General features: G+C 34.7%; 410 protein-coding genes, 1 tRNA gene, 2 other RNA genes, 1 pseudogene and 1 riboswitch (2 of these 415 running past the window's edge). Of the genes and pseudogenes, 238 read left to right on the forward strand and 176 right to left on the reverse strand.

The window, feature by feature from the left end; genetic code table 11:
• The 3 genes in view from DSM00_RS04530 to DSM00_RS04540 are tightly spaced (at most 17 nt apart) and all read left to right on the forward strand, a layout consistent with a single transcriptional unit that may run on beyond the window.
• Nucleotides 1-392, forward strand: the 3' portion of a protein-coding gene (locus DSM00_RS04530) for an RDD family protein (RefSeq protein WP_128756846.1). Its footprint begins 331 nt before the window's first position; the window shows 392 of its 723 coding nt (coding positions 332-723); the start codon falls outside the window, past its left edge; the stop codon is at nucleotides 390-392.
• On the forward strand, nucleotides 392-1,018 hold the full coding sequence (locus DSM00_RS04535; RefSeq protein WP_128756847.1) for a trimeric intracellular cation channel family protein: 627 nt from the start codon (nucleotides 392-394) through the stop codon (nucleotides 1,016-1,018). Before DSM00_RS04530 ends, DSM00_RS04535 begins: the two co-directional genes overlap by 1 nt.
• A gap of 17 nt (nucleotides 1,019-1,035) precedes the next feature.
• A complete protein-coding gene (locus DSM00_RS04540; RefSeq protein WP_128756848.1) occupies nucleotides 1,036-1,578 on the forward strand; it encodes a pyridoxamine 5'-phosphate oxidase family protein in 543 nt (180 codons plus the stop codon).
• On the opposite strand, the gene DSM00_RS04545 is transcribed toward DSM00_RS04540, so the two are convergent.
• Complete coding sequence (locus DSM00_RS04545) at nucleotides 1,575-2,300, reverse strand: peptidylprolyl isomerase (protein ID WP_128756849.1); 726 nt, start codon at nucleotides 2,298-2,300, stop codon at nucleotides 1,575-1,577. The genes DSM00_RS04540 and DSM00_RS04545 overlap by 4 nt on opposite strands.
• Before the next feature lie 2 nt (nucleotides 2,301-2,302).
• Between DSM00_RS04545 and DSM00_RS04550 the strand changes: the two genes are divergently transcribed.
• From DSM00_RS04550 to DSM00_RS04565, 4 genes are all read left to right on the forward strand, one after another.
• Nucleotides 2,303-2,959, forward strand: a complete 657-nt coding sequence (locus DSM00_RS04550) for an NUDIX hydrolase (protein ID WP_128756850.1) — start codon at nucleotides 2,303-2,305, stop codon at nucleotides 2,957-2,959.
• 57 nt (nucleotides 2,960-3,016) lie between these two features.
• Nucleotides 3,017-3,820, forward strand: a complete 804-nt coding sequence (locus DSM00_RS04555) for a lysophospholipid acyltransferase family protein (RefSeq protein ID WP_128756851.1) — start codon at nucleotides 3,017-3,019, stop codon at nucleotides 3,818-3,820.
• A 160-nt stretch (nucleotides 3,821-3,980) separates the two neighbouring features.
• Nucleotides 3,981-4,919: a serine hydrolase gene (locus tag DSM00_RS04560; protein ID WP_128756852.1), complete on the forward strand. Its 939-nt coding sequence runs from the start codon at nucleotides 3,981-3,983 to the stop codon at nucleotides 4,917-4,919.
• Nucleotides 4,912-7,749 (forward strand): Npt1/Npt2 family nucleotide transporter, encoded by a 2,838-nt coding sequence (locus DSM00_RS04565; RefSeq protein WP_128756853.1) that lies wholly within the window; start codon nucleotides 4,912-4,914, stop codon nucleotides 7,747-7,749. The genes DSM00_RS04560 and DSM00_RS04565 overlap by 8 nt, the downstream gene beginning before the upstream one ends.
• Nucleotides 7,750-7,757: 8 nt before the next feature.
• On the opposite strand, the gene DSM00_RS04570 is transcribed toward DSM00_RS04565, so the two are convergent.
• A complete protein-coding gene (locus DSM00_RS04570) occupies nucleotides 7,758-8,711 on the reverse strand; it encodes a tRNA dihydrouridine synthase (RefSeq protein ID WP_128756854.1) in 954 nt (317 codons plus the stop codon).
• Between the two features lie 138 nt (nucleotides 8,712-8,849).
• On the opposite strand from DSM00_RS04570, the gene DSM00_RS04575 reads away from it, so the two are divergent.
• Nucleotides 8,850-9,800, forward strand: coding sequence for a lipid A-modifier LpxR family protein (locus tag DSM00_RS04575; protein ID WP_394365797.1), 951 nt, complete (start codon nucleotides 8,850-8,852; stop codon nucleotides 9,798-9,800).
• A gap of 1 nt (nucleotide 9,801) precedes the next feature.
• On the opposite strand, the gene DSM00_RS04580 is transcribed toward DSM00_RS04575, so the two are convergent.
• The gene (locus DSM00_RS04580) at nucleotides 9,802-11,517 is read right to left on the reverse strand and encodes a SulP family inorganic anion transporter (protein WP_128756856.1); all 1,716 of its coding nucleotides are present in this window, start codon (nucleotides 11,515-11,517) and stop codon (nucleotides 9,802-9,804) included.
• A gap of 243 nt (nucleotides 11,518-11,760) precedes the next feature.
• Between DSM00_RS04580 and tilS the strand changes: the two genes are divergently transcribed.
• From tilS to DSM00_RS04600, 4 genes are read left to right on the forward strand one after another with little or no spacing between them, the layout of a single operon-like run.
• Nucleotides 11,761-13,074, forward strand: a complete 1,314-nt coding sequence (tilS, locus tag DSM00_RS04585) for a tRNA lysidine(34) synthetase TilS (RefSeq protein ID WP_128757382.1) — start codon at nucleotides 11,761-11,763, stop codon at nucleotides 13,072-13,074.
• The gene (locus DSM00_RS04590; RefSeq protein WP_128756857.1) at nucleotides 13,067-15,064 is read left to right on the forward strand and encodes a protein-disulfide reductase DsbD family protein; all 1,998 of its coding nucleotides are present in this window, start codon (nucleotides 13,067-13,069) and stop codon (nucleotides 15,062-15,064) included. Before tilS ends, DSM00_RS04590 begins: the two co-directional genes overlap by 8 nt.
• 54 nt (nucleotides 15,065-15,118) lie before the next feature.
• The gene (locus DSM00_RS04595; protein WP_128756858.1) at nucleotides 15,119-16,963 is read left to right on the forward strand and encodes a CocE/NonD family hydrolase; all 1,845 of its coding nucleotides are present in this window, start codon (nucleotides 15,119-15,121) and stop codon (nucleotides 16,961-16,963) included.
• Nucleotides 16,964-16,967: 4 nt separating this feature from the next.
• Nucleotides 16,968-18,797: a DUF885 domain-containing protein gene (locus tag DSM00_RS04600; protein ID WP_128756859.1), complete on the forward strand. Its 1,830-nt coding sequence runs from the start codon at nucleotides 16,968-16,970 to the stop codon at nucleotides 18,795-18,797.
• 736 nt (nucleotides 18,798-19,533) lie between these two features.
• On the opposite strand, the gene DSM00_RS04605 is transcribed toward DSM00_RS04600, so the two are convergent.
• From DSM00_RS04605 to DSM00_RS04625, 5 genes are all read right to left on the reverse strand, one after another.
• Nucleotides 19,534-22,320: an alpha-amylase family glycosyl hydrolase gene (locus DSM00_RS04605; protein WP_128756860.1), complete on the reverse strand. Its 2,787-nt coding sequence runs from the start codon at nucleotides 22,318-22,320 to the stop codon at nucleotides 19,534-19,536.
• A 61-nt stretch (nucleotides 22,321-22,381) separates the two neighbouring features.
• Nucleotides 22,382-23,830, reverse strand: a complete 1,449-nt coding sequence (locus DSM00_RS04610; protein WP_128756861.1) for a SusE domain-containing protein — start codon at nucleotides 23,828-23,830, stop codon at nucleotides 22,382-22,384.
• A gap of 5 nt (nucleotides 23,831-23,835) precedes the next feature.
• Nucleotides 23,836-24,906, reverse strand: coding sequence for a SusE domain-containing protein (locus DSM00_RS04615; RefSeq protein WP_128756862.1), 1,071 nt, complete (start codon nucleotides 24,904-24,906; stop codon nucleotides 23,836-23,838).
• A gap of 19 nt (nucleotides 24,907-24,925) precedes the next feature.
• Nucleotides 24,926-26,530, reverse strand: coding sequence for a RagB/SusD family nutrient uptake outer membrane protein (locus tag DSM00_RS04620; protein ID WP_128756863.1), 1,605 nt, complete (start codon nucleotides 26,528-26,530; stop codon nucleotides 24,926-24,928).
• Nucleotides 26,531-26,540: 10 nt separating this feature from the next.
• Entirely contained in the window at nucleotides 26,541-29,459 is a 2,919-nt protein-coding gene (locus DSM00_RS04625) for a SusC/RagA family TonB-linked outer membrane protein (protein ID WP_128756864.1), read from the reverse strand.
• Between the two features lie 222 nt (nucleotides 29,460-29,681).
• On the opposite strand from DSM00_RS04625, the gene DSM00_RS04630 reads away from it, so the two are divergent.
• The 5 genes from DSM00_RS04630 (at nucleotide 29,682) to DSM00_RS04650 (ending at nucleotide 39,020) form a co-directional block, all read left to right on the forward strand.
• Nucleotides 29,682-30,698, forward strand: a complete 1,017-nt coding sequence (locus tag DSM00_RS04630; protein ID WP_128756865.1) for a LacI family DNA-binding transcriptional regulator — start codon at nucleotides 29,682-29,684, stop codon at nucleotides 30,696-30,698.
• A gap of 64 nt (nucleotides 30,699-30,762) precedes the next feature.
• Nucleotides 30,763-32,646, forward strand: coding sequence for an alpha-amylase family glycosyl hydrolase (locus DSM00_RS04635; protein WP_164916298.1), 1,884 nt, complete (start codon nucleotides 30,763-30,765; stop codon nucleotides 32,644-32,646).
• 19 nt (nucleotides 32,647-32,665) lie between these two features.
• Nucleotides 32,666-34,399 carry an FAD/NAD(P)-binding protein gene (locus tag DSM00_RS04640; protein WP_128756866.1) on the forward strand — a complete coding sequence of 578 codons (1,734 nt, stop codon included), beginning with the start codon at nucleotides 32,666-32,668 and terminating at the stop codon, nucleotides 34,397-34,399.
• A 71-nt stretch (nucleotides 34,400-34,470) separates the two neighbouring features.
• On the forward strand, nucleotides 34,471-36,009 hold the full coding sequence (locus DSM00_RS04645; RefSeq protein WP_128756867.1) for a YifB family Mg chelatase-like AAA ATPase: 1,539 nt from the start codon (nucleotides 34,471-34,473) through the stop codon (nucleotides 36,007-36,009).
• A 140-nt stretch (nucleotides 36,010-36,149) separates the two neighbouring features.
• Entirely contained in the window at nucleotides 36,150-39,020 is a 2,871-nt protein-coding gene (locus tag DSM00_RS04650; protein ID WP_128756868.1) for a M16 family metallopeptidase, read from the forward strand.
• A 50-nt stretch (nucleotides 39,021-39,070) separates the two neighbouring features.
• Here the strand turns inward: DSM00_RS04650 and DSM00_RS04655 are convergent, their stop codons facing one another.
• Together DSM00_RS04655 and DSM00_RS04660 are read right to left on the reverse strand one after the other, a co-directional pair.
• The gene (locus tag DSM00_RS04655; protein ID WP_128756869.1) at nucleotides 39,071-39,895 is read right to left on the reverse strand and encodes a hypothetical protein; all 825 of its coding nucleotides are present in this window, start codon (nucleotides 39,893-39,895) and stop codon (nucleotides 39,071-39,073) included.
• A gap of 63 nt (nucleotides 39,896-39,958) precedes the next feature.
• The gene (locus tag DSM00_RS04660; RefSeq protein ID WP_128756870.1) at nucleotides 39,959-40,693 is read right to left on the reverse strand and encodes a hypothetical protein; all 735 of its coding nucleotides are present in this window, start codon (nucleotides 40,691-40,693) and stop codon (nucleotides 39,959-39,961) included.
• 136 nt (nucleotides 40,694-40,829) lie between these two features.
• Between DSM00_RS04660 and DSM00_RS04665 the strand changes: the two genes are divergently transcribed.
• From DSM00_RS04665 to DSM00_RS04695, 7 genes are all read left to right on the forward strand, one after another.
• Nucleotides 40,830-42,053 (forward strand): Nramp family divalent metal transporter, encoded by a 1,224-nt coding sequence (locus tag DSM00_RS04665; protein WP_128756871.1) that lies wholly within the window; start codon nucleotides 40,830-40,832, stop codon nucleotides 42,051-42,053.
• Nucleotides 42,050-42,802, forward strand: a complete 753-nt coding sequence (pxpA, locus tag DSM00_RS04670) for a 5-oxoprolinase subunit PxpA (protein WP_128756872.1) — start codon at nucleotides 42,050-42,052, stop codon at nucleotides 42,800-42,802. Before DSM00_RS04665 ends, pxpA begins: the two co-directional genes overlap by 4 nt.
• Nucleotides 42,799-43,527 carry a 5-oxoprolinase subunit PxpB gene (gene pxpB, locus DSM00_RS04675; RefSeq protein ID WP_128756873.1) on the forward strand — a complete coding sequence of 243 codons (729 nt, stop codon included), beginning with the start codon at nucleotides 42,799-42,801 and terminating at the stop codon, nucleotides 43,525-43,527. The genes pxpA and pxpB overlap by 4 nt, the downstream gene beginning before the upstream one ends.
• Nucleotides 43,520-44,386, forward strand: coding sequence for a 5-oxoprolinase subunit C family protein (locus tag DSM00_RS04680; RefSeq protein ID WP_128756874.1), 867 nt, complete (start codon nucleotides 43,520-43,522; stop codon nucleotides 44,384-44,386). Before pxpB ends, DSM00_RS04680 begins: the two co-directional genes overlap by 8 nt.
• A 180-nt stretch (nucleotides 44,387-44,566) precedes the next feature.
• On the forward strand, nucleotides 44,567-45,061 hold the full coding sequence (locus tag DSM00_RS04685; protein ID WP_128756875.1) for a hypothetical protein: 495 nt from the start codon (nucleotides 44,567-44,569) through the stop codon (nucleotides 45,059-45,061).
• A gap of 353 nt (nucleotides 45,062-45,414) precedes the next feature.
• The gene (locus tag DSM00_RS04690) at nucleotides 45,415-45,717 is read left to right on the forward strand and encodes a hypothetical protein (protein ID WP_128756876.1); all 303 of its coding nucleotides are present in this window, start codon (nucleotides 45,415-45,417) and stop codon (nucleotides 45,715-45,717) included.
• A gap of 123 nt (nucleotides 45,718-45,840) precedes the next feature.
• A complete protein-coding gene (locus DSM00_RS04695; RefSeq protein ID WP_128756877.1) occupies nucleotides 45,841-46,488 on the forward strand; it encodes a response regulator in 648 nt (215 codons plus the stop codon).
• Here DSM00_RS04695 and DSM00_RS04700 read toward each other — a convergent pair.
• The 5 genes from DSM00_RS04700 to smpB form a co-directional block, all read right to left on the reverse strand.
• Nucleotides 46,485-47,915, reverse strand: coding sequence for an aldehyde dehydrogenase (locus DSM00_RS04700; RefSeq protein WP_241652355.1), 1,431 nt, complete (start codon nucleotides 47,913-47,915; stop codon nucleotides 46,485-46,487). The genes DSM00_RS04695 and DSM00_RS04700 overlap by 4 nt on opposite strands.
• A 356-nt stretch (nucleotides 47,916-48,271) precedes the next feature.
• On the reverse strand, nucleotides 48,272-48,502 hold the full coding sequence (locus tag DSM00_RS15735) for a hypothetical protein (protein WP_317127830.1): 231 nt from the start codon (nucleotides 48,500-48,502) through the stop codon (nucleotides 48,272-48,274).
• Nucleotides 48,503-48,511: 9 nt separating this feature from the next.
• A complete protein-coding gene (locus DSM00_RS04710; RefSeq protein ID WP_128756878.1) occupies nucleotides 48,512-48,898 on the reverse strand; it encodes a hypothetical protein in 387 nt (128 codons plus the stop codon).
• A gap of 32 nt (nucleotides 48,899-48,930) precedes the next feature.
• Nucleotides 48,931-51,390, reverse strand: a complete 2,460-nt coding sequence (locus DSM00_RS04715) for a DUF5686 and carboxypeptidase regulatory-like domain-containing protein (protein WP_128756879.1) — start codon at nucleotides 51,388-51,390, stop codon at nucleotides 48,931-48,933.
• A gap of 48 nt (nucleotides 51,391-51,438) precedes the next feature.
• Nucleotides 51,439-51,903: an SsrA-binding protein SmpB gene (smpB, locus tag DSM00_RS04720; RefSeq protein ID WP_128756880.1), complete on the reverse strand. Its 465-nt coding sequence runs from the start codon at nucleotides 51,901-51,903 to the stop codon at nucleotides 51,439-51,441.
• 82 nt (nucleotides 51,904-51,985) lie between these two features.
• Between smpB and DSM00_RS04725 the strand changes: the two genes are divergently transcribed.
• On the forward strand, nucleotides 51,986-52,738 hold the full coding sequence (locus tag DSM00_RS04725; protein WP_128756881.1) for a DUF6503 family protein: 753 nt from the start codon (nucleotides 51,986-51,988) through the stop codon (nucleotides 52,736-52,738).
• Here the strand turns inward: DSM00_RS04725 and DSM00_RS04730 are convergent.
• Nucleotides 52,716-53,261, reverse strand: a complete 546-nt coding sequence (locus tag DSM00_RS04730) for a phosphoglycerate mutase family protein (RefSeq protein WP_128756882.1) — start codon at nucleotides 53,259-53,261, stop codon at nucleotides 52,716-52,718. The two genes, DSM00_RS04725 and DSM00_RS04730, sit on opposite strands and share 23 nt — an antisense overlap.
• Nucleotides 53,262-53,381: 120 nt before the next feature.
• Between DSM00_RS04730 and DSM00_RS04735 the strand changes: the two genes are divergently transcribed.
• Together DSM00_RS04735 and DSM00_RS04740 are read left to right on the forward strand one after the other, a co-directional pair.
• On the forward strand, nucleotides 53,382-53,567 hold the full coding sequence (locus tag DSM00_RS04735) for a CsbD family protein (RefSeq protein ID WP_128756883.1): 186 nt from the start codon (nucleotides 53,382-53,384) through the stop codon (nucleotides 53,565-53,567).
• Nucleotides 53,568-53,645: 78 nt separating this feature from the next.
• A complete protein-coding gene (locus DSM00_RS04740) occupies nucleotides 53,646-54,938 on the forward strand; it encodes an anthranilate synthase component I family protein (RefSeq protein ID WP_128756884.1) in 1,293 nt (430 codons plus the stop codon).
• Here DSM00_RS04740 and DSM00_RS04745 read toward each other — a convergent pair.
• Entirely contained in the window at nucleotides 54,935-55,570 is a 636-nt protein-coding gene (locus DSM00_RS04745) for a Crp/Fnr family transcriptional regulator (protein ID WP_128756885.1), read from the reverse strand. The two genes, DSM00_RS04740 and DSM00_RS04745, sit on opposite strands and share 4 nt — an antisense overlap.
• Nucleotides 55,571-55,589: 19 nt before the next feature.
• Nucleotides 55,590-57,344 (reverse strand): mechanosensitive ion channel family protein, encoded by a 1,755-nt coding sequence (locus DSM00_RS04750; protein ID WP_128756886.1) that lies wholly within the window; start codon nucleotides 57,342-57,344, stop codon nucleotides 55,590-55,592.
• Between the two features lie 338 nt (nucleotides 57,345-57,682).
• Between DSM00_RS04750 and DSM00_RS04755 the strand changes: the two genes are divergently transcribed.
• Together DSM00_RS04755 and DSM00_RS04760 are read left to right on the forward strand one after the other, a co-directional pair.
• Nucleotides 57,683-59,218 (forward strand): glycogen synthase, encoded by a 1,536-nt coding sequence (locus DSM00_RS04755; protein ID WP_128756887.1) that lies wholly within the window; start codon nucleotides 57,683-57,685, stop codon nucleotides 59,216-59,218.
• A gap of 136 nt (nucleotides 59,219-59,354) precedes the next feature.
• Nucleotides 59,355-59,948 (forward strand): DUF4202 domain-containing protein, encoded by a 594-nt coding sequence (locus DSM00_RS04760; RefSeq protein ID WP_394365792.1) that lies wholly within the window; start codon nucleotides 59,355-59,357, stop codon nucleotides 59,946-59,948.
• 31 nt (nucleotides 59,949-59,979) lie between these two features.
• On the opposite strand, the gene moaA is transcribed toward DSM00_RS04760, so the two are convergent.
• From moaA to DSM00_RS04800, 8 genes are read right to left on the reverse strand one after another with little or no spacing between them, the layout of a single operon-like run.
• The gene (moaA, locus tag DSM00_RS04765) at nucleotides 59,980-60,987 is read right to left on the reverse strand and encodes a GTP 3',8-cyclase MoaA (protein WP_128756888.1); all 1,008 of its coding nucleotides are present in this window, start codon (nucleotides 60,985-60,987) and stop codon (nucleotides 59,980-59,982) included.
• Entirely contained in the window at nucleotides 60,980-61,897 is a 918-nt protein-coding gene (gene moaCB, locus DSM00_RS04770; protein WP_128756889.1) for a bifunctional molybdenum cofactor biosynthesis protein MoaC/MoaB, read from the reverse strand. The genes moaA and moaCB overlap by 8 nt, the downstream gene beginning before the upstream one ends.
• Nucleotides 61,898-61,927: 30 nt before the next feature.
• Nucleotides 61,928-62,356: a molybdenum cofactor biosynthesis protein MoaE gene (locus DSM00_RS04775; protein ID WP_128756890.1), complete on the reverse strand. Its 429-nt coding sequence runs from the start codon at nucleotides 62,354-62,356 to the stop codon at nucleotides 61,928-61,930.
• A 43-nt stretch (nucleotides 62,357-62,399) separates the two neighbouring features.
• Nucleotides 62,400-63,431: a HesA/MoeB/ThiF family protein gene (locus DSM00_RS04780; protein WP_128756891.1), complete on the reverse strand. Its 1,032-nt coding sequence runs from the start codon at nucleotides 63,429-63,431 to the stop codon at nucleotides 62,400-62,402.
• A gap of 8 nt (nucleotides 63,432-63,439) precedes the next feature.
• Complete coding sequence (locus DSM00_RS04785) at nucleotides 63,440-63,679, reverse strand: MoaD/ThiS family protein (protein WP_128756892.1); 240 nt, start codon at nucleotides 63,677-63,679, stop codon at nucleotides 63,440-63,442.
• Nucleotides 63,679-64,254, reverse strand: a complete 576-nt coding sequence (mobA, locus tag DSM00_RS04790; protein ID WP_128756893.1) for a molybdenum cofactor guanylyltransferase — start codon at nucleotides 64,252-64,254, stop codon at nucleotides 63,679-63,681. The genes DSM00_RS04785 and mobA overlap by 1 nt, the downstream gene beginning before the upstream one ends.
• A 10-nt stretch (nucleotides 64,255-64,264) precedes the next feature.
• A complete protein-coding gene (locus tag DSM00_RS04795) occupies nucleotides 64,265-64,600 on the reverse strand; it encodes a winged helix-turn-helix domain-containing protein (protein WP_128756894.1) in 336 nt (111 codons plus the stop codon).
• A gap of 2 nt (nucleotides 64,601-64,602) precedes the next feature.
• Nucleotides 64,603-65,778, reverse strand: coding sequence for a molybdopterin molybdotransferase MoeA (locus DSM00_RS04800; RefSeq protein WP_128756895.1), 1,176 nt, complete (start codon nucleotides 65,776-65,778; stop codon nucleotides 64,603-64,605).
• Nucleotides 65,779-66,053: 275 nt separating this feature from the next.
• Between DSM00_RS04800 and DSM00_RS04805 the strand changes: the two genes are divergently transcribed.
• Nucleotides 66,054-68,372, forward strand: a complete 2,319-nt coding sequence (locus DSM00_RS04805) for an FdhF/YdeP family oxidoreductase (RefSeq protein ID WP_128756896.1) — start codon at nucleotides 66,054-66,056, stop codon at nucleotides 68,370-68,372.
• 75 nt (nucleotides 68,373-68,447) lie between these two features.
• Here DSM00_RS04805 and DSM00_RS04810 read toward each other — a convergent pair whose 3' ends face one another.
• The 6 genes from DSM00_RS04810 to DSM00_RS04835 all read right to left on the reverse strand — a co-directional run bounded on the left by DSM00_RS04810 (nucleotide 68,448) and on the right by DSM00_RS04835 (nucleotide 77,297).
• Complete coding sequence (locus DSM00_RS04810) at nucleotides 68,448-68,864, reverse strand: response regulator (protein WP_128756897.1); 417 nt, start codon at nucleotides 68,862-68,864, stop codon at nucleotides 68,448-68,450.
• A gap of 2 nt (nucleotides 68,865-68,866) precedes the next feature.
• Nucleotides 68,867-71,509, reverse strand: coding sequence for a PAS domain S-box protein (locus DSM00_RS04815; protein ID WP_128756898.1), 2,643 nt, complete (start codon nucleotides 71,507-71,509; stop codon nucleotides 68,867-68,869).
• Between the two features lie 234 nt (nucleotides 71,510-71,743).
• A complete protein-coding gene (locus DSM00_RS04820; protein ID WP_128756899.1) occupies nucleotides 71,744-73,012 on the reverse strand; it encodes a serine hydrolase in 1,269 nt (422 codons plus the stop codon).
• A 59-nt stretch (nucleotides 73,013-73,071) separates the two neighbouring features.
• The gene (locus DSM00_RS04825; protein ID WP_128756900.1) at nucleotides 73,072-75,978 is read right to left on the reverse strand and encodes a PEP/pyruvate-binding domain-containing protein; all 2,907 of its coding nucleotides are present in this window, start codon (nucleotides 75,976-75,978) and stop codon (nucleotides 73,072-73,074) included.
• Between the two features lie 176 nt (nucleotides 75,979-76,154).
• Nucleotides 76,155-76,796 carry a hypothetical protein gene (locus tag DSM00_RS04830; protein ID WP_128756901.1) on the reverse strand — a complete coding sequence of 214 codons (642 nt, stop codon included), beginning with the start codon at nucleotides 76,794-76,796 and terminating at the stop codon, nucleotides 76,155-76,157.
• 6 nt (nucleotides 76,797-76,802) lie between these two features.
• Nucleotides 76,803-77,297 carry an RNA polymerase sigma factor gene (locus DSM00_RS04835; RefSeq protein WP_128756902.1) on the reverse strand — a complete coding sequence of 165 codons (495 nt, stop codon included), beginning with the start codon at nucleotides 77,295-77,297 and terminating at the stop codon, nucleotides 76,803-76,805.
• 123 nt (nucleotides 77,298-77,420) lie between these two features.
• Here DSM00_RS04835 and DSM00_RS04840 point away from each other — a divergent pair, with 123 nt between their 5' ends.
• Nucleotides 77,421-78,716: an NAD(P)/FAD-dependent oxidoreductase gene (locus DSM00_RS04840; protein ID WP_128756903.1), complete on the forward strand. Its 1,296-nt coding sequence runs from the start codon at nucleotides 77,421-77,423 to the stop codon at nucleotides 78,714-78,716.
• Here DSM00_RS04840 and DSM00_RS04845 read toward each other — a convergent pair.
• The 5 genes from DSM00_RS04845 to DSM00_RS04865 all read right to left on the reverse strand — a co-directional run bounded on the left by DSM00_RS04845 (nucleotide 78,713) and on the right by DSM00_RS04865 (nucleotide 82,829).
• On the reverse strand, nucleotides 78,713-79,543 hold the full coding sequence (locus tag DSM00_RS04845) for an alpha/beta hydrolase (protein WP_128756904.1): 831 nt from the start codon (nucleotides 79,541-79,543) through the stop codon (nucleotides 78,713-78,715). The two genes, DSM00_RS04840 and DSM00_RS04845, sit on opposite strands and share 4 nt — an antisense overlap.
• 35 nt (nucleotides 79,544-79,578) lie before the next feature.
• On the reverse strand, nucleotides 79,579-80,001 hold the full coding sequence (locus tag DSM00_RS04850) for a DUF1801 domain-containing protein (protein ID WP_128756905.1): 423 nt from the start codon (nucleotides 79,999-80,001) through the stop codon (nucleotides 79,579-79,581).
• Between the two features lie 2 nt (nucleotides 80,002-80,003).
• Nucleotides 80,004-80,594, reverse strand: coding sequence for a YdeI/OmpD-associated family protein (locus DSM00_RS04855; protein WP_128756906.1), 591 nt, complete (start codon nucleotides 80,592-80,594; stop codon nucleotides 80,004-80,006).
• A gap of 30 nt (nucleotides 80,595-80,624) precedes the next feature.
• Nucleotides 80,625-81,938: an MFS transporter gene (locus tag DSM00_RS04860; RefSeq protein WP_128756907.1), complete on the reverse strand. Its 1,314-nt coding sequence runs from the start codon at nucleotides 81,936-81,938 to the stop codon at nucleotides 80,625-80,627.
• Nucleotides 81,939-82,124: 186 nt separating this feature from the next.
• Complete coding sequence (locus tag DSM00_RS04865; protein WP_241652356.1) at nucleotides 82,125-82,829, reverse strand: arylesterase; 705 nt, start codon at nucleotides 82,827-82,829, stop codon at nucleotides 82,125-82,127.
• A gap of 133 nt (nucleotides 82,830-82,962) precedes the next feature.
• Here DSM00_RS04865 and DSM00_RS04870 point away from each other — a divergent pair, with 133 nt between their 5' ends.
• Together DSM00_RS04870 and DSM00_RS04875 are read left to right on the forward strand one after the other, a co-directional pair.
• On the forward strand, nucleotides 82,963-83,652 hold the full coding sequence (locus DSM00_RS04870) for an ABC transporter ATP-binding protein (protein WP_128756908.1): 690 nt from the start codon (nucleotides 82,963-82,965) through the stop codon (nucleotides 83,650-83,652).
• A complete protein-coding gene (locus DSM00_RS04875) occupies nucleotides 83,645-86,188 on the forward strand; it encodes an ABC transporter permease (protein WP_241652357.1) in 2,544 nt (847 codons plus the stop codon). Before DSM00_RS04870 ends, DSM00_RS04875 begins: the two co-directional genes overlap by 8 nt.
• Before the next feature lie 78 nt (nucleotides 86,189-86,266).
• Here DSM00_RS04875 and DSM00_RS04880 read toward each other — a convergent pair whose 3' ends face one another.
• From DSM00_RS04880 to DSM00_RS04900, 5 genes are all read right to left on the reverse strand, one after another.
• A complete protein-coding gene (locus tag DSM00_RS04880) occupies nucleotides 86,267-86,812 on the reverse strand; it encodes a hypothetical protein (RefSeq protein ID WP_128756909.1) in 546 nt (181 codons plus the stop codon).
• A 4-nt stretch (nucleotides 86,813-86,816) separates the two neighbouring features.
• A complete protein-coding gene (locus DSM00_RS04885; RefSeq protein WP_128756910.1) occupies nucleotides 86,817-87,074 on the reverse strand; it encodes a SemiSWEET family sugar transporter in 258 nt (85 codons plus the stop codon).
• A gap of 39 nt (nucleotides 87,075-87,113) precedes the next feature.
• Nucleotides 87,114-87,701, reverse strand: coding sequence for a DUF1989 domain-containing protein (locus DSM00_RS04890; protein ID WP_128756911.1), 588 nt, complete (start codon nucleotides 87,699-87,701; stop codon nucleotides 87,114-87,116).
• Nucleotides 87,702-87,704: 3 nt separating this feature from the next.
• Nucleotides 87,705-88,373, reverse strand: coding sequence for a guanitoxin biosynthesis heme-dependent pre-guanitoxin N-hydroxylase GntA (gene gntA, locus DSM00_RS04895; RefSeq protein WP_128756912.1), 669 nt, complete (start codon nucleotides 88,371-88,373; stop codon nucleotides 87,705-87,707).
• A 150-nt stretch (nucleotides 88,374-88,523) separates the two neighbouring features.
• Nucleotides 88,524-90,587 (reverse strand): ATP-dependent helicase, encoded by a 2,064-nt coding sequence (locus DSM00_RS04900; RefSeq protein ID WP_128756913.1) that lies wholly within the window; start codon nucleotides 90,585-90,587, stop codon nucleotides 88,524-88,526.
• A gap of 55 nt (nucleotides 90,588-90,642) precedes the next feature.
• Here DSM00_RS04900 and DSM00_RS04905 point away from each other — a divergent pair, with 55 nt between their 5' ends.
• Together DSM00_RS04905 and DSM00_RS04910 are read left to right on the forward strand one after the other, a co-directional pair.
• Nucleotides 90,643-91,968 (forward strand): GIY-YIG nuclease family protein, encoded by a 1,326-nt coding sequence (locus tag DSM00_RS04905; protein ID WP_128756914.1) that lies wholly within the window; start codon nucleotides 90,643-90,645, stop codon nucleotides 91,966-91,968.
• Between the two features lie 115 nt (nucleotides 91,969-92,083).
• Nucleotides 92,084-93,481 carry a DASH family cryptochrome gene (locus DSM00_RS04910; protein ID WP_128756915.1) on the forward strand — a complete coding sequence of 466 codons (1,398 nt, stop codon included), beginning with the start codon at nucleotides 92,084-92,086 and terminating at the stop codon, nucleotides 93,479-93,481.
• Nucleotides 93,482-93,616: 135 nt separating this feature from the next.
• Here DSM00_RS04910 and DSM00_RS04915 read toward each other — a convergent pair.
• Nucleotides 93,617-93,691: transfer RNA gene (locus DSM00_RS04915), tRNA-Pro, on the reverse strand.
• A gap of 221 nt (nucleotides 93,692-93,912) precedes the next feature.
• Here DSM00_RS04915 and DSM00_RS04920 point away from each other — a divergent pair.
• The gene (locus tag DSM00_RS04920) at nucleotides 93,913-94,359 is read left to right on the forward strand and encodes a hypothetical protein (RefSeq protein ID WP_241652358.1); all 447 of its coding nucleotides are present in this window, start codon (nucleotides 93,913-93,915) and stop codon (nucleotides 94,357-94,359) included.
• Nucleotides 94,360-94,361: 2 nt separating this feature from the next.
• Here DSM00_RS04920 and DSM00_RS04925 read toward each other — a convergent pair whose 3' ends face one another.
• A complete protein-coding gene (locus DSM00_RS04925; RefSeq protein ID WP_128756916.1) occupies nucleotides 94,362-94,808 on the reverse strand; it encodes a c-type cytochrome in 447 nt (148 codons plus the stop codon).
• Nucleotides 94,805-95,932 carry a PQQ-dependent sugar dehydrogenase gene (locus DSM00_RS04930; RefSeq protein WP_128756917.1) on the reverse strand — a complete coding sequence of 376 codons (1,128 nt, stop codon included), beginning with the start codon at nucleotides 95,930-95,932 and terminating at the stop codon, nucleotides 94,805-94,807. The genes DSM00_RS04925 and DSM00_RS04930 overlap by 4 nt, the downstream gene beginning before the upstream one ends.
• Before the next feature lie 163 nt (nucleotides 95,933-96,095).
• On the opposite strand from DSM00_RS04930, the gene trxB reads away from it, so the two are divergent.
• A complete protein-coding gene (gene trxB, locus DSM00_RS04935) occupies nucleotides 96,096-97,052 on the forward strand; it encodes a thioredoxin-disulfide reductase (RefSeq protein WP_128756918.1) in 957 nt (318 codons plus the stop codon).
• A gap of 85 nt (nucleotides 97,053-97,137) precedes the next feature.
• On the opposite strand, the gene DSM00_RS04940 is transcribed toward trxB, so the two are convergent.
• Together DSM00_RS04940 and aroB are read right to left on the reverse strand one after the other, a co-directional pair.
• The gene (locus DSM00_RS04940) at nucleotides 97,138-97,488 is read right to left on the reverse strand and encodes a hypothetical protein (RefSeq protein ID WP_128756919.1); all 351 of its coding nucleotides are present in this window, start codon (nucleotides 97,486-97,488) and stop codon (nucleotides 97,138-97,140) included.
• A 75-nt stretch (nucleotides 97,489-97,563) separates the two neighbouring features.
• Complete coding sequence (aroB, locus tag DSM00_RS04945; protein WP_128756920.1) at nucleotides 97,564-98,643, reverse strand: 3-dehydroquinate synthase; 1,080 nt, start codon at nucleotides 98,641-98,643, stop codon at nucleotides 97,564-97,566.
• Nucleotides 98,644-98,732: 89 nt separating this feature from the next.
• On the opposite strand from aroB, the gene DSM00_RS04950 reads away from it, so the two are divergent.
• Nucleotides 98,733-99,905 carry a proline dehydrogenase family protein gene (locus DSM00_RS04950; RefSeq protein WP_128756921.1) on the forward strand — a complete coding sequence of 391 codons (1,173 nt, stop codon included), beginning with the start codon at nucleotides 98,733-98,735 and terminating at the stop codon, nucleotides 99,903-99,905.
• Between the two features lie 19 nt (nucleotides 99,906-99,924).
• On the opposite strand, the gene DSM00_RS04955 is transcribed toward DSM00_RS04950, so the two are convergent.
• The 5 genes from DSM00_RS04955 to porX form a co-directional block, all read right to left on the reverse strand.
• Entirely contained in the window at nucleotides 99,925-100,317 is a 393-nt protein-coding gene (locus tag DSM00_RS04955; protein WP_128756922.1) for a hypothetical protein, read from the reverse strand.
• Nucleotides 100,318-100,334: 17 nt separating this feature from the next.
• Complete coding sequence (locus tag DSM00_RS04960; protein WP_128756923.1) at nucleotides 100,335-101,531, reverse strand: alanine dehydrogenase; 1,197 nt, start codon at nucleotides 101,529-101,531, stop codon at nucleotides 100,335-100,337.
• Between the two features lie 85 nt (nucleotides 101,532-101,616).
• The gene (locus tag DSM00_RS04965; protein WP_206633787.1) at nucleotides 101,617-102,189 is read right to left on the reverse strand and encodes a hypothetical protein; all 573 of its coding nucleotides are present in this window, start codon (nucleotides 102,187-102,189) and stop codon (nucleotides 101,617-101,619) included.
• A gap of 340 nt (nucleotides 102,190-102,529) precedes the next feature.
• Nucleotides 102,530-102,937 carry a tRNA (adenosine(37)-N6)-threonylcarbamoyltransferase complex ATPase subunit type 1 TsaE gene (tsaE, locus tag DSM00_RS04970; protein WP_128756924.1) on the reverse strand — a complete coding sequence of 136 codons (408 nt, stop codon included), beginning with the start codon at nucleotides 102,935-102,937 and terminating at the stop codon, nucleotides 102,530-102,532.
• 27 nt (nucleotides 102,938-102,964) lie between these two features.
• A complete protein-coding gene (gene porX, locus DSM00_RS04975) occupies nucleotides 102,965-104,515 on the reverse strand; it encodes a T9SS response regulator signal transducer PorX (protein WP_128756925.1) in 1,551 nt (516 codons plus the stop codon).
• 78 nt (nucleotides 104,516-104,593) lie between these two features.
• On the opposite strand from porX, the gene DSM00_RS04980 reads away from it, so the two are divergent.
• From DSM00_RS04980 to DSM00_RS05030, 11 genes are all read left to right on the forward strand, one after another.
• The gene (locus DSM00_RS04980; protein ID WP_128756926.1) at nucleotides 104,594-105,823 is read left to right on the forward strand and encodes an HD domain-containing protein; all 1,230 of its coding nucleotides are present in this window, start codon (nucleotides 104,594-104,596) and stop codon (nucleotides 105,821-105,823) included.
• Between the two features lie 24 nt (nucleotides 105,824-105,847).
• On the forward strand, nucleotides 105,848-106,876 hold the full coding sequence (gene lpxD, locus DSM00_RS04985; RefSeq protein WP_128756927.1) for a UDP-3-O-(3-hydroxymyristoyl)glucosamine N-acyltransferase: 1,029 nt from the start codon (nucleotides 105,848-105,850) through the stop codon (nucleotides 106,874-106,876).
• Entirely contained in the window at nucleotides 106,866-108,269 is a 1,404-nt protein-coding gene (locus DSM00_RS04990) for a bifunctional UDP-3-O-[3-hydroxymyristoyl] N-acetylglucosamine deacetylase/3-hydroxyacyl-ACP dehydratase (RefSeq protein WP_128756928.1), read from the forward strand. Before lpxD ends, DSM00_RS04990 begins: the two co-directional genes overlap by 11 nt.
• A 15-nt stretch (nucleotides 108,270-108,284) precedes the next feature.
• Nucleotides 108,285-109,070, forward strand: coding sequence for an acyl-ACP--UDP-N-acetylglucosamine O-acyltransferase (gene lpxA, locus DSM00_RS04995; protein WP_128756929.1), 786 nt, complete (start codon nucleotides 108,285-108,287; stop codon nucleotides 109,068-109,070).
• A gap of 35 nt (nucleotides 109,071-109,105) precedes the next feature.
• Nucleotides 109,106-109,672: an elongation factor P gene (gene efp / locus DSM00_RS05000; protein WP_128756930.1), complete on the forward strand. Its 567-nt coding sequence runs from the start codon at nucleotides 109,106-109,108 to the stop codon at nucleotides 109,670-109,672.
• Nucleotides 109,673-109,674: 2 nt separating this feature from the next.
• Entirely contained in the window at nucleotides 109,675-110,607 is a 933-nt protein-coding gene (locus DSM00_RS05005) for a UDP-3-O-(3-hydroxymyristoyl)glucosamine N-acyltransferase (protein ID WP_128756931.1), read from the forward strand.
• Between the two features lies 1 nt (nucleotide 110,608).
• Nucleotides 110,609-111,022: a nuclear transport factor 2 family protein gene (locus tag DSM00_RS05010; protein ID WP_128756932.1), complete on the forward strand. Its 414-nt coding sequence runs from the start codon at nucleotides 110,609-110,611 to the stop codon at nucleotides 111,020-111,022.
• Between the two features lie 59 nt (nucleotides 111,023-111,081).
• Entirely contained in the window at nucleotides 111,082-111,954 is an 873-nt protein-coding gene (gene sucD, locus DSM00_RS05015) for a succinate--CoA ligase subunit alpha (protein ID WP_128756933.1), read from the forward strand.
• Nucleotides 111,955-112,074: 120 nt separating this feature from the next.
• Nucleotides 112,075-112,821: a 3-oxoacyl-[acyl-carrier-protein] reductase gene (gene fabG, locus DSM00_RS05020; RefSeq protein ID WP_128756934.1), complete on the forward strand. Its 747-nt coding sequence runs from the start codon at nucleotides 112,075-112,077 to the stop codon at nucleotides 112,819-112,821.
• A gap of 22 nt (nucleotides 112,822-112,843) precedes the next feature.
• Nucleotides 112,844-114,877, forward strand: coding sequence for a vWA domain-containing protein (locus DSM00_RS05025; protein ID WP_128756935.1), 2,034 nt, complete (start codon nucleotides 112,844-112,846; stop codon nucleotides 114,875-114,877).
• A gap of 15 nt (nucleotides 114,878-114,892) precedes the next feature.
• Nucleotides 114,893-115,708: a prohibitin family protein gene (locus tag DSM00_RS05030; RefSeq protein WP_128756936.1), complete on the forward strand. Its 816-nt coding sequence runs from the start codon at nucleotides 114,893-114,895 to the stop codon at nucleotides 115,706-115,708.
• 48 nt (nucleotides 115,709-115,756) lie between these two features.
• Here DSM00_RS05030 and DSM00_RS05035 read toward each other — a convergent pair whose 3' ends face one another.
• Entirely contained in the window at nucleotides 115,757-116,332 is a 576-nt protein-coding gene (locus DSM00_RS05035) for a hypothetical protein (RefSeq protein WP_128756937.1), read from the reverse strand.
• 35 nt (nucleotides 116,333-116,367) lie between these two features.
• The gene (locus DSM00_RS05040) at nucleotides 116,368-117,078 is read right to left on the reverse strand and encodes an OmpA family protein (RefSeq protein ID WP_128756938.1); all 711 of its coding nucleotides are present in this window, start codon (nucleotides 117,076-117,078) and stop codon (nucleotides 116,368-116,370) included.
• Nucleotides 117,079-117,346: 268 nt separating this feature from the next.
• On the opposite strand from DSM00_RS05040, the gene hisG reads away from it, so the two are divergent.
• The 8 genes from hisG to hisIE all read left to right on the forward strand — a co-directional run bounded on the left by hisG (nucleotide 117,347) and on the right by hisIE (nucleotide 124,801).
• Nucleotides 117,347-118,207: an ATP phosphoribosyltransferase gene (gene hisG, locus DSM00_RS05045; protein WP_128756939.1), complete on the forward strand. Its 861-nt coding sequence runs from the start codon at nucleotides 117,347-117,349 to the stop codon at nucleotides 118,205-118,207.
• Between the two features lie 23 nt (nucleotides 118,208-118,230).
• Nucleotides 118,231-119,529, forward strand: coding sequence for a histidinol dehydrogenase (gene hisD / locus DSM00_RS05050; protein ID WP_128756940.1), 1,299 nt, complete (start codon nucleotides 118,231-118,233; stop codon nucleotides 119,527-119,529).
• Nucleotides 119,522-120,574, forward strand: a complete 1,053-nt coding sequence (gene hisC / locus DSM00_RS05055; protein WP_128756941.1) for a histidinol-phosphate transaminase — start codon at nucleotides 119,522-119,524, stop codon at nucleotides 120,572-120,574. Before hisD ends, hisC begins: the two co-directional genes overlap by 8 nt.
• Nucleotides 120,575-120,583: 9 nt before the next feature.
• The gene (gene hisB / locus DSM00_RS05060) at nucleotides 120,584-121,741 is read left to right on the forward strand and encodes a bifunctional histidinol-phosphatase/imidazoleglycerol-phosphate dehydratase HisB (RefSeq protein WP_164916299.1); all 1,158 of its coding nucleotides are present in this window, start codon (nucleotides 120,584-120,586) and stop codon (nucleotides 121,739-121,741) included.
• A gap of 35 nt (nucleotides 121,742-121,776) precedes the next feature.
• Complete coding sequence (gene hisH / locus DSM00_RS05065) at nucleotides 121,777-122,358, forward strand: imidazole glycerol phosphate synthase subunit HisH (RefSeq protein WP_128756942.1); 582 nt, start codon at nucleotides 121,777-121,779, stop codon at nucleotides 122,356-122,358.
• Nucleotides 122,359-122,628: 270 nt separating this feature from the next.
• Nucleotides 122,629-123,351 carry a 1-(5-phosphoribosyl)-5-[(5-phosphoribosylamino)methylideneamino]imidazole-4-carboxamide isomerase gene (hisA, locus tag DSM00_RS05070; RefSeq protein WP_128756943.1) on the forward strand — a complete coding sequence of 241 codons (723 nt, stop codon included), beginning with the start codon at nucleotides 122,629-122,631 and terminating at the stop codon, nucleotides 123,349-123,351.
• A gap of 54 nt (nucleotides 123,352-123,405) precedes the next feature.
• Nucleotides 123,406-124,161, forward strand: a complete 756-nt coding sequence (gene hisF / locus DSM00_RS05075; RefSeq protein WP_128756944.1) for an imidazole glycerol phosphate synthase subunit HisF — start codon at nucleotides 123,406-123,408, stop codon at nucleotides 124,159-124,161.
• Nucleotides 124,162-124,207: 46 nt separating this feature from the next.
• A complete protein-coding gene (gene hisIE / locus DSM00_RS05080) occupies nucleotides 124,208-124,801 on the forward strand; it encodes a bifunctional phosphoribosyl-AMP cyclohydrolase/phosphoribosyl-ATP diphosphatase HisIE (protein ID WP_128756945.1) in 594 nt (197 codons plus the stop codon).
• Nucleotides 124,802-124,844: 43 nt separating this feature from the next.
• On the opposite strand, the gene DSM00_RS05085 is transcribed toward hisIE, so the two are convergent.
• Entirely contained in the window at nucleotides 124,845-125,354 is a 510-nt protein-coding gene (locus DSM00_RS05085) for a peroxiredoxin-like family protein (RefSeq protein ID WP_128756946.1), read from the reverse strand.
• A gap of 441 nt (nucleotides 125,355-125,795) precedes the next feature.
• On the opposite strand from DSM00_RS05085, the gene DSM00_RS05090 reads away from it, so the two are divergent.
• The gene (locus tag DSM00_RS05090) at nucleotides 125,796-126,467 is read left to right on the forward strand and encodes a complement C1q domain-containing protein (protein WP_128756947.1); all 672 of its coding nucleotides are present in this window, start codon (nucleotides 125,796-125,798) and stop codon (nucleotides 126,465-126,467) included.
• Here DSM00_RS05090 and recQ read toward each other — a convergent pair.
• Complete coding sequence (gene recQ / locus DSM00_RS05095) at nucleotides 126,464-128,581, reverse strand: DNA helicase RecQ (protein ID WP_128756948.1); 2,118 nt, start codon at nucleotides 128,579-128,581, stop codon at nucleotides 126,464-126,466. The genes DSM00_RS05090 and recQ overlap by 4 nt on opposite strands.
• A 320-nt stretch (nucleotides 128,582-128,901) precedes the next feature.
• Here recQ and DSM00_RS05100 point away from each other — a divergent pair, with 320 nt between their 5' ends.
• On the forward strand, nucleotides 128,902-130,248 hold the full coding sequence (locus DSM00_RS05100; protein ID WP_128756949.1) for a DEAD/DEAH box helicase: 1,347 nt from the start codon (nucleotides 128,902-128,904) through the stop codon (nucleotides 130,246-130,248).
• 71 nt (nucleotides 130,249-130,319) lie between these two features.
• Here the strand turns inward: DSM00_RS05100 and DSM00_RS05105 are convergent, their stop codons facing one another.
• Nucleotides 130,320-130,673, reverse strand: a complete 354-nt coding sequence (locus DSM00_RS05105; RefSeq protein WP_128756950.1) for a DoxX family protein — start codon at nucleotides 130,671-130,673, stop codon at nucleotides 130,320-130,322.
• Between the two features lie 5 nt (nucleotides 130,674-130,678).
• A complete protein-coding gene (locus DSM00_RS05110) occupies nucleotides 130,679-131,026 on the reverse strand; it encodes a DoxX family protein (protein ID WP_128756951.1) in 348 nt (115 codons plus the stop codon).
• Between the two features lie 195 nt (nucleotides 131,027-131,221).
• Here DSM00_RS05110 and DSM00_RS05115 point away from each other — a divergent pair, with 195 nt between their 5' ends.
• Nucleotides 131,222-132,481, forward strand: coding sequence for an NAD(P)/FAD-dependent oxidoreductase (locus tag DSM00_RS05115; RefSeq protein WP_128756952.1), 1,260 nt, complete (start codon nucleotides 131,222-131,224; stop codon nucleotides 132,479-132,481).
• 5 nt (nucleotides 132,482-132,486) lie between these two features.
• Here DSM00_RS05115 and DSM00_RS05120 read toward each other — a convergent pair whose 3' ends face one another.
• Entirely contained in the window at nucleotides 132,487-133,065 is a 579-nt protein-coding gene (locus DSM00_RS05120) for a pseudouridine synthase (RefSeq protein WP_128756953.1), read from the reverse strand.
• A 135-nt stretch (nucleotides 133,066-133,200) separates the two neighbouring features.
• On the opposite strand from DSM00_RS05120, the gene DSM00_RS05125 reads away from it, so the two are divergent.
• The 5 genes from DSM00_RS05125 to DSM00_RS05145 all read left to right on the forward strand — a co-directional run bounded on the left by DSM00_RS05125 (nucleotide 133,201) and on the right by DSM00_RS05145 (nucleotide 137,481).
• Entirely contained in the window at nucleotides 133,201-133,770 is a 570-nt protein-coding gene (locus DSM00_RS05125) for a PepSY-associated TM helix domain-containing protein (protein ID WP_128756954.1), read from the forward strand.
• A gap of 19 nt (nucleotides 133,771-133,789) precedes the next feature.
• Nucleotides 133,790-134,830 (forward strand): MBL fold metallo-hydrolase, encoded by a 1,041-nt coding sequence (locus DSM00_RS05130; RefSeq protein ID WP_128756955.1) that lies wholly within the window; start codon nucleotides 133,790-133,792, stop codon nucleotides 134,828-134,830.
• 153 nt (nucleotides 134,831-134,983) lie between these two features.
• Nucleotides 134,984-135,433, forward strand: coding sequence for a KTSC domain-containing protein (locus tag DSM00_RS05135; RefSeq protein ID WP_128756956.1), 450 nt, complete (start codon nucleotides 134,984-134,986; stop codon nucleotides 135,431-135,433).
• 20 nt (nucleotides 135,434-135,453) lie between these two features.
• Nucleotides 135,454-136,305 (forward strand): DMT family transporter, encoded by an 852-nt coding sequence (locus DSM00_RS05140; RefSeq protein WP_128756957.1) that lies wholly within the window; start codon nucleotides 135,454-135,456, stop codon nucleotides 136,303-136,305.
• Nucleotides 136,306-136,428: 123 nt separating this feature from the next.
• The gene (locus DSM00_RS05145; RefSeq protein WP_128756958.1) at nucleotides 136,429-137,481 is read left to right on the forward strand and encodes an NAD(P)-dependent alcohol dehydrogenase; all 1,053 of its coding nucleotides are present in this window, start codon (nucleotides 136,429-136,431) and stop codon (nucleotides 137,479-137,481) included.
• A gap of 72 nt (nucleotides 137,482-137,553) precedes the next feature.
• On the opposite strand, the gene treS is transcribed toward DSM00_RS05145, so the two are convergent.
• Entirely contained in the window at nucleotides 137,554-140,856 is a 3,303-nt protein-coding gene (gene treS, locus DSM00_RS05150; RefSeq protein ID WP_128756959.1) for a maltose alpha-D-glucosyltransferase, read from the reverse strand.
• Between the two features lie 507 nt (nucleotides 140,857-141,363).
• On the opposite strand from treS, the gene DSM00_RS05155 reads away from it, so the two are divergent.
• The 5 genes from DSM00_RS05155 to DSM00_RS15745 all read left to right on the forward strand — a co-directional run bounded on the left by DSM00_RS05155 (nucleotide 141,364) and on the right by DSM00_RS15745 (nucleotide 144,662).
• Nucleotides 141,364-141,558, forward strand: coding sequence for a cold-shock protein (locus DSM00_RS05155; RefSeq protein ID WP_028375283.1), 195 nt, complete (start codon nucleotides 141,364-141,366; stop codon nucleotides 141,556-141,558).
• A 120-nt stretch (nucleotides 141,559-141,678) separates the two neighbouring features.
• The gene (locus DSM00_RS05160) at nucleotides 141,679-143,229 is read left to right on the forward strand and encodes an SDR family NAD(P)-dependent oxidoreductase (protein WP_128756960.1); all 1,551 of its coding nucleotides are present in this window, start codon (nucleotides 141,679-141,681) and stop codon (nucleotides 143,227-143,229) included.
• Between the two features lie 2 nt (nucleotides 143,230-143,231).
• Nucleotides 143,232-143,456 (forward strand): VF530 family protein, encoded by a 225-nt coding sequence (locus tag DSM00_RS05165; RefSeq protein WP_128756961.1) that lies wholly within the window; start codon nucleotides 143,232-143,234, stop codon nucleotides 143,454-143,456.
• A 216-nt stretch (nucleotides 143,457-143,672) separates the two neighbouring features.
• A complete protein-coding gene (locus tag DSM00_RS15740; RefSeq protein WP_317127831.1) occupies nucleotides 143,673-144,089 on the forward strand; it encodes an LpxD N-terminal domain-containing protein in 417 nt (138 codons plus the stop codon).
• Nucleotides 144,090-144,101: 12 nt separating this feature from the next.
• Nucleotides 144,102-144,662 (forward strand): UDP-3-O-(3-hydroxymyristoyl)glucosamine N-acyltransferase, encoded by a 561-nt coding sequence (locus DSM00_RS15745; RefSeq protein ID WP_317127834.1) that lies wholly within the window; start codon nucleotides 144,102-144,104, stop codon nucleotides 144,660-144,662.
• Here the strand turns inward: DSM00_RS15745 and DSM00_RS05175 are convergent.
• A complete protein-coding gene (locus DSM00_RS05175) occupies nucleotides 144,659-145,558 on the reverse strand; it encodes a DUF6268 family outer membrane beta-barrel protein (protein WP_128756962.1) in 900 nt (299 codons plus the stop codon). The genes DSM00_RS15745 and DSM00_RS05175 overlap by 4 nt on opposite strands.
• Nucleotides 145,559-145,685: 127 nt before the next feature.
• Nucleotides 145,686-145,958: a YtxH domain-containing protein gene (locus tag DSM00_RS05180; RefSeq protein ID WP_128756963.1), complete on the reverse strand. Its 273-nt coding sequence runs from the start codon at nucleotides 145,956-145,958 to the stop codon at nucleotides 145,686-145,688.
• A gap of 294 nt (nucleotides 145,959-146,252) precedes the next feature.
• Here DSM00_RS05180 and DSM00_RS05185 point away from each other — a divergent pair, with 294 nt between their 5' ends.
• The 8 genes from DSM00_RS05185 (at nucleotide 146,253) to DSM00_RS05220 (ending at nucleotide 154,403) form a co-directional block, all read left to right on the forward strand.
• On the forward strand, nucleotides 146,253-148,283 hold the full coding sequence (locus DSM00_RS05185; protein WP_128756964.1) for a fibronectin type III domain-containing protein: 2,031 nt from the start codon (nucleotides 146,253-146,255) through the stop codon (nucleotides 148,281-148,283).
• 106 nt (nucleotides 148,284-148,389) lie between these two features.
• Nucleotides 148,390-149,952, forward strand: a complete 1,563-nt coding sequence (locus DSM00_RS05190; protein ID WP_128756965.1) for a protein adenylyltransferase SelO — start codon at nucleotides 148,390-148,392, stop codon at nucleotides 149,950-149,952.
• Nucleotides 149,952-150,218 carry a peptide methionine sulfoxide reductase gene (locus DSM00_RS05195; RefSeq protein ID WP_128756966.1) on the forward strand — a complete coding sequence of 89 codons (267 nt, stop codon included), beginning with the start codon at nucleotides 149,952-149,954 and terminating at the stop codon, nucleotides 150,216-150,218. The genes DSM00_RS05190 and DSM00_RS05195 overlap by 1 nt, the downstream gene beginning before the upstream one ends.
• A 2-nt stretch (nucleotides 150,219-150,220) precedes the next feature.
• A complete protein-coding gene (locus DSM00_RS05200) occupies nucleotides 150,221-150,709 on the forward strand; it encodes a peptide-methionine (S)-S-oxide reductase (RefSeq protein WP_128756967.1) in 489 nt (162 codons plus the stop codon).
• A 93-nt stretch (nucleotides 150,710-150,802) separates the two neighbouring features.
• Nucleotides 150,803-151,699 carry a LysR family transcriptional regulator gene (locus DSM00_RS05205; protein WP_128756968.1) on the forward strand — a complete coding sequence of 299 codons (897 nt, stop codon included), beginning with the start codon at nucleotides 150,803-150,805 and terminating at the stop codon, nucleotides 151,697-151,699.
• Between the two features lie 84 nt (nucleotides 151,700-151,783).
• Entirely contained in the window at nucleotides 151,784-152,728 is a 945-nt protein-coding gene (locus DSM00_RS05210) for a YeiH family protein (RefSeq protein ID WP_128756969.1), read from the forward strand.
• A 111-nt stretch (nucleotides 152,729-152,839) separates the two neighbouring features.
• Nucleotides 152,840-153,376: a hypothetical protein gene (locus tag DSM00_RS05215; RefSeq protein ID WP_128756970.1), complete on the forward strand. Its 537-nt coding sequence runs from the start codon at nucleotides 152,840-152,842 to the stop codon at nucleotides 153,374-153,376.
• Between the two features lie 100 nt (nucleotides 153,377-153,476).
• Complete coding sequence (locus tag DSM00_RS05220) at nucleotides 153,477-154,403, forward strand: EamA family transporter (protein ID WP_128756971.1); 927 nt, start codon at nucleotides 153,477-153,479, stop codon at nucleotides 154,401-154,403.
• A 22-nt stretch (nucleotides 154,404-154,425) separates the two neighbouring features.
• Here the strand turns inward: DSM00_RS05220 and DSM00_RS05225 are convergent, their stop codons facing one another.
• On the reverse strand, nucleotides 154,426-155,325 hold the full coding sequence (locus tag DSM00_RS05225) for an EamA family transporter (protein ID WP_128756972.1): 900 nt from the start codon (nucleotides 155,323-155,325) through the stop codon (nucleotides 154,426-154,428).
• A gap of 165 nt (nucleotides 155,326-155,490) precedes the next feature.
• Here DSM00_RS05225 and DSM00_RS05230 point away from each other — a divergent pair, with 165 nt between their 5' ends.
• Nucleotides 155,491-155,682: a cold-shock protein gene (locus DSM00_RS05230; RefSeq protein WP_128756973.1), complete on the forward strand. Its 192-nt coding sequence runs from the start codon at nucleotides 155,491-155,493 to the stop codon at nucleotides 155,680-155,682.
• 64 nt (nucleotides 155,683-155,746) lie between these two features.
• Here DSM00_RS05230 and DSM00_RS05235 read toward each other — a convergent pair whose 3' ends face one another.
• Both DSM00_RS05235 and DSM00_RS05240 read right to left on the reverse strand, forming a co-directional pair.
• Complete coding sequence (locus DSM00_RS05235; RefSeq protein ID WP_128756974.1) at nucleotides 155,747-156,388, reverse strand: thiamine phosphate synthase; 642 nt, start codon at nucleotides 156,386-156,388, stop codon at nucleotides 155,747-155,749.
• Between the two features lie 172 nt (nucleotides 156,389-156,560).
• Nucleotides 156,561-157,121, reverse strand: coding sequence for a DUF4494 domain-containing protein (locus tag DSM00_RS05240; RefSeq protein ID WP_128756975.1), 561 nt, complete (start codon nucleotides 157,119-157,121; stop codon nucleotides 156,561-156,563).
• A gap of 275 nt (nucleotides 157,122-157,396) precedes the next feature.
• Here DSM00_RS05240 and DSM00_RS05245 point away from each other — a divergent pair, with 275 nt between their 5' ends.
• Complete coding sequence (locus DSM00_RS05245; RefSeq protein WP_128756976.1) at nucleotides 157,397-157,996, forward strand: DUF6642 family protein; 600 nt, start codon at nucleotides 157,397-157,399, stop codon at nucleotides 157,994-157,996.
• Between the two features lie 26 nt (nucleotides 157,997-158,022).
• Here the strand turns inward: DSM00_RS05245 and DSM00_RS05250 are convergent, their stop codons facing one another.
• Nucleotides 158,023-159,336: a Na+/H+ antiporter NhaC family protein gene (locus DSM00_RS05250; RefSeq protein WP_128756977.1), complete on the reverse strand. Its 1,314-nt coding sequence runs from the start codon at nucleotides 159,334-159,336 to the stop codon at nucleotides 158,023-158,025.
• Between the two features lie 48 nt (nucleotides 159,337-159,384).
• Nucleotides 159,385-159,482: riboswitch (SAM-I-IV-variant riboswitch) on the reverse strand.
• A gap of 159 nt (nucleotides 159,483-159,641) precedes the next feature.
• Between DSM00_RS05250 and DSM00_RS05255 the strand changes: the two genes are divergently transcribed.
• The gene (locus DSM00_RS05255; protein ID WP_128756978.1) at nucleotides 159,642-160,112 is read left to right on the forward strand and encodes a nucleoside deaminase; all 471 of its coding nucleotides are present in this window, start codon (nucleotides 159,642-159,644) and stop codon (nucleotides 160,110-160,112) included.
• A 987-nt stretch (nucleotides 160,113-161,099) separates the two neighbouring features.
• On the opposite strand, the gene DSM00_RS05260 is transcribed toward DSM00_RS05255, so the two are convergent.
• Genes DSM00_RS05260 through DSM00_RS05270 form a run of 3 tightly spaced genes read right to left on the reverse strand, consistent with a single transcriptional unit; the run spans nucleotide 161,100 to nucleotide 162,909 of the window.
• Nucleotides 161,100-161,648, reverse strand: coding sequence for a DUF4251 domain-containing protein (locus tag DSM00_RS05260; protein ID WP_128756979.1), 549 nt, complete (start codon nucleotides 161,646-161,648; stop codon nucleotides 161,100-161,102).
• A gap of 29 nt (nucleotides 161,649-161,677) precedes the next feature.
• The gene (locus DSM00_RS05265; protein WP_317127832.1) at nucleotides 161,678-162,541 is read right to left on the reverse strand and encodes a formate/nitrite transporter family protein; all 864 of its coding nucleotides are present in this window, start codon (nucleotides 162,539-162,541) and stop codon (nucleotides 161,678-161,680) included.
• Complete coding sequence (locus tag DSM00_RS05270; protein ID WP_241652359.1) at nucleotides 162,523-162,909, reverse strand: nucleoside deaminase; 387 nt, start codon at nucleotides 162,907-162,909, stop codon at nucleotides 162,523-162,525. Before DSM00_RS05270 ends, DSM00_RS05265 begins: the two co-directional genes overlap by 19 nt.
• Nucleotides 162,910-163,299: 390 nt before the next feature.
• On the opposite strand from DSM00_RS05270, the gene DSM00_RS05275 reads away from it, so the two are divergent.
• The 3 genes from DSM00_RS05275 to DSM00_RS05285 all read left to right on the forward strand — a co-directional run bounded on the left by DSM00_RS05275 (nucleotide 163,300) and on the right by DSM00_RS05285 (nucleotide 165,170).
• Nucleotides 163,300-164,259, forward strand: a complete 960-nt coding sequence (locus DSM00_RS05275; protein ID WP_128756980.1) for a TerC family protein — start codon at nucleotides 163,300-163,302, stop codon at nucleotides 164,257-164,259.
• Between the two features lie 115 nt (nucleotides 164,260-164,374).
• A complete protein-coding gene (gene hpf / locus DSM00_RS05280) occupies nucleotides 164,375-164,677 on the forward strand; it encodes a ribosome hibernation-promoting factor, HPF/YfiA family (RefSeq protein ID WP_128756981.1) in 303 nt (100 codons plus the stop codon).
• 10 nt (nucleotides 164,678-164,687) lie between these two features.
• Nucleotides 164,688-165,170 carry an arsenate reductase family protein gene (locus tag DSM00_RS05285; protein WP_128756982.1) on the forward strand — a complete coding sequence of 161 codons (483 nt, stop codon included), beginning with the start codon at nucleotides 164,688-164,690 and terminating at the stop codon, nucleotides 165,168-165,170.
• Nucleotides 165,171-165,221: 51 nt separating this feature from the next.
• On the opposite strand, the gene DSM00_RS05290 is transcribed toward DSM00_RS05285, so the two are convergent.
• The 5 genes from DSM00_RS05290 to DSM00_RS05310 form a co-directional block, all read right to left on the reverse strand.
• The gene (locus tag DSM00_RS05290) at nucleotides 165,222-165,827 is read right to left on the reverse strand and encodes a nitroreductase family protein (protein WP_128756983.1); all 606 of its coding nucleotides are present in this window, start codon (nucleotides 165,825-165,827) and stop codon (nucleotides 165,222-165,224) included.
• Nucleotides 165,828-165,907: 80 nt separating this feature from the next.
• Entirely contained in the window at nucleotides 165,908-166,159 is a 252-nt protein-coding gene (locus DSM00_RS05295) for an acyl carrier protein (RefSeq protein WP_128756984.1), read from the reverse strand.
• Nucleotides 166,160-166,187: 28 nt separating this feature from the next.
• The gene (locus DSM00_RS05300; protein ID WP_128756985.1) at nucleotides 166,188-167,456 is read right to left on the reverse strand and encodes a beta-ketoacyl-[acyl-carrier-protein] synthase family protein; all 1,269 of its coding nucleotides are present in this window, start codon (nucleotides 167,454-167,456) and stop codon (nucleotides 166,188-166,190) included.
• Complete coding sequence (locus DSM00_RS05305; RefSeq protein ID WP_128756986.1) at nucleotides 167,456-167,899, reverse strand: 3-hydroxyacyl-ACP dehydratase FabZ family protein; 444 nt, start codon at nucleotides 167,897-167,899, stop codon at nucleotides 167,456-167,458. Before DSM00_RS05305 ends, DSM00_RS05300 begins: the two co-directional genes overlap by 1 nt.
• Nucleotides 167,900-167,903: 4 nt before the next feature.
• Nucleotides 167,904-170,306, reverse strand: a complete 2,403-nt coding sequence (locus tag DSM00_RS05310) for a zinc-dependent metalloprotease (protein WP_128756987.1) — start codon at nucleotides 170,304-170,306, stop codon at nucleotides 167,904-167,906.
• 192 nt (nucleotides 170,307-170,498) lie between these two features.
• Here DSM00_RS05310 and DSM00_RS05315 point away from each other — a divergent pair, with 192 nt between their 5' ends.
• From DSM00_RS05315 to DSM00_RS05360, 10 genes are all read left to right on the forward strand, one after another.
• Complete coding sequence (locus DSM00_RS05315) at nucleotides 170,499-171,962, forward strand: circularly permuted type 2 ATP-grasp protein (protein WP_128756988.1); 1,464 nt, start codon at nucleotides 170,499-170,501, stop codon at nucleotides 171,960-171,962.
• A 34-nt stretch (nucleotides 171,963-171,996) separates the two neighbouring features.
• On the forward strand, nucleotides 171,997-172,941 hold the full coding sequence (locus tag DSM00_RS05320; RefSeq protein WP_128756989.1) for an alpha-E domain-containing protein: 945 nt from the start codon (nucleotides 171,997-171,999) through the stop codon (nucleotides 172,939-172,941).
• A 57-nt stretch (nucleotides 172,942-172,998) separates the two neighbouring features.
• Nucleotides 172,999-173,988 carry a transglutaminase-like domain-containing protein gene (locus DSM00_RS05325; RefSeq protein WP_128756990.1) on the forward strand — a complete coding sequence of 330 codons (990 nt, stop codon included), beginning with the start codon at nucleotides 172,999-173,001 and terminating at the stop codon, nucleotides 173,986-173,988.
• A gap of 56 nt (nucleotides 173,989-174,044) precedes the next feature.
• On the forward strand, nucleotides 174,045-175,151 hold the full coding sequence (gene prfB / locus DSM00_RS05330; RefSeq protein ID WP_128756991.1) for a peptide chain release factor 2: 1,107 nt from the start codon (nucleotides 174,045-174,047) through the stop codon (nucleotides 175,149-175,151).
• A gap of 1 nt (nucleotide 175,152) precedes the next feature.
• Nucleotides 175,153-175,497, forward strand: coding sequence for an arsenate reductase (glutaredoxin) (gene arsC, locus DSM00_RS05335; protein ID WP_128756992.1), 345 nt, complete (start codon nucleotides 175,153-175,155; stop codon nucleotides 175,495-175,497).
• Nucleotides 175,498-175,584: 87 nt separating this feature from the next.
• Complete coding sequence (locus tag DSM00_RS05340) at nucleotides 175,585-178,092, forward strand: outer membrane beta-barrel protein (RefSeq protein WP_128756993.1); 2,508 nt, start codon at nucleotides 175,585-175,587, stop codon at nucleotides 178,090-178,092.
• 241 nt (nucleotides 178,093-178,333) lie between these two features.
• A complete protein-coding gene (locus DSM00_RS05345) occupies nucleotides 178,334-180,055 on the forward strand; it encodes a purine-cytosine permease family protein (protein ID WP_128756994.1) in 1,722 nt (573 codons plus the stop codon).
• On the forward strand, nucleotides 180,055-181,539 hold the full coding sequence (locus DSM00_RS05350) for a mannitol dehydrogenase family protein (RefSeq protein ID WP_128756995.1): 1,485 nt from the start codon (nucleotides 180,055-180,057) through the stop codon (nucleotides 181,537-181,539). The genes DSM00_RS05345 and DSM00_RS05350 overlap by 1 nt, the downstream gene beginning before the upstream one ends.
• Before the next feature lie 151 nt (nucleotides 181,540-181,690).
• A complete protein-coding gene (locus tag DSM00_RS05355) occupies nucleotides 181,691-182,416 on the forward strand; it encodes a flavodoxin family protein (protein WP_128756996.1) in 726 nt (241 codons plus the stop codon).
• Nucleotides 182,349-183,275: a hypothetical protein gene (locus tag DSM00_RS05360; RefSeq protein WP_128756997.1), complete on the forward strand. Its 927-nt coding sequence runs from the start codon at nucleotides 182,349-182,351 to the stop codon at nucleotides 183,273-183,275. Before DSM00_RS05355 ends, DSM00_RS05360 begins: the two co-directional genes overlap by 68 nt.
• 77 nt (nucleotides 183,276-183,352) lie before the next feature.
• On the opposite strand, the gene DSM00_RS15510 is transcribed toward DSM00_RS05360, so the two are convergent.
• Nucleotides 183,353-183,526: a hypothetical protein gene (locus DSM00_RS15510; RefSeq protein ID WP_164916300.1), complete on the reverse strand. Its 174-nt coding sequence runs from the start codon at nucleotides 183,524-183,526 to the stop codon at nucleotides 183,353-183,355.
• Between the two features lie 148 nt (nucleotides 183,527-183,674).
• On the opposite strand from DSM00_RS15510, the gene fumC reads away from it, so the two are divergent.
• Nucleotides 183,675-185,069 carry a class II fumarate hydratase gene (gene fumC / locus DSM00_RS05365; RefSeq protein WP_128756998.1) on the forward strand — a complete coding sequence of 465 codons (1,395 nt, stop codon included), beginning with the start codon at nucleotides 183,675-183,677 and terminating at the stop codon, nucleotides 185,067-185,069.
• Nucleotides 185,070-185,151: 82 nt separating this feature from the next.
• On the opposite strand, the gene ccsA is transcribed toward fumC, so the two are convergent.
• Entirely contained in the window at nucleotides 185,152-188,394 is a 3,243-nt protein-coding gene (ccsA, locus tag DSM00_RS05370) for a cytochrome c biogenesis protein CcsA (RefSeq protein WP_128756999.1), read from the reverse strand.
• Nucleotides 188,395-188,507: 113 nt separating this feature from the next.
• Here ccsA and DSM00_RS05375 point away from each other — a divergent pair, with 113 nt between their 5' ends.
• Both DSM00_RS05375 and DSM00_RS05380 read left to right on the forward strand, forming a co-directional pair.
• Nucleotides 188,508-189,263 carry a Rossmann-like and DUF2520 domain-containing protein gene (locus tag DSM00_RS05375; protein ID WP_128757000.1) on the forward strand — a complete coding sequence of 252 codons (756 nt, stop codon included), beginning with the start codon at nucleotides 188,508-188,510 and terminating at the stop codon, nucleotides 189,261-189,263.
• Nucleotides 189,253-189,786: a KdsC family phosphatase gene (locus tag DSM00_RS05380; RefSeq protein WP_128757001.1), complete on the forward strand. Its 534-nt coding sequence runs from the start codon at nucleotides 189,253-189,255 to the stop codon at nucleotides 189,784-189,786. The genes DSM00_RS05375 and DSM00_RS05380 overlap by 11 nt, the downstream gene beginning before the upstream one ends.
• A gap of 17 nt (nucleotides 189,787-189,803) precedes the next feature.
• Here the strand turns inward: DSM00_RS05380 and DSM00_RS05385 are convergent, their stop codons facing one another.
• The 6 genes from DSM00_RS05385 to DSM00_RS05410 form a co-directional block, all read right to left on the reverse strand.
• Complete coding sequence (locus tag DSM00_RS05385) at nucleotides 189,804-190,472, reverse strand: inorganic diphosphatase (RefSeq protein WP_128757002.1); 669 nt, start codon at nucleotides 190,470-190,472, stop codon at nucleotides 189,804-189,806.
• A complete protein-coding gene (locus tag DSM00_RS05390) occupies nucleotides 190,472-191,149 on the reverse strand; it encodes a YdeI/OmpD-associated family protein (protein WP_206633788.1) in 678 nt (225 codons plus the stop codon). Before DSM00_RS05390 ends, DSM00_RS05385 begins: the two co-directional genes overlap by 1 nt.
• Nucleotides 191,150-191,283: 134 nt before the next feature.
• Entirely contained in the window at nucleotides 191,284-191,805 is a 522-nt protein-coding gene (locus tag DSM00_RS05395) for a DinB family protein (protein WP_128757004.1), read from the reverse strand.
• 2 nt (nucleotides 191,806-191,807) lie between these two features.
• A complete protein-coding gene (locus tag DSM00_RS05400) occupies nucleotides 191,808-194,393 on the reverse strand; it encodes a phosphoenolpyruvate carboxylase (RefSeq protein WP_128757005.1) in 2,586 nt (861 codons plus the stop codon).
• Between the two features lie 79 nt (nucleotides 194,394-194,472).
• Complete coding sequence (locus DSM00_RS05405) at nucleotides 194,473-194,952, reverse strand: Lrp/AsnC family transcriptional regulator (RefSeq protein WP_028375239.1); 480 nt, start codon at nucleotides 194,950-194,952, stop codon at nucleotides 194,473-194,475.
• Nucleotides 194,953-195,007: 55 nt separating this feature from the next.
• Nucleotides 195,008-196,183 carry a M14 family zinc carboxypeptidase gene (locus DSM00_RS05410; RefSeq protein WP_128757006.1) on the reverse strand — a complete coding sequence of 392 codons (1,176 nt, stop codon included), beginning with the start codon at nucleotides 196,181-196,183 and terminating at the stop codon, nucleotides 195,008-195,010.
• A gap of 291 nt (nucleotides 196,184-196,474) precedes the next feature.
• Between DSM00_RS05410 and DSM00_RS05415 the strand changes: the two genes are divergently transcribed.
• From DSM00_RS05415 to DSM00_RS05425, 3 genes are all read left to right on the forward strand, one after another.
• Nucleotides 196,475-196,900 (forward strand): helix-turn-helix domain-containing protein, encoded by a 426-nt coding sequence (locus tag DSM00_RS05415; protein WP_128757007.1) that lies wholly within the window; start codon nucleotides 196,475-196,477, stop codon nucleotides 196,898-196,900.
• Nucleotides 196,901-196,941: 41 nt separating this feature from the next.
• Nucleotides 196,942-197,316 carry a DNA topoisomerase IV gene (locus tag DSM00_RS05420; protein WP_128757008.1) on the forward strand — a complete coding sequence of 125 codons (375 nt, stop codon included), beginning with the start codon at nucleotides 196,942-196,944 and terminating at the stop codon, nucleotides 197,314-197,316.
• A 109-nt stretch (nucleotides 197,317-197,425) separates the two neighbouring features.
• Nucleotides 197,426-199,360: a tetratricopeptide repeat-containing sensor histidine kinase gene (locus DSM00_RS05425; RefSeq protein ID WP_128757009.1), complete on the forward strand. Its 1,935-nt coding sequence runs from the start codon at nucleotides 197,426-197,428 to the stop codon at nucleotides 199,358-199,360.
• Here the strand turns inward: DSM00_RS05425 and DSM00_RS05430 are convergent.
• The 8 genes from DSM00_RS05430 to DSM00_RS05465 all read right to left on the reverse strand — a co-directional run bounded on the left by DSM00_RS05430 (nucleotide 199,357) and on the right by DSM00_RS05465 (nucleotide 208,477).
• Nucleotides 199,357-199,755 carry a response regulator gene (locus DSM00_RS05430; protein WP_128757010.1) on the reverse strand — a complete coding sequence of 133 codons (399 nt, stop codon included), beginning with the start codon at nucleotides 199,753-199,755 and terminating at the stop codon, nucleotides 199,357-199,359. The genes DSM00_RS05425 and DSM00_RS05430 overlap by 4 nt on opposite strands.
• A 175-nt stretch (nucleotides 199,756-199,930) precedes the next feature.
• Entirely contained in the window at nucleotides 199,931-200,383 is a 453-nt protein-coding gene (mscL, locus tag DSM00_RS05435) for a large conductance mechanosensitive channel protein MscL (protein ID WP_128757011.1), read from the reverse strand.
• A gap of 2 nt (nucleotides 200,384-200,385) precedes the next feature.
• Entirely contained in the window at nucleotides 200,386-203,013 is a 2,628-nt protein-coding gene (locus DSM00_RS05440) for a DNA gyrase/topoisomerase IV subunit A (protein WP_128757012.1), read from the reverse strand.
• Between the two features lie 48 nt (nucleotides 203,014-203,061).
• Nucleotides 203,062-204,918 (reverse strand): DNA topoisomerase IV subunit B, encoded by a 1,857-nt coding sequence (locus DSM00_RS05445; RefSeq protein WP_128757013.1) that lies wholly within the window; start codon nucleotides 204,916-204,918, stop codon nucleotides 203,062-203,064.
• A gap of 115 nt (nucleotides 204,919-205,033) precedes the next feature.
• On the reverse strand, nucleotides 205,034-205,711 hold the full coding sequence (locus tag DSM00_RS05450) for a DUF2461 domain-containing protein (protein ID WP_128757014.1): 678 nt from the start codon (nucleotides 205,709-205,711) through the stop codon (nucleotides 205,034-205,036).
• A gap of 105 nt (nucleotides 205,712-205,816) precedes the next feature.
• The gene (gene corA, locus DSM00_RS05455; protein ID WP_128757015.1) at nucleotides 205,817-206,923 is read right to left on the reverse strand and encodes a magnesium/cobalt transporter CorA; all 1,107 of its coding nucleotides are present in this window, start codon (nucleotides 206,921-206,923) and stop codon (nucleotides 205,817-205,819) included.
• Nucleotides 206,924-207,001: 78 nt separating this feature from the next.
• The gene (locus tag DSM00_RS05460; protein ID WP_128757016.1) at nucleotides 207,002-207,547 is read right to left on the reverse strand and encodes a type 1 glutamine amidotransferase domain-containing protein; all 546 of its coding nucleotides are present in this window, start codon (nucleotides 207,545-207,547) and stop codon (nucleotides 207,002-207,004) included.
• A gap of 147 nt (nucleotides 207,548-207,694) precedes the next feature.
• Nucleotides 207,695-208,477: a tRNA pseudouridine synthase A gene (locus DSM00_RS05465; protein WP_128757017.1), complete on the reverse strand. Its 783-nt coding sequence runs from the start codon at nucleotides 208,475-208,477 to the stop codon at nucleotides 207,695-207,697.
• Nucleotides 208,478-208,596: 119 nt separating this feature from the next.
• On the opposite strand from DSM00_RS05465, the gene epsC reads away from it, so the two are divergent.
• The 3 genes from epsC to DSM00_RS05480 are packed head-to-tail and all read left to right on the forward strand — an operon-like array spanning nucleotide 208,597 to nucleotide 211,127.
• On the forward strand, nucleotides 208,597-209,391 hold the full coding sequence (gene epsC / locus DSM00_RS05470; RefSeq protein ID WP_128757018.1) for a serine O-acetyltransferase EpsC: 795 nt from the start codon (nucleotides 208,597-208,599) through the stop codon (nucleotides 209,389-209,391).
• A gap of 24 nt (nucleotides 209,392-209,415) precedes the next feature.
• Entirely contained in the window at nucleotides 209,416-210,300 is an 885-nt protein-coding gene (cysM, locus tag DSM00_RS05475) for a cysteine synthase CysM (protein ID WP_128757019.1), read from the forward strand.
• Nucleotides 210,297-211,127, forward strand: coding sequence for a DUF1853 family protein (locus DSM00_RS05480; protein ID WP_128757020.1), 831 nt, complete (start codon nucleotides 210,297-210,299; stop codon nucleotides 211,125-211,127). Before cysM ends, DSM00_RS05480 begins: the two co-directional genes overlap by 4 nt.
• Here DSM00_RS05480 and DSM00_RS05485 read toward each other — a convergent pair whose 3' ends face one another.
• The gene (locus DSM00_RS05485) at nucleotides 211,128-211,592 is read right to left on the reverse strand and encodes a cold-shock protein (RefSeq protein WP_128757021.1); all 465 of its coding nucleotides are present in this window, start codon (nucleotides 211,590-211,592) and stop codon (nucleotides 211,128-211,130) included.
• 377 nt (nucleotides 211,593-211,969) lie between these two features.
• Between DSM00_RS05485 and DSM00_RS05490 the strand changes: the two genes are divergently transcribed.
• The 3 genes from DSM00_RS05490 to DSM00_RS05500 are packed head-to-tail and all read left to right on the forward strand — an operon-like array spanning nucleotide 211,970 to nucleotide 213,885.
• Complete coding sequence (locus DSM00_RS05490) at nucleotides 211,970-212,587, forward strand: hypothetical protein (RefSeq protein ID WP_128757022.1); 618 nt, start codon at nucleotides 211,970-211,972, stop codon at nucleotides 212,585-212,587.
• A 2-nt stretch (nucleotides 212,588-212,589) separates the two neighbouring features.
• A complete protein-coding gene (locus DSM00_RS05495; RefSeq protein ID WP_128757023.1) occupies nucleotides 212,590-213,225 on the forward strand; it encodes a hypothetical protein in 636 nt (211 codons plus the stop codon).
• Nucleotides 213,226-213,885 carry a hypothetical protein gene (locus DSM00_RS05500; protein WP_128757024.1) on the forward strand — a complete coding sequence of 220 codons (660 nt, stop codon included), beginning with the start codon at nucleotides 213,226-213,228 and terminating at the stop codon, nucleotides 213,883-213,885.
• On the opposite strand, the gene DSM00_RS05505 is transcribed toward DSM00_RS05500, so the two are convergent.
• Both DSM00_RS05505 and DSM00_RS05510 read right to left on the reverse strand, forming a co-directional pair.
• Complete coding sequence (locus DSM00_RS05505) at nucleotides 213,882-215,153, reverse strand: MFS transporter (RefSeq protein ID WP_128757025.1); 1,272 nt, start codon at nucleotides 215,151-215,153, stop codon at nucleotides 213,882-213,884. The genes DSM00_RS05500 and DSM00_RS05505 overlap by 4 nt on opposite strands.
• A 104-nt stretch (nucleotides 215,154-215,257) precedes the next feature.
• The gene (locus tag DSM00_RS05510; RefSeq protein ID WP_128757026.1) at nucleotides 215,258-215,713 is read right to left on the reverse strand and encodes a DUF6428 family protein; all 456 of its coding nucleotides are present in this window, start codon (nucleotides 215,711-215,713) and stop codon (nucleotides 215,258-215,260) included.
• A gap of 142 nt (nucleotides 215,714-215,855) precedes the next feature.
• Between DSM00_RS05510 and DSM00_RS05515 the strand changes: the two genes are divergently transcribed.
• The gene (locus DSM00_RS05515) at nucleotides 215,856-216,326 is read left to right on the forward strand and encodes a ferritin-like domain-containing protein (RefSeq protein ID WP_128757027.1); all 471 of its coding nucleotides are present in this window, start codon (nucleotides 215,856-215,858) and stop codon (nucleotides 216,324-216,326) included.
• Nucleotides 216,327-216,389: 63 nt separating this feature from the next.
• Here DSM00_RS05515 and DSM00_RS05520 read toward each other — a convergent pair whose 3' ends face one another.
• Together DSM00_RS05520 and DSM00_RS05525 are read right to left on the reverse strand one after the other, a co-directional pair.
• Nucleotides 216,390-218,852 (reverse strand): zinc-dependent metalloprotease, encoded by a 2,463-nt coding sequence (locus DSM00_RS05520; protein WP_128757028.1) that lies wholly within the window; start codon nucleotides 218,850-218,852, stop codon nucleotides 216,390-216,392.
• A gap of 188 nt (nucleotides 218,853-219,040) precedes the next feature.
• A complete protein-coding gene (locus DSM00_RS05525; protein ID WP_128757029.1) occupies nucleotides 219,041-219,988 on the reverse strand; it encodes an aldo/keto reductase in 948 nt (315 codons plus the stop codon).
• A 580-nt stretch (nucleotides 219,989-220,568) separates the two neighbouring features.
• Between DSM00_RS05525 and DSM00_RS05530 the strand changes: the two genes are divergently transcribed.
• Both DSM00_RS05530 and DSM00_RS05535 read left to right on the forward strand, forming a co-directional pair.
• On the forward strand, nucleotides 220,569-222,710 hold the full coding sequence (locus tag DSM00_RS05530; RefSeq protein ID WP_128757030.1) for a cation:proton antiporter: 2,142 nt from the start codon (nucleotides 220,569-220,571) through the stop codon (nucleotides 222,708-222,710).
• Between the two features lie 168 nt (nucleotides 222,711-222,878).
• A complete protein-coding gene (locus DSM00_RS05535; protein WP_128757031.1) occupies nucleotides 222,879-223,607 on the forward strand; it encodes a phosphatase PAP2 family protein in 729 nt (242 codons plus the stop codon).
• 20 nt (nucleotides 223,608-223,627) lie between these two features.
• Here the strand turns inward: DSM00_RS05535 and tamL are convergent, their stop codons facing one another.
• Together tamL and DSM00_RS05545 are read right to left on the reverse strand one after the other, a co-directional pair.
• Entirely contained in the window at nucleotides 223,628-225,925 is a 2,298-nt protein-coding gene (tamL, locus tag DSM00_RS05540) for a translocation and assembly module lipoprotein TamL (protein WP_128757032.1), read from the reverse strand.
• Nucleotides 225,918-230,897, reverse strand: a complete 4,980-nt coding sequence (locus tag DSM00_RS05545; protein WP_128757033.1) for a translocation/assembly module TamB domain-containing protein — start codon at nucleotides 230,895-230,897, stop codon at nucleotides 225,918-225,920. The genes tamL and DSM00_RS05545 overlap by 8 nt, the downstream gene beginning before the upstream one ends.
• Nucleotides 230,898-231,072: 175 nt before the next feature.
• Between DSM00_RS05545 and DSM00_RS05550 the strand changes: the two genes are divergently transcribed.
• Nucleotides 231,073-231,351 (forward strand): hypothetical protein, encoded by a 279-nt coding sequence (locus DSM00_RS05550; RefSeq protein ID WP_128757034.1) that lies wholly within the window; start codon nucleotides 231,073-231,075, stop codon nucleotides 231,349-231,351.
• Between the two features lie 48 nt (nucleotides 231,352-231,399).
• Here the strand turns inward: DSM00_RS05550 and DSM00_RS05555 are convergent, their stop codons facing one another.
• Entirely contained in the window at nucleotides 231,400-232,113 is a 714-nt protein-coding gene (locus DSM00_RS05555; protein ID WP_128757035.1) for a hypothetical protein, read from the reverse strand.
• A gap of 177 nt (nucleotides 232,114-232,290) precedes the next feature.
• On the opposite strand from DSM00_RS05555, the gene DSM00_RS05560 reads away from it, so the two are divergent.
• Nucleotides 232,291-233,574, forward strand: coding sequence for a carboxypeptidase-like regulatory domain-containing protein (locus DSM00_RS05560; RefSeq protein WP_128757036.1), 1,284 nt, complete (start codon nucleotides 232,291-232,293; stop codon nucleotides 233,572-233,574).
• Here DSM00_RS05560 and DSM00_RS05565 read toward each other — a convergent pair.
• Entirely contained in the window at nucleotides 233,571-235,778 is a 2,208-nt protein-coding gene (locus tag DSM00_RS05565; RefSeq protein WP_128757037.1) for a response regulator, read from the reverse strand. The genes DSM00_RS05560 and DSM00_RS05565 overlap by 4 nt on opposite strands.
• Nucleotides 235,779-236,075: 297 nt before the next feature.
• On the opposite strand from DSM00_RS05565, the gene DSM00_RS05570 reads away from it, so the two are divergent.
• A complete protein-coding gene (locus DSM00_RS05570; RefSeq protein WP_128757038.1) occupies nucleotides 236,076-236,699 on the forward strand; it encodes a WbqC family protein in 624 nt (207 codons plus the stop codon).
• A gap of 3 nt (nucleotides 236,700-236,702) precedes the next feature.
• Here DSM00_RS05570 and DSM00_RS05575 read toward each other — a convergent pair whose 3' ends face one another.
• The 7 genes from DSM00_RS05575 to DSM00_RS05605 form a co-directional block, all read right to left on the reverse strand.
• A complete protein-coding gene (locus tag DSM00_RS05575; RefSeq protein WP_128757039.1) occupies nucleotides 236,703-237,734 on the reverse strand; it encodes an endonuclease/exonuclease/phosphatase family protein in 1,032 nt (343 codons plus the stop codon).
• A complete protein-coding gene (locus DSM00_RS05580; protein WP_128757040.1) occupies nucleotides 237,734-238,627 on the reverse strand; it encodes a rhomboid family protein in 894 nt (297 codons plus the stop codon). Before DSM00_RS05580 ends, DSM00_RS05575 begins: the two co-directional genes overlap by 1 nt.
• 2 nt (nucleotides 238,628-238,629) lie before the next feature.
• The gene (locus DSM00_RS05585) at nucleotides 238,630-239,397 is read right to left on the reverse strand and encodes a rhomboid family intramembrane serine protease (protein ID WP_128757041.1); all 768 of its coding nucleotides are present in this window, start codon (nucleotides 239,395-239,397) and stop codon (nucleotides 238,630-238,632) included.
• Between the two features lie 43 nt (nucleotides 239,398-239,440).
• Nucleotides 239,441-241,321, reverse strand: a complete 1,881-nt coding sequence (mutL, locus tag DSM00_RS05590) for a DNA mismatch repair endonuclease MutL (protein ID WP_128757042.1) — start codon at nucleotides 241,319-241,321, stop codon at nucleotides 239,441-239,443.
• Between the two features lie 3 nt (nucleotides 241,322-241,324).
• Nucleotides 241,325-241,606 (reverse strand): riboflavin synthase subunit beta, encoded by a 282-nt coding sequence (locus DSM00_RS05595; protein WP_128757043.1) that lies wholly within the window; start codon nucleotides 241,604-241,606, stop codon nucleotides 241,325-241,327.
• Between the two features lie 172 nt (nucleotides 241,607-241,778).
• Entirely contained in the window at nucleotides 241,779-242,270 is a 492-nt protein-coding gene (gene ribH / locus DSM00_RS05600; RefSeq protein WP_128757044.1) for a 6,7-dimethyl-8-ribityllumazine synthase, read from the reverse strand.
• A 13-nt stretch (nucleotides 242,271-242,283) separates the two neighbouring features.
• Nucleotides 242,284-243,048 (reverse strand): tetratricopeptide repeat protein, encoded by a 765-nt coding sequence (locus tag DSM00_RS05605; protein ID WP_128757045.1) that lies wholly within the window; start codon nucleotides 243,046-243,048, stop codon nucleotides 242,284-242,286.
• A gap of 151 nt (nucleotides 243,049-243,199) precedes the next feature.
• On the opposite strand from DSM00_RS05605, the gene recF reads away from it, so the two are divergent.
• The 3 genes from recF to DSM00_RS05620 are packed head-to-tail and all read left to right on the forward strand — an operon-like array spanning nucleotide 243,200 to nucleotide 244,991.
• Nucleotides 243,200-244,279, forward strand: coding sequence for a DNA replication/repair protein RecF (recF, locus tag DSM00_RS05610; RefSeq protein ID WP_128757046.1), 1,080 nt, complete (start codon nucleotides 243,200-243,202; stop codon nucleotides 244,277-244,279).
• Nucleotides 244,276-244,695 (forward strand): lipocalin family protein, encoded by a 420-nt coding sequence (locus tag DSM00_RS05615; RefSeq protein ID WP_128757047.1) that lies wholly within the window; start codon nucleotides 244,276-244,278, stop codon nucleotides 244,693-244,695. The genes recF and DSM00_RS05615 overlap by 4 nt, the downstream gene beginning before the upstream one ends.
• Nucleotides 244,695-244,991, forward strand: a complete 297-nt coding sequence (locus DSM00_RS05620; RefSeq protein ID WP_128757048.1) for a DUF721 domain-containing protein — start codon at nucleotides 244,695-244,697, stop codon at nucleotides 244,989-244,991. The genes DSM00_RS05615 and DSM00_RS05620 overlap by 1 nt, the downstream gene beginning before the upstream one ends.
• Nucleotides 244,992-245,047: 56 nt before the next feature.
• On the opposite strand, the gene DSM00_RS05625 is transcribed toward DSM00_RS05620, so the two are convergent.
• Nucleotides 245,048-245,467, reverse strand: coding sequence for a nucleoside-diphosphate kinase (locus DSM00_RS05625; protein WP_128757049.1), 420 nt, complete (start codon nucleotides 245,465-245,467; stop codon nucleotides 245,048-245,050).
• 113 nt (nucleotides 245,468-245,580) lie between these two features.
• Nucleotides 245,581-246,606 carry an alkaline phosphatase D family protein gene (locus tag DSM00_RS05630; protein WP_128757050.1) on the reverse strand — a complete coding sequence of 342 codons (1,026 nt, stop codon included), beginning with the start codon at nucleotides 246,604-246,606 and terminating at the stop codon, nucleotides 245,581-245,583.
• 76 nt (nucleotides 246,607-246,682) lie between these two features.
• On the opposite strand from DSM00_RS05630, the gene DSM00_RS05635 reads away from it, so the two are divergent.
• The 4 genes from DSM00_RS05635 to DSM00_RS05650 all read left to right on the forward strand — a co-directional run bounded on the left by DSM00_RS05635 (nucleotide 246,683) and on the right by DSM00_RS05650 (nucleotide 250,073).
• The gene (locus tag DSM00_RS05635; RefSeq protein ID WP_128757051.1) at nucleotides 246,683-247,699 is read left to right on the forward strand and encodes a DHH family phosphoesterase; all 1,017 of its coding nucleotides are present in this window, start codon (nucleotides 246,683-246,685) and stop codon (nucleotides 247,697-247,699) included.
• A complete protein-coding gene (gene gldI, locus DSM00_RS05640; RefSeq protein WP_128757052.1) occupies nucleotides 247,692-248,246 on the forward strand; it encodes a gliding motility-associated peptidyl-prolyl isomerase GldI in 555 nt (184 codons plus the stop codon). The genes DSM00_RS05635 and gldI overlap by 8 nt, the downstream gene beginning before the upstream one ends.
• Nucleotides 248,247-248,248: 2 nt before the next feature.
• The gene (locus DSM00_RS05645; RefSeq protein ID WP_128757053.1) at nucleotides 248,249-249,421 is read left to right on the forward strand and encodes a peptidylprolyl isomerase; all 1,173 of its coding nucleotides are present in this window, start codon (nucleotides 248,249-248,251) and stop codon (nucleotides 249,419-249,421) included.
• 151 nt (nucleotides 249,422-249,572) lie between these two features.
• Complete coding sequence (locus tag DSM00_RS05650) at nucleotides 249,573-250,073, forward strand: DUF4168 domain-containing protein (protein WP_128757054.1); 501 nt, start codon at nucleotides 249,573-249,575, stop codon at nucleotides 250,071-250,073.
• A gap of 72 nt (nucleotides 250,074-250,145) precedes the next feature.
• Here the strand turns inward: DSM00_RS05650 and DSM00_RS05655 are convergent, their stop codons facing one another.
• The gene (locus tag DSM00_RS05655) at nucleotides 250,146-251,609 is read right to left on the reverse strand and encodes an aminoacyl-histidine dipeptidase (RefSeq protein WP_128757055.1); all 1,464 of its coding nucleotides are present in this window, start codon (nucleotides 251,607-251,609) and stop codon (nucleotides 250,146-250,148) included.
• A gap of 127 nt (nucleotides 251,610-251,736) precedes the next feature.
• On the opposite strand from DSM00_RS05655, the gene DSM00_RS05660 reads away from it, so the two are divergent.
• Both DSM00_RS05660 and DSM00_RS05665 read left to right on the forward strand, forming a co-directional pair.
• Nucleotides 251,737-252,021, forward strand: a complete 285-nt coding sequence (locus tag DSM00_RS05660) for a 4a-hydroxytetrahydrobiopterin dehydratase (RefSeq protein WP_128757056.1) — start codon at nucleotides 251,737-251,739, stop codon at nucleotides 252,019-252,021.
• 100 nt (nucleotides 252,022-252,121) lie between these two features.
• The gene (locus DSM00_RS05665; protein WP_128757057.1) at nucleotides 252,122-252,853 is read left to right on the forward strand and encodes a YebC/PmpR family DNA-binding transcriptional regulator; all 732 of its coding nucleotides are present in this window, start codon (nucleotides 252,122-252,124) and stop codon (nucleotides 252,851-252,853) included.
• Between the two features lie 82 nt (nucleotides 252,854-252,935).
• Here DSM00_RS05665 and rny read toward each other — a convergent pair whose 3' ends face one another.
• From rny to DSM00_RS05685, 4 genes are all read right to left on the reverse strand, one after another.
• Nucleotides 252,936-254,504 (reverse strand): ribonuclease Y, encoded by a 1,569-nt coding sequence (gene rny / locus DSM00_RS05670; RefSeq protein ID WP_128757058.1) that lies wholly within the window; start codon nucleotides 254,502-254,504, stop codon nucleotides 252,936-252,938.
• A 48-nt stretch (nucleotides 254,505-254,552) separates the two neighbouring features.
• A non-coding RNA gene (gene ssrS, locus DSM00_RS05675) (6S RNA) lies at nucleotides 254,553-254,660 on the reverse strand.
• Between the two features lie 52 nt (nucleotides 254,661-254,712).
• On the reverse strand, nucleotides 254,713-255,003 hold the full coding sequence (locus DSM00_RS05680; protein ID WP_128757059.1) for a cell division protein ZapA: 291 nt from the start codon (nucleotides 255,001-255,003) through the stop codon (nucleotides 254,713-254,715).
• Between the two features lie 8 nt (nucleotides 255,004-255,011).
• Nucleotides 255,012-255,302 carry a hypothetical protein gene (locus DSM00_RS05685; protein ID WP_128757060.1) on the reverse strand — a complete coding sequence of 97 codons (291 nt, stop codon included), beginning with the start codon at nucleotides 255,300-255,302 and terminating at the stop codon, nucleotides 255,012-255,014.
• 275 nt (nucleotides 255,303-255,577) lie between these two features.
• Here DSM00_RS05685 and DSM00_RS05690 point away from each other — a divergent pair, with 275 nt between their 5' ends.
• Nucleotides 255,578-257,269: a M23 family metallopeptidase gene (locus tag DSM00_RS05690; RefSeq protein ID WP_128757061.1), complete on the forward strand. Its 1,692-nt coding sequence runs from the start codon at nucleotides 255,578-255,580 to the stop codon at nucleotides 257,267-257,269.
• Nucleotides 257,270-257,273: 4 nt separating this feature from the next.
• Complete coding sequence (locus DSM00_RS05695) at nucleotides 257,274-259,706, forward strand: TonB-dependent receptor (RefSeq protein WP_128757062.1); 2,433 nt, start codon at nucleotides 257,274-257,276, stop codon at nucleotides 259,704-259,706.
• On the opposite strand, the gene DSM00_RS05700 is transcribed toward DSM00_RS05695, so the two are convergent.
• Nucleotides 259,707-260,852 (reverse strand): cysteine desulfurase family protein, encoded by a 1,146-nt coding sequence (locus DSM00_RS05700; RefSeq protein WP_128757063.1) that lies wholly within the window; start codon nucleotides 260,850-260,852, stop codon nucleotides 259,707-259,709.
• Between the two features lie 105 nt (nucleotides 260,853-260,957).
• On the opposite strand from DSM00_RS05700, the gene DSM00_RS05705 reads away from it, so the two are divergent.
• On the forward strand, nucleotides 260,958-261,914 hold the full coding sequence (locus DSM00_RS05705) for a hypothetical protein (protein WP_128757064.1): 957 nt from the start codon (nucleotides 260,958-260,960) through the stop codon (nucleotides 261,912-261,914).
• Nucleotides 261,915-261,923: 9 nt separating this feature from the next.
• On the opposite strand, the gene DSM00_RS05710 is transcribed toward DSM00_RS05705, so the two are convergent.
• Nucleotides 261,924-262,466, reverse strand: a complete 543-nt coding sequence (locus tag DSM00_RS05710; protein ID WP_128757065.1) for a Smr/MutS family protein — start codon at nucleotides 262,464-262,466, stop codon at nucleotides 261,924-261,926.
• Nucleotides 262,467-262,561: 95 nt separating this feature from the next.
• Here DSM00_RS05710 and DSM00_RS05715 point away from each other — a divergent pair, with 95 nt between their 5' ends.
• The 4 genes from DSM00_RS05715 to DSM00_RS05730 all read left to right on the forward strand — a co-directional run bounded on the left by DSM00_RS05715 (nucleotide 262,562) and on the right by DSM00_RS05730 (nucleotide 268,092).
• Nucleotides 262,562-264,535, forward strand: coding sequence for a T9SS sorting signal type C domain-containing protein (locus tag DSM00_RS05715; RefSeq protein WP_128757066.1), 1,974 nt, complete (start codon nucleotides 262,562-262,564; stop codon nucleotides 264,533-264,535).
• Between the two features lie 169 nt (nucleotides 264,536-264,704).
• Nucleotides 264,705-265,991, forward strand: coding sequence for a mechanosensitive ion channel family protein (locus DSM00_RS05720; protein WP_128757067.1), 1,287 nt, complete (start codon nucleotides 264,705-264,707; stop codon nucleotides 265,989-265,991).
• A gap of 26 nt (nucleotides 265,992-266,017) precedes the next feature.
• Nucleotides 266,018-267,103, forward strand: a complete 1,086-nt coding sequence (locus DSM00_RS05725; RefSeq protein ID WP_128757068.1) for an endonuclease/exonuclease/phosphatase family protein — start codon at nucleotides 266,018-266,020, stop codon at nucleotides 267,101-267,103.
• 20 nt (nucleotides 267,104-267,123) lie between these two features.
• Nucleotides 267,124-268,092, forward strand: a complete 969-nt coding sequence (locus DSM00_RS05730; protein WP_128757069.1) for a mechanosensitive ion channel family protein — start codon at nucleotides 267,124-267,126, stop codon at nucleotides 268,090-268,092.
• Here DSM00_RS05730 and DSM00_RS05735 read toward each other — a convergent pair.
• Genes DSM00_RS05735 through DSM00_RS05745 form a run of 3 tightly spaced genes read right to left on the reverse strand, consistent with a single transcriptional unit; the run spans nucleotide 268,070 to nucleotide 270,792 of the window.
• Nucleotides 268,070-269,416 carry a GntP family permease gene (locus tag DSM00_RS05735; RefSeq protein ID WP_128757070.1) on the reverse strand — a complete coding sequence of 449 codons (1,347 nt, stop codon included), beginning with the start codon at nucleotides 269,414-269,416 and terminating at the stop codon, nucleotides 268,070-268,072. The genes DSM00_RS05730 and DSM00_RS05735 overlap by 23 nt on opposite strands.
• Nucleotides 269,417-269,902, reverse strand: a complete 486-nt coding sequence (locus DSM00_RS05740; protein WP_128757071.1) for a gluconokinase — start codon at nucleotides 269,900-269,902, stop codon at nucleotides 269,417-269,419. It lies immediately after the preceding gene.
• Entirely contained in the window at nucleotides 269,899-270,792 is an 894-nt protein-coding gene (locus tag DSM00_RS05745) for a DUF72 domain-containing protein (RefSeq protein ID WP_128757072.1), read from the reverse strand. The genes DSM00_RS05740 and DSM00_RS05745 overlap by 4 nt, the downstream gene beginning before the upstream one ends.
• A gap of 194 nt (nucleotides 270,793-270,986) precedes the next feature.
• On the opposite strand from DSM00_RS05745, the gene DSM00_RS05750 reads away from it, so the two are divergent.
• The gene (locus DSM00_RS05750; protein WP_128757073.1) at nucleotides 270,987-271,706 is read left to right on the forward strand and encodes a LolA-like protein; all 720 of its coding nucleotides are present in this window, start codon (nucleotides 270,987-270,989) and stop codon (nucleotides 271,704-271,706) included.
• Nucleotides 271,707-271,798: 92 nt separating this feature from the next.
• Complete coding sequence (locus DSM00_RS05755) at nucleotides 271,799-274,843, forward strand: WD40/YVTN/BNR-like repeat-containing protein (RefSeq protein ID WP_128757074.1); 3,045 nt, start codon at nucleotides 271,799-271,801, stop codon at nucleotides 274,841-274,843.
• Between the two features lie 364 nt (nucleotides 274,844-275,207).
• Here DSM00_RS05755 and DSM00_RS05760 read toward each other — a convergent pair whose 3' ends face one another.
• Entirely contained in the window at nucleotides 275,208-275,849 is a 642-nt protein-coding gene (locus DSM00_RS05760; protein ID WP_128757075.1) for a protein-L-isoaspartate(D-aspartate) O-methyltransferase, read from the reverse strand.
• 120 nt (nucleotides 275,850-275,969) lie between these two features.
• On the opposite strand from DSM00_RS05760, the gene DSM00_RS05765 reads away from it, so the two are divergent.
• From DSM00_RS05765 to dnaN, 4 genes are all read left to right on the forward strand, one after another.
• The gene (locus tag DSM00_RS05765) at nucleotides 275,970-276,929 is read left to right on the forward strand and encodes a Gfo/Idh/MocA family oxidoreductase (protein ID WP_128757391.1); all 960 of its coding nucleotides are present in this window, start codon (nucleotides 275,970-275,972) and stop codon (nucleotides 276,927-276,929) included.
• A 27-nt stretch (nucleotides 276,930-276,956) separates the two neighbouring features.
• Entirely contained in the window at nucleotides 276,957-277,673 is a 717-nt protein-coding gene (gldF, locus tag DSM00_RS05770) for a gliding motility-associated ABC transporter permease subunit GldF (RefSeq protein WP_128757076.1), read from the forward strand.
• Between the two features lies 1 nt (nucleotide 277,674).
• Nucleotides 277,675-279,345: a gliding motility-associated ABC transporter substrate-binding protein GldG gene (gene gldG / locus DSM00_RS05775; RefSeq protein ID WP_128757077.1), complete on the forward strand. Its 1,671-nt coding sequence runs from the start codon at nucleotides 277,675-277,677 to the stop codon at nucleotides 279,343-279,345.
• A 141-nt stretch (nucleotides 279,346-279,486) separates the two neighbouring features.
• Nucleotides 279,487-280,605 carry a DNA polymerase III subunit beta gene (gene dnaN, locus DSM00_RS05780; protein ID WP_128757078.1) on the forward strand — a complete coding sequence of 373 codons (1,119 nt, stop codon included), beginning with the start codon at nucleotides 279,487-279,489 and terminating at the stop codon, nucleotides 280,603-280,605.
• A 109-nt stretch (nucleotides 280,606-280,714) separates the two neighbouring features.
• Here dnaN and DSM00_RS05785 read toward each other — a convergent pair whose 3' ends face one another.
• The 3 genes from DSM00_RS05785 to gltB all read right to left on the reverse strand — a co-directional run bounded on the left by DSM00_RS05785 (nucleotide 280,715) and on the right by gltB (nucleotide 287,242).
• A complete protein-coding gene (locus tag DSM00_RS05785) occupies nucleotides 280,715-281,152 on the reverse strand; it encodes a hypothetical protein (RefSeq protein WP_128757079.1) in 438 nt (145 codons plus the stop codon).
• A 107-nt stretch (nucleotides 281,153-281,259) separates the two neighbouring features.
• Nucleotides 281,260-282,726 carry a glutamate synthase subunit beta gene (locus tag DSM00_RS05790; protein ID WP_128757080.1) on the reverse strand — a complete coding sequence of 489 codons (1,467 nt, stop codon included), beginning with the start codon at nucleotides 282,724-282,726 and terminating at the stop codon, nucleotides 281,260-281,262.
• A 7-nt stretch (nucleotides 282,727-282,733) separates the two neighbouring features.
• On the reverse strand, nucleotides 282,734-287,242 hold the full coding sequence (gene gltB, locus DSM00_RS05795; protein WP_128757081.1) for a glutamate synthase large subunit: 4,509 nt from the start codon (nucleotides 287,240-287,242) through the stop codon (nucleotides 282,734-282,736).
• Nucleotides 287,243-287,714: 472 nt separating this feature from the next.
• Here gltB and DSM00_RS05800 point away from each other — a divergent pair, with 472 nt between their 5' ends.
• From DSM00_RS05800 to DSM00_RS05810, 3 genes are read left to right on the forward strand one after another with little or no spacing between them, the layout of a single operon-like run.
• Entirely contained in the window at nucleotides 287,715-288,839 is a 1,125-nt protein-coding gene (locus DSM00_RS05800; RefSeq protein WP_241652360.1) for a porin, read from the forward strand.
• Nucleotides 288,840-288,858: 19 nt separating this feature from the next.
• On the forward strand, nucleotides 288,859-289,197 hold the full coding sequence (locus tag DSM00_RS05805) for a P-II family nitrogen regulator (protein ID WP_128757082.1): 339 nt from the start codon (nucleotides 288,859-288,861) through the stop codon (nucleotides 289,195-289,197).
• A gap of 32 nt (nucleotides 289,198-289,229) precedes the next feature.
• Nucleotides 289,230-290,468: an ammonium transporter gene (locus DSM00_RS05810; RefSeq protein WP_128757083.1), complete on the forward strand. Its 1,239-nt coding sequence runs from the start codon at nucleotides 289,230-289,232 to the stop codon at nucleotides 290,466-290,468.
• Nucleotides 290,469-290,531: 63 nt separating this feature from the next.
• Here the strand turns inward: DSM00_RS05810 and DSM00_RS05815 are convergent, their stop codons facing one another.
• Nucleotides 290,532-290,876, reverse strand: a complete 345-nt coding sequence (locus DSM00_RS05815) for a DUF4870 domain-containing protein (protein ID WP_128757084.1) — start codon at nucleotides 290,874-290,876, stop codon at nucleotides 290,532-290,534.
• 154 nt (nucleotides 290,877-291,030) lie between these two features.
• Here DSM00_RS05815 and DSM00_RS05820 point away from each other — a divergent pair, with 154 nt between their 5' ends.
• Nucleotides 291,031-292,254, forward strand: a complete 1,224-nt coding sequence (locus tag DSM00_RS05820) for a hypothetical protein (protein WP_128757085.1) — start codon at nucleotides 291,031-291,033, stop codon at nucleotides 292,252-292,254.
• Nucleotides 292,255-292,290: 36 nt separating this feature from the next.
• Here the strand turns inward: DSM00_RS05820 and DSM00_RS05825 are convergent, their stop codons facing one another.
• Genes DSM00_RS05825 through DSM00_RS05840 form a run of 4 tightly spaced genes read right to left on the reverse strand, consistent with a single transcriptional unit; the run spans nucleotide 292,291 to nucleotide 297,816 of the window.
• Entirely contained in the window at nucleotides 292,291-293,760 is a 1,470-nt protein-coding gene (locus tag DSM00_RS05825) for an oligosaccharide flippase family protein (protein ID WP_128757086.1), read from the reverse strand.
• Between the two features lie 9 nt (nucleotides 293,761-293,769).
• Nucleotides 293,770-295,053, reverse strand: a complete 1,284-nt coding sequence (locus DSM00_RS05830) for a glycosyltransferase family 4 protein (protein WP_128757087.1) — start codon at nucleotides 295,051-295,053, stop codon at nucleotides 293,770-293,772.
• Between the two features lie 28 nt (nucleotides 295,054-295,081).
• Nucleotides 295,082-297,526, reverse strand: a complete 2,445-nt coding sequence (locus tag DSM00_RS05835) for a YfhO family protein (RefSeq protein ID WP_128757088.1) — start codon at nucleotides 297,524-297,526, stop codon at nucleotides 295,082-295,084.
• Between the two features lie 29 nt (nucleotides 297,527-297,555).
• On the reverse strand, nucleotides 297,556-297,816 hold the full coding sequence (locus tag DSM00_RS05840) for a DUF4834 family protein (protein WP_128757089.1): 261 nt from the start codon (nucleotides 297,814-297,816) through the stop codon (nucleotides 297,556-297,558).
• Between the two features lie 175 nt (nucleotides 297,817-297,991).
• On the opposite strand from DSM00_RS05840, the gene DSM00_RS05845 reads away from it, so the two are divergent.
• Together DSM00_RS05845 and DSM00_RS05850 are read left to right on the forward strand one after the other, a co-directional pair.
• A complete protein-coding gene (locus tag DSM00_RS05845) occupies nucleotides 297,992-298,882 on the forward strand; it encodes a transporter (protein ID WP_128757090.1) in 891 nt (296 codons plus the stop codon).
• Nucleotides 298,883-298,919: 37 nt separating this feature from the next.
• Nucleotides 298,920-300,038, forward strand: a complete 1,119-nt coding sequence (locus DSM00_RS05850; protein WP_128757091.1) for a GNAT family N-acetyltransferase — start codon at nucleotides 298,920-298,922, stop codon at nucleotides 300,036-300,038.
• A 38-nt stretch (nucleotides 300,039-300,076) separates the two neighbouring features.
• Here DSM00_RS05850 and DSM00_RS05855 read toward each other — a convergent pair whose 3' ends face one another.
• Complete coding sequence (locus tag DSM00_RS05855) at nucleotides 300,077-300,757, reverse strand: SIMPL domain-containing protein (protein ID WP_128757092.1); 681 nt, start codon at nucleotides 300,755-300,757, stop codon at nucleotides 300,077-300,079.
• A 48-nt stretch (nucleotides 300,758-300,805) separates the two neighbouring features.
• Complete coding sequence (locus tag DSM00_RS05860) at nucleotides 300,806-301,456, reverse strand: rhomboid family intramembrane serine protease (RefSeq protein WP_128757093.1); 651 nt, start codon at nucleotides 301,454-301,456, stop codon at nucleotides 300,806-300,808.
• A gap of 30 nt (nucleotides 301,457-301,486) precedes the next feature.
• Between DSM00_RS05860 and DSM00_RS05865 the strand changes: the two genes are divergently transcribed.
• Complete coding sequence (locus tag DSM00_RS05865; RefSeq protein WP_262707472.1) at nucleotides 301,487-302,380, forward strand: lysophospholipid acyltransferase family protein; 894 nt, start codon at nucleotides 301,487-301,489, stop codon at nucleotides 302,378-302,380.
• Between the two features lie 60 nt (nucleotides 302,381-302,440).
• Here the strand turns inward: DSM00_RS05865 and glmM are convergent, their stop codons facing one another.
• On the reverse strand, nucleotides 302,441-303,829 hold the full coding sequence (glmM, locus tag DSM00_RS05870; protein ID WP_128757095.1) for a phosphoglucosamine mutase: 1,389 nt from the start codon (nucleotides 303,827-303,829) through the stop codon (nucleotides 302,441-302,443).
• A gap of 121 nt (nucleotides 303,830-303,950) precedes the next feature.
• Between glmM and DSM00_RS05875 the strand changes: the two genes are divergently transcribed.
• The 21 genes from DSM00_RS05875 (at nucleotide 303,951) to DSM00_RS05975 (ending at nucleotide 323,722) form a co-directional block, all read left to right on the forward strand.
• A complete protein-coding gene (locus tag DSM00_RS05875; RefSeq protein ID WP_164916302.1) occupies nucleotides 303,951-304,556 on the forward strand; it encodes an acyl carrier protein phosphodiesterase in 606 nt (201 codons plus the stop codon).
• Nucleotides 304,557-304,563: 7 nt separating this feature from the next.
• Nucleotides 304,564-306,318, forward strand: a complete 1,755-nt coding sequence (ggt, locus tag DSM00_RS05880) for a gamma-glutamyltransferase (RefSeq protein ID WP_128757096.1) — start codon at nucleotides 304,564-304,566, stop codon at nucleotides 306,316-306,318.
• A 107-nt stretch (nucleotides 306,319-306,425) separates the two neighbouring features.
• On the forward strand, nucleotides 306,426-307,025 hold the full coding sequence (locus DSM00_RS05885) for a transcriptional regulator (RefSeq protein ID WP_128757097.1): 600 nt from the start codon (nucleotides 306,426-306,428) through the stop codon (nucleotides 307,023-307,025).
• Entirely contained in the window at nucleotides 307,019-307,771 is a 753-nt protein-coding gene (locus DSM00_RS05890) for a DUF3307 domain-containing protein (protein ID WP_128757098.1), read from the forward strand. Before DSM00_RS05885 ends, DSM00_RS05890 begins: the two co-directional genes overlap by 7 nt.
• Nucleotides 307,772-307,823: 52 nt before the next feature.
• The gene (locus DSM00_RS05895; RefSeq protein ID WP_128757099.1) at nucleotides 307,824-308,705 is read left to right on the forward strand and encodes a sterol desaturase family protein; all 882 of its coding nucleotides are present in this window, start codon (nucleotides 307,824-307,826) and stop codon (nucleotides 308,703-308,705) included.
• A gap of 115 nt (nucleotides 308,706-308,820) precedes the next feature.
• Nucleotides 308,821-310,158 (forward strand): MBL fold metallo-hydrolase, encoded by a 1,338-nt coding sequence (locus DSM00_RS05900; RefSeq protein WP_128757100.1) that lies wholly within the window; start codon nucleotides 308,821-308,823, stop codon nucleotides 310,156-310,158.
• Nucleotides 310,159-310,305: 147 nt separating this feature from the next.
• Complete coding sequence (locus DSM00_RS05905; protein WP_128757101.1) at nucleotides 310,306-310,866, forward strand: YeeE/YedE family protein; 561 nt, start codon at nucleotides 310,306-310,308, stop codon at nucleotides 310,864-310,866.
• Nucleotides 310,863-311,276 (forward strand): DUF6691 family protein, encoded by a 414-nt coding sequence (locus DSM00_RS05910; protein ID WP_128757102.1) that lies wholly within the window; start codon nucleotides 310,863-310,865, stop codon nucleotides 311,274-311,276. Before DSM00_RS05905 ends, DSM00_RS05910 begins: the two co-directional genes overlap by 4 nt.
• Nucleotides 311,277-311,435: 159 nt before the next feature.
• A complete protein-coding gene (gene udk / locus DSM00_RS05915) occupies nucleotides 311,436-312,044 on the forward strand; it encodes a uridine kinase (protein ID WP_128757103.1) in 609 nt (202 codons plus the stop codon).
• 15 nt (nucleotides 312,045-312,059) lie between these two features.
• Entirely contained in the window at nucleotides 312,060-312,398 is a 339-nt protein-coding gene (locus DSM00_RS05920; protein WP_241652361.1) for an FtsB family cell division protein, read from the forward strand.
• Complete coding sequence (locus tag DSM00_RS05925; protein ID WP_128757104.1) at nucleotides 312,391-313,752, forward strand: methylmalonyl-CoA mutase subunit beta; 1,362 nt, start codon at nucleotides 312,391-312,393, stop codon at nucleotides 313,750-313,752. The genes DSM00_RS05920 and DSM00_RS05925 overlap by 8 nt, the downstream gene beginning before the upstream one ends.
• Nucleotides 313,745-315,877 carry a methylmalonyl-CoA mutase gene (scpA, locus tag DSM00_RS05930; protein ID WP_128757105.1) on the forward strand — a complete coding sequence of 711 codons (2,133 nt, stop codon included), beginning with the start codon at nucleotides 313,745-313,747 and terminating at the stop codon, nucleotides 315,875-315,877. Before DSM00_RS05925 ends, scpA begins: the two co-directional genes overlap by 8 nt.
• 49 nt (nucleotides 315,878-315,926) lie before the next feature.
• Nucleotides 315,927-316,808 carry an SDR family oxidoreductase gene (locus DSM00_RS05935; RefSeq protein WP_128757106.1) on the forward strand — a complete coding sequence of 294 codons (882 nt, stop codon included), beginning with the start codon at nucleotides 315,927-315,929 and terminating at the stop codon, nucleotides 316,806-316,808.
• A gap of 220 nt (nucleotides 316,809-317,028) precedes the next feature.
• Complete coding sequence (locus DSM00_RS05940) at nucleotides 317,029-317,796, forward strand: ParA family protein (RefSeq protein WP_128757107.1); 768 nt, start codon at nucleotides 317,029-317,031, stop codon at nucleotides 317,794-317,796.
• A gap of 2 nt (nucleotides 317,797-317,798) precedes the next feature.
• The gene (locus DSM00_RS05945) at nucleotides 317,799-318,698 is read left to right on the forward strand and encodes a ParB/RepB/Spo0J family partition protein (RefSeq protein WP_128757108.1); all 900 of its coding nucleotides are present in this window, start codon (nucleotides 317,799-317,801) and stop codon (nucleotides 318,696-318,698) included.
• A complete protein-coding gene (locus DSM00_RS05950) occupies nucleotides 318,688-319,281 on the forward strand; it encodes a DUF5683 domain-containing protein (protein ID WP_206633789.1) in 594 nt (197 codons plus the stop codon). The genes DSM00_RS05945 and DSM00_RS05950 overlap by 11 nt, the downstream gene beginning before the upstream one ends.
• 3 nt (nucleotides 319,282-319,284) lie before the next feature.
• Nucleotides 319,285-319,983 carry a 4-hydroxy-tetrahydrodipicolinate reductase gene (gene dapB, locus DSM00_RS05955; RefSeq protein ID WP_128757109.1) on the forward strand — a complete coding sequence of 233 codons (699 nt, stop codon included), beginning with the start codon at nucleotides 319,285-319,287 and terminating at the stop codon, nucleotides 319,981-319,983.
• Between the two features lie 30 nt (nucleotides 319,984-320,013).
• Entirely contained in the window at nucleotides 320,014-321,585 is a 1,572-nt protein-coding gene (lepB, locus tag DSM00_RS05960; RefSeq protein ID WP_128757110.1) for a signal peptidase I, read from the forward strand.
• Nucleotides 321,586-321,716: 131 nt separating this feature from the next.
• Entirely contained in the window at nucleotides 321,717-322,169 is a 453-nt protein-coding gene (locus DSM00_RS05965; protein ID WP_128757111.1) for an FKBP-type peptidyl-prolyl cis-trans isomerase, read from the forward strand.
• Nucleotides 322,170-322,328: 159 nt separating this feature from the next.
• Entirely contained in the window at nucleotides 322,329-323,168 is an 840-nt protein-coding gene (locus tag DSM00_RS05970; RefSeq protein WP_128757112.1) for an OmpA/MotB family protein, read from the forward strand.
• Between the two features lie 137 nt (nucleotides 323,169-323,305).
• Nucleotides 323,306-323,722: a hypothetical protein gene (locus tag DSM00_RS05975; RefSeq protein WP_128757113.1), complete on the forward strand. Its 417-nt coding sequence runs from the start codon at nucleotides 323,306-323,308 to the stop codon at nucleotides 323,720-323,722.
• A 63-nt stretch (nucleotides 323,723-323,785) separates the two neighbouring features.
• On the opposite strand, the gene DSM00_RS05980 is transcribed toward DSM00_RS05975, so the two are convergent.
• Both DSM00_RS05980 and DSM00_RS05985 read right to left on the reverse strand, forming a co-directional pair.
• Nucleotides 323,786-324,529: an SDR family oxidoreductase gene (locus tag DSM00_RS05980; RefSeq protein WP_128757114.1), complete on the reverse strand. Its 744-nt coding sequence runs from the start codon at nucleotides 324,527-324,529 to the stop codon at nucleotides 323,786-323,788.
• A 95-nt stretch (nucleotides 324,530-324,624) separates the two neighbouring features.
• A complete protein-coding gene (locus tag DSM00_RS05985) occupies nucleotides 324,625-325,230 on the reverse strand; it encodes a Crp/Fnr family transcriptional regulator (RefSeq protein WP_128757115.1) in 606 nt (201 codons plus the stop codon).
• A 120-nt stretch (nucleotides 325,231-325,350) separates the two neighbouring features.
• Between DSM00_RS05985 and DSM00_RS05990 the strand changes: the two genes are divergently transcribed.
• The 3 genes from DSM00_RS05990 to DSM00_RS06000 all read left to right on the forward strand — a co-directional run bounded on the left by DSM00_RS05990 (nucleotide 325,351) and on the right by DSM00_RS06000 (nucleotide 331,013).
• On the forward strand, nucleotides 325,351-327,195 hold the full coding sequence (locus tag DSM00_RS05990; RefSeq protein WP_128757116.1) for an SLC13 family permease: 1,845 nt from the start codon (nucleotides 325,351-325,353) through the stop codon (nucleotides 327,193-327,195).
• Nucleotides 327,196-327,597: 402 nt separating this feature from the next.
• Nucleotides 327,598-330,012 carry a transglycosylase domain-containing protein gene (locus DSM00_RS05995; RefSeq protein ID WP_241652362.1) on the forward strand — a complete coding sequence of 805 codons (2,415 nt, stop codon included), beginning with the start codon at nucleotides 327,598-327,600 and terminating at the stop codon, nucleotides 330,010-330,012.
• A 134-nt stretch (nucleotides 330,013-330,146) separates the two neighbouring features.
• Nucleotides 330,147-331,013 carry a sigma-70 family RNA polymerase sigma factor gene (locus DSM00_RS06000; protein ID WP_073097290.1) on the forward strand — a complete coding sequence of 289 codons (867 nt, stop codon included), beginning with the start codon at nucleotides 330,147-330,149 and terminating at the stop codon, nucleotides 331,011-331,013.
• A 78-nt stretch (nucleotides 331,014-331,091) separates the two neighbouring features.
• Here the strand turns inward: DSM00_RS06000 and DSM00_RS06005 are convergent, their stop codons facing one another.
• The 5 genes from DSM00_RS06005 to DSM00_RS06025 all read right to left on the reverse strand — a co-directional run bounded on the left by DSM00_RS06005 (nucleotide 331,092) and on the right by DSM00_RS06025 (nucleotide 336,893).
• Nucleotides 331,092-331,679: a type 1 periplasmic binding fold superfamily protein gene (locus tag DSM00_RS06005; protein WP_128757118.1), complete on the reverse strand. Its 588-nt coding sequence runs from the start codon at nucleotides 331,677-331,679 to the stop codon at nucleotides 331,092-331,094.
• A gap of 17 nt (nucleotides 331,680-331,696) precedes the next feature.
• Nucleotides 331,697-334,105 (reverse strand): TonB-dependent receptor, encoded by a 2,409-nt coding sequence (locus DSM00_RS06010; protein WP_128757119.1) that lies wholly within the window; start codon nucleotides 334,103-334,105, stop codon nucleotides 331,697-331,699.
• A gap of 188 nt (nucleotides 334,106-334,293) precedes the next feature.
• On the reverse strand, nucleotides 334,294-334,605 hold the full coding sequence (locus tag DSM00_RS06015) for a hypothetical protein (RefSeq protein ID WP_128757120.1): 312 nt from the start codon (nucleotides 334,603-334,605) through the stop codon (nucleotides 334,294-334,296).
• A 42-nt stretch (nucleotides 334,606-334,647) separates the two neighbouring features.
• Entirely contained in the window at nucleotides 334,648-335,352 is a 705-nt protein-coding gene (locus tag DSM00_RS06020; RefSeq protein ID WP_128757121.1) for a DUF2490 domain-containing protein, read from the reverse strand.
• A gap of 11 nt (nucleotides 335,353-335,363) precedes the next feature.
• The gene (locus tag DSM00_RS06025) at nucleotides 335,364-336,893 is read right to left on the reverse strand and encodes a DEAD/DEAH box helicase (RefSeq protein ID WP_128757122.1); all 1,530 of its coding nucleotides are present in this window, start codon (nucleotides 336,891-336,893) and stop codon (nucleotides 335,364-335,366) included.
• 251 nt (nucleotides 336,894-337,144) lie between these two features.
• Between DSM00_RS06025 and DSM00_RS06030 the strand changes: the two genes are divergently transcribed.
• Nucleotides 337,145-337,522 (forward strand): hypothetical protein, encoded by a 378-nt coding sequence (locus tag DSM00_RS06030; RefSeq protein ID WP_128757123.1) that lies wholly within the window; start codon nucleotides 337,145-337,147, stop codon nucleotides 337,520-337,522.
• Between the two features lie 72 nt (nucleotides 337,523-337,594).
• On the opposite strand, the gene DSM00_RS06035 is transcribed toward DSM00_RS06030, so the two are convergent.
• Entirely contained in the window at nucleotides 337,595-338,320 is a 726-nt protein-coding gene (locus DSM00_RS06035) for an SDR family oxidoreductase (RefSeq protein ID WP_128757124.1), read from the reverse strand.
• A gap of 143 nt (nucleotides 338,321-338,463) precedes the next feature.
• On the opposite strand from DSM00_RS06035, the gene DSM00_RS06040 reads away from it, so the two are divergent.
• The 5 genes from DSM00_RS06040 (at nucleotide 338,464) to DSM00_RS06060 (ending at nucleotide 341,921) form a co-directional block, all read left to right on the forward strand.
• The gene (locus DSM00_RS06040) at nucleotides 338,464-339,084 is read left to right on the forward strand and encodes a YqaA family protein (protein ID WP_128757125.1); all 621 of its coding nucleotides are present in this window, start codon (nucleotides 338,464-338,466) and stop codon (nucleotides 339,082-339,084) included.
• A complete protein-coding gene (locus DSM00_RS06045) occupies nucleotides 339,081-339,362 on the forward strand; it encodes a DUF3817 domain-containing protein (RefSeq protein ID WP_128757126.1) in 282 nt (93 codons plus the stop codon). The genes DSM00_RS06040 and DSM00_RS06045 overlap by 4 nt, the downstream gene beginning before the upstream one ends.
• Nucleotides 339,363-339,412: 50 nt before the next feature.
• Nucleotides 339,413-340,021: a M15 family metallopeptidase gene (locus DSM00_RS06050; protein ID WP_128757127.1), complete on the forward strand. Its 609-nt coding sequence runs from the start codon at nucleotides 339,413-339,415 to the stop codon at nucleotides 340,019-340,021.
• A 318-nt stretch (nucleotides 340,022-340,339) separates the two neighbouring features.
• A complete protein-coding gene (locus DSM00_RS06055; RefSeq protein WP_128757128.1) occupies nucleotides 340,340-341,065 on the forward strand; it encodes a ferritin-like domain-containing protein in 726 nt (241 codons plus the stop codon).
• 25 nt (nucleotides 341,066-341,090) lie between these two features.
• Entirely contained in the window at nucleotides 341,091-341,921 is an 831-nt protein-coding gene (locus tag DSM00_RS06060) for a ferritin-like domain-containing protein (RefSeq protein ID WP_128757129.1), read from the forward strand.
• An 87-nt stretch (nucleotides 341,922-342,008) separates the two neighbouring features.
• Here DSM00_RS06060 and yajC read toward each other — a convergent pair whose 3' ends face one another.
• From yajC to nusB, 3 genes are read right to left on the reverse strand one after another with little or no spacing between them, the layout of a single operon-like run.
• Nucleotides 342,009-342,308 (reverse strand): preprotein translocase subunit YajC, encoded by a 300-nt coding sequence (gene yajC / locus DSM00_RS06065; RefSeq protein WP_128757130.1) that lies wholly within the window; start codon nucleotides 342,306-342,308, stop codon nucleotides 342,009-342,011.
• Nucleotides 342,309-342,318: 10 nt separating this feature from the next.
• Nucleotides 342,319-342,783 carry a DUF1573 domain-containing protein gene (locus DSM00_RS06070; RefSeq protein ID WP_128757131.1) on the reverse strand — a complete coding sequence of 155 codons (465 nt, stop codon included), beginning with the start codon at nucleotides 342,781-342,783 and terminating at the stop codon, nucleotides 342,319-342,321.
• A 44-nt stretch (nucleotides 342,784-342,827) separates the two neighbouring features.
• Nucleotides 342,828-343,775, reverse strand: a complete 948-nt coding sequence (nusB, locus tag DSM00_RS06075) for a transcription antitermination factor NusB (RefSeq protein WP_164916303.1) — start codon at nucleotides 343,773-343,775, stop codon at nucleotides 342,828-342,830.
• Between the two features lie 244 nt (nucleotides 343,776-344,019).
• Between nusB and DSM00_RS06080 the strand changes: the two genes are divergently transcribed.
• The 4 genes from DSM00_RS06080 (at nucleotide 344,020) to DSM00_RS06095 (ending at nucleotide 351,844) form a co-directional block, all read left to right on the forward strand.
• Nucleotides 344,020-345,777: an ABC transporter ATP-binding protein gene (locus DSM00_RS06080; RefSeq protein ID WP_128757132.1), complete on the forward strand. Its 1,758-nt coding sequence runs from the start codon at nucleotides 344,020-344,022 to the stop codon at nucleotides 345,775-345,777.
• Between the two features lie 68 nt (nucleotides 345,778-345,845).
• On the forward strand, nucleotides 345,846-346,220 hold the full coding sequence (locus DSM00_RS06085; protein WP_128757133.1) for a PUR family DNA/RNA-binding protein: 375 nt from the start codon (nucleotides 345,846-345,848) through the stop codon (nucleotides 346,218-346,220).
• A 234-nt stretch (nucleotides 346,221-346,454) separates the two neighbouring features.
• Nucleotides 346,455-348,977, forward strand: a complete 2,523-nt coding sequence (locus DSM00_RS06090) for a M14 family metallopeptidase (protein WP_128757134.1) — start codon at nucleotides 346,455-346,457, stop codon at nucleotides 348,975-348,977.
• Between the two features lie 230 nt (nucleotides 348,978-349,207).
• On the forward strand, nucleotides 349,208-351,844 hold the full coding sequence (locus tag DSM00_RS06095) for an alpha-L-rhamnosidase-related protein (protein ID WP_128757135.1): 2,637 nt from the start codon (nucleotides 349,208-349,210) through the stop codon (nucleotides 351,842-351,844).
• A 66-nt stretch (nucleotides 351,845-351,910) separates the two neighbouring features.
• On the opposite strand, the gene DSM00_RS06100 is transcribed toward DSM00_RS06095, so the two are convergent.
• The 3 genes from DSM00_RS06100 to DSM00_RS06105 all read right to left on the reverse strand — a co-directional run bounded on the left by DSM00_RS06100 (nucleotide 351,911) and on the right by DSM00_RS06105 (nucleotide 354,453).
• A complete protein-coding gene (locus DSM00_RS06100; protein WP_128757136.1) occupies nucleotides 351,911-352,390 on the reverse strand; it encodes a ferritin-like domain-containing protein in 480 nt (159 codons plus the stop codon).
• Nucleotides 352,391-352,430: 40 nt separating this feature from the next.
• Entirely contained in the window at nucleotides 352,431-352,562 is a 132-nt protein-coding gene (locus DSM00_RS15715; RefSeq protein ID WP_262707469.1) for a hypothetical protein, read from the reverse strand.
• 103 nt (nucleotides 352,563-352,665) lie between these two features.
• Nucleotides 352,666-354,453 carry an alpha-amylase family glycosyl hydrolase gene (locus DSM00_RS06105; RefSeq protein ID WP_128757137.1) on the reverse strand — a complete coding sequence of 596 codons (1,788 nt, stop codon included), beginning with the start codon at nucleotides 354,451-354,453 and terminating at the stop codon, nucleotides 352,666-352,668.
• Nucleotides 354,454-354,643: 190 nt separating this feature from the next.
• Between DSM00_RS06105 and DSM00_RS06110 the strand changes: the two genes are divergently transcribed.
• A complete protein-coding gene (locus tag DSM00_RS06110) occupies nucleotides 354,644-355,111 on the forward strand; it encodes an FKBP-type peptidyl-prolyl cis-trans isomerase (RefSeq protein ID WP_128757138.1) in 468 nt (155 codons plus the stop codon).
• 72 nt (nucleotides 355,112-355,183) lie between these two features.
• Here the strand turns inward: DSM00_RS06110 and rocD are convergent, their stop codons facing one another.
• Entirely contained in the window at nucleotides 355,184-356,464 is a 1,281-nt protein-coding gene (gene rocD / locus DSM00_RS06115) for an ornithine--oxo-acid transaminase (protein WP_128757139.1), read from the reverse strand.
• A 268-nt stretch (nucleotides 356,465-356,732) separates the two neighbouring features.
• Here rocD and rlmD point away from each other — a divergent pair, with 268 nt between their 5' ends.
• The 19 genes from rlmD (at nucleotide 356,733) to DSM00_RS06210 (ending at nucleotide 378,474) form a co-directional block, all read left to right on the forward strand.
• A complete protein-coding gene (rlmD, locus tag DSM00_RS06120) occupies nucleotides 356,733-358,145 on the forward strand; it encodes a 23S rRNA (uracil(1939)-C(5))-methyltransferase RlmD (RefSeq protein ID WP_128757140.1) in 1,413 nt (470 codons plus the stop codon).
• Nucleotides 358,146-358,178: 33 nt separating this feature from the next.
• Complete coding sequence (locus DSM00_RS06125; protein WP_206633790.1) at nucleotides 358,179-358,652, forward strand: DUF6452 family protein; 474 nt, start codon at nucleotides 358,179-358,181, stop codon at nucleotides 358,650-358,652.
• The gene (locus DSM00_RS06130) at nucleotides 358,618-359,358 is read left to right on the forward strand and encodes a DUF6048 family protein (RefSeq protein WP_128757142.1); all 741 of its coding nucleotides are present in this window, start codon (nucleotides 358,618-358,620) and stop codon (nucleotides 359,356-359,358) included. The genes DSM00_RS06125 and DSM00_RS06130 overlap by 35 nt, the downstream gene beginning before the upstream one ends.
• Before the next feature lie 13 nt (nucleotides 359,359-359,371).
• Nucleotides 359,372-360,289 carry a CPBP family intramembrane glutamic endopeptidase gene (locus DSM00_RS06135; protein ID WP_128757143.1) on the forward strand — a complete coding sequence of 306 codons (918 nt, stop codon included), beginning with the start codon at nucleotides 359,372-359,374 and terminating at the stop codon, nucleotides 360,287-360,289.
• A 21-nt stretch (nucleotides 360,290-360,310) separates the two neighbouring features.
• Nucleotides 360,311-361,114, forward strand: coding sequence for a TrmH family RNA methyltransferase (locus DSM00_RS06140; protein WP_128757144.1), 804 nt, complete (start codon nucleotides 360,311-360,313; stop codon nucleotides 361,112-361,114).
• Nucleotides 361,115-361,132: 18 nt separating this feature from the next.
• Nucleotides 361,133-362,371, forward strand: a complete 1,239-nt coding sequence (locus DSM00_RS06145) for a M48 family metallopeptidase (RefSeq protein WP_128757145.1) — start codon at nucleotides 361,133-361,135, stop codon at nucleotides 362,369-362,371.
• 95 nt (nucleotides 362,372-362,466) lie between these two features.
• Nucleotides 362,467-364,683 carry a RelA/SpoT family protein gene (locus tag DSM00_RS06150; RefSeq protein ID WP_128757146.1) on the forward strand — a complete coding sequence of 739 codons (2,217 nt, stop codon included), beginning with the start codon at nucleotides 362,467-362,469 and terminating at the stop codon, nucleotides 364,681-364,683.
• 24 nt (nucleotides 364,684-364,707) lie between these two features.
• Nucleotides 364,708-365,196, forward strand: a complete 489-nt coding sequence (locus DSM00_RS06155) for a Fur family transcriptional regulator (protein ID WP_128757147.1) — start codon at nucleotides 364,708-364,710, stop codon at nucleotides 365,194-365,196.
• Nucleotides 365,197-366,468, forward strand: a complete 1,272-nt coding sequence (locus DSM00_RS06160) for an adenylosuccinate synthase (protein WP_128757148.1) — start codon at nucleotides 365,197-365,199, stop codon at nucleotides 366,466-366,468.
• A gap of 137 nt (nucleotides 366,469-366,605) precedes the next feature.
• Nucleotides 366,606-367,646: a zinc-binding metallopeptidase family protein gene (locus DSM00_RS06165; protein WP_128757149.1), complete on the forward strand. Its 1,041-nt coding sequence runs from the start codon at nucleotides 366,606-366,608 to the stop codon at nucleotides 367,644-367,646.
• Between the two features lie 17 nt (nucleotides 367,647-367,663).
• Nucleotides 367,664-368,236: a CYTH domain-containing protein gene (locus DSM00_RS06170; protein ID WP_128757150.1), complete on the forward strand. Its 573-nt coding sequence runs from the start codon at nucleotides 367,664-367,666 to the stop codon at nucleotides 368,234-368,236.
• A gap of 106 nt (nucleotides 368,237-368,342) precedes the next feature.
• Nucleotides 368,343-370,163, forward strand: a complete 1,821-nt coding sequence (locus DSM00_RS06175) for an OstA-like protein (protein ID WP_128757151.1) — start codon at nucleotides 368,343-368,345, stop codon at nucleotides 370,161-370,163.
• On the forward strand, nucleotides 370,164-371,348 hold the full coding sequence (locus tag DSM00_RS06180; protein ID WP_128757152.1) for an aspartate aminotransferase family protein: 1,185 nt from the start codon (nucleotides 370,164-370,166) through the stop codon (nucleotides 371,346-371,348).
• Nucleotides 371,349-371,469: 121 nt separating this feature from the next.
• The gene (locus tag DSM00_RS06185; protein ID WP_128757153.1) at nucleotides 371,470-372,867 is read left to right on the forward strand and encodes a tetratricopeptide repeat protein; all 1,398 of its coding nucleotides are present in this window, start codon (nucleotides 371,470-371,472) and stop codon (nucleotides 372,865-372,867) included.
• 37 nt (nucleotides 372,868-372,904) lie between these two features.
• Nucleotides 372,905-373,885 carry a DUF368 domain-containing protein gene (locus DSM00_RS06190; RefSeq protein ID WP_128757154.1) on the forward strand — a complete coding sequence of 327 codons (981 nt, stop codon included), beginning with the start codon at nucleotides 372,905-372,907 and terminating at the stop codon, nucleotides 373,883-373,885.
• The gene (locus DSM00_RS06195; protein WP_128757155.1) at nucleotides 373,875-374,897 is read left to right on the forward strand and encodes a DUF368 domain-containing protein; all 1,023 of its coding nucleotides are present in this window, start codon (nucleotides 373,875-373,877) and stop codon (nucleotides 374,895-374,897) included. Before DSM00_RS06190 ends, DSM00_RS06195 begins: the two co-directional genes overlap by 11 nt.
• 77 nt (nucleotides 374,898-374,974) lie before the next feature.
• Nucleotides 374,975-375,706, forward strand: coding sequence for a shikimate dehydrogenase family protein (locus DSM00_RS06200; RefSeq protein WP_206633791.1), 732 nt, complete (start codon nucleotides 374,975-374,977; stop codon nucleotides 375,704-375,706).
• A gap of 84 nt (nucleotides 375,707-375,790) precedes the next feature.
• Nucleotides 375,791-377,836: a DUF349 domain-containing protein gene (locus DSM00_RS06205; RefSeq protein ID WP_128757156.1), complete on the forward strand. Its 2,046-nt coding sequence runs from the start codon at nucleotides 375,791-375,793 to the stop codon at nucleotides 377,834-377,836.
• Between the two features lie 11 nt (nucleotides 377,837-377,847).
• Nucleotides 377,848-378,474: a class I SAM-dependent methyltransferase gene (locus DSM00_RS06210; RefSeq protein WP_128757157.1), complete on the forward strand. Its 627-nt coding sequence runs from the start codon at nucleotides 377,848-377,850 to the stop codon at nucleotides 378,472-378,474.
• A gap of 47 nt (nucleotides 378,475-378,521) precedes the next feature.
• Here DSM00_RS06210 and DSM00_RS06215 read toward each other — a convergent pair whose 3' ends face one another.
• The 4 genes from DSM00_RS06215 to DSM00_RS06230 form a co-directional block, all read right to left on the reverse strand.
• Nucleotides 378,522-379,535: a hypothetical protein gene (locus DSM00_RS06215; RefSeq protein WP_128757158.1), complete on the reverse strand. Its 1,014-nt coding sequence runs from the start codon at nucleotides 379,533-379,535 to the stop codon at nucleotides 378,522-378,524.
• 231 nt (nucleotides 379,536-379,766) lie between these two features.
• Nucleotides 379,767-380,303, reverse strand: a complete 537-nt coding sequence (locus DSM00_RS06220) for a 1-acyl-sn-glycerol-3-phosphate acyltransferase (RefSeq protein WP_128757159.1) — start codon at nucleotides 380,301-380,303, stop codon at nucleotides 379,767-379,769.
• A complete protein-coding gene (gene kdsB / locus DSM00_RS06225; protein ID WP_128757160.1) occupies nucleotides 380,303-381,058 on the reverse strand; it encodes a 3-deoxy-manno-octulosonate cytidylyltransferase in 756 nt (251 codons plus the stop codon). The genes DSM00_RS06220 and kdsB overlap by 1 nt, the downstream gene beginning before the upstream one ends.
• A 71-nt stretch (nucleotides 381,059-381,129) precedes the next feature.
• Nucleotides 381,130-382,563: an ATP-dependent DNA helicase gene (locus tag DSM00_RS06230; protein ID WP_128757161.1), complete on the reverse strand. Its 1,434-nt coding sequence runs from the start codon at nucleotides 382,561-382,563 to the stop codon at nucleotides 381,130-381,132.
• A 115-nt stretch (nucleotides 382,564-382,678) separates the two neighbouring features.
• Between DSM00_RS06230 and DSM00_RS06235 the strand changes: the two genes are divergently transcribed.
• Genes DSM00_RS06235 through rsmD form a run of 3 tightly spaced genes read left to right on the forward strand, consistent with a single transcriptional unit; the run spans nucleotide 382,679 to nucleotide 384,646 of the window.
• Nucleotides 382,679-383,326 (forward strand): hypothetical protein, encoded by a 648-nt coding sequence (locus DSM00_RS06235; RefSeq protein WP_128757162.1) that lies wholly within the window; start codon nucleotides 382,679-382,681, stop codon nucleotides 383,324-383,326.
• Complete coding sequence (locus tag DSM00_RS06240) at nucleotides 383,316-384,113, forward strand: DUF3822 family protein (protein ID WP_164916304.1); 798 nt, start codon at nucleotides 383,316-383,318, stop codon at nucleotides 384,111-384,113. The genes DSM00_RS06235 and DSM00_RS06240 overlap by 11 nt, the downstream gene beginning before the upstream one ends.
• A complete protein-coding gene (rsmD, locus tag DSM00_RS06245; RefSeq protein ID WP_128757164.1) occupies nucleotides 384,110-384,646 on the forward strand; it encodes a 16S rRNA (guanine(966)-N(2))-methyltransferase RsmD in 537 nt (178 codons plus the stop codon). The genes DSM00_RS06240 and rsmD overlap by 4 nt, the downstream gene beginning before the upstream one ends.
• Nucleotides 384,647-384,699: 53 nt before the next feature.
• Here rsmD and rnpB read toward each other — a convergent pair.
• An RNA gene (gene rnpB, locus DSM00_RS06250) (RNase P RNA component class A) lies at nucleotides 384,700-385,023 on the reverse strand.
• Nucleotides 385,024-385,202: 179 nt separating this feature from the next.
• Between rnpB and DSM00_RS15650 the strand changes: the two are divergent.
• Both DSM00_RS15650 and miaE read left to right on the forward strand, forming a co-directional pair.
• Nucleotides 385,203-386,944, forward strand: a pseudogene (locus DSM00_RS15650) (DNA polymerase III subunit gamma/tau).
• Entirely contained in the window at nucleotides 386,944-387,525 is a 582-nt protein-coding gene (miaE, locus tag DSM00_RS06265) for a tRNA-(ms[2]io[6]A)-hydroxylase (protein ID WP_128757167.1), read from the forward strand. The pseudogene DSM00_RS15650 and the gene miaE overlap by 1 nt, the downstream one beginning before the upstream one ends.
• Nucleotides 387,526-387,590: 65 nt before the next feature.
• On the opposite strand, the gene DSM00_RS06270 is transcribed toward miaE, so the two are convergent.
• From DSM00_RS06270 to DSM00_RS06315, 10 genes are all read right to left on the reverse strand, one after another.
• Nucleotides 387,591-388,133 carry a porin family protein gene (locus DSM00_RS06270; protein ID WP_128757168.1) on the reverse strand — a complete coding sequence of 181 codons (543 nt, stop codon included), beginning with the start codon at nucleotides 388,131-388,133 and terminating at the stop codon, nucleotides 387,591-387,593.
• Nucleotides 388,134-388,202: 69 nt separating this feature from the next.
• Nucleotides 388,203-389,102 (reverse strand): Ppx/GppA phosphatase family protein, encoded by a 900-nt coding sequence (locus tag DSM00_RS06275; RefSeq protein WP_128757169.1) that lies wholly within the window; start codon nucleotides 389,100-389,102, stop codon nucleotides 388,203-388,205.
• Between the two features lie 3 nt (nucleotides 389,103-389,105).
• Complete coding sequence (gene ppk1, locus DSM00_RS06280) at nucleotides 389,106-391,190, reverse strand: polyphosphate kinase 1 (protein ID WP_128757170.1); 2,085 nt, start codon at nucleotides 391,188-391,190, stop codon at nucleotides 389,106-389,108.
• Nucleotides 391,190-391,675, reverse strand: a complete 486-nt coding sequence (locus DSM00_RS06285) for a SixA phosphatase family protein (RefSeq protein ID WP_128757171.1) — start codon at nucleotides 391,673-391,675, stop codon at nucleotides 391,190-391,192. Before DSM00_RS06285 ends, ppk1 begins: the two co-directional genes overlap by 1 nt.
• 10 nt (nucleotides 391,676-391,685) lie before the next feature.
• A complete protein-coding gene (gene pdxH, locus DSM00_RS06290) occupies nucleotides 391,686-392,330 on the reverse strand; it encodes a pyridoxamine 5'-phosphate oxidase (protein WP_128757172.1) in 645 nt (214 codons plus the stop codon).
• A 93-nt stretch (nucleotides 392,331-392,423) separates the two neighbouring features.
• On the reverse strand, nucleotides 392,424-393,344 hold the full coding sequence (locus tag DSM00_RS06295; RefSeq protein WP_128757173.1) for a ribonuclease Z: 921 nt from the start codon (nucleotides 393,342-393,344) through the stop codon (nucleotides 392,424-392,426).
• Nucleotides 393,345-393,495: 151 nt separating this feature from the next.
• Entirely contained in the window at nucleotides 393,496-393,831 is a 336-nt protein-coding gene (locus DSM00_RS06300; protein WP_128757174.1) for a ribonuclease Z, read from the reverse strand.
• A complete protein-coding gene (locus tag DSM00_RS06305; protein ID WP_128757175.1) occupies nucleotides 393,828-394,760 on the reverse strand; it encodes an aspartate carbamoyltransferase catalytic subunit in 933 nt (310 codons plus the stop codon). The genes DSM00_RS06300 and DSM00_RS06305 overlap by 4 nt, the downstream gene beginning before the upstream one ends.
• Before the next feature lie 40 nt (nucleotides 394,761-394,800).
• The gene (pyrR, locus tag DSM00_RS06310; protein ID WP_128757176.1) at nucleotides 394,801-395,340 is read right to left on the reverse strand and encodes a bifunctional pyr operon transcriptional regulator/uracil phosphoribosyltransferase PyrR; all 540 of its coding nucleotides are present in this window, start codon (nucleotides 395,338-395,340) and stop codon (nucleotides 394,801-394,803) included.
• 215 nt (nucleotides 395,341-395,555) lie between these two features.
• Complete coding sequence (locus tag DSM00_RS06315; protein ID WP_128757177.1) at nucleotides 395,556-396,254, reverse strand: DUF4294 domain-containing protein; 699 nt, start codon at nucleotides 396,252-396,254, stop codon at nucleotides 395,556-395,558.
• Between the two features lie 109 nt (nucleotides 396,255-396,363).
• Between DSM00_RS06315 and DSM00_RS06320 the strand changes: the two genes are divergently transcribed.
• The 6 genes from DSM00_RS06320 (at nucleotide 396,364) to DSM00_RS06345 (ending at nucleotide 407,961) form a co-directional block, all read left to right on the forward strand.
• A complete protein-coding gene (locus tag DSM00_RS06320) occupies nucleotides 396,364-397,449 on the forward strand; it encodes a M42 family metallopeptidase (RefSeq protein WP_028375026.1) in 1,086 nt (361 codons plus the stop codon).
• 142 nt (nucleotides 397,450-397,591) lie between these two features.
• On the forward strand, nucleotides 397,592-398,668 hold the full coding sequence (locus DSM00_RS06325) for a DNA topoisomerase IB (protein WP_128757178.1): 1,077 nt from the start codon (nucleotides 397,592-397,594) through the stop codon (nucleotides 398,666-398,668).
• Nucleotides 398,669-398,859: 191 nt separating this feature from the next.
• The gene (uvrA, locus tag DSM00_RS06330; protein ID WP_128757179.1) at nucleotides 398,860-401,691 is read left to right on the forward strand and encodes an excinuclease ABC subunit UvrA; all 2,832 of its coding nucleotides are present in this window, start codon (nucleotides 398,860-398,862) and stop codon (nucleotides 401,689-401,691) included.
• Nucleotides 401,692-401,725: 34 nt separating this feature from the next.
• Complete coding sequence (locus tag DSM00_RS06335; RefSeq protein WP_128757180.1) at nucleotides 401,726-402,415, forward strand: LOG family protein; 690 nt, start codon at nucleotides 401,726-401,728, stop codon at nucleotides 402,413-402,415.
• Nucleotides 402,416-402,532: 117 nt separating this feature from the next.
• Nucleotides 402,533-405,364, forward strand: coding sequence for a gluzincin family metallopeptidase (locus DSM00_RS06340; RefSeq protein ID WP_128757181.1), 2,832 nt, complete (start codon nucleotides 402,533-402,535; stop codon nucleotides 405,362-405,364).
• 185 nt (nucleotides 405,365-405,549) lie between these two features.
• The gene (locus DSM00_RS06345) at nucleotides 405,550-407,961 is read left to right on the forward strand and encodes an alpha-ketoacid dehydrogenase subunit alpha/beta (protein ID WP_128757182.1); all 2,412 of its coding nucleotides are present in this window, start codon (nucleotides 405,550-405,552) and stop codon (nucleotides 407,959-407,961) included.
• A gap of 9 nt (nucleotides 407,962-407,970) precedes the next feature.
• Here DSM00_RS06345 and DSM00_RS06350 read toward each other — a convergent pair whose 3' ends face one another.
• The 8 genes from DSM00_RS06350 to DSM00_RS06385 all read right to left on the reverse strand — a co-directional run bounded on the left by DSM00_RS06350 (nucleotide 407,971) and on the right by DSM00_RS06385 (nucleotide 415,667).
• Nucleotides 407,971-409,497 carry a PH domain-containing protein gene (locus DSM00_RS06350; protein ID WP_128757183.1) on the reverse strand — a complete coding sequence of 509 codons (1,527 nt, stop codon included), beginning with the start codon at nucleotides 409,495-409,497 and terminating at the stop codon, nucleotides 407,971-407,973.
• Nucleotides 409,490-410,008, reverse strand: coding sequence for a PH domain-containing protein (locus DSM00_RS06355; RefSeq protein ID WP_128757184.1), 519 nt, complete (start codon nucleotides 410,006-410,008; stop codon nucleotides 409,490-409,492). The genes DSM00_RS06350 and DSM00_RS06355 overlap by 8 nt, the downstream gene beginning before the upstream one ends.
• Before the next feature lie 55 nt (nucleotides 410,009-410,063).
• Nucleotides 410,064-410,903 (reverse strand): 1,4-dihydroxy-2-naphthoyl-CoA synthase, encoded by an 840-nt coding sequence (locus DSM00_RS06360; protein WP_128757185.1) that lies wholly within the window; start codon nucleotides 410,901-410,903, stop codon nucleotides 410,064-410,066.
• 48 nt (nucleotides 410,904-410,951) lie between these two features.
• Nucleotides 410,952-411,791 (reverse strand): CvfB family protein, encoded by an 840-nt coding sequence (locus tag DSM00_RS06365; RefSeq protein ID WP_128757186.1) that lies wholly within the window; start codon nucleotides 411,789-411,791, stop codon nucleotides 410,952-410,954.
• A 170-nt stretch (nucleotides 411,792-411,961) separates the two neighbouring features.
• On the reverse strand, nucleotides 411,962-412,303 hold the full coding sequence (locus DSM00_RS06370) for a DUF2853 family protein (protein ID WP_128757187.1): 342 nt from the start codon (nucleotides 412,301-412,303) through the stop codon (nucleotides 411,962-411,964).
• Nucleotides 412,304-412,377: 74 nt separating this feature from the next.
• Nucleotides 412,378-414,093 carry a 2-succinyl-5-enolpyruvyl-6-hydroxy-3-cyclohexene-1-carboxylic-acid synthase gene (gene menD, locus DSM00_RS06375; protein WP_128757188.1) on the reverse strand — a complete coding sequence of 572 codons (1,716 nt, stop codon included), beginning with the start codon at nucleotides 414,091-414,093 and terminating at the stop codon, nucleotides 412,378-412,380.
• Nucleotides 414,094-414,123: 30 nt separating this feature from the next.
• Nucleotides 414,124-415,239 carry a chorismate-binding protein gene (locus tag DSM00_RS06380; RefSeq protein ID WP_128757189.1) on the reverse strand — a complete coding sequence of 372 codons (1,116 nt, stop codon included), beginning with the start codon at nucleotides 415,237-415,239 and terminating at the stop codon, nucleotides 414,124-414,126.
• Nucleotides 415,236-415,667 (reverse strand): PaaI family thioesterase, encoded by a 432-nt coding sequence (locus DSM00_RS06385; protein WP_128757190.1) that lies wholly within the window; start codon nucleotides 415,665-415,667, stop codon nucleotides 415,236-415,238. The genes DSM00_RS06380 and DSM00_RS06385 overlap by 4 nt, the downstream gene beginning before the upstream one ends.
• A gap of 87 nt (nucleotides 415,668-415,754) precedes the next feature.
• Here DSM00_RS06385 and DSM00_RS06390 point away from each other — a divergent pair, with 87 nt between their 5' ends.
• Together DSM00_RS06390 and DSM00_RS06395 are read left to right on the forward strand one after the other, a co-directional pair.
• Complete coding sequence (locus DSM00_RS06390) at nucleotides 415,755-416,399, forward strand: alpha/beta hydrolase (protein WP_128757191.1); 645 nt, start codon at nucleotides 415,755-415,757, stop codon at nucleotides 416,397-416,399.
• Between the two features lie 254 nt (nucleotides 416,400-416,653).
• On the forward strand, nucleotides 416,654-417,385 hold the full coding sequence (locus DSM00_RS06395; RefSeq protein ID WP_128757192.1) for a leucine-rich repeat domain-containing protein: 732 nt from the start codon (nucleotides 416,654-416,656) through the stop codon (nucleotides 417,383-417,385).
• 81 nt (nucleotides 417,386-417,466) lie between these two features.
• On the opposite strand, the gene DSM00_RS06400 is transcribed toward DSM00_RS06395, so the two are convergent.
• Entirely contained in the window at nucleotides 417,467-418,486 is a 1,020-nt protein-coding gene (locus DSM00_RS06400) for a hypothetical protein (RefSeq protein WP_241652363.1), read from the reverse strand.
• Nucleotides 418,487-418,701: 215 nt separating this feature from the next.
• Between DSM00_RS06400 and DSM00_RS06405 the strand changes: the two genes are divergently transcribed.
• The 4 genes from DSM00_RS06405 to DSM00_RS06420 all read left to right on the forward strand — a co-directional run bounded on the left by DSM00_RS06405 (nucleotide 418,702) and on the right by DSM00_RS06420 (nucleotide 421,142).
• Nucleotides 418,702-419,205: an OmpH family outer membrane protein gene (locus DSM00_RS06405; protein ID WP_128757193.1), complete on the forward strand. Its 504-nt coding sequence runs from the start codon at nucleotides 418,702-418,704 to the stop codon at nucleotides 419,203-419,205.
• Between the two features lie 434 nt (nucleotides 419,206-419,639).
• Nucleotides 419,640-420,161 (forward strand): RNA polymerase sigma factor, encoded by a 522-nt coding sequence (locus DSM00_RS06410; RefSeq protein WP_128757194.1) that lies wholly within the window; start codon nucleotides 419,640-419,642, stop codon nucleotides 420,159-420,161.
• 30 nt (nucleotides 420,162-420,191) lie between these two features.
• Nucleotides 420,192-420,689, forward strand: coding sequence for a hypothetical protein (locus tag DSM00_RS06415; protein ID WP_128757195.1), 498 nt, complete (start codon nucleotides 420,192-420,194; stop codon nucleotides 420,687-420,689).
• A 15-nt stretch (nucleotides 420,690-420,704) separates the two neighbouring features.
• Nucleotides 420,705-421,142: a sensor of ECF-type sigma factor gene (locus tag DSM00_RS06420; protein ID WP_128757196.1), complete on the forward strand. Its 438-nt coding sequence runs from the start codon at nucleotides 420,705-420,707 to the stop codon at nucleotides 421,140-421,142.
• 57 nt (nucleotides 421,143-421,199) lie between these two features.
• Here DSM00_RS06420 and DSM00_RS06425 read toward each other — a convergent pair whose 3' ends face one another.
• A complete protein-coding gene (locus DSM00_RS06425; protein WP_128757197.1) occupies nucleotides 421,200-422,249 on the reverse strand; it encodes a sialidase family protein in 1,050 nt (349 codons plus the stop codon).
• Nucleotides 422,250-422,326: 77 nt separating this feature from the next.
• On the opposite strand from DSM00_RS06425, the gene DSM00_RS06430 reads away from it, so the two are divergent.
• The 7 genes from DSM00_RS06430 (at nucleotide 422,327) to DSM00_RS06460 (ending at nucleotide 431,207) form a co-directional block, all read left to right on the forward strand.
• The gene (locus DSM00_RS06430) at nucleotides 422,327-423,544 is read left to right on the forward strand and encodes an RsmB/NOP family class I SAM-dependent RNA methyltransferase (RefSeq protein WP_128757198.1); all 1,218 of its coding nucleotides are present in this window, start codon (nucleotides 422,327-422,329) and stop codon (nucleotides 423,542-423,544) included.
• 187 nt (nucleotides 423,545-423,731) lie between these two features.
• Nucleotides 423,732-427,394: a phosphoribosylformylglycinamidine synthase gene (gene purL, locus DSM00_RS06435; RefSeq protein ID WP_128757199.1), complete on the forward strand. Its 3,663-nt coding sequence runs from the start codon at nucleotides 423,732-423,734 to the stop codon at nucleotides 427,392-427,394.
• Between the two features lie 384 nt (nucleotides 427,395-427,778).
• The gene (locus DSM00_RS06440; protein ID WP_128757200.1) at nucleotides 427,779-428,087 is read left to right on the forward strand and encodes a hypothetical protein; all 309 of its coding nucleotides are present in this window, start codon (nucleotides 427,779-427,781) and stop codon (nucleotides 428,085-428,087) included.
• A complete protein-coding gene (locus tag DSM00_RS06445) occupies nucleotides 428,080-428,982 on the forward strand; it encodes a hypothetical protein (RefSeq protein ID WP_128757201.1) in 903 nt (300 codons plus the stop codon). Before DSM00_RS06440 ends, DSM00_RS06445 begins: the two co-directional genes overlap by 8 nt.
• A complete protein-coding gene (locus DSM00_RS06450; protein ID WP_128757202.1) occupies nucleotides 428,979-429,461 on the forward strand; it encodes a hypothetical protein in 483 nt (160 codons plus the stop codon). The genes DSM00_RS06445 and DSM00_RS06450 overlap by 4 nt, the downstream gene beginning before the upstream one ends.
• Nucleotides 429,462-430,321: 860 nt before the next feature.
• Nucleotides 430,322-430,651, forward strand: coding sequence for a hypothetical protein (locus DSM00_RS06455; protein ID WP_128757203.1), 330 nt, complete (start codon nucleotides 430,322-430,324; stop codon nucleotides 430,649-430,651).
• A 13-nt stretch (nucleotides 430,652-430,664) separates the two neighbouring features.
• Entirely contained in the window at nucleotides 430,665-431,207 is a 543-nt protein-coding gene (locus DSM00_RS06460; RefSeq protein WP_128757204.1) for a hypothetical protein, read from the forward strand.
• A gap of 176 nt (nucleotides 431,208-431,383) precedes the next feature.
• Here DSM00_RS06460 and DSM00_RS06465 read toward each other — a convergent pair whose 3' ends face one another.
• Together DSM00_RS06465 and DSM00_RS06470 are read right to left on the reverse strand one after the other, a co-directional pair.
• On the reverse strand, nucleotides 431,384-433,012 hold the full coding sequence (locus DSM00_RS06465; protein ID WP_128757205.1) for a RagB/SusD family nutrient uptake outer membrane protein: 1,629 nt from the start codon (nucleotides 433,010-433,012) through the stop codon (nucleotides 431,384-431,386).
• Nucleotides 433,013-433,042: 30 nt separating this feature from the next.
• Complete coding sequence (locus DSM00_RS06470) at nucleotides 433,043-436,180, reverse strand: SusC/RagA family TonB-linked outer membrane protein (RefSeq protein ID WP_128757206.1); 3,138 nt, start codon at nucleotides 436,178-436,180, stop codon at nucleotides 433,043-433,045.
• 399 nt (nucleotides 436,181-436,579) lie between these two features.
• Here DSM00_RS06470 and DSM00_RS06475 point away from each other — a divergent pair, with 399 nt between their 5' ends.
• The 17 genes from DSM00_RS06475 to DSM00_RS06555 all read left to right on the forward strand — a co-directional run bounded on the left by DSM00_RS06475 (nucleotide 436,580) and on the right by DSM00_RS06555 (nucleotide 455,297).
• Entirely contained in the window at nucleotides 436,580-438,349 is a 1,770-nt protein-coding gene (locus DSM00_RS06475; protein ID WP_128757207.1) for an AMP-dependent synthetase/ligase, read from the forward strand.
• A 134-nt stretch (nucleotides 438,350-438,483) separates the two neighbouring features.
• Nucleotides 438,484-438,948 carry a MarR family winged helix-turn-helix transcriptional regulator gene (locus tag DSM00_RS06480; RefSeq protein ID WP_128757208.1) on the forward strand — a complete coding sequence of 155 codons (465 nt, stop codon included), beginning with the start codon at nucleotides 438,484-438,486 and terminating at the stop codon, nucleotides 438,946-438,948.
• Entirely contained in the window at nucleotides 438,945-441,353 is a 2,409-nt protein-coding gene (locus tag DSM00_RS06485) for a 3-hydroxyacyl-CoA dehydrogenase/enoyl-CoA hydratase family protein (RefSeq protein WP_128757209.1), read from the forward strand. The genes DSM00_RS06480 and DSM00_RS06485 overlap by 4 nt, the downstream gene beginning before the upstream one ends.
• A 157-nt stretch (nucleotides 441,354-441,510) precedes the next feature.
• A complete protein-coding gene (locus tag DSM00_RS06490) occupies nucleotides 441,511-442,701 on the forward strand; it encodes an acetyl-CoA C-acyltransferase (protein ID WP_128757210.1) in 1,191 nt (396 codons plus the stop codon).
• Between the two features lie 115 nt (nucleotides 442,702-442,816).
• The gene (locus DSM00_RS06495) at nucleotides 442,817-444,625 is read left to right on the forward strand and encodes an acyl-CoA dehydrogenase family protein (protein WP_128757211.1); all 1,809 of its coding nucleotides are present in this window, start codon (nucleotides 442,817-442,819) and stop codon (nucleotides 444,623-444,625) included.
• A 190-nt stretch (nucleotides 444,626-444,815) separates the two neighbouring features.
• Nucleotides 444,816-445,694, forward strand: coding sequence for a TolB family protein (locus tag DSM00_RS06500; protein ID WP_128757212.1), 879 nt, complete (start codon nucleotides 444,816-444,818; stop codon nucleotides 445,692-445,694).
• Between the two features lie 10 nt (nucleotides 445,695-445,704).
• Nucleotides 445,705-446,871, forward strand: coding sequence for an MFS transporter (locus DSM00_RS06505; RefSeq protein ID WP_317127833.1), 1,167 nt, complete (start codon nucleotides 445,705-445,707; stop codon nucleotides 446,869-446,871).
• A 37-nt stretch (nucleotides 446,872-446,908) separates the two neighbouring features.
• The gene (locus DSM00_RS06510) at nucleotides 446,909-447,646 is read left to right on the forward strand and encodes a sugar-binding protein (RefSeq protein WP_128757213.1); all 738 of its coding nucleotides are present in this window, start codon (nucleotides 446,909-446,911) and stop codon (nucleotides 447,644-447,646) included.
• Nucleotides 447,647-447,829: 183 nt separating this feature from the next.
• Nucleotides 447,830-448,735: an aldo/keto reductase gene (locus DSM00_RS06515; protein WP_128757214.1), complete on the forward strand. Its 906-nt coding sequence runs from the start codon at nucleotides 447,830-447,832 to the stop codon at nucleotides 448,733-448,735.
• Between the two features lie 180 nt (nucleotides 448,736-448,915).
• Nucleotides 448,916-450,019: a mechanosensitive ion channel family protein gene (locus DSM00_RS06520; RefSeq protein ID WP_128757215.1), complete on the forward strand. Its 1,104-nt coding sequence runs from the start codon at nucleotides 448,916-448,918 to the stop codon at nucleotides 450,017-450,019.
• Between the two features lie 158 nt (nucleotides 450,020-450,177).
• Nucleotides 450,178-451,596 (forward strand): FAD-dependent monooxygenase, encoded by a 1,419-nt coding sequence (locus DSM00_RS06525; RefSeq protein ID WP_128757399.1) that lies wholly within the window; start codon nucleotides 450,178-450,180, stop codon nucleotides 451,594-451,596.
• Between the two features lie 127 nt (nucleotides 451,597-451,723).
• Entirely contained in the window at nucleotides 451,724-452,218 is a 495-nt protein-coding gene (locus DSM00_RS06530) for a DUF7079 family protein (RefSeq protein ID WP_128757216.1), read from the forward strand.
• Nucleotides 452,219-452,287: 69 nt separating this feature from the next.
• Nucleotides 452,288-452,620, forward strand: a complete 333-nt coding sequence (locus DSM00_RS06535) for an ArsR/SmtB family transcription factor (RefSeq protein ID WP_128757217.1) — start codon at nucleotides 452,288-452,290, stop codon at nucleotides 452,618-452,620.
• 44 nt (nucleotides 452,621-452,664) lie between these two features.
• The gene (locus DSM00_RS06540; RefSeq protein ID WP_128757218.1) at nucleotides 452,665-453,132 is read left to right on the forward strand and encodes a DUF6428 family protein; all 468 of its coding nucleotides are present in this window, start codon (nucleotides 452,665-452,667) and stop codon (nucleotides 453,130-453,132) included.
• Between the two features lie 17 nt (nucleotides 453,133-453,149).
• Nucleotides 453,150-453,782 (forward strand): arsenate-mycothiol transferase ArsC, encoded by a 633-nt coding sequence (locus tag DSM00_RS06545; RefSeq protein WP_128757219.1) that lies wholly within the window; start codon nucleotides 453,150-453,152, stop codon nucleotides 453,780-453,782.
• Nucleotides 453,783-453,794: 12 nt separating this feature from the next.
• The gene (gene arsB, locus DSM00_RS06550; RefSeq protein ID WP_128757220.1) at nucleotides 453,795-454,847 is read left to right on the forward strand and encodes an ACR3 family arsenite efflux transporter; all 1,053 of its coding nucleotides are present in this window, start codon (nucleotides 453,795-453,797) and stop codon (nucleotides 454,845-454,847) included.
• Between the two features lie 123 nt (nucleotides 454,848-454,970).
• A complete protein-coding gene (locus DSM00_RS06555; protein ID WP_128757221.1) occupies nucleotides 454,971-455,297 on the forward strand; it encodes a DMT family transporter in 327 nt (108 codons plus the stop codon).
• A gap of 17 nt (nucleotides 455,298-455,314) precedes the next feature.
• On the opposite strand, the gene DSM00_RS06560 is transcribed toward DSM00_RS06555, so the two are convergent.
• From DSM00_RS06560 to DSM00_RS06575, 4 genes are all read right to left on the reverse strand, one after another.
• Nucleotides 455,315-457,192: a B12-binding domain-containing radical SAM protein gene (locus tag DSM00_RS06560; protein ID WP_128757222.1), complete on the reverse strand. Its 1,878-nt coding sequence runs from the start codon at nucleotides 457,190-457,192 to the stop codon at nucleotides 455,315-455,317.
• A 95-nt stretch (nucleotides 457,193-457,287) separates the two neighbouring features.
• Nucleotides 457,288-457,899 carry a DEAD/DEAH box helicase gene (locus DSM00_RS06565; RefSeq protein WP_128757223.1) on the reverse strand — a complete coding sequence of 204 codons (612 nt, stop codon included), beginning with the start codon at nucleotides 457,897-457,899 and terminating at the stop codon, nucleotides 457,288-457,290.
• A 96-nt stretch (nucleotides 457,900-457,995) separates the two neighbouring features.
• Nucleotides 457,996-458,769 carry an AraC family transcriptional regulator gene (locus DSM00_RS06570; RefSeq protein WP_128757224.1) on the reverse strand — a complete coding sequence of 258 codons (774 nt, stop codon included), beginning with the start codon at nucleotides 458,767-458,769 and terminating at the stop codon, nucleotides 457,996-457,998.
• 42 nt (nucleotides 458,770-458,811) lie between these two features.
• The gene (locus tag DSM00_RS06575) at nucleotides 458,812-459,951 is read right to left on the reverse strand and encodes an MFS transporter (protein WP_128757225.1); all 1,140 of its coding nucleotides are present in this window, start codon (nucleotides 459,949-459,951) and stop codon (nucleotides 458,812-458,814) included.
• A gap of 240 nt (nucleotides 459,952-460,191) precedes the next feature.
• On the opposite strand from DSM00_RS06575, the gene DSM00_RS06580 reads away from it, so the two are divergent.
• A complete protein-coding gene (locus DSM00_RS06580; protein WP_128757226.1) occupies nucleotides 460,192-460,755 on the forward strand; it encodes a TetR/AcrR family transcriptional regulator in 564 nt (187 codons plus the stop codon).
• Nucleotides 460,756-460,830: 75 nt separating this feature from the next.
• Nucleotides 460,831-461,373: the 5' portion of a carboxymuconolactone decarboxylase family protein gene (locus DSM00_RS06585; RefSeq protein ID WP_128757227.1), read on the forward strand. 6 nt of this gene lie beyond the right edge of the window; only the first 543 of its 549 coding nucleotides appear in the window; the start codon lies at nucleotides 460,831-460,833; the stop codon falls past the right edge of the window.

Here is a 461,373-nt window from a genome sequence, read left to right on the forward strand (position 1 = left end):
GATGGATTATGCGTACTATAGATATATCTCTTACCAGTGGAGGTATTGCTGTATTTACCATTTTACTTAATGGGAAAGGACAACGCTTAGGTGATATTGCAGCCGGCACTACGGTTATTAGTGAGCGCAAAAAAGTAAATTTAAGACAGACATTGCTAGAAGAAATACCTGAGGATTACGTGCCAAAATATCCACAGGTTACTGTATTTAATGATGCAGATATTCAGAAGGTAAAAACTATCTATAGTCAGTCGAGATATAATGGCAAACACAACGTTATTGTAAAACTAAGTGATAAACTTGCGCGCACCATGCAAATCACACCAGACGAGAAACCCATTCAATTTATAGATCGGGTATTAAAAGATTATAATTATTATACACAACTGTAATGGAAAGTCTGGCAGCAGATATTATTGATATTTTAGGGACTATTTCATTTGCAATTTCTGGAGTGATAACGGCGACAAAAAAACGAATGGACATTTTTGGAATCCTTATTATTGCAACAGTAACCTCTGTGGGTGGCGGTACTTTACGTGATTTACTAATAGGTAAATCACCGGTAACCTGGATTTTAAATACCTCATTTGTTTATTTAATTTTTATAGCAACCGTAGTGGCTATTATTTTTAGAAAGCAACTACGCTATGTGCGTAAATCCCTCTTCCTTTTTGATACCATAGGTATAGCTCTCTATACAATTACCGGAGTGCAAATGGGTTTGCTCATAGGTTTAGCACCAGTTATTTGTATAGCTCTAGGAACAATTACGGCTTGTTTTGGAGGCGTTTTAAGAGATATTTTATGCACAGAAATTCCGGTGATATTTAGAAAGGAGATCTATGCAAGTGCATGCATTGTGGGAGGTGGAATGTTTGTTTTACTCGATCATTTTGGTGTGAATACTGTAATTAATTCGGTAATATCTGGCTCTTTAGTAATTGTAGTGCGCACATTAGCGGTTATCTTTAAACTACAATTACCTTCTATCTATAAAAAGGAGGAGCTGGTGTAAATTTAAAAGTCATTTTTATGGGAAAGAAGCGTCCGGAATTAAATTCTCAATTGAAGGAATTTATAACTAATCAAAAAATATTCTTTGTAGGTACTGCTGCAAATACTGGTTTTGTGAATGTATCTCCTAAAGGAATGAGCACTTTTTATATACTGAATGATAAAGAAGTAATATGGCTTAATTTGACCGGAAGTGGTAATGAAAGTGCCGCGCACGTTCTTAAAGATCCCAGAATGACAATTATGTTTTGCTCATTTGAGAAGAATCCGCTTATTTTAAGATTATACGGTACAGCTGAAACTTTTCACGAACGTGATGCGCTATTTTCAGAATACTTAAAACATTTTGAAGAAACTGCTGGAGCCCGACAAATATTTAAATTATCTATTGAGCTGGTTCAGACCTCTTGTGGTTTTGGTGTTCCATTTATGGAGTACAAAGGTGAACGTGATACCCTTAAACTATGGGCAGAGCAAAAAGGAGAAGAGGGTATTAAAGAATACTGGACTGAAAAAAATAAAGAAAGTCTTGATGGTTTTGATACCGGTATATTTAATTAATCCATTAATTCAATATCTATATAGATATTTTTCAGTGGCCACTCATTTTCATCAACTTCCACTTTATTAATTTGGTCAACCACATTCATTCCTTTAGTAACTCTACCAAAAACGGTATGTTCACCATCTAAGTGATGACCTCCCCGTGCCGGTTGAACAATAAACCATTCAAATGGAGAAGATGCATCACTTATATTCTGCTCTAAATATTTTGCTGCCGAAAATGCACCTCGCACGTGTGCGTGACTTGAGGAAGCTTCATTAGGGATTAAATAATTTCCAATGCGTTGCCTTTTTTTAGGAGTTTCATAGCCATCGCTGTTTCCACCCTGCACAACAAAATTGGGTGAATTTCTATGAATCATAGTATTGTCAAAATAATTTTGTTTTACAAGTAGAATGAAATTTGCACGATGTAATGGAGTATCCTTAAATAGCTCAACTTCGATATCACCAAACTCCGTTTTAATACGTACACGGGTCTCCGGGTTGCGTTTTCCGTAGGCAGTTAAAAAGGGAATTAACTCTGCCTGTGATTCAATTATAGAGCCTGCTTTGGTTTTTAATTTCTCATTTTGGGCTTTGGCTTTATCAGCCTCAGAGCTATCTGCTTTTTTTTCAATGGTTTGAGTACTTTCTTCTTTAACTTTTGATTTTTTATCTTCACAACCGGCACCTGCAAGAAGTATTGCAAGAATTAAAATAGAAAAACTAATACGCATATATGCAGTTTGATGAGTTTATAAAAAGATTGCCAAAATTAAACAATTTACAACTTCTGGGGCAAGAAGCGCATTATCTAATGGCACCTACAGAACGAATAGATGAATTGGCATCACTAGATATTGAACAGCGCAATCCACGCTGGGCAGGAGTAATGTCATTATTTTACCCCAATGCTCAAAATGGAGAAACTATGCTCGTACTCATTTTACGTAAAACTTATAAGGGTGTACACAGCAATCAAGTAGGATTTCCCGGAGGAAAAGCAGAAGCATCTGATAATTCTATTGAAGAAACCGCTTTACGGGAGACAGAAGAAGAAATAGGAGTGGAGCGTTCCAGTATTGAAATTTATAAAAAACTTACCAAAATATATATTCCACCCAGTAATTTCTGGGTGCAGCCATTTATAGGTATTGTTAGGCATACACCTAACTTTGTAAAAGAGGAGTCTGAGGTAGAATCAATCTTGGAAGTTAAGCTAACTGAGTTTTTAGCAGACTCCAGTATTGTTTCTCAAACCGTTGATACATCATATGGTAAAATGGTAGATGTTCCGGCTTTTTTATTGACAAAAAATATTGTCTGGGGTGCGACAGCTATGATGCTTAGCGAGGTAAAATGGGCTTTGCAACAATTAGAAGAAGATAAGAAGTAGTATTTAAAGTTTTAATTTTATATTTCACAAAACAGCATTACGAGTTTATAACTAATTATGGGGCTTTTTAAAACTAATCCTTTTGGACACTACTTGATTATAAAAAAGTGGTTGATACGTATTATGGGCGTTATGTCTCATAGACGTTATCGAGGGTTTAATGCCTTGCAGATAGATGGTTCTGAAATAATTACAGCATTACCGGGAACAAATGTTCTTTTTGTATCTAACCATCAGACCTATTTTGCAGATGTGGTAGCTATGTTTCACGTATTTAATGCGAGTTTAAGTGGCCGTGTAGATTCTATTAAAAATGTAGGTTATCTATGGGATCCTAAACTTAATATTTATTATGTAGCTGCTAGTGAAACTATGCGGAGTGGTTTACTGCCTCGTATTATGGCGTATGCGGGAGCAGTTTCAGTAAATAGAACGTGGCGCTCAAAAGGTCAGGAAATTGATAGACCGGTTAATTTAAGTGATACTGAGAATATAGGTATCGCACTACATGATGGATGGGTAATTACATTTCCTCAAGGTACTACAAAACCTTGGAAACCTATACGTAAAGGAACCGCACATATAATTAAACAATACAAACCCGTGGTTGTTCCTATAGTAATTGATGGTTTTAGAAGATCTTTTGATAAAAAAGGAATACGTATAAAAAAACGAGGAATCCTTCAGACAATGGAAATTAAAGAACCATTAGATATTGATTATGAGAATGACTCTGTAGAAGATATCGTAGAGATGATTGAATATGCCATTGAGCAACATCCGTCATTTTTAAAAGTTATACCTGCGGAAGAACTCAAAAAAGAAGAAGAACTTAACCAAACTCGCAGATGGGATTATTAAATGTCAAAATTGTTAATTTTAACTTTTTATTGACGCAATTATTGTCCCTCATCGATTATATGTGTTAAAAATGAACTTTAACACAATTTTTCCTTAACCTTTACATACTATTATAAAAAAGAGCGCGTTAACCCCAAAGACGTTACCCTAAATATTGTTTATGAAAAGACTTAAATTGTTAATTTTATTGCTAGTAGTAGCAATATTTTCCAATACATTTGCACAAGAATTACCCCTTAAAATTTGTATCGACGCTCCGCTCGAGAATTTCAACAGTAAAATTTTAACTACCCAACTGTACAATCAAATAACCAAAGATCCAAAACTTAAAAGCTTAATTGCTAATAAGAAAATGTCTGTGGGAATTGTAAGCTTAGACGATCCCAATGCTATTCAATATGCGGGCATCAACGGTGAGGAAATGATGTACGCCGCCAGTTTACCTAAAATAGCAATTTTATTAGCTGCAATGGATGCAATTGATAAAGGAGAGATGAAGGAAACTGCCGAGATTAAAAACGACATGTGGTTGATGATTAGTAAATCTAATAATCAAGCCAGTACTAGAATGATAGACCGCCTTGGGTATGATAAAATATCTAGTGTTCTTACTAGTGACAAATACAAACTATACGATAAGACTAATGGTGGCGGTTTATGGGTGGGTAAGCGTTACGCTGCTGCCGGTGAGCGCAGACCAGACCCTTTAAAGGGATTAAGTCACGCAGCTACAGCAGAACAAGTATGTCGCTTTTATTACAAGCTTGTAACAGGAACTTTAGTAAGTGCTGAGCGTTCTAAAGAAATGCTTGATATTATGGAGAATCCTTCTTTACATCACAAATTTGTAAATACACTTGAGCGTATTGCTCCTACTGCGCGCTTATTTAGAAAATCTGGTTCTTGGCAAAATTACCATTCAGATTCTATTTTAGTTTGGGGAGAGAATGGTCGTAAGTATATTTTAGTAGCTCTAGTAGAAGATCCTAATGGTGAACAAATAATTAGAAATTTAGTATTTCCAGTTGAGAAAGCTTTACAAAAATCTCGAACTTTACTGGCAAGCGCTACAAAAGGTGCTGGTCGAATAGGTGATTAAGAAATTTCTGAAAAAGACGTTTAATATAAGAGATGGTGAGATCACCATCTCTTTTTTAATGCAGTTATACGTCTTTCTTATAATAACGATTCTTTTAATCGTTAAACCCACTGTTAATGCACTTTTTCTTAAAGGTTTGGGTGCAGACAATCTTGCTTTTGCTTACCTATTAATTGCAGGCATAGCTGTAGTAACATCTTATTTTTATAATAAAGCCGTTAGGTTCTATTCTCTGAAGCGTATAATTATCTTTTCGCTTTCTTTCTTCGCTATTGCATTTATTGTGCTTAGTGCACTCTATAAATTGAAACTTATAAATGGTAGTATTCTTTATATATACTATGTAATAAGTGGAATATTTGCCGTGCTCACAACCAGTCAGTTTTGGCTACTCGCCAATATGGTTTTTAATGCACGCGAAGCAAAACGACTTTTTGGATTTATTGGATCTGGAGCAATTGCCGGTGGGATATTTGGAGGTTACCTCACAACCATATTAGTTCCTTTTATCGGGAATGGTAATATGCTACTTATCGCAGCGGTATTTATTTTATCCTGTATACCTATATTAGCTCAGATTTACAAAAGAGGTTATGTAGGTCGTACTTCGCGTTCAACATCTATACATCACGCATTAGATGATTCTGCATTTAAATTACTACTGAAATCAAAGCACTTAACGTATCTCGCTTTAATAATTGGTTTAAGTGTAATAATTGCCAAGCTGGTTGATTTTCAATTTAGCGATTTTGCAAGTAAAGCAATCCCTGATGCAGATGAACTAGCCTCATTTTTTGGATTCTGGTTTTCTACCTTTAATCTATTCTCACTAGGAATACAGCTTTTTCTAACGAATAGAGTTGTAGAAAAATTAGGAGTAAATAGTTCGCTTTTAATACTTCCTCTAGGTATTGCACTAGGATCACTGTTGTTTCTTACTTTTCCTGAATTATGGGTACTTATAATTATCAAAGGTCTGGATGGTAGTTTTAAACAATCGATAAATAAAGCGGCTACAGAGCTTGCTATGGTTCCTATTTCATTAGAGATAAAAAACAGAACAAAATCTTTTATCGATGTTGTGGTAGATAGTGTAGCCACCGGTATTGCCGGCTTTCTTTTAATATTTATAATTAAGGGACTCTCGTTACCAACAAACTATGTTACGGTAATCATCATATTTTTAATTTTGGTTTGGATCGTGGGAATTTTCAAAGTACGCGATACTTATTTCAAAAGCTTTAGAAAGAGCTTGCGGGATGCAGTCGCCATTTCTGATGGTGTACCTGTGCGCAAACGTAAATCACCTATAGAATTAGGAAAAAGAATTTTGAGCTCTGGCGAACCTGATCAAATACGAATGTATCTAGACCAATTATCAGGAAGAAATGCAAAAATACTGATGCCCAAAATCCTCCAGTTATTAGAGCACGAAGATAATGATGTTAAAATTGCCGCTATAAATCAATTGTTTCATTACCCTGAAGGTACAGCAGTAGAGGTGGTACAAAAACTGGTTCATTTTAAGGATGATGAAGTAGTGTATGCAGCAATGAATTATCTCATTCTCCACACTTCACTAAACGACAGTCGCATTTTTGACTCGTATTTAAATCACAGTAGTGATTATATAGCGCACGCAGCATTGTTATGTCTTGCTAAAGAATCAAGTACAAATAAAAAAATTGCTTCACGCTACAACTTGGAATTACGTATTGAGTTATGGCTGGCAGAACTCGATCTTCCTAATAGTATCCACCGGCCAGAGGAGCTTTCCTTTTTGTTAGAATCTATTGGCTATGCGCAATTTCCACAGTTTTACTCTTTCATATCGGTAAACTTTAATAACAGAGATTCGCACATTGTGCGCCACGCGATAATTGCAGCGGGAATCTCTCAAGAACCTATGTTTATTGATGCATTGATTGAATTTCTAACGATAAAGGAATATAGAAAAGAGGCTATTGAGGCGTTGAGATCATATGGTGAGTCTATTAGTGAAAACCTACTTGCACGCGAGGCTGCAAAGACTTTAAAAAATAATGTAAAGAAACATATTCCAGCTGTTATTCAAACTTTTGAAACACAAGCTTCAGTACGTATATTATTAAGACTCTTGAAAAGTAAGGATAATTTAATACGAAAAGCTTCTGCAAAATCGCTCTATAAATTAAAACGTAAAGAGTCTAAACTCAATTTTTTTCCGAAGATAATTTTTAAAGAACTACTTAATTTAAGTTATGAGTATCGCGATATAATTAGTAGTAAAAAGGTAATTAGCGGCAATTTTAAAAGAGAAAATTATACGGGTTTATCTTTTGATGATCAAACTGAACTGCGAATTGCGCGCGAGGGTCTTTTAGAGGTTCTTGATATTCAATTAAAGGTGCGTATTGAAACTATTTTTAAACTTCTTGCAGTGTATTATGATCGCAGAGATCTAGATGTGGCTTATCAAGGTTTTGTGAGTCAGGATAAAGATACGCGTGCAAATGCTATCGAATTTTTAGATAATATTCTTTCTCCAAAACTGAAACACATACTCTTACCACTATTAGAACTTACGATCATTGAAGATCAAGATGTTTATGATGAAATCCTTGAAGATTCAGATATCAGTTTTAATAAAGCACTTATTCAACTGATTGAAGTAGGAGATGGTAATCTGCGTTTACCGGTTATTTACTTGATTCAATATCTAGGTGACACGAGTTTCTTGCCTCTTTTAGCCGGGCTTCAGATTACTGCTAAAAATCACGAGGTTCGCTCTTTTGCAGCATTGGCACTTAAAAAACTTCAGCCTTCCTTATTAGCAACTAATCAAGACTAATTTCAATTTTACTTGCGCATTTCTGCATTTATAATTTGTGCAACAGCCTGCTTATATTTTATAGGGTTAGACGCTTTTTTGATAGCTTTGTACGTTTTCTGCGGATTAGATGTAGACTGAGAGAAAAATTCCCAAAAGCCTAGCATTTTCATCTTTATGGGTGTTGGACCAGACAAATACTCGTCATAGTCTTTGTAGATCGTGTCATGAAATTCTGAAAATATAGACCAGCGATCTTTCGGATAGATGCTACTATTATTTTTTATCATTTGAGGTAAAAAAGGATCAGCAATGAGTCCGCGACCTATCATAAAATGATCAATTTTAGGAAAACGCTCTTTGATAGCATTGAAGGATTCTACCGAAGTTATATCGCCATTATAATATAATTTATGCTTAGTGCTATCAATACATTTTTCAAAAGCATCTAAATCGACCGGCCCTTTATAAAGTTGTTTTCCTATACGGGCGTGAATAGCAATATTTTTGAGTGGATATTTATCAAGAATAGGAAACGCTTCTAATATTTCCTGAGCGTTCTCATAGCCCATTCGCATTTTCATAGAAACTAAGATATCTGTTTCGTTATGCGCTCTATGTAATACTTCATCTATTCTAGACGGATTACAAATTAACCCCGAACCCATTCCAGATTTTGTAACCATAGGATACGGGCAGCCTAAATTCCAGTTTAACTCTTTATAACCTAACTCCCGAACATATTTTGCTACAAAAATAAATTCATCAGGATCATTAGTTATGATTTGAGGAATAACTTCTAGCGTCGTATTATTTTCAAGCATTAAGTCATTTTGATACGACTGCTTAATTTTTAATTTTCCGTTTAATCGTATGTACGGAGAATAAAAGGTATCAATACCACCAAAAAAATGATTGAACGCATTACGGAATCTAAAGTCTGTAAATCCCTGCAAAGGGGATGAGAGTAGGGTGTACGACATTAATTTTATTAGTTAACCAAAGATAAAGTAATGATGCAGTTGAAAATATACGGATTCTAGAAATTTTAAAATTTGTTCACATTGAGGCACTTTAATAGAACTATATTTGTCTTTCTGGTATATTTTCAGGCTATTATCGTGAGTTTATTTCATCGTTTTTTACTGGGTTATTTGCTGGTTATGAGTGTAGCTAGCACGGCACAGGAAACTAAATATAAGTATCAGTTTACATTAGGTCACGATAATGATATTACCCTAATAGGGAGCCCTACAGATTGGCACTATACCTACGGAATACATCTTAATTTCAATTGGTTACCGAAGCAAAATTCTTTTACAGGCAGTTTATTTAAAAATAAAGAATTTGTAATGTTTAGATCTGGTTTGCACGTGGAAGCTTATACACCAGATTACTCAACAAAAAAACAACACGTTAATATACGCCAACCTTTTGCGGGATGGGGATATGTTGATTTTGAAAGCACATATACTTTTGAAAATTCGTTCCTTAAATTAGGATTAGAACTAGGTATTTTAGGTCCTGCAGTGCAAGCCGGGGAAATACAAAATTTTATTCATCAGTATATTTCCGGAGATAAATTGGTAACGCAATGGGAGGATCAAATTCCAAATAAATTAGGAATAAATTTAAGAGCTACTTACGCTAGAAATATATTTACAAAAGATTGGTTTAATATTTATGCAAAAGCCGCAGCTTCCGGAGGAACTGTTTTTGCGTATATAGAACCTTCACTAAACCTACGCTTGGGTTTATTTGATAAACTTTCCAGGACAAACTCTCAAGGAAATGTGTTGCTAAGCAGTATGCGTAAAGAACTCTATTTTGAAGGTTCTCTTTCACCGCGATTGTCTTTTTATAATGCTACTTTACAGGAAGAAGATGCTAATGGCGATATTTTAGTTGCTGAAGACTTGATAGAGTCATTTTATTTAAATGCCTCTCTTGGGCTGTTTTATACAATAAACCGATATTCTTTTGGTATAAATTGGAACTATTCCGATGGTAAAATTGAAGGCAACAGACCACACCGCTATATGATGCTAAGGGGGAGTATTCGATTTAATTAAACTAATAATTTTGATGTGAAATTCGATTTTCAATCTCAGTACGAGAATGTTTCCCATCTATATACTCTACAGCTTCTACCACACGTACAAAGAGATTTTCACGACCCAGAAGATCTACAACACCGGTTTTAAACAAAATGTCCCGTGTAGGTCCTGTGGCGCCGGCTATCATTAATTGTATTTCTTGATCTTTCAATTCAAGGATAAGGTGTTTAATGATATAAGTAGCACTACTATCTATATAATTTATGGCTTCTGCATTTATGATAATTACCTTCAGATCGGGTCCTTTCGCAATTTTGTGTCGTTTTAATTGCTTGTAGAAGTAATCTTTATTTCCAAAGAACAACTGCGCATCAAATCGTAAAACTAAAATATCTTTTCGGTCTATAATATCAGGTGCAAAGCGCGTAATATTTTTAAAATAGGTAGTTCCTTTAATTTGACCTAACACGGCCATATGCGGCTTTGATGTCCTGTAAACCATTAAAAGTAAAGAAAATAAAACTCCTAATATTATACCTTCTTGAATTCCTACTAACAGGGTGATAAAAAAGGTAGCCATAAGAAGAACAAACTCATCTTTCTGGTATTTATATAATTCTTGCGGGTATTTAAAATCTATCAAACTTGTGATTGCCAACATTATAATAGAAGCCAGAATCGCATTGGGTAAATAATAAAATAAAGGGGTCAAGAAAAGTAAGGTAAGCGCTACAAGAGCAGCACTCATAAAAGCGGCAACACCCGTTTTAGCACCAGCTTGAAAATTTACTGCGGTACGGCTAAAACCGGCAGTTGTAGGATAACTTTGAAATAGCGATCCCATAATATTGCTTGTTCCCAACGCTATAAGTTCTTGATTGGGAATAATCGTATTTGCATTTACTTTCTCATCAAGCGCTTTGCCTATAGATATAACCTCCATAAAAGCAATTAATGCCATTGCCAGAGCAATTGTAAATAAGTCTCCCAAATTTGACCAGGGAACTTCTGGTATTTTAAATGCGGGAAGACCATCTGGTATTTTACCTACTAGTTGGAGTCCGTAATCTGCAATAGGTGTAAAATAGGCTAGAGCAATACCCAGAATAACAACCACAATTGCTGTCGGAATTTGACTATTAAGCCTTTTTATGATTAGCATTAGAGCTATTCCCGAGAGACCTACAATTACAGCAAGAGGATTAATCTGATCGAGCTGCAAAAATGTTTGTTGTAAAATATGAAGCGTCTTATTACTGGTAATTTCTATACCTAATAAATGCTTCAGCTGACTTATTCCTATTATCAATGCAGCGGCAGATGTGAATCCATTTATTACGGGTTTAGATAAAAAATTTACTAAAAAACCCATTTTGAGAAAGCCCATTGCTAGCTGTATGGTACCAATAAATAGCGATAAAAATATGGCCATCGATATATACTCATCAATGCCAGAAATCGATAAAGCGCCTAAACCCGATGCAATTAACAAAGAATCCATTGCAACAGGACCTATGGCAAGCTGCCTACTCGTTCCTGTAAGTGCATAAATGACCTGTGGAACTAATGCTGCGTAAAGTCCAAAAACTGGTGGCAGACCCGCAATCATTGCATAGGCCATACCTTGAGGAATGAGCATTACACCTACTGTGATTCCAGCAAAAATATCACCAGATAAATAGGCTTTTTTATAGGCGGGTAACCAACTTAAAATGGGAAAATACCTTTTCAAATTATTAATTTTAAGGCGTAAATGTATATAGGTTCAACAAATCTTCAAGTAACACAGGTTACAAACCTAACTATTAAATGTACAACTATTGTTTAGCTTAAATCTATCTTAACTTAATTTGAATGGTGAGAATTTAAAGTATAATTGAAATTGGGAATCAAATAGGTAGTTTGTCTAAGAAAGTACATCACAACTTTGCACTTTTAAAAGTATCTGAATCCTAAAATTGTATATTTGAAAACTATGTTTGATGCCTTCTTAAATCACATTTCTAATAACTTTCCTATTCTCTTTAAAAGCAGAGTTCTTCTTGCCGTTAGTGGAGGGATCGACAGCGTTGTACTTTTACATCTGCTCAAAAAAGCCGATGTTGATTTTGCAATTGCGCATTGCAATTTTTCGCTACGCGGAAAGGAAAGCGATCAGGATGCAAAATTTGTAGAGGAGCTTGCACGAGCATTAAACGTACCTATTTATATTCAAAAGTTTAATACTAAAGCGTTTGCCTTAGAGAATAAAGTTTCTACCCAAATGGCAGCCCGCGAATTACGATATGCCTGGTTTATGGAGCTATGTGCTGAGCACAACTTAAGCCATACCATTACCGCGCATCACGCACAAGATGATCTGGAAACATTTTTAATTAATATAAGTAGAGCAAGCGGTATTGAGGGACTCACAGGAATGACCGAGAACAGCGATTTTATATTGCGTCCATTATTACCGTATAGCCGAGATCAAATAGCGGCTTATGCAGAGCAACACGCGATTAACTGGCGTGAAGACAGTAGTAATTCTACCGATAATTACCTACGAAATCATTTGCGGCATCACGCAATTCCTGCTTTAAATGAAGCATCGCCTGATTTTCTGACACAATTTAAAAAAACGCAAACCTATTTACATGAATCTGCTACGTTATTAGAAGATTATACAGCTTTTTTATTTTCAAAAATTGTCACGCAATCCTTTAAGGGTTATGAACTTAATATTCCTCAATTATTAGAAGTGCCGAATACTAAATTGGTATTATATCAATTATTAAAAGGTTTTGAGTTTACAGATTGGGACACTATTTACGATTTGCTTGCGGCACAATCTGGTAAAAAAGTAATAGCAGGAAAGCATCGTTTAATAAGAGATAGGGATGTACTGTTGTTAACAGAACATAAAGTAGAGGTTCAAGAAGACTTTAAGGTAACGCGCAAAGATTCTTTGATTAATATTCCCGGGCTCACTTTAATAATTGATGAAGCATCTCAATTAGATATAAAAGATAATAACGTTGCTTTTTTTGATAGCGACCAGTTAGAATTTCCACTTACAGTGCGCAAATGGAAGGAAGGTGACATCTTTTACCCTTATGGAATGCACGGAAAGAAAAAAATAAGCAAATATTTTAAAGACAATAAATTTTCGACTTTAGATAAAGAAAGCGCCTGGTTACTTTGTTCTGGAGAATATATAATATGGATTGTAGGTGAGCGTACAGACAATCGTTATAAAATAAAGTCGGGCACGACTAAACTTGTAAAATTCACGGTTATTTATGATTAAATATGGTTTCCTTCTTGTAATGTTCTTTTTTACACTTACAGGAAATGCACAGATATTCACAGATTTAGAAAAAATACAAAATCCTGTAGAATGGGAGGCGAGCGTAAATAAGCTTGACAGTTCTAGATTTGAACTTATAATTGACGGTGTTATAGATACAGATTGGCACGTTTATTCACAATTTACAGATACAAATGGCTCTTTACCATTGGAGCTTGAATTTTTAGGTAGTGAATCTTCATATACACTAGAAGGTCCTACAGAAGAAGGAGAAACATTTACAGCTTATAGCGAGGTGTTTAAAGTAGATGAGACTTTTTTTAAAGATAAAGCCAAACTTTCTCAGACCATTAGCGTGACTGACTCAAACGTCAATTTTGTAAAACTGATACTTAAGTATCAAGTATGTAAGGAAGTTTGCATTAATGAAGAGAAGTACTTTGTCTTTAATCTTCAGACTTTAGAAGGAGAAGTTATTAAGGATTACAATGAGTTCGAAAATTTTTCTACAGAGCTTGAAAATCCAAAACAGTCGCAAACGGCAATAGAAGATTTTGAAGATGAAGAAAAACAGGATTTATTGACTATATTTTTGCTTGCATTTGCTTCCGGATTTTTAGCACTTTTAACTCCGTGTGTTTTCCCAATGATTCCTATGACGGTTAGTTTTTTTACGAAGCAAAGTAAAAACGCTGCGGTAGGAAGACGTAACGCCTTATTGTACGGATTGTTTATCGTCGTTATTTATGTTCTTTTAGGAACATTGGTTACTGCGATATTTGGTGCAGATGCGTTGAATGCATTATCAACAAATGTTTGGTTCAACATAGTTTTCTTCGTTCTATTAGTCATTTTTGCTATTTCGTTTTTTGGAGCTTTTGAAATTATGTTGCCTAATTCGTGGGCAAATGCGGTAGATCGTAAAGCTGATAGAGGAGGAGTTATAGGCATATTTTTTATGGCATTGGCTCTTGCCATAGTTTCATTTAGCTGCACCGGGCCCATCGTTGGTACATTACTAGTACAGGCGGCTTCAGAGGGAGGATTAGCTCCTATATTAGGAATGCTTGGTTTTTCATTAGCTATCGCTATACCCTTTGCTTTATTCGCATTATTCCCAGGATTAATGAACTCTTTACCTAAATCTGGTGGGTGGTTAAATTCTGTGAAAGTGGTGCTAGGTTTTCTAGAACTAGCATTGGCATTTAAGTTCTTGTCAAACGCCGATTTAGTTTTACAAGCTCATCTGCTAGAACGCGAAGTTTTTCTCGCTATTTGGATTGCAATTTTTAGCGGACTAACCCTGTATCTTTTTGGAAAAATCAGACTATCTCACGATTCGCCATTAGCGCATATATCTTCAGGTAGAGTACTGCTAGGATTAACTGTATTAGCCTTTACTATATATCTTATACCAGGTCTCTGGGGAGCACCGCTTAAATTAATTAGTGGATTTCCGCCGCCTATGAATTATAGCGAATCACCATACGGTGTGGGATATATGAAAGGTGGTCAAAATGAGTTGGGAGAATTACCAGAAGATTCAGAACTGGGTCCTTATCAATTAATAACCTTTACAGATTATGATGCAGGAATGGCTTATGCAAAGGCTGAAAATAAACCCGTATTATTAGATTTTACCGGTAAAGCCTGCGTTAATTGCAGAAAGATGGAGGAGCGCGTTTGGGGTGAACCACAAATTCTTGGAAAACTTCAGAATGATGTAGTTTTAATATCATTGTTTGTTGATTTAAAAGAAGATTTGCCTAAAGATGAGCAATATGTAAGTCAAACAACCGGAAAACGCGTGAAAACTGTAGGTAATAAATGGAGCGATTTTCAGATTACAGAATATCAAATTAATGCACAACCTTATTATGTTTTATTGAACACGCAGGGGGATGTTTTAAATACCCCTATTGGTTATACACCAGATGTATCAGAGTTTGAAGCCTGGCTAAAAGAAGGTATTTCAGCTTATACAAGATAAACTTCACTAAATTTAGTGATCCAAAAATTTGAATTAACTTATACATACAACTGAATGAAAAACTTTAAAATTGCACTGGTTGCATTATTCATGTTCCTTTTTGCAGGATTACAAGCTCAAACCGAAGCCTATGTAAAAGAGCATTATGACAAAAAGGAGGTCAAAATTAAGATGCGTGACGGTATTCTTCTGCACACAACGATTTACAGTCCAAAAGATAAATCACAGGAGTATCCCATCTTAATGATGCGTACTCCGTATAGCTGTGCTCCATATGGAGAAGAAAATTTTAAAGGAAGAATAGGACCTAACCAATATTTAGTAGAAGAAGGCAATATTTTTGTTCATCAAGATGTGCGTGGCCGTTGGAATAGTGAGGGTGTTTATGATAATATGCGAGCATACATTCCTAATAAAAAGAAAAAACAGGTAGATGAAGCTAGTGATACATACGATACTATTGATTGGTTAGTTAAGAATGTAGATAATACCAATGGTAATGTAGGAACCTGGGGAATTTCTTATCCCGGTTTTTATGCGACTTATTCACTACTGAGTGAACACCCTGCGTTAAAAGCAGTCTCTCCACAGGCTTGTATTTCAGATTTTTTCTTTGACGATTTTCATCATAATGGTGCTTTTTTAGAAAGCTACTGGAGAGCCATTTCGTTATTCGGCTATATGAAGACCGAGCCTACCACAGAAGCCTGGTATAAGTTTCCTGATTTACCATCTGAAGATCAATATCAATTTTTCTTAGATCAAGGTCCCTTAACAAATTTAGATACCTTCTATAAAAAAGATAATATATTCTGGGAGCAGTTTAAAGAGCATCCCAATTATGATGAGTTCTGGAAAAGCCGCGGAATTCTTCAACATTTAAAAAATATTAAGCCAGCAGTAATGGTAGTAGGCGGTCTTTTTGATGCTGAAGATTTATATGGGCCGTTTAATACCTATAAGAATATTGAGGCCAATAGTGATAATTATAATATTATGGTTTTCGGTCCTTGGAGTCACGGAGACTGGGCAAGACAAAGTGAACGTCAGGCCATAGGTAATGTATATTTTGGAGATAACCTATCAAGAGATTTCCAAAAAAACTATGAGACCGTATTTTTTAATCACTTCCTAAAAAATGATGGTAAAGGAACTATTAATTTACCGGAAGCCTCTATGTATGATAGTGGAGCAAGAGAATGGAATAGCTATTCTAATTGGCCGGCTAAAGAAGCTGTGAAGAAGAGCTTTTATTTAGGTGCAGGTCAGTTGCTATCTGAAAATGCAGATCCAGATTTTGAAAATACATTTGTAAGTGATCCTCAAAAGCCGGTACCATATTCAGAAGATATTAAGATGGTTTTTACACCTCGTAAATATATGACCGATGATCAGCGCTTTGCGGCGCGCAGACCAGATGTCTTAGTTTATGAGACACCGGTTCTAACTGAAGATATGACTTTGAGTGGTGAGATACTGGCAAAATTACAAGTTGCTACGACAGGAACAGATGCAGATTGGGTTGTAAAGCTAGTAGATGTATACCCTCCAGATGCAGCAGATTTCCCCGAGACTCAAGATTATTTAAAAATGGGTAACTATCATATGATGGTGCGTAGTGAGGTTATGCGTGGTCGTTTTCGAGATAGTTTTAGTGATCCAAAACCTTTTGAATCCAATACTAAAACTCCGGTAAATATGACACTTCAAGGGGTTAACCATACCTTTTTAAAAGGTCATAAAATTCAGATTCAAATTCAGAGTACGTGGTTCCCATTAATCGATCGTAATCCACAAACCTTTGTACCTAATATTTATAAAGCAAAGGTTGAAGATTTTACTAAAGAATCACATAGCGTATTTGGGGATTCAGAAATTCAATTCAGTATTATAAATTAAACGTATGAGAGTTCAATTTAATCTCTTTATATTAAGTGTTTTCCTTGTTTTAGGATCTTGTAAAAAAGAATCTTCAGAAACAGTAACTCAAGAAGAAATTAATAAGCAAAGTAGTGCCTTAAATGCCTGGTTTGAAAAACAGTTTCAAGAAGATTTAGCATTATCTCCACAGGGTCAAACCAATTTAGGATACAAGACCAACTACGGAAAATGGGATGATATCTCTTCAGAAATGATGCTTACTAATCTCAACAATGCCAAGGAGCGCCTTTCATATCTTGAAAATGAAGTTAATGTAAATGCATTAGATTCTGTTACAGCTGTGAGTTATAAGCTGTATGTATTAAATATGAAAAACGATATTGAAGATTATGAATATCGTTTTTATAATTATCCTGTAAATCAGATGTACGGTTTACACTCGAGCGTTCCCGCATTTCTTATCAATAAACATAGAATAGATAGTATTGCAGATGCAGAGGCCTATATTTCTCGGATTAAAGGGGTTAAGCCATTGTTTACTGAGTTGCGCAATCAGTTAGGAATACGGGAGTCAAATCAAATAATTGCTCCAAAATTTGTATTAGATCGTGTACTTGATGATAGTAGAAATATTTTAAAGGGTAGACCATTTGAAAAGTCTCAGGAACAAATGCCAATTTTAGCCGATTTTGAGTCTAAAATTGACAAGTTGAAGCTTGATAGTGCAAGTAAAGATAGATTAATGCTTGAAGCGACAAATGCACTTATCGATAGCTTACAACCCGCGTATAATGAGCTAATCGACTTCGTAGAGAATCAGAAAATAAGAGCAACCACAGATGATGGCGTATGGAAATTTCCTAGAGGTGATGTTTTTTATGGTATTGCTTTAAAGAGAACAACTACAACCTCTATGACTGCGGAAGAAATTCACGAGTTGGGACTGAGTGAAGTAGCACGTATTCAAGGTGAAATGAAAGAAATTATGAAGCAGGTAAAATTTGAAGGAAGTTTACAGGATTTCTTTGAATTTATGCGCAATGATAGCAAGTTTTACTACGAAGACTCAAATGAAGGAAGAGCAGCGTATATGAATAAAGCAAAGTCAATTATTGATGATATGCGTGGTCGCCTTGATCAATTGTTTATTACAAAACCAAAAGCAGCAATAGAAGTTAAGCAGGTAGAATCATTTAGAGAAAAAAGTGCTGGTAAAGCTTTTTATAATTCTCCGGCACCCGATGGTTCAAGACCGGGAGTTTACTATGCAAATTTATATGATATCAAGGCTATGCCAAAGTATCAAATGCAAGCTCTTGCTTATCACGAGGGAATTCCCGGTCATCATATGCAGTTAGCCATCGCTCAGGAGCTAGATAGCTTACCAAAATTTAGAAAATTTGGTGGCTATACAGCCTATATAGAAGGCTGGGGTTTGTATTGTGAATATTTACCTAAGGAAATGAATATGTATAAAGACGCGTATTCAGATTTTGGAAGGCTTGCCATGGAATTATGGAGAGCATGCAGACTGGTAGTCGATACGGGTATACACCATAAAAAATGGACGCGTGAAGAAGGTGTAGCTTATTATAAAGAAAATACTCCTAATGCAGAAAGTGACTGTATCAAAATGGTAGAACGCCATATCGTAATGCCAGGACAGGCCACGGCTTATAAAGTAGGGATGAATAAAATTCTCAATTTGCGTTCAAAAGCTCAATCAGAATTAAACGATAAGTTTGATATTAGAGCATTTCACGAAGTACTATTAGGACAGGGAGCATTACCTCTTTCGCTTTTAGAAGAACGAGTAAATACCTATATAACTACGGAAAAACAAAAACAATAGGATTTGATCTATCTTAGAATTGTATTTATAATTTTGGTTCTTTTAGAACTCCGCTATAAAAAATTTAAGACACCCAAAGAATTAATTCTTTGGGTGTTTCTCGTTGGTATCTTTAGTTGGTTAGGCTATATTTTATTTCTTGTTTTTAGAAAAAGACTTTTGATGAGAAGAGATCGGTTTAATCTTGAATTCAAAAAAAGGAATCAAAATACTTTAGATAATTAAGGGAATAATTCTTCAGAAACGTCATTTCATTTCAGCATTATATTAGGTAAAAACTGCGAACTGTAAATAATATAAAAAGCCGTTAACGAGCTGATAAATAGTTATTTAAAACAGAAAAACACCTTGCTTTCGCAAAGTGCCTTTCACCCCTAAATTATTAATGACATAGTAAATTTACAATTTACTTGAGAATATCCTTAGAGAATTTATAAGTAAATCGATTAAGTTTTTACAAGTATATAATTTTCAGATTTATCCAAAAAAGAAAAACACCTTGCTTGCGCAAAGTGCCTTTCACCCCTAAATCATTAATACATTTTAAATTTAATTCCCCTATTAATTAAATGAAAAACGGTATAAATCATTGATTAATACACTGTAAATCTATTTAAATGTATAGTTTCTCAAAAGGGGAAAAACACCTTTTTTAGAATACCGAATCATCGGAATTTTCTACAAAAACTTTTTTTTCCTTTATTAATAGAACATTGATAAATTATGCAAGCAAATTTTAATTGACAATTAATTTAAGTGTTTGCTTGAATTCTCCACGTATTGTTTCTACTAGATATATTCCGGAGGTTAAATCATCAATTGGAACTTGTTTATTTTTTAAGTTTTTAAAATCTATCCTTTTTACAAGTGCACCATCCGTTGTGTAAATATGAAGATCATCTACATCTTGACTTAATTTAAAGTAGGAGCTTGCCGGATTGGGAAATAAAGCAATTTGGTTTGCAAAATTTTCGCTACTAGTACTTAAAGTTGTATTTGTATTTCCAAAAATTCTATATTCTCCAGCTTCTAAACGTATGGGAGTTGTTGTAGCCGTTACCTCATATTCTTCATTATTCATAAGGTTGTACCACATACCAGTTTCTTGAAATTGAGGATTAATAACTTGTGAAGTCATACTTAAATTTGCAAGTACTGTGACATAGTTGACATCACCTTCAATTGCATTTTTATTAGATAAATGTATTTTTTTTACAAGATCTGTATTTCCGGTTTCTACTGTAAAATCAGTTGTTTCAAAAATAGGAAGTTGCTTTTTTAAAGCAATCATAGCAGCCCATGTGTTTCGTAATTTTATACGAGCATCGGTACTCAAGTAATTCCAACCTGTGGGTTTGGGGCTTAACTTACAGCTATCATCACCAGGATTACTTCCATCCTCGCAAGTAAAGATGCTTATGTCATATCCTAATTCACCAAACTGCCAGATCATTTTAGGTCCCGGAATCGTGAAAAATACCGCTCCCGCAGCTTCCATACGTGCTAAGGCCGTATTTAAGTCTTTTGTACTATAAGAAGTCGTTGAATTTCCGAATGCTATATTTTTATACATTAAGCGTTCTTCATCGTGACTTTCCATATAGGTAACAGCAGCAGGATTATTAAATCCCTTTACTTTGTACGATGCAGCATCAAAATTAGAATCGCTTGCATAACCCATAGTAGATTGATTGTACGCATTGGTTTGTTTATTCCATAGCATTATTCCTTTTCCTTCATTAAGGCGATAATCTGCCCATTGTTTTTCTTCAGATAAGGTTCCCAGATGCTCAAAAATGATCATAAAATCTGAATCTAATTCCCATTGCATATCTGCATATTCTTTGAGAACATCTACACGATCTTGTTGATATGCATTTGTACAGGATTCGTCTGCAGCGGTACAATTTTGAGTAAAGCCTTTAGTCAAGTCCCAGCGAAATCCATCCACTTTAAATTCCTCTATCCAGTATGATGCCGTACGCTTAACATAATTTTTTGTAGCGGTCTTAGAATGATTAAAATCATTAAAAACACTATAAGAATGAGTTGCGGTTTGAGTAAAGAACGGACTATCTGCACTGGGTTGACCGCCAGTACCACCATTACTTGTATTATACATTCTGTAGTACGGATTTTGCCCACTTGCATGGTTGTAGACCACATCGATAATTACAGCGATTCCTTTTGCATGAGCTGCATCAATTAAAGCTTTGAATGCATTTCGGGTTCCATAATATTTATCTAATGCCATATGAAATGATGGATTATATCCCCAACTCGAATTACCATCAAATTCCTGAACAGGCATAAGCTCTAAAACATTAATACCCAATTCTGATAAGTAATCCAAACGATCGATGACACTTTGAAAATTTTGCTCGGTATCAAAATCACGAATCAACACCTCATAAATGACCAAATCCTCGCGTTTTGCAGGTTTAAAATCTGTGATCTGCCATTGGTAATCCTCTTCATTTAGCTGAATATAGGATATCGCCTCTGAAGTTTTACCAGAGGGATAAGCAGGTATGTTTTCATACGTGGATGTCTTTATAAATTTATCATTAAACTCATCAAGAATAAGTGTAGAGTAGGGGTCTGCAACGCGCAGGTTATACTCAACAACATATTGATACAATAAATGTTCTTTTGGAGTATTAGTAAGATCAATCGTTATCCAATGACGATCTGCTGTATCATCATAGTTCATTAAATACTTTGAATCTAAGGTCCAGTTAGATTCATTAAAATTCCCTATTATATGAATAAACTCTTTTCCTGGAGCATAAAATACTAGAGTAGCTTCGTTTGGTTTAGACTTATCATAATTAAAACCATCTTTCACTCCTTCAGGCATAGGTAATATTTGAGGAACAGGTTTTACTAAAGTCGTAAAACTGCGCACCACAAGATTTGAAGTTCCTGATTGGGTAACCTCTAGACGGTAATTTGTATTTAGTGTAGGGTTTGCTGTATATGTATAATTTTTTGTCGAGTTCACTGTATTAATAAGATTTCCGTTTGCAAATAATTTAAAATCAGCCGTTACAGTAGAAGTTGCTACAATATTAAGATCAGAACCACTTGTCACACTAGAACTGGTGGTAGTGGGTGAAGTTAATGTAACATCAAAAGCACCTACTGATTTAATGAGATCGGTACTTTGCTGTGAACCATTTTGATTTTTCACCAATAAACCTATTCGGCTAATACCGGTATTTTTATAGAATTCAGTTGGTTTTAGAACGTAAGAATACGTACCATCACCATTATTTGTAAAGCGTGCAGATTCTGGAGAATTCCCAAAATCTGTTCCTATTGCCTCCGGATTATTAATTTGAGTTCCTGAAGAATCATAATGCCAAGTCCACAAGTAAACTCCAGAAGTCCAGGAAACGTTTGAGGCAGTTATTGTAATATTCTGATCTTCTGAAAAAGGCTCTGGACTCAGCGTGATATTTTGAGCAAAAAAGGAAACTGGTAAAGCAAGGAAAAAAAGTACGAGTAGTTTTGTTTTCATTCTCAAAATTTTAAGATTAAAAAAGGCCGTGCAAGCACGGCCTTTATGGTTTTAATTTTTTTTATTCTACAGGAATAAAAATATATCCGGCGGTTAGATCATTAAACCAAATATCATACGTTCCTGCTGTAACAGGAATATTTGATGAAGAATTGAGAACTCCGTAACCGCTTATTGCAGTAGTCGCTCCCCAGTTGACATCCCATGAATCATTTGCTCTAAATTTAAATTCACCATTAAATAATTTCACATTTTTTGCATACCAGATATGAGGATCAAAAGTAGATTGTGTAAGGTTTGAATCTGGATCACTCCAGCCATCATCTCCACCAGTACGTGAAGAACCTATATAGCCCATAGCCGGGTAAACCGTTGCAGCACTAGCATCATATGGAGCAATGCTATAAACACCCGTTTTTGTATTTACATCAAGTTTGTAATAACCGGTAGTAGGAACACTCAACACACCGGGCTCTTGACCTAAAGTTTCATTACTTACAAATGTATTATTTGTAACACCCCACTGTGGCTGCCATTGTCCTGGCGTCTCTAATAATTTAAATGCAAAATCACCGCCACCATTAAATTTAGCAGTATATGAATACACATTCTTGTTATTAGGATCTCTTATTATAGGTGCATTATTATTGTTGTTTACCCAGTTTGCAGCCGTCGCACTTCCTACTAAAAATAAATTAGTTACTGCTGTGCTATAGGTAGTCACAGAAAATGCAACTGGTAGAGCAAGTCGTTCGTTTACTCCTGTATCACTTGTTATAGTAGCTCTAATTCGAGTTTCAAGCTCAATAGAACTTTCTTCATCAGCGCCTAGTGACAACGCGAGCGCATTAAGCTGTGAATTGGAAAGGGTGAAAGCATTCAAATCTGTTACTTGCCCAATGGTCTGAACCTCTTCAAAATTTGTTTCTGCAACTGCCAGTTCTATGCTATAAACAACTGAAACCGCAGTACCTTCAGTAGAAAAATCGGTCCACATCATTTCAAGTGCTGTTGCATCAGGAGTTTCCCCATCTAAAACAATACTAAAATCAGCAGCCGGATTAGTAATTACCGGAGCGGCTACAGCATAAGGGGTTATTGTATAACTTAGAGCTTCCGTAGATTGACTTTCAGAATTAATACGCACATAAACTGGAAATGCTTTATACGGCTCTGCTCCCGCGTCTAATAAAAGTGCATTTAAGTTACTTACCGATATGGTAAAATTAGTATCCTCACTGGTACCTAGAGCGATCTCGTTAGTAAAACTCTCATCTGTCGCCATTACCACCTTATACGTAGATGCAGCGTCTAGCTCCTCATTCCAGCTAATTGTAAAGGCTGCATTCTCGGGGTAAGAAGCGTTTAAAACTAAGTTTGAAAAATTAGTGCTGTTTATCTCAAATGAACTTTGACCCTCTTCAAGAATAAGATCTTCAGTATTATCGCAGCCTATTAATGTAGCTAAAGCGAAAAGACTAAATAGTGACTTTTTTAATAGTGTGTTCATATTCTTTATTTTGAAAAGTTAAGTGGAATCATCGCGTAATCACCCGTGATATCATTAAACCATATTTCGTAATTATCTTTTACCGGTACTGGGATACTCACACCATCAACAACAGAAACTCCAGAAAACTCTGAAGAACCTCCGTATGTCGTACTTCCGTTTGCTAAAAATGTCACAGAACCTGCTTCTAATGGAGTAGAGCGTATGTACCAGATATGCGGATCAAAATCTAAAGCCGTTAATGAAGCTGAACTTCCTTCATTGCCATCAAGAGAAACCGATGTAAAAGGAGCACCTACGTTAGATACCTCTGTAAGTGTAAAACTTCCTGTAGAAAAGTTTACAGTAAATTTTTGATACCCTTCTGAAGTGGAGCTAAAAACCGGAGGATCTGGATCATCATCTGTAGCTCTTAAAACCAATGTTCCGCCATCTTGACCATACTGTGGAGCCCACTGACCACGATTTGCTAAAATTTTGAAAGCATCTGCAAGAAATCTTCCTGTATAGGAGTACTCATTTTCGTTGAACGCATTTCTAAATAGAAGCGGGTTATTTTGATCATTGTTCCAGCCTGGAGCAGTTGCAGCACCTACTAAATAATAGTCGTCAAAAGGATATGAAAAGTATGGATTAATCATAATTTCAATAGGTTCAGAATAGCTTACGTTAGAAGCTTGAGTACCTATAGACGATTTAATACGGATGAATGCCTGCTGCCATTCAAAAGGAACAAATCCTAAATCATTTGCGGTATTGTTTAAAGCACTTACTGAGATTGTAGCTTCGGTATTTGTAGTGCTTACAGCTGTAATTGGAGTTGTAAAGGTATCTTCAGTAGCAAATTCTACAACATAATTTACCAACGTAGGCAAACCATAGCTTGCCTTATTCCAACTAATGGTTACTGCGGGATTACCGGGATTGGTTTGATCTAAAGCAACCCGGTTTATATCTAATTCTGCAAGTAAGGGTGCATCTTCAACCGCCACGGTCAATTTTTCATCGTCTTCACTGCAACCAGTCATTATAACCAGCGCAATCAAGAGTGCACCATATTTAATTTTTGATATCATAGTTTGTATGTTTTAGTTTCTAGTAACCTGCGTTTTGAGTTAGGTTAGCATTAGAGGATAAACTTTGATTAGGTATTGGAAACAATTCTCTGAATTGAGGAATAGCCGTTCCTGTTTGTGGTCCTCCTTTATAAGACCATAAGTAAGAACTTCCAGAATAAACACCAAAGCGTATTAAGTCTTGTCTACGATGACTTTCCCAATACAATTCTCTTGAGCGCTCATCTAATATAAAATCCAGAGTAAGTTGGCTCTGCGTAATATTTCCAGATGTATTTCCAAAAGCACGTTCTCTTAATTCATTAATATAACCCAGCGCTTGAGCAGTAGAACCACCACCACCTCTTAAAGTAGCCTCGGCATACATAAGAAGAACATCTGCATATCTAAATAGGGGATAGTCTGTATCTGTGAAAGTACGATCACTTCCAAAACCTCCGGTTGAAGTTCTGTTTGAGAATTTTGTGATAATATATCCTTCTGCAGTATTTCCTACATTGTTTATTTCTTCAGTACGATCTGCAGTAATTAGTGTATTACGGCTGTCATTTCGGTAAAGTGGATTACTGGTAAATAATCTTGAGAATTCTGGACGAACTCTAAAAAGACCACCAAAACCAGTAGCATTTACACCCAGGCTCTCCCCGTTATTTTCAGGAACACCTACTTCACCTTGAATAATAATGGTGGTACCGCCGTAATTCTGAGTATTTGTACCATCATTTGATATTGGGAAAATGATTTCGTTTTGAGCACCATTCGTATTGTTATCTGCCATAAAGTTGAACAAATAATTAGGTGTTAAACTGTATCCACTTCCTATTAAAGTCTCACAAACAGTAATACAATCTGCATAACGGGCAGTACCTGTATAAACCTCAGCGTTTAAATATAATTTTGCAAGAAGCATATTTGCTACTCCCTGATCTACCCGTGCGTATTCATTTTGTCTTGCAGCAATAAGATCTGGTAATGCAGCAAGTAGTTCTGACTCAATAAAATTAAATAAATCTACACCTACTAGTTCTGGTACCTGATCAAAACCTACAGCATCATTTTCGGTAACTGAAGGAGCCTTGCCAAACATATCAAGTAAGTGATAATTAGCTAAAGCACGTAATACGCGTGCTTCTGCACGATAAGTTTGTATAGTTGCTTTTAACTCTTCACTTTCGCCTCTACCGCTTAAAGCTTCCGTTGTGGTTTGTCTTAAAAACTCATTTGCTAATGCAATTTCGTAAGAAGCTCTAGCAAAAACTCCTAATATAAGCGGATTGTCGGAGCTCCAGGTATTGCGTTGCATGCCACGAAGGCCAGGATCATTTTCATACGTCCAGATAACCTCATCTGTAGATAAGTTTTGAAGGTTAAATAAACCACGAATATATTGCCCTGTACCGGCATCAAGACCAGCAATGTTAGATCCTCCCGGATCATTTATACTTGTTAAACTCAAGTTTGCGTAAACACCTGCAAGCGCTTGCTTATAAGCTCCTTCGTTTTCAAAAAAGCCATCAGCTAAAAGCTCATCATCATCTTCTGGTGTTACATCTAAATCTGACTCGCAAGAAATGAATACTCCACCTAGGAGTAGCATTAATACGAATGTTCTTAATTGTAGCATATTTTTTATATTAAAATCCATAATTCAGTCCGAATAAGAAAGTGCGTCCTCTAGGGAAAATTGTATTGTCTACACCATTGTTAGTTATTTCTGGGTCAAGACCCGAGTAATCTGTAATTACAAATACATTTTGAACACCTCCCCATAATCTTAGAGTACCTTTACCCATTTTGTCTGCATCAAAGGTGTAACCTAGCGTAATGTTATCCATACGTAGAAAATCTGCATCTTCTAAGTAATAATCTGATAGTATAACATCTGGTGTATTTACAAAATTGGTTTCCAGAACCTGTGTAGGAACATTGTTTAATACCGTTCTAAAAACATTACCATATTGTGCATTACCAGAATTTACATTGTTATAGATGTCATTTCCAAAACTAGCTCGTAGATTAAAGCTGAAATCCCAATCTTTATAATTCATAGTAGATTGAAAACCCATTGTTACATCTGCACGACCGTTGCCTGCGATGTATTTATCTTCATCATTTAAAATACCGTCATTATTAACATCAACATATGCACCTTCTATAGGAGCTCCTGCAGTATCGTATAATTGTCTATATACAAAGAATGAGTTAGGAGCAAAGCCTTCACGTTGAACTTGTATAGTATTCCCCGTACCACCTGAAATACCTTGAGTCAAAATATCTTGTCCAAAGGCAAGTTTATTTATCTCACGGTCGATGTACGTTGTATTGTAATTTACATTCCAATTAAAGTTATCATTAGAAACGACATTGTAATCAATTACAAACTCAACACCCTGAGTTGTAAATTTTCCGATGTTCTGAAATCCTTGATTAGAAAAGTTTACCCCATCAGGAACCGGAGCTGATGATAATAAATCATTAGATTCTTTACGGAAAAAGTCTAAAGAACCACTAAGCTTTCCGTTGAAAAAGCCATAATCAATACCCGCATTATATTCTGTAATTTCTTCCCATTTAATACCTGCATTTCTGAAGAAAGGCTGACCTATTGTATAGTACTGATCACCAAATAGATATTGAGATCTTGAATCACCCAATCCATAACGAGATAAATAATCATACTGTGAAGAAATATCCTGTTGACCGGTGATACCATATCCTAAACGTAGTTTTAAAGCACTTAAAGTTTCTGAATCTTTTAGGAAATCTTCATCAGAAATTTGCCAAGCACCAGATACTGCAGGAAAATAACCAAAACGCTCATCTGGACCAAAACGTGAAGTACCGTCACGACGAATAGAAGCACTTAAAAAATATTTGCTTTGGTAATTAAAGTTACCACGTGCAAAATAGGCAAGTAAAACAACGTCTGGACTTATAGTGTTTTCTGGAGGAGCAGAGTTAGGATCACGAACGTTATTTGTTGTGAAATTTTCATTTTCAAATATTTGATATGAATATCCAGCTGTTACTTCTGTATTAAAATCTCCAAAAGCTTTCGTATGCACTAAATATGCATCAAATAAGCGGTTAGAAGATTTAAAATCGGTGTCAGAACGTTGTCCTAAGGTTTCACCCTCTTCCGCGTTAGTACCTAAAGCACTGTTGCGATCAACTTCATAAAAACGGTCTGAAGTACTTTCGTCAAGACCCAAGTTTACAACTGCACGTAATGGCTCATAAAAAGGTAGTTTATAATCTACTTTGAAGTTTCCGTAATAACGACGAACGCTAGCAATATCTTGGGTTTGCATTAGCTGCGCCACAGGATTGCGAGGTACATTACCTAATATAAGTCCGTTTGCTCCGGTATATTCATAAAACCCTCCGTATTGCGAATTGGGATCATAAATAGGTTGTGTAGGATTAAATTGTAAAGCGTTACCTTCTATACCTGGTGCAAATTGATTGCGCTCAAAGTTTAAGTTAGCATTGAAGTCAATTTTTAAATTTCCTTCAAAAAAACGTGGATTTAAAGATAGCGAAGTAGTAGTACGCTCAAACGATGAAGTTTTACGTAATCCTTCCTGGTCTGCATAACCTACAGAAAGTCTTGCAGGTAAATTGTCTGCCAGAGCACCACTTACAGATAAGTTGTGCTGTGAAGAAAATGCATCCCGGTAAATAGCATCTTGCCAGTCTGTATTTGCATTTCCTAATAAATCTACACGGTCGGGAAATCGCTCTGTTACTAAACTACGGAATTCTGCTGCGTTAAATACATCAATTTTATCGGTTAGACGTGATACACTTGCTTGGCTATCAAAGCTTACTTTTAAGCCTTGCTTTCCTTTTTTAGTAGTAATAATAATAACCCCATTTGCACCACGGTTACCATAAATTGCCGCTGCAGAAGCATCTTTTAAAACCGAAAAAGATTCAATATCTGCAGGGTTGATAGAAGAAATAATAGAGCGAGTACCATTTGCAACATTGCTTACCGGTAAACCATCAATTACAATTAATGGATCGTTAGAAGCATTTAAAGAAGCACCACCACGTATTCTAATTTCAGAATTAGATCCTGGAGAACCTCCTGTGTTTACGGTTAAACCAGCAACCCTTCCATTAAGTAAGTTTTCTGCCGTTACATTGTTACCTTTATTAAAATCATCTTCCCCTATAAGTGCTACAGATCCTGTAAGATCTTTCTTTGTTGTAGTACCATAACCTACAACAACTACAGCGTCTAATTCTGAAGCATCTTCGGTGAGTGTGACATTTAATGTGCCCTGGCCCGTAAACGGTATCGTTTGCGTTCTAAAGCCGAGATAAGAAAAAGTAATTTTAGATCCTTGATTTACACCCGAAAGGGTATAATTTCCATCAAAATCTGTTGTTGTTCCATTGGTTGTACCATCTACTATAACATTAACACCGGGAACGGGTTGTTTAAGTGTGGCATCAACTACAGTTCCACTTATTACCGATTGCGCAATCGTTGTAATTGGCAATAAGAGTAAGAGAAAAAGCGTTCGTTTAAATAACATTTTCATAAAATAGTTTGAGTTGAGCTTTAATTTTTTTGAATAGAATTATCTTTAATTTGTTTGTTTAATGCAACAAACTTACCTAAAAGGATAAGTTAATAGCGCATTGTTTTGTGTTAACTATACACACTCTAACGTTTTCGTGTTGATAAGTTTTTCGCAATTAAAAACCCTTGATTTTATCAAATAGTTAAATAAAGGGTCAAATTTGAAGTGCAGATTATTACAATGAAAAGAAAAATTACACTTAAAGACATAGCAAAAGAACTCGACGTCTCTATATCTACCGTCTCTAAAGCGCTTAAAAACAGCAATGAAATAGGTTTTGATACCCGAGAAAAAGTTCAGGCGTTTGCAAAATTATACAACTATAAACCTAACAATATAGCGGTTAGTCTTCAAAATAGTCGAACAAAGCATATTGCCTTATTCATACCAGAAATTGTACATGATTTCTTTACAACTGTTCTCAAAGGAGTGGAAGAGGTAGCTCATAAGAATGGATACAATGTACTGGTATGTGTATCTAATGAATCTTTTGAAAAAGAGGTTTTAAGTATGGAGATGTTTGCACGTGGAGGAATTGTGGACGGATTTATTATTTCACTATCTAAAGAAACGCAGTTAAAAGAAGACTACAATCATTTAATAGAAATTGAAAATCAAGGGATGCCTTTGGTTATGATAGATAGGATTACAGATAAGGTAATATCAGACAAAGTGATTGTAGATGATATGCGCGGCTCTTATACCGCAATTAGTCATTTAATTAATCAAGGGCGCAAGCGTATTGCATTAATCACTACGGAAGATTACATTAGTGTGGGATCACTTAGAAAAAAGGGATACAAAAAAGCACTGGCAGATCACGATATAGAACTTGATGAGCGTCTTATTTTGACTATAAATAATATAGAAGATTCAGATAAAGCGATAGAAAAGTTTATTAGAGAAACGACATTTGATGCGGTTATGGGGGTAAATGACGTTTTTGCAGTAGTAGCTATGAAGGCTTTGCAAAATCAAGGAAAAAAAATACCCGAAGACGTTGCGATTATAGGCTTTTCTGATGGCAAATTACTTAAATATGCAGCGCCTACAATATCTGCGGTGAACCAGCACGGTGATGAGATGGGTAAAGCAGCAGCTCAAATGCTTATCGATCGTCTAGAAAGTGATAAAGAAGCTGAAAATTATAAGACAACTGTAATTACAACCACACTCATTGAAAGAGAATCTACTTAAATATCAAATTATGGGTTTGACTTGGTAAGTAGCTATTATTAAAAAATATTCAGATTATATTAAAATGATTAGAAACGCAGGACTGGTTATACTTATCTTAAGCCTAATTTTAAGTTGTAAAACTGGAAGAAATACACAATCTAGCACCGCTATGAAATTAAAAAATACGCCTAAAAAAGAAGTTGTTTATCAAGTTTTTACCCGACTTTTTGGAAATACAAATACAACCAATAAACCCTGGGGTACTTTAGCCGAAAACGGAGTAGGGAAATTTGATGATTTTAGTAGTCTAGCCTTAAAACAAATTAAAGATTTAGGTGCTACTTACATCTGGTATACGGGAGTTCCGCATCATGCAGTTATAACAGATTATACGGCTTATGGTATTTCTAATGATGATCCTGATGTTGTAAAAGGTCGTGCCGGTTCGCCCTATGCAGTGAAAGATTATTATCAAGTAGATCCTGATATGGCCAATGATCCCGCAAAAAGAATGCAGGAGTTTGAAGCGCTTATTAAACGTTCTCACGATGCTGGTCTAAAGGTTATAATTGATATTGTGCCTAATCACGTGGCTCGTAAATATGAAAGTTTGAATACTCCAGAGGGATTAATTCCCTTCGGAAAAAATGACGATACCTCAGTCGATTATAAACGAGATAATGATTTCTATTATATACCTAACACCGAATTCAAAATTCCAGAATGGCAAAATGGATACCTTCCTTTAGGTGGTGAATTATCTGATGCGTTAGATAATACATTTAAAGAATCTCCTGCAAAATGGACAGGCAATGGCAGTAGAAATGCTCAACCTAATCAAAATGACTGGTACGAAACTGTAAAAATTAATTATGGTGTATGGCCAGATGGTGGAATTGATTTTGAACCCTTACCTCAGGAGTCTGCACAATGGGAAATTAAAGAACATCAGGAGTTCTGGACCGGAAAAGAAGTGCCTGCAAGTTGGGTTAAATTTAAGGATATAGCACTTTTCTGGACAAATAAAGGAGTAGACGGATTTCGATTTGATATGGCTGAAATGGTTCCTGTGGAATTCTGGAGTTATATGAACTCTGCTATAAAAATCAAAAATCCCGATGCATTTCTTCTGGCTGAAGTTTATAATCCATCATTATATAGAGAGTATATTTTTAAAGGAAAAATGGATTATTTATATGATAAAGTAGAGCTATATGATACCATAAAAAATATAATGCAAGGTCACGGAAGCACAGACCATATTGCACCAATTGTAGAGCATCAGAAGGACATTGCTGTAAATATGCTTCATTTCTTAGAAAATCACGATGAGCAACGTATTGCAAGTCCGGAGTTTGCAGGAAATGCAGAGAAAGGAAAACCGGCAATGGTCGTTTCTACATTATTATCCAGTTCACCTACTATGATTTACTTTGGTCAGGAACTGGGTGAACCGGCATCAGAAGATCTGGGTTTTGGCGATCCTTCGCGCACTTCAATTTTTGATTATGGTAGTGTTCCTTCTGTTGTACGTTGGGTAAATGACAAAAAGTTTGATGGAGGAAAATCTTCAACGTCAGAACTTGAATTACGTGATTTTTACAAGCGTTTACTGAATTTCAGTACCCAGAATTCTGCAATTACCGGTGAGTATGCAGATATTCACGCACATAATAGACAAAATACAGAGTGGTATAATGATAAAGTTTATTCATTTGTTCGCTGGTCTGATACTGAAAAATTAATAGTTGTAACCAATTTTGATGCGCAAGACACATTTGGATTCGAATTGCAACTTCCAGAATCAATAATAAAAAAATGGCACCTCTCTAATGGAAAATACCAGGTTATTGATCAGTTGTATGGTAACCAAGAAGGAGAATTAAATGTTTATGAGGGAAAAGCGGAGTTGAGAGTAGATATAAAACCCCTACAATCATTTATTTTTAAAGTTATTCAAAGTTAGATTGTACTAATAATCTATTATGTCAAAAACGCTGGAGGTCGCAGTAGTAGGAGTTGGTCCCAGAGGTTTGGCTGCTTTAGAGGCATTATTTTTAGCGAAAGAAGAATATAAATCAAGTGTATCTATACAGGTACGCCTATTTGAAGATTTCAAATTTCCCGGTGCAGGTCCTATATGGAATCCTGACCAGGTTATTACAAACCTATCTAATGTAAGTGAACGCCATTTATTCTCAAGTTTAACCGGTAGAAAAGAAATTGATTATAACGGAATTTACATTCCGGGGTTTCCATCTTATGCGGAGTGGAGTCAATCTGAAACTCAAATTAATGAATCTAAAATAGATTTTTTTCCGCCCCGCGCAACATTAGGTTTGTATCTTTATGAGCGCTTTGAGTCTATTAAAAGGAGCTTACTTTTAACCGGAAGTCTTACTCATATCAAGCAAAAAGTTGTTAAGGTGAGCCCCTTTGAAAATCAATGTAAGATTATAGACGTTAAAAATTGCGTTTATATCGTTGATGAAGTTGTGCTAACTGTGGGGCACCAGAACACCCAATTGACAAATCAGTTAGAAAAATGGAAAAAGCATGCATCAGAAAATAAAAGTTTAAAGTTATTTGAAGATCCTTATCCGGTAGGAGCATTAGAAACATCAGCAATAGATACAAATTCGATTATTGCATTAAGAGGTTTTGGTCTTACAATGATTGACCAATTGCGTGCATTAACAATAGGTTTTGGTGGTGAGTTTGTAGAAGATTTTGATTCTGAGTTAAGATATATACCGTCAGAAAAAGGTCCGAAGAAAATTCTGGTATTTTCACTAGATGGTTTACCGCCGGTTCCAAAACCTTTAACTGCTGAAATAGATAATTGGTTCAAACCAACAGAAAATGAATATAAAGCTTTCCGTAATTCCTTAGATACCGCCTTAAAGGAAAAGCAAAATCTAAAAGATGCAGCATTCTTTATACATGCTCTTGCCACTCTTAATAGTTCTGTTTACAGAAGACTTGGGGATAAAGCACGTCAAGATAATTCTGAGAAAATTTCACTACAAACGCTTTCTAGAGATCTTATAAAAAATTTCCAATTATCACATATACTCATAACTGATTTAACCTTACCAGCATCAGAACAAATGCAACTCTTGGTCAATATGGCAGTTGGCAACCAAGAGATTAGTTTAGATTATTGTCTAGGACAAGTGTGGCGTTATGTTTTAGGAGTAATCTATAAAGACTACACCTATCTCAATGTCAATGAGAAAATTTTGGTAGAAATTGTACAACTTATTGAAGCCAGTAAGCGATATTCTTATGGACCGCCTGTGTTAAGTTTGCAGCAACTAATTGCAGTGCACAAAGCCGGAGTTTTAGATTTAAATTATGTGTTAGATCCTAAAATAAAGTTACATCCTGATGGTTGGGAATTATACAAAAATAACAAAAGCTGCATTGCAGATACACTGGTAAATTCTGTAGTAGATCCTCCGCAGTTAACCGCCGTTACTAGCAAAATAATCACAAGTTTATTAGCCAATCTTCACGTAAGCCCTGTTGGACATAAATTGGGTTTACATACTTTGAAAGATGGCAGGCTTTACCGGGAAACTGGTGAAATAATTGAGCATATAGCTTTTTTGGGAAGATTAGCTAAAAGTAGTGTTATTGGGGTAGATGATCTTATTGAGTGTTTTGGCAAACCGGTAAGTCGATGGGCAAGCGCTATTTTTGATAGAATGAAATAATCGCTATAAATCTCATTATCAAGGGTTAAGTTTCTAATAAAAGTTTATTTTTAGAAATCTAACTTAAAATTATGTTAACTAAAGTTTACGGTTCGGCCGTTTTTGGCGTTGAAGCCACTACAATTACTGTTGAGGTAAATATTGATAAAGGGATAGGGTATCATCTTGTGGGACTTCCAGATAATGCAATAAAAGAAAGTAACTACCGTATAGCAGCAGCCCTTCAAAACAATAATTTCAAAATTCCGGGAAAGAAAATTACGCTTAATATGGCACCGGCAGATATGCGTAAGGAGGGTAGTGCATATGATCTTACGTTAGCAATAGGGATTTTAGCTGCCAGCGGACAAATTAACGCCGAAAATCTGGATGAATATATTATAATGGGCGAACTCTCTCTGGATGGTAGTTTACAGCCTATTCGAGGCGCCTTACCAATAGCAATAAAAGCGCAGGAAGAAGGGTTTAAAAAATTCTTACTACCCAGTCAAAATGCTCGTGAGGCAGGAATAGTAAAAGACATAGAAGTATATGGTATAGATTCAATTTCACAGGTAATTGATCACTTTGATAATGGTGCAGAACTCGAGCGAACCTATGTAGATACGCGGAATGAATTTTTTAATGCCTTAGAGCATCCCGATTTTGATTTCGCTGATGTTAAAGGGCAGGAGTCTATAAAGCGTTGTATGGAAATTGCAGCTGCTGGAGGTCATAATATAATTTTAATAGGTCCGCCGGGAGCCGGTAAGACAATGCTTGCAAAAAGATTACCTTCCATATTGCCACCTATGACACTACGAGAAGCACTTGAAACAACAAAAATACACAGTGTTTCAGGCAGAATGCGAGAACACGTAGGTCTAATGGCTCAACGACCTTTTAGAAGTCCGCATCACACCATATCTGATGTTGCTTTAGTAGGGGGTGGAGCATATCCACAACCGGGAGAAATTTCCCTATCGCATAACGGAGTTCTATTTTTAGATGAATTGCCAGAGTTTAAGCGCACTGTACTTGAGGTTATGCGCCAACCATTAGAAGACCGCGAGGTTACCATTTCGCGTGCAAAATTTACAGTTACCTATCCCAGTAGCTTTATGCTTGTAGCAAGTATGAATCCCAGTCCGGGAGGATATTTTAACGATCCTAATGCACCAGTATCCAGTACTCCAGCCGAAATGCAACGTTATCTAAGTAAGGTAAGTGGTCCTCTTTTAGACCGTATAGATATTCACATAGAAGTCACACCCGTACCATTTGATAAATTGTCTGATGAACGAAAGGCCGAAAGCAGCGTTTCAATTAGGGAGCGGGTAACTAAAGCCCGCGCATATCAAACAGAACGCTTTAAAGAAAACACCAGTGTTCATTACAACGCGCAAATGAATGTGAAGCAAATACGTACACATTGCGCTCTGGATGAAAATTCGAAGAATCTTTTAAAAACAGCTATGGAAAAACTCAATTTATCTGCCAGAGCGTATGATCGTATATTAAAGGTTTCCAGAACCATAGCAGATCTAGAAGATTCTGCCACTATCGAAAGTCATCATATTAGTGAAGCCATTCAATATAGAAGTTTAGATAGGGAAGGCTGGTTGGGCTAGCCCATTAAATTATATTTATCATTTTTAACTTTTTATTACATATACTTTAGCACTTTTGTAACTTAGTTGTTCTAAATGCGTCATTTATAAATAAATACCGAACGTATTTATTGTTCTTATTAATCAAAAAATCAAATTCAATGATCAAAACAAAATGGACACCGATGGCTCTTATGCTATCTTTGTTTGTAGTATCATTCGTTTCCTGTGATGACAAAGCAGAGAAAAGCGAAGATATTGCAGAGGCAAATCTCTCAATCGATTATGAAAAGTACGAATTAGAAAATGGCTTAAATGTTGTTTTACACAAAGACACGAGTGATCCTATAGTGTCTGTTGCTATTCAATATGGTGTAGGTTCTAATCGGGAGAAAAAAGGACGTACAGGATTTGCTCATTTATTTGAGCATATGCTATTTCAAGAATCAGAAAATGTTCCGCAGGATCAATTCTTTAAAACGATACAGGATGTGGGAGGTACGCTTAATGGTGGAACCTGGCAGGATGGTACAGTTTATTATGAAGTTGTTCCTAACAATGCTCTGGAGACTGTATTATGGCTTGAGTCTGACCGTATGGGATTCTTAATTAACACCGTGACCGAGTCAGCTTTTGCAAATCAGCAAGAGGTGGTTCAAAATGAAAAACGCCAGCGTGTAGACAACAATCCATATGGTCATACAAGTTGGGTGATAGATAAAAATTTATTTCCAGACGGGCATCCGTATAGCTGGCAAGTAATTGGAGAACTTGAAGATCTTCAAAATGCAACAGTGGCAGATGTTAAAGAATTTTATGACAAATATTATGGTCCTAATAATGCGACGCTAGTAATAGCAGGAGATTTTGATGATGCTAAAACAAAAAAACTTGTTGAGAAATATTTTGGTGAAATAAAGAAACGTCAGGAAGTTGAGCCATTAGCAGTTCAAAATGTAACCCTTGATGCAACTAAGCGCTTGTATCACGAAGATAATTTTGCAACTGCGCCTCAATTAAATATGGTATGGCCTGCAGTAGAATTTTACACAGACGATGCCTATGCATTAGATTTTTTAGGTGAAATTCTTTCTGACGGAAAAAATGCGCCGCTGTATCGAGTTCTAGTAGAAGATATGAATCTTACTTCTCAACCTTATGCCTGGAATAGTGCAGATCAAATTGCCGGAAAATTTAGAATTTCAGTTACTGCAAATTCCGGAGTTGATCTCGATAGTGTAGAAACAGGTATTACTAAAGCCTTTGCTCTGTTTGAAAAAGAAGGAGTTAAAGAAAGCGATATTGAGCGTATAAAAGCGGGGCAGGAAACCGAGTTCTATAACGGTATTAGCAGCGTTTTAGGAAAGTCCTTTCAGCTTGCTCAATATGATGTATTTGCTGGAGATCCTGATTTTATAGAAAAGGATATTCAAAATATAAAAAATGTATCGGCTGCAGATGTGATGCGCGTATATGAGAAGTATATAAAAGGAAAGCCATTTATATTAACCAGTTTTGTTCCTAAGGGACAGTTAGATCTTATAGCTGAAAATTCGGAAAAAGCAGAAATTGTTGAAGAAGAAATCACTGAAAATGTTCAAACAGAAATAGTAGAAAATAAGAAGGAAATAGAGAAAACTCCATCTAAGTTTGATCGTTCTGTTCCTCCGGCAATGGGTGAAACTCCAAAATTAAATATTCCGGATTCTTGGACGGCAAAACTACCTAACCAGATGCAGGTATATGGAATTGTACAAAACGAACTACCTCTTGTGAATTTCAGTCTTGTAATGGATGGCGGTCACTTACTTGATGATTTAAGTAAGAATGGAGTAGCTAACTTAATGAGTGATATCCTTATGGAAGGTACCGCTTCAAAAACTCCGTTAGAACTTGAAGAAGCCATTGACCGATTAGGAGCTAGTATTTATATGTACACAACAAATGAGTCTATTGTGATTAGAGGAAATACACTAGCCCGTAACTTCGATAAAACGATGGAGCTTGTACAGGAAATCATTTTAGAGCCCCGATGGGATGAGAAAGAATTTGCACGTTTAAAAACAAGCACTATTAATGGTATAAAGCGTTCTGATGCTAATCCTGAAGTTATTGCTAACCGCGTTTATAACAAAATGCTGTATGGTGAAGAACATCCTTTAGCGCAATCTACATCTGGTACCATAGAGTCTGTAGAAGCTATCACAATGGAAGATTTGAAAGCTTATTATGAAAATTACTTTTCACCTTCTGTAAGTAAATTTCACGTTGTGGGAGACGTTTCAGAAAATAAGGCTCTAGCGGCGTTAGAAGGATTTAAAGAAAACTGGAAAGCTAAAGACGTTAAGATTCCAGAATTTCCTGTAGCTAACAATAGAGATAAAACATCATTGTATTTTGTAGATGTTCCTAATGCTAAGCAGTCTGTTATTAATATAGGATACATTGCTATGCCGCGTACCGATAAGGATTTTTACGCTGCTGAGGTGATGAACTATAAGTTAGGAGGTTCTTTTTCTGGTAATGTAAATTTAGTACTCCGGGAAGAAAAGGGATATACCTATGGTGCACGCTCTGGTTTTAGCGGAACTAAAATACCGGGAACTTTTACAGCTTCTTCAAGTGTACGTACGAATACAACTGGTGAGTCTGTGAGTATTTTTAAAGATGAGATTGCCAACTATAAGGCGGGAATTTCTGAAGAGGATTTAGCTTTTACCAAAAATGCACTTATCAAATCTAACGCACGTCGTTTTGAAACTCAGGGTTCATTATTAGGAATGCTTCAAGAACGTAGTGCTTATGGTTTAGATGCAAATTATATCGAAAAAGAAGAGGCTACGATTAATAATATGACACTAGAACAACACAAAGCCTTAGCTAATAAATATTTGGACGAGTCTAAAATGGCGTATTTAGTTGTAGGTGATGCTGCAACTCAATACCAACAGTTTAAAAATATGGGCTTCGATGAGGTTGTATTGCTAGATAAAGATGGTAAAGAAGTAAAACTAAAAGAGATTAAAAAATAAAACAGTTTAACTTTTAAAAACCCGCTAAACTTATGTTTAGCGGGTTTTTTTTATCCCTGTGGCCACTCAACTATAAATTTCATTTCAAAATTTATAGCAGCATCCCTAAGTGTAATTTTTGTAGGTCTTCTTGTGTTATATTCTTTAAAGTCAAGGATACGATAATCAGGAGTGTCAAGCATTAAAGACTGTCCTATATTTTTTCCGTCATCATCTCTCAGAGTTATACGCACTTCTTTGGCTAAGTCTATATACAGATCTTCAGAAGAAAAATCAAAAAATAAATCAGTTTGATTTTCACGTGTTTCAGAAATATACCACGTATCAAATTCAAACGAAGGTGTATCAAAACGCTCTACCAATTTCGATTTTGAAAATGCAATTTTCACATCTGCCAGTCGGTTGGAGTCATTTGCATTAAATTCTGGATCCCAGGTTTGATCTTTGTTGTAGAACGAGATGACTTCCGCAGAAATTATACGTACTGCATTTCCGCGAGTAACCGTAATTGTTTCACTAAAAGGCACTTTCTGATTATAAATATCTGTAACTAGAAATTCTAACTTATAGGCGCCTAAAGTAGGATACATAAAAAACAAATCTAAAGTTGTTCCCAAATCATCACCGGTAGAGGAAACCTTTGTAGTGTATGATAACCCGCCATTATCTGTAACTTCAATTTCTTTAATTGGGTTTGAAGTGCTAATAGTAGCTTCTAAAACATAGTCAACAAAAGGAGTAGCGGTATTTGTGGTTATTTGAACACGTAAAGCAGGTAACTGCTCTGGGATATCTTCTTCTGTATTTGATTCGGAATCACACGCGCTAAGCATAGCTAGAAAAAGTATAGAAGCTAAAATTAATTTTATTCGCATATTTCAGTTTAATAGTCCACATGAAAAGTACTACTTAAAAGAATCTGATTTTTTAAAAAATTACTAGTCTTGCATCAATGCTTCGCCTTTAACTAACCAACTAAATCCCAAACACTCTACCGCTAATGCTTCCATCCAGAATGTTAGATTTAATCGATCATAGCTTTCACGGGGTATGATATTTAAAAGACCTAAGAAAATTACACATAAAGCAATAAGCATTATAATGCCACAAACACGATAAACGCGATTCCGTTTTATCTTTTCTGGACTTCTCTTTCCTTTCGGAATATTAGACTTAACAAACAAAAATAGCGACATAAATGCCAAGGCCATTAAAAACAAAGCGGCTGAAATATAATGTACGAGTGCACGCCAGTATTCATAGCGATCTTCAATATAAGTCACTGCATAAGGAATGCTGGAGTCACAGCATCCTGTTCCTAAATTACTCGTCGGAAAAAAAACTACAAACAGAGCAGCTACGCCTGCAGTGTTTGAAATCCAGAAATCTATAGGCTCTTCACCGCTATAAACGATTAAGAAAATACCTATAAGACTTACAATGCCTATAAATAGTGGAGTAGCGCGCGTATAGTAATAATGACTGATAGATTCTAACGGACCATTAAGTTCAAAAAAGGTAAGTGAAACTGCGAGGAGCAGAATAGGGAGTAACATACCGGCAGTGCCTACAATCTTACGTAAGGTTTTGCCTTTATGAAGCCAGATGCCATTATCTGTTTTGTAATTTAAATTCAGTTTATGATTAACAACATCCTGGTCTTTAGTATTCATAACCTACTATTTAATTCATTAGAACTCTAAATTAGTATTTTAATTAGAGTTACATTTTAGGAACTCAGCGTATTTAAGTAACAATACCATCTGGTAACGCAACATTATTTTTATATTTAAAATTTACATTTACTCTATGCGTAATCCATTTAAAAATATAGGACCGGGGGCATTAATTGCAGCGGCCTTTATAGGTCCCGGTACGGTTACCGTTTGTACACTTGCAGGTATTAAATATGGGTATACCTTACTATGGGCAATGACATTGTCTATAATAGCCACCATCGTTTTACAAGAAACGGCTGCGCGTATAGGACTTGTTTCTCAAAAAGGTTTGTCACAAGTTTTACGTACACAGTTACCAGAAGGTATGTTGCGAAAATTCATTTTGGGTTTAGTTCTCGCAGCCATTGTAATAGGTAATGCTGCATATGAAGGTGGTAATATAAGCGGTGGTGTTCTAGGATTACAAGCTCTGGGAAGTAGCGGAATATACTCTATAGGAGCTGTTTCAATTAACCTGTATAGTTTATTGATAGGAGGTATTGCTTTTGTGCTATTGTATATAGGAAACTATAAAGTTTTAGAAAAGGTTTTTCTGGTACTGGTGATTTTAATGAGTTTATCGTTTGTAATAACTGCTATTTTAACCAAGCCGGATGTATTAGGTTTATTGAAAAGCAGTTTCATTCCTTCGTTTCCTAAAGATAGTATTTTGATGATAGTGGCACTTGTAGGAACTACAGTAGTACCTTACAATTTATTTTTACACGCATCTCTTGTTAATCAAAAATGGAAAAATAAAGCTGATTTGCCTGCGGCACGAAAGGATACTATTGTTGCTGTTATCTTAGGTGGACTTGTGTCTATGTGTGTAATTATTGCAGCTAGTTCTTTAAGTGGAGAAAATATAGATAGTGCTGCTGGTCTTGCTCAAAGTTTAGAACCACTTTATGGTAGTGCAGCACGCTACTGCATAGGTTTAGGATTATTTGCTGCTGGTATTACTTCAGCTATTACCGCGCCGCTAGCTGCGGCTTATGTAGCTCAGGGTTGCCTAAATCTTGGCAACGGATTAAAGTCTCGAAATTTTAGGTTGATATGGATGTCGATATTAATTATTGGGGTTTTATTGGCGACTTTTGGCATTAAACCCATACAAATAATACAGTTTGCACAAATAGCGAATGGAATTTTACTTCCGGTAATTGCAGGTATATTAATATGGCTTGCTAATCAGGAAGATTTACTAGGTATTTATAGAAATTCAAAAGTAAAAAATGGTATAAGTTTAATAATATTAGCGATTACTCTCATACTGGGTGTTCGCGCAATTTTAAGCGTATTAGGAATTTTATGACACAACAAAGGCAATTTATAGATCTTAATTGTGATCTGGGAGAAGGTGTAGGTAACGAGCGTGAATTAATGCCTTTAATTAGTTCGTGTAATTTAGCTTGCGGTGGACATGCAGGAGATTTAGAAACAATAAACTCGGTAATCACTTTAGCAACTAAATATAATGTTGAAGTAGGGGCGCACCCGTCTTTTCCCGATCGAGAGAATTTTGGCAGAACCGCTATAAAAATTTCCTTTGAAGAACTGAAAAATTCAATTCTTAAACAAATTGATCTAGTAAAAGAATCTTGTCATAGATTTAATATAAAACTTCACCATATAAAATTTCACGGTGCCTTATATAATCTGAGTGCTTCAAATGAAGATTATGCACAATTTATCACCAGATTAATTGAAGAGTATTATCCGGAAATACCCATTTATGTTCCATTTAATTCTGCAATTGGCAACTTAGCAGACGGACGTGTAAAATTGATCTATGAAGGTTTTGCAGATCGTAATTATGAGAAGGATGGGAGTCTGGTTTCAAGATCAAAAAATGATGCTGTTCTAACCGATTTAAATAGAATTTTTGAGCACGTTTTTGGGATGGTAAATCGCAATGAAATTAAAACCATATCAGACACTATTCTGAATGTAAATATTGATACAATTTGTGTTCACGGAGATACCCCAAAGGCAGTTCAAATTTTAAAAGATTTAAATCATAATCTCCTAAATTCAGGAATAGAAATTAAAGCTTTAAAATGAATTTGAAACCGCAAATTATTAGATATGGAGAACGGGCTATTTTACTACAATGGGATTTTAAAATTACTTCAGAAAATTTACATTTTATATTAAGTTTTAAAAAATATTTAGATGATTTTTATATTAAACGAAATATTTATATAAACAACACATATAATTCATTACTAGTATTTTACAGGAGCTCTATAGATTGTATCTATGATGATTTATCATACTTGAAAACACTTGATTTTTCTACGATTAAACCACTAAGAAATTCTGGAAATTCTTATCATATTCCGGTATGTTATGATCTTGAATTTGGACTTGATTTAGAGTTTCTAGCTACTCAAAAAAGTTTGGAAGTTAATGAGATTATCAACCTACATACTGCTGCAGATTACACTCTTTATTTTATGGGTTTTTTACCCGGATTTTTATACTTGGGCGGTATGCCTGAAACGTTAGCTTATCCACGAAAAATACACCCTCGAAAATCTATTTTAAAAGGGGCTGTTGGTATTGCTGAAAATCAAACCGGAATTTACCCAACTAGTAGTCCTGCAGGATGGCAAATTATTGGCAATTCCCCGGTAAATTTATTTGATAAAAACAAAACAAAACCGTCTCCTTTTGAAGCTGGAGACCGTATTAAATTTTATGAAATAACTTCAAAGGAACACCAGCTCATTACAAATGATATAGCTCAGGGAACTTTCCAATTAAAACCGGAAACAGATGTCTAATATCCATATCATTCAGCCGGGTTTCTTTAGTACAATTCAAGATTTGGGGAGAAATCAATTTACACATTTTGGAGTACCTGTAAGTGGAGCAATGGATAGCTTTTCAGCAACGCAAGCAAATCTTTTGCTCAATAACGATAGAAATGATGCCGTGTTAGAAATTACAATGACCGGCCCTATATTACAATTTGAAAGTGAAACTCAAATATGCATTTGTGGAGCAGAATTTGAAATGCTATTAGATGACAAAGCTATTGTAAATGGAAAGGCATACGTAGTATCTAGAAATTCTAAATTAGTATTTAAGTCTATAAAAAAGGGATTTAGAGCATATCTCGCGGTACAAAATGGTTTTAAAATCCCTGTTGTTTTGGGAAGCCGCAGTCAATATCAAGGTATAACAGAGCAAACACGTTTGCAAAAAGGAGATGTTTTGAATATAGAAACAGTATCTACAACTTCAGGCAACGCCGGAGCTCGTATTAAAATTGAAAACGAACAGTTGTGGGAAACTGAAATACCTGTTTTTAAGGGACCCGAATTTGTAAAGTTATCTTTAGAGCAACAAAATCTTATTTTAAATACGAAATTTTCATTGATGCCTGAAGGCAATAGAATGGCTATTCCTTTAAGAGAACCCTTTTCAAATGAACTACAAGGAATAATTACAGGACCGGTACTTCCGGGTACCGTGCAGTTAACACCTAGCGGATCTTTAATTGTTTTAATGCGTGATTGTCAAGTAACAGGTGGCTATCCTCGAATTTTACAAATTCTAGAAAAAGGTCTATGTAAAATTGCACAGAAGAAGCCAGGAGAGTTTATTACTTTCAAAATGGTTGAATACGATCCGCATTAATAGTTAGATCCTCTTTAAGTCGTATTGTCAATAATAATTACATATGGCAGTAAATGTGATTTCCTTATGAATTTGTTAAGTGATTAAAAATCAACGGGGAATTTCCCCCTATTTATAGCGTTTGACCTTCTGAGGATATTTAAATGTATATTTTAGATGTGATCTCAAACACTTTTAATAATGCACATTAATTTTCATCACCATCGTCTTTGCTATGTGTTTTTAATTACAATTATTACTAGTTGTCACGACCAAGATTCCTATGTAAAACCTCCCGGAGGTGTAATTTCTATCGAAGAAGCAAAACTACTAGATAGAACCTATACAGAAACCCGTCAAGGTATTTTAGAAAATGCATTAGGAAGGGAAGAGGGCAGATCTAGTTGGTGGTCTGTTGAGGAGTTAGAAGCTTATATAGCCTACGCAAAATTCCAAGCAGAAGAAAAAGGAATGCGTGTAAAAGGTTTTAGAATTTATCAAGGTGCATATCCTAAAAATTATGGAGATCATAAGCGAGCGGGCTCTGCAACTCTATTCATCGTTCCTACAGGTACAACTGCAAAAAAAGAAGGAACAATTTTAATTAATCTTGCACCTCTTGAGGGAGGTGATGATTTAGAAATCGCTCCTTTGAATATGGGGCATCCACGTAATCCTCCGTCAGCTAATTACTAGATACTTCGTATGGATGCACTTGGCTCATATTCATATTATCTTGAGATTATTACGCTTATTATAGGTTTAATACGGTACAAAGAATTTAGAAACTTTGAATTTAAGTTTATCCTGTTTTTTTAGCTTATGTTGTTTTAAATATTCTGCTTTTAAAAATTTTTAAAGCTTATTTAATTAATGTTACAGTGTATCACGCTATTAATACATTAATATATTTTGCTTTTTTTCTATTGTGGTATAAATCCTTATTGACAAATACATATCGCAAAAGAATTCTAAGTATTCTCCTCATCATCTTTATAGTATTTTGGATCTACGATATTTTTCTACTTGAAGGGTTTCAGCAGATCTTTATGAGTTACTCGTTTTTACTGGGTACATTTTTGCTAATTATCGCTGTGGTATTTTATTTTATTGAGATGCTAAAGCGTAATGTAGTGCTAAATATAACACGCTCCCCTTATTTTTGGGTGTCTTTCGGGGTATTAGTCTATTGTGCAACTTATTTTGCATTTTATATAACATCTCTTATTTTATCAACCGAAAGTCCGGTTATTTTAAGTGTAGTACTATTTCTCATACATAGCATTTTGTATGGTTGTTTTGGAATCGCTTTTATCAGAGCAAATCGTAAAAAGTTAGAACATCCACTATAATTTTTTATTTAGATTTTAAATTTCTAAAACGAAAAATTATTTCCTTAATTATTCTAAAAATTAATATTCATTTAATTTGACTAAATTTAGAACACTCTAAAACACAACTTAAGTTCTTATTTTATGGATGACTGCATTGTAGGGGTCGTTGATGACCATATGTTATTTGCACAATCTCTTCAAGGATTGATTAATAGCTTTGATGGATTTTCAGTAGCTTTTATAGCACGTAATGGGAGTGATCTTATAAATAAATTAGAAACTATAGACCAGGATCCTCATATTATTTTACTGGATATTAATATGCCCATAATGAATGGTTTTGAAACCATTAACTGGTTAAATGAGCATAGAGCCCAAATTAAAACCATAGCGTTATCAATGGATGATGATGAGGAAACAATAATTAAAATGCTCAAATTTGGTAGTAAAGGTTATTTATTAAAGGACATACACCCCGATACTTTAAAGCTTGCCCTTATTGAAGTGGCAGAAAAAGGACATTATTACACAGATAATGTTACTTCGGCACTACTCAGGGGCTTTTCTCGAAAAGAAGATGCATATTCCCAAATGAATTTTTCTGATCGCGAATTAGAATTTATGGAGCTGGCTTGTTCTGATAAAACGTACAAAGAGATTGCCAGTGATATGTGTTTAAGTCCTAAAACAATAGACAATTATCGAGATACGTTGTTTAAAAAACTAGAGGTTAGAAGTAGAATAGGGCTTGTCCTGTATGCTTTAAAAAATAAAATTGTAAAAAATTAAAGCCAGCCGACCAGCTTCTTTATCCATTTTATTTTTCCTTGATATGGCGCGTAGCGCGTAGGAATATCTATCCAAGTTCCACGGTGAACTATTGATTTTTTGTGAGAGAAGGTTTTAAATGATTTTTCTCCATGGTAGGAACCTATACCACTTTTACCAACTCCACCAAAGGGTAGGTGATGATTTGTAAACTGCACAATAACATCATTAATAGCACCACCGCCAAAAGCATAATCAATACTTATTTTATCAATCATCTTCTTACTTTTAGAAAATAAATAGAGTGCCAGAGGTTTGTCAAATTTTTGCACCCAATAATCTAATTCTTCGTGATCGCTATAGGAAATTATAGGAAGAATAGGTCCAAAAATTTCGTCTTGCATAACCTCAGGAAGCTGCTCTAATTTAGTAGAAGAATTGAGATCGGAAAGATCTAATAGTGTAGGAGAAATGTACAAGTCATTGAGATTGCACGTTCCTCCATAAACAATGTGATCTTTTAAGATGAGACGCTGAAGCCTTTCAAAATTAGATTGGTTTACGATACGTGGATAATCTGGTGATACAAATACATCTTTACCATATGCATTTTCTATTTCTTCAATAAGATAGGTTATGAGTTCGCTTTTTATTTGATGATTGACGAGCAAATAATCAGGTGCAATACACGTTTGACCGGCATTAACAAACTTACCCCAAACAATACGCTTAGCTGTAAGTTTTAATAGAGCAGTCTCATCTACAATACAGGGATTTTTACCTCCTAATTCTAAGGTTACTGGTGTAAGAAACTTTGAAGCAGCCTCATATACAATTTGACCAACTTTAGGACTACCTGTAAAGAATATATAATCCCATTTTAAACTCAGTAATTTTTGTGACTGCTCAACATCGCCTTGTACAACTGCAATGAATTTAGGATCAAATAGCTCCGAGATAATTTGAGCTACAAGCTGCGACGTGTGAGGGGTAAGTTCGCTGGGCTTAAGCACAATCGTGTTTCCGGCCGCTATAGCAGCAATCAATGGAGCCATAATTAACTGGAAAGGATAATTCCACGGACCTATTATTAATGCATTACCATAGGGTTCAAAAATAATTTTAGAGCTTGATGGAAAGTTCAAAATACCAGATGAAACACTTTTAGGTTTTGTCCATTTTTTAAGATTCTTTATAGTTCTGTTGATCTCCTTAACTACAATCAAAAATTCAGTAAGCTCGCTTTCAAAAAAAGGTTTTTTAAAATCTGCATATAGAGCTTCACAAATAGCATTTTCCTTTTCAAGTACAGATTTTTTTAACGCAAGTAGCATTTTGTATCTATATGTGATAGAATAAGTTTCTTTAGTCTGAAAATAATTTTGCTGGATTTTGTGTATTCGCTCTATTTCTTGAACAGAAGTATAATTTGCTGCAGATTCTCTCAATGAATTATAGGCTTTAGTTTATGTGTTATAAATTAAACAAATCTTAAATAATAAGCTACTATTACTTAATAAGCAGAATTATTCTTGAGAATGCTACACGTTACCAAAAGTTGTCCTAAATGTCTTTGACTATGTTCTGCGGCATGAAATAATAAACCTATAACTGTTGACGGTAATTTTTTACGGCCTACAAAACGTTTTTCAATTAAGATTTTGTCGTCTAATGTTTTGAAGTAGTTCAATACTTCGTGCAGTTTTTCGTGATATTGCTCAAGGAGTATTGTTATAGAAAGGGAGCTGTTCTCGACACCTTCATTTTTTAGATATTCAAATTGTGTATCATTCAGTTTTAAATCTTAAGCATAGGTCATCATTCGATCTAAAACACCGGTTATATGTTGAAGATGAAATGCAATACTAGCTCTGCCGGCAGGCTTTAACCATAATTGATTATCTGTAAAATCAGATAACCAATAATTCAAATCTTCTCCAGTCTGCCTCAAAGCGTGTGCCGCCGGTTGTAGATAAGTTGATATATTATCAATAGGACCTCTTAACCAAACTTCTTCTTTCTTTAGATTATTCATAGTTTAGTTTTAACATCCACATTCTCCATATATTGGTGTTGTAAATACTGCACCATCGGGAGCGGTTACCGTAAGAATACCTTCTTTGTGAAATAGTTCTTGATCTAATTGAACCTCTTTTTCAACTTCAATTTGTATCTGATAATTTTTTAAATCTTTATTTTCCGGATCTACAGCAATAAGATCACCTGCAACATTTATCATACCGGGAGCTTCACCATATTTATCGAGATAAATAAACTTTTGAGCTGCAAATTCTTCTTCACTTACAGCATAATAGCAGCTGCAACCAATCATTTTTGTTGGGAAACCCTCTATTTTATCGAGTTCCAGGACTTTGTCAGATTTGCAACCACTAGCAATTAAAATAATACTGAAAATTAATAGTAAACGCATAATTTTTAAATTAAAATACAAAGAATAAGCGATCAAAAACTAATACCAAATACAAATGTCCCTTCTTTATTAGGACCATTAAAGGATCTAACGTAGTCAACTCGTAAAAATTTTAATTTACCAAAACCTAGATTATCTACACCAATATTGAATTCGGTGTATGGTTTATTTTCATTCGTTAGAAGGGTATGAACTCCGGTAACTAGATTTAAGTTTAGTGCTCTAAGAGCTGGTACTTTCCCAAGAATAAAACCTTTAAAATTATGCTCGATATGTGCCTCAAGAAAGCTATTATTAGTACTAAAATCATAGTATGGCATTGCATTAAAACCGGTTAATCTTTGGTTTCTGAGATTTACAAAGGTTTGGTTACCATTAAAGTGCTGGTAATCAACAAAACTTATATTTTCAGCATTTAAAAATGTTCCTCCGGTAACAGCATAACCAAAATCTCCTTTGTTACCTAATGTTAACTCCTGGCGTATTTCTGCTTTGAGCTCTGTAAAGTTATAATCTGAATTTGTAGCTCCAAGAGTTTGCTCGGCAGTTAAATAAAGTGTTGGATATTTTGAATCGTCTACTTTGAACTTTCCATCGGGATAACTCATGTATTTCTGATCAAAATTTACTACAGCCTGTAAATTAAACTTTGCAAGACTATGGGTTTCAAAACTAGGATTTGTAAAATCTTGCGGATTTAATGGATTGTTTGAAGTATATGGAAAATCCCAATCAAAAAATGTCTGGTCTGTAGTATTAAACAGGGGTGAACGTTTTTCATACCCTGCTTGCACTGTAAGTTGCAATCCATTAACTACTTCTTGAGAGAAAGTTAGTCTTGCAAAATCAAGCTCATAGAATTTCGCGTAGTTCTTTTTCCAAATCAGAGTCGCAAAACTATTTTCTAATGTAGAGATCGGTTGTTCAGAATTAAACTGCTGCGTTTGAGTTCCCGCAGCTAGGGCTAAGGTTGTATTTTTTATTCTATCAAAACGTTTGGCAAATCTTCCAGTAACTCTCAAACGTTCCTCATCAAGACCATAATTTGCAGCTAGACTCACGTTAGTTGCCTGTTTATAATTTTCTGTCCACGTAGAATAGTTAATGCCGGCTGAAGCGTTAAATCCCTGAATGGTATTAAAAGCCACCGAAGTTAAAACGGGATCGTAACTCAATCGCCATCTGTCGTATGTATTCTGAAAACTGTAGCCCATAAGTATATCACCCAACCTAAATTTGTTATGTGCAGTATCTACGGAATCTTTATAAGGTTTAGAATCGCGTTTTTCTTGCAAACTATCCTTTATTACATAATCCTGGCGCTCTGCAGAAGTAAGCGGAATTGGACGGATTTGCTGCCAGAAAGCACTATCTTTTGTATTGGCTTCGGGTTTAAAACTTAATACTTCATTGGTAAAACTCGTACGATCAAATTTCGGGTTAAAATCATAGTTACTATAAACTGCTGAAAATCTTCCGTTTCCACCAAAACCAAATAGTTTAAAACTGAAATCGATACTTTGCGAAATTTTCACCCATAACTCTTGGATTTCATCATACTTAAAATTATGCTTGAAAACTAAAGACTCTACAAAAGGAACTTGAATTGCAGAACCTGTGGTTGTAAGTTCTACACCATAAAGCTGCCAGTCATCTTCAACTACATACAATAAACCTTCAAATACGCGATCATTTTTACGTTTTGGCGTAACCTGAATTTTATTTATGAGTTTATTATCTGTTTTAAATGTGCCTATGAGTTTGTAAGTATAGTAGTTAAAGGCGTTATCTGCGATAGGAGAAACCAGTTGTGCCTGTATTTCTAAAGTATTGTTGTAAAATGAAAAGTCTGCTTCTTGAGCACTATTAAAACTAAAGCCATTACTATCACCACTCACTTTACTAGCCGTAATAACTTCTTTAAAATCATCTGGAGCCTTATAAGCGATTTTAGATATAGTTTCACTTAGATAAACAATTCCGGTTCTTGTTGAGTCTAAGCCGCCTCCGAGATCTCCAATTTCCTGACCAAAGAATTTCTCTGGAGCATTTTCTACACGCCATAATCCCCGGGAATAAAAATCTGCAGTGTACTCTCTTTGTTTATCTAAAATTTGAGGTTTAGACTTAATGACCTCGCGTATAATTCTATCTGCGGGGTTTGTTTTTGCGTTTAATACAACTTCATCGAGAGAAGTCGTTTCCTCGGTTAATACCGCATTTAATGTAAAAGGAAACTTTTTGATATCAATTTCAATATCCTGAGTTGTATATCCTAAAAATTGAAAAGTAACGACGTGTTTTCCTAATTTACCCACATTTAAGTTATAAACACCATCACCGTTAGAAGTTGTCCCGGTGTTGGCATTTTTTAGATAAATATTTACATAGGGTAGCGGCTCATTTTGAGCATTAGTAACAGTACCGTTTATTTGACTATAACCAAAAGAAGATACAACTAGTAAAATGGAGAATAGTAACTTTTTTATCATCTATATGCTTTTGCTTTAAAGACTTAAGCTACTTTTAATACGTTGCAATTAATTATTAAATGCCTTCTTAATTTGTCCTAGTCTCTTCTTAGAATCCCGATCTTTTATAACCTCTCGTTTATCGTATAATTTTTTACCCTTAGCAAGCGCGATCTGCATTTTTGCAAGGCCTCGGTCATTTATAAATAAGCGTAACGGTACGATTGTGAGTCCGCCATTTTTAACTTCTTTATGCAGTTTGTTAAGTTCTCTGCGATTAAGCAGGAGCTTACGACTACTTTTAGGGTTGTGGTTAAAATAGGTAGCGTGAGAATATTCCTGAATGGTCATATTAATAACAAATAACTCATCACTAGAAAATTCACAAAAGCTTTCTGCAATAGACGCTTTTCCTTCACGAATAGATTTTATTTCGGTGCCTGCAAGTTTAATACCTGCAATATATTTATCAAGAATCTCATATTCAAAACGAGCCTTCTTGTTTTTAATGTTTATTGTGTTTTCTTGTTTCATAAGATTGTAAAAGTACTAATTTATCAAATGGACTGCTATTGGCATCAATTACTTTAATTTTGTAAGTCACAAAAAATATATAATGAAAAAATTACTTCTTTTATCCTTTGCAATTTTAAGTTTTGTAGGATGTAAAAAAGAAATCAAAGATCTAGACTCAGCTACAATAATTTCGCGGGCCATTGAACGTGCGGGAGGAAATATTATAGATACTGCAACCATCACATTTAATTTTAGAGATAAATTTTACAGAGCTTATCGCAATAATGGTGCGTATCGCCTGGAGCGCTGTTCTGATGGTACTTGTAACGATACACTTGATCAATTGACAAATTCAGACTTTAAACGTTTGATAAATAATAAAGCAATTACTCTAGAAGATTCATTGATAAGTAGTCTTGCGGGTGGTGTAAATTCTGTTCATTATTTTTCGGTGTTACCCTATGGTCTTGATGCAGATGCAGTACAAGCAAAGAATGTAGGAGAGTCTGTTGTTAACGGAAAAACATATTATAAAATCGAAGTTAAGTTTGATGAAGAAGGAGGAGGAGAGGACTTTGAAGACAATTATATGTATTGGATAAATACCGAAGATTTTACGGTCGGTTATTTAGCCTACAACTACCACGTCAACGAAGGAGGAACACGTTTTAGAGAAGCTTATAACGAGAGAACTGTGAAGGGTATTCGTTTTGTGGATTATAATAACTACAAAACGGAAGAACAATTTCCTCCGTTAGAATCCTTAGACAGTCTTTTTGAAAATGGAAAACTCGAGCTTCTTTCAAAAATCGAACTAGAAAATATTGAAGTTACTGGTTGTTCCAGTTGTTAAATTCTTTTAGCTCAACTTCAGCAACGCCATTAATAATGCGTACGATGTACAAATTGCCGTAGGTCGCATCATTTATTTCTGAATATTTTTGAGTTCCTAAAATCGCGTTCACAAAGGCTGGTGTCGTATTGCTATGTCCTACAATTAATACCGTTTGTCCAGAGTTCTCATTTTTAAAATTAGAATAGAACGTGGATGAGGGTTCATAGATCTGTACTGATAGATTATTCTTTTTTGCAGTGGGTAGTGCAGTATTGCGTGTACGCTTAAAATCTGTGCTATATACAGCATCAAAATCAATGTCCTTAAATTGCTCTGCCCAGAAATCGGCACGTGCTTTACCGGTTTCGTTTAAAGCAGGATTTTCTCCAGCATTAGGTCCCCTCACTTTGTCAGCATGCCTTATAAAATAGTAGGTGGCATCAGCAGAAGTGGTTTGATCAGGGGTAGCTTTGTTTTTAGATGAATTATTACAAGCTGTTATAATCAGTAGCAATATTGCGGAAAAGATAATTTTAGGCATCGTTTTTTAATTTTAAGTAAATTTAACGCTTGCTTATTAAAGATTGGCTTTTTCTTGGGCGAAATAGTTTATTGATAGAAGTAATTTTAAATATTACTAATAATCAAAAATCTAAATATTATGAATAGCGATCAATTAGAAGGAAAGTGGAAGCAAGTAAGAGGTAAATTTAAAGAAGAGTATGGTGATCTTACTGATGACGATACTACACACGCAGAAGGAAAATTTGACCAAATGCTAGGAAGGCTTCAAGAGAAAACAGGAAAAACTAAAGAGGATATTAAATCCTGGATAGATAAACAATAATCTATCTCTAAATTTAAAAGTAAACCGCTAATTATATTAGCGGTTTTTTTATTTCAATAACTGTAATTTTACGCTCATATGCGTAGTACAGTCACAAGGCAAATTCCGAATGATGTAAATATTGAAACCAGTTTACTACACTGGTTAAAGACATACAACGTGGGATGTTTATTATTATCTAATGGTCATATTGACCCTTATGGGAAATTTGATTATTTATTAGGTGCTGGTGTTAAATCACAATTTGAAACTCAAACAGATGGCGTTTTTGAGGATCTTGAATATTATAGATCTAATACTAAGGATTGGCTTCTGGGTTTCCTAACCTACGACTTAAAAAATAATTTAGAAGATCTAGAATCCGCTAATACTGATGGACTAGGCTTTCCTACAGTATATTTCTTTCAGCCGCTGAAGCTCATTAAAATTAGGAATAGTGTCATAGATTTTATGTATCTGCCAGATGTTGAAGAGGATATTGAAACAGATTATCAGAATATATTTTACAAGTCTCAAAATGATAAATATTCTCAGCGTTATGAATCGCCAGAAATCAAAGTAAGATTTAATAAAGATGCGTATTGTAACCAAGTAAGAAGTATGCTTGACCATATTCAGCGAGGTGATATTTATGAAGCGAACTTTTGTCAGGAGTTTTATGCTGAAACACAAATAGATCCTATAAGAAGTTTTACTCATTTAAATAAAATTTCTCAAGCGCCATTTGCTGCATTTTTAAAGCTAAAGAACAGGTATGCGTTGTGTTCTTCTCCAGAACGTTATTTATGTAAAAGAGGAAGTGAATTAATTAGTCAACCCATAAAAGGTACTGCCGGTAGAAATATAGATCCTAACAAAGACCAACAGGTAGTTTTTCAATTACAAGACGATCTCAAAGAACGTTCTGAGAATATCATGATAACTGACCTCGTTCGTAATGATTTATCTAAAATAGCTAGCAAAGGAAGTGTTGAAGTAGTAGAACTTTGTAAAGTATATTCATTTAAGCAGGTTCATCAAATGATTTCTACTATAACTGCTAAAGTTTCAGGATCAACAAATCCCGTTATGTGTATTGAAAATACATTCCCGATGGGCAGTATGACTGGTGCGCCTAAACTTTCAGCAATGCAAATTATTGAGTCATTAGAAAATACAAAAAGAGGATTATACAGCGGATCGATTGGCTATTTTGAACCCAATGGTGATTTTGATTTCAATGTGGTAATACGTAGTATTTTATATAATGCAGAGAAACCTTACGTTTCCTTTTCAGTAGGAAGTGCAATTACCGCTCAGGCGACACCAGAAAAGGAGTATGAAGAATGTTTGTTAAAAGCAAAAGCGATGCGTGAGACGCTAGAAGCTTAGTCTAAATTAAGAAGTTCTATCTTATTCCGTTGAATGCGAATACGGCCTTCAATTTCTAGTTTTTTAAGTAATCTTGAAATTACTACTCTAGAGGTATGCATCTCATATGCAATATCTTGATGCGTGCTTTGTAAACTAGTACTTTGAGTTAATTTTTGTTTATCTCTAAGGTATTTTAGCAGGCGTTCATCCATACGCATAAACGCAATACTATCGATAGTATCTAACATCTCCTGAAGTCTGTTTTGGTAACTGTCGAATATAAAATTGCGCCAGGATTTATAGGCAGAACTCCATTCTTCCATTTTTTGAATAGGAATCATTATAAGAACGGTATTTAATTCTGCAATCGCTCTAATCTCACTTTTACGTTGACCGCGGTTAACAGATAAGGTAAGTGCACACGTATCACCTTTTTCTAAAAAATACAACAACAACTCATTTCCTTCTGCATCCTCTCTAAGGATTTTTATAGCGCCAGAAATTAATAAGGGCATTGCAGAGATATACTGTCCTATATCCATAAGTAGCTCTCCCTCGGAAACTTCTTTAATGATTCCCACATCTATTATTTCCTGCATTAATTCAGGTTCAAAAATATGGGCATAATTTGCGTGTAATAAATCCTTCATAATTAAGTAACCTAACAGTCTATTGATCTGGGTTGTTTTCTCTCGTTTTCTCGTGCTCAATACGCATTTTAGATAAATGCTCACCATTATCCAATTTGCAAATATACGTGATGAGTTTCTCCCGTAGTGTACAATGAAGGTCCCAAGTTGCTGATGCATCTTTAGCGCTACATAATGCACGTACTTGCATTGTTTTTTCGCTCATATCTACCACCTGTACCACGGGTGGGTGATCGCGATCCCATTTTTCTTCATTTTCAAGTAATTCTTCAAATTTAGATCTAATTGCATTTACATCTGTTTTATAATCTACGTGGAGAATTATAGGTCTAATTTGATGAGCGTTTGTCATGGACCAGTTTTCAAAAGTTTTAGAAATTATTTCCTTAAGCGGTACAATTAAGCGTCTCTCATCCCAAGTGCGAACGACCATATACGTAAATCGAATATCTTCAACATATCCCCAATCGTCATCTATTATCACAGTATCACCTATTCGGGCGGGACGAGTAAGAGCTATTTGAATACCCGCAATTATATTTCCTAAAGTACTTTGAGCAGCAACACCTAAAACAACTGTTGCTAGTCCGGCGGAAGCTATAAGTGAAATTCCTAATTTTTCTAATGATCTAAATTGAGATAGTATTACTGAAAAACCGACGATAATTACTACAAAAGTGAGCACTCTTCTTGCGACAGAAATATAAGTTAGCATCATTCTGGACTCGTTATTCTCTTCCAGATTAGTATCACCTATTTTAGTCTCTGCAACGTAAACCATAAATGAATCGATGAAACGCATTATAAACCAAGTGATTGTACCAATTACGGCAATTAGGAGTATCGCATATAAAGTACTTGCAAAAGTTCCGCCAAAGGAAATAAGTTTATTTAATGAAATGTAAAAAAACAAAACACCTATTGCCCAACCCGCGGGAGTTGCTAATCGTTTAGCAATGGTCTTTACCCAAATTTTATTGGATTTTTTAAAGAGCTTTCTTAAAACTATTAAACTCAATTTTCCTAAAAGGTAACTAAGAAAAATAAGTAGTAACGTTCCTACAAACTTCCAGACGGGCATATTTAGAAATTGAATACGAGCCCAATCTGGCATCATACGATCTAATTCTCTGGGACCATACTTATCATACAAGTCATCAATATTTTCTACAGTATTTGCAGAAATCACCCAGAAAGCACCATATTCTTTGTACTTAATGCGTTGCAAACGTAAAATTATATCTCTACCATCAAGATCTACTTCGCCAAATACCACACTACGCATTGGTTTTCCTGCAATAGCCTGATTTGTGGTTGTACTTATATCTATTTGGCCATCTGGACGGTCTGAGAGTCCGCCCCAATTAATTTTGACTCGTTGATTTAAAACAAAGTAAAATTTTTCAGCAAGTGTGGCAGCCTGCTCTTTAGTTATCGTATTGGGTAATAAATTTAGGTTTAGAGCATAGCTGGCATCTTCAAAATTTCCATTACGAGAACTGTATATAAAATGCTCTAAGGTAGCTTGAGGGGATTGAAAGTTAAACTTGTTTGGAGGTAATCCTGTAGAAGTATTTAATCGGTCAAGTACAAAATAAGCTTCGTTATATTCTCTGATGGCATTAGACAAGTAGGGTCCATTTTTAGAAATGGAAGCCTCATTATCTGGCAAAGAATCTCCGGCTTTACTAGTGGTTAAATCTTGAGCTGTTCCATTAAAACATGTTAGGAATACAAGGATTTTGATTGTGGTGGAGAAGTGGTTGTATCGCATAAAATGTAAAATACTCCCATTTGAGATAAAAGCGTATTAGTAAATCGTTAAAACTAATTTTAAAGAAGTTTTTTATCACTAATTGTTAAACAAACCAACTCTTAATTTAAAATTTATACAGACTTAATTTTTGCTTAAAGTAAAAAGCTATAGATTTAGATTATGAGTTTATGAAAATTGCATTAAATGTAATGGAGCGGTAGTGTGTTTTAAATATTATTTAAGATAATATAATTATTGAAGTACTAATTTGTTCTCTCTTGGAATTATATATAAAGTCCACAATATAATAGAGTTGTTTATTAAACGTGCTTATAGCTAGATCAATACCGAAGTAGATGAAAAATTTCTTATTTGTTTCCGCAGAAAATGATGCGATTGCTAATTGTAAAGCGGGAGGTATGGCAGATGTAGTGAGAGACGTTCCAAGACAACTGGCTGCAAATGGCGATCAGGTTCATGTAGTTGTGCCAGCTTATAACAGACTGCATCACAATGCTTTTTTTATAAGTGACTTAAGGATTAGAATACGAGGTGAAGAAAGTATTGCCTATTTATATGAAGTAAAACCAAAGAAAGATTATTCAGGTATTAAACATTATGTAATACATCATCCTGAAATTGTAGAGGGCAATATTGCTCATATTTATAATGATGATCCTGAAGAGCCCTTTTTCACTGATGCTGTAAAATATTTCATTTTTAATACTGCAGTAGCACAAGCAATAAAACAGAATTTATTTGATCACGTCGATGTGATACACCTTCACGATTGGCATACTTCATTTTTGCTTTTTCATAAACGATATAATTTAGAATACAGTCTATTAAAAGAGAGTTGGTTTGTTTACAGCATCCACAATCTTAGTTTACAAGGAATACGGCCTTTAAATGCAAATTTTGCTTCAGTTAATAATTTTTTTCCTGAAATAGGATATGAATATGAAGTGGTAAAGGATGATCGTTATAACGATTGTATAAACTTGATGGCATTAGGTATACGACTTGCAGACCGGGTGCATACGGTAAGTCCGTCCTATAAACAGGATATTTTAAAACCCAGCCAAAAACCGGAATTTATAGGTGGTGAAAGTTTGGAAAGCGATCTTATCAAAGCAGACCAGGAGGGTCGTTTATATGGGATTTTAAATGGTGTAAACTATGAAAATATCCGTATTGCTGAAAAAGGTAAATTATATCCAAACATTTTAAGGCAATTATTTAAATGGATCCAGGAGGAATCAAAAAAATATAAATCGGATATCTTGGCTAATACCGGTGAGAAAGTAGTTTGTCTATTAGATAACCCGCCTAGTTTTATCGCTTCGAGTGTAGCTAGAATGACCGAGCAAAAATTCTATTTTTTTAAACGGAATCCGCAGGCTTTTAAAGCAATATTAAATGACTTAGCAGCACAAAACGGAATTTTTATTTTGTTAGGAACTGGTGAGCCCGAATATGAAGCTTTAATGCGCGATATAAGTTATGAGCATCCTAATTTTATATTCATAAATGGGCAATCTGAAGATATCATTGATTCTATATATCTAGAATCTGATCTCTATTTTATGCCAAGTCTTTTTGAGCCCTGTGGTATTAGTCAGATGCTAGCTATGCGCAATGGCGTGCTTTGTCTGGTACATCATACCGGTGGGTTAATAGATACTGTAAAGGCCAATATTAATGGTTTTGCATTTGATGGAGACACAATTGATGATAAAATCAACAACATGGTTTTGGCTTTTAATAATGTGCTTGAAGTATTTTATACCGATAAACCAAGATGGAAACGGATGTGCAAAAACGCAAAAGAAGCTCGATTTTCTTGGGAAAATACAGTTGAGCAGTACTACAGCCAACTCTATACCAAATAGTTTTCTAAACAAGCTATAAGCAGATAGATATAAAAGGTCTATCTATCGGGCATCTTTATTTGTATCTTAGGTTTTATTGTAAGCACGACTATTGAAACCAAAATAGCGTGTATATTCATTTATATCATAAATCATTTTGGACAAACAAATCCTAACTCCATTCAATAAAGTTATAGAAGCCATAGATAAGTTAAATGCTGAAGATCCCAACTTAGAATTTTCGGAGGGGCAGGAGATACCTAAAGAACTTTTGTATTCACAGCGTATGACATCACAATTAAATTCATTTGAAACAGAAGCTTCTCTCGAATTACAAATCGCTGCCCGAGCCCAACATATATGTAGATGGAAAATTCCGCGACAAAGTTATCCTATGAATAGAGTGGGCTATTTGACCTGGCGTGAAGATTTAAAAAAAATGCACGCAGATCTTACCGGCTCAATTCTTAGAGAATTTCACTACAAACAGGGATTTATAGATCGAGTCCAGTTTCTAATAAAGAAAAAACACATAAAGAAAGATGAAGATTCTCAAACACTGGAAGACGTTATTTGCTTAGTTTTCCTACAGTATTATTTTGAAGATTTTGCAGCTAAGCACGACAAACAAAAAGTGATTAATATTGTTCAAAAAACCTGGGCAAAAATGTCTGAAAAAGGACATTCAGCTGCATTAAAATTGCCTCTCAGTTCAATAGCTTTAGAACTTGTAGGGAAGGCTTTAGCGTAATTTAATTGAGCTTATAATGAACAATTAATATTTAACCACCTATTGCAATCATACTTCGATTATTTGAATGGAGATCAGGATTTGTTAATTGATCAAAATCGGTCATTCCGGCACGCACAGCCTTTTTGCTATTTAGCGACTTATTGATTAAATCTTCAATATTTTCACCATTTCTAAAGGCGGTCAGCAAGTTAGTTTCATCGTTAGAAAACAAACAGTTTTTTAATTTGCCATCAGCTGTTAGCCGTATACGATTACAGCTATCACAAAATGGATTTGTAACTGAACTAATTATTCCGAAGCTGCCTTTAAAGTGTTCAATTTGAAAATTACGAGCCGTAAAATTTTGTTCATTTGTAAGAGGTTTTAATGATTGTACTCCGTAGAAATCGGTAACTCGATTTAATATTTCGGCTTGACTAACAAGTTTATTTTTATTCCAGGCGTTACCATCAAATGGCATAAACTCTATAAATCGAACATTAATCTCTTGATTGCGAGTTAATTCAATAAAATCGGTGATTTCATCTTCATTAAAATCCTTCATCAAAACCGCATTTATTTTCACATTAAATCCCTCATTTATAAGTTGCTGAATATTATCGTAAGCTAATTTAAACTGGTCACGCCGAGTAATAAACTTGAATTTTTCAGTATCTAAAGTATCTAGACTAACATTAATATCATGTAGTCCGTATTTTTTGAAATCTTCAATAAATCGATCTGTTAGTAAAGCGTTTGTGGTGATTGAAAGCTTAACGGGCAGCTTAGAAAGCTTCTCTAAAATGATCTTAAAATCTTTACGTACTAATGGTTCACCACCAGTAAGTCTAATTTTGTCAACTCCATGGTCTACAAATACTGTAGCAATAGACTCAATCTCATCTGCAGTCATTAAATGTGCACGCGGGCTCAATGCAATACCATCTTTAGGCATACAGTATGTGCAGCGTAGATTACATTTTTCGCTCAACGAAATTCGCAAATAATTATGCGTTCTATTGTGAGTATCTGTAAGTATATTTGAGTCTTTAATCATTAGAATTGTGTTGGGCACCTCTTAAAATTTTAAAAACGTGCAGTAAGTGAGGAAATACAGCATCCATAGATTCGCTCGCTCCGTTTGTAGAGCCTGGCAACGCCAGAATTAAACAATTGCCTAACGTACCGGCAACACTACGCGAAAGCATAGCATAGGGCATACGATCCTGACCATAATTACGAATAGCTTCTTCCACACCTGGAATTCGCCGTTCAAGTATAGGCTCTAAAGCTTCTGGAGTAACATCTCGCATACTCAAACCTGTACCGCCGGTAAATATTAATAAATTAACTGTATCAGATAGTTGAAACGCTTTGCTGCGTATAGTCTCTAAATCATCTGGGATAATCTCATAACCTTGAATTTGCACATTGTGGTTTTGTAATTTGCTGATGATAGCTTTTCCTGCCTGATCTTCTTTTTTGCCTTCTGTAATTGAATCTGAACAAACTATTATATGTGCAGACAAACGGGACGGATTCTGATCTTTAAAGCTGCTTTTACCCCCTTTTTTATGCAGCAACTTCACCGAATTTATTTCAATGCCTTTATCTATAGGCTTAAGCATGTCATACATGGTAAGTGCTATTACCGATGCTCCGTGCATAGCTTCTACCTCAACACCGGTTTTATAAACGGTTTTTACAGTTATTTCAATCTGAATAGATAAATCTTTAATAGAGTAAGCTACAGCAGTATATTCTATAGGTAATGGATGACAATCGGGAATTGTCGTATGTGTATTTTTTACGGCAAATAAACCTGCTGTTTTTGCCATTTCAAATACATTTCCCTTGGGCACTTTATTCTTTTCTAGCGCTTCAATTGTTTCCGGTTTACTAACCGTTACAGTAGCTTGTGCTGTAGCGGTGCGTAAGGTGGTTATTTTATGAGTTATATCTACCATTATATAAATTCTAGTTGAGAGATTTTAGCTTTAACTATTAACTTTCCATTGATGACTATTATCTTCAAATAATTCTTTACCAAAAATAGGAGTGCGGTCCTTTACAGCATTTACAATCCATTCTGTAGCAGCATAGACTTCTTTGCGTCTTTTTGAAGATACAAATACAAAGAAGCAAACTTCACCAGATTTTATGGTGCCTATACTATGATAGATGTGCATACATATTAAATCAAATTTCTCAAAAGCTTCTTCTCGTATCTCATGAAGTTTTTCATTTGCTAATGCTTCATAACATGTATATTCTATGGCTGCTACCTTTTTGTCATCAATAACATCAGCGCGTACCTGACCTAAAAAAATATTATGTGCGCCTATGCTTGTTTTAATTTGATGTTTAGCAATTGATTGTGCTATAAAATCACTGGAGACAGGGCCTTCAATAAAAACTTTTTTCATTTTTTCTTATTTGTAATACTATTGGTACTTAACTCTTAATAGTTTAATTATTGTGGTTCGCAATTACTTCTGCACCATCTGTAATGGCAGTTACATAATTGAAACCAGCATCATACATCTGTTGGGCAGCACTTAATGCTCGCTTTCCACTTTGACAAAATATATAGTAAGTTTCAAATTTATTTAGTTGGTTCATTTTCTGGTTCAACTCTAAAATTGGAATTTCTATTAGCTGATTAAAATTGACTCTTGGTAACTCATCCAGTTCCCGAACATCTATAAAAGTCCCGGCGTCTGGTTGGTTATTATTAAAACCTGCTGTGTTTACGTCTTGTCTCATATGTGATTTCTCAAAAAAATCTTGAGAGATTTCTGCTCTTTCCGTTTTTGTAAATTCAAAACACTGTTGATTTGCTGTAAGGGTATTGTACATTATTAATTTTCCAGATAACACATCCCCAATTCCAAGAATCACCTTTATAACCTCTTGAGCCTGAATTAATCCAATAAAACCCACACAGGTACCTAATACACCTGCCTCTGCACAATTAGGAACTTCAGCAGCTTTAGGAAATAGACATCTATACGTAGGACCATTCTTATAATTAAATACCGAGACTTGTCCTTCAAAACGATGAATACTTGCGTAAACAATTGGTTTATTACATAAAACAGCAGTATCATTGATTAAATACCGCGAACTAATTCTATCTGTTGCATCAACAATAACATCATATTCTTCAACTATTTTATGGGCATTCAATCCTGTTAAGTAGGTCGAATATGTATCAATCATAACATCTGGCCTTTGCATCAATAAAAACTGCTTTGCTTCGTCCACTTTGTATTTACCTACAGAATCTGGTGTATAAAGAATTTGTCTATGCAAATTGCTAGGATCTACACGGTCGCCATCTATAATACCTATGCGCCCTATTCCCGAACCTACTAAATAGGGCAGTAGTGCACATCCTAATCCACCGGCACCCACAACCAGAATGCGGGCATCAGCTAGCTTTTTTTGTCCTGATTCCCCAATCTCGGGTAAAATTATTTGTCTTTGATAGTTGCTCATAATTTTGGTTAACCTCCAGCAAAAGGAGGAAGTAATGCGAGGGTATCACCATCATTTAGGTTTACTTGTTCGTTACAATCAATTATTCTTTGATTTACGGCTATTTGATAGGGAATGTGATCGAGATCATAGCCACTACTTATTTCCTTTATCAAATCAGTTACATTTATATTCTCAAGATCGCGGGTCTCCTCACTAGTTTCAAAAACCTCTGCTAGTTGTCCAAAATACTTTAAAGTAATTGTCATTATTTAATATTATTTTCAAGTTCTTTCAATTCTAGAGGTGTATTTATATTACTTAAAGAGCGTGCATCATCAATTTCTATTTTTTGAAAATTTTGTTCCTTAACAAAATTCATCACTTTCAAATCGTTATTATCTAATGCGTCTTCTAACTTTTTTAATAAGCTCTTTTTATAAAATCCTACTAGAGGATGATCTTTTCCGTTTGCAGTTGCGTAAACAACTTCTTTTTCAGGCAAAGCTTTTGAATGAAGAGTTGTAAGTGTTTGAGTATTAAATAATGGAATATCACAACTAAGGATCAAAATGCTTTCCTTTTTACAGTCTGCTAAAGCCGAATGTATTCCAGCTAAAGGACCTTTATTGATATAAATATCCGGTAAAATTTTATATCCCAATTCTGAATAATTTTCATTTTCAGTAATCAACTTTACTAACATATTTTTAGATTGTAAAACACTAGTAATAAGCTCTATAAATGTCTTTTCTTGAAGCTTTACTAAACCTTTTTCCGAAGTCATTCTACTGCTTTTTCCTCCACATAATATGTAAACCGGAATCTGATCTAATGGTTCCATATTTGTATTATTACAATTGATAGAGCTTTTTAAATTCTGTATTTAAAAAATCTTCGCAGGCTGCATTTAACGTTTCAAAATTTACAATCATTTTTTTTCCATATGGAGTTAATGTTGTTCCGCCACCATCTTTCCCTCCGGTGTTAGTAATTACCAATGCGTCTTGCGAACTTACATTCATTGAATTAATAAGTTTCCAAGCCTTTTTATAAGACATATTTAATTCTTTTGCTGCAGCTGAAATAGAATTGGTTTCTTCAATTTTTTTTAATAGCTGAACACGTCCATATCCTAAAAACACATTTTCATTATCCTCGATCCATATTCTACTTTTGATGCTTTTCATAACTAATAATTGAGATCTAAATAACTTACTGAATCACCTATCTCTAAATCCTCTATCTGTTCAGGAACAATTAATAATGCGTTACTATTTGCAAAAGTATTAAGCATAGAGCTCGCTTGTCCTGTAAAAGGGGTGATCTCATTGTTATAGACACCAGCTTTTAGAAAAAGTGTTTTGCTATGAATGTTTTTAATTTTTTCAGTTAAAAATGCGGTACGTTTTTCTAAAAACGGATTGAGACTGCCCGATCTTTTTTGTATATGTGGTAATACGTATGCATAAAAACAAGATAAACTTGAAGCAGGATTACCTGGAAGTCCAAATACAGATTTTGATCCCTTAGTACCAAACCATAGCGGTTTGCCGGGCTTTTGATTAACTTTATAAAAGTACTCTTCAATTTCGTTTTGCTGAAATGCCTCTCGTACAAAATCAAAATCTCCTACAGAGATTCCTCCCGAAACAAGAAGGATATCGGCGCTCTTGAGTGCATTGTGTACTGCATCGATTGTTTGAGACAAACTGTCTTCAACTTTTACTATTTGAATGTCAAAAACACCCAATCGTTTTAAAGCAGTTTCAAGCATTATCCCATTGCTTTCATAGATATGATTAGGCTTTAGAACAGTCCCTCGTTTTTGCAATTCGTTTCCGGTTGTTAATATGCAAATTTTAGGTTTTTGATATGCTTTTATATGGGTTAAACCCAGACCGGCCATAAATCCTATAGATGCTTCGTTTATTTTATGTCCAGTTTTTAGTACTGTAGTTCCTGCTTTTAACTGTTCTGCAATAGGCCGAACATTTGCACCAAGTGCAGGAAGTTTTTCAATATGTATAGAATCACCATCCCGATTAACGTGTTCTTGAATTACCACCGTATCTGCACCATCAGGAAGCGGTGCGCCTGTAAAAATCCGAATGGCCTCACCAGATTTGACTTGCGGAGTTATAGAATCTCCTGCTTGAACCTGACCAATAACTTTAAGATGTTTGTCGCCCGTATTAATAAAGGCATAACCGTCCATTGCAGATTGGCGAAATGAAGGTAGTGAAATAGGAGCTACACAATCTTCAGCTAAAAAATACCCTAAACTGTTTTCAAGTTCGATGTTACAAACAGGTAACTTTTCGGCATATTTTATAACAAGAGTTTGTGCTTCAGAAACAGATATCATATTTAGAGGCGTTATGTCTTAGCGAATATAACGATTGTTTATTTGCAAGTTTTTAAAGTAGGATGGGTTTAACAGCAATTTTGGTTTTTATAAATTAAGTCAAGAGCACTGTATTTAGTGTTTCATTAGTATTTCAGGGTTTAAAAATTGTTTAAATTGAAAACCGAAATTATCAATTCTCTTTGTACTTAAACCGCGTATCTAATATTTTAGTTTGTAGTTTTTTATTATAAAATTCAGAAAAATGATAATTGAAAATTCTCAATAATTTTACTATGTCTCAAAACTTTAAGCGTAATATTTCACTAACTGGAGCTGAAGAATTTACAAATATTAAATTGGGTGATCCTGTTCGCGACGCAGCAGGGATGTTAGGTGTGAAAGAAGCACTTAAGCACGGCTTTAAAGAGATGGGAGTTTTACGTTCTATGGGGGCGCTTCTTAAAATGAATCAAAAAGATGGATTTGACTGCCCCAGTTGTGCTTGGCCAGATCCTGAAAAGAGATCATCTGTTGCAGAATATTGTGAGAATGGTGCAAAAGCACTCGCCGATGAATCAACTACCGATAAAATAGGTGCAGATATGTTTAAGAAATGGTCTGTGGAAGAGTTGTCTCATTTATCGGACTACGAACTGAATAAATTTGGTCGTTTAGTAGAGCCTCTTGTGCTTAGGCCGGGAAGTTTACATTACGAATCGATAAGCTGGGATGACGCGTATAAACTCATTGCAGACGAACTAAAGAAATTAGACTCACCAGACGAAGCTATATTTTATACCTCAGGTAGATCAAGCAACGAGGCGGCTTTTCTTTACGGAACATTTGCTCGTGCTTTTGGCACAAATAATATGCCCGATTGTTCAAATATGTGCCATGAGTCTAGTGGTGTAGCACTTGGTGAAACGCTAGGAATAGGTAAAGGTTCTACTGTTTTAGAAGATTTATACGAAGCAGAAGTTATTATCATAGCAGGTCAAAATCCGGGGACAAATCACCCGAGAATGCTTTCTGCTTTAGAGAAGTGTAAAAATAATGGTGGTAAAATTATAAGTATAAATCCATTAGAAGAATCCGGACTTGTAAATTTTAAAAATCCGCAGCATTTAAGTGGCGTTATTGGGAGTGGTGTAGATATGGCAGATGTTCACCTTCCTGTTAATATTAATCAAGACATCCCACTTATTAAATTGATACTAAAAAAGCTTGCGATTCTTGATTCAGTTGACAAATCGGTTTTTGATCATGTATTTATTGAAAAGTACACCAGTGGTTACGATACGCTAATTGCAGACCTTATGCAATACGATGAGAAAGATTTGCTTAAACGTACCGGTGTAGATGAATCTGCAATAAATAAAACAGTAGCATTACTTCGGCATTCTTCTAAAATTATTATTTGCTGGGCAATGGGACTCACTCAACACAAAAATGGCGTTGAGAATATTAGAGAATTTGTAAACCTATTGCTATTAAAAGGAGCATTAGGAAAGCCTGGAGCAGGAACTTGCCCTGTACGCGGACACAGCAATGTACAAGGAGATAGGAGCGTAGGGATACAACATTTTGTTGATAAGGATATGAATGCTCGTATTGAGAAATATATGCATTTTACACCACCTTCGGAACAAGGTCTCGATGTTGTAGAATCGATGCAAGCCATGCATAATGGAAAAGCTAAAGCCTTTTTATGTCTGGGCGGAAACTTCTTAATGGCCGCTTCAGATACAAAATATACGGCTGAAGCTTTACAGAATTGCAATTTAACGGTGCAAATAAGTACTAAATTAAATCGAACTCATTTAGTAACCGGTAAAACCGGAATTATATTACCAACGTTAGGTCGATCTGAAAAAGATGAGCAAAATGGTAAAAGACGGTATTTTACGGTTGAAAACAGTATGGGTAAAATAAGCCAGTCAAAAGGTGTATTGAAACCTGCATCAGATAATGTGCGTTCTGAACCACAAATTATAGCAGAGCTTGCAGATGCTTACTTTGAGAATCATCCGTTAGACTGGAAAGCAATGGGTGAAGATTATGAGATAATAAGAAATTATATAGATCTTGTCGCAAAAGGTTTTGAAGATACAGCTAAAAAATCTGAGGGACACGGTTACTATCTACCTAACAATGTGCGTAATCTAGACTTTAGTATGTTACCTAAAGGTAAAGCTCAACTGACCATAAATAAACTTCCAGAGCATGTATTAGCTCCAGATGAATTGATGTTGATGACTATACGATCTCACGATCAATTTAATACAACTATTTATGGTCTTGATGATCGCTATAGAGGTGTTTATAATGAACGTAGAGTTGTTTTTATGAATCAAAAGGATATGGATGCGAGAGGACTTAAAAAACTTGATGTTGTAAATCTTACAAGTACTTATGATGGGATTGTACGAAAAGCAAATAAGTTCTTAATAATACCCTATAAAATCCCTACAGGTAATATAGCGGCATATTTCCCGGAAACTAATTTACTCGTTCCCTATAACCATTTTGCAAAGCGTAGCAATACGCCAATAAGTAAATCTGTACGAGTTAGGGTTTATAAAAAAGAATCAAATCCCGTGGCGATTGATTAACCTCACTATTATCAGTGCAGTAAGATATTTTGAAAAAAGTTGAATACTTTGTGAAGAACTTAAAATTTGTGCAGTTTATAAACTCCCGTGCTCCTCGAGGTTCTTAATAATATGTACAAGTTCCCCTTTTTTAATAGGCTTAATAATGTAATCAGAAATTTCGTTGAGACTTTTGGCTCGTTCAATATCTACAGGATCTACGGAGGAAGATACCATATAAATGATGATTTTTTTATTTACCTCTGGTTTGATCTTTATGTATTCTTCCATGAACTGAAAACCATCCATTATGGGCATATTCACATCTAGAAAAATTACATCAGGAAGTTCATTTTGTTTGTTTAGGTTACCTATCATAAAGTCGAGAGCCTCTTCACCGTCAGAGAAAAGAATAATTTTCTTAGATAAGTTTAAAGATTCTAGGATTTTAATCATTGTAAATTGATAGATGTCATCATCATCAACAATACAAATATTAAAAGGGTCTTTCATAATTAATTTAAGTTAATAATAAAGGTTGTGCCTTCGTTAACCTTACTTTTTGCGGCTATTGTACCACCCATTGCCTCGACCTGCATTTTAGTCATAAATAATCCCACGCCCTTAGCCTCGGGATGTCTATGGAATACTTTATTAAGCCCGAAAAGTTTATTTCCGTTTCTCATCAAATCTATTCCAAGACCATTGTCTTCAAAACTCAATATAATCTTTTTATCGATAATTTGAGACATTATATGGAGTTTGGGTAGTTTTTCTTTAGAACGGTATTTTATAGCATTACTCATTAAATTAAGAAATATACTCTCTAAATATACTTTATTATAAGATACCTTTTTTAGAGCTTCAAAATCTGAAGTTATTTGAATATTAGATTGAATAATTTCACCACTAAGTATTTCCTGAGTTTTACTTAGAACTGATTCTAAAGAAATTACCTCTAGAGCTTTATCTGTCTCACTTTTTGTTTTTAATGCTTCAATTAACGTGTTTAAAGTAAGTGTGAGATGATTAATTACTTTTTCAAACTTTTCAAATAAAATATCCTTTTCTTCATCAGTGTCTGATGTATTGTAAAATTCTAATAACGAATTAAGATTACTTACTGGGGCTCTAAGATTATGAGAAGTGATATGAACAAAATCTGCTAGTTGGGTATTTTGAGCAGTAAGTTTATTCGCAAGGACTTCAAGGTTCTCTTTGGCCTCAAGTATTTTTCTCGATGCTTGTTTTTGAGTAGTTATGTCGCGTATAGCTGCTGAAACTAACAAACCTTCTTCAGTTTGTAATGGACTTAAACTTATTTGAATTGGGATTTCTATACCTTCCTTATTAATTCCATATAAATCTTTACCGCTACCTACGCCAAATGCTTTTACTTTTGGCTTCGCAAAAAATCCATTACGAAGACCTATATGCGCATTATTACCAGTAAAACGTTTGGGAATAAGAATTTCTACGGGCTTGTTAAATAACTCATCAAGAGTATAACCAAATAGCTTTTCAGCTTGATTATTAATAAGTTGAATTTTACCCTTCTCATTTACAATAACCATTGCATCAGGAGCAGATTCTAGTAAGCCTCTAAACTTATTTTCTGCCATCTTGTTAGTCGTTACATCAAGACAGGTTCCCACGAGTTCGATGACTTTCCCTTCCTGATTTTTTGTAGTAACCGCAGATAGTTGAATAATTTTTAAAGTGCCATCTTTCAATCTAATTCGATGTACAACCTTATTAAAATCCAAACCATTTAGACATTCTTTAATGCTCTTATTAACTTTATCGAAATCTTCGGGATGTATAAACGAAAAATAGGAATCGATTTTTAATTCGGATTCTTTATCAACTCCAAAAATTTTATACATATTATCAGACCATATAAGTCTGTTTGTAACTACATCCCACTGCCAATTACCCATCAGTGTAATTTTTTCAGCAAAATTTAAAAGTTGGTTTTTCCGCAGTAATTCGTCCTGGGCTTTTTTGCGCTCTGTTATATCAAATGAGACACCTAAAATTCCTATAGGATTGCCGGTGTCATCTTTTATGGTATTTAAAGTGAGTTGTACTGGGAATGATAAACCATCCTTACGCTTAAAAATCCATTCTCGACTGTCTGTAAAATTAGAGGTTTTAGGAGTGGCTGAAGACTTGCCGGTACCAATTTGTAAAGAATTTAATAGTTCTTTTAACTTTGGAATTTCATCTTCTATGTGAAAAATTTCTAAGGAATGTTTCCCCACCAATTCTGAAGCAGAATATCCTAAAAGTAATTCTGCAGCGCTATTAAAATGGTTGATAATACCCCTTTTGTCTGTTGTAATAATTGCGATAGATCCAGAGTTAAAAATCGCATTCATTTCTCGATTTGCCTTATTGAGAGCTATTTGAGAGCGTTTTATAGTATCTATATCTTGAAACATCCCCGATAATCGCACACATTTACCATCTACCATTTCTGGCTGGCCTATAGATCTAGCCCACACCGTCAATCCCTTAGCCGTAATAATCTCAACTTCAATATCAAAGGCTTCACCTTGATTTATAGCATTATTAACGGCATTTGTAATAGCCAATCTACTAGCTCCTTCTTTATAAAAATCGATACTAGATTCAACATTTGGTTTATGGCTTTCTGATATTTCGTGTATTTCATAAACCACCTTACTCCAGAACACTTCCTGTGTTAAAACATTTACTTCCCAAATGCCTATACGCGCAATCTCATTTGTTTTTTCAAGAACTTTCTCTATACGTTCCTTTTCAAAATCACGTTTTTTGAGAGAGGTAATATCGCCGGAATGTATAATTATACCACCTACATTCTTATCTGAATCATACCAAGGGCGAACATCCCAATAAATCCATTGGACAGTTCCGTCAGCTCTAACGAATTCTGCTCCGTCGCAAATATCTATGGCTCCATTGAGACATTTTTGATGATTTTCTTTCCATTCTTCACTAATTTCAGGAAAAACCTCATAATGTGAACACCCTATAATTTCTTGATTTTCGAGTTTATAATCTGTTATCCATTTTTTTGATACAGCTAAGTAAATCATATTTTTATCGAGCATAGCGATAGCCGTTGGTGCTTGCTCAATTAAAATTTTATTATAGGATTCAAAATTTTCCAAAATTTCTAATTTAGTGATAAAACTTTATAGACTCTAGTTTTCACGAGGTAATAGGGACAATTGCAAATTAAAATAAACTTAATCTATTATTAACATTTATTATTTACATATATGTAGGATTTTTTAGAAGTCACCTCTGTTTATAAAGCACTTGCCTATTCTAAAGAATTAGAGAAGCCTCTTTAAATTTAATTTTAAAGAGGCTTCTTTTATCATCACTTGCAAGAACTTTATTTACTGTCCTGTATTAGATTCTTGTAAAGCTTTATCAATTCTACCAGCAAGATACATGTGATCTGAAGCCGAATTTTTACGTAGAACATTCGTCATTAAACAAACGATATATTTGGGTCCGCCACCGGGGTGTTCAACTATTATTACTGAATTCATATAATTAAAAACATTTCCTGCATAATCTCCGCAAGCACCTTTAGATCTATCACACTTGTAAAAACTTCCACTTTTAAAATATACGGCAGCAGAATCAAGAGTTTTTGACTGTGCGTAGCGAATACGACGCTCTGTCTGGTACATAATACGTTTCATTTCTAAGCTAGAAAGAGAATCTACAGCTTTACCTTGTTCAATATTCACTAAAAATTTCATTAATCCCTTAGGCGAACCAATGCTACCCCCTTGACGACTAACATAACGTTCTGCACCATTTGTAAAAAAACCTCCTAAACGCCATTCATCTTCTGTAATACCTAAATCTCTAAGTGGCTGATTTACTACTTCAAAGGCAAGGTCTGAAATTTCCTTACGGTCTGTTTCTTTAAACCATTTCATCGCTTCCTCGTCGGTAAGGGTAAAATATTTTTCTCCAAAAACTTTCAATAAAAGTGCTTCCCTGTACACCACACTTGCTGCACCATTATTACTCACAGCTACCATATGATCTATCCACTCATACAAACTAAAAACATCATCTTCACGAGCTGTTCTCCTCGTTAATTTGTCTTGCTCAATATCATATAGTGGAATAGTATGATGATCATACACTGCAAATGGTCCGCCTTTTACTTTTTTATGCTTTAGTAAGCTTTCTCGCGCACCCCAGTCGTTTGGGCATAATTTTTCAAGCTGATCAAACATGGCAAGTAAGATTGCTAACTTACCTACGCTACCCGGTTGGTAACCTCTAGTTTCATTACGAGCAGCATATTTTAAATTTGTTGTATCACTCATATCCATAACAGAAATCGAGTAGCTAGCATCTAAGCCATAAAACAAACCAGATATTTTTTTCTGTAATTCTGGATCTTCAGTCATATAAGAACTGGCACTATCATTTTTTGAGGTGAGTCTTAATTTGATATCTTCAGTCTTTAAATAAGCTCCTGCAGGAATTCGTGTATATTTTATACTGTCTTTCACGATTTTTTGTAGCTGTGCAAGTCTAGCTATTCCCGTACGCTCATAACCGTCAATAGGGTAGAAGTTAGGGCCTGTAAATGCAAGTACTAATAGTAAAACCGGTAATAAAAGAAGATATTTTTTCATAGTAATTATATAATGGTGTTATCAAAACACTGCTAATAGCAAGTATTCTATTTTGATAATTAAAGTTTAGTGTCGAGATCTATATACTCCTCTAGGTTTGTTTTTGGCGATATCGAATCGAGATAACCATTGCTAAGTGCATTTTTATTTTCTACAAACGGGCGTATCTGAAATAACCATAATTTGTCGTCTTGAAAGCCTAATTCTACATCATAAGCACCTTCGTAATCGGTATCGGTTTGTTGTGGTATTTTCTCACGAATTTCCTTCGCTACTTCACGTAAACTTTCGATATTTTTTTGATTAATTATAGACTTTTCAAAACTTGTGCTGTATTTTTTTGTGCCACCAGTAGCAGGTAATCGTATATAATCAGGTTGACGAGCAGGAGCCAGTAATAAATCAGAAGTAGAAGATACAAGCCTGGTCTCTGCAGCTTGACCATCTACAGCACCACCTGCTCCGCGACTAAAAGCAACGGTAAGATCTTCATCTGTACCTTCATTGATACCTTTTGTAATCATTACTCCCGAATATTCAACATCAACACTAGGAATAACTAATATAGAAGGAAATACATTCTCAGGATTTGAGAGGTAAACTTGTCTCCATTTAAAACTACGTTCAGTATAAGGAGAAGCCCAAACGGATTTAATACCCTCTAAGATTTTTTGTTCTTCAACAACATTGAACAAGGTTAAGTTTAAACCTGCTCCAGTAAACTCCTTTAAATCCTCCATGTTGGTATCACTTCTAAGAAATACTGGAGTCTGACCTATAGGTTTGTCAAAATTTGTGATAAAAGACGCACGCAATTCACTTACAAATGCAGGCTTTAATTTCATCTCTGCAATTGCAGCTCTTAATGTTGCAAGTTTATTTAATTGAAAAGCTTCGATTTGCCCCGTAGAAGTTCCTGCTTTTCTCATCTTATCAGCACTAGCAAACATATCAGTCAAAAATTGCCAATAGCTCAATGATTGACCTGGCATCGGTAAATCCATATGATCTCTAAATATCCCAAACGGAATAACTAAGCCTTCTACAACGTGCTCCGGAAACATTTTCTTTAACTGACCTAAATTTGCTGCTTTTGGTCCTGCTAATTTTCCGCTGGCTGATGCATCAATATCTCTCATATTGAGAATATTTTTCAAATCAAGTCTTATTTTCTCAATAGGTACCGCTATTTTAGTTTGTTTCCGTTCTTCTTGTGAAAAAAGTTGCTTTTCTTCTTTCGACATATCTTCGGCTAGTTTTAATATAACCGTTCCCTTATTAGAGACGGCATAGAAAACTTCTTTTCCATTAAACTCTTGAAGCGCTTCCAGATTTGAGTCTATTAAAGCAGCATTAGGAATTCCTAAATTGCGGGCTAGTAACTGCACGTGAGATACAAGGTTACCTTCATCAACAGTAGCTATACCTGCCACCGGTTTTAAATCTGAAGGTGGTCTTTTAAAAACATATATTTTATTGCTAGAAACTTCAACCGCATCGGGATTACCGGGTACTACCACTAATTCACCCATTGCGTATCCTGGATTCAAACCATGAATTGCGCTTTGATTTGAAATGCGCATTACCTTATTTTCGAGGTTGAGTTTTTCTGAAACAAGATCTCCTAATTCGCTCACCGCTTTTCCCAAAGGTAGCGCAACAGATGATCTAACGCGATCATCAATAAAACCAGCTGACAACGCTTCAAACTCAGTATATTTTTCAACATCTGCATCGTAAGTAGCTTTTACCATTGCAGCACTCCATTGTACAACATTGCGTGAGGTTGTAAGCATACTATTTAATTCATCTAAAGATACATTTGTATACTTTATAGGAGCTAGGGTAGCGGCAATTTGCTCCCATTCCCAAACTTCGGTAAGACCTGTGCCTGCTGTAGCATAAGATAGGTGGTACACTTTATCTAGAAGCTCTCGTAAGTCTTTTGGCTCCCAGGAGGCTGCTTTTTTAAGTAACATTTCTTCAAGTTTTAGAGAAATATCTAAAATAGCCAGACGATCTGTAGGTTTTTGTAGTTGCGTAATTTGCGTACGTATATTACAAAGTAAATCACTTATAGCAGGAATTACTACACTAGCCGGAGTATCATTGTTAATTGTAGTTGTGAAGTTTAATAATTGTTCTTTTACAGCTGCATCACTCTTTAAACTCGCTACTTTATTTTTGAGACCCTGTAAATTAATAGGAGCATAATACTCGTTTAGGGTTACAAGAAGGTTATCAAATTCCGTATTTAATTTCGGACTCAGCTCATCTTGATATTTCTGCTGAAATTGTTGTACTAATGCGATGTCACTTACATCTGGCTGACCGTGGATCTTTACCCGGGCATCCATAAATTTTGGAAATAATTCTGCTATAACTTTAGACTCACTACGCATACGTTGTGCGATATTATCATCACCAGCATGCGGTATATCTTTTAGCGACTGTCTTATCAAATAATAATTAGACTCTAGAATATTATCTTGTTTAAGTAAATCTTTATAAAAATCGATTCCCCAAGCTTCTTCGTCTTCAGATTGTATTGCACCCCGATAATATTGAGCGCGTTGCAAAATCCAACCATCATCAACACTTTGTAGATATTTGTTTATTTGATATTGCTTAATTCTACTATTGTTATTTGCAGCATCCCAGAATTTTTTAGGATTTGCTGCTGCCAGAATCTCAGCAAAATACAACTGATTTTTATCTGCAATGCTTTTTGTAATTTCTTTGTAGCTAGCATGCTGTACACCGTCAACTCCTTCAGGACAAGGATCTTTAGGTTCTCGCATAGTACCATCTTCGCAAAACCATCTTATACGCAAGTAAGGTCCCCGGGCATCATTTTTAAATTCTTGAATCGTATTTTTAATAGTAGCTGTCGAATATTCTTGAGCTGTGGCTTGTAATCCTGTAAACAGGAGCAGTGTAAGACTATAGCGTAATATTAAATGCATATAATGTTGTTTGTCACAAAAATAGAAGATCTAGTCAATTACCTCTTAAAATTAACTATGATTTATATAAATAGAGAGTTTATCAAGTCTATAAATAATTTAGAGTAGCCCTAAACAAATATATCCCATCTTGAGGATGGGATATATGGATATATTTTAAATGAAAAGAGTATGATCTAATTCCTTAACTCTAATTTATTAAGTTCTTTATAATTGCGATGTAATCTGCGGAGTAGTATACCATACAGTAATTTATAGAATAACCAAAAAATACCTATCATAAACAAGAACATCGCTAGAAATGAAATGATGAAACTCAATGGTAAAGTCGTAGAGCCATCTTCACCTACAATATAAAGTTTCTGAATTTTTGGGCTATACATGGCTGAAGCTATGAACACAATCATACCTATTACAAATGCCATTACCAGATTGTAAATCACATAATAATTCACAGTCTTACGTACTTTTAAGATACGTTTCATAAGTACACTGGTATTCTCTGTCGTTTGTACTTCTTTGTAGTTTTTGTAAAAAATATAAATAAAATAGATTAGAAGACAATAATGTATAATTGTCGCAACAATTTCAAATTCATATAAGTGTAATTCCTTAAGAGAGTTTAAGCTTTTAGTATTAATAGTAAATGCATTTAGTACAGTCCAAAATAAAAATTCTATTATTGATATGTATAAAATCCACTTCATTATAGAAGATGATCTTTTATGAATCATTCTATATAGGGAGTCTATGCTCACCTTTGGAAGATCGGCTTCCTGCCGTTTCCAGTCTTCTTTTAAAAATTCAAGTTCATCCATCTGCTGCTACACATTTAATAAGTCTTTCAACTTTCCTTTAACACGATTCATCTTTACACGAGCATTAACCTCAGAGATACCTAACGTTTCAGAAATCTCACTATACGGTTTATCTTCCAAATACAAAAAAACAAGTGCTTTATCTATATCACTAAGTTGGCGAATTGCAGAGTACATCAATTTTAATTGTTCTTCAACCGTGTTATCATATTCTGTACTGGCAATTTTAAACATCACACTGTCATAATCCTGTGTGCGTATACTGCGCTTTGATTTTCTATAAAGTGTTATTGAGGTATTAAGTCCCACCCGATACATCCAGGTACTAAATTTTGAGTCGCCTCTAAACTTAGGGTATGCCTTAAATAATTGAATTGTAATTTCTTGAAACAAATCGTTATGTGATTCTTGATCGTGAGTATATAACCTACAGATCTTATGCACAATATTCTGGTTCGCTTCAAGCTGGGTTACAAATTGTTTTTCAAGTTGCGGATCCAAGAGCTAATTGATTAGTTATCTATTTGTATCTCCTACGGGAACTATGTTACAGATAAAGCTAAATTAATAATAAAGATTTATGGGTTTATCATCTGTTAAGTAACTTTGTTAAAACTAGCAGCTATGAATATTCCTAAAACTCAAAAATCTCGTATTGTTATAATTGGTGGAGGTTTTGGAGGAATTAATTTGATTAAAAATTTGAAGAAAACAGATTATCAAATAGTTCTTCTTGATAAGCGTAATTTTCACACATTCCAACCTTTATTATATCAGGTTTCTACATCTGGATTAGAACCGGAATCTATAGCTTACCCGCTGAGAAAATTAATACGTAATCAAAAAAATATGCATTTCCGTCTTGCGGAAGTAGATCATATAGATACCAATCTCAAAAAAATACGTACAGATATAGGTGATCTTTCTTATGATTATCTTGTAATTGCTACAGGAACACGCACCAATTTTTTTGGAAATAAAACTATAGAAGATAACGCAGTATGGATGAAAAGTCTCCCCCAAGCTTTAAACATTCGTAGTTTAATGTTTGAAAATCTTGAGCGTGCAAATCGTACCGAAGATCCTGTAAAGCGAAAAGAATTATTACGTTTTGTTATTGCTGGTGCAGGTCCTACTGGCGTCGAACTTAGTGGAGCATTTGCAGAATTACGTTCTAATGTATTACAAGCCGATTATCCTGATATGGATATAAGTGAGATCGAAATACACCTTGTTGAAGGAGCTGATCGCGTATTACCCCCATTTAGTGAATATTCTTCTAAGAAAGCTCAAAAGTTTTTGGAAGATATGGGAGTCACCATACATCTGGAAACCTTTGTAGATAATTACGAAAATAACCGAATGACAACAAAGGGTGATCTTATTTTAGATACAGCAACATTCATCTGGTCTGCAGGTGTTACTGGTGCTGCTATTTCAGGTTTTGAAGAAACTTCGCTATTGCCTAAAATTAATAGGTACAAGGTTGATCGTTATAATAAAGTAGCCGGTTTTCAAGATATTTATGCAATAGGAGATATTGCTTTAATGCAAACCGAAGATTTTCCGAAAGGTCATCCTCAGGTTGCACAACCCGCTATTCAGCAAGGAAAAAATTTAGCCATAAATTTCAAAAATAAACTGAAAAATAAAGAATTGAAACCCTTTAGCTACTTTGATAAAGGTTCAATGGCAACCATAGGTAGAAATAAAGCGGTTGTTGATATAGGTAAAGTTCGTTTTGCAGGATTTTTTGCGTGGTTTATTTGGATGTTTATACATCTTTGGTTTTTAGTAGGTTTTAGAAACCGGGTGGTTACTTTCTTTAATTGGACGTATAGCTACATCAACTTTGACAAAGCTGCACGTTTAATAATTAGACCGTTTAAGCAAAATAAAATAATAGCAGAAGAGGATTAATTTATTCCCTCGGTAAATGCTTTAATTTCTTTGAAACGCGTACTGAATGGCCAGAAAAACTGAGTTACCATAGGTACGTGTTTTTTATTTAAAATAATCAATTCAGCATCAGGTTGTACTTCTATAAGTTTCTGATGAAACAAATCGTTGTAATAATATAATGATGGAATTGTTTTAGTACCCAAATAAGTTAAAATGGGTGGTGTGTTTTCATCTATAAAATAATAAGGTGATGCATCGAGCCAGGCTTCAGGATCCTTTGTCCAGGTAATATTATAATAGTCCTCTTTTGTAGGAGGATTTTCCTGTAGATATTTATATTGATCAAGTGCAGCAGCATCATCTAAGATTAACCCTTTCACTAATGTGGGATCATTTAAGTACTTAGGATTCATAGTAGCCAGTGCTATTAAATGTCCGCCGGCAGAATGTCCCATTAAAAATATTCTATTAGGGTTACCACCATAAGATGTGATGTTTTCTTTTGTCCACAAGATAGCCTGAGTTATTTGCTGAGTCATCATATCATAATTAGCAAACGGACTTAAAGTATAGCCGGGAATTACCGTTACAAAATCTTTTTTAGCAAAATTACGACCTAATATAGAGTAGGTGCTTTTAGAGCCACTATCCCAATTTCCTCCATGAATAAAAATTAAAACATCGTGCTGTTGAGTAGAATCTTTAGGTTGAAAAATATTAAGCGTAGGCTTTGTCGCAGAAAGTTGGTAAGAGTTGTTTAAATAATCTAAATCTGTATGTTTGATTGATGAACAACTGGTAACTAAAAATATGGCTATAGCACTTAATATAAATAGTAATCTCATAATTTAAGGAATAGTAATTTTAAATGGGTATCTACTTATACAGCATTATATTTAGTCCTCATATAATCCGCCGACTCTTTGATAAGTTGCTTAAGTATAGTGATGTCAATATCTTCTATTTTATTGATATATAAGCAAGATGCTCCTGCTTTATGCTTGCCTAGTTTAGTTAATAAATGGGTATACATTTTAAAGCCGGGCATTATGTATATAGATAAATTTTGTTTGCGTGGAGAAAATCCTGTGAGAAAGAAATCCCCTTCTCGGCCACTTTCATATTTGTAATGATATTCTCCATAGCCTATAAGCGACTCACCCCCTAAAACCGCTTTTTCAGACATAATATTGTCAAAGAGATCAAGTAATACAAAAGGATCTTCACGTCGTTTATTGTTGTCGACAGTATTAAGATAATCTATTACTGAACTTGATGTAGGTTGTGTTTTATTAGCAGCCATAATCAACAATTTTTATATTTATCATACAATCCCACTCCGTCTCGTATAAGCGGAAGTATTTTATTTAATCTTCTAAGACGTGTTTTTTCTTGCTTTGCTTCTAAAATATGTTTTGCAAACTCTTTTTGTCTTCTCGGAGTTAGATTTTCAAAGCATTCTTTCAATGGTTGATCTTGTTCTAATGCAGACTCTAGTTCCTTTGGTATGTTTAGCTCTGATGTTGTTCTCTGGGATTTAATTTCTAATCCGTTTTTTTGATTCGCTATAGCCTCTTTCAGAAAACCTAATACTTTAGCCTCTACAATATCCTCTTCTTTATAAAACCGTAGTTGTCTCAAGGCTTTTGTTTTACCTTCCTGAGCATTGTGTAATTGAGATTTAGGATCATTAAGTAGCGCACCCTGAAAAAACCAAATACCAAAATGATTTTTAAATCGACCTAACCCAACTACATTTTTTCCATTAATGGTGTAAACAGGTGCATTCCATTTATAAGTTTCTTTCAGCTCAGTTTTTAATAGGAGAGCCCTTAACTTAGAAATAGCATCTTTAAACTGATCTGTAGTATTAAAATAATTTTCTAATGCATCCATAATTATTCTTATCTAATTATTCGAATAAATTTATTCTACTTCAGGAAGTGTAGTACTCTTAATGGCCCCAAAAATTCCTAAAATAGATAGAACAGCAATTATACCTTCAACAGAAATTAAAGAAGCCAAGGCGCTAACACCACCTGTTATCAATAATATAATGCCTATTACTGTATTACTAACCGCAACATAATCTGTACGCTGGTTTCCCTCAGCCATATCTACAATATAAGTCTTTCTTCCAAGTCGTACCCCTTGATGAGCGATTCCTAATATAAAAAATGCAACGGGATATAGCCAAATCTTATCCTTAAAAGCGGGTATAAATATAATGATAGCTATAACTAGAAGACCAAGTCCAGAAGTAATAAGAGCAGAATAGGTCATTACTTTTCTACTTGATTTATCTGCCATTTTTCCCCAAACAGGAGCACTTATAATAGAAGCTATTCCATTAGCAATAACAAAAAAACCTAATAAATAAGCTTCTTTACCTACATAACGTTGTGCAAGCAGAACATAATAGGGAGCTGTAAGTGCAGAACATAATAAAAGTGATCTTGTAATTACAAAGTTTCTAAATTGCTTATCGGTTTTTAAAATTTCTATTTTCTTCCAAGCTTCTGCCAGACCATTATTTCCACCTTCGGTTTCACCGGGAAATTCTTTAATATTTGCGTAGACAAATGCAGCGATGAGCCATAAACTTGCTGCAAAAAAGATGAGATAGCTATAAAATTCTATACCTACATCGTCTTGGGATTTATAAACAATATATAACCCCGCAAGTAACACCAAAACTCCACTTATTGAAGCTGTATACCCTTTTAATTTTCCGCGCTTTTGCTTAGGAATTGTTTTTCCTAATACATCTTTAAAAGCTATAGAGCAAAGACCTCTTGCCAAACTAAATAGAATTAAACAGCCTATAATTAACCATCCTGCGGCCAGACCTTCAAAAAAAAGTGCAACCAATCCTATGCCTGCAACAGCTAAAAACTGAATCAGAGATCCCAACACCCATACATATTTACGTACTGGTTTTTTACGTATGTAATGCGCAATCAATAACTGAGGTAACATGGAGCCAGATTCTCTTATAGGTACTATAAAACTTATAAGCATGACAGGGGCATTAACAAAACTCATTATCCACGTAAGAACGGTTTTTGGATTACTTAATGTATCGCCCAATGAGGTAAGCATATTGCTTACTAGCAGTAAAAAATAATTATTAGGGGTTTCATTGCAAGCTTCTTCGTCAATGGCTTTGCACGTTCTGGCATCTTCTTCATCATTAAGGTAATCATAAAGCTGCTCCAGATTTGTATTCTTTGAAGTCATTAAATTTATTTAATCTACTTTTTTTTTAGTTTTCTTAATGCAATATAGCAACTAATGCCTGTGCATAGAAAACTTGTTAAAATGAGCAGAAATGTTAAGTCATAACCTTCATAATACCCTAAGACAACTGAAACAATACTAAATAGCGTACATACAGCAATCATAAATTTAAAAAATCGTGGATCTTCAATCATTTAAATTCATTAGAGGCTTTAAGATAGGGAAAATGTTTTTTGCAATAATCTTGTGGCCATCTGCAGTAGGGTGAATTCCGTCAGATTGATTAAGTTTTGCAATTCCACCTACATCTTCTAGTAAAAAGGGGATTAAAGTAAGATCATTTTTTTTGGCCAAATCGTAGAATGTTTGTTTAAAGTCCTGTGTATATTGAGTTCCTAGATTGGGCGGGAGTTGCATACCGGCAAGAACTATTTGTACATCAGGAATCTTAGACTGAACACGATTTATTATATCCTGAAGGTTGTTTTTTGTTTCTGAAACTGGCAATCCTCGTAATCCATCATTTGCTCCCAGCTCTAAAACAAAAATATCGATGTCTGTTTCTAAAATCCAATCTAATCTATTTTTTCCACCAGAAGTAGTTTCTCCACTAATTCCGGCATTTACAACCGTATAGTTTAACTGAAGACTATCAATCATTTTCTGAATCAAACCCGGAAAAGCATTTTCAGGATTATCAAGTCCGTAACCAGCAGTTAGGCTATCCCCGAAAAAAAGAATTGTTTTATTAATTGTGTCTGAAGTCTCAGTGATCTCAGAAGTTTCAGAATCTACTTGGGTAGATGTGGTTTTAGTTTTTGAAGTTTTATTATTACAAGATCCAAGACTTATAGAAATTAAAAAACAGCATACTAGTAAAAAGGTTCTCAAGGTGATCTAATTTTAATTAATTGTAACTTATTTTTCCGCAGAACGGGTTAACAGTATAATGATAATCGCTATTTTCTGTAAGGTACTACCTCAATACTCCGTCAAATTAAACATTTGAACAAATATTCCTACAATGACTTCCATACTAAAGATTTCAAATTTAGAAAAAACCTATACTAGTGGATCTAAAAAGCTTACTGTACTTGAAGATATTAACTTTAGTATAACAAAAAACGAAACTTTTTCTATTGTAGGACCTTCGGGAAGTGGTAAAACTACATTGCTGGGAATTTGTGCAGGTCTAGACAAACCAGATTCTGGTACGGTTACCTTGAATGGTATTGTTATGAATTCGCTTTCTGAAGATGAGCGTGCTGCTTTACGTAACCAACACGTAGGTTTTGTATTTCAGGATTTTCAGCTTTTAGCTACATTAACGGCTATTGAAAATGTAGCAATTCCTTTAGAATTAAGAGGAGCAAAAAATGCAATGGATCGTGCTAAAGGACTTCTAGAAAAAGTGGGATTAGGAAATCGAGGCAATCACTATCCTTCTCAATTATCTGGAGGTGAACAACAACGCGTAGCATTGGCTCGGGCATTTGCTAACGAACCCAAGATATTATTTGCTGATGAGCCAACTGGAAATCTAGATGCAGAAACCGGTGAGAGAGTTGTTGAATTGTTATTTGAATTGAATAAAGAGTTAGGAACAACACTTGTTCTTGTTACTCACGATATGGAACTGGCAAAAAAGACACAGAATATTCTTACTATAAAAGGCGGTAAAATCGCTAGCCTAACTCGTTCTACTCATGTCTAAAAGTTTAATAAACAGTGCAGGAATAAGTTGGTTGTGTAAAATGGCCTGGAGAGATTTTAAAGCCAGTGCTGGTAAGCTTAGCTTATTTATGCTCTCCATAGTTTTAGGTATTGCAGCAATTGTTTCAATACAATCTTTTGGAGAAACACTTAAAACAAATATAGCTCTGCAATCAAAGAGTTTGATGGGAGCTGATTTTAAAATTGATAGCGACAATGAGTTAACACAAGATGCTCAACAAATAGTAGATTCTTTGGGTGGCGCAGATGCTCGGGAGATTGCTTTCTCATCGATGGCGTTATTTACAAAAAATCAATCAACTAAACTGATGCAGGTACGTGGCATTTCTAACGGATATCCATTTTACGGTAAAATTGAAACCACTCCAGCAGAGGCAGCGACCGTTTTTAATGTAAAAAAAGGAGCTCTCGTAGATGCAACCGTATTATTGCAATTAAATATAACACCAGGAGACAGTATAAAAATTGGAGCGGTAACTCTCCCTGTTTTAGGTGCTTTAAATGCACTGCCAGGTAGTAATGCCGTCTTTAGTGCAATTGCTCCGCCTGTCATAATTCCTTATGTAGTAATAGAAGAAACCGGTCTTGTACAAGTAGGAAGCCGTATAAAATATGAGTATTATTTTTATGCGCCGGGAACTGACTTAACAAAGCTTGAAGATGCTGTGTCTGATCGTTTAGATGCTGTTGAGGCAGATTTAGATACACATCTTGCTACCAGTGAGCGATTAGGTCGACGCTATGAGAATTTTGGAAAGTTTCTAAATCTTGTGGGTTTTATTGCATTGCTTTTAGGATGTGTAGGAATAGCTAGTGCTACCACAATTTATATTCGTGAAAAATTAAAGTCTGTAGCTATACTTAAATGTTTAGGTGCGTCTAGCAATCAGGCTTTTCAAATTTATTTAATTCAAATAGGTAGCTTAGGTTTTGTAGGTGGAATAATTGGAACAATTGCCGGTTTAATACTTCAACAACTTTTTCCATTATTACTTCAGGATTTATTGCCGGTAGATGTTACGATAACAATTTCTTGGACTGTAGTTTTAATGGGAATTGTTACAGGTATATTTATGTCTGTACTTTTTGCATTATACCCATTATTAAATACCTTAAAAATATCACCACTTCAGGCGCTGCGTACTATAGAATCTGAAATGCAATCACGTAGAATAGCGGTTGCAGTAACACTTGCGATACTATCTTTTATATTTTTATATGCATTCTGGCTATTACAAGATTATAGATATGCTTTAGGTTTTTTAGCAGGTATTCTGGTTACATTCAGTATTCTGGCTGGTATCGCTCGAGGTTTTATGCGACTGATACGGCATTACTTTCCATCTACCTGGAGTTTTACATCACGGCAAAGTTTACGCAATCTCTTTAGACCAAAGAATCAAACTGTTGTTCTTATTTTAGCCATTGGAGTAGGGACATTTCTTATAAGTACACTTTATTTCACTAAAGATATCCTATTATCACAAGCAGCTTTGGATGGCAAAACGGAGAATGCAAATATGATTCTTCTAGATGTACAAAAAGATGAAATGCAAAATATCGTCGCTACATTAGAAGAAAATAACTTAAGCGCACTTGAACAAATTCCTATTGTCACAATGCGTGTTCACAGTATTAATGGTCGTACAAATACAGATTTAAAAATTGACAGTACTAGCCAGATTAACCGGTGGATTCTTAATCACGAATTTAGAACAACCTATAGAGATTCGTTAATTGATTCAGAGACATTGCAAGCTGGTTCATTTACAAAATCGGTGGAATCTAATACTGGAAACATACCTATTTCAGTAAGTGATAATTTTGCAACAGATGCGCAGGTAGAATTAGGAGACGAAGTAGTTTTTAATGTGCAGGGTAAATTGATTACCACGCAAATAGGAAGTATACGCCTGGTGGACTGGAGCAGAATGCAATTAAACTTTTCCATTGTATTTCCAAAAGGGGTTTTAGAAACAGCACCTCAGTTTGGAATTGTAACAACCAAGGTTATAGATAATCAAACATCTGCAGATATACAACGTATTCTTGTAACACAATATCCTACACTTTCAATTCTAGATTTGCGTCAGGTACTTACAGTTATTGAAAAGCTTCTTACAAAAATTAGCTATATCATAAACTTCATGGCATTCTTTAGTATTTTAATTGGTGTAATAGTATTGCTTGGCGCTGTGCGTACCAGCAAATATCAGCGTATTAGAGAAAGTGTTTTGCTAAGGACAATGGGAGCCAAGAGCAAGGACATATTAAAGATACAAGGTCTGGAATATTTATATTTGGGACTTTTAGGAGCATTATCGGGGATATTACTTTCTTTAATAGGAAGTCTTGCACTAGCTTATTTCGTATTTGAAACAACATTTACTCCGTCAATCATACCATTTGTAGTTTTATTACCAGGTATTACATTATTAGTACTTATAATAGGTCTGAGTAATAGTAGAAGTGTAATCAAAAGTACACCGCTCGAAGTTTTGAGAACTACCAGATAATTGATTTACTTATCTAGAAGTAGTATTAGCGGTGTGTAATAATGAGGTGGTAAGGTGGAATTATAATAACAAATAGGATTAGTCCTTTTCTTCTTCCTCTTCAATTTCATCTTCAGAAATCAAATAATGATCTTTTTCTAAGCCTACAATGGTTATAATATTGGTGACCGTTGTATATAATAATAGTATTACGGTTACCATCATACCACTTATCAAGGATGAAAAAAATAAGGTTATCCAGTATAAATACTTGAACCATTCCGTATGCATATCTTCAGACTCTGTAAGTGGAATATTGAACATTTGAAACATAATAAGCGCCGAAATAAAAAGGACTGTATCTAATTTAGCAATATTTAATACCTGGATGTAATGTGCTTTTTTAAGCTTAGAATTTGATCCAGTACTTATACCCAATAGCGTAAGTAATAAAGCTAAAATCGTTGCAGATCCTAGTACAATTGTGTTGCACAACATATTGAGGCCAGAAAGAGAAACTTCTATTAATTCTTTTGCCTTGTAACCACTAATATCACCTAAAAAAAATACTGCGATTCCTAAAAACACAAACGTAATTAAGCCTCCATATATTGAAAGCTTATTTTTAGTAAAGAAATTATCCATAGAATTAGTTTTTAGAATACTTCAATTTCACATAAACCATTGTTCCATTAAATATAAACGAAAGTCCATTAGTAATAATAATAGGCCAATCTTCTTTTGCTATACCATAAAGCGTCCACGATCCAACACCAATTAGTAAACAGACAAACATCCACATAGAAATATCTTCTGCGGATTTTGTTTTAATAACTTTAAAAACCTGAGGTAGCACGGCAATTGTTGTGAATGCACCGGCAATAATCCCTAGTATGGTTATGAGCATATTATCTATAGCGCGTAAACGAATTAAGTAATAAGATAGTTAAAGTGAATCTAAAACTTCAAATTGAATAGGTTTAAAAGATCCTCCATTGCTATCACTTGCCGAACAAGCAGTAAGTGCCCCAACCAAATCACGCTCAGCTTGAAAAATAACGTAATCTCCAGCCTTAGAAGTAGGAGGTAAGACCGATATTTTTCCGTTCTGATCAAATTGTACATTCATAAATACATTAAATGCAGTAGGAATGTCGTAATGCGGAATATCAAAACGTTTTAAGGCATTCATAAGATTGTTAAAACAACTTGGGTGAAAATCCTTAATGCCATACATAATTTCGAACGTCTCCTGAGAACAAGGCGCTAATAAAAAATCATTTCTACCATTTGTATCTTCTATTATTTTAAGCAATTTATTTCCTAAATTACTCCAAAGATAATTTCCTGTAGTAAGTAAAATAGACTCCTCAAAATCCATACTTTTTCCTGCGGAAAGTTTCTCGTGATGGTTTTCTGCATCAAAGACAACAAGATCGCTAACTTGTTCTCCTTTAATATCTATTACTTTTAAGTATTGTCCTTTTTTAAGGGTAAATGAATCTCCAGATTGTTTTGGAATTGTTTTTAGCATAGTTTAATGTTTAAATGGGCATTCCCATTTTTCAGTAATATTACGACCACTGTACTGAAGGGCTTCAGAACTTTTTCCAAAATCTGCAAGCATTGGATTTATTGAACCGTTTTTTTCCTCGTCTCTTTTACGTATGCGATCACGTACGTTTGTATAAACCCCCATTTGTCTAAGAATTTCAAACTGGTGGTGTAGATTAAATACTAATGTTACATTTTGTGTACTTCGTGCATTGCGAGAACTGTTAGGATGCATTCCTATTATATAGAAAGCATTTCCTAAAAGGCTATAACTATAATTAGTATCATATACATCGGAACTCACCGAAGGATCCCATTCACATTTATCGTGTTTTTTTAAACGCTCTAAAAATGCCCAAAGGTCTTTTTCAAATTCAAGCTCAGATTTTGAATAAGAGTCTGTAAACTCTACTATAAAAGTCTGAAATTTTTTAGAATTGAAATCATATGATTCTAAATAGTTCTTAAGTCTATGAATTATAGCAAGGTCATTTGAAGGATTTTCAATAGTATCAAATTTATAATGACTAACTGCTTTAGTTTTAAAAACGGTTTGAGCCATTACGCATGGATGATCATTTTCAACTATAAAATCTTTTAAATTTTCGCCCTCAGATATACTATTATGACTTGAATTCTTAAGTGATTTCATGGATTCTTTATTTTATAAATCTTAGAGAATATGAGTACTCAATAAGAGTTTATAAAAGTAGAATTATGATTCCGCTGTATGTGATAAGGAAATACTAAATAGTTTTAAATAATACTTAATATTCAGCAAATGAAAAAATCATTTGACTTTTTAGCTAAAATCCATTCCTAAATCAAGATCTATAGTGTTTGCTTTCTTTGCATCTGTAACAGGGGCAGTAAAGCTTTTTGGAGAAGTTTGCAGCGCTAAATGTTCGGGTAAACCCTCTAAAAAATAAGCACTATCTGAAGTATCATCTTCATCCTTGTCTGTTTGATGATGGTAAGCATTAATAGATTCTTTTGAGCGGGTTATGATCAAATCATTTTTTGCTCTGGTAAGGGCCACATATAATACTCTTCGATCTTCTTCAACTTCTTCTATATTTCCTAAACTATAAGCAGAGGGGTAGGTTTTAGGTGAAACATTTAATACAAAACATACATCTGCTTCTAATCCTTTTGCAGAATGTACGGTAGAGATTGTGACGTGGTCTTTTAATTCTGCGGTGTTAATTTTAGAGCCGCCTAAGGTATTACTTCCGGCTACATTTGCAGAATTATCTAATATACCTTCAGATATAAATTCACCCAGGGTTGCATAATTTTCTGACAATATCTCAAGCACAGGAAAATCTCCCTTTCGTTTTTCGTACCAGTCTTTACTGTATTTCATCGCCAGATCAAACTCCATCGTTTTGTATAAATCTTTGATAGCCATCTTGACATTTCCACGGTTTTGGTAAGCGGCATCATAATAACTTTTAGCTTTAATGCCTTCTTTACCGGGAATTATTGAAGTAAGGTCCAGACCGTGTACATTTTCTGGTTCTATTCGCATAACTTCAGACATATAACTGGTAGCTCGCACGGCTCCAATCCCATGAATAAACGTGAAAAACCGAATCCAGGCAATCTCATCCATAGGGTTATTTATCACCCTTAAAACTGAAACTAGATCTTTTATATGCGCGGCCTCCAGAAATTTTCGACCACCAAAAGTCTGATATGGAATTTTCTTTTGTAGAAAAACAGCTTGCAATGGACGGGTATAATATTGAGATCTACTAAGTATTAGAAAATCTGTAAACGAATTTCCTCCTTCAGAAAAACTTTCTAAAATATGATTCGCAATATAATTTGCCTCTTCAAATTGATTAGCCACATTCACAATTGTAGGTTGTTTTCCCGCACCTCGACTAGCTGTTAATCGTTTGTTATAATTAATAGGTGAAGTCTCCAGCAGCCAGTTTGAAAGGTCTAGAATTTCTTGAGTAGATCTGTAATTTTTATCTAGTACTTTAATTTCAGAATTAGCAACTCGTTCTTGAAACAGATGAACATTCTTAAAATCGGCACCTCTAAAACTATATATTGATTGTGCATCATCACCTACGCAAAATAGGTGACATATATTTTCAAATGGTTTCAACAAATACCATTGTAAGGGATTTGTATCCTGCATTTCATCAATTAATATATGATCATATGCTTTAGCTAGTATTTCTCGAGCTTCCGCATCTTTATTTAAACGGTTTGCAACAACTAACAATAGATCATCATAATCAAGATACTGTTGTCGCAATTTTTGACTTTGATATTCCTTTATTAGTAACTCAACTTGAGGTTTTAAAGCATTGATATCTTCGGTAGTCTGTAAATCATCTTTGCCCTTAAATAGTAGTTTGCGTAAGGTTTCAGTAAGATTTATACGAGTATTTCTAGCAAAAGAGAAAAGATCTAAAAGTTGTTGCGGCTTAAGACGTGTTTTGCCATAATCTTCACTGGCTGCTCCACAAGCCATTTTCATAATGCTTAATTGATCATCAGGATCAATAACGGTATAATTTGCAGCTCCAAAAAGATTAGGAAATTTTATAATAAGTTGATTGCACCAGCTATGAAATGTAGATCCATTAAGTGATCGAACATCTTGATCTGAAATACCTGCTTTAACACGTTCTACAATCTCACTCGCAGCACGTTTTGTAAACGTGAGAATTTGAATTTTTTCTGGTCGGTATCCCTGGTTAATTAGATACTCTGCTCTACCAACAATTGTTTTTGTTTTACCGGTGCCGGCTCCTGCCAATAACAACAAATGTTTTCCCGAAAAAGCAATAGCCTCTCGCTGCTTCTCATTATAACTCTCTGAAATAGTATTTTTATCAATCACATCGCAAATGTAGGAATAAATTCATAATTTTGGAATTTTTCCAACAATCCCTTTGATGATTGCTTTTTTAGATATTCAAACTACTTCTAATAATTATAAGTTAGCATCCATTGTAGCTTTTTCAGTGGTCGTAATAGATGATGATCGCATTATTCATAGTATCGAGCGAACGGTAAAACCTCTTAACGTTTTATCGTCTATGGAGGAACGCTCTTCGGGATATTCAAATAGCGAATTAAGATCACAAAATTGTTTTGCCGATTATTTTGCGGAGCTTGTTGAAATTTTAGGAGATGCAGTGGTAATCTTTTTTGATAAATTTTCTGAGATGATATGGAGAAAATCCTTACGAGAAATAGGTTTTCCCGTAAATAAATCTCAACAGATTATTCAAGAATTGTTAATACGCAGAGGCATTTTAAATCAAAAGACAAGTCTTGATTCTTTATGTAATTTATTGAAAAAAGATACAAGTCTTAACCGTTTAGGATTGAATGCAAATGTGCTGGCTGCTATTTACACAGAATATGTTTTAGCAGATAATGGGAGTGAAGCTATTAATCAACCGTTTGCTGATTATAAAGTGGTTACCGACTTTGATAATTTACCTAAAAATCCTGGAGTATATTATTTTTTTGATAGTGAGAAAGCGGTAATATACGTTGGAAAAGCAATTAATCTGAAAGAACGTATAAAAGCGCACTTTTCTAGTAAAATACAATTTGAATTAACTCTTACCGAGTCCACTTTCTCTATTGAATATAAAGAGACCGGAAATGAACTAATTTCATTGCTTCTGGAATCTGCCGAAATAGCGCGTTTAAAACCTCTTTACAATACGCAGCAAATAGAAGATATTCTACCCTGGACAATAGAATCCAGAATCGATAAAAAAGGAATATTTAGAATTTTTCCGAAGGAAAAAAGTTATTCAGACAACTATCATAGTATTTCATTCAATCGTGATTCTGTTATTACAAAACTTAAAAATCTCGCTTTGCAATTTTCTTTGTGTTATCGATTTTTAGGTATAGAAAGAACTTCAGGTTCTTGCTCTAGTCCGCTATGTAAAGGAGTATGCACAGGTATGGAAACACGTGAAGCATATAATAAAAGAGCTCAAAAAGCATTTGATTCCCTACAATCTAATAAAGAATCTTATTTTTTAAAATTATCTGGAAGAGTTAAGTCTGAAGAAGCGTTTGTACTTGTAAAGGATGGTGTATATGAAGGTTTTGGATTTATTCCTTTAGAATATCCGGTGCGATCTATAGCAGATTTTGAAGCCTTTATTGAGCCTTATGATAATACTTATTTTACAAATAGAAGTATTCATCAATACTTGAATAAGAAAGGAATCGTCAAATACAATCTTCCCTAACAAAGTGTTTCTATTTTGAAGGTGCTAACATCTTTGCGTTAAATATTCATAAGTTTTTAATTTTCAATTGAGATGCGACTTAATTTGGTGTCATTGACAGTACAAATTAAAAGAAATGAATAAAACTAACGGACTGGTCTGGTTTAAAAATGATCTTAGATTATTGGATAATGAAGTGCTTTGCAAAGCGATAGCCAGTTGTGATGCTATACTACCTGTTTATATTTTTGACGAAAGACAGTTTAAGAAATTACACTTAGGTCTTCCAAAAGCAGACTTTAATAGATTTGAATATTTAGTGCAAACACTAGCTGTTTTAAGATCCAATTTAAAAGAATTAGGCTCAAATTTATTGATCAAAATAGGTAAACCTGAGGATATTATTCCGCAATTAATAAGCAATTATCATATTGAATCTGTATTTGCAGAACAGGAATATGCACCTGAAGAATTAACAATAGCTAGCCGCGTTGCAAAGAATGTCCAAGTGCCTTGTAATTATATTTGGGGTAAAACACTTTATCATATAGATGACATTCCATACGATATTGAAGCAGTGCCCCTTACCAGCAAAGCCTTTAGGACTAACACTACTAAAAAAGCAACTGTTAGAAATCTTTTTGATATCCCAGATCACATTAAAACACTCGACCTCGACAATTGGGGAAAATTACCCAATTCTGAAGACTTTAATTTAAATAGAGGAAGTGCTAAAGAACTATTTATGCCTGCGGGTGAAGATGAGGCTCTCAAACGTTTAGCATATTATACTAAAGAGAGCGAATTGCTCACATCTTACAAGTGGACGAGAAACAAGTCGTTAGGAATGGATTATAGTAGTAAGTTATCTCCATACCTTGCTGTAGGAGCCTTATCACCGCGTACTATTTATTTTTCAGTAAAAAAATATGAAGAGCATATTAAAAAGAATATAAGTACCTGGTGGTTACTATTTGAAGTTATTTGGAGAGATTTTTTCACATTCAAAGGCATGCGTATGGGATCATCCATTTTTAAAACAGCTGGTTTTAAAAATAAAGATTTAGATTTTGAAAATGATTCCAATATCTTTAAGAAGTGGTGTGCTGGTAAGACTGGAATACCATTTATCGATGCTCATATGCGTCAATTGAATGAAACTGGTTTTATGAGTAATCGAGGACGTGTAAATTGTGCAAGTTATCTCATTCACGATCTAAAGGTGGACTGGACTTGGGGTGCATCTTATTTTGAAAGTAAGTTAATTGATTATGACGTTACTTCAAATTGGATGAACTGGCATATGCAGGCTTATGAAACTTGGTACACCAACCCGGTGAATCAATCTATAAAATATGATGCTACAGATTTTTTGAAAAAATGGATTCCAGAGCTTAGGGAGGTTAAAGGTGAACTTATACATATTCCCTGGAAAATTAAATCAACGAAAATCGAATACATAAAACCAATAGAAGTTTACGATAAATGGAGTAGGGCAGAGAATAAAATTTTAAAACTCGTAAATGGAAAATAGATTTTGAAACTTCTATAGTCTTAAGCAGCAGAATAGCATTTTGTCACGTTTTAAATATTCATTTTAATTACTTCAATCAATAAAAAAATCCTGACAATTTAAAATTGTCAGGATTTTCAAGTAATAAAAGAAGTGTCGGGATGAGAGGATTCGAACCTCCGCTCTCGCGCCCCCCAGACGCGCACTTTAACCGGACTAAGCTACATCCCGAGTTGTAAGCCGTTTTTTTGCAAGATTGCAAATATAAATAAATGCGTCAGACTGCAAACTGAAATTCTTAAAGAATAAAGTCTATTACAAAAACTTATACTGATTGTTATATTATTACTGAATCATACGTTGTGTAATAAAATAAATTTATATGCTATAATTTTATTGTTGAATATTTAATTTTTGTAACTTAATAGTGCTAATAATTAAATAGTTATATCATGAAATTACAAATACTAAGTATTGCAACATTTATAGCATTTATGGCACTTCCATTTGTTCAGGTAAATGAGACTCCAGTCGAAACTTCCATTCAAGGCACTTGGGAACTTAAAGATTTTTATTATTATGATGATAATAAAATTATTGACACCGTAGGAGCTACAGATGGTTATCGACAAATTAAAATGTATACAAATGATCGTGTGATGTGGACGCGTTATGTGCCTAAGGATTCTGTGGAATGGTTCGGATATGGAAAATATTCAGTAAGTAATGATCAATTAATAGAAACTCTCGAATATGGATCGGAAAGCATGATGGAAGTTATAGATACCTTACGCATTTTTACCTTCGAATTAGAATATACAGATAATTCTTACAGCCAAATAAGCACAGATGCAGAGGGAAATCGTATTTTTTCTGAAAACTATATACGTATTGAGTGAAGTTAGTTGTTAATCAATTGTACATCCTTTTCTGTAACTAGTTTACTCGTATTTCCCCAGCTGTTTGATATGTAATTCATAACATCTGCTACTTCGTCATCATAGAGACCTAGTGGTGGCATTGTACTATTATATATTCCACCATTGACTGTGATTTTACCTTTAATACCATATTTAATTGCTCTTATGGATTCTTGCTTATTAGTTAACAAAAAATCTGCCTTGGCAAGTGGAGGATATGTATTTCTAACTCCATCTCCATTTTCCATATGACATTGTACACAAAAATCTGCGTATATAATAGCACCTCTTTTTATACTTTTTGTTAAAGTGGTATCAGTAATTGTTCTTTCTGCCGATAGATAGTTTTTACTGTCTCTAGTTGAATAGGGGTTTTGCGAGAATGAAAAGTATTCAATAATAAGTAATACAATTAAATATAGTCTCATTTTTTTACCAGCTTTATAACTCCTACACCTTCAACACCTGCATAGATATAACCATCTGGTCCCTGAACTATGCTTCGCACCCGACCAATACCGTCTAATAATTTTTCCCGCTTTACTACTTGGTTATTATCTAAGTGAAGAGCTTCAAGGTAAACGAACTTCAGAGAACCTACTAATAAACTTCCTTTGAGATCAGGATAACGAGAGCTTGTAATCAGAGCCATACCGCTTGGTGCAATTGATGGAATCCAATAATAAAGAGGTTGTTCCATTCCTTCTTGTTCTGTTTTATCGGTTATATCTGTGCCGCTGTAATTCACACCATACGTAATTACCGGCCATCCATAATTTGCACCTTTTTTAATAATATTAATTTCATCGCCACCCTGAGGACCATGTTCATGAACCCAAATTTCATTAGAAGTTGAATTATAAATCATTCCTTGAGGATTGCGATGACCGTAAGACCAAATAGCTGGTTTAGCATTTACTTGATTGATAAACGGGTTATCTTTTGGAATGCTACCATCTAAATTTAAACGATAAATCTTACCATTATCTCGAGTGAGATCCTGCGGATTTATGTCACGCTCTCCACGCTCACCTGCACTAAAGAATACGTGACCTTCTGTATCAAAAGCAATTCTACTCCCAAAATGTTGTCCCTTTGTGGTGTTTGGCGATGCTTTATATAGTACCTTCTGAGAAATTAACTGATTATCTTCTAATTTTGCGCGCATTAAGGCTGTGTTACCGCCCTTGCCTTCACCTTCATTAGAAGAGTAGGTAATATATAGAAAGCGATCTTCAGAATAATTGGGGCTTAACTGAATATCTAATAATCCGCCTTGACCTCGGTTATAAACCTCGGGTACTCCAGAGACTTCAATTTTTTCACCTTTGCTAAAATGAATAAGTTTTCCTTCTTTTTCGGTTATTAGCATACTACCATCTGGGAGAAAAACTATTCCCCAAGGATTTATTAGATCAGTAACGATAACTTCGTGGTCGTATGAATTAGAAATTTCAATAGGTATATCATTATTTTTTTGCTCGTTAGGACTCTGTCCACACGCAGAAATGGCAAGAAAAAAAGGTAGAACTAAAATACTTATATGTTTCATCTATATATTTTTAATAAATATAATTAAGTAAAATTCTTTATAAAGTCTAATTAGCAATTAATTGTAAATTTTTACTATTGATAACGACTTATAAATCGAGTGACTTACCTTTTTCCTAAGTCTTTTTAAAAGGGTATTTTTGTCTAAGATTAAAAAACTAAAAATGGCAGTAGAACGAATTAAATGTTTAATTATAGGCTCTGGCCCCGCTGGATATACAGCGGCAATATATGCCTCAAGAGCAGATTTAAAACCTATAATGTACACAGGTATGGAACCGGGCGGACAATTAACTACAACTACTGAAGTTGATAATTTTCCGGGATATCCAGATGGTATTGATGGTCCTACAATGATGATGCAACTGCAGAAGCAGGCAGAACGTTTTGGTACCGAAGTACGTATAGGAATGATCACAAAAATAGATTTAGCTCAAGAAGCAGGCGGTATTCATAAAGCTGTTGTAGATAATACAACCGAAATTGAAGCAGAAACTGTGATTATTTCTACAGGTGCTACTGCACGCTATTTAGGATTACCTAGTGAACAACGTCTACGTGGTGGTGGTGTTTCTGCTTGTGCTGTTTGTGATGGTTTCTTTTATAAAAATCAACGCGTAGCAATCGTAGGTGGTGGTGATACAGCGGCAGAAGAAGCAACTTACCTTGCAAATATTTGTGAGCATGTAACGATGCTTGTGCGTAAAGATGAAATGCGGGCTTCAAAAGCTATGCAACATCGCGTTACTTCTCGTAAAAATATTACTGTTTTATATAATACTGAGGTTGAAGAAGTTTTAGGTGAGCAGGTAGTAGAAGGTCTTAAAATGATAAATAATGAGACTAAAGAGGTTACCGAAATTGATATTACCGGTCTTTTCATTGCAATAGGGCATAAGCCAAATACTGATATTTTTAAAGGTCAGTTAGAAATGGATGATACAGGTTATATTATTACAGAACCAAAATCTACAAAAACTGGAAAACCTGGTGTTTTTGCTAGTGGCGATGTTCAAGACAAAGACTATAGACAAGCAATAACTGCTGCAGGAAGTGGTTGTATGGCAGCTTTAGATGCAGAACGTTACTTATCTGAAATAGAAAAGCCGGTTGAAGCTTAGTCTTCAAAGTATAGAAAAAATATTTTTCAAAATAAAAAAGCTCCTAATAAGTATTAGGAGCTTTTTTTATTTATAACTTAAAGATTTAGTCAATATCATCTTCGTCATCGACATCGACATCGTCGATAGGTTCATCTACAATATCATCATCATCTTCATTGATAATTTTTTCTGGTAAGTCAACGATAGGTTCATTAAGATCATCAACATCATAATCATCTACGTCATAATTTTCCATAGATGTTTCTAGTTTTTTACTAACCTTAACGAGATAAATTGTATCTGCCGTACGAACTTCAACACATTCGATCAATTCGTTCTTAGCATTCTTAAATGAAATGATTTGATCATCATCATATCCATATGGATACTTATCAACTAAGAGAGCAAGTATTTCTGGTGTAAGTTTTTTATAATCAACGATAACGCGTCGCATATATAGTTTTTAAGAGTTATTCCTATTTGAGGTTAAATGTAAAAAAAAACGTTTTGCATAGACAACACAAATGTCTTATTTATTCCATAAATTTTTATAAAAATCAAAAGCGTTGAAAATCAAATCGTTAGATACAGTTTGATTTAATTTTACTTTGCCTATATCTTCTAGAAGAACAAAATAAATAGATCCGTGGCTATTCTTTTTGTCATATTTAAGTAAAGTTATGATGGCTTCAATATCAGAATCGTCAAACTGCACAAAGGGGTATATCTTAGTAATTGCTTTGGCGCTATCTAAAGCTTCTTGAGCGTTTAAACCTGTAAGTTGTGTTGAAATAAAATTTGCTAAGATCATACCTATAGCAATTGCTTCACCATGTAAAAGACGGGTTTTAGATGGAGACTCCATAAAATAGGATTCAATAGCGTGTCCTAAAGTATGTCCGTAATTAAGACTTTTACGAATTCCCTTTTCAAAAGGATCTTCTAACACCACTTCATTTTTTATAAGAATAGATTTATGAATCAAATCTCCCAGATCTTTAAATGCGGAATACGAAGAGGAGGTAACATCATCCCAGTAACTCTTAGAATGAATTAAACCGTGTTTAAGCATTTCTGCATAACCACTACGTAATTCTTCTTCAGGTAGGGTTTCTAAAAATACAGGATCTACAAGTACTAATTGTGGATTGCTAATTACACCTATTTGATTTTTTAAGGGTCCTAAATCTACCCCTGTTTTACCCCCTACAGATGCATCTACCATTGCAAGTAGTGTTGTGGGAATATTGATGAAATCTATTCCTCTTTTAAAACAACAAGCTACAAAGCCTCCGAGGTCTGTTACTACACCGCCCCCCAGATTAATAAGTAAGCTTTGACGATCTGCGTTTAGCTCAGATAATGCAGACCACACACCCTCACAAGTTTCTAAATTTTTAAATTCTTCTCCGGGTTCTATTTCAATTATTTCGATGGTTAGTGTAGTAATGACATTCTGTAAAAATTGCGATAGGCAGTTTTCATGAGTATTACTATCTACAAGTACAAAGAGAATACTGTAGTCCTTTTGTTTTAAAATAGAGTTGAGTTTTTCGTATCCAGTTTCAGTAAAAACTATATCGTAGTTTTTTGCGTGTATGGCTTGCATGTTAAAGTGCTTTAAGAAGTGTGAAATTAGTATCTTTTTGTAAAACTACCTTTGCGATTGTGATTATATTTGGCGCCTAAAGTTGAATTATGTTAGAACAAAAGATATTTGATAATACAAAAAATGCATTTTCTTTAAAAACAGACAGTGAACTCGAGCGTGCATATTTTCTATTCAAGATGATTTCAAAACAACCTCTAGTAAAAATCGGAACTACGGTAACCCGTTTTGCATTAAATGCAAATCTTCCAGTTGAGGGTCTTATCAGAGCTACGGTATTTGACCACTTTTGTGGAGGTATTAGCGAAAAGGATTGCGTATCTACTATCGAGAAGATGTATGAGAAAGGAGTGCATTCTGTATTGGATTTTTCAGTAGAAGGTAAAGAGACTGAAAATCTTTTTGATGAGGCTTTAGAACGTGTTGTCAGTCTTGTTCAGTTTGCAAAGGATAAACCAGGTATGCCTTTTTCAGTATTTAAACCTACAGGCTTTGGAAGATTTGAATTATTTAGAAAGGTGACTGAAAAGGAATCACTTACTCCAGCTGAAGAAGATGAGTGGGATCGCATAGTTCAAAGATTTGATAAAGTTTGTAAGATAGCCAAGGAATGCGATATCAAATTATTAGTAGATTCTGAAGAAAGTTGGATGCAAGGAGCTGCAGATGATCTGGTACTGAATATGATGCGTAAATACAATACTGAAAAACCTATTGTGTTTAATACTTTACAATGTTATCGATGGGATAGGTTAGCTTATTTAAAAGAATTGCATCAGGATTCTATGGAAAAAGGCTATAAGCTGGGAATGAAAATCGTTCGTGGAGCTTATATGGAAAAAGAAAGAGCTCGTGCAAAAGAAAAGGGATATGATTCACCAATTTGTAAAGATAAACCAGAAACAGATGCGCATTTTAATGCAATGCTTGTATATGTTCTAGACAATTTAAGTGATATCTGGGCATTTGTAGGTTCACATAACGAAGAAAGTAATTATTTAGCTATCGAAATTATGGAACAAAAAGAAATTCCTCGTAATGATCCACGTATTTGGTTTGGACAGCTTTACGGGATGAGCGATCATATAAGCTTTAATCTTGCTGAAAATGGCTATAATGTTGCAAAGTATGTTCCCTTTGGTCCTGTTAAGGATGTAATGCCATACTTAATACGTAGAGCAGAAGAAAATACTTCGGTTGCCGGTCAAACAAATAGAGAATTAACGCTTTTAAAGCAAGAAAGAGAACGAAGAGATATTTAAGTAAAAAAAATAGGCAGTTTTAACTGCCTATTTTTTTTTCAATATTTAGAACCGTAAATTTCTCATCACAATTCTCTAAGCTAGCAGTGATAGGTAATTCTACTGATTTTTGAGAATATATACTGTAAAAACCACAGGGCTCTCTACGCGTATCACTTTTATCAAAATCAACTTCACCTTCTAGGAAAAGAATATTTAAATCTGTGGTATCTAGTTGAAGAGCTTTTAATTGTTGTTCTGCATTTTCAGAAAGTGTATAGCCATTGTTACGTATGGTTTTTAAAACTCGTGCATTTGGCATATAATCGCAGGAAGGCAGTTCAACACCACTTCCCTTAACAAAAAAGGCTAATAAAACGAGGCCTATAGAAAAACCTCCTAGGTAATAGCCGGTTCTGTGTAATACTCTCATAAGTAGTTATATAAAGTTTAAAAAAACAAGAGATTTATATCTCTAAAAGGAAGATCAAACCAATCTGCAACAGATTTACTGGTAAGAATTCCGCGGTAAAAATACAATCCATTTTTTAAACCTTTATTCATACGTAAGCTATTTTCCAATCCGCCGTGTTCACCTATTTCTAAAAGATAAGGAGTGAAAATGTTACTAATTGATATTGAGGAGGTACGTGCATATCTAGAAGGAATATTAGGCACACAATAATGAATAACTCCGTGTTTAACGAATGTAGGTTTATCATGAGTAGTTACTTCGCTGGTTTCAAAACAACCACCCATATCAATACTTACATCTATGATAATAGAACCCGGCTTCATAAACTCGATCATAGATTCGGTGACAATAACCGGTGAACGATCTTTACCACGTACGGCTCCTATAGCAACATCACAACGTCTAAGTGCTTTCAATAAATTTTTTGGCTGAATGGTAGAAGTATAAATGGGTCGACCCACATTTACTTGTAGCGTACGTAATTTTGTAAGCGAGTTATCAAAAACCTTTACGTTAGCTCCAAGACCTAAAGCAGATCGTGTAGCAAATTCACCAACGGTCCCTGCGCCTACAATTACAACTTCTGTAGGAGGAACACCGCTAATATTACCAAACATCAATCCGTTACCTTGATTTTGTCTGGACATTAATTCTGATGCCAATAAAATAGAAGCGGTACCGGCAATTTCACTCAAAGCACGAACAGCAGGGTAGGTACCATCTGCATCTTTTATAAATTCAAAAGCAAGTGCAGTAATACGTTTTGTAGCTAAAACTTTAAAATATTCCTTTTTTTGAGTTTTAAGTTGAAGTGCTGATATTATTACAGTTTGCGGATTTATTAAATCTAATTCTTCCAGGGATGGGGGTTCTACTTTAAGAACCATAGGACACCCAAAGACCTTAGCCTTATCAGACGTGATTTCTGCACCAGCTTCAGAATAATCGTGATCAGAAAACCGAGCATCTTCGCCGGCATTTGTTTCCATAAGCACGCGATGACCGTGAGCTACTAAAGCTCCTACAGCATCTGGAGTAAGACACACCCGCTTTTCTTGAAAATGATTTTCTTTAGGAATACCTATAAACAACGAACCTTTTCGCTGTTCAATTTCCAGTTTTTCTTCTTGAGGAAGTAGTTCTTCCCGGGTAAACGGACTATTTGAAATCATCTGAATGTTTATCGTATTCTAGTTATCAAAATACGTAAAATATAATAAGAAAAAAAGATGTAGAATTTTGATTGTCGAAGTTGGATTAACCCATAAATAATGGTTCATCATCTTCATCATCATCTTCGTCATCATCTTCATATTGATTAGATAATCCATCTTCATCTTTAATATCACCTTTTAAAGAAACACGCTCTAGCTCAGTAAGATCTATATTATGAATACGATCAAAAATTTTCATTCTAATACCATAACTAAAGATTAGCATAATAAAAATTAGTGGTGCCAAAAAGAAAATTTCATTACTATCGACAAATGATAAATCATCATTAAGTGTAGAATAAATCTGAAAAGCAAACATTAAAATAGGTATCAATATCGCATGATACCACCAATGCTTACACGTAAAAAACCATATAAGCATAAATACAAAAGGAATTATTTTCCCCGAAAGCGTCCAAGCAACTACATAAATACTTTTATAATAGGTACTATCATATTTTAAATTAAGACCAAAAAAAGAGGTTTCCCAAACTTGATCGTCTGGGAAACCTTCATATAAGTAAAAAAAATAGGGTGAGGCCACTAGAATGGCCGCTATAATACTACCCGCGACTAGGGACGATGATCCTACTTTTTTCGATTTTTTTTGCTGCATAATCTGCATTGTCATTTTGTACTGAGTAAGTAACTGCTGTTGCGCCTGCAATTAAAAGACCTAGGAGTAAAGCTTTGATTTTCATAATGTAATGTGTTTGAGTGTTAATGATTTGTTGATACAAAGATGCTCAACACAGAACACAATACATAATTCAAAATAATACCTACTTTCGCAGGCCATTAAATCCTATGAAGAAATTAAATTCTTCTATTAATTTAGAACTAAGTTAACAATTATAACTTTATCTGAAAATAAAATCATTCTATCATTGTGAAATGAAAGCTAGTAAGAAAAAACTTACTTATAGCATATTCAAGAAATTTTTAATTTTAACATTTCAATTAAATTTTAATCTGCGCATACTTTCATTCACCGAAATAATTGTCGCCGAATGAACGGCAAATGTATTAAAAATGTTAATTCTTTCTGGCCATTCAATAAATTTCCAACAGTCACGTTCTAAATATTCTTCAATTCCAATATCATAAGCTTCTTCTTCACTGTTTAATCTGTACAAATCAAAATGAAGAATTACGTTATTATCTGTTGTTGCATATTCATTAACTATAGAAAATGTAGGGCTTGATACAGTATCTTCAGATCCTAACTTAGATACTAAGCTTTTTATTAATGTAGTTTTACCCGCACCAAGATCTCCGTGAAAGAGAATGATCTTATGTTCTGCATGCTTTAGTATTGAATCTGCAACCTCATCAACTTGGGTTAAATCATACGTTAGTTCCATTTTTACAAATATTTTATGCAGTTCTACCTATCTCGGATTTAATACAACAAAAGGAATTACCATTTCTTCGAGAGAAACTCCCCCGTGTTGGTATGAATTTCTATAATAGCTCACATAATGATTATAGTTATTAGGATATGCAAAAAACAGATCTCCCTTTGCAAATATAAATGAGCTACTCATATTAATAGATGGAAGATGAATAGCTTTAGGATCTTTAGCAGCTAACACGTCTTTATCTTCATAAGTAAGACTACGACCTGTTTTGTACCTTAGGTTAAGGCTTGTGTTTTTATCTCCTATTACTTTTGAAGGATTTTTCACATTAATAGTTCCGTGGTCTGTAGTAAGTATAATCTTAAATCCTAATTGTTGAGATTTTTGAATCATCTCTAAAAGGGGAGAGTTTTTAAACCAACTTTCAGTAAGTGATCTGTAAGACTTATCATTTGATGCAAGTTCTTTTATAACCTCCATTTCAGTTTTACTGTGACTTAACATGTCCACAAAATTGTAAACCAGAACGGTGAGATCATTATTTTTTAATGAATTGAAGTTTTCGACTAACTTCTTACCACTTTTTAAGTTCGTGATTTTATGATATTCCCATTTTAAGTTTAAACCGAGACGTTTTAATTGTGCTTCTAAAAACTTATCCTCATTCATATTTTTACCACCATCTTCGGTATCATTCAACCAGAGATCTGGATGTCTCTTTTCCATATCACTTGGCATCAAACCTGAGAAAATAGCATTACGTGCATACTGCGTAGCTGTGGGTAGAATGCTGTAATACGTGCTTTCACTCTCCTTTTTGTAATAATTATTTATGATAGGCTCAAATGATTTCCACTGATCGTATCTAAGGTTGTCTATCACAATAAGTAAGACTGGAGCGTCGCTATCTGTTAGATGAGGGGCAATTCTTTCTTTAAATAGGGTATGAGACATTGTTGGTTTTTCTTCTTCTGAAAACCAATCTTCATAATTACGCTCTATAAATTTAAAAAATTGATTATTAGCTTCAGTCTTTTGAGATTCAAGTATTTCCTGCATACTTTGATCTTCTATGTTTTCTAATTCTAATTCCCAATAAATCAATTTTTGATACAGTTCTGCCCAAGACTCAAAAGAGTTTACCTGAGCCATATCCATCGCAATTTTTCTAAATTCTTGTTGGTAGTTGAGAGTTGTCTTTTCAGAAACTAATCTACTTGTGTCTAGATTTTTCTTTAAACTCAATAAAATCTGATTCGGATTAACTGGTTTAATAAGGTAATCAGCAATTTTTGATCCTATCGCTTCTTCCATAATATATTCTTCCTCACTTTTAGTTATCATAATAACTGGTAAGGTATCTCGCTTGGCTTTAATTTCGCTAAGCGTCTCTAAACCCGTTAATCCCGGCATGTTTTCATCGAGAAAAACAATATCAAAATTTTCTTCTTCTACAAGTTCAATAGCTTCAGTACCACTTTGACAGGTTGAAACGTGGTAATTTTTCTTTTCTAAAAAAAGTATATGTGGTTTGAGTAAATCGATTTCATCATCTACCCAAAGTATCTTTATAGTATTCATAATAGTATATTTGTTATATAATTGGTTTAAACTCCAATTGTAACACGCGAAGTTTTATTCAATTAAAAGGATTTCTGTTTGAAGACCAGCCACAAACTTACGATAATTAACGACCCTATATATGGGTTTATTACTATACCCAAAGGACTCATATTTGACTTAATACAGCATAAATATTTTCAGCGATTGAGGCGTATCTCACAAATGGGTTTGTCATATCTAGTTTATCCAGGTGCACATCACACACGTTTTCATCATGCGATAGGATGTTTGCACATTATGCAAAAAGCCCTTGAAAAGCTTGTTGAGAAAGGTGTTATGATATCTGCAGAGGAAAAAGAAGCAACAATGATCGCGATATTGTTACACGATATAGGGCACGGTCCTTTTTCTCATGCTATGGAAAATAGTATCGTAGAAGAGGTGCATCATGAGCAAATATCCCTTCAATTTATGGAAACTTTGAATGCGGAGTTTAACGGAAGTTTAACCCTTGCCTTAAGGATCTTCAAAGGAGACTATCACAGACCATTTTTGCATCAGCTTGTCTCAGGACAATTAGATATGGATCGTACCGACTATTTAAAAAGAGATAGCTTCTATACTGGTATGGCAGAAGGTAATATTAACACAGATCGCATTCTAGCTATGCTGAATGTAAAAGATGATGTGTTAATGATTGAGGAAAAAGGAATTTATACTATCGAAAAATTTTTAGTAGCCCGTAGATTAATGTACTGGCAAGTTTACCTGCATAAAACAAGCCTAGTTGCAGAGCAAGTCTTAGTTCGTGTTTTAAAACGTGCAAAAGAACTTACCAATAAGGGTGTAGCATTAGAAGCTAGTAAACCTTTGTCCTTTTTTTTAAAGAAAAAAAATGCAGAAGGTGTTTTTAATACTCAGGCACTTGATATATTTTCGGCTCTTGATGATTATGATATTGTTTCTGCGATGAAAACCTGGTGTGATCACGAGGACTACGTTTTGAGCAGGTTGTCTCAAATAATCATATACAGAAACCTTCCTAGAATTAAAATCAAAAAGAAACCTTTTGCTAAAGATTTCATAGAAGCAGAAAGACAGCGTGCAAAAAAAATGTTTAAACTAAGTGACCACGAAGTAGACTTTTTTGTTTTTACGGGTACAATCTCAAATCAAGCTTATACTCTTAAAAAAGAAGCAATAAACATATTAACCAGAAAAGGAAAGGTTATAGATGTTGTGGCCGCAAGCGATCAACTTAGTCTCAAAGCCTTATCCAAGGTGATTACAAAAAACTATATATGCTACCCTAAGCATTTAAATTAAGGCTTTTTTTCTATTTTTGTCAAGATGAAATTTACCGCCGAACAGATTGCAGGGATTTTAGAAGGCTCAGTTGATGGAGACCCAAATGCAGAAGTTTCTAAACTTTCTAAGATAGAAGAAGGAACTGAAGGGTCGCTAACATTTTTAGCCAATCTTAAATACACGCCTTATATATATAAGACTAAAGCTACTATAGCTATAGTCGACCATGATTTTCAACCTGAACATGATATTTCTATTACACTTATTCGTGTAGAGAATGCTTATAAAGCATTTTCAAAATTATTGGAATATTACAATCAGGTCAAATTAAATAAATCAGGAATAGAGAATCCCGTATATATTTCTGAAAGTGCTAAATACGGAGATAATATTTATCTTGGTGCTTTCAGTCATATTGGAGACAATGTTAGAATAGGAGACAACGTTAAAATTTACCCTAATGTCTATATTGGGGACAATTGTGTAATAGGAGATAATTGCGTTTTATTTTCTGGTGTAAAAATTTATTCAGATTGCATCCTTGGGGATACCGTTTATGCACATAGTGGTGTGGTTATAGGAGCAGATGGTTTTGGATTTTCTCCTGATGAATCTGGAGTATTTAGCCGAGTTCCGCAGATAGGAAATGTTATTATTGAAGATCATGTGGATATAGGAGCAGGAACATCAATTGATAGGGCTACATTAGGTTCTACGATAATAAGAAAAGGTGTAAAACTCGATAATCAAATACAAATTGCCCACAACGTAGAAATAGGAGAGCATACAGCAATTGCTGCTCAAACAGGAATTGCAGGTTCAACTAAAATTGGCAAATTTTGCCGAATAGGCGGTCAGGTAGGAATAGTGGGTCATCTTACTATAGGAGATCGTGTAAAAATTCAAGCGCAATCAGGAATAGGCCGTAATTTAAAAGATGATGAGACCGTACAAGGTTCTCCAGCTTTAGCCTATAGTGATTACAATAAATCATACGTTCATTTTAAAAATTTACCAAGTCTGGTTCAACAAATAAATAATTTGGAAAAACAAAAGTCCAATGATAAGTAAAGCTGAAGGAAAGCAGAAAACAATCGCCGGTGAGGTTTCCCTGACCGGCGTTGGTTTACATACAGGTAAAAATGTTACACTAACATTTAAGCCATCAGAAGAAAATACAGGAATGTATTTTAAACGTATAGATATTGAAGGTCAACCTATAATTGAGGCAAATGCAGATTACGTTGTAAATACACAACGTGGTACTAACCTAGAAAAACTAGGTGTTCATATTCAAACAAGTGAACACGTTCTTGCTGCTTGTGTAGGGCTAGGAATAGACAATATTTGCTTAGAAATGGATTCTCCTGAGCCACCTATTATGGACGGTTCTTCTAAGTTTTTTGTAGAAGCTCTTGAGAAAGTAGGGCTTGTGGAGCAAGAAGCTTGTAGAGAAGAATTTGTTGTGACAGAGGTTATAAGCTATCTCGATGAGAAGACAGGAAGCGAAATTATCCTGATGCCTGCAGATGAATATCAACTTACAACAATGGTTGATTTTGGTACAAAAATTCTTGGCACTCAAAATGCCAGTATTAAGAGTATAACCGAATTTAAAGATCAAATTTCAGATTCAAGAACATTCAGTTTTTTACATGAAATTGAAATGTTATTGGAGCATGGGTTGATAAAAGGAGGAGATCTTAATAACGCCATAGTTTATGTAGATAAAGAATTGTCTGAGGAAACGATGGCAAAACTTAGAAAGGCTTTTAATAAAGATTCTATTTCGGTTAAGTCTAATGGTATTTTAGATAATCTCACTCTTAATCATCCTAATGAAGCAGCACGACATAAATTGCTGGATGTTATTGGAGATTTAGCTTTAGTTGGTATGCCTATTAAAGGTAAAGTTATCGCCAATAAACCAGGACATCACGTGAATACAGAGTTTGCAAAAAAACTGAAGAAAATAATAAAGACAGAAAAACGAAATAATATACCTGTTTTTGATTTAACTAAACCACCGGTTAAAGATGTGAATGACATCATGGCGATGTTACCACATAGGCCACCTTTTTTGCTAGTTGACAAAATTTTAGAGATTTCTGACAACCATGTTATCGGACTAAAGAATGTGACTATGAACGAACCATTCTTTGTAGGTCACTTTCCGGGAGCCCCAGTTATGCCCGGTGTACTGCAAGTAGAAGCAATGGCTCAAACAGGTGGAATTTTGGTACTTAGTACGGTTCCTGACCCTGAAAATTACCTTACTTATTTTATGAAAATTGATAATGTGAGGTTTAAACAGCAAGTCCTACCGGGAGATACACTTATTTTTAAATTAGTTTTACTATCTCCAATACGTCGTGGTATCTGTCATATGCAGGGTAATGCCTATGTTAATGGAAAATTAGTATCTGAAGCAGAACTAATGGCTCAGATTGTTAAAGTCAAGTAAAGAAAGAAAAGATTTATGAATCAACCCTTAGCATACGTACATCCTGGAGCTAAAATCGCTAAAAATGTAGTGATTGAACCGTTTACAACAATCAATAATAATGTTGTAATCGGTGAAGGTAGCTGGATAGGATCTAATGTTACCATAATGGAAGGTGCCAGAATAGGCAAAAATGTAAATATATTTCCAGGAGCGGTTATATCTGCTGTTCCTCAAGATAAGAAGTTTGAAGACGAAGATACTGTTACAATAATTGGTGATAATACAACAATTAGAGAGTGTGTTACAATCAACAGAGGTACTTCAGATAGAATGAAAACACAGATAGGTAATAACTGTTGGATTATGGCTTATTGTCATATTGCCCACGATTGTATTGTAGGTGATAATTGCATATTTTCAAATAACAGTACTTTAGCTGGTCATATTACAGTAGGGGATCATGTTGTTCTAGCAGGTATGGCTGCTGTGCAACAATTTTGCACAATAGGTAATCATGCATTTGTGACAGGTGGCTCATTAGTGCGTAAAGATGTTCCTCCTTATGTAAAAGCGGGTAGAGAGCCGTTATCATATGTAGGTATCAACTCTATAGGATTGCGAAGAAGAGGATTTACAACCGAAAAAATAAGAGAGATACAAGATATTTACAGAATCTTATATCAGAAAAATTATAACAATACGCAAGCTGTTAATATTATTGAAGTAGAAATGGAAGCAACTCCAGAGCGAGACGAGATACTTCAGTTTATACGTAATTCACAGCGTGGTATTATGAAAGGTTATTTTACAACTAATTAAAAGTTCCTTATTATAAGGAATAAGAACTAAAATTTATGGCAAATACATCAGATATACGTAATGGAATGTGTATTCATTACAATCACGATATTTATAAAATAATTGAATTTTTACACGTTAAACCTGGAAAGGGACCTGCATTTGTAAGAACGAAATTAAAAAGTGTTACTAACGGAAAAGTACTAGATAACACATTTTCTGCAGGTCACAAGATTGATGAAGTACGTGTAGAAACTAAAGGATTTCAATTCTTATATAACGACGGCGAGTGGTATCATTTTATGAATACAGAAGATTATACTCAAATCAGATTATTAGAATCTGCATTAGATCAACCGGGATTATTAAAAGAAGGAGAGGTAGTTACAATTGCTATTAATACAGAAGATAATATGCCACTTTCTGTAGATATGCCTGCGCACGTTATTCTTACAGTTACTGCAACCGAACCTGGTTTAAAAGGTAATACAGCCACAAATGCAACAAAGCCTGCAACTGTAGAAACAGGTGCGGAAGTTAATGTTCCTTTATTTATAAATGAAGGGGATAAAATTAAGATTGAGACTGAAAAAGGAACATATAAGGAGCGAATTAAAGAATAGTTTTGAAATTTCCTCAAAAACATACCCTAGAGCAAATTGCCACAATTCTCAATGTAGAATATGTAGGAGCTGCTGATTTTCCTGTAACTGGCATCAATGAAATTCACGTTGTTGAACCGGGTGATATTGTTTTTGTAGATCATCCTAAATATTATGATAAGGCTCTTCAATCTGCAGCTACAATTGTATTAATAAATAAAAAAGTTGAGTGCCCGGCAGGTAAAGCATTGCTAATTTCTGATGATCCGTTTCGAGATTTTAATAAGTTAACTAAATACTTTAAGCCTTTTCAAAAAGCGACTAGTGCAATTTCAGAATCAGCTAGGATTGGCACTAATTCTGTAATTCAGCCTAATTGTTTCATTGGTAATAATGTAGAGATAGGAGATAATTGTATGCTTCATGCAGGGGTTACTATCTATGACAATACAATCATTGGGAATAATGTGACTATACACTCGGGAACTATATTGGGAGCTGATGCTTTTTATTATAAAAAGAGAGATACAGGTTTTGATAAATTACTTTCCGGAGGTCGTGTAATTATTAAAGATTTTGTTGATGTTGGTGCCGCTTGTACTATAGATAAAGGTGTATCTGGAGATACAATTATAGGTCGAGGATCTAAATTAGATAATCAGGTACATATAGGTCACGATACACAAATAGGAGAGCAGGTGCTTATCGCTGCTCAAACCGGGATAGCAGGTTGTGTTGTGGTTGAAAATGATGTCGTAATCTGGGGTCAGGTAGGCGTAGCTAGTGGAGTGACTATTAAAGAAAAAGCCGTTATATTTGGGCAAAGTGGAGTAGGCAGAACTTTAGATGGAGGTAAATCTTATTTAGGCTCACCTGCAGAGGATAGCAAGAAAAAATTCAGGGAATTGGCTTCTATTCGTCAAATACCCTATATTCTAGAACAAATAAAAAAGTAAAATGAGTAAATCAGCTAAAGATCTCGTAAGAGGTTTATATGAGTCAGACTTTTTTAATGATTCAAGTGTTTTAAAAAAATATTTACATAAGGATGCAGAATTATACTGGAATGCATCTACTGGTTTTTCAAAGATGACCTATAAGGACATTTCTGATATGTCATCAGAAATGGGCAAATCATTTGTGTCTTTACGTTCTTCTATTACCCATTTAATGGCTGAAGATAATCAGGTATCTATACGATTAACTTACTACATTAGAACTGTAGAAAATCCTGAAGAAGAAGTGGGGATTATTCATTTTATGGCAATCTGGGAACTTAAAGATGGTTTGCTCTATAAGGGATATCAAATAAGTCAACCTAGTGATCAGGATCCTCAAAATTTAGATGCACACATACGTATAAAGTCTTAAAATTCCTTTAGGGTTCTCCCATAAAAAATTACTTTTGTACCACAAAATTCAAACAACTCATGAGCGTTTTAGTAAATAAAGATTCCAAAATTATTGTACAAGGTTTTACCGGTAGTGAAGGTACATTTCACGCAGGTCAAATGATAGATTACGGCACTAATGTAGTTGGTGGTGTAACACCTGGGAAAGGTGGTCAAAAGCACCTTGATAAGCCTGTATTTAATACAGTTTCTGAAGCTGTTAAAGAAACAGGAGCAGATGTGTCTATTATCTTTGTACCACCTGCATTTGCTGCAGATGCAATTATGGAGTCTGCTGACGCTGGGATTAAGGTAATTATTACAATTACTGAAGGTATTCCTGTATCAGATATGATAAAGGCTTCAAATTATATAAAGAATATTGACTGTAGGTTAATAGGTCCTAATTGTCCTGGTGTTATTACTCCCGGTGAAGCTAAAGTGGGAATTATGCCTGGCTTTGTATTCAAAAAAGGAAAAGTTGGTATTGTTTCAAAATCAGGAACACTTACATACGAAGCTGCTGATCAGGTAGTGAAGCAAGGTCTAGGTATTACAACGGCAATAGGTATTGGTGGGGATCCAATAATTGGAACGACAACTAAAGAAGCTGTTGAATTATTAATTAATGATCCTGATACCGATGCAGTGGTTATGATTGGTGAAATAGGTGGTCAATTAGAGGCAGAGGCTGCACGCTGGATAAAGGCTAGTGGTACAACAAAGCCGGTAATTGGATTTATAGCAGGTGAAACCGCTCCTGCTGGAAGAACAATGGGTCACGCAGGTGCAATTGTTTCGGGTGAAGGTGAGTCTGCTGCAGACAAGAAAAAAATATTAAGAGAATGTGGAGTTCACGTTGTAGATTCTCCAGCTGAAATAGGAAAAAAGGTTGCTGAACTTTTAGCTTAATCTAATTTTCAAGATACTTGAAAAACCGGCACGCAATGTGTCGGTTTTTTTATGCGCAAACACCTCAAGTTTGCTATATTTACTTACGTTCGTAGAAAATAACCATTCAATAAAATTAGAATGAAACTTTTAGAAGGAAAAAATACAATAATAACAGGTGCCAGCCGTGGAATAGGAAATGGTATCGCTAAAGTTTTTGCTCAAAATGGAGCTAACGTTGCTTTTACTTACAGCTCATCTGCCGGTCCTGCAGAAGACCTAGAAAAAGAACTTATCGCATTAGGAGTAAAGGCAAAGGCTTATAAATCAAATGCAGCTTCATTTGAAGATTGTCAAGAGTTAATCAAGCAAATAAGTGAAGATTTTGAGAGTATTGACATACTCGTAAATAATGCTGGTATTACAAAAGATAATTTGCTTATGCGTATGAGTGAAGCAGATTTTGATCAGGTTATTGAGGTTAACCTAAAGTCTATTTTTAATATGACCAAAGCAGTACAACGTACTATGCTTAAACAACGCTATGGCAGTATTATTAATATGAGTTCTGTAGTAGGTGTTAAAGGCAATGCAGGACAAGCTAATTATGCGGCTTCTAAAGCCGGTATAATAGGTTTCTCAAAGTCTATGGCTTTAGAGTTAGGTTCTCGTAACATACGAACAAATGTTGTAGCTCCTGGTTTTATAGAAACTGAAATGACTGCAAAACTGGATGAGAAAACAGTTGCTGGTTGGCGAGATGCTATTCCTCTTAAAAGAGGTGGATCTACAGAAGACATTGCAAATGCTTGCGTTTTCCTAGGAAGCGATATGAGTGCTTATATTACCGGCCAGGTTTTACAAGTAGATGGAGGTATGCTTACCTAAATTTTAGATAGATATTATATATATGGCAGTATCAACAATTTTATATATTATCCTCATTGGGGTAATAGCGTTGATTACTGCCATATTTTTTTATTTCTATAAACCTGAACGTTCCAGAAATTTAAGATATATTTTAAGTAGTCTTAGATTTTTATCAATTTTTACAATTCTACTTCTTCTATTAAATCCTGAAATTAAACAGGTAACGTACACTACAATTAAACCAAAACTTGCTCTTGCTGTAGATAATTCAGAATCTATAGAATACTTAAGAGCTAAAAGTGGAGTTAAGTCGTTGGTCAACAAACTTATTAATGACAAGCGTTTAAATAAGCGTTTTGAAATTGATACGTACAAATTTGGTGGCGAGTTACAAGTTCTTGATAGTTTGGATTTTTTAGAGAATACAACAGATGTAGCTAATGCTATTTCGAGATTATCAAAAATCTACAAGGATGATTCCTATATCCCTATTTTAATTTCAGATGGTAATTCAAATTTGGGTGCTAACTACCGTTATAGCAATACTTCCTTAAAAAAGACACCTCTCAATTTTGTCGTTGTTGGCGATACAACTCAATATGAAGATTTAAGTATTCTACGTACAAACGTAAATAAGTACGCCTATCTCAAAAATGAATTTCCAGTCGAAATTACAACCAGCTATCAAGGTGTGCAACAGGTAAATGCGATTTTGACTGTAAAGCATAAAGGCTCTGTTGTATATACGGAAATGCACTTATATTCAGAAAGTTCAAACTCGAAAAAATTTAATTTTCATTTAAAAGCATCAGAAATAGGTATTCAAAATTATACAGCTACTATTACTGGTCTGAGTAACGAAAAAAATACAGTTAATAACACCATAAATTTTGCTGTTGAAGTTATAGATCAGCGCTCTAAGATTTTAATTACTTATTCTGTATTACATCCTGATTTGGGTACTTTGAAAAAAAGTATTGAGCAAAATCAGTTGAGATCAGCAGATATAAAAAATATTAACTCCGTTAAATCTACAGACATAAACGCCTACGATTTAATTATCTTATTTGAACCTGATTCGCAATTTGAAAATATATATAACGAATTAAATAAGCTTAATAAAAACAGATTTATAATAGCTGGCAAAGCAACTAATCGGCGCTTCTTTAATACCATTCAAAAGGTTGTTTCTTTACCATTAAATAATCAAACTGAAGAGGTTCAGCCGCTACTCAATAAAGATTTCTCAACATTTCAACTTGAGGATTTAGACCTTAAAAATTATCCGCCTATTCAAGCTCAGTTCGGAACTGTAAAAATTTCGGGTCAAAGCGATATATTAGCGTATCAAAGAATAAATGGAGTAGCGACTAAAAATCCGTTATTGGGAGTAACAACTCTAGCGGGTAGAAAAGAGGTCTATTTATTTGGAACAGGTATTCATCAATGGAGAATGCAGAATTTTATCGCTGAAGCTAATTTTAAAGAATTTGATAAGCTAATTGATAAATTAGTTCAATTTGCAGCTTCAAACGATCGTAAAGATCGCTTACTGGTAGATTTTGAACGTTTTTATTATGGCGGTAATTCAATTAAACTAAGTGCCAGATTTTTTGATCAAAATTATATTTTTGATCCTAATGCGCAATTAACTATAAAAATTAGTGGTAGCGATTCAACTTATGAATCCCCGCTTGCTTTTAAGGGAACAGCATTTGAAGCTACATTATCCAATTTAACTCCAGATACGTATACATTTTCAGTGATAGAGAAGAGAAGTGGCTTATCCTATTCTGGAGGATTTACGATTATTCCTTATAATCTGGAACATCAGAATATGAATGCAGATTATAATAAAATGAAACTTGTTGCTCAAGAATCTGAAGGGATCATTGTTACCTCTACACATTTAGACGATCTGATTGATCAACTTTTAAACGATGATAGATATACTCCCGTGCAGCGAGCCACAGAAAGAAATGTCTCTGTAATAAATTATATTATATTATTAATTATTATCGCTTCGAGTTTATCTTGTGAGTGGTTTATTAGAAAATACAACGGACTTATATAAATTGAATATTACATTATGGATAAATTACCGAAGTTAGGAATACCGATAATTATCGGAGCAATCGTTATTATCATTTTGATAGCAAAATCTGCTGTTACAATCGACTCTGGTGAAGCCGGAGTGCTTTATCAACCATTTAATGGCGGAGTTGTTACAGATAAACCACCACTTGGAGAAGGGTTTCATATTGTCGCCCCTTGGAATAAAGTCTTCATTTATGAAGTGAGAAGGCAAGAACTTAAAGAAATCATGAATGTTTTATCTTCTAATGGTTTAGATATTAAATTAGAAGCCTCTGTATGGTATCAACCGGAAGCTAAAAATCTTGGAAAATTACACCAGGAAATAGGTGGTGATTACCTCAATAGAATTTTACTTCCTACCATACGATCTGCTGCTCGATCTGTCGTAGGTCGTTATACCCCAGAACAGCTATATTCATCAAAGCGAGATGCTATTCAAGCTGAAATTTTTGACGAAACAAAGAAAATAATCAAAAATCAGTATATACAACTTGATGAAGTTCTTGTGCGTGATGTTACACTTCCTGCGACTATTAAAGAGGCTATAGAGCGAAAGCTTAAGCAAGAACAAGAATCTTTAGAATATGAGTTTAGGTTAATCTCTGCGCAAAAAGAAGCAGAGCGTCAAGTAATTGAAGCGCAAGGTAAATCTGACGCAAACCGAATTTTAAGTCAGTCGCTTAATGATCAAATCTTAAAAGATAAAGGTATTGAAGCAACCTTAATGTTAGCCAAATCGACTAATGCGAAAGTAGTTGTAATTGGGTCGGGGAAAGATGGAATGCCTCTAATACTTGGAAATAATTGATCTTCACAGTACAACACAAAAAAGCTCCGATGAAAATCGGAGCTTTTTTTATGCTTTTTTCATTCGTATGGGATGCGCTTTATACGCTTTGCGTTTACTTTCGGCAAGCATTTTGGCTTTAGAAACCCAGTGATCATTAAGAATTCGATCTGGAAAAAATTGAATAAGTTCTGTAACGATTTCGATATCCCTTGAATTGAATTTGCTTATTTGATCAAAGGTAAAAATGCCAATATCATTTAATTTTTCTTCAGTATAAGGTCCTATACCTGTAATTTTTTGAAGATTATCAGCATCGCTTTCATCTGCATGACCCAGTCGGTCAAAATCAAGTTGACCATCCTTAACTGTCGATTGTGGATATGATTTAGCTCTTCTTCTTGGAGGTTTAGCTAGATTCTTAAGAGTAGCTACTTTCTTGTAAGGCTCGTCATTTACTTCTTCAATGAGTTCGTTATGTATTTGATCTTCTTCCGTACCGGTTAAGTCTAATAATTTCTGAAGCTTATTCATCTTCTTTAAGTACTTTGATTTCTGATAATAGAAAGCAAAAAAGTAACCTATCAAAAATGACGCTAGCATTAAAAAGAAAACCTCAATGTAAATCAAAGGAATTGATATCATATCTGAATTTTTCTGTATGTAAATTAAATAAGGTATCATTCGATTACAACTTCTATTCTGTTATTCTTCTTTCTTTCAGATTCATTTGTATTTAAAACAATAGGATCACTTTCACCTTTGGAATACGCAAAAATTTGATTTTCAGGCAATTTTAGGCGTACTAAGATATAATTTCTTACTTGAACGGCCTCTTTATAAGCTACTTTATAGTTGTCAATTTCACTTCCTACATAATCTGTGTATCCTATGACTTTTACTTTTGCCTTAGGTTTTTTCTCTAACCTTAACTTTATATAATCTAGAAAATCTTGAGACGATAAATTATCTACAACTCTTCCGCCTATGGAGAATTCTGGATAAAATGTATAATCCACCCGACGCGAATTAGTAGATTTATTATTAATCCCAGATTGAAGCTGAGCTTCTCTCAAACGTTCCTTATCTTTTTCTAAAGCTTGTGTATTAGATTCAATATTTTTTGTGAGCGTTTCAATTAACTGTTCATTACTGCGACTTAAATTATTATCAACAAACGAATTTATATTTGAATCTTCTAACCCTTTATTGGAAAGGGTGTTTAAAGAATCATCATCATTTAGATTTATTCCCGTACCGGCCAATTCGGTTGCAGGCGCATAGGAGCTAAAAATACTTTTTCTATTTAAAGCATCGCTTGCATTTAAAAAATAGAGACCAATGGCACTCCATCCTAAAAACACTAAAAAAGCTATCGAAAAATTTTTCATACCCTACTTTTAATCAAAAATAACACTTTAACTTAAATAATATACTTTACATCTAAAAAGTATATTAATAGAAGCTCACATTCTATTATTTTTTTATAAATTCGCTTTCACATATGAAAAGAACAGCTTTACATCATCATCATTTTTATTCACGCACTCAAGCGAGGTAAAAATGTTGTGTATAGCTAAATTATAAATAACAGTAACCCGTTTGAGTCATTCAAACGGGTTTTCTGTTTTTGAATGGCTCAAGCCTAACAATCAAAAAATGACAAAAAAAATTCGAATTGCTATTCAAAAATCTGGTAGACTGAATGAGGAATCGCTCCAAATTCTAAAAGATTGTGGTGTCTCTATCGACAATGGTCGTGACCAATTAAAAGCTAGTGCTGCAAACTTCCCACTTGAAGTGTTTTATTTACGTAATGGGGATATTCCGCAGTATTTACGGGATGGTGTAGTTGACATTGCTATTCTAGGTGAGAATGTGCTTGTTGAAAAAGGTGAAGATATTTCTATTGCTCAGAAATTAGGATTCTCAAAATGTCGTGTTTCGCTTGCAGTGCCAAAGGGAACAAAATATGAATCTGTAAAAGATTTTGAAGGAAAGAAAATTGCAACTTCATATCCCAATACTGTAATAAATTATCTGGAACAGTACGGAGTAAAGGCAGATTTACACATTATTAACGGTTCCGTAGAAATAGCTCCAAACATTGGTCTTGCTGATGCGATTTGTGATATTGTTTCCAGCGGAAGCACCCTTTTTAAAAATAATTTAAAAGAAGTTGAAGTAATGCTGAAGTCTGAAGCGGTACTTGCAGTTTCTTCAAAAATAGACCTGGAACGTCAGGAAATTTTAGATAAACTCCTTTTTAGATTTAAAGCTGTATTAAAAGGAAGAGATTATAAATATGTTCTTTTAAATGCTCCTAACGATCGTCTTGATGATATTATTAAGATGTTGCCGGGTATGAAAAGCCCTACGGTTCTTCCGCTTGCAGAAGAAGGCTGGAGCAGTGTACACTCTGTAATAGATAAGCAAGCATTTTGGGAAGTTATAGATAACCTTAAAGATGCTGGTGCACAAGGGATATTAGTTAGTGATATTGAAAAAATGGTACTTTAGCTATCGCATTTAATTGAGGTATTATGATCAAAATAGACAACCCAGATCGTTCTTCGTGGGATGAACTTTTAAAAAGACCTACGCAGACTTATGCACAAATTGAAGGCACCGTACTTGAAGTTTTTAAAGAAATACAAGCTAAAGGTGATGATGCTGTAAATTTTTATACTCAGAAGTTCGACGGAATTCAATTAAAAAAAATACAGGTTTCAGATTCTGAAATTAACTTAGCAAATGATCGAGTAAATCTGGATCTTAAAAATGCTATAAAGCTTGCTAAGCAGAATATAGAAAAATTTCACAAAGCTCAAGTAACATCACCTATTTATGTTGAGACTAGTGAAGGTGTGAATTGCTGGCAAGAAAAGAGACCTATTCAAAAAGTAGGATTGTATATTCCCGGAGGCACAGCCCCGCTATTTTCTACGATTCTTATGCTTGCAATTCCTGCTAAAATTGCGGGATGCAAGGAAATTATATTATGCACTCCTCCAGATAAAAATGGAAATATCAATCCGGCAATTTTATTTACAGCTGCCTTATGCGGTATAGATAAAATTTTTAAAGTAGGAGGTATTCAAGCTATAGGTGCAATGACTTTTGGTACAGAAACTATTTCTAAAGTTTACAAAATATTTGGTCCCGGAAATCAATTTGTAACGGTCGCTAAACAAATGGCTACAAAATACAATGTAAGTATAGATATGCCTGCAGGACCATCAGAATTATTAGTTGTAGCAGATGATACAGCAGAACCCTCTTTTGTTGCCTCAGATCTTTTAAGTCAGGCAGAGCACGGCGCAGATAGCCAGGTAATTCTGGTTTCTACTTCAAAAGAATTAATTTATTCGGTAGAACGTGAAATAGAATCGCAATTAGCCGTGCTACCTCGGAAAAAATTAGCAGAACAAGCAATTGCCAACAGCAAACTCATTTTTGTCGAAGATCACAAAACTGCATTGGAGTTAATTGATGAATATGGTCCTGAGCATTTTATTGTTGCTACAAATGACAATGATTATTATGTAGAAAATATAGCTAACGCAGGTTCCGTTTTTATTGGGAATTATACTCCTGAATCTGCAGGAGACTACGCCTCCGGAACAAATCATACCTTGCCTACAAATGGATATGCGAAGCAGTATAGCGGAGTGAACCTCGACAGTTTTATGAAAAGTATGACTTTTCAAGAATTAACTCCTCAAGGTATCCAAAATATAGGTACCCAAATTGAACTTATGGCTGTGGCAGAAGGATTACAAGCACACAAAAATGCAGTAACCTTACGTCTTAACAAATTAAAACAAAATCCGAATGCATAATCAAACATTCTACTTAGAAAAATTGGTTCGTGATAACGTGGCTAAGCTTAAGCCTTATTCCTCTGCACGAGATGAGTTTAAAGATTTTCACGAGGATATGGTATTTTTAGATGCCAACGAAAATCCTTATAATACCGGTGTTAATAGATATCCAGATCCACAGCAAGTTACTTTAAAACAACATTTATCATCTGTAAAACGCGTTCCTGTAGATCAGATTTTATTAGGTAATGGTAGTGATGAAGTTCTTGATTTGTTGTTTAGAGCCTTCTGCGAACCTAATGTAGATAATGTGGTTACACTTCCACCTACTTATGGTATGTATGCTGTTCTTGCTGCTACTAATGCTATTGCTAATAGAGAAGTTTTATTATCTAAAGATTTTCAGCCAGATGTAAATTCTATTCTGGATCAGGTAGATCATCAAACGAAAATGATTTTCTTATGCTCACCAAACAATCCAACTGCGAATAGTTTTGAAGCAGCGTCTATAACCTATTTGCTGGAAAATTTTAAAGGTTTAGTGGTTGTTGATGAAGCCTATATTGATTTTTCGGCTGCGGAAAGTTGGTCTACTCAATTACATAATTATCCTAATCTTGTAATTATTCAAACCTTGTCTAAAGCATATGGTTTAGCAGGAATACGATTGGGAATTTGTTATGCTTCCGCTGAAATAATAGGTGTACTTAATAAAATTAAGCCTCCTTATAATGTAAATGAATTAACGCAGAAACGAGCTCTTGAACGTATTCTTAATTATGAATCAGTAGCAAGTGAGATTAATTCAATATTAAAGCAAAGAGATGCTTTATCTAAAGTTTTACTTGAAGTGAATTATGTAAATAAAGTTTATCCTTCAGAAGCCAACTTTATTTTGGCTCGGGTTGATGATGCTAATAAAAGATACAATCAATTACTTGAGAAAGGAATCGTAGTGCGTAATAGAAGTAGTCAAGCTTTATGTGAGAATACATTGCGATTTACTGTAGGGACAACTGAGGAAAATGAAAAACTAATTGCAGTTTTAAAAGAGCTGGCATAAACGTATTTAATGAAATCTAATCAAAATAATATAGGTCGAAAAGTGCTTTTTATAGATCGGGACGGTACCTTGATTAAAGAAACTGTCGACGAGCAAATAGACGCATTTGAGAAAATGATATTTTATCCTAAAGCATTTACATATATGAGTAAAATTGCACAGGAACTCGATTATGAATTGGTAATGATTACAAATCAAGACGGTTTGGGTACAGATTCGTTTCCAGAAGATACCTTCTGGCCAGTGCATAATTTTATAATGAAATCTTTTGAGAATGAAGGTGTTGTTTTTGATGCTGTTTATCTAGATCGCACATTTCCTCATGAAAATGCAGTTACTCGTAAACCAGGGACCGGTTTACTTACCAGCTACTTCTCTGATAAATATGATCTTGAAAACAGCTATGTAATAGGAGATCGCCTTACCGACATTGAGTTGGCAAAAAATTTAGGTGCTAAGGGAATTTTTATAAATGACAATACCGAGTTAGGTACTGGTGAAACTACAGTAGATCGAAGCGAGCTAGATTCTATAATTGCTTTAGAAAGCAATGACTGGCAAAAAATATATGAATTTTTAAAGCTGGAGGCACGCACTGCATCTATAGTAAGGAAAACTAATGAAACCGACATTAAAATTGAACTTAATCTAGATGGGACCGGTAAGAGTGATATAAAAACAGGGTTAGCTTTTTTTGATCATATGCTCGATCAATTAGCGAGGCACGGTTCTATGGATCTCAATATATATGTCAACGGGGATCTTGAGGTAGATGAACATCACACGATAGAAGATACGGCTATTGCGTTAGGTGAAGTTTTTGCAATGGCTTTAGGCAATAAATTAGGAATAGAGCGCTATGGTTTTTGCTTGCCTATGGATGACTGTCTGGCGCAGGTTGCTATAGATTTTGGAGGTCGTAATTGGTTAGTATGGGAAGCAGATTTTAAACGTGAGAAAATAGGAGAAATGCCTACAGAAATGTTTTACCATTTCTTTAAATCATTTACAGATGGTGCTCGTGCAAATCTTAATATTAAAGCTGAAGGTGTAAATGAGCATCATAAAATAGAAGCGATTTTTAAGGCTTTTGCTAAAGCGATAAAGGTAGCAGTGAAGCGAGATTCAGAAAAAATGATACTGCCTAGTACTAAGGGGATGCTATAAAATTTTAGCTATACCAAGATGATAAAAAGAATACAATGAAATTAGTTATTATTAATTACGGAGCAGGTAATATACAGAGTATAAAATTTGCTTTTAAACGGCTGGGCGTTGATGCAGTTTTATCTGATGATGCTGAAGAGATTAAAGCTGCTGATAAAGTGATATTTCCGGGAGTAGGAGAGGCTAGTAGCGCTATGGCAAAATTGCGAGATACCGGTCTAGATAAACTTATTCCGACTTTAACGCAACCGGTTTTAGGTATTTGTCTGGGTATGCAGTTAATGTGTAAGCATTCAACTGAAGGAGATACTACAGGCTTAGGAATATTTGATGTATCTGTTACGAAATTTTCTAACAGCGTTAAAGTTCCGCAAATAGGTTGGAATGAAGTATCAAATTTAAATAGTCCATTATTTGAGGGAATTCCTGAGAATTCGCATATGTATCTGGTACATAGTTTTTATGCTCCTAAATGTGAGGAGTTGATAGCAGAAACAATGTATGATGTGAAGTATGCTTCGGCTTTACAAAAAGACAATTTTTATGGCGTTCAATTTCACCCAGAAAAATCAGGATTAGTTGGTGAACAGGTTTTGAAGAATTTCCTACAAATGTAAATCGGTGAAACGAACTTAAAAAGTAGTAGACGACTTAAAAGTTAGAACAAACCCTTTTAAATTGACTGTTGGAATCTCTGTTCTAATCTTTTTAAACCAGAATATATAAAATGGGTGTTTTGTTTTAATGAATCTTACTTTTGGTTAGAATTTTACAAGAAGCTTCAGAATTATTTATAATTACTGTAGACTCAATCAATACAATGATGAAAACTAAATAGGAAAACTAGTAAAATCGAATTTCGTTTTTTTTAATTTTTACTTTATACAATGAGAATAATTCCGGCAATTGATATTATAGATGGTAAGTGTGTACGACTATCTAAAGGCGATTACAATACCAAAAAAATCTATAATGAAAATCCGTTAGAGGTGGCTAAGCAGTTTGAAGCACACGGTATTCAATATTTGCATCTCGTAGACCTTGACGGGGCAAAAAGCAAACACATTGTAAATCATCATATACTTGAGCAAATTGCGACCCATACTAAGTTAAAAATTGATTTTGGAGGCGGTTTAAAAACCGATGATGACTTACGTATTGCATTTGAGAGTGGCGCACAGCAGATTACAGGTGGTAGTATAGCTGTGAAAGATCGGGAGACCTTCATCAATTGGCTCTCAAAATTTGGTAGTGATAAGATTATTCTTGGTGCAGATGCGATGAATGAAAAAGTTGCAGTAAGCGGATGGTTAGAAGAGTCTAAAGAAGAATTAATACCATTTATAAAAGGGTATCAAAAAGAAGGAATTTCCTATGTTATTTGCACAGATATAAGTAAAGATGGTATGCTTGAAGGACCTTCTTTTGATTTATATAAGCGTATTTTAGAAGAAACTGAAAATTTAAAACTTATCGCCTCAGGTGGGATTTCTGAATTTGACGAACTGCCGAAACTTGCCGAAATGGGTTGTGAAGGAACCATCATAGGTAAAGCTATATATGAGGGTAGAATATCTATGAAACAACTGGAATCATTTATTCTCGGTTAATAGTACATACTGAAAAAATAAAATTTCGCTTTCGCGGAATACTAAAAAAGAAGAATGCTTACAAAACGAATAATACCTTGTTTAGATATTAAAAATGGAAGAACTGTTAAAGGTGTAAATTTTATTGATTTACGCGATGCAGGGGATCCGGTCGAACTTGCAGCAAAATATGCTGAAACCGGTGCAGACGAATTGGTTTTTCTTGATATTTCGGCAACAGAAGAACGTCGTAAAACTTTAGCAGATTTGGTTTTGCGTGTTGCTGAGAAAATTAATATTCCCTTTACAGTAGGTGGTGGTATATCTTCTGTAGAGGATGTAGATATTCTACTTCAAAACGGGGCAGATAAAGTTTCTATTAACTCTTCCGCAGTTAAAAATCCGAAGTTAATCAATGAGCTTGCTGCAAAGTTTGGTTCGCAATGTGTTGTTGTTGCAATTGATGCAAAGCAGATAAATGGTAAGTGGACAGTACATCTGGTAGGTGGTAAAGTGCCAACAGATTTAGATCTTTTTGAGTGGGCACAAGAAGTTGAATCTCGCGGTGCCGGGGAAATTCTATTCACCTCAATGGATCATGATGGCACAAAAGCAGGTTTCGCAGATGAGGCACTTGCACGATTGAGTGAATTATTAAATATACCGGTTATTGCATCTGGCGGAGCGGGAACTATGCAGCATTTTACAGATACTTTTACCAGCGGTAAGGCTGATGCAGCATTAGCAGCGAGTGTATTTCATTTTCACGAAATTGATATTCCACTATTAAAATTAGAATTAAAAAGTAAAAATATACCTATTCGATTGTAAATTCTTAGGAAATACCATGCGATTAATAGGACAAAATTAAAAGAGAATGAAAATTACATATGACGAGAAAGGTCTCGTTCCTGCTATAATTCAAGATGCTAAAACGAAAACCGTTTTAATGTTAGGTTATATGAACGAGGAAGCATATCTCAAAACTAATGAGACAAAAAAAGTTACATTTTATAGTCGTAGTAAACAACGTTTATGGACAAAAGGAGAGGAAAGTGGAAACTTTTTAAACCTTGTATCCATAAAAAATGATTGTGACAGTGATTCCTTACTTATAGCAGTAAATCCTCAAGGACCAACGTGCCATAAAGGGACAGATAATTGCTGGGGAGATACTAATACACAAGATTTTGGTTTTTTTAGCGACTTAGAAACTACAATAGCCGATAGACAAGCTAATCAAGAAAATGAGAAGAGTTATGTGGCAGATTTGTTCCGAAAAGGAATAAATAAAATTGCACAAAAAGTAGGAGAGGAAGCTGTTGAAGTCGTAATTGAAGCTAAGGATGAAAACGATGATTTGTTCTTAAATGAAAGTGCAGATTTGCTTTTTCATTATTTAATACTTCTTAAGGCAAAAGGTTTTGGTCTTCAAGATATTGAGCAAGTTTTAATAAACCGGAAAAAATAAAAAAAGCCCCATAATCAAATTATGGGCTTTTTTAAATTTAGATTTATTTTCCGCCACGTGCGGGATAATCTTCTTTTTCAACAAAATCTATAGCCTTAAGAACAGCATCTAATTCTGGTCTTGCAAACGGCATAGTTTGAATGGAAGAGAAATATAATGTTCCATCGGCTCGTATCAAGAACATACCGGGTTCAGAAAATACTTCTGGTTCTGGATCTTTTACCGAATGTGATATGTATAATCCCCATTCTCTCGCTTTATCTTCAGATAAACCGTATCCAATAGGTAAATCACCTGTTTCCCACTTTTCTGCAGAAAGTTTGGCTCTCTTTTCGGTGTCCATACTTACGGCAATTACATTCACGCCTCTAGATTTAAAATCTTCAGTTTTTGAAGCTAAATCCTGTAATTGTTTTTTACAAACAGGGCAATGCAGACCTCTGTAAAATACAATTAATGTATATTTTTCTGGCTTTTGATTCTCAAGAATCCATTTAGTATCATTGATTAAATCTAATTGTAATTCCGGGACTTTATTTTTTGGTTTGATCATAATTTATATCTTTTCTTTAAAAGTACTCATAGCATTCTTGCTTGTAAGTCAAAGCTTTATTAAAACTGCGTTAATAATCTTAAAAAAAAGCTTTTAAGTAATCTATTACCCAAGAGAAATTTTCGAAAATTTAATGTATTTGATAAGCCAATTCAAAATAGTCTAAAATAGAATATTTGTACAAGTACATTTTAATTTAATGCATATCTGGGATAAAATTGCCATAAAAGCTTCAATATCTTGTAATATAAAACTTACAATTATTGGTTATTACTAGTAAAATATGCCAATTGATAGAATCGGAAAAATCAGAATTGTTGGAAAAATGAATAAAATTAGATTCGAAAATGCTTCCAAAGTTCAATATATCAACACTTAAACCTGATTTATTGTATTTCATCGTATTTATTTAGATCTTTAGAAGGTAGTAATTACGTAGAGATGCATAAATTTTTAATAGTCCTGTATCTATTTTCAAGTGCTGCCTATTCTCAAATAGGCATAGGTACTGTTACTCCACATCCAGATGTGATTTTAGATGTTAATGGCGCCTTACGCGTGCGTAATTATTCAGAAGGTAAAGATAGTGCTGCAAAAGATTCATTAGTAGTTTTTGATGGTAGAGGCGTACTGCAAAGAATTTCAACTAAAAAATTATTATCAAATATTGATAAATCTTTGGTTAAGGCTAAACTTACCACCAATCAAAGTATTTCTGTAGCTTCATATATTACGATAGTATTTAATTCTAAGGATTTTGATTTAAAAAATGAGTTCAATACGGCTACTGGCGTATTCAGCGCAAAGGATTCTGGAATCTACAGAGTTTCTGCACAAATCAGAACAGCAGGATTAAGTGCTGGTGATTTGGGACTTGCGGTATATAAAAGTGATTCAGGAGGTAGTAATTTGAAAAAAATTGCTGAAGAGCGGTTTCTCAATTTTTCTGTTTTAGGAATTAATGTTTCTCCACCTACACGTTCGGTTTCTACCTTAGTTGAACTTTCGGCAGGTGAAGAAATATCTTTTAAATTATACACGCTTGTAGGTTTAAGTCTGGCAGGTTCTTCATCAGGGTTTGACTCTTTCTGTGCTATAGAACAAGTTCATTAAGCTTTATTGAGTTCTAAGATCGTTAAGCCTAAACGTATTTTGTGGTAGTCCATTTTTTCTTCAAAATGCTCAAAATATGCTTTTAGTGTTTCTGGGTTATCCAAGGTTACTTTTGCTTTTTCGATCTGAGATACTTCTTTTTGAGAAACATATTGAAAAAGATCTATTTGTTCACCATCTAGAGCCAGTTTGGCGATATGAGAATAAATAGTTGTGTCTTTAAGGTCTCTTTTCTTGGCAATTTCTTCGATTGATAAACCGTCTTTAATTAAGGAGTAGGTTACTTGATGTGTTGCGGTTTTGCTACCTTTTTTCTTTAATTTTTCAGATTGAAATTCTTGAATGGCTTGTATGAAATCATCACCGTACACCTCTAATTTACGCTGTCCCACTCCGCTTATTTCTAACAATTCCATTTCGCTCAGAGGTCGTACACGCTCCATTTCTTGAAGTGTTTTATCACTAAAAACTAAATAGGCAGGAATTCCTTCATCTTTTGCAATATCTGCACGTAGTAAACGTAATTTTTCAAATAAAGCATTGGTTTTTTTAGATTTCTTTTTCTCAACCGTAACCGTTTCATGTTCTGGTAATTCTACAGGTATCGTTAAGCTTACCTTTTTTCCTTCAAATAAAACCGCCTTGCTTGATGCTGTAAGGTGTAAACTATTACGTAAGTGAAACGCTATTTCACAATACCCTTGATTAATTAATTGTAAAAAGTAATGCTGCCAATCTTTCCAAGATAGATCAGATCCAATCCCGTATGTACTAAGTTGGTCAAGTTCTTTGTCTAATATTGCTGCATTTTTAGCCCCTCTTAGAATATCAATTAGAATACCTATAGGCTGACTCTCTTTTGCGCGAGCAATTGTACTAAGAGCTTTCTGTGCGATTATAGTACCGTCAAAAAATTGAGGCGGATTTTTACAGACATCGCAATTGCCGCAATCTTCTTCTAAAAACTGACCAAAGTAACTGAGTAGTATTTTTCTTCGGCATGTAGTTGCTTCGGCATATTGTTTCATGCGATCCAACTTGGCATTTTGCACATCTTCGTTAGCCGCACCTTGAGTAAAGCGTTTCAGTTGTAGTACATCTGCATAACTATGGAATAATAATGCATTTGATTTTAAACCATCACGACCGGCCCTTCCAATTTCTTGATAATACCCCTCCAGATTTTTAGGCATATTATAATGTATTACCCATCTCACATTAGACTTATCTATTCCCATCCCAAAAGCTACAGTCGCACAAACCACCTGAGTTTTATCATAAATAAAATCTTCTTGTACACGGGTACGTTCTTCAAAGTCTAGACCCGCGTGATACGAGGTAGATTTGATTCCAATCGCATTTAAGGCATCAGAAACACTTTCTGTAGTTTTTCTACTCAGGCAATAGATGATTCCGCTTGTGCCAGATCGCTTTTTTAAAAATTCTTTAATCTGGTCTAATCTTTTATCTGCAGCACGAACTTCTAATTCAATATTAGGTCGATCAAACGAACTTAAGAATTGTTGTGCATTTGAAATTGCAAGTTGGTCTGCAATATCTTTTCGTGTAGCCTTATCTGCTGTGGCAGTTAAAGCTATTACCGGTGTATTAGGCAGCGACTTTTTTAAGAAGCCTAATTGCTGGTAGGAAGGTCTAAAGTCGTGTCCCCAAGATGAGATACAATGCGCCTCATCTATAGCTATCATACTTATATACGTCTCACTCAGTAATGGAGTAAGGCCAGATAAACTTTCTGGGGCAACATAGAGTAATTTAAGTTTTCCCTCTGCAGCTCTAGCGATGATATCTTGTTGTTCGTGCGTTGTTTGACTACTATTGTAGAAATCTGCCTCAATTCCGTTTGCTTTAAGACCATCTACCTGATCTTTCATCAAAGCGATTAATGGGGAAATTACAAGTGTAAATCCCTTAAATAACAATGCCGGTAATTGAAAGCAAATAGATTTACCACCACCGGTAGGCATAATCACGATTGCGTCATTACCTTCAACGACTGTCTTAATTATGGCGCCTTGTTGATTTCTAAAACTATCATAACCAAAATAGGTTTTGAGCGTGGTTAAAAGGGTGGCACTATCTATCTCAGGATGCATAAAATAATTTTGTGCAAAAAAACGGAATTTTGAAGCCAATTACACCCCTTTTGAGATCTAAATGATAGTGTCGTGAGAGTAGAAATGCTAAGATACTGAAAGTATTCAGAGTAAGGTTTTATACTGAAAATGTACTGATTAAATGTAATAAAAGACATTGACAGTTGCAGGATTTCTTAAGAAAGATCAATTAGTAGTATTTATAAATTTAGAATTAGAATAAATGTATCTAACGGTTTTACTGAATAAAATTAAATGCTGTTAAATTGAATAAAAACCTACACGTTTAAAAACGTACCTTTGCATCAAATTTACTTCACATGCAGTCATTTGACGATTTTAAAATAAACAAACAACTTCGATACGCAATAGAAGATCTGGGCTTTACCCATCCTACGCCTATTCAACAAGAGGCATTTTCTGTGGTACGTTCTGGCCGCGATGTTGTAGGAATTGCACAAACCGGTACCGGTAAAACTTTTGCTTATACCTTACCTATACTTGAAGGTTTAAAATTTTCAAAACAAGTAAATCCACGTGTTTTAATAATGGTTCCTACTCGAGAGCTGGTTATACAAGTTGTGGATCAAGTAAAAAGTTACGGTAAGTATAGCTCCATACGTGTGCTTGGTATTTATGGTGGTGCAAATATAAATGTTCAAAGACAAGAGGTTGCCCAGGGATGTGATATCCTCGTTGCTACTCCAGGACGTTTATACGACCTCGCTGTAAGTCGTAATCTTGAATTAAAATCTGTCAAGCAACTAATTATTGATGAAGTAGATGTGATGCTTGACTTAGGCTTTAGATATCAACTTGTAAATATTTTTGATTTAATGCCACCGCGCAGGCAAAATATTATGTTTTCTGCGACAATGACTGATGAAGTTGATGAATTGATGGACACCTTTTTTACGGCTCCAGAACGTATTCAAGTCGCTTTAAGTGGTACGCCTCTAGAATCAATTGAACAATCGTACTACGAGTTACCTAATTTTTATACTAAAGCCAACTTACTTATTAAGCTATTAAAAGATAAGCAGGAGTATACGAAGAACTTGGTTTTTGTTTCAAATAAAAAACACGCTGATCGTTTATACACGGTTCTTGAAGAAGTTTATGGTAACGAGGTAGGAGTGATACACGCTAATAAAACTCAGAATTACCGTATTAATGCTATAGGTCAATTTGATGCTGGTAGCTACCGTATTTTAGTAACAACTGATGTTATGGCTCGCGGACTCGATCTCGATCAAGTTACGCACGTTTTTAATATGGATGTTCCTCGTTTTCCTGAAAACTATATGCATCGTATAGGACGTACAGGTAGAGCCGGTACTACAGGTAAAAGTATTTTAATGGGAACTCCTGACGAACTTGAAAAAAGACAGGAGATCGAAGCATTAATGGAAAAGTCCATTAGTCAAAAGGAACTGCCGGAAGATCTTGAAATTTCTACACGATTATTACCTGAAGAGGAACCAGAATATGTAGAAATAAATAATCCGAATAAGCGTAATGAGTCTAAAGGAGCTAGTTTCCACGAAAAAAGTGAGAAAAATCAAAAAGTGAACTTAGGAGGTAGTTACCGCAGAGAAATAGCTAAAAAATATAAAAAACCTAAAACCCGCGGGGATAAAAACTACAACCGCCGTAACAAAAAATAAATTTCGGTTTTTAAGATTTTAAATTATAAAAAAATAAGCTCTTGGATTTCCAAGGGCTTATTTTTTTATAATTAAATTCCGAATGTTATGTCCCAGAACCCGAATACAATAATGGCATTAACAAGCATAAATATAAATGCAGGAGATGATTTTATAAAACCATCTTTAATATAAAGTCTGGTTATAAATCCCATAAACATAAGAAGTGATAAACCACCTGCACTAAATATAACTAAGGTAGTATTTAGAAAAAGACCGATAAGTAAGCCCGCGCCACCCATTATCTGCAAATAACCAACGAGTATGCGCCATTTAGAAAGATTAAAACGATCAAATTCGTTTATCATTTGCTGTGTAGTCAGGCAACTCATACCATATAGAATAAAGCTTAATCCGGTAATAAGCGCTAAACCTTGATAGACCATCAGCACTAGTTAATAAGTTTAAGATGTACCGCTGCAACAAATAAACTTAAAACTAATAACAGCAAGGATGGGAGATATTTATGAAAAGGATTTTTAACTTTTATATGCGCAAGTTGAGCACAAATCATTAAAAAAGCCATTATAAGTGCAGGAACTGCAACTAGCTTATCATACCATATACCTGCAACTAGTAATGTAGAAAGCGCAATTTTAGTAGCACCTACACAGTTTCGCGTTAGATCTGATAAACCATACTCTTTAAATTCATTTACAATATTTTCCCATCTAAAAACCCAGACAATTACTATAGATAAGGCAATTATAAGTTGTGCAATTGTAGCTATTAATTCCATATACATTTTTTGATGAAATTATAGATATGTTAGCTACAAATTGGTTTATGTGAATTAATCTTTAGTTAAAAGACTTTCAAAAAATATGAACACATTATTTTGATACCAATTTTGATAATGAAATCGGAATATGATTGTTAAATTGGTCTCTTATAAAAGACGGTATTTTATAAAGTATACCAGTTGAGAATATTTATGAAACGCAAAGACGAGGTTAATTTATATATAGTAGGTGCTGGAGTTAGTGGTTTAATTGCTGCACAAATTTTAGAAAGTAAAGGATATAGTCCTACTATTATCGAAGCCACAGATCGGGTAGGAGGAAGAATTAAAACAGATCTAGTTGAAGGTTACCAATTAGATCATGGTTTTCAAGTAATGCTTGAGGCGTATCCCAAATCGCAAGAATATTTAGATTATGAATCTCTGGAATTGCAACCTCTTTTACCGGGAGCGATACTACTTAAAGACGGAAGCACTCAAACTCTGGGCGATCCATTGCGTACATTAAGTCTGGCTATACCTACCGTACTAGCTTCTGCAGGAAGTATTAGAGATAAAATTAAAATTCTAAAACTTAACAATGCGCTATCAGATAAAAGTCTTGAAGCTATTTTTAATTCTGAAGAGCTTACAACCTTAAAGTATCTGAAGAACTATGGGTTTTCAGATCGTATTATAAATTCTTTTTTCAAACCTTTCTTTAGCGGTATTTTCTTAGAGGGAGAGCTACAAACATCAAGCAGAATGTTTGAGTTCATTTATAAGATGTTTGGTGAAGGATTAGCTGTTATTCCCAAAGCGGGAATAGGCGCTATTGCAGATCAATTAAAAGGTAAATTAAAGAAGACAAAATTTTTATTTAATACAAGAGTTCAGCAAATTACAAGTGAGAAAATTATTCTTGAAGATAATACGGAATTAATTTCTGACAGTACACTAATTGCAACTGAAGCGAGTACTTTAGTAAGTAACCTAAAAAATCAAGGCGTAGACTGGAAATCAGTTGATAATCTTTACTTTGAGGTAGATTCACTGCGCATTGATAAGCCTATAATAGGTTTGTTTCATAAAAAATCAAGTTTGATAAATAATATTTTTTATCCCAGTATTCTGGAGACAGAATCTTCTGGTAAAAAACATATATTATCGGTATCAATTGTTCGAGAACATAATTTTTCAGAAAGTGAACTTATCGAAGCCATAAAACTAGAACTTAAGGAACAAGCTAATATTTTGAACTGTAGGTTTCTCAAACGATATCATATTGCTAAGGCACTACCTAAACTTGAAAATGTACGCTACAGTATTCCTCCCACCGAAACTCAACTTATGACAGGCATATTTCTTGCAGGTGATCAGCAACTCAACGGTTCGCTTAACGCAGCAATTTTAAGTGGTGAACAGGCAGCTCTAGGATTATTACAAGTACTTGAAGGTGGTTTGATTAAATAATGAATTTAAATAGCACCATCCCAATCTAAAACATCACCGGGTTGCATAGTACTTAAATTTAAATTCCCCACCCGTACACGAACTAATCGTAAGGTAGGACAGTTTATTGCAGAGGTCATTTTACGCACTTGTCTAAACTTTCCTTCTTTAATAATTATACTCAGCCACGTAGTAGGACCATGGCGCGCGTCGCGTATTTTTTTGCCACGTTCTGGAAAGTTAGGCAGTTGCTCTATACGCTTTACAGTACAGGGTTTTGTTATATACTTTTTACCGTCAAATCCTATTTTAATACCAGCTCGCAATTGATCGAGTTCATATTCATTAGGATCGCCATCAACAAGAGCATAATATTCTTTCTCAATACCACTTCGATTTATGAGATCACTCAATTTACCATCTGTAGTCATAAGTAATAGACCTTCAGACTTTTCATCTAGCCTGCCGATAGGCATACTACCAGAAGGCCAATCATATAATTCTGCCAGAAATTTTTTCTTACGTGTTTGATGTAAATCATTAGATCCTAACTGACTAATCACCCCATAGGGTTTAAAAAGAAGGTAATGCTTAGGTTGACTCAATGCTCAAATATTTGGTATCACAAAAATAAGATAAATGCGCACATCTGGTAGCTGCTTCAGGTTTAACAAGATCTCATGCTGTCGTTTGAGGTAATGATTTATTTTTGATTTTTATATTCAATTGCCAAACCCTATATGTCTTTAAAAAAGAAACGGAAAAATCAAGCAAAAATCTTAAGAAATTTTAGAGCGCTTCACCGCTCCATGGGTGCATTATTATTTGTGTTCTTCTTTGTGATTTCAATCTCAGGTCTACTTTTAGGTATTAAAAAAAATAGTGGTTCTTTAATGCTTCCGAAGACACAAACGGGAACAACTTCAGAGTTAAAAAACTGGCTGCCCTTGTCTGATTTAAAAGAAAAAGCCATACGTGTTTTAGAAGATTCTGTTTCGTCAGAGTTATCCACAGAATTAGATAGAATAGATGTGCGTGATGAAAAAGGCATCGTCAAATTCATTTTTGCAAAACATTATTATGGGATTCAATTAGATGGGGCAACGGGAGCAGTTTTGAGTATTGGTAAGCGAAGATCTGATGTAGTAGAAAACATACACGACGGCTCAATTATAGACAATTATTTGGGAACTAATGGATATGTGAAACTTATATATACCATTGTAATGAGTGTCGCATTACTTGTATTTACCATAACCGGTTTCTGGTTGTGGTATGGCCCAAAATATATGCGTAAAACCAGTAGATAATAATTTTTGAGTGTAAAATATGTTTAAACAATTTGGCGGTAAAATTACTCCAGAATTAGTCAAACGCTATCAGAAATCACCAAATTGGAGAGATGGTAAATTCCATAATCTGGAAGAAACATCTATGGATGTGCGTCTTTCAGAAATGCCCGGATTGTTATATAAATTATTCTTTGGAAAAGGATCGGGTTTTACTCCAGATAAAAATTTAGCCATTGAAGAATTTAATACGGATGCATTTTTAGCTCCATCTAATTCTACAAAATATATTTGGTATGGACACGGTGTATATCTCTTACGAATAAATAACAAAACGCTTCTCATCGACCCTATGTTGGGACCCGATTCTGCTCCTATATCTCCAGCAACAACTCCGCGTTTTTCAAAGAATACATTAGCCTTAATTGATGATTTTCCTCCTATAGATTTAATGCTTTTAACTCACGATCATTATGACCACCTTGATTACGCGAGTATGAAAAAATTAATTCCTAAAATAAAGAACTTTTATGTGGCTTTGGGATGTGGAAGACATTTAGAATCTTGGGGAGTAAATGCTAGAAATATTCAAGAGTTTGACTGGTGGAATTCTGCAAATTTTGAAGGTATTAAAATAACGTTTACTCCAAGTCGTCATTTCTCTGGTCGTGGTTTGTTAGACCGTGCAAAATCGCTTTGGGGTGGCTGGGTATTTGATACCTCTACCGAAAAATTATATCATTCTGGTGATGGTGGTTATGGCAAACATTTTAAAGAAATAGGTGAAAAGCTGGGGCCGTTTGATCTTGGTTTTATGGAGTGTGGTCAATATGGTGAAAAATGGCATCAAATACATATGTTTCCAGAGGAAAGTATCCAGGCTGCGCTAGATGCAAAGGTAAATTTAGCAACTCCTTATCATTGGGCTGGATTTAAACTTGCATTGCATAGCTGGACAGAACCGGCAACAGATTTTGTTCATCAAGCTAAATTAAAATCTGTAAAATACACACTTCCAAAGTTGGGTGAATTGATGTCACTTAACAATGTAAAGACAAAGGAGTGGTGGACAAATCAATAGAGGGGATTAAAAGAATCTCAGTAAATCAAGCAATGAGTCCTGTGATTAATAAGCTGTTTATTATTAAAAGATTAAGTCTTTAGCAATAATTGTAGTTTGTATGATTTACAACCATTAAATAGCTTAGCTTTGCGCCTTCAAAAAAAAGACGCTATGAAACGTATCACTGCTTACCGTAAGTTATTTAACACAGATAAAACTTCTGATCTTAAGCAACTTAAAACTGCATATAGAAATCTTGTTAAAGAATGGCATCCAGATAAATTTCAGGATGGAGATGCTTTAAAAGAAGAAGCAGAACTTAAAAGCAGGGAGATTATTGATGGTTACCACTTTCTTGTGAGTATCGCTCCAGAAACGGTAGCAGCTAACTTAGAAACATATAAAGCTACAATTAATACTGAAGGTATTGCAGATTATCAACATAAAGGACTTTTATTAGAAATTACATTTACAGATGGTAGCACGTTTGAATACTTTGGTGTTCCGCGTAATGTATTTTTAAAATTCCATAATGCAGGTAATCAAGTTCGTTTTGCAAAGCGAAATATTTACACTAGCTACACCTATCGCAAATCTAAGCGAGAATTACAAGAAGCATAATTTAAAACTATCACTTATAGGTGACTAAGAAAGCTATATATGCTGTAATACTGGCAGCCTGCATTGCAGGACTTAATGGTGTTCTCATAAAAGCTATGCCTAGTCTTACAACGGGTACCATCGGCTGGTTTAGAGTAGGTGTACCCGTTCTCTTTTTATTACCGTCCCTACTTTATAATAAAGAGATTAGGATTAAAGGGAATAGGAAGATGCTCCTACTAGCAACCGTAATTAATGCAATTAGATTGTATTTTTATCTAGTTGCTTTTATGTATACTTCTATAGGTAATGCTGTAGTTTTATTTTACGTGTATCCTTTATTTGTAACACTCATAGAAACTCTAGTTTATAAATCTCCCATTAGAAAAATTCAAGTTTATCTAATGATATTGGCATTTATAGGTATTGGTATTACCTACTTAAATAAACCATTTTCTTTTGAATCAAATGATTTTATAGGTATGTTGGCGTCATTATTATCTGCTGTAGGTTACGCTTCTTTTGTTTGTATTTTTAAGAGACAAACTACTAGTTATAATAAAAAGCAATTACTATTTTTTCAGAATATAGGGGGAGCGGTATTATTTGCACCCTTTCTTTTTGCGATGGATAATGTAGCCATACCAGAGCTTGGTATTGCAGTATTTTACGCTGCTCTAATTGGTCTAGGAGTTTTTAGCTTATTCTTTTTCGGCTTAAAGTATTTAAACCCTACGACTGCTACTTCTCTAATGTATCTTGAAGTAATAAGTGCGGTTTTGCTAAGTTATTTTGTTTTAGGAGAGCAGCTTACCTGGAATACTTATTTGGGAGGTAGTTTTATACTGATGAGTAGCTTTTTTATCTCTCGTCTTAACCGAAAGCTCTCTTAGCAATATTATTTACGTGTTAATCTTAACCTAGGTTAGGTACTTCCGTTAAAGTTACTTTAAATAGGTTCTTCCCTTTTTTTATTAGTACATAATTGACGTTATTTTACTAAATAAAATAAAAATATGAGCCAGGTAAAAGCATACGGAGCAGCAGATGCTCAAGCAGAATTAAAACAATTAACTATTGAGCGCAGAGAAGTAAAACCGCGCGACGTAAAAATTAAAATTACATATTGCGGTGTATGTCATAGTGATATTCATACGGTGCGTAACGATTGGGGTGGATCTCAGTATCCTGTAGTTCCTGGTCACGAGATTATAGGTAAAGTTCTTGAAGTAGGAAATGAAGTAACGAACTTTAAAGTAGGAGACACGGTAGGTGTAGGTTGTATGGTAGATTCTTGTCGGGAATGTGAACCATGTAAAAGTGACCTGGAGCAGTTTTGCGATAAGGGTATGGTAGGAACTTACAACGGAAAAGACAAGCACCTGGGTGGTCATACTTTTGGTGGATATTCTGAAGAAATTATTGTAGACAACTATTATGTTCTTAATGTTCCTGAAAATCTAGATGAAAAAGCGGTAGCTCCCTTACTATGTGCAGGTATTACAACATTTTCACCTCTTAATCACTGGAAGATAAAAAAAGGGGATAAAGTAGGTGTAATAGGTTTAGGTGGCTTAGGTCATATGGGTATTAAGTTTGCTCACGCTATGGGAGCACACGTAGTTATGATTACAACTAGTCCGGAAAAAGGAAAAGATGCTAAACGTCTTGGAGCAGATGAAGTTCTGGTTTCTAAGGATGCTGAAGCAATGAAAAAACATAACGGTAGTTTTGATTTCTTATTAAATACTGTTCCAGTAGGACATGATACTAATCCATATTTGAATTTATTGAAAATCGATGCGACTATGTGTATGGTAGGAGCGGTAGAACCCTTAGAGCCTATGCACGGTGGTAATCTTATCATGGGGCGCAAGCGAATTGCCGGTTCATTAATTGGCGGAATTAAAGAAACTCAAGAAATGCTAGATTTCTGTGGAGATAATAATATCGTTAGTGATATTGAAATGATCGATATGAATACGATCAATGATGCTTATGAGCGCGTTATTAATGGTGACGTTAAATATCGTTTTGTTATAGACATGGAATCTTTACGAAAAGAATAATTCTCATAAAATATCTAAAAAAAAGAGTCCAACTTATTGTTGAACTCTTTTTTTTTAGATCATTCTTTTAAATTAACTATTCAGAATTGTCTTAATACCACGAAGTGCTACCAGCGATCTGTTGGATTTCATTTTAAGTTCGTTAATAAGTTCTAGTAAGGCCTTCTCAAGCAGAAAAGTCTCTAAAACAACTCTGTAATCATCTTTATTTTGAGGAATTAGCGAGGTATTTTTTATAGTGTTTATATACCCATTGAGATAAAATCGAGTTGCATAATAATACCAGGCATCTGCCCATTTTTCTTGATCTTCATCATCAAATTCTTCTCTAAAATTTTTCTTTAATAAAGGTTCATAAGCTGCATAATGAAAAGAACGAATCATCGAGGCAATATCACGTAAGCCCGACCTTAAAATACGGCGTTCACTAAATGCTTTAGAAGGATCACCTTCAAAATTTATAAATATAAAATCCTTTCCGGTCCACAGTAAATTTTTCAATTGGAAATCTCCGTGTGTACGTATTTTTAAAGTATCTATTTTGTGTTTAAATACACGTTTGAAGCAATGCAAAATTTCGTCTTTCCGCTTTAAAATCTGACTCGCCTCTTCACCGATGTGATCGGGTAGTGCTGGTAATTCTTTTTTAAGTGTCGTAAAAGCTTCGCGTGTTAAACTCTGCAAGGAGGAATATAATGAGCGCTGATAATGTAATGAAAAAGGTTCTTGCTCTAACCCAGAAAATCCTTTGAGATTAGATAGAGCTATATGCATTTCTGCACTGCGCTTTCCTAATAGACTCAAGCGCTCTGGAATAATATTTTCAATTAGCTCTTGCTCACGATTGGTTAAATTCTCAAACAATAGCGGTACCGTACGCAGAGCAGCGTGTAATTGAAATTGATGTGGGTGTTCTTGTGTTTCAACACGTTCAATGTAGCGCTCTGCTTCATCAGTGGTATTTTCCCAACCGGTGCCAGCATTAATTACCACATCCTGCATCATCCCTAATACAACATTATTTTTATTCTGAGTTGCATACATGATACTTCCCATGTAATCTGGTGTATTTTTAAACTCAACCGTTTCGGTAAGGTATTGTGAGATTTCTGCATCTGGGTTTATCGTACTATCTAACCTGCGGTATAGTTTTAGAAAATAACGATGCTCATAAATTATTGAAGTATTACTTTGTTTAGTCTCTAACAAGCGTGAATTAACGTGTTTTAATTCAGCATCAGGAGAAACTGTTCCTTTTTTAAAGTTTAGGCTTTCCTTACTAAGACGTAACGATTTGTTTTCTTGAAGTGCATTAAATAAGAAGGTTCTAAAAGGTTCTACATAAACAGCATCTACCAGTAGGCCTTCCTGCTTTTCTAACTTCAGCTTTGCTATAATTCCTGTATTCGGAATATTTTCAACCAGGTGTTCCTTTGAATTCTCTACGAAACAAACCGGTAATTGATAAATTTCTGGAAGCCCCTCATTAAAGATAACCTCGATAATAAGATTTTTTATCGGCAACTCTGGTAAGGAAAGATCTAGTTTATTAGTTATAGAAATTCTCTGAACAATGCGATCTTGAGCTCCAAACCAGTATTTATCATTAAAATAAAGTGGCAGTACTTTTTCTTCGAGATATTTGCTGTTCTTCGTATTGAATAAATTTTCCCAGCTTTTAATAGTTAGTTCTTTAACCGGGTTCTCTTGCTCAAAAATGTCTGGAGCTGTAAGTGAAAACCAATAATAACCGTGCGGAGCTAATGTAAATAAATAGGGCTGATTTGTGATTTTAGGAAATTTATTTCGGCTGAAGACTTCAACCGGGGTGTAGTCTTTAAATTCGTCTAATTCAAGTTCAACAGCTTGTGAAAAACGAGAGAGGTTTGCTAATACGAGTATAGTTTCCCCTTGATACGATCTGGTAAACGTTAGAATTTTAGCGTTTGAAGGAGAAAGGAAATGAATATCCCCACGACCAAATGCTTTATAATTTTTACGCATATTTAATATACGCTTCATCCACCATAGAAGCGATGAAGGATTCATTTGCTGGGCTTCGACATTTACAGATTCTGCACGATACTGCGGATCAATTATAGTAGGCAAGTATAACCTTTGAGGATTAGCCATAGAAAAACCCGCATTACGATCTGCTGTCCATTGCATCGGTGTACGCACACCATCGCGATCCCCTAGATAAAAATTATCTCCCATACCTATCTCATCTCCATAATAAAGAACTGGTGTACCAGGTAATGAGAAAAGAAGAACATTCATAAGTTCGATCTTACTTCTGTTATTATCCAGTAATGGCGCCAGACGTCTGCGAATTCCGACATTTATCTTGGCTTTGGGATCTTGAGAGTATACTTTATACATATAATCCCGCTCCTCATCAGTAACCATCTCTAAGGTTAATTCATCGTGATTCCGCAAGAAAATTGCCCATTGGCAAGCTTCGGGAATATCTGGAGTTTGATCTATAATATCTATAATAGGATACCGGTCTTCCATCTTTACAGCCATAAACATACGAGGCATAATAGGGAAGTGATAATTCATATGACACTCATCACCATCGCCAAAATAGGCTGCAGAATCTTCTGGCCACATATTTGCTTCGGCGAGTAAGAGTTTATTATCATATTTGGCATCTATACGTGCTCTAAGTTTTTTAAGGAATACGTGAGTTTCAGGTAGATTTTCACAATTTGTACCATCACGTTCAAATAAATAGGGTACGGCATCAAGTCTAAAACCATCTACACCAAGCTCACACCAGAAATCCATAATATTAAAGACCTCTTCCTGTACTTCGGGATTATCAAAATTAAGATCTGGTTGATGTGAAAAAAATCGATGCCAGTAATAGGCATTAGCCTCTGCATCCCAGGTCCAGTTTGAAGGTTCTGTATCTGTAAAAATGATACGAGCATCTTCATATTTCTCAACTGTATCACTCCACACATAATAATCTCTGTATTTAGAACCTATTTCAGCTTTTCTTGAACGTTGAAACCATTCATGCTGATCTGAAGTGTGATTTATAACAAGCTCAGTAATTACTTGTAAACCCCGGTTGTGTGCCTCTTCAATAAATCTCTTGAAGTCTTCAATTTCTCCATAGGACTTATTAATAGTATAATAATCTGCAATATCATAACCATCATCGCGTAATGGAGAAGGATAAAAGGGGAGGAGCCAGATTGCCGTAACTCCCAAGTCTTCTAGATAATCTAGCTTTTGTAATAAGCCTTCAAAATCTCCAATGCCATCACCATTACTGTCAAAAAAAGCTTTGATATGTAATTCATAAATGATGGCATCTTTATACCAGTTTTTTTGATCGTCTTCCGTGAGTATGTTGGCCATATGCTTTTCTAGATTGAAGATTAATATGTGTGAGCTATAAAAGTAAAGAAGCCATTAAAAACAACCCGTTAAATAATATTTAAAGGTCAAATAAATTAAGAGCTCTCACCAAGGTTAGTGTAGTATTAAATGTCTTTTGAGTATTAAAAAACAGATAAATAGAATTTAATGCATTGTATACATAAATTAGTCTATATTTGTATCGTTAAATTATTTAAATGACAACGTAACAACTGCAAATAAATCTTTTAATAGCAATAGTGCAGTACACATTTTATAAGTAAAAAGCTCTCGAGGCAAGTTTCAATTTAAATACGGGTGAAGTCTTCTTCACTTATGAGATTCAAATACTACTTCTTCCATAGTTCTAAAACATCAGAACCTTTTAAAATCCCTGTAATTTAAAAATTAAAACCAGAAAGCATATATAGGTTTTAGTTGTAATTTTAAAGTATGAATGCAATACAACGATTTGTAAATAAATTAATTAATAATAGAGTAAACGTAATGAAAGAAGGAACAGTAAAATTTTTTAATAACGCTAAAGGTTTTGGATTTATTAAACCTGAAGGATCTGACGAGGATGTTTTTGTACACGCAAGTGGTCTTATTGACGAAGTACGCGAAAACGACCGCGTAGAATTTGAAACCGAAAGAGGTAAAAAAGGAATCAACGCGATTAATGTACGTGTGATTGACTAATCATATAGACAGTTAAAAAGCTAAAAAGCCTTCTTTATGAGGGCTTTTTTTATGTCTTAAAATTCAAGTTTGCCCATTAATTTCAATTAATTTTGAAGATTATTAGTACCTATTACAAGAATGTTAGAACAAGAATCAGAATTTACCAATTCGTTTAGCGAAGAGGATATTGCTAATTGCATTGCGGTATTAGAACACCTTAATACCAATACTAACCTTATTTTTGAGTTACCCAAAGAGCAGCGCATAGCGCTGTTAAAATCTTCAGGAAAATTATCCCGACCAAATAGAGATGAATTTTCACGAAGAAAGAAAGATGCTAAGAAAGCTCAAAAGCGAAAACAAGCAGCTAGAGACAAAGCTGCGCGTAAAGAAACCGGAATACGCAGTGCCCGGGAGGCATCAATATTTACTGCGCCAAAACTTCTTGCAGCAGCAGATCTAAGTGCTATTGAGACTCAAGAATTACAAACGCCACGTAACTGTTATGTTTGTAAAACTGAATTTACAAAGCTTCATCACTATTACGACACCATGTGTACCGAGTGTGGTGATTTTAATTACGCAAAACGTTTTCAAAATGCAGATTTAACTGGGCAGGTTGCTATAATCACCGGTTCGCGTTTAAAAATAGGTTATCATATAACTTTAATGTTATTGCGGGCGGGAGCAACGGTGGTGGCTACAACACGTTTTCCGGTAGATTCTGCAATACGATTTTCTAAGGAAGATGATTACCATAAATGGGCAGATCGTCTTAAAATTCACGGTCTTGATCTTAGACATATTCCTAGTGTTGAAATATTCTGTAACTATATTGAACAACGCTATGAGCGTCTGGATATATTGATAAATAACGCAGCCCAAACGGTGCGAAGACCTTCCGGATTTTACCAGCATTTAATGGCAAATGAGGAAAAACCATTTTGCGAATTACCAAAATACGTGAGTCAGACACTTCAGGATCATATTGAATGTTTAGACGAACTGAAATCATTAGGTACAACTGCTAGTGCAAATCGCAATATGCCGGTTACCTGGCACGGACCCGAACCTGGAATTGGAATACGTGCTTCAGCGAAATTATCGCAAATCCCGTATAGTTTTGACAATTCATTACAGGCTTCAGAAGTATTTCCGGAGGGTAAACTGGATGCCGACTTGCAACAAGTAGATTTGCGTAAAACCAATAGCTGGCGACTTAAACTAGGTGAAATTGAAACTACAGAAATGATCGAGGTTCAGCTCGTAAATTCTGTAGCACCATTTGTATTATGTAACCGTCTTTCAGAAATAATGAAGAAAGATCATACAGGTAAAAAACATATCATAAATGTTTCAGCTATGGAAGGTAAATTCCATAGATTTTTTAAAGAGGATAGGCATCCACATACTAATATGGCTAAAGCTGCGCTAAATATGTTAACACATACAGCGGCTGGAAGTCTTGCAAAAGAAGGTATTTATATAAATGCTGTAGATACGGGTTGGGTAACCGATGAAGATCCTGCCGAACTAGCAAAACGAAAAATTGAAGAGCACGATTTTCAACCACCCTTAGATATAGTGGATGGTGCAGCACGCGTAATTGATCCGTTATTTGATGGCATTAATACAGGGAAACACTGGAGCGGTAAATTTTTAAAAGATTATTTCCCTATAGACTGGTAATTATGGAACAACCAAACAATCCTTTACACGGTATTACTTTAAAAGTTATTCTTGAGCGCCTGGTTGCACATTATGGCTGGGAGGAACTAGCAAATCGTATAAAAATCAACAGCTTTAAATCTAATCCATCGATCAACTCAAGTTTAAAATTTTTGAGAAAAACGGAATGGGCGAGAGAAAAGGTAGAAAATCTATATTTACGCACAAAGAATATTAGTGACAATTAATTAGATATCTATTTTTATATTCTTAGCTAGTCAGTCTTGTATAGTTTAGTGAAAAATAGCTTGACGCCTCCGTCAAGCTATTTTTTTGTATTTATTTTCAGATTCGTTTTTAGGTTTACAAAGAGATGGAATATTATAAGTATCTTCGGAAGCTTTTAATGGGAGAATTCCTCTTGATGGTGAAATTTGATTACAAATTTATCTAAAACTATTACGATGAACTTTTCTATAGAACAGATTACAACCTTACTTGATGCAAAACAAATAGGGAAAACCAGTGTACAATTTACTGGTCTTAACCATTTAGAGAAAGCTACAGAAAAACAAGTAAGCTTTATAGGTACTTCAAAGCATGCAAAATTATATAACTCATCTAATGCAGGAGCAATTGTAATAAGTGAAAATCTACAACATCTAGTTTCCGGAGATAAACCACTGCTCGTGGTATCTAATGCAGATTTAGCGATGGCAAAACTCCTTGCACTTTTTGAACCTGAAGCACCTTATATTGAGGCAGACATTCATCCACTTGCTACCGTACATCATTCTGCTCAAATAGGAAAGGATGTTTCAATAGGAGCGGGATGTTACATTGGAGCAAATGTTATTATTGAAGACGAAGTAGTTATTTAACCTAATGTTACTATCCTTGACGATTCAAAAATAGGTCTGAAAACAGTTATATGGCCGGGAACGGTCATTAGAGAGCGCTCTCAAATAGGTTCATATTGCATTTTTCATAATAATGTAAGTATTGGTGCTGATGGTTTTGGTTATCGACCTAGTGAAGATGGTCGCGGTTTAATTAAAATTATTCATATTGGAAATGTTGTAATTGGTAATGCTGTTGAAATAGGAGCCAATTCTTGTGTAGATCGAGCTAAATTTGATTCAACAATAATAGGTGACGGATGCAAAATCGATAACCTCGTACAAATAGGTCACAATTGTATTTTAGGAAGATGTTGTATAATGGCAGGTCATAGTGGCTTAGCTGGTTCGGTAACTTTAGGTGACGGTGTTATCATAGGCGGTAGCGCTTCTATTAAAGATCACACAACTATACATGCTGGTGCAGTTATAGCTGCAGGCTCTGGAGTAATGGGTGATGTAGCTGCAGGTAAAACGATGCTTGGATACCCTGCAACAGAATCAAGAGATAAACTTAGAGAGTGGGCTGCTGTACGTAAACTAGGTAAAAATTAAAGTTGAAAGCGATAAAGTAATTCTAACTTAAATAATGCGCCTTTAGCTAAAGGCGTATTTAATTGATCGCGATTATCGCCTAGATAAAACAGACTTAAACCCAGGTCAACTTTATCACTTTCTTCAAAAACTTTATAGGTGCGTGTTATTGAATAACCCGCTTTAGCTTTTAAGAATAAACCTTTATAAAGCGGATAACGCACATACGCGAAAAATTCAGTTGTATTTTTTGCGAAGTATTCTTTATTGGTTCCAAAATATGGATCAGCTAGTGCATAACTTGATGTAAGTCCGTTTACATCCCCGCCAATATTAATTTCATCGGTGATCATGTAATTTAGATCTCCATTTATAGTAGTAATATACGCTTCAAATCGCTCATTTGCACTGGTATAGTAAAATCCCACATAAGGAACTAAAAACAATCCAAATTTTTCAGAATTAGCATACATTCCAAATTTCCAGCTAAAATTCTCATTCTTTTTTAGGGTTGCTAATGCCAATCCCCCTAATTGAAAAGCATCTGTGGTAATAAAATCAAGATCTGATGCGATTTTTGGAATAATCAAATATGTTATTGCCAGACGATCTGAATACTTGTGATTTATACCCAAAGCTATACTTAATGAAGCCAAAGTCGTTTTGTCAATGAATGTTGGATCTAGTCTCAAATTATTTGACTCCATTATCAAACTGGAAATCAACGTGTTTTTATCATCGAGAATTTTAGGAAATGTTATTTGAAATTCTAATTCATTGACGCTGGTTTGCTGATTGGAGTTCTCAAAATCTGCGTTTGATGTAGTAGAGTAGGAGAGATTTGCAAGATCAATATAATTTTGCGCGTGTGTGATGGAAGACAGTAGGAGCGCCAGCAGGAATATTTTAGAATTCATCAAACGAATATACTTATTTAAGAATAGGTTTTTGATGCTTTTTTTTTTAAAGCCCTCAATAAACCAGAAGGCATAAAAAAAGCGCAATCAATTAAGATTACGCTTAGCAATTAAATCTATTTAAAAACTATCCTGAAATTTTTTCAGATTCATTTTTAATGTTATTCTTTAATTTAGCATAGTTATCTGCTACTGTATCTTCAACCTCAGTATAGGTGTCTTTAAGTCTTGCTTCAGCATCTTGATATGATTCTTTAAGTTTTGCACCAGCCTCGTTCAATTTGTTTTTGATCTTTTCTTTCTCTTCAGGAGTAGAGTTTTTGTATTTATACCATGCGAATAGACCACCGGCTAATCCTAAAAGTGCTACTAATCCAGTTTTCTTGTTAGATGATTTCATATTGTAAAAAATTTAGTTGTTCAAATTTATAAGTACAAAGTACATTCCATTATTCTGATTGTCAGTAGACTTTAATATAAGTTTAATACAATAGCTAAAACTGTCTTATTTCCATTCAATTTTATTTTAGAAATTAGTATAGCGTGAAGTTGTATTTTGGAAGTAGTAATTTCAAGTTTATAGAATGTTGAAAATGAAATAGTTTATAATTTACTTTTTTTTGATTTATACTTGTCATTATTTAATAGCCAATCTCTAATGACGAAATTATCACTACTGTTTAGATTCTTGATAGTGTGCACACTAGTAACGCTCTTCTCTTGCTCAAAAGATGATGAACTTTCTACTGAAGAATCTTTTTATGATGATGCGGTAACTGATGCCTCCGCAGAGTTATTAGTTGGAACTTGGGCATTTTACAGTGGTACTTATACGGGCCAAAATGTACAATTACCAGTAAATTATTTAGAATGTGGAAGGGATTATTTTCAATTTAAAGAAAATTGGAAATATGTAGATATTCTGTATCAAGACAGCGCTTGCAATACATTGCGCAGCGAAGCAAATTGGTCATTAAGACAAGGTGTCGTGACATTATCAGATGCACAGTCTACGGAAGAATTTGTTATTACAAAATTAAATGAGACTGTTCTGGAACTTAAAATACAGGTAGATGTTGATGCGGATGGCAGTTTAGATACTATTAATCTACAGGCTAGACGGTATGAGCCTAAGGAAATAGACAAATGGTCGACTAGTTTTAAAGCAAATCAAGATGCTCTTAATAGCGGAGAGATTATGCTTGAATGGTCTGGTTATGATGGAGAAGCAGACTTTAGAAATTATGAGGTATATAGAAGTACATCGTGCTCAAAAACAAATGCAGAACTGATTTTTTCAAGCAACCTAAAAACAGAAACTACTTTTTCTGATACCACGCTTACTGAACCTGTAGAGTCTGTATGCTATTATTTAAAAATTTATACATCAAATGGAATTTTAGGAGAAAGCGAACTCGTGAGTATATATACTAATCAGTTAGGTATTGCAGCGATTAATCAATTGGCTCCCTCTGTACATACTAATTCCATTACACTCAATTGGGAACCGTTTAAAGGAAGTTTTTTTGATTATTATGAAATAAGCGTAAGCAATATAGATCCCGGAATAACCGGGTATGGAGAACATCATTTTGTCATAGGTAGAGTTGATGATATAAATACAAAAACATTTACTGATAATAATCCACCCTATTTTTCTAATCCGGTTTACACTATTAAAGTATACACTATTTTTGAAACAACAACCCAATATAGAAGTATCGCAAGTGAGGTGAAAGTCAATTTTAAAAGAGAAAATATTTTGGATGTGGAGCGGATATTTAAATACTTGGTTGACAAAAATAATGATTTTATCTATATCTACGGTGTAGATTCTGGAAGCTACGATTATAATTTGATGAAATATGATTTGCAATCTGGAACTCCTTTAGCAATTGCCAGCAAACAGATTAATTCTAGTAATTCTAGCTTATTACGCAATGTACAATCTGATAATGGTAATGAAGTTCTTGCGGTTTCTGGAGGGGAAATACTAGTTTATGATTCTAACGATTTACATTATAAATACAGTTTAAGCACAGGTATAAATTTTTTAATAGAAGATGTTATCCACTTTAAGGAAGACATATGGATGGTTTTAAGCAATTCTAAAATCTATAGCTTTAAACGTGACAATCAAAAATTCACTTTGATAGATTCTAAGAACCATTTTACAACTTCACAAAATTTTAATGGGTACAGAATGGTTGCTGTAAATGAATGGGATATTCTAATTGGTCACTCAAAAGAAGCTCAAAGTGTATTACTCAATGTGAATTCTTCCGGGCAATTCATATCGCAACCACAGCTAAAGCCTATTGCGTTTGTAGCCAATAGTTCCAGTACTCCCCTATACAACTCGATAACAAATGAACTACTTAATACTGCCACAAAACGTATATATTCGACAAAAACGTATACACAAATAGAATCTTATAACAAACCTTACACCGCTACGGGATTGAGCAATAATGCGAATTTAATTTTAGGATTTAATACTGAAATTACAAGCAGTTATCAAGATGAAGCTGAGTTCACTAAGCAAGCAGTTATATTTAATAGAAGTTCTAAGACTGTAACTCTCAAAGATCTCAATGGATTTCCAGTTCATCTTTTTATGAGTAAGTCTGGAGATATCTATTCAATTTCAAGTGGTTTGAGACATACAAATCTTCAGGATAGTTATGGAAGAAAAAGTTTTTTTGTTGAGAAAATCCGTCCATAGTTTATAGAAAACACTACGGTTTATATGATAGGTTTATAAAAATTACGCGACAAATTATGCATAGCGCTTTATGTCTAATTTTCTGACACTTTCTAAAACTGATCCTATGAATTTTACTATAAATAATTTATTTACAGATAATCTTGAAGCAGACCCTGTTCTTGAAAATTCACGTAGACAGGTTATACAAGGGTATTATTCTTTTGTAACTCCAAAACAAACTAAGCAGCCGCAACTGCTGCACGTTTCTGATGAAATGCTAGAGGAGCTTGGTATTTCGAGAGAGGAAGCTCAATCTGAAAAATTTTTAAGACTATTTAGCGGAAATTCAGTTTTAGAAAATACAGCTCCCTATGCAATGGTCTATGGCGGACACCAGTTTGGAAATTGGGCTGGTCAATTAGGTGATGGTAGAGCGATCAATTTATTTGAAATAGATCACAACGACAAGCATTGGGCGCTACAGCTTAAAGGAGCCGGGGAAACTCCATATTCACGTACAGCAGACGGTCTTGCTGTATTGCGCTCTTCGATACGGGAGTATTTAATGAGTGAAGCTATGTATCACTTAGGTGTGCCTACAACACGTGCATTATCACTTTCATTAACAGGCGATCAAGTGCTTAGAGATGTTATGTATGATGGAAATGCAGAGTATGAACAAGGAGCGGTTGTTTGCCGGGTGGCAGAATCTTTTTTGCGTTTTGGAAATTTTCAAATTTTAACTGCTCGTGATGATAAAGCGGGCTTAAAAAAGTTGGTAGATTTTACACTAAAAAATTTCTACAAAGAGTTGGGGTCTCCATCAAAGGAAACCTATTTAGCTTTTTTCAAAGAGGTAACAGATCGCACATTAGATATGATTATTAACTGGCAGCGCGTGGGCTTTGTTCACGGCGTGATGAATACAGATAATATGTCAATTTTAGGACTTACAATCGATTATGGACCTTATGGATGGCTAGAAGGCTTTGAGTGGGGATGGACGCCCAATACCACTGATAGACAACACAAACGGTATCGTTTCGGAAATCAACCCAATATAGGATTATGGAATTTATACCAGCTCGCAAATGCGTTATTTCCGCTTATTGAAGAGGCAGATGGTTTGGAAGAAATTTTAGATAGCTATAAAACCAATTATGCCGTGAAATCCCTTGATATGATGGCATCAAAATTAGGAATAGAACATGCTACCGATGCTGATTTAAAATTAATAGCCGATTTTGAAAATTGCCTTCAGCTTTCAGAAACAGATATGACTATAATTTTCAGAACATTATCCAATTTCAAAAAGGACAATTCTATAGATGGAATAAATCTTATACGGGATGCGTTTTATATTCCTGAAGAAATTAATGCCGAAAAACAAGCTCAATGGAAGCAATGGTTTAGAGATTACTCACAGCGCTTACAAGCAGATTCTCGCAGTGATGAAGCCCGACAGCAAGCAATGAATTCTGTTAACCCAAAATATGTCTTACGTAATTATATGGCGCAATTAGCTATAAATGATGCAGAAAAGGGTAATTATAAGCTTATCGACACATTTTACAATATGCTTAAAAAACCCTATGAAGATCAGTCTGAATACGAGGAGTGGTTTGCTAAACGTCCAGACTGGGCACGGGATAAGGTAGGTTGCTCTATGCTTTCTTGTAGTTCTTAATGAATTTGCTCAACTACATAAATTTGATAAAGCCAGGTTTTTCAGATGTTGTATATGAGGGTAAGCGTTACGGTGTTACTCGTACCGATTTTAACCAAGGGAAGAGTATAAAGATTTTTGCTGAAGAACTAGGCGGAAACGACTTTATCAGTTTAAATTATTACCTCACATCAACCACAGAACTTCTCAAACCTTGTGAAATGCCTGAAGATAAAGTGATTCATTTTTTGCAGAATTTTAAACTATTAGCTCATAAATCAGTTTAAATATGCTTACTAAAATTGCATTTGGAGGAGGTTGTCACTGGTGTACAGAAGCCGTTTTTCAAGCACTTAACGGCGTTATAAAAGTAGAGCAGGGGTATGTTGCATCAACCGGAATTAATTCAAATCTATCTGAAGCTGTAATCGTACACTATAATACCGAAATTATTCCATTAAGCGTTCTTATAGAAATTCACTTATTAACACATAAAAGCTCATCAAATCATAGTTTTCGATCAAAGTACAGATCTGCAGTGTATTTCATCAATTCGAGTGATGAGAGATTGGTGCTGGAATTACTAGAAGATCTGCAAAATAATTTTGATAAACCTATAATCACTCAGGTATTAGCATTCAAATCATTTGTTGCCTCTCGAGAATCTTTACATAATTACTATGCTAAAAACCCCGACAGGCCTTTCTGTAAACGCTATATAAATCCCAAATTAAACCTTCTAAAAAACCGCTACGCTCATTGTATTGAAAAAGTTTAATAACATACTCCACAATAATTTACTAAACTTATTATACAAATACACCTTAGAATATGTACATCAAGTTGATATTCTGTATTACTTTTGTTTATAATGTTAGACTATAAACTTTACGTATTTTTAATAGTTGCTACTAGACTTAGTTTCTCTAAGGCTGCAGACGAATTGCATATTACGCAGCCAGCAATTACCAGGCATATAAAGCATCTTGAAGACCATTTTCATCAACGTTTATTTGACCGTAAAGGAAATAGTATTTCTCTCACGACAGCTGGTGAACTTCTTTTAAAACACGTAAAAGAGCTCTTTCATTTTCATAAAGAAATGCAGTTTAATATGAATGCATTAATAGATAAAACAGAAGGCGTTTTGTCTATCGCTGCAAGCACAACAATAGCACAGTATATCTTACCAGAAATTCTAGCCAAATTTCATAAACAATTTCCGGGGGTAAAGGTTAAATTGTTTAGTGCAAACACCGAAGTTATTGAACATCAAATTTTAAACGAAGAGGCTCAAATAGGTTTTATCGAAGGTCAAGCAAAAAACCGCGAACTTTCTTATCATCCCTTTATGAATGATGAGATTGTGCTGGTAATTGCAAAAGGCCATCACTTATATGAAGAGGTATCGATTACATTAGCGCATCTTAAAAAGCTTTCGCTTGTGCTGCGCGAAAAAGGATCAGGTACACTAGAGTTTATTATAAATGCGCTTAAGAAAACTCAGATTGATGTTAATGACCTACAAGTTGACATGCACTTAGGAAGCTCAGAAAGTATAAAGTCCTATTTAAAAGCCAAAGAGAGTGTTGCATTTTTAAGTATAAACACAGTAAGTAATGAGCTAAAATCTGGTGATTTGCGTATTCTTGATATAGAAGATTTCACCATAAAAAGAACCTTTAACTATATCGCTAAGCAAGGTTACAAAAATGAATTAGCTCAAATATTTCTCAATTTCATAACGCATCACTATAACATTTTGTAATAATAGATGCCAATATATCATTTGACTTAGCATGCTTTGCCCTGTACATTTGTTCTATAATCAGATAGAATAAATACAGTTTAAATGAATTACGCAGACCGCATTATTGAAAATAGATATTTTAGCTATATTGTATATGGTCTTTTAATAATTGTATGTTTAACCACAAGGGTCAATGCCCCATTAGCCTTGTTATTAGGATTAGTCGTTGCCCAACTTGTTAAAAATCCATTTGAAGAGCTTAGTCAAAAAATAATACAAGTCTTGTTGAAGTGTGCTGTGGTGGGTTTAGGCTTTGGTATGAATTTACAAAATGCTCTTGAAGTTGGAAAAGAAGGCTTTAATTTGACCATTTTTTCTATCACAACCACGCTATTTTTTGGTATTGTTGCCGGCAAGTATTTAGGTATTGATAAAAAAATCTCCCAACTTATCGCCAGTGGTACAGCTATCTGTGGTGGAAGTGCAATAGCTGCTATCTCTCCAATCATACGGGCAAATCCTAAACAAATTTCGGTAGGTCTGGGTATTGTATTTATGCTTAATTCGATAGCCCTTTTTGTATTTCCTGCATTGGGACATTTATTTGAGATGACGCAACATCAATTTGGTATGTGGTGTGCAATAGCCATTCACGATACGAGTTCGGTTATAGGTGCTGCAAATGTGTACGGTAATGAAGCTTTACAAGTTGCCGCAACGGTTAAACTAGCTCGTGCATTATGGATTATCCCGGTCTCTATATTTTTTGTTCTCTTTTCTAAGGGAAATTCGCGTAGTATAATCATTCCTTATTTTATTCTGTTTTTTATCCTTGCAATCGTGGCAAGTACCTACTTAAATCCGGTGCAAGTTGCAGCTCCGTATATAGTTTCCGCATCAAAAATTTCGCTCACGTTAGTATTATTTCTAATAGGAAGTACTCTAAATTTTAAGTTACTTAAAGATGTAGGGATGAAGCCTATTCTACTAGGCATAGGTCTATGGATATTTATAGCTGTGAGTTCATTACTGGTAATAATGAATTAAATGTAACTCGTCTTACGTTTTATTTGATGTTAAATTAAAGCCTATTAACGAGCTATAAAAACTGAAATTCATAATTATGCGTAGATAATATAAACCCTTATTTACTTAGTAATGAAAATTTTTAAACCTCTAATAGTACTTGCAATCGCTGCGCTCTCTCTACAATGTGATGCGCTTGATGATCTTACAAAATTTGATCTGGATTATGAAAGCAGCGTAACAATACCATCAAATTCGTTAGTGAATTTGCCGTTTACCGTTGAAACTCCGGCAATGCAGACTAATTCAGAATCTGTATTTGAATCAAACAATACCAATAAAGATTTGATTGAAGACATCAACTTAAAAAGTATGCGTCTTACAATTACAACCCCGACAGATAAGACATTTAGCTTTTTAGAGTCTATTGAAATATTTATTTCAGCAGAAGGAGTTGATGAGATATCATTGGCGGTATTAAACCCTGTGTCGGCAAATGCCACCGGTGTTATTAATCTCGATACAACCGATGCCGATCTAAAAGAATACATTAAAAAAGACAGTTTTAATTTGCGTATTCAAAGTGTAACTGACGAAGTTATCGATGAAGATGTTCAAATAGATATTTTAAGTGTATTTGCCGTAGATGCTAAGATTTTAGGTATTTAATAGTATTTTATTTAGACCAATAATTTAATTATTTAGAAACCGGCAATAGTCTAATATTGTCGGTTTTTTAGCTACTTCAACCTAAACCTAATTTGCACTGATGTTACAAAAAAAACCTACCCTTATCCTTCTTGCTTTTTTTGCAATTTATGTATTTTGGGGTTCTACCTATTTATGGAATAAAATGGCGGTTACCGAGTTGCCTCCCTTTATGTTAGGTGGTTTTCGATTTTGTACTGCCGGACTTATAATATTTGGTATTGCAGCCTCTTTAGGTCATTCCTTACGCATTTCAAAAAAGCAGTTGGGTAATTCTATATTGGCCGGTATTTTATTTTTATCTGTAGGTAATGGCGTTTTTGTGTGGGCATTAAAATATATAGATAGTGGTTTTGGTGCTTTAATTGCCTCGATGTATCCGCTATTTATCATTTTAATAATGATGGTAATTCAAAAGAGAAAATTAAAAAAAATGACTATTGCTGGAGTCGTTTTAGGATTGATAGGTATGTTATTACTTATAACCCAACGTCGCTTGAGTATAGAGCCTAATTTCTGGTTGGGTGTGGGACTGGCTTTAACTGCAATTTTAAGCTGGAGCTCAGGGAGTTTATTTGTGGCAAAAGTGGAAACTCCAAAGAATCATTTTGTTTCAACAGCGTATCAAATGACTGCAGCGGGGTTAGTTCTTATCATTGCAAGCGCTTCACTAGGCGAGGAGTGGAGTAGCCCGTTAAACTGGACGAGTCGTACTCAAATTGCACTTACTTGTCTTATTCTCTTCGGAAGTATTGCGGCTTTTTCAGCTTTTAATTATTTACTTAAGAATGTGGATACAGAAAAAGTGTCAACATCTGCTTACGTAAATCCTATTATTGCTATGTTTTTAGGTTGGTATTTTTTACACGAGACCGTCACTACCCAATCTGTAGTTGCTGCTGCAATCCTATTAACAGGTGTCTATTTTATAAATGCCGGAAAAAGTAAAGGCGACAAGGAAGCAGAAATGCTGGTAGCTGAAGAGTAACCTTAAAATGCTTTTCTGGTTTCTACGAATATAATATTAAGAACACGCCAATAAGAATTCCGGTTAACGGAACCAGTTTTTTACGTTTGTTTTTCTCTTTAAATAGAATTCCTCCCAGTACAACCGCAATGATAAACTGACTTCGTTTAATTGCTGAAAGCAGCATAATCAAAGCTTCAGGATCCTGTAGCGCTTTAAAATAAAAATAATCTGCAGTTTGAAGTAATACACCCACGGCAATAATTGACCACCTAAATGTAAAAGTCTTTCTTTTTTCAGCTTTCGGAAACCAGGTGATTAAAAGAATTGTTAGTAGAATCAATATGGTGTACCAGCAAAACCAAAATTGTAAAGTCTGTGGATTTAAGACTAAGCTTTGGACAAGGAATTTATCATATAAACCGCTAGATGCTCCCAAGAAAGTTGCAATCACTATGGCTAAAATCCATTTGTTTCTTTTAAATATGATTCCTTCGCGTTTTCCAATCTTTGAATAAAGTATCACCGAAAAAATGATAACAAAAAATCCCAGCCACTGTAATGAATTGGGCTGTTCTTGATAAATTAATAAAGCACCTATAAATGTAAAAAACGGACCTGCTGAGCGTATGGGCGTGACAATTGTTATAGGCAAATGCTTTAGCGCTTCATAGGCCAGAATCCAAGAGGTGGCCATTATCGCAGCTTTAATAATTATAAACCCGTGTACGTTCCAGGGAATTTCAGTTATATAAAAACCCAACTCTTTTGTTGATTCTGGAAAATATACAGAACCTATATAGAAAGGGAGTAAAAGTGCAAATCCAGAACATAAAGTTCCTAATAAAACAGGAAGAACGGCATTTTCTCGTACAGCGTGCTTTTTACATAAATTGTGTAAACCAAGAAAGAGGGCCGCAAGAAGGCCTAAATACATCCACATTTCGCGAATATAAGTTTTTACAATCTGTGTCTAAAACCCAAAAAAGCAGTTAATAAATAAAAAAACTAATTAAAAGGCTAATTCATAGTGATTGGCATCTTTTAAACGTAATTTTGGCACCATAGTTGAATACTATAGAGTAATTATTAAACATTAAATATTATTATGAATAACGGAACAGTAAAATTTTTCAACGAGACCAAAGGATTTGGATTTATTACAGAAGAAGGTGTTGAAAAAGACCACTTTGTTCACATTTCTGGATTAGTTGACGAAGTTCGTGAAGGCGACAAAGTTGAATTCGATCTTAAAGAAGGTAACAAAGGATTAAATGCAGTAAACGTACGCGTGATCTAATACATACATTTAAGTAAGAAATAAACGCCCATCAATTTTTTGATGGGCGTTTTTGTTTTTATAACTAGAAAGTATGTCGCTGCTCATCTGTAGCAGATGCTCCCAGTAATTGATTGTAAATTTTAATTCGGTTGAAATCTGCTGTAATCTCATCTGAAAGTATAACTCCAGAAATACCAGCCTCCAAAAGATCTTTAACAGCTCTCTTTTGAATTCCTACCGATCCCAATACCGGAGTTTGTGTTTCTAAAGCTTCAGTAATTAATTGATAGCCCATTTTACCGAGACTTTTTGGCTCCACAGTTTTATCTGCTGTTTCAAAGGGAGCAAGATTTATATAATCTATGTTTGCTTCAATTAACTGTTCACACTCCAGCAAATTTGTGGCTTTAGCACCGATAATCTGCCAGGTGCAGATATGATTTCTAGCAGTTTGCAATACACCTTTTTCTATAAACTCAAAAAATACGCCGTCTGCTTTAACTTCTCTGGCAATTTTATAATTATCAGTTAGAATTAACCGGGTTTGATAATGTGCTGTAAGTGCTCTCACGTCTTGCACTAACTTTAAATATTGCTTTTCCGAAGAACTATCAAAGTCTAACTGTACCAGCTCAATACCAGATGTACACGCTTTCTGAATATGTTCCAGTTGTTCTTCAGGCGTTTTTCCTTGTGATTTATAATGGAGTTTAGGTATGATCATCTTATAGATATTAAAGCTTTAGTATTTGTAAATATACAGTTGTGTTTTATAGAAAGGACGAGAAGTAAACAAAGAATATTTTAACTTCATATAAGCCTAAAAAACAAAGTCCCGGAATACCGGGACTTTGTTTTAAAATATAAATCAACGAATAATTTGAGCGTGTTTTACGTTATTCGGCTTCTACGGTAAGCGAGTCAGCCATTGCCAATTCTTCATTTTCATCGTTGTACGTAGGTATAGATTCCTTTAGGCGCGTAAACTTTTCAAGACGTTCAGATTCATCTTCATCACCTGAGAAATATGGAAATACATCTACAATAGGAGATTCAGAAACAGCAGGAATTGTAAATTCTCCCATAGTATCTTTCATAGTAGTCAGCGTATTTTCATAAGCCTCTTTTACATCATTTGCCTGTACCAGCAAATACATATTCGTTTTACGCTCTTTACCACTTTCTTCGTCAAATGCGATTAATGATATTTTTGATTTAAACCAGCGATCACTATTTTCAAAAGGATGAATCTCTGCGAAGTTTGCTACTTTAATATTGGTGATTTTAATTTCTTCACCTTCCATTAGATACGCAGCCATCTCTTCAGTAATACGGCTTTCTGCTTCGGTATAAGAAACTGCATCTACAAGAAAAGGTTCTGTTTTCACCTTTTGCGTGGCTGACGCTTCATCAAATTTTCTATATTTTACCTTACATTCATACCAAGTTGCACTCATAATTTTCAATTTTAGAAATTCAAAAATAGGATTTAGCCTATAGCAAATACTTCAAAAAAAGAGATAGATATTCACAATCTGAAAAGCTATTTTTTATTCAGCTAGGTGGTAGCGGGTTACCTATTTTAAAGCGGATTCTGATTTTAATTTACCACTTGTATTAATTAGAAAGCTTCACCATCGCCTAGAAGTATTTTAAGATACCTATGTGTAATGCTTGGGTGAAAAAGACGGCTAATTTCTATATTTGCAAGCATTCGCATAAAATTATAAATGTGTTAGAAAACAGAAGGCAATTACCCCAAGAACACGACTTAGATCCTGATAAATTTATTTATTGTTTAGAAGGCGTCTCTGATGTAGAATCAAATCAAGTTACACAGGCACAAAAAAGCCTTGAAGAACTTGCGCTGCAATTTGGTATAGCAAGTATCTATCAAACTTGCGATACCATAGAAGGTCTAGAGGCGAGTTTAAATACGCTGGTTTTAGCCGATCATTATTTTAAAGAATACGAAATTATTTACCTGGTGATGGCTGGGGAAGCTAATAGTATTTGTTTAAATGATTATTACTACAGTTTTCAAGAAATAGCTGAGCTATTTGAAGGAAAGTTGCGAGGAAAAATTGTTCATTTTTCTAGTGCTAAGGTGCTGGATCTGGATGAAGAAGAAGCACAATATTTTCTGGATATAACTAACGCAAAAGCGGTTTCTGGCTATGGAAATAGTGTTGATGGGTTAAGCAGCTCCAACCTAGATAAACTATTTTTTAACCTGTTTAAAGAGGATGATGATATTTTTGAAGTGGTAGAAAAATTACATCAAAAACAGTATGCCGCTTGCAAAATGTTGGATTTTAGAATGTATTACTAAAGTTTCGACTAATATAAGATATCCATCTAACTGCGTTGTGATTTTGCGTTACGGAATGGTTTCAGTAATATAAAAAGTAACGTATATAGCAGTAATAATAGTAAATACCAGGTATTTGCCATTAAATCCAAGTAATTAAGCGTTCCTTTTGCAAAACTTAATATCATCAACACCTGCGCTCCGTAGGGCAAGAGTCCTTGTATAATACAAGCAAAAATATCGAGAATAGAAGCTGTTTTTTTGTTATCTAAATGGTACTCATCATTAATAGTTTTTGCGATAGGACCGGCGATAATGATAGACACCGTATTGTTTGCAATCGCCATATTTATCGAACTAACCAAAGCAGCAATCCCCAGTTGTGCCGTTTTTTTGTTTTTAATAAGCTTCTTAATTGTTACCAGAATAAATTCGATACCGCCATTACTTGCTACTAGAGCAGCAAGACCTCCAGTAAGAAGTGAAAGTAAGAATATTTCGGTCATATTAGTAAAACCTTCGTAAGCGATTTTAGTAGATTCTATAAGTGTAAAATCTCCATAACCTATACCTAGAATTCCTGCAGCAATAACGCCTAGAAATAGAGTGATAAAGACATTAAGACCTACTATCGAAAGCGCAATTACTAGAATATAAGGTAGAATTTTAATCACCTCATAATTATAATCGGTAGTGTTTGCTGCTGCTCCGGTAAGATCAATTCCCTGATAGATTAAAATTACAAGAGTACCTACAGCAGCCGGAACCGCAATTTTTATATTCTGCTTGAATTTATCACTCATTTTTGTGCCCAGAGATTGTGTAGCTGCTATAGTTGTGTCTGATATAACCGATAAATTATCCCCAAACATACTACCACCCAGCAATGCGCCCGAAAGTATAGCGAGCTCCGCATCACTACTGGCTGCAAAACCTACCACAATAGGAGCGAGGGAAACAATAGCGCCTACAGAAGTTCCTGTAGAAACCGAAAGAAAGCCGGCAATCACAAAAATACCTACGTAGATATACTCTATCGCAATATAATCGAGTCCCATATTTACAATAGCATCTACACTACCCGTAGCATTTGTAATTGCAGCAAAAGCACCAGCGAGTAAATAAATTAAGCACATCGTCAAAATTTTATCGTCTCCGCAGCCTTTTAGTAAGATGTCAATCTTTTCATTTATAGATTGTCTAAATAGTATAAATGCCACAACAATGCCTACAATAACTGCGATAGGAGCAGGAAGTGCATAGAAGTCATTTTGATAAATACCTACACCAAGAAAGGTAAATACAAATACAAATAGAGGAATTAGAGCTGAGAATTTTGGGGTTATCTTGAGTTCTGCCATTTTACAATTTTGTACTCAAAAGGAAATAGCAAAAATTACATAGACTTATGCGTTAACATTTTTTCCAAGTAATTGGCTTATCTATTTTAGCACCTTGCTTGTTATTGCAGGTTGCTATCTCCCTTATGAGATTCTGGATAATTAATTTAAGGCGGCAAAAGTAATACGGGAAAATTGAATAAAAGTATATTAAAAGTTAAAATTTAGTTTTCTATAGTAAATGTGAAAAATTGGTAAGACTAGGAGGGAAGTGATTAGATCTAAAAATTACAATTGCGCGTATATTTGCCTAAAACTAGATTGAAATGAGCAATGAAGATTTTATGTTAGAAGCTGTGAATGCAGCTTTACGCGGAATGCAAAATAATGAAGGCGGTCCCTTTGGTTGTGTGATTGTTAAAGATGGGAAAATTATAGGTAAGGGAAATAATAAAGTAACTTCTACAAATGATCCCACCGCACATGCAGAAGTTACTGCTATACGTGACGCATGTAAAAATTTGAATTCGTTTCAACTGGATGGCTGTACAATTTATACTTCCTGCGAACCTTGTCCAATGTGCTTGGGTGCGATCTACTGGGCGAGACCTGAAAAAGTGTACTACGGAAGCAGTCAACAAGACGCAGCTAACATAGGTTTTGACGATGCCTTTATTTACAAGGAAATACCATTACCTTACGAAAAACGCAGCATCCCATTTGAACAATTAGCTCCGGAAATTGCTATAAAACCATTTCAGGAATGGACGAAGAAAGAAGATAAAACGGAGTATTAATATTTGGGATTAATTATTAATTCTGAAAAGACTTAGTTCAAATAACTAAAAAGTTAGTTTTAATAGAGAGTTTAATTCTCAATATTAATTTCAAGTCTTTATCCTTTTAAAATATTACGATGCAAAACGGCCTCAGAAAACTTTGGTCACTCAATAGGCGAATGAGCGTACATATTATAGAGATCTAGCAATACATATTATTAATAGTTTCAATTTTAAAGGCTAGTTTAAAGTAATATTAATCAGTTTCAATGTTTTCTAAAATATAGCGATTTAGCCGTGATTGTTTCCAAAGTTTTGTGCAGCCTTGATTTTTTTGTTTCTTTTTGTATCAAGACAAAAAGATATGCAAACTCTAAAAATGTTTAATTATAGTTCCATAGTGAACAGGTGTATAGAAATTTTAGAGCGTGGATTTGAGCCAAGAAAAATTTTATACTCTTGTGGCTAGCTTGCGAGAATGGCGTAGAAAAAAATTTTACTGGATTTTTCTTGAATACGAGAACTATAATTAATAGCAAAAGGTTTAGCTTTTTTTGGTGTGGCCAAGCGTGGCAAATTGAGTTTAAAATAAATGCCATAAAGCATTTAATTTTTTAAAAACAATAAAGCGGTTGGGCGCGGCAATTTTACGTAGCGTCTAATTATAGTACAAACAGCAGGATGTTTCTTATTTAGTACTAAACCCAAGAGCCAAATGTTTAATGACCCCAGTACTACAGTTTATTGTGTATTCAATACTTTCTGGGATATTTTACATAATATGGAATTATAGCTTACGAATATAAAAAGAAATTCAGGTCGTAAAATGGCTGTAACATAATTGTAGATATAACTAACACTGACGTGTTAGTTATATCTACAATTATGTTAAATACGCTGTATTCGCCATTTTACTCATATATTATATTTGTACTATAATTTACATTATGTAAAATAGAATTTATAGAAGCTCTTTGGCTTCTTCATTTATTACCTATTTAAAACTTATTCTTGATTTTCTAAATCCAACTTCTCTATGCGGCCACGGTAATGAATATTTGAGCGTTGTGAACTCTGTACAGAATAATCTGCGTGTAAACTCGGACTAATATTTAGTATGAAGTCATAATTTTCATTTCCCTGAGTATCTCTTGCTGAAAATGTAATTACATACATTCCTTTTTTTGTATCGACTTTATAATCTTTATAGAGTCCGTTTACTGTAATACCGGTTTCTCTCGAATTGTAACTGCCACCCATACGACGCTCTCCAAAATATGGTAAACTGGCGTGAACGCTATCACCTTTTATTCGTAAGAAATTAGAATTGCCTATAAGATTAATTTGGGATGCACTGTTTCCGGGACCTAAAATATTACTGTTCAAAACTGCACTTACAGCAACGGTATTCATAGGCATTGCCGTAGTTGCTTCAAGTGAATATTGTTTAGCATCAATCCATTGATTGAGTGATTCGTTAGACCTAACATCAACTCTAGAGCTTGCGCAACTCAGGATTAAAAGACTAGTTATAAGTGTATAAATTGTTTTCATACTATAAAATTTTAGTAGCGATCTTGCGCTTATCCAACATTATTTACAAAGGCTCTGTATTTTAATAATGCCACAAAAAACGCACCACCTATTGCATTACCAGCTAAAGCAACAGCTTCTACACTTAAGAAAGTACCTAAACTCACTTCGGGTCCGCTAATAAATGCTGCAAAAACTTCGATGTTACCTATAATACTGTGGTGTAAACCGGCAAATGCCATGGTTGCTGTAATTAAAAATATAATAATAATTCTGCTTACCGTATCTTTTGAAGAAGTTACTAACCAGGATAGTAAACCCATCATCCATCCTGCTAATATTGCGCTCACCAGAATTACCGGAAGACTAAAACCAGCAACATGCTCTCCTATTTTTACGATTGTTTTGGTATCGAATATTCCCAGTTGAGGACCTATCCACACAAGTACAAATGCAATTAAACATCCTCCCAGAAGATTACCAAAAATGACAAGACCCCATAAACGCAATAAGCTAAAAATACTGTGTTGTCTGTTTAACACCGGTAAGGTTAATAATGAGGTTTGCTCTGTAAATAAAATAGATTGTCCCAGTACAACCAGAATGAATCCTAAAGGATAGACTAGCGCTATAATTTTAAAAAGACTCTCTACTGCTAGACTATCTGAATAGTAAAAAAATACGCTACATAATAACATGTAACTGAAGCCTATTTCTAAGCCAGCAGTTAATGAGCTCATAATTATACTACTGGTACTCAGTGTATAAATTTTTTGTCCCTCACAGATCTGCTCTTTTAGAATTTCACCGTGGCTTTTTGCCTGTGAATCTTCCGATTTTTCAGACTTTTCTAGTTCTTCGTCTATATTTTTTTGTTTGTCGTCTTCTTCTTCAATCATAATGTTCTTTTCCACACTGCAAACGCCTCAGCTTGCAATAGTTGTTTTAGGTTAAATTCGTTATATCGTTTTTCAATAGTACTTCTATAAAATAAATCACTATAAATATATCCTGCATTTTTAGCATCTTCTGCAGAGCCACTAAAATAAATTACAGATAGCGATGCCCATCGTGTTGCTCCTAAACACATTAAACATAGTTCGCAGCTTGTATACAAAATACAATCTTCAAGCGATTTACTACCTAGCTTTTTGCAGGCTTCTTGAATTACAGCTATTTCAGCGTGCTGCGTACAGTCTTGGGTTATACCTACTTGATTATGACCTTCAGCAATTACTTCGCCATCTTTTACCACAACCTGCTCCAAAGGCTCCTCCTCCATCGATCTCTTGTCCTTTCTGTGCCCACTGTATAGCTTTACGCATAAAGTGCTTGTGAGAAGTGTCGTTCATAAAACTGCGAACTCGTTAATTAGTAAATCGATTTGGAATTTGGAAATATAAGTCATCTCCCAGAAATAGAATTTGGCTATAAGAAAACCTTAGCGTTATATACGCTTATTATCAAAAGATGGATCATAAAATGATAGTCCGTGCATTACGATATTTACTATTCAATCGCATTTTATTTAACAGCAATTTAGAAGATGCATATTCTTAAGGCTTATAATCTATAGTATATTTGCGCTATTGGTGTGTATTACACTTAATAAATTAACCGATATCTATAATGTTTAGAATCTGTTAGTCTTGATCATTTTAATCTATTAATTATGCTTATCTGGGGTATTTTTATCGTCTTTATTCTTATCTGTTTAGCACTTGACCTGGGTGTCTTTAATAAGGAAGATCATGTTATAAAAAGTAAAGAAGCGGGAATCTGGACAGCTGTATGGTTTAGTATTGCAATGGCCTTTAGCGGAATCATTTACTGGCTCTTTAATGCGAAATTAATAGAAAACCCAACAAATATTTCTGCAAATACAGCAGTTTTAAAATACATAACAGGTTATCTAATTGAGTTATCGTTGAGTATAGATAATGTATTTGTAATCGCAGTAATCTTTTCCTCTTTTGCAATACCTGCAAAGTTTCAGCATCGTGTATTATTCTGGGGGATTTTAGGTGCGATAATTTTTAGAGCGTTAATGATCGTTTTTGGGGTAGCGCTTATCAATAAATTTGAATGGATTATCTATGTTTTTGGTGCTTTCTTATTATTTACAGCGTATAAAATGCTTAAGTCTGAAGATGACTATAATCCGCAGGAATCAACTATTTACAAATGGGTGAAAAAATTATTTCCGGTAACTACAACCATCGAAGGACACGCATTTTTTCTTGTGGAAAATGGAAAAAAAGCAGCCACTCCCCTTTTCCTAGCACTTATAGTAATTGAATTAACAGATATTCTTTTTGCATTAGACAGTATCCCTGCAATATTGGCTATTACTGCAGATCCTTTTATAGTATTTACCTCAAATATTCTTGCCATTCTTGGATTACGATCGATGTACTTTTTAATTTCTAGAATGCTTCAGAAATTTAGATATATAAATTATAGCCTTGTGGTTATATTAGCTTTTGTGGGTCTAAAAATGATTTTCTCTCATTTAATTGAAGTTCCGGAGTGGCTTTCACTTGCTGTAATTATTTTAGCTCTTGCAGGTGGAATTTTAGCTTCGGTTTACATAAAAGATTCTTCTTCTACAGATATTGATCCACAGCCTTGAAAGTTGAACATAAACTTTAAGTTTAATTAACGCTATGATGTCAAAGAAAGCCTAAAGTATGTGGTATGCTGTCTTTCATTACGTAATTTTAGAAAACAATTAAAAAAATAAGATTATGAATTATAACTTTGAGTATAATGATGTAGCTGCTAGCGCAGCATTAGAAGACTTTACAAGAGAACAATTAGATAAATTAGTTCATAAATACGATTTTATCGTACGTGCAGATATTTTCTTCAAAACTGAGAATACATCTAGTGATGAGACCGGCAAAATTGCAGGTATACGCTTAAGTGCTCCGGGACCTCGTTTGTACGCAGATCATAGTTCAAAAAGCTTTCACGAGTCTGTCAAAGAAGTTATGCGCGAACTTAATATCCAATTAAAGAAGCGTAAGGAAAAGATGAAATCTCACTAATACATATACTATGAAATCTATTGCAAGAAATGAAAACCAGATAACCTTGATTTATAGTAGTACAAGCCGTGTTGGTGAGCGTACTCACGCACATATATCTGCAGTTAAAGATAAAGAGTTACATACTATTGACGTAGCTAAAAATCCTTTAACAGGTACTCAATGGGCTGAACTTGCTGAAGAACTTAATAAACCAATGCGCGAATTATTGAGTTTTGATGAAGTGAGTGATGATGACGAAATTAAAAATGGTGATTTTGATGAGAATGATTATGTAAATATTCTCAAGAACAGACCAGAGTTATTTGCTCATCCGGTTATTATACATCAAGATGTGATGAAGCAAATTACTAACCCAACGCAGGCACAAGAATTTTTAGGTGTTGATAGCGCCGGACTCGATAAGAAGATGATGCACGAAGAGCCTACGATATCAAGTACTACCAAAAATGAACGTTTTATTGACAAACCAGAAACGGGTGATCATAACTAAAAAAAAGGCTAGTTTTTACTAGCCTTTTTTTATTTCTGTTTCTAAAGTTTATCAATCTTCAATCTTATTCTCAAAATTTCCATTAAAAGCAAATTGATCTACTTTAAAGCGGGTACGTTTTTCTTCGAGTTCGTCCGCTCTCAAATCTTTCGGAAGCGTGTCGGGATCGCCTCCATATCGACCTAATGCCACAGCGGTAGCCACATCAAATTCTGATGTAAAACCAAATTCACTATGTGCCTTTACAGGATCCAGACCACCCATTTGATGTGCCCCTATTCCCTTATGATTGGCTTGAATGACCACATTTCCCATAAATAATCCTAAATCGTGCATTGCATGTCTGTAATGCTCGCCCTCATTATTTGTATTCTTATAGGCCGTTAATAATAAAGCCTGAGCATTTTTTGCCCAGTCTTGATTAAATTCTACAAGACATGAAAGAATTCTATCAAAAACAGGATCTCCTTTTATTCCATAGATAATACGCCAGGGTTGCTGATTAAAAGAGCTCGATGCCCAGCGACCTGCTTCTAGAAGTTGTTTAACTTCAGAAACGCTAAGCGGGACATCGTCAAATGCACGCGGACTCCAGCGTGATTTGATTTCATCCATAATTTCATAATCGGTAGGTGTAATTTTTGTAATCTCTTTCATAGCTTAATTTTTTGAAAGAAGTTAATGGTAAAGTACCATATAGGCATAGTTTTAACGCTTATTAACGCAAATGAAATCGCCTATTTATTTTCAGATTTCTGCTCGATTAGCGCTATAGAAGCGGCTACCGTTTCCATGTTATCAAGCTCATCATCTTCTATGGTAATATCAAAAGCATCTTCTACATCAAGCACGATATCTACTAGATGGGTGGAGTTAATATTTAAGTCATTTACAAGATGACTATCTTTTGCAATGCTTGCAGCATCGACATCTTCAGGTAAGTAGGGTTTTATTATTTCTGTAAGTTTTGCGTAAATCTCTTGATTCATATGGGTTATTTTTTTCGCCTTTGCGAAATTATATTTTTTTAAAAATAAGACAACAGTTAACATCCCCAAAACCAAAACTTGCTTTTGCCAGAATATTAAATTCCAGATTCATTCGGCCTCTAGGAATACGATTTTCTGAAACCACTTTAAGTATTTCAGGGTTAATCTGTTGTAAATTAATATTCGGAAATAAAAACTGATATTTTAATTGCAATACCGAAGCAACACATTCTATACTTCCCGATGCAGCCAGGCAATGACCGGTCATCCCCTTTAACGAATTTATATAAGGAAACTCTTGACCACTTCTGTCAAGTGCCTCACTCCAATTTTTAATTTCAAGATCATCTTTAGATGTTGCTGTGAGGTGGCCATTAATTACATCTACTTCTTCCGCGGTAATTTGGGCGTCTTTTACGGCGTCTGTTATACAGCGCTTTACAGCAATAGAATTAGGCGCAGTCATCGAACCTTCTTGACGTTGGCCGCCACTATTACTCGTACCACCTATAATTTCTGCATATATTTTTGCTCCTCGTTTTTGAGCACTTTCTAATGTTTCTAAAACTAACGCTCCTGCTCCGCTTCCCGGTACAAAGCCGCTAGCATCTGAAGCCATTGGGCGTGATGCTTGTGTAGGGTTTGCATTATATTTTGAAGGTAATATGCGTAGCGCATCAAAACCACACCAAACATATGGACCGCCGTCACTTGTACTTCCGGCGAGCATACGGGTTGCTTTTCCATTTTTTATACGCTCGTAGGCAAGCAAAATTGCTTCGGTACCGGTTGAGCAGGCAGACGAGTTTGAAGTTACCAAGTTGCCTAAGCCCAGCATACCACCTAAATAGGCACTTACACCGCTACTCATCGTTTGTTGTACGCTCGTGCTGCCTAAACGTCTCGTATTGCCCTCATCAACTTTATATATACTCTCCCGATATTTATCTACCCCGAGAGTACCTACGCCAAAAATGGTCCCACTATCAAAATCACAGTTCTCTTCGTCGATTTTTAAACCTGCATCTGTCCAAGCCTCCATACCTGCTGCAACACCATATAAAATACCTGCTGCATTAAAATTGCGTAATTGTAATGGGGTAAAATATTTTGCTTTTACAGCTTCTGAAATCAAAGGCATCCCTCCTATCTGACAAGAAAAATTCAGTTTCTCCAGTTCACTGTAAAAACGAATTCCACTTTTTCCACTTTCGATAGCCTCTTTGAAGGCAGGAACACCTACACCATTAGGAGAACATACTCCTAATCCTGTGACTACAACTCTTGTATTTTGCATTAACTAGGTTTTAATATTCCTGAAAATATTCCGCTACAAACTAACTCTCCAGCTTGATTAAACATCTTCACTTTTGCCTTTAACTTATGAAATCTAAAGTACTCCAATTCAGACTTAACGCTTACTTTCTCATTAGGAAATACAGGCTTAAAAAACTGCACATTATTTTCTGTCATTGCTACGGAAGCATTGTTTTTAAGATCGATATTTTTTTCTCTAAGAAGATATATTCCCAGACTTACCAGACCTATTTGCATCATACATTCTAGTAAAATCACACCGGGTGTTACCGGAAAATTTTCAAAATGCCCTCGGTAAAAATCTGCCGTATCTACAAAGGTGTAATCTCCTTTAATATGTTTATCTGAAACTTCTGTAATCGTATCTACAAATAGAAACGGCTGGGTATATGGCAGCTTATCAATTATTTCTTGATGTGTCACAATTCTAATTATTAGTACATTGATAACTTCCTATAGGAGAACCATCAGGAATTTTAGGCGATGAAACCGGTTTAAATTCGTCTGGATCCTTAAGAAAGTTTGTAATTTCTTGCGCAATATACTGCTCGTTAGATTCTTTTGAGGATTGATATTCAGATTTAACTGAACTTAAAATAGCAAGTACTTCTGCTTTTACCTGAGGAATTGCTTTTGGGTTTACATATAATTCCTTTAAATGACTCAACACACGATAATTAATTGTTTGTTGTACTTGCTGCTCATAGGCTCTTCTATGTTTTGTATAAAGGGTGGCTTCAAGTAATTGATTTAAAAAATCTGAAATAGATATTAAATTTGGATCCCAGGCGTGTTGTGCTACAATGCGATTAGCACGTTCGGCATTTAAGAGAAAATCTAATGTCATATCGGCGGCAGTTTCTGGAGCACCTAAGGGATCAAAAGTAATACCGGTGTTTCCTTTAAAACTCTCCCGATCTCTCCCGTATCCAAAAGCTCTGGGAGGAAATAACTTCAATTTATCTTGAGGAATACTTAGATATTCTGCATCAAGAGTTTTAAGTACTGCATCTAAAGCAGCTTGTTGTTCCTCATTAGAAACCATATTTAAAATCTCTTGCTTTGAATCTCCTTTAACGGCATAATTGTAGCGAAGTCCACCAATACTTTTTATAGCGGCTTCAGTTTGATATCTATGATAGAAATAAAGCGGTACAAAAACATCTTCCAACGTACTTAAGGGTTCGCCGGTACGTATATTGTCTATGCTAAAATTACCAATTGCAAAATTCCGTAGTTTTAAAACATCATTTAACTCTGTAGCTGCATTACCTCCATTATCCCATAAATGCGCATCAGGATGTGCTCCTGTAGCAGATCTGGAATCGCTGTCTGTAATAAATCGCAATCCGTCTCGCTCTGCATTTTCTAATAGAGAATTTAGATACCAGGACTCTGTCATTCCGCTTTCTACATCACTATAACTATACGCTACCGTTACTTTGTCCCAGCGACCTATACCTACTGCATAAGCATCACTAAAATCAATTTTATTTTCTTTTAATCGTATTGTAGGATGCGGATAATCCATTACAGAAGATCTATCAGTTACGCTTGCTGCAAAATTGTGAGCAAATCCCAGGGTATGTCCCACTTCGTGTGCTGCAAGTTGCCGTATGCGGGCCAGAGCCATTTCTAGCATAGGTTCATAATTGTCATCAGAAGTAGCAAAAGGTTTATTCATAAGTGCTTGAGCAATCATAAAGTCTTGTCGTATACGTAAACTTCCCAGACTCACGTGACCTTTTAAGATTTCTCCTGTACGCGGATCAACAACACTCGCTCCATAACTCCATCCGCGAGTACTGCGGTGCACCCACTGTATTACATTATAGCGTAAATCTAAAGGATCTGCACCTTCAGGAAGCATTTCTACCTTAAAAGCATTTTTATAACCTATTGAAGAAAAAGCTTGATCCCACCAGCGCGCTCCTTCTAATAATGCACTACGTACCGGTTCTGGTGTTCCCGGATCTAAGTAATAAATAATAGGTTCTACAGGCTCACTAATAGCCAGTTCTGGATTCTTTTTTGTTAAGCGATGTCTTATAATTAATTTCTTATCAATAGATTCTTGTACTGGCGCAGCATAATCTTTGTAACTGATATGAATTGCTCCAGAGCGCGGGTCAAACTTTCGAGTTTGGTAACCAACTTCAGGAAGTTCAACAAAAGAATGATGCTGAACCACAGATATTGTGGATGCATCTGGAGCTACAGACCGTAGGTTTCTTCCCTGAGGATCTCCTTTAAAGGTGAGCAATGCTTCAAATTCTACATTCTTTGGAAACGCTTTCGTATTTTTTAAGGCCAAAGCGCTTCGGTCTTTATCTAATTTATATACACCCTCGTTATTCGATTTTAAACGCTGAGCAACCCCGTGTGCATCTTCCATTAGAAAAGAAGTCAAATCTATAATATAGGTTTCTCCCTTAGTTTCTTTAATTTCAAAACCGTACAATACAGATTTTGCAAATGCTTCTTCTACAGATTCACGTTCGGCAGCATTATCTGTGATTGCTCTATAATCCTGATTAGGTTGTACCAGCAATAATTTATTACCTGCTTTAATAAATTTTACAATTGCTGTACCTCCCAGCTGACCCCGATCAAGACCTATATCATTAGAACCTATTCCACTTTTTAACGCGTGGACATATATAAATTCTTGATTGAGGTTTGCAACTTCCAGATAGATATTGTCTGTCTTTTCAGTATAATGAAATTTGAAAAAACCATCTTGAGTATCCACTTTGCCTAATTTCTCTAGAAACTGTGCTTGAAGTGTTGAAACTAGTAAGAGTAAAGAGAGCGTAGCTATTTTTTTCATAGATAAGATTAAGCTTTAAAATTAGCTAAATAATTCAAAAATAGTTCGTAGTCTAGAAAATAAAGCCTATTGAAAGATTCTCAATATTTTAATAAAATTATTTTTTAATCTGAATTAGAAGCTGAATAATTAAGATTTAATTATTAACAAATTACTGGATTATTGGTATTTTAACATCAAACAAAACCATGTATGTCAGAAACCCAAAACTCTATTTTTGCATCTTATGAAAAAGATTCAAAATTTTATGACGAGATTTTTGATGAGAAGGGAAATGTAAAGAAAGTGTATCAAACACTCTTTGATCTTTACAGCGGACACTCAAGTCAGGACTTTGCAAAATTAAATGAAAAAGCAAAGGCATCATTTTTTAACCAGGGAATAACCTTTCAGGTTTATAATGATAAAGAGGCAAAAGAAAAAATATTTCCTTTTGATCTTTTTCCACGTATCATAGGTCAAAAAGAATGGGATGTAATTGAACGCGGAGTTTTACAACGTAGTAAAGCGTTGAATCATTTTATCTGGGATATTTATCACGATAAAAAAATTATAAAGCAAGGGATTGTGCCACTCGATTTAATTAGTTCGTCTGAGAATTACTTACATCAAATGATAGGTATAGATCCTCCTGGGGGTATTTATAATCACGTTTCTGGCACAGATTTAATCAAACATTCTGATGGCAAATACTATGTACTTGAAGATAATATACGTTGCCCTTCTGGCGTAAGTTATGTGGTATGTAATCGTACTGCTTTAAAACGGGCACTTTTTGGGGTGTTTAATCATTATAACGCGCATTCTGTTACAGATTATGCTCAGAATTTATTGGAGATGATGGAGTCTGTAAAGCCGCGTGGTGTGGACGAACCTAATTGTGTGGTAATCACTCCCGGAGTTTATAATTCGGCTTATTATGAACATTCCTATCTAGCCAAGGCTATGGGAGTAGAACTGGTAGAGGGTCGTGATCTGTTTGTAGAAAATGATTTTGTTTATATGCAAACCATTCGGGGTCCACAGCGCGTAGATGTAATATATCGCCGCGTTGATGATCAATTTTTGGATCCGTTAGAGTTTAAACCGGAATCAATGCTTGGAGTTCCTGGTTTATTTTCGGCTTATAAAAATGGTAATGTTTGCTTAGTAAATGCGCCCGGTACCGGTGTGGCAGATGATAAAGCAGTATATACGTATATGCCTCAAATTATAAAATATTATCTGGGAGAAGAGCCCATTCTAAACAATGTACAAACCTATCACTGTAGCAGACCCGATGATATGAAATTTGTATTAGAAAATATTGATAAACTGGTAATTAAGCCAGTAGATGAAGCTGGTGGCTACGGAATCTCAATAGGAAATACACTTACTAAAGACGAAATTCAAAAAGTAAAGAAAACCATAATGGCTAGCCCACGTAAATATATTGCCCAGCCCATTATGAGTCTTTCTGTTCACGCTACGTACATCGAAGAAAGTGAATCTTTTGAATCGCGACACGTAGATTTAAGAACCTACTGCCTTTTAGGTGCAAATAAAGATTTTGTTCTCAAAGGCGGACTCACCCGCGTTGCTTTGAAAAAAGGAAATCTTATTGTGAATTCGTCTCAAGGAGGAGGATCTAAAGACACCTGGGTTCTTAAAAGTTAAACAAACAACCACTATTAGTTAGAAAATAAAAACTATGCTTGCACGAGTAGCAAATAATTTATTCTGGATGGGCCGTTACATTGAGCGTGCCGAACACTTAGCGCGCTATTTAAATGTGAACTATTTTTCGTCATTAGATGCTCCTAATGAAAAATCACAATCTCGCGAACTGGTGTTGCATTCGTTGCTTTTTATGGCAAATGGTCCGGTTCCTAAGGACTATGAATTAACTGAGCAAAATGTATTTTTTGATATCGGCTTAAATAAGGATGTCCCCTACTCAATAATAAATTGCGTTAAATATGCTCGTGAAAATGCCAATGGAGCACGCGATTTAATTTCAACAGAATTATATGAATCCCTCAATAAATTCTATCATTTTGTACTTAATTATGATGCTGATTTCTTTGTAAAAAAGGGACTATATGATTTTTCGACTCAAGTAGCAGAATCTACCGCGGTTTTACGAGGAAAAATACGTGGGACTTTATTGCACGATGAAGTCTATGCGATTATAATGCTGGGAGTAAATATTGAACGGGCTACGCAGGTAGTACGTATTATACAGTCTAAATATTACGATGCATTAAAATCTCAAGGAAGTTATGGAGATAAATTTAGTAAAAGCTATGAATGGGTAACCCTTCTTAAATGTATCGAATCGTATGATATGATGCGTCGGTACTATAAAAAAACACCTACAAGTATAAGCACTCTCGAATTTTTAATTTTAAACAGAGACTGTCCCCGCTCTGTTATGAACAGTCTTGTGCAGGTAAACAACCATATAAATCTAATAAGTAGAGATAAGCATCCTGAGCACAATTCTGCAGCATTTTTAATAGGTAAAACACACGCAGAATATTGCTACAAAACGGTAGATAAAATTGAAGAAGATGTGGAACTATTTATTGAAGAAATTCAGGATACACTTATTGAAATTGCAAAAAAAATAGAAAACGAGTACTTCAAATATTAACTGGAATAATCTGCGTTTTATTGGCTATTTTTGTCTGTTCCTAAACCCAGAAAAATTGTGGATTATATAATAAAATATAGAGCCGAAAATAAATACGAAGCTCAAGTAAATGAGGCGTTGTGGCAATTTCTCATTAAGCCTGAAGAGTCTGCAGACCAAACCATACGTGCGTCAGAATTCACAAATTCGTTAGGTGCTGCAGTAGAGGAATCGACAAACACCTACGGTTTTGAGATTGTACGTATTCATCCTAAAAAACCTTTTACTGAAATACTATTTGAAGCAAATTATTTGGTTCGGAAAGATCAGACAAATCCATTTTCTGCTTTAGACAATGTTGTAAACACAGAACACTACGCAGCTGTAGAAAGTTTAGATTTTAAAATTCGCTATGAACGTTTTTTAGGCTCTACAGAACTTACAATTCTTCCTTCAGGCAAAATCCCATTTATATTTGATAAACAACGGTCGATATTTGACAATCTTCAAGGTCTAAACACTTATATTTTTAAAAATTTTCAGTTTAAGCAGCAGGTTACTACCGTAACTACTACTCTCGAAGAATTTATAAACCAGGGACAAGGAGTTTGTCAAGACTTTACGCATTTATTTGTAGCCATTGCACGAGCAAATAATATTCCTGCTCGTTATACTTCAGGCTATTTGCATCAGGGAAATGGTTATTTTGAAGAATCACAAATGCACGCGTGGGCAGAATGCTATATTCCTGAAAAGGGCTGGCTGGGTTTTGACCCTGCAAACGATTTAATTGCTTTGCAAAATCATATTAAAGTGGCACACGGTAAAGATTATAATGACTGTGCACCCATAAAAGGAGTGATTTTTAGCAACTCTGCAAAAAATGATACAAATTATACCGTAGAAGTTATTGCTCGTAAAGAAAGTGAACCTGATGTATTTCATCCTTTACAAGAGTTTGAACCTCTTCCATTTAAGCAACAATTAGATATGCAATTGCAGTGGCAGCAACAGCAACAACAGCAGCAAGAACAACAGAAACAGCAGCAAACTTATACACCTTCTTAAGTTGCAGGCATTATACTTTTGATATAAAATAGTAACTTTCCACAAACAGGTTAACTATGGTAACTAGCGATCAGATCAAAGATCTTGTGCAGCGTACTGATGCATTGAAATTGCATTTAGGTATTGATCAGAAACGAATAGAGATACAAAACGAAGAGGAAAAAACCTTTGATCCTAACTTTTGGAATGATCCAAAAGAAGCCGAATTATTTATGCGTGCTCTACGCGAAAAAAAGAAATGGGTTGAAGATTTTGAAAAAGCGTTAAATCTTATTGAAGACGTACAAGTATTACTTGAATTTTATAAAGAAGGAGATGCCACAGAAGCTGAAGTTGTAAAGCAATATGATAGCGTGGTAAATCTTATTGAGGGCATGGAATTTAAAAATATGCTCTCTGAAGAAGGTGATGATTTAAGTGCTGTACTTCAAATTACAGCCGGTGCTGGCGGAACAGAGAGTTGTGACTGGGCAGCAATGCTCATGCGCATGTATTTAATGTGGAGTGAAAAAAATGGATTTAAGATAAAAGAACTAAACTATCAAGAAGGTGATGTTGCCGGTGTAAAGACAGTTACATTAGAAATCGATGGTCCATTTGCCTTTGGATGGTTAAAAGGAGATAACGGAGTACACAGACTAGTACGCATTTCCCCATTTGATAGCAATGGAAAACGACACACTTCGTTTGCATCTGTCTATATCTATCCACTGGTAGACGATACGATTCAAATAGATATTAATCCGGCAGATATAAATTGGGATTTTGCTAGATCTTCTGGAGCCGGAGGACAAAATGTAAATAAGGTAGAAACTAAAGCAATTTTAACCCACCACCCTACCGGAATTATCATTCACAATAGTGAAACACGCTCCCAATTAGAAAATAGAGAAAAAGCTATGCAAATGCTTAAATCTCAATTGTACGAGATTGAATTGAAAAAAAGACAAGCAGCACGTGACGAAATAGAATCTGAGAAGAAAAGTATAGAATGGGGTTCTCAAATACGTAATTATGTATTGCATCCTTATAAATTAGTGAAGGATGTGCGTACAGGTGCAGAAACCGGAAATACAGATGCTGTTCTTGATGGGGATATTGATTTATTTCTCAAGGCATTCCTAATGATGAGCGGTCAAAAAGAAACAAGTAACGAATTGTAAGATGTTAAAAATATACCACAACCCACGTTGTTCAAAAAGCAGACAAGGTCTTGCTCTCTTAGAAGAATCAGGAAAAGAGTTTGATGTAGTTAAATACCTTGATAATACACCCTCTTATATAGAGCTTGCCGCCCTAATTGGAAAATTAGGCATTAAACCTATAGAACTCGTTAGAAAAGGGGAAACCATCTGGAAAGAAAAATATAAAAACGAGAATTTTTCTGATAAAGAATTAATCGAATTGATGGTTCAAAATCCAAAGTTAATAGAGCGACCCATTGTCGTGCTTGACAATGAGGCTGTTATAGGCAGACCCCCCGAAAACATTAAGAAGTTGTTAAGATAGAGGTCCTTTCTTTTAACAGTATTTTAACCATTTTCACTTTAAACCTATTGCATTTTCATAGTCTAAGTTGCGAAACCAAAATTGACTATGAAAAACAAGCTTACTTTTTGCATGCTGTTTCTTTTTACAGCATTTGCATTTGCACAATCTAATGCATCAAAATTTGAAATTACAGGTACTGTTGTAGATAAGGATGCCGGCATCCCTTTAGAGTACGCCACGATTACCATTACAAATCCTAATAATGCCACAGATGTAGAAGGTGGTATAACAGATATGTCTGGTAATTTTAATGTTGCCGTTGCTCCAGGCAAATACACCATCAAAATTGAATATATTTCTTTTGAGCCTATTATTCTTAACAGAACCGTTACTGGTGATCTAAGTTTAGGTACTATTCAATTAGAATTTGCCGCTTCTAGCCTTGATGAAGTTACTGTTGTTGCAGAAACTACTACGGTTGATGTACGTCTAGATAAAAAAATCTATAACATAGGTAAAGATCTTACCACAGCTGGCGGTACTGTAGGTGATGCGCTTAATAATGTACCATCTGTTGCAGTAGATGTTGAAGGCGGAATAAGCCTAAGAGGTAATGAAAATGTACGTATATTAATAAATGGTAAACCATCTGCAATTGCAGGATTTGGTTCTACAGATGTTTTACGTCAATTACCTGCAGATGCTATTGAGCGTGTAGAAGTAATCACATCTCCATCTGCGCGATATGATGCTGAAGGTACAGCGGGTATTTTAAATATCATATTACGTAAAGAAAAAACACTAGGTTTTAATGGATCTATAAATACAAGTGTTGGAAATCCAGACCTTGCAAGTATTTCAGCAAACTTGAATTTACGTACAGAGAAATTCAACATTTTTAATACAACAGGTTACCGTTATACAAGTTCTCCTGGTAATGGATTTTTTGACACCAATTATTTATCTTCTGAAACTACAGATCCTACCTACGACCGTATTATTGAAGATCGAGATATTCAGCGCCTTAACAGAGGTTTTAATACAAACTTAGGTATTGAATATTACCTTACAGATATGTCATCTGTTACAGCTTCGGTATTTTATCGTAATGGTAATGATACAGATGAAACCACAAACCTTACTCAAAGCTTTAGAGATGCTTCTAAAGTTTTAGAAACAGAACGTGTTGAACGTTTAAAAGAAAAAGACGACAGCTACCAGTTATCTTTAAACTATATCAACAAGTTTAATGAAAATGGGCACCAACTTACAGCAGATTTTCAATATGAAAATAGTGAGGAAACACAAAATACACGTATCAATGAAGATATAACTTTTGATACTGAAGACACTACTCCAATTATCGGAGAGCGTTTATTTACTACTGAAAAACAAAAAGAATATTTAGTTCAGGCAGATTACGTTCTTCCTTTTTCTGAAGATTGGCAGTTTGAAGCAGGATACCGCGGAAGCTTTGAAAATGAGATTACAGATTTTAGCGTAAACCAGGAGCAAATCGCTAATTCAGGAAATTTTGTATTGAATGATACACTTACAAATATTTTTGACTATACTGAGAATGTAAATGCTGTTTACACGCAGATAGGGAGCAAATTTGGAAAACTATCGTTTCTTGCCGGTCTTCGATTAGAAAACACGCAATTAAAAGGTAAAATAGATTCTAGACTTACTGAGGCAGAATTGCAAGACATCTTCGGATTTGCAATCGATACTGATTTTGATAATGATTACTTAGGTTTATTTCCAACATTAAACCTTACTTACGAATTAAACGAACGTGAAAATATAACACTTGGATATAACCGTCGTATCAACCGTCCACGTGGTTGGTTCTTAAATCCGTTTCCAGACAGAGACAGTAGAAATAACGTATTCCAAGGAAATCCTAACTTAGCTCCTGCTTATGCAAATGCATATGATCTTGGTTACTTAAAAAGATGGGATAAATTAACTCTTACTTCTTCTATCTACTTTCAAAGAGAAACCGAATCATTTGAAGTGATTGAAGAGATCGTAGAATTACAAGGACAAGGAACAAACACAAATGGTAATACTGTTATACGTAGTATTCCTTTTAACTTATCTAGTAATGAGCGTATAGGTGCAGAAATAGGTATTTTGTATAATCCTATTAAATGGCTGCGCTTAAATGGTAGTTTTAACTTCTTCCAGTTTAATACAGAAGGTTTCTTTAATGATGTAGATTATAGTGCAAAAAATACTAGCTACTTCGCTCGTTTTAGCTCTAAAGTAACCTTACCGTTTCAAATTGACTGGCAAACAAATGCTAATTACAGAGGTGCAGCTCAAAATGCACAATCAGATACAGACGGAATTCTTTCAGTTGACTTAGCACTTAGTAAAGACGTTTTTGGAGATAATGCCACTGTCTCTATGAATGTAAGCGACTTGTTTAATGGTAGAAAAAGAAGCCAGTTCACAACAAATGATTTATTTACTAGAGATAGTGAATTTCAGTGGAGACAACGTCAAATAAATTTATCCTTTGTATATCGTTTTAACCAACGTAAAAATGAAGCAAAGAGAAATCAACCGGTGAATACCGATGACGAAGGTGATTTCCAGGGATAATTAATTCGATTCCTTTCATTCCTAACTTTAAAAAACCATTCAATTTATTGAATGGTTTTTTTGTTTTGTAAATTTCCCAAAACTAATAAATAAGGCTCTAGAGCCTCAAATTCTTATAAAAAATACTAAACCCTTTATTTCCCCTAAAATCGCTTAAACGATTAACTAAATCGATTAAATTAGCGTATTTAAATTTTTAGCTGTAAATTTCCAACGATATAGTACCCATTAAAAGATAAGTATGCAAACCGGAAAGGACTATCAGCAATTTGAAGATATAGATGTCGAGCAATTACCCGTATCTAAACATAAATTACATAACTGGACCCATTTTGCAGGATTGTATGCTGCTGAGCACGTAGCAGCTACAGAATTTGTTATAGGAGCAACCTTTGTAGCGCTCGGAGCGAAAACGATGGATATTATTATAGGTTTGCTCATCGGTAATATTCTGGCTGTGTTGAGTTGGACATTCATCACCTCTCCCATTGCCGTAGATACCAGATTAAGTCTTTATAATTACCTCAATAAAATTGCAGGTGATTCTATGACCAAACTATACAACTGGGCAAATGTTATTATTTTCTCAGTAATCTCTGCAGCAATGATTACGGTATCCTCTACTGCGGTACGATTCGTATTTGATATTCCACAACAACTGGATTGGTATCCTAATAATCTTTGGTTTGTATTGATTGTAATGTGCGTAGGTATTGTTGTTGTGTTGATAGCAATGTTTGGTTTTAAAGCCGTTACTGAATTTGCAGGAGTTTGTGCTCCTTGGTTATTTGTAATGTTTATAAGTGGAGCGATGGTTCTTTTACCCGCATTATCCCTAGATGTTTTAGATAGTACGTTGCCCGGGAGTTGGCAAGAACTAATCGCGTTAGGAAATCAGTCCATCTGGACAGGGATAGATAGTAATGGAGAACCGGGTATAGGTCTTGTTGAAGTAATAGGTTTTGCGTGGGCTGCCAATACTATCACACACTTTGGACTTATTGATATGGCACTTTTGCGCTATGCTAAAAAGAAGGTCTACGGACTTACAACCAGTAGCGGTATGATGTTCGGTCATTTTGTAGCCTGGATTTCTGCAGGTATAATGGGTGCCGGTGCTGCAGTAATTTTGGGTAAATCTATTGTAGAATTAGACCCAGGAGATGTGGCTTATTATGCATTAGGTTGGTCTGGTTTTGTTATTGTCATTATAGCTGGTTGGTCGACAGCGATTACAAATCTATATCGTGCCGGTCTGGCTGCTCAGGCTATCTTCAAAAGTCATTCAAGAAAGAAGACGACCTTAACCGTTGGCTTATTCACGGTTGTTATAGCCTGCTTCCCGTTTGTGTTTTCACAAATATTACCATTGCTAACTTATGCGGGATTACTAGTAGTTCCTGTAGGAGCCATTGTTTTTGCTGAACATCAAATCTTTCCGAGGATAGGTTATACGCGTTATTGGTCTTCTTTCAAGCAATTAAAATTTAATACTCCTGCAATAGCATCATGGGGAATAGGTTTAGTCTTTGGCTTCGGTCTTAATGCACTTAATGTGATGTCATTCTTTTATTTATTCATACCCACCTGGATTTTTACGATTATTATATACACCCTTTTAGCTGCGCGTTACGGAGCTAAAAAATCTTATCCTGAAGAAGAGCGAAAAGAGCAAGAGTACCAAGAAAGTATATCTAAATTTCAGGATGATAAAGCCGAATTAGAACCAGATCCAATTATTGACCGAAGTATATTTACAAAAATTCTAAATGTGGTGTCTGTGGTAGCATTAATAATCACATTAGTTCTTGCAGGCCTGGTTTTATTTGGCAGTGCTAATGAGAATAATTATATAACTAATAGAGCGCTATTTTATAAATATGCCTTTATATGTACCCTACTCTATTTTATAACAGCTTACTGGGCAACAAGACGAGTAAAAATTAAAAAAGAAAAGCATTAATGAAAAATTCAGTAACTCTAAATTTAAATAATATTGATCTACTTCGTGAACATCTATCTGTTCCAGAATATGATCCTAAATTTTTAAAAACAGGAATACTTCACGTAGGCGTGGGTGGTTTTCACCGTGCTCATCAAGCTTATTATTTAAATAAATTACACGAAGCCGATCTCAATCCAGAATGGGGAATTTGTGGTATTGGTTTACGAGAAAATGATAAGAACATAGAGGATGTCTTCAAAAAACAGGATAATCTATACACGTTGCTTGTAAAACACCCTGATGGTAAAAATGAAGCTCAAGTCATAGGATCGATCATAGATTTTAAACTAGGATATGGTAATCCTCAGGTAGCAATAGACAAGATGGCTCACCCAGATACAAAAATAGTATCTCTAACAATTACGGAGGGGGGTTATAATTTTAATTCATCAACCGGTGAATTTAATTTTGATAATCAAGATATTATTTACGAATTGCAAAACCCGGAGGATCCGCGTACGATATATGGCTATTTAACCGCAGCTCTTAAAAAACGTCGGGAGAATTCGTTACCGCCATTTACCATTATGTCTTGTGATAATATCGAGCACAATGGCGATGTAACACGTGAAATGTTACTAACATTTGCTAAGCGACAAGATAGTGAACTTGCTGAATGGATTGAGAATTCAGTAAGCTTTCCTAATAGTATGGTAGATCGAATTACTCCGGTGACAACTGCCGCAGATATCGAATTTTTAGAAAATGAGTACGGTATTAAAGATGAATGGCCGGTTACTTGTGAACCTTTTATACAATGGGTTATAGAGGATAATTTTTCTAACGGCAGACCTCAATTAGAAAATGTAGGTGTGCAGTTTGTTCCAGATGTTAAGCCTTATGAAAAGATGAAATTGCGTTTGCTAAATGCGGGACATTCTGTATTGGGGATTTTAGGAGCTGTATATGGATATAAGACGATCAATGAATGTATGGAAGACAAAGTCTTTTTAACTTATCTGAGATCGTTTATGGATCTAGAAGCTACACCGGTCTTAGACGAATTAAAAGGCATAAATTTAAATGATTATAAAGATAGCCTTGAAGAGCGATTTGCAAATCCTAATATTAAAGATAGTGTGAGCCGCATTTGCTCTGAAAGTGCTGCAAAACTTCCGAAGTTTCTAATTCCAACTATACAGGATAATTTAAAATCTGGTGGTAATATAGATTTTGGCACTCTTGTATTAGCAACTTGGTGTTATTATAGTGATCTGCAACAAGATCAAAATGGTGCTCCATTAGAAATTTTAGACACGATGAAAAATGAACTTCACGAAGCGGCTCAAAATACAAAAGAGGATGCCTTATCTTTTCTAAGACAAACTTCAGTTTTTGGTGATTTAGTTAATAATGATCGCTTTACATCAAGTTATACTAATGCTTTAGATAAAGTATATAAGAAACAAAACATCAGAATTATAATGTCTGATATGATATAGCTTACTATTTATATGAAATTTTAAACGCCAGATTATTTTCATAATCTGGCGTTTCTTTTTTTCGCTATTATAGTATTGGTATTTGATTTTAAAAGATGTTGAGTATCATTTTGTATTCGTAAATTACAAGGGAATACAAAATTATAGTCTTATGGATTTTAGTGATATCAACGCAATTTATATCAATTGTACTCTAAAAAAATCACCTCAAGAAAGTCATACTTCAACATTAATGAATGTCTCACAAGAGATTCTCAGGAAAGAAAATGTCTCATTTGAAGAAATACGCCTTATCGATCATGATGTTGCAAGTGGTGTTTATCCAGACATGACCGAATATGGCTGGGAAACCGATGAATGGCCTCAACTTTACAAAAAAATTATAGCAGCAGATATTTTAATTATTGGCACTCCTATTTGGTTAGGCGAGAAATCATCTGAAACTCAAAAATTGATTGAGCGCCTATATGCGATGAGCGGAAAAGTCAATGACAAAGGACAGCATGTTTTTTATGGAAAAGTTGGTGGTTGTATTATAACAGGAAATGAAGATGGAATAAAACACTGTGCAATGGGCATACTTTATTCTCTGCAGCATGTGGGTTACTCAATACCGCCACAAGCAGATTGTGGGTGGATTGGCAAGGTAGGACCGGGTCCTAGTTATGGAGACCAAGTTTGGAATGATGAAAAACTGAATACGCCAGTAGGTTTTGATAGTGATTTTACTAATAGAAATACTACATTTATGACTTATAACCTACTTCATCTCGCTTCTATGTTGAAGCGATATAATGGTTATTCAAATTATGGAAATTCACGTGAACAATGGAACAATGGGGAACGCTGGAATTTTGAAAACCCGGAATATCGTTAATATGCTAAGAAGATTATTTTTTTTTGTTTTTCTATTGACTATTGAAATATCGTACAGTCAGAAAACAGTTATTTTACCAGAAAAAAATATCGACAGTCTTTTTTTAAAAAAATTACCTGAAAAACTTAAAGAGTTTCAATTAGAGGATCTGGAAACCTCAAAAGACTCTTTAAATATTAGAATCTGGGAACAGCATACTATCTTCACTTTGAATTATGATTCTGGAGATGATGTCTCTGCTAACTATAAAATTTATGCGGGAGGTAAATCGCCAGTAGTCGCAACTAATACAATCGCCATTACCCAATCGCGTAAAATTTTTGATGAATTTAAAACTATAAGTTTTGAAGAACTCTCTGGAGATTCATTTCGCGGTTTAGACGGATTTTATATTTATATAGAAATTGCTACTAAAGATGATTACAAGGTCATTAGTTATTGGTCACCCTTTCACAGGTATTGTAAAGATTGTAATACGATACGTGAACTACATGATATTTTATCTGAAAATCTGGATACAGATAAATTAACAAGTAAATTTATCAATAGTTTAGAACCCGGTGGTTATACATGGGGAATGTCTAGTTTTCAAATTGATCACTTCTTAAATGAAGATGTCGATAAAACAGATTTTTATATAAAAGCTGAAAAGAAAATTAGGGATGAATTAAATATTACTGAAGAAACAAATCATCAAAACTTTCAACTTATTCTAATAAATAAAAAGCCCGCTAAAATTGCTGATTTAAATTCCTATACATTAGAAGATATTAAATCATATGCTATACTTGGAAAAGGGGCGATTGCTTTTTACGGCAGTTCAGGCCAAAATGGAGTTTTATTAGTTGAGACGAATTAAACGTATATTCGACAAGTTTATTCATAAAAAAAAGCCGCTCACTAGAGCAGCTTTTTTTATTATATATAATGTAATACTTAAGAATTCACATTATTAGCTTTCTTTTTTTCACGTATTTCTTTCATACGTTCTACAAAAGCACCACCAATCCAGTATGGAAGAATGGAAACTAAAAATATCATTAACCAGAAACCTATCGTTAAAATGGTTAAAAATGCTAAGAAGCCTAAGTATTGATCAAATTCGAACATAATATGGTTTTTGTCTTATGGCAAATTTAGCGATAATCTTCCTTAATATGCAATACAATTTTCAATTAAAACAGAGATTTATAACTACCCTATACTGCAGTTATTAAAGACAAACTATTATTTTTGTTCAACCACTAAAAAAATCATAATGGAATATAGAATAGAGAAAGACACGCTGGGCGATGTTAATGTACCGGCAGACAAATTATGGGGAGCACAGACTGAACGTTCTCGTAATAATTTTAAAATAGGTGCCGCAGCATCTATGCCTATTGAAATTATTTATGGTTTCGCCTACTTAAAAAAGGCTGCTGCTTACACTAATGCAGAATTGGGAGTTTTGTCTGATGAAAAAAGAGATCAGATTGCAGCTGTTTGTGATGAGATTCTAGAAGGGAAACACGACGACCAATTTCCGCTTGTTATCTGGCAAACCGGTTCTGGAACGCAAAGCAATATGAACGTTAATGAGGTAATTGCAAACCGTGCTCACGTTTTAGCGGGAAATACTTTAGGCGACGGAGGCAAAACATTACAAGCAAATGACGATGTGAATAAATCACAATCTTCAAATGATACGTTCCCTACAGGAATGCATATTGCTGCCTATAAGAAAGTAATGGAAGTGACACTTCCGGGAGTAATTAAGCTCCGTAATACGCTGAAACAAAAATCAGATGAGTTTCGTGAGGTAGTGAAAATAGGACGTACACATTTAATGGATGCCACTCCCCTAACCTTAGGTCAGGAATTTTCAGGGTATGTGTCACAACTAGATCATGGTATTAAAGCATTAGAACATACACTAGATCATTTATCTGAGTTAGCTCTGGGCGGTACTGCTGTAGGTACAGGATTAAATACTCCTAAAGGTTATGATAAACTTGTAGCAGAATATATTGCAAAATTTACTGAACAACCCTTCAAAACTGCAGATAATAAATTTGAAGCGCTTGCTGCTCACGATGCGATTGTAGAATCACATGGTGCTCTAAAGCAATTAGCTGTTTCTTTAAACAAAATTGCAAACGACATACGAATGCTGGCTAGTGGACCGCGCTCTGGAATTGGTGAAATTATTATACCTGCAAATGAACCAGGATCTTCAATTATGCCAGGTAAAGTAAATCCTACGCAATGTGAAGCTATGACTATGGTTTGTGCTCAGGTTATAGGTAATGATGTGGCTATCGCTGTGGGCGGAATGCAAGGACAATATGAATTAAATGTCTTTAAACCGGTAATGGCAGCAAACTTTCTACAGAGTGCACAACTTATAGGTGACGCTTGTGTTTCTTTTGAAGAACATTGTGCTGCCGGTATAGAACCAAATCACGTACGTATTAAGACGATGCTCGATAATTCATTGATGCTTGTAACAGCTTTAAATACCAAAATAGGTTATTATAAAGCTGCTGAAATAGCTAATACCGCACATGATAACGGGACTACCCTTAAAGAAGAGGCTGTAAATTTAGGATATGTAACCGCTGAAGAATTTGATGAGTGGGTTAAACCAGAAGATATGGTAGGTGAATTATAATCTAACCTATTATTTAAGATTAAAAAAAGGGAGATAGCTCAAGCTATCTCCCTTTTTTTAATAATATGATTTAAGCAAAATTTTACTTCTTGTAAAACTTCTTGTATTTAGGATATGCAAGTAGTGCAAAGAGTATAACACCGCCCATAATACTTAAGGCTCTATTTAAATTCAAAATATTATCTCCACTTGCGTAACTATGCAGTCCTGAAAGCCAGAAGTTAACTCCAAAGTAAGTCATTAAAATACTACCGTAAGCTAATATAGACATCAGGTTGAAAAACCATCTTCCCCGTAAACCAGGAACTAATCGCATGTGAATTACAAAAGCATAAACCATAATACTAATTAAAGCCCAGGTCTCTTTAGGATCCCATCCCCAGTAACGCCCCCAACTTTCATTTGCCCATTGTCCTCCTAAAAAGTTACCAATGGTAAGCATTACTAAACCAACAGTGAGAGCCATCTCATTAATAATGGTAAGCTCTTTTATGTTAAGCTCCATTTTTAATTTATTCTTTTCAGTGGTTAGAAGCATTAATAATAAAGAAACTAATCCCAGTATCATTGCTAGCGTAAACGGACCGTAACTGGCAACAATAACTGCCACGTGAATCATTAACCAATAACTATCCAATACTGGTTGCAAGTTTGCGATTTCTGGGTTAAGCCAGTTCATACTAGCCCCCCAAAGAATAAACCCGGCAACAAACGCTGTACTGGCAATGGTAAGCGAACTCTTTCTTCCGAAAGCTAAACCAAAAAACATGGTAGCCCAACCTACATAAAGAACAGATTCATAGGCATCACTCCAAGGAGCATGACCAGAAATATACCAGCGCCAGATTAATCCTAATGTGTGAAGAGCAAACAAGACTATAATTGCTCCTCCACCTATATTAACCATTAACTTAATAAAGCGATTTTCTTTAAAGATGCGAACAATCACAAATACAAACATGAAGACACTTGCAAGCAAGTACATCCAATATAGTTTAGTAAAAATATCATGTTTATTGTAATATACCTCTGCATCAATTTTCTCTTGAGAAGGCATAATCTCTGCTCCGTGCTTCTCTTGAAAGCTTCGTATACTTTTTAGAAACGTATCTGCCTTGTCAAAGTTGCCCGTTTCTTTACCCTCGCGTAATGCAGAAAAATATAGAGGTAAAATTTGCTTGGTGTATAAAGAATCCATTCCCTTATAACCGGCTTCATTTAATTCTGGATAAGAAACCCACTTATTATTATCGTCATTTATAAGCGGAAATATTTTGAGTATTTCACCACTCACCGCCCTACTCAATAATCCTAGACGCTCTGCGATATCTATAAAATCTTTATCAAAACTGTTTTTAACTTCTGCCTGATAAGCATTGGTTATGTATGCATCTAATTTATTACGACCTTGATTATCTAAAAAGTCAAGGGCATTTGCATATTCTTGATCTTTAGGAATACCTATGATAGTACGAATACTATCATTAGATGGCTTAAGGTAAATAATATCTACATTATACCAGAAAAACGGAGATTCTACCATAGAGAGAAAAACCTGATCTGCAGTCATTCCTTGGTATTTGTCACTTCGACTCAATTTACGCAATAATTTACTGGCAAATGAATTTACAGGCATCATACGACCCTTATCATCTTGAATTACAATTTTTCCAAACTTTGCTGCTTGCTCAGCAGGAATTGTATTTACTTTTAAGATAGAATCAATTTCAGATTGTGTTGGCAGCATGTGATTTTCTTCTTCTACCACTACTGTACCGGGAATGAAATCCTGAGGCTGTTCTTCTACCACTTCAGTATTCCCGTTTTCAACAACCACTTTTTCTTCCTGAGCATTAAGAAGATTTCCGCTAAGCACAAAAAATATAATAATTGCTGAAAGTTTAGCTTTTCTAGCCTTTACCTTATCCAGTCTAATTTTTAAATCCCCAAAGCGACTTCCCTTGTCAAATAATATAATCATAAGTCCTAGATATAATAAGAAGTAACCTATGTATGTAATCCAGGTTCCTACGGCATCGTGATTAACTGAAAGAACAGTACCCAACTCATCTGGACTAAAACTGGCCTGAAAAAATCGATATCCTTTATAATCTAAAACGTGGTTCATGAAGATATCATAATCAAATGCAGAATCGTCTCCTTCTACTACAGTAATTTTACTTTTATATGAGGAATATACATTTGTAGTACCCGGATATCGCTCTGCAATAAAATCATTTAATGTAATTGCAAATGGCAGTTCTATCGCTAAACTCCCAAAGTTGAGATGAAAAGTAAGGTCACCAACTTTTACAGTTTCCATCTCATTATTAAAACCTTTACCACCCAATAGACCTACAGTTTCTTCTCCCTGATCTGTTTTTACGGTAACAAATAAGGCATCAGACTGTCCTTTTTGCTTAGGAAACGATTCCACAATACCATTACGGCCTTTCATTACGGGTTCTGGAATTACAAACTGCATTCCACCTAATTGGTATAACGCTCTTAGTTGTAGTTCCTGAATAGTATCTTTTGCAACGTCAAAGTCGGCTTGTGTGGCCATAACTCGCGTGCTACCTTCAAAAGGTGTTTTAATCGTATAGTTTTCTCCATCAAAACCAATATTTATAGCACCTTCAGTAGGAGTATTCAAAGTAAAAAGTACATTGTGTATACTTGCTACTTTACCTTCTTCTATATAATGCTCGTGACGCTGACCGTCTCCAGCTTCAACTATTTTTAGTTGATTAAGACCATCTGTTGATTCTACAAGACCTTCTTCGGCTCCATCTATAAATTTTGAGAAAGAAATAGTAACTGGTTTCCCGGCAAAATCGGTTTCCCAGGTAAAATCATTATTAAGTCTGCTAGAAAGATTTAAATGTTTAGGATCTAACTTACGACGCATAGGCTCCCCATCTTTCTCTCCGTCAATAAAAACACTTAAATACGTTTTATCACTTAAAAATGTATTCTCAGTTTCACCTTCACGTATAGGCATAACACCTTCAAAACCAACATAACGCGTCCAGGCTGCTCCAAAAATTATTAGGATAAATGCTAAATGCAGGGTAAGTGTTGACCATTTCTCTTTGCGCCATAATTTAAAGCGCCAAATATTACCAACAAAGTTGATTATAAATAGTAAATGAATGAGCTCAAACCACCAAGCCTCGTAAACTAATTCGCGGGTGTACGGTGTTGGAGAAGTTTCTTGACCTGCATCAAGTATTGTTCCGGTGGCCATAGCCACTGCATAAACAATAAATAAAAGAGCCATTAATCGGGTGGAAAACAGGAAATCTGCAATACGTTTCTGCATGGTAAAAGTGCCATTTTTTTGATGGCGCAAAGTTACAAAACAAAAGATCATTAATAAAGCTTTAACGCTTGTGATTACTTATACTTTCGGTAGTTTTTGTTTACTTTTGATGCGTGATATCTCTTTCAATAATCGGTACCGGTAATGTAGCCTTTCATCTTGCGAATGCATTTAGCTCAGTACAAGGTGTTCAGCTTAATTATATAGTAGGACGTTCTACACATGCTTTGACTGATTTTAAACCATTAGCAAAAACAACAACCGATCTTTCTAACATATATTCTTCTAAAATTATTTTAATTGCGGTTAGTGATTCTAGTATTGCTGAAGTCTCAAAGAAAATTAAAAGTACCAATTCGTTAATCCTTCATACCTCTGGTAGTACATCTCTCGATATCTTAAATTTGCATAATCGCAGAGGAGTATTTTATCCACTACAAACTTTTTCTAAGAATAAGCATCTTATATATAAAGAAATACCGTTTTGTATTGAAGCTTTACTTCAAGAAGATGTTTTGGTATTAACTGAGTTAGCAGAGAAGATAAATGCTAAAACCTTCTCAATTAATTCAACCGAAAGAGCATCTTTACATTTAGCAGCCGTTTTCAGTAATAATTTTTGCAATCATATTTTGACCGAAGCTAAAATGCTTTGTGAGGATAATAATGTTTCATTTGACTTGCTAAAGCCATTAATGACCGAAACAATTTCAAAAGCCTTTTTATTAGGTCCTGAAAATTCCCAAACTGGTCCTGCTAAACGCGGGGATTTATCAACATTAGAAAAACAAAGAAATAGTCTGTCTAGCAGGCAACTTGAATTATATAATACCTTAACCCATTCAATATTAAAATTTTATGAGCGATAAAAGCTACAAAGAGCATCTTAAAGAGATTACCACCTTTATTTTTGATGTAGATGGTGTTATGACTGATGGCAGCTTGTTAATTAATACACAAGGTGAGATGCTAAGAAGTATGAATGTAAAAGATGGGTATGCCATCAAAACAGCACTAAACCATAATTTTAATATTTGCATTATTAGCGGTGGTACAAATGAAGGTGTTAGAAGTAGATTACAAGCTTTAGGTGTTACCGATATTCACTTAGGCGCTCATTCTAAAATTGATTTTTTAAATGACTATACGCAGAAGTATAATGTGAAGCCAGAGAATATTCTTTACATGGGAGATGATATTCCAGATTATCCTGTTATGAAACTCGTGGGTTTGCCTTGTTGTCCTCAGGATGCTGTTAAAGAAATAAAAGAAATATCAAAATATGTATCTCATAAAAAAGGAGGTAAAGGTTGTGTACGAGACGTAATTGAACAAGTACTTAAAGTTCACGGAAAATGGATGCAAGACTTTGATGCAGCATTAAAGGACTAGTTATTACATTCATTAGCTTAGTCGGTATTGATTTTGTAATCGATCATAGCAGATCTTAAAATAGTTAGCGCTTCATCTCTATCTCCAAAGCCGGAGCTACTCATTGCATTTGGACCTTTATAATTTGCAAACCAAGTTTTAATTATACTGCTTACGCCATTAAATTGTGCGTTTAACTCATCTATACTATTTAAATTAACAAATGGTGAATCATTGGCAACGGCTATGAGTTTGTCATCTTGCTCACCATTGTCTTTTAAATATAAAATCCCAATAAGTTTACATTTTATAACACTCCCTCGCTCAACTGGTGCACCCAAAACTAAAATATCTAAAGGATCACCATCACCACCGTTTTCTTTAGATAGTAATGTTTGTGGTATCATTCCATAATTACCGGGATAGCCTATGTACTGAACTATTCTAGGAATACTATCTTGTTGCTGCCATTCTAATGCTCCGGTTTTTTTATTGAGTTCCCATTTATCTAGAGATCCAGAAGGGATTTCGATCACAGCGTTAACAAAAGTGCTATCGTGCATCGCCGGGAAATCTTTGAGTAAATTTACTCTGGTACGAGATTCCGTTTTTCTTACGACCTCTTCTTTAGGTTTTGTATCTAAATTCTGTTTGCAATTAGAAAAACTGTAAATAAGTAAAATTAGAAGTAAAAAAATAATTTTCATCAGTTTAATAATTTATGGGAGCCATCGCAACGGGGTGATATTTTTGAAAATCCGCAAATACATTCATTAAAACCAAATCCGTTTACTATTCGTGATTTGTAAAGTTCAATACGCGATAATCTGGTTTTTGCTCGCTTAGCACCGGAGAAATAATTTAAATAAGTCTTTTGTTGATCTAATGATAACTTATAAAAAGCTTTTTCAAAAAGATAATCTAGACTAAATACCTGTTTCAGTTCAGATGTAACAATTTCTGAAATACTATTAATATTAGCGTTAACTCCTACTCTCGCAATCTCAATCGATTCCAGAACATAGTATCTTATTATTTCACTTGAAATCAAAACTTCTTGATCTGTACTAAACTTCATAACTCTTGATCGCTGACTATTTTTGCGTGGTGGCAATAGTAAACCTGGAGCATTTGGAGATAACCAACCATTTAAAATATGAACGGTACACTTATAATTTGTAGCACTTAGGAGAATAAGATTTTTTGACTTATAAGTAAAACAAGGAAGTTTCCACTTATAATTTTCGACCAAACCACAATCTAATAGCAAAGTTCTCAACAACATTAATGCGGAACGAAAATGACTATCATCTATGTAACTACTCACCTTTGGATTCATAGCCTGCTCTATATAACTTGAACTAAAGTTATAATTTATAATCATTGATAACACAGGTTATTAGTTTACATTATGTTATAAAATCTATAAATAATTTAGGTCCTTGAGGTAGTTATAAAAATTAAAAAAGCTGCAATCTCTATAGATTGCAGCTTTTTTAATTTTTAGATAAATAGCAGTTAATTTAAATATCTAGTTTTTATGATATTCCCGTGATGAATCTCATGACCACAAATGATAAATCCTGCAGCTCTTGCAGATAGCGCACTGTCACTAGCACTTCCTATATGCAGCAACGCCTCGTTACTAAAGCTTTTAAACAATAGGATAGAAGATTCTCTAACAATTTTATATTCCTCAAGAAGACTTTCCATCGATCGCTCGTTTGCTGCAGATGGTTTTATGTAATCATCTTGTTCAAAACCAGTAAGAGGCGTCTTATCACCACGTGCAATACGTAAGGCTCGGTAAGCAAAAATACGTTCTGTATCGATCACGTGAAGCAAGGATTCCAAAATCGTCCATTTACCAGAATCATACGAATAAGTCCATTTTTCCTCTTTAATACTTCTATAGAAAGAAAGGCAGATATCTTTACCTTCTTCTAAAGCATCTATTAAATCAATTTCAGGACTTACAAGTGAAATGTAATTGCTGTAATAGGGATTATACTCACTATGATTGAGATCTGTAAATTTCATAATTAAGCCGAATTACGACTAGCATTAATGTTTCCAAATAAAGAACGAGTTACCATTTTTTCAAACATTTCTAATTTTGCCTGATCTGGGTTTTCTTGTCTTTGCATTTCTTGAATTTTCTTAAGTGCAAATTGCTGTATTGTCAAGAGAGGCAATACGATACGCTCCCGCTCTTGAATAGAAGCTTTACCTGCCTGTTCTTCCTCCATTAGCTCAGAATATCCACTCACTTTTAATAATAAGCGCTTCGTTCGCTCGTATTCATCGTGAATAATATCCCAAAACGGACCAAATTCCGGATCATCGTGCATATAGGCTGTAAGACCAAAAAAGGACTTAGTCAAACTCATCATACTGTTTTCAAGCAATGTTCTAAAGAAGAGACTATTTTGATAAAGTTCTTGTACCTTATCAAAATCCCCTCGTTTTTCAAATGCTTCAATAGCGGTTCCCACACCATAAAACCCGGGTACATTTTGTTTAAGCTGTGACCACGAACCCACAAATGGAATAGCTCTTAAATCTGAAAAATTAAGCTTTTCGCTCTTTCCTCGTTTGCTAGGTCTACTTCCAATATTTGTTTTTGCGTAGTATTTTAAGGTACTCATGCGTTCTAGATACCCTAAGAAACTCGGATGTTCTTTAAAGTCTGAATAGGCTTTGTAACTTAATTCTGCAAGTTCCTCCATTGTAGAACGGTCTTCTTCAGGAAAGGCTTTTCCTTTTTTAGAAAATACGCCATTGAATATGCCAGAACTCAATAATTGCTCTAAGTTATATTGACAAGAGTCTGGAGTCCCAAAGTTTGAACTAATAGTTTGACCTTGTACTGTAAGTTGTATCTCTTCGTCTTCAATCGTTTCACCTAAAGAAGCATAAAATTGATGTGTTTTACCACCACCACGTGCCGGAGGTCCTCCTCTACCATCAAAGAAAATTACCTTAATTCCAAATTCGCGAGAAACTTTTGTGAGCTCTTCTTTAGCTTTAAAAATACTCCAATTTGCCATTAAGTACCCACCATCTTTAGTACCATCACTAAAGCCTAACATAATCGTTTGCTTCATATGTCGCTGCTTCAAATGTTTTGAGTAGGCCTCATTAGAGTAAAGTTTACGCATGACTTCGTGAGCGATCTTTAAATCAGGAACAGTCTCAAATAATGGAACAATATCTACCGAAGGATTTTCCCAACCTGTAAGGTGAAACATAGAAAATGCATGCATCACATTTAAACCGGTCTGGTTATTACTTATTATATATCTGTTGCAACTACGCTCCCCATTATGTTCTTGTATTTCACGCATTGCGTAAATACTTTCTAATGTTTTGCGAGCAATCTCGTCTTCTAGTGTTGACGGATCGATTTTGCCTTTTACATTTTGTAAAATTTCAATCTGCTCTGTTTCAGAAAGATTTTCAAAATTCTCTGGAAAAATCCCCAGGTTGTCAGCTGCACATTGCTTTACGATTTCCTCCATTACGTGCATATGCACGCGACTATCCTGGCGAATATCTAACACCGCAAAATGGAATCCAAACATCTTGATTTTGTTCAACAAATCATCTATCTGCTCAACAAATAAACCTTCATGACGGTCAATAACTAAATTGCGAATTCGAGTTAATGTGCTTGTTAATTCTTCTATAGAAATCTTTAATTGATCTCCTGGAAGGAAAATACTATCATAAAGTCTTCTTTCAATATCTGCAAGAGGTGCTTCAGTACCATTAAATGTTATTCTACGTCTAAGATTACGTACATCTCTGTAGTAATTTTTAATAATTGTGTTACGTAAGCGCGCAGCGACCTTCAGCGTAATTTCGGTAGTTACAAAAGGATTACCATCACGGTCACCTCCAGGCCAGAACCCAAGATCAATTACCTGATTGTCAAAGAACTCTCCTTTAAATACATTCTGCTGTAAATAGTTGTAAATATGACTAGAAGCTTTGTAAAATACATTTTCTAAATACCAAATAAGACTTACAGCCTCGTCATAAGGAGTAGGTTTTTCTTTTTTAAAAAACGGAGTTTTACCTAATTGAGAAAGTAGGTTTTTGATCATTTCCAGATCATTATTATTGATCGATTTACTCAAATCATTAATAATCCCCAAGACAGCTCCTGGATAAAACTGCGTAGGATGTGCAGTTAAAACAGGACGAATTTTAAAATCCTGTAAGTATTCTTTTAAATCGCCGGTTTTAGATTGAGCTTCTGCCTCCTCTTTTATATTCCGTAAAGTTCCGCGACCGTCCATATTATTTACCGTACGATAAGCAGCATCCTCAATAGCATCAAATAATACTACTTGACGTTCTATATATTGTATAAATCGAAATAATAAATCGTAACGTTCTTCTTCAGAAACATCACGCTGGTATTTATCGAAAAAATAATTTACGATTTTCTCCGGGTTGTATTTACTATCATAACCTCGCGTACAAATTCTATCAAAAAGGGGTAACAGTACACCGGTATCTGTAATGCCGTGAAACGGCAATGTCATAAATAGACTATTATAAACCTGATACTTTGATTTTACAAGATTGTTAAAACGTTCGAGTTTGGGTTGTCTGGACATAAAGTTAATTTGATTAGAAATAAAAATACCCTTTGCCAAATGAGCCAAAGGGTATATAAAATACATGCTTTGGTTTAAATTACAAGTCTTGGAAAATACTATGCATTAAACGCTTTTTGTCATTTATACTCTCATCTAAAGAGATCATTGTTTCGGTACGGTAAACACCTTCAATATCGTCTAATTGAAAGATGATATTTTTTGCATGCTCCGTATTCTTAGCTCTTACCTTGCAAAAGATATTAAATTTTCCGGTGGTAACGTGAGCAACAGTAACATAAGGTATTTGATTAATACGCTCAAGTACAAAAGTAGTTTGACTCGTCTTATTTATATATATACCTACATAAGCTATAAAAGAATATCCTAGCTTAGCGTAGTCTAGAGTTAGTGAAGATCCTACGATAATACCGGCCTCCTCCATCTTTTTAACTCGTACGTGAACCGTACCAGCTGATATAAGTAATTTCTTCGCTATATCTGTAAATGGAGTCCGTGTATTCTCAATCAGCATATCTAAAATCTGATGATCTACTTCGTCTAATTTGAATTTTGCCATTATTAGTTAATTAAATTATATATAAATCAAAAATAACACAAAATCACTGAATAATTCACAACAAATTATTCCTTTTTAGCGAAAACGTTGTAGGTAATTCCTTATTTGTTTGGATTTCTTCAATAATTGCTCCTATTTCCCAACTTATTTGATCTGCATTTAACAAGTCTAAATCTTTAAAATCATATTCAACATGACCTGTAAAGCCTTTTAAATCACCAATTTGATTAATTTTGGGAATGAAATTTAAAATGCCATTTATCAAGCTTTCTTCAAATTGAATGGCAACATCAGTAGTTCCTAATTGTGGGAGCTTTATTGAACGAATTATGTAGTCAAAAAAGCATTTTTGGTTCTCCGGTATGGAAAAATAACTATTACTAGATAGGTTTTTATGCATTTTAAGCATTGTAACCGACTCAAAAATGCGAATTAGTGATAAAAATATTAATGTTCTCGACTCTTCTCGATCATAATCTCCAGGGAAATGACCGGCCTCAAATAAAACCGTCGGAATATTATTTTGCTGCAACGTATCCCCTACACAATTTATATTAAAACCATCATCATATCGCCCCACACAACCTGGTATGAATTCCTGAAGCATCTCATTCATATCAGCAATTAAATGCATCCCAATTTTTCGGGATTGTGTAACCGTACGCAATTCGTCTTGAGAAGGCGACAAAAAAGAGATAATTGCACTTTTAGCAGGCTTGCCTACTCCAAATATGGTACGCTGTCCGTGTAAATTCAGACAATAGTCAGGTTTTATGTTCGTATATAATTCTTTTAAAATAAGACTTTCCGGCTGTGATAAATCCTGGGCATCCCTATTTAAATCGACTTTATTAGCATTTATACGAGTATAGGCCTCTGCACCATCTGGATTGAGCATAGGTACAAACGTAAATGTACACATCGCTAAAAGAGTACTTACAAATTCAGTTTCCTTGTAGTCATCTATATATTTAAATAGGTCAAACAAAGCTTTTGTAGTTGTACTCTCATTGCCATGCATCTGAGACCATCCTAAAACTTGAATTGCTCCGCTTCCAAAAGTAACCTTATCAATAGGTCTATTCTCTACGGAGTATCCTAAAAGCGCTACTTTAAATAGTGAAGGAAGATTATCTAATAGAGGTTGAATCTTATTTATGGTAATATATCGCCCATATAGCGCATCAACTTTGTGACTATCATGCCACGTTTTAAGAAAAGAATAATTCATTGTAAAAATTGAATTACAAATGTAAACATTAGATAATTTACAAATGTAAACACCTTAATTAAATTTAGTTGTTTACAAGTGTAAAATGTTTTATTGGGTTGTATACAGACCAATTAGGAAATATTCCGAAGCTAAGTTTAGTTATTATTAAATATCTATTTATAAGAATATTATAGTATATCATTTAAAGCTTTGATTTGTGTAATTATTCACTTGTTTACAATTGTAACGTTAGTGATATAGATTAATTATTTACATTTGTAACTTAATTAATTCGATAAGGATGTTACAATGGTAAACAGCGATCAATTTAGTAAACGCCTGCAAAAAGTAATGGATGAGTATGATCTTAATGCTACTTCTTTTGCTGATGAAATTGATGTAGGTAGATCTTCTATATCTCATATTCTATCTGGTAGAAATAAGCCAAGCTTAGAATTTGTTATGAAAATTATTGCTGCCTTTCCTGAAGTAGAATTATACTGGCTATTAAATGGCAAAGGAAGTTTTCCGAAGAAATCTGCTGAAACTACAAGTGCACCAATTAAGAATACTACCCAACTTCAGGCTGACTTCGATCTCATTACTCACGATGACGTAAAATCAAAAAATAATATACCACATGACGACTCTTATCGCGAGACCGAAAAGAATGATCAAATAGAACGTATCGTAATATTTTATAAAGATGGAACCTTCAAGAATTTCGTCCCTTAAGCTTTGTGATGTAAATTTGTATACTCATACACGACCTCCTTATGTTCTATAAATTCCTAATTTTTTCACTTCTTTTAATAGCTGTAAGTTGCTACACTCCTGAACGCAATTGCAAAGATTTTAAGACCGGCGAATTTGAATTTGAAACTTACCTGAATGGAGAAGTTGTAAAAACTACTTTTATACGTAACGACACGTTAGAAATTGATTTTTATGAAGGGAAAGCAGATTCATCAAGTATAAGATGGATCAATGATTGTGAATACATCGCCGAAAAAATTAATCCTACCTCAATGCGCGATCGTAAAGCATTACACTTCAAAATACTTACTACAAAAGATGACGTCTATACTTTTGAATACGCGCTGGTAGGAGAAAACAACAAGCAGAAAGGAACAGCTCGTAAAATCAACTAATTATTAATACTGCTTTATTAATTTTTAATTTTTTTAGTAGAATCACTTTTGTAATAAATTGTATCTAATCACTTTAAGTTGAGTATATTTAAAACTTAATGAAGGGTTTATGCCGCAATTTTACCGCTTAACGTATTTCAGTTGCATCCTATTACTGTTAGGAAATATTCTTATTGGTAATGCTCAAAAATCTTCAGATGAGAATCTAAAGCTTATTTTAAAAGAAAAATATAAGGCCTACGATTCATTACAAAAGTATACTGCACCCTTTAAGAAAGACTCTGCTTCTATCAATTCCTTAATCCGAGAGAGTAAAAAAAAATCCTACAAGCTTGGAGAATCCTATGGCGAGAATATGCTCGGTATTTACTTGAGAGATAATTCAAAATATAAACAAGCACTACATCATCATAATAAAAGTCTCAGCATTGCATTAAACATTAAAAATGTAGAAATGCAGGTTTCTGCGTTAAATATGACGGGTGTGGTGTACCGTCGTATTGATGCAGTTCGGTCTGCACTAGATAAACATAATTCTGCATTAAAACTCGCCGAGAGTCAGCCATTGCAAACCAAAGCTCTAACCAAAGGGATTTCTATATCCTTAAACAGTATTGGAAACATATATTTACTCTTACGTGATTATAAAGCGGCCGAAAATTATTTTAAAAGAGCACTTATTTATGAACGAGCTTCAGGTAGTAATTTAGGACTTGCTATAAATTATGCTAATCTGGGAATAGCCTATGAAGAGCGTGGTAAATTTGACGAAGCAATTTACAACTATAAAAAATCACTTTATCATAATGATTTGATGGATAGTGATTTAGGTAGAGTTATATGTAATAATAGTTTAGGTCAAGTATATCTTAAACAAGGAAAACCTACACTAGCTCTTGAGCTAATTGAGCCTACTATTGAGACGGCAAAATCTATAGGAGATAAATTCTATATTTCACTTGCTTATATAAATCTTGGATGGGCTAATAGCGCATTAGGTAGACATACAGAAGGAGAAAAATATCTCCTTGCCGGTATGAATATGGCCAAGGAAAATGATTTTAAACAGTTTCTAAGCATGGCTTACCTTCATCTTTCCGATTTAAATGCTGCTATAAATAATTACAAAAAAGCTCTGGAGTTTCAACGTCTTTCTCAGAAAGTACAAGAGGAGTATCTTAATGAAGCAAATCATAAATATGTTTCTGATTTGATAATGAAATATGATAGTGAGCAAAAAAAGAATACTATTAATTTACTGGAGCAGCAGAATATTTTTGCCGCTAAAGAACTTGATCAAAGCAGAAAAAGTTTTATTCTGGTTTTGGCTGTATTCTTTCTCTTTCTAATTCTGTTATTTATACTTTATCGTCATTATCACTTAAAAAGTCAGAAACGTACACTAAGTGCCGAGCAGAAATTAATGCGCTCACAAATGAATCCGCATTTTATATTTAATGCGTTGTTATCAATACGTATCTATTTACAGAATCACAATGTTACTGAGGCAATGGAATACCTCAATCAATTTTCTAAATTAATAAGATCAATATTGTCGAGTTCGTTAGAGAAAGAAATTTCATTAGACGAAGAATTAGAAACGATGCGCCTGTATATCAATATCGAAAACATTAGATTCTGTAACGAGATTGATTATCATTTAAATATTGATCCAGAAATAAATCTAAAAGCAATTAAAATACCTTCATTAATCTTACAGCCGTTTGTAGAAAATGCCATTTGGCACGGTCTGCAATCAAAAGAGGGATATAAAAAGTTGGACATAAGTATAAGCAAGAAAAATTCCAACTTTGTTAATATTACTATCGCCGACAATGGTATTGGTCGGAAGGAAACGACGAAAATTGATATCGAAAAATTAAATACTCAAAAAAAATCAATAGGTATAAACCTTACTTTAAAACGTTTAGAAAATTTTTCTAAAAATATGAAATATACTTATAAATTAAATATTATTGATTTGTATAATGATTATTACGACGCGCTAGGGACTCAAGTAGAATTGGATTTACCCTTAAACTAAGCGCTTAAAGAAATTATAGCATCACCCAAGTATTCTTTTAATACGGCTACAAGACGATCTTTGGTTATGGGTTTGCTCAAATATGCATTCATCCCAGATTTTAATCCCTTTTGAATAGCCGGCTTAGTCGTATCTGCAGACAATGCAAAAATAAGCACATCCTGGTTATACTTCCTAATTTCTTGGGTAGCCATAAAGCCATCAATTTCGGGCATATGGATATCCATAAATATAACCTGATAATCATTAAATTTTGCCTTCTCAATAGCTTCTGCACCACTGTAGGCTAAATCTGACGACAAACCCAAAAGTTTCAATAGTTGTGAAAGTAAAATGAGATTTAATTTATTATCATCAACTGCTAGTACAGATAGCGTTGTAGGGGTTTCTGGCATTTGTGAAAAGTTAAACAGAAAAAAATCCTGTTCTATATGGGGTTAAAATTAACTACAAAAAACACACTCTTAATAGTTTTAGCAAAGAAAAATACCAAAAAATATTAATAAACTTTAAGATATCAATATTTTTTGACAATTCACAAGTATATAACTTTGAGGCTTCCTTTAAAAATTATGAGTTTTTCGAATTATTCTTCATTAAAATATTGTTTTGCTCCTCTAACAGTTCGTTCATTCTAGCTAACAACTGAATATTCTTAGGTGTTTCTACTGTAGGGTTTTTTTCATCTTCACTTTTCGCTCTAAGGCTATTCATAAGCTTAACTACAATAAAGACAACAATAGCTATGATTAAAAAATCGATCATAACTGTTATTAAATCCCCATACCCTATTGCAACTTCCTCAACAGGTGTACCATCTGGCTTTGAGTAAGCATCTTTTAAAAGGATTTTTCTATTTGAAAAATTAACCCCGTCAGTGAGTAAAGATAATGGTGGTAACATTATTTTTTTTACAATAACATCAATTACGTCTTGAAAAGCTGCACCAATAATGACACCAATCGCGATGTCCACCATATTACCTTTTACAGCAAAGTTTTTAAATTCTTGTAATAAACCCATTTTTAAAATAAACTACCTTGTGAAAAATCTCCATCAATATCTTCTGTGCCGTCGTCATCAATTTTAGTATTAGATTCTTCTAATTTATTGGTAACTAAAACTTCTTCTTCTGGAATTTCAAAGGGTAATGGCTCCAATAAATTCAACTGTTTCAATTTCTCAGAATACAATTGATTACCCAAAGCATTAATACCTTTTACGGCTATGAATTCTTCAATATTGATGGTTTCATTAGGCTTTTGATCTTTATTCCGTTCTTTATAAAATCCTATTTCCAGCACAGGTCTATAATCTGTAGATACAAGCTCTAACTGCGTATTAGGATGATCTGATACGAACTGTTCTTCTTTTTCAGGATTATCTATTAGAAATCGTTTTAAATAATAACGCTCTCTATTTCCATCCCAATAAACCGCAGAAATCGGTTTCTCCGGAATCCATTTTTCCAATACAATCATTTTTTCATCAAAACGCGTGGTAAGTTCAGGAATTATAGTCTTTGCAAAACCATCTTGAGTGATTATCAATAATCGATCTTCCCCTTTAAATTCGCCAAGTAATTCTCCACGATCATCGACATTAATACGGTTCACACTATCATCAAACCAAATTTTACGAGGTCTTAGTGTGGAAATACCTTTTTCTTTTAGATCAATTATGCGCACCGAATGTTTTGTAACAATATTTCCATTCGCATTTCGGCCTTTAATTAGAACATCAGAAAAATCAAGATCAAATTTCAGTTTTTTAACATTGCCAATAGATCTTAGATAAACAGTAACTAATTCTGCTTCACCATTAGGATTAGCTGAAAAATACAGAATCTGTGAGCCTTTTTTACCTTTAGTCATCGGGTAAATTTTGTCACGTGTAATACTAGTCACATTAAAGCGTTTTACATAGGTAGCTCCACCAGGACCATCCTTGTAAATCATATTATATATAGTGCGTTTGTCTTTCTTCTTATAGACTGCGACATGAATAATATCTTTACCTACAAAGGTTTTTGAATCTACCTTTGTAACAATCATATTACCCTCTCGTGTAAATACTATTATATCGTCTATATCTGAACAATCTGTAACATACTCATCTTTCTTTAAGGAGGTACCCACAAACCCTTCTTTACGATTGACGTAAAGTTTAGTATTACGTATAATCACCTTTGAAGCTTCGATATCATCAAAGAGTTTTATTTCTGTTTGACGTTCTTTTCCTGCTCCATATTCCTTCTTGAGGCGTTTAAAATAAGCTATTGCAAAATCATTTAGATTTGCAAGATCATATTGTACTTGGGCGATGTCTCCTTCTAAAGCTTCTATTTTCTGCTGAGCCTTATCTATATCAAATTTTGAAATACGCTTAATTCGTATCTCGGTAAGACGTACAAGATCTTCTTCAATAACTGGTCTTTTGAGATGTGCTATATGTGGTTTTAGTCCGTTGTCAATAGCTTGTAAAACTCCTTCCCAGGTCTCTTGTTCTTCAATATCCCGATAAATTCGGTTCTCAATGAATATGCGTTCTAATGAAGCGTAATGCCATTGATTTTCTAATTCCTGAAGTTGAATTTCTAATTCTTGACGTAATAAATCTTTTGTACGCTCTGTAGAAATTCTTAGCATTTGGGAAACCCCAACAAATAGCGGTTTATTGTCTTCAATAACACAACCCAAGGGTGATATCGAAACTTCACAATTTGTAAAAGCAAATAAGGCTCCTATTGTTTTGTCTGGTGATAATCCCGGAGGGAGATGAACCAGAATTTCTACCTCAGAAGAGGTATTATCTTCAATTTTCTTTACTTTAATCTTTCCTTTATCATTCGCTTTTAAAATACTATCAATCAGTGATGTAGTGGTGGTTGAATAAGGTATTTCAGTAATTACAAGCGTATTCTTATCGAGTTGGTTAATTTTTGCTCGTACTCGTATTCTTCCTCCTCTTTTTCCGTCTTTATAATCACTAAAATCTGCTTCTCCAGCAGATGGAAAATCGGGTAATAATGTAAATTTCTTGCCCTGTAAATGTTTTATCGAACCATCTATAAGTTCAATAAAATTATGAGGTAAAACTTTTGTACTTAATCCTACGGCTATACCTTCTGCTCCCTGAGCTAACAATAACGGAAATTTTACAGGAAGATTTATAGGTTCTTTGCGTCTGCCATCATAAGAGGCTTGCCAATCTGTAATTTTTGGACTAAATAGTACTTCTAGTGCAAATTTAGATAATCGTGCTTCTATATATCTTGAGGCTGCAGCGCGATCACCGGTAAGCGTATTCCCCCAGTTACCTTGCGTATCTATCAATAAATCTTTCTGTCCCATTTGTACCATTGCATCAGCAATACTAGCATCTCCGTGAGGATGATATTGCATAGTATGACCTACAATGTTAGCTACTTTATTATAGCGACCATCATCCAGATCTTTCATCGAGTGCATGATACGACGCTGAACCGGTTTAAAACCATCTTCAATAGCTGGTACAGCACGTTCCAGTATTACGTAGGACGCATAATCTAAAAACCAATCTTTAAACATCCCGGTTACCCGGGTGATGGTTTCGCCTGAATTTGTTTCTTCCGGTTGCTCTTCTAAATTAGGATCTTCGTAGTTTTCGCTCATTGTTGCCTTCGGAAAGGTTAAATATTTATTTCAATTTAGATCGTAGTTTTAATTTTCTAAAACAGGATCTAATTCTACTTTTAAGTTATTGATGATAAATTTTTGACGGTCTGGAGTATTCTTACCCATATAGAATTCTAATAGCTGTTCTATACTTACCGCCTCATCCAGCATTACTGGTGCGAGACGAATATTCTCACCTATAAAATGTTTAAACTCATCTGGTGAAATCTCCCCCAGACCTTTAAATCGGGTAATTTCAGGTTTTCCGGTAAGTTCTTCGATAGCATCTCTACGCTCTTGTTCACTATAGCAGTAGAATGTCTTCTTTTTATTACGAACTCTAAATAAAGGAGTCTCTAAAATATATAAATGACCTTCTTTAATAAGTTCTGGAAAAAATTGAAGGAAAAATGTAATTAACAGTAAGCGTATGTGCATTCCATCTACATCGGCATCTGTAGCGATCACGATATTGTTATATCGCAAATCTTCCATAGACTCCTCAATATTGAGCGCAGATTGGAGCAAATTAAATTCTTCATTTTCATAAACAATCTTTTTGCTCATGTTGTAGGAATTTAATGGCTTACCCCGTAAACTAAAAACGGCCTGCGTGTTTACATCACGCGATTTTGTTATAGAACCAGAAGCAGAATCCCCTTCGGTAATAAACAGAGTACTTTCAAGATTACGTTCTTTCTTACTATCGGTTAGGTGCACGCGACAATCCCGTAATTTCTTATTATGTAAACTCGCTTTTTTAGCCCGATCTTTAGCTAGTTTACGAATACCGCTGAGTTCTGTACGTTCCCGCTCTGCCTGTAAAATTTTACGTTGAATCTTATCAGCAGTTTCAGGATGCTTATGAAGATAATTATCCAACTTTGTCTTGAGAAAATCATTTATATAAGTACGTACAGTAGGCAATTCACCACCCATATCTGTAGAACCTAATTTTGTTTTTGTTTGAGATTCAAAAACAGGCTCCATTACTTTTATACTTACCGCAGAAACGATAGACTTACGTATATCTGAAGCGTCGTAATTCTTATTGTAAAATTCTCTTAGTGTTTTTACAACTGCCTCTCTAAATGCGGCAAGATGGGTACCACCCTGGGTAGTATTTTGACCATTTACAAAGGAATGATATTCTTCAGAATACTGAGTGCGGCTGTGCGTTATTGCAACCTCAATATCATCTCCTCTTAGATGAATTATAGGGTATAGTGTATCACTTTCTGCAATACGATCTCCTAATAAATCTTTTAATCCATTTTCCGAATAAAATTTTTCACCATTAAAAACAATTGTTAATCCGGGATTTAGATAAACATAGTTTTTAAGCATTCGCGAGACATACTCATTTCTAAATTTGTAGTTTTTAAAAATAGTCTCATCAGGTACAAACGTCATTTTTGTACCACGTCTACGAGAAGTTTCTTCCAGAAACTCTTCGTTAACCAGATTTCCCTGAGAAAATTCGGCTGCTGCAGATTTACCGTCTCGCGAAGATTCTACTCTAAAAAATTCAGATAAAGCGTTAACAGCTTTAGTACCTACACCATTTAATCCTACCGATTTTTTAAATGCACGCGAGTCATATTTACCACCAGTATTCATCTTAGACACAACATCTACAACCTTACCTAGTGGTATACCTCTACCATAATCCCGTATGATCACTCGATTATTTTGAATACTCACTTCGATAGTTTTACCGGAGCCCATTACAAATTCATCAATAGAGTTATCCAGTACTTCCTTAAGGAGTATGTAAATACCATCATCTGCACTAGAACCATCACCTAATTTACCAATATACATTCCTGGACGCATACGTATATGCTCTTTCCAGTCTAATGATCTAATGTTATCCTCGGTGTATTTAGTTTCTTCTGCCATAAAATGAAGGGATGTTTGCTAATATAGGATTTCAAAAACGGTTTTAAAAGGGCGCAATGTCAAAGTAATTAACAAAGTTTTTAAAAATCGAATACTCGGTTGATTATCAATTTTTTTAACTTAAACTTTCACCATTAAGATCGGTGGTTAATACTTCACTCATATATTCAAAAAACGGAACTACCAGTTTAAAGTGTTCGATTAAATTTTCTTGAAAATTAGGAGCTAGCACTTCTTCATCAGTAAAATAATGATTTACAAAAAAGTTCTTATTTCGTATTAAATCAATATTAGGATCTTCTTTGCTGAATCCTTTTGGAGCAGTTTTGACTTGATCTTCAGTATTAAATCCGTTGAAAGCCTTTTTAAATTTTGGGGCACTTAAAATAGATCTTATAGGTGCTGCATCAAGTTCAAACTCCTTACGTATACGCAATAAATCTGCAGATGCCGGATTGAAAAAACCTCCACCCATAAAACTATTTCCGGGAGCAAGTTGAAAATAATAGCTTCCTCTTTTATGCACTCCTTCCCTACTAAAAATAACACTACGCGTCGTTTTGTAAGGTATTTTATTTTTACTGAAACGAATATCTCTGTTAATCCTAAAAACTTTTGCCCGCTCTATCTGGTCAAATGTATTTAGTTGATCTTTTGTTGAAGTGCAAAATGCTTTAAATTCTTTTTCAAGATTTTGGTAGGTGCTTTTATTGGCATCCATCCATTCCTTAACATTGTTTTCTTTAAGTTCTGAAAGAAAATCTAAATAGGCTTTTGAAATGGTAGTTGACATGAAACTAATCTGGGTTTACTCTGAATTGCGAACTCCAAAATTACGTTTTTTCAGAAGCTTTACATAGTAATAAATCAGGATAATACTTCAAAAACTAGATCACGATTATAACCATTTTTTTCTCTTAAAATAGTAGAGTAATCCCAGAAATACAAGAATCATTGCTCCCCATAAATAGAAGTAGCCATATTGCATTTGTAATTCTGGTATATATTCAAAATTCATCCCATAGATACCGGCCATAAATGTAAGCGGAATGAAGATACTTGCCATTATAGTAAGTACTTTCATAACCTCATTCATCTTATTGCTTATTGTAGTCATATACATATCCATAAGTCCCCAGGTCATCTCTCTGTAGATGTCGATACTATCTGTAACTTGCGTTACGTGATCATATAAATCTCGTATATAACTAATGGTTTTTTCATCGATAAGATTACTATCTATTTTCTCTAACCTATTTACTACTTCTCTAAACGGAAAAACCGCTTTACGCAACCTTAAAACTTCACGTTTTAATTCTTGTATGTCCTGAGTAATATCTTGATCTGCAGTATTGGAGAATAAAACATCCTCCAGATCTTCGATACGATCACTCATTGCCTCAATTAGCGTGAAATAATGATCCACAACTGCGTCCATTATTGCAAACATCAAATAATCTGAACCGGCATTACGCACGCGACCTTTTGCATTTGCTATACGTTGTCTTAACGAGTCAAATACATCCCCATCTGCTTCCTGAAAAGTGATTAAATAATTTTCCCCCACAACAAGACTTATATGTTCATTCATAAAAACACCCTCCTCATTGTAGTAAAGCATCTTAAAAACAATAAATAGATAGTCTGGATATTCATCAATTTTAGGTCGTTGATTAGTATCTACAATATCTTCAAGAATAAGTGGATGCAAATTATAATGCTGTCCTAACTTTTCTATTTGTTCAATATCACTTAATCCATTTACATTTATCCAAGATATATCACCGGGAATTTGCTTATTAAAAGCATTAGATACATCTTGAAACACTTCATACTTATGATTTTCTGGTGAATAATCTATAAGTTCTACTGTGACGTGCTTTTGATCTTTATAACCGGTATAAGTTAACGTACCCGGGATGTCATTTAATATCTTTTTGTGGGCTCTCTTGAGTTTTGGCAACTTCGGTAATCTCGGCTTTTTCAACTTAACACGTTTAGACATACAATAGATTTGAACAATTAAAAATAGAAAAAGTCCGTCAAAAGACGGACTTTTTTAAAGCTCTATATATCTACTAATTTACGCGTGTTGTAAATCGTGCTTCCCTTCGTTAATTTCTTCAATTACCTTAGCGTTAAATGCCGGTAAGTCATCAGGATTACGACTAGTTACTAAAGCTTCATCAACTACAACTTCTTTATCTACCCAAAGAGCTCCTGCATTTTCCAAGTCTTTTTTAATAGAACTGAATGATGTCATAGTACGACCCTCAACAACGTCTGCACTAATTAATAATTGCGGAGCGTGGCATATTGCACCTACTGGCTTTTTCTGCTTGAAAAAATCTCTTATAAATACGAGTGCATCTTCATTTCTTCTCAAAGTATCTGGATTAAGAACTCCTCCTGGAAGAACCAGTGCATTATAATCTTTTGCTGTTACCTCTGATAATGTTTTATCTACTTTATAGTCTTCAGACCAGTGATCTTCATCCCAAGCTTTAATTGACCCAGATTTCTCACTAACGATATGAACTTCAAATCCTTCCTTCTTCATTGCTTCTAAAGGAGATTTTAATTCACTTTCCTCAAATCCGTTAGTTGCTAATATTGCTACCTTTTTCATATCTAGTTTTTTTTTAATTTGTATTGTTTGATAACAAATTTAATAAGCAATAGAAGTACTGGTGGTTAATGCCAGGTTAAAGCAATCAAGGTAAGGGTTAAGCTTTGTTAAGAATACGCCGGATTAAGTTAAATTAAGTAAAGTTCACTAGTCAAGTGTTACCCGCTGTAATATTAGACCAGATGCTTGTGCAATATGAGTGAGCGTAAACGGAATTTCCCCATTTAGGCTTTTTTCAAAATCGAATAAGCTCATTTTTCTACTTCCTAAATCAAATAAGGCTCCCATCATCAAACGCACCTGGTGTCTTTTAAAACCCGCTCCCGTTACTCTAAATATATAAGAAGCTTCCGGAAAGAAATTGGCAGTATATAATGTGTTTTTTTCAATAGAAGCAGATTCAATAGTCATTACAGTTTGCGTCTCTGGAGTAGATTTATAGGCATAATTTCTATAATCGTGTTCACCTTCCATCAGCGCTACCCCCTGCTGCATAAGGGAAATATCTAATGTCCCTTTTAAATTAATCATAAACGGAGCACAAAATGGATGATTTTTTGAACCAAATGAAAATAGATAAATATATTCTTTCAGTTTTGGAGCTTGTATAATGTTTACGCCTTGATCTTTTTTCTCAATATCCAGTAACTTAATGTCCTGCGGAAGATTCTCATTAAACTCAGTCATAAAGGTCTCTAAGTTTAACGGAGCTTCTTTCAAAATAAGTTCTACGTAGGTTTCGTTTACAGAAACCTTAGAATCGGTACGACCGGCTGCAATGAATTTAAAATTGTTGCGACTCAATACATATCGTAAGGTGCGTTGCATCATACGTTGTATAGTTAACAGATCTGGCTGCTTTTGCCATCCGTGATATCTAAACCCTAAATATTGAATTTTGAGTAAGTAGTAGTATTCTTTATTAAACATGCTGCAAAAATAATACTTTATACAGAAAGCTATATTTCTTTAATGAGTTAGTGAAATTCTAGTCGGCTATTGCATATGTGCCCGTTCTATTCTTTAAATTTGGCTGTAATATAGAAGTAATGATAAATAAGAAAGAAATTGTAAATCAAATACGCTCGCACAAGCAAAATGCAAACCTTAATTTTAAATTAAAGGACGATGCACAGCGCTTTACGAGAGAATTATTTGCAACCCTTTTTAATTTCCCAAATGATCTGGATGAAGATTTAGACCATTTGGAGCGGCTTTTTGAGGACCTTGTTGAATTAGCCTGCTGGGAACTTGATAAAAAATGCAGTAAGGTATGGGATGAATACGTTAGTGAACTTCCAGAAATATTGCGCAAACTTAATTTAGATGCAAAAGCTATTTATGAAAATGACCCGGCAGCAGAAACAATCGAGGAGGTTTATTTAGCTTACCCAGGTTTTTATGCCATTGCAATTTACAGACTAAGTAATGCACTTTATAAAAAAGGATTTCCTATTGTGCCGCGTCTTATGACTGAATATGCACACCACGTCACCGGAGTAGATATTAATCCGGGAGCAACAATTGGGGAACATTTTTTTATGGATCATGCTACAGGTATTGTAATAGGTGAAACCGCTTTAATTAAGGATCATGTAAAACTTTATCAAGGAGTTACTCTAGGTGCGCTTAGTGTTTCTAAAAAATTACAAGCCACAAAGCGACATCCTACAATTGAAGATCACGTAACAATTTATGCCAATGCAACCATTTTAGGTGGTGATACGATTATAGGTGAACACAGTCTAATAGGAGGAAATGTTTGGTTAACAAAATCTGTACCTCCCTTTTCTTTGGTTTCTCACAAGCCAGAAATTCTAATTCGCGAACTTGAAAAAAAATAGAATTTTATATTCTAATTAAAGATTATGAATTATTCCATAGAACGTCTTATAGGAAATACACCTCTTGTAGAATCTCGTGTTTTACAAACTAATCCTAAAGTAAAACTATTATTTAAATTGGAGGGTCAAAATCCCGGCGGTAGTGTAAAAGATAGAGCTGCATATAATATGATTACCAGTGCTCTTGAGCGTGGGGAGATATCTAAAGACTCAAAATTAATAGAAGCTACCAGTGGAAATACCGGTATTGCACTGGCAATGATTGCATCTATATACGGCTTAAATCTTGAAATTGTTATGCCTGAAAATGCAACAGCAGAGCGTGTACAAACTATGCGTGCATATGGGGCTACTGTAATACTAACGCCCAAAGAAATAGGAATAGAAGGTGCACGAGATTTAGCTGAAGATAAGGTTAAGAATGAAGGATATTATATGTTTAATCAGTTTTCAAATGACGATAATTGGAAAGCACATTATAAAACTACAGGCCCCGAAATATACCACGATACAAATGGTCAAGTAACTCATTTTGTCTCCTCTATGGGAACTACAGGTACTATAATGGGAACATCTACCTACTTAAAAGAACAAAACGCTGCTATTCAAATTATAGGTGTACAACCCACCGATGAATCTAGCATCCCCGGAATACGCAAATGGCCAAAGGAGTATCTTCCAAAAATATTTGACGCCTCAAAAGTTGATCAGGTTTTAGAAGTAAGTGAAACCGATGCGCGTCTAATGGCAAAACGTCTGGCAAAAGAGGAAGGGATCTTTAGTGGTATGAGTAGCGGCGGAGCTACTGTAGCTGCTTTACGCCTATGTGAGCAACTTGAAGAAGGTATTGTTGTATCAATAATATGTGACCGTGGAGACCGTTATCTTTCATCAGATCTATTTGATTGATTATAGAAACTAAAATACTTCAAGAGCAGTTTACCGGTTTTTTAAAAACAGGACAACTTCATTTTAATGAGGAACTTCTACCCTATTCCAGTCTCAGTCTAGAACCTATTAACGAAACTCTTTCTCAAGATTTTGTAATGCCTGAAAATATTAGGTTAGGTCAGCGAATGGAGGTTTTTATGGAAGACGCCTTAAAAAAAAGTAGTTATGACATACTTGCAAAGAATCTGCAACTCATAAAAGATAAAACAACGCTAGGTGAGTTAGATTTTATTTTAATAAATAAAAAATCTCTGGCTTTCGTACATCTAGAAATGGTTTATAAATTTTATTTATATAGACCGGAAATTTCAGGATTCTGGTGGGATAAACTTATTGGTCCCAATGCAAAAGATCAACTGACCTATAAACTTGATAAATTAAAACAACAACAATTTCCAATCGCCTTAAAAAGCTATTCAAAATTAATTTTAGAAGAAGTTATTGGAGAATTTGAGGAACTCAAACAACAACTCTGCTTTAAAGCTCAGATTTATATACCTATTAATTTTACTAACACTCAAGAGACTGAAAGTTTTAGTGAATGTATTGCGGGTACCTATTATTTAATAGATGAACTCAACCTACTGGACATTGAATCTTTAAGATTCTATATTCCTGTTAAAAATGATTGGGTACGAATGCCTGATGATAATGAAGTAACACTTGATTACAACGATTTTTACAAAAAAATAAGCGCTGCTCTAAAAGAACAGCGCTCATATATGTTTTGGGTTAAAGATTACAATAGTATTTTAGTAACTCGTCACTTTGTAACCTGGTGGTAATTAAATCTTAGTAACTCTTACAGCATTCATACCTTTTTGACCACGTTCTAATTCATAAGCAACTTTATCATTTTCATTAAGCTCTCCTTCTAGGATACCGCTAACGTGAACAAAGTATTTCTCTTGATTTTCTGTGTCAATAATAAAACCGAAACCTTTTGAGTGATCAAAAAAGGATACTTTACCTTTTCTAAATTTAGCCTCTTCAGCTGCAATTTTGTCTTCTTCAGTAGTTTTAGGTACACTAATTTGTATATCTTCTATATCTACTTCTACACGTAATGAAGGATCTGGAGGAGTATCTGTTAGATTACCGTTATGATCTACATAAGCAATCATATCTTCAAAATTTCCGCCTACAGAATTTGCTTTTCGCTCTTCTTTACGTTTTAATTTTTCTTCACGCTTTTTAATACGTTTCTTTTCTCTTTCTGTCTTGCTATAAGTCTGTTGTGATTTAGCCATTATCTGTTTTAGGTGAATAAATACTCGTTTAGATAAATTTGTGAGGTAATGACACGTACGATATGAAGAAAGGTAACTCAAATTACCCGGATTATATCTGTCGTAGTCACGATCTTCTTAGCAGAGTGCTAATAAATCTAAACTTTGGTAAAGATACAAATTTTTACTCATTTATAATAATATATAAGACACCTAAAGTAATAACCAAATTAATTTATTTTAGAAATAATGAGAGCTTCACAAAAGAATTAGGATTAAAAATTTTTAGACAACAACAAGTAAGTAATACTTTTCTTACTTGTAATTAATTTTTAACTGATAATTAGCAGATTAAAGTATATTTACATACTTTTAACTTATTAATACTTCTCCGTATCATGAATCTTAAAATTTATTGTTGTTTCCTAGTTGTATTCTTTGCTACATATTCTTCATTATTTTCTCAAAATACTGCTGTAGGTATAGGAACTACAGATCCAAGAATGAAGCTAGAAGTTGCTGGTGATGCTCTTCTTCGCTCTGGAGTAAGAATTGGAGTGATAGACAATTTAAAAGATGATGATACTTCTACTTTCCTTGTTCAGGAAGGTAACGCAAGAATTAAATCACTAGATGTAAGTAATCCTACTGGTGCAGCATTGGGATATATTCAAGTATACGAAATATACAATCCCAACGAAGACTGGGTTCTTGATTTTGATACTAAAGTAAATGCTACAGATTTTGTTTTAAATGCGATCTCTGCCTCCTACGACCGTGAACTTGACCTTAATAGAGATTCAACAATTCCGTATTATTCGGCATTTATACAAAATGACACTTGGCATATCAAAGCAGATTTTCCAGCTGCTAATAATAGAAATTCTGCAGAAAAAGGAACGTGGACGGTTACAACTCTAATTTACTCTAATGATCTTTCTAAACAATTTGGCAAAATAGACATTTCTATGGATGGTGGAACTGCACAAACCGCTGCTAATCCTTTTATAAATTAAATATGAAAAAGGGGATCTTATATATACTGCTTTTTACATTTATCCATGCGTTTGCACAAGTGGGTATTGGCACAACAAACCCGCTTGCAGATTTGCATGTTGCTGGTTCTGTAGCGATTCAGGAAAATTTTAAAACTAATATATTACCAACGGTAACAAATAAAGATGAAGATTTTAAGCTACTTACTCGTAAAACTAATTCAATTCCCATAACAGGTGAAATAACGCGATTAAATGTTGACGAACTTACGGTAGCTCCTATTAATGTTTTTAAATATCAATTTAAAAATTTGAGCTACGATAATTTAGTAGATTTTGACTTAAGTTTTGAGACAGATAAGTATATAGTAGGTATTGCAGATTTTAGATATATAGGAGCTCCGGTTATTAAAACTGCAATAAATGATAACCTTTCCTCAATAGGTGCTTTTGTTGTACGTGTTTTTGAAAGTAATAGCACCTGGCATCTGGAAATTCAGAATAGATATCTAAATACAACTTTAGAATCTGATGCAGTTTCTTATGAATTTACATTAATTGTTTATGACACTTCTTTCTATCGTAAGTTACCTATAATCCGTACAGACCTAAACGGTAAAAATTCCGGCACAGCTTCAATAATTCCAGACTTATACTAGATGTACAAACTTTACTTATTTCTCCTATTTATAGTGCTCATAAATCCGTTTAAAATAATAGCACAAATAGGTATTAATACTACAGATCCAACGGCAATGCTCGATGTTAATGGCACCACCATAATCGATGAAAAATTATTTTTAGAAAATCCTGGAAATTCTAACCAAATACGCGGTTCTAAGTTAATTATTGAAAAAACCGATGAGTCAATTGTTCAGTATGATATCGCAATAAGCAAATATGGACCTATTAATTATGCCGAATTAGTTTTTAATAATACTTCACGATTTGGCATATCAGATTATAACACTAAAATAAGTACAGACGACTATATTGTTACCGTTCAAGGATATTATTTTGTGGAACATGGTACTGGATCTACCAGTGTTATTACAGCTAGTAATGGGGCTACAAATACGGTTGAGGGTTATCAGGTGTATGCGTATAAAAATACAACCGACAAGAAGTGGTATATAAAATGTTTTATAAACAATAAAGGAATTTTTAGAACATCGGCAAACGCTGTAACTACTATCGACTTACATATGAATCTGATAATATTTAGAAAAGGATTTCTAGCTAAAGAAGTTGCTGGTTATAACTCTTTCGATGTAAAGAAAAAAACCACTGGAATTTTAGCTAAACCACCAGGATTCTAAGAATTATCTGCATTATGTTCTTCCAAATCTTTACGCAAATCCAATTTTCTGAATTTTGGAGAAATAATTCCTGTTAGTACTACAGTGATAAGCGTCATACTTCCTCCAAAAACCACCGCAGTCACCGTTCCCATCAACTTAGCTGTTAGTCCGCTTTCAAAAGCTCCTAATTCGTTAGAACTACCTACAAACATTGAGTTTACAGATGCTACTCGACCACGCATAGAATCTGGAGTTCGCAATTGAAGAATAGTTTGTCTTATAACCATCGAAATTCCATCGGTTACTCCACTTAAGAACAAAGCCGCTGCAGATAGCCAGAAAGTTGTTGATAATCCAAATACAATTATACAAATACCAAAGCCGAATATCGCAGCTAATAATTTGAGTCCTGCCTTTCTATAAAGTGGAAAATAAGCTGATGTGAACATGGTAATAAGTGCTCCTACAGCCGGCGCGGCGCGTAAAATTCCAAAACCTTCTGGACCCACCTTTAGAATGTCTTGAGCATAAATAGGTAATAAAGCAACTGCTCCACCAAATAAAACAGCAATCATATCTAAACTTAATGCGCCTAGAACGGCCTTACTATTGCGCACAAAATGAATACCTTCTTTTAAACTCGTTAAAATAGGCTCTCCTATTTTGGGATTTAAAATAGGTTTTCTTTCTATTTGAGATAAGCTAATGATGGCAAAAAGTGAAAAACCAAAAATTAGACACATCGACCAGTGAACTCCAATCCAGTTGATTGCAAAACCTGCAAGTGCTGGTCCTATTACTGCGCCCATTTGCCAGACAGAACTACTCCAGGTAGCCGCATTAGGATATACTTTTTTAGGTACCACTAAAGAAAAAAGTGAAAAAATCGTGGGACCTAAAAATGCACGTACAATTCCGCCAAGGAATACCAGAAAGTAAATACTATAAAGTGTAACTTTTGTAGAGATGTTTGTAGTAAACTCCGGCCAGGTTAGCAGGAATAGTCCAATGCTTATAACAGAGAAACCAACTAAACATTTAAATAGTAAATTTCTTTTTTCATTTTGATCTACAATGTGACCAGCAAAAAGGGCAAGTGAAACTGCAGGTATAACTTCCATTAAGCCTATAATTCCTAATGACAACGGATTTTTGGTTATACTATAAACTTCCCACTCAATTACTACAAATTGCATCGACCAAGCAAAAACCATTGCAAAACGAACGAGCAGAAAAACATTAAATTCTTTGTAGCGTAGCGCTGCGTAAGGATCGTTCTTAGCCATATACTATTTTAAATAGCAAATATACCATCACCTCTATTCTAACATAGTTGTCGAAATTATAATTTATTCAGAAAATATTAATATGCTCTAAAGTCGCAGCATTTTCAGCAGCACCCATTCCCAGGCAAGCTAGGATCTGCTGCAGCATCAACTAATGGGGTATTAGTTTTATGTTGATTAGCTGTTAGTTCTTGGTAATCAAGAACTGTATTTATCAATTTTAAATACTTTGCGCCAATTTCTAAATGATACAATTTAAGGCATTCCTCAAAATAAGCGACTTCTATATCAAATTGAGAAATTGGTAGTATCTCTTCGTATTTTTCTATTAACTCCAAAATTTTATTAGGATTTAACCGGTGGTTATATCTATCTAAATTTTTAAAATTAAGAATTACATATTCCCGATTATTTATTTTTTTGTCCTTGTCGACATAGGTGTCTTTTCGAATTAGTAGTTCTGCCATATTATAGTGAGCTGGTATTAGTTTTCCGTTAGGTAGTTCAAAACCTATTTTAATTGCTTTAAATAAATACTCCTTAAATTCTGAAACCTTCATATAGATGTGTATTTTATTAATGCAAAAAATTGTTAACCTATTGTAAAACCGGCAGTAGATACTTGGGTGTTGGGTAACTTTGCAAATACTACATATTATAATATTTGTAATCATATAGATTACACCTTTAAATTTAAATAAAATGAATTTAGACAAGCAGCAAATTCATGATGAACTCACAGAAAGTTTACAGAGTTTACTAATTAAAAATTATGATGCCGAAAAGGGATTTATAAGAGCAATGCAAGAGATTGAACACCCGGCATTAAAAGGGTTTATGCAGCGCCAAGCGGCAAAGCGTAGTAATTTTGCTACTGAACTTCATACTGAGTTACATAATCTAAATGAAACTCCTAAAGAACACGGTAGTCCAGCTGCTCAAGTTCATCGTATTTGGATCGATTTTAAAAGCTCCTTACATAAAGAAGATGCCACCTCCATATTAGAAGAATGTCTTAGAGGTGAAAAAAATAGCGCTAATGAGTATGAAACGGTTTTAAAAGAGCACGATTTTCCTCAGCATTTGCGAACAGTAATCAACAATCAGCTATCAAAAATTTACAGAACTATTGAAGATCTACAACAATTAGAAGACATTACACGACTGCAATAAAGATATTTTAAATAAAAAAAGACCGGCTTTTGCCGGTCTTTTTAGTTGTTAATTCGGTTGTTATTAAGATCTTGGATCTAGAATTAAATCGATACGCTCTTTTAAATCTTGTAAGTGGTAACGACTAAGTGTATCTCCTGTACGTGTCGAAGCAGTTGCAACAAGACGCTTTAGAGTATTTAATTCTGCTCTAGAAATAGCTCTAATATCTGACTGACTTACCTTTACATCAGTTGCATTACGCCCTGTTTGATCTTTTGTCAATAAGTAATCTAAACGCTCAATATAAGCTCGCTGCAAATTACGACGATACGTATCAATTTTCTTTCCATTGGTAAGTTCGCTAAATATCCCCGTTCTTAAGTCTGTCATAAGCTGCGTCAAGGTATACGCATCTTTCCCATTAAGCGTTTCATTTTCAATCATACGGCCCATACGTCCAAAATCAAGAACATTTTCTAATGTACGCACTTGTGTAGCACGTATACGCTCTAAGCTTCCATCATGCTCAATTCGGTTTAAAATTTCAGCATCAATCATCCATTCTGGAGTTGTAAATAATTGCTCTTGTAAAAAAGCAACGCTTTCTGCTTGGCGCTCTTTAGGAACCGGCATATATACAGCACCTTCCTGATCGTAGGTTTTGTAATACTCATAAACCCCACCTATATTATTAGAAACGTGACCCATATATCTATTATATTGTCCCAATACCTGACCATATAGTGTACCTAAATCTTCATAAGTTTTACCATCTTCTGCAGTCCATTCTATAAGATTAGGAACAATACGTTTTAAGTTGGCAATACCATAATTACTAGCTTTAACAGCATCATCACCTAGATCTTCAGTTTGCGAACTAGGATCTACTACTTCTCGCTGTTGTGATCCAAAACGATACATAGGATCTCCTGCGTGTTCAAGAATCCATTGATCCAGAATAGGCTTCTCTGCATTTTCTTTTTTATCTAGAATAGGTCTGTAACCCCATTTAATAGCATATTTATCATAGATGCCAATGTTAGGCATCATAGAAACACCTTCATCACCTGGTTGAGCGATATAGTTAAAACGTGCATAATCCATGATTGAAGGAGCTGTACTGTATTTTTCAGTAAAACTCTTAGATCTTAATGAATCTACAGGATAAGCAACACTACTTCCCATATTGTGAGGTAAACCTAACGTATGTCCTACTTCGTGAGAAGATACAAAACGTATTAATCGACCCATAATCTCATTTTTAAAGGCTACACCTCTAGCATCTGGATTAATGGCAGCTGTTTGTACAAAATACCAGTTCCGTAATAAAGTCATTACATTGTGATACCAGTTAATATCAGATTCTAAAATCTCACCACTACGCGGATCACTTACGTGAGGACCATTTGCATTAGGAATTGGTGAAGCAAGGTAACGCACTACAGAATATCTAACGTCTTCTGGAGACCACTCTGGATCTTCTTCTACAGTAGGAGCATCTTTTGCAATAATTGCATTTTTAAAGCCAGCAGCTTCAAAGGCTACTTGCCAATCTTCAATACCTTGCTTAATGTAGGGCACCCATTGTTTGGGAGTCGCTCTATCTACATAATATACAATTTGTTTTTTAGGCTCTACTAATTCACCTGCGTTAAATTTCGCTACATCTTCTGGTTTAACCTCAAGTCTCCAGCGATCTAAATAACGTACAGTTTTACTTTCCTGAGCATCTAGACCGTAATCTACTTGACCCCGTGCAAACCATCCCACACGCTCATCAAAATAGCGTCTTTCCATAGGCACCTTAGGAAGGAGAACCATACTATTGTTCATTTCTACCGTTATAGATCCTAAGCTTCCATTGCTAGGTGCATTTTTAGCATTATATGTCTTTACGTGTCTAGCTTCAATGTTAAGAGGATAACTTTTAAGGCTTTCAATATAGCTTCGATCTTTGTCTACATTAGAAACTTTATATTCCTCTCTATAATATCCTGGCATACCTAATGCCTGAACATCTGTGTTATAAAGATCATTAACTTGAATAACCGTTTTAGTAGAATCTTTACTTATAGCCTTTATATCGAAAGAAAAAAGAACCGGCTCAAAATTTGAATTAGTTACCGCTTCATGAATAGGAAGTGAGTCTGCTGCAAATATCTGGTGAGATACCACACGAACTAATACTTTTTTATCTCTCTTTTCCCAACGCAGAACTTCAGTATTGGCTTTACCTCCACCAAAACCAATGCCTGTGGCCGTTTTTGCTATACGGCTAACCATAAGCATTTCGCGATCAAAAAGCGAGTCTGCAATTTCATAAAAGTAATCATCATCTACTTTATGAACAGTAAATAATCCGTCATCTGAGATTGCATCTTTAGTAATTACTTTATCATAAGGTTTTAAACCTCCTTTAGATTTTTCAGACTTTTCAGAATCAGCAGATGCCGCTCCTTTTTTAGTCTGTTTCGTACTTGCGCACGAGACTACCGTCATCATTGCAAACGTAAAGGCTGCAATAGGGTAAAGTTTTAATTTCATATTATTATATTTAGTTGCGACAATTTAAGACACGTAAAATAAAAACCCTGTTAAGAACTTCTTAACAGGGTTTGTTAAATTTTAATAAAATATTAGATAATATGATAATTCTAAATATATATTATTTAATAAGTTAGAATAATCTCTTAAATATCAGCTTTTTATTGATTATATGTTATCAATTTCAATTATATACTTGCTTCATCGAGAATCTTAAGATCTTCAGAGTCCAAGTCAATATTCAATGCATCGGTAAATGCTTCTAACTGACTTTCCTTGGTAGCACTAGCTATTGGGGAAGTTATTCCGGGTTGTGCAATTGTCCAAGCTAGAGTTATTGTTGCTTCAGAGGTATTGTACTTAGCCGCAACCTCTTTTAATGCTTTAAGTACGCGTTCACCTTTCTTATTAAAATATTTTTTGAGAAACGGAGCACGATCTTTATCCTCAATATCCTCTTTACCTGTATATTTTCCAGTAAGAAAACCACTAGCTAGAGTGAAATAACTCGTTACGCTGAGGTTATTTTCTATACAGAAACGTTCATATGCACCTTCAAAAGCCGCCCGATCCATTAGGTTATATTCCGGTTGAATAACTTGATATCGCGGTAAATCTTCCTGACTTGATAAGTCTATTGCTTCTCTCAAAATCGCTAACGGAAAGTTTGATGCTCCTATAGTTCTAACTTTCCCCGCATTGATGTGATTTTTATATGCTGCTAAAGTTTCGCGCTGAGCAGTACTATCATCATATTTATGACTAAAGTAAATATCTATATAGTCTGTTTTTAATCTTTTTAGGCTTAGTTCTATTTGTTTATTAATATAATCTACAGAAAGATTAGGAGCACCTGTTCCCATAGGACTTCCCACCTTTGTGGCTATAATGACTTTATCTCTGTTTTTTCTGGTATCGAGCCACTCCCCTATAATCGCCTCACTCTCTCCACCAGAATTTCCTGGCGCCCAATATGAATAAACGTTCGCTGTATCTATAAAATTAAAACCTTTATCAAAAAGAACATCTAAAAGATAAAAAGATTGTTTTTTGTCTGCCGTCCAGCCAAAAACATTTCCGCCAAAAGTTATAGGTGGTAATTTAATATCTGTATTTCCTAATTGAATATATTCCATGATTTTTTTTTAATTATTTCTATTTGTATGGGCTCATCATTGATTAAAAGTAGAAGCTAATACGCTGCTAACACGCTAAACTAAAATTACAAAAGTGTCTTAGTAGATAATTAGGATAGAGGTTTAAAGTATTGTTAATCTGTATTAAAAGCTATCTGAAAAGAAAGAAAAAACTAATTTAGCAAGACAACTAATTAAGCAATACAATGAAAAATTTATTAAGAGCATTAATCGCCGGATACGGAGCAAAAAAAATAGGTGGCGGTCGCTGTGGCTGTATTGGAACTATAGTAGTATTTGCAATTCTATATTGGCTATTGGGATTTGTATTTAACGTTATCTAATACAATTCTTATCAAATAATTTTAAAGGCTTTTTCTCAATTGGGATAAAGCCTTTTTTTTATTCGCCTTCAAAAATTAAGGAATCTTAAACCCTATAAACCTTTACTATTTAATCGCTTAATTACTATAAAAATGACTCTATTTTTAGGAATTATGCATTGATTATAAGTCTAGATTTGCGACATTAAACTGTAATTAAAGAGATGATTTAAATCATCTTAAAATCTAAATTTTGTATGCTGATTTTACTCGAGTTTACCCTGCCGCTTACAAATCCGGTTTTAAAATTTCTTTTAATACTAGTGATTATATTAATTGCTCCTATTCTATTAAATAAGATTAAAATTCCGCACCTATTAGGCTTAATAATTGCCGGAGCAATTGTAGGACCTAAAGGTATTAACTTAATTGAGCGCGACAGTAGCATTATATTATCGGGTACGGCTGGTTTATTGTACATCATGTTTCTTGCTGGTCTCGAAATTGACTTAGCAGATTTTAAGAAAAACAGTAAGAAAAGTGCTGTGTTTGGCATGTACACTTTTCTGATTCCTATGATTTTAGGAACGCTCGCAGGCTTGTACCTTCTTAACATGTCTGTGCCTTCCTCAATCTTATTAGCTAGTATGTTTGCCTCCCATACACTCATTGCATATCCCCTAGTTTCAAAAATGGGAGTTTCAAAAAACAAGGCTGTAAATATTACTGTAGGAGGAACTTTAATTACAGACACATTGGCTTTACTTGTACTGGCAATTATTGTGGGGATGACTACAGGAGAAGTAAATGCAGAATTCTGGATTAAACTTGGCGTTTATATCATACTGTTTGGTCTTACCGTTATGTTTATTTTTCCTATAATAGGACGCTGGTTTTTTAAAAAATTTGATGATAGTGTATCCCAATACATCTTTGTTTTAGTCATGGTATTTCTAGGCGCTGTTTTAGCAGAGCTTGCCGGTATTGAAGCTATTATAGGAGCATTTCTTTCTGGTCTTGCCTTAAACCGGTTAATACCTCACACGTCTCCTTTAATGAACCGTATTGAGTTTGTAGGGAATGCTATTTTTATACCCTTCTTTCTTATAGGTGTCGGTATGCTTATTGATTATCGGGTCTTTTTTAATGATATTGAAACTATTAAAGTAGCTGTGGTTATGATAATCGTAGCCACTTCTGCCAAATTTTTAGCTGCCTGGATTACTCAGAAAACATTTAAATTCTCTGCAGATGAGCGCCGACTTATTTTTGGCTTAAGTAATGCACAAGCTGCAGCAACGCTTGCAGCTGTTCTTGTAGGATATAATATAATCACTGGAGAAAATGCTTCGGGAGAGCCTATACGCTTGCTAAATGAGAGTGTACTGAATGGGACAATTCTCATGATTTTATTCACCTGTACAGTTGCATCATTTGTAGCACAAAAAGGGGCTAAAAATATTGCACTACTTGAAAGTTCTGATGTCGATTCTGAAGAGCTCATTAATACTGAAAGAGTCCTGATTCCTATTAGTAATTCTGAAACTATAGACGAACTAATAAATTTGGGTATTACTGTAAAGTCTAAAAAAAATAAAGAAGGCTTATTTGCGCTGAGCATTGTAGATAACTCTTCAACTGATGCATCTGCAGGTAAAAACGCACAAAAAATACTTAACAAAGCTACTGTTACTGCTTCTGCTACAGATAATAAATTACAAGAAATATTACGTTACGACTCGAGCATCGTCAATGGAATAACGAGTGTAGTAAAAGAACAGAAAATTACAGATCTCATTTTAGGTCTGCACATTAGCAAAGGTATTTCAGAATCTTTTCTAGGAAATTTAACCGAAGGGATTTTAACCAAATGTAATACGACAACCCTCATTTACAAACCGGCACAACCTTTTAATACAATAAAAAGACATCTAATAATTGTCCCTGAAAATTCTGAAAAAGATATGGGTTTCCCATTCTGGATTATCAAAATTTGGAATATTGCCAGAAACTCCGGTGCTAAATTGGTTTTCTACGCAAATAAAGAAACCTTGCTGTTTATTAAACAATTACAAGCAAAGCAATCTATGGAATGCGAGTTTGAAGAATTTAGCGATTGGGATGAGTTTTTAATACTTGCAAAAAACTTTTATCAGGATGACAACCTAATTATCGTCTTAAGCAGGAAAGATGAACCTTCATATAACAAGAACATGTCCAAAATACCTTCCTACTTGAACAGGTATTTTAAAGACAACAGTTACATACTAATTTATCCAATGCAAGCCGGTTATCAAAATGCCTCTAAGATTGATTATAAAAACCCAACAATATTAGCTCCTCTTGAGAAACTCGACGAACTAAGAAAGTCTATTGCTAAGAAATTTAAGTGGTGGTAAGATGAGTTAATTTGGATTGATAATGTAGTAACGGTAGTTTGCAAATAGGCTTCGATTTATAGTAAATTCAATAATTTAAGGAAAAAGAAAGATTATAGTAGTTTCAAAAACTTTAATTTGAGTCCTTAAATTTAACCACACGCAACTGCCCTGGGATTATAATGTACTATGAGACAATCTTTAATTGAATTTATACGGAATTTAAAAGTCTTTCTAAGAACAAAATTTAAGCAGTACAATAGCAAACTTCCTTATTTTATAACTGTATTGCTAGCATTAATAATTGTTGTTTTCTGTATAAATACATTTATAGAACTCACAGATACTCTCAAATCTGAAATTCTTGCGACATACGATACCCAGATTACAGATTATATACTTACATATAGAAATCCCTCACTCACAAAATATTTTGTATTTGTTACAAACGTAGGTGATTTGTATGGCTATCTAATTGTTGTAGGCCTTGCCTCTGCAGTATCTTATTATTTCTTTAAAAGCTGGAAATATGTTGCACAAACTGTTCTTGTACTTTTAGTTGCATCTATATCTAATGTGATGCTCAAACGCTTTATCGATAGAGCACGTCCAGGTATTGAACATTTAGTTTCAGTAGAAACTCTAAGTTATCCTAGCGGTCACGCTATGAGCGCAATGGCTTTTTATGGTTTCCTTATTTATTTAGTAACTCAATTCAATTTAAGTAAACTAGCAAAATCAAGTATTATTGCCGGCTTATCATTCTTAATACTAAGCATAGGTATAAGCCGTATTTATCTGGGAGTTCACTATCCTTCAGACATTGCCGGCGGGTTTATAGCAGGATTTATCTGGGTTGTTTTTTGTATTCTAATATTTAATATCATCGAACTATTTAGGAGAGATCCTAAAACGTAGAAGGCAAATATTTAGATTATCTAAAACGGATATCCTATTGCAAAATTCAGAATAGGATTAGAAAAATCATAAGTCCATCGTTTGCCTTCTTCAAGACTTGGATCGTGAAATGGTGCTGCAAGATCTAAACGTATAACAAAACTTTGTATGTCAACCCGCATCCCAAAACCACCACCAATTCCCAATTGGTTTATAAAATCACTTCCAAAAGTATCTCCTTCAAGCGCCTCGTTATCTGTAGTATTCCAGATATTCCCGGCATCTACAAATACTGCCCCTTGAAGAATATTTATTAATGGAAAACGGTATTCCAGGTTAGCTTCTAATCTTAAATTACCTGTTTGATCATAATAATTAGCTGCATTATCTTCATCTGCAACATACGTTCCGGGACCCAGAGACCGCGTTCTAAATGCGCGCACACTATATGGACCGCCAGAGAAATACTGCTTTGTATACGGTACAACTTCAGAATTACCATACGGTACACCTACACCAGCAAATAAACGAGCTGCTATAGTTTGATTTTCGGCAAAATTAAAGTGATATCTAAAGTCTCCATCTATACGGGCAAACTGTGCATATTCTAATCCAAAAATACTCTGCGGCTGCTCGCCTCCAGAAAATAAACTAAGACTATTACCGGCAGTTTCAAAATTAGCATTTAAAAATATTTGATGTGTTTTACCGGCATCAACCATACCGTTGTATGTAAAAGAATAAGTCAAACCAGATATAAACTGCTGGTCAAAACTAGTTTGTAAATAGGGATTTGCATCGAGTATAGCATCAAATTCTGGCGTTGTATTTGCTAAAGAGACATAATTAATAGCAATAGGATTAATTTCGTGTGTAATATATTTATTTGCCTGCCATACGTATCCAAAATTCGCTTCTACAGATCCTAAAGTGAATAATTGCGATCTGCTGAGGTATGCTAAACCTAATTTTATACGTGTCTTCGGAATATCATATTTGAAATAATCTTTAGAGAATTTATACGGAAACAACATTCGTGGAAAAATGAGTTCTCCACTCAATCCCAATTGTACGCTTGATGAACCGGAAGAACTGCCGGTATTACCTCCCGCCTGAATTTCATAACTACCATCTAGTGAAATATTTAATGTTTCACCACCATTAAAAAGATTACGGTTAGCAAATGTTAATCCCAATCCCGGTCCAGAAAACCCATTTGACTTGGTAACAGCCTTAACTTCGGCTCGAATAGCGCGTTTGTTTAACGGAGATAAAAAAATATTCGCTTCAAGTATACCTAAGCTATCTCCCTCTGCACTATTATCTATTTCATTGTAGCGAATATTCACAAATTTGTAAGCACCTATAGAACCTAATCTTCTACTGGTAGCCTTAGATTTATCCGGACTATACAAATCACCTTCTTCTAATAAAATAAAGGGGTCCAAGCGTTTTGGTAAAAAGTAAAGTTCATCTTGTAAGAAGTTCTTGTTTGCATAAGTCACCGTATCTACTACAGTACTATCCAGAGCTACAGAATAATTAGGATAAACATTTACCTGGGCAACTTTATACGGAATAATCGATTTTACCGGTACATCCTTTTTTAATCGTAAATACAGATCAAATTTTTTATTTGTGTACTGATTTGTATCTGATTCAAAAATCAAGAAACCCGAATTAAAATTATAAAATCCTTCATCTTTAAGCTGAAGATTTATACGTTCACGTTCAGCCTTCATTGCGCTCAAGTCAAAGCGCATTCCAGGCTTCATAACAGATTTATCTATTTCATTTTTGATGCTTTTATAAACCAATAAACTATCAGTATCTAATTGATAATTTTGCAGACGATAAGGCTTTGACAATCCGAGCTTGTAAATAGCTTCAGCCTCTTTATGTATAGTGTCTTCTACAATTTCTGAAGCAACGGTACTGTAGAAAAAACCTTTGTTTTCTAGTCTGTTGAGCAAAATTTGCTCCATCTCATAACTTCGAATATCTGAAGCATAAACAGGTTCCTTTCCAAATTTCTTATTCAAAAACTTATTGATAAATCCCGGTTTCTCTCGCGTACCTTTATAATGAAAATACAAACCCGGATATCCTCCTAGAAATGATGAAACAGGTTCCGGTCGTAAAGCAGCTTTTAAATCTAGCTCAATATTATCAATATCATTGACGATAGAATCTGGTGTGAGCTCAACCGTTTCCTTAGTATATAAATATTCTCCTTCGGGGATAAACTTTTCTACCGAGCAGCTATAGGTTATAAGCCCTATTACAACAGCGAGAGTTGTCCATTTTATATTTCCTTTAATTTTTATAGCGCTATTCATCAGACTCTTCTTCTAATTTAGCTGGAAACAATGATTTCCAAAGCTCTGTAAACTTGTTAAACTCACGTGTAAATAATAAGGAAATACCATTTACCACAATTTGACCGTCAATAATATTTTCATATTGGCTACGTCTGTATCCTCTCAATCTGTATCTACCGTCTTCAGTAAGTAAATATTCAATACTTACATTCCCTACAACCGGCGCAGTACCGTTTTCTGTATTACCGCTTCCCTGAAGATCTACAGCACTACCCACACTTACCACCACCCGATCATCAAATAACTTTTTCTGTGCAGCTATATCTAATGTGGTTCTATCTGTAGGTGCACTCCCTTGATAGTCTGTATAGCTATCTAACCCGAAGTTCAAATCAAACCCTGTATTGCCCAGAAGTTTATCTGAGAATACATTTAATTGATCTGAAATAGCGTCATTTAAGTTATCTCTGGCTATTGTTGCTGTTCCTCCACTACTACCATCGCTACTTGAAGATGGGAAGAATCTATTTAAAACTAGTAATGAAAAAACCTGTTTATTGAGTTCGTTTTCCTGCTGATTTAATTGCTGAACCTGGCTATATACTTGCCCTCCTACGGCACCGCGACTAGCTTCAGGTATATCTAGATTAAAGCTAATTATAGGCTTCATCAATTCGCCGTCAATATTTATATAAACTAAAAACGGAACTTCTTGTCTAAATTGAGATTGTGTACTAATATCTGTTCCACTGGTTGCAGAAGCCATTAATCCGCTTGCTGAAGTTTCAACCTCATAAGCAGCTTTAATATCTAATTGAGCATCGAATGGATCACCAGACCACGTGATACGACTTTCTGGAGCCAGGTCAAATCGACGTTTTACAAGATTATAGAGACTCATCTCATAATGACCGCCATTCACGTTGTAACGACCACTTAATGTCATCCTTCCATTAGGATACATATTGTATTTAAAATCACCCGTCCCGGTAACCTGAAAGTTATCTCCTGTTTGCTCATCAATAACAAGATTGAAAATAGCTCCTTTAGCGATACTTAAATCTGCATCTATTTCAAAACCAGAAACAGTGTATGAATCTTCTTTGTTATTGGTTAAAATAGCATCCGGATTTTCTTTATTTACAAAGATTACCACTCCCTCTTTTGATTCTATTTGCACTTCAGAAGGAGGCAAAACATAGGTCACATCGGTCGCAGAGTTAACCGTTAAACTAAGCTTAACATCGGGTAAGTTTAAGTCTCCGGTAATGCTGGCATCAGCATCAAAAACAACCGTACCATAAACTAAATCAAAGTCATCTTTGGTTGAATTTAAAGCTTTGAAGTTTTTAGCTTTCAACTTAAGATCAAACGTAGGATTAATAAAACTTTCAGTCCCAACTTTTCCACTTACTGAAATTGCATTAGAGTTTGCATCCTGAATTTTGAAGTTATCAAAATAAATGCCTTTGTTATCAAGTCGCAGTTCTTCATTTGCCAATAAAAACGGAGCATTTAGCTTGGTAATTTCGAAGTTTGCATTTTCAAAATTTATTGTTCCATTATAATTGGGCTCTAGCGTAGTACCAGTAACGGTAATATTTCCTTTTAAAATTCCACTAGCATTAGATAGTTCTCCTTGAGAGAAATTTTCAAAAGCTTTAAAATCTATGCGATTAATGTCTAAGTTAAGATCTATCATAGCTGCTTCAGGACTATCAATATAATCCCCTATAACATCCAGATCTGCGACACCTTCTTTAAGACTCAAATTAAAATCATAACCGCCGGAACCTTTAGATTTTCCTGAAACGTTAAGGATTCCCATATCGGTTTGCAACACTTCAAATTGCTTAACGTTTAAATCTGCTAACATTCCCGGAGATGTAAAGGGATCCTCAACAATAAAATCTCCATTGAGAATACCTTTAACCAAGGATTCATTAGGATTTAGAAGATTAAGTATACTTGATAATCTAAAGTTCTTAAAATTCACCCCTAAATGTTCCTTTGAAATACCCGGTAGATTGTTACTAACTTCAACAATTTGATCCTCATAGGATAACTTGAAATCTTCAAATACGGTATTTGCATCGGTAAATAGTATACTGTTATTGGGATTTACACGCCATTTGTTGCGATTAAGTATAAGATCTTTATCATCTATGTGAATTTTAAGATTATCATCTTCTTGAGTGATTAATGCAAGTATATGCATCAACTTTTCATCTTCATCTAAAGAAAGGAAGTCCAGATACATCATATTATTAGTTACGCGACCACCTATTCGTGTATTTTTAATATTAATAGGTCCTGCAACTAAATCTTTAAGACCAAATCCAAAATCCATGTTTTTCTCATTCGATATAAGTTTAAAGGCCAGACTATCTATAGTGTAGCCATTATAATTTACATAGGGTAAATTTATATCCGCATTAAGGGCTCTTTTATATTCATCAAAATCTACAGCAATTTGTACCGTATCTAATTCTCTTAAATTAGGTACAAATACCTCACTTAAAATTGGAGATTCGTGAACAGTACCCCGTATTTTCATTAAAACGGGTTTTGAGAGCGTATCTAATTTCGGATCCTTTGTAAGGTAGGATTGTACGTGTCTTTGTAGTGCAGCAATAAAATCTTGCGGACTCGCATTAGATTCTAAATCTAATTGCAAAATGCGGTTTTTAATATCTAGTGAAGTGGTATCGGGTTTTACAAATGCCTCAATACTTAAATCACCTAATTGATAAGCTTTATCATCATAAACAGCCACACCACGCTTTATATCGCTCTTAATTATATAATCTTCAGGTGTACCTTTGAAAAATCCGGTTAAGGTGAATGCTGCTTTTACATTTCTATTTACAAAACCTAAAGCCTGCAGATCTGCTCCTATCAAATCAAGATTTACAGTTGCTGATGAGGCTACTGAATCAAGTGTTACATCTGCATCAAACTTCATATTAAGATTTTCATCCTTATAAGCTGAAACTAAATTTCCTTTTCCTTTATTAAAGTTTCCTTCTAGTGCTAGATCCTTAAATGTATACTTATTAAAATCCAGACTATTAACCGTAGCATTCACTTGTGCATCAAGATCATTAATTGTCGAACCACTACCCTTTGCAGTTAAATTAAGATCCAGAACACCTAGCATTTCATTCTGAAGTAATTTCCCCAATCTAATTTCAGTAGCCGTTACGGTACCATCAAAAGCAATAGATTCACCAAATGCAGCATTACCGTCTAGTACCACAATGCCGTCTGTAGTTTCTAATTTTGATTTTGTAATTGCTCGAGTTGTACTGCCCTTTAAAGATCCACTGAGGCGAACTAATTCAGGAAATTGAACACCCAATTCTTTTTCATCTAAAAATCTATTCAGATCAGAACGTATACTTTGAATACGGTAAGTAGGAAAATTATAAGATAACTTATCAGGGTTTGTAGCATTATAGACTGTTCCTTGTAAACTTAGAAACGTAGTATTACCCCAATTAAAACGAGTTGGTTTTATGGTGAGATCATCTAATTTCCCGGTTGCAACCAGACTACCCGTTAGTTTGCGATTGCTTAGTTTATTAATGTAACTATTGTCTTTTAACTCTGGTTGAAATAAAAAGGCGGTCTTTAAATCTGCAATTATATTGGGAATATTGAGGTTCATTGTCGCACTCCCGGGAGTCTCAATAAAACTAGCTAAACTTGCATATCCTACTTCTAAGTCTCCTTCTAAATAGTTTTCATTTAGTTTGAATTTAAGATCATTAACATCAATCAATTCATCGGTTACTTTGAGGGTGAAATTAAGATCTTCAAGGTTCAAACCAGAAGCTTCAATGGCTGATGCGTTTAATAAATCGGCAGTTATTAACTTATCTTGAAGTTGAATGTCTTTTAAACCTAAAGACATTTTTTCAAGGGCAATTGCATTAAAATTGAGCGTACCATTAGTGGGAGTAGCACCATCTAATGTATATTTAATCGAGTTATCTACAAGAGTAACCTCACCTATATTTACCAGGTAAGGAGGCCACTCAAAAGAGTTAGTTTCAACAGAGTCTTCTTCTGTTTTTTCAGAGCTAGTAACTGTACTAAGAGCCAGTTCAATTTTAGAATTATTGAGTACTAATTTATCAATATCAAATATGTTATTCTTAAGGTCTATCTGTGGTACTTCTGTTTCAAAATTACCTATACTTGCGTATGCCTGTATCCCATCGGGAATAGAATTATAGTCAACAACAACTTTATTTAATTTAAGCTGTTTAATCTTTATATAAGGCATTGGTACCTCGGTTGTATCTTTAGATACAGGTAATGACTTGGTCTGCTTGTAGGAGATTCTTGTATGGGTTAAAAAAATGTTTCCTACTTCAAACCGCATGGTTTCAAGATCTGTTTTACGCATATCAAGCTCGAGCTCAGATAAAGCCAAATTTGCTTCCATGCCCGAAATATCATCAATATAATTTACCTTAAAATCCTTAAAATTAAAATCTCCCAGATTTAGCTGAAATGCAGTTGTATCCTGAGGCGTGGAAACCGTAGTAGTATCTGCTGTTACAAAGGCATCTACTAAAAATTGATAGTTAAAACCCGCAATAGAATCTCTTCTAATTACATTTGCTCTAACGCCTTCCCAATCAACATTATCAATACTTAGTGGACCTCCAGTAATTAATGACCATAATGGTACAGCGGCTTCTAAGTGCTTACTATACACTAAAGTGTCTCCTTTTTTATCGGCAAGATAAAGACCATCTAAAGCTATATCACCATCAAAAGTTATAAACAGGCGTTCAATTTGAACTTCAGTTCCTGTTTTATCCTCCACATAATTAATAGCCTTATCAACTAATATGCCTTGACCCCAAGGACTGCGTATAAATAATATAATAAGTAATAGTAAAACCAAGATTGCTACTAGTACTTTACCAAAAATTTTTAAGCCTTTTAAAATCTTTTGTTTAGGAGTCTTCTTCATAATTCATTATCTCAAAATAGCAATAGAATTACACTATTTTGAAGTGGTTAAAAGTACTATTTATACAATAGCAGTTGGCAATCAAATTATTAAAAACTTGTTATAGTTTTCTATATAGGCAGTTAAAAATGGAGCGAAGGTTTTTTAAATTAAATAAATTCAAAAAAAATAAATTATGAAAACAGATAGCAAAAAAAATACAGACTACAATTCTGACGTAACCAAGGAAGATTTAGACATATTAAATCAGAAAAATATACATAAGGATGGTGGCGCAGATGAACAATTAAGGGATCGCCAAAAGGATGTAGACTTTACAGGGAAAGATCTGGATGTACCTACTGGTGAAAAAACTAATGAACAAACTACGGGTCTTAAAGACGAAGAAAATAAATTATACAGTCAAGGAGGGTCACGTAACAATAATCTCGATGAGCAGAACGGTGAATTATAAAAATTTTACCGTGCATAAAAAAGCCATCAATTGATGGCTTTTTTATATCTAATTTTCTTTAACTATCATAATATTAGCCTTTACGCCAGTTAACAAGTTCCATTCATTAGAACTAATTACGTTCCCGGTATCATCATAAACTACAAAAGCTGCAGTATTAGGTCCACTAGAACCTTGGTTTAAAGCCTTAAACGATATCTTATTAAATCCTTTTTTTAATGGAAGATAAAAGCTGGTATAGGCTTCAGTCAACCATATACTAGGTAACACAATTTCATCATTGACTAATACAGCAACCCGATCTCCATCTACATAAGCATAATCTCTACAAACAATTTTAACCTGCTTCCCTCCATTTTTAAATGTACCTAAATCTTGATCTGATTGATGTGCGGGTTTTTCAGATTTATCAGAATCCCGATTAGCTTCACGCTGATTCATCATTTCTGTATACCGTTGTCCGGCATCTGCGTATTTTTCATGCGTAAGCATATAAAAGGTAGGTGTTTCCGGGGCTCTAAGTACTGGACGTTCCATTAATTTACCATTTGCATCTAATTGCAAACCGCCTATTGATTTTTTAGATTCTGGTAAATCTGAAGTCGGATCTGGAACTGGTGTAGGTGTACCATTAGGATTTTCAGTTGCCGGAATTTTAAAAGATCCCGACCGGTTATCTATTTGAGATAAGACTGTAAAAGGCATAAAAAATATACAAATCACAAATAGTAATTTATAATCATATAGCCGTTTGATATACATAGTATTCAATTTCAATCTTCTTAATTCTTAACGTTATCAAATAAATTGTATTGCCATATTTAAAAAGCAAATATAGCTAATGACGAGTAAACAGTAATCGTGCCAATTCTCATAACACTTGAATCTTAAATTGCAAAATCATCAAAAAAAAACGTAGATTTATTATAAAATATACATATGAAAAAGAATTATTTTTATATCAACGGTCATTTTGATTCGCTATTGTTTCTATGTATAGCGTTTTTAGTATTTTTTACAAGTTCTGTCAAATCACAAGAATCTGATAATTTTATTGAGTATAAAGGACTCGTAATTTCAAAAGGTTCTAACAATCCTCTGCCGTTTGTAAACCTTGTCGTAGAAGGAACAAATATTGCTACAGTAACAAACTCTGAAGGTAATTTTTCTTTAAAAATTGATGAAGCATTACCTAATGCAAAGGTCACATTTACATACCCCGGTTATCAGAAATTGATAATTATAATGACTGATTTAAACGATAAGCATTCAGTAATTAGTCTTTCTCCACAAACATATGAACTTGATGAAATTAATATTAGCAGACCTAAAAATGCGCTTTATTTAGTTCAGCAAGTATTTGATAATATTGATAAAAATTATGCTGACCAGGATAATTTTATGACCGCATTTTATAGAGAAACCATTAATAAACGCAATCGAAGTGCTTCCTTGGCAGAGGCTGTAGTAACCATTCAGAAGAAACCTTATGCCAGTTATGAAACAGATTTACTCTCTATATACAAAGCTCGTAAAAGCACAAATTATGATCGTCTTGATACAGTTGCAATAAAGTTACAAGGTGGTCCACTAAATGCTTTGTATGCAGATCTCGTAAAATATCCCAAATATTTCATTACACCGCTATCTCTATCTAATTATGACTTTTCGTTTGGAGAACCATTAATTAATGATGGTTCGATGGTTTATGTAGTGAACTTCAAGCAAAAAAGTTCGATTAACGAACCTTTATACTACGGAAAATTATTTATTGACGCTCAGTCTAATGCTTTAACAAATGCTATCTATAATTTAAATGTAGAAAATCGTAATGCAGCTGCTGCTTTATTCGTTAAGAAAAAACCAAATCGCGTAAAAGTTTATCCTACCGAAATTAGCTACCGTATAGATTATCGCAATAAAGACGGCAAGTGGTATTACAGTTATAGTAACGTTCAGCTTGAGTTTGTAGTAAACTGGAAACGCAAACTATTTAATAGCAAATATAGAATTAGCAGTGAAATGCTTATTACAGATTGGGAAACCGAATTAATGACTGATGGAATAGATAGAAGATCAAAGTTTAAGCAAAATGCTGTTTTAGCTGATGAAGTCTCCGGATTTGCCGATCCTGAGTTTTGGGGAGCTTATAACGTCATTGAACCTGAAAAATCAATTCAACAAGCCATCGACAAAATTCAAAAGCAAATTAAAAGAGATTAACAGCTCGTTATCAAATTACGTATTTGCACGTGTTTTGAAATTACTGAAGACAGATCGTCTACATTGTATGGTTTTGTGACAATATCATTCATACCACTGTGCTGTGCTGCTTTTTTGATAAAGGTGGCTTCAGCAGCAGTAAGAGCTATAATAGGTATTAATTTATCAAATATTCTAATGGCTTGGGTAGTCTCATAGCCATTCATTCCCGGCATATTAATATCCATTAAAATAAAATCAAAATAGTGTTTTTTGGCGCGTTCTAAGGCTTCTTCTCCATTCTGAGCCTCAAAAGTTATGACACCAAGATTTTCTAAAACCCGTTTTGTAACCAGCCTATTAATCTTATTATCATCTACAATAAGACAACGTAAACCTTTAAGGTTAGAAATACCTAAAGAACTAGGTTTAGTCGTACGCTCTTGTTGAGAATTAGGATTTAAATCTTTTTCAAAGTTAATATCAAATAAAAAGGTAGATCCTTTACCCACACTACTTTTTAAGGTGATTTGAGAATCCATCTTCTGTAATAATTTCTTTACAATAGGCAGTCCCAAACCAGTACCTTTAGATTCAGATACTGCTTCTGTTTTTTGTAATTCTTCCAACTGACTGAACTCATCAAAAATACTTTCTTGAAGTTCTCTTGGAATTCCTATTCCATCATCCTGAACTTCAAAATAGATTTTAAATTTATTTTCCTCTAACTCTTCTCCTCGCATTCTAAGAACAATTTTACCCTTAGGAGTAAATTTAATAGCATTTCCTAAAATATTTAGTAAGACTTGACTAACGCGACGCGCATCTCCTATTACAAACTCGGGAACCGAAGAATCAATCTCGCAAACTAGTGTGCACTCAGAGCTCTTCAAACTATTTTGATCAAAGCTAGAAACCAGATCTTCAGCTAATAACTGAATATTAAATCTCTTATTAATCAAGCTAAAAGACTCATCTTCTAGTTTTGATAAATCCAATAAATCATTAATGATATCTAATAAATGATCGGCACTAAACTTTAAGGAACCTATTTCTTCTTTAAAAGCATCAAATTCTGATCTTTTTTCAAGTAAAGAGATTATACCTGTTACTCCATAAAGTGGTGTGCGCATTTCGTGACTTAATGTAGAGAAGAACTTTGATTTTGCTCGTTCACTTTTTTCAGCCAGATTTTTTGCTTTTAATAAATTCTTGTTGTTTCTCTTGAGATTATTGATTAAACCCAATCTCAGTTTTTCACTATAGAATAAATAAGCAAGAAAAAGACTTAATAAAGCCAAGATAGAGCCTAGCAAAATAAATTGAATCTTTTTGCGCCTTAAATCTTGATCCAATAGCTGTTGCTGCATTTCAGCTTCATTACGCTGGCGCCTTAATTCTTCTGTTTCAGCACGTGCAAGAGCTAATTTTACAGTTTCTTTCTCTAATGTTTTTTCTCGTATTTTATAATGCTTTAAATACTGCTGCTGAACATTAAAAGCTTTATCACTATAATTATTTTCATTTAAATAAGCAGCGTAACGCTCATAAAACTCTAATGCAAGCGGAGTCATATTATCACGCTCAATGAGTTTAAAAGCCTCTGCATAGTATTCTAGTGCTTTAGCTTTTATATCTAGCGCTTTGTAATAATCGCCCCAACTTATATTTAAATAAATTAATGGATCATTGTGATAATTAAATGAGTGATCATAACTTTCCGTCGCTTTTTTAAGATACGGATACATCATTACAAAATTCTCTTCTTTACCGTATAATTCGGCTATATTAAGAGCTGCATCTAAGAAAACTCCGCTATTCAATTCTTGTTGAATTTCTAAAGAATTTTTATAATACTCTAAAGCTTGTTTTCTAGTATTAGGATTTGTAGAAAGGCTGGCAGCAAGATTATTATACCCCCAAGAGATCAATGTATCATTTTTAGATAACTTTGCAAATTCTAAAGCAGATTTTGCATATGCTAAGGATGGTACGGTATCATTAATTTCATGATATATTACACTGAGCATATTATAGCCGTGAAATGTATAATCATATTCATTTAAGCGTTTTGATTCTATAATTAAATCAGATAAACGCTCAATGGCAACATCATATTTCTTTTCGTCTCGATATTTATAAATAGCATCAAGATCTTGTTGTAACGAATTTTCTTGAAAAATTGGATAAAGGCCTTCTGAAGAAGAATAAACGTTAGAAAACACAGCGAAAATGTTACCTACAAGCAAATATATGCTTACACAAAGGGATAGATAATTGATTTTCACTTTATGACAAGGGGTTTTTGAGAGGACAATATTACATAAATAATCGATTAAATGCTAAAGTTAAGTTCTTAAATATCAATATTAAAGAATTTTATTAAGCTCAAACAGCCTCAAATAAAGAGATGTATTAAATAAATTTAATTTTATACGTAAGATTTTTCTTATAAATAAATTCGTGGTATTACCCAATGTTATAAAATGCTAATTAAAGTATCTTTGCAGATTTATACGAATATGAATATAATTATAAGCCCTACCTATTTTCCAGATATACTATCATTTGCTGCAATGGTACAAGCAGACACTATCATGCTTGAAGTTTCAGAAAACTATCAAAAACAAAGTTATAGGAGCAGAATGTATATTGCTACCTCAAACGGCAGGTTACTTCTTAATATTCCTATATTACATTCAAAAAAGAAGGAGCGTAAGAAAATAGAGGATACTTATATTGAGAATAGTTTTTTGTGGCAACGACAACACTGGAGATCTTTAGTAATTGCTTATAGAACATCTCCTTTTTTTGAATTTTATGAAGATGATATTTATCCTCTTTTTCATAAAGAATACAATTCTCTTCTTGAATTTAATATAGATTCGATCAAATACCTTCAAGAGCTATTAGATATAGATCTTACAATAAGTTACACCTCAAGTTATGAAGATAATTACGCAGATAAAATAGATCTACGCTATTTTGCAGATGGCAAAAGGAAAAATAAAACGGAAATTGCCCCCTATAGACAAGTGTTTGAAGAAAAAAATGGTTTTATTCCCTATCTCTCCGTTTTAGATTTACTGTTTAATCACGGTCCTGAAGCAATTACTTACCTACAGAACGTAGATTTGAAGCTGTAGCAACTACTTTGTGCTCACTATAGCCATTATAGGAAAGTGATCTGAGTAGCCTACATCAAAATTTTCAAAAGCCTTAACGTCATAGCTTTCATCGGGTAGAATAAAATCGATGCGTAATGGAATTATGTCAAATATAAATGTTCGTCCAAAACCGCTCCCCTTTTCTTCAAAAGCATCTCTTCGGGAACCTCGAATTTTATTATAGGTATAAGAAAAAGCAGTATTATTAAAATCCCCAGCAACTATCGTTTTATAAGGGCTATTTTTCTGATGTTCTAAAAATATATTGGTTTGTTCTTGTTGTTTTTTAAAAGCTCTTCCCAATCTACCTACAAGAGATTTAGTATCTTCTTTTTCAAGTGCATTAAGCTCTGGAGTAAGCGTAAGCGTTTGCATATGCATATTGTAAATACGAATGGTATCCTGAGCTTTTACGATATCAACAAAAATACCATTGTTAAATGTCGCTTTAAAATCTAGAGAGCCCTGGTTAATTATAGGATACTTCGAGTAAATTGCCTGTCCAAAATTACGCGCAACCGTCTCATTACCTAAATAGGAATATTTATAGTTCTTGAAATTAGGCGAATTGTGTTTTGAAAACTCCTGAAATGTTAATATATCAGGTGCATTCGTGTTTATCAATTCGAGAACTCCCTCGCGTATTTGCTCCTTATCAAATTTATCACTTGTAAAAACGTGAACGTTATAGCTGAAAATACTTAAATCTTCTGATGCTTGTTCAACGTTTTGAACAGGGATTCCTGAGCTAAAATTATATAATGTTGTACCAATAAATAGCCACAACACTAAAATTAAACCGGATAGCAAGAACTGTTTTTTAAAAAGCAGTAGCCAGTAAATAACAAATATGACATTTGTGGCTAACAGCGCTGGTATTATAAGAGTAAGTACGGATATAGGTGGAAAAACTTTAGGTGGAAAATAGGGCAAGGTGTAACCTATTAATAATGCTATTGCAAAAAGACTGTTTAAAAAAAAAACAACCTTATTCCAGAGTCCGAGATTCTTCATTAATTATCTTTTCCGGCTTTAAATAAAAAATCTTTATCCTCTTTTGAAAGGCTATCATAACCACTCTTGCTTATTTTATCTAAAATAGTATCCACACGTATTTGCTTTTCAGACTTTGATAAAGAATTAGATCCAGATCTATTAACTGAATTACTTGTTTGTTTATTGCGGTATACGGTTTTCATTTTAGCTTTTTTCTCACTTCTAGGGCGTGGCTTTAAAAGAGCTACTACCTTATCTGCTAAACGCTCCCACCAGATACCGATATCATTTCCTTTTTGAAGTTGTTGTGCATATACAAATCCAAAAATCGCCCCGCCCACGTGCGCCAGTAATCCGCCTGCATTATCAGATGAAGGAATTTGTATAAGATCTGTGAGAATTACAAAAACACCGATGTGCCATAACTTCACATTGAAAAATATAACGCGTACCTCAGTATTAGGAGTATATGTGGCTATAAAGATCATTATAGCTCTCACAGCTGCACTTGCACCTATCAAGTAAGCTGTTGATTCAATAAGAACCGGAAATAAATTATAAGAAACCACAAAAAAGACACCTCCGGCTAATGCACCTAAGAGGTATATAGTTAGAAAACGTTTTTCAGTAAAAAGATTCAAAACTATCTGACCAAACCAATACAGGATTAACATATTCCAGAAAATATGCCAGAATCCTCCGTGAAGAAATGCATAAGTAAGCAGTGACCAAGGCTGAATTAATAATCTTCCTAAATGTGTAGGAAGACTTAACCATTGTGTTATAATATTTCCTGAATTTAAAATCCATTCAAGAAGCATAAAACCTATCCAGATTAATACATTAACCACGATAAGTTTTACAACAATAGAAGCCGTTTTAAATTGGTAACTCAAGTTTGTTCCAGACATAGCTAATACCAGCGTTTATCATTAAAACTGTTCTTTTTCCAATACCACATCATTATGAACCCAAATAAGGCCCCACCAATGTGAGCGAAATTGGCAATATTCTGACCGAAAAGAGAAAAGCCGGTCACACCAGAAAATAAATCAATAAGAATTAAAACCGGAATAAAGAACTTCGCTTTGATAGGAATAGGCAAAAATATTAAGAAAAGCTCTGCATTAGGAAACAACATCCCAAAGGCTACAAGAACACCATAAATGGCTCCTGACGCTCCTACCGCTGAAGTTGAAAAAGCTTCAATCATTCCTCTAATTTTATCTGCTTCACCAATATCAGGGTACGAGTATTGTCCCGTCTGTTGGATGCTCGTAAACGCTTTTTCTAATATTTGAGAAATGTCGGTCGGACTAATACCAGCATCAATAAGTGCCGTATAGCCTACCTGATAATGATAATATCCTACTAATGTATGAATCAATGCCGCTCCTAAACCAGCTGAAAAGTAAAAGAAAATGAACTTATTTTTCCCTAACATCTGCTCAACCGGTCCACCAAAGGCATACAGCGCATACATGTTAAAAAGTATATGAAAAATACTGCTTTGATCGTGCATAAACATATGCGTAAGTGGCTGCCAATATTCAAAATTTGGATTTGCTGGAAACCACAATGCAAAAAGATCTAAAGCCTGAGGAAACAAAAATTTTGTCCCTAAGAAAAAGATTACGTTTATAATTAAGAGAACCTTTACAGTTTCGGTGATTTTGCCCATCTAATAAGATTTGGAATTTAGAAACGTAATAAAACGTTTTTAATTATGCGTTAAATTTACGATCGAGTTCATCGACTGTAAGTGTAATAAATGTTTTTTTATAAAATGGGGATAAAGTAGGTTCGGTACAAGCAAATAACTTATTTACTAAGTGCTCCCGTGACAAATCATCCAATTTTTCTCCAGTTTTTACAGCCATACTTTTGGCCATACTTTTTGCAAGAACATCTGTCTGACTAAATCCGGCATTTGGTACTTCTTGCTCAACATCACTTAATAATTGCTCCAGTACAATTGATACTTCACTTTCTTGAATACTAGCAGGTATACCAGAAACTTCTAAAATACCATCTTCAGGAAAGTCAAGTACAAAACCAGTATTTTCAAGTGATTCTTTCAACGAACTAAAAAGTGCTAATTCAGAACTAGAATAATCTAATCTAAGTGGAAACAGCAGTTGCTGACTTACAGATTCCTTAACGGTAATATTCCGAAGAAATTCTTCATAAAGTACCCGTTGATGTGCTCTGTTTTGGTCTATTACAAGCATACCACTTTTAATGGCACTTACTACGTATTTATTATGAATTTGATACGTATTGGCTGCATCTCTGTCTGTCTGTTTGTTTTCAGTAAAGCCTTTGCTTTCATGTTCTACAAAAAGAGATTCTCCTTCTGGCTCATCTTCAATTTGCAAAGAGCTAAAAGATGACTCTGTAGTACGTCTGTCAAGTCCCTCATACATAGTTTCCCAACCAGCACTACTTTTCTTTTCATAGGTAGCAACATGGGAAGATCTGCCATTGCTGGTAACAGTTTCAAAAGGATTAAAATTACGATCTACCTCTACGCGTGGTACCTCTACCGCTTTATCCTTATAGGAATAGGGTGTATCCATATTAGACTCTCTGTTAAAGTCTAAAATTGGAGCAATATTAAATTGACCTAGACTATGCTTTACTGCAGCACGCAGTAAATTATAAATCGCGTGCTCATCTTCAAATTTCACCTCTGTTTTAGTAGGGTGAATATTAATATCTATAGTCTTAGGATCTACTTTAAGGTAGATAAAATAACTAGCTCTTGAACGATCTGGTAACAAACCATCAAAAGCTGCATTAACCGAATGATTTAAGTAAGGATGCTTTATAAATCGATCATTGACAAAAAAGAACTGTTCTCCTTTTGTTTTCTTTGAAAATTCAGGCTTAATAATAAAACCATCAATTTCTACGATTTCTGTTTCTTCAACAACAGGAACCAATTTCTCATTGGTTTTTGCGCCAAATATTGAAACAATACGCTGCCTTTTATTTGCTCGCTGAAGGTTGAATAGTTCGTTATCATTGTGGTACATAACAAACCCAATACCCTCGTGTGCTAACGCTACACGCTGAAATTCGTCAATAACGTGACGCAGTTCAACATTATCAGATTTTAGAAAATTACGCCTAGCCGGAATATTATAAAATAAATTTTTCACAGCTATAGAAGTTCCTTTAATAGTAGCACAAACCTCTTGCTCTTTAATGGTACTACCTTCAATTTCTATGCGAGTACCTACTTCCTCATTTTCTGTTTTTGTTTTTAACTCTACGTGAGCAACTGCTGCGATGGAAGCAAGAGCTTCTCCCCTGAAACCTTTTGTACAAAGCGCAAAAAGATCGTCTGCAGATTTTATTTTTGATGTTGCATGGCGTTCAAAACTAAGCCGAGCATCTGTAGTGCTCATACCCCTACCATCGTCGATTACCTGAACAAGCGTTCTACCTGCGTCTTTTACTAATATCTTGATCTGAGAAGCACCAGCGTCAATTGCATTTTCTAAAAGCTCTTTAACTACAGATGCAGGTCGTTGAACAACCTCGCCCGCAGCAATTTGATTGGCTACGTGATCTGGTAGAAGCTTTATAATATCAGACATAGATTAAAATTGGGTAAAGATGCTTAGATCAAAATCTATAATAAAGAGAAACAACAAAACTAAAATTGCTAAAATAAACAGTGTAGTTCTATTAGCTCTTTTGTCATTATTATACCTAAAGTCATCCCAAGCAGTAGTGAATTTACCTTTTAGACCTTTTGTCTCTAAAGTAGCTTTACGGTATTTATCAAATTTTGATTCGAGCTTAAATGGTGTCGAACTACCCTCGTAATATCGAGGGCTATAACCATATTTTTTATTCTTGCGTGCTTTTAAAATTCCCATAATTTCTAAAATTCAAATTTACAATAAATGATGTAAAGGCCGCAATAAGCCACAAGCTAATTAGATCAAAAAGCATTCCACATCAAGTTATTTAAGATCAATCAAAAAACCTTAAGCTATACCTATTGAATCGCTAAATGTTGAAAACTGAAAATTTAGAAATTACAGGGTGCTAGAATTTAGCATCCTTGCGCAATTGAGCCATCTTAATAGCAGCGACTGCGGCTTCTACTCCTTTGTTACCGTGCTGTCCTCCACTACGATCTATAGCTTGTTGCATGGTATTATCTGTAAGCACACAGAATATAACCGGGATATCACTTTGCACATTAAGATCCTTGATTCCTTGAGTTACTCCATCACAAACAAAGTCAAAATGTTTTGTCTGCCCTTGAATAACACTACCTACAGCTATAACAGCATCAAGCATATCATAGCTTTGTTGCATTTTTTTACAACCATAGATAAGTTCAAAACTACCAGGAACATCCCAACGAACGATATTTTCTTTAAGAACACCACAGTCAATAAAAGTGTCAAATGCACCTTGAAAAAGACCTTGTGTTATATCATGATTCCATTCTGAAACAACAATCCCAAACCGAAAATTTTTCGCGTTTGGGATTGAAGATTTATCATAAACAGACAAGTCTGTTGTTGCCATATATATTATTTTTTTATTCTGCCTTTGCCATTCCTAAATAAAGTGGAACTTCTTGAGCTGCAGCAGATGCACTATAATCTTCTTGAATTCTTGTTAAATACTTTACTGCATCATCATTTTTCCCTAAAGAAATTGCTACAGTAGCAGCTTTTAATAGAAAACGTGGAGTTGTAAAGTCATTCGCTTTTGCATCAGCAGCTTTAACATAAAAAGAAAGAGCTTCTTCTGGCTGATCTAATTGCATAAATGCATCACCAATAGAACCTTTAGCCAAAGGGCCTAACATCATATCATCACTATCAAAATCTTCTAATTCATCTATAGCTTCTTGATATTTATTAGTATTTAAATATGCCATACCTGCATAATAATGCGCAAGGTTCCCAGCTTTTGTACCAGAATAGTTATCTATAATATCTAAGAAACCATATTTACCTTCACCTCCATTAAGAGAAAGATTAAAAAGAGAATCTTTTGCAACGTTCCCTGCAACAGCCTCATTAAAATAAGTTTGCGCCTGATACATTTCATTAGAAGCTTCTAATTCTTTAGGCTCTTGTATAAACTTCTTATAACCTAAATAACCTAATACAGCAATAACAACTATTGCAATACCTATAAAAATAGGTTTTTGATTTTTTTCAACCCAGGCTTCGGTACGAGATGCTCCCTCATCTAACGATGAGAATACTTCAGCTGTTGTGCTTTCTTCTTGCACAACTTCCTCTACTTCTTCTTTGGTCTTAGGTTTGTAACCCCTTTTTTGATATGTGGCCATTCTTAAACTTTTGTTGGGCGCAAAAATAAAATTTTTATTCAATATTAACAGACTATTGTTTTGTTATTTTTCAATAATTTGCATATGAAAACACATTAATTCAACTACTTGTTTTTGAGTGTTTTAATGTATAAAAATCCGTTTTAACTCTATGATTCTAAAAGCACTTTCGCTTATTAACTATAAAAATTTTGAAACTGCATCATTTATACTTGATAAAAAAATTAACTGTTTTGTAGGTAATAATGGTGTAGGGAAAACTAATGTCCTTGACGCAATTTATCATTTATCATTTGGTAAAAGTTACTTTAATCCCATAACCGTTCAAAACATCAACCACGATGCAGATTTTTTTGTCATCGATGGGAGTTATGAGAAACAAGACCGGGAAGAAAAAGTTATAATAAGTGCAAAGCGTGGCCAGAAAAAAGTGATTAAACGAAACGGAAAAGTTTATGAACGCTTTTCTGATCATATAGGCTTTTTACCACTAGTGATAATATCACCAGCAGACAGAGATTTAATCATTGAAGGTAGCGAGACGCGTCGTAAATTTATGGATGGTGTAATCGCCCAGAGTGACCGCCAATATTTAGACACACTTATTAAATACAATAAAACTGTTGCCCAGCGCAATGCCCTCCTTAAGTACTTTAATGCAAATCATACGTTTAATAAAGAAACTTTAAGTATTTATAACGCGCAAATGAATAGCTTAGGGCAAATTCTTTTTGAAAAACGCAACGCATTTGTTGATGCATTTACACCCGTTTTTAAAGCACGATATGAATCTATAAGTGGCGCAAAAGAAACAGTTAAACTTAAATATAAAAGTCAATTACACGACAATACGCTTGATAAACTTCTTGAAGAAAACCTATCTAAAGATAGAGCCTTAAACTATACAAGTGTGGGTACACATAGAGATGATTTAAGTTTTAAAATTGAAGGACATCCTATAAAAAAATTTGGTAGCCAGGGACAGCAAAAATCATATCTTATAGCTTTAAAGTTAGCTCAATTTGATTTTATAAAATCTCAAAGTAATACTACCCCTCTCTTATTATTAGACGATATTTTTGATAAATTAGACGAAAATCGCGTGACACAAATAATAGATCTGGTAAATGATGATAATTTTGGTCAGCTGTTTATAAGTGACACCCACGCAGATCGAACTGAAGCTATAATTAAAGAGATTCATCAAACCTATAAATTATTTAAACTTTGAAAAAAATCATTATACCTTTTCTATTAGTTATATTGTATAGCTGCGCCGAAAATAATCCGCAGGAACAACTTAAAGATTTAAATGGTTATTGGGAAATCAAGCAAGTCGAAAATCCCAACGGAAAAAAAACCGATTTTAAGTTTAGCGAGCAGGTAGATTATATTGAAATTGAAGATAGTTTAGGATTTAGAACTAAGGTTTTACCTCGTATTGATGGTACATTTGTTACCACAGATTCGAAGGAAACCATTACCATTCTAATTAAAAATGATTCCTTGTATTTACGATACAAAACGCCTTTTGATTCCTGGACAGAGACCGTTTTGAAAGCTGATAGTGAAGAATTACAACTTAAAAATGAGCGTGGACTGATTTACACGTATCATAAATTTGAAAAAATAGATATTACAAACTAATGGCAAAAAGAGATGCAGATCCTAAATCACTCCGTGATGTGCTAGGATCATTTGTAGAAAAAAATAAATTACAAACCGGTATTGATAAGGTGAATGTTGCAGATGCCTGGAGAGATATTATGGGGCCTGCCATTAATAAATATACTACTCAAATAAAACTTGATAAAGATAAATTATTTGTCCAGTTGAGTTCTTCGGTTTTACGGGAAGAATTGGGTTACGGTAAAGAAAAAATTGTACGTAATCTTAATGAAGAACTAGGTAAAGAAGTAATTAAAACTATTGTTCTTAGATAAAGGTAAAGCAAAAAATAGCGGCTTTTAGCCGCTATTTTTTTTGCAAGTTCTAACAATTAAAATTGCTCTCTTCCTGAAAAATGAAATGCACTTTCAATAGCTGCATTTTCATCGCTATCACTTCCGTGAACAGCATTTTCTCCCATAGAAGTAGCATATAATTTTCTTATAGTACCTTCTGCAGCATCAGCAGGATTAGTAGCACCTATAAGTGTTCTAAAGTCTTCAACAGCATTATCTTTTTCTAAAATTGCTGCAACGATAGGACCTCTAGTCATAAATTCTACAAGTTCACCAAAAAACGGACGCTCATTATGAACAGCATAAAAAGCCTCTGCATCAGCAGTAGTCATTTGAGTCATTTTAAGCGCTACAATGCGAAAACCTGAAGCTGAAATTTTTTCTAATATTGCGCCAATGTGTCCATTTTCAACACCGTCTGGCTTAATCATGGTAAACGTTCTGTTTGTTGCCATTTTGTTTTGTTTTGTATCGACCTCCCTTAAAAATTTAAAGACCGAATTTTTGTTTTTAAAATCGCTGCAAAAGTAATTCTTTTAATTAGAATTAGCCATTTGCATACTTACAATTAATATTCTTGATTTAACTCACTTAAAATCTGATCATTAATACCCATAATTTTGAAATTAACTAAATTGTTTTTAAGATCTAGCGTTAATAAACCATAACTACGGTCACTTATAACTTCGCCTATTCTATATTTATTTGGCTCTCCCTTATACGATGTGTATGAATGTGTTAATCCGCTTGAAGTAAAATCAATTAATGGATATTCTAATCCTGAAATCTCTTTCTTTGAAAATTCTGAAATATGACGATCACCACTAAGCAGGATAACATTGGATGCATTTCCACTTTTTAAAAGATTTTCAAATCGCGTCACTTCCCCAGGAAAATTTCCCCACGTTTCAAAACCGTGTTCTGCACTTAAAAACTGAATACTACTCATGACAATACAATAGTCTGATTGTTGATTTAGTTGTTCAGTAAGCCATTGCCATTGCTCTGCTCCTAAAACGGTTCCTTCTCCATTCGCATTAGGTACATAACGCTTACCAGATTTTCTGTCATCTGTCAATTCTGTTCTAAAATAACGGGTATCTAGAACTATAATCTTAATCAACTTATCACCTAGCTGATAATCTTTAGCCATATATACGCCTTCTTTATTTCTAATTTCTGAATCTTCAGGGACATTTAGAAAATCTAGAAACAGCTTTTGGCTCGATTGCTTTTTACTATATTCTGCTCCACCATCATTTATACCATAGTCGTGATCATCCCAAGTTCCTAAAATTTCAGTTTGGGCAGCAAAAGACTTATAAGTATCGTTATTCTTTTGTTTAGAATACATCGCTTCCATTTTCTTCATATTATCGGTATCTGCGTAAATAACATCTCCTCCCCATATAAAAACATCCGGATCTTTAGAGGCAATATCCTCCCAGAACGGATTAGGTAAATCTACCCGATTGCAAGAACCGAATGCAATTGTAAATTTTGAATTGGCATCACTTTCCTGAGCAGTTAATGAACAAACTGAAAAAAGTAAAAAAAATGTAACAAATAAGGAGTTTTGAAATTTTGATATCATTCTATTGTAGTTTAAACAATCAAAATTACATTTTCTCATATTAACCCTATATCATGAAATCGTATATTCGCCTTCTATGAAAAAATCAGAATTACTACTACTTCAAGATTTATTATCTACTCCAAAAAATATAGTAATTATACCTCATAAAAATCCCGATGGCGATGCAATGGGATCTACTTTAGGTCTTTTACAGTATTTAAATAAAAAAGGTCACAGAGCAACAGTCGTAAGTCCTAACGATTATCCAAAATTTTTAAAATGGCTTCCATTTGAAGATTTTGTAATTAAATATGATCTTCAAAATCAACAGGCGCTAAGACTTATCAAGGAAGCTGATTTAATATTTACTCTTGATTTTAATTCACTTTCTCGTGTAGGAGACATGTCGGTGATCTTAGAAAAATCATCCGCCCAATTTGTGATGATTGATCATCACCAGCAGCCAGATGATTATGCCGTTGTTACTTACAGTGATGTTACTATATGTGCAACTTGCCAAATGGTTTATCATACAATAGAAATGCTGGGTGATAAAGACCTCATAGATGCTGATATAGCTACGTGCCTTTATACCGGTATAATGACAGACACAGGTTCTTTTAGATTTAGATCTACATCTTCTCTTACGCATACGGTTATTGCCAGCCTTATAGAAAAAGGAGCTGATAATGCATTTATACACGAGCAAATTTATGATGCAAATAGCTTCTCCAGAATGCAGCTTTTGGGGACTGCTCTCACAAATCTTAAAGTACTTCCAGAATATAGAGCCGCATATATAACTCTATCTCAAGATGAACTTGATGAACATAATTATCAAAAAGGCGATACAGAAGGATTTGTAAATTATGGCCTATCGTTAGACAATATCAAAATAGCACTCATATTTATAGAAAATAAACAAGAAGGAATAATTAAGATTTCTTTGCGTTCTAAAGGTGACTTTTCGGTAAATGAGATGTCACGCTCTCATTTTCACGGAGGCGGTCATACAAATGCCGCAGGCGGCAAAAGCGACCTCTCCCTTGAAGATACCGTTGCTTATTTTATTAGTATATTACCTCAATATAAAGATGCACTTAATGAATAAATATAATTTGCTCGTTGTACTCTTTGTCTTAGTTGCTGCTTGTAAAACCCCAGAAGCACGAAGACCCGTAAGTCAATCATCTGGTTCCTATGTTGACCTTTCCATTGAACGAAATAAAAAAATGAATAAGGCTCAGGAAGATGCTATAAAACGCATTATGGAAAATCATCCAGAAAATGAATACTTCACTTCAGATAAAGGGTTCTGGTATTACTATAACATTAAAGACACATTAGACCTAATTAAACCTCGTACCGGCGATTTGGTGACATTTAGTTATGAAATAAATTCGCTCGATGGCGAGCCTATAGTTTCTAAAGAAGAATTAGGAGAACAAACCTACCAAATTGAACAAAGCAATCAAGACTTAATATCAGGTCTTAAAGACGGTCTAAAATTAATGCAGGAGGGTGAAGTGGTAACTTTTCTTTTTCCGTCTCATAAAGCATTTGGATATTACGGTTTTGAAGATATTATTGGCTCTAACCTGCCAATTCAAACAAAAGTTTATTTAACCCAAGTTCAAAGAAATAATATTGAAAACTAATTATGAAAAAAGCATTCTTTTTTGCATTCATGATTTTATTAGCCTTTGTATCCTGTTCTGATGATAAATACCCAGATCTGGATAATGGCCTTTATGCTGAAGTAGTAACTAACAAAGGCACTATGCTTATTACTTTATTTTATAAAGAAGCACCGGCTACTGTAGCAAATTTTGTTTCTCTTGCTGAAGGTAATAATCCGCTGGCTGACTCGATTTATAAAGGAAAACCTTTTTATGATAATTTGACATTTCATAGAATTATAAAAGGATTTATGATTCAAGGTGGAGATCCTAGCGGAAATGGTAGCGGCGGGCCGGGTTACAAATTTCACGACGAATTTAGCCCTCATTTAAAACACGATACTATTGGGGTTCTTTCTATGGCTAATTCTGGTTATGGTACAAATGGTAGTCAGTTTTTTATAACAGATGCCCCTACTCCACATCTTGACGGTTATGACACAGATGATAAATTGAAAAATTGTGAAAATCCACAAATAGGCTGTCATACCGTCTTCGGAAAATTAATTTCAGGATTTGATGTTTTAAAGAAAATTACTGAAACCGAAATGGCCGATGCTCGCTCTGGTAAGCCAAAATCTAAAGTTACTATTCAGTCTCTAAAAATTATTAGAAAAGGTACAGAAGCCAGACACTTTGAGGCTCCTGAAGTTTTTACTGAAGAAATTGAAAAAAAGGCTAAAGAAAAAGAAGAGGCCCTTGCAGCAAAAGAAAAGCTTAAGGAAGACAAAAAATTAGCTTTTGAAGAGCAACGAAAGCGAGCAGATACTCTTGAAAGTGGTTTAGCTATTTTAATTACTGAAAAAGGCTCTGATGATAAACCAAAGCGTTCACAACTCGTGAAGGTGAATTATGCAGGGTATTTTTCTGATGGTGAGTTATTTGACAGCAATATTCAAGAACGTGCAAATGAGTGGAATATGCAAACCAGGCCTAAAGAGAGCATGTATACTCCTATTGAAATTCCATATGGTCCCGAAGCGCAGATGATAGCAGGGTTTAAGGAAGGTATTCAACAATTAAATTACGGGGACAAAGCAACTTTATTTATTCCTTATCACTTAGGTTATGGAGAGCGTGGATATAGAATAATAAAACCCAGAACTAATCTAGTATTTGAAGTCGAACTTATCGATGATCGGGAATCAAATTAATTAGTTGTTTTTAGTATTTCTATAGGGATATTTTTAACATTGCACGCATACGGTGTTAAGCTCTTCTAAAATATCTTAGTTTGTTTCTTAAAATATCTGTTATGGTATGTTTCTTTCTTAACCTTAAACTTCATTAAAAAAAGAAACCATAATGATTACATTTAAGAAAGATATAATTGCTTTAGCACTTACAGGTGCATTGATAGGTGGTGTAACTATGACAGCTAATGCTCAAGTAGCTCCAACACAGACCACAGCGCAAACACAAACAAATATAACAACTGCCGAACTAACTAAATTTGCCGGTGCTTTTGTAGACGTTCAAGAAGAGAATAAAGTTGCTCAACAACAAATGATGGGTATTATTCAAGATCAGGGACTTGAACTTGAACGCTTTAATGAGATTCAAAAATCTAAAATGAATCCAGAAGCTACTGTAGATGCTTCAAGTGAAGAATTAGAAAAGCATAAGGCAGTGGTGACAGCATTAGAAAGTATGCAACCTGAGTTAGAATCTAAGATGATGGCTATTATCGAAGATCATGGCTTAACTATGGATAAATATAAAGAGGTAGCACTTGCGCTTCAAAAAGATAAAGCGTTACAACAAAAATTTCAGCAGATAATGATTAAGAGCCAGACTCAAGGCTAATTAGCACTTTGTAATTTATTAAAAAAGGGAGATGCTAACGCATCTCCCTTTTATTTCATATAAGAACTACACCTATTTTAAAGGTATATCTTTTAGTATCTCCTGAACAAATTTCCAGAATTTTTGTACCGAAGTAATACTTACTCGCTCATCTGGAGAATGTGCTCCACGTATTGTTGGGCCAAAAGATATCATATCCATATCAGGGTAATTTTGACCTAGAATTCCACATTCCAGACCTGCGTGACATGCTGCTACATGCGGATCTGTATTATTAATTTGTTTGTATTTATCAACGAGCACTTGTAAAATAGGACTTTCCATATTGGGTTTCCAACCCGGGTATTCACCAGACAATACAACATCACAGCCTATTAATTCAAAAACACTTCGCAGCGTATTAGCAAGATCGGTTCGTGATGATTCAACCGAAGATCTAGTGAGACATAGTACTTCAAGATTACCCTCTTTAACAGATACCCGAGCTACGTTATTTGATGTTTCAACTAGATTCTCAATATCCGGACTCATTCGATATACTCCATTCCAGGCAGCTTGTATTGCTTTTAGGAATCCCTCTTGAACACTTAAATTCATTACACGCTTTGGCAAATCTATTTTTTCAAGGGTAATTTTTAAATTAGGCTCAAGCGTTTTATATTCTTCTTTAAGAACAGCAGAAAACTCCTCTATATCAGCCTTAAAAGCCTCGTCATGTATAGTATCTATACAAAATTTAGATACACTCTCTCTCGGAATAGCATTGCGTAATCCACCGCCAGATATTTCTTCGATACGAAGACCATAATTTTCAAAACCATCAAGTAAAAATCGATTCATAAATTTATTAGCGTTACCTAAACCTTTTATGATTTCCATTCCCGAATGACCTCCTTGTAAACCATTCACGATAAGTTGGTATCCAGTCTTACCCTCTTCTACTTCCTCAAGACTATAAGAACGGGTTGCAGTTATATCAATACCACCAGCACATCCTACTCCTATCTCATCATCTTCTTCAGTATCAAGATTGAGCAATATATCTCCCTTGAGAATACCGCCCTTCAGACCCATTGCACCTGTCATTCCAGTTTCTTCATCAATTGTGAAAAGAGCTTCAATTGCAGGATGAGGTAAATCAGTACTTTCTAGTATAGCCATTATTGTAGCAACCCCTAACCCATTATCGGCACCCAGAGTTGTTCCTTCAGCCTTAACCCAATCGCCCTCAATTTTCATCTTGATTCCTTCTGAATCAAAATCGAAATCAGTTGCATTATTCTTTTGATGTACCATATCTAGATGAGATTGCAGTATTACCGCTTTTCTATCTTCGAGACCAGGAGTAGCAGGTTTTCTAACAATAACATTACCTACTTCATCTACAAAAGTTTCCAGACCTAGTCCTTCGCCAAATGCTTTCATAAATGCGATAACCCGTGCTTCATCTTTTGATGGTCTCGGCACCTCATTTAGATTAGCAAAGTTGCGCCAAATAGCTTGTGGTTGAAGTTCTCGTATTTCAATATTTGTCATAAAAATCTGTTTTTTGTAAAGGTACAGGATATCACTAATTAAAATGGTAATCTTGTAAACGTTAATCTTCGGTTAAGCGCTTTACCATTGTAAAAGGCTTAGCTATATTATATTTAAAATTTATATTATGAAAAAACTAGATGTAACTACAATAGAAAAAAATCTTGAAAATTTAAATGGTTGGGAGTATAAAGATGATGCCATACATACTTCTTTAGAATTTGAGAATTTTAAAGAGGCATTCGCAACGATGACACGTATAGCATTTGAGGCAGAATTACAACAACATCATCCAGACTGGACGAATATTTATAATACTTTAAACATAAGTCTATCTACACATGACGCTGGCGGAATTACTGAAAAGGACTTTAAATTAGCTCATACTATTGAAGATATTATAGGCGGGTAAAATTTTATTAATCCAAGTTTAAGGGAATGTACATTTCTGTTGAAATAACGCATTCTTAATACTGAATTTCGTTAAATTTACCCCCGTTAAAAATCAAATTATGGGAAGAGCATTTGAGTTTAGAAAGGCACGAAAAATGAAGCGCTGGAGCGCGATGTCTAAAGCTTTTACACGTATAGGCAAAGACATTGTAATGGCGGTTAAAGAAGGTGGTCCTGATCCTGACTCTAACTCACGTCTAAGAGCGGTTATACAGAACGCGAAAAGCGTAAATATGCCTAAAGACAATGTTGAACGCGCTATTAAACGTGCAAGTGACAAAAGTTTAGGTGATTTTAAAGAAGTGCTATTTGAAGGATATGCGCCTCACGGTATCGCTATTTTAATAGAAACTGCAACAGATAATAACAATCGAACAGTAGCAAATATAAGATCCTATTTTAATAAATGTAATGGGAATTTAGGTACTTCAGGTTCTGTAGAGTTTATGTTTGATCATACGTGTAACTTTAGAATACCAGCAGAAGGATTGGATCCTGAAGAATTAGAATTAGAATTAATCGATTTTGGTGCTGAAGAAGTATTTGAAGATGAAGATGGAATTTTAATTTATGGTCCTTTTGAAAGTTTTGGTGCTATTCAAAGTTACCTAGAAGAAGCTGGCCTCGAGATTTTATCAAGTGGTTTTGAGCGTATTCCTCAAGTCACAAAACAGCTAACTCCTGAAGAAGCAGAGGATGTTGAGAAGCTCCTAGAAAAAATTGAAGAAGATGAGGATGTACAGAATGTATATCATTCGATGGATGAATCATCTTCTGATTCTGAAGAATAACAAGCAAATAAGAGTATAAAGTTGATTATAAAAGACAAAAGCCGGTTTAATGCCGGCTTTTGTCTTTTATAATAGTTATGATTTACTTGGCAATATTTACAGCTCGAGTCTCACGAATCACAGTAATTTTCACCTGACCTGGATAAGTCATATCCGTTTGAATTTTTTGCGAAATTTCAAATGATAATGATGAAGCCTTCTCGTCATTAACCTTATCACTCTCAACAATTACGCGTAACTCTCTACCAGCTTGTATAGCGTAAGCCTTTTTCACACCTTGAAATCCAAAAGCAATATCTTCAAGATCTTTAAGACGCTGTATATAAGAATCTAGAACTTGTCGTCTAGCTCCAGGTCGTGCACCGCTAATTGCATCACAAACCTGAACGATAGGCGCTAGAAGTGTTTTCATTTCTATCTCGTCGTGGTGAGCACCTATTGCATTACATACATCTGGCTTTTCTCCATACTTTTCTGCCCACTCCATTCCTAAAAGTGCGTGAGGAAGTTCACTCTCTGTATCTGGTACTTTACCTATATCATGTAACAGACCTGCACGTTTAGCAAGTTTAGGATTCACACCTAATTCTGCAGCCATTGTTGCACAAAGTTTTGCTACTTCTCTACTGTGCTGCAATAAATTTTGACCGTAAGATGAACGATATTTCATCCGTCCTACAGCTTTAATAAGTTCTGGATGGAGTCCGTGAATACCTAAATCTATCACCGTACGCTTTCCTATATCTACAATTTCCTGTTCTATTTGCTTCGTAGTTTTTTGAACTACTTCTTCAATTCGAGCCGGGTGAATACGGCCATCAGTAACTAATTTATGTAAAGAAAGACGTGCTATTTCTCTTCTCACACTATCGAAACAAGATAAAATTATTGCTTCCGGAGTATCATCTACAATTATTTCAACACCAGTAGCTGCCTCTATTGCTCTAATATTACGACCTTCACGACCTATAATACGTCCCTTAACATCATCACTTTCTAAGTTAAATACAGAAACACAGTTTTCTACTGCCTCTTCTGTACCTATACGTTGTATCGTATTAATAATAACTTTTTTAGCATCTTGCTCTGCAGTAAGCTTAGCTTCTTCCATTGCATTTTGAATGTATGCCATTGCATCACTCTTCGCTTGATCTTTTAAAGACTCTACAAGCTGTTGACGCGCTTCATCTGCAGATAAACCAGAAATTACTTCTAATTGCTGCACCTTGCTAAAATGCATTTTATCTATTTCTACCTGACGCTTTTCTACATATTCTAGACGTTCCTCGTAATCTTTTACTTTTTCTTCGATCTCCTTATTTAACTTTTTATTCTTGGCGATCTCACTGCTCACTTGTGACTCTTTGTCCCTTGTGCGCTTTTCTGCATCATTAATTTTCTTATCTCGGGAAAGTATTACTTTCTCATGTTCAGATTTTAATTCAATAAATTTCTCTTTAGCCTGTAAGATTTTGTCTTTTTTTATAGACTCTCCTTCACTTTTAGCTTCCTTGAGGATATTAGAGGCTTCTTTTTTTGCATTGCTCACAATTTGCGATGCGTTATTCTTTTCCAGCAGTTTTGCCAGTAAAAATCCTAGTGTGCCAGCGATTAAGATGACGCCTACGATTATAAGTACAGTATTTCCCATTTAGTTAGTGTATATATAAAAAAAGCCTACATTGGTCGGGTTTTGTGTAAACTCCTTAAATAAATCATAGGACTAACGAGCTGATCAAGAATCCGTTCAAAGACGGCGCGCTTTTACAACTCAGACTCATCCTTTTTAAAGAATATAGTGTTGAGTTTACCAAAAAATAATAACCAATGTAGGCAGTAAATTTCTATTTTAAAGAACGTTAGGATAATTGGCTTTTAACCAATAACTCAAGGTTTTTTAATTGTTGAATGGCTTCGGTATTTTCGCCACTTCCCTCGATATCCCTTTGTATTGTTTTAGATGCAAACTGTAAAGCACACATTGCTAGTACATCTTGTTTATCTCTAACGGCATAACTTTGCTCAAACTTTTTAATCATTTCCTCAATCTCTTTCGCTGCTTTACGCAATCCTTCTTCCTGCTGAGGGTTTATGGTTAAAGGATATACCCGATCTGCAATAGATAATTTTATTTTTAGATGATCAGACATATTCTTAACTAATCTGCTAATTGAGCTATACAAGCATCAATCTCACGCATCATAGTATTTATTTTTAGCTTGGTTTCCCGTTTATATTCATTACTGCCCAGCATTGCATTTGCCGTTTTAAGAGTGCTGTATTTAGCTTCCCAATTTGATACTAAAGTTAACAGTTCCTCCTGCTCTTGCTTCAAATTATGATTGGCGGTTTGTAAGACCTCATTCTCACGTTGAAGTTTCTGATAACGATGCACTAATTTGCTAATTACATTTTGCAACGCATCTACACGCTCCAACAGTTCACTCATAACCTTATTTTAACAATGCTTAGTCACACAAAGTTAACATTCGATGGCTAATATTACAATACATTCTATTTTATTTTTAAACATATTAGCATAAAGAGTCAATAAATTAAGCCTTACCCTATTAACTATCAAATACTTTAAGCTTTATATTATTTTAAAAATTTTAAGTGTTCTAATTCTATAATATTCTGATGAAAACTAGTTGTGATTATTTTAATAACACATAATAATCCCGTTTAGAAAATCTAAATCCAATTAATTATCTTAGCCGATCTATGAAAAAATCGCTATTTACACTTTTCTCCTTTTGTACGCTACTAGTACACGGGCAAGCAGATATTCCTAAAAATGATTTTATACCACCTCTAAAAATAACAACGGTTTTAGCCGGGAGTTTTGGTGAGCTGCGTAGTAATCATTTTCATAGCGGACTAGATATAAAAACTCAGCAGCGCACCGGTCTTGAAGTTATCGCAAGTGCTTCGGGATATGTGAGCCGTATAAAAGTTTCTCATTATGGCTACGGAAAGGCATTATATATAACTCATCCTAATGGCTATACAACAGTATATGGTCATCTCGATAAATTCTCTCCAGAACTTGAGACTTTTGTAAAAAGCAAACAATATGAGACTGAAAGCTATGAAATTGAGCTTTTTCCCAATCCCGACGAATTAGTTGTCTCACAAGGTGAACTGGTAGCGTATAGTGGTAATACTGGAGGAAGTGGCGGACCTCACGTTCATTTTGAAATAAGAGACAATAATGAACGCCCTATGAATGCGCAGTTATTCGGTATCGAGGTGCCAGATCATCGTGACCCAATAATTAATGATCTTTATGCCTACACCCTTTCAGATAGCAGCACGGTAAATCAGACCCAACAGCGACAAAAAATAAGTTTCTCTAAGCAACCTGATGGTACTTTCTTAAGTGAAAAAGTTAAAGCTTTTGGCGAAATAGGCTTTGCTATAGGAACCGTAGATATGCAAGATGGAGCTAATAATAATAACGGGATATATAAAATTGAAACAAATCTAAATGGTGAAACGCTTTTAGATTTGGAGATGGATAAATTTTCTTTTGCTGAAACACGCTATATCAATAGAATGATTGATTATGCTTTATATGAAGATAATAGAGTGCGGGTTCAAAAACTTTTTATTGAACGCAATAACCCGTTAAGTATTTTTAAATATGAAAAAAATAAAGGGATTCTTAATCTAGCTCAGGAGAACACAACTGCCATTTACACAATAAAAATTTCTGATTTTAAAGGAAACGCATCCGTTCTTGTAATTCCTATTGAAATAATTAAAGAACCTATACTATCTCCTTTAGATAAAAGAACAACACCATTTTTTGTTCAGGCTGACGCAAATCAAAGTTTTAATGTGGGGGATTGGAAACTTTTTATACCTGATGGAGCATTTTATGATGATTATTATCTGGACATCACAGCTAATACAGACGCGCTTCATCTGGATAAGGATGTAATTCCTGTACAGAAGTACATTAAACTCAGCTACAATGTGTCTGCATTTCAACCGGCTGATAGAGAGCGTCTCTATATAGGTAGAGTTAATTATAGAAGATTGTTACGTTATGAGGGAGCCACTCTTGAAGGAGATTATATATCTGCAAGCGTTAATGCACTTGGTGATTTTAAGTTAGGTCTTGACACAAAACCACCAAGAATTGAAGCTGTTGATCTTAAAGAGGGTAAATGGATTTCTGATTACAAAACCTTACAATTTAAAATTTCAGATCAAGATACCGGAATTAAAAGCTATCGAGGAACCTTGAATGGTAAGTTTATTTTATTTGAGTACGAATACAAGAAAAACTTGCTTACATACAATTTTGATGATGGCATAAGTGTTTCCGGAGAAAACACCTTACAACTCATTGTAACCGATAATGTAGGAAATAGTAGTACCTTTAAAACCACTTTCTTTAGAAAATAGCTTCTTGAAAATTCTATATTTTATAGCTTTTCTGGTTTATTCTGGCAGTTTGCTGAACCTTAATGCTCAGCAGGCTACAGTAAATGGAATTGTTTTTAATGAATATAATACTCCATTAGCGGGTGTAACCATTAGATTTGACGGTGGCGGTACACTCACAGATGAGTCTGGCTATTACCAATTAACACTACCGGCAGATAAAGAGGTAACACTTATTTTCTCATTTGTTGGCTTTAAAAGAATAAGCATCCCTATTTTATTAAATTCCGGTGAGCGCTTAGAATTTAACCCAATTTTGAGCCAGAATCGAGAGCAAATAAGTACAGTTACCATTTTTTCAGAAAATCAAAACAACCCAATTTTGAGTTTAAGTCCGCAACTCGTTCGTAAAATTCCAGCGGCAAATGCTGGTGTAGAAAGTATTTTAATGACGCTGCCAGGTGTAAATAATAATAATGAGCTAAGTACGCAATATGCAGTTCGTGGCGGAAATTACGATGAGAATTTGGTTTACATCAACGGAATAGAAGTTTATCGCCCCTTCTTAGTACGCTCTGGACAGCAAGAAGGACTTAGCATTATAAATAGTGATTTAATTCAAAAAATAGATTTTAGTGCTGGGGGGTTTCAGGCAAAATATGGTGATAAGTTATCTTCTGTTTTAGATATTACGTATCGAAGGCCGGTAGATTTTGCAGCAACAGCAGATCTTAGTTTACTGGGAGTTCAATTATCAGCTGAAGGTATCAGTAAGAATAAAAAATTCACTAATCTAACAGGAGTTAGATACAGAAATAACAGTCTTCTTGTTGGTGCTAAACAAACTGAAACAAATTACAATCCTCAATTTACAGATATACAAACCTACCTTACTTATCAAATTAACCCGAAACTACAAGTAGACTTTTTAGGGAATGTTGCGGTAAATATTTATGAGTACAAACCGCTTACTAGACAAACAAATTTTGGAACGCTTGACAATCCGATTGCGCTAGTAGTTAATTATGAAGGACAAGAATCTGATAAGTATGAGACCTACTTTAGCGCATTATCAGCTTCTTATAAACCTTCAGAAAAATTAAATATTAAATTAATAGGCTCTGCGTATCATACACTAGAACAGGAACACTTTGATATTTATGCGCAATATGCTCTAGGTACACCTAATTCTAATATAGGAGAAATAAATGCCGGAAACGTAGAGTTTACAGAGGCAATAGGATCACAACTTACCCACGCACGAAATAATCTCGACGCTCTTTTTTTAAACTTTCAAATTAAAGGGCAGTATGTAGATAATTCAAAATTGCTTGAATGGGGGCTGAAGTACACAAATGAGTCTGTAAGAGACCGTCTTCAGGAATATGAAATTATTGATTCCGCTGGGTTTTCTATACGACCTCCATTAGATCAATTTAAAAATGAACAACCTTATACACCTTATGAAGCGCCTTTAGAAGCTTTTAATACTATCGAGGCATACAACGATATCAATATTGACCGATTTTCGGCCTATTTACAATACAGTCAACGTTTTCAATTTAGAAATGTGAAAGCTTGGTATAATATAGGATTACGTTCGCAATTATGGCAAGTTCACACCATTGACGAGACTGCTACGCAACATATAATAAGTCCAAGAGCTCAAGTAAGTCTCAAGCCAGATTGGAAAAATGATATGGTATTTAGAATCGCTACAGGAATGTATCAACAACCACCATCATATCGAGAATTACGCGATAATTCTGGTGCTCTAATTCCTGATGTCAAAGCACAAAAAAGTTTTCATTTTATAGTATCAAATGAATGGAGTTTTGACATTTGGGACAGACCGTTTAAACTTACAAGTGACACTTATTATAAAGATTTATTTGATGTGAACGCATATACATTAGAAAACGTAAGGATTCGCTATCGTGCGTCTAATGATTCTGAAGCCTTTGCCTATGGAGCAGATTTTAGGCTTACAGGAGAGTTTGTACCGGGTACCAATAGTTGGATAAGTATCGGTATATTAAAAACAGAAGAAAATATTAATAACCGCGGATACAAATCAAGACCTACAGACCAGCTGTTTAAGTTTGGTCTTTTATTTCAAGATTATGTACCTAGTATTCCTGCATTGAAGTTATATATCAATTTGCTTTATCAAAGCGGCTTGCCTGGTGGTTCTCCCAGCTATGTTGATACTTATGACTATCAATCACAATTACCTTTTTATTTTAGAGCAGATACCGGTTTTTCCTATTCACTATTAAAAAATGAGGCAAGTTTATTTAAAGAACTAAATGTAGGTCTTGAAATCTATAACCTTTTTGATCGTCAAAATAGTATTACAAATACTTTTGTTAGAGATGCAGCAACACAGCAACAATATGCAGTGCCTAATTATTTAACTCCGAGGGTATTTAATATTAGCTTAAAGACAAAATTTTAATTAAGACATAAATTGCTTCAAAGTGTCTACAACATAATCTACTTCTTCCTTAGTGTTTTCGTGAGAAAAAGAAAATCGTACAGAAGGCTTATCTAATTTGTCATTTGCTAAAAAGGCATTAAGTACATGACTTCCTTGGTCACTTCCACTCTGGCATGCGCTTCCTTTTGAACAGGCAATACCTTTTAAATCGAGTTGAAATAAAAGCATAAGCGCCTTATCTGATGAAACCGGTAAACACACATTTAATAACGTATAGGTACTTTTGGTTCCATCATGGCAATTTCCATTAAAATGAACACCGGGAATTTTATTTTCTAGCTGTTCTTTAAAATACCATTTAATTTCCTCGATATGCTTTCGCTCTGCTATCATATTTTCTTGAGCAAGAATAAGTGCAGTTTCCATACCGGCTATATTATGCACAGGTTCTGTACCAGCTCTACTACCACGCTCCTGACCACCACCAAATATAAGTGGACGAATTTTACTGTTCTTACGAATAAAAGCAAAACCTATTCCTTTAGGACCGTGAAACTTATGTGCTGCAGCAGCAATAAAATCAATCGGAAGCTCAGAAAGATTGATATCAAAATGACCTACAGATTGCACCATATCACTATGAAATAATGCATTGTGATTTTTAGCAAGGGTACAAACAGCTTCAAGATCGAGCATATTTCCAATCTCGTTGTTAATATGCATTAAGCTTATAAGTGTTTTTTCTGAATTCGATTCAAGCAAAGACTGCAGATTATCTAAATCTACGCTGCCACATTCTTTTATAGCAACCATAGAAATTTTAACATCATAATTGCTTTGCAAATGCTCTACGACATGAAGAACTGCGTGATGTTCAATAGGACTTGTTATAATATGACGAACCCCCAGATCTCTAACAGCACTATTTATAATTAAATTATCTGCCTCTGTACCGCCAGATGTAAATATGATTTCTGCAGGTGTAGCATTTAGATAAGAAGCTATTGTTTTACGAGCCTGCTCAATGACAGTTTTTGCCTTGCGACCCACCGCATGAGTCGATGAAGGGTTTCCCGGTATATCCTGCATTACCTCCATCATTCTGGAAATTACTTCTGGGCGTATCGCTGTTGTAGCAGCATTGTCAAAATAAACTTGAGTCATACTTAATATTTAAAGTTTGCAAAATTAACTACAATAAAATTAATTACAACCTTCAGCCGTTAGTAATGTGCAATTCTCCTATTTTTGCGCTAAAGTTATTTTGCTATGAAGAAGTTTCTATATTTATTTTTTGCTGTGATAGTTATGGAGTCCTGTGATGATGGAGACTTAATTGTAACTTCTTTTGATTTTACAGATTTAGATATAAATTATTGTAGTACAGTAAATATTGATAGTGACGATACCGTAATCACAAATTATATATTTTACAAAATAAATAGTGAAACAAATGAATCGCTGGCCTTTACTTTAAGTACAAGCGATCCTATTTTAGAAGCTCCAAGCACTACTGGAGCATATACCTACAATTTAGGAAATAATGCAGATTCATTTATTTCATATCGAATATATAATGGAACTGTGGACTCAGATTATTTTTGTTCTAAAATTCCTCCTGCTTCTCCTGTTGTAAATCAAGAGTATATAAGTGATGAAGGAAGTCTTACCATAGTAACTGAAGGAGATTACAATGACAGAGATGGTATCGATTCTGAATATGAAATGTTATTGGAAGATGCTGATGGGAATTTAACTGAAGACCTTGACGGTGACGGAATTCCTAATATCTATGATTTTGATGATGATGGAGATAATGTACCTACTAATCAAGAGGGTGTTGTTCTTAATACAGATGGTTCTATCAATTATGAAGAATCTTTAGATACAGATGGTGATGGTAGACCTAACTTTATAGACAATGATGATGATGGTGATGGTGTACTCACCATTAATGAGGATGCAGATAAAGATTTAAACCCGAATAATGATACTACAGATATTTCAGTGGGGCAGGATTATTTAAATAATAATGTAAGTATTGATTATGGAGTAACTACATATCGTATTCACACGTATTATTTAGAAGATATTACACTAACAATTAATATTTCGAATGCTGTTTTTGTTAGTGATAATGGAGAAGAAACAATACGACAACAAACGCTATTTTTTGGCGAGTACAGTGCTCCAGATCAAACTATAACAACAACTCCTGCTTTTTAAAAGATAGAATTAATTCTGAAAAATAAAAACTTCAGTTGCTCCTAAACCATACTTCTGATAATCTGCATCATAATATTTTAAATTTTCATATCTAGAAAATAGATATTCTAATTCCGCACGTAATACACCCTCTCCTACTCCATGAATAAAAACGATGCGTTGTATCCTTTCTCTAATTGCAAGTTCTAACTTATGTCTAGCTGTATCTAGTTGAAGATTAAGTTTATCATGAGCATTCATCCCACGCTCTGAAGAAGTTAGATGATGAATATGCAGATCAACCTCCATTGGCGGCACAACACCTTTGACTTTTTTAGTAGGAATTTTCCTTTTGCTATATGCTTTTTCTTTTTCGTCTAAAAGGTCATTTAAATCTTCAGGAATTTGCACCTCAAAATCGCGATCTAAAATAACTTGATTTGTTGTTGTCCAGATTTCAAAACCTTCATTTGTCTGAAAGTAAATCCTTTCCTCTTCAATTTTCGTAATTACTCCAGATAAATCATCATCAATAAGTGAAATACGTTGCCCTATTTTTAAATTTAATTTCATAATATCATAAAAAACAATCGTTTAAAAGCTTCAAAATATCTTTTAAGTGTATTGCAAATCTCTTAAATTTTATATCTTTACAAAAATATTCTATTATGGGAAAATTTTACTCTTATTTTTTCTTTTTACTCCTTCCATTTTTCGCCTCGGCTCAATTGTATATTGGTAAGAATACTACTAATTCCTATGTTTATAACAAAGGGGAAATTATCTATGTTACAGAAAACGTTCAATTAGAGGGAGCAGCAAATCTTACTGAAGGTAATTTTTATATGCGAGAGGAAGGTCAACTTATTCAAGGTGACAATGCAAGTAATAATCAAGGGGCTGGTGTATTGTCAATATATCAGGAAAACACTAGAAATGCTTGGGATTATCATATGTGGGCTTCTCCAGTCGGAGATCAAAACTTAACCCCAAATGGTAATGCAAGTTTCTATCTTGATGCTAATGGAGGAGGTGGAATTTATGAAAGAAAAAACAATCTTGAAAGTACTATTGCAAGTTTTACAAATTCCTATGACGGAGTTATATCTCCTTTAACAATATCTAACACTTGGTTATATAAATATGTAGCTACTAGTGGGTACTTAGGAGCTAATTTTGGTTGGGTGAAAATTAATAATTCTAATCCCTTAAAGGTCGGAGAAGGTTTTTCAATGAAAGGATTTGGTGCTACGACTGATTCTGGTCCAACTGGTGGTACACCTTTAGATTTTAGAGGCCGACCTAATAATGGACTCATTCAAGTAGAGGTTAAACCAGAACAGCGTACACTTGTAGGGAACCCTTACCCATCAGCAATGAATTTAAGTTTTTTCTTACTTTACAATTCTGGTCAAGATGTTAGTAATTGTTATGGCACCTATACAACTCCACCATCTACTGGCCCTTATACAATTACCGGAGAAGCCTATTTCTGGGAATCTGATTCGAATGTGCAATCACATTATTTAGCAGACTATTTAGGAGGTTATGGGACATTTACACCTGCAATGGACTGTACATCAGAAGGAATATATACAGCACCAACTTATATTATGTATAATGAAGATGGAACTGAACGTGAAGGTGGTCCATCAATAGACACAGATACTGCTGGTAATGAAATTGATAGAAGGATAAGTCCAATAGGACAAGGATTCTTTATACTGGGTAGAAAATTAACAGAAGAAGAAAGTAGTACAACTCCCTTGTTCAAAGCTTCTTTTATTAATGAATTTAGGGTTTTTGAAAAAGAGGCAGATAATACAACTTATAATCCTGTGTTCAAATCAAAAAATGAAAAAACAAAAACTAGTCTATCAGTAAATAAATCGCCAACAGATTTAAGAGCAGGAGGTTTAACGTATGATGAAAAAGGGTTTTTAGTAATGCCAAAATTCACACTTTCAACCATTGTTAATAAAAAATATGTAAGAACATTAACAGGACTGATGTATGAAAATGCAACTTTGGGTTTTGATGCTGCTGGTGATGGTAAAAATCGTTCTGCACTGAGTAGTGATATTAATTTCAAATTAGAAAACGAAACTTTTCCGTATTTAATAAATATTTTCCCATATAATTTAGAACATAGATTAGGTCTAACTGTAGAAGGAGAAAAAGAAAATAACACCTTTGCAATAAAAGTTACAGATCTCAACTTTATAACTGATGATGGGATTTGGTTACACGATAAAGTGACAGATGAATATCACGACATATTAGATAATTCTTATGAATTTACAGTACCTAAGGGTGTTTATCCAGATAGATATGAAATCACTTTTAAAGATTTTAATGCTGTTACACTAGAAGTCGTAGAAGAAGTAAAAAAATCGTTTGCCGTTTATCAAAATAATAGCAGAGCAGAATTAACAGTTTTAAATCCATTAGAAACTGAGCTTAAGGAAATATCCGTATTTGATATTACCGGTAGATTATTGGCTTCTAAGATTAATGAAGGAACCAATAATAAAGTTGTAATATCTTCTAGTAACTGGAGTGACGGAATTTATATTGTAAAAGTTATTACAAGAGATAATGTAGAATTTTCGAAAAAAGTTTCAGTTATCAATATGAAATAGTTTACAATACTCCATATATATTATATATAGCCCTGTTTTCAGGGCTATTTTATTTTAAGAATATAGTATCTGTAAATTGTAAAATATTCTATTTATATATTTTAAAAGTTGATAATTGATAAACATAAACCAAAGAGTTAATGGTATTTTTGCTCTTTAAAACAAGATTATGGCTTATAAGTTAGATAAGTATTTAAGTGACTTTTCAAAAAATATCATAGACTTTGGTATATCCCCTGTTTATGCCGAATTAGTCACGATTTTCGTAAATGCTTTTGTCTTTATACTTGTACTCACATTACTTGATAAAATCTTAAAACGCTTTATAATTGAAGTATTCAAGATCTTCAGCAATAAAACAAAGAGTTCTTTTGATGATTTCTTAATACTCACCAACTTCCCACGGTATATTGGTCATATTATTCCGTTAGTTATTTTTAAGTGGTTTTTTTTAGAATTATTAGAAGACTATCCAGAAACTACTTACTGGCTTTTAAAAGCCTTTAATACCTATGTAATTCTTTTAATTTTAAAAATTATACGTAGTCTCTTACGGACTGCACGTAATTACTTTCAAACCAAAGAACAGTATTTTGACAAGCCTTTACAAAGCTACCTACAAGTAACAATGCTCTTCTTATGGGGAATAGGAATATTCTTCTTTATTCTAGAATTGTTTGATAAAAATGCTATGAACTTTGTACTGCAGTTAGGAGCAGCTTCAGCAGTTCTCTTATTAATTTTTAAGGACACAATACTAGGATTTGTAGCCTCCATTCAGGTATCTATAAACGATATTGTGCGCATAGGCGACTGGATTACGTTTAGTAAATATGGTGCAGATGGTAATGTGACCGAGATAAACCTGGCGACAGTACGTGTTCAAAATTGGGATATGACGTATACGACTATACCCACATATAGTCTTATTTCAGATTCATTTCAGAACTGGAGGGGGATGCAAGAAAGTGGCGGTAGACGTATAAAACGGTCAGTTTATATAAAACAAAATTCAGTACGCTTTCTTACTTCCGAAGATTTAATAGAATTAAAAAAAATTCAGCTCGTAGCGCCTTATATCGAACATATGGAGCGCGAAGTAATTCGCACAAATCGTAAACACGAAGTTGATGACAGTTTGCCAATTAACGGTCTTAATCAGACTAACCTAGGTGTATTTAGAAAGTATATTGACGCATATCTATATGAAAACCCTGCAATAAATAAAGATTTATTCTTGATGGTTCGACATCTAGCTCCTACCTCTCAAGGTATACCTTTAGAAATTTTTTGCTTTAGTCACGATAAACGTTGGGAGAATTATGAGCATATCCAAGCAGATATTTTTGACCATATAATTGCCGCAGTTCGTTATTTTGATCTTGAAATATTTGAAGAACCTTCGTCTCGAGATATTACCAATTATTTAACGCATTTAAACCAGCAAATTAGGTAGGTTGCCTATCAACTAACCTATTACAAATGAGATTTAAAAATATCCTCCACATCTTTGGGGCAATTGCTATCTTACTAACCTTAATACCTCTTATTGCTGCAGATTTTTGGTGGATTCGAATCTTCGACTTTCCGCATACTCAGTTAACCATTCTAACTGCTACGGCTATTTTAGCTTACTTATTGAAATTTGATATAAAATGGCTTAAAGATTATGTCTTTATGAGCGCAATGCTTGCATGTTTTATATATCAGCTTTCAAAAATTTATCCATATACTCCCATAGCATCCTATGAAGTTCTGGATAGTGTAGAACTGGATACGTCAAAAAATATAAGTGTTTTAGTAAGCAATGTGTTGCAGGATAATAAAGAGAAAAATGATTTACTAGAAGAAGTATCTCGTACAAATCCTGATGTTTTATTGTTACTAGAAGCAGATTCAAAATGGAAAACAACTGTTGACCCGGTATTAGCTAAAAATTATCCTTACTATAAAGGTGTTGCTTTAAATAACACCTATGGAATGCTATTGTATTCAAAACTTCCGCTAATAAAGCCAGAAGTACATTATTTAATAGATGATAGTATCCCCTCTATAGACAGTAAGTTGGTCTTAAAATCCAAAGATACTATTCAGATATTTGCTATTCATCCTACTCCTCCAATGCCACAGCACAACCCAATGTCTACCGACAGGGACGCAGAAATGATGAAAACTGCATTTAAAAGTAGAGATTCAAAATTACCTGTACTAGTAATAGGTGATTTTAACGATGTTGCTTGGTCTGAAACTACGCGATTATTTAAAGCGGTAAGTGAATTACTCGATCTTCGTATAGGAAGGGGTTTATTTAATACATTTAGTGCTAAGAGTGAAATTATGAGATGGCCGCTAGATCATATATTTGTTTCTGAACACTTTAGAGTATTGAATGTAGAACGTGGACAAGATGTAAATTCTGACCACTTTCCATCTTATGCAAAACTCAACTTAGAAGTTAATGGGGCTTCAGAACAAATGCCAAATCCGCCATCAGAGGACCAATTAAAACGAGCTTTAGATATTATTCAAAAAGAAGCTAAACAAAAGGATACTAGAAAAACGCATTAATAATCAAAACACACATCACTATGTATTTACCATTACTTCAGGATGCAAAAACAATTTCTGATGTGTTTACCAACTACTATTTCAATTTTTTGGATAAGCTTCCAGGTATTGTTTGGGGAGTTTCAATCATCATTTTAGGTCTATTATTAGGTGCCTCAATTGGAAATTTTGCCCGACTGCGCATTTTTGCAAGAACCGCAGACCCATTGATGAGTAAATTTCTCGGAAAAGCTATAAAAATTACATTTTTTATAATTTCGGTAATGCTGGCGCTACAAGCTGCCGGTTTAGGTGGGATCGCAACAGGAATTTTGACAGCTGCTGGAGCAAGTGCAGTCATACTTGGATTTGCATTTAAAGATATTGGAGAAAATTTTATAGCGGGAATTATCTTAGCATTTAACAGGCCTTTTAATGTTGAAGATACTGTTGAGATAGGTAAAAATTTTGGGAAAGTGAAAGCGCTAGAATTTAGATATACTAAATTGAAAACCTTTGATGGTAAAGATGTTTATATTCCTAATAGCGATGTTTTGACTACACCGGTAACAAATTATACCGAAGATGGATTCTTCAGGTGGAGTTTTATTATCGGCATTGCCTATGAAGATAACATAGATGGTGCAAAACAAGTGATTTTAGAAACACTACGTAAAGAACCGAATGTAATTGAGGACTTAAATCACGAAAATTTTGTGATTGAAGATGAGCTTGCAACAAGTACAGTAAATCTTAAAGTTTTTTTCTGGGTTGATACTAAAGATTTTAGACGTATGGCACTAATTACAAAGGGTAACGTAGTGCGCAATATAAAAGAAGCATTAGAACAAAATGGTTATTATATGCCCGCAGATATTCAGGAAATTAAACTCTACGGAGCTGCAAAAGATTCGCCGCTGCGTATAGAAAATTCACACCTCGATACTTCAGTTTTAAAACAAAAAGATTCTCCTTCAGATTCCGATTCTAAACCAAATACCACAATATAGTTGAAACGATAAGCCCCGTAAATGCTATTAATGTAGTTAAAATAGACCAGGTTTTAAAAGTCTGTTTTTCTGTAAGACCAAGGTATTGTTTAACTAACCAAAAGCCACTGTCATTTACATGCGAGAATACAGATGCCCCAGCTGCAATGGCAATCACCAATACCGCTAATTGCATTTCACTATAATCTGAAACTCCTAAAAGCGGAGCAGTAATACCTGCTGCAGTAATCATAGCTACTGTAGACGACCCTTGCATTATGCGAACTATAGCCGCTATTATAAACCCAAAAACAACCGGAGGAAAGTAATCACTTGTCAGGGACTCGGCGATCATAAGTCCGGCACCAGTATCAATCAATATTTGTTTAAATGCACCACCAGCACCTGTTAATAAAATAATCACTCCTGCCGGATAAAGTGCCTTTGTGGAAATCGACAACAGCTCTTCTTTACTTACATTTCTACGAATGCCTAAGAAATACCAGGCAATTAAGTTAGCAAGAATTAATGCGGTAAATGGATGCCCCAACAATGCAGTTACATAAGTTAAATTTGATGGAAGATTCCAATTTTCAGCTAACGGACTACTGAGTATTGTATTTATTACAATTAATGCTATAGGAAGGAATATAATTGATAAGATAAGTCCTGTGGGCGGCAAATTTAATTGTGCTTCATCATCTTCTAATGATTCATATGGAGCATCTATATGAATTCTCTTAGAAATAAATTTTGCAAAGAAAGGACCCGCAACAGCTGCTGTAGGTATCCCGGTAATAAATCCGAATACAATAACCCAACCTAAATTAGCATTTAATATATCTGCTACGGCTATAGGCCCTGGAGTAGGTGGAATAAATGCATGTGTTACAGCCAGACCACTTAATAAAGGTAATGCGTACAGAAGAAGAGAGCGTTTCGTTTTTCGTTGAAGTGCATATATAAGCGGTATTAAAATTATAAACGCGACATCAAAAAAGACAGGTATGGCTACTAGAAATCCAGTGACCATAATTGACCAAGGAGCCTTCTTTATACCAAATTTATTGATTAAATAATGAGCAATTTGTTTCGCTCCCCCAGAATGTTCTAAAACCGCACCGAATAAAGATCCTAAGCCCACAACCGTAGCTACAAAACCTAGCGTACCTCCCATTCCCTTTGTGATTGCGTCCAAAATAATTTCTGGAGCAAGACCGCTGAAGGCTCCTACAAAAACACAAATAATGAGTAAGGCGAGAAAGGCTTGAAGCTTCAATCTTAAAATAAGAATGAGCAATAAAATTACACCGGTAATTACTGCAAATAATAACTGATAATCCATTTACGAATTAATTTTAGAACTAATTTCTTCAACAATAGCTTCAATAGTTTGATTTACAGAAACGTGAATACCATAATCTGGTATTTCTAATGTATCTAATTGAGATTGCAGTAGTTTAGAACTAAAAAAATGTCCCTTTCTATTATCTAATCGTGATTTTAGAAGCTCAAAACTGCCATCTAGAAACACCCATATAATATCTTCATGCTGTTCTAAAATTTCTCTATAAGACTCTTTCAGTGCAGAACAAGCGAGTACCACACCCTTATCTTTACTCCATTCTTGTAGTTTTTTTTCCAAATTTTGTAACCACGGCTTACGGTCATTATCATTGAGAGGACTTCCGTTTTGCATTTTTTCTACATTGGCCTGTGGGTGATAATCATCTGCATCTTCAAATGGTATATCTAGTTTTTTACTCAGTTGCATACCTATGGTTGTTTTACCAGAACCAGATACACCCGCAACTATAATTAATTTATTCATAAATCTAGAGTTGGATTATTAGAGTCATTACCCGGTATATGTAGATCAAAACCTAATCTATCATTCATTTTCTTTATAAAGTGAGTAGCAAGAAGCGGCGATTCTTCTTCAATATTTTGATGTATGAAAAAGTCTATCTTTTTTATTCCCTGAGAAATCCATAATTCTAAGCGATCAACCCAATCGTCCAATCTATCATAATCACTAGGATGATTTGCTCCTACAAATCGAATAAAAGCTTCAGAGTTTGTCATGCGCATATGCATAATGTCTCTTCTCCCCGCTGTGTCTACAAGTACATTTGCAATAGTATTATCTTCTAAAAATTTATAGAGTTTTTCTGAATGGGTTTTGTCTGAAAACCAATCTGTATGTCTAAATTCTATAGCTAATGGAACCTCAGAAGGCCATGCATCTACAAATTCAACAACACGATCCCAGTTTTTAGGCTGAAAAGAATTATGCATCTGTAAAAATATACACCCCAGTTTTTCTTTTAATAACAATGTGTGATCGAGATATTCAGGGATCAACGAGGCAGAATCGATAAGTCGTTTACTATGACTTATATTCCGAGTAATTTTAGGGAAAAAACGAAATGAATCTGGTACTTTCTCATACCACTTGTCAAATTGTTCTTTAGGAAATAATCTGTAATAAGTAGCGTTTAATTCTATGGAGTTGAACTGACTGGAATAGTATTTAAGTTCGTCTTTAGTTCCTTTGGGATAAAAATTCTTCAGATCCTGTTTATTCCATTTTGCACAACCTACATAAAGCTCAGGTTTATACGAAGTAGAATTCTTGTTTAAAACTCTCTTTGTATCCTTATGATCTGGTGGCAAGGTGAAATCAATTTTTTCCGGATCGTCTACTTTTCCAAATTGCATAATTCTATCAGTTTAGGTCTAGAGTCATTAAATTTATTTAATTGAATAGTTATATTCAGCAGAACCTGAGCCATTTTAAAATCAAGTTCATTGCACAATATATTACAATTATATTTCTAAAATAATTAGTAATAATGTAACTAATTACTCTAATTTGTGTCTTATGAACAAGCAAAAAAACTAAAGATCATATTATGAAAGTATTAAAATCATTATTTGCACTAGCTCTAATGCTAGTCGTAAGCTCAGTTTCTGCTCAAAATGCGGAAGAAATTATTGCAACGTATATAGAAAATACCGGTGGTGCAGAAGCATGGTCAAAGGTTAATGCCACAAAAATGTCTGCTACTGTAAATCAAGGTGGAATGTCTATACCAGTAACAGTTTACAATACCAAGGACGGTAAACAAGCTGTAATAATAGAATTTAATGGTCAAAAAATTACCCAAATGGCCTACGACGGTACTCATTTATGGACAACAAATTTTATGTCTATGAAGCCCGAAAAATCTTCTGAAGAAATGACACAGAATATGGCTTTGAATAAAAATGACTTTCCTTCTCCACTTCTAAATTATAAAGAAAATGGCTACGAGGTAGAATATGTAGGCACTGAAACTAAAGAAGGAGCTGAAACCTATAAAGTTAAAATCACTCAAGAACCCATAATGGCTAATGGTGTAGAATCACCTAGTATTAGCTATTATTACTTTGATACTGAAAATTTTGTACCTATCGTTATTGAAACTACTCAAATGGGACAAAATGTAAATATTGTTATGAGCGACTATCAAGAAGTAGATGGTTTGTACTTTCCATTTGCAATGAGTCAAGCCGGTCAACCTTTTGAAATGAGTGAAATCATTGTTAACCCTGAAGTTGATGATGCACTATTTGCATATCCAGGTGAATAATTAATACTACAAAATCCCGATAAGGGAATTCACAAAAGGATGTCAATTTTATACTCGACATCCTTTTTTTATTTTAAACTAATACTGAAATTATGAATAAAATTTTACTCACGACTTGTGCTTTATTTTGTTGTATTTCAAACTACGCACAAGAGAATACAATAGACGGGAAAGAACTCTTCGGAGATATGCGAGCTAGACATATTGGTCCCGCAATTATGAGCGGCCGTTTTATAGATCTGGAGGCTCATCCTACAAATAACAGGATTTTATTTGGAGGTGCCGCAGGTGGTGGTGTGTGGAAAACTATAAATGGCGGTGCAACTTTTGATCCGGTATTTGATGAGCACGCGCAAAGTATAGGTGCGATTAAAATAGATCCTACAGATCCTGATAAAACGGTTTGGGTAGGTACAGGGGAAATTTGGACACGTAATTCGGTGAGTATAGGTGATGGTCTTTATAAGTCTACCGATGGCGGTAATAGCTGGAAAAAGAAAGGCTTTGAAAAATCGGAACGTATTAGTGCAATTGTCATAAATCCGCAGAATAATAAAGAAATGTATGTAGCGGTTATGGGTGCGCTTTGGGGAGATAGCGAAGACCGTGGTATTTATAAAAGTAATGATGGTGGAGAAACCTGGGAAAATATTTTATATACCGATAAATCTACAGGCGCCGCCGAATTAATTATTGATCCCGTTAATCCAAATATTTTATACGCTTCAATGTGGAAATTCCGCAGAACTCCATGGGGTTTTGAATCTGGAGGAGACACCAGCGCTATTTATAAAAGTACAGATTCTGGAAAATCCTGGTCTAAGATTCATAATGGATTTCCGAATGGAAAATTGGGACGTATTGCACTAGCAATTGCACCTTCAAAACCAGAGATACTTTATGCAGCAGTTGAAACAGAATCTGCTAAAACAAATGGTCTTTATAAAAGTGAAGACTCCGGTTCTAGCTGGACACAGCTTAATAATGATTTCGGTCTTACTGTTAGACCATTCTATTTTGCAAGACTTGTAGTCGACCCTAAAAATCCAGATATTCTTGTTAAAGGTGGACTGTATGGTTCAATATCTCGAGATGGCGGTAAAACCTTTCAAGATTTAGGTGCACAACACTCAGATATACATGATGTTGTTTTTGATCTTGAAGATAGCAACAGATTATACACAGCAACAGATGGTGGTATTTATAGAAGCTGGGATGCCGGCACACATTTTGAAATTGTAGAAAATATACCAGTATCTCAATTTTATCACGTTTCAGTAGATGATGCGACTCCGTACAATATATATGGTGGTCTTCAGGATAACCAATCTTGGTATGGTCCCTCTTCATCTCCTGGAGGTGTCGAAGCTCGTGACTGGAATCTTATAGGTGCTGGTGATGGTTTCAGAGTACTTAAACACGCCTCAAAACCTATTATATATTCAGAAATGCAAGGCGCTCAATACGTATGGCGTTATAATACAGTGCTTAATCAATCTAAAAATGTTGCTCCTCCGGCAGAAAATGATGAGAAATTAAGATTTAATTGGAATGCTCCAATGGCTTTGAGTATTCATGCAGAGGATCGATTTTATATGGGTAGCCAATATTTACACAAGTCTGAAGATATGGGTGATACCTGGACTAAAATATCACCAGATTTAACTACCAATGATCCTAAAAAACAAGATTTAGAATCGGGAGGTTTGTCAGCAGACAAGTCTGGTGCAGAAACGCACACTACTATTTTTACAATTGCTGAATCCCCGCTTGATGAAAAAGTAATTTGGGTTGGAACAGATGATGGTAACGTACAAATAACAAAAGACGGTGGTAAATCCTGGAAAAATGTGGTTAAAAACATTCCTGATTTACCGGAATTTACTTGGGTATATCATATAGAAGCTAGTGCGCACAATCCGGGTACAGCCTATGTTGTTTTTGATGGTCACGCTACCGGAGATATGAATACATATGTTTACAAAACCATAGATTTTGGAGCAAACTGGGTTTCTATTGCAACCGAAAATATCAAAGGATTTGCTCGTAATATTCAAGAAGATTATGAACAGCCAGATTTATTATTTTTAGGAACAGAGTTTGGGTTATTTATTACCACAAATGGTGGAAAGCAATGGTCACACTTTACAAATAATCTTCCAGAAGTTGCTGTTCACTATATTGAATTGCACATTAGAACTTCAGATTTAGTTTTAGGAACCCACGGAAGAGGAATAATTATAGTAGATGATATTTCCCCATTGAGACAGATTAACGACTCTATATTAAATAAAGACCTTCATTTTTTTGAAACCAATGCCGGAATTATTGATGAGTCAAGTGGTTTTGGTTCTACAAGTAGAGAAACAGAATTTGTGGGTGCTAATCCCAGCAGCCTTGCAAAAATCATGTATTACATGAAGAAGCGCCATACATTTGGTAAAATGAGTATGCAGATTTTAGATTTAGAAGGTAACATTATAGCCGAACCTGTTCCCGGAAAGTCAAAGGGTCTAAATATTGTTTCGTGGGATTATTATAGAAAGGCCCCCAAAGTTGCAGTCGGAAAAATACCTTCTTTCGTTGTTGCCCCTAAAGCTGATGCAGGTTCCTATAAAGTAATTATCACTAAAGGAAAAGATACTTATGAGCATATGATCACAATTAAAAATGATCCTAAGTCTACAATTAGTGAGAAGGATCGCGCTCAGAATAAAGCATTAACGATGCAATTATTTAACAGTATTGAAGATCTCGCATATTTGGGGTATCGTATCGATGCAACTATTGATTTTCTAAAGGATGATACTTCTAAAGATGCTGTAAAATTTAAAGAGGAATTATCGAATCTAAAATCAAAACTGGTTATTACAACAGGAGATCGATATGTTCAAGAGGCTGAACCGGAATTGAGAGAAAAGTTAAGCGAACTTTATAATGAAGTTGCAGGATCTTTTGATAAACCTGCTCCGGTGAGATATGCAAATGCAGCAACTTACCAGGATCAAATTAATAATAATTGGAAAGTTTACAACGCTATTGAAAAAAAATATTTACCAAAGCTAAATCAGGAGTTGATTAAAGCGAATAAACAGGAACTAACTTTAGACTCAAAGGAACAATTTTTAGCGAAATAGTTTACATTACAGTTTCGTTTTAAAAAGCAGGATTTAAAACCTTAAATCCTGCTTTTTCTATTTAAGAAAAACTGATTTTTTGGAATTACGCTATGTTTTGATTAAATTATAGGTGAATTTTTTAAAAATAGATTATGAATTCTTCAAAATCCTATAAAAGAAATCCAGTCCTTATAAAACAAATACGGGCCGCAAGTATAGTCTGGCTGATAGGAATAATACTAATTATCTGGTCATTTTCAGATTTTACATCTTTAAAACAATTAGTTCAAATTAAATATATCCCAATTTATATTATTTCCTTATTATCAGCTGCAGGCTTAGGATGGTTTTATTATTCGTATTGGCAAAAAAATATATCTGCTTAATTTTTATCCTCAAGTAGTGGTACAAACCGAAATTCCCCGTATTCTTTCTTTTCAAATTCGGTTTCACTTTTGCGTATTATACGTGTCATGGTTTGTACTTCATCACCCACAGGAATAATGAGCTTACCTCCTATTTTTAGTTGGGCTAACAAAGGTTTTGGAATAAATGGAGCTCCTGCCGTAACAATAATACCATCAAATGGTGCAAATTCTGGCATACCTAAGTAGCCATCTCCAAATGTTAAGCGTTTGGGTCGGTAGCCTAACTTCGTTAAAAAATTTTTAGTTTTTCTAAAAAGCTCTTGTTGGCGCTCAATACTATAGACTTTTGCACCTACCTCACAAAGAACTGCAGTTTGATATCCACTACCTGTACCTATCTCAAGTATAACTGCTCCTTTCTTTATTTCTAATAATTCAGTTTGAAAAGCAACCGTAAAAGGTTGAGATATGGTCTGATCTGCCGCTATAGGAAAAGCCTTATCTTGATAAGCATGATCTTCAAAACTACTATCCATAAAGAAGTGTCTGGGTATTTTACGTACCGCATCGAGAACCTCTTTATTTGTAATTCCTTTCTTTTCAAGAATCTGAGCAAGTAAACGTCTTTTGCCCTGATGACGCGTAGTATCTTTCATACCGTAAAATTAGAAAAACTACTAGCTGCTACCCTAGAAAAACCTGTTCAACTTTTCAACAAAGAGCTTTATATAAATTATGATTTAGAAAGTCTATTTTTGTGTAAAACAAATAAAATTATGCTCAAAGCCGGCGTACTAGGTGCAGGTCACTTAGGAAAAATACATTTAAAACTTTTACAACAATCTGACGCCTATGAATTAGTAGGTTTTTATGATGATTCTGATGCTGTAGCAGAGGCTGTAGCTAACGAATTTGGATACAAACGTTTTCCGTCAATAGCAGCTCTTATAGATGCTTGTGATATGATAGACGTAGTTACTCCTACCACGCACCATTTTGATTGTGCAAAACAAGTTATTAAAGCCGGTAAACATTTATTTATAGAAAAACCTATTACCCAAACGGTAGAACAGGCGATAGCTATACGAGAACTTGCTAAGAAACACGGCGTACGTGGGCAGGTAGGTCAAGTAGAACGCTTTAATCCGGCATTTAGTGCTGTTAAAGATATGATAGACAATCCTATGTTTATTGAAGCGCATCGTCTAGCCGAATTTAATCCACGAGGAACAGATGTTCCTGTAGTTTTGGATCTTATGATACACGATATTGATGCGGTATTAAGTGTGGTAAAAAGCAATGTAAAAAAGGTATCTGCATCTGGGGTTTCAGTTATTAGCGATACTCCAGACATTGCCAACGCACGTATCGAATTTGAAAATGGATGTGTGGCTAATTTGACGGCGAGTCGTATCTCTATGAAAAAGATGAGAAAAGCTCGATTTTTTCAGAAAGATGCTTATATCTCGGTTGACTTTTTAGAGAAGAAATGTGAAATCGTACGTATGAAAGATGCTCCCGAAAAAGCAGACGACTTTGCGATGATTTTACAAAATGCTGAAGGCATAAAAAAACAAATATATTTTGATAATCCTGAAGTCTTAGATAATAATGCAATATTAGATGAGTTAGAAGCTTTTGCTGTATCTATAGAACAAAACACCACTCCGGTTGTTAGTTTAGCACAGGGTACTGAAGCTTTGCGAATCGCAATGAAAATCATTGCAGATCTTTAATTTTAGCTCAAAATAGCTTCCTTTACTATGCTTGCCATTTTAAAAAAAGAATTTCATTCATTTTTTGCATCACCTGTTGGTTATCTGGTTATCGCTTTATTTCTAATTTTGAACTGGCTATTTCTGTGGGTTTTTGATAATGATTTTAATCAATTTAACTACGGTTTTGCAGATCTTACACCATTTTTTCAGCTGGCGCCCTGGATTATGATTTTTTTAATTCCGGCAGTAACAATGCGCAGTTTTAGCGATGAGTTAAGATTGGGTACGTTAGAACTTTTAATTACCCAACCCATAACAACTTTTCAACTGGTATTGGGTAAGTTTTTCGGTGCATTTCTGTTATTGGTAATTGCCCTAATACCTACATTAATCTACGTTTATGCCATTGACCAACTCGGGAATCCACAGGGCAATTTTGACTCAGGAATTCTCATTGGTTCCTACTTAGGTCTTCTTTTTTTAGCTTTAGCGTATACTGCTATTGGAGTTTTTGCTTCCACCCTATCTGAAAATCAAATTGTAGCATTTATAATAGCGGTATTTCTATGCTTTCTATTTTATTATGGATTTGATGGACTAGCAGATGTGGTTTCGATTGATTTTTTAAGAAAACTGAGTTTACAGAGACATTTTGAAAGTATTAGCCGAGGTGTCTTGGATAGTAGAGATCTTATTTACTTTATAAGTATTGCTGTTGTGTTTGTTTTTGCAACAAAATTTAAACTAGATTATAAGAGATAATATGAAGACTTACTCAAAATATCTTGTTTTAATTGTAATCCTAATTGCGACACTTGCATTATCAGAAGTATATCATTTTAGAGCAGATCTTACAGCAGACAAACGCTACACGCTCTCTGAATCTTCAACCGAAATAATTGCTAAAGCTACAGAGCCTTTAATCATTGATGTTTTTTTAGAGGGAAACGTTCCAGACGCATTTAATAAATTACAATCTGAAACAAAACAGTTACTAGAAGAATACGCTTCTAAAAACTCAAATATAAAATTTGCATTTGTCGATCCCGTTCCAAAAGGTGCAGAAGTTGAATCTATTGCACAGGATTTTAATAATCGCGGTATGCGACCGGAGCAAGTTCAATTACACAATAATGGAAAAGTAACACAAGAATATATATTTCCTTGGGCAATCGCTTCTTATAAAGGAAAAACGGTACCTATTCCACTACTTAAAAAAACATTAGGAGCTAGCCCAGACGAACTCGTTAATCGTTCTGTTCAAAATTTAGAATATGCTTTTTCTGATGGTCTTTTTAAACTTTTAAATCCAAAAAGTAAACGCATTGCAGTTCTTAAAGGTAATGGTGAACTGGATGATAAATACATTGCAGATTTTTTCAAAACGTTGAGAGAAAGTTATTTTATTGCGCCGTTTCCCTTAGACTCTGTGAATGGGAATCCTACAAAAGTTATGCAGGCTCTAAATAGCTTTGATCTTATAGTTGCAGCAAAACCTACCCAATCATTTACAGATATTGAGAAATTTGCACTTGATCAATATACTATGAATGGTGGCAAATCTATTTATTTAATAGATGAAGTAGCTATGGATACAGATAGTTTATACGCTAATGATGGAATGGCTCTAGCAACTACGCGCATGTTAAATCTAAATGATTTTCTATTCAAATATGGGGTACGTATAAATCCAGTACTAGTTGAAGATTTATATGCTGCTCCCCTAGTGGTTGCAAGTGGTGAGTCTAGCAACTCACAATATACGCAGCTACCTTGGTTCTTCTATCCTTTAATTACTACAGCAGAAAATCATCCTATCAATACCAATATAGATAATCCTATCTTTTTGCGATATGCAAATCAAATAGATATTCTAGAAAATGAGGTTAGTAAAACAATCCTTCTTAAAAGTTCTGTACTTACAAAGCTTAATGGTGTTCCTCTACCCATAACTCTAGAAAGTATAACTACAGAACCCAGTCCAGAACGTTATGCTGCTGGTGAGCAAAATATAGCTGTTCTGCTTGAAGGTTACTTTAAATCTGCATTCGAAAACCGAATAATTCCTATAGAGAACTCAAGTAATTTTCTTGAAAAGTCTAAAAAAGGAGCTGCGGTGGTAGTAATTGCAGACGGCGATTTAATACGTAATGATCTCGATAAAAACGGCCGACCACTTGAGTTAGGTTTTGATAAATTCACATTTAAAGAATATGGTAATAAAGAATTTCTAATGAATACTGTGAATTATCTTTTAGACGATAATGGTCTTATTAACATCCGTAGTAAAAGTGTTCTACTTCCTGCATTAGATATTGAGAAGACGACAAATAATAGAACCACTTGGCAAACCCTAATTCTACTCACTTCATTAGGGTTTTTATTTATTTTTGGAGCGCTATATATCTATCTTAGACGACGTGCTTTTCGTTAACAGATGTTAATAAGTTTGTTTCGACAAAAAAAGCTATTACAATATCTTTGTTAGGCTGAAATTTCAGTTGAATAAAGAAAATTACAATCAATCTTATTCTGGTTCAAATTAGGAACCAAACCTTATAAATAGCACTTTCTTATGAAATTTATTGTATCAAGTTCTTATCTTTTAAAACAACTACAAGTTTTAGGTGGGGTAATTAACAACAGTAATACGCTTCCAATATTAGATAACTTTCTTTTTGAGTTAGAAGATAACGTACTTAAAGTTTCTGCTTCAGATCTTGAAACTACAATGATTGCAGTTCTGGATGTAGAATCTGAAGATACCGGAAACATCGCTGTGCCTGCACGCCTTTTATTAGATACGTTAAAGACATTCCCAGAGCAACCCCTAACTTTTGTTGTTGGTGATAATCACACAATTGAAATTAGCTCAAATCACGGTAAATATGCTTTAGCATTTGCATCTGGAGAGGAGTTTCCTAATGCAGTTGAACTTGATGACCCAAGTAAAGTTACCATCCCGGCTGCAGTATTAGCTACCGCTGTAAGTAATACAATTTTCGCTACAGGAAATGACGATTTGCGACCGGTAATGAGCGGTGTATTTTTTCAATTTGATACTGAAGGATTAACGTTTGTGGCTACAGATGCACACAAACTTGTAAAATATGGCCGTACTGATGTAAAAGCAACTCAAACGGCAGAATTTATAATGCCGAAGAAACCTCTTAATTTATTGAAAGGGATTTTAGCGTCAAGTGATGATGATATCACAGTAGAATATAATGATTCTAATGCTAAATTTAGTTTTGATAATGTTCAATTACTTTGCCGTCTAATTGATGGAAAATATCCAAATTACGAGGCTGTAATTCCTAAAGAAAACCCGAATAAACTGATTATAGATCGTAACCAATTTTTAAATTCGGTACGTCGTGTTTCTATCTTCTCAAATAAAACAACCCATCAAATAAGACTTAAAATTGCTGGTGCAGAATTAAATATTTCTGCAGAAGATATAGATTATAGCAATAAAGCTGAAGAACGTTTAACTTGTGATTATCAAGGAGATGATATGCAGATAGGTTTTAATAGTCGCTTTCTTGTAGAAATGCTTAATAATCTCAATGCTAATGACGTATCTCTTGAGATGTCTCTTCCTAACCGTGCCGGAATTTTAACTCCTGTAGATGGCTTAGATGAGGGTGAGAAAGTAACTATGCTCGTAATGCCAGTAATGCTAAATAATTAGAAAGATAAGTAAGTACCTTTCATTACCTGAAAAAGCCCCGTTGTAGTATCAACAGGGCTTTTTCTATTTTAAGTAATATCACTATTGATCGATTAATATATTCGTCTATTTAGTTTTCAAATTGATAGTATAGCGACGAACCCCTACAATCCTCCCAATTGCTTTCTAAACTATTGGAGTCTGTATATTCTAAAAGCTCTTCAGTCGTTCCAGTGCAATTAGCGATTATTTCATGTTCAGAATCATGTGTGAATTTTAAATATTTATCACTTTCTATCATCACGATATCAAAATTACCTTGAGATTGCAATGTATCTCCTTCTCGAATCTGAATTTTAGTAAATCGCATTTCATTTTTCAGTTCATAATATTCTTGCCATGCCATATCAGAACCACTTTTTTCAGAATTTAAAGTCTTGCCAGACATCTTAACAAGGTTAAGTCTAAGTGTTTGATTTTCTGATTCCTGAATGGCAGTATCAGAATTATCTGAGCAAGAGCCCAAAATTAATAAGCCTATTAAAAGATAGATAGATCTAAACATCATATATAATATTTATATGTAGATGCTTTGCCTAAGCAATGGTTGCGTTAAAAATGCAAAAAAAAACGACTGAAGATTTTCAGTCGTTTCATAAATTGATCTATTAAAATTTAAACTCTTGGCAAATCACCATCACCTTTTAATGGTAAATCTGATTTACCCATGAGATATTTATCGATATGGTGAGCAGCTTGTCTACCTTCAGAAATAGCCCAAACTATAAGTGATTGTCCTCTTCGTGTATCGCCAGCTGCAAAAACGCCTGGGACATTAGTCATATAATCAGTAACCGAAGCTTGTATATTTGTACGCACATCTAATTTAACACCTAACTGTTCTGCAACGGTGGGCTCACTTCCGGTAAATCCTAAAGCCAGAAAAACCATATCTGCCTTCCATTCTTTTTCAGTACCCGGAATTTCTTTAAGATTAGGACGTTCACCCGGTTTATGTATCCATTCTACTTCAGAAGTTATAAGACCTGTCAAATTTCCCTCTTTGTCGCCAACGAATTTCTTAGTTGAAATAGAGAAAAAACGTTCTGCTCCTTCTTTGTGTGAGCTACTCGTACGTAGACGCATTGGCCAATACGGCCAAGGTTGATTTTCGGGACGCTCTGGAGTTCCCTTACTCATAATTTCAAAATTGTTAACGCTCGTCGCACCGTGTCTAATTGAAGTACCTATGCAATCACTCCCTGTATCGCCTCCACCTATCACAATAACATCTTTTCCAGTTGCTTTTATCTCTTCACCTTGCCATTGTAAACCAGCTACACGACGATTATTTTGTGGTAAAAAATCCATAGCTTGATAAATTCCCTTTAAATCTGATCCTTCAATAGGAAGATTTCTTCGTACAGTTGCACCACTACATAAAACAACAGCGTCATATTCTTTTTTGAGTTCGCTGGCAGAAATATCGTGTCCTACGTGAACACCACATTTAAACTGAATTCCTTCTTCTTCAAGAACAACTAATCTACGGTCAATGACATGCTTTTCCATTTTAAAATCAGGAATACCATAACGCAACAATCCACCCGGCTTCTCATCACGTTCGTAAACAGTAACTAAGTGACCTGCTCTGTTAAGTTGTTGTGCCGCTGCAAGACCGGCGGGGCCAGAACCTATTATGGCAATTTTTTTACCAGTTCGTTTGAGAGGTGGATTGGCTTTTATCCATCCATTCTTAAAAGCTTCTTCCGCAATATTTTTCTCTATATTTTCGATGGTTACAGGATCTTCGTTAATCCCTAAAACACAAGCCTCTTCGCAGGGAGCAGGACATAATCTACCCGTAAATTCTGGAAAATTATTTGTTCCATGGAGAATATGAGCAGCTTCTTCCCAGCGTTCTCTATATACAGCATCGTTAAAATCTGGAATTAAATTTCCTAAGGGACATCCACTATGGCAAAATGGAATTCCACAATCCATACAACGCGCCCCCTGATTTTTTAATTCAGACTTTTCAAGTGGAATTGTAAACTCTTCATATTTCTTCACCCGCTCTTCAACTGGCTTGTACGGTTCAATTTTTCTTTCGTATTCTAAAAATCCGGTTATTTTTCCCATGATTCTATTATTCCGTTAAATCTGTTAATTTTTCTTCTTCTTCCAATCGTATTAGCGCTTTTCTATATTCTTCTGGCAGAACTCTAACGAATTTTGGCAAGTAAGAATCCCAATTCTCTAGAATACGCTGAGCTAAAGCACTTTGTGTATAATTATAGTGATTTGTTACCAGTTCATGTAACTGCGCTACGTCATTAGATTCTGTCACTTCATCTAAATTTAAATCTGTTGCGTTACATTTTGATCTAAACGTTTTGTCTTCATCTAATACATAGGCTACACCACCACTCATACCAGCACCAAAATTTCTTCCAGTTTTACCTAGAATAACAGCGAGACCACCAGTCATATATTCACAACCGTGATCACCTATGCCTTCGACTACTGCTACTGCCCCACTATTACGTACGCAAAAACGTTCTCCTGCTGTACCATTAAAGTAGGCTTCACCACTGGTTGCACCATATAAAGCCACGTTACCAATTATTACATTCTTGCTAGCATCAAAAGTTGCTTCTTCAGGAACTTTAACGATTAAACGCGCTCCTGAAAGTCCTTTCCCCACATAATCATTTGCATTACCATCAACTTTTAAAGTTAGTCCCCGAGTCGCAAAAGCTCCAAAACTCTGCCCGGCTGATCCTTTGAAATTAACTTTCAACGTATTGTCTGGTAAGCCCTGTTCTCCATAAATTTTAGAAATCTCATTACTTAAAATCGCTCCTACAGCACGATCTAAATTTGTTATATCAAGATCTAATGTTGTTTTCTCTTTTCGGAATAAAGCGGTATGGGCTAATTCTATAATTTCAAAATCAATTGATTTTTCTAAATGATGATTTTGAGTTTCTGTATTATACACTTTTACACCTTCTGGCACAGGTATATCATGTAAAATAGGTGATAGATCTACACCTGCAGCTTTAAAGTGCTCTATAGCCTTATTACGATCTAATTTTTGTACTTGACCCACCATCTCATCGATAGTTCTAAAGCCTAGTTGAGCCATAATTTCACGTAATTCTTCTGCTACGAAATACATAAAGTTAACCACATGCTCTGGCTTGCCTTTGAATTTCTTACGTAATTCTGGATTTTGAGTAGCAATGCCTACAGGACATGTATTTAAATGACAAACACGCATCATAATACAACCTGATGCTACTAATGGTGCGGTTGCAAATCCAAACTCTTCTGCTCCTAATAAGCATGCCACCGCTACGTCTCTACCGGTCTTTAATTGTCCATCGCATTCTAAGCGTATTCTGCTTCTTAAATTATTAAGTACTAATGTCTGTTGAGCTTCGGCTATTCCTAATTCCCAAGGCAAACCACAATGTCTTAATGATGTTAACGGCGATGCTCCTGTACCTCCATCATAACCTGATATAAGTATAACATCTGCCATTGCTTTTGCTACACCTGCAGCTACAGTACCTACTCCTACTTCTGAAACTAATTTCACATTAATACGAGCTTCTCTATTTGCAGATTTTAGATCATAAATTAATTGAGCTAAATCTTCAATGGAATAAATATCGTGATGTGGTGGTGGAGATATTAATCCTACGTAAGGTGTACTTTTACGGGTTTTAGCAATAAACTTATTAACCTTTTCCCCTGGTAACTGACCGCCTTCACCTGGTTTTGCTCCTTGAGCCATTTTAATCTGAATCTCTGCTGCGCTTGTTAAGTAGTTACTCGTAACTCCAAAACGTCCTGAAGCTACTTGCTTAATAGCAGAGTTGCGCCAGTCTCCATTAGGACTTTTATAAAATCGCTCTGCATCTTCGCCTCCCTCACCACTATTACTTTTACCACCTATACGGTTCATAGCAACCGCTAGATTCTCATGAGCTTCTTTACTAATAGAACCGTAAGACATTGCCCCGGTCTTAAATCGTTTAACTATTTCTGTCCAAGGTTCTACTTCCTCTATTGGAATAGGATCATAATTAGAAAATTCAAACAATCCACGTATAGTCATTAATTGCTTTGACTGCTCATTTACCAAACTTGCGTATTCTTTGTATGTTTTTGGATTGTTTTGACGTACCGAATCTTGAAGTTTAGCTATGGTAAGCGGATTAAACATATGTTTTTCTCCATTACGTCTCCAGCGATAATCACCACCAATTTCTAATTCAAGATTTCCTGAAATGTTTTGGCGTTTAAATGTGCGACTATGTCGTTTTGCTACTTCTTGCTCCACTTCATATAGACCTATTCCTTCTATACGGCTTGGAGTATTTGGAAAATATTTCTCAATTAATTTTGAATTGAGACCTAAAGCTTCAAAAAGTCTTGAACCTCGATACGAGTTTAAGGTAGATATACCTATTTTGTTCATTACCTTAATCACTCCTTTACCTACCGCTTTATTATAATTTTCTACAGCATCTTGAAAATCAATGTTATCAAGATTTTTCTCTTCAATCTCCTCCCGTATAATTTCATTTACCATATATGGGTTGATGGCACTTGCTCCATAACCAAATAATAAGGCAAAATGGTGCACTTCACGTGGTTCTGCAGATTCTATTATTATACTCATTTTTGAACGCTGCCCACTTCTAAAAAGTCCGCTATTCATATAAGAACAACCTAACAGTGCAGGAATAGGCGCCATTTTCTCATTTACCCCTCTATCTGATAGGATTAAGATTGTATGACCATCATCTATGGCTTGTGATGCTTGAGCTACCATAGACTCTAATGCATCTTCAAGGCCATTTAATCCTCTGTTTGCATCATAAAGCATAGGTATTTCTGTTACCTGAAAATCTGGATGATCAAAATTTTTGATCTTATCTAAATCCTCTTTAGAAATTACAGGATTTTGAATGCGTATTTTTTTACAGTAATCAGGAGTAATCTCCATCAAATTAGTATCTGGCCCCAGTGTAAGACTCAAATCTGTAATTAACTCTTCACGAATTCCATCTAATGGCGGATTAGTAACTTGAGCAAATAATTGCTTGAAATAGTTATATAAAAGTTGAGGTCTTTCAGAAAGAACTGCTAACGGAGTATCTGATCCCATCGATCCTATAGGCTCTTTTCCTTTTCCCGCCATAGGCAGAATAATAGTACGTATATCTTCCGCAGTATAACCAAACGCATTTTTACGTAGATCAAAAATGGTCTCTTCTACTTTTAGATCTACATCGCGATATGGGATATCTTTTAAGTTAACTCGGTTTTTATTTAGCCATTCTCCATAGGGCTTTTTAGATACTATACTTTCTTTAATCTCTTCATCGTTAATGATTCGACCAGCCTTCATATCTACTAAAAACATTTTTCCCGGCTCTAATCTGCCGTGAAATGCTATATTTTTTGGTTCTAAATCGAGAACACCTGTTTCTGAAGACATGATTACATATCCTGTTTTAGTTACAGAATAGCGTGAAGGTCTTAAACCGTTACGATCTAAAACTGCGCCTATATAATCACCATCGGTAAAAGGAATAGATGCAGGACCATCCCAAGGCTCCATAATGCAACTATTAAACTCATAAAAAGCCTTTTTTGCTTCACTCATTTCTTGATGTTTTTCCCAAGCTTCAGGAACAAGCATCATCATTATTTCGGGAAGCGATCTACCAGACATTAATAGAAGTTCCACAACCATATCCATAGAGGCAGAATCAGATTTACCTTTTAATATAATAGGGAAAAGTTCTTTAAGGTCATCCCCAAACCAGTCGCTTTTAAGTAATTCTTCTCTACTTCGCATACGCGAAACATTTCCGCGCAGCGTATTTATTTCTCCATTGTGGCACATATATCTAAATGGCTGCGCCAGATCCCAGGTTGGGAATGTATTTGTAGAAAAACGTTGATGTACAAGCGCTAATCTGGTAGTCAGTTTTGGATCTAATAAATCTGTATAGTAAAATTTAATATCTTCAGGCATTAATAGACCCTTGAAGATTAGAGTTTTATTAGATAAACTTGGTAAATAGAAATAAGAAAGTTCAGAAAGTTTACTTCCCAGTATAGTATGCTCCGCTATTTTTCGGGCGGTATAGAGCTTAATCATAAACTCCTGCTCCTGCATTTCTTTATTAGGTTTACCAATAAAAATTTGCTCAATATGCGGCTCAACGCTTGCTGCTATAGAACCAAGATAACCTGCATCTACAGGTACTTTTCTCCAGCCTAACAGAACAAGCCCCTTATCTTTAATTTGTTGTTCAAATACATTCTTACAATATGCCCGCTGATTTTCTTTTTTAGGTAGAAAGACATTACCCATTGCATATTCGCGCGGTGCAGGAAGATCAAAATCACAATTTTCTTCAAAAAAGTCATAAGGTATGTCTATAAGTATACCCGCACCATCTCCTGTTTTCCCATCACTACTTACTGCACCACGATGTTCTAGTTTTTCTAAAATTTCTAGAGCTTTATGTATAATATCATTTGACTGTTTTCCTTCAAGACTGCAAATGAATCCCGCTCCACAATTTTCGTGCTCCCATTCTGGTGAATATAAACCCTGTTTTTCCATAAAATTTCTCCTCTTATTTAACGTCTGAATCCTAAAGCTATTCAATAAAAATTTACGCTAATAATTTTAAAGACTAAGATTTTTATTATTTCATTATTAGCAATAAAAAGGATTTAAAATGATAACAAATCAAAATTAGTTAACAGATTTTATAAATTATGAAATGCTTTTTTTAAGAAAATCGAGTTTTTCGACATTAAATTAAATTTCATTAATTCTTAAGTCTATGTTAAGATTTGACGTTTTTGATACTTTTTTAACCAATAAATCTATAAAATCTCTTAAAAAATGGTCATTATCCACAATCAATATGACAATTGATAACTAAAAAATCACTTAAAATCTATTATACCCTAAATTTTATAGGGTTATTTTTATTTAAACAATAATTATTTATCACTTACCCCTATATTTTTAGGGGTGCACTTAATTATTATTTAGCTTAGCATCTCACCAAATAACCAAAATAGAGATGAAAAAATTTTTACTACCCTTAATGGTTTGCATAAGTGTTTCAGCATTTGCCCAAGAAGAAACTTCGTGGACAGATGGATTTTCGCTATCGGGATCTGTGGATGCTTATTTTAGACAAAATTTAAATGCGCCCAATAAACTTATAGATACCGATGTTGATGGTGAAGTTGACAGTTATATTGCTCCTGGTTCCTCATTTGCTAATCAACCAGGATTTGCACTGGGAATGGCCAATCTAATTATAGGCTACGAGAAGGGAAATGTGGGCGTTGTTGCAGATCTTGTATATGGCCCACGCGGTACAGATGCTGTGTTTGGCTCTACAACGGCCAGTTCAAGTATCGTTAATCAATTATATGTATACTGGAATGTTAGCGAAAAAGTAAAACTAACTTTTGGTAACTGGAATACATACTTAGGATATGAAGTTATCTCACCAGCGGCTAACTTTAACTACTCTACCTCGTATATGTTCTCTTATGGACCTTTTTCACATTCTGGCTTAAAAGCAGATTTTACACTTGATGAAAATTGGAGTGCTATGGTTGCTTTGATGAACTCAACAGATTATACAGACTACAATCCGTTTGGAGGTTATACTGCAGGAGCTCAACTTGGATATTCAGCAGGATCAGGTAGTGCGTTTTTAAATTTTCTATATGGCGATCAAGACGGTGACTATACAGATATGGGTCTTGGAGAAGGTGTAGGCGCTACTTTTCAAGTGGATTTAACTACAGGCGTAGATTTATCTGATTCTTTTTACTTGGGACTTAACACTACTTACAATAGTACCGAAGCAGGAGATCTTGGAGGAGACTCCTTTGGTTTTTATGGTGTTGCCTTATATGCACAACTCGCAGCCAGTGAAAACTTTTCTATAGGCTTACGCCCAGAATATTTTAGCCAGTTCGGCGGCTTTGATGCCATAGGTGGAAACGATGCCGAAGGAGACGGAAATGTACTTGCCGTAACCTTATCTGGAAATGCAAAAGTTGGCCCTCTTACTTTAATTCCCGAATTTAGATTAGATTCTGCTAGTGAAGATGTATTCTTAGATGGTGATTTAACACCACAAGGAAGCTTAGGGTCCTTCCTTCTTGCAGCCGTATATTCATTTTAATCTAAAACAAAATTACACAATGAAAAAAATCGAAGCGATTATTAGAAAATCAAAATTTTCAGCCGTAAAACAGGCTTTACATGAAAAAGGAATCAATTTCTTTTCCTACTGGGATGTTACTGGTTTAGGAAATGAAAAACACGGTCACGTTTACCGCGGTGTTTCCTATAGTACCAGTGATATTCAGCGCAGATACCTATCTATTGTGGTAAATGACGATTTTGAACAAATTACCATAGCTGCAATTATGGAGGCTGGGGCAACCGGTGAGATCGGTGACGGAAAAATATTTGTATCCGATGTCATAGAAGCATACCGAATACGAACAGGCAAAAAAGGTGGCGACACTTTAAATTAAATCTTAACAACCCTTACAAAACAAATTAATATATGGAAGCAGGATTATTTACAGCAAACAACGTATGGATGATGATCTGTACAGGGCTTGTGTTTTTTATGCACCTAGGATTTTCACTTTTAGAAATAGGATTAACACGCGAGAAAAACACAATTAATATTTTATTTAAAAATGTGTTTATTATATGTGTCGGTCTTTTAGTTTATTACATAGGAGGCTTTAATTTAATGTATCCCGGTTTTGCAGAAGACTCTTCAGGTATCTTCAGCTTTGCTGGCTTTGGAATCGCTCCTCCAGAAAATGGGATGACTCCAGAATATGCCGATGGTGGTTACACATGGTGGACAGATTTTCTTTTTCAGGGAATGTTTGCAGCCACTGCAGCAACTATTGTGTCTGGTGCCGTAGCAGAGCGCATAAAGCTTGGAGCATTTATGATTTTTACAGTGATTTATGTAGGTCTCGTTTATCCTATTGTGGGTTCTTGGAAATGGGGCGGTGGATTTTTAGATGCTATGGGATTCTATGATTTTGCAGGCTCAACTCTCGTTCACTCTGTAGGTGGCTGGGCAGCTTTAATTGCTATTTATTTACTAGGAGCACGTATAGGTAAATTTGATGCAGATGGTAAGGCAAATGCAATACCAGGTCATAATATCCCGTTTGCAGTAGCCGGTGTTCTTATCTTATGGTTAGGTTGGTTTGGGTTTAATGGTGGTTCTGTTTTATCTGCAGATCCTGCACTTACCTCACTTACACTTGTAACAACTTCACTCGCAGCTGCTGCAGGTGGCGTAAGTGCTTTTGTTGTATCAACTGTAATGTATAAGAACTATGATTTAACGATGTTCTTAAATGGTATTTTAGGCGGACTGGTAGGAATAACAGCAGGTGCTGATCAAATGGGTCCTAATGATGCTATAATTATTGGTGTAATTGCAGGAGCGATTATCGTATTTGGTGTAGCCCTGGTTGATAAATTGAAACTTGATGATCCTGTAGGTGCTGTAGCTGTACACTTAATTTGCGGTATCTGGGGAACCCTAGCCGTTGGTATTTTTGGTGCGATGGCCAGTATAGAGCAGTTTTTAACGCAATTAACAGGAGTAGGAATTGTAGGTGCATTCTGCTGTATCTCTGCTTTTATAATCTTATTTATACTTAAAATAACGATTGGTTTACGCGTTTCAGAGCGTGAAGAACTTGAAGGTCTTGATGAGCACGAACACGGAATGAGTGCTTATCCAGATTTTGGTCTCAATGAACACTAAAAATTATCGGTTTCTCTTATTTAAAAAAACCCGGCACCAATTGGTGCCGGGTTTTTTATTTGACTACTTTATAAATTGGTATGTTAACGGATAATAGGTACGTTCTCCATTAATCGTTTTAATTGCATTAATAATCGGAAATATAAATATTAATACACCTAAAACAATAAATCCTATTATGCCAAGACCAAAAAGCAAAATTGCGGGAACACAAAGTACTGCTAATATGAATGTGCTTATTTGAAAATTTAAAATTTGCTTCCCTTGATGATCCATACCTAAAACTTTATCCCGCTGAGTTAACCAAAGTATTAACGGTATTATAAAGCCACCACAGCCCGTAACAAAATTTACTAATTGACTTAAATGCGCAACCGCAACTAAATTTCTATCTTCTCGTAAGTTCATGATTATTTGATATTTGATTGATTACTATATATGTAGCAAGCGTAAGCCATTTGTTACGTTGCTAAGGAACTTAATTTCTTATTTATGGCACGCTACTTGTTTAATATAGTATGTACCATCCAAAATCTAGTACGAACAATTAAAATTAGAAACCATGAAAAATTTATTCTTTCTTATTATAAGCCTAGTGGTAGGTCTTTCTCCTACAAATGCGGAGACTTTGGATGCTACTTTAACACGATATGACGGATCCCGGTATATTTTTGTAGAAGGTGGCGTGGAGTTTTCGGTTTATCCAGATGGTGAATTCGATTTTGTATTACCACAGTTAGCTAGAAATGCTGTACAAGTAAATGTAAATACAGGACCATTAAATATTAGTTATAACTCTGGGTATAATTATGACCCTTATGTTCAATATGATGATTATGGAGCCGTATTACAAATAGAAAACGTACCTATCTATTATGATAATTGGGGAAGAATTATACAAGCAGGAGATGTTTATATAAATTACAACAATGGACGTATTGTAAATGTTGGAGGATTAAATGTGTTTTATTCTGGTACACGATTTTCACACGTTACAGGATACATAAATGTCTATAACAGATCTTATGTATATCACCCTTATCATAATTATTTCTATAGACCTTTTTATGATAGGGCCTTAGTTTACAACACACCATATAGAAGATATTATCGTCCTACTAGATATGATTATGCTTATCATAGAAGTCACTATAATCAAGGTTATCGTAATGGATATGCTAATGCTTATCACGATTTTAAAAAACCAAAAGGTCGTATAGCACATAATAATGTGAGACGCGGTAGTTATTCGACAGCAAGAACTCAGGTAAACAATGATAGACGTTATACTGCAAGCTCAAGGACATCATCTGCTAGTAGATCAAATAATACTAGATCACAAACTGTAAATAGAAGTTATAGCTCGAGAAATTCTAAATCACCAGCAATTATTGATAATAGAAGCTCTAGATCAAACACACCTAATGTTATTCGCGCAACTACTAATTCTCGAAGTTCTAATGCCGCTAGATCATCACAATCTCAACGTGCTACTTCAAAAAATAGTAGAAACGATCGCCCTGTTGCAGCGCAAAGAAATAGTTCTACCCAGAGAGCCACAACACAAAAAGCTCCGCAAAGTAGAAGTGTAATTTCAAGAAGCAGCTCATCACCACGTCAAGTGACTCAGAGAGCAAGTTCGCAGCGTACGAGTACTCAGCAACGTGCAGTACAGCGCACACAAAACTCACGCACAAGCAGTGCTGCAAGTTCAGCAAAAAGTAATAATAGACAGTCCTCTAGTTCACGTAGCTCTAATAGCCGCTCAAGAAGTGGAGATAATTAAAATTTTGGTTGGTTAGTTGTAATATCCCGTAATTGTTTATTCAATGCGGGATTTTCTTTTTAAAATGTTATCATTTAACCAATTATAAATTTCTGGAGAGATTTTGAATATATAGACTACAACTAAATATATACTTCCTAGAATAATTGATTTTAGTCCTATGGCTAAATAGGGATTTAATTTAAAATTCCAAAAGTAAAAACATACTCCTAATACTAATAGCAAAGAAGTAACATTCATGGTTGCTTTGGTAAAAGGATGCATACCAAATTTTTTGTAAACAACAATTATTTTTGCTAAGGCATACCCTACTGATGCAATAAACGTTGCTATTGCAGCCCCATTTATTCCTAATTCTGGAATGAAAATCAAATTTAGAATAATTGCTAAAATCACTAGAAATACACCCAGCACAAGCACTAATCGATAGTAATCACTATTGTATAGAATAGCATTATTATTACCTAAAATGTTATCTACTAATTTTGCTAATGAAATTAGAAGCACCACATAAAGACCTTTGCTATACGCAGGGTCCAGAATGAGGTAGAGTGTATTGATATTACATACAATCAACAAGAGTAATAAACCCGAGATTATATAAAGCGTAAGCGAACTTTTTTTATATAAATCTTTAAGCTCAACAAAACGTCTCTCATTCAAATAATTTGCTGTGAGTGGATACATAATCTGATGCATTGCACGTGCAGGAACAGCTATTACAGCGGCTATATAAATCCCTACTGAATAATAAGCAATATTCTCAATGGCAACAAGTTTACCTAGCATAAACATGTCAATTTCCAAAATCATAACCGCCACAGAACCTGCAACAATAATTAAGGTGCTGTATTTTATAATAGCCTTCCATTCTTCCGGAATAGCAAGTCTCAATTTTGGCTTTTTTAGACTGAATGCATAACCTAACATAATAAACATGCGTAATACATAAACGATGGCCAATCCAAATAAAAACTGATCCATATCAATAAGATCAATTGCAAACAAAAGCAGTAATATCATCACCCCGAGCCGATGGAAAATCTCGTTCATAATATTTCCGAACACACTATGAAGTTGCGCTTTTGCGTATGCGTAAGCTATTTCAAAATATGCCATTGAAAATGCTATAATACCTATAACAATTATATAGGGTCTCACTATCTCATTCTTAGAAGCCAGAAAATCTACTAAATCAGAGTAGAAAACTGTTACTAAAATAGTTGTTGGGATTAGTATAATTAATGGAAGTCCCAACATAAAGCTTAGAAAAACCTCTTGTTTACGGCCGCTATATTTTGAGTAAAACTTTATTAGCGTATTGTGAGTACCTACTGCTATAAACGGCATAGCTAATGTTGCACTGCTAAGTAAGAATCCTACAAGACCATAATACTCATCTTGAAAAAACTGAACATATAATACCAAAGTATTTAAAGCACCAATTCCAAAACCTAAATAAGTTGTAATTAAATTCTTGAATGACTGTGACGAAACAATTCCCATATGATTACTCTAATATTGGTGAATTATTTCTGAAAGCTGTCTGGTAAGTTCTTTACGTGTATATGCAGTTAAGTCTCCAGTAGTATTTGATATTCCTGAACCTTTAAAAGCTCTATAATATTCAATAATAGTATTCTTCAAATTTTTCTTTTCAGTATATGTAAAATAGTTACCGCTTTGTGTTGTTTTGAGAATTTCTATTACATCAGACTCTCTAGGTCCTATTCCAATTATAGGTCTACCTGAGGCCATATATTCAAATAACTTTCCAGGAATAATTGCTTGGGTATCGTATGAATCAATTTCAATTAAAAGCAAGAGCTGAGCGCTATTTTGACGTTGTATAGCTTCATTATGTGTTACATAGCCGGGTAAACTCAAATTATTTGTCAAATGATAACTTTCGATATCACTTATAATAGATGCACTTACTTTACCTGTTAATTCTATACTTAAATCTTTACTGAAATCGGGTAATTCATCACTAAGCTCTTTTAAAGATTGCCATAGAATCTTAGGATTTCTATCTTCTAACAAAGAACCAATATGTGCTAGTGTGAATTTTTTATCTAGAACAGATCCACTTTTTTTAATAGTATCAAATCCATTTGTAATACACGAGATCGGTGTGTCCGTAATTTTCTTAAAATCTTTCTTAGTGGTTGTACTGGTAACTAGAATATGATCTGCCGAACTTAAAACCTCTAATTCCAATTTTTTATGTTTCGCACTTGACCTTTTCGTCAATTTTAATTTCTTGTGATAGCCTATTGTTGTCCACGGATCTCTAAAATCTGCTATCCACGGTAAGCCCGTTTTTCTTTTTAATTGACGACCTATTAAATGTAAACTATGGGGTGGTCCTGTTGTGATAAGTAAATCTATTCCATTAGACTTTATGTAAGACATCAAATAACTAACCGATGGTTTTACCCACCATTTACGTGCATCGGGAATAAATAGATTACCTCGTATAAATAAGAACAAACGCTGTAAAATACTTTGTTTTGAATTGTCATTGATTATACCACTACTTATTTGTTGTATTTGAGATTTTGAAAATAAACCCGCTAGCGCATAGGGTTCATAAATCGGTTTTTTGAGAATAGTAATTCCTTCCGGTATTTCCTCAATAAGACTCGAATCTACTATAGGATAATGTGGATTTTCTGGAACATATACTATAGGTTCAATATTAAATTCTCGCAAGTATTTTACAAACTTCAACCAGCGTTGAACCCCGGGACCACCTGCAGGAGGCCAATAATAACAAATGATAAGGGCTTTCTTCACAAAACACGGTTCTTATAGTATGTATAAACTAAGCTTTTTCCTCACTATTAGTTCTATTTCTAAAACTCATAAAAAGAGCACCAAAAATGATTAATAAAAGAATAATATTACTCGCAAGGCTTATAGTACCACCAGTTTCAACCACTTGAGGTTCAAACTTAAATTCGATAACATGTCTACCCTCCGGAACCATCATTGCTCTTAATACATAATCTGCTTTAAAATACGAAGCTTTTTTACCATCTAAATAAGCGTTCCATCCATCAGGATAATAAACTTCACTAAAAACAGCTAATCGCTCATCCTGTGAAGATGATTCATATTTTAAATAATTTGGTTTGTGTTCTGTAAGTCTAATAGTTGCTGTGGTATCTTCTGTGAATAACTGCTTCTCAATCAAACTTTTATAGTTATTTTGAACTACAGCAGTTTGTAAAGTATTAAGATTCTCTAACGCCATAATTTCGGCATTTGCATCAGGTACAAATTTTACATTCTGAACAAACCACACATTTCCATTTGCTTGCGGATTAATCTGAACCTGCTCCGCTCCTTCTTCATCTTGAGTAATCACATACTTAACATTTAATAAGTTAAGTGGCGCCATTTTACCTTGATACAGATAAAAATCTGCTAAATCTGCAAGTCGACCTGGTTTTGCTCCGTGATATCCACCTATTGAACTGTGAAAATAACTCGTGCGGGCACCGTTAAGGCCTATACTTTGTTCATACACTCTGTAACGGGTGGTATCCTGAAGGATTTGCATGTCTGCTGCAGACTTTTGAAATGGCTGCTCTACCAATCGGGCAGCCATAAAATTCTCGGCATTTACATACCTCCGATCTACTTGTACCAGGTCAAATACTACTAGAATTGTAATAGCTAAAATAACAAGATTTTCTGAAATTTTATTTTTGATATAAAACCAAATTAAAGATGCAGCTAATAGCACTAAAATTAAAGTTTTAATGGTATCATTTACAAAAATCGCTTTACGATCTGCTTTTACAGCATTCATAAATTCCATCCCAAAATTCTGAACGAAGTACGCGTCATTACCTCCGGCAAAAGAAAAAAGGCTTCCTTTAAAAACAAGTAGTATTAATGCTAGTCCGCCAGTTATTCCAGTAGACCATTTTAAAGCATTAAGGCGTTCTTCGGTAGGCTGCGTAACTTGTAATACTTTATATAATCCGAAAATTGCCAGAACTGGTACACATAATTCTGTTATAACCTGTATAGATGTTACTGCTCTAAATTTGTTATATAAAGGGAAATAATCTATCCATAAGTTTGTAAACCAAGCTAGGTTGCTTCCGTAGCTTAATAAAAGTGATAATAAAGTACCTCCTAATAGCCACCATTTTAATCTACCTTTTACAAGAAATAAGCCTAGAACGAATAAGAATACTACGATAGCTCCCAGATAAGCCGGTCCTGATACTCCGGGCTGACTTCCCCAATAATACAATCCAAATTGACCATAAACTGATTCGATTTGTCCGGGTGGTACTCCTTGCTTAAGTAGAAAACTTGCAAACTCACTATCTGCTTTATAAGGTTCAGAATTTGAACCACCATAAAGACCAGCAATAAATAAATCTAATGTTTCAGAAATACCATAGCTATACTGATTTATATAAGCTTTATCTAGTCCGGCACTACGCTCTTTTGTAGTACCATCAGGATTTATAGTTAATTCGCTTTTTCCTCTTGTACTAGTAGCACTATATTCTGAAGTAGCCATTAAACTAGCTGCATTTGTACCTACAGCAAGAACAACTGCAAGACATAGAATACCTACACTTTTAAAATAATGCGGAAGTTCTTTTTTACGTACGGCATCCACTAAGTATGCAATCCCTAGAATTACAATTAGAAGCATTAGATAGTAGGTCATCTGCACATGATTAGCAACTATCTCCAGTGCAAGAGCAAGAGCTGTAAGAACAAAACCCCATATATATTTACGCCTAAATACAAGCAAAATTCCACTTAAAACCAAAGGCATATAAGCTATTGCGTGAGCTTTTGCATTATGGCCAACACCTAAAATTATTATAAGATAACTACTAAAGCCAAATGCCAATGCACCAAGACCTGCGTATCGCCAGTCTAGTTTAAGAACAAGCAACAAAATATAAAAACCTATAAAATACAGAAAAAGATAATCTGCGGGGCGCGGCAAGAATCGAATACTTAAATCTAGACTCTTTATCCAATTGTTAGGATACTTAGCTCCTAATTGATAAGTAGGCATACCTCCAAAAGCTGCATCTGTCCAATAAGGTTCTGAGCCGGTTAGTTCTCTAAAATCCATCTGCTCCTTAGCCATACCTCTGTACTGTTGTATATCACTTTGAAACATTTTTTTACCCGAAAGAACCGGACTAAAATATAGAAGTGCAGTAACTACAAATACAAACACCACAGCAACGTGTGGTAATACTTTTTTAATCGAAAAATTCATAGATTGTAACTATAACTAAAGGGCTGAAATTACTCAATTTCTTCGTAATCGATATATTCGCCTACCTTTTTATTTGAAGATCGCTCTTTATGAGGAACATTTTCAATTACTACCTCACCTTCAGGTTTTTTCTGAGCATTTTGATTATTAAAACCGCCTGCCATATTTTGAAAACGTTCTCCTGCCTTTTTTGCTATATAACGCATTAAGTAAGGCGCTGCTAATCTAAAAAGAATGCGCAACCCAAAAAATATAAGCAGTATTATAAGAATGGTTTGTATCAATTTCATCTCTCTGATATTTGCCGTAAAATTAACTATTCGATTTTTGTTTCTACTTAAAAAAACAATAAATCAAGCAGTGTCTGTTATCCATTGATCTTTAGGCTATCTCTTATATTTACATTATGTTTGTGAGGTTACAAAAGAAAATTTCTACTGTAAACCTCTAAAATTAGAACCCATTATGCTAAAGAGATTGATTTGTAGTAGCATTCTACTATTAAGTCTCAGCACGTATACAGCTAACGCTCAATACACTGAAACTATAAACTCAAACAGGCCAGGTCAATCTCAGGGTGCTTTTGCACCTGGGAGAGGTGTATTGCAAGCAGAAATAGGAACCACTCTAGGCAGAGAATCCCACAATCTTCGTTTTACAGAAACAGATAATATTGGAGTTGATTTTGCTTTAAGATATGGTGCAATTAAAGAACAATTAGAATTTATTGTTGATGGTAATTTTCTATATGAAGATATTACTCCTACGGCCGGCAATGCAGAGCCCTATACACAAAGTGGATTCCCTATAATTACAGCGGGAGCAAAATATCTAGTGTATGATCCTTATAAGAATAGAGAAGACAAAATTAACTTATATAGCTACTGGGCTAATAGAAGATTTAAATGGAATACACTAATTCCTGCAGTCTCTGTTTATGCAGGTGCTAATTATGCTTATGAAACAGACAATCCTTTTTTACCAGAAAGTCAACGCGGATTTACTCCTAAAGCAATATTAATTACACAGCACAACTGGGGTCGCTGGGTGTGGGTAAACAATTTTATATACGATCAATTTACTACAGATTTTCCTACTAAGGCGTGGATTACTACAATGACCCATTCATTTAATCCTAAAATTGCCGCTTTTGCAGAATTTCAGTTTATTTCTAGTGATGTGTATTCTGATGACCTTTTACGCTTTGGTGGCGCGTATTTAATAAGCAGAAATTTTCAGGTTGATATAAGTGCGCTTATTAATTTTAAAGAAACACCTGAGCGTCAGCAATTAGGACTGGGATTATCTTACAGATTAGATTTTCACAGTAAAGACGAGTTACTTTCGCAAGAATAAAAATACGGTTACCTTTACACGCTATTTAACAATTACAATGATTACGATTAAGGAAATGAAAACGAAAAAGGAATTGACACAATTTGTCAAATTCCCATTTTCGCTATATACAAAAGACAGCAACTGGGTTCCTCCATTAATTAATGATGAGCTTGAAAGTATGGATTCTGAAAAGAATCCTGTTTTTAAAAATGCTGAAGCCCATTTTTTTCTAGCTTTTAAAGATGGAAAAACTGTAGGCCGTATTGCTGCTATAATTAATCGTATAGAAATTGATGAACAAGGCAAACCTAAAATGCGTTTTGGCTGGTTTGATACTATTGATGATATAGAAGTTACTAAAGCTTTAATCGCTGAAGTAGAAAAAATAGGTATTGCCAATAATCTAAAATGGATAGAAGGTCCTGTAGGTTTTAGCAATATGGAAAAAGCCGGCTTACTTATAGAAGGCTTTGAATACCTAAATACCATGATTACTTGGTATAATTACCCATATTATAAAGAGCATTTTGAGAAATTGAATTTTGAAAAAGCTTCTGAATGGGTTGAGTTTAAAATTCAAATTCCAGAAAAATCGCCTGAGAAGGTAGAAAAATTTGCTCGTATTGTGCAGCAGCGCTATAAGCTTAAAATGATTCACTTCAAGAATACAAAAGAAATTATGCCCTACGTAGATGATATGTTTGGGTTACTAAATAAAACATATAGTGAACTCAGTACTTTCGTTCCTATTCAGCAATATCAGATTGATCACTACAAGGAGAAATATATTAAATATATAAATCCTAATTACATTAAATGTATAGAAGATGCTAATGGTAAATTAATTTCATTTGCCATCACAATGCCATCATTTAGTAATGCGCTTAAGAAAGCAAATGGTAGTTTGTGGCCATTCGGATTTATTCATATGCTGCGCGCTAGATCAAAGAATGATACGGCAGCATTTTATTTAATTGGCATTGATCCAGAGTATCAGGGTAAAGGATTGACAGCTGTAATATTTCAGGCTATGCAAGATCTTTTTTCAGCAAATGGTATAACTGAAGTAGAAACTAATCCAGAGCTCGAAGAGAATAAAGCAATTCAGCAACTTTGGAAAAACTACGAACACGTAATGCATAAAAAAAGAAGAACCTATAAAAGAGATTTATAGGTTCTTGATTTACTTGTGAATTATGTTCTGTGATTCAATTAATCTATTAATTGAAATGTGATCTGAATTTTTGAGCTTATGGTCATTTCTCCAGGTGCTAATGTACGTTGAGAAGAATCCATAGATTCTGACATCGCCATTTTATACATTGGCTGTGGCTGAGGAGTATTTGTTCCTTGCTCTGCTATTTGTAATGCTTTTCCTATTTTCTGACCTAAAACGCCTGCATATTCCTGAGCTTTCACTTTTGCATTAGCTACCGCTTTCTTACGTGCTTCTGCTTCATAGGTATCCATTTTGGAAGAACCAAAATTAACGCCATTAATAGAATTAATTCCAGAAGCCACTAAACCTGACATTATTTCGTCATATTTTGATAAGTCTTTCAGTTTAACTGAAATAGTCTGACTTGCATTATAATTATACACTTTTGTATTATAATCATAGTTCTTGTTAAGACTTACATACTCCGTTTGAACTTGGTTCTGCGGAATATTTTTCTTAAGAAGAAAATCCAGTACTTTATCTACAGCTTTATCATTTTCAGATTTTACGGCAGCCGCATCTTTCCCCTGAGTCTGAACCCCTAAACTAATGGTTACTTCATCAGGTACCACAATAACTTTACCTTCACCTGTTACTCCAACAGTGGGCTCTATTTGCTGTGCGTGTGCTAATGTGGTCATAGCTGTAATAGCTAGAATTAAAATAGTTCTCATAATTGATAGTTTTATTTGTTCGTAATCATATAGGCAAGAGGTATGCCATTATAGCTTCCCGGTTTTGTTAAGAATAAATAAAATAATTATAGGAATAGCTAATAATCCCACCATCAGTGTATTAACCTGCAACAATATTGGTAGCATTAACAAAGTAATAACATAACCACCTACCGCTCCGCCAAAATGTGCATCGTGGCCTATATTATCATTGTTGGCGCGCATTCCATAAATGGAATACAGCAAATACCCAATTCCAAAAATATAAGCTGGTATAGGAATAGGTATAAAAAACATATACAAACTCATATCTGGGTTGAGCAGAATAGCAGAATATAAAATTCCAGATACTGCTCCACTAGCTCCTACAGCAGTATAGTGGTATTCATCTTTATGAAAATAGTAGGATAAAAGATTTCCTAAAATAAGACTACCTAAATAAATTATTATGAACTGAAAATTACCTAATAGACCTATAACAATAGGAGCAAAAAAATAGAGTGTAAGCATATTGAAAAACAAGTGCGAATTGGTCACGTGTAGAAAACCTGAAGACAGTATGCGTATATGCTCCCCCCTACGTACTGCACCCGTATTAAATTTATACTTTTCAAAAAACGTGAAGTCTTTAAAGCCCTTCATAGAAATCAAAACATTCACTGCGATTACGGCAACTGTAACCAAATTCAAATCACCCATATTTTCCCTTATTTAGCCTCAAATATACCTATATTTGCGCAAAATTTACCGCTCATGCAATGGCTTATATTTTGGCTTGTTTACCCGCTTTTGTGGCTGTTATCGCGTCTACCTTTTTGGTTATTTTATAAGGTTTCTGATTTAGTTTATATACTTATCTATTACATCGTAGGTTATAGAAAAAAAACTGTTCGATTTAATCTTAAAACGGCATTTCCCGATAAATCTGATGCCGACTTAAAACAAATAGAGAAGAAATTTTATAAGCATATGGTCGATATGTTTTTAGAAATGATCAAATCTATATCTATATCTGCCACTGAACTTAAAAAGCGCTTTGAATTACCAGATCTGGCAATTATAGATAAGCTGGCTAAAGAACGCCGAAGCTCTATTATTGTAATGGGCCATTATGCAAGTTATGAATGGCTTACTGCACTTCAATTTTATTTTGATCATAGCGGGTACGGCATATACAAACGCATAAAGAATAAATACTTTGATAAACTGATTAGAGATATTCGGGGAAAGTGGAATTCTGAATTGCTAGCTAACAAGGAAGCTACTTTTATAATTAAGAAGCAACAGCGTGCAGGTAAAATGGCTACTTATGCATTTATTGCAGATCAATCGCCAAAAAGCAGAAAAAATCAATATTGCACCTCGTTTTTAGGCCAAAATGTACCATTTTTTACAGGTATTGAACGTCTGGCTAAAGCTGAAAATATGCCTGTTCTGTATCTCGCGGTAGATAAAGTTAAACGTGGTCACTATAAAGCCGTATTTAAAGTAATCACCGAAGATCCGCAATCCCTCCCTGATTACACAATTACCGATGCTTTCATAAATAATCTTGAGGAACAAATATATAATGCTCCTGAATATTACTTATGGACACACAAACGTTTTAAGCATGCGCAATAAAAAAATCTCAATCATTACACGCTTGTAATGATTGAGATTATAAATTCTTAATTAAGATTATTAAATCGATGCTACCTTCTTAATCTCTGCGATCATATCATCAGCAACTTTATCGGCATCAACTTGCGATGAAGCTTCTGTGTAGATACGAATAATAGGTTCTGTATTTGATTTTCTTAAATGCACCCAATGCTTTTCAAAATCTATTTTCACACCATCTATCATATTTACATCTTCATTTTTATAATTCTCACTTATAGTTTTTAATATTGCATCTACATCTAATTCTGGCGTTAATTCTATCTTTTTCTTACTCATATGATAAGCAGGATAGCTTGCTCTAAGTTCACTTACTTTTATTTTCTTTTTGGCAAGATGTGTAAGAAACAATGCTACGCCTACCAAAGCATCTCGACCATAATGTGATTCTGGATAAATAATTCCACCATTACCTTCTCCACCTATTACAGCTCCTACTTCCTTCATTTTTGTAACTACGTTTACTTCCCCCACTGCAGCAGCGTGATAGCTACCACCGTGTTTTTCTGTGATATCTCGTAGTGCTCTTGACGAACTTAAATTAGATACCGTATCTCCAGACTTTTCACTTAATACATAGTCAGCACATGCAACAAGTGTATACTCTTCACCAAACATTTCACCAGTTTCATCTATAAAAGCTAAGCGATCTACATCTGGATCAACTACAATTCCTAAATCGGCTGTTTCTTCTTTTACTAAAGCACAAATATCTCCCAGATGCTCTTTTAGAGGCTCTGGATTGTGCGGAAAATGACCATTAGGATCACAATATAATTTAACGGTGTGAACTCCTAATCGGTCTAACAGTAAGGGAATTGCAATACCTCCTGTAGAGTTAACTCCATCTACCACAATTTTAAAATTGGCAGCTTTAATAGCTTCTTCATCTACTAGTTCTAAATCCAGAACCTCATCTATATGAATATCAATATATGCGTCATTTTTATGTATTTCTCCCAGATGATCCACATCAACATATTCGAGATTAGCAGATTCAGATAGTTTTAAAATTTCTGCACCAGCTTCTGCGTTCAAAAATTCTCCATTACTATCTAGTAACTTAAGAGCATTCCATTGTTTTGGATTATGCGAGGCAGTCAAAATAATTCCGCCGTCTGCATGTTCTAGTTTTACCGCTACTTCTACTGTAGGTGTAGTAGATAAATCAAGATCAATTACTTGAATACCCATACCTACCAATGTTTGCATAACCAACTGCTGTAACATTTCTCCACTTAAGCGTGCATCTCGCCCCACAACTACTCTGTGAGTTTCTTTATTACGTTGATTTTTAATGAAGGTGCCATATGCTGATGCAAATTTTACAGCGTCAATAGGTGTAAGATTTTCACCCGGCTTCCCTCCTATGGTTCCGCGAATGCCAGAAATTGATTTTATAAGTGTCATATATTTTAATTCAGAATTTTAAACCTATTTAAGTAGCGTTACGGGTTAAAACAGCCCCAACAGTAAACAAATATAACCATTCACATCGCTACCGTAACTTGATAATTTGTAATTTAAGCCTGTGAATTATTTAGCGCATATTTATTTATCTGGAGATGATCCCCTTATAACAATGGGTAATTTTATGGCCGATGGTATAAAAGGGAAACAATACAAGACCTATTTACCTCAGCTTCAAAAAGGTATTTTGCTTCATCGTAGTATAGATAGCTTTACAGATTCTCACCCTATTGTTAAACAAAGTACAAAACGACTTCATAAAAAGTATAGTCATTATAGTGGTGTAATTGTAGATATTCTATACGATCACTTTCTAGCAAAAAATTGGAAAAACTATTCTGAAAAACCTTTAGCAGGCTTTATTGAGCATTTTTATGATAGTCTAGATGAGCATTTTGAATTACTTACTCCCGGAATACAGCGTATGGTTCCTCATATGATTGCAGATAACTGGTTGTTGAGTTACAAAGATATTAGCGGCATAGGCACCGTATTATATAATATGAATAGACGAACTCGTAATATTAGCGGGATGGATCGTGCCGTTGAAGATTTACAGTTGCATTATCACGATTTTGAAGATGAGTTCACGCGCTTTTTTGAAGAACTGAGAGTCTTTTGTATCCAAAAAATAATAGAATTAGATACTGTTTTCAGTATAAAATAACTTCTTTATGATTAAAAAATATTCTTATAAAATTTATAAATTTCAAATCCTCTTTTTAGGATTTGTTTTAGTTATAGCCTCTATTAGTTGTAAGTCTGAAAAAACAGTTAACCGCATAATTAATCGTGGTAAACTCGCAGATAGTATTATGGTGGTGTCTGCAAGAGAGGAAGCTTCTCGTATAGGTGCTGAGATTTTAAAAAATGGCGGTAATGCTTTTGACGCACTAATTGCTGTAGATATGGCTCTTAATGTAGCCTATCCGTTTGCAGGAAGTATAGGCGGTGGTGGTTTTATGGTTTATAGAAAAGCAAATGGCGAAACGGGTAGTATAGATTACAGGGAAAAAGCCCCAATGGCGGCTACCTCTACCATGTATCTGGATGCTGCCGGTAATCCCATAGATTCTTTAAGTAGACAGGGACCGCTTGCGGTAGGTGTACCCGGTGGAATCGCAGGAATGTTTGCTATACATAAAAAATTAGGTTCTATGCCTATGGAAGAAATACTTAAGCCTGTTATTGAATTAGCTGAAAACGGATTTACAATTACTGAAAATCAATTAGGTCGATTTAAGGCGTACGCTTCTCTATTTGAACACGTAAATCGTAAAGAAATTTTATTTTCTAAGGGATTTCGTCCTAGTGATTCTATAAAAATTAAAGCCAATACTTTATTTAAAAATCCGGCGTTAGCAGCCACTTTAAAACGAATTGCAAAAAATGGTGAATCAGAATTTTATGATGGGGAAACCGCTCAAATATTGGTTAATTTTATTCAAAAACATAATGGAATTATCACTTTAGAAGACCTTAAAAGCTATGATGCCGTTTGGCGGGATCCTATCGTTGCAAACTATAAAGATCTTAAGCTAATAGGTATGCCTCCACCTTCTAGCGGTGGTATTGCATTAGCGCAAATATTAAAGATGATTGAGCCTTATTCTATAGCCCAGTATAAGCATAATTCATTAGAAAGTATTCAGTTAATTACAGAAGCTGAACGTCGTGCGTACGCTGATCGTAGCTTTTATTTAGGAGATCCGGATTTTAATACTATCCCTATTGACAGTCTCTTAAGCGACCGGTATAATTTAAAACGTATGGAGAGTTTTAGCTTTAATGAAGCAACACCATCTTTAGAGGTTGAACGCGGGGAATTATCGGGTTATGAATCTATGGAAACAACACATTTTTCTCTTGTAGATCAATTCGGAAATGCGGTGGCTCTCACAACTACGCTTAATGGGGCTTATGGCTCAAAGTTGTATGTAGACGAATTAGGTTTCTTTCTCAATAATGAAATGGATGACTTTAGCGCTAAACCCGGCGTACCTAATATGTTTGGACTCTTAGGTGCAGAGGCTAATAAAATAGAGCCACAAAAGAGAATGCTAAGTTCGATGACCCCTACTATTGTAGAAAAAAATGGCAAATTATGGATGACAGTAGGAACTCCCGGAGGTTCTACGATTATAACTTCGGTATTGCAAACAATTTTAAATGTAAGTGATTTTAATATGGGTATGCAAGAGGCAGTAGATGCTCCCCGATTTCATCATCAATGGCTACCCGATGTTGTAACATTTGAGCCCAATGCTTTTGGTACAGACTTATTGAAGCAGCTTGAAAATAAAGGATATATTATTCAGCAGGAAAACAGTGTGATTTTAGGTAAGGTTGACGGAGTTCTTATACTACCAGACGGTCGCCTAGAAGGTGGTGCAGACCGTCGTGGTGACGATACAGCAGTAGGTTTTTGAACTGAATAATAACATTAAGAGTATATAATTTAAATTATAACCTAAATAGTATATATTTTAAATTATCATTTAATTAGTATATATTTGATCAAATTTAATTTGTTTAAATGCGCGCAGTACTCACAGGAGATATTATAAATTCTCAATCTAATAATAATTGGCAACCCCTCTTGAAAAAGGTTTTGTCATATTATGGAGAAGAACCAACTCAGTGGGAACTGTATCGGGGAGATAGTTTTCAATTAGAACTCAATCCAGATTCAGCATTAGTTGCAGCAATACATATAAAAGCTGCTATAAAAACGTTTTCAACTCTCGACGTGAGAATAGCGATAGGTTTAGGAGATAAAAAACATCATGCTAAAAAAGTCACCCAAGCAAATGGTACTGCATTTGTAAATTCAGGAACTGCATTTGATGCTATTAAAAAAAATACGCTAGTTCTAAAGTCTAATGACCTGCAATTTGATAGTATTATAAATCTAATGCTAAGTCTTGCTACTTTAACTATGGATATATGGCCACCGGTAACAGCATCCATAGTTAAAACTCAATTAGAAAATCCACAGGCTAATCAAACCGAATTAAGTTCTCTATTAGGTAAATCTCAAAGCGCTATTAGTAAAGCTCTTAATCGCGCAGGTTATTCAGAAATTAACGCATTGCTTCAATACTACTCACAAACTGTAAAACAGCACAAATGTTAACACTTGCTATAAAGTTAATTCTCGCACACATAGTAGGTGATTTTGTATTGCAACCTACAAAATGGGTCAACCATAAAATAAAATATGGTTATAAGTCAAAATATTTGTTTGCGCACATAGCAGTTCATTTGGCAGCACTTCTTATAGTACTTCAATTTAACCTCAAGTATATAATAGGCATAAGTGCTATACTAATAACTCATTATATCATAGATGCATTAAAAATAAAATTCACTACAAAGAAAAATAGCAGCCAACTCTTTGTAGCAGATCAGCTGGCACATCTGGCAGTAATTTGTAGTGTTGTATATGCTTACCATCCGTTTGTAATCGATCTTGATTTCATTTATAAATCAGAACTTTTACTATTAGTTACATTAGCTTTTTTTGTTACGTATGTCACAGGAATTTTGATGCGCTTATTTCTCAAACCCTGGCAAGATGCTATTGACCCGCAGAATAAATCAAAGTCCAGTACAATAAAAAACACCTCATTAGCCGGTGCAGGCAAAATAATAGGTATGCTAGAACGTCTCTTTGTGTTTGGTTTTATATTACTTAATGCGTGGTCTGCAATAGGTTTTTTAATAGCTGCAAAATCTGTTTTCAGATTTGGTGATCTCACCGAAGGAAAAAATAGACAACTTACCGAATACGTACTTATAGGGACTCTACTTAGTTTTGGTATTGCAATAGCAGCTGGCCTTCTGTATAATTATCTTACAAAAGGGATACTGTCTACGTAAGAAATAGACTTGATTTACGACTTATACCCAAGTAATTAAACCCTACTTCTACGTGGAAAAATATTTGAAAATAATTGAAGATTCGTTTGTAGGATACTTTAATTATCTTTTAAATGAAATTACAAATCCGGGATGGACAAATTATTTATACTGGCTTATAGTTTTATCCCTACTTGTTTTTGCCTTAGAATTACTAATTCCGTGGCGCAAAAAGCAGCCCATTATACGCAAAGGTTTTTGGCTTGATGCTTTTTACATCTTATTCAATTTTTTTCTATTCTCACTAATAGGTTACAATGCCTTATCTAATGTAGGAGTCGAACTCTTTAATGATTTTTTACGTCTATTTGATATTCAAAATATAGTATCTATTGAAGTACAACATCTTCCTGTATGGGCTCAATTGCTTATTATGTTTATAGTTGCAGATTTTATACAATGGAATGTACACCGTATGCTACATCGAGTGCCCTGGTTATGGAAATTTCATCAGGTTCATCATAGTGTAAAAGAAATGGGTTTTGCCGCTCAATTTAGATTTCACTTTATGGAAACATTAGTCTACAAAAGTGTTCAATACATCCCATTAGCAATGATAGGATTTGGTATTGAGCAATTTTTTATTGTACATATGTTTTCTGTGTTTGTAGGGCACCTTAATCATGCAAATCTAGATTGGAGTTACGGAAAGTTTGGATATATATTTAATAATCCGCGTATGCATATATGGCATCACGCTAAGCAACTTCCTCCACAACATAAATACGGTATGAACTTCGGACTCACATTAAGTATATGGGATTATCTGTTTGGCACTGCCTATGTTCCCGAAAGTGGTAAAAATCTGGAAATTGGTTTTAATGGAGATGAGAAATTTCCAAACGATTTTGCAAATCAGCTAACATTTCCTTTCAAAAAATCTAAAAACAATTAGCTTTCTTTTGCTTTAAGAAAGCAACATTGCTTTCTATTAGAAGTATTTGGGGCTTTGTATCAAAGGTTACATCAAATTTTAAAATCGTTCTTTATTTTTATAAAAAATAATAGATATGATAGTTAAACAATTTGAATATAAGCCGCTTTCACATTTTTCATATGCACTATTATGTGGTAATGAAATTGCTCTAGTAGATCCAGAGCGTGATCCATCTATGTATTACAAATTTGCAGAAGAAAACAATGCAAAAATTGTTGCTGTATTTGAAACGCATCCTCACGCAGATTTCGTGAGCTCTCATTTACAAATCCACAAGCAAACCGGTGCTATATTGTATACCAGCAAACTGGTAGATGCAGACTATCCACACACTCCATTTGATGCAAATGATTCATTGCAAATAGGCAATGTAAATTTTAGTGCATTAAATACCCCAGGACATTCACCAGACAGCATAACGATTGTTGCTAAGTCAGAAAATAAAGTTGCTCTTTTTACAGGAGACACATTATTTATTGGAGATGTAGGGAGACCCGACCTTAGAGAAAAATCAGGAAATCAAAAGTCAAAGCGTTTAGATCTTGCTAAAGCTATGTACAATACCATACAGACGCAGTTTATAAGTTTTAGTGATGATGCTATTGTATACCCCGCTCACGGAGCAGGTTCTTTGTGTGGTAAAAATATGAGTTCTGAAGGTTCAAGTACCTTAGGAGAGCAACGCGAAACAAACTGGGCATTTAAAACACAATCTCAAGATGCATTTGTTAATCACCTACTAGATTCACAACCATTCATACCTCATTACTTTGGTTTTAATGTTGACTTAAATAAAGCTGGTGCTGAGAATTTGAATACTTCTATTTCCAATAAAAATGTCAAGCTTCAAGATGAAGAATTGGAAAGCAAGGAACTAATCATAGATACACGTAACGAAGAGATATTTAAGGAAGGTCACAAATCAAATAGTATTAATATTATGGCGCTTGAGGAGGGTCATAAATTTGAAACTTGGTTAGGCTCTATTATAAAACCCGAGGAACCCTTCAGTCTGGTTGCTATAAGTTTTAATCACGCAAAAGAATTACTTAGTCGTGTTTCAAAAATAGGTTATGAGAACCAACTTAAAAGTATCTTCACCTTAGGAGATACAACTTGGAATAAATTGGATAAAATAGATTTGCAAGATTTTAAATCGAATAAAAATGATTATACAATTGTAGATATCAGAAATCAAAGTGAAACAAATGAAGGCACTTTTTTTGAAAATGCTATTACAATTCCTCTACATGAATTAAGAGAACGTGCTACAGAAATACCTACTGATAAACCTATTGTAGTTCACTGTGCCGGAGGATACCGTAGTGCTGCAGGAAGTAGTATTGTTGCTCGCGAATTAGATCAGGTTGCAGTATATGATTTAGGAGAAGCAATAAACCAATTTAAATAAGGTAGAACTGCTCCTTTTAAATTTTCACAGCTTTTTAAAAGGTTAGCAAATTAATTCACACCTATGTAACTCGTGTTACGTACTGCAAATGCAAGTTTGACTTTATTTGCCGACTTACAATTTGAAATTATTCAAAATACAATAACTATGAATTTAATAAATGAACCTTGGCCATGGTATGTTGCTGGTCCGCTCATTGCTCTTACTATGTTTATATTACTATATGTAGGTAAGCAATTTGGTATGTCTTCAAACTTACGCACGCTCTGTTCTGCGTCAGGTGCTGGTAAAGCTTCAGATTTTTTTAAATTTAATTGGAAAGAGGAGCGCTGGAATTTGATCGTGATGATAGGAGCCGTAATTGGAGGGTTTATTGCCTCTCAATTTATGTCTAATAACACTGTAGAAATTGCACCATCTGTAGTAGAAACACTAAATGAATACGGTATTTATAGTGCCGGCGAAGCCTATATGCCTACAGAAATTTTCAGCAATGAAGCGCTGTCAAATCCTCTCAACTGGTTGCTTTTAATATCCGGAGGGTTTCTTGTAGGTTTTGGAGCTCGATATGCAGGTGGTTGTACCAGTGGTCACGCAATTTCTGGGTTGAGTAATTTACAGTTGCCATCACTAATTGCTGTAATTGGTTTTTTTGCAGGAGGATTGATTATGATCCATTTTATTTACCCATTAATATTCATATCATGAAAACTATAGTTTATTTACTCATAGGTACCTTTTTCGGAATTATAATGTATAAATCTGAAGCTGCATCTTGGTTTCGTATTTATGAAATGTTTGAATTTGGTTCATTTCATATGTATGGCATTATAGGTTCTGCTTTAGTATTAGGCGTAATTGGTATTCAAATCATTAAGCGTTTTAATATAAAAGCAATTAATGGAAACGAAATGAATCTCAAACCAAAGAATAAGAGCATAGCTCGATATGCTATTGGCGGCACCTTATTTGGTTTAGGTTGGGCATTGGCAGGAGCTTGCCCGGGACCTATGTACGTACTAGCAGGAGCGGGATACTGGTCTATTCTAATCGTTATAGCAGGTGCCTTATTAGGTACATTTATTTACGGTATTATAAAACATAACCTGCCACACTAAAATTTTGAACTATTAGCATTGTCTTTAACAAGCTCATAATTAATATAAAAGCATTTTCAAATCCCTATATGAAGATGCTTTTTTTTGTTATTAAATAAGCAAATTTTAAGGATATGCTTAGTGGGTTAAGTTTCCTATTTTTGCGGTAAATTATACGTTATGCTTATTATAGGAATCGCCGGTGGTACCGGAAGTGGTAAAACCACTGTTGTTAATCAAATTGTACAAGAATTGCCAGAGGGAGAAGTTACCGTTATATCACAAGATTCTTACTACCGCGATAATTCACATCTAAGCTATGATGAGCGGGTAAAAATAAATTTTGATCACCCTAAGTCTATTGATTTTGAATTGCTTTGTGCGCATCTTGAATCGCTTAGAAGAGGAGAAACAATAGAGCAACCCGTTTATTCCTTTGTAAAGCATAATCGTACTAGTGACAAAGTTATTACGCACCCGCGAAAGGTGGTGATTGTAGAAGGAATTTTGATACTCACGCATCCCGAAATTCGAGATCTATTTGACATTAAGATCTATGTACATGCAGATTCAGATGAGCGCCTTATACGTAGGCTAAAACGTGATATTGCAGAACGCGGTCGTGATCTTGAAGAAGTGTTAAGTAGATATCAAATGACCCTAAAACCTATGCATCAACAATTTATTGAACCTACTAAAGAATATGCAGATATTATCATACCTTATAATAGATATAATAATGTAGCGATAGATATTGTGCGTAGTATCATTAATCAACGCTTGGTTTAATTAAATTTATTACTTGTGTCTAAACTCAAAGAACTTCGTCAGAAAAAGTGGTTTCGTGTTCTGGGAAATAAGTATATACTTATTCTTCTCATATTTACGGTATGGATGTTTTTCTTTGATACGAACTCCTGGTTCATACATAAAGAATTAAATGACGAAATAGAAAAACTAGAGGGTAATAGAGCGTACTTTAAAGAGGAAATTAAAGCAGACAGAGAGCAGATTAATAAATTGAAAGATAGTCTGGAGTTAGAGCGCTTTGCACGTGAAGAATATTTTATGAAACGAGACAATGAAGAAATCTTTATAATCGAATACGAAGACAGTCTTAAAACTGATGCCAATAATGAATAAAAGTTTATTTTCAGAATTTGAACCGGTATCTGCTAAGGCATTTAAGCAGAAAATTCAATACGACTTATCTGGAGCAGATTATAATGAGACTTTATTATGGTCTAGTCCTGAAGGAATACATGTAAAGCCTTTTTATCATCAGGAAGATACTGAACCTGTAAACATTCCCGGTCATCCAAAAAACTGGTCTATTCTTGAAGAAGTGTATATTTTGAATGCTAAATCTGCTGCCTTACATGCTTCTTCATTACTTGATAAAGGAGTTGAAGCGCTAAGTTTTAAGGCTGATGCTAAATTTAATATTGAAGATTTACTTAATCACCTTCCGAAGAAAAAACTAACCTTATATTTTTCATTTAGTTTTCTGGATCCTGATTTTATTAAGTCGCTTTCTATACAAACTCTAGAAATGGGTTATAATTCCCATTTTAATGTTGATATTATTAGCAATCTAGCACGCTCAGGTAACTGGTATACAGATCTTAAATCTGACCATAAAGCACTAGAAAACCTTCTTTTAAACACGCATAACGATAACGTTATAGGCGTAGATATCTCTTTCTTTCATAATGCGGGAGCTAACTGCATTCAGGAGTTGGCCTATGCCCTAGCCCAGACAAATGAATACTATACCTATCATTCTGAAAATCTGCGCAGTCAAACAATCAATTATAAAATTGCTATAGGTTCAAATTATTTTTTTGAAATCGCAAAAATAAGAGCGCTTAGATTATTACATGCTACTCTAGCCGAGGCATATGGTTTAAATGAAAATTGCCACATTATCGCTCAACCGGCTACCCGCAATAAAGTTTTGTATGATTATAATACAAATATGTTACGCACAACTACAGAATGTATGAGCGCAATTCTTGGAGGTGCTGATGGTATTTGTAATCTTGCGTATGATTCAATTTACCACAAATCAAATGAATTTGGGCAACGTATAGCACGTAACCAGCTGCTGTTATTAAAACACGAAAGTTATTTTGATCTCGTTTCTAATCCTGCAGATGGCACGTATTATATTGAAACTTTAACCAAACAATTTGCAGAAAAAGCTCTCGATTTATTTAAAGAGATCGAAGCCGGTGATGGTTTTATAAGTCAACTCATAGCCGGGAAAATTCAAAAGAAGGTCAAGGCTACAGCTTTAAAAGAGCAAGAAGCATTTAATGAGGGCAAAAAAGTGCTAGTTGGTACTAATACGTATATAAATTCTGAAGATCGTATGAAAGAAGATCTTGAATTGTATCCATTCTTAAAAATGAATCCTCGGAAGACCCTAATCGAGCCAATCATTCAAAAAAGACTTGCCGAAGAGGTTGAACAAAAAAGATTACAGGATGAATAGAAAAAACCTTCAGAATCTAAGCTTAAAAAATCCTGTAGCATCAAAAAATCCCGCTACAACTACCGCTTCTACTGCAGAGGAAATAACTCTTAAAAAAGAGTATTCTTCATCAGATCTAGCAAATCTCGAACACCTAAATTTTGCGGCAGGTATTCCGCCATTTTTACGTGGACCTTATAGCACGATGTATGTGCGTAAACCGTGGACCATAAGACAATATGCCGGATTCTCTACCGCCGAAGAAAGCAATGCTTTTTACAGAAGGAATCTAAAGGCTGGTCAAAAAGGACTTTCTGTAGCGTTTGATTTGGCTACACACCGCGGTTACGATAGTGATCACGAGCGTGTAGAAGGTGATGTAGGAAAAGCTGGTGTTGCCATTGACACTGTAGAAGATATGAAGGTACTCTTTGATCAGATACCCCTTGATAAAATGAGTGTTTCAATGACCATGAACGGTGCCGTATTACCTATTATGGCATTTTATATTGTCGCAGCAGAAGAGCAAGGTGTTAAACCTGAGTACTTACAAGGCACAATTCAAAATGATATTTTGAAGGAGTTTATGGTACGTAATACGTATATCTACCCACCTACTTCATCAATGCGCATTATCTCAGATATATTTGAATTTGCTTCTAAAAATATGCCCAAATTCAATACAATTTCCATTTCTGGATATCATATGCAAGAAGCTGGTGCGACTGCAGACATTGAGCTGGCTTATACCCTTGCCGATGGGTTAGAATATATTAAAACAGGCTTGGCAGCTGGTATGACCATAGACAGTTTTGCTCCACGTCTCTCCTTCTTTTGGGGAATAGGAATGAATCATTTTATGGAAATTGCAAAAATGCGAGCAGCAAGAATGCTCTGGGCAAAAATTGTTAAACAATTTAATCCTAAAAATGAAAAGTCTCTTTCGCTCAGAACGCATTGCCAGACAAGTGGATGGAGTCTCACAGAGCAAGATCCCTTCAATAATGTAGCACGCACAGCAATTGAAGCTACTGCTGCGGTCTTTGGAGGAACTCAAAGCTTACATACTAATGCGCTTGATGAGGCCATTGCATTACCTACAGATTTTTCTGCGCGTATAGCTCGTAACACGCAAATCTATCTACAAAAAGAAACCGAAATAACACGTACAGTTGATCCGTGGGCAGGTAGTTACTATGTAGAAAAGCTTACTCAAGAAATCTCAGAAAAAGCTTGGAAACTCATTGAAGAGGTTGAGGAATTAGGCGGAATGACTAAAGCTATAGAAAAAGGAATTCCTAAACTGCGTATTGAAGAAGCTGCTGCAAAGAAGCAGGCTCGTATAGATAGTGGTCAGGATGTTATTGTAGGTATCAACAAATACGCCTTGGAAACCGAAGATGATATTGTTACACTTGAAGTAGATAATGATGCGGTACGTAAATCTCAATTACAACGATTATCTGAAGTAAAAACATCACGCGATAGTATTTTAGTTGCAAAATCATTGGCAGCCCTCACTAAATCTGCAGAAAAAGAAACCGGAAATTTGCTAACTTTAGCTGTAGATGCAGCTCGTAATCGCGCTACATTAGGTGAAATATCTTCAGCTTTAGAATCGGTATTCGGGAGGTACAAAGCAGAAATTAAATCATTTACAGGAGTGTACAGTAAAGAAGTTAAAAAAGATCCAGCTTTTGAAAAAGCACGTGAACTAGCAAATCATTTTGCTGAATTAGAAGGAAGAAGACCGCGTATAATGATTGCAAAAATGGGTCAGGACGGTCACGATCGCGGCGCAAAAGTAGTTGCTACCGGCTATGCAGACGTAGGTTTTGATGTAGACATAGGTCCATTATTTCAAACGCCTAAAGAAGCTGCAAAACAAGCTGTTGAAAATGATGTACATATTCTGGGAATAAGTTCACTGGCTGCAGGGCATAAAACACTCGTTCCACAGGTGATTAAAGAATTAAAGCGTCTGGATCGTGAAGATATAATGGTTATTGTGGGAGGCGTAATTCCTCGTAAAGACTATCAATTTTTATTTGATACCGGTGCTGTAGCTGTTTTTGGGCCCGGCTCAAAAATAAGTGATGCAGCCATTTCCATACTTAATATCTTGATGCAAAGTTTTGAAGAATAGATAGATCAGCTTTTGAATAAAAAACCTAACACTAAAATTAATCGATACTATGAGCTATACCGATAAAATGTTGCGTGACGATGCATTAAGAGGAAAAACAATAGTTGTTACCGGCGGTGGTAGCGGACTTGGTAAATCGATGACAAAATATTTTTTAGAATTGGGTGCCAATGTAGCTATAAGCTCTCGAGATATTGAGAAACTTAAAACAACTGCAGCAGAACTTTCAAAAGATACTGGCGGATCTTGTTTTCCTGTACAATGTGATGTAAGGGATTATGCTCAAGTAGAAGCAATGCGCGATTCTGTAATTGAAAAATACGGATCTGTAGATGTGCTATTAAATAATGCAGCCGGGAATTTTATATCTCCTACAGAGCGTCTTTCGGCAAATGCATTTGATGTGGTTATAGATATTGTTCTAAAAGGTAGTAAAAATTGCACATTGGCTTTTGGGAAGCAATGGATAGATCACAACGAGAAAAATAAAACTATTCTAAATATAGTTACCACCTACGCGTGGACGGGATCTGCCTATGTGGTTCCCAGTGCAACTGCTAAAGCCGGTGTATTGGCAATGACCCGATCTCTGGCTGTAGAATGGGCAAAATATGGAATTCGGTCTAATGCAATAGCGCCAGGACCCTTCCCTACAAAAGGGGCTTGGGAACGATTACTTCCCGGTAATCTTGCTGAAAAATTTGATCTTTCAAAAAAAGTACCCCTACGACGCGTAGGTGATCATCAAGAACTTGCAAACCTTGCGGCATATCTGGTATCAGACTTTGCTGCTTATGTAAATGGAGAAGTGATTACAATTGATGGTGGTGAATGGCTAGAAGGTGCCGGCCAGTTTAATTTGCTTCAGGATATTCCTGAAGAATTATGGGATCAACTTGAGGCTGCTGTTAAAGGCAAAAAGTCAAAATAATTTGGTTCAGAATAAAAAAAATATTTCCTAGCTTGATTATAAAAGGATCCATCTATTAAAAAATTGAGCGCTTGCGAATTAGGGTTAGTGGTTGTTTTCTAAACTTTTTAAAGCAATGTAAAAATGCATTTTATTCATTATAGAATAAAACCTGTTAACAAAAAGCATTTTAATTGCGGGTTATAAATCGTACTTTCGCTCTTCAATTTTTAAGATTTCTATGGGTAAAATTATAGCTGTTGCTAATCAAAAAGGTGGTGTAGGCAAAACGACCACATCTGTTAACCTTGCGGCATCCCTGGGTGTTTTAGAGAAAAAAGTTCTACTAATTGATGCAGATCCACAAGCCAATGCTACATCGGGCTTAGGCCTTGACGTAGAAAGTATTGAGATAGGTACTTATCAACTATTAGAACATTCTAGCCCTGCAGAAGATGCTATAATGAAGACAGATTCTCCTAATCTGGATATCATACCCGCACATATAGATCTTGTCGCTATAGAAATTGAACTAGTTGATATGGAAGAGCGCGAGTATATGATGCGTAAAGCTATTCGACACTTAAAAGATAGTTACGACTATGTAATTATAGATTGTGCGCCTTCATTAGGACTTCTTACTCTTAATGCGCTAACTGCTTCAGATTCGGTAATAATACCTATACAATGTGAGTATTTTGCATTAGAAGGATTGGGTAAATTATTAAACACCATTAAGAGTGTTCAAAAAATTCATAATTCTGCTTTAGATATTGAGGGCTTATTACTGACAATGTTTGATTCTAGATTACGCTTATCTAATCAAGTGGTTGAAGAAGTTCAAAAGCATTTTGATGAGATGGTTTTTGAAACCATTATACAACGTAACGTGCGATTAAGTGAGGCTCCAAGTTATGGAGAGAGCATTATAAATTATGATGCAGGCAGTAAAGGAGCGGCAAATTACTTAAGTTTGGCAGAAGAGATAATTACAAAAAATAACGCATAACAATGGCTAAAGCATTAAAAAAACAAGCCCTGGGTCGTGGTCTTTCTGCATTGCTAAAAGATCCTGATAACGATATTAATACTGCGGGAGATAAAGGTGCAGATAAGGTAGTAGGTAATATCGTCGAATTAGAACTTGATCAAATTGAGGTCAATCCGTTTCAGCCTAGAAGTAGTTTTAATGAAGATGCTTTAAGAGAGTTAGCTTCATCTATTAGAGAGCTTGGTGTAATACAACCTATAACGGTTAGGAAAATAAGTTTTGGTCAATATCAGTTAGTTTCAGGAGAGCGTCGTTTTAGAGCTTCAAAATTAGTAGGCTTAGATACCGTACCAGCTTACATACGTATAGCCAATGATCAAGAATCGCTTGAGATGGCTCTTGTTGAAAATATTCAGCGCGAAGATCTTGATCCTATAGAAATTGCACTTTCTTATCAAAGACTTATAGATGAAATAAATCTTACGCAGGAGCAAATGAGCGATCGCGTAGGTAAAAACAGATCTACAATTGCAAATTATTTACGCCTTTTAAAGCTTGATCCTATTATTCAAACCGGGATGCGAGATGGCTTTTTATCTATGGGCCACGGAAGAGCCTTAATTAATATTGAAAGCACATCAGATCAATTAGACATCTATGAAAAAATCATAGAAAACTCTTTATCTGTTAGAGCTACTGAAACCTTAGTTAAAAATTACAAAGAAGGAAAAGGCAAAGCGACTCCTGTTAAAACCACGGTTCCTGAATTCATAAAAGAAGGTAAAGAGAAGTTTGCTTCATACTTTGGGGCTAAAGTGGATGTAAAAGTTGCTCAAAAGGGCAATGGAAAACTAATAATCCCGTTTTCTTCTCAGGAAGACTTTGAGCGACTTAAAAAACTAATTTCAGGTGCACAATAAACTTACATTAATTGTATTTCTACTTATTAACAGTTTCATTTTTGCACAAACTGTTGAGGAGAATGAAGAACCTGAAATTATTGCACAGGAAATAGATCCTGTTTTTGAAGAATATGATCCGCTCAGACCAGCTAAGGCAGCTTTCTATTCTGGAATTTTACCTGGTCTTGGACAAGCTTACAATGGCGATTATTGGAAGATACCACTGGTTTATGGTGCTGTAGGTACAGGTGTGGGAATTGCAGTTTACAACCACGATCTTTTTCAAAAATACAGAACGGCATACAAAGACCGAATTGCAGGTCGTATCGATGAGTTTACCGTTATTGATGAAGACGGAAATGCAACACAGATTTTTACTGAAGATCAATTAATAAGTGCTCAAGACTTCTACCGTCGTAATAAAGAACTATCAATACTTATAACTGCAGGTATTTATGTCCTGCAAATCATTGAAGCAAACGTAGATGCTCATCTCTCACAATATGAGGTTGAAGATCGATTAAGTTTTGCACCATTTTTTCAGCGCAGTGATTTTGACTTTTCAAATACCGTAGGAATGCGCATAACTTATACTTTTTAAATTATGAAAATTGCCCTTCTTGGTTATGGCCGTATGGGAAAAACCATTGAGAAACTAGCTGTTGAACGCGGACATTCTGTTGTTAAAAAAATTGATCAAGGTGACACTTATGATTTTGCAGATGCAGATGTCGCTATAGACTTTAGTGTTCCTGATGCAGCTGTAGATAATATTAGTATGGCTTTAAAATCTGGTGTACCGGTTGTTTCCGGTACCACAGGTTGGTTAGATCGCTATCCCGAAATGGTTGCCCTTTGTAAAGAAAATAATGGAGCTTTTATATATGCTTCAAACTTTAGTGTAGGCGTGAATATCTTTTTTGAGCTAAATAAAAAGCTGGCTCAAATGATGAAAGCACTTGATAGCTATAATGTAAGTATGACCGAGGTGCATCACATTCATAAATTAGATGCTCCTAGTGGTACGGCAATTACTTTAGCCGAAGGTATTATCGAAGAATCCTCTAAAACAGATTGGATTCTAGGTAATGAAGAGTCTAATAAAATTACCATTAAAGCAGTGCGTGAAGCAGAAGTGCCGGGTACTCATACAATTACTTATCAAAGTGATGTAGATGAAATTATGATTGAGCACAAAGCGCACAGTCGTAATGGTTTTGCATTAGGCGCTATTATCGCTGCAGAGTGGTTAAAAGATAAAAAAGGGGTACACACAATGAAAGATGTATTAAATCTTTCATAGATATATTTTAGAATTTAAAAAAATAAACCGATGACAATGACGCAATGGTTTTTATTCTTTATAGCCGTTCAGGTAATACATTTTCTGGGTACCTGGAAGTTATATAAAAAAGCAGGTCGCCAACCTTGGGAAGCAATTGTACCCGTATACAATGCTGTAATACTTATGAAAATCATAGGTAGACCGTGGTGGTGGACAATTTTATTGTTTATTCCTATCGTAAATTTAATTATGTTTCCGGTTATATGGGTAGAAACTGCACGTAGCTTCGGAAAAAATTCTACTACAGATACTGCGCTTGTAATTCTAACTTTAGGTATTTATCTGTATTATCTCAACTATGCAGCTCCAGTAACTTATAAAGCGGATCGATCTTTAGTTCCTAAGAGTTCGTCAGGAGAATGGACAAGTTCAATTCTTTTTGCGGTTGTCGCTGCCACAATTGTGCACACCTATGTGATGCAACCATTTACAATTCCTACAGGTTCTTTAGAGCGTACTTTACTAATAGGAGATTATTTATTTGTAAGTAAATTTCATTATGGTGCCAGAACTCCAATGACCACGGTAAGTTTCCCAATGGTTCACGATACAATTCCCGTATTGGGAATTAAATCCTATTTAGATAAGCCCCAACTCCCCTACTTTAGACTACCCGGCTTTCAAAATATTAAACGTAGTGATATAGTTGTTTTTAGCTGGCCTGTAGATACGGTTAACCGTTTTTACGGTCTTGATGATGGAAAATATTATCAAAAACCTATAGATAAGAAATCTAATTACGTAAAACGCGCTGTAGGTATTCCCGGTGATAGTTTAAAAGTCGTTGATGGTAAGGTTTATGTAAATAATAAACCTTTAGAGCTTCCAGATCGCGCTCAATTACAATACAGTTATCAAGGAACTTCTAAGGGAAGTGGCTTTAATGCTAAGAATCTTTACGATAGCTATAAAATTGTAAACCTTCAGTTTTTTAACAGTACCCAGTTTGCTACTCAGTCTATAACAGATGAGAATGCAGAACGTTTCAGAAATCATCCTAATGTAAGTTCGTTAGAACGCATAATAGCTCCCGCAGATCAAAAAGATCCGTCCATTTTTCCTAAAGGAAATGCAAGTCTTGGAAACCGGGACCAGATTGCATCAGTTTACATTCCGAAGAAAGGCACTTCTACTCCTATTAACGTTGATAACATAGCATTATATAAGCGACTTATTGAAGTTTATGAAGGTACCGAAATGGGACATCCTCAAACTATAAGTATTTCTGGTAATCAGGTCTTACTTGATAATGCTCCTTTAACACAATATACCTTTAAACAAGACTACTACTGGATGATGGGTGACAACCGTCACAACAGTGAAGACAGCCGCTTCTGGGGGTTTGTTCCAGAAAATCACGTGGTAGGTAAACCTGTATTTATCTGGTTTAGTTGGGATAGTAACGGTAATGGTATAATGGAGAAAATTCGTTTTGAAAGGTTATTTACAACAGTGGGTGGTAATGGACAACCGGTTTCCTATTTCTTATATTTTATAGTTGCGCTTGTTGCCTATTTCATTATTTCAAAAGTCTTAAAGAACAGGAAGGCAAAATCATAATCTTCAATCATTTGAGCTACAAAAGCATTAATCCTATGGGATCTGATGCTTTTTGTTTTCTATATCATAAAAATTCAGAATTTAACATATATTCTTGGGTATTCCCTACGGTGTTTTTTAGATTGTCAACTATGGAAACAACGGATAAAAACATAGAACGTAAAGTAAAAAATAACGATACTGTAGCTGTACATTACACAGGTAAACTGTCTAATGGTCAAATTTTTGACAGCTCTGTAGATAAAGAACCTCTTGAATTTCAAATAGGCCAAGGTCAGATTATACCTGGTTTTGAAAAAGGATTGATGGACATGTCTATCAATGAAAAGAAAAGTGTTACAATTCCTGAAGCTGAAGCTTACGGAGAAGTACGCGAAGATTTATTTCAGGAAGTACCTAAAGCAGACTTACCTCCAGAAATAGATCCACAAGTAGGTATGGGATTAGTTGCTAAAAATCCTGACGGAAGTGAGCGTCAATTGCGTGTTGCTGAAGTGCGCAATGAAAGCATTTTAATTGATGCCAATCATCCACTTGCAGGTCAAGATTTAACTTTTGACCTAGAAGTTGTAGCAATAAAGTAGTAAAAAACATATTCATTTAGAAAGCTCGTAAGCCAAGTGTTTACGAGCTTTTTTTATGAATCGCTTTCAAAGTTAATTTTGATTTAACATAATTATAGGACTTCAAAAAAAATAAATCAAAATTATAGGGGTTATGCATACCTAACTAAATGAATAATTATGAGAACAATTAATACAGTTGCCCTATTAGGAGTAACTATACTTAGCGTATCGTGTGTATCAAAGAAAAAATATACTGAGCTTCAAGGTCAATATGATAACACTCGAGTAACCCTTACTAAAACACAGGTTGAAAAAGAAGAACTAGAAGCTAAATATAGTGCAATCGAAAATCGAGTTGCAGATTACAATTCTAAGATTAACTCTTTGCGTGATGAAAATTACAATAAGCTTGATCTTGTTGAAAATATTGCAGCAATATCAGAGAGTACTAAAGATAAAATGCGCGCTACCTTAAAGAATGCAAACCAACAGGAATTGTCTGGAGCAAAAACTTTAGAAGACTCAATGAATCTTGCAATATCCTATAACCTAAAGAAGAATCTTGACCAGAATGTAACTTCTGATGAAGACATTCAGGTAGATATTGATGAGACAGTGGTGATGATAAATGTTTCAGATAAATTATTGTTCAATAGTGGAAGCTATCGAGTAAGCAATAAAGCAGATAACTTACTAAAACGACTAGCAGATGTTATTAATTCTGAACCAGCTATTGAGGTAATGGTCGAAGGTCACACCGATGATCAAACTGTAAAAGAAGGCGCATATATTAAAGATAACTGGGAGTTAAGTGTGGAGCGTTCAACTGCAATAATTAGAGAACTACAAGACAAATATGGTGTAGATCCTAAAAAACTTATTGCTGCCGGTCGTAGTAGTTACTTACCGTTAGTAGACAATGCATCAAAAGAAGATAGAGCAAAGAACAGACGTACTCGTATTGTTATACTTCCTAATTTAGATAAGTTTTTATCATTAGTAGGAAGTGCTAACTAGGAAATAGATATATTTTATATCACAAAAACCCGCCTTTAAAGGCGGGTTTTTTTATTGAAAAAATTTGAGCAAGTATCCATTTTAAAAATCAAAATACTTAAATTCATTTCTTTAACACACCTAATGAATTTTCCCTTATGCATTTAAAAGATTCCGCTTTTTATAAATTGGTTTTAGAAGAACATAAATTCAATTTTGGAACACTATACTTTTTTGATTCTATTATTGTTTCTGAAATTAATGAAGGCGTTTTGTTTGATTATCAAATGGCAGAGGAAATTAATGAGCAGAAAGATAAATTTTATACGCTATCTAATCAAGATCTTGATTTCATCTCTAATCGGGTGAATAACTATGCACTTATACCGCAAGATTGGATGAAGTACACTCAGAAATATAACTGCTTTAAATCGTACGTCGTGGTACCTTATAGCAAAACTGCAGCTTCAAATATTGATGTTGAAAAATTCTTTTATAAAAAAACTATAATATCATTAGATAACCTGGTCGAAGCTTTTGATTTTGTTAGCCTATCGGTTCCCGAAAAAAATTAAAAAATTTAATTTAATCATAAAAAAAGCCCTGCATTGCAGGGCTTTTTTTCTTTAAAACCGTTCTTATAATTCCTGATTTGTAGGTCTTATTAATATTTCATTCACACTACTATGTTCAGGCTGAGTAAGAGCATAGTAAATAGAATCTGCAATATCTTGTGCCTGAAGTGGCGTTAAGTCTTCAAATTGAGACATCATATCTTTAACATCCTCGTCAGTGATCGTATCGGTTAATTCGGTAGAAACAAAGCCTGGTTCTATTGAGGTTACTTTTGTATTGTATTTTGGTCCCATTTCTAAACGTATACCTTCACTTAGCGCACGTACTGCATATTTTGTAGCACAATAAACCGCTCCAGCAGGCATAATTTTTCGTCCGGCAACAGATGATATATTTATTATATGTCCAGATTTCTGTTCTTTCATATCCGGTACCACACTGGCAACACCATTTAATACCCCCTTTATGTTTACATCAACCATTTTATCCCATTCGTCAACTTTTAAGTTTTCGATAAACGATAGCGGCATTAGGCCGGCATTATTCACAAGTACATCAACTTTACCAAAAGTCTTGTGTGTTTGCTCAATAACATCTTTCCAGTCATCTTTACTCGTTACATCTGCTGTGATCACCAGTGCTTTTCCTCCATCCTTTTCGATAGTATCTTTTAACTCTTTTAATCGATCTGTACGTCTGGCAGTTAAAACTACATTTGCACCAGCCTTTGCAAGTGTCTTTGCCGTCGCCTCACCTATTCCACTTGAAGCGCCTGTAACTATTATATTTTTATTTTGTAAGCTCATGATATAAATTTTATTTGAGTTACAAATCTATTTAAATGAAGAAGCTCTCGAATTGATTTATGTTAGGTGGTATCGTAAACTAACACTAAATTCTGTTAAGCCTTGTTAAATGGAGGTTTTGAATTATTAGAAGCGATCTCTTTACGTATTCTACTCAAAGACTCTGGCTTTATTCCCAGATAACTGGCAATTTCATAATTAGGTACTCGCTGTTCTATACTTGGATACGATTTGCAAAAATCGAGATATAAATCTGCACTTTCTTTTTCTAATGCATTCTGAATTCTACCCGTAAGACTTATAAAAGCACGTGTAGTTTTAATTCTAAAAAAGCGTTCAAATTTGGGAATTCTGCGGTATAGTTCTTCAAGGTTTTCTTTTTTTAAACCGAAAACTACCGAATCTTCAATACACTCCACAGTGAGTTTTGCAGTCGTATTATTAAAAAAGGCTTTAAAATCACTAATCCACCAATCTTCAATAGCAAACTGAACGATAGATCGGTCTCCATTTTCTGAAGTATGGTATGCCTTTATACAACCTTTTACTACATAAAATTCAGTATCCACGCGAGATCCTGGAATTATTAAAGTTTCTTTTCTACGGAATTGATGCAGACTTAATATGCTTTTAAATTCGTCAAACTCTTGATCAGTTATCGAAATTATTTGATCTATATGCTTTCTTATTGAACTATACATCAAGGAAAAATTCTAAAAAATACACTATTTAATTACTCGAAAACATACTTATTATTAAGTAATATTTAAGAAATTGATAAGCATATTCAATATACATTTAATCTTTTAACGCCACATTTTATGGATATAGCAATATTAGAAGTTTTTATCATACTTGGATTGACGATATTCTTTTTTGTTACAGAATTATTCCCTGTAGATAAGATCGCTATATTCATTATTGTGTCACTAGTCTTACTAGGTTTAGTTACTCCCGAGGAAGCAATTAGTGGTTTCTCAAACACGGCGACGATCACAGTGCTCTCCTTAATGATTATTGCAATAGCACTAGAAGATAATGGTGTTATTGCTTGGTTTGCTCAAGGTTTGCAGCGATTGAGCATTTTACCATTGCTTGTTCTAATTCCTACATTTATGTTTATAACTGCAGGTATTTCAGCATTTATAAGTACTACTGCAGTTGTAATCGTTTTTATAAAAATTATTTTTCAGCTGTCTGATCGATTTGGGATTCCTGCCGGAAAACTTCTACTACCCGTTTCCTTTGCGGGTATTTTAGGCGGAAGCTGTACGTTGATGGGTACTTCAACAAACCTTATTGTTAATTCAATAGCTCAAAATCGTGGCGTAGAGAAATTAGGTTTTTTTGAATTTGCCTGGATGGGAGGGATTTTTCTTGCGACGGGAATACTTATCGTTACCATTGGATCGCGCTTTCTGCCTAAAAAAGATCCTACTGAAAGTTTGGAAATGGCGTATGAAATAGACGAATTAATAACTACAGTATCAGTAGGTGCAAATTCGCCCCTCGTAAACAAAACTATAAAAGAAACTTTTTTAAAAGAATCTGGTGATGTTACCTTACTTAAACTTGTTCGTAATGGTGTAACTACTAATGCTCCCGGAAAATATATAACACTCCTACCCGGTGATGAGCTTGTTGTGATGGCAGACATAGAAAATCTGGAACGCATTGTTTCATCTGAGAAAAAAACAACTACCGAAAAGCCGGAAACAGACGAAGAGTTAACCGTTAAAGAACTTAAAGATGGTATTAAAAACGAAACAGAAAAAGAAAAAAAAGAGACTATAGCCATTCAATTATTGGAAATTCTAGTGCTTCCAGGGTCTGTTTTTCTAGGTAGTACATTAAGTGATCTTAAGCGATTTAATCTTAGAGGTATTTTACCTATAGCAATAAAAAAACGGAAAAATCTTAGAAATACTAAAGAGCGTCTCATTCGCAAAAATCTAGATCAAATCCGTATAAAGCCGGGAGACCGAATTCTATTAGAAACAGATAAGTCAAGTATAAACGAACTCAACAATCTGGAGGGTGTTGTCATATTAAAAACCCACGAGCCTTTCCAACCTAAGGATAAGAATAAAAAATATATCGCCACGCTCATTTTACTTGCTGTTATCGGTCTAGCTGCGGGAGGTGTATTAAGTATTTTAGCAAGTTCACTAACGGGATTAGCACTACTTCTGGCAACAAATTGTCTCGAGATGAATAAAATTTACACTAAGGTAGATTGGCAAATATTTTTTCTACTTGCCGGTATGATACCCCTAGGAGTAGCAATGACTAATAGCGGGGCAGATATTTGGCTATCAGACCAGTTACTAGTTTTATTTGAAGGAAAAGATAAACTGTTTATATTGGGTGCAATTTTCTTAATTACAATGGTAATGAGCGGTAGCGTATCAAACAATGCAACAGCTGTGATTATGACACCTATTGCTATATCGGTGGCCGCAGGTTTAGAATTACCGGCAAAACCTTTCTTACTCGCGGTAATGTTTGCTGCAAATTTTAGCTTCTTTACTCCAGTAGGATATCAAACTAATACACTTATCTACAATTTAGGGATTTATAGGTTTAAGCATTTTCTTTTTATCGGTGGAATACTATCGATAGTTTTATGCATTCTGGGCACATTATTACTATCCACATTGTTCTAAAATAGCCAAAGTACCATTGAAGAATTAACCCTAAATAGGAATTTTGCTTTTAACCTTAAAGATTTCAGGTTTAGTAAAGCTGGATCAATACCCATATACTGAGATCTCATAGGTTGAATAATATTGTTAATCAAGTAGTTACTCAAAATATTCACTTTATTTTGGCTACTTATGATATAAAATATCCATACTTTAAAATTTCTGAAATTCTTGTTAAACAAATCTAAAGCTAATAGTGTGTAAGAAAATAATACATGTACCTTTGCAGTCTGTATGAAGACCCCGCTATTAAATAGGTTAAATAACAATTTTAAAGAACTTCTTCTAAAATTGTCAAAGTATAAATCGGTTCAAAAGATTAATCTTTTTTCCCGTTTCTTCTCCATAAAACTTCATTCAGTAATGAAGGTTAAGTGGGTAAGATATCCAGTACTTGCAATAGGTGGTCTTTTCCTTATTTTCTCTTTATTTTTCTTTAGTGTTTATACTGGAATCTGGGGTTCTCTACCTTCAAGATATGAATTAACTCATTTAGAACAATCTCTTGCAACTCAACTCGTTGACCGCAATGGAGAAGTGATAGGTAAGTATTATATTTTTGATAGAAGACCTATTGCTTTCAATGAGATTCCAAAACACCTTAGAGACGCTTTAGTCGCTACCGAAGATGTGCGTTTTTACAAACACGACGGTATAGATAAAGTGAGTTTATTACGTGTATTTTTTAAAACATTACTTCTTCAGGATGATTCTGCCGGTGGTGGAAGTACACTAACACAGCAACTTGTAAAAAACATTTACAGTCGTCGGGAAGGCGGTGCTATTAGCTTGGTCATCTCAAAATTCAAAGAATTTATAATTGCTCAGCGACTGGAAGATGTTTATGAAAAAGATGAAATTTTAAATCTTTATCTAAACACAGTTCCTTTTCCAGACAATACCTTCGGAATAGAAAGTGCAAGTCAAAAATTTTTCAATAAATCTACTGAAGACTTAACACTTAGTGAATCTGCCATTCTTGTAGGAACTTTAAAAGCTAATAACAGCTACAACCCAAGACTTTATCCAGAACGTGCAAAAGAACGTAGAGATGTAGTATTAAAACAAATGTTACGCTACGATTATCTTACACCCAAAGATACCATAGGTATGGAACGCGATACCATACAACTGAACTATCAAAAACATTCAGATATTGGGATTGCACCTTATTTTAGAGAGCTTATACGTCAAGAAGCACGAGAAATTTTAAAAAATTATAAGAAAGAGGACGGTACGGTTTACGATATGTATCAAGACGGACTCACGATACATACAACCCTCGATAAAAATCTTCAAGAGTATGCTGAAGCAGCAATGAAAGAACATATGGCTGAGTTACAAGCCCAATATGTAAAAGCGTATGGTAATTATGCTCCTTGGAAAAAAGAAGCTATTCTTGAACCTAATATAAAAAATCTGGATCTTTATAAAAGATTGAAGAATGAAGGTCTCACCGAAGAGCAAATTAATGACTCTTTAAATACTAAAGCAGAACGAAAAGTATTTGACTGGAATTCAGAAAAAACAGTTCAAAATATTTCTGTAAAAGACAGTATCTCGCACTATTTATCGCTGCTAAATTGCGGCTTTCTAGCATTAGAACCAGAAACTGGTGGTATTCTCGCTTATATAGGTGGTATTGATTTCACGAACTTTCAATATGATCACGTGAGTCAAAGTGAACGGATGGTAGGATCTACCTTCAAACCGTTTGTATACACCACAGCACTAGAAAATGATATTGAACCCTGTACGTATTACAGTGCAGATCAAGAGGTATATTATTTTAATAATAAGAGTTGGTCTCCAGCAAATTCTGGTGGATCAGACAGTACAAGTGTATCCTATTCCTTAAAAGGAGCGCTGAGTAATTCGGTTAATACCGTTGCAGTTAAAGTATTGTTAGATGTAGGTATAGATAAGGTAATTGCACAAGCAAAACGAATGGGTATTTCTAGCAAATTACCGCGGGTACCATCCTTGGCCTTAGGAACTGCACAAATTAAAATTCGTGATTTAGCATCAGCATATACTTCCTTTTTAAACAAAGGGAAACCAATGAAAACCTATTATATCACAAAAATTGTAGATAAAGCAGGAAAAACAATCGTTGATTTTAAACCAGTTACTCCAGAAAAAACGGTGATGCGCAATTTTACCAGAGAAGCTATGGTACAAATGATGCGCGGGACTGTAAGTGAAGGGACTGCATCCCGACTAAGGTACAAGTACAAGTTAACAAATGACATTGCAGGAAAGACCGGTACTACTCAAGATAATAAGGATGGGTGGTTTGTAGGTTTAACACCGTATATGGTTGCAGTGACCTGGGTAGGAAATGATGATTATAGAATAGGTTTTAGCAGTACTGGTATTGGAGCTGGAGCAAATTCCGCATTGCCTATTTATGCGAAGTTTATGCAACGAATGAATGCAGATACCACGTATACACATTTGACTAAGCAACATTTTCCCAATCCGTCTGGATCGGTTTATGAAGCTATGAGATGTGCACCAATTGTGAGAGATAGTACCTCACAGGTTCAGACATTTTTATCCAGCATTTTTGGAGGCACAAAAGAAGAAGTAACGACAAAAAAACAAGTTTATCTTGATGATAACGGTACAATTATAAGAATCGAAACTGAACCTGTAGATAATGATGAAGATCTAGAATTAACAGAGGATAGTAATCAAGATGATTCAGAAAAAGATAACACTAAAAAAGGATTCTTTTCGTTTCTAAAAAGGAAAAACAAGGATGAGGATAATTAGGATGATTCTCATTAGAAGGATAGCGTAAAATTGCATTTAATGCCAATAACTTCATAAAGTTGCATTAAAATTTTGATTTGACAAATATCCATGTTATACTACATCCTATTTACATTTAAAAAATAAATTTTCATATGAGACAACTCAAAATCACCAAGCAGGTAACCAATCGGGAATCAAAATCTTTAAATACCTATTTACAAGATGTAAGTAAACTCGATATGATTACTGCTGATGAGGAGGTCGAGTTGGCACAACGCATTCGGGAAGGCGATCAAGTAGCTTTAGAACGATTGACGAAGGCTAATTTGCGTTTTGTGGTATCTGTAGCTAAACAGTATCAAAACCAAGGTTTAAAATTACCAGATTTAATTAACGAAGGAAACGTAGGTCTTGTAAAGGCTGCAAAGAGATTTGATGAAACTCGTGGTTTTAAATTTATTTCTTACGCGGTATGGTGGATTCGCCAATCTATTTTACAGGCAATATCTGAACACTCTAGAACAGTACGTTTACCGCTTAATAAAATTGGTACAATTAGTAAAATTAATAAAGCCTTTTCTTATTTAGAGCAAAGTTTAGAGCGTCCACCTTCTGCAGACGAGATTGCTAAAGAATTAGATATGACTGTAGCTAAGGTTAAATTAGCTATGAAAAACTCGGGACGTAACCTATCAATGGATGCTCCATTTAAAGAAGGTGAAAACGATTCTAATCTTTATGATGTATTGAAGTCAGGTGAGTCACCTAACCCAGATGCAGATCTAATGCAAGAATCATTAGGAACTGAGATTGAGCGTGCTTTAGAGACGCTTTCTCCTCGTGAATCTGATGTTATTAAACTTAACTATGGTTTAGGTGGTGAACAACCACACACCCTTCAAGAAATTGGAGAGATGTTTGATCTTAGTCGTGAGCGCGTACGTCAAATACGTGAAAAAGGTATTAGAAGATTACGTCACACTTCAAGAAGCAAAGTGCTTAAGACTTACTTAGGATAAATAAGTAGTTTAAATACTGCTAAAATAAAAAAGGGACTTCGTATTATGAAGTCCCTTTTTTATTGCCTTTACTTTTATTTACTCAACAGTTATACTGAAGGTTTGTTCTACATCACGCTCTCCGCCAGCATTGGTTAAAGTTCCCTCAGCTACACCTGAAGCATCTTTATTTGGCTCGTGAATTAATGTCACTGTAAAACTGCCCGAAGCAGCTGCATTAGCTTGTAATGAAAAAGTTAATCCAACAGGATTTGTACTTCCGTTAGATAAATAATCATTTTCTGTATCAGTATACGTTACAGAAGCATCAAGGTTGCTAGAGAATTGATAAAAGAACTGGTGCTCATCAGACTCCTCCTCTATTTCTTCATTAATTAATTCGGCTGGAGATACAGTTTCATTTTTAAGTGTAATAGCGCCATTATAGAGTATTCCTGCCTGCAAAGGTCCAGATATAGACAATACCGGGGCATTAGGTCCATCACCGTCAAGGTCGATTGATTTCAATGTAACTACATCACCTGTTGTTGGTGTCAAAACGACTTCAACTGTAGTTATGACTTCCTCTTCATTAATAATCTCTGGTGTCGAGTCATCATCAGACGAGCACGAGTTTAATCCGATAAGTGCAATAAGACTTAGAATTGAAATTTTAATTGTTTTCATAGTTATCATTTTAGGTATTAGTAATTAATTTTTAATTGTATTCTAAAATTTCTACCTAAATCATCAACGAAATAACGCTGACGATTTAAATAATCTCTGTAGGAAGTATTCAATACATTATCAATATAAAATCCTAACGTAAGTTTGGATTGCTTGTAAATATTCAAGTCTATTGATGATGCAAAATAAAGTAATGAATAAGCTGCTGGCGGTTCACTTACAGCAACAGACTCTGTAACCTCCTGTCCACCATCATTAACATACGTAATATCAAAGTCATTATCAGGAAAACGTGTTTGCTCAAAGACACTTTGATTGCGCAAGGAAATATTTAAATTATTCCATTCAGTTTTAAAAAAAGAAAGTGTAGTATTTAGATTAGGAGCAGGCATATCTATTAGCGGTCTTTCGCGGTCAAGATCCTCCCCATTTACATATGCAAAAGATGATTTTATGTCAAATTCCTGAGAAATTCTATATCCAGCTTCGACGTCTATTCCATATAAACGCGCATTTACCTGCGCATACTCATATACAGGGAAAGCTCCTCGGTTTGTAAATTGTAAGCCATTGGGTTCTAAAATTATGAAGTCGTCGATTTGATTATAAAAAGGATTTAAGCTAAAAGAAAAATCTCCTAGCTGACCATTAAATTCGACACTCGCTTTATAAGACTGTTCTTTATCTAGTCTAAGATCTCCTAATTCTATAATTGCAGCAGAATGGTGTAAACCATCACTAAATAGCTCGGCCGGATTTGGAGCTCTTGAAGCAGTACTTAAGTTAAATTTTAAATCAAAATCTGAATTTAAATCATAGTGAGCACCTACAGTTGCCGAGAAGTTACGATAATCAAAAACTGGATTAACCAATAGCTGATTATCTATACGATCTACCACTAAATCTCCGAAGTCTGATTCATAATCTCGTTCTTCCCACCTACTGCTCTGGTAATACTTTTGAGCATCAATCTGGCTATAGTCATACCGTATCCCAGCATCCAGACGTAAATTATCTGTTAGATTAATATCTACCGTTGTATACGCTCCAAAACTATACATTTCATAATCGGGTATCAATCTTCGAATCCCAGTATTAGGGTCTGGAAAATTTTCTTGATAAGAACCCTCCAAGCCTAAATTTGCTTTTAAATCTGTAGCTGCATCATACAAGAAATTTGTAGCTAAAGTATGGGTTGTCAATTGTAAATCTAATGATGCTTTGTCTTTATCATCACCGCGGCGTATGTCAAATTCTTTTCGGTTATTTTGCTGAAAAGAATAATCCAGACTCAATTTACCGGCATTTTCAAATCTTTTGAATAAACTTATTTTGGCAAGATGATGTTGCACATCTTGTTTTGGAGCATCTATACCATAGGTGAAATCTGTGATAGAATTAGGCGTACCACTGTTAATAGCGCGCACTAAATCACTTACACTACCTATGTGACTTGCCCGTAAAATACCCACTTCAGAATCGTAGAAGCTGTAGTAAACATCAAAACCGTAAGTGAATTTATTAAGACCAAAACCTAATGAAAAATCACGTTCATTTAATCCGGTATTTGATAAAACATAATCTGGACTTTCTAAATCTCCAGCAAATTTAGTCGTACCCTGACCCAGAAAATAAAGTCCAGACTTGTATGCTTTTAATAAACTCGTTGTAAGTCCCAGGCTTCTTCCATTTGATGCTCCGCTAAGAATAGTTTTACCAAACAAAGTGTCTTTTGAAGGAGCTTTAGAAATATCTGTGACAATTACGCCACCTACAGCATCGCCACCGTATCGCAAAGCACTTGCCCCTTTTACCACTGTAATAGATGAAGCTGTATTTAAGTCCAAATTTGGCGCGTGTTCTACACCCCATTCCTGATCCTCCATACGTGTACCGTTATTAATGATAAGCACACGACTACTATGCAAACCTTGTATAACCGGTTTTACGACTGTACTACCAGTATTAAGAGAAGAAACACCAGTAACCTCCCGCAATGCGTCACCTAAGCTTGCATTACTGTATTTTTCTATGGTTGCACTCTGGAGCACAGTTTCAGCAGAAGAGGATGATCCTTTATTTACATTTTCACCTTTTACAGTGACTGCACTTAATTCTTCGGTGTGATGCTCCAACTTAAAGTCCTTAGACAAATTGCCATTTACATCAATACCAAATTCTGCAACCTCACATTCGGGATGCGTAATTGTAATTGTATAAAAGCCTGCACATAAACCATCTAATGTATACTTGCCATCAAAATCTGAAATAGCGTAGATATCATATCCATTGACACTTAATGTTGCATTAACGAGAATATTTCCGTCGTGAAAATCACGAACTGTTCCGGTTAAGGTGTTATCACATTTTTGGCTATGCATATGTATTGTAAACAAAAGCAATAGCACTAAACTGAAAATTTTCATAGTAAAGTATTGAGTAAATCCTGAAATATGGGAATCAGTAAACTACTTTTTGTATTGAGTAGTAGATCAAATTATTAAAAACTGATTCTTAGGCTAATAAAGCTTTGAATAGTTTGTAAATAATAAATTACTGAAAAATGAAGTCTACGTGAGCACATAGACTGAAATGGCCTTAAGCAGCCATTAGGTTAAACTATAGGTGGTGCCTTGTTTAGCGAAATTCCGAAAGGGAAACGTTTAACCTTAATCAATTCTTTGTAGAAACTTTTGAAGCTATAAGTCGATTCTGTAGCAGTTACTTGAAATTCATAAGCTACCGGTAACGATAGATCAAGTGACTTTTTATTGTGTTGTGTATGCAAACAAAGCTCGCAATGACTCCCTTTTACAGAATCTTTTGTATGCGAATAGGTATGTAGGTCTAATACTTTAAATGAAAAGAAGGCAAGTATCAGGAATAAACTGATAGTAGATTTATATATGTTGCCTTTCTTACTCACTCCCCAAATTTAAATAATCAATTGAGATTACTATTAAATATTTTAAAAACTATGAAATAAACTAACGATAAGCTGTCCTTTTGTAGCAGCTTCTGTGATTTCACGCATGTATGCAAATTCAAATCGGAAGGACTTGCTTATTTCATATCCTAACCCTCCAAATAGCCAAGTTCTATCGTACAAACTTACTCTGTTATTTCCGGTTTGTTTTTGACCATTTACAAAAACTTCACCGGCAGTCCATAAGTAAAATGTATTTGGAAGTAATTCTGCATTATTCAAAGGTAATTTGACATTTAATGCATACCGATATCGCGTTCTAAAATCCTGATCTTCTACAAAGCGTTCTTCAACACGTAATCGATGGCTAAAGAGAAGTCTATCCCCTATTTTTTGACCCCAAAGTAAATCTTGGTAAAGTCTGTTTTCAATACTTTGAGAATTATCTTCTCCCGGCGTACCCGAATTAAAATAGGAATATCCCGCTACTAATTTTAAGGGAGTGTTTTTAATATTGTAAGTAAAACCGGCGCGTAGTATTAATTGTTGAAAATCATTTCCCACTTGATAATTACGATGTTGTACATCTCCCATTACCCCAAATTCACTCGAATCAAACTGCGTACTAAAAAAATAACTATACCAGGCCCCGAGTTCACTATCTCCTACCTGAGCAGAAACCGTTTGTATGTGAATAAATAGACTAAGTAAGATAGCAGTTGCTGTAAATCTAAAATTGATTTTCATTAAAAAGGAGCTTATTGAGCGGTTACACTTGCGTACATTTGACTTAGCTTAAGTCGTAGTTTACGATTGTAATCTTCTTCTAACCAGTTCTTATAATTCTTTGTGTTTTTCATAATACAATAGGAATACAAGCGTATTCTATATTGTATTTCATCTTTTAATTCTCTGGCAAGGATACGTGCATCAAAGATATCTTCAGAATTTTCAAACACAATTTTAGCGTGTTGATCTATAGATCGCTCTAATGCTTCTTTAGATTTAAGACCTTTTGCAAAAACATCCTCGTATTCTTTTTTAATATCAAAAGAGATGTCTTCACTTTTACTAAACTCAGCTCTAAGTTCTGGAGGCATTACGTATTCAAAATTGCGCTCAATCTCTTCATCGCTAACAAGATTTTCTAAGTAAAAATCAGGATATAAAAATATATCGTTCCAGTCCATCGGGGCATCCCATAAACCAAAACGCGCCATATTATTACCCAAATCAATTACTTCAAATTTCTTTTTGTTAGGAAGTACACGAGAACCCCTACCTATCATTTGAAAATATAAGGTAAGTGAACGCGTCGCTCTGTTCAAAATTATTGTTTCTACAGAAGGTTCGTCAAAACCGGTTGTCAAAATACTCACTGATGTCAAAATTGCATCCGGGGTATTTTTAAACCATTTTAAAATTTGCTTACGCTCTTTATTCGTATGGGTATTATCAAGGTGTCTTACATCATAGCCCGCTTCTCTAAAAGTCTCATAGACATAGCGTGAGGTATTTATACCATTATTAAAAATAAGCGTTTTAGTACCTTTTGCCTGTTCTTCATAAGCTGCAAGCAATTTTTCCTGCATACTTTGATTAGTATATAAGATCTCAGAAGATTTTACAGTATAATCACCATTAATACCTACTTGTAAAGTTTTTAATCCTACATCATAGGTATGCATATTGGCTTTAGCTAAAAAACCTTTTTCTATCAATGATCCTATACTTTCACCGATAATAAGCTTTCGGTAATTATCTTTCATAGGCAACTTCACATTGGAACTCAATGGAGTTGCAGTCACGCCTAAAATAAAAGCATCTTTAAAGTAGCTAAAAAGCTTTCTAAATGAATTGTAATGCGCTTCATCAATTATTACTAGCCCTATATCTTTAATATCTATTTGCTCATCTTGCAAACGGTTATTTAAAGTTTCAACCATAGCGACATAGCACATATAGTCCTCATTGCCTTCAAGGGTTTTAACCTTACTATTAATGACCATATTTGGCACATTAAAAGTTTTAAGCATTTTTGAAGTTTGTGCAGAAAGTTCTATTCGGTGTGTAAGAATTACCACCTTTTTTTGCTTCTCACGTATGTATCTGCGTACGATTTCTGAAAAAATTACAGTCTTTCCTCCACCAGTTGGAAGCTGATATAAAAGATTAAAATCATCAGAAGATTCTTCTATACAGGTGAAGATTCTATCAAGGTCATTTTCTTGATAACTGTATAATTCTTTGCCGCTGTCTGTATCCTGTCCTATTGCCTTATCGCTCAAAAGTAGCTGTGTTTTGTAGTGAATCTTGCAAATTTAAGGCATTTAAAGGGCTTCTCACAAGTTTAAATCAGGAATTAAAATATTTGTATTTTGCACATCTTTTCAGAAAAAAATTATTGACAGAAAATCACCTGTTTCAGGAGGTTACGATCTAATTTAAATTTGTTGATTAAAACTTAAAAAAATTAGCACTTCATAACTCAAAAAAATACCTAATCTGTTACCTTTGTGACAACATTAAAATATTCATTTTGAAGAATCAAAAAGCGATAAAAATATTAAACAAGCTCATCGGTGAAGTTGAGCAGAATGGTATTATTACAAATACTGTTGTCGAGGATTTACAAAATCTAAGACCTTACGCTATAGAAGAACAACGTCCTTTAATAGCAAAAACTATACGTCTGGTTTTTGAACATATTGAAGCGTACCAGACTTTTGATATTCCTATTCCTGAAGAAGAGCCTATAGAAGGTTATGAAGAATTACTTGAAGAAGAAGAATCTACTGATCCTGCTGAAAGTTTACTATACCTTTTAAACTTATTGGCTGAGCCAGAAAATAAAACAAACCGACTTGATTTGAGAGCTTATGTTGAAGCTTTACAAATGTATGCTGAAGAGAATTAAATTTTCTCTTTAATTACTATATAAAAAAACACCCGCTGCCGCGGGTGTTTTTTTTTAATTCAAGTTACTCCTCTACTTTTTTGGAGGCTTAGATGGTCTTACTTCTATTTTGCTAGGTAGTGCACGTGGATTCAACTTTAGTAAATCTACAATGAGTTCTCCAATATCTTCACTTTGAATCTTCCAGGCATCTTCTGCTGATGGATTATGATCGTTAAAATGTGTAGCTACAGATCCCGGCATTATCGTTGAAACCTTGATATCATCATCTCTAAGATCTAGCATCATCGCTTGTGTAAAGCCGGTTACGCCAAATTTACTGGCGTTGTATGCGCTACCGCCAGCAAAAAAATTTGTGCCGGCTAAGCTTGAAATTGTAAAAATATATCCTTGTGCTTTTTTCAGATGATCTACTGACGCCTTTACACTATAAAATACTCCTGAAAGGTTTGTATCTATAGTTTCCTGCCACTGCTCTACAGACAAATCCTTGATATTTGCAAAATGACCAAGACCTGCATTTGCCACGAGAACGTCTAACTGACCAAATTTCTCTATGGTCTTCTTAACCGCTTGTTCCTGGCTTTCATAATTGCGGACGTCTGCCTCCACACCAAGAACATCTGCCTTACCACTATATTTATCCTGAAGTTCTTTAGCAACATCGGTTGCATTCTCAAGTGATCTACTGGTAATCACAACATTCATACCCAGTTCTAGAAGTGCTTCTGCAACTCCCCTTCCTATACCTTTTGTACCTCCTGTAATAAGAGCTACCTTGTTTTTAAATTTTTCCATAGCCTAAAAATACCGCTTAATTCGTGGGACTCGAAAACACAAATTTTAAAGTTTTCCTAAAACTGTATTAAGGAATAGATATAAAGTCTTACAACATTGTTATACTGTAATTCAAGAAGTATATTTGCAAAAAAAAATAGTCGATGACTTCAGAGCATAAAAAAGAAAAAAAGTCCAGACTACAACTGCTACACCAGTATTATAAATATACTGGGTTTTATTCATTTGTAGGAGGAAGCCTTAAAAAAGCACTTACACCACTTGTACTTTTTATAATTGCAATTGTATGTGTACATTATTTTGTTATAGATATAAATGATTTACTAATTAAAATGACAAACACCTTCCCTCCTTTTTGGGTATTGTTTGTATTTTTTCTTTCGGAAAGTATTTTGGGTTTGATTCCACCGGAAATTTTTATTGCTTGGAGTGATAAAATGCCAGATCCTATTCTTTATCTTTCGCTTATAGCTGTACTCTCTTACGCCGGAGGTATAATAAGTTATTTTACAGGACGTGCTTCTACACGTATTCATGCGGTTCACGAATATTTAGAAGTTAAAATGTCAAAGCACTTAAAAAATGCGCGTAAATGGGGTGGCTTTTTAATAGTTGTAGGCGCGATATTACCTGTACCATTTGCAATAAGCAGTCTCGCAGCAGGAATGATTAAATACCCTTTTCTCAATTACTTATTATTCGGTTTACTTCGATTTGTACGTTTTGCAATCTATGGCGTAGCAATCTTTAATTTAGTAGAATGATCAAGACCTTTAAAATTATAAGTATTTTAGAAGGAATCTCTCTTCTTTTAATTTTATTTATCACAATGCCTCTAAAGTATATTTTTGATTATGGTCAGCCAAATCAAATTATAGGAATGGCGCATGGAATTCTATTTTTGGTGTATATAGTTCTAGCGATCATTGTAAAGACAGAGCTAAAGTGGAACTTTAAAACATTGCTTATAGTTTTAGCGTGTTCAGTAATTCCATTTGGCACCTTCTGGATGGACAAAAAGTATTTACCTAGAACTACTTAATCACTACGGAAAGTTTTTAGGCTTAATCTTAGATCAATAAACTAGTTATAATGAAATTGTATTCTTTATATTTTCTACTATTTATTAATCTGTTTGCATATGCTCAAAATTCAAAACAGCTAGTTCTATTAGATACTATTAATGATGGGTTTGCATATGATATTCGCTATGCAACGTCTAATAATTTTTTGAAAGAAGCTTTTTACGATTGTGCTGCATGCTATTTAAGACCTGAAGTTGCCAACGCACTTAAAGAGGCCAATCATTATTTCTGTGAAATGGGTTATAAAATTGTATTATTCGATTGCTATAGACCTGTAAGTGCTCAGAAAAAGATGTGGAAAGTTTTTCCCAATCCGCAATATGTAGCCAATCCTTATAAATCTGGTTCTGTTCATAACCGAGGAGCAGCGGTTGATATTAGCTTGGCTAAATTAGATGGAATTCCTGTTGATATGGGTACAGATCACGACTTTTTTGGCAGAGAGGCTCATATCGATAATACTTCGTTGCCAAAACAAGTACTCCAAAACAGAAAAATACTTCAGGATGGTATGCGCAAATTCGGTTTTGAAACTATACGAACCGAATGGTGGCACTTTAATTACAAGAAAAATTATTCCTTCCAGATTATAGATTTTAACTTTGAATGCAACTAAATTTTATATTCACAAGGCTCATTTCTTAAATATAAAAACCAGTTTACTTTTCTAAAATATTGAGAATTATCAAATAAAAGCCGTTTTAATTAGATTAAACGGAATTTCATATGATTTTTTGAAATTTTTCGACATTATATATGCTAATATTTAGGCTGTAACCGTTAAATATTTTAGATAAAAAATGTTAAAATTTTTACATTTCGTTTCATAATTTCCCAAACTACTGTTAAACTAAAAATTCAAAAAACCAAGCCTTCATTATACACGTAAGTTTCTTTAAGTATTAATAACCAAAGAAATTCAAACGTTATGAAAATGAAAAAATCGATTGAGGTAAAAACTCAAACTGTAGGTAGAAACCGCAGAAACTTTTTAAAGGTTAGTGGTTTAGCAATCGCCGGGTCAGGTTTATTACTTGCATCTTGTAGTGACGATGACGACAACGGAAATATGTTGGGCGGTGGTGATTTTGATCTTGGGTCTGGCGATGTAGGTGTTCTTAATTATGCTTATGCACTTGAACAATTAGAAGCAGCTTTTTACACAAATGTTGTTAATGGATCTTACTATGCAGGTGCTAGTGTTGAGGAGAAAGCTATTCTTTTAGCTCTTTACAATCATGAAGTAAATCACCGTGAGTGGTTTAAAGCGGCAATTAATGCAAATGTTCCTGATGCAGATGCTCGACTAACTGCAGATTTAGAATTCGATTTTAGTTCGGTTAACTTTGATAATAGGGATTCAGTACTAGGTACGGCTAAGGTTCTTGAAGATACGGGAGTTAGTGCTTATAATGGTGCGGGACAATACATTCAAACGCCATTGTATCTAACACTTGCAGGTAAAATTGTATCTGTCGAGGCGCGTCACGCAGCAGCAATACGCTCACTAATTAGTGGGAGTGCAGATTTTACAGCATTTGCAGGTGACGATATTATAGATTCTAATGGCTTAGATCTTGCAGCTTCACCAGAAGAAGTTCTTTCTGCCGCGGGTGGATTTTTTGTAACTCCATTTACGTACAAAAATCCAAAAGCATAATCACTAACCTTAAAAAGATACCAAAATGAATATTATAAAATTTTTAGACGAATTCACAACTGATCAACTTCAAGCTCCTATGAGTTCAAGAAGAGCTATGTTTGGTCAACTAGGAAATATTAGTAAAAAAGCAGCTATGCTTGCCGTACCATTTGGACTGGCAACTATGGGAAATAAAGCTCAAGCACAAAGTTCATCAGATGTAACTGCAGTTCTTAACCTAGCACTTACTCTAGAATATTTAGAAGATGAGTTTTACGACCTTGCATTACAATCTGGAGTTTTAACTACTGCAAAATCGCAAGCAATATATGCTCAAATTGCAAAGCACGAATCTCAACATGTAACATTTTTAACAAGTGCAATTGAAGCCCAGGGAGCTACACCCGTTGCTAAACCCACTTTTGATTTTACTGTCGGTGGCGCATTTGACCCTTTTATGAACAATGCAAATACGACTCAGGCAACTGCATACGCACAACTTTTAGCTTTAGCTCAAGCATTTGAAGATACTGGTGTTCGTGCATATAAAGGTCAGGCAGCAAATTTAATTGGCAATGATGCTGTACTTACTGCAGCCTTACAAATTCACTCTGTAGAAGCACGTCACGCTTCAGAAATTAGAAGATTGAGAGGATTAGAAGGATGGATCACAGGCAACCAACGAGGAGAAGGTATGCCAGAGGCTACGCAGGCTGTTTACAATGGTGAAGAAAATGTTACTCAAGGTGGTGTAGATGTTACTACCTTAGGTTCTGGTACACCATTTAGTGTAGATTCTTCTACGCAAGCTTATGATGAAATACTTACAGGAGATCAGGCTGTAGAAATTGCAAGTCTATTTATTGTATCCTAAATTCCTTTATTCTGAAATTATATTAGAATATTGAAATAAAAAAACCCGATGTTTTACATCGGGTTTTTTATTTTGTATAAAGTAGAACTATTTTTTCTTAACAACAGCTGGTTTTACTGGTTCATTAAGCTTTTTAGTCAACTCTAAAGACAGTGCAGAACGCTCAAAAATCATTTTTCCTGCTCCACCGTCAATTACAACTGTACTTTCATTAAGTTCTAGGATCTTCCCATGAAGACCACTTTTTGTAATTACCCGATCACCACGTTTTAAAGCTTCTCCAAATTTCTTTTCATCTTTTTGGCGCTTCATTTGTGGTCGTATCATAAACAGATACACAACCACAATCATTAACAATATGGGTAAAAAACTTGTTATTTGTTCCATTTAGTGGTTCTTATCCGTTGTTTGTAGGTCCTTCTTCAGACTTTACAAATGCGGTTATTTTTACAGTTTCAGTTCCTTTTTCTGTGTTCGCTTTGATAGTTACAATTTTAGTAACAGCGTTCATACCACTACCATTGTATTTAACTAATAATTCTCCAGTTTCGCCCGGAGCAATAGGTGCATCAGGAAAACTAGGTACTGTACAACCACAAGTACTTGTAGCATCAACAATAACTAATGGCGCTTCACCTGTATTTTTAAATTTAAATACGTGTTCTACGTTTGTACCACGTTCTATATTACCAAAGTCATATTCACTTTCTTCAAATTCCAATGTTGGGAAACTTGTAGCATTAGCATCACGATTTGCTGCCATTTCTACGTTTTCACCTTTGATCTTTTCAGAAGCGTTGTCTTTACAACCTGTAAATGCTAATGCAGCAACTAAACCTGCTGCTAGAAATACTTTTTTCATAAATTATAATTTTTTAAAGGGTCTCAAAAATACAATTTTATTTATTACTCGATAAGCCCTCTTCCAGCTTTGTTAAGTCTGCCTTCCTTTTTATATTTCTTCACTAATCGGTCGAGCACTCCATTTATAAAGATGCTACTCTTTGGTGTAGAATATTCTTTCGATAATTCTAAATATTCATTGATAGTCACTTTTATAGGAATAGATGAGAATTTCAAAAATTCACAAAGTGCCATCTTAATTAAAATTTTGTCTAAAGTTGCAATACGGTCTTGATCCCAGTTAGGCGTATTCCCTAAAATTTCGGCTTCAAACTCTTCATCATTACGAGAGGTACGCAATAGAAGATCCTTTGCATATTGTCTATCTTCCTCATCCTTGTACAATTTTGGAAGAATTGTAGATTCTGGTGAGTTAGGTTTTAATTTAGACAGACGTTTAATAATTGTTGTATTTACAACCGGTAAATCATCTAACCAAGTAAGTCTGTAATCTTCTAAATATTCGTAGAGTTTGTCATTAGGTGCAACAAAATCTGTAAAAAATTGAATTACAAAATCTCGATCTTCTTTATAGCTTGTTTCAGCTATATTCATATAATCTGCATAAAACTCACTGCTGGTAAGACTTTCGAATATAAGTACTACGTACTCGCTGTCTAACCTCCAGTTGTTCAGTTTAGCCTTTTTAAGTTCTTTTTGAAGTAGTTCGTTTTCAGAAAGATTTACTAAAACCTTATTATTAACAAACTTTAGATTGGGATTTTTGTCAGACTCAGTGGCCAACATTTTTTGTTGAGATTTCTCAAGGTAGTCTTTCGCGTAAGCGTGAATTTCTACTAGCAAATCTACCATTACCAGATACAAGTCGTACATCTGCGCCGTACTCGCATTCATAAATTTTTCCTCCTTAATCAAATCCTGATTTTCAGATTGACTTAAGGCGTAAAGCGCTTGCATTACTTTTATGCGAATGTGCCTTCTATTGAGCATAGCTTTAAAGAACTTTTGATTTTTAATATCAATTTTTTTGAGGTTTAGAATCAATATGACAATGATCCTCAAAAACGCTGCAAAAATACATGATCTCTTAGAGTTCTTAGCAAGGTATTTTGTTTTTTATCTCAAAAAACTCAACGCTTCAAATACAGTCTAATCGTTTACCTTTGCGGGGCTCCTAATAAATGGACTTTTTTTTACTGAAAAATTGTCTGTGCTGAGCAGATTAATAGATGCTATGAAAGAACTGCAACACCTTAATAAATACTTTAAAAAATACAAGTGGAAGCTTATTATAGGCTTCTTCATTGTTCTTATTGCTCGCATTTTTGCCATACTTACTCCTAAATTCTCTGGAGATATGATTAAGTATGTTGAGAATTATATGACTAGCGGAGGAGATCTGAGTGAATTAAAACATCAATTGTTAATTACCCTTTTCTTACTCTTAGGCGCAGCCTTATTATCTGCTTTTTTCACATTCTTGATGCGCCAAATGTTTATTGTAGTTTCCAGATATATCGAAGCAGACTTAAAAAATGAGGTTTATGAACAGTATCAAAATCTATCTTTAAACTTTTACAAGAAAAATAGAACTGGCGATTTAATGAATCGCATTAGTGAAGACGTTAGCAAAGTGCGCATGTATTTAGGACCTGCAATTATGTATGGGGTTACAACTGTTATTCTATTTGCAACGGTAATACCATATATGTATTACACAGCTCCTACCCTAACCTCATATGTAATAATCCCGCTACCTATATTATCTGTTGCGATATATCAATTAAGTAAATTAATACATACCCGCAGTACAATTGTTCAGCAATACTTATCCCACTTAAGTACATTCACTCAAGAATCATTCAGTGGTATTGGAGTTATAAAAGCATATAGCCTAGAATCTCAAACTTTTGATAATTTCCAGGAACTTTCAGAAACCAGCAAGCAGAAAAACTTGGATCTTGTAAAAGTTCAGGCTTTCTTTTTTCCGTTAATGATTGCGCTTATTGGCGCCAGTAATTTACTCGTACTCTATGTAGGTGGTAAACAATATATAGATGGTACGATTCCCGATCTCGGAGTAATTGTTGAGTTTCTTATTTATGTAAATATGCTTACTTGGCCCGTAGCATCTGTTGGCTGGATTACGTCACTAGTTCAGCAAGCCGAAGCTTCTCAAAAACGTATAAATGAATTTTTGCAGGAAAAGCCCGAAATCGTAAACTATACGGATGCACACACACCAGTAGATGGTAAAATATCATTTAACAATGTGACTTTTACCTATGACGATACTAATATCACAGCGCTAAAAAATATTTCCTTCACGATTGAAAAAGGAGAAACTCTTGCCATTATAGGTAAAACAGGATCGGGTAAATCTACTATCCTAGAACTTATAGCGCGACTTTATGATACTAAAGAGGGACATATCTCAATAGATGATAAGGAAATTGAAAAGTTCAATTTAAAGGATTTGCGTACCAGTATTGGTTATGTACCCCAAGAAGCCTTTTTGTTTAGTGACAGCATTAAAGAGAATATAAAATTTGGAAACAACTATGCTACAGATGAAGAAGTTGTAGAAGCTGCAAAAAATGCTGTAGTAGATAAAAACATCGCAGAATTTACAAAAGGGTACGATACCATTCTAGGGGAACGAGGAATTACGCTAAGTGGTGGACAGAAACAACGTGTATCTATCGCTCGTGCTATTATTAAAGATCCGCAGATCTTACTGTTTGACGATAGTTTGTCTGCAGTTGATACAGAAACTGAAGAGGAGATTTTAGCAAACCTCAAGCGCATATCTACAACTAAAACAACAATACTGGTTAGTCATCGCATTTCATCAGCAAAAAATGCCGATAAAATAATTATACTTGAGGATGGTGAAATTATTCAGCGAGGAACACATAACGAACTTGTAAAACAAGCTGGATACTACCAAGAACTCTACCGAAAACAATTAGACGAAAAAGAAATGGAATAATAATTTTGTACACCATTTAATTTTTTTCCATTTTTGGGTGCACAAAGCGTATCAATTAAACCAAGATTATGAGCAATAATGAAATGAAGGGGAATGATGAGATATTCTCGAAAGTATTAAGAGCAGGAAGACGCACTTACTTTTTTGATGTACGTTCTACACGTGCAGGAGATTACTACTTAACGATTACCGAGAGTAAAAAATTTACTAATGATGACGGTTCTTTTCACTACAAGAAACATAAAATCTATTTATATAAAGAAGATTTTGAAGGATTCTCTGAAATTTTAAATGAAATGACTGGTTATATTCTTAATGAAAAAGGAGAAGAGGTTATAAGCGAACGTCACCAGGCAGATTATACTAAAGAGGACGAGTCTGAAGTTCTGGTAGAAGAACAATCTGCCAAAGCATTCACAGATATCAGTTTTGACGATATTTAAAAATTAAATGATCATTAGAAAAAAAGCCGCAGTTATGCGGCTTTTTTTATGCAATAAAATCAATAGAATACTCGATCAATTAGAACGAGAATAAGCTTAAGTTTTCTTACTCAATCATTTATTGATTTAAGGATCCCTTGGCTCCCGTTCTTGCGCTATGAGTTTGTGATAAAATTGATATATTTAACACAACAATAATCTTTAAACATTCCGCAAACGCACAAAAAACAATTTATGCAGCAACACCTACTCAACCTATTTATTTTATTTTTCTCTTATACCTTTTGTAATGCACAGGTATCTAACCCTACCTTAGATTATTACCTTCCAGATGATGTAACATACGATAGTGCAATTCCTAAACCACAAGATATATTGGGTTATGTACCAGGAACCTGGCACGTAAGTCACGATTTACTTTTAAATTATATGGAGAAAATGGCAGATGCTTCTCCACGTATTACTATAGAACGTCGAGGCCTTACCTTTGAAGGAAGACCATTAGTTCTTCTTACCATTACTTCTCCAGAGAACCACGCTAATATTTCAACGATAAAAAAACAGCATTTAGCATTGACTGATGCAAATGCACAAAGTCTAAATACAGATACCATGCCTATCGTTACGTATCAGGGAATGAGCATTCATGGTAACGAAGCAAGCGGATCAAACGCAGGACTTTTAGCTGTTTATTATTTGGCAGCAGCTCAAGGTCCAAAAATTGATTCAATGTTAAAGAATACGGTGATTTTATTTGACCCTTCTTTTAATCCAGATGGTTTACAACGCTTTTCGTACTGGGCAAACACCAATAAAAATGTATCGCTAACTGCAGATCCTCAAGATCGCGAATATGATGAAGTATGGCCGGGTGGTAGATCTAATCATTATTGGTTTGATCTTAATCGGGACTGGTTACCAGCACAATTGCCAGAATCTCAAGCACGTATTAAAACCTTTCACGATTGGCATCCTAATATCTTGACAGATCACCACGAGATGGGTAGTAACTCTTCATTTTTCTTTCAACCGGGGATTCCTAGCAGAACTCACCCACTAACTCCTAAATTGAATCAAGAGCTTACTGCAGAAATAGGTACCTATCACGCTAAAGCTTTTGATAAAATTGGTTCGTTCTATTACACAGAAGAAGATTATGACGATTTTTACTACGGAAAAGGGTCAACATTTCCAGACATCAATGGTAGTATAGGAATTCTGTTTGAACAGGCCAGTTCTCGCGGACATTTGCAAGAGACTGATAATGGAGTATTGACATTTCCATTTACAGTACGTAATCAGTTTACAGCATTCTTGTCAACAATTGAAGCTGCACAGGCTATGCGCACAAAACTACTGAATTACCAACGTGACTTCTATTCAAATTCTCGTAATGAAATTGCCAAGGATGCATATATCTTCGGTAGTAAAACAGATCCTGCACGAGCTACGCTCCTGGCCCAATTATTAGAGCGTCATCAAATAGAAATTTATAGAGCTAAAGAAGATTATAAATCAAAGAATGTTGAGTTCAATACTGCTACTAGTTATGTAGTTCCTAAAAATCAAAAACACAGCCGTTTGCTTAACGCTATGTTTGAAAAGCGAACAACTTTTGAGGATAGTTTGTTTTATGATATTTCGGCTTGGAGCTTTCCACTTGCGTTCAATTTAGATTTTAGTGATGCTGCACCTACTTCAATTACTGGTACTAAAGTAGATTCAGTTAAATTTGAGCAACCATTAACTTTAGCACGAAGCGATTACGCTTATCTAATGCCGTGGAGCAATTATTATGCACCAAAGGCTTTAAATAAAATATTGAACAAGGGAATACGTGCTAAGGTAGCTATGCAACCTTTTACATTAGCCGGTAAAAAATATGACTATGGAACAATTTTAATTCCCGTTCAAGGTCAATCACTTAATGCAGATAATCTTAATGCATTTCTAGATAGTGCTGCAAAAGACTCTCACCTTTCTATAGATGCTGTTAAAACAGGCTCTACTCAGGGTATAGATTTAGGAAGCAGACAGTTTGAAGCATTACAACCTCTTAAAATTGCGCTACTCGTAGGAGAAGGAATTAGTTCTCTAGACGCAGGAGAAATATGGCATTTACTCGACACGCGTTTTGATGTTTCCATCTCAAAAATAGATACACGCAATCTAGATAGAACAGATTTATCTAGATACACAACTCTTATTATGCCTGGTTCTTGGGGATCATCAATAACCGAAGAATCTTCAGAAAAAATAAATACTTGGGTGCGTAACGGCGGCACCTTACTTGGTTTCAAAAACTCTGCAAAATGGCTTAAAAGACAAGGTCTCATAGATTTCTCAACTAAAGACACAGAGAATCCTGCTGAAAATGTAACCTTTGAGCAACGCAGGGATTTTAACGGGGCTCAAGTTATAGGGGGTGCTATTTTTGAAGCAAAATTAGATCGTTCTCATCCTATTGCTTTTGGCTATGATTCAAAAACTATAAATTTATTTAGAGATACGACTCTTTTTATTGAAGCAGATGCGACGAGTTACAAAAACCCAATTCAATATACAGAAGAACCTCTAGTAAGCGGTTATATTAGCCCTATAAATCTGGAAGCCATCAAAGAAACGCGGCCTTTTGTTCATCAATCTGCAGGTCGTGGAGATGTATTAATATTTACAGATAATACGAATTTTAGAGCATTCTGGTATGGTACAAACAAACTGATGATGAATGCACTTTTCTTCAGTAAGACAATGTAAAAATCCTTTTGAAATATTAAAAAAACCGCAAGTTCCTTGCGGTTTTTTTTTGCTTTGTACTTAAATCAAAATTGTCAATTACATTTAAATTCAGAATTAAGGAAGCCGCTGTAGAGATAAATTCCAATAAAATGTTAACTACCCATAGAAATATTCATTTTTGAGTTAATTTCATTGATACTAATTTCAATCCTATAAATAAGATTCGTTTATTACATATCCTTATCTAGATGTCCACAAAACCTTTCTCTAAAAAAAGTGAACAAAAAATATACGAATGCGATGCGTTTAGTATTTATAAGGATAAGATAATTCAAGGACAATACAGCGCTAATGCTGAATCCCGAAAGCATTTATCGTCAAATTATAATTCTAAAGCCAGTGAAAATTATTCACGACTACTGGTTTTTAAATTCAGTATAAATCAGAAGGATAATGAGCTACCTATAGGTGATGATCACTGGATAATAGTAGATACCGAAAAAGAATCGCCACTTTTCACATTTGGAAAAAGAAGCGATTCTAAACCCGAATATTGTTCAGGCTATCTTCCTGTAAATTACGAGTACACATTTTTACTTGACGTTTCACCCGTTTTAGATGCATTCAAGAAAAAAGGATATTACACCACCTTTGATGGTACACGTATTGCCAAAGCAGATTTTAATGGTTTTTATATTGCTGGCGAGTCCAAACCACTTACCTGGGATTTTGTAAATCTCGAGGAACGTGGCTTAAAAATGCAACCCACCTCAACACCTCATATTTACAGCATTACATTACTTTTAAATCCGTTTAACGATGCTCAATATGAACGTAAGCATTGGAAACTTTCCGAAGATATTTCAGATAAACCAAAATACCAATCCGATCAGATTCTAGTTGATACGCTGTATAACTTATCTCTTGAAGAGGCTTTAAAAAATATCGAGCCAGATAATACCTTACGTACAGGAGCAAAATGGAGTGGCGTATGGACGCGAGATGTGAGCTATAGCATCATTCTTGCGCTAGCGTACCTAGAACCTGAAGCCTCAAAAACCAGCCTTAGAAGAAAGGTGAGAAATAAGCGTATCGTTCAAGATACTGGTTCTGGTGGGGCTTGGCCGGTTTCTTCAGATCGCACAACCTGGGTTATTGCTGCCTGGGAATTATTTAAAGTTACCGGAGATACTAAGTGGATTGATGAAATATACCCAATAATAAAAAATACCCTTGATGATGATTTTAAAACACTTTATAATCCGCAAACTGGTTTATACGGCGGGGAATCATCATTTTTAGATTGGCGAGAGCAAACCTACCCAAAGTGGATGTCTAATGCAGACATTTATGCATCACAAAACTTAGGTACAAATGCTGTGCATTGTAAGGCATTATCTATATTCGTTGAGATTTCTAAGCTTAAAGGCAAAGAATATCAAAGCTATGAAGAAAGAGCAATAAAAATAAAGAAGGCTATAAATTCAAATTTGTGGCTCAAATTTAAAGGCTATTATGGTCATTGCCTTTACGGAAAAAACGATTTTCTACTCTCCCCTTTTTTTGAAGCCTTAGGTGAATCATTAACGCTTTTATTTGATATAGCCGATACTAAACGAGCGAAATCCATTCTTTCAAAAGCACCACTTACTCCTTTTGGGACTACGTGTATTTACCCACAACTACCAGGCATTCCTCCTTATCACAATAATGGCATTTGGCCATTTGTTCAAGCTTACTGGAATCTGGCTGCAGCAAAGTATAAAAATGAGGCTGTTTTAAATCACGGTCTTGCAAGTATGTATAGATCTGCCGGTTTATTTTTAAGTAATTACGAGAATATGGTTGCTGAAAATGGTGATTTTGCCGGGACTGAAATTAATTCTCATCGTATGTTGTGGAGTATTGCAGGTAATCTTGCAATGGTTTTTCGTGTATTTTTAGGAATGCATTTTGAAGTAGATGGATTGTACTTTAATCCTGTAATTCCGAAAGCATATTCGGGTACACGTGAGCTATCTAACTTTCAATATAGAAAGGCCACAGTAGACATCACAGTTATAGGTTACGGTTCAAAAATTAAGAGCGTTACACTTAATGATAAAAAAGTTACCAAAGCTTTTCTAGCAAACAATGCTAGTGGTAAACAGAATCTACTCATAGAGTTGAATAATACAGAATTTAATGATTCTAAGATTAATAAAGTTGAAAATGCATTTGCACCTGCTCCTGTACACGCACATATAACAGCGAGCGGAATACAATGGCAACCAGTAAAAAATTGCTCCCATTACCTTATTTATAAAAATGGAAAATTCTTAAAAAGCACTACGAAGACTAAGTTTGATACCACGGAAAGTTCCTATGGTAATTATCAAATTAGTGCTTATAATTTTGATAAAATGGAAGGTTTTGCCAGTGAACCCATAATTCTGAGTTCTGCTGAAAAAATTCTTCAGCTTGAAGATTATGCTGAAATGTCTGACTTAAATTATACGAACTACACGGGAGCTGGGTTTGTAGAAATAAGTACAAAAATAAATAGGAAGATTAAAATACCTATCTTCTTGCAAAAGGCAGGTAGATATATTTTAGATTTTAGATACAGCAATGGTAGTGGTCCCTGGAATACGGGTAATAGTTGTGCAATACGAAGTTTAAAAGTAAATAAGAATTATTGTGGAGTAATTGTATTTCCACAACGAGGAACTGATGAGTGGTCAGATTGGGGTTACTCTAATTCAGTAGTCATAGAACTAAATAAAGGAGAGAATACTTTAAGCCTACAGTTAGATGCTTTTAATAAAAATATGAACGGACAAATTAATACGGCAATGCTTGATACTATGCGACTTCGATTAATTGAAAATTTAGATAATAAGTAGAATTCATTTAAAAACAGAAAAACCGCCCAAAAGGCGGCTTTTCTTTATAATTAGATTAAAATCTAATTACATTAAATCTTCAAGTTTTTTAATAGTATCTAATGATTTTTCAACCTCAAGCATTTGATTTGTAATAAGAGATGTGATCTCTGGAGTAAAATGATTTTCATTCTCTTTCAATACTTCTTTATACTCCTCAACACTTGCTTTTTCTCCACGAATACATTCTTCCAATATAGATTCATCTGAATCTGAACTAAATGCATCTTTAATATTCATCCAAGTTCTATGTACAGCACCTGTAGCACTACCAGACTCAATTGGTTTTTCATTTAAATTTATAATAACATCACTCAATTCTGTAGCGAATCTGTTTCTTAATGCTGCTCTAACTTTCAAGTATTCTTTAAGGTGACCATTTTCAGCTTTAACCATAGCTTCTTTGTAACCTTGTTCTGCATCATAGTTCTTCTCTAAAAGACCTTGTAAGTTAGAAACTAAATTTTCGTGTGATTTTTCTCTTGCTTCTTCTATTGTAGTTTTCATATTTTTTTTGATTTAGTGTTAATTATTAAAATTTGAAAGTCTAAGTTAATTTCCGCTTCACTTTTTTAAGGTTTGGAACAAATTCTTCTTTAAACGACCTTTTGTTCTTTATCCAGTCATAAGCGTAATAACCTACTTGGGCAAGTGTAATTAATCTTAGTATCTTTCTCATAATAAACGTTTTTATAAAAATAATTTACTTTCAGAGCATTATTAATAATATTAATATATTTTAACTCGCGGACGTTAAATATTATTAACGCCTCTCTATGAACTTATAGCGAATAGATTAATGCTGCATAACCTGGGATATCTAACTTACCAGTCCATGCTCTATCATCAGTTTCTGCCTCCTCTATTCTCAGGTTTTCAACATCTGTATCTGAGAAATCATTATCATAGCCTTTCCATACACTATTAATTCTCAATTGCCAGTTTGTTCCTTCATCTATACCTATTCCATAATCTCCATAATCTGCATTACTAAAATTGAGAATCACCAGAACGGGTTGTTCATTTTCACCGCCTCTGATGTAGGCTAGTATTTTAGTTTCAACATTTAAATGAACGATAGTTAAATGCTGTCCGCGTAAACCATCTGTTCCATCATAAAAGCCTGTACGTAGTTTAATAATATCTCCTACTAATCTTGAGATTCCTTTGAGACGATATTGTTTGTCCCAGTCCAATCCTTCAGTATCTTGAAAATACTCATCTTCAATAAATTCCTGCCCCTGAAACAACATAGGAATACCCGGCGCTGTTAGTGTCAACACTATACCTAGCAATGCTCGTTTTTTTGCAAATTGACTTTCTGCATCACCCGGTTGTATTTCTTCTGGGACACGAGCTTTCCCATTGGCAACTTCATCGTGAGATTCAGTATAAACAATACGTCTAAAGACATCTCCGCTATAAGTACAAGCTAAAGCATCTGCAACGGCTTGTAAATCACGTGAATCATCACTTACACTCGTAAGAACTTCCCGTACAGGATGTACAAAATTCATATCCCATTGAGAACCATAACCTATACCACCGTCTTCAATAGCGTTTGTTACGATCTCTTGACCTTTAAGATCCTCCGCAATTGTCAATATGTGTGGATACTTTTCTTTAAGTTCCTGATTAATTTCTCGCATCATTTGGTTTCCTTCTTCAATAACAGCATCGTCACCTAGTCCACCATCTTCATAACGTATATACGCGGTAGCATCGAGTCTTAAACCATCACAGTGGTATTTTTCAATCCACATTAGCGCATTATCTCTCAAATACTGGCGTACCTCATCTCTACCATAATCGGGTCGTGTATCTCCCCAAGGTGTAGAACTGCGGTGGTCGTTATAAAAGTATATTCCTCCTTTGTCATTTTCGCTCCACCCATCAAACTGCCATAAATCCACATCAGAAGGCCCAAAATGATTATAGACAACATCCATAATAATTGCAATTCCTAATTTATGTGCTGCCTTTACAAGTCTTGCTAGTCCGTCTGGACCGCCATAATCTTGTTCAATAGCAAAAGGATGTGCCGGGTTATAACCCCAAGAAATACCTCCGGCAAATTCAGCCACAGGTAAAAGCTCAATACAATTTATACCCAAGCCTTTTATATACTCCAGTTTTTCGATAACATCATCAAAAGTCCCTACAGCATCCGGACTTTTTCTGTTGAAAGTTCCTACATGCAATTCATAAATAACGAGACTATTCCAAGATGGAATTATGAAGTCATCTCCTTCCCAATCAAAATCGAGTGTTTTTATTATAGAGTTTCCGTTGCTGTTTGTAAGTTCAAATGCATAGGGATCATTTCGGTGCAAAACCTGTTCACCATTATGAATAATAAATTTATATTCATCCCCTTCATTCGCGTTATCGGTTGTTGTAGCCCAATATCCATTTTCTTCTAACTGCATTTCTAATGATTTATCATTCCAATCATTAAATGTACCAGTTACAAATACCTTGTCGGCATTAGGAGCCCATACTCTAAATGTTGTAACACCTTCATTTAGCACAGCACCCATGCCAGGGGATTTTTGTATAGCAATTTCCATAGTTGTTAGTTTTTTTTCAAAAATACCCGAAAAATCATGTGGAATAATTTGTTTATGAATTGATTAACGCCTACAAAAAAGTTAAATGTGAATACCTTAAGAAACGTAATAGAATTTTCAACTGTGCTATATTTTATTGTATGAATTTAGAATTAAACCTAGTTTAGCCGTTTAATTTAAAATACACATTATGAAAATCTGGTTATCCCTAATCTGTGCCCTAACATTATTTAGTTCTTGTTCTAGTGATGATAGTTCATCTGAGTCAGAAGCTGAAGCATTTGTAAGAAACGAAGCAGAAATTAATGCTTATTTAGAAGCTAATGATTTAACCGCTACACGCAGTAGCACAGGTTTATACTATATTATTGAAACGGAAGGAACAGGAGAATCTCCTGAAGTAAATTCTACAGTCAAAGTAACTTATACGGGTTATTTACTTAACGGAAATATATTTGACCAATCTAATTCTGAAGTTGAATTTAACGCTGGAAAATTAATATCGGGATTCTCGGAAGGCTTAACGTATATGAAAGAAGGCGGACAAGCACTATTTCTAATTCCTGCTCGTTTGGCTTATGGAGCATCTGGTGCCGGCGGAAGCATCCCAGGAAATACCGTAATTCTATTTGAAGTGAATCTTATTGAAGTTTTATAAACATCATAAAATTTTATAAAGTAAAAAAGCGACTCAGTGAGTCGCTTTTTTTTGGTAAATAGTTCTAAAAACTTACTTTTCAAACTGTTTTAAAGTTTTAACTATTATAGCTACACAATCTAGCAATTGATCTTCTGTCATTACCAGTGGTGGAGCAAAGCGTATAATATTCCCGTGGGTAGGCTTTGCAAGTAAACCGTTTTCTTTTAACGCCATACAAATATCCCAGGCTGTACTGCTATCTTCTGTATCGTTAATTAAAATAGCATTTAATAAACCACGACCACGAACTAAATTCACAATCTTACTTTCAGTTATATATTCATTCAATTTAGATCTGAAAAGTTCACCTAATACACGAGCGTTTTGAGCTAACTTCTCGTCTTTAACTACATTAAGTGCAGCCATAGCCACTGCTGAAGCAACAGGATTACCTCCAAAGGTAGAACCATGTTGTCCCGGCTTAATCACATTCATTACATCGTCGTCTGCAAGTACTGCAGAAACAGGGTATGCACCACCCGATAATGCTTTACCTAGAATTAATATATCTGGTCTGCTATACGTTTCTTGACGCTCACAGTGCCCCTTACAAGTACAATTACCACAAACAGCAAGTAATGCTCCGGTTCTGGCGATACCTGTTTGAATCTCATCTGCAATAAATAATGTATTGTTTGCCTTACAAAGTGCCTTTGCCTTCATTAAGAAATCTGAAGCTGGAGTAAATACACCAGCTTCCCCTTGTATAGGTTCTACTAGAAATCCTGCAATATTTTTATTCTCAACCAATGCGCGCTTCAAAGCATCAATATCATCGTAAGGTATTTTTATAAAGCCTGGCGTATACGGACCAAAGTTTTTACGAGCACCCTCATCATTTGAAAAGGAAATAATTGTAGTTGTTCTTCCGTGAAAGTTATTTTCACAAACAATTATTTGTGCTTCGTGCTCCGGGACACCTTTCTTCTCATATGCCCATTTACGAGCAATTTTAATCGCTGTTTCTACAGCCTCTGCTCCCGTATTCATAGGTAGCAACTTATCAAACTGAAAATAATCTGTTGTGTAAGCCTCATACTTACCTAACATATCATTATGAAAAGCCCTGGAGGTTAATGTAAGTGTCTCGGCTTGCTTGCTCATTGCTCCCACAATTGCAGGATGACAATGCCCTTGATTCACAGCAGAATACGCTGATAGAAAATCATAGTATTGTTTGTCTTCAATATCCCATACATAAACGCCCTCGCCTCGCTTTAAAACCACTGGAAGTGGATGATAATTGTGTGCGCCGTGTTTTTCCTCAAGAGCGATCGTCTCTTGTGAAGTGAGTTTTTGTGCAGTAGTCATTGTGTACTTATTTTAAGGTAATCTCTTTACGATTCCTGCTTGTGATGCCTCTAAGAATAAGACATCCTCAACAGGAGAGAAATCATCCTAGTTGAGATGCTGCAAATTACTAAAAATAAAATACGCATCTAAATAATACCCTAGACTAACACGCTTATTCATTTTGGTTCTACATAGCATTTTGAGTATTGAAAAACTATACCTTTTATTCCTACAGACTATTAAAGATAGCGATGGTTAATCTTCATAATTATTCTATTTTTGCCTCGTGTCAAGAAAAAAGAACTCCAGAAAAATTTTCCCTAATGTACTTGTTACAGATGCAGGTGCTAAGGGTAAAGCCATAGCAAAAGCTCCAGATGGGCGGGTTATATTCATAAATAATGCCGTACCGGGAGATGTTATAGATGTACAAACTACAAAACAGCGTCGCGCTTATTTTGAAGGTACAGCTATTAAAATTCATGAATATTCATCAAAACGTACAGAACCAGCATGTAAGCACTTCGGTACTTGTGGAGGTTGTAAGTGGCAGAATATGCATTATGACTACCAGCTCGAATATAAACAGCGGGAAGTAGTAAATAACTTGCAGCGTCTGGGTAAAATTGAGCTTCCTGAAGTAACTCCCATTGCAGGTAGTAAAGAACAATACTTCTACCGCAATAAAATGGAATTTTCATTTAGTGATAGCAAGTGGCTTACCTTAAAGCAAATTCAAAGCGATGAAATTATAGAAGACCGTAATGCATTAGGTTTTCATATTCCCGGGATGTGGGATAAAATTCTGGATATAGATAAATGTTGGTTACAACGTGATCCTAGTAATGCCATCCGCAATGGGGTAAAAGAATTTGCGAGCCTTAATAATATACCCTTTTTTAATACCCGTAATCAGGAAGGTTTATTACGTACCTTAATGATACGTACAACCAGTATAGGTGAGTTGATGGTTCTCGTTCAATTTTTCCACGATGAGCAAGCACCACGCGAACTCGTAATGAACTATCTTAAAAACACATTTCCCGAAATTACATCGCTTCTGTATGTAATTAACGAAAAAGGGAATGATACAATCTATGATCAGGAAGTAATCTGCTTTGCAGGGCGTGATCATATTTTTGAGGAGATGGAAGGTTTAAAATTTAAAATTAACGCCAAATCATTTTATCAAACTAATTCTGAACAAGCTTACGAATTGTACAAAATTACACGTGATTTTGCAGGTCTAACCGGCAACGAAAATGTGTATGATTTATATACCGGTACAGGTACAATCGCACAGTTTGTTGCTCGAGATGCTAAGAAAGTTATAGGTGTCGAGGCAGTGCCAGATGCTATAACAGCAGCTCAGGCAAATGCACAATTAAACAGCATTGAAAACGTTGAGTTTTATGTGGGTGATATGAAAAATGTATTCAACGATTCATTTTTAAAAATGCACGGTCAACCCGATGTGATAATTACAGATCCACCTCGTGATGGGATGCACAAAGATGTAGTTGAACAATTAATTAAGATAAAAGCAGATCGTATAGTGTATGTAAGTTGTAACAGCGCCACTCAAGCACGCGACCTCGCATTACTCGACCCTTACTATAAGGTTCAGCGCGTTCAGCCTGTAGATATGTTTCCACAAACCCACCACGTAGAAAATGTGGTTTTATTAAAATTGAAATAACCGGGTTTAATGATAAAAAAGTGGCTCCTTTTAATGTTAGCTGTCCTAGCTCTTTCACTATCGTGTGAGCGCGATGATATTTGTGCAACCAGCACTCCTACTACGCCTCAGCTAACAATGAGTTTTCTAGATGCAGATAACATTAATGAAACCAAATCATTAAATATCAATATTTATAAGAGGGATATGTCAGATAGTATTACTTATACTGATGCCTCCACCATACAAGTCCCGTTACGCACAGATACAACAGCTACTGTATTGGTTTTTGTGAAAAATCCCAATAATCTAGTGGCTGCTGAAAATCCTAACAATGCAGATACACTTATTTTTACCTACACTCCGCAAGAGACATTTATAAGCAGAGCCTGTGGGTATAAAGTGGTATTTAATAATTTAAGTATACAAGTGAATCCCGGTTCTGATGGCCGATGGATTGATGATTTTATAATTAATAACAGAACTATAGCAGATGAAGACACTACACACGTTTTTATTCGTCATTAGTTTTGTGTTACTAGGGCTTTCAGAAATGAATGCTCAGCAACAGGGAATTGAAGTTGAAGACCCTCTTGATGAAGTATCCTCAGATACCACTGCAACTCGTATTAAAACTGATAAATATGGTTTGCGTGTGGGCGTAGATTTAAGTAAACCATTACGTACACTTCTAGATGATACGTATCAAGGTTTTGAAATTGCCGCAGATTTTAGAATTAGAAAAAGTTATTATCTGGCTGCTGAAATAGGTACCGAATCTAAACAATATAACGAAGCTAATTTTGATTCTGAAAATCAGGGAAGTTATATTAAAGCTGGTTTCAATTATAACATTTATAACAACTGGGCAGGCATGTCAAATCTTATCTATGTAGGTTTACGTGGTGGATTCTCAACATTTAGTCAGGACTTAAACAGTTATACCATTTATACTACAGACACTTTTTTTGAGCCAGACTTACGAACAGATGCTCGTAGTTATGAAAACTTAAATCTCATTTGGATTGAGTTACAATTAGGCATGCAGGTAGAGCTTGTAAACAACCTTTATCTTGGCGTTAATGTACAATTAAAGCGAGCTCTTTCTCAAAAGGAACCAGAAGATTTTGCTAATCTATTTGCACCCGGCTTCAATAAAGTAACTACAGATAATGTTTACGGGGCGGGTTACGGTTATACATTATCCTACTTTATACCCATCTTTAAGAAGTAATTTACTTTAAAATATGGGCTTACGTTCGCGTATTTCAGTTATAAATGGTTTTATCAAGCATCCTGATGATATCGTATTTTCAATATCTAACTGGGAAAAACTAAAATATCTGATTGCTGCTATAGCCTATGATTTTGGTATTGCATTTATATTTATAATTATAATGAATGCGTTGAGTCCGGTTTTAGAGCCGTACGAAAATCTTTTAAACGCAGAGAGTTATACAATTTGGGTTTCTATATTTATTATCTGCATTTTCACACCTTTCTTAGAGGAAACCATATTTAGATTACCACTTAAATATGAACGCAATTTTTTATTTAGAGGGATTAGTTATTTACTGAAAAAAGACCTTTCCATATTCTGGATAAAAAATCTACGTATAATTGTTTACATCTTCGCGGCTACCTTCGGATTTGTACATTTAGGAAACTATACAAATACAGACTTCATTTTTTATGTTCTCGCTCCTATTATTGTAGGTTCTCAGTTATTTGCAGGAATGATATTTAGTTTTTTAAGACTAAAACTGGGCTTTTTATGGGCAGTATTTGGCCACTTTTCGCATAATTTCATTCTAATAATGCTGGCTTTTTTATTTTTTCACAATGTAGAACGTGACTTAGTCGATAATGAACAAGTACGTATTAAAACCACTGGTATTGCTTTTACTGTTGAGCGTAATCCATCATTTTCTTGTGACACGCTACAAAATGGAAATCTCCTATGTCTCCGTGCAGAAAATATAAGTCTGCAAAGTATAATTGATACGTTATACCCTAACCAGTTATTAATCATAAGAGACAATGATCAGCTTGATTTAGATCTTTTTAGTAAAACTGCTGAAGGTTATTCAAAAAAAGAGTTTATTGAAGTATTGAAAGAAAATTATACGTTCAAGAAAGCTGCAGATACTTCATCTTCTCATTAATAGTATAGTAACTTTGAATTTATGTATAAAGAAATTAGCAGTATTCATAATCCTACGATCAAACAACTGGTTTTACTTCAGGAGAAATCAAAAGAACGCCGTAAAAAAGGCTTTTTTTTAATTGAAGGAATTCGAGAAGTTAATCTGGCTTTAAAGTCGGGATTTGAATTAACTGAGGTTTTTTACTGTGAAGAAATAATTACTCAGGATGAATTAGAAAACCTTAAAGAGGTTCTTCCTGACTCTGTATCTCAAGTGATTGTAAGCGAAGAAGTTTATAAAAAAATCGCTTATCGATCTGGTACGGAGGGTTTACTAGCCTGCGCGAAGTCAAAGCCCAACAGTTTAGAAGATTTAATACTTCCTGAAAACCCACTTATACTTATTGCTGAAGCTCCAGAAAAGCCCGGCAATATAGGTGCTCTTTTACGTACCGCTGATGCAGCGGGTGTGGACGCATTTATTTTGGCTAACCCCAAAACAGATCTTTATAACCCAAATATTATTCGTTCTAGTGTAGGCGGGTTATTTACAGTTGATATTGCTACAGGATCTACGCAAGAAGTGATTCAGTTTTTAGAAGCACGAAATATAAATTGTTACGCAGCGATCCTACAGGAAGCGATTTCCTATGAAAAGCAGGATTTCACAAAACCTACTGCTCTCGTTGTGGGTACTGAGGCAGATGGCTTATCTCAAGAATGGAGAACACGCGCTACCCAAAATATAATTATACCTATGCAGGGAAGCCTCGACTCCATGAATGTGTCTGTGGCAGCTGCTATTTTAGTTTTTGAAGCGCGTAGACAACGCGGTTTCAATTAAAAAATCACTTTTACTCTTATGAATCCAACTACTGTATTTTATATAATTATATCGTTTATAATTATCAGTTTTGCGATTGATCAAATTCTGGATTGGCTCAATGCAAGACATTTTGATGATCCTATACCTGCAGAATTAGCAGATGTATATGACGAAGAAAGTTATCGTAAATCTCAATCTTATAAAAAAGCGAATTCTAAATTCGCTGCACTCTCAAGCGGCTTTATGCTATTGGTAACTTTAGTATTTTTCTTTGTTGACGGGTTTGCTTATGTAGATACCATTGCACGTTCCATAACTGATAATGAAATATTAGTCGGTTTAATTTTCTTCGGAATAATACTAATAGGATCAGATATTTTGACAACGCCATTTAGTTATTTCAAAACATTTGTCATTGAAGAACGCTTCGGTTTTAATAAATCAACCCGAGCTCTATTTTTTGCAGATAAACTTAAAGGTTGGATTATGACTATTTTAGTTGGTGGTGGTTTACTCGCCTTAATTATTTGGTTTTACCAATTAAGTGGTAGTTCTTTCTGGATATACGCCTGGATTCTATTTTCAATTTTTGCATTGATAATGAATATGTTTTACGCCAAGCTAATAGTTCCTTTATTTAATAAGCAAAAACCGCTCGAAAAAGGATCATTACGAGAGAAAATAGAAGCTTATTCTGCCACAGTCGGTTTTAAACTTGACAATATATTTATCATTGATGGCTCTAAACGCAGCACAAAAGCAAATGCCTACTTCTCTGGTTTTGGTTCAGAAAAAAGAATAACACTTTACGATACGCTGGTTAATGATCTTGAAGATGAAGAGATCGTAGCCGTATTAGCTCACGAAGTTGGTCATTATCGTAAGAATCATATTATAATAAATCTCGCCACTTCAATAGTACTTACCGGTTTCACTTTATGGTTACTTGGCATTTTTGTAAGTCAGCCTATATTTTCTGAAGCGTTAGGAGTTACAACACCCAGCTTTCACGTAGGATTAATCGCTTTTGGAATTCTTTATACACCTATCTCTGGGATTACCAGTTTCCTTATGAATCTCTTATCAAGAAAATTTGAGTATCAAGCAGACGATTTTGCTAAAAACACATTTGCCGCAGCACCATTAATTAGTTCGTTAAAAAAACTGTCCCGCAATAGCCTTAGCAATCTTACACCACATCCTTTATATGTAAAGTTTCAGTATTCGCATCCTACGTTATTGCAACGCTATCAAAATTTATCTCAGGCTAAGTAAAATTCGATAAATCAATGCACAAATATGTGCTGATAGAATAGCATTGGTATTGCTTTTGCAGTTGATTTTCTATTATATAATTGTACTTTTAGATTATGACTCCGGTAGATATAGAAAAAGAAAATAAAGAACTTACCAGACGCTACAAAGAATTGTTGCGTATAAGTTATCGCACGCTCTCTGATGATGATAAAAAAATGATCAGGAAGGCGTTTGAAGTAGCCGTAGATGCGCATAAAGATCAACGTAGAAAGTCTGGCGAAGCTTATGTTTTTCACCCACTTGCTGTCGCACGTATTGTAGCCAGTGAGATTGGGATGGATGCCACTTCGATTGCAGCAGCCTTGTTACATGACGTTGTAGAAGATACTTCCTATACGTTAGAAGATCTAGAAGAACTCTTTGGCCCTACAGTTGCGAGAATAGTAGATGGTCTTACAAAAATATCTAATCTTAAAAAGCATCACGATGCATCGTTGCAGGCAGAGAATTTCAGAAAAATGCTGCTTACTATTAATGATGATGTACGTGTAATAATTATTAAAATCGCAGACCGTTTGCATAATATGCAGACAATGGATTCTATGCGACCAGATAAGCAGGTTAAAATTGCTAGCGAGACACTCTATATATATGCACCTCTTGCGCATCGTATAGGGCTTTATAATATTAAAACCGAACTTGAAGATCTGGGTCTCAAATATACAGAGCCCGAAGTGTTTAGAAGCATTTCGCGTAAAATGAAAGAGACCAAAGAGCAGCAAGATCAATATATCGAAGAGTTTACAAAGGCCGTTCAAAACTCTCTTGATAAAGAGGTTCTGGATTATGAAATTAAAGGAAGACCAAAATCTATTTATAGCATACGTCTTAAAATGCTTAAACAGAATATTCCTTTTGATGAAGTCTACGACAAATTTGCAATACGTATAATCTATAAGGGAACGCCTGAAAGTGAGAAATTTTTAGCCTGGAAAATTTATTCTATTGTGACAGATCACTTTAGACCAAACCCTACCCGATTACGGGATTGGATTTCTTCTCCTAAATCTACCGGTTATGAAGCACTTCATATTACGGTAATGGGATTAAAAGGACGTTGGGTCGAAGTACAGATTCGATCTGATCGGATGAATGAGATTGCAGAAAAAGGATATGCCGCTCATTATAAATATAAACAAGGTCCTACTACTGAAACCGAAGAAGATCAAACTCTGGACCAGTGGCTAAATCGCTTACAGGAAGCTTTAGAAAGCAATGAGACAAATGCAGTAGAATTTGTTGAACAGTTTAAACTGAATTTATACAACAAAGAAATATTTGTATTTACGCCACAAGGTGAACTGAAATCACTCCCTAAAGCGGCTACTCCGCTTGATTTTGCTTTTAGTATCCATACTGAAATAGGTATGCATACAAGAGGTGCGCGTGTAAATGGAAAATTAGTTCCGTTAAGTCACGAATTAAAAAGTGGAGATCAAGTTGAAATTATCACCTCAGAACACGCAAGACCTAATAACAACTGGCTTGATTATGCAACTACGGCACGGGCTCGTGCAAAAATAAAATCTTCTTTAAAAGATGAGAAGAAAGTAATTGCAGAAGATGGTAAAGTTATTCTACACAGAAAGCTACGCTCACAAAAAATCTCTCTTGATGAGAATATTATAAACGAGATGGTTCTGTATTTTAAGCTTAAAACAAGTCTTGATTTGTTTTATAGAGTGGGTATAGGAACCATTGATAATAAAATGATTAAAGAGTACGCCGCATCGCGCAGTAATGCTTTTGTAAGTTATATTAAGAATAAAATACGCAAGGCTCCTGTAGCCGAGCATGTAGATAAAGATGAAATTACAGACAAATACGATATGCTCGTATTTGGTAAAGATGAGCAAAAGTTAGACTACTCGCTTGCAAAATGCTGTAACCCGATACCTGGAGATAAGGTCTTTGGATTCACAACAGTTTCTGAGGGGATTAAAGTACATAAACAAAATTGTCCTAACGCTATTGCGCTTCAAAGTAACTATGCCTATCGCATAATTCCTGCGAAATGGATTGACTCTTCGGCGCAAGAATTTCAAGCAGATCTTGAACTATCAGGTATTGATACATTAGGTCTGGTTAATGGTGTTACCCGAGAAATTTCTGAACATATGCATGTAAATATGCGAAATTTAAATTTCACTACACACGATGGTATATTTAAAGGAAACATTACCGTAATTGTGAAGAATAAAGAGCATTTACGCAGGCTGATAGAAAACCTCAAAAAAATAAACGGTATCGACAAAGTCATACGTCTGTAAATACGTAACTTTGCATCTTCAATTATGGGACCGAAAGCAACAATAAATAAAGATCAAGAAGTCGTTAAAAACGTCTTTACCAAGTTTCTCGAAGAAAATGGTCATCGTAAAACTCCAGAACGCTATGCGATTTTACAGGAGATTTACAATTACAAAGATCACTTTGATATTGAGACCTTGTATATAAGTATGAAGAATAAAAAATATCGTGTTAGTAGAGCAACTCTCTACAATACTATAGAACTATTACTTTCATGCGGTTTGGTGCGTAAGCATCAGTTTGGGCAAAATCAATCACAATATGAAAAATCATATTTTGATAAGCAGCACGACCACGTAATACTTACAGATACAGGAGAGGTTATAGAATTTTGCGATCCTCGTATTCAATCAATAAAGAAAACCATCGAAGAGGTTTTTAATATCGAGATTAATAAGCACTCGCTCTATTTTTACGGTACACGTAAAAAAGATATTATAATTAATAACACAATCGAAGACAACAACGCATAAATGGCAGTAGATTTACTTCTTGGTCTCCAATGGGGAGATGAAGGTAAGGGCAAAATTGTAGATGTTCTTACAAAGGATTACGATATTATAGCACGCTTTCAAGGCGGTCCTAATGCAGGTCATACTCTTGAATTTGATGGTATAAAACACGTGTTACACACAATACCTTCTGGTATATTTCATGAAAATGCAATTAATCTTGTTGGTAATGGAGTTGTGATTGATCCAGTAATATTTAAAAAAGAGCTTGACAATCTGGCTCAATTTAAATTAAATATCAAAGAAAAATTATTGATTTCGCGTAAAGCGCACCTAATATTACCTACACATCGCTTACTTGACGCAGCTTCTGAAGCTTCAAAAGGAAAAGCAAAAATAGGTTCTACTTTAAAAGGTATAGGTCCCACTTATATGGACAAAACCGGTAGAAATGGTATTCGTGTTGGAGATTTAGAGCTTTCAGACTGGAAAGATCGTTATGCAAGTTTACGTGATAAGCATATCGATATGATCGATTTTTATGACGCGAAGATTGAATACAATCTTGACGAATTAGAAGCAGAATTTTTTAAAGCTGTTGAAGTTCTTAAAGCACTTACTTTTATTGATTCTGAAGAGTATTTATATCAAGCGCAGCAAGCAGGTAAATCAATTCTTGCAGAAGGTGCACAAGGTTCTCTTTTAGATATTGATTTTGGAACGTATCCTTTTGTAACATCATCAAATACTACTGCAGCAGGTGCTTGTACTGGATTAGGTGTAGCTCCGGGGCAAATTGCAGAAGTTTTCGGTATTTTTAAGGCTTATACTACACGTGTAGGATCTGGCCCCTTCCCTACCGAACTTTTTGATGAAGTAGGCGCCACTATGGGTCGCGTAGGTAACGAATTTGGAGCTACCACAGGTAGACCAAGACGTTGCGGATGGCTTGACCTTGTAGCACTTAAATATGCGGTGCGCGTAAATGGTGTTACACAACTAATGATGATGAAAGGTGATGTTTTAAGTGGTTTTGATACTCTTAAAATCTGTACACACTATAAATACAAAGGGAAATTAATAGAACACCTTCCTTACAATATCGAACCAGAAAATGTAGAACCGGTTTATTTTGAGATGAAAGGATGGTCAGAAGATCTTACTAAAATGAAAGGTGATGCTAAACTTCCTTCAGAACTTAATGAGTACATTGAGTATCTTGAGAAAGAACTAAATGTCCCTATCAAAATAGTATCTGTTGGACCAGATAGGACACAGACTGTTTATAGATAAATATTAAAAATCCGAAGTTTAAACTTCGGATTTTTTTTTCGCTAATTTTCTGAAAATCTTCACAGTTACGCACTCTTCATTAACTTACATTTGTCTGGCAAGCTTTGCTGTTTTTTAGAACTTAAACGATCTCATCTATGAAAATTTTTCAGTGTTCAAATTGTAATAATCCTGTATATTTTGAGAATACTTCCTGCGAAAAATGTGAAAACAGTTTGGGATATTTATTTGGTTCAGAATCTATACTATCTTTCAAAAGTGCAGGTTATGCCGTCTCTAAAGCTGGGGGTGAATTAACATACTGTGCAAATTTTAACCAGTCTGCTTGCAACTGGCTTGTTCCTGTAGATTCAAAAAATAAATTTTGCGAAGCCTGCAGTACAAATCATATGATTCCCGATTTATCTATTCCTGAAAATAAATTAGACTGGCGCAAAATTGAAGCTGCAAAACGTCGGTTGTTTTACAGCTTGCATAAATTGAATTTAAAAACTGAATACACCATTGACGGGGAAAAGCTAAAGTTGACTTTTGATTTCTTAGCTCCTTTAGAAAATGATCCTACAGCTGTAACCACTGGTCACGACAATGGTTTAATTACTCTCAATATTAAAGAGGCTAACGCAGCACATAGAGAATATATAAAAGAACAGCTGGAAGAACGTTACAGAACCCTTTTAGGTCATTTTAGACATGAAGTTGGTCATTTTTATTGGGATGCTCTTATTAAATCTGATCCTAAAATTCTAGAAGAATTTAGAAGTCATTTTGGTGACGACACGCAGGATTATGGAGAAGCCTTACAAAAACATTACAAAAACGGCGCTCCCGCAAATTGGCGTGAGCAATTTATAAGTTCGTACGCAACTATGCACGCTTGGGAAGATTGGGCTGAGACCTGGTCCCATTATATGCATATGATGGATATGCTTGAGACAAGTTATAATTTTGGACTCGAGATAGATCCAGAACTTAAAAAAGTACCCAATCTAGATGTAAGTTGTGATTTTGATCCGTATTTAGAAAAAAGTATGGAAAAAATTATCAAACATTATTTGCCACTTACCTACGTTGTAAATTCTTTAAACAGAAGTATGGGTCATGCAGACGCTTACCCCTTTATAATTTCTGAACCCGTAATAAAGAAATTAGCATTTATTCATAAATTAGTAAATTAACGCAAAGCATAGTATATATGTATGAGGTCGAATTAAAAGTTAAGCTGGAGGATTATTATGCAACTAGAAAAAATATCCTAAAAATACAACCTACTTCTACAATTTTATATGAATATTTTGACCGGTATTATGATCTCAATAATACTTTAACGAGTAGCGAACAAGAATTACGGTTACGCACAAAAACCAATTTGGTTACTTCCCAAGAATCACATTTCTTAACATTCAAGGATTCCCCATTTGATCTATACAGTAAATCAAAACCAGAATTTGAAAGTGAGATCATAGACCCGATAGCTATAGATAGTTTACTTAAAAAACTGAATTATAAAGAAAGCCTGAGTTATAAAAAAAACTGCGAAGTATTTAATGTGGTATTTGAAAACAATGAACTTGAAGTTTCATTAGTGAAAATCCGCGGGCTTAAAGATTCTTTTCTAGAAGTTGAAACTTTAAGTGAAACACTAAACAATACGTCAAATTTGCTGAAAATTCTTCATCGATATTTAACTGAAATTAAGTTATCAGAAAGTCAAATTTGCACCGCGTACTATGTTGATATGTTTAAAGAAGTACGTGAAGCAGAATAACCTTAGTTAAAGCCGCATTTTCATTTCGACCTAGAATTTGTTTTAATAGTGAAATGCGAATACGATCTAGAGTGGAAATTCCGTTATATTTGCGTCAAAATTCGCTATGCCCAATTTTTTTAGAAATACCGTTATTTTTATAATTCTGTTTATTACAACTTATACTTCTGCACAAGAAGGTAAGGAATTAAATATTCAGTCTGATATAGAACAAATTGACGAAGTTAAATATCCCGGTGCTATTGTAATGTATAAAAGCACTAAGCAAGTATACATACAGCACGAAGGGATAGAAATGTGGTGTGATCTTGCCTTTAATTACAAGGATGAAAATTTTGTAAGAGCGATAGGTAATGTTCGTATGAATCAAGGTGATACAATCACTATGCGCAGTAATTATGCAGAATATAACGGGGATACACAGTTTGCCTGGGCTTCAGGAGGTGTTAATCTACAAACTCCCACGGCTACATTAGATACAGATACACTTTATTTTGACCGTATAAAACAGCAAGCATATTATAGAAATAAAGGAACCCTTAGAGACACCTCTAGTGTCATCACAAGTAAAATAGGCCGTTACTTCTTAGATCAAGACAAATATTCTTTCGTCCAAAATGTAGTGGTTACAAATCCAGAATATGTAATTAATAGTGATCAATTAGACTTCTTTTCAGAGAAAGGAATCGCCTATTTATATGGACCTTCAACTATAACAAGTGATGCGAGTGTTGTTTATTGCGAACGCGGATATTATGACACACGTAACGATAATGGATACTTCGTTAAAAATTCAAGAATAGATTACGACAACAGAACGGTGTATGGCGATAGTTTATATTTTGACAGGCCTACTAATTTTGCATCGGCAACTAACAATATTAAGGTTATTGACACCGCTAATAAAAGTATCATTAAAGGTCATTACGCTGAAGTATACAAAGCTAAAGATTCTGTATTTATAACTAAGAGAGCGGTTGCCATTACAGTTCAGGATAATGATTCTATATACGTACACGGGGATCGATTGGTCGTGACAGGTATTCCTGAAAAGCGAATTGTGAGAGGGTATAATAATGTACGCTTATTTAAAAGTGACTTAAGTGGTAAGTCTGATTCAATCCATATTAATCAAGAAACTGGTCTCACGCAAATGCTGGGGAAACCAATTTTATGGAATGGTTTAAGCCAAATGACCGGTGATACAATACACTTAAGAAGCAACATCATTACTGAAAAATTAGATTCACTTCATGTGTTTAAAAATGCATTTTTAGCACAGCAAGATACTATTCCGCTATACGATGACCGAAGGAATAAAGCCTATAATCAAGTCAAAGGTGACGACTTATACGGTTCATTTAAAGACAATAAACTACATCAATTAGATATCATCAAAAATGCAGAAAGTATAAATTATATGCGTTCTGAAGATGGAGTGCTTCAAGGAATAGACAAAAGCAAATCTGCATCAATCTCAGCTATCATAGAAAATAATGAGATCACTGAAATAACAAAGCTGAGACAAGTTGATGGTGATGTATTTCCGCTTTCCTTATTTGAAAAAGAAGCCAGGCAATTTCCTGGTTTAAACTGGCGAGGTGAGGAACGCTTACTAAGTAAAGAAGATATTTTTAAGGGAGAAGCTCCATTTACACTTACAAAAATTGAGGGAATACCTTTACCCGAGATTGAAGAAGACTTTTTTGATAATTCGATACCTGATAATAAGTTAGACATTCCTGATGCATCACAACTTAGCCCTTCAGATTTTAAAAATCGCGAAGAAGATGCTCCTGCCATAGGTGTACCGGTTAATGAAAAGGCAACCGTCAAAAAAGACACTTTAACTGATACAAAAACGAAGAGTTCGTTGAAGGAAAAAGCTCCTGCAAAAACTAACGATTCTACTCAAACAGAAAATTAGATGAAAAACGATTTTCTAAAATATCAGGCTCAAACGAGTCCTTATCCACTTGGATTAGAAATTTCACACGCATCAGGATCCTACATTTACGACACTAACGGTAAGGCCTATCTGGACTTTGTTGCCGGTGTTTCTGCTGTAAGCGTTGGTCATTCTAATCCAAAAATTTTACAAGCAATTAAAGAGCAGTGTGACAAGTACTTACACGTGATGGTTTATGGTGAATATGCCCAAGGACCTGCAGTTGAGTTAACCCGATTACTCGCTGCAAATTTACCAGATCCTTTAGAACAAACTTATCTTGTAAATAGTGGTACTGAAGCTATTGATGGAGCTATAAAACTCGCACGAAGAGCTACCGGAAGAACTCAAATTATTGCCGCAAAAAATGCATATCACGGAAATACATTTGGTGCTTTAAGCTTGATGGATTTTGAAGAGCGCGTTGCACCATTTAGACCAGTGATCGGCGATATTTCGCACATAGGTTTTAATAATTTTGAGGATTTAACCAGTATTACAGAACAAACTGCAGGTGTTGTGCTAGAAACCATTCAAGGTGGAGCCGGCTTTATTCAGCCACAAAATGGGTGGTTAAATGCTGTACGTGAACGCTGCAACAAGGTAGGCGCACTATTAATTCTCGATGAAATACAACCGGGTTTCGGGAGAACGGGGAAACTTTTTGGGTTTGAGAACTATGATATTATTCCTGATGTCGTAGTTATGGGAAAAGGAATGGGTGGCGGAATGCCTATTGGAGCTTTTACAGCTTCCAGAAATCATATGCAACTACTTTCAGATAATCCCAAGATGGGACATATTACCACTTTTGGCGGTCATCCTGTCATAGCAGCAGCTGCACTAGCTACCTTAACGCAGATTTTAGAATCGTCGTTAATGGATGAGGCTTTAAAAAAAGAGCAACTATTTAGAAAACTATTAAAACACAAACTTATAACTGAAATAAGAGGGAAAGGCCTTATGCTTGCAGCTATTGTAAACACAGGAGCTGTTGCTAACGACGCTATATTAACTGCTCAAAATGAAGGTCTTATCCTATTCTGGCTGCTTTTTGAAGAAAAAGCTATACGCATTACTCCACCTTTAACAATTTCAAATGAAGAAATTGAAAAGGGTTGTCTTATTTTACTTAAGGTATTAGACAAAATAGCGACTAATTAATCGAAATTTTCAATTTAGGCTTAATTGTTGATTATTTTGTTAACAACAATACTAAAATTGAATTGGGCGTCGGACGTTCCTTTTTACTTTTATATTGGAAGAAATTTTAAAAAACCCGTGTATGAAGTTTAATCAAGAACACGAAGAAGATAATTTCCCACTCACCCGTTTTGAATCTATGTTAAAGACAAATGATGTTCTTTTCTTCGATTCGGATGATTTCGAAAATATTGTTAACCATTATCTAGAGAATGGTAAAATTGCTCTTGCAAAAAAAGCCGTTAAGCTTGGTCTTGACCAACATCCCTCATCATCCAACCTCAAATTATTTAAAATTGAAATTTTAATATTTGAAAATAAGTTAGAAGATGCAGATAAAATGCTTGCCGAACTTTATGAGCTGGAGCCACAAAACGAGGAAGTATATATTCAAAAAGCAAATATCTATTCAAAACAAGATGACCATATTAAAGCGATCGAGCTTTTAGAAATTGCTTTAGAACTTACAGATGATGATGCAGATATTTATTCTCTTATAGGAATGGAATATCTTTTTATGGATGATTATCAAAATGCGAAAATCAATTTCATGAAGTGCATTGAGGTAGATGAAGATGATTACTCTGCTTTGTATAATGTAATTTACTGTTTTGATTTTCTAGAGCAACATCAAGAGGCAATAGATTATTTAACAATGTTCTTAGATAATAATCCTTATTGTGAAGTTGCGTGGCATCAGATAGGTAAACAGTATTTTGACTTGAAAAAATACCAAAAAGCTTTAGCTGCTTTCGATTTTGCTATCATTAGCGATGATACTTTTATAGGCGCTTACTTTGAGAAAGGTAAAGTTCTGGAGAAGTTAGGCAAATATAATGAGGCTATTGAAAATTATCAAATCACTTTAGGACTTGATGATCCAACCTCATTTGCTTATTTACGTATGGGTAAATGTTATCAAAAACTGCACGCAGATGATTTGGCCATTACGTATTACTTAAAAACAGTTAAAGAAGACCCGCTATTAGATAAAGGATGGATTGCCATTACTGATTTCTATACCAAGAAAATGGATTATCAAAATGCGCTATATTACATAAATAAAGCCATAAATATCGATGAAGATAATGTTCTTTACTGGAAGCGTTATGCAAAGATTAATAACCGCCTTAAGTTTTATGAAGAAGCAGAACGTGGTTATAGCAGAACATTAGAATTAGGAAATTATGAGTTAGATACCTGGTTAACTCGTTGCGATATTTTGATCAATCTTGGCGAATTAGATACTGCAGTTCAAAATCTAATTGAAGCACAGGCATTTTACAGTGAATCTCCAGAAATTGAATACAGACTTGCCGGTTTGCATTTTACTCTTGGAGATGATGATAAAGGTCATTTTCATTTAGAGAACGCACTTAAAATAGATACGGATTTTGATATAATTCTGGAAGAATTATTTCCCTTTGCATATGCTAAAAGATCTGTATTAGAAAAAATAAAGCGCGCAAAGAATTCCTAATTGTTTTCTTACATTTGAGGCATAACCTCTATAACCAATGTCTCAAAATAGATCGCTGCTTAATTATGCAGTAGTTACTTTAAAAGGCTTAGCTATGGGTGCTGCAGATGTAGTACCCGGTGTTTCCGGCGGAACAATAGCTTTCATTGCCGGTATATATGAAGAATTAATTTCTACCATCGACAAACTCGATATTTCCTTCTTCAAATGCTGGAAGAAAAATGGTTTTTCTAATGCAGCTAAGGAGTACAATTTAAAATTTTTGGCTGCTCTATTCTTAGGAGTCGCCATTAGTATTCTTTCGCTGGCAAAACTTATCACCTATCTTCTGGAGGAACATCCGCTATTGCTATGGGGATTCTTTTTTGGACTCATAATAGCGAGTATTGTATATATCGGTAAACAAATTAAAAGCTATAACCTAGGTGTTTTTATAATTGGAATTGCAGGGATTGCTATATCTTATTATATTACAATTGCAGAGCCTCTAAGTGCAGGTGCAAGCAACTGGTTTATATTTCTTAGTGGGTTTATAGCCATAATAGCAATGATTTTACCTGGAATATCAGGATCGTTTATTTTATTATTATTAGGTTCATATGCCATTATTTTGGGTACTGTCCGTAATTTTGTAGACGGTCTAATTGCTATGGATTTTACAGCTATTAAAGATGCTGCTATAAAATTGTTTTTATTTATGCTAGGCTGTATTGTAGGTCTCAAGGCATTCTCAAAAGTGCTAACCTACTTATTTAAAAACCATCAAAACCTCACTTTAGCACTATTAACCGGTTTTATGATAGGCGCTTTAAATAAAGTTTGGCCTTGGAAAGAAATTTTATCATATCGTACTAACTCACACGGTAAACAGGTGGCACTTTTGGAAAAAAGTATCTTACCACAACATTTTGATGGGGATCCAAAAATCATTTTGGTAATAGCTTTGGCAATTATTGGCTTTTTGACTATTTTCTTACTTGAACGCTTCGCCAATTCCAAACAAAAAAATGCAATCTAATAAACATCGGTCCTTTTCAGATAAAGTCTGGTTAGTTCTTAAAGGTCTCGCTATGGGTGCGGCCAATAAGGTTCCTGGAGTTTCTGGAGGTGTCGTAGCTTATGTTGCAGGATTTTACGAAGAATTTATTTATTCACTTCAAAAAGTAAATAAAACGGCTTTTAAACTTTTATTAGCCGGTAGAGTGCGCAGTTTTGCCCGTTTTGTAAACGGCAGATTTCTATTTCTTCTCATTTTAGGAATGATCATTAGTTACTTTAGTGTTTCAAAATTACTCGACGTTGCAATCGACTTGTTTCCATTGTATGTGTGGAGTGCCTTCTTTGGGATGATAATTGGAAGCGTTTATATTATCGCTAAAGATTTTAATGAATGGACACGATCTAATCTTATTATTCTTTGTCTGGGAATAGTTGCTGGTATTGGTATAAGTTTATTAAAACCGGCGACTCAAAATGACAACTTAATTTTTGTTTTTTTCTGTGGAATAATTGGTGTTTCAGGTATGACGCTCCCCGGACTTTCAGGGTCTTTTATACTAATTCTTCTGGGCAATTATGTTCTCCTCTTAGTAGATTCGGTAAATGCCCTGTTTGATACTATTGCAGACGTTCTTCACGGAGATTTTTCATTTATAAATAATCCTTTTAGGGTGCGCCTGCTAAAAGTTATGGCAGTTTTTACATTAGGATCTGCAACAGGATTGGTTACATTATCAAACTTTCTGGCCTATTTACTAAAGCGATATAAGAATCAAACAAACGCAGCAATCATAGGCTTTATAACAGGTTCTCTTGGTGTTGTCTGGCCTTGGAAAAAGCCGGTGTTTGAGCTTAATTCACTAGGAACTATAAAATATGACCGTGTGGGAGATCCCATTCTTATGAATTATAATCGGTTTATTCCCACTCATTTATCTGCTGAAAATCTTATTGCTATCTTGTTTATATTTATAGGCATTATAAGTGTGGTAGCACTGGGTAAATATGGGGAAAACACCCGTCGCCAATAAAATAATTAATTTATCTTTAAATCGGTAAAACACAATTAATTACTTTTAGAAATAAAGTATAATTGCAAGCATCTATTATGATTAAATTAGGGTTGATAGGTAAAGATATAGATTACTCATTTTCAAGATTATACTTTACTGAAAAATTTGAGAAAGAAACAATTGAAGCAGACTATTCAAATTTTGACTGTAAATCTGTGCAGGAGCTTAAAGAACTTTTCGAGACCAGAAAAGACTGCTTAGGATTTAATGTCACCATACCCTATAAGGAAAGTGTGGTTCCATTTCTAGATGAGATGAATAAGCACGCAAGTGCTATAGGTGCTGTAAATACTATAAAAAGACAGCAAAACGGTAAACTAAAAGGCTTTAATACTGACTATTTGGGCTTCAGAAAATCTTTGCAGCCTTTTTTAAAATTGAAATCTCACAATCACGCTTTAATTTTAGGAACCGGAGGAGCTTCAAAAGCGATAGCGTATGCATTAGAACTTGAAGATATAACCTATAAATTTGTTTCACGATCTCCTAAAAAAGGTCAATTAACCTATAGTGATCTTACAAGCGCTGTTCTTTCAAAATACACGCTGATAATTAATACAACTCCCATAGGCACTCACCCTAACGTTCTAGAATGTCCAAAAATTTTATATCGAGCATTAACAAAAGATCATTTACTGTATGACTTAGTTTACAACCCTGCAGAAAGTCTCTTTTTAAAGAATGGAAGAATACAGGGAGCTAAGACAACTAATGGTTTCGAAATGCTAAAACTACAAGCAGAAGCAGCTTGGGAAATCTGGAATTAACTACTGCCTACAACTCACTCTTGCTATTTGAACAGTTAATAGTATCTTTAACTCAATAAATTAAGCACCTTAACATTGAAAGAAATGTCTGAAGAAAACAAAGCATCTAAAACCGAAGAGCAAACCGAAGTAAAAAAAGATAACGCTTTGAAATCTGACTCTAATACTGAAGCAGCTAATACACAAACAACTTCTAAAACTGCTGAAATTGTTGAAAAGCAAGATGAAGAATTAACAACTGAATCGATAAATGTAGTACAAAGTGCTAAAAATGTTGATGAAGACGAAGATGAGGATTTTGCAGAAGAAGATGATGATGATGATGAGGATGAAGATTCTACAGACTTAGAAGCGGCACTTAGTAAAGATGTAGAAGATGAATCTACACAAGAACGTCATGCGATTCCTGAAAAGGATTATGATAGTCTAACTAAGCAAGAGCTGATAAAAGAGTTTAAGAATCTTCTGAATAATTATAATGTACAAGCTATAAAAGAGCATGTAAATGCATTAAGAACATCCTTCATTTCAAAATTTGAAGAAGAACAGGACGAGGCTAAAGAAAAATTCTTAGAAGAAGGAGGTAATATTATTGATTTCAGATATTACAATCCTTTAAAGAAAGACTTTAACTCTCTTTATTATGAATATCGTGATAAGCGCAATAATTATTATCAAAATCTCAAAAAAGATCTTAATGCAAATTTAGAAACTCGTACAGCTTTAATTGAAGAGTTAAAAGAACTTAAAAATGAGCTAGGTGGCGAAGATAGCATTAATACCACGTTTGATAAATTTAAAGATATTCAAGATAGATGGCGTAATGCAGGTAATATTCCACGAGATCGTTATAACCTTGTTTGGAATAACTATCATCACCACGTTGAAAATTTCTATGACTTTCTTCATTTAAATAGAGAATTTAGAGATAAAGATTTTAAGGATAACCTCGATAAGAAACTTAAACTTATTGAGCAAGCAGAGGAATTAACTAAAGATTCTGATGTTAACAGAGCCTTTAAGGAGTTGCAAATGCTTCATAAAATATGGAAGGAAGAAATAGGCCCTGTATCTAAAGAATATAGAGAAGAAATCTGGGAAAAGTTTAGTACTGCGACCCGAAAGATTCACGATGCGCGTCAGGATTACTTCAAAAATATTGATAAAGTATTTGAAGAAAACCTTGAGAAAAAGCAAGAGGTTATTTCAAAAATTGAGGCTATTGCAAATAAACCTTCAAATTCTCACGGTGGTTGGCAAAAGCAAATGAAGGAAGTAAATACCCTAAGAGAATCCTTTTTTGAAATAGGAAAAGTTCCTAAAAAAGATAATGAACCTACCTGGAAAGCATTTAAAAAAGCTACCAGAGAATTCAACCACAATAAAAACGGATTTTATAAAGATCAGAAAAAGGAGCAATACGATAACCTTCAGAAAAAATTAGATTTAATACAGCTGGCGGAAGAAAATAAAGACAATGAGGACGTACAAGCTACCATTGATTTAATGAAGCGCATACAGGCTGATTGGAAAAAAATAGGTCACGTTCCAAGAAAAGACAGCGATAAAATTTGGAAACGCTTTAAAAAGGCTTGTAACCACTTTTTTGACCGTCTACACGCTGAAAAAAATGAGATTTTAGAAGAAGAAAAAGTTAATCTTGAAAAGAAAACCGCACTTCTAGAAAAGAATAAAAACGCTAAGTTAGAAGGTACTCCAGATGAAAATCTTAAAGCTATAAAAGCTATAATTAAGGAGTGGAAGGATACAGGAAGAGTTCCTCATTCTAAAAAATCTATAGAACAAGATTTTAATAAGGTTTTAGATGGTTTATTTAAATCGCTAGATCTAAGTAGAAAGGATGCCGAACTCATAAAGTATGACAATCGTGTAGCTTCATTAGCAGATCAAGATGGGAATCACGCCCTAAATAAAGAACGCTTTTTTATAACTAAAAAGATAGAAGAAAGTCGCGCCGAAATTAATCAGCTTGAAAATAATTTAGGTTTTTTCCAGCACGTGGCAGATGATAATCCACTTGTTAAAGATGTACATAAGAATATCGCAGAGCATAAAAAGACATTGGAGATCTGGAAAGCTAAATTGAAAAAGCTTAAAACACTTTACTAAAATTTAATATTATGAAATGTCTACTTTGTAATCACTCTGCTGATTTCTTGGGTAGGTTTCAGAATAGAAATTATAACAGATGCACTTTTTGTGCATCTGTTTTTTTAGACACAAACGACCATCCAAACCTTAAGAAGGAAAAAGAGAGATATAACTTACATCAAAACAACACCAATAATTCGGGGTATTTAAAATTTCTTTCCCCCCTACTCGATGCTGTTTTTAAAAATCACACACCTGCAGATCTGGGGTTAGATTACGGTTCTGGACCTAATCCGGTTTTTACTAATTCATTGCAACGCGAGAATTATCAAATTGTATCTTATGATCCCATTTATGCAAATACACATACTTTCACTGAAAAAAAATACAATTACATTGTATGCTGTGAAGTGATAGAGCATTTTCATAATCCACAAATTGAATTCAATAGACTTCGCGAGCTGCTTGCTAATAAAGGAAAGTTATATATAAAAACAAATCTCCTACTTGAGACTATAGAATTTAAAAACTGGTGGTATAAAAATGATTATACTCACACCTTTTTTTATACTGAAAGAGCCTTATTATATATCAAGGAGAATTTTGCATTTAACGATTTAAAAATTCATAAAGATTATATTGTTTTTGAAGCATAAAAAAGCCCGGTATTTCTACCGGGCTTTTTTGTATTATAGTGACAAGATTAGTTTTTGTAAAGGTATAATGAAGATACACCAGTAAGCGAATTATTAACTGCAGGTGTCGCTGTTCCAGAAGTATTACTAGATACTGAAGAAAAAGCCAATACTCTGCCACCACCGTTAGCTAGTTCTGCTACATAAACAGCATCTGCTTCTGCATCATAAACAACATTTACTGGGTTACCTAATAAGGTTGATGCACCAGAAATACGTATTTGATTAGTTAGCGCAAGAGTTTCACCGTTGGCAACTGCATTAAATTTTGAGTTAAAGTTAGATATTACGTGAATAGCTCCATCTGTATCAAAATTTCCATCAGCTGCAGCAGCGATATCAGTTAATACCATTGTATCACCATCATAATCAAGACCATGGGTACGCACAATACCTTCAACAGCCACTCGCTTAGATGCACTTATAGAAGCATCAGATGGATTGCTCGATAAAAAGTTTGTAAATACAGCCAATTCATTTGTAGTATCTACAACTGCATATAGATCGTTGTTTACAAATTCAATTCCCCAGAGTGGGAAATCTACATTTATTGTTCTGCTCAGCGTAAATGATCCATTAGAACGTTCAAATACAAAAAGTCTGTTATTGTTTGTAGTATTATCAGAAACTACATAAAAATTACCACTTACAGCTAAATCTCTTGCACTCTGCAAAGCTGCTGGTCCAGTAATATCAACATTTAATGATGCTGTTGTAGATACAAGATCACTTATGCTAATGTAAGTCTGTAATGAATTTTGAGTTGCTCCACGGGATGCAATAGTAAAGCTATCATCTTCTGGAGAATAGTAAATACCTTCAGCATCTGTTGCTGTAGTAGTGTAAACAGTAGCTTCATTAGTTAAAAGATTGTATTTAGTAACGTTTCCATCTGCGTGGCTTGTAGCATATAAATCCGCAGTGCCATCATTCATATCTGTGGTGTTATCGTCATCATCACTGCACGATGTTAAAGCAAATACACCAAGTACCCCTAAATAAAGAAATTTTGAAATTTTCATAATTGAATTTTAGTTTTTATAATTATTTGTTCATTATATAAACGAAAATTAATTAATTATGGTTTTGCTCTGGAATAGTGAAAATCCACCTTCAAAAACCATTAATAATCAACATATTAAAATTCAGTTAGTTGTATTTACATGTGTCTTTAAAGTTAACGTATCTTTAAGTTATGATTATGAAAGTTTAACGCATTCCATAATTATTAAATAAACATTTCATACGTTGTTTTAGCTATTTTCAGGTACTTTTCCTTTGATGTTTTTAAAAAAACTGCGTAATTCAATCATATCCTTAGTGATATCTCCTGTCGGATAGAATAAATTCCCTATGTGATGTTCCTTATCTTTAAAATTCATAGTAACAGGTAATATGGGTACTTGGGCTTTTAATGCGATATAATAAAAACCTGTTTTCCATGTATCTACTTTTCTTCTTGTACCTTCTGGAGACAGTGCAAGTCTAAATATATCTTTCTTTGCAAAAAGTGCAGATATTTGTTCTACCTGATTTTGACCTTTTACCCTATTTAAAGGCGTTCCTCCTAAGCTTCTAAAGAATATTCCTAACGGCCATTTAAAAAGTTCTTTCTTACCCAAAAAATTAATTTCTTCATCAAGCACACTTCGAAAAATCAGTCCCATATAGAAGTCATGCCAACTAGTATGTGGTACTGCTATGACTATCATCTTTTTTACGGAGCTAGGAAAACTACCGCGTATGCGCCAGCCAAGTGCGTTATATAGCCTTTTTGAAATCCAACCCATTAGTTAATGTGTTGCGATTTTATAATATTTCTAGCGTCTTCCAAATCTTGAGGAGTATCTATACCTATTGCTGGAGAATCTGAAAACACCATTTTGATGCGTTTACCATATTCTAAATAGCGAATGGCTTCAATCTTTTCTGATGCTTCAAGGTTACGCATAGGAAGATTATAAAAATCAAGAACCGCTTGCTTTCTAAAAGCGTAAATTCCTTTATGCTTAAAATACGTAATTTCAATCTCTTTATCTCTAGGATAAGGAATAGGTGCTCTTGAAAAGTATAGTGCAAAATTATTATGATCTACAATTACCTTTACGTTGTTTGGATTTTCAATTTCAGATATTGATGAGATAGGCGTCATTAATGATGCCAAATCTATAGAATCTGCATCATCTTCATAAAATACTTGTAGAATATTGCGCATATCTTTCTCATTAGTAAATGGCTCATCTCCTTGAACATTTACAACGATATCTACATCCAGATCCTTTACAGCTTCAGCAATACGATCGCTTCCACACTGGTGCTCTTCTAGACTCATTATAACTTTACCACCATACTCACCTATTGTATCAAATATGAGTTTGCTATCTGTTACAACATAAACATCATCAAAAAGTCCCGTCTTTATAGCTGCTTCATAGGTGCGAATAATAACTGGTTTCCCTTCTAAATCCTTCATTAACTTCCCCGGAAATCGAGATGCCTCGTATCGTGCAGGAATCATAGCTATAACCTTTAACTTTTCTGTCATTTTGAATTTATTTGAAAATAGATTGGGGATTAATATCAATTTAAATTGATTGAATTACTCAAATTAGCATTTTAATCTTCAATAAACATATCGTCTTTGAAGCCTATTAGATATAATTTTTTACGAGCTCGAGTTACTGCGGTATATAACCATCGTAAATAATCTTTATCCATCCCATTAGGTAAATACGGCTGTTCAACCATTATTGTTTCCCATTGTCCACCCTGGGATTTATGACACGTAATCGCGTATGAAAATTTTACCTGTAGGGCATTAAAAAATTTATTATTCTTCACCTTAAGAAAGCGTTTGTATTTAGAAGTTTCATCGGCATAATCTTTCATAACTTCCTGATAAAGCTGATTTCCCTCTTCATAGGACAACGATGGTGTTTCCGAAGTAAGTGTATCAAGGAGTAAGACCGTTTCAAATGGAGCGAGATTAGGATAATCTGTCATTTGTATTTTTACTTCCGCAAAGCGAAAACCATACAGCTCTTTTATACTGAAAATTTCTAAGATTTCTATAATATCACCATTTGCGATAAAGCCTGCATCACTTTTGGTGTCTAACCAAAAGTAATTGTTTTTAACCACCATAAAATAATCACCGGGACTTACTTCTTCCTCCTTAAATAATATACGAGAGCGTATCTGTTGATTGTACAGATTTGCACGTTTATTAGATCGTACGATAATAGCTGTACCTTCATTACCATATTCTTGATATGAATCACTTAAAGAATCCATAATTTCATGACCATCTATAAGACGCACCACATCATCTTGATTACTTAAGCCAAATCTAAAATCCTCATAGAGTTGGTCATTGAGAAATTCTCTAATACGCGTGGCATTTTTTAAAATACCACTAGTTTCTGCCTGACGCATCACTTCATCTAGTTCAATACTTAATACTTTTTTATTAAACTGAAGTTCTAAATTTCTCGCGTCCAGTGCCGGACTTAAATCCATTTTTACAGGTGGTAATTGCGCATTATCACCTATTAAAAGGAGTTTGCAGTTATGTCCACTATATACATATAACATCAGATCGTCAAGAAGCGAACCATTTTCAAACAATTTTGATTCTGAAACAGAATCAGAAATCATTGATGCTTCATCCACTATAAAAAGAGCATTGCGGTGTTTATTTTTCTGTAGGGTAAATGACACACCTCCTCCACGCTCTTTCTTGGGATAATAAATTTTTCTATGTATAGTTTGAGCAGCTTCATCACTATAGTTAGAAATAACTTTTGCTGCCCTTCCTGTGGGTGCTAATTGAACAAAAGACATTTTTATTTTCCACAAATTCTTAACAATTGTTCCTATAGCGGTTGTTTTACCGGTACCGGCATATCCTTTTAAGAGATAAATAGTATCATTTTTAGGGTCTAATAAAAACTTACTAAGTTGCTGTAAAAGAATATCTTGCTTTAAAGTTGGGGCAAATGGGAAATCTTTAAGAAGTAATTTATAAAATGCTTGATGGTCCAGCTCCATACGTATTTATTGATGTTGTAAAGATAGTAATGAATTTTTGGGGATATCCTTTAACGATTAAAAAAAAATTGTAGATTTGTCGGTAACCATTATTAAATCTAAAACCACACATCGAATGAAATTAGTAATTCAGTTATTACTTTGGGTTGTTATCGGAGTATTAGGATATCTGCTTTTTAACTCTGTTTACGGCGAAGTTAAGTTTAATGACCTTAAAGTTGCACGCTATCAAAAATCTGTTGATAAGCTTAAAGACATTCAAAAAGGACAATTAGCTTTTAAACAAATTAATGGCAAATTTGCCGGTTCTTTTGATGAACTTGTAAAATTCTTAGATACTGCAGAATTTACACTTACAGAACGTCGTGATACATTAGTACTTGATGAGGAAGCAACAAGACGTTACCGAGTAGATACTAGAAAAGAAATTACTATTATAGATACATTAGGTAAAGCGTCTATTAAAGACTCTTTATATCAAGGAACAGATCGTTACAAAACGATGATGAATGTTCCGGGTACAGATAAGCAATTTGAAATGGAAGCTGGAACCGTTCTAAAGAATGATGTTCAAATTCCAGTATTTGAAGCTAAAGTTTCTAAAGACGTTATCTTATTTGATCAACCTAAAGATTACGTTGCTAAAGAAAAGCAAGTTATATCTGTTGAAGGTGTAAATGGAGCATATTTATCTGTAGGTTCTATGACTGAAGTAAGTACCGCAGGTAACTGGCCTCAAAGTTACGGTGACAGTGAAGATTAATCCTCTGGTAAATTCAGAACTTAATATATTATCCATCCAAGTTAGCTTGGATGGATTTTCGTTTTATATCCATAGTGATAACTCTAACGAACCTATACATGCAGAGCATTTTGCATATAAAAATGTTACAACTGCAGAACAGGCTTTAATCGAGATTCAACAGCTATTTGATAATTCTGCAATATTACACAATAGCTTTAGTAACGTATCTGTTGTTTATGCAAACGAATTATATACAATCGTTCCCAAACAGTTATTTGACCCTAAAAATCTCACGGATTATTTAAAATTCAATACAAAAATTTTAAAAACAGATTTTATAGTTTATGATGAATTAGAAAGTCTAGATCTTATTAATATTTATGTACCCTATACAAATATTAACAACTTCTTTTTTGATCATTTTGGCACCTTTACCTATTACCACAGTCAGTCTATATTAATTAAAAATATACTTGAGGATTCTACAGTAACTGCAGAACCACAGGTCTACATTCAAGTAGGTCTCAAAACCTTTGATCTATTAATTTATGAAGGTAAGAGCTTGCTTTTGAGTAATCAATTTAAGTATACTACAGATGCCGATTTTGTTTATTACATTCTTTTTTGTCTTGAACAGCTGGCATTGAACCCAGAAGAAATCAAAGTTAATTTTAAAGGTTTTATCGATACAGAGGATTCTAAATATCAATTAATCTATGCGTATGTTAGAAACGTGGAGATCGTAGAGACTGTAGAAGAAAATCAGTTAAATTATTCTTACTTGAAATACAACCTTAACTTATGAGAATTATAAGCGGCACCTATAAAGGAAGACGTATTAGCGCACCAAAAAAATTACCGGTTAGACCTACAACAGATATGTCTAAGGAGTCGTTATTTAATATTTTACGTAATAGATATAGCTTAACACGAGTTACTGTTTTAGATCTTTTTTCTGGTACAGGAAATATAAGCTATGAATTTGCTTCCCGGGGTGCAGAAGCTGTTACTGCAGTTGATGGAAATGCCGGTTGCGCAAAATTTATTCAAGAGACAGCCAACGAATTTGAAATGAATATTAATGTCATTAAATCTGACGTTTACAGCTACCTCGCACGTGAAAGCAATAAATATGATATCATATTTGCCGATCCTCCATATGACTTTGAAACCGATCAATTTACCAAGATCGTTGATTATGTGATGGATAATGAACTACTATTGCCAGATGGATGTTTGATTATAGAACACAGTAAAAATACCAATCTAGAAGATCACCCAACTTTTTTTGAAATCAGAAAATATGGCGGAAGCGCATTCAGCTTTTTTTCTAAATAATTAAAACGATTAGCCAGTAATCAATTTAAAAATAGAATTGTTTTTGAGAAAATAAAAAAAGCAGACCTATAAGCCGGGTTCTGTTCTTATTGCAAGCAATAATACCTTATCATTTATCTAGACAAACAATTACTTGTTTGTTCTATCTGCCTACCCTCCGGCATCGCACGAGACGCACTTAATTGCCGGTTTACATGGCATTGCACCGCATAGAGTTTACCTGGTTTCACTACAGCATTACCTGTACATACTTTCTGTTGCACTAGTCCTTAAATTAATAATTGCTTATTAATCTAGACGGCCGTTAGCCGCTATGCTTCCCTATGGTGTCCGGACTTTCCTCCCTATAAAAATAGAGCGATAAGGCGGTCTGCTTTGACGCAAAAATACACTTTTATACTGAAGTAAATTTGTTTAATAGGGTTTCAAAAAATGTTTATTGTTAATAAGAAAATTGCAAAAAAGACAATTGTGTAGGGCGTATTGAATTCACTATTTTTATCTTTGGGCATCTAAAATCCGAAAACTACTTTCGGTGAAAAATTAAAATAAATCTGTGGAGCAATTCATCGTATCAGCCAGAAAATATAGACCTGCGACCTTTAAGGATGTTGTGGGGCAACAGGCTATTACAAATACGTTAGAAAATGCAATTGCAAATAATCATCTTGCTCAGGCACTATTATTTACAGGGCCCCGAGGTGTAGGTAAAACCACGTGCGCGCGTATTCTGGCCAAGAAGATTAATCAGGAAGCAGATGAAGTTGTTGATGAAAATGAAGATTACGCTTTTAACATATTTGAGTTAGATGCTGCTTCTAATAATTCGGTAGATGATATACGTAATTTAATTGATCAGGTACGTATAGCTCCGCAAGTAGGTCAATACAAGGTTTATATTATTGATGAGGTACATATGCTCTCTTCCGCAGCATTTAATGCCTTTCTCAAAACACTAGAAGAGCCGCCTAAACATGCTATCTTCATATTAGCAACAACAGAAAAGCATAAAATTATTCCTACTATACTCTCAAGATGTCAAATATTTGACTTTAAGAGAATTACAGTTAAGGATATACGTGAGCATCTAGCAGATATTGCAAAACTTGAACATATTACTGCAGATGAAGAAGCACTTCATATAATTGCTCAAAAAGCAGATGGTGCCTTAAGAGATGCATTATCAACCTTTGATAGGGTGGTAAGTTTTTGCGGTAATAATCTTACTCGAGCAGCAGTAACCGAAAATCTAAATGTTCTTGATTACGATACCTATTTTGAGACTACAGATTTAATTTTATCTAATAATATTCCGCAGTTGCTTCTCAATTTTAATGAGATTCTTGCAAGAGGCTTTGACGGTCATCACTTTATTGCAGGGCTTGCTTCTCACTATAGAGATTTAATGGTGTGTAAAAACCCAGCTACAATCGCTTTACTTGAAGTGGGGGATCAAACAAAAAATCGGTATCACGAGCAAGCTGAGAAAGCTGATTTTGATTTCTTGATGCCTGCACTTGAAAAGGCTAATGAATGTGATTTAAAGTATCGCACAAGTCGTAATCCGCGATTACTAGTTGAAATTTGTCTTATGCAAATGGCCTCTATCACTTTTGATGGAGAAAAAAAAAAGCTTCTGACTTTATAATTCCAGCTTCTTATTTTAATACCGAAAATAATAATTCTAAAAATGAACCTTCTGCAGAGAAACCAGTAGGTTCTTCGGTAGTTTCTTCTACATCTTCAGAAACGATTGCGCATAAAAAAGAAGAAAAAGCAACAAATAAACCTGAATCACAACCTCCTATAAGTTCACCCACTGTACAAACACCTGTGGGCGGCTATATCTCCAGTCTTTCAGTTAAAGGTTTAAAGCGTAAAAAAGAGATCCTTGAGCGCAAAACAGTAAAAGAAGTTGATATAAGCCAATTACCGAAAGAGCCATTTACTGAAAATGCATTACTCGCAACCTGGAAGGAATATGTTTCCAAATTGCAAAAAAGAGGAGAGAAAATTTTAGCTTCGAATTTAGAAACAGATACACCTACCTTAAAAGGCACGGTAATACATTTAGAATTTCCGAATGAAACCATGCGTGTCGAGCTAGAACGTGCCCAGCATAATTTATTAGAGTTTTTAAAGCGAAAACTTAATAATTATGACATTACTATAGAAATCACAGTTAATGAAGCTGCAGAACGTCGTTACGCTTATACAACTCGTGAAAAATATGAGAAGCTGAAAGAAAAAAATCCCGATTTAGAAATTTTACGAACCACTTTTGATCTTGATATATAATGCTAGGCCTTAAACTTCCCACAGACCCACGATGGGTAAATATTGTAGAGATGAATATTGATGATATACTATCTGATCACGCCTTTTGTGAGCAAAAAGCTGCATCAACTGCAATATCACTCATCGTCTCTTTTCCTGAATATACTGAGCTCGTTCAAGAAATGATTGCTTTAGTAAAAGAAGAAATAAGTCACTTTAAGCTAGTTCACGACAAAATTATCGCAAGAGGTAATGCTTTAGGTTATGACAGAAAAGATGATTATGTAAATAAACTACTTAAGTTTTTTCCTAAGGGCGGTAGTCGCACCACACAGCTTGTTCACCGGTTGCTTTACGCTGCTTTAATTGAAGCACGTAGTTGTGAACGATTCAGACTTTTATCACAAGAATTAAAGGATGAAGAATTACGCATTTTCTATCATAATCTGATGGTAAGTGAGGCGAACCATTACACGATGTTTTTAGGCTTTGCCCGTAAATATGGTGATGAGACAGAAGTAAATGAAAAATGGCAGAGTCTCTTAGATTTTGAAGCTGAAATTATGAAAGATCTCAGCAAACAGCAAAGCATACACGGCTAGAAATTTTAAATAAAAAAAACCGGTTCTTAAGTACCGGTTTTTTTTATTTAAAAGTATGTTGAATACTATAATTTATACGAGGCAGATAAAGTAAAGTATCTGTTTTTTCCTTCTAAGGCAGAACTATTAACAACATCTACAAACCCAAAATTATAACGAGCATCTATCGATAGACCATCAATGATTTGGTAGCCAATACCGCCTACAGCAGCTACATCATAATTTTTATACGCATCACTATTAAATGAATTCCATACTGCCAGACCTAACTGCGGGCCTACGTGCACATTAAATCGTTGTTTATTAAGTTTTAGCAATAGTGGTAATTGAATGTAGTCTAATTCTGCGCGTTCAGCATTAGCACTACCAGCTACCGAGTTAGGTTTATTTCCTTGAGCGGAATACAATAATTCTGGTTGAAAATTTAAACTTCCTGTTAATGGAATTTCAGCAAAAACTCCAGCCATAAAACCATATCGACTTAAAGCATCCTCATAATCACCACTTAGTTCAGATACGTTTAGTCCTAATTTTGCACCATATCTAACGTTCTGCGCCAAACAAGTAGCTGAAATTGTAAATAAAAATACAAGTAATAATTTTTTCATAATGAGATTTTAAATTGGTGAAAGCAAATATTGGGCTTTGCAATATTACTATAATTTTAATTTGATCACCTAAACAACTTGATTTTTATCGTTATACAGCGATTTTATAATGCCGTCTGACAACCCAATTTTAGGAACGTGGATATTTTTTGATCTACTCCATTTCATCGCAGATAAATAAATACGGGTAGCAGGTATAATTACATCGGCTCGATCTATATTTAAACCCAGCTCTGTAATACGCTCTTCATAATTATATGACTGAAGAAATTCATAAAAGCTCACCATATAAAAATACGTTAATGGCTTACCATCTTTTTTTCCACTCAGTTTAAATATTTTGTTGATATTTCCGCCAGATCCTATTAAATCAATTTTTGTATGCCCTTTTGTTACTTCCTTAATCCAGGCTTCAACATCTTCCCAAACAGTATGCCCTACTAAACCTTCTAATAGTCTTACAGTTCCCAGTTTAAAAGATTTAGAAGCCACAACTTCTTTATTGCTATAAAGTGTAAACTCTGTACTTCCTCCACCAACATCTACATACAAATAAGAGCGATCTGATGAAATCAATGACTGTAAATCTGTATTGGCTATTATAGCTGCTTCATCGTTTCCATCAATGATATTAATATTCACCCCAGTTTTTTTATAAATATGTTTTACTACAGCTTCGCCATTTTCTGCTTCTCGCATTGCAGAAGTTGCGCAAGCTCTATAATCTACCACCTTATGAGACCGCATGAGGAGTTTAAAGGCTTCCATAGTATCTGTCATACGAACAATATTCTCTTCTGATATTTTTTTTGACTTAAACACATCTGCTCCTAGACGTATAGGCACACGCACTAAAGAACTTTTTCTAAAAATAGGCTCACGACCCTCTAATTCAATTACATTGGCTACTAATAGACGAATTGCGTTAGAACCTATATCAATTGCAGCATATTTCTTAAACTGGATCATAATCTAATTTAACTTGTTTAAATAATAATCATATGTTGCAAACTGTGATCTAAGGGGTGCCTTATCATTAATGCGATATGCATTATCTTGAGAAGCGGTAATTTCCCGAGCCTTTACATTATCATTCCAGCAAATTGTGAAAGTGTCTATAATTTCTTTTTTGACATCTTCATCATATATAGGACAAGTTACCTCCACTCTATTATCCAAATTACGAGTCATCCAATCTGATGAAGAAATATAAACTTTCTCCTCACCTTCTTCTCCAAAAATTAACACGCGTGGATGTTCTAAAAATTTATCGACAATACTTATTAAATTTATGTTTTCACTCATTCCCTTAACTCCGGGTATTAAACAACACACTCCGCGTATTATCATATCAATTTTAACGCCCGCTTCACTAGCCGCATATAATTTATCGATTATAGAATAATTAGATATACTATTCAGCTTTAAACGAATATATCCCTTTTGACCATTTTTCACTTTCTTGATTTCGTTATCTATCAATCGGTAAAAGGTGTTTTTAGCGTAATGCGGAGATATTATCAAATGCTGGTAGGTATTGACTATATAATTGGTGTCAAAGAAATTAAACAGCTTACTTAGATCTTTAAGTATTTGCTTATTGGCTGTAAATAGGGTGTAATCTGTATATATTTTTGCAGTTTTACCGTTGAAGTTTCCAGTGCTTATAAATCCGTAACGCTTCAATCTTCCCGCTTCGAGGCGCTCGATTACACACACTTTGCTGTGAACTTTTAAACCGGGAACACCAAAAATAAGCTTGATCCCTTCGTCCTGCATTTGATTAGCATATCGCATATTGCTCTCTTCATCAAAACGGGCACGTAACTCAATCTGTACAGTTACATCCTTACCGTTTTTCGCAGCATTGATTAAGGCACTAGCGACGTGACTTAATTTCGCCAACCGATAAATAGTTATTTTAATCGTTTTGACTTTAGGATCTAATGCAGCCTCACGTAAAAATTTAATTACATATGCAAATGTGTGATAAGGTGTATATTGTAAAAAATCCTTTTCAGCCACTTTTTTAAACATACTATCATTAAGACTGATATTATTAATAGGTAGAGGCTTTTGGGTAGCATAAAGTAAATCGGTTCGTCCTAGACTAGGGAATCCCATATAATCTTTCCTATTATGATAACGACCTCCTGGAATAATACTGTCTGTATTTTCTATTCCTAATTTTTCAAGTAAAAACTTGAGAGTATCTTGATTAATCGACTGATCGTGTACAAAACGAACAGGCTCTGCATCTTCCCGACCTTTTACACTTTTGGATAGCTTTTCAATAAAACTTTTACCCAGATCAGACTCTAAATCAAGTTCTGCATCTCTGGTTATTTTAATCATATGAGCAGAAATCTCGTCATATTCAAAAATACTGAATACCGATTCCAGATTATAACGTATTAAATCGTCAAGTATCATTATGTAATCGATACCGTCCACTTGTGGTAAAACAACAAAGCGATCCAATTCACTGGGAATTTCTACCAGCGCGTGCAATGTTTTTTTAGTTGATGAATTCTTCATCGTTACAGTGAGGTAAGCCTCAAGATCTTGTATACGCGGTAAATCAATACCCTCATTAAGCATAATCGTAACAAGAGCCGGGCTTACCTTTTCCATAAAGAATGTCTTTATGAATTCGCTATGCTCCGGAAAATGCACTTCATTTTCTTTAATTATATAGATCCCTTGATCCTTGAGTTTTGAATGTATATTATGAATTATACTAAGACTCTCCTCCTGTTGTTGAATTACGATGCGTGTAATCTTATCCAGAAGCTCATCTGCAGCATAAACACCTAATGCCTTTCTACCTTTCTTTCCTGCTTCAACAATGCGTTTAACGGTTGCATAACGCACTTTAAAAAATTCATCAAGGTTATTAGAAAAAATACCTACAAACCTCAAACGTTCAATAAGTGGAACCGTCTCATCTGCAGATTCTTGTAAAACCCGTGCATTAAAAGATAACCAGCTAATTTCTCTATTTATATATCTTGATTCATCTGCCACAAGCGTAGATGTATTTAATTTATTATCCATTAATTAATATGCTTAGGTTTTACATATAATATTGTTTGCCCTTTTTGAATTTTGCTCCAGTCATCTACGTCAAATGTAATAGCCGTAAAAGCTGCTGTAGAAACATTATCTACTTGTTTGTCACCATACTGATTTACCCAATAGGTAAGCGCGTTATTATGACCAAAGATCATTAGACGATCAATACGATTGTCACATGATTTTATTACAGTATGCAATTTATTTCCGGTGAAATCATAAAGCCGGTTATCCAACTCTAGTTTTTCTTCGGGTATTCCTAATTCTTTCAAATATAAAACTGCGGTGCTCTTTGCGCGTACAGCATCGCTACTCACAATACGTTGCGGAATCTGAATTTTCTCTCGTATATAAACGCCCATCTTTGTTGCATCTTCGAGCCCCTTTTGGTTTAAGGGACGCATATGATCATCAAGATCAAATTCCCAAGACGATTTAGCGTGACGTATCAAATAAAGCGTTTTCATAAAATGTGTTTTATGGTGCAAGACGTTCTAACTTCCAATTCACACCCCCCGGCGTATATCGTAATCTGTCGTGAAGTCGGTTTGATCTTCCTTGCCAAAATTCAAATTCTACAGGCTTTATGACAAAACCTCCCCAAAAATCTGGCTTCGGAATTTCCTTTCCTTCATATTTTGTTTCTAGTTCTTCAAGCCTTTTTTCCAGGTATCCCCGATCTGCAATTACATCGCTTTGAGGAGAAGTCCAAGCGCCTAATTGACTTCCTCTAGGCCTTGATTGAAAATATGCAGTTGAAACTTCTTCTGAAACTCGCTCGGCTATTCCCTTAATAATTACCTGACGCTCCAGATTCGGCCAAAAAAAAGAAAGACATACGTGTGAATTATGAGTTATTGCTTCTCCTTTCTCACTCGTGTAATTGGTATAAAATACAAAACCAGCTTCATCGTAGCTTTTTAAAAGTACTACTCTGCTTTTAGGAAAACCATCTACACCTATCGTGGCAACAGTCATTGCATTCACCTCATCAACTCCGGGAGTCTCTTCTACTTCCTTAAACCATTTTTTAAATTGATTATAGGGATTCGCATCACTATGCTCCTGAGTTAACGTATTCTTTTCATAAGATTTTCTGTAACCGCCTAAATCTTCTGCCATATTATGTTTTTACAGCAATTTACATTAAAGCCTAACAATGTTAAAAGGTCCTAACAATCTTTTACATTTATTTAAAATGTATCTACTTTAACGTTAGTCATCAAGATTTTCAAAATCAAAGACCTTCCCGTCATCCGCAATTAAAACATTATCAAATTCTAATTTAGCTTCATTAGCAAACAGTGTGAGATCTGGATAGCGGGTACTATAATGACCTAAAATCAAATATTCTACATTAGCTTGTTTAGCCATCAAACCTGCTTGTCTAGCTGTCGAATGCCCCGTAGGTTCTGCTAATTTTGCATGTGCTTCCAGAAAAGTAGATTCGTGATACATATAACTTGTACCCTGCAATTGTGGGATATTATCTGGTTTATAGACCGTATCACTACAAAAAGCATAACTTTTAGGAGGATCTGGATCAAATGTGAGCTGCTCATTGGGTATGACGGTACCATCCTCGAGGATCATGTCTTTACCAGATTTTATTTTTTTATAGTATAAAACATCGATCTCTTTTTTAAGAACCGCATTCATATTTAGCTTGCGCTCTCCTGCTTTCTCTTTAAAAAGAAATCCGTTTGTATAAACCCGGTGTTTTAAAGGAATTGTCTCTACGGAAACTTTATCGTCTTCATAGATAATTTCAGGTTCTTTAGAAACTAATTCGTGAAAATACAATGGATAATTAGTCCAGCTGTTAGAAAGTTTTAGCTGAAGTGTTATTGCTTCTTTAATACCTTTAGGACCGTATACGTGGAGTTCTCCTTCTCGATTGAGCAATCTAAATGTTGAAATCAAACCTACTAAACCAAAAAAGTGATCCCCGTGTAGGTGTGAAATAAAGATGTGCTTGATCTTTGAAAATTTGACTTTATTTCGTCGTAATTCTACTTGTGTTCCCTCTCCACAATCAATAAGAAAAAGATGATTTTTTATCTGTAATACTTGTGAAGTGGGATTCGTAAAGGTTCGTGGTGTGGCTGCATAACAACCTAATATGGTAAGCTTCATTAATTATTGCTGAAAATTATTTAAGCAGAAAGCGCTTAAAACTATTTATAACTAGTAAACAACGGTACATTAACGGTAACCTATTGTATAGCTCGTTAAGTTAAGCTTATTATAGTAAAAAGTAATCAGCTTTTATAAAATTAGCTTTTTATTAGAAACCTAAATCCCGTTGAATCTCTTCTAAATCAATTACATCTTTTGCTTCTTCTAATGTAGGCACTACCATTAATTCTTCTGGTACTCGGTCTATCTGTGAGACTTTGTTTACTAACACAAACGACTTCTGTCCAGCTCTTTGAGCATTAGATATTTTTAAAAATGTAAGTAATTCTTCTAAAGAAACATTTTCATATTTCAATAAATCGATGACTAGGTTGACATCGGCGTATGCTTTAGGAACAATAAACTCTAAAAATGAAGCAAATTCTTTTATACCATCTTCCTCATCTGCAAGAATAGTATAGGTATCGTTTTGAGTAATTATCATTGTTTCTTGATTTTTGAAGCTAGCAAATAAATGACTGCCATACGTATAGCAACTCCATTTTCAACTTGATTAAGAATGATAGACTGTCCACTATCAGCAACATCACTCGTAATTTCTACCCCACGGTTAATAGGTCCCGGATGCATAATTACAATTTCTTTATTTAAAGAATCTAGCAACTCTTTATCTAATCCGTACTGCTGAATATACTCTCGTGTTGAAGGAAAATAACTAATATCCATTCGTTCATTTTGAACGCGTAGCATATTTGCAACATCACACCATTCTAGAGCTTTTCTAAGATTTAGCTCAACCTCCACGCCTAGCGATTCAATATACTTAGGCATAAGAGTTTTTGGTCCACAAACTTTAACCTCAGCTCCCTGAAGCTTGAGAGCAAAAATATTAGATAAGGCCACTCTACTGTGTAGAATGTCACCTACTATAACCACTTTTTTACCACCAACATCTCCTAATCGTTTCTGTATAGAATAACTATCTAACAACGCCTGTGTAGGATGCTCGTGTGCTCCATCACCCGCATTAACAATACTAGCCTTAATATTTTTTGAAAGAAATACTCCGGCTCCGGGATTAGGATGCCTCATAACAACCATATCTACTTTCATAGATAATATATTATTAACGGTATCTATTAAGGTTTCACCTTTTTTTACTGAAGATGCTCCTGCAGAAAAATTTATCACATCTGCACTAAGTCGTTTTTCAGCAAGCTCAAAAGAAAGTTTTGTACGTGTGCTGTTTTCAAAAAACAAATTTGCGATCGTTACATCTCGCAGAGAAGGAACTTTTTTTATAGGACGGTTAATTATTTCTTTAAAATGATCAGCCGTTTCAAAAATAAGATTGATATCTTCTTTTGTGATATACTTAATCCCCAATAAGTGATCTACACTTAACTCGCTCATTCTGTAAGGTTAATTTGTGCGATTTTTATCTCCGTTAATTTTATTCTTCAATTAGATAGACACTGTCTTCTCCTCCATTCTCAATCCAACTTACTTTTACTTTTTCACCATTTATAGCATCTACCTGTCGTCCTCTATAATTAGGCTGTATAGGCAAATGTCTGCTAAAGCGGCGATCTATTAGTGTAAGCAGCTCTACTTCTCGTGGTCTACCAAAACTTTGAACCGCTGTAAGCGCAGCATTTATACTTCTTCCCGTATAGAGAACATCATCGATAAAAACTACATTCTTATCTTCGACTACAAAAGTAATTTTAGTTTTATTAGCCTCTAATGGCTTATCCCCTCTTCTAAAATCATCTCTAAAAAATGTGATATCAAGATATCCCATTTTTATATCTGCAATTTTATAATCTTCTTCAAGGAGTTTTTTTATACGTTCTGCTACATAAACACCTCTCGGTTGAATACCTATAAGTACCGTATTTTTAAAATCGCGGTGATTTTCAATAAGTTGACAAGCTAGTCTATTAAGAATAATATTTACTTCTTTAGAATTAAGTAAGACTTTTTGACTCATAGTAGGAGTTACGCTTGTTTGGTTAGCAAAGGTATCTATTTTTTTTGAACAGAATATTTCAAAATACGCTTTTACTTCTTCTTATTCCGACTAAAAAAAGAAAAGCTGAAGGGAATAGTTAGAAATAGAAAAAAATACTTTCCTGTTAATACACCTATTCCTGTAATTAATAGAGCAATTATATAAATCCAATAGCTAGTATGCCACTTCATAATCTACTTTATACCTTGACTGAGTTTAGGTTTAACCCACTTATTTTTTAATTCTAAGAAATTAATTTTAATTGCAGGATCTTGTGGCTCTAGCACATTAGCTTGAAAAGAACGCTGAAGAATATCTTCAATTAAATAGTCTTCTTGAACATTCTTAGGATCGTAAATTTCTTTTAAGGAAATATCAAAAAAGCTTGCTGTCGTATTCAGGAAAAAGGCTTTTAACCCACTTCTATAATCTTTTATTAACTCAAAAGTTGTAGATCCTGTTTGTCTATACATAAGCTTCACAAGAATTTGACCTTCGGTACGGGTTAGTTTTTTTAACTGAGCTCCAAACTCATCCTCTACATACCGCTGAATAATCTTTGTATATTTCTTTTTTGCACGCTTGGATTTCATAGAATCTAATCGTTCATTAAGCTCTACTAAGCGTTCTCCTGCAAGTTTTGCATAGGGCCATACTTTACGTGTTTTTCTACGTAATATTAAATAGCGTCTACGGGCATCATTATCATTAAATTTTAAACGCCCCATAACAACTACATCATCTAGAAATATTGCTTTGCGGGCTACACTGTCTCCTTCAACAAAATAATATTCTACTGTCGAAGTATCAGTCTCAGTAGTAGTTTCTTCTATAGTCTGTGCACTTAAAATACTACTCAAAAGGAGTATAAAAAGGGATAGTATCTTCTTCAAATTTTATTTTTCATTATAATGATCTAAAACTGTTCCAAAAGTAAGCAATCGACCAGATTGCATTGCGAAATTGCTATTAATATTCTTACTTTCGTAGAAAATTGAACTTATGTCAAAAAGCATTTTAAATAAAGAATCTCTGGATTTTCTTGAATCCTATTTAAATAATGCCGCACCTACCGGTTATGAGTGGGAAGGGCAAAAAATATGGATGAATTACCTTAAGCCATATGTAGACACGTTTATCACAGATAATTATGGTACTGCCGTAGGTGTTATTAATCCCGATGCTAAATACAAAGTTGTTATAGAAGGACACGCTGACGAAATTTCTTGGTATGTAAACTTTATAACAGACGACGGACTTATATACGTTATACGTAACGGCGGAAGTGATCATCAAATTGCACCTTCTAAACTGGTTAACATTCATACTAAAAATGGTATTGTAAAAGGTGTGTTTGGATGGCCTGCTATTCATACACGAGATAAAAGTGATGAGAAAGCGCCTAAACTTGATAATATATTTATCGATACAGGTTGCAAAAATAAAGAGGAAGTTGAGAAGTTAGGTGTTCACGTAGGTTGCGTAATTACCTATCCAGATACCTTTACTATTCTTAATGGAGACAAATTTGTATGTCGTGCACTAGACAATCGTATGGGTGGTTTTATGATCGCTGAAGTAGCTCGTCTTTTAAAAGAAAATAGTAAAAAGCTTGATTTCGGATTATACATTGTTAATTCGGTACAGGAAGAAATAGGACTACGTGGTGCAGAAATGATTACACATACAATACAACCTAACGTGGCTATTGTAACCGATGTAACTCACGATACGACCACACCTATGATAGAAATGAAGACAAACGGCCGAGCAGCAATAGGTGATGGCCCTGTAATTTCTTACGCTCCGGCAATACAACAGAAATTACGAGATCTTATAATTGAGACTGCGGAAGAAAAAAATATTCCCTTTCAGCGATCTGCGTGCAGCCGTGCTACAGGAACAGATACAGATGCCTTTGCATACAGCAATGGCGGCGTACCTTCAGCATTAATAAGTTTACCACTTCGTTATATGCATACTACTGTAGAAATGGTTCACCGAGATGATGTTGAGAATGTAATCAAAATGATTTACGAGAGCGTTCTTAAAATTAAAGATGGACAAAGTTTTAGCTATTTTGACTAGTTAAAATTACCAGTAATTAAAATCTGAAATGTTCGGGTGGCAATCGTGTTATCCGAACATTTTTTTTGTTTCATTTTTTTTGAATAGATATTTCACATTTTATTAGTATAAATCATACAAAATTGCTTCTAAATTTGGAATTATGACCATAACAGAATCCAAATTAGAAAAATTACTTAAAAGTCCTGAAGAAGCAGCTCGTATTGCAGATCTTGTTTATGTAAAAGAGGAACACCTCACTATTTGCAGAAAGAAAAAAGGTAAAGGATTTACGTACTGCAAAGATGATAAAATCATCAAATCTAAGCCTGTACTTAATCGTATTAATAAACTGGTAATACCTCCAGCCTGGCAAGATGTTCTAATTTCTGAACCATCAAATGGTCACTTGCAAGTTGTAGGTCGCGATGATAAAGATCGTAGAGTATATCTGTATCACGAGACTTGGAATAAACTACGTAACGAGACAAAGTTTTTAAAACTTGCCTCGTTTGCTAACATCTTACCTCAACTGCGTAAGCAGGTAGATAAAGATCTAGATGAGGTGCAAATGACCCAGCGCAAGGTGCTTGCTCTTGTTATACGATTAATGGAAGAAACCCATATACGTGTAGGTAACGCTTGCTACGCAAAACGCAATCAAACCTATGGTCTTTCCACACTACGTACTCGACACGTAAAAACTACAGAAAGTGATATTAGATTTGAATTTGTAGGAAAAAAGGGAAAAGAGCATAAAATTAAAATCACAGATCCCGAGCTTATAGATCTTGTAAATCAATGTGAAGAAATACCAGGCTGGGATCTATTTCAGTTTTATGATGAAGCAGGAGTTAAACATCATATTGACAGTGGTATGGTAAATGACTATATACACGAATTAAGTGGAGACTTATTTTCAGCTAAAGACTTTAGAACTTGGGGAGCCACGAAAATCTTTTTTGAGTCGTTGAGAGAAAGTGGTTATGTTTCCGAAGAAAAACAAAATGCTAAGAATATCCTTACTGCTTATGATGCTGCAGCTAAAGGCTTAGGAAATACCCGCAGTGTTTGTAAAAGCTACTATGTACATCCAGTAATTCCGGAAGCGTATGCAGATGGCTCAATCACAACATATTTTGATAAGGTTGATAAAGTAAAACTGAAGCCAAACTCATTTATTTCTAAAACTGAAACTGTTATTACAGAAATGCTGGGAGATTACGAGATTAGTTTATAGTTTCTTATTTAATATCTACACGATTTTGAATACTGAGTTTAAAAAATGTAAAGGTCACTACATAACTTTATACACTTCAATTTAAATTGAAATACTACAGCAATTTATTAGGTTTTTTTTAAGGCTACGACCACCTCCCTTTTTTCAATTTTTGACTCATTTACAGTACCTTTGCACACTTGAAAAAGAAAATGGCAGAAACACAAGAATACATTGAGGTTTATGGGGCAAGAGCTCATAACTTAAAGAATATAGATGTCCAGATTCCCCGAGAAAAATTAGTCGTTATTACAGGACTTTCAGGTAGTGGCAAAAGTTCGCTCGCATTTGATACGATATATGCAGAAGGGCAACGCCGTTATATAGAAACGTTCTCGGCTTATGCACGACAATTTTTGGGCGGGCTAGAGCGTCCCGATGTTGACCAAATACAAGGTCTTTCACCCGTAATTGCAATTGAACAAAAAACGACTAGTAAAAGTCCGCGGTCTACTGTAGGTACCATTACAGAAATTTATGACTTTTTGCGTCTTCTCTTTGCTCGAGCAAGTGATGCGTATAGCTTTGAGACCGGCGAGAAAATGGTTAGCTATAGTGATGATCAAATTAAAGATCTTATAAAATCTGAATATAATGGTAAGCGAGTAAATGTTCTGGCTCCTGTAATTAGAAGTCGAAAGGGACATTACCGCGAACTATTTGAACAAATTGCCAAACAGGGATTTGTTAAAGTTAGAGTGGACGGAGCGGTCAAGGATATCGAGAAAGGAATGAAAATTGACCGGTACAAGGTGCACGATATTGAGATCGTTATCGACCGGTTAAAAATTGAAGATGATAAGGATCTTGACAAGCGTCTGATGGAAACCATTAATACTGCGATGTATCACGGTGAAGATGTGATGATGATTTTAGACCATGATTCTAATGAAGCACGCTATTTTAGCCGAAGCCTTATGTGCCCTACCTCAGGTATATCATATCCGAATCCTGAACCTAATAATTTCTCATTTAATTCGCCTAAAGGTGCTTGTCCTAATTGTAATGGGATTGGAGAATTACGCGTAGTAAACATCGATAAAATAATTCCAGATCCTAAACTTTCAATAAAAGCGGGTGGTCTAGCTCCGCACGGTACTCAAAAAAGTAATTGGATTTTTAAACAACTTGAGATTATTGCGCAACGGTTCGATTTTAAATTAACAGATCCTATTAGTGCTATTCCAAAAGCGGCTTTAGATATGATTCTCTACGGCGGTAATGAAAAATTCACAGTAGATTCTAAAGCACTCGGTGTAAGCCGAAGTTATAAAATAGACTTTGAAGGAGTTGCGAAGTTTATTGAAAGTACTTACGAGAATAATGATTCCGCATCCTTAAAAAGATGGGCTAAGGAATATATGGAAAAAGTAGAATGTCCGGTTTGTGAAGGCTCACGCTTACGCAAAGAGTCACTTTACTTTAGAGTTCACGGTAAAAATATCGCAGAGCTTTCAAATATGGACATTCTAGAGCTCGCAGCTTGGTTTAGAAATGTAGAACCTAATCTTTCAGAAAAACAAACCGCTATTGCGACTGAAATTTTAAAAGAAATTAATGCCAGGCTTCAGTTTCTTGTAGATGTAGGTCTCACGTATTTAAGCCTTAATCGTAGTTCAAAATCATTATCTGGTGGTGAAGCACAACGTATACGTCTAGCTACCCAAATAGGATCTCAGCTAGTGGGTGTGCTTTATATTCTTGACGAACCAAGCATAGGTTTGCACCAGCGAGATAATGAGAAGCTAATAAATTCGTTAGTTGCTCTTCGTGATTTAGGCAATTCGGTGCTTGTTGTGGAGCACGATAAGGATATGATTGAGCGAGCAGATTATGTTATCGATATAGGTCCTTTTGCTGGAAAGCACGGAGGCGAAATTATAAGTGAAGGCACACCTAAATCTTTACTTAAACAACATACCTTAACCGCTCAATATATTAATGGTGAGAAAGAAATAGCTGTACCTGAAAAGCGCAGAAAAGGAAACGGCAAATCAATTGTACTCAAAGGAGCTACTGGTAATAATCTGAAAAATGTGAATGTCACGTTTCCTTTAGGAAAAATGATTGTTGTTACAGGTGTTTCCGGTAGTGGTAAATCTACACTCATAAACGAGACCTTATATCCTATTATGAATGCGCATTATTTTAACGGTGTAAAAAAACCGGCGCCATATAAAAGTATCAAAGGTCTTGATGAATGTGATAAAGTAATAGACATTAATCAATCTCCTATAGGCCGTACACCACGCTCAAATCCTGCGACATATACAGGAGTTTTTGGAGAAATTCGCAGTCTCTTTGCAAAAATACCCGAATCCCTAATTAGAGGATACAAGCCCGGACGCTTTAGTTTTAATGTTGCTGGTGGCCGTTGTGAGACTTGTAAAGGTGGTGGTTTACGAGTTATCGAAATGAATTTCTTGCCAGATGTTTACGTAGAATGTGAGACATGTCACGGAAAACGTTTCAATAGAGAAACCTTAGAGATTAGATATAAAGGGAAAAGTATTGCTGATGTGCTTGAAATGACGATTGATGAAGCGGTCCCATTCTTTGAGCATATTCCTAAAATATATCGTAAAGTAAAAACTATACAAGATGTAGGTCTTGGGTATATTTCATTGGGACAGCAATCTACAACCCTATCTGGTGGAGAGGCACAACGTATTAAACTGGCTACCGAATTATCAAAAAGAGATACCGGTAATACGTTCTACATACTTGATGAACCTACCACAGGATTGCATTTTGAAGATGTACGTATTTTAATGGACGTATTAAATCGACTTACCGACAAAGGAAATACAATGCTAATTATTGAACATAATATGGATGTAATAAAACTTGCAGATCATATTATCGATATAGGATATGAAGGAGGAAAAAATGGAGGCAAACTTGTAGCTAAGGGTACTCCCGAAGAAGTAGCTAAAGATAAAAAGAGTTATACAGCTCAGTTTTTGAAGAAAGAGCTAAATTAGAACACTTCCTAAACAATAAAATCAAACTCTATATATGAGAAATGAAAACAAGCCTAAGGGCTGGAATGAGATTAAAACAAATGATTCTTGGGCCCTATTTAAAATTATGGGCGAATTTGTAAGCGGTTTTGAAAAACTAAGTAGAATAGGACCTTGTGTTTCTATATTCGGAAGCGCGCGTACAAAACCAGATCAAAAATATTATAAACTGGCTGTAGATATTGCAGAGAAAATTGTTGATAATGGTTATGGTGTAATTACTGGCGGAGGTCCCGGAATAATGGAGGCCGGAAACAAAGGTGCTCACTTAGCCGGTGGAACTTCAGTAGGATTAAATATTGACCTTCCCTTTGAACAGCACGATAACCCATATATCGATGCAGATAAAAGTATAGACTTCGACTATTTTTTCGTTAGAAAAGTAATGTTTGTAAAATACTCTCAGGGCTTTGTTGTGCTTCCAGGAGGTTTTGGAACTTTAGATGAATTATTTGAAGCAATCACCCTAATTCAAACCCATAAGATCGATAAGTTTCCTATCATTCTGGTAGGTACCGATTTCTGGAAAGATCTATTAGCCTGGATACGTACTACCCTACTTGATTCTTTTAAAAATATAAGTGACGCAGACGTAGATTTAATTTATCTGGTAGATACAGCAGATGAGGTTTTAGAAGTTCTAAATAACTTCTATAACGAATATGAGTTAAGTCCTAATTTTTAATTTGTAATTAAAAAACCAAAAAGACAGCATTTGCGTTAAGTATGTACGTACTTAACGCAGTCTTTTAACGCATATTCAATTATCCCCTAATTTGACAATTCCTCAATACATCAACTTATGAAGACGTTTTTAAAAACGCTTCTATTTACACTCCTTCTACTTCCAATAGCATTGGTAGCACAGAACCGTATAAATATATCTGCACGATTATATGAGGATACAAAAACACTTGTGATCCAGCAAGAAATTTTCTTCGTAAATACATCTGAAGATTCACTAGAGACGCTTTTCTTTAATGACTGGGCAAATAGTTTTGCTTCAAAACAATCTAAGCTCGCTAAACGGTTTGCCGAAAATTACGATCGTAGATTTCATCTAGCATCAACTGAAGCCCGAGGTAGTACTAAAATAAAATCTATTTCTGACTCTCAATATCAATTATTAGATTTTAAACGAGTCAAAAAATCTGAAGATATTTTAGAAGTCAAATTAAAAGATGCTCTACCTCCCGGTGAAACGCAACAGATCTTTTTGAATTATGAAATACATATTCCAGATGCACGGTTTACAGGGTATGGAGCGTTAGATGATGGAGATTTTAATCTTAAATATTGGTTTATAGCTCCAGCTGTTTATGATGGAAGCTGGCAGTATTATAGCAACAAGAATCTCGACGATCTTTATATGGTCCCTACCGACTTTAGTATTGATATTTCGTTTAAAAAAGATTATTTACTCATAAACGAACTCAAGCAGAAACTAAATAAGATTACTGAAAGCTCTGAATACAAAACGGTCCATCTCGAAGGTGATAATAGAAATAATACTACAATATACTTCAGACAAAATTCAGATTTTCTAGAAACTGAAACCGATGCGGTTACGGTCATAACTAACATTAGCAACTCAAAAGTTATACCCGAAAGAGAATCATTAATCATCGATAAAGTTATAGGGTACTTAGATAAAAATCTAGGAGATTACCCGTTTGAGAAACTGGTGATTTCAAATATTGATTACAAAGAAAATCCGGTTTATGGTTTAAATCAATTACCCGATTTTTTCAGTCCGTTTCCTGAGGATTTTAAATATGAATTAAAAATTTTAAAAACAGCAATTAACAACTACGTTGACCGTACATTATTTATAAATCCCAGAAAAGATAAATGGGTCGCAGATGCTGTAAAGATGAATATAATGATGCGGTATATGGATGATTTTTATCCTAAATTAAAAGTACTAGGAACATTAAATCGTTACTGGATCGCACGGCAATTTAATATCTCAAAATTAGAATTTAATGATCAATATAATTTGCTGTACATGCATATGGCACGTTTAAATCTTGATCAGTCTTTAGACACACCTAAAGATTCCTTAATTAAATTTAATGTAAATATTGCAAATGCTTACAAGGCTGCCAGTGGTGTCAACTATCTTTCAGAATACCTTTCAGACACACTTATAAATAACAGCATTAGGGAATTTTATAATGAAAATCAGTTAAAGCTCACCAATCCCGGTATTCTAGAATCTAAAATAAAATCCAAGACTACTGAGAACTTAGATTGGTTTTTTAATGATTTTATAAAAACCCGAAAAAATATTGATTTTAAGTTCAATGAAGTCCATAAAAATGGTGATTCATTGACTATTCAGCTACGCAATAAAACCGGTATTTTGGTCCCTATTCCAGTATACGGAATGCAGGGCGATTCAATCGTTTCTAAAAGCTGGGTTAAGGGATTTAAAAAGGAAAAAGAAATTTCTATTTCTGCTGAAAATATAGATCGGGTTGCAATTAATGCAGAAGGATTTGTTCCCGAATACAATAGACGTAATAATTACAAAAAAATCAATCCATTTTTAGGTATAAATAAACCTTTTCAATTTAAATTGTTTCAGGACATTGAAGATCCTTCTAAAAATCAGGTATTCTTTATGCCGGTAGCAGAATATAATTTCTATGATGGTTTAAAGTTGGGTGCTAAAATGTATAATAAAACCTTATTATCTAAGAATTTTAGTTACAAAATAGAGCCTCAGTATGGTTTTAAATCAGATAAAGTTACAGGAAGCGCAGGCTTTACATATACTCAAAATTTAGAGGAAGGCAATCTCTTCGCAATACGCTATGGCATGTCTGGAGCTCTTTCCTCCTATGCGCCAGATGCACTTTATAAAAGATATTCCCCATTTATCACCTTTGCCTTTAGACCCGATGATTTTAGATCAGATAAACGCCAGTATCTTACTGTTCGTAACATAAACGTGTATAGAGATGAGTCTAACTTTATAAGCAATGAAGACCCCAATTATAGTGTCTTTAATGTACAATACTCAAACAATAGTCCTGGAGTGATAAATGCCTTAAGCTGGAACACTGACTTTCAACTAGCTCAAAAATTTAGCAAGCTTTCAATGACCGCAAAATACCGCAAAGTCTTTTTAAACAACAGACAATTTGATCTGCGGTTTTTTGGTGGGACGTTTCTTTATAACGATACCCGTTCAGACGGGGATTATTTCAGTTTTGCAACAGATAGACCTACAGATTATTTATTTAACTATAATTATTATGGACGATCTGAGAGCAGCGGTTTATTTAGTCAGCAATTGATCTTAGCAGAGGGTGGTTTTAAATCACAGTTAGATACACCTTTTGGAAATCAGTGGCTAACCTCAATTAACACCAGCACAACGTTATGGAATTTTATTCATGGTTATGTAGATGTAGGTTTGATTAAAAATCAGGGAGATCCTGCTCGTTTTTTATACGATAGTGGGATACGTACGGTTTTAGTAGAAGATTACTTTGAGATTTTTCTACCTATTCATTCTTCAAACGGCTGGGAATTAGGACAAAAGAACTACGATCAAAAGATACGTTTCATTGTAACTTTAGATATAGGCACAATGCTAAGTCTATTTACCCGAAAATGGTATTAAGCGTTTTGAGATATCCGAACGCCTTGGTTATTTAAATAAATTCAGTAAACCCTAATAATTATTGCTGATTATTGAAAGACCCGTAATTAAATGGGCTTTTATTAAAATATTATCATTTTATTACGAAATTATTGAATTGTGTTTAACGGGTTTTTTCCTTATTTTTGTGAAAATTCATTCAATATATGCACACTCAATCTGAGCCTACTTCTGAAATATCTTTTGAAGATTTTAAAAAAACAGTTCTAGAAGATTATAAAATTGCGGTAACGAGCCGTGAATGCAGCTTACTAGGTCGAAGAGAAGTTCTAACCGGCAAGGCTAAGTTTGGCATTTTTGGCGATGGTAAAGAAGTACCACAGCTTGCAATGGCAAAAGCTTTTAAGAAAGGTGACTGGCGATCGGGTTATTATAGAGATCAAACCTTTATGATGGCAATTGGTGAATTTACGATTGCCAACTTTTTTGCAGGATTGTATGCTCATACGAGTATTGAAAATGATCCAATGAGTGCCGGAAAGCAGATGGGAGGCCATTTTGGTACCCATAGCCTTGATGAAAACGGAAAATTAAAAAATCTTCTTGAGCAATATAATAGTAGTGCAGACATCTCTCCTACTGCTGGTCAAATGCCAAGATTATTAGGTCTTGCTCAGGCTTCAAAAATTTTTAGGAATGTTTCAGAAACTGAAAAAACAGGCCTATCAAATGATGGTAATGAAGTTGCCTGGGGTACTATAGGTAATGCCAGCACTTCTGAAGGTATGTTTTTTGAAACCATAAATGCAGCTGGCGTTTTACAAGTGCCAATGGTTATAAGCGTTTGGGATGACGATTATGGTATTTCAGTACACGCTAAACATCAAACTACTAAAGAAAATATATCTGAAATTCTGAGTGGATTTCAACGTACAGAGACCGAAAAAGGATATGAAATTCTAAAAGTTAAAGGCTGGGATTATCCAGCACTTATTGAGACTTTTGAGCGTGCTGGTGAAATTGCCCGTACAGAGCATGTACCTGTTATATTACATGTGACAGAGCTTACACAACCTCAGGGGCATTCAACTTCGGGATCTCACGAACGTTATAAAAATAGTGACCGTCTTCAATGGGAAAAAGACCACGATTGCAATACAAAAATGCGTGAGTGGATGCTTTCTAATCAAATCGCTACAGAAGAAAAACTTACAGAGATTGAAAAAGATATTAAACGTAATGTACGCGAAGGTAAACGTAAAGCCTGGGATGCATTTCTTAATCCCATCCGTGAGGAGAAAAAACAGGTAACAAATCTTCTAGAATCTTTAATTTCAGAAAGTAGCAACGGACAGTTTATTAAACCTATTTTAAAAGGTTTAGTTGATGAAAAAGATGCTTTAAAGTCTGATTTATTAATAGCTGCCCGAAAAGCACTACGATTTGTTTCTAATGAAAATACAGAAACTGTTATTTCATTAAGGAATTGGGTCTCTACTTATATCGAGAATGAACAGCCTAACTACAGTAAACATTTATATAGCGCTAATGATACTAAAGCTATAAATATTGAGGAAATTACTCCGGTATATGATGAGAAAGCAAAAGATGTAGATGCACGTGTGGTATTGCGTGATAACTTTGATGCAATTTTTAGCAAGTATCCTAACAGTTTAGTTTTTGGAGAAGATGCGGGTACTATAGGTGATGTAAACCAAGGTCTCGAAGGACTTCAGGAAAAATATGGCGAATTACGTGTAGCTGATGTAGGTATACGTGAAACAACTATTATTGGCCAAGGAATAGGACTAGCTTTAAGAGGCTTAAGACCTATTGCAGAAATTCAGTATTTAGATTACATACTATATGCTATATCTACACTTAGTGACGATTTAGCCACTTTACGCTACAGAACTCACGGTAAACAAACTGCTCCTGTAATTGTAAGAACTCGTGGTCATCGACTAGAAGGTATATGGCATAGTGGCTCACAAATGGGCTCATTATTAGGATTATTGAGAGGTATTTATATTCTTACGCCTAGAAATATGACTAAGGCTGCAGGATTTTACAATACGCTCCTTAAAAGTGATGAACCTGCAGTAGTTGTTGAATGTCTTAATGGTTATCGTCTAAAAGAACAACTACCGCTTAATTTAGGTGAATTTACAACGCCCATTGGTCAAGTTGAAGTAGTTAAAGAGGGTACAGATTTAACCGTTGTTTCTTATGGAAGTACCCTACGTCTGGTAATGCAAGTAGGTAAAGAACTAGAATCGTCTGGTATTAGTATAGAAATTATAGATGCACAATCTTTATTGCCATTTGATTTAAATCACGATACGGTTAAGAGTATTGCAAAAACAAATCGAATATTAGTTGTTGATGAAGATATGCCAGGAGGCGCATCGGCTTATTTGATGTCTCAAATACTTGATGAGCAGAAAGCATTTAAATATTTAGACAGCGCACCTCAAACATTAACTGCTAAACCACACAGACCAGCTTACGGTACTGATGGCGACTATTTTTCAAAACCATCTCCAGAAGATATTTTTGAAAAAATATATGAAATAATGCGTGAAACTAATCCGCAGAAATATCCTGCAATTAGATAAAGTTATATGCTACATCCAGGGTTGATGATCAATTTCAACCCTGAAGAGCGCATAATTAATTTGTTTTTGTACTTGATGTGAGGTCAGTGGAAAAGTCAAATCACCTCCTGCTGTATGAAAAGTATAATTGTAAAGATTTCTTTTTTTGTACCAAATAGGTTGATTTACAGTCACTGCTTGTAACTTGAATAATTCAATTATTTCGGTTTTTTGATTCCAAACCCCTTTCTTCATAATTACAAATTCCGGAGTTATTTCTAAAGAGAGTGCTCTATACCAAAAATATTGATAAGGTATAACGAGTGCCACGTAAATTATTGAAAGTATACTGGTAACTTCAATTAAATAATTAGGCACTATAAAAGATGCTACTACCCCTGTAAGAAGCAATGGCAATCCCGCCAGGACAATAAGCCTGAAATATAAATATACTGCAGGTGTAAAAATATATCCAGGCTTGACCTTATAAGTAAAAAGAAACTTCTTTACTTTTTCTACCTGAATACGTTCTAAACCAGGAATTCTAATTTTAGTTTTTGTTAGATCATTTTGACTGCTGGCGATTGCTATTTGTATTTCGTGCAGATTTAATCTTTTCTGAATAGGATTTGTAATAACCCGTAATAACTGAACACGCCTGGGTTTTAAACTAGTCTTTGTATTGGTTTTTAATCCCATTTCTAAATCCAGACTGTCGCTCGTTTGCTGAAGCTTTAAATCAAAATACTTGATAAATATTTCGATACAGGATATCAGAAGTCCCAAAAAGAAAATGCTTATAAATACAATTGCTGTTAGTGCAAATAATTCTATAGGTCTGCTATAGACTTCCAGATAACCGCGAACGTTATCTGTATAACCTTCATTTTGTAAAAAATCAAAATCACTAAGCTGTTGATATACAGAAATGACAAATATTAGGATTAGCCAAACTCCTCTAAAATAATTGCTCGTCAACCCTAATTTTAAAAGCGTTAATGGGGATAATCTATGCTCCCAGGCATTTGAAGGGTTAGAGATAAATTCTTTAATTTGAACATCATTTCCTCTGGTATCCTCACTATCTACATTTGCTACTTGCATCAAAACTTGCTGCAAGCTCTTCGCATCATTCTCCCTAAGTGCTTTGATACTTATTTCTTTGCCACTACTCCCTGCTGTGTCGAGAACTAAACTATAAACTCCTATAACGCGCTGTAATAAAGAACGCTTAAAGTAAACCTGTTGTATTTTATTAAATGGTATGGTTAAGCGTTCGGTACTAAAAACTCCTTTTTGAAGAACAAATTCAGAATTAGTATAATTAATATGAAACTTAAAACGAAGAAAAGCTACAATGCTATAGATCAACAAAAGCACAATAAAGACTCCTGCCCCTAAAAGGACTTTATTCAGAATTTCACCACTAATTCCTTTTATCAGAAAATAAACGAGTGCTGCTCCAAAAGCTCTAACGAACTTATATAACTGGGACAGGAATATTAAAATAACTCCCAGTTTAGATTGAATTTGTGGTTTAGAGAATGCTTTATTCATCTATGTCGCTTAGATGATTAGCGACTTTGTTTTTTAATTTTGCTGCAAGCTCTGGCGATAATCCGGGAATATCAATATCACTTCCAGAGCCACCAGCTGTAAAAATATTAAGATTAGAAATTTTGAAAAACTTGTCTAGCATACTTTCTGAAGTAGATATATGCTGAATACGATTAAATGGAATAATTGTAATCTTCTCAAATAAAAAGCCACGTTTAAATGCTATATCATGTTCTCTCAAAGCATATCCCATATTTTTCTGAAACATAAATTGAAAAAAGTATAGTAACCCAATTATTAAAATCACAACTATGCTTAGTCCTAATATTAAGCCACGGACTTCTGTAACTTCACGAAGGAGGTACAATCCTACAAACATCAAAAGTGATATAATTCCCAAAACAAGAAAAACCTTATACATCCGTTTTATAGACACCGGTGTATAGGTCATTTCTTGATATTCTGGTAAGGAATCGATGTCTACCGGAGCGTTTGTAAACTGATTTTCCATTTAAAATAAATTTGATGTGTATTCTAAAAATAATAGAACCTGATCAATTTATCACCTACGGAATCCATTTTTTCTCAAAATTGGGCTTTCTTTTTTCTAAAAATGCATTTCTACCCTCTTTTGCCTCTTCTGTCATATAAGCAAGACGTGTTGCTTCACCAGCAAAAACTTGTTGTCCTACCATGCCATCATCTGTAAGGTTCATAGCAAATTTGAGCATTTTTATAGAAGTGGGTGATTTTGCTAAAATTTCTTGTGCCCATTCAAACGCAGTTGCTTCTAATTCGTCATGCGGAATCACAGCGTTTACCATCCCCATTTCAAAAGCTTCCTGAGCAGAATAATTACGTCCTAGAAAGAAAATCTCTCTGGCACGTTTTTGTCCTACAATTTTTGCTAAATAAGCAGAACCATAACCACCATCAAAGCTCGTTACATCTGCATCGGTTTGCTTAAAAATGGCGTGTTCTTTTGATGCTAGTGTAAGATCACAAACAACATGTAAACTATGACCGCCACCTACAGCCCAGCCTGGTACAACTGCTATAACAGCCTTAGGCATAAATCGAATGAGCCTTTGAACATCAAGTATATTTAAACGATGATACCCATCATCTCCTACATAGCCTTGATCGCCACGTGCTTTTTGATCACCGCCACTGCAAAAACTGTAAATACCATCTCTTGATGAAGGTCCTTCGGCAGAAAGCAGCACTACACCTACAGAAGTATCTTCCTGAGCATTATGAAATGCATCTAATAATTCTGCAGTTGTTTTAGGTCTAAACGCATTACGCACATCTGGTCTATTAAATGCTATACGCGCTACACCATCAGCCTTTTTATAAGTAATGTCTTCGTATTCTTTGACCGTTTTCCAATCTGGTTCTTGCATGAGATTTATTTTATAAATGCCCTTGGGGGCAATACAATCGTGATTTAATTATGCGTTATTTTTAAGTTCAATTCCTTTTTCTGAAATTGTTATAACGCGGTCTTTATAAAGAGCGCCAATTGCCTTTTTAAATAGTTTCTTACTTATGCCGAAGTATGCATTAATATCTTCTGGCGAACTTTTATCGTGTACCGGTAAACTACCACCATTACGTTTTAATTCTTCGTATATAAATTCTGCGTTAGGCTCTACACTTCTATACCCTTCAGGCTGAAGAAGTATATCAATTTTATGATCTTCGCGTACCCGCTTTACATAACCGGGTAGCCTATCTCCTACTCGAATGTCTTCAAAAATTGCGTCTTTATGAACTAATCCTTGATATTTCTCATTGATAATTACGTGTGCTCCAAATTCTGAGAAATGTGACACGAGTAAATCAACTTTATCAAATTTTTCAACATCAATATCTTCATTTTTTAGAAACGTATTGAATTTTGAAGAACCCACCAGTCGGTTTGATTTCTCATCGAGATACATATAAATAAGATAGGAACTTCCTTCTCGCATATCTGTCACCTGATTTGAAAAAGGAACAAATAATTCCTTATCAATACCCCAATCTACAAAAGCGCCTATTTTTGAAACTGAAGTACATTTAAGGTAAGCAAAACCATTCTTTAAAATATATGGTTTTAACGTCGTAGCAACAGGTCGCTCTTCATTATCTAAATAAACAAAGACCTCAATCTCATCCTCAAGCTCAAATCCTTCTGGAGCATACTTTCCGGGTAATAAAACTTCGTTTTCATCTTCATCACGTAGATACAAACCTGGCGCTGTATCGCGATCAATTATCATTTTATGGAATTCCCCGAGTGCGAGCATAATCTTATTTTTGTGTTTTCAAAATTAGGAAAGTAATAGTTATTAAAGAACAGTATTGCTAAAGAATCGGCTTATTAAAATAGCATTATCAGAATAGGTTGTTGACATAAATAAAAAAGTCTGCTAATACAACCATTAGCAGACTTTATAGCTATTGAAGAGAAATGGGTTTATGCGTAAACTTCTTCTTTTCCAAAATGTTTCGTTAGTAGGTAATAAACAACCGCACGGTATTTATTTCGGTTAGATTTACCATAATCATCCATTACTTTGTGTAAACCTTCCATTAATTTAGGACTATCCTCAAGACCTAATTTTTTAATAAGAAAATTATTCTTTACAGTTTCTAACTCAGATTCACTACCTGCAGATACAGTTGAAGAATCTTTATTATAAATTGACGGTCCGCAGCCAATAGTAACTTTTGTTAGCAAATCCATATCCGCTTCGTGGCTTAATTTTTCTTTTAGATCTGCTGCATATTTAGCGATCATTTCATCCCTTTTACTCATAAGATACTAATGTGTTTAGTTGTTTTTAATTAAGTTTCCTAAATATACATAAAAATAGAAACTCTAAATAGACACTATCGGATATAACTAAAGTAACCTAGTAAAATCTGATCATTTAATGTACGTGGTGTTTTAATTTCTAAAAGAGCTGGTTTATGGGTAGTTGCATAAAATTTATCTTGAACGCTTTGTAATTCGCTTTCTGAACTTGCAACAAAATAATCTAAACCAAACATGGCGCACAAATGAGAAGCATCAAGGTCATGTATAGTTTCAAAATAGGTCTCAAAAACCTTTGAAGTTTTATCGCCGGGTAAAATTCTAAAAATACCTCCACCACTATTGTTTATAAGAATAATCTTAAAATCGGTAGGTATATAGGAATTCCACAACCCATTACTGTCATAAAAAAAACTGAGGTCACCGGTAATAAGTGTGGTAGGTAATTCGCTCCCTACTGCAGCACCTACGGCTGTGGATGTACTACCATCTATACCACTAGTACCCCGGTTGCAATATACTTTTAGAGATTTATCTATATCAAAAAGTTGTACATATCGCACGGTAGAACTGTTTCCTAATTGCAGTAAACTATCTGCTCTTAGTCTTGACAGCACCAAGTCAAAGGCTTTAAAATCACACCAGCCCATCTCTTTTATATAATCTTGGTGCAATGCATCTCTGCGTTCCCGTACTTGAAGCCAATTCTTTTGATAATCACTATCAGGTACTCGAATTCGATTTAAGAATTTTGACCAGAAGTAATTTACCGGCACCTTAAAGTGTTTATTTAGGCAAAAGTAAGTGTCATAAGCTTTTTTAGGATCTATATGCCAATGCTCTTCAGGTTGATACGTTCTTAGAAAAGCTTTTACTTTCTTAGAAATTATCATTCCTCCTAAAGTAATTAAGATTTCTGGCTGTAAATCTTTAAATCCTTGATCATCCAGCGAACCAATAATATTGTCTGTACGGGTAAAGAAGTTAGGATGATGCGTATTAGAAGTAGTTTCAGTAAACACAAGAACACTTGGATCTGATCCTAAAATATCTAAAAACTGTTGCTCAATAGTATTAGGCTGCAACACACCTATAAGTATCATTTTCCGTTTTGCCTTACTCCATTTTTCAGCAAATGGTTGTAAATGCTCATCTTGTAAAACAACCGGTTTAGTTTCCTGATCTAAAACGATAGGATCTACCAGTTTTTGAGTGGTTGTGTTATACAGAGGTTCGTAAAAAGGAACATTAATATGAACGGGACCTTGATTTACCAATGCTTTATTAAGTGCTTTATTAATCTCCTGCTGATTGTGTTTTGTCACCTCCCGTTGCTTCTGAATTAATTTTGGATCGGTTACGATCTCATCAGGCACATATTCAGAATACAAATTTGCAGAATAGAGAATGTGATTTTCAAAGACATTACGCTGTCTTATAGTTTGACCATCACCTATATCTATACGTTCTATAGGTCTATCTGCAGAAATTACAACCAGTGGAATATCACTATAATACGCCTCTGAAATTGCCGGATAATAATTGAGAACTGCACTTCCTGAAGAACAAATTACAGCAACAGGTTCTTGTAACTGTTGGGCAAGACCCAACGCAAAAAAAGCTGCCGAACGCTCATCTACTATACTATAAGTTTTCATTGCTGGATGTGCTGTAAAACCAATAGTTAATGGAGCATTGCGCGAGCCTGGTGAAATTACAATATGCTTTACTCCTTTCTCAAGACAAAGTAATACTACAGATTGTGCGACGGGTATGGTAGAATAATTCATTAGATCAAAAATACAATAAAGGCATTATGCTTAAAGAATACTTGCAATGGTTTGTGCTTTATTTACAGTTTCTTCCCACTCATTTACCGCATTAGAATCCTTAGTAATACCACCTCCAATGTATAAATTAGCTGCTTGATCTTTATATTGCATGCATCTAAGATTTACAAAAAGCTGAGTAGATTTTGAAAGGGTTTTATAGGCCAGGTTTTCGACATTACGTCTATTCCTAGGTTTTGATTTGTCTTGGAAAATGTTAAGCTCACCTAAGAAACCCGTATAAAATGACCTTGGATAATTCTCGTTATTGAATATGAAATTTTTAGCATCTTCCCGTGGAAAACCACAAACAGCCGGTGTAGGATGCAATGCTTTAAGTAGGGATTCTATAGAAACTTCTGCAGTAGAAAAAGTACCTGTAATGCGTGTCCTTAAATGTAATAAATCACCAGCTCTATGATTTTCTATGCCGTGTCGTTTAAAATTAAGAAGCTTAAAGTTTTCTAGATTAGATACGATCTCTCTCGTGACTAATTCCTGCTCTTCCTGCTCCTTTGCTCCCCATATAATATCGCCTGAGCTATAGGGTTGAGTGCCTGCTAGTGCTACCGTCTCAAATGATCTTCCATTAATAGATAGCAAGGATTCTGGTGTAGCTCCCAGCCACATCCCAACTTTAGGATGATACCATAAATAAACAAATGCCGTAGCATATTTAGATCCTAATCTCTTAAATGTATCCAGCGCATTAAAATCTTGTGTATCTATTTTTTGCTTACGCGAAATAACAACCTTCTGAAGATCTGAATGTATTATTCTATCTATTGCTTTTTCAACTAATGCGATATGACTATCCTTTTCAAATTCTGAAGCACGAACTGAAGATAGCTGCTTCGTTACAATGGTATCAAAATCAAAATCCTTAGCATAAGTAGGAGATCCGGGTAGGAGAATTGCCTCCTTCTCTGAATCAAAAGGAGCAAATACAAATCCTTGTTCTTCAAAAGTCCTCGTACGATAAACAGTATTTGTAGATTGAATGAGAATCCCTAATCTATTCTCATTAGGAAATTTATAAACTACAAAGGGTAAGTCCTCCTGTAGTTGTTTATTTACTATTGTGAAAATTTCTTCAGTGGTAATCATACTGCTTTTTTAGGCAACGCTATTGTGGTAAGCTTAACTATTGATATTAACTTATCTTCCTCATTAGTAATACGTATTTCCCAAAGTTGCGTAGTACGTCCTTTATGTAAGAACGTAGCTCGTGCATACACCATACCTTCAGAAATACTCTTTACATGATTTGCAGAAATTTCAATTCCTCTGATAAAAAAATTAGATTCATCGAGAAAAAACATACTTGCCGCACTTCCTACACTTTCCGCTAAAGCTACAGAAGCGCCACCATGTAACACTCCATCTGGCTGGTGCACTTTTGAAGTTACAGGCATAGATGCGGTAAGAAAATCATCTCCAATATCTATAAACTTGATATCAAGCGTTTCCATTAAGGTGTTTCTGCATATCGCATTGCATTTTGCAAGTGCTTGGGCTTTATTTTTTAATGACATAGTGTTGTTGAAATTGAAGTAACTACTGACTTAAAATATTTTATCAAGGAGAATCAGTTACTTTGTAAAGATACTTAAACCTTAATAATGCACGAAGAAAAAACAGTTTCCTACACCTCCCAAAATACGTACTACACGCTAAATAAACTAGCTGAGAAAACAACCAAAATATGGTTAGTTTGTCACGGTATAGGTTATTTAAGTCCTTACTTTTTAGAACACTTTAAAAAACTAGATCCAGAACGCAATTACATTATTGCCCCACAAGCTCCAAGCAAATACTATCAAGACAAGCGTTATAAATATATAGGTGCATCTTGGTTTACTCGACTAAATACAGAAATGGAAACACATAATGTCGTAAGATACCTCGACGAAGTTTATAATAACGAAATTAAAGAACGTATAAATAAAATTGAATTCATTGCGATGGGATACTCACAAGATGTTTCAGCTATCACAAGATGGCTTGCTAACTCCAAGATTAGTTGTGATCATCTTATTTTACATTCAGGATCTGTGCCTGAAGAATTTAACGAATCCTCGTTTGCAAAAATGAACTCAACCAAGATTACATTATTATACGGAATAAAAGATCCGTATATAAGTGAAAAGAAAATTGAAAACCAACTCAGTTACTTACATTCCGTTTTCAAAAAAGAAATAAACCTAATACCATTTAATGGAGTTCACGAAGTTCATGAAGAGAGCTTAATTGCACTTTCCGAATAAAAGCATTCCGATAAAACAACTACAAGATGTAGGATTTTTCCTAATTTCTAGAATCGTAAATCCGTAAAAAACACTTTTCATCTGCTAAAAATTAAATTGAAATTAAGCAAAACCTGTATATACAGTTATATTTTACAAGTAAATATCAACTATAATAGAGTCCAAAATTTATTTTTATGTATTTCAACGAATTTATATGTATTTAAAGGATAAGTGTATGTATATTTACGATGTAGAACACAAAAACAGATAATATGAAATCAATTCTTACTTTTATCGCAGTTGCTTTTTTAAGTTTTAATGCTGTAGCTGAAGTTGCTACAACTCAAAAAGAAGCTTTGATTGATTTATTTAACGCTACAAATGGTTCTGAGTGGAATACTACTTGGGATTTAAATGCTGATGTTTCTACTTGGTATGGTGTTCGAGTAATTAACAACAATGTTGTTGGTCTTAATTTAAGTATGAATAACTTAAATGGTGAGTTACCAGAATCACTAGGTAATCTAGAGTCACTAGTAACATTAGAATTGTTTTTTAACAAAATTGAAGGAGCTATACCTAATTCAATCGGTAATCTAAAAAACCTAAAAGTTTTAGTTCTTAATGGAAATATGCTTAACGGTAATTTACCTCAATCACTATATAAGCTAACTAAGCTTGAACAATTAATGTTAACCAGTAATAACCTTACTGGAAGATTAGATAATGAATTATCAAATCTTACTAACCTTAAAGTACTTAACTTATTTGACAATAAAATTGATGGAGAGTTTCCACTGGCAGTTTTAAAATTGAATAACTTAAAGGAACTAAACTTATCAAACAATAGTCTTTATGGAGCAGTTCCTAAAGAATTGAATAAGATGAAAAATTTAACTTCTATCGCTATTGCTCAAAACAACTTTGATACAAATACAGATGCACTAGCTTACGATACTAACGCAAAAAGTGTAATACAAAATACAATTGCTTCTAACGAATAAATGATTTCCCCAAATCAGAATTAGTTAAGTTGTTTAAAAGATCTGTCATTGACAGATCTTTTTTTGTTTAGAAGTTTACGCTTACTGTGCTGCTTTTTGCTTATTGATGGGCTTGACAACAAAGGGTGTAAAGAAATCCCAAGTAAGCCCTATAGATACTCTAGAATAACTATCTAAAAACCGGTAATTATAGTCGTCATAACCAAAGCTAAAGCGTGCCATTATTCCTAAATCCTTATCCCAAGGATATAAAATTGCACTGGTTTCAGAACGATAAATATCGGCGGATGGATGTACATCTGGATGTATAAATATTTTCTGCCCAAGACTGTAACGCATCTCTTTAAAATGTCCGGTAAATTCATATTCAGCTTCTATTTGATGTCTCCCATAGATTTTAATATCCTCCGGATTGTAGCCCCCAAACTGAAACATTCCCAAGAATCGATTGTGATAAAGCTGATAGGCTACTGTCAATGAATGCGATCGAGAAGGATAATTATCTTTATCAAAAGTATTTATTCTATAGTTTAGAGCCACTCGAGTAAGATTTGTAGAAAAATTACCAGAAGATCTATTTAACAACGCCGCTAAATCTGTGTTGTCGTCAATATCTTCATACAAACTCCTACTCTCTTCGCTGTTATCATCAAACGCTTCGCTAAATGCAGATTTACTTTGTCCATTAGAATAATGACCGGTTTCAATTGCTGCAGTTAAAAAATTGTTCCGTTGTGTTTTAATTATTGACTGCCATCCTATAAATGCTTTATAAGAAGGTGTTTTTACCGGTTTAGAATTCTCATCATAAATTCTTAAATGAGGTTGGATACTCAGATAAACTGCATCACCAGCGGTTATAGTGTCTCTATTTAATGCTTCTCGTATATCGTTATAAATACTATAATAAACGACAGGTTTTGCTTCAAGAAGAATTGTTTCATAGGGATTGTTACCACTACCTGCAGCCAGAAATGGACGTTCAGATATGGGAAAGTAATTTTTAAAAACACTACGCTCCTCTTTTTGGGCGTGTAAAAGATAGCCACCAAAACTATTAATTAAGGCTACATATAAAATGATACGTTTGTGGAAATTCATTGTTGGAGTTTAGGGATTTACAGAATAAATTAAATATCTAATTATTTCACAAAACTACTATCAAGTATCCTAAAGCTAGCTTCGGAATATAAATATTTTGAAACAAAACAATTAGTGCAGTGTCTTTATGGTATCTTTTATGATCATAATATTCGGTATACATCACTTAATGATTATATAATATCTGTATTTTTACCACAAATTTCCACCCTAATATGAAACATCTATTTTTAGCCTTTTTAGTATTTATAAGTTTGAGTACAGTCTCTGTAGCCCAAGGAACGGTAGCTCACATAGATATGTCAGAACTTTTAAAGATTATGCCAGAAAGCAAACAGGCAGAGGCAGAAATAAACCGACTGAATCAAGCGTACAGAGCAGATTTTGAAACCTCGTACAGAGAGTATCAAGCTAAATTTGTAAAATTTGAGGATGAGGCGTCTACATTATCTCCAGAAGAATCTGCAAAAAGAAAAAGTGATCTTGAACTAATAGAACGCAATCTGGCACAGTCACAACAAAATATAGATAAACAAATTGCAGAAAAAAGAGAATTACTATTTGCTCCTATTAGAGAGAAAGCTAAAACTTTGGTGACTAAAATAGCAGACGATCAAGGATTTTTATACGTTCTTGATTCTGCTGCATCTAATGGTCTAATAATGGCCAAGGGAAAAGATCTAATGCCAGAAGTAAAACGAATCTTAAATATTAAATAGTATTTAATGCATTAGACTAGTAACAAAATACCAAAATAAAAAAGCCGCATCTCCATGATGCGGCTTTTTTTCTGATGTAATCCTTTACGTTGGGATTAATAAATAAATTAAACATTCTTTCTTATTTGGGACAAAAAAGGGAATTTTAAAAACATTTAAAAATCACATCAGAATAATTAACATTCTATAGAATACTTACTTTCTATCTCAAATATAACTTCTATAATGTTATAAAACAATAGATGAACGTTGTTTATCCAATATAATTACGCTTTATCGTCAATTATTTTAACTTTAAGCAAGATTCATAAGATTATACTTAGAAGTTACAGATTCGATAATAATTTTATTTCAGCCCGATTAAACCTTTTCAGAATATACAAGTCTCATATAATGTAAAAAGGTAATAAGTACAAAACCATTTTAGAATATAAATATTGAGTATCAAAACAATAAATCCCGTATCGATCAAATTTGAAGATCTGGTAAGCGAATATAAAGAGCGTTTATATTGGCATATTAGACGTATGGTGATTTCTCATGAGGATGCTGATGATGTTTTACAAAACACGTTTATAAAAGTATTTAAAAACTTAAATACTTTTAATGGAGATAGCCAGATATATACTTGGCTTTATAGAATTGCTACAAATGAGAGTTTAACATTTATAAAGAAGAGACAACGAACCACTCATTTAAGTAACGAAGATCTGCAAGATAATTTAATTGCAAACTTATCTAGCGACCCTTATTTTAATGGTGACGACGCGCAATTAAAGCTTCAAGAGGCCATTAATACACTGCCCGCTAAGCAGAAGCAAGTATTTATTATGAAATACTATGATGAATTACAGTACAATGAAATTTCAGAAATTTTAGGCACTTCTGAAGGTGCATTAAAAGCCAATTACCACCACGCGGTAAAAAAAATCACAGATCACGTCACTGGTAATTAAACCTTTTTAAATATTTAAAGTCTAAAAATTATGGAAATCGATAATAATAATAAAGAACAATTTAATATCCCGAGCGATTACTTCAAATCGTTTGATGATAGATTGTTTACTGAACTTAAGTTTCAGGAGCTTTTTCCTAATAAAGTGGATGTCTTTACAGTTCCAGAAAACTACTTTGAAGATGTTAGCCTAAAGATTATAGAACAAAATAAACCGCAAGGCAAACTCATATCATATGATTTTAAAATGTTTGCTAAAGCATTTGTAGCACTTGCAGCAGTTGTAGTACTATTATTTTATGTTATTAACCCGGTAGGCACACCAGAAGATTTTGATTCACTTTCTGTTTCCAGCATTGAGAGCTATTTAATAGATCAAGATCAACTACCCTACTATTTTTCTGATGAAGATCTAAGTAATATTGAAGATAACACTTCAATATTTGATCAGCAATTAGATAGTGAAGAGGTGATTTATGACTATATAGATCAAGATATCATTGAGACCTCTTGGACTGCAGATCAATAATTTAAACCCAAAACAATGAAAAATTTAATTATAATATTGGGGTTGTTAATAGGTGTTACATCCTATGCTCAAAATGACCATCACGAACGTATAAAATCACTTAAAGTATCTTTTTTAACTGAAGAGCTAAATCTTACTCCTTCAGAAGCCGAGAAATTCTGGCCTATTTATAATATATATGATTCAAAAATGAATGATTTACGTAATCGTGAACGTAGTTTATTCAAACAAAAATACGGTTCTTCAGGATCTAAAAACACGTTTTCAGAGGGTGAAGCTAATAAGCTTATAGCAGAATATAATGATATTCTTGAAAAGAGATTTGCTTTGGAAAGCAGCTTGATGTCTGACCTCACAAGAAAACTTCCTGCCTCAAAAATGATGTTTCTTCCTGAAGTGGAACACAAATTTGGCAAGAAATTGTGGGAAGAATACCGTAAAAGAAAAAAGTAAGTTAAGTTTTGGTTTTAGTTTTAAAAAGCCTGTTTACATTTTGTAAACAGGCTTTTTTTATCTTTTAAATTTCAACTTAGAAATTCTATTGGGTCCTGCAGCATATGCTGTTGAGTCATTTACAAAACGAATGGTAAAAAAACCTTCTTCACTTAGACTTGTCCAGCTTGCACCTTGATCTTTACTATAATCTACACCTTCAAATCCTATAGCTAATAATTCCTTGCCGGTAGTGTTAGGTATAAATTGAATACAACTTCTATAACCGGGATTAGCACCATTGGCAATTAAGTTCCACGTTTTGCCACCATCTGTAGTAAGTGCCTTATTAGCGGTAGTACCATTAGGTTTTGTATAATCACCTCCTATGATTACTCCCAATTTGTCATTATAAAAATCTATTGAATAACCTCCTGTTGTAGACTTTCCTTGAACGAGCGGCGTTTTATACAACTCCCAGGATTTACCTTTATCACCTGTAAACAGAACATTAGACTCCATTCCTCCGGTTATTATCCATGCACTATCTCCATAAACAGCGATATTACTATTACTAGCGGCAAAAGCTGCCTCTCCATCTGCTGCAGTGGGTAGATTTGAGCAGGCTATTTTTGACCAACTTTTACCGCCGTCGCGTGTTATAATAATCGAAATGCAAGAATCTGTAGGGTCACCCATTGCAATGCCTTCTTTGTCATTCCAGAAAATCATAGAATCATAAAAAGCTTTAGGATGATCTTCGCTGTAAACGAGCTCCATTCCCGAATTGCCTGTTTTATAAAGTAACGCCGGACTAGCAACACTAAGCATAAAGAAATCTTCTGCGGTATGTGCTACTGCTCTAAAACTTGGCGTGAGACTGTCTTTTTTAAGAATACCCGTATTCCAGGTTTGAGAACTAAAATTATAGAGTCCGTATTTACCATTCGATCCAGCAAAAGCCAGACTACCATCATTAAGAATATCTATTGCACGTACACTTACAGAATCTGTATACATATCCTCAATTACTACACTTTTAATAGGAGATAACGGTTTAGCTTCTTCTGAAGAATCTTTACATCCTGAAACAACTAGGAGTAGTAAAACAATAATATAATATTTCATATTTTAAAATTTAGGGGAATTTAAAACTATTCGCCTTTAAACCTGTACCTTTGCACCCATTTTTAAACACACTTTTTATGCGTTTACACCGCAACTTGGTTTTTGCCGTCATTGATGGTCTTATCGAAATTTTTAACGAAGGCAGTTATGCCGATAAAGTTATATCAAAACAATTAAAGCGTGATAAACGCTGGGGATCTCGTGACCGTAGTTTTGTAGCAGAAACAACCTATGATATTGTTCGCTGGAAACGCCTATATGCAGAAATTGCAGATGTTAGCGAACCTATAGATCGCAAAGATCTATGGCGCATGTTTGCAGTATGGTGTACTCTTAAAGGAATTAAACTACCAGATTGGCCACAATTTGAAGAAACGCCTACGCGTCGTATTAAAGGTAGATTTGATGAATTATCAAAAACCAGAAAATTACGAGAGTCTATTCCAGATTGGTTAGATGAGTTAGGAGAGAAAGAATTAGGTGATAAATGGGATGTAGAACTAGCTTCATTAAACAAGCAAGCTCCGGTCGTTTTACGTACTAATAAATTAAAAACAGACCTTGATACTTTAAAAGCTGCTTTGGTTGAAGAAGGTCATGAAACTGAAAACCTGAAAGCATATCCTGATGCTCTTCAGCTACAGGAACGCGGAAATGTATTTGCTACAGAGGCTTTTAAAAATGGCTTATTTGAAGTTCAAGATGCTTCTTCACAAATGGTTGCTCCTTATCTTGATGTAGAACCGGGAATGCGCGTTATAGACGCTTGTGCCGGTGCAGGTGGAAAAACATTACATCTTGCAGCACAAATGGATAATAAAGGCCAACTAATAGCTTTAGACATTTATGCTAATAAATTAAAAGAACTGAAACGTAGAGCGCGAAGAGCCGGTGCTCACAATATAGAAACCAGAACCATAGACAGTACTAAGGTTATTAAAAAATTGCACAATTCTGCAGATCGTTTGCTTATTGATGCTCCGTGTACAGGACTAGGCGTTTTAAGTAGAAATCCTGATGCTAAATGGAAACTGCAACCAGACTTCGTAGCTAAAATACAAGAGACTCAGCAAGAACTTTTAGTAGATTATTCTAAAATGGTAAAACCCGGAGGAAAAATGGTCTATGCTACATGCTCGATTTTACCTTCAGAAAATCAGGAACAAGTAAAGAAATTCTTGAAAACAGATGAAGGAAGAGAATTTAAAATAGAAAAACAGAAAACAATTTTATCTAGCGAAAGTGGATATGATGGTTTCTACATGTGCCTAATGGTAAAGAAAGATAAAGCTTAATTTTAAGCAACGATTAAACTTGAAAAGCCTCTTAGAAAAATCTAAGAGGCTTTTTGTATTTTAATAAAATAGAACGCAAGTAGGTTATCAACATCAATGAGTTAAATTCTGTTGAATTTCTTTAAAAACTAAGACCGAAGTAAAGAGCAAAAATCACTAAATTTGTCGCTTCTTTAGCAAAAGCACTATGATTCATTTTTTCGGTTCACAAGAAACCAAAATTTTCGCAGTTCAAACCAATAACGAACTTTCACAAGAAGATATAAATAAGCTTAACTGGCTTTTTGGCAATCAGGCTAAAATACAAGCGTCTACTTTAGACGCTTTTTTTATTGGTCCACGCGCCACAATGATTACTCCCTGGAGTACTAATGCCGTTGAGATCACCCAGAATATGGGTATTGAAGGCATCATACGTATCGAAGAATTTGTTGCTGGCAAGGCTGATTTTGATCCGATGCTCTCTCAGGAATATCTTAAGCTTGATCAAGAAGTATTTACAATAAATATTGAGCCCGATTCTATCTTACATATTGAAGATATTGCAGCATTTAATGAGCAAGAAGGGCTTTCTTTAAATGAGGAAGAAGTAGCTTATTTAGAAAGTGTAGCAAAACGTATAGGCCGTCCACTTACAGACTCAGAAGTTTTTGGCTTTAGCCAGGTAAATTCTGAGCATTGCCGTCATAAAATTTTCAACGGTACGTTTGTGATTGATGGTGAAGAAATGCCGACTTCACTCTTTAAAATGATACGTAAGACTTCCACAGAAAATCCTAACGAAATTGTTTCTGCTTACAAAGATAATGTTGCATTTATAAACGGACCTAAGGCAACACAGTTTGCACCTAAGACAGCTGATAAACCCGATTATTATACCGAAAAAGAATTCGATAGTGTACTTTCACTAAAAGCCGAAACTCACAACTTCCCTACTACAGTTGAACCTTTTAATGGTGCTGCAACTGGTGCTGGTGGAGAAATTCGGGATCGTCTGGCAGGTGGTCAGGGATCATTACCGCTGGCAGGAACTGCAGTTTATATGACTGCATATTCCCGATTAAAGGCAGAATCTCAACGCGATTGGGAAGATGGTATGCCAGAACGAAAATGGTTGTATCAAACTCCAATTGATATACTTATAAAAGCTTCAAACGGGGCTTCAGACTTCGGAAATAAATTTGGTCAACCCCTTATTGCAGGTTCTGTTTTGACTTTTGAACACGAAGAAGGTGGTCGCAAGCTAGGCTACGATAAAGTGATTATGCAAGCCGGTGGAATAGGTTACGGAAAAAAGAATCAAGCTTTAAAAGAAAAACCGCAAACCGGAGATAAAATTGTAATTCTAGGTGGTGATAACTACCGCATAGGGATGGGTGGTGCTGCAGTTTCTTCAGCAGATACGGGTGCCTTTAGCTCGGGGATTGAATTAAACGCTATTCAGCGCTCTAATCCTGAAATGCAAAAACGAGCTGCAAATGCTATTCGTGGTATGGTAGAAAGCGATGAAAATACCATTGTTTCTATTCACGATCACGGTGCCGGCGGTCACTTAAACTGTCTTTCTGAACTGGTTGAAGAAACCGGAGGACTGATTGATCTGGATAAACTTCCTGTAGGTGACCCTACTCTTTCAGCTAAAGAAATTATAGGCAATGAGTCGCAAGAACGTATGGGTCTAGTTATAGGTGCTCAAAATGCTGAAACTTTAAAACGTATTGCAGATCGCGAACGTTCTCCTATGTACGAAGTAGGTGATGTGACTGGTGATCATCGCTTTACATTTAAATCTAAAACTACAGGCGAAAAACCTATGGATTTAGAAATGAATGATATGTTTGGTAGTTCGCCAAAAACCATAATGACCGATTCAAAAATCAGTAGGGTTTATGATGATGTTTCCTACTCGTTAGAGAATTTTCACGACTATTTAGAAAATGTATTGCAACTGGAAGCTGTTGCCTGCAAAGACTGGTTAACGAATAAAGTTGATCGTTGTGTAGGTGGACGGGTTGCAAAACAGCAATGTGTGGGGAGCTTACAAATTCCACTAAATAATGTGGGAGTAATGGCCCTGGATTTTAACTCTAAAAATGGTGTTGCTACGTCAATAGGTCACTCGCCTGTAAGTGGTTTAATAAACCCCGTTGCAGGAAGTAAAAATAGTATTGCAGAAGCACTTACAAATATTATCTGGGCACCACTTGAAAAAGGCTTAAAATCGGTTTCACTATCCGCAAACTGGATGTGGCCATGTAATAATGAAGGAGAAGATGCCCGTTTATATGAGGCGGTACAAGCCGTTTCTGAGTTTGCAATAGACTTGGGCATTAATATTCCTACCGGTAAGGATTCGCTTTCTATGAAGCAGAAATATCCTGATGGTGATGTAATTGCTCCCGGAACCGTTATAATATCTGCGGCCGGAACGTGTAGCGATATTAATAGAGTTATTGAACCTGTTCTACAACACGATGAAGGAGCTATCTATTATATAAATTTATCTCAGGATGATTTTAAATTAGGAGGATCTAGTTTTGCTCAAATTCAGAACAAAATTGGTACTCAGGCACCTTCAATCTTAGATAATAAAGGATTTGCTAAAGCATTTGATGTCATTCAAGATTTAATTAAAAACGATATGATCATTGCTGGTCACGATGTTGCTTCCGGCGGACTTATAACCACTCTTTTAGAATTGTGTTTTGCTGAAAATAACTTGGGTGCATCAATAGACTTGACTGCTTTTGTAGAGAAAGATTTAATTAAAATTCTTTTTGCTGAAAATGCAGGTATTGTATTTCAGGCAGCTAAGAATACTGACGTTGAATCTATTTTGACAGAAAATAACATCGCTTTCTTCAATATAGGTACTACAAGTGAAACTGCAGATTTAGAAATTAAAAAGGATTCTATTGAAATAGGTTTAAATATCTCTTCTTTACGTAGGAAATGGTTTCAGACTTCTTATCTATTAGATCAGCAACAAACCGCAAAAGGTCTGGCAGGTGCACGATTTGCAAATTTTGATGTACAACCCTTAACATATAGTTTTCCAAAACAATTCACAGGTATCAAACCTGAAATCGATGCTACTAAACCACGCCCTAAAGCAGCAATTTTACGCGAAAAAGGAAGTAACAGTGAACGTGAGATGGCAAATGCTATGTATCTCGCTGGTTTTGATGTAAAAGATGTGCATATGACCGATTTGATTACCGGTCGTGAAACACTTGAAGATATTCAATTTATAGGTGCTGTGGGTGGTTTCTCAAACTCAGATGTATTAGGATCTGCTAAAGGCTGGGCTGGTGCATTTTTATACAACGAGAAAGCCAATACTGCTCTTAAGAATTTCTTTGCGCGACCAGATACACTTTCAGTAGGTATTTGTAACGGTTGCCAACTTTTTGTAGAGCTCGATTTATTAAATCCAGAACATGTGCAAAAACCAGTTATGCAACATAATGACTCTAACAAGCACGAGAGCGGATTTACCAGTGTTACTATTGCAGAAAATGATTCGGTGATGTTATCTACGCTTTCTGGAGCTACATTGGGCGTATGGATTTCTCATGGTGAAGGAAAATTTAATTTACCACTTGATGAAGAGAACTATAAAATAGTAGGTAAATACGGGTACGATGCATATCCTGCAAATCCTAACGGAAGTAGCTACAACACGGCAATGATGACTGATAAAACCGGTCGTCACTTAGTAACGATGCCACACATAGAACGTTCTATCTTTCAATGGAACTGGGCAAACTATCCTAAAGGTCGCCAAGACGAAGTGAGCCCTTGGATTGAAGCTTTTGTAAACGCCCGTTTATGGATTGAAAAGCAATAACTTGCTTATAATATTTTGATTAAAAAAAAGCACAGATTCTTTGAATTTGTGCTTTTTTTTAATTGTAAACTGTAACTATCGTAGCTATTTGTCTGAACAATAAATCTTTTATATTTATAGACTTGAAATTACCATTTACTGTGCTATTTATGTTTTGTGAATTCTAGATTAAGGAATAAGCAAAAATAAGATCTATGAATACCAAAAGTTATAACAGTTCTATAAAATTATTATGCCATTTTCTTTCTCGCATTTGGGTTATCAACAAGTTGTCATAAAGAAGAAATAAATGATTCTAACATAAACCAAAAAAACTTTGACCTTTCTGCTTTTGAAAATATTCTTGGAAGAAATGTACGTGTAATAATCAATAGTGATCGACTGATGGAAATTGATGGAATAAATTATACTGAATATTTACTAACTAATAATCCTGATAATTTAGTTGAATCTAATATTCATTATACTCTACTTGTTCAAGATGGTGATGAGCTAGCAATTAGTAAAATTATAGATATAACATCACCAACAGAGAATTATCGTTTAAGCGAAAAAGACAATATAGCCATTATACGTGTTTTTGGAAAAAAAGGAGAAACTCTCAGATCTTATCATTATTCTGATAAAACTTATTTAGAACTTGAAAATGAAAGTGAAATTGCACAAACAAATTCGAAAATTTGCAATGGATAGAGGTTATATTTATATCGAAACTGAAAGATGGACAGACTGGTATCACAATAGTGGTAATGGTCTAAGTAAAACGCACAGTACTTTCGAGGGTCTTACTAGGGAAGTCATATTCTCAAATACTTCAGGATATAGTTCTTATCAAAGTTATCCAACATTTGAGTACGGGGGTGGTGCTTATGATTCAAATATTGGTGCCAATTATGATGGAAAATTGAGTTTGGAGGAGCGTACAATTGAAAAGATTACTGAGAGAACTAGTGTCGATAAAATTTATAATAATCTTGAAGGGAAAGCTGATTGTGTTTACCAAAAAATGGTTGACAATAAAAACAATATTAATTGGATTCTTGAAAATTTTAATGATGGAGATACTCCTTCTCAATTTAACTTAAAGCTTGTAATGTCAACAACGCTTGGCAATGAAACAAATGCCAGCACTATAAAATCTGGAAATACTTTCATAATTAAAATCAATGCAAATACTTTATCTAGCAGAACTACTCTTGGCCTGGCTAGAACTGTAATTCACGAAGGAATCCACGCTAGATTAAGAGAGTTTTTATTTAGAAAAGGAGGTACGGTTAGTAAAAACGATTTTCCTGGGGTATATGAATACTACCGAATTTATCAGGACAACTGGGATCATCAGCAAATGGCCGATTTTTATAGGGGTACTATAGCGAAAGGCTTAAAGCAATTTGATAATGGACAACACACAGACCAATTTTATGATGATATGGCGTGGGAAGGTTTAGCGAATATTGTTGACGCAAATAATAGGCCTAATGAAATTTACACGGAAGCGTGGAAAAAATTAACAGATACTGAACAAAATAGAATTAAGAATACTATTGCAAATGAGAAAAGTAATGGAAATAAAACCTGTGTAAAATGAGAAAATACATTTTTATAGTTACATCTCTTTTGTTCTTAAGTTCCTATTCTCAGTCTAGGAAGAATATTTATTTTTTAATTGATAGAAATGATACATTAATCAAAAAACAGATTGCTACTCAAACAAATGAATACGAAGGATATCGAATAATTGATGAGACGAGAATTGTAAAAACAAGTAGAAGATCTTTTAGAGAAAAACCAAAAGATAAAGTTTTAAAAAAAGGTGAAATTTGGATTTCAGAGGGTGATGATGTTGAATATGAAACATTTGCTTCTTATTCATTTTCTTTTAATAGAAAAGTGGATACTATCATCTCAAAAACGTATTTCGATAGTTTGTCAATAATTAAGGACAGGAGAAAATTTTTAGATACTATTAAAATAGAAAATATATTTAATTTGAATTACATATTTATTGAACCTAAAAATTGTACCAAATTCATTATGAGACAAGCAGAGATTTTAACCTTTGAATAATTGCAAGCCATAACAGTTTATAGGAATAGGATGTTCAAAAGTCCTAAACCATATTTACTCTTTTTATTTGTAAGCTGCAATTTCTTTTAGTAAGAATCTGGAAAGAAATGGATGTTTATCGGGTATGTTAGTTGTTAAAAAAAAATAAATGAGAAAGCAAATGGAAGCAAGCTGTGTGAATAAGATAATCATTTTAATGTTTCTTTTGGCAACACCTTTTTTTTCATACGGTCAAAAAAATCAATATCTGCTCTACGACATTTGTAATAATAGTATTTTTACTAGTGGAGATATAAAATATTATAATATCGACGATAATCTTTTTGAAATAAACAGATATCAACAAATTGATACAATTTCTAGGGAAGAGTTTGGTAAATTTTACCACAGTTGACAACCTATGGGATAAGGGTAAAAAATTGTTTCTTGAAATTAGTATTAAGAAGAATAGAATGTTAGAAACTAAAAATCAAGCCTTTTGAACACATTTTTGTCATTGAGAAGCTTCAAAATAATAAATTCAAAAGAACCCGGGTTTGGTGGATAGATTATTAATAAACTTTTATAATACTAATGAATTTTAATTTAGCTACCTAACACAAAATTGGATCTATTTAATATTAAATAAGCGGAGTGTTCTAACAGAGCCTTTAACAAATAATTTAAATCACTTTACTGTTGGGCATCATTGTTTATGTAAAATACCTCTACAAAGAGTATATGGTATAACAACTAAGTCTATCTACCTTTCGACAATAACGGGCCAAGCTGATCCTGATTTCTCAGAACTATTTGATGCTTTTATAGAATACAATAGGACTTCTTCTCCTGCCAATCTCAACAAAACTCAACACGAACTGATGAATGATTTCATCTACGAAATGGCTACATCATTATCTGCTTATGGAAATGCAGCAGACTATAATTTACCACTATCGTATTGCAAAAAATTATGTTACTCTGGAGATATGCTAGCTTCTGCAAGTTTTGAAAATTCGTATCCTGAATATGTTAATCCTGCTGATCGGACAAATAATTCCTGGAATAGAAATCCTGAGTTTATAGAAATTCTTTATTCTGTTTTAAGCGAACAAGACAACACAACACAAACTTATACTCATCCTGATGCCACAACTTTCACAGCAATACCACAAGGCAAACCTGTTTCATTGGTATTTCCTTGTAATTAGTGTATTTCTAATATTGATCCAGACTTCTTGTGGCTCTGTAAAAAACTCAAAAAATACCAACCTCAATATTAGGTCCTTAATAACTCTGGAGGTAAATTTTCACAAGGTAGATAATATAAAGTTTATTGATACTTTCTCTAATGATAAAGCATTTGAAACCTACCTGAAGGATAACCTCTTTGAAAAGGAACCAAAATTATCTTATCCAAATCCATTTTACTCTAAAAGTCAGGCTATAGCTTTGTTCAAAGGATCAAATGGCACTTATCTAATAAATCAACTCAATCAGTCAGATGGTTCTTTAAAAAAATATTTTCCTGAACAAAAAATAAATTTACTTTTTAAGTATGATAATGGCGAGAATAATCAGAATAGGGATTTTGAATATAAATCAAGTAAACAAATAAAAATCACAAAACCAGTCATTTCGATGGATGGGAAACTTGCGCTTATTTGGTATAGCACATACTTTGTAGGTGATGGTCATACAGGTATTCATATGTTTCAAAAAAATGATGGAAAATGGGTACTCTCGAACTTTAGAGAATTGTATTAGGCCTAAGATATTTTCAATATAATGTTAAGCAGTAATTGATAATTATAGATCTTTAGTTTGTGATAATAAAAAAATCACAGATTCTTTGAATCTGTGATTTTTTTTTACCTTATTCATAACGAAAAACCCGATGCTATAACCACCGGGTTTAAAATTAACTAGGGAGTAAATTATATTTAATTTTGATCAGCTTCATTAATATTTGGATTTGCATCAATTTCAGCTTGAGGAATCTTGAAAATCCAATCATCATTAACTGATGGTTTATCCTGCATAAAACCGTCTTGATAAAGAACTGCTGCTGCACCAGAATTTGTTAAGTCTATTCCTTCATCCCAGCGAATATGATCGGTATAACTAAACCCTTCGCCATAAAGCTCTATGTAACGTTGAAATTTAATTTGCTCCATAAGCTCTGCCTGAGTATTGTATTGATCAATATCAAAAGCACTGTCACGAGCACTTCCTAATGCATCTAATGCCGCTTTAGCACCAGTAATATCATTACTCATAGCTTTAGCTTCAGCTTCGATAAGATACATTTCTGCAGAACGCATATAAATAACATCATCAGGATCTATAGTCCCAGGATTTTTATTTAAAAACTTTACGTGCATATAAGGGTGAGTATTGTGCTGTGGTGTCATCCCATATTTTGAAATGATCGCATCAAATGCAGCTTCAAATTCTTCTTCAGTATCATAGTTAGGATCTGATTCAAAACTACCTCCCTGATCATTAGAAGCAGATGAATTTGTGTTAGGAGCATCTGGTAAAAATGCTTTCGTTCTATAATCTGTATCAGGAAGCATATCGTACATTTCCTTATTTATTAATTTAGGATTACCTCTGTTCTGACTTCCGTTGAATGTTGGGGAAATCAGATAAAAGTATGATCTAAAGAACGTAGTTTCCGTAGAAATCACATTACCACCCCAGATAACTTCTGGTAATTCATTAGTATTAAAACCAGACAACCAGTCTGCTTCATTCATTAATGGATACCCATTACGAGCTAATGCAGCCGAACTTGCAGCTGTAGCCCAGTCCCCTTTAGATAAAGCAATACGTGCTTTTATACCGTAAGCTGCATTAATGTTTAATTGAGACTTAATTTTTGCACTTCCATTTCCTCTTGGGTCTGCACCTTCAAAATATGTAATTGCTTGATCTATATCCTTTTCCATTTGAGCATAAACTTCTGCAACTGTAGCACGTGCTTCACTTGTAAATGGAGGCTCTGTAGCAAAAAGTAAGGGCACACCAGGATCTGTAGCCGGATCACCTATAATATATCCTTTTGCATACGCAGTAACTAAGCGATAGTAAGACCAGGCTCTGTAAGCATATGACTGACCTAAAACATCACTCAAATTCTCATCAATCGCAAGTCCGTCTTCCTGAACTTGATTAATGATTGAATTAACACTAGTGATAAAATGATAACGTTGATACCATAATTGCTCTGAAGTCAATGATGTAGATACATTATGAGAATTCCATTGCAATTCTGATGTCATCCACCCATTTGCTGGTGCAGAGTGAATAAGATCACCGGTAAGCACATCTCCTAGTGGTATAAAATAATGCTCCCCTGCTCTACTTGCAGAACCTCCTGGTATTGGAGATTGCGCATACATTTGTCTGTGGAGTCCATTTAATATTAATCTCATATTTGCCACAGATGATAATGCATCTGCCGCAGATATCGCGTCGGTAGGTTTAGTTTCCAGAAAATCTTCTGAGCAACCTAGTGTTGATATCATAACTAATGACAACACTACTATTTTAATTCGTTGTAACATATGTGTAAATTTTATTTTCTTGTCGATTAATTAAAATGAAACATTAACTCCAAAAGAAACTACTCGAGAAGGATTGTAGTCATTACCAGAACCGGTACCTGCAAGGTTGTATTGCGGATTCAAACCATTACGTTCACTATTAAAGTATAGGTTTTCTCCTGCAACAAACAGACGTAAATTTTCAAAACCTAAACGCTCTGAAATATCTGTATTAAATGTATACGATAGGTTTACATTACGTAGCGCAACAAATGATGCATCTGTAAGGAAACGAGTAGACTGTGTTTGTACTTGGTTTGAGTTTCCATTTTCTAAACGTGGTACTGAAGTAATATCTCCCGGGTTTCTCCAAGCATTAAGCGCATCTGGATGATAAGCATCTCCATAATCTCCAGTGTGCATTAAACCTGCATAACCATTATCTAAAATTTTTCCGCCTTGAGAGAACGTGAATATAAAATCTAAAGCAAGACCTTTATAATTAATTCGGTTTTGGATAGAACCTATTAAATCTGGAATAGATTGTTCACCTACATAAGCTCTACCTGCTTCATCCCAATCGTTTGTAGTTGCTTGTGTACCATCTGCATTCAAAACAGGAACACGCTCACCAGCATTAACATCACCTTCATACATATTGTAAAGAGCATCTCCATTATCTGGATCTACACCGGCATAGTCATATATGTAGAAATCAAATCTAGAACGACCTACTTCCCAACGTTTTGACCCATTCACAAACGGTGATGGTAAGTCAGTAATTTTATTCTTAAAAGTAGATGCCTGAGCAGTTAAAGACCAGTTTAAATTTTGAGTTCTAATAAGATTTGCTGTTAGAGCTAATTCAAAACCTTCATTATACATTGTTCCTACGTTTTGAGGAACCTCATTTAAACCATTAGATAATGGAATAGGTAGATTGTATAACAGATCAGAAGAATTCTTTTTGTAATATTCAAAAGAACCATCTAAGAAATTATTGAATAGACCAAATTCTAACGCTATATCATAGCTCTCGATAGTTTCCCAAGTTAATGCTGAGTTACCTATATCTGATAAAAATATCGCAGGATCTCCGGCATTTGAAGTAAGTGAATAACGAGGCTGTGATAAGTAAAAATCTAATAAATCATCATTACCAACTTCACCATAAGAAGCACGTAATTTTAACTGATTGATAAAATCAACGTTATCCATAAATTTTTCCTGATCTATTCTCCAAGAAGCCCCTACAGAATAGAAAGAACCCCAACGTACATCACTGTTAAAAACAGAACTTCCATCACGACGTACAGAACCACTTACATAGTATCTGTTATCATAATTATAATTTAAACGTGCAAAATATCCCTCAATTCGTTTGTCTGAACTGTAACCACCTAAACTTACCGGAGTAGAAAAGTTGTCATACTCATATATACCTTCAGCAGTTTGTACTGTTGCAAGTCCATTATTTTCTGAATAATGACGATCAAAACTTTCGTGACCAAGCGTTAAATCCACATTGTGAACGTCTGCAAATGACTTATTGTATGTTAAAAGTTGTGTGAAGTTCTCTACTGTTCTTCTAAAACGAGTTTCTCCGTAACGTCCTGTTGGAGCACCATCACCAACTATTGCATTCTCATAACTTTTATTAATATAGTCTTGAACATCTTGACCGTATGTCAAACGTGCTTTTAAGCCATCTATAATTGTAAATTCTGAATACAAACGCATACCTAAGTTATTGATATCAGTTTGTTCATCATTAAAAATGGTTTCAGCAATACCATGACGACCTGGATTATATGGTCGAGACTGAATGCCGTACTCTGAATAACCTTCTCCTAAATCAAAAAGACGATCTCCATTAGCATCTAATACGTAGTTACCATTAGAATCAACTTGGTATACTGGATATATTGAACCTAGATCTTTAGCCCAATTAAATGCATTCACAATACTACCGGTACCTGCACCACCTAAACCACTAGACTTACTAAGAGCAAGGTTAATGCTACCACCAACTGTTAACCACTTAGCCGGAGTAAAATCTCCATTAAGTCGTGAAGTCAATCGGTTGAAATCACTTTGTATTACATAACCTTCTTCTTTAAGGTGTGATGTAGAGAAAAACACTTGATGATTCTCTCCACCGGCAGAAACAGAAACCGAATTATTAATACGACTACCTGTTCGTTGTAATGCGTCATACCAGTCTAAACCTTGGTAAACAACTTGTGCATTAGGATTTATTTTTCCATCCGTACCTACAATCTGATCGTTAGGAACATTAAAAGGATTGTAACCTAATCTATTGAATATGGAAGCTGAAGCTTGTGCTGCAGGATCTGCAACATTCAGCGAATTCTTATAAGCTTCCCACATAAGTTCGTAATACTCTCCGGGATTAACCGCATCATAATTAGATACACCCTGATTAACAACACCATATTGAGAAGAAGCAGTAATACGGGCAGGAACACCTTTTTTACCACTTTTAGTAGTGATAAGAACTACACCATTTGCTGCTCTCGAACCGTAAAGTGCTGTAGAAGCTGCATCTTTAAGTACAGTAATAGATTCTATATCGCTCTGGCTAATACTGTTTAAACCACCTTCAAACTGAATACCGTCTACAATGTATAATGGATCTGTACTTCCATTAAGTGTACCTACACCTCTAATTATTACACTAGGTGAAGAACCTGGCTGTCCTGATGCAGAGATAAATTGAACACCAGTAGTAGACCCTTCAAGAGCTGCTATAGGAGAAGTTACAACACGCTGCTCAAGATCTTCAGACTTAATAACGCTTGCCGATCCTGTAAATGCCTCTTTAGTAGTTGTACCGTATGCGGTTACAATTACTTCTTCTAAAGATTCTGAATCTGCTTGTAATGCTAATGAGAATTGAGTAGCACTCCCAATTTTCTTTCTTAAATTTTTAAAACCTACATAAGATATTACTAGTGTTTCAGTTGAAGAAGCCTCAATACTAAAGTTACCATCAAAATCTGTTTGTGTACCTCTACTCGTGCCTTCAATTATTACCGAAGCACCAGGCAGAGGTTGGCCATCTTCGGCAGTGGTAATCGTACCACGTACAGTTTTTTGTTGTGCAAAACTTGAGTAAATACCAAGAAATAGCACAAAAAATACGCTAAGTAGTTTTTTTAATTCCATATAAAAGTTTGTTAATGATTTAACGCAAGATTAACAATCATGATCTTTTTCGCAAGTTGTAACTCTATCGGAATACTAGGTAAAAGAGTGATTTCTTAACGTTTTATAAAGTAATATTTAACATATGATAATCAAGAGAACTCTGATTAATAAAGTGTTAATAAACAATAGAGAGAATTGCAAATCTTTCAATTTTAGCTAATTGAAAAATGTTGCATTTTTTGTGATTTAAAATTATTCAAAATAACCTACTGTTGTTTTCTTAACCTTAATGGAAATAAATTATCAACCATTTAGTACAAATACCATATTCTTAATACAACGTTGTAATTTTTTATAAAAATTAGAATATAGCTGTCAAAATTGCTATTTTGCAAGACAAACCCTATTCAATAAGCAATGGAAATTAAACGTCTTTTCGACTTCCCATACTACCAGCTAGAGAACTACAAATTAGACAATGCACTGGTAACTAAATACGACGGCAAGTGGGTCGCTACAACTACCCAATCTTATATTGATCAAGCTAATGCTATTAGTCGAGGCCTTCTCAAATTAGGCGTAAAACCAAATGATAAAATTGCTGTAATCTCTTCTACAAATCGTACAGAGTGGAACATTATGGACATTGGCATCCTTCAATTAGGTGCTCAAAACGTTCCTGTTTACCCTACTATTTCCAAAGAAGAGTATGAATATGTACTCAACCATAGTGAATCTATTTACTGTTTTGTTTCAGATAAAGAAGTTCTTGACAAATTAAATGCGATAAAAGATAATGTACCCTCTTTAAAGGGAGTTTATTGCTTTGATTCAATAGCTGGTTGTCAGAGCTGGGAAGAGGTTAAAGAAGAAGATACCCATTTACAAGCTGAAGTAGAAAAATTAAAAGATGCTGTTCACGAGGATGATTTAGCTACACTTATTTATACATCAGGAACTACAGGTAAACCTAAGGGGGTTATGCTTAGTCATAAAAATGTTGCCTCAAATGCATTAAATAGTGCAAGTAGATTTCCTATAGTTCCAGGAAAAAGTAAAGCTTTAAGTTTTTTACCTGTCTGCCATATCTACGAGCGTATGCTTATGTATTTGTATCAGTATTCTGGCGTAAGTATTTATTTTGCAGAAGGGCTTGATACAATAAGTGAAAACTTAAAAGAAATTCAGCCAGAAGTAATGACCGCAGTACCTCGTCTCCTAGAGAAGGTATATGATAAAATCATTGCTAAGGGTGCTGATTTAACGGGTATTAAAAGGAAACTATTTTTCTGGGCTGTAGAGCTCGGACTTGAATACGAACCTTATGGCCAAAACGGGTGGTGGTATGAGCAAAAATTAGGAATTGCACGCAAATTGATTTTCAGTAAATGGCAGGAAGCACTTGGGGGTAATTTAAAAGTAATTGCTTCAGGTAGCGCAGCATTACAGCCGCGGCTAGCACGTGTATTTAATGCTGCAGAAATCGCTGTTATGGAAGGATATGGTCTTACAGAAACCTCGCCAGTGATATCTGTTAATGATATGAGAGATGAAGGATTCAAAATAGGAACTGTAGGAAAACCTATTCCGGAAACAGAAGTGAAAATTGCAGAAGATGGCGAAATTTTAATTAAAGGTCCGCAAGTAATGCTAGGCTATTATAAAGATGCTGAAAAGACCGAGGAGGTTCTTATCAATGGTTATTTTCATACTGGAGATATAGGAGAGATTGATCACCAAGGATTCTTAAAAATTACAGATCGCAAAAAAGAAATGTTTAAAACAAGCGGTGGTAAATATGTCGCTCCACAGCTTATTGAGAATATGATGAAGCAATCCCGTTTTATCGAGCATATTATGGTTGTGGGTGAAGGCGAAAAAATGCCTGCAGCTTTAATTCAACCTAATTTTGAATTTGTTACCGAATGGGCCAAAAAGAAAGGTATTGATATAGGAACAACTAATCAAGATTTAGTTACCAATGCTGATGTAATTAATCGCATTCAGGAAGACGTTAATCAATATAATGAGCATTTTGGTAAATGGGAACAGATTAAGCGGTTTGAACTTACTCCCGATGAGTGGAGTATAGATTCTGGCCACCTCACTCCTACTATGAAATTAAAGAGACGTATCGTTAAGCAAATGTATATTGCTCAATACAATAAAATTTACGACCATAAATAATTGAAAGACTCCTTAGAAATAAGGAGTTTTTTTATGGATATATAGCTGCAGTAACGAACCAAATGTTAATCTGCTAAAATTTATTCAATTTATTATGCACGCATAGTATTATTTTTTTAACTTTACGCAAACGTATGAGTAAAAAAGATATAACAATAGATCACGCGCTTAGAGCAACCTGGCAAGCCATTACAAAAATGTACAATGAGCAAGCTGCTCAATTAGATAGTACAATGGCTACTGGCTTTGCATTACTAAGTATAGACCCTGAAGAAGGAACACCATCTACAGCCTTAGGTCCAAAAATGGGAATGGAAGCTACTAGTCTTTCACGTACCTTAAAATCTATGGAAGAACGTGGATTGATCGAAAGAAAACCTAATCCTGCTGATGGTCGCGGCGTATTAATTTTTCTTACAGACTTTGGTAGAGAAAACAGAGACTTTAGTAAGGATAGAGTTTTACGCTTTAATGAAGCTATTAGAAATAATATAGACAGTCAAAAAATTGATCATTTTTTTGAGGTTGTCCATGTTATCAATGATTTGATTCAAAATAAAAAAATATATAACACATCTGAAACTACTATAAAACAATGAGTAAAAGACGTATAAACAAAGTTGCAGTTATTGGCTCCGGGATTATGGGAAGTGGTATCGCTTGTCATTTTGCTAATATAGGAGTCGAAGTATTATTGCTCGATATAGTTCCCAGAGAACTTACCGATAAAGAAAAAGCTAAGGGATTAACTTTAGAGAGTAAAGTGGTACGTAATCGTTTAGTTAACGATCATCTTACAAACTCATTAAAGTCAAAACCTTCACCTATATACCATCTAGATTTTGCAAAACGCATTACAACAGGTAATATGGAAGATGACATCGCTAAGGTAAAAGATGTAGATTGGATTATTGAGGTTGTTATTGAGCGTCTGGATATTAAGAAGCAGGTTTTTGAAAATCTTGATAAACATCGTACTCCGGGAACATTAATTACGTCTAATACATCAGGTATTCCTATCAAGTTTATGAGTGAAGGACGTAGTGATGATTTTCAAAAGCATTTTTGTGGAACTCATTTCTTTAATCCTGCTCGATATTTAGATCTTTTTGAAATTATTCCTGGTCCAAAAACAGATCAGGACGTGCTTGATTTTCTTGATTCTTATGGCGAAAAGTTCTTAGGAAAGACAACAGTAGTTGCAAAAGATACTCCTGCATTTATAGGTAATCGTGTAGGTACTTTTAGTATTATGAGTCTATTTCATACTGTTGAAGAACTAGGTATGACTGTAGAAGAGGTTGATAAACTTACAGGTCCTATTATAGGCAGACCCAAATCTGCCACATTTAGAACTGTAGATGTAGTGGGTCTTGATACACTTGTACATGTTGCTAATGGTATACGTGACAATGTAAAAGATGATGAGCGCAATGAACTTTTTGCTTTGCCTAATTACATCGACCTGATGAACGATAAAAAATGGCTGGGAAGTAAAACGGGTCAGGGTTTTTATAAGAAAATAAAAAATGAAGATGGTTCTAGTGAAATTCAGACCCTAGATTTAAATACTATGGAGTATCGTGCAAATAAACGTGCTTCATTTACAACTCTTGAGCTTACAAAATCGATCGATAATGTGGCAGATCGTTTTCCAGTACTTGTTAATGGAAAAGATAAAGCAGGTGAATTCTTCCGTAAAAATTTTGCTGGATTATTCGCTTATGTTCAAAATCGTATTCCAGAAATTACAGACGAACTTTATAAAATTGATGATGCGATGCGTGCTGGTTACGGTTGGGAACACGGTCCGTTTCAAATTTGGGATGCTGTAGGCGTTGAGAAAGGTATCGAATTGATGAAAGCTGAAGGGTATGAAGTTGCCTCATGGGTTTCAGAAATGGTTTCATCTGGTAAAAATTCGTTTTACACCGTTAAGGAAGGAAGTACTTTTTATTATGACATTCCGAAGAAAGAATTTGTCAAAAAACCAGGTCAGGATGGTTTCATTATTCTAGATAACATACGAGAGTCAAAACAAGTTTTTAAAAACAGCGGTGTTGTTGTTGAAGATTTAGGTGATGGAATATTAAACGTAGAGTTTAGATCAAAAATGAATTCTATAGGTGGTGATGTGTTAGCTGGTTTAAATAAGGCCATCGATATGGCTGAAAAAGATTTTGCGGGTCTTGTAGTTTCAAACCAAGGGAAAAACTTCTCTGTAGGTGCAAATATCGGAATGATATTTATGATGGCTGTGGAGCAGGAATATGACGAATTAAACGCTGCTGTTAAGTATTTTCAGGATACGTGTATGCGTCTTCGCTACTCTTCTATTCCTACAGTTGTAGCTCCTCACGCAATGACTCTGGGCGGTGGATGTGAAATGACTTTACATGCAGATCGTGTTGTAGCAGCTGCAGAAAGTTATATAGGTCTTGTAGAATTTGGTGTAGGTGTTATTCCCGGTGGTGGTGGATCTAAAGAAATGGCTTTACGAGCATCAGAAACCTATCATAAAGATGATGTTGAATTAAATAGACTTCGTGAATATTTCTTAGCAATAGGTATGGCGAAAGTATCTACCTCGGCATATGAGGCTTATGATCTTGGTATTTTAAAACCAGGTAAAGATATTGTAGTCGTGAATAAAAACAGACAAATAGCCGCTGCTAAAGAAGTTGCCAAATTTATGGCAGATCAAGGGTACACAAAACCAATACCTCGTACTGATATTAAAGTACTCGGTAAACAAGCTTTAGGTGCTTTTTATGTTGGTACAGACCAAATGAATGCAGGTAAATACATAAGTGATCACGATAAGAAAATAGCCAATAAATTAGCTTACGTAATGGCTGGTGGTGACCTATCTGAAGCTTCTTATGTAAGTGAACAATATCTTTTAGATCTTGAACGTGAAGCCTTTTTAAGTCTTACTGGAGAACGCAAAACTTTAGAGCGTTTACAACATATGATCCAAAAAGGTAAACCGCTGCGTAACTAATCTAAATCTAAAAAATTAGGTCTAGTTTCTAATGAAATGATTTAACCGCTTATTTGACGAGTTGGTTGAAGTTTAAAAGATGAATTATATACTTATAAAGAAATTCAAATAGCCTTAGGATTAAAATTCTAAAGTCTATAATCTAAAATCTATATTAATGAAAACAGCATATATCGTAAAAGCATATAGAACAGCCGTAGGTAAAGCACCTCGCGGGTTGTTTCGATTTAAGAGACCAGACGAATTAGCAGCAGAGACCATCGAATATATGATGAATGAGCTGCCTAATTTTGATAAGACACGTATTGATGATGTAATGGTAGGTAATGCAATGCCAGAGGCAGAACAAGGTCTTAACGTAGGTCGTTTAATTTCTTTAATGGGTTTAAAAATTGAAGATGTTCCTGGTGTAACTGTAAATCGCTATTGCGCATCTGGTGTTGAAACGATCGCAATGGCATCTGCAAAAATACAAGCAGGTATGGCAGAATGTATTATTGCTGGTGGTGCAGAGAGTATGAGTTACATCCCAATGGGAGGTTACAAACCTGTGCCAGACTATAAAGTAGCTAAAGCTGGTAATGAAGATTATTATTGGGGAATGGGGTTAACTGCAGAAGCAGTGGCAAATCAATATAACGTATCTCGAGAAGATCAAGATCAATTTGCCTACAATTCACATCAAAAAGCTTTAAAAGCACAAGCTGAAGGACGTTTTGATGATCAAATTGTACCTATTGAAGTTGAGCATACCTTTGTAAATGATGCTGGTAAAAAAGAATCGAAGACTTATACCGTAAAGCAAGACGAAGGCCCTCGTGCCGATACAAAACTTGAAATACTTTCTAAACTTCGTCCCGTTTTTGCTGAAGGTGGTAGTGTAACTGCCGGTAATTCATCCCAAATGAGTGATGGTGCTGCATTTGTATTGGTTATGAGTGAAGAAATGGTTAAAGAACTTAACCTTGAGCCTATTGCTCGTATGGTCAATTTTGCTGCAGTAGGTGTTGAACCTCGCATAATGGGTATTGGACCGGTTAAAGCTATTCCCAAAGCTTTAAAACAAGCAGGTCTAAAACAAAATGACATTAGTCTTATGGAGCTTAATGAGGCATTTGCTTCGCAATCCTTGGCTGTTATAAGAGAATTAGGACTCAATCCAGATATTGTAAATGTTAATGGAGGTGCAATAGCATTAGGACATCCATTAGGTTGTACAGGTGCTAAACTTTCAGTACAACTGTTTGATGAAATGCGTAAGCGTGAAATGAAAGGGAAATATGGGGTGGTAACTATGTGCGTAGGTACCGGTCAAGGCGCTGCAGGAGTTTACGAGTTTTTAAATTAATAATTAACCAAAGGCTATAGATTTTTGTAGTCCCCATAAATAAAATTTATTCATAAAATATTTTGAGAAGTTGGTTTAATTAAAAGCTAATCTCTCTATTTATATCCTATCAAAAATGGCAGAAACAGCAGACAACAAAGAAATTTTACGTGGTGGTCAATTTTTAGTTAAAGAAACCGCTTGTGAAGATGTTTTTACTCCTGAAGACTTTAACGAGGAGCAAAAAATGATGAAAGAAACGGTTAAAGAATTCGTTGACCGAGAGATTGTTCCCCACAGAGAGCGTTTTGAACATAAAGATTATGCACTTACGGAAGAGGTTATGCGTAAGGCTGGTGAACTTGGTCTTTTAGGTATAGCTGTTCCTGAAGAATATGATGGTCTTGGGATGGGCTTTGTTTCTACAATGCTTGTTTGCGATTATATTTCTGGAGCAACCGGTTCTATCGCTACCGCTTTTGGTGCACATACCGGTATCGGTACTATGCCTATTACACTTTACGGTACCGAAGAACAGAAGAAAAAATATGTTCCTAAGTTAGCTACAGGTGAATGGTTTGGCGCTTATTGTTTAACAGAGCCGGGAGCTGGATCTGACGCTAATAGTGGCAAAACTAAAGCCGAACTTTCTTCAGACGAAAAGACCTATAAGATCAATGGTCAGAAAATGTGGATCTCAAATGCAGGTTTTTGTAATGTGTTTATTGTTTTTGCACGTATAGAAGATGATAAAAATATCACTGGATTTATTGTAGAAAATGATCCTACAAACGGAATCTCACTAGGTGAAGAAGAAAAGAAATTAGGTATTCACTCTTCATCAACACGTCAGGTTTTCTTCAACGATACGGTAGTTCCGGTAGAAAATATGCTTTCAGGTCGTGGAGAAGGTTTTAAAATTGCGATGAATGCACTTAACGTGGGTCGTATAAAACTTGCTGCAGCTTGTCTTGATGCTCAACGTCGTGTAATTGATATGGGGGTAAAATATGCTAACGAGCGCGTGCAATTTAAAACGCCTATTGCAAAGTTTGGGGCTATAAAATCTAAGCTTGCCGAGATGGCAACTAATGCTTATGCTTGTGAAAGTGCTGCTTATAGAGCTGCAAAAAATATAGAAGACCGCATTAGTATACGTATTAGCGAAGGCAATACACATCAAGAAGCAGAACTTAAAGGTGTTGAAGAATATGCGATTGAATGTTCTATTTTGAAAGTTGCCGCGTCAGAAGATATGCAGAGTTGTGCAGATGAAGGGATTCAAATATTCGGAGGAATGGGCTTTAGCGCAGATGCTCCTATGGAAGCTGCCTGGAGAGACGCCCGTATCTCCCGTATCTATGAAGGTACAAATGAGATTAACCGTATGCTGGCTGTAGGAATGCTTGTTAAAAAAGCTATGAAAGGTCACGTAGATCTTTTAAATCCTGCGATGGCGGTAGGTGAAGAATTGACAGGAATTCCGTCTTTTGACACCCCAGATTATTCAGAGGTACTTTCAGAAGAAAAAGCGATTGTAGCAAAATTGAAGAAAGTATTTTTAATGGTTGCCGGTAGTGCAATTCAAAAATATGGACCCGATTTAGAATCTCATCAACAGTTATTAATGGCTGCTTCAGATATTCTAATTGAGATTTACATGGCAGAAAGTACCATTCTACGTACCGAAAAGAATGTAAAACGTTTTGGTGAAGACACTCAAAAAGAACAAATCGCTATGGCTCAATTATACCTGTATCACGCAGTTGACACCATTAATTTAAAAGCAAAAGAAGGTATTGTTTCTTTTGCTGAGGGAGATGAACAACGTATGATGCTTATGGGATTAAAGCGTTTTACAAAGTATCAAAATCAGCCTAATGTAGTTGCTTTACGCAATCTTATTGCTGAAAAGATAACTTCAGAAAATACATATCCATTCTAGCCTTTCACTCCTAAGAAAGACTGAAAAAGACCTGTAGCAAATTTGTTACAGGTTTTTTTTTATTTAGATCCGAAGATTATGTTTAGCTTGTAATGTAATACTTAATCTTATTCCTGTATTTGTCAAATCGGCTCAATACTTGCTGTCTTCATATAAACATCAGTATCTTTAAAACTTTATTTAATTAACTATGCTAAACTACATTTTTTCAGCTCTATTTTGTCTGGTTTCCTTAACCGCAGTAGCACAAACTAGTCCAGATGTTTATTTGTTTGAGATAAAAACTAGTCCTACTACTCTTGAGGTTCTAAGTGGAAAAAATATATCTCAAAATCCAAAGTACGATAATCAACCTTCGTTTTATGATGAAAATACAGTCTTGTACAGTCGCACGGAAGACAGTCTGACGGCAATAGGTATTTATGAAATCAGCACACAGGAAGCTTCTGTTTTAACTGACGAACCCAACAGCGGATTCTTCTCACCGCAACGCCTTCCAGAAACCGATCGCGTCGTGGCGGTGCGTCAAGATTCAGAAGGTAGACAACGACTTGCTGTATATGATTTTAAAACCAAAGCTTTTCAAAAGCTGCTAGACAGTAGTCAGGTAGGTTATTTTTCGTTTTACGATAAAGACACCTTTATAGCCTCTGTTTTAGTTCCTAATCAAATGGATTTATATTCTGGTCATATTTCAAAACAGAATTTAAAAATGATTATGAATAATGTAGGTAGGTCTTTGCAAAAAGTACCTAAGTCAAAATCATTAAGCTATACCGTGGTTAATGAAGATCAAAATTTGGATTTATATGTTTTAGATCTTTCAGTAGACGAACCTACCAGTTATTTTGTTTGTGAATTACCAATAGGAAGACAAGATTACACTTGGTTAGATGAAAACCGCATACTTGTAGGAAGTGGAGACAGCCTCTTTGTGTATGATTTATTTGGTGAACCTGCCTGGGAGTTTTTAGTGAGCTTAAATAAATACCAGTTAACCAATATTACACGTATATCAATTAGTCCAGATGGTAAGCATCTTGCACTTGCGGCAGAACCGGTAGAATAATCTTGTATTTGTGATTATATCTTCTAAATCTCGTGTAGTATTTATTATAGTAATAGCCCAATTTTTAGGAACTTCACTATGGTTTGTAGGCAATATTGTGGTTCCACAACTTCCATTTTCAGATTTAGGAAGGTCTGATGCGATACGCACCATTTTAGCAGCTGTTCAATTTGGCTTTATTGCAGGCACCCTGCTATTTGCACTACTTGCAATTTCAGACCGCTATGCTCCATCAAAAGTATTTCTTATTTGTGCAGCTTTAGGAGCTCTTGTAAATCTCACTCTTTTAGCACCTAGTGTTTCCTTTACTACCATACTTATTTCTCGATTTTTAACAGGATTCTGTCTGGCAGGTATTTACCCTGTAGGAATGAAAATCGCGTCTGATTATTTTGAAAAGGGATTAGGAAAAGTGTTAGGCTATCTAGTAGGTGCACTTGTTTTAGGTACTGCCCTCCCCCATTTCTTAAACAGTCTTGGGGTAGCTATCAATTATAAAACAATCACATTGCTTACAAGTATTTTAGCTTTAACAGGCGGACTTTTGGTAGGTTTAGGTGTGCCTAACGGACCTTTTAGAAAAGCTCAACAGCAAATAAAATTAGCTGGCTTATCAACAATGTTTAAGCACAGACCATTTAAAGCAGCAGCTATTGGATATTGGGGACATATGTGGGAACTTTATGCATTCTGGGGATTTGTACCTCTATACATTACACTTTATAACACTGAGAATGCCCTAAACATAAATATACCGCTACTGGCATTTTTAACTCTAAGTATAGGAGCTGTATCTTGTGCTCTCGGAGGGCATATAAGTAAAAAAACTACGAGCAAATCTGTAGCATTATTTTCCCTTAGCGCTTCGGGGATTTGCTGTCTAGTTTCACCTTTTTTATTATTGGCACCTCTATGGGTTTTTATAGTATTTATTTTGTTTTGGGGAGCTGTAGTGGTTGCAGATAGTCCGCAATTCTCTACCTTAATAGCCAATAACACAATCGCCGAATACCGTGGTACGGCATTGACGATAGTAAATTGCATAGGATTTGCCATAACTATCGTGAGTATTCAATTTGTTGGTTATTTTGTAGAAAATTATGCTCCTTATTTATTTCTTATTTTAGCCTTAGGTCCAATTATCGGTGTTAGTAATTTAATCTTTCAGAAAAAATAGCTGCTAGATTACAATCCAAGATTTTCTAAATTCAACTATGCGTTTTTTATACCTACTAATTTTTCTTGGCTTATCAGCTTGTAACCAAAAAACTTCAAAGCCTGACTTATTTGAAAAATCTAATACTGATTATCAACCAGTAAAGCGCTCTTTAATTACACCAAATATAGATGGATCTCCCAATGATATTGCCTGGAAAAATAAAAATTGGATTCCTTTAGATAATGATTGGGAAGGAAAAAATAAAAATTCTGTACGGTATAAACTTACCTGGACACCTGACGCTCTATACATTTTGGTGGTTATTGAAAATCTTAAGTTAGAACGCTCATTAAATAATCCTCTCAGTACATTTGAAAACCAAAGCAGACTAATACTATATATTGATGAAAATAATAGCGGAGGTAATTATGCAAATGACCATAGCGCTTTTTCTTATCATACACTTGTTGACGGATTTATTCTTGACTATAACACCTTAGGACAACCTGCTTTTTACAATAATCATATAGATAGTGAAATCAAACAATCTGATTCTAACCTTTATTGGGAAATCAGGTTAACCGTATTTGATGAAAGTTATTGTGATAACCTCCCGAATGAAGCGGTGAAGCTAATTAAAAACAAGAAAATGGGTTTTGCAATTGCTTATAGCTCTACAGATGCTTCTACAAATTCAAAAACCATTTTAGGCTCTATCGAGATTCCAGAAGATTATAAGAATCAAATTGAATATGATTCAGGTCTTTTTGGTACTATAATGCTTGTAGAATAGTTCCTTCTATGTATATAGAAAGTGAGTCTAACATATGTTAATCTCACGATGTCTTAACCATACTATATTTGCATTTAGAAACAAGTTCAGCTTTATTTAACCGAGTAGGAATAGTAGCTTATAGCGTCAAATTACTTAAGTTTAAATACAACTAATTTTCGCTATAGCGGAAAAACAAACAATATGGAAAACAAACTAGCACTCAATGATAATCTTAGCTTATCAAGAATTATACACGGTTACTGGCGTTTAAGAGACTGGAATCTTAGTGACCAGGAACTTTTAAAACTTATTGAACAAGTTCTTGAATTGGGAATAACCTCCTTTGATCACGCCGATATCTATGGAAACTATACGTGTGAAGCTTATTTTGGCCGTGCACTTGCTTTAAAGCCATCTTTACGCGATCAAATGGAATTAATAAGTAAATGTGGAATTCGATTAAATACAGATGCGAACCCAGAACTTGATGTGAAAATTTATGATTATAGTTTTAATTATATAGTACAGCAGGCTGAAGCATCACTTAAGCATTTGGGTACAGATCGTCTTGATCTTTTGCTATTACATAGACCTGCTCCATTTTTTAATCCGGAAGAGGTTGCAAAAGCATTTGATAAACTAAAACAAAGTGGTAAAGTGCTAAATTTTGGAGTTTCAAATTTCACACCGATGCAATTTGACAGCTTGCAATCACATCTGGATATGCCTCTTGCCACAAATCAAGTTGAGATTTCAGTTTCTTGTTTAGAGCATTTCGAAAATGAAAATATGGAGTTTCTTCAGAAACATAATATTAAGCCAATGGCATGGTCTCCCCTTGCAGGTGGCGGTCTATTTAAACCTCAATCTGATAAAGAACATCGCTTGCATTCTGTATTAAAAGAAATTGCAGCAGCCTTAAACGTGGAGTCAATTGACCAAGTGATGTATGCTTGGCTATTAAAACATCCTGCTGGCATAATGCCTATTGTAGGTTCTCAACACATAAACCGAATAAAGAGTGCGGTTGATGCGCTTGAAGTTGAAATGAGCCTTGAACAATGGTACAAAATTTACATTGCCTCAAAAGGAGACGAATTGCCTTAAAATTTTTTTTAATTAATAACTAATAAAAGCCTCATGTTTTGAGGCTTTTTTACTTTAATTGAAAATTCTAATTATTTACCATCGATATAGTTAAATACAAGTTCAAGTTTTTAATATTCTTAACAAGTAATACAGTTTCAACCTATTATTTTTATAATAAACACATATAAATATTAGCATATGAGTACGTATATAGATTCTAGACTTTCACTATTCCTTGTAATAATTTTAATATCTGGGATATTAGTCTTCACTCTTTTATTTTATGCTTTAAAAAAGTTTGGTAAAAGTCCACGTACAATTTTGCCTGTTAACTTTGCAACCCGCATACGCATACCACTCGCATTATTTTTGTTGGCTTTAATTCTAAGAATCGTTCTTGTAAGAGAAGAAATTACAGCATATATAAATCAAGATATTCTGTCTCATGCAAGCACCTTATTGTTCATCACAAGTATTACCTGGGCAATTATTTTAGTAATAAAAGCATTTAAAAGAAACATTCTTACCAAATATGATATGAGTGTCTCAGATAATGTGCACGCTAGAAAAATTTACACTCAGTTTAGCGTACTCGAACGGGTTATCATTTTTGTAATTGTTCTATTTGCCGTGAGTATTGCATTGATGAGTTTTGAAAATATAAGAGCAATTGGCGTAAGTATTTTAACTTCTGCTGGGATTGCTGGTATTATCATTGGTTTTGCCGCTCAGAAAGCCTTAGGAACATTAATGGCAGGAATACAAATCGCATTTACCCAACCAATTCGTATAGATGATGTTGTTGTAGTTGAAGGAGAATGGGGCCGTATTGAAGAAATTTATTTGACCTATGTTGTTGTTAAGATTTGGGACAAACGAAGATTGGTTTTACCCACTACGTATTTCATTGAAAAACCATTTCAAAATTGGACGCGCAATTCGTCAGATATACTGGGAACCGTTTTCATTTATACAGATTATAGCGTACCCTTTGATGCTTTACGTCACGAACTTACTCGAATCTTGGAAAGTACAGATTTATGGGATGGTGAAGTTAATGTTCTGCAAGTTACAGATACAAAAAATGAAGTCGTAGAAACAAGAGCTCTTATGAGCGCAAAAGATTCTCCTACTTCGTGGGACTTACGCGTATTGGTACGTGAAAAACTTGTAGTATTTATTCAAAATAATTATCCGCATAGCTTGCCCCGCACACGTGTGGAAATGCACGAAATTACAGATTCTAAAGATCCGGAAAATACTTCTACGTCTCCAGAACCTTCCGATTTACTTCGTAAATAATTGTTTGGTATTTATTGATTTTCAATCTAAGATGTTGGGCAAAGAATGCAAACATTAAACTAACGTTTTATCCTATTAAAAACGTAGAATCTTGTAATTTACACTTCAGTACAAATGATTTATAATTGAAAGATAAAGCGACAGAAAATAAATGCTGGATGGTCTGTAGTGACTGTAAGGGTGAAGGGAGACGTAAGCGGCGAATACGCAAGAAAGTCCGTCTTAATTATAAAAAACAGTTAGCGGCCGCGCTTAAAGGCGAGGCTCCAACACCTATACCTCCTAAAGCTCATAAATACCTTTGTGCAACTTGTAAGGGTTCTGGTCTTATCAAAGCTCCTAATTTTCCAAAGCCAGATTCTAATAATTTTCCACTTATTGCTATTATAGGTGGCGGTATTGGAGGTGTTGCTCTAGCTGTTGCTTGTTTACATCGGGGAATACCATTTACATTATATGAGCGTGATTCTAGTTTTAATGCCAGGTCACAAGGATACGCACTAACCTTGCAACAAGCAAGTTCGGCAATAAAAGGTCTTGGTCTTAGTGATCTTAAAGAGGGGATTATCTCAACCAGACACGTTGTTCATACTATTAATGGTGAAATTATAGGTGAATGGGGAATGCGCAAATGGCTCGAGTCGCAATCAGCTCCTTTTTCAAAACGCACAAATATTCATATTGCAAGACAATCTTTACGTCAAGAACTATTAGATCAGCTATTGCAATCAGACTCGGTTAAATGGGATCATCAACTTTTAAGTTATTCAGAAACCGAATCTATAAACTTAAATTTTATACACGATAATGAATTGGTATCTGATAAAGCTGATGTACTTGTGGGTGCCGACGGAATTTTTAGCGCGGTTCGTAATCTTTTACTAAAAGAAAATAATAAACCTTTAAGATATTTAGATTGTATCGTTATTTTAGGTATTTGCCCGTTGTCAAAATTAAAAGATATTGAAAACCCTTTGTTAGATTCAGCAACGGTTTTTCAAACTGCTAATGGCAATGAACGCATTTATATGATGCCTTATGATAAAGATCATATTATGTGGCAATTAAGTTTTCCATTACCGGAAAATGAGGCCAAAAGTCTCAGTGCATTGGGAAGTGATGCTCTTAAAAAAGAAGCCTGTCGACGCACGGAGTGGCACAGTCCTATTCCCGAAACTCTCGCCGCTACATCTAGCGATTTAATATCTGGGTATCCAGTATATGACCGGGAAATATTAGAAACTAAGGATTTTGTACATGCTTCAAAAACTACATTAATAGGTGATGCAGCACATCCTATGAGTCCGTTTAAAGGTCAGGGAGCAAATCAAGCTTTGCTTGATGCTCTTGCTCTTGCTCGTGAGATTTATAAGGGATGCGGACCTAATTCTGGCTGGCGGGAAGAAGGTATTAGAAAACGTATATTATTAAATTTTGAATCTGAAATGCTCAAACGTAGTGGTAAGAAAGTAAAAGATTCTGCTGCAGCTGCAGTATTTCTTCACACAGATGAAGTTCTCTATAAAGCCAACCAACCACGTGGACGCCATCTCAAAACTGATAAGAATAGTGATTAACTGCATTTAATAATAAATTAATCTACAACATTTGATTCCTTTAGAAAATTAAACGTAGCATTGTTATATAATCCTATTTAAATCAGAAATTTAAATATCATTAATGCCTGCAACAGCACGAGAGTGAATGAGAACCAAAAATAATTTATACAAAAAGTTATATTCCAGAAAAAGTCAGCGGTTTTTAACCACTAAAGTTCGCCATTCCAGGCAAGATGATATTGATAATCGAAAAATTGTATGGCACGCTATTGCCTCTTTTTACTTAGACACAGAATTGCTTGAGTATGATTATGAGCGTATCGCAACACTTTTTACGCAATCTGGATTCTCGATTACTGAATTAAAAAAAATAGACTTGTATGAAGTCTTTCCTGTCCTTAAGGATAACGTTCTTACGATCTCTGGGGTGTGGAATGGGGTTGATGAAGGCTGGCTAAATAAGGCGTGCACGCTCACCTATTACAGACGAAACAACAATTTATTTAGAATGAAAGTTAGGTTTTACAATCGCGTTTTATACACGATGCGCAAAGAGCATTGGATAAATATAGAATCAATTATGCGAAGTAAAGTAACTCCACAAATTCCTATCAATTCTAATTTAATAGAAAATAGCTGAAATAAATCAGCATCTAGTTTTAGGATTTACCTTATTAATCGTAATATTGCAATGTACTAATATTTAATTATGGGTTTAGCTAAAACTGAAATGTTTACCGATGAGCAAAATAAGATTGCACTCTTTGCTAAGGCGTTTGGACATCCTGCTCGTGTTTCTATTTTACAACATCTGTTTAAAATAGATTCTTGTGTATGCGGCGATCTTGTAAATGAAATAGGATTAGCTCAGCCTACAATTTCTCAACATCTCAAAGAATTAAAACACCTTGGTTTAATTAAGGGAAACGTTGAAGGCACCAGTGTTTGCTATTGCATAGACAAAGAAAACTGGACCGCAATGAAGGCTTTAATGAATCAATTTTTAGATCAGGATGTAAGCCTAAACAACGATTGCTGTTAAAAATTTAAATTCATTAATCGTATAATCGCAATAAACAAATAATTATGAAATTATCTGAAGTAAAAAATAATTTAAGACAATTAGAGAAAATCGCTTTTCAATTACCTAATGGCGAATTAGTTCCAAATCATTTCCACGTAACAGAAGTAGGTAAAATCACCAAGAATTTTATTGATTGTGGTGGTACCGTACGTAATGAAGAAGTAGCTAATTTTCAACTATGGAACGCAAATGATTATGATCACCGCTTACATCCTGAAAAACTTTTAGATATAATCGAATTATCTGAGAAGATTTTAAAGCTTGATGATCTTGAAATCGAAGTAGAATATCAAGGTGATACTATTGGTAAATTTGGACTTGACTTTGACGGTACAAATTTCTTGCTTACTTCAAAGCAAACCGACTGTCTTGCTAAAGAAAGTTGTGGTATTCCTGAAGAAAAGCCCAAATTAAAAATGGCTGATATAGCAACGGGTACAAGTTGTACTCCAGGAGGAAACTGCTGTTAATCAAAATCTGGTAACTTATGAATACTCAAGAAAACCTATTATTTGATAACATTTCTGTTTTTATCTCAAAACTAGATAGTGATACTATTTCACAAGAGCGTAAAGAAGTATTGCAGCCTTTAGCAGATTTTATTCAATCTAAAGTATCGGCTGCTCAACCTGTACGCATCAATTTTATATGTACTCATAACTCAAGAAGGAGTCATCTTTCGCAAGTATGGGCACAGACAATGGCGACCTACTTTAATATTGATAATGTTTTCTGTTATTCTGGAGGAACAGAGGCTACAGCCTTATTTCCTATGGTAGCAAAAACACTGGAAAGTACCGGTTTTGCAGTCAAAACCATTTCTGAAGGTGATAATCCTATTTATAGTATAAAGTATGGAGCAAGTGAATCACCTGTGATAGGTTTTTCTAAAAAACTTGATGATGATTTTAATCCTAAATTCAATTTTGCAGCAATTATGACATGCTCGCAAGCAGATGGTGGTTGCCCATTTATTGCCGGTGCAGAAAAACGTATTCCTATAACATTTGAAGACCCAAAAGTTTTTGACAACACTCCTCAGCAAACTGAAAAATATGCCGAGAGAAGTCTTCAAATAGCAACGGAAATGTTCTTTATATTTTCTCAAATCAATAAATAAATAAAAGATACAATGGCTAAAAAAAAATTGAGTTTTCTCGATAGAAATTTAACCTTATGGATTTTTGTTGCGATGGTAATAGGAGTTGGTATAGGCTATTTCTTTCCATCATTTCCTACTGTAATTAACTCTTTAAGCAGCGGATCTACAAATATTCCTATTGCTATAGGTCTAATTGTTATGATGTATCCACCACTGGCTAAAGTGAATTATTCCTTATTACCCAAAGTTTTTAAAAACACTAAAATCTTATCTATCTCTCTAATTTTAAATTGGATTGTAGGTCCTGTTCTAATGTTTCTTCTGGCTATAACCTTTCTAAGAGATTATCCTGAATATATGGTAGGTCTTATCCTAATTGGTTTGGCTCGCTGTATTGCAATGGTTCTCGTATGGAATGATCTTGCTGAAGGTAGTAGTGAATATGGGGCAGGTTTGGTTGCTTTAAATAGTATTTTTCAAGTATTTGCTTATAGCTTCTATGCGTGGTTATTTATTACAGTACTCCCCCCCTATTTTGGATTTGAAGGAGCTATCGTAGATATTTCTGTAGGTACTATTGCAGAAAGTGTAGCTATTTATTTGGGTATTCCATTTGTTTTAGGAATACTTAGCCGTTTAATATTAGTGAAAACTAAAGGGGAAGAATGGTATATGCAAAAGTATATCCCTACAATTGCTCCACTTACTTTAATCGCTCTACTTTTTACTATTGTGGTTATGTTTTCACTTAAAGGTGAGCTTATCGTAGAAATCCCAATGGATGTGTTAATTATAGCCGTACCACTTCTAATCTATTTTACATTAATGTTTATCATAGGCTTTTTCTTTACAAAGGCTACAGGAGCTGAATATGATAAAACTACCGCTGTAGCATTTACTGCGGCAGGAAATAACTTTGAACTGGCTATTGCGGTAGCAATTGCCGTATTCGGTTTGAACTCGGGGCAGGCGTTTGCAGGTGTCATAGGTCCTTTAGTTGAGGTTCCGGCTCTTATATTATTAGTAAGAGTTTCGTTTTGGCTACGGAAAAAATACTTTACAAAAACTGCAAATTCGGTTTAACTATTATATTATTTTGAATTTGAAATGCCTCCTCATAGGAGGCATTTTTTTTAATTTAATACCTAGATTTTCAAAATATGATAGGGATGATCGACCTTTACAAACTTAAATTGAATTGATACGATGAATTGGGTTCTTGTAATAATTGCAGGTTTGTTTGAAGTAGCTTTTGCATTTTGCTTGGGTAAAGCAAATGAGACCACAGGTAAGGAAATGTATGTATGGTATACCGGTTTTCTAATCGCTTTACTAATAAGTATGGGGTTACTAATTAAAGCAACTCAAACATTACCTATAGGCACTGCCTATGCAGTCTGGACGGGTATCGGAGCCGTAGGAACGGTACTTGTAGGTATTTTAATTTTTAAGGAGCCTGCTACTTTTTTACGTCTCTTTTTTATAACTACACTTATCGGCTCGATAGTAGGATTAAAAGTAGTTTCCCACTAAGATAATATATCCTTACGCTAACTCGCTTTTGAAACTTGATCGAGTAGATAATTACCAATCATATTTTTGGGATGACTCGTTTCTACAATAGGAAAGTCAAACCAGTGTTGCAGGTTTTTTTCCAGTCCCGCATTATTAAGATAATTATTTAATGCAAGATTGAGACCGGCAGTATATTTAGGATGATCTGCCCCCAACGGATCTACATGGTACAAATCATTCTGAGCAAAACCTTCAAATTCGGGTCCGGTGATTTGAATTTCAAAAGCATCGGGATTCTTGCCTATAGGGCTATGAATGGTGGTTGTAAACTGATGCCAGAAAGCTGATTGAATACAATTATTTTTAAACAGCTGACGCACTACTTCTAACGAATCTATAGTTTCTTGCTCGGTTTGAGTAGGAAAACCATACATAAGATATGCGTGAACCATTATATTATTTTTTGAGAAATAATGCGTCACACGAGCCACTTGAGCTATGTCTACACCTTTTTTCATTTTAGCCAGAAGTCGATCTGAAGCAACTTCAAGTCCACCAGTTACTGCGATACAACCAGATTGAGCCATTAAGGCGCACAAATCATAATCAAAGGTTTTTTCAAATCTTATATTTGTCCACCATGTGATTTTAATTTTCCGTGCTATTAATTCATTAGATAAGGCTCTAAGCATTTTTGGCGGGGCTGCTTCATCTACAAAATGAAAACCTGTAATCCCTGTATCACTTACAATTTTCTCAATTTTATCTACAAGCTTACTCGCTGTTGTATTTTGATAATTGCCTATATAATCAAGGTTAACATCGCAAAATGAGCATTGTTTCCAATAACACCCATGAGATATCGTAAGCTTATTCCAGCGTGCATCTGTCCACATTCGATGCATCGGGTTTACAACATCCAGAAACGAAACGTATTTATCAAATGGTAATCCGCTATAATCTGGAGCCGGTAAATCTCGATGATGATAGATCGTATTAGGAATCTTATTTTTATAAACGACTTGACCTTCCTCTAAAATAAAGGTACGTTCCAGTTCATCTATAGAAATACCTCCCTCTATATAATTAATTATTTTTAGAAGTGGACCCTCGCCATCATCAAGCGAAATAAAATCTACAAACTCGAAGATTCTGGTGTCCTTTAAAGACCTTAACTCGGTGTTACAATAACCACCTCCAAAAGCTACTTTAATATCTGGAAATAGCTGCTTAATAAATTGAGAACAACGTAGTGCAGAGAATAAATTTCCTGGAAATGGAATAGTAAAACAAACTAAAGCAGGATTTACAGTTTTTATTTGATCAATTAGCAGATCAAGCATTTGTTCTTCAACTCGGGTAGGTTGATAACTTAGAAATTCATCAATATCGTCAAAACTACTTGCTGAAGTCGCTATCTGCTCTGCATATTTAGTAAAGGCAAAAAATTCGTCAACATTAGCTTGAATAAAATCTCCTATTTCTTCAATAAATAAAGTTCCGTAATGCTTTGCTTTATCAATAATACCTGCATTTCCCGGTGACCAGGCAATTTTAGTATTTACATTTTTGAGTCGGTGTCCTTGTGGTAAAAAATTAGGCTGTAAAATGTGATGAGCACCTTCTAGGTCTTCTTTTTGAAGAAAAGATATAACAGCATCTACCCGGGATATATATAGCTTTTTAAATTTTCGTACTAGTGGATAATTATAATTCTCCAAAGCATCAGCTTCTTCAAAAACAGATTTTAAAAAGTCTGCCGTAAATAGTGCTGTAAACAATTCGATGCTTAAGTCAAAGTGTGCAACAGATACTCCGTGTTCATTCAGAAAACCCTTTAAATACGCCGTCGCGGGGTAGGCAGTATTTAACTGTGTAAATGGCGGAGTTATGAAAAGAATTTGAGATTGCATAGTGCAAAGATAGAATTCTATATATTGAATAATCTGATACTAAAGTATATTAAGAGAAAGTAAACATCTGCATTCCTCCTAGCGGTATGTAAATATTACTGCTTTATCAATAACGAATTATACATAAATGTATCCTGCCAATTTTCAAATCGCTTATCAAACTTTTCAGTAAAAATTAAATACTGGCATTTACCTATACTTTCTGGAGTTCTCACAACATCGCCAAAACTACTTTTACCTAATAAAAAGTGTGCATCATCTATAATACACATCTGCAGTTCGTTAAGATTGATTCCGTTTAAAAAGAATATTTTATTCAGACGTTTTGGCGTTGCAATAACGACATCTGTTCCCATATAAATTTCGTCACGTTGATCGTCTATATTCTTCTCATCATATGCGCAATAAACGCGTAAATCTGTATCTTTTACATAAGGATAAAACTCAGACTCCAACTCAAGCGCTGCTTGCTTATTTTCAACAAAAATAAGTGCGCGTGGTGCATCTGCAACTGCTTGTCCTTTTAAGTTTTGAATTACACTTAAAATTATACTGGTCGTCTTACCAGCTCCTTTAGGAGCAACCACAAACATACTCGACCCTCCTTTTATTTTTGAAAGAATTTTCTTTTGTAATGGTAAAGGTTCTTTGATTCCCTTTTGAGCCAGTGTTTCTTTTAAAGGTTCTATTAATTTCTTAAACGACATAGTTGCAATTCCTTAATTTGCTGCAAAGATAGTCGTTCTCATTCTGCTAACTCGTGTTATTTGATTGTTATAATCAAAGTAGTAGAAGTGCATATTTTAAGCTTCTATCGTATTTGTTTTCTTAAATTCTGAAGGACTTATGCCTGTATTTTTTCTGAAAAATCTCGAAAAACTACTAATCGAATTAAACCCCAACATATAAGCTAACTCTTTTGTGGTAATTTCAGTTTTTACGAGTTCGCGTTTAGCTTCAGTTATTTGGCGTTGCTGTATTACTTGCCTTGCTGTGAGCTTTAGTTTTGCTTTTAAGATTTGATTAAGTCGTTTCTCACTAATGCCCAATTTCTCTGCATAAAATAAGCCATTAGGTTCATTAAGAAAATGAGTTTCCATAAGCTCTAAAAACTGAAATACGCGTTTTTGATTAAGATCTTGCTCTATGAAACGATCATTTTGACATCGAATAAGATGTAACAAAAGAACTTTCAACAAGGTTTTCAGCATTATATAAGAACTGTCTACTCTATGAAATTCTGACTTCAGATGATCCAAAATACTTATTAAATGCTCAATTTCTTTTAAGTCAGACAAGACCAATCGCGGACTTCTATTGAAAAGGGACATTACATCCAGAGCGTATTCAATATCGTCCTCATCGATCAGATCCCGCTCAAAATTCAGTAAGATTCCAAGCTTATTCAAAAAGATAGTATCATTAAAATTTTCATTCAAGGGTTTATAATGAATATGCAATTCTTGCGTATTTACATATTTAATATAGATACCCATAGAGTTTCCTGCGAATTGCTCCTCGCCTCCCTGAAAATTTTCAATAATCTGAAATTTATTTTCCCAACTTGTTAAATACATGTCCTACCAACTGTACCTCAAAAATAGGGAGAATTCTTTTGGTTATTTAATCACTTTCTGAAATACAAAATAAATACCTATACAAAAGATAAAAGCTAGCCCCGTAGCAACGCCATAAATTGCAACATAAGTATCAGAAATAAACTCTATAAACGTAGATAAAAACTGCCCTCCAAAAACACCCATTGAAAACAGGCTTAAATTTTTTCCTTGATTATGGGGAGTACTGTTTTCTAACATCAAATGGTTTAACAAGGGAATTGTAAATCCAAAACCAATACCTATAAATATAACAGTCACTATTAAAAATGCCAGACTTGACGTAATAGCCAGAACTAAATAACCTAAAGCGAAAAATAAAAATCCTAATGCAACAGTCTTTGTACTTCCCTGCGCTTTAACCATTCGTGGCATTTGGCTTGCGGTTAATATTGCAATTACCGATATAAATGCGAGTAAATAACCCGTTTGAGATTCAGTAAAATCAAATGACTGGGGTAGATAAAGTGGTAGCGTTACAAAACCTATAAAAAACAGCATCATGGCAAGTAACGAGGTGATAAAAATAAGTTTTACAGTCGTCTTGCTTACTAAATTTGATGCACTGGAAGAAATTGCAGCTTGCTCTTTAGGCTCTGGCTTTGGAAGAAATAAAGCTACTAGAACTAGACAAACTAAAGCTGTAAGGTAAATATAGAATGGGAATTGCCAATTAATTTCTCCCACTATTCCCCCTATGGCGAGGAATACAACTCCGCCTAACTCAATAGCCATTCCTTGCCACGCGATCATCTTCATACGTGCATCTCCAGTAAAAAATTGAGCAATATAGGTAGTGATAGATACCTGAATCGCAACTGTGGCTGCACCTAATAGAATTCGATCTATTATGAGTAAATAATCTGAAGTTATATAGGCTCCCGCAACTCCTAAAATAGCATAGGGTATTAAGCCAATATATAACAGTTTTAAGGTTCCTAATTTATTGACTAGCCTACCTATGATCGGTGCAAAAAGCACTACTCCCAAAGAAGGTAGGGTAATAAGCCAACTTGCCGAAAAACCAAGATCATTATTTGCTAAAATCCCTGACAGCGAGGGCGCAATTACCGCACCTGCCATAATCGTTAAGCTACTTACAAATAGGATTGTGAAAATTCCTGCGTTTGATATTTTATCCATTCTGCAAATTTCTTATTTACTTCTGCGATGAGTGATACCTATTTTCTAAAATAGTATGCTCAAAAGGAAATGAAAATAAATTAACTGAACACTAAAACGCCATATTTAATTCAAATAAAATTGAATATTACAACAAGGTGTGTTCATATTTTGGAGTTGAAGGTGTATTAAAAACTAAAATTGTGTTAATCCAACTTCTATTACTAAACGATTGGTTAGTTTTGTAGTGAAATTAATTTAATGGCAAGGAAAAAACAATATATAGAAGAAGATGTAATCGTTAAAGCGATGCATTTGTTTTGGCGTAAAGGATATGAAAACACCTCTATGCAGATGCTTGAAAAAGAGATGGGAATCAATAAATTTTCTATTTATTCAAGCTTTGGAAACAAGCACGGCCTTTTTCTAGAAAGTTTAAAATGCTATAAATCTAAAGTAGCATCTATGTTTGACAAATTTCAAAAGGCTTCTAAAGGCGTTGATGACATAAAGCAATTCTTTTACGATTCGGTTGCCATAAGTTCGCAGGATGACTTTGAAAAAGGATGCTTACTCACTAATACATACAACGAATTTTCAGAAACAGATGATCCGCTGATAAATGATTTAATGGTTTCCTTTATGGACAATTTGAAAAAGTTGTTTATCGAAAAACTAAAATTGAGCGGTTATAGTGACGAAGAAGAAATTACTAAACTGGCTAACTTTTTAGTTTTAGCAAAACACGGTCTGGCAGCAGCCTCCCGAGTAAATTCGGAAAAAGAGATTGAAGACTATATTGAAATGACGTTTAAAAATTTATAAACGTTTTTTTACCCAATAACTAAATGAACGTTTAGTTATTTTAAGATTAAAAATTAATATTTAAAATTTTACACAATGACAACTTTAAAAATTCACGATTTAGAAACTGCTCCACAAGAGAGTAAAGTATTCTTAGAACAATCTCAAAAGCAAAATGGTATGATTCCAGGTTTACACGGCGTGTTAGCCGGCGCACCGGGATTACTTGAAGGATACCAAACCTTACACAAATTGTTTATGGATTCTTCTTTTAACAAAGAAGAATTAACAGTGGTATGGCAAGCGATAAATGTTGAGCACGAATGTCACTATTGTGTGCCTGCACATACAGCTATCGCAAATATGATGAAGGTAGATGAAGATATAACTGAATCATTGCGTAATCAAACTCCATTAGCTGATGCTAAACTTGAAGCATTGCGTACACTAACTTTATCTATGGTTCATAATCGCGGAAATGTAACTCAAGAAGAATTACAAGCATTTTATGATGCTGGTTATGGTGAGAGACAGGTACTTGAAATTATTTTAGGACTTTCTCAAAAAGTAATAAGCAACTATACAAATCATATTGCGAATACACCAGTAGATGCTCCTTTTGAAAAGTTTGCGTGGAAA

Source organism: Leeuwenhoekiella aequorea, from assembly GCF_004104375.1.
GTDB classification, from domain to species: Bacteria; Bacteroidota; Bacteroidia; order Flavobacteriales; family Flavobacteriaceae; genus Leeuwenhoekiella; species Leeuwenhoekiella aequorea.

What these genes read in the sequence shown, in the direction of transcription:
- DSM00_RS05890 (WP_128757098.1), top strand. Translation starts at nt 307,019, where the DNA reads ATGTTAACACTTGCTATAAAGTTAATTCTCGCACACATAGTAGGTGAT.
- DSM00_RS05295 (WP_128756984.1), bottom strand. Translation starts at nt 166,159, where the DNA reads ATGAATCAAGAGATTTACGCAAAACTTACAGAAATAATAAAACCCTAC.
- DSM00_RS05380 (WP_128757001.1), top strand. Translation starts at nt 189,253, where the DNA reads ATGAGCGATAAAAGCTACAAAGAGCATCTTAAAGAGATTACCACCTTT.
- DSM00_RS05605 (WP_128757045.1), bottom strand. Translation starts at nt 243,048, where the DNA reads ATGGCCACATATCAAAAAAGGGGTTACAAACCTAAGACCAAAGAAGAA.
- DSM00_RS06520 (WP_128757215.1), top strand. Translation starts at nt 448,916, where the DNA reads ATGAGTACGTATATAGATTCTAGACTTTCACTATTCCTTGTAATAATT.
- pxpA (WP_128756872.1), top strand. Translation starts at nt 42,050, where the DNA reads ATGACACAACAAAGGCAATTTATAGATCTTAATTGTGATCTGGGAGAA.
- DSM00_RS06560 (WP_128757222.1), bottom strand. Translation starts at nt 457,192, where the DNA reads ATGCAATCTCAAATTCTTTTCATAACTCCGCCATTTACACAGTTAAAT.
- DSM00_RS06525 (WP_128757399.1), top strand. Translation starts at nt 450,178, where the DNA reads ATGGTCTGTAGTGACTGTAAGGGTGAAGGGAGACGTAAGCGGCGAATA.
- DSM00_RS04655 (WP_128756869.1), bottom strand. Translation starts at nt 39,895, where the DNA reads ATGCGAATAAAATTAATTTTAGCTTCTATACTTTTTCTAGCTATGCTT.
- DSM00_RS04605 (WP_128756860.1), bottom strand. Translation starts at nt 22,320, where the DNA reads ATGAAAACAAAACTACTCGTACTTTTTTTCCTTGCTTTACCAGTTTCC.
- DSM00_RS05400 (WP_128757005.1), bottom strand. Translation starts at nt 194,393, where the DNA reads ATGTCCAGACAACCCAAACTCGAACGTTTTAACAATCTTGTAAAATCA.
- DSM00_RS04880 (WP_128756909.1), bottom strand. Translation starts at nt 86,812, where the DNA reads ATGGATAATTTCTTTACTAAAAATAAGCTTTCAATATATGGAGGCTTA.
- DSM00_RS05355 (WP_128756996.1), top strand. Translation starts at nt 181,691, where the DNA reads ATGGATTTTAGTGATATCAACGCAATTTATATCAATTGTACTCTAAAA.
- DSM00_RS05735 (WP_128757070.1), bottom strand. Translation starts at nt 269,416, where the DNA reads ATGGATTATCAGTTATTATTTGCAGTAATTACCGGTGTAATTTTATTG.
- pdxH (WP_128757172.1), bottom strand. Translation starts at nt 392,330, where the DNA reads ATGGCAGAAGATTTAGGCGGTTACAGAAAATCTTATGAAAAGAATACG.
- yajC (WP_128757130.1), bottom strand. Translation starts at nt 342,308, where the DNA reads ATGGAACAAATAACAAGTTTTTTACCCATATTGTTAATGATTGTGGTT.
- treS (WP_128756959.1), bottom strand. Translation starts at nt 140,856, where the DNA reads ATGGCCAACATACTCACGGAAGACGATCAAAAAAACTGGTATAAAGAT.
- DSM00_RS05510 (WP_128757026.1), bottom strand. Translation starts at nt 215,713, where the DNA reads ATGAAGGTTTCAGAATTTAAGGAGTATTTATTTAAAGCAATTAAAATA.
- DSM00_RS06035 (WP_128757124.1), bottom strand. Translation starts at nt 338,320, where the DNA reads ATGGAAAAATTTAAAAACAAGGTAGCTCTTATTACAGGAGGTACAAAA.
- DSM00_RS06195 (WP_128757155.1), top strand. Translation starts at nt 373,875, where the DNA reads ATGCAATCTAATAAACATCGGTCCTTTTCAGATAAAGTCTGGTTAGTT.
- DSM00_RS04910 (WP_128756915.1), top strand. Translation starts at nt 92,084, where the DNA reads ATGAATAAAACTAACGGACTGGTCTGGTTTAAAAATGATCTTAGATTA.
- DSM00_RS06345 (WP_128757182.1), top strand. Translation starts at nt 405,550, where the DNA reads ATGCACACTCAATCTGAGCCTACTTCTGAAATATCTTTTGAAGATTTT.
- DSM00_RS06475 (WP_128757207.1), top strand. Translation starts at nt 436,580, where the DNA reads ATGGAAATTAAACGTCTTTTCGACTTCCCATACTACCAGCTAGAGAAC.
- DSM00_RS04800 (WP_128756895.1), bottom strand. Translation starts at nt 65,778, where the DNA reads ATGATATCTGTTTCTGAAGCACAAACTCTTGTTATAAAATATGCCGAA.
- DSM00_RS06400 (WP_241652363.1), bottom strand. Translation starts at nt 418,486, where the DNA reads ATGAATTTCCACAAACGTATCATTTTATATGTAGCCTTAATTAATAGT.
- DSM00_RS05820 (WP_128757085.1), top strand. Translation starts at nt 291,031, where the DNA reads ATGAAAAATTTATTCTTTCTTATTATAAGCCTAGTGGTAGGTCTTTCT.
- DSM00_RS06445 (WP_128757201.1), top strand. Translation starts at nt 428,080, where the DNA reads ATGGATAGAGGTTATATTTATATCGAAACTGAAAGATGGACAGACTGG.
- DSM00_RS06160 (WP_128757148.1), top strand. Translation starts at nt 365,197, where the DNA reads ATGGCAGTAGATTTACTTCTTGGTCTCCAATGGGGAGATGAAGGTAAG.
- DSM00_RS04555 (WP_128756851.1), top strand. Translation starts at nt 3,017, where the DNA reads ATGGGGCTTTTTAAAACTAATCCTTTTGGACACTACTTGATTATAAAA.
- nusB (WP_164916303.1), bottom strand. Translation starts at nt 343,775, where the DNA reads ATGCTCAATAGAAGGCACATTCGCATAAAAGTAATGCAAGCGCTTTAC.
- DSM00_RS05990 (WP_128757116.1), top strand. Translation starts at nt 325,351, where the DNA reads ATGGATATAGCAATATTAGAAGTTTTTATCATACTTGGATTGACGATA.
- moaCB (WP_128756889.1), bottom strand. Translation starts at nt 61,897, where the DNA reads ATGGTAGATATAACTCATAAAATAACCACCTTACGCACCGCTACAGCA.
- mobA (WP_128756893.1), bottom strand. Translation starts at nt 64,254, where the DNA reads ATGGAACCATTAGATCAGATTCCGGTTTACATATTATGTGGAGGAAAA.
- DSM00_RS05740 (WP_128757071.1), bottom strand. Translation starts at nt 269,902, where the DNA reads ATGAATAAATTAATTATAGTTGCGGGTGTATCTGGTTCTGGTAAAACA.
- DSM00_RS04845 (WP_128756904.1), bottom strand. Translation starts at nt 79,543, where the DNA reads ATGAGATTACTATTTATATTAAGTGCTATAGCCATATTTTTAGTTACC.
- DSM00_RS05215 (WP_128756970.1), top strand. Translation starts at nt 152,840, where the DNA reads ATGAAAATTTTTAAACCTCTAATAGTACTTGCAATCGCTGCGCTCTCT.
- miaE (WP_128757167.1), top strand. Translation starts at nt 386,944, where the DNA reads ATGCTAGGCCTTAAACTTCCCACAGACCCACGATGGGTAAATATTGTA.
- glmM (WP_128757095.1), bottom strand. Translation starts at nt 303,829, where the DNA reads ATGACACTTATAAAATCAATTTCTGGCATTCGCGGAACCATAGGAGGG.
- DSM00_RS06205 (WP_128757156.1), top strand. Translation starts at nt 375,791, where the DNA reads ATGTCTGAAGAAAACAAAGCATCTAAAACCGAAGAGCAAACCGAAGTA.
- DSM00_RS05205 (WP_128756968.1), top strand. Translation starts at nt 150,803, where the DNA reads ATGTTAGACTATAAACTTTACGTATTTTTAATAGTTGCTACTAGACTT.
- DSM00_RS06170 (WP_128757150.1), top strand. Translation starts at nt 367,664, where the DNA reads ATGTATGAGGTCGAATTAAAAGTTAAGCTGGAGGATTATTATGCAACT.
- DSM00_RS04620 (WP_128756863.1), bottom strand. Translation starts at nt 26,530, where the DNA reads ATGCTACAATTAAGAACATTCGTATTAATGCTACTCCTAGGTGGAGTA.
- gntA (WP_128756912.1), bottom strand. Translation starts at nt 88,373, where the DNA reads ATGAAATCACTTAAGAATTCAAGTCATAATAGTATATCTGAGGGCGAA.
- DSM00_RS06365 (WP_128757186.1), bottom strand. Translation starts at nt 411,791, where the DNA reads ATGCTCGCACTCGGGGAATTCCATAAAATGATAATTGATCGCGATACA.
- DSM00_RS05660 (WP_128757056.1), top strand. Translation starts at nt 251,737, where the DNA reads ATGAAAAAACTAGATGTAACTACAATAGAAAAAAATCTTGAAAATTTA.
- DSM00_RS05550 (WP_128757034.1), top strand. Translation starts at nt 231,073, where the DNA reads ATGAAAACAGATAGCAAAAAAAATACAGACTACAATTCTGACGTAACC.
- hisD (WP_128756940.1), top strand. Translation starts at nt 118,231, where the DNA reads ATGATCAAAATAGACAACCCAGATCGTTCTTCGTGGGATGAACTTTTA.
- DSM00_RS05900 (WP_128757100.1), top strand. Translation starts at nt 308,821, where the DNA reads ATGATAGTTAAACAATTTGAATATAAGCCGCTTTCACATTTTTCATAT.
- cysM (WP_128757019.1), top strand. Translation starts at nt 209,416, where the DNA reads ATGAATTATTCCATAGAACGTCTTATAGGAAATACACCTCTTGTAGAA.
- hisG (WP_128756939.1), top strand. Translation starts at nt 117,347, where the DNA reads ATGACAAAAAAAATTCGAATTGCTATTCAAAAATCTGGTAGACTGAAT.
- DSM00_RS06350 (WP_128757183.1), bottom strand. Translation starts at nt 409,497, where the DNA reads ATGAATAAAGCATTCTCTAAACCACAAATTCAATCTAAACTGGGAGTT.
- DSM00_RS04740 (WP_128756884.1), top strand. Translation starts at nt 53,646, where the DNA reads ATGCGTAGTACAGTCACAAGGCAAATTCCGAATGATGTAAATATTGAA.
- DSM00_RS06340 (WP_128757181.1), top strand. Translation starts at nt 402,533, where the DNA reads ATGAAGACGTTTTTAAAAACGCTTCTATTTACACTCCTTCTACTTCCA.
- DSM00_RS05155 (WP_028375283.1), top strand. Translation starts at nt 141,364, where the DNA reads ATGAAAGAAGGAACAGTAAAATTTTTTAATAACGCTAAAGGTTTTGGA.
- kdsB (WP_128757160.1), bottom strand. Translation starts at nt 381,058, where the DNA reads ATGACAGAAAAGTTAAAGGTTATAGCTATGATTCCTGCACGATACGAG.
- dnaN (WP_128757078.1), top strand. Translation starts at nt 279,487, where the DNA reads ATGAAATTTATTGTATCAAGTTCTTATCTTTTAAAACAACTACAAGTT.
- mutL (WP_128757042.1), bottom strand. Translation starts at nt 241,321, where the DNA reads ATGTCTGATATTATAAAGCTTCTACCAGATCACGTAGCCAATCAAATT.
- efp (WP_128756930.1), top strand. Translation starts at nt 109,106, where the DNA reads ATGGCAAATACATCAGATATACGTAATGGAATGTGTATTCATTACAAT.
- DSM00_RS06325 (WP_128757178.1), top strand. Translation starts at nt 397,592, where the DNA reads ATGACCATAACAGAATCCAAATTAGAAAAATTACTTAAAAGTCCTGAA.
- hisA (WP_128756943.1), top strand. Translation starts at nt 122,629, where the DNA reads ATGAGAATAATTCCGGCAATTGATATTATAGATGGTAAGTGTGTACGA.
- DSM00_RS06470 (WP_128757206.1), bottom strand. Translation starts at nt 436,180, where the DNA reads ATGGAATTAAAAAAACTACTTAGCGTATTTTTTGTGCTATTTCTTGGT.
- DSM00_RS04650 (WP_128756868.1), top strand. Translation starts at nt 36,150, where the DNA reads ATGATCAAAACAAAATGGACACCGATGGCTCTTATGCTATCTTTGTTT.
- tilS (WP_128757382.1), top strand. Translation starts at nt 11,761, where the DNA reads ATGTTTGATGCCTTCTTAAATCACATTTCTAATAACTTTCCTATTCTC.
- rsmD (WP_128757164.1), top strand. Translation starts at nt 384,110, where the DNA reads ATGAGAATTATAAGCGGCACCTATAAAGGAAGACGTATTAGCGCACCA.
- DSM00_RS06510 (WP_128757213.1), top strand. Translation starts at nt 446,909, where the DNA reads ATGCGTTTTTTATACCTACTAATTTTTCTTGGCTTATCAGCTTGTAAC.
- DSM00_RS05010 (WP_128756932.1), top strand. Translation starts at nt 110,609, where the DNA reads ATGAGTAAATCAGCTAAAGATCTCGTAAGAGGTTTATATGAGTCAGAC.
- DSM00_RS06105 (WP_128757137.1), bottom strand. Translation starts at nt 354,453, where the DNA reads ATGGAAATTGCTATACAAAAATCCCCTGGCATGGGTGCTGTGCTAAAT.
- DSM00_RS05360 (WP_128756997.1), top strand. Translation starts at nt 182,349, where the DNA reads ATGGAAATTCACGTGAACAATGGAACAATGGGGAACGCTGGAATTTTG.
- DSM00_RS05460 (WP_128757016.1), bottom strand. Translation starts at nt 207,547, where the DNA reads ATGAAAAAGGTAGCAATATTAGCAACTAACGGATTTGAGGAAAGTGAA.
- DSM00_RS06190 (WP_128757154.1), top strand. Translation starts at nt 372,905, where the DNA reads ATGTCTCAAAATAGATCGCTGCTTAATTATGCAGTAGTTACTTTAAAA.
- DSM00_RS05685 (WP_128757060.1), bottom strand. Translation starts at nt 255,302, where the DNA reads ATGAGTGAACTGTTGGAGCGTGTAGATGCGTTGCAAAATGTAATTAGC.
- uvrA (WP_128757179.1), top strand. Translation starts at nt 398,860, where the DNA reads ATGGCAGAAACACAAGAATACATTGAGGTTTATGGGGCAAGAGCTCAT.
- purL (WP_128757199.1), top strand. Translation starts at nt 423,732, where the DNA reads ATGATTCATTTTTTCGGTTCACAAGAAACCAAAATTTTCGCAGTTCAA.
- DSM00_RS04850 (WP_128756905.1), bottom strand. Translation starts at nt 80,001, where the DNA reads ATGGCTGCTAATAAAACACAACCTACATCAAGTTCAGTAATAGATTAT.
- DSM00_RS06090 (WP_128757134.1), top strand. Translation starts at nt 346,455, where the DNA reads ATGCAGCAACACCTACTCAACCTATTTATTTTATTTTTCTCTTATACC.
- DSM00_RS06110 (WP_128757138.1), top strand. Translation starts at nt 354,644, where the DNA reads ATGAAAATCTGGTTATCCCTAATCTGTGCCCTAACATTATTTAGTTCT.
- DSM00_RS05250 (WP_128756977.1), bottom strand. Translation starts at nt 159,336, where the DNA reads ATGGCAGAACTCAAGATAACCCCAAAATTCTCAGCTCTAATTCCTCTA.
- DSM00_RS05755 (WP_128757074.1), top strand. Translation starts at nt 271,799, where the DNA reads ATGAATAAAATTTTACTCACGACTTGTGCTTTATTTTGTTGTATTTCA.
- DSM00_RS06095 (WP_128757135.1), top strand. Translation starts at nt 349,208, where the DNA reads ATGTCCACAAAACCTTTCTCTAAAAAAAGTGAACAAAAAATATACGAA.
- DSM00_RS04535 (WP_128756847.1), top strand. Translation starts at nt 392, where the DNA reads ATGGAAAGTCTGGCAGCAGATATTATTGATATTTTAGGGACTATTTCA.
- DSM00_RS06010 (WP_128757119.1), bottom strand. Translation starts at nt 334,105, where the DNA reads ATGAAAATTTTCAGTTTAGTGCTATTGCTTTTGTTTACAATACATATG.
- DSM00_RS06070 (WP_128757131.1), bottom strand. Translation starts at nt 342,783, where the DNA reads ATGAAAAAAGTATTTCTAGCAGCAGGTTTAGTTGCTGCATTAGCATTT.
- DSM00_RS05495 (WP_128757023.1), top strand. Translation starts at nt 212,590, where the DNA reads ATGAAAAAGGGGATCTTATATATACTGCTTTTTACATTTATCCATGCG.
- DSM00_RS04925 (WP_128756916.1), bottom strand. Translation starts at nt 94,808, where the DNA reads ATGAGACTATATTTAATTGTATTACTTATTATTGAATACTTTTCATTC.
- DSM00_RS06200 (WP_206633791.1), top strand. Translation starts at nt 374,975, where the DNA reads ATGATTAAATTAGGGTTGATAGGTAAAGATATAGATTACTCATTTTCA.
- DSM00_RS05545 (WP_128757033.1), bottom strand. Translation starts at nt 230,897, where the DNA reads ATGAAGAAGACTCCTAAACAAAAGATTTTAAAAGGCTTAAAAATTTTT.
- moaA (WP_128756888.1), bottom strand. Translation starts at nt 60,987, where the DNA reads ATGATTAAAGACTCAAATATACTTACAGATACTCACAATAGAACGCAT.
- DSM00_RS05855 (WP_128757092.1), bottom strand. Translation starts at nt 300,757, where the DNA reads ATGAGAACTATTTTAATTCTAGCTATTACAGCTATGACCACATTAGCA.
- DSM00_RS04550 (WP_128756850.1), top strand. Translation starts at nt 2,303, where the DNA reads ATGCAGTTTGATGAGTTTATAAAAAGATTGCCAAAATTAAACAATTTA.
- DSM00_RS06390 (WP_128757191.1), top strand. Translation starts at nt 415,755, where the DNA reads ATGCACGAAGAAAAAACAGTTTCCTACACCTCCCAAAATACGTACTAC.
- DSM00_RS05925 (WP_128757104.1), top strand. Translation starts at nt 312,391, where the DNA reads ATGAATAAAAGTTTATTTTCAGAATTTGAACCGGTATCTGCTAAGGCA.
- DSM00_RS04875 (WP_241652357.1), top strand. Translation starts at nt 83,645, where the DNA reads ATGTCTAAAAGTTTAATAAACAGTGCAGGAATAAGTTGGTTGTGTAAA.
- DSM00_RS05310 (WP_128756987.1), bottom strand. Translation starts at nt 170,306, where the DNA reads ATGAAAAAAATAGCTACGCTCTCTTTACTCTTACTAGTTTCAACACTT.
- DSM00_RS04885 (WP_128756910.1), bottom strand. Translation starts at nt 87,074, where the DNA reads ATGCTCATAACCATACTAGGGATTATTGCCGGTGCATTCACAACAATT.
- DSM00_RS04715 (WP_128756879.1), bottom strand. Translation starts at nt 51,390, where the DNA reads ATGATAAAAAAGTTACTATTCTCCATTTTACTAGTTGTATCTTCTTTT.
- DSM00_RS04780 (WP_128756891.1), bottom strand. Translation starts at nt 63,431, where the DNA reads ATGAGCAACTATCAAAGACAAATAATTTTACCCGAGATTGGGGAATCA.
- DSM00_RS05645 (WP_128757053.1), top strand. Translation starts at nt 248,249, where the DNA reads ATGAAAAAAGCATTCTTTTTTGCATTCATGATTTTATTAGCCTTTGTA.
- DSM00_RS05230 (WP_128756973.1), top strand. Translation starts at nt 155,491, where the DNA reads ATGAATAACGGAACAGTAAAATTTTTCAACGAGACCAAAGGATTTGGA.
- tamL (WP_128757032.1), bottom strand. Translation starts at nt 225,925, where the DNA reads ATGAATAGCGCTATAAAAATTAAAGGAAATATAAAATGGACAACTCTC.
- DSM00_RS05635 (WP_128757051.1), top strand. Translation starts at nt 246,683, where the DNA reads ATGAAAAAATCAGAATTACTACTACTTCAAGATTTATTATCTACTCCA.
- DSM00_RS05825 (WP_128757086.1), bottom strand. Translation starts at nt 293,760, where the DNA reads ATGGGAATTGTTTCGTCACAGTCATTCAAGAATTTAATTACAACTTAT.
- aroB (WP_128756920.1), bottom strand. Translation starts at nt 98,643, where the DNA reads ATGCAAGCCATACACGCAAAAAACTACGATATAGTTTTTACTGAAACT.
- hpf (WP_128756981.1), top strand. Translation starts at nt 164,375, where the DNA reads ATGAATTATAACTTTGAGTATAATGATGTAGCTGCTAGCGCAGCATTA.
- DSM00_RS06085 (WP_128757133.1), top strand. Translation starts at nt 345,846, where the DNA reads ATGAGCAATAATGAAATGAAGGGGAATGATGAGATATTCTCGAAAGTA.
- DSM00_RS04965 (WP_206633787.1), bottom strand. Translation starts at nt 102,189, where the DNA reads ATGCAGCAAAAAAAATCGAAAAAAGTAGGATCATCGTCCCTAGTCGCG.
- DSM00_RS06540 (WP_128757218.1), top strand. Translation starts at nt 452,665, where the DNA reads ATGAAATTATCTGAAGTAAAAAATAATTTAAGACAATTAGAGAAAATC.
- DSM00_RS06450 (WP_128757202.1), top strand. Translation starts at nt 428,979, where the DNA reads ATGAGAAAATACATTTTTATAGTTACATCTCTTTTGTTCTTAAGTTCC.
- DSM00_RS05290 (WP_128756983.1), bottom strand. Translation starts at nt 165,827, where the DNA reads ATGAAAGAGATTACAAAAATTACACCTACCGATTATGAAATTATGGAT.
- DSM00_RS06430 (WP_128757198.1), top strand. Translation starts at nt 422,327, where the DNA reads ATGCGTTTACACCGCAACTTGGTTTTTGCCGTCATTGATGGTCTTATC.
- DSM00_RS05430 (WP_128757010.1), bottom strand. Translation starts at nt 199,755, where the DNA reads ATGCCAGAAACCCCTACAACGCTATCTGTACTAGCAGTTGATGATAAT.
- menD (WP_128757188.1), bottom strand. Translation starts at nt 414,093, where the DNA reads ATGAATTATTCTACCATACCCGTCGCACAATCTGTAGTATTACTTTGT.
- DSM00_RS04795 (WP_128756894.1), bottom strand. Translation starts at nt 64,600, where the DNA reads ATGAAAAGCATCAAAAGTAGAATATGGATCGAGGATAATGAAAATGTG.
- ppk1 (WP_128757170.1), bottom strand. Translation starts at nt 391,190, where the DNA reads ATGGATAATAAATTAAATACATCTACGCTTGTGGCAGATGAATCAAGA.
- DSM00_RS05595 (WP_128757043.1), bottom strand. Translation starts at nt 241,606, where the DNA reads ATGGGAATTTTAAAAGCACGCAAGAATAAAAAATATGGTTATAGCCCT.
- DSM00_RS06380 (WP_128757189.1), bottom strand. Translation starts at nt 415,239, where the DNA reads ATGATTACCACTGAAGAAATTTTCACAATAGTAAATAAACAACTACAG.
- DSM00_RS06485 (WP_128757209.1), top strand. Translation starts at nt 438,945, where the DNA reads ATGAGTAAAAGACGTATAAACAAAGTTGCAGTTATTGGCTCCGGGATT.
- DSM00_RS04755 (WP_128756887.1), top strand. Translation starts at nt 57,683, where the DNA reads ATGAAAAATTTCTTATTTGTTTCCGCAGAAAATGATGCGATTGCTAAT.
- DSM00_RS04600 (WP_128756859.1), top strand. Translation starts at nt 16,968, where the DNA reads ATGAGAGTTCAATTTAATCTCTTTATATTAAGTGTTTTCCTTGTTTTA.
- DSM00_RS06155 (WP_128757147.1), top strand. Translation starts at nt 364,708, where the DNA reads ATGGGACCGAAAGCAACAATAAATAAAGATCAAGAAGTCGTTAAAAAC.
- DSM00_RS04695 (WP_128756877.1), top strand. Translation starts at nt 45,841, where the DNA reads ATGGATGACTGCATTGTAGGGGTCGTTGATGACCATATGTTATTTGCA.
- DSM00_RS05965 (WP_128757111.1), top strand. Translation starts at nt 321,717, where the DNA reads ATGGAAACAACGGATAAAAACATAGAACGTAAAGTAAAAAATAACGAT.
- prfB (WP_128756991.1), top strand. Translation starts at nt 174,045, where the DNA reads ATGGTAACTAGCGATCAGATCAAAGATCTTGTGCAGCGTACTGATGCA.
- mscL (WP_128757011.1), bottom strand. Translation starts at nt 200,383, where the DNA reads ATGGGTTTATTACAAGAATTTAAAAACTTTGCTGTAAAAGGTAATATG.
- DSM00_RS05790 (WP_128757080.1), bottom strand. Translation starts at nt 282,726, where the DNA reads ATGGGAAAAATAACCGGATTTTTAGAATACGAAAGAAAAATTGAACCG.
- DSM00_RS05345 (WP_128756994.1), top strand. Translation starts at nt 178,334, where the DNA reads ATGCAAACCGGAAAGGACTATCAGCAATTTGAAGATATAGATGTCGAG.
- DSM00_RS06565 (WP_128757223.1), bottom strand. Translation starts at nt 457,899, where the DNA reads ATGTCGTTTAAGAAATTAATAGAACCTTTAAAAGAAACACTGGCTCAA.
- DSM00_RS05980 (WP_128757114.1), bottom strand. Translation starts at nt 324,529, where the DNA reads ATGAGCTTACAAAATAAAAATATAATAGTTACAGGCGCTTCAAGTGGA.
- DSM00_RS05725 (WP_128757068.1), top strand. Translation starts at nt 266,018, where the DNA reads ATGAGATTTAAAAATATCCTCCACATCTTTGGGGCAATTGCTATCTTA.
- DSM00_RS05625 (WP_128757049.1), bottom strand. Translation starts at nt 245,467, where the DNA reads ATGGCAACAAACAGAACGTTTACCATGATTAAGCCAGACGGTGTTGAA.
- DSM00_RS06040 (WP_128757125.1), top strand. Translation starts at nt 338,464, where the DNA reads ATGACTTCAGAGCATAAAAAAGAAAAAAAGTCCAGACTACAACTGCTA.
- DSM00_RS04630 (WP_128756865.1), top strand. Translation starts at nt 29,682, where the DNA reads ATGAAAAGAAAAATTACACTTAAAGACATAGCAAAAGAACTCGACGTC.
- lpxD (WP_128756927.1), top strand. Translation starts at nt 105,848, where the DNA reads ATGAAATTTACCGCCGAACAGATTGCAGGGATTTTAGAAGGCTCAGTT.
- trxB (WP_128756918.1), top strand. Translation starts at nt 96,096, where the DNA reads ATGGCAGTAGAACGAATTAAATGTTTAATTATAGGCTCTGGCCCCGCT.
- DSM00_RS06145 (WP_128757145.1), top strand. Translation starts at nt 361,133, where the DNA reads ATGAATCCAACTACTGTATTTTATATAATTATATCGTTTATAATTATC.
- DSM00_RS05500 (WP_128757024.1), top strand. Translation starts at nt 213,226, where the DNA reads ATGTACAAACTTTACTTATTTCTCCTATTTATAGTGCTCATAAATCCG.
- DSM00_RS06150 (WP_128757146.1), top strand. Translation starts at nt 362,467, where the DNA reads ATGACTCCGGTAGATATAGAAAAAGAAAATAAAGAACTTACCAGACGC.
- DSM00_RS04690 (WP_128756876.1), top strand. Translation starts at nt 45,415, where the DNA reads ATGAGTTACTCGTTTTTACTGGGTACATTTTTGCTAATTATCGCTGTG.
- DSM00_RS04615 (WP_128756862.1), bottom strand. Translation starts at nt 24,906, where the DNA reads ATGATATCAAAAATTAAATATGGTGCACTCTTGATTGCGCTGGTTATA.
- DSM00_RS05225 (WP_128756972.1), bottom strand. Translation starts at nt 155,325, where the DNA reads ATGTGGATGTATTTAGGCCTTCTTGCGGCCCTCTTTCTTGGTTTACAC.
- DSM00_RS05560 (WP_128757036.1), top strand. Translation starts at nt 232,291, where the DNA reads ATGAAAAAGAATTATTTTTATATCAACGGTCATTTTGATTCGCTATTG.
- DSM00_RS06055 (WP_128757128.1), top strand. Translation starts at nt 340,340, where the DNA reads ATGAAAAAATCGATTGAGGTAAAAACTCAAACTGTAGGTAGAAACCGC.
- DSM00_RS05415 (WP_128757007.1), top strand. Translation starts at nt 196,475, where the DNA reads ATGGTAAACAGCGATCAATTTAGTAAACGCCTGCAAAAAGTAATGGAT.
- DSM00_RS06360 (WP_128757185.1), bottom strand. Translation starts at nt 410,903, where the DNA reads ATGCAAGAACCAGATTGGAAAACGGTCAAAGAATACGAAGACATTACT.
- DSM00_RS15510 (WP_164916300.1), bottom strand. Translation starts at nt 183,526, where the DNA reads ATGTTCGAATTTGATCAATACTTAGGCTTCTTAGCATTTTTAACCATT.
- DSM00_RS05720 (WP_128757067.1), top strand. Translation starts at nt 264,705, where the DNA reads ATGGCTTATAAGTTAGATAAGTATTTAAGTGACTTTTCAAAAAATATC.
- DSM00_RS04685 (WP_128756875.1), top strand. Translation starts at nt 44,567, where the DNA reads ATGCACATTAATTTTCATCACCATCGTCTTTGCTATGTGTTTTTAATT.
- DSM00_RS15735 (WP_317127830.1), bottom strand. Translation starts at nt 48,502, where the DNA reads ATGAATAATCTAAAGAAAGAAGAAGTTTGGTTAAGAGGTCCTATTGAT.
- DSM00_RS04855 (WP_128756906.1), bottom strand. Translation starts at nt 80,594, where the DNA reads ATGGATGCATTAGAAAATTATTTTAATACTACAGATCAGTTTAAAGAT.
- lpxA (WP_128756929.1), top strand. Translation starts at nt 108,285, where the DNA reads ATGAATCAACCCTTAGCATACGTACATCCTGGAGCTAAAATCGCTAAA.
- gldI (WP_128757052.1), top strand. Translation starts at nt 247,692, where the DNA reads ATGAATAAATATAATTTGCTCGTTGTACTCTTTGTCTTAGTTGCTGCT.
- DSM00_RS04710 (WP_128756878.1), bottom strand. Translation starts at nt 48,898, where the DNA reads ATGCGTTTACTATTAATTTTCAGTATTATTTTAATTGCTAGTGGTTGC.
- DSM00_RS05255 (WP_128756978.1), top strand. Translation starts at nt 159,642, where the DNA reads ATGAGCAATGAAGATTTTATGTTAGAAGCTGTGAATGCAGCTTTACGC.
- DSM00_RS04680 (WP_128756874.1), top strand. Translation starts at nt 43,520, where the DNA reads ATGTCTAATATCCATATCATTCAGCCGGGTTTCTTTAGTACAATTCAA.
- DSM00_RS06425 (WP_128757197.1), bottom strand. Translation starts at nt 422,249, where the DNA reads ATGAAATATTATATTATTGTTTTACTACTCCTAGTTGTTTCAGGATGT.
- DSM00_RS05485 (WP_128757021.1), bottom strand. Translation starts at nt 211,592, where the DNA reads ATGGCTAAATCACAACAGACTTATAGCAAGACAGAAAGAGAAAAGAAA.
- gltB (WP_128757081.1), bottom strand. Translation starts at nt 287,242, where the DNA reads ATGGAAAAACAGGGTTTATATTCACCAGAATGGGAGCACGAAAATTGT.
- DSM00_RS06285 (WP_128757171.1), bottom strand. Translation starts at nt 391,675, where the DNA reads ATGAAAACGCTTTATTTGATACGTCACGCTAAATCGTCTTGGGAATTT.
- DSM00_RS05650 (WP_128757054.1), top strand. Translation starts at nt 249,573, where the DNA reads ATGATTACATTTAAGAAAGATATAATTGCTTTAGCACTTACAGGTGCA.
- DSM00_RS05520 (WP_128757028.1), bottom strand. Translation starts at nt 218,852, where the DNA reads ATGAAATTAAAACTTTACCCTATTGCAGCCTTTACGTTTGCAATGATG.
- DSM00_RS05440 (WP_128757012.1), bottom strand. Translation starts at nt 203,013, where the DNA reads ATGAGCGAAAACTACGAAGATCCTAATTTAGAAGAGCAACCGGAAGAA.
- DSM00_RS05665 (WP_128757057.1), top strand. Translation starts at nt 252,122, where the DNA reads ATGGGAAGAGCATTTGAGTTTAGAAAGGCACGAAAAATGAAGCGCTGG.
- DSM00_RS04940 (WP_128756919.1), bottom strand. Translation starts at nt 97,488, where the DNA reads ATGCGACGCGTTATCGTTGATTATAAAAAACTTACACCAGAAATACTT.
- DSM00_RS05935 (WP_128757106.1), top strand. Translation starts at nt 315,927, where the DNA reads ATGAGCTATACCGATAAAATGTTGCGTGACGATGCATTAAGAGGAAAA.
- DSM00_RS06465 (WP_128757205.1), bottom strand. Translation starts at nt 433,012, where the DNA reads ATGTTACAACGAATTAAAATAGTAGTGTTGTCATTAGTTATGATATCA.
- DSM00_RS06555 (WP_128757221.1), top strand. Translation starts at nt 454,971, where the DNA reads ATGAATTGGGTTCTTGTAATAATTGCAGGTTTGTTTGAAGTAGCTTTT.
- DSM00_RS05715 (WP_128757066.1), top strand. Translation starts at nt 262,562, where the DNA reads ATGGGAAAATTTTACTCTTATTTTTTCTTTTTACTCCTTCCATTTTTC.
- DSM00_RS04905 (WP_128756914.1), top strand. Translation starts at nt 90,643, where the DNA reads ATGATTGCTTTTTTAGATATTCAAACTACTTCTAATAATTATAAGTTA.
- DSM00_RS05655 (WP_128757055.1), bottom strand. Translation starts at nt 251,609, where the DNA reads ATGACAAATATTGAAATACGAGAACTTCAACCACAAGCTATTTGGCGC.
- scpA (WP_128757105.1), top strand. Translation starts at nt 313,745, where the DNA reads ATGAATAGAAAAAACCTTCAGAATCTAAGCTTAAAAAATCCTGTAGCA.
- DSM00_RS05115 (WP_128756952.1), top strand. Translation starts at nt 131,222, where the DNA reads ATGAAACGCAAAGACGAGGTTAATTTATATATAGTAGGTGCTGGAGTT.
- DSM00_RS05220 (WP_128756971.1), top strand. Translation starts at nt 153,477, where the DNA reads ATGTTACAAAAAAAACCTACCCTTATCCTTCTTGCTTTTTTTGCAATT.
- DSM00_RS05135 (WP_128756956.1), top strand. Translation starts at nt 134,984, where the DNA reads ATGAAACGTATCACTGCTTACCGTAAGTTATTTAACACAGATAAAACT.
- DSM00_RS06335 (WP_128757180.1), top strand. Translation starts at nt 401,726, where the DNA reads ATGAGAAATGAAAACAAGCCTAAGGGCTGGAATGAGATTAAAACAAAT.
- DSM00_RS04820 (WP_128756899.1), bottom strand. Translation starts at nt 73,012, where the DNA reads ATGAAAAAATATCTTCTTTTATTACCGGTTTTACTATTAGTACTTGCA.
- DSM00_RS06370 (WP_128757187.1), bottom strand. Translation starts at nt 412,303, where the DNA reads ATGAGTAAAAGGGATGAAATGATCGCTAAATATGCAGCAGATCTAAAA.
- DSM00_RS05085 (WP_128756946.1), bottom strand. Translation starts at nt 125,354, where the DNA reads ATGATCAAACCAAAAAATAAAGTCCCGGAATTACAATTAGATTTAATC.
- DSM00_RS05945 (WP_128757108.1), top strand. Translation starts at nt 317,799, where the DNA reads ATGGCTAAAGCATTAAAAAAACAAGCCCTGGGTCGTGGTCTTTCTGCA.
- DSM00_RS04785 (WP_128756892.1), bottom strand. Translation starts at nt 63,679, where the DNA reads ATGACAATTACTTTAAAGTATTTTGGACAACTAGCAGAGGTTTTTGAA.
- DSM00_RS04725 (WP_128756881.1), top strand. Translation starts at nt 51,986, where the DNA reads ATGAAAAAATTACTTCTTTTATCCTTTGCAATTTTAAGTTTTGTAGGA.
- DSM00_RS04830 (WP_128756901.1), bottom strand. Translation starts at nt 76,796, where the DNA reads ATGGATGAACTTGAATTTTTAAAAGAAGACTGGAAACGGCAGGAAGCC.
- DSM00_RS05100 (WP_128756949.1), top strand. Translation starts at nt 128,902, where the DNA reads ATGCAGTCATTTGACGATTTTAAAATAAACAAACAACTTCGATACGCA.
- DSM00_RS05505 (WP_128757025.1), bottom strand. Translation starts at nt 215,153, where the DNA reads ATGGCTAAGAACGATCCTTACGCAGCGCTACGCTACAAAGAATTTAAT.
- DSM00_RS05905 (WP_128757101.1), top strand. Translation starts at nt 310,306, where the DNA reads ATGAATTTAATAAATGAACCTTGGCCATGGTATGTTGCTGGTCCGCTC.
- DSM00_RS05240 (WP_128756975.1), bottom strand. Translation starts at nt 157,121, where the DNA reads ATGAGTGCAACTTGGTATGAATGTAAGGTAAAATATAGAAAATTTGAT.
- DSM00_RS05745 (WP_128757072.1), bottom strand. Translation starts at nt 270,792, where the DNA reads ATGCAATTTGGAAAAGTAGACGATCCGGAAAAAATTGATTTCACCTTG.
- DSM00_RS04625 (WP_128756864.1), bottom strand. Translation starts at nt 29,459, where the DNA reads ATGAAAATGTTATTTAAACGAACGCTTTTTCTCTTACTCTTATTGCCA.
- DSM00_RS06320 (WP_028375026.1), top strand. Translation starts at nt 396,364, where the DNA reads ATGTCAAAAAGCATTTTAAATAAAGAATCTCTGGATTTTCTTGAATCC.
- DSM00_RS05525 (WP_128757029.1), bottom strand. Translation starts at nt 219,988, where the DNA reads ATGGAATATATTCAATTAGGAAATACAGATATTAAATTACCACCTATA.
- DSM00_RS05705 (WP_128757064.1), top strand. Translation starts at nt 260,958, where the DNA reads ATGAAGAAGTTTCTATATTTATTTTTTGCTGTGATAGTTATGGAGTCC.
- DSM00_RS05710 (WP_128757065.1), bottom strand. Translation starts at nt 262,466, where the DNA reads ATGAAATTAAATTTAAAAATAGGGCAACGTATTTCACTTATTGATGAT.
- DSM00_RS05975 (WP_128757113.1), top strand. Translation starts at nt 323,306, where the DNA reads ATGCATTTAAAAGATTCCGCTTTTTATAAATTGGTTTTAGAAGAACAT.
- DSM00_RS06440 (WP_128757200.1), top strand. Translation starts at nt 427,779, where the DNA reads ATGGAAATTGATGGAATAAATTATACTGAATATTTACTAACTAATAAT.
- DSM00_RS05350 (WP_128756995.1), top strand. Translation starts at nt 180,055, where the DNA reads ATGAAAAATTCAGTAACTCTAAATTTAAATAATATTGATCTACTTCGT.
- epsC (WP_128757018.1), top strand. Translation starts at nt 208,597, where the DNA reads ATGATAAATAAGAAAGAAATTGTAAATCAAATACGCTCGCACAAGCAA.
- DSM00_RS04870 (WP_128756908.1), top strand. Translation starts at nt 82,963, where the DNA reads ATGACTTCCATACTAAAGATTTCAAATTTAGAAAAAACCTATACTAGT.
- DSM00_RS06580 (WP_128757226.1), top strand. Translation starts at nt 460,192, where the DNA reads ATGGCAAGGAAAAAACAATATATAGAAGAAGATGTAATCGTTAAAGCG.
- fabG (WP_128756934.1), top strand. Translation starts at nt 112,075, where the DNA reads ATGAAACTTTTAGAAGGAAAAAATACAATAATAACAGGTGCCAGCCGT.
- sucD (WP_128756933.1), top strand. Translation starts at nt 111,082, where the DNA reads ATGAGCGTTTTAGTAAATAAAGATTCCAAAATTATTGTACAAGGTTTT.
- DSM00_RS05620 (WP_128757048.1), top strand. Translation starts at nt 244,695, where the DNA reads ATGGCAAAAAGAGATGCAGATCCTAAATCACTCCGTGATGTGCTAGGA.
- DSM00_RS05395 (WP_128757004.1), bottom strand. Translation starts at nt 191,805, where the DNA reads ATGAAATTTACAGATCTCAATCATAGTGAGTATAATCCCTATTACAGC.
- DSM00_RS05385 (WP_128757002.1), bottom strand. Translation starts at nt 190,472, where the DNA reads ATGAAAATTATTTTTTTACTTCTAATTTTACTTATTTACAGTTTTTCT.
- DSM00_RS05160 (WP_128756960.1), top strand. Translation starts at nt 141,679, where the DNA reads ATGTTAGAACAAGAATCAGAATTTACCAATTCGTTTAGCGAAGAGGAT.
- DSM00_RS05410 (WP_128757006.1), bottom strand. Translation starts at nt 196,183, where the DNA reads ATGAATTATTCTTTTCTTAAAACGTGGCATGATAGTCACAAAGTTGAT.
- DSM00_RS04645 (WP_128756867.1), top strand. Translation starts at nt 34,471, where the DNA reads ATGTTAACTAAAGTTTACGGTTCGGCCGTTTTTGGCGTTGAAGCCACT.
- DSM00_RS05585 (WP_128757041.1), bottom strand. Translation starts at nt 239,397, where the DNA reads ATGGGCAAAATCACCGAAACTGTAAAGGTTCTCTTAATTATAAACGTA.
- DSM00_RS05090 (WP_128756947.1), top strand. Translation starts at nt 125,796, where the DNA reads ATGCATAAATTTTTAATAGTCCTGTATCTATTTTCAAGTGCTGCCTAT.
- DSM00_RS04540 (WP_128756848.1), top strand. Translation starts at nt 1,036, where the DNA reads ATGGGAAAGAAGCGTCCGGAATTAAATTCTCAATTGAAGGAATTTATA.
- DSM00_RS06140 (WP_128757144.1), top strand. Translation starts at nt 360,311, where the DNA reads ATGTATAAAGAAATTAGCAGTATTCATAATCCTACGATCAAACAACTG.
- arsB (WP_128757220.1), top strand. Translation starts at nt 453,795, where the DNA reads ATGGCTAAAAAAAAATTGAGTTTTCTCGATAGAAATTTAACCTTATGG.
- DSM00_RS05275 (WP_128756980.1), top strand. Translation starts at nt 163,300, where the DNA reads ATGCTTATCTGGGGTATTTTTATCGTCTTTATTCTTATCTGTTTAGCA.
- DSM00_RS05760 (WP_128757075.1), bottom strand. Translation starts at nt 275,849, where the DNA reads ATGAAAGATACTACGCGTCATCAGGGCAAAAGACGTTTACTTGCTCAG.
- DSM00_RS04750 (WP_128756886.1), bottom strand. Translation starts at nt 57,344, where the DNA reads ATGCGATACAACCACTTCTCCACCACAATCAAAATCCTTGTATTCCTA.
- DSM00_RS05035 (WP_128756937.1), bottom strand. Translation starts at nt 116,332, where the DNA reads ATGATATCAATTCCTTTGATTTACATTGAGGTTTTCTTTTTAATGCTA.
- DSM00_RS05175 (WP_128756962.1), bottom strand. Translation starts at nt 145,558, where the DNA reads ATGAATTCTAAAATATTCCTGCTGGCGCTCCTACTGTCTTCCATCACA.
- DSM00_RS04595 (WP_128756858.1), top strand. Translation starts at nt 15,119, where the DNA reads ATGAAAAACTTTAAAATTGCACTGGTTGCATTATTCATGTTCCTTTTT.
- DSM00_RS05450 (WP_128757014.1), bottom strand. Translation starts at nt 205,711, where the DNA reads ATGTCAACTACCATTTCAAAAGCCTATTTAGATTTTCTTTCAGAACTT.
- DSM00_RS05040 (WP_128756938.1), bottom strand. Translation starts at nt 117,078, where the DNA reads ATGAAAAATTTTTCGATAGCTTTTTTAGTGTTTTTAGGATGGAGTGCC.
- DSM00_RS06060 (WP_128757129.1), top strand. Translation starts at nt 341,091, where the DNA reads ATGAATATTATAAAATTTTTAGACGAATTCACAACTGATCAACTTCAA.
- DSM00_RS04660 (WP_128756870.1), bottom strand. Translation starts at nt 40,693, where the DNA reads ATGAATACTAAAGACCAGGATGTTGTTAATCATAAACTGAATTTAAAT.
- DSM00_RS05420 (WP_128757008.1), top strand. Translation starts at nt 196,942, where the DNA reads ATGTTCTATAAATTCCTAATTTTTTCACTTCTTTTAATAGCTGTAAGT.
- DSM00_RS05810 (WP_128757083.1), top strand. Translation starts at nt 289,230, where the DNA reads ATGGAAGCAGGATTATTTACAGCAAACAACGTATGGATGATGATCTGT.
- DSM00_RS05195 (WP_128756966.1), top strand. Translation starts at nt 149,952, where the DNA reads ATGAATTTGCTCAACTACATAAATTTGATAAAGCCAGGTTTTTCAGAT.
- DSM00_RS06355 (WP_128757184.1), bottom strand. Translation starts at nt 410,008, where the DNA reads ATGGAAAATCAGTTTACAAACGCTCCGGTAGACATCGATTCCTTACCA.
- DSM00_RS05445 (WP_128757013.1), bottom strand. Translation starts at nt 204,918, where the DNA reads ATGGCAGAAGAAACTAAATACACCGAGGATAACATTAGATCATTAGAC.
- DSM00_RS05190 (WP_128756965.1), top strand. Translation starts at nt 148,390, where the DNA reads ATGAATTTTACTATAAATAATTTATTTACAGATAATCTTGAAGCAGAC.
- DSM00_RS06270 (WP_128757168.1), bottom strand. Translation starts at nt 388,133, where the DNA reads ATGAAAAAATTATTACTTGTATTTTTATTTACAATTTCAGCTACTTGT.
- DSM00_RS05180 (WP_128756963.1), bottom strand. Translation starts at nt 145,958, where the DNA reads ATGAAATCATCTAACAAGAAAACTGGATTAGTAGCACTTTTAGGATTA.
- DSM00_RS05390 (WP_206633788.1), bottom strand. Translation starts at nt 191,149, where the DNA reads ATGATTATAAATTATAACTTTAGTTCAAGTTATATAGAGCAGGCTATG.
- DSM00_RS05110 (WP_128756951.1), bottom strand. Translation starts at nt 131,026, where the DNA reads ATGGAATTAATAGCTACAATTGCACAACTTATAATTGCCTTATCTATA.
- DSM00_RS05260 (WP_128756979.1), bottom strand. Translation starts at nt 161,648, where the DNA reads ATGAAAACAATTTATACACTTATAACTAGTCTTTTAATCCTGAGTTGC.
- DSM00_RS05555 (WP_128757035.1), bottom strand. Translation starts at nt 232,113, where the DNA reads ATGTATATCAAACGGCTATATGATTATAAATTACTATTTGTGATTTGT.
- DSM00_RS05145 (WP_128756958.1), top strand. Translation starts at nt 136,429, where the DNA reads ATGAGCCAGGTAAAAGCATACGGAGCAGCAGATGCTCAAGCAGAATTA.
- DSM00_RS04955 (WP_128756922.1), bottom strand. Translation starts at nt 100,317, where the DNA reads ATGAGAGTATTACACAGAACCGGCTATTACCTAGGAGGTTTTTCTATA.
- smpB (WP_128756880.1), bottom strand. Translation starts at nt 51,903, where the DNA reads ATGAAACAAGAAAACACAATAAACATTAAAAACAAGAAGGCTCGTTTT.
- DSM00_RS04545 (WP_128756849.1), bottom strand. Translation starts at nt 2,300, where the DNA reads ATGCGTATTAGTTTTTCTATTTTAATTCTTGCAATACTTCTTGCAGGT.
- ccsA (WP_128756999.1), bottom strand. Translation starts at nt 188,394, where the DNA reads ATGCAGAAACGTATTGCAGATTTCCTGTTTTCCACCCGATTAATGGCT.
- DSM00_RS05940 (WP_128757107.1), top strand. Translation starts at nt 317,029, where the DNA reads ATGGGTAAAATTATAGCTGTTGCTAATCAAAAAGGTGGTGTAGGCAAA.
- DSM00_RS04735 (WP_128756883.1), top strand. Translation starts at nt 53,382, where the DNA reads ATGAATAGCGATCAATTAGAAGGAAAGTGGAAGCAAGTAAGAGGTAAA.
- DSM00_RS05700 (WP_128757063.1), bottom strand. Translation starts at nt 260,852, where the DNA reads ATGACTCAAGTTTATTTTGACAATGCTGCTACAACAGCGATACGCCCA.
- DSM00_RS05835 (WP_128757088.1), bottom strand. Translation starts at nt 297,526, where the DNA reads ATGAATTTTTCGATTAAAAAAGTATTACCACACGTTGCTGTGGTGTTT.
- DSM00_RS06135 (WP_128757143.1), top strand. Translation starts at nt 359,372, where the DNA reads ATGGGCTTACGTTCGCGTATTTCAGTTATAAATGGTTTTATCAAGCAT.
- ggt (WP_128757096.1), top strand. Translation starts at nt 304,564, where the DNA reads ATGATTAAAAAATATTCTTATAAAATTTATAAATTTCAAATCCTCTTT.
- DSM00_RS06185 (WP_128757153.1), top strand. Translation starts at nt 371,470, where the DNA reads ATGAAGTTTAATCAAGAACACGAAGAAGATAATTTCCCACTCACCCGT.
- gldF (WP_128757076.1), top strand. Translation starts at nt 276,957, where the DNA reads ATGCTTGCCATTTTAAAAAAAGAATTTCATTCATTTTTTGCATCACCT.
- DSM00_RS06230 (WP_128757161.1), bottom strand. Translation starts at nt 382,563, where the DNA reads ATGGAGCTGGACCATCAAGCATTTTATAAATTACTTCTTAAAGATTTC.
- DSM00_RS06535 (WP_128757217.1), top strand. Translation starts at nt 452,288, where the DNA reads ATGGGTTTAGCTAAAACTGAAATGTTTACCGATGAGCAAAATAAGATT.
- DSM00_RS15715 (WP_262707469.1), bottom strand. Translation starts at nt 352,562, where the DNA reads ATGAGAAAGATACTAAGATTAATTACACTTGCCCAAGTAGGTTATTAC.
- DSM00_RS04775 (WP_128756890.1), bottom strand. Translation starts at nt 62,356, where the DNA reads ATGAAAAAAGTTTTTATTGAAGGCCCTGTCTCCAGTGATTTTATAGCA.
- DSM00_RS05800 (WP_241652360.1), top strand. Translation starts at nt 287,715, where the DNA reads ATGAAAAAATTTTTACTACCCTTAATGGTTTGCATAAGTGTTTCAGCA.
- DSM00_RS06500 (WP_128757212.1), top strand. Translation starts at nt 444,816, where the DNA reads ATGCTAAACTACATTTTTTCAGCTCTATTTTGTCTGGTTTCCTTAACC.
- DSM00_RS06005 (WP_128757118.1), bottom strand. Translation starts at nt 331,679, where the DNA reads ATGAAAACAATTAAAATTTCAATTCTAAGTCTTATTGCACTTATCGGA.
- DSM00_RS04730 (WP_128756882.1), bottom strand. Translation starts at nt 53,261, where the DNA reads ATGCCTAAAATTATCTTTTCCGCAATATTGCTACTGATTATAACAGCT.
- DSM00_RS04570 (WP_128756854.1), bottom strand. Translation starts at nt 8,711, where the DNA reads ATGTCGTACACCCTACTCTCATCCCCTTTGCAGGGATTTACAGACTTT.
- DSM00_RS06000 (WP_073097290.1), top strand. Translation starts at nt 330,147, where the DNA reads ATGAGACAACTCAAAATCACCAAGCAGGTAACCAATCGGGAATCAAAA.
- recQ (WP_128756948.1), bottom strand. Translation starts at nt 128,581, where the DNA reads ATGCATCCTGAGATAGATAGTGCCACCCTTTTAACCACGCTCAAAACC.
- dapB (WP_128757109.1), top strand. Translation starts at nt 319,285, where the DNA reads ATGAAAATTGCCCTTCTTGGTTATGGCCGTATGGGAAAAACCATTGAG.
- DSM00_RS06300 (WP_128757174.1), bottom strand. Translation starts at nt 393,831, where the DNA reads ATGATAATTACTCAAAACGATACCTATACTATTCTTGCAGATGAGGAA.
- DSM00_RS06570 (WP_128757224.1), bottom strand. Translation starts at nt 458,769, where the DNA reads ATGTATTTAACAAGTTGGGAAAATAAATTTCAGATTATTGAAAATTTT.
- DSM00_RS05425 (WP_128757009.1), top strand. Translation starts at nt 197,426, where the DNA reads ATGCCGCAATTTTACCGCTTAACGTATTTCAGTTGCATCCTATTACTG.
- porX (WP_128756925.1), bottom strand. Translation starts at nt 104,515, where the DNA reads ATGAATACTATAAAGATACTTTGGGTAGATGATGAAATCGATTTACTC.
- DSM00_RS05805 (WP_128757082.1), top strand. Translation starts at nt 288,859, where the DNA reads ATGAAAAAAATCGAAGCGATTATTAGAAAATCAAAATTTTCAGCCGTA.
- DSM00_RS04635 (WP_164916298.1), top strand. Translation starts at nt 30,763, where the DNA reads ATGATTAGAAACGCAGGACTGGTTATACTTATCTTAAGCCTAATTTTA.
- corA (WP_128757015.1), bottom strand. Translation starts at nt 206,923, where the DNA reads ATGTCTAAACGTGTTAAGTTGAAAAAGCCGAGATTACCGAAGTTGCCA.
- DSM00_RS05405 (WP_028375239.1), bottom strand. Translation starts at nt 194,952, where the DNA reads ATGGCAAAATTCAAATTAGACGAAGTAGATCATCAGATTTTAGATATG.
- DSM00_RS05575 (WP_128757039.1), bottom strand. Translation starts at nt 237,734, where the DNA reads ATGAAGAATCTCGGACTCTGGAATAAGGTTGTTTTTTTTTTAAACAGT.
- DSM00_RS04610 (WP_128756861.1), bottom strand. Translation starts at nt 23,830, where the DNA reads ATGAACACACTATTAAAAAAGTCACTATTTAGTCTTTTCGCTTTAGCT.
- hisC (WP_128756941.1), top strand. Translation starts at nt 119,522, where the DNA reads ATGCATAATCAAACATTCTACTTAGAAAAATTGGTTCGTGATAACGTG.
- DSM00_RS04990 (WP_128756928.1), top strand. Translation starts at nt 106,866, where the DNA reads ATGATAAGTAAAGCTGAAGGAAAGCAGAAAACAATCGCCGGTGAGGTT.
- DSM00_RS05030 (WP_128756936.1), top strand. Translation starts at nt 114,893, where the DNA reads ATGGATAAATTACCGAAGTTAGGAATACCGATAATTATCGGAGCAATC.
- DSM00_RS06530 (WP_128757216.1), top strand. Translation starts at nt 451,724, where the DNA reads ATGAGAACCAAAAATAATTTATACAAAAAGTTATATTCCAGAAAAAGT.
- DSM00_RS05465 (WP_128757017.1), bottom strand. Translation starts at nt 208,477, where the DNA reads ATGTTTAATAAAGAATACTACTACTTACTCAAAATTCAATATTTAGGG.
- DSM00_RS05300 (WP_128756985.1), bottom strand. Translation starts at nt 167,456, where the DNA reads ATGCAAAATACAAGAGTTGTAGTCACAGGATTAGGAGTATGTTCTCCT.
- DSM00_RS05125 (WP_128756954.1), top strand. Translation starts at nt 133,201, where the DNA reads ATGTCTTTAAAAAAGAAACGGAAAAATCAAGCAAAAATCTTAAGAAAT.
- DSM00_RS06275 (WP_128757169.1), bottom strand. Translation starts at nt 389,102, where the DNA reads ATGATCCAGTTTAAGAAATATGCTGCAATTGATATAGGTTCTAACGCA.
- DSM00_RS04825 (WP_128756900.1), bottom strand. Translation starts at nt 75,978, where the DNA reads ATGCATTTAATATTACGCTATAGTCTTACACTGCTCCTGTTTACAGGA.
- DSM00_RS06210 (WP_128757157.1), top strand. Translation starts at nt 377,848, where the DNA reads ATGAAATGTCTACTTTGTAATCACTCTGCTGATTTCTTGGGTAGGTTT.
- DSM00_RS06180 (WP_128757152.1), top strand. Translation starts at nt 370,164, where the DNA reads ATGAAAAACGATTTTCTAAAATATCAGGCTCAAACGAGTCCTTATCCA.
- DSM00_RS04560 (WP_128756852.1), top strand. Translation starts at nt 3,981, where the DNA reads ATGAAAAGACTTAAATTGTTAATTTTATTGCTAGTAGTAGCAATATTT.
- DSM00_RS04930 (WP_128756917.1), bottom strand. Translation starts at nt 95,932, where the DNA reads ATGAAACATATAAGTATTTTAGTTCTACCTTTTTTTCTTGCCATTTCT.
- DSM00_RS05570 (WP_128757038.1), top strand. Translation starts at nt 236,076, where the DNA reads ATGAATATAATTATAAGCCCTACCTATTTTCCAGATATACTATCATTT.
- DSM00_RS05730 (WP_128757069.1), top strand. Translation starts at nt 267,124, where the DNA reads ATGTATTTACCATTACTTCAGGATGCAAAAACAATTTCTGATGTGTTT.
- DSM00_RS05535 (WP_128757031.1), top strand. Translation starts at nt 222,879, where the DNA reads ATGAGACAATCTTTAATTGAATTTATACGGAATTTAAAAGTCTTTCTA.
- DSM00_RS05850 (WP_128757091.1), top strand. Translation starts at nt 298,920, where the DNA reads ATGATTACGATTAAGGAAATGAAAACGAAAAAGGAATTGACACAATTT.
- DSM00_RS06385 (WP_128757190.1), bottom strand. Translation starts at nt 415,667, where the DNA reads ATGTCATTAAAAAATAAAGCCCAAGCACTTGCAAAATGCAATGCGATA.
- pxpB (WP_128756873.1), top strand. Translation starts at nt 42,799, where the DNA reads ATGAATTTGAAACCGCAAATTATTAGATATGGAGAACGGGCTATTTTA.
- DSM00_RS04860 (WP_128756907.1), bottom strand. Translation starts at nt 81,938, where the DNA reads ATGACTTCAAAGAATACAAATCTGGAGCAGCTTTATGATTACCTTAAT.
- DSM00_RS05845 (WP_128757090.1), top strand. Translation starts at nt 297,992, where the DNA reads ATGCTAAAGAGATTGATTTGTAGTAGCATTCTACTATTAAGTCTCAGC.
- DSM00_RS05340 (WP_128756993.1), top strand. Translation starts at nt 175,585, where the DNA reads ATGAAAAACAAGCTTACTTTTTGCATGCTGTTTCTTTTTACAGCATTT.
- DSM00_RS05530 (WP_128757030.1), top strand. Translation starts at nt 220,569, where the DNA reads ATGCTGATTTTACTCGAGTTTACCCTGCCGCTTACAAATCCGGTTTTA.
- DSM00_RS15740 (WP_317127831.1), top strand. Translation starts at nt 143,673, where the DNA reads ATGAACTTTTCTATAGAACAGATTACAACCTTACTTGATGCAAAACAA.
- DSM00_RS05840 (WP_128757089.1), bottom strand. Translation starts at nt 297,816, where the DNA reads ATGAAATTGATACAAACCATTCTTATAATACTGCTTATATTTTTTGGG.
- DSM00_RS05165 (WP_128756961.1), top strand. Translation starts at nt 143,232, where the DNA reads ATGGAACAACCAAACAATCCTTTACACGGTATTACTTTAAAAGTTATT.
- DSM00_RS06215 (WP_128757158.1), bottom strand. Translation starts at nt 379,535, where the DNA reads ATGAAAATTTCAAAATTTCTTTATTTAGGGGTACTTGGTGTATTTGCT.
- DSM00_RS06125 (WP_206633790.1), top strand. Translation starts at nt 358,179, where the DNA reads ATGTTAGCTGTCCTAGCTCTTTCACTATCGTGTGAGCGCGATGATATT.
- DSM00_RS06100 (WP_128757136.1), bottom strand. Translation starts at nt 352,390, where the DNA reads ATGAAAACTACAATAGAAGAAGCAAGAGAAAAATCACACGAAAATTTA.
- DSM00_RS04890 (WP_128756911.1), bottom strand. Translation starts at nt 87,701, where the DNA reads ATGCTAAAAACAATTCCAAAACAATCTGGAGATTCATTTACCCTTAAA.
- DSM00_RS04665 (WP_128756871.1), top strand. Translation starts at nt 40,830, where the DNA reads ATGCGTAATCCATTTAAAAATATAGGACCGGGGGCATTAATTGCAGCG.
- DSM00_RS05885 (WP_128757097.1), top strand. Translation starts at nt 306,426, where the DNA reads ATGCGCGCAGTACTCACAGGAGATATTATAAATTCTCAATCTAATAAT.
- DSM00_RS04640 (WP_128756866.1), top strand. Translation starts at nt 32,666, where the DNA reads ATGTCAAAAACGCTGGAGGTCGCAGTAGTAGGAGTTGGTCCCAGAGGT.
- DSM00_RS06545 (WP_128757219.1), top strand. Translation starts at nt 453,150, where the DNA reads ATGAATACTCAAGAAAACCTATTATTTGATAACATTTCTGTTTTTATC.
- DSM00_RS05630 (WP_128757050.1), bottom strand. Translation starts at nt 246,606, where the DNA reads ATGATATCAAAATTTCAAAACTCCTTATTTGTTACATTTTTTTTACTT.
- DSM00_RS05270 (WP_241652359.1), bottom strand. Translation starts at nt 162,909, where the DNA reads ATGGAGGAGGAGCCTTTGGAGCAGGTTGTGGTAAAAGATGGCGAAGTA.
- DSM00_RS04920 (WP_241652358.1), top strand. Translation starts at nt 93,913, where the DNA reads ATGAAATTACAAATACTAAGTATTGCAACATTTATAGCATTTATGGCA.
- DSM00_RS05580 (WP_128757040.1), bottom strand. Translation starts at nt 238,627, where the DNA reads ATGTCTGGAACAAACTTGAGTTACCAATTTAAAACGGCTTCTATTGTT.
- DSM00_RS04805 (WP_128756896.1), top strand. Translation starts at nt 66,054, where the DNA reads ATGTCTCAAAACTTTAAGCGTAATATTTCACTAACTGGAGCTGAAGAA.
- DSM00_RS06515 (WP_128757214.1), top strand. Translation starts at nt 447,830, where the DNA reads ATGGAAAACAAACTAGCACTCAATGATAATCTTAGCTTATCAAGAATT.
- DSM00_RS05105 (WP_128756950.1), bottom strand. Translation starts at nt 130,673, where the DNA reads ATGGTCTATCAAGGTTTAGCGCTTATTACCGGATTAAGCTTTATTCTA.
- DSM00_RS05200 (WP_128756967.1), top strand. Translation starts at nt 150,221, where the DNA reads ATGCTTACTAAAATTGCATTTGGAGGAGGTTGTCACTGGTGTACAGAA.
- DSM00_RS06405 (WP_128757193.1), top strand. Translation starts at nt 418,702, where the DNA reads ATGAAACATCTATTTTTAGCCTTTTTAGTATTTATAAGTTTGAGTACA.
- arsC (WP_128756992.1), top strand. Translation starts at nt 175,153, where the DNA reads ATGTTAAAAATATACCACAACCCACGTTGTTCAAAAAGCAGACAAGGT.
- DSM00_RS04745 (WP_128756885.1), bottom strand. Translation starts at nt 55,570, where the DNA reads ATGAAGGATTTATTACACGCAAATTATGCCCATATTTTTGAACCTGAA.
- DSM00_RS06305 (WP_128757175.1), bottom strand. Translation starts at nt 394,760, where the DNA reads ATGAGCGAGTTAAGTGTAGATCACTTATTGGGGATTAAGTATATCACA.
- DSM00_RS05130 (WP_128756955.1), top strand. Translation starts at nt 133,790, where the DNA reads ATGTTTAAACAATTTGGCGGTAAAATTACTCCAGAATTAGTCAAACGC.
- DSM00_RS05985 (WP_128757115.1), bottom strand. Translation starts at nt 325,230, where the DNA reads ATGTATAGTTCAATAAGAAAGCATATAGATCAAATAATTTCGATAACT.
- DSM00_RS05680 (WP_128757059.1), bottom strand. Translation starts at nt 255,003, where the DNA reads ATGTCTGATCATCTAAAAATAAAATTATCTATTGCAGATCGGGTATAT.
- rocD (WP_128757139.1), bottom strand. Translation starts at nt 356,464, where the DNA reads ATGACTACTGCACAAAAACTCACTTCACAAGAGACGATCGCTCTTGAG.
- DSM00_RS05210 (WP_128756969.1), top strand. Translation starts at nt 151,784, where the DNA reads ATGAATTACGCAGACCGCATTATTGAAAATAGATATTTTAGCTATATT.
- tsaE (WP_128756924.1), bottom strand. Translation starts at nt 102,937, where the DNA reads ATGGAACTAACGTATGATTTAACCCAAGTTGATGAGGTTGCAGATTCA.
- DSM00_RS04950 (WP_128756921.1), top strand. Translation starts at nt 98,733, where the DNA reads ATGTTAGAACAAAAGATATTTGATAATACAAAAAATGCATTTTCTTTA.
- DSM00_RS06050 (WP_128757127.1), top strand. Translation starts at nt 339,413, where the DNA reads ATGAAATTGTATTCTTTATATTTTCTACTATTTATTAATCTGTTTGCA.
- rny (WP_128757058.1), bottom strand. Translation starts at nt 254,504, where the DNA reads ATGGGAAATACTGTACTTATAATCGTAGGCGTCATCTTAATCGCTGGC.
- DSM00_RS06235 (WP_128757162.1), top strand. Translation starts at nt 382,679, where the DNA reads ATGAAATTAGTAATTCAGTTATTACTTTGGGTTGTTATCGGAGTATTA.
- recF (WP_128757046.1), top strand. Translation starts at nt 243,200, where the DNA reads ATGATTCTAAAAGCACTTTCGCTTATTAACTATAAAAATTTTGAAACT.
- DSM00_RS05785 (WP_128757079.1), bottom strand. Translation starts at nt 281,152, where the DNA reads ATGATGTTTAGATCTATCTATCTTTTAATAGGCTTATTAATTTTGGGC.
- DSM00_RS06080 (WP_128757132.1), top strand. Translation starts at nt 344,020, where the DNA reads ATGAAAGAACTGCAACACCTTAATAAATACTTTAAAAAATACAAGTGG.
- DSM00_RS05995 (WP_241652362.1), top strand. Translation starts at nt 327,598, where the DNA reads ATGAAGGTTAAGTGGGTAAGATATCCAGTACTTGCAATAGGTGGTCTT.
- DSM00_RS06455 (WP_128757203.1), top strand. Translation starts at nt 430,322, where the DNA reads ATGAATGATTTCATCTACGAAATGGCTACATCATTATCTGCTTATGGA.
- DSM00_RS05910 (WP_128757102.1), top strand. Translation starts at nt 310,863, where the DNA reads ATGAAAACTATAGTTTATTTACTCATAGGTACCTTTTTCGGAATTATA.
- DSM00_RS04960 (WP_128756923.1), bottom strand. Translation starts at nt 101,531, where the DNA reads ATGATTTCAAATAGTCCGTTTACCCGGGAAGAACTACTTCCTCAAGAA.
- DSM00_RS06045 (WP_128757126.1), top strand. Translation starts at nt 339,081, where the DNA reads ATGATCAAGACCTTTAAAATTATAAGTATTTTAGAAGGAATCTCTCTT.
- fumC (WP_128756998.1), top strand. Translation starts at nt 183,675, where the DNA reads ATGGAATATAGAATAGAGAAAGACACGCTGGGCGATGTTAATGTACCG.
- DSM00_RS05320 (WP_128756989.1), top strand. Translation starts at nt 171,997, where the DNA reads ATGCTTGCACGAGTAGCAAATAATTTATTCTGGATGGGCCGTTACATT.
- DSM00_RS06165 (WP_128757149.1), top strand. Translation starts at nt 366,606, where the DNA reads ATGAAAATTTTTCAGTGTTCAAATTGTAATAATCCTGTATATTTTGAG.
- lepB (WP_128757110.1), top strand. Translation starts at nt 320,014, where the DNA reads ATGACAATGACGCAATGGTTTTTATTCTTTATAGCCGTTCAGGTAATA.
- hisH (WP_128756942.1), top strand. Translation starts at nt 121,777, where the DNA reads ATGAAATTAGTTATTATTAATTACGGAGCAGGTAATATACAGAGTATA.
- DSM00_RS04840 (WP_128756903.1), top strand. Translation starts at nt 77,421, where the DNA reads ATGAATATTCCTAAAACTCAAAAATCTCGTATTGTTATAATTGGTGGA.
- DSM00_RS05815 (WP_128757084.1), bottom strand. Translation starts at nt 290,876, where the DNA reads ATGAACTTACGAGAAGATAGAAATTTAGTTGCGGTTGCGCATTTAAGT.
- hisF (WP_128756944.1), top strand. Translation starts at nt 123,406, where the DNA reads ATGCTTACAAAACGAATAATACCTTGTTTAGATATTAAAAATGGAAGA.
- DSM00_RS04590 (WP_128756857.1), top strand. Translation starts at nt 13,067, where the DNA reads ATGATTAAATATGGTTTCCTTCTTGTAATGTTCTTTTTTACACTTACA.
- DSM00_RS05490 (WP_128757022.1), top strand. Translation starts at nt 211,970, where the DNA reads ATGAATCTTAAAATTTATTGTTGTTTCCTAGTTGTATTCTTTGCTACA.
- DSM00_RS06295 (WP_128757173.1), bottom strand. Translation starts at nt 393,344, where the DNA reads ATGAAGCTTACCATATTAGGTTGTTATGCAGCCACACCACGAACCTTT.
- DSM00_RS06395 (WP_128757192.1), top strand. Translation starts at nt 416,654, where the DNA reads ATGAAATCAATTCTTACTTTTATCGCAGTTGCTTTTTTAAGTTTTAAT.
- DSM00_RS06130 (WP_128757142.1), top strand. Translation starts at nt 358,618, where the DNA reads ATGAAGACACTACACACGTTTTTATTCGTCATTAGTTTTGTGTTACTA.
- DSM00_RS05315 (WP_128756988.1), top strand. Translation starts at nt 170,499, where the DNA reads ATGTCAGAAACCCAAAACTCTATTTTTGCATCTTATGAAAAAGATTCA.
- DSM00_RS05285 (WP_128756982.1), top strand. Translation starts at nt 164,688, where the DNA reads ATGAAATCTATTGCAAGAAATGAAAACCAGATAACCTTGATTTATAGT.
- udk (WP_128757103.1), top strand. Translation starts at nt 311,436, where the DNA reads ATGCTTATTATAGGAATCGCCGGTGGTACCGGAAGTGGTAAAACCACT.
- DSM00_RS06020 (WP_128757121.1), bottom strand. Translation starts at nt 335,352, where the DNA reads ATGAAAATCAATTTTAGATTTACAGCAACTGCTATCTTACTTAGTCTA.
- hisB (WP_164916299.1), top strand. Translation starts at nt 120,584, where the DNA reads ATGAAATCTAATCAAAATAATATAGGTCGAAAAGTGCTTTTTATAGAT.
- DSM00_RS06490 (WP_128757210.1), top strand. Translation starts at nt 441,511, where the DNA reads ATGAAAACAGCATATATCGTAAAAGCATATAGAACAGCCGTAGGTAAA.
- DSM00_RS05750 (WP_128757073.1), top strand. Translation starts at nt 270,987, where the DNA reads ATGAAAGTATTAAAATCATTATTTGCACTAGCTCTAATGCTAGTCGTA.
- DSM00_RS06480 (WP_128757208.1), top strand. Translation starts at nt 438,484, where the DNA reads ATGAGTAAAAAAGATATAACAATAGATCACGCGCTTAGAGCAACCTGG.
- DSM00_RS06220 (WP_128757159.1), bottom strand. Translation starts at nt 380,303, where the DNA reads ATGGGTTGGATTTCAAAAAGGCTATATAACGCACTTGGCTGGCGCATA.
- DSM00_RS05235 (WP_128756974.1), bottom strand. Translation starts at nt 156,388, where the DNA reads ATGATCATACCTAAACTCCATTATAAATCACAAGGAAAAACGCCTGAA.
- DSM00_RS06175 (WP_128757151.1), top strand. Translation starts at nt 368,343, where the DNA reads ATGCCCAATTTTTTTAGAAATACCGTTATTTTTATAATTCTGTTTATT.
- ribH (WP_128757044.1), bottom strand. Translation starts at nt 242,270, where the DNA reads ATGGCAACAACAGACTTGTCTGTTTATGATAAATCTTCAATCCCAAAC.
- DSM00_RS05860 (WP_128757093.1), bottom strand. Translation starts at nt 301,456, where the DNA reads ATGGGTGATTTGAATTTGGTTACAGTTGCCGTAATCGCAGTGAATGTT.
- DSM00_RS05025 (WP_128756935.1), top strand. Translation starts at nt 112,844, where the DNA reads ATGGCAGTATCAACAATTTTATATATTATCCTCATTGGGGTAATAGCG.
- DSM00_RS06575 (WP_128757225.1), bottom strand. Translation starts at nt 459,951, where the DNA reads ATGGATAAAATATCAAACGCAGGAATTTTCACAATCCTATTTGTAAGT.
- gldG (WP_128757077.1), top strand. Translation starts at nt 277,675, where the DNA reads ATGAAGACTTACTCAAAATATCTTGTTTTAATTGTAATCCTAATTGCG.
- DSM00_RS05515 (WP_128757027.1), top strand. Translation starts at nt 215,856, where the DNA reads ATGAATTTAGACAAGCAGCAAATTCATGATGAACTCACAGAAAGTTTA.
- DSM00_RS05690 (WP_128757061.1), top strand. Translation starts at nt 255,578, where the DNA reads ATGAAAAAATCGCTATTTACACTTTTCTCCTTTTGTACGCTACTAGTA.
- hisIE (WP_128756945.1), top strand. Translation starts at nt 124,208, where the DNA reads ATGAAAATTACATATGACGAGAAAGGTCTCGTTCCTGCTATAATTCAA.
- DSM00_RS05765 (WP_128757391.1), top strand. Translation starts at nt 275,970, where the DNA reads ATGCTCAAAGCCGGCGTACTAGGTGCAGGTCACTTAGGAAAAATACAT.
- DSM00_RS06415 (WP_128757195.1), top strand. Translation starts at nt 420,192, where the DNA reads ATGGAAATCGATAATAATAATAAAGAACAATTTAATATCCCGAGCGAT.
- pyrR (WP_128757176.1), bottom strand. Translation starts at nt 395,340, where the DNA reads ATGAGTCAAAAAGTCTTACTTAATTCTAAAGAAGTAAATATTATTCTT.
- DSM00_RS05970 (WP_128757112.1), top strand. Translation starts at nt 322,329, where the DNA reads ATGAGAACAATTAATACAGTTGCCCTATTAGGAGTAACTATACTTAGC.
- DSM00_RS06420 (WP_128757196.1), top strand. Translation starts at nt 420,705, where the DNA reads ATGAAAAATTTAATTATAATATTGGGGTTGTTAATAGGTGTTACATCC.
- DSM00_RS06495 (WP_128757211.1), top strand. Translation starts at nt 442,817, where the DNA reads ATGGCAGAAACAGCAGACAACAAAGAAATTTTACGTGGTGGTCAATTT.
- DSM00_RS04810 (WP_128756897.1), bottom strand. Translation starts at nt 68,864, where the DNA reads ATGAAAGACCCTTTTAATATTTGTATTGTTGATGATGATGACATCTAT.